Origin of the sequence: Methylorubrum sp. B1-46 (assembly GCF_021117295.1) — a bacterium.
Taxonomy (GTDB): Bacteria; Pseudomonadota; Alphaproteobacteria; order Rhizobiales; family Beijerinckiaceae; genus Methylobacterium.
In genome coordinates this window covers 2631761-3087623 of sequence record NZ_CP088247.1, presented here as the reverse complement: position 1 = coordinate 3087623, position 455863 = coordinate 2631761, and the positions used below count along the sequence as shown (strand labels likewise).

General features: G+C 68.2%; 399 protein-coding genes, 7 tRNA genes, 1 other RNA gene and 3 pseudogenes (2 of these 410 cut by a window edge). 148 read left to right on the top strand and 262 right to left on the bottom strand.

Annotated elements, in window-relative coordinates; translation table 11 throughout:
• On the top strand, window positions 1-1199 hold the 3' portion of the coding sequence (locus LPC10_RS14230; protein ID WP_231342647.1) for a PLP-dependent aspartate aminotransferase family protein. The gene continues 19 nt to the left of window position 1, outside the view; 1199 of the gene's 1218 nt are visible here — the last part of the coding sequence; its start codon lies off the left edge, out of view; it ends in the stop codon at window positions 1197-1199.
• Between the two features lie 105 nt (window positions 1200-1304).
• Entirely contained in the window at window positions 1305-1769 is a 465-nt protein-coding gene (locus LPC10_RS14225) for a hypothetical protein (protein ID WP_231342645.1), read from the top strand.
• Between the two features lie 48 nt (window positions 1770-1817).
• Here LPC10_RS14225 and mdoH read toward each other — a convergent pair whose 3' ends face one another.
• On the bottom strand, window positions 1818-3752 hold the full coding sequence (mdoH, locus tag LPC10_RS14220; RefSeq protein WP_231342642.1) for a glucans biosynthesis glucosyltransferase MdoH: 1935 nt from the start codon (window positions 3750-3752) through the stop codon (window positions 1818-1820).
• Window positions 3753-3786: 34 nt separating this feature from the next.
• Here mdoH and LPC10_RS14215 point away from each other — a divergent pair, with 34 nt between their 5' ends.
• The 3 genes from LPC10_RS14215 to LPC10_RS14205 all read left to right on the top strand — a co-directional run bounded on the left by LPC10_RS14215 (window position 3787) and on the right by LPC10_RS14205 (window position 6472).
• The gene (locus LPC10_RS14215; RefSeq protein WP_231342636.1) at window positions 3787-5466 is read left to right on the top strand and encodes a glucan biosynthesis protein G; all 1680 of its coding nucleotides are present in this window, start codon (window positions 3787-3789) and stop codon (window positions 5464-5466) included.
• A gap of 81 nt (window positions 5467-5547) precedes the next feature.
• A complete protein-coding gene (locus tag LPC10_RS14210) occupies window positions 5548-6192 on the top strand; it encodes a PRC-barrel domain-containing protein (protein WP_231342633.1) in 645 nt (214 codons plus the stop codon).
• Window positions 6193-6235: 43 nt separating this feature from the next.
• Window positions 6236-6472: a hypothetical protein gene (locus LPC10_RS14205; RefSeq protein ID WP_231342630.1), complete on the top strand. Its 237-nt coding sequence runs from the start codon at window positions 6236-6238 to the stop codon at window positions 6470-6472.
• Window positions 6473-6603: 131 nt separating this feature from the next.
• On the opposite strand, the gene LPC10_RS14200 is transcribed toward LPC10_RS14205, so the two are convergent.
• Genes LPC10_RS14200 through LPC10_RS14190 form a run of 3 tightly spaced genes read right to left on the bottom strand, consistent with a single transcriptional unit; the run spans window position 6604 to window position 8812 of the window.
• Entirely contained in the window at window positions 6604-7431 is an 828-nt protein-coding gene (locus LPC10_RS14200; RefSeq protein WP_231342627.1) for an extracellular solute-binding protein, read from the bottom strand.
• A complete protein-coding gene (locus LPC10_RS14195; protein ID WP_231342622.1) occupies window positions 7404-8120 on the bottom strand; it encodes a phosphate ABC transporter ATP-binding protein in 717 nt (238 codons plus the stop codon). The genes LPC10_RS14200 and LPC10_RS14195 overlap by 28 nt, the downstream gene beginning before the upstream one ends.
• Entirely contained in the window at window positions 8117-8812 is a 696-nt protein-coding gene (locus LPC10_RS14190) for an ABC transporter permease (RefSeq protein WP_231342621.1), read from the bottom strand. The genes LPC10_RS14195 and LPC10_RS14190 overlap by 4 nt, the downstream gene beginning before the upstream one ends.
• Before the next feature lie 80 nt (window positions 8813-8892).
• Here LPC10_RS14190 and LPC10_RS14185 point away from each other — a divergent pair, with 80 nt between their 5' ends.
• Both LPC10_RS14185 and LPC10_RS14180 read left to right on the top strand, forming a co-directional pair.
• Window positions 8893-9942, top strand: a complete 1050-nt coding sequence (locus tag LPC10_RS14185) for a substrate-binding domain-containing protein (RefSeq protein ID WP_231342618.1) — start codon at window positions 8893-8895, stop codon at window positions 9940-9942.
• A 366-nt stretch (window positions 9943-10308) separates the two neighbouring features.
• Window positions 10309-11985: a methyl-accepting chemotaxis protein gene (locus LPC10_RS14180; protein WP_231342610.1), complete on the top strand. Its 1677-nt coding sequence runs from the start codon at window positions 10309-10311 to the stop codon at window positions 11983-11985.
• Window positions 11986-12287: 302 nt separating this feature from the next.
• On the opposite strand, the gene glp is transcribed toward LPC10_RS14180, so the two are convergent.
• From glp to LPC10_RS14160, 4 genes are read right to left on the bottom strand one after another with little or no spacing between them, the layout of a single operon-like run.
• On the bottom strand, window positions 12288-13538 hold the full coding sequence (gene glp, locus LPC10_RS14175; RefSeq protein WP_231342596.1) for a gephyrin-like molybdotransferase Glp: 1251 nt from the start codon (window positions 13536-13538) through the stop codon (window positions 12288-12290).
• Window positions 13539-13541: 3 nt separating this feature from the next.
• Entirely contained in the window at window positions 13542-14078 is a 537-nt protein-coding gene (mobB, locus tag LPC10_RS14170) for a molybdopterin-guanine dinucleotide biosynthesis protein B (RefSeq protein ID WP_231342592.1), read from the bottom strand.
• Window positions 14075-16051, bottom strand: coding sequence for a molybdopterin biosynthesis protein (locus LPC10_RS14165; RefSeq protein WP_231342590.1), 1977 nt, complete (start codon window positions 16049-16051; stop codon window positions 14075-14077). Before LPC10_RS14165 ends, mobB begins: the two co-directional genes overlap by 4 nt.
• Window positions 16048-17154 (bottom strand): molybdopterin-binding protein, encoded by a 1107-nt coding sequence (locus LPC10_RS14160; protein WP_231342588.1) that lies wholly within the window; start codon window positions 17152-17154, stop codon window positions 16048-16050. Before LPC10_RS14160 ends, LPC10_RS14165 begins: the two co-directional genes overlap by 4 nt.
• A 248-nt stretch (window positions 17155-17402) precedes the next feature.
• Between LPC10_RS14160 and LPC10_RS14155 the strand changes: the two genes are divergently transcribed.
• Entirely contained in the window at window positions 17403-18713 is a 1311-nt protein-coding gene (locus LPC10_RS14155) for a c-type cytochrome (protein WP_231342585.1), read from the top strand.
• Between the two features lie 24 nt (window positions 18714-18737).
• On the opposite strand, the gene LPC10_RS14150 is transcribed toward LPC10_RS14155, so the two are convergent.
• The 10 genes from LPC10_RS14150 to LPC10_RS14105 all read right to left on the bottom strand — a co-directional run bounded on the left by LPC10_RS14150 (window position 18738) and on the right by LPC10_RS14105 (window position 31115).
• Entirely contained in the window at window positions 18738-18911 is a 174-nt protein-coding gene (locus LPC10_RS14150; protein ID WP_231342582.1) for a metallothionein, read from the bottom strand.
• 366 nt (window positions 18912-19277) lie between these two features.
• Window positions 19278-21146 (bottom strand): response regulator, encoded by a 1869-nt coding sequence (locus tag LPC10_RS14145; protein ID WP_231342579.1) that lies wholly within the window; start codon window positions 21144-21146, stop codon window positions 19278-19280.
• Window positions 21143-22864: a response regulator gene (locus tag LPC10_RS14140; RefSeq protein ID WP_231342575.1), complete on the bottom strand. Its 1722-nt coding sequence runs from the start codon at window positions 22862-22864 to the stop codon at window positions 21143-21145. Before LPC10_RS14140 ends, LPC10_RS14145 begins: the two co-directional genes overlap by 4 nt.
• Window positions 22861-23946, bottom strand: a complete 1086-nt coding sequence (cheB, locus tag LPC10_RS14135) for a chemotaxis-specific protein-glutamate methyltransferase CheB (RefSeq protein ID WP_231342572.1) — start codon at window positions 23944-23946, stop codon at window positions 22861-22863. Before cheB ends, LPC10_RS14140 begins: the two co-directional genes overlap by 4 nt.
• The gene (locus LPC10_RS14130) at window positions 23943-26183 is read right to left on the bottom strand and encodes a response regulator (protein ID WP_231342569.1); all 2241 of its coding nucleotides are present in this window, start codon (window positions 26181-26183) and stop codon (window positions 23943-23945) included. The genes cheB and LPC10_RS14130 overlap by 4 nt, the downstream gene beginning before the upstream one ends.
• A gap of 22 nt (window positions 26184-26205) precedes the next feature.
• The gene (locus LPC10_RS14125; RefSeq protein WP_231342562.1) at window positions 26206-27894 is read right to left on the bottom strand and encodes a methyl-accepting chemotaxis protein; all 1689 of its coding nucleotides are present in this window, start codon (window positions 27892-27894) and stop codon (window positions 26206-26208) included.
• A gap of 62 nt (window positions 27895-27956) precedes the next feature.
• The gene (locus LPC10_RS14120) at window positions 27957-28514 is read right to left on the bottom strand and encodes a chemotaxis protein CheW (protein WP_231342560.1); all 558 of its coding nucleotides are present in this window, start codon (window positions 28512-28514) and stop codon (window positions 27957-27959) included.
• Window positions 28511-29986 (bottom strand): protein-glutamate O-methyltransferase CheR, encoded by a 1476-nt coding sequence (locus tag LPC10_RS14115; protein WP_231342559.1) that lies wholly within the window; start codon window positions 29984-29986, stop codon window positions 28511-28513. The genes LPC10_RS14120 and LPC10_RS14115 overlap by 4 nt, the downstream gene beginning before the upstream one ends.
• 10 nt (window positions 29987-29996) lie before the next feature.
• Window positions 29997-30494 (bottom strand): chemotaxis protein CheW, encoded by a 498-nt coding sequence (locus LPC10_RS14110; RefSeq protein WP_231342556.1) that lies wholly within the window; start codon window positions 30492-30494, stop codon window positions 29997-29999.
• Window positions 30495-30632: 138 nt separating this feature from the next.
• A complete protein-coding gene (locus tag LPC10_RS14105) occupies window positions 30633-31115 on the bottom strand; it encodes a MucR family transcriptional regulator (protein WP_231347049.1) in 483 nt (160 codons plus the stop codon).
• Between the two features lie 594 nt (window positions 31116-31709).
• Here LPC10_RS14105 and LPC10_RS14100 point away from each other — a divergent pair.
• From LPC10_RS14100 to LPC10_RS14075, 6 genes are all read left to right on the top strand, one after another.
• Window positions 31710-32153 (top strand): hypothetical protein, encoded by a 444-nt coding sequence (locus LPC10_RS14100; RefSeq protein WP_231342553.1) that lies wholly within the window; start codon window positions 31710-31712, stop codon window positions 32151-32153.
• 282 nt (window positions 32154-32435) lie between these two features.
• Window positions 32436-32831, top strand: a complete 396-nt coding sequence (locus LPC10_RS14095; RefSeq protein ID WP_231342551.1) for a hypothetical protein — start codon at window positions 32436-32438, stop codon at window positions 32829-32831.
• Between the two features lie 28 nt (window positions 32832-32859).
• Entirely contained in the window at window positions 32860-33258 is a 399-nt protein-coding gene (locus LPC10_RS14090; RefSeq protein ID WP_231342548.1) for a DUF305 domain-containing protein, read from the top strand.
• A 692-nt stretch (window positions 33259-33950) separates the two neighbouring features.
• The gene (locus LPC10_RS14085) at window positions 33951-34265 is read left to right on the top strand and encodes a hypothetical protein (RefSeq protein ID WP_231342547.1); all 315 of its coding nucleotides are present in this window, start codon (window positions 33951-33953) and stop codon (window positions 34263-34265) included.
• Window positions 34266-34574: 309 nt separating this feature from the next.
• Window positions 34575-35282, top strand: a complete 708-nt coding sequence (locus LPC10_RS14080) for a carbonic anhydrase (RefSeq protein ID WP_231342545.1) — start codon at window positions 34575-34577, stop codon at window positions 35280-35282.
• A gap of 10 nt (window positions 35283-35292) precedes the next feature.
• On the top strand, window positions 35293-36861 hold the full coding sequence (locus LPC10_RS14075) for a SulP family inorganic anion transporter (RefSeq protein ID WP_231342544.1): 1569 nt from the start codon (window positions 35293-35295) through the stop codon (window positions 36859-36861).
• Between the two features lie 129 nt (window positions 36862-36990).
• Here LPC10_RS14075 and hflX read toward each other — a convergent pair whose 3' ends face one another.
• The 8 genes from hflX to dusB all read right to left on the bottom strand — a co-directional run bounded on the left by hflX (window position 36991) and on the right by dusB (window position 48475).
• The gene (gene hflX / locus LPC10_RS14070) at window positions 36991-38406 is read right to left on the bottom strand and encodes a GTPase HflX (protein ID WP_231342541.1); all 1416 of its coding nucleotides are present in this window, start codon (window positions 38404-38406) and stop codon (window positions 36991-36993) included.
• A 189-nt stretch (window positions 38407-38595) separates the two neighbouring features.
• On the bottom strand, window positions 38596-38850 hold the full coding sequence (gene hfq / locus LPC10_RS14065; protein ID WP_003600267.1) for an RNA chaperone Hfq: 255 nt from the start codon (window positions 38848-38850) through the stop codon (window positions 38596-38598).
• Between the two features lie 306 nt (window positions 38851-39156).
• Window positions 39157-40527 (bottom strand): sigma-54 dependent transcriptional regulator, encoded by a 1371-nt coding sequence (locus LPC10_RS14060; protein ID WP_108940693.1) that lies wholly within the window; start codon window positions 40525-40527, stop codon window positions 39157-39159.
• Window positions 40524-42923, bottom strand: a complete 2400-nt coding sequence (locus LPC10_RS14055) for a PAS domain-containing sensor histidine kinase (protein WP_231342538.1) — start codon at window positions 42921-42923, stop codon at window positions 40524-40526. The genes LPC10_RS14060 and LPC10_RS14055 overlap by 4 nt, the downstream gene beginning before the upstream one ends.
• A 64-nt stretch (window positions 42924-42987) precedes the next feature.
• A complete protein-coding gene (locus LPC10_RS14050; RefSeq protein WP_231342535.1) occupies window positions 42988-44625 on the bottom strand; it encodes a DEAD/DEAH box helicase in 1638 nt (545 codons plus the stop codon).
• Between the two features lie 208 nt (window positions 44626-44833).
• Window positions 44834-46303 (bottom strand): nitrogen regulation protein NR(I), encoded by a 1470-nt coding sequence (gene ntrC / locus LPC10_RS14045; RefSeq protein ID WP_231342533.1) that lies wholly within the window; start codon window positions 46301-46303, stop codon window positions 44834-44836.
• 10 nt (window positions 46304-46313) lie between these two features.
• Entirely contained in the window at window positions 46314-47447 is a 1134-nt protein-coding gene (locus LPC10_RS14040; protein ID WP_231342531.1) for a nitrogen regulation protein NR(II), read from the bottom strand.
• On the bottom strand, window positions 47447-48475 hold the full coding sequence (gene dusB / locus LPC10_RS14035) for a tRNA dihydrouridine synthase DusB (protein WP_231342529.1): 1029 nt from the start codon (window positions 48473-48475) through the stop codon (window positions 47447-47449). The genes LPC10_RS14040 and dusB overlap by 1 nt, the downstream gene beginning before the upstream one ends.
• Window positions 48476-48603: 128 nt before the next feature.
• On the opposite strand from dusB, the gene LPC10_RS14030 reads away from it, so the two are divergent.
• Window positions 48604-49938 (top strand): bifunctional 2-C-methyl-D-erythritol 4-phosphate cytidylyltransferase/2-C-methyl-D-erythritol 2,4-cyclodiphosphate synthase, encoded by a 1335-nt coding sequence (locus tag LPC10_RS14030; protein ID WP_231342522.1) that lies wholly within the window; start codon window positions 48604-48606, stop codon window positions 49936-49938.
• Complete coding sequence (locus LPC10_RS14025) at window positions 49935-50486, top strand: CinA family protein (protein WP_231342520.1); 552 nt, start codon at window positions 49935-49937, stop codon at window positions 50484-50486. Before LPC10_RS14030 ends, LPC10_RS14025 begins: the two co-directional genes overlap by 4 nt.
• A gap of 63 nt (window positions 50487-50549) precedes the next feature.
• On the opposite strand, the gene LPC10_RS14020 is transcribed toward LPC10_RS14025, so the two are convergent.
• The 4 genes from LPC10_RS14020 to cysC are packed head-to-tail and all read right to left on the bottom strand — an operon-like array spanning window position 50550 to window position 55025.
• A complete protein-coding gene (locus LPC10_RS14020) occupies window positions 50550-52793 on the bottom strand; it encodes a xanthine dehydrogenase family protein molybdopterin-binding subunit (RefSeq protein WP_231342518.1) in 2244 nt (747 codons plus the stop codon).
• Window positions 52786-53835 carry a xanthine dehydrogenase family protein subunit M gene (locus tag LPC10_RS14015; protein WP_231342516.1) on the bottom strand — a complete coding sequence of 350 codons (1050 nt, stop codon included), beginning with the start codon at window positions 53833-53835 and terminating at the stop codon, window positions 52786-52788. The genes LPC10_RS14020 and LPC10_RS14015 overlap by 8 nt, the downstream gene beginning before the upstream one ends.
• Window positions 53832-54329 carry a (2Fe-2S)-binding protein gene (locus LPC10_RS14010; protein ID WP_231342511.1) on the bottom strand — a complete coding sequence of 166 codons (498 nt, stop codon included), beginning with the start codon at window positions 54327-54329 and terminating at the stop codon, window positions 53832-53834. The genes LPC10_RS14015 and LPC10_RS14010 overlap by 4 nt, the downstream gene beginning before the upstream one ends.
• Window positions 54330-54374: 45 nt before the next feature.
• Window positions 54375-55025 carry an adenylyl-sulfate kinase gene (cysC, locus tag LPC10_RS14005; RefSeq protein ID WP_370644491.1) on the bottom strand — a complete coding sequence of 217 codons (651 nt, stop codon included), beginning with the start codon at window positions 55023-55025 and terminating at the stop codon, window positions 54375-54377.
• Window positions 55026-55862: 837 nt separating this feature from the next.
• Between cysC and LPC10_RS14000 the strand changes: the two genes are divergently transcribed.
• The 4 genes from LPC10_RS14000 to LPC10_RS25690 all read left to right on the top strand — a co-directional run bounded on the left by LPC10_RS14000 (window position 55863) and on the right by LPC10_RS25690 (window position 59462).
• Window positions 55863-57650 carry an ABC transporter ATP-binding protein gene (locus LPC10_RS14000; RefSeq protein WP_231342507.1) on the top strand — a complete coding sequence of 596 codons (1788 nt, stop codon included), beginning with the start codon at window positions 55863-55865 and terminating at the stop codon, window positions 57648-57650.
• A complete protein-coding gene (locus LPC10_RS13995; RefSeq protein ID WP_231342505.1) occupies window positions 57647-57967 on the top strand; it encodes a low molecular weight protein tyrosine phosphatase family protein in 321 nt (106 codons plus the stop codon). The genes LPC10_RS14000 and LPC10_RS13995 overlap by 4 nt, the downstream gene beginning before the upstream one ends.
• 612 nt (window positions 57968-58579) lie before the next feature.
• Window positions 58580-58990 carry an antitoxin Xre/MbcA/ParS toxin-binding domain-containing protein gene (locus LPC10_RS13990; RefSeq protein ID WP_231342502.1) on the top strand — a complete coding sequence of 137 codons (411 nt, stop codon included), beginning with the start codon at window positions 58580-58582 and terminating at the stop codon, window positions 58988-58990.
• Window positions 58887-59462 carry an RES family NAD+ phosphorylase gene (locus LPC10_RS25690; RefSeq protein WP_370644490.1) on the top strand — a complete coding sequence of 192 codons (576 nt, stop codon included), beginning with the start codon at window positions 58887-58889 and terminating at the stop codon, window positions 59460-59462. Before LPC10_RS13990 ends, LPC10_RS25690 begins: the two co-directional genes overlap by 104 nt.
• Window positions 59463-59723: 261 nt before the next feature.
• Here the strand turns inward: LPC10_RS25690 and LPC10_RS13985 are convergent, their stop codons facing one another.
• From LPC10_RS13985 to LPC10_RS13975, 3 genes are all read right to left on the bottom strand, one after another.
• Window positions 59724-60182, bottom strand: coding sequence for a type II toxin-antitoxin system RatA family toxin (locus tag LPC10_RS13985; RefSeq protein ID WP_231342498.1), 459 nt, complete (start codon window positions 60180-60182; stop codon window positions 59724-59726).
• Between the two features lie 6 nt (window positions 60183-60188).
• Window positions 60189-61193: a lipoyl synthase gene (gene lipA / locus LPC10_RS13980; RefSeq protein ID WP_231342496.1), complete on the bottom strand. Its 1005-nt coding sequence runs from the start codon at window positions 61191-61193 to the stop codon at window positions 60189-60191.
• A gap of 134 nt (window positions 61194-61327) precedes the next feature.
• Window positions 61328-62065 (bottom strand): cell wall hydrolase, encoded by a 738-nt coding sequence (locus LPC10_RS13975; protein ID WP_231342495.1) that lies wholly within the window; start codon window positions 62063-62065, stop codon window positions 61328-61330.
• Between the two features lie 208 nt (window positions 62066-62273).
• Between LPC10_RS13975 and LPC10_RS13970 the strand changes: the two genes are divergently transcribed.
• Together LPC10_RS13970 and LPC10_RS13965 are read left to right on the top strand one after the other, a co-directional pair.
• Entirely contained in the window at window positions 62274-62489 is a 216-nt protein-coding gene (locus LPC10_RS13970; protein WP_231342494.1) for a hypothetical protein, read from the top strand.
• Window positions 62490-62510: 21 nt separating this feature from the next.
• On the top strand, window positions 62511-63857 hold the full coding sequence (locus LPC10_RS13965) for a sorbosone dehydrogenase family protein (RefSeq protein WP_231342493.1): 1347 nt from the start codon (window positions 62511-62513) through the stop codon (window positions 63855-63857).
• A gap of 20 nt (window positions 63858-63877) precedes the next feature.
• On the opposite strand, the gene LPC10_RS13960 is transcribed toward LPC10_RS13965, so the two are convergent.
• The 3 genes from LPC10_RS13960 to LPC10_RS13950 form a co-directional block, all read right to left on the bottom strand.
• Window positions 63878-64504 (bottom strand): L,D-transpeptidase, encoded by a 627-nt coding sequence (locus LPC10_RS13960; protein WP_231342492.1) that lies wholly within the window; start codon window positions 64502-64504, stop codon window positions 63878-63880.
• 158 nt (window positions 64505-64662) lie between these two features.
• A complete protein-coding gene (locus LPC10_RS13955) occupies window positions 64663-64914 on the bottom strand; it encodes a hypothetical protein (RefSeq protein ID WP_231342491.1) in 252 nt (83 codons plus the stop codon).
• Window positions 64915-65031: 117 nt separating this feature from the next.
• Window positions 65032-65532: a 1,3-beta-glucanase gene (locus LPC10_RS13950; RefSeq protein ID WP_231342489.1), complete on the bottom strand. Its 501-nt coding sequence runs from the start codon at window positions 65530-65532 to the stop codon at window positions 65032-65034.
• A 337-nt stretch (window positions 65533-65869) separates the two neighbouring features.
• Between LPC10_RS13950 and LPC10_RS13945 the strand changes: the two genes are divergently transcribed.
• A complete protein-coding gene (locus LPC10_RS13945; protein ID WP_231342488.1) occupies window positions 65870-66577 on the top strand; it encodes a YoaK family protein in 708 nt (235 codons plus the stop codon).
• A 59-nt stretch (window positions 66578-66636) separates the two neighbouring features.
• Here LPC10_RS13945 and LPC10_RS13940 read toward each other — a convergent pair whose 3' ends face one another.
• The 8 genes from LPC10_RS13940 to eno all read right to left on the bottom strand — a co-directional run bounded on the left by LPC10_RS13940 (window position 66637) and on the right by eno (window position 74914).
• Window positions 66637-66789 (bottom strand): hypothetical protein, encoded by a 153-nt coding sequence (locus LPC10_RS13940; protein WP_231342487.1) that lies wholly within the window; start codon window positions 66787-66789, stop codon window positions 66637-66639.
• Between the two features lie 242 nt (window positions 66790-67031).
• Window positions 67032-68471, bottom strand: coding sequence for a dihydrolipoyl dehydrogenase (gene lpdA, locus LPC10_RS13935; protein ID WP_231342483.1), 1440 nt, complete (start codon window positions 68469-68471; stop codon window positions 67032-67034).
• 189 nt (window positions 68472-68660) lie between these two features.
• Entirely contained in the window at window positions 68661-70073 is a 1413-nt protein-coding gene (locus LPC10_RS13930) for a pyruvate dehydrogenase complex dihydrolipoamide acetyltransferase (protein ID WP_231342481.1), read from the bottom strand.
• A gap of 33 nt (window positions 70074-70106) precedes the next feature.
• A complete protein-coding gene (locus tag LPC10_RS13925) occupies window positions 70107-70385 on the bottom strand; it encodes a DUF5076 domain-containing protein (protein WP_231342479.1) in 279 nt (92 codons plus the stop codon).
• Window positions 70386-70395: 10 nt separating this feature from the next.
• Complete coding sequence (locus LPC10_RS13920; protein WP_231342478.1) at window positions 70396-71844, bottom strand: pyruvate dehydrogenase complex E1 component subunit beta; 1449 nt, start codon at window positions 71842-71844, stop codon at window positions 70396-70398.
• A 116-nt stretch (window positions 71845-71960) separates the two neighbouring features.
• Window positions 71961-73010 carry a pyruvate dehydrogenase (acetyl-transferring) E1 component subunit alpha gene (gene pdhA / locus LPC10_RS13915; RefSeq protein WP_133088414.1) on the bottom strand — a complete coding sequence of 350 codons (1050 nt, stop codon included), beginning with the start codon at window positions 73008-73010 and terminating at the stop codon, window positions 71961-71963.
• A gap of 175 nt (window positions 73011-73185) precedes the next feature.
• Window positions 73186-73497, bottom strand: a complete 312-nt coding sequence (locus LPC10_RS13910; protein ID WP_231342475.1) for a septum formation initiator family protein — start codon at window positions 73495-73497, stop codon at window positions 73186-73188.
• Window positions 73498-73624: 127 nt separating this feature from the next.
• On the bottom strand, window positions 73625-74914 hold the full coding sequence (gene eno / locus LPC10_RS13905) for a phosphopyruvate hydratase (RefSeq protein ID WP_231342473.1): 1290 nt from the start codon (window positions 74912-74914) through the stop codon (window positions 73625-73627).
• 265 nt (window positions 74915-75179) lie between these two features.
• Here eno and queF point away from each other — a divergent pair, with 265 nt between their 5' ends.
• On the top strand, window positions 75180-75641 hold the full coding sequence (gene queF / locus LPC10_RS13900; protein ID WP_231342471.1) for a preQ(1) synthase: 462 nt from the start codon (window positions 75180-75182) through the stop codon (window positions 75639-75641).
• 15 nt (window positions 75642-75656) lie between these two features.
• Here the strand turns inward: queF and LPC10_RS13895 are convergent, their stop codons facing one another.
• The 5 genes from LPC10_RS13895 to LPC10_RS13875 form a co-directional block, all read right to left on the bottom strand.
• On the bottom strand, window positions 75657-76217 hold the full coding sequence (locus LPC10_RS13895) for a hypothetical protein (protein ID WP_231342469.1): 561 nt from the start codon (window positions 76215-76217) through the stop codon (window positions 75657-75659).
• Window positions 76218-76356: 139 nt separating this feature from the next.
• Window positions 76357-76665: a hypothetical protein gene (locus LPC10_RS13890; RefSeq protein ID WP_108940663.1), complete on the bottom strand. Its 309-nt coding sequence runs from the start codon at window positions 76663-76665 to the stop codon at window positions 76357-76359.
• A gap of 216 nt (window positions 76666-76881) precedes the next feature.
• Window positions 76882-77730, bottom strand: a complete 849-nt coding sequence (gene kdsA, locus LPC10_RS13885; protein ID WP_231342467.1) for a 3-deoxy-8-phosphooctulonate synthase — start codon at window positions 77728-77730, stop codon at window positions 76882-76884.
• A gap of 9 nt (window positions 77731-77739) precedes the next feature.
• The gene (locus LPC10_RS13880) at window positions 77740-78225 is read right to left on the bottom strand and encodes a hypothetical protein (protein ID WP_231342464.1); all 486 of its coding nucleotides are present in this window, start codon (window positions 78223-78225) and stop codon (window positions 77740-77742) included.
• 28 nt (window positions 78226-78253) lie between these two features.
• Window positions 78254-80098: a chloride channel protein gene (locus tag LPC10_RS13875; protein ID WP_231342460.1), complete on the bottom strand. Its 1845-nt coding sequence runs from the start codon at window positions 80096-80098 to the stop codon at window positions 78254-78256.
• 148 nt (window positions 80099-80246) lie between these two features.
• On the opposite strand from LPC10_RS13875, the gene LPC10_RS13870 reads away from it, so the two are divergent.
• A tRNA-His gene (locus LPC10_RS13870) sits at window positions 80247-80323 on the top strand.
• Window positions 80324-80472: 149 nt separating this feature from the next.
• Here LPC10_RS13870 and LPC10_RS13865 read toward each other — a convergent pair.
• The gene (locus LPC10_RS13865) at window positions 80473-80724 is read right to left on the bottom strand and encodes a hypothetical protein (RefSeq protein WP_231342458.1); all 252 of its coding nucleotides are present in this window, start codon (window positions 80722-80724) and stop codon (window positions 80473-80475) included.
• Window positions 80725-80813: 89 nt separating this feature from the next.
• On the opposite strand from LPC10_RS13865, the gene LPC10_RS13860 reads away from it, so the two are divergent.
• A complete protein-coding gene (locus LPC10_RS13860; RefSeq protein WP_231342456.1) occupies window positions 80814-81485 on the top strand; it encodes a hypothetical protein in 672 nt (223 codons plus the stop codon).
• A 64-nt stretch (window positions 81486-81549) separates the two neighbouring features.
• On the opposite strand, the gene LPC10_RS13855 is transcribed toward LPC10_RS13860, so the two are convergent.
• The 3 genes from LPC10_RS13855 to LPC10_RS13845 all read right to left on the bottom strand — a co-directional run bounded on the left by LPC10_RS13855 (window position 81550) and on the right by LPC10_RS13845 (window position 86113).
• Window positions 81550-82059 carry a ferritin-like domain-containing protein gene (locus LPC10_RS13855; RefSeq protein WP_108940658.1) on the bottom strand — a complete coding sequence of 170 codons (510 nt, stop codon included), beginning with the start codon at window positions 82057-82059 and terminating at the stop codon, window positions 81550-81552.
• A gap of 80 nt (window positions 82060-82139) precedes the next feature.
• Window positions 82140-82997, bottom strand: coding sequence for a manganese catalase family protein (locus tag LPC10_RS13850; protein WP_133088431.1), 858 nt, complete (start codon window positions 82995-82997; stop codon window positions 82140-82142).
• Between the two features lie 263 nt (window positions 82998-83260).
• Entirely contained in the window at window positions 83261-86113 is a 2853-nt protein-coding gene (locus LPC10_RS13845; RefSeq protein WP_370644489.1) for an EAL domain-containing protein, read from the bottom strand.
• A gap of 183 nt (window positions 86114-86296) precedes the next feature.
• Between LPC10_RS13845 and LPC10_RS13840 the strand changes: the two genes are divergently transcribed.
• Together LPC10_RS13840 and LPC10_RS13835 are read left to right on the top strand one after the other, a co-directional pair.
• Complete coding sequence (locus LPC10_RS13840) at window positions 86297-86668, top strand: cupredoxin domain-containing protein (RefSeq protein ID WP_231347048.1); 372 nt, start codon at window positions 86297-86299, stop codon at window positions 86666-86668.
• A gap of 170 nt (window positions 86669-86838) precedes the next feature.
• The gene (locus LPC10_RS13835; RefSeq protein WP_231342450.1) at window positions 86839-87897 is read left to right on the top strand and encodes a cytochrome-c peroxidase; all 1059 of its coding nucleotides are present in this window, start codon (window positions 86839-86841) and stop codon (window positions 87895-87897) included.
• 31 nt (window positions 87898-87928) lie between these two features.
• On the opposite strand, the gene LPC10_RS13830 is transcribed toward LPC10_RS13835, so the two are convergent.
• Entirely contained in the window at window positions 87929-89452 is a 1524-nt protein-coding gene (locus tag LPC10_RS13830) for a carbohydrate porin (protein WP_231347047.1), read from the bottom strand.
• A gap of 151 nt (window positions 89453-89603) precedes the next feature.
• Entirely contained in the window at window positions 89604-91427 is a 1824-nt protein-coding gene (locus LPC10_RS13825) for a sigma 54-interacting transcriptional regulator (RefSeq protein ID WP_231347046.1), read from the bottom strand.
• A 347-nt stretch (window positions 91428-91774) separates the two neighbouring features.
• Here LPC10_RS13825 and cynS point away from each other — a divergent pair, with 347 nt between their 5' ends.
• Window positions 91775-92263, top strand: a complete 489-nt coding sequence (gene cynS / locus LPC10_RS13820) for a cyanase (protein ID WP_231342447.1) — start codon at window positions 91775-91777, stop codon at window positions 92261-92263.
• A 93-nt stretch (window positions 92264-92356) separates the two neighbouring features.
• Here the strand turns inward: cynS and LPC10_RS13815 are convergent, their stop codons facing one another.
• The 14 genes and pseudogenes from LPC10_RS13815 to LPC10_RS13750 all read right to left on the bottom strand — a co-directional run bounded on the left by LPC10_RS13815 (window position 92357) and on the right by LPC10_RS13750 (window position 109078).
• A complete protein-coding gene (locus LPC10_RS13815) occupies window positions 92357-92932 on the bottom strand; it encodes a hypothetical protein (RefSeq protein ID WP_231342445.1) in 576 nt (191 codons plus the stop codon).
• Between the two features lie 62 nt (window positions 92933-92994).
• Window positions 92995-97305, bottom strand: a complete 4311-nt coding sequence (locus LPC10_RS13810; RefSeq protein WP_231342443.1) for a translocation/assembly module TamB domain-containing protein — start codon at window positions 97303-97305, stop codon at window positions 92995-92997.
• Between the two features lie 81 nt (window positions 97306-97386).
• Window positions 97387-99372, bottom strand: coding sequence for an autotransporter assembly complex family protein (locus tag LPC10_RS13805; protein WP_231342440.1), 1986 nt, complete (start codon window positions 99370-99372; stop codon window positions 97387-97389).
• A 211-nt stretch (window positions 99373-99583) separates the two neighbouring features.
• Window positions 99584-100288: an HWE histidine kinase domain-containing protein gene (locus LPC10_RS13800; protein ID WP_231342438.1), complete on the bottom strand. Its 705-nt coding sequence runs from the start codon at window positions 100286-100288 to the stop codon at window positions 99584-99586.
• Window positions 100289-100340: 52 nt separating this feature from the next.
• Window positions 100341-101075: a Crp/Fnr family transcriptional regulator gene (locus tag LPC10_RS13795; RefSeq protein WP_231342435.1), complete on the bottom strand. Its 735-nt coding sequence runs from the start codon at window positions 101073-101075 to the stop codon at window positions 100341-100343.
• Window positions 101076-101370: 295 nt separating this feature from the next.
• A tRNA-Tyr gene (locus LPC10_RS13790) sits at window positions 101371-101454 on the bottom strand.
• Between the two features lie 89 nt (window positions 101455-101543).
• Entirely contained in the window at window positions 101544-103355 is a 1812-nt protein-coding gene (gene recJ, locus LPC10_RS13785; protein ID WP_231342431.1) for a single-stranded-DNA-specific exonuclease RecJ, read from the bottom strand.
• Window positions 103356-103471: 116 nt separating this feature from the next.
• Window positions 103472-104872, bottom strand: coding sequence for an NAD(P)(+) transhydrogenase (Re/Si-specific) subunit beta (locus tag LPC10_RS13780; RefSeq protein ID WP_231342428.1), 1401 nt, complete (start codon window positions 104870-104872; stop codon window positions 103472-103474).
• A 4-nt stretch (window positions 104873-104876) separates the two neighbouring features.
• Entirely contained in the window at window positions 104877-105329 is a 453-nt protein-coding gene (locus LPC10_RS13775; RefSeq protein ID WP_012454758.1) for a proton-translocating transhydrogenase family protein, read from the bottom strand.
• A 21-nt stretch (window positions 105330-105350) separates the two neighbouring features.
• Window positions 105351-106490 (bottom strand): Re/Si-specific NAD(P)(+) transhydrogenase subunit alpha, encoded by a 1140-nt coding sequence (locus tag LPC10_RS13770; RefSeq protein ID WP_231342425.1) that lies wholly within the window; start codon window positions 106488-106490, stop codon window positions 105351-105353.
• 111 nt (window positions 106491-106601) lie between these two features.
• Entirely contained in the window at window positions 106602-106895 is a 294-nt protein-coding gene (locus LPC10_RS13765) for an aa3-type cytochrome c oxidase subunit IV (protein WP_108940643.1), read from the bottom strand.
• A 112-nt stretch (window positions 106896-107007) separates the two neighbouring features.
• The gene (locus tag LPC10_RS13760; protein ID WP_231342417.1) at window positions 107008-108378 is read right to left on the bottom strand and encodes an AarF/ABC1/UbiB kinase family protein; all 1371 of its coding nucleotides are present in this window, start codon (window positions 108376-108378) and stop codon (window positions 107008-107010) included.
• A gap of 92 nt (window positions 108379-108470) precedes the next feature.
• Window positions 108471-108839, bottom strand: a complete 369-nt coding sequence (locus LPC10_RS13755; RefSeq protein ID WP_231347045.1) for a type II toxin-antitoxin system death-on-curing family toxin — start codon at window positions 108837-108839, stop codon at window positions 108471-108473.
• A gap of 14 nt (window positions 108840-108853) precedes the next feature.
• A pseudogene (locus LPC10_RS13750) lies at window positions 108854-109078 on the bottom strand (AbrB family transcriptional regulator).
• A 188-nt stretch (window positions 109079-109266) separates the two neighbouring features.
• On the opposite strand from LPC10_RS13750, the gene LPC10_RS13745 reads away from it, so the two are divergent.
• Window positions 109267-110035, top strand: a protein-coding gene (locus LPC10_RS13745) for an IS5 family transposase (protein ID WP_231346938.1) whose coding sequence is annotated in 2 segments (ribosomal slippage) — window positions 109267-109563 and window positions 109565-110035 — 768 coding nt in all. Because the reading frame shifts where the segments join, the coding sequence is not laid out codon by codon here.
• A 24-nt stretch (window positions 110036-110059) separates the two neighbouring features.
• On the opposite strand, the gene LPC10_RS13740 is transcribed toward LPC10_RS13745, so the two are convergent.
• The gene (locus tag LPC10_RS13740; protein ID WP_231342414.1) at window positions 110060-111937 is read right to left on the bottom strand and encodes a M3 family oligoendopeptidase; all 1878 of its coding nucleotides are present in this window, start codon (window positions 111935-111937) and stop codon (window positions 110060-110062) included.
• 314 nt (window positions 111938-112251) lie between these two features.
• Between LPC10_RS13740 and LPC10_RS13735 the strand changes: the two genes are divergently transcribed.
• From LPC10_RS13735 to LPC10_RS13725, 3 genes are all read left to right on the top strand, one after another.
• Complete coding sequence (locus LPC10_RS13735; RefSeq protein ID WP_231342411.1) at window positions 112252-113742, top strand: sigma-54 dependent transcriptional regulator; 1491 nt, start codon at window positions 112252-112254, stop codon at window positions 113740-113742.
• A gap of 160 nt (window positions 113743-113902) precedes the next feature.
• Complete coding sequence (locus tag LPC10_RS13730) at window positions 113903-115828, top strand: murein L,D-transpeptidase (RefSeq protein ID WP_231342408.1); 1926 nt, start codon at window positions 113903-113905, stop codon at window positions 115826-115828.
• A 228-nt stretch (window positions 115829-116056) separates the two neighbouring features.
• The gene (locus LPC10_RS13725; protein ID WP_231342395.1) at window positions 116057-117532 is read left to right on the top strand and encodes a DUF882 domain-containing protein; all 1476 of its coding nucleotides are present in this window, start codon (window positions 116057-116059) and stop codon (window positions 117530-117532) included.
• A gap of 95 nt (window positions 117533-117627) precedes the next feature.
• On the opposite strand, the gene LPC10_RS13720 is transcribed toward LPC10_RS13725, so the two are convergent.
• The 3 genes from LPC10_RS13720 to LPC10_RS13710 form a co-directional block, all read right to left on the bottom strand.
• On the bottom strand, window positions 117628-117894 hold the full coding sequence (locus LPC10_RS13720) for a DUF2312 domain-containing protein (RefSeq protein WP_003601858.1): 267 nt from the start codon (window positions 117892-117894) through the stop codon (window positions 117628-117630).
• Between the two features lie 106 nt (window positions 117895-118000).
• Entirely contained in the window at window positions 118001-118321 is a 321-nt protein-coding gene (locus tag LPC10_RS13715) for a DUF1244 domain-containing protein (protein ID WP_231342393.1), read from the bottom strand.
• A 243-nt stretch (window positions 118322-118564) separates the two neighbouring features.
• A complete protein-coding gene (locus LPC10_RS13710) occupies window positions 118565-119341 on the bottom strand; it encodes an N-formylglutamate amidohydrolase (protein WP_231342392.1) in 777 nt (258 codons plus the stop codon).
• Between the two features lie 206 nt (window positions 119342-119547).
• Between LPC10_RS13710 and LPC10_RS13705 the strand changes: the two genes are divergently transcribed.
• Together LPC10_RS13705 and LPC10_RS13700 are read left to right on the top strand one after the other, a co-directional pair.
• On the top strand, window positions 119548-120861 hold the full coding sequence (locus LPC10_RS13705; RefSeq protein ID WP_231347044.1) for a glycerate kinase: 1314 nt from the start codon (window positions 119548-119550) through the stop codon (window positions 120859-120861).
• Window positions 120827-121318: a DUF1036 domain-containing protein gene (locus LPC10_RS13700; protein WP_231342391.1), complete on the top strand. Its 492-nt coding sequence runs from the start codon at window positions 120827-120829 to the stop codon at window positions 121316-121318. The genes LPC10_RS13705 and LPC10_RS13700 overlap by 35 nt, the downstream gene beginning before the upstream one ends.
• Before the next feature lie 387 nt (window positions 121319-121705).
• On the opposite strand, the gene LPC10_RS13695 is transcribed toward LPC10_RS13700, so the two are convergent.
• Complete coding sequence (locus LPC10_RS13695; protein WP_231342390.1) at window positions 121706-122563, bottom strand: outer membrane protein; 858 nt, start codon at window positions 122561-122563, stop codon at window positions 121706-121708.
• Between the two features lie 371 nt (window positions 122564-122934).
• Here LPC10_RS13695 and pyk point away from each other — a divergent pair, with 371 nt between their 5' ends.
• Window positions 122935-124371, top strand: coding sequence for a pyruvate kinase (gene pyk / locus LPC10_RS13690; protein ID WP_231342388.1), 1437 nt, complete (start codon window positions 122935-122937; stop codon window positions 124369-124371).
• A gap of 48 nt (window positions 124372-124419) precedes the next feature.
• Here the strand turns inward: pyk and LPC10_RS13685 are convergent, their stop codons facing one another.
• The 17 genes from LPC10_RS13685 to LPC10_RS13605 form a co-directional block, all read right to left on the bottom strand.
• Window positions 124420-125415, bottom strand: coding sequence for an alpha/beta fold hydrolase (locus LPC10_RS13685; protein ID WP_231342383.1), 996 nt, complete (start codon window positions 125413-125415; stop codon window positions 124420-124422).
• Between the two features lie 10 nt (window positions 125416-125425).
• Window positions 125426-126028 carry a tetratricopeptide repeat protein gene (locus LPC10_RS13680; RefSeq protein ID WP_231342380.1) on the bottom strand — a complete coding sequence of 201 codons (603 nt, stop codon included), beginning with the start codon at window positions 126026-126028 and terminating at the stop codon, window positions 125426-125428.
• Window positions 126029-126117: 89 nt separating this feature from the next.
• Entirely contained in the window at window positions 126118-126243 is a 126-nt protein-coding gene (gene ykgO, locus LPC10_RS13675) for a type B 50S ribosomal protein L36 (protein ID WP_017486015.1), read from the bottom strand.
• Between the two features lie 153 nt (window positions 126244-126396).
• The gene (locus tag LPC10_RS13670) at window positions 126397-127743 is read right to left on the bottom strand and encodes an HlyD family type I secretion periplasmic adaptor subunit (protein WP_231342378.1); all 1347 of its coding nucleotides are present in this window, start codon (window positions 127741-127743) and stop codon (window positions 126397-126399) included.
• A complete protein-coding gene (locus tag LPC10_RS13665) occupies window positions 127743-129425 on the bottom strand; it encodes a type I secretion system permease/ATPase (RefSeq protein ID WP_370644727.1) in 1683 nt (560 codons plus the stop codon). Before LPC10_RS13665 ends, LPC10_RS13670 begins: the two co-directional genes overlap by 1 nt.
• Window positions 129426-129878: 453 nt before the next feature.
• Entirely contained in the window at window positions 129879-130976 is a 1098-nt protein-coding gene (pufC, locus tag LPC10_RS13660; protein ID WP_231342369.1) for a photosynthetic reaction center cytochrome PufC, read from the bottom strand.
• Window positions 130973-131962 (bottom strand): photosynthetic reaction center subunit M, encoded by a 990-nt coding sequence (gene pufM, locus LPC10_RS13655; protein WP_231347043.1) that lies wholly within the window; start codon window positions 131960-131962, stop codon window positions 130973-130975. Before pufM ends, pufC begins: the two co-directional genes overlap by 4 nt.
• A gap of 139 nt (window positions 131963-132101) precedes the next feature.
• The gene (gene pufL, locus LPC10_RS13650) at window positions 132102-132926 is read right to left on the bottom strand and encodes a photosynthetic reaction center subunit L (RefSeq protein WP_108940627.1); all 825 of its coding nucleotides are present in this window, start codon (window positions 132924-132926) and stop codon (window positions 132102-132104) included.
• A 76-nt stretch (window positions 132927-133002) separates the two neighbouring features.
• Window positions 133003-133191 carry a light-harvesting antenna LH1, alpha subunit gene (pufA, locus tag LPC10_RS13645; RefSeq protein ID WP_183666711.1) on the bottom strand — a complete coding sequence of 63 codons (189 nt, stop codon included), beginning with the start codon at window positions 133189-133191 and terminating at the stop codon, window positions 133003-133005.
• 11 nt (window positions 133192-133202) lie between these two features.
• Window positions 133203-133433, bottom strand: a complete 231-nt coding sequence (pufB, locus tag LPC10_RS13640; protein WP_096485726.1) for a light-harvesting antenna LH1, beta subunit — start codon at window positions 133431-133433, stop codon at window positions 133203-133205.
• A gap of 117 nt (window positions 133434-133550) precedes the next feature.
• Window positions 133551-133781 (bottom strand): hypothetical protein, encoded by a 231-nt coding sequence (locus tag LPC10_RS13635; RefSeq protein ID WP_231342363.1) that lies wholly within the window; start codon window positions 133779-133781, stop codon window positions 133551-133553.
• A gap of 68 nt (window positions 133782-133849) precedes the next feature.
• The gene (gene bchZ / locus LPC10_RS13630; protein ID WP_231342360.1) at window positions 133850-135316 is read right to left on the bottom strand and encodes a chlorophyllide a reductase subunit Z; all 1467 of its coding nucleotides are present in this window, start codon (window positions 135314-135316) and stop codon (window positions 133850-133852) included.
• Complete coding sequence (bchY, locus tag LPC10_RS13625; RefSeq protein WP_231342356.1) at window positions 135316-136842, bottom strand: chlorophyllide a reductase subunit Y; 1527 nt, start codon at window positions 136840-136842, stop codon at window positions 135316-135318. The genes bchZ and bchY overlap by 1 nt, the downstream gene beginning before the upstream one ends.
• A 3-nt stretch (window positions 136843-136845) precedes the next feature.
• Complete coding sequence (locus tag LPC10_RS13620; RefSeq protein WP_231342353.1) at window positions 136846-137850, bottom strand: chlorophyllide a reductase iron protein subunit X; 1005 nt, start codon at window positions 137848-137850, stop codon at window positions 136846-136848.
• Entirely contained in the window at window positions 137847-138785 is a 939-nt protein-coding gene (gene bchC / locus LPC10_RS13615) for a chlorophyll synthesis pathway protein BchC (protein WP_231342351.1), read from the bottom strand. The genes LPC10_RS13620 and bchC overlap by 4 nt, the downstream gene beginning before the upstream one ends.
• Before the next feature lie 105 nt (window positions 138786-138890).
• Entirely contained in the window at window positions 138891-140030 is a 1140-nt protein-coding gene (locus LPC10_RS13610) for an acetylserotonin O-methyltransferase (RefSeq protein WP_231347042.1), read from the bottom strand.
• Between the two features lie 22 nt (window positions 140031-140052).
• The gene (locus tag LPC10_RS13605) at window positions 140053-140919 is read right to left on the bottom strand and encodes a polyprenyl synthetase family protein (protein ID WP_231342349.1); all 867 of its coding nucleotides are present in this window, start codon (window positions 140917-140919) and stop codon (window positions 140053-140055) included.
• Window positions 140920-141026: 107 nt separating this feature from the next.
• On the opposite strand from LPC10_RS13605, the gene crtD reads away from it, so the two are divergent.
• The gene (gene crtD, locus LPC10_RS13600; protein WP_231342347.1) at window positions 141027-142562 is read left to right on the top strand and encodes a 1-hydroxycarotenoid 3,4-desaturase CrtD; all 1536 of its coding nucleotides are present in this window, start codon (window positions 141027-141029) and stop codon (window positions 142560-142562) included.
• Entirely contained in the window at window positions 142559-143419 is an 861-nt protein-coding gene (locus LPC10_RS13595) for a carotenoid 1,2-hydratase (protein ID WP_231347041.1), read from the top strand. The genes crtD and LPC10_RS13595 overlap by 4 nt, the downstream gene beginning before the upstream one ends.
• Window positions 143420-143527: 108 nt before the next feature.
• Here the strand turns inward: LPC10_RS13595 and LPC10_RS13590 are convergent, their stop codons facing one another.
• Together LPC10_RS13590 and ftsY are read right to left on the bottom strand one after the other, a co-directional pair.
• A complete protein-coding gene (locus tag LPC10_RS13590) occupies window positions 143528-144148 on the bottom strand; it encodes a septation protein A (RefSeq protein WP_231347040.1) in 621 nt (206 codons plus the stop codon).
• A gap of 43 nt (window positions 144149-144191) precedes the next feature.
• Window positions 144192-145703, bottom strand: coding sequence for a signal recognition particle-docking protein FtsY (gene ftsY / locus LPC10_RS13585; RefSeq protein WP_231342343.1), 1512 nt, complete (start codon window positions 145701-145703; stop codon window positions 144192-144194).
• Between the two features lie 71 nt (window positions 145704-145774).
• On the opposite strand from ftsY, the gene LPC10_RS13580 reads away from it, so the two are divergent.
• Window positions 145775-146485: an RluA family pseudouridine synthase gene (locus LPC10_RS13580; RefSeq protein WP_231342340.1), complete on the top strand. Its 711-nt coding sequence runs from the start codon at window positions 145775-145777 to the stop codon at window positions 146483-146485.
• Window positions 146486-146531: 46 nt separating this feature from the next.
• On the opposite strand, the gene mtaB is transcribed toward LPC10_RS13580, so the two are convergent.
• A complete protein-coding gene (gene mtaB, locus LPC10_RS13575; protein WP_231342338.1) occupies window positions 146532-147764 on the bottom strand; it encodes a tRNA (N(6)-L-threonylcarbamoyladenosine(37)-C(2))-methylthiotransferase MtaB in 1233 nt (410 codons plus the stop codon).
• Entirely contained in the window at window positions 147761-148651 is an 891-nt protein-coding gene (gene dapF / locus LPC10_RS13570) for a diaminopimelate epimerase (RefSeq protein WP_231342334.1), read from the bottom strand. Before dapF ends, mtaB begins: the two co-directional genes overlap by 4 nt.
• A gap of 170 nt (window positions 148652-148821) precedes the next feature.
• On the opposite strand from dapF, the gene LPC10_RS13565 reads away from it, so the two are divergent.
• A complete protein-coding gene (locus LPC10_RS13565) occupies window positions 148822-149568 on the top strand; it encodes a GyrI-like domain-containing protein (protein WP_231342332.1) in 747 nt (248 codons plus the stop codon).
• A 49-nt stretch (window positions 149569-149617) separates the two neighbouring features.
• Window positions 149618-150397 (top strand): endonuclease III, encoded by a 780-nt coding sequence (nth, locus tag LPC10_RS13560; RefSeq protein WP_231342330.1) that lies wholly within the window; start codon window positions 149618-149620, stop codon window positions 150395-150397.
• A gap of 474 nt (window positions 150398-150871) precedes the next feature.
• Here the strand turns inward: nth and truB are convergent, their stop codons facing one another.
• The 6 genes from truB to rimP form a co-directional block, all read right to left on the bottom strand.
• On the bottom strand, window positions 150872-151897 hold the full coding sequence (truB, locus tag LPC10_RS13550) for a tRNA pseudouridine(55) synthase TruB (RefSeq protein WP_231342326.1): 1026 nt from the start codon (window positions 151895-151897) through the stop codon (window positions 150872-150874).
• 117 nt (window positions 151898-152014) lie between these two features.
• A complete protein-coding gene (gene rbfA / locus LPC10_RS13545) occupies window positions 152015-152452 on the bottom strand; it encodes a 30S ribosome-binding factor RbfA (RefSeq protein ID WP_231342323.1) in 438 nt (145 codons plus the stop codon).
• Between the two features lie 104 nt (window positions 152453-152556).
• Window positions 152557-155532 (bottom strand): translation initiation factor IF-2, encoded by a 2976-nt coding sequence (gene infB, locus LPC10_RS13540; protein ID WP_231342316.1) that lies wholly within the window; start codon window positions 155530-155532, stop codon window positions 152557-152559.
• 64 nt (window positions 155533-155596) lie between these two features.
• A complete protein-coding gene (locus LPC10_RS13535) occupies window positions 155597-156328 on the bottom strand; it encodes an RNA-binding protein (protein WP_231347039.1) in 732 nt (243 codons plus the stop codon).
• Window positions 156329-156357: 29 nt separating this feature from the next.
• Entirely contained in the window at window positions 156358-158010 is a 1653-nt protein-coding gene (gene nusA / locus LPC10_RS13530) for a transcription termination factor NusA (RefSeq protein ID WP_231342314.1), read from the bottom strand.
• 61 nt (window positions 158011-158071) lie between these two features.
• Complete coding sequence (gene rimP / locus LPC10_RS13525) at window positions 158072-158827, bottom strand: ribosome maturation factor RimP (protein ID WP_231342313.1); 756 nt, start codon at window positions 158825-158827, stop codon at window positions 158072-158074.
• Between the two features lie 264 nt (window positions 158828-159091).
• On the opposite strand from rimP, the gene LPC10_RS13520 reads away from it, so the two are divergent.
• Entirely contained in the window at window positions 159092-159760 is a 669-nt protein-coding gene (locus LPC10_RS13520; RefSeq protein ID WP_231342309.1) for a CatB-related O-acetyltransferase, read from the top strand.
• A gap of 245 nt (window positions 159761-160005) precedes the next feature.
• Here the strand turns inward: LPC10_RS13520 and LPC10_RS13515 are convergent, their stop codons facing one another.
• Window positions 160006-161040, bottom strand: coding sequence for an aspartate-semialdehyde dehydrogenase (locus tag LPC10_RS13515; RefSeq protein WP_231342303.1), 1035 nt, complete (start codon window positions 161038-161040; stop codon window positions 160006-160008).
• 244 nt (window positions 161041-161284) lie between these two features.
• Window positions 161285-161458 carry a hypothetical protein gene (locus LPC10_RS13510; RefSeq protein WP_231342298.1) on the bottom strand — a complete coding sequence of 58 codons (174 nt, stop codon included), beginning with the start codon at window positions 161456-161458 and terminating at the stop codon, window positions 161285-161287.
• A 3-nt stretch (window positions 161459-161461) separates the two neighbouring features.
• On the opposite strand from LPC10_RS13510, the gene LPC10_RS13505 reads away from it, so the two are divergent.
• Together LPC10_RS13505 and LPC10_RS13500 are read left to right on the top strand one after the other, a co-directional pair.
• Entirely contained in the window at window positions 161462-162256 is a 795-nt protein-coding gene (locus tag LPC10_RS13505; protein WP_231342297.1) for a hypothetical protein, read from the top strand.
• A gap of 113 nt (window positions 162257-162369) precedes the next feature.
• A complete protein-coding gene (locus tag LPC10_RS13500; RefSeq protein WP_231342296.1) occupies window positions 162370-162783 on the top strand; it encodes a hypothetical protein in 414 nt (137 codons plus the stop codon).
• Window positions 162784-162849: 66 nt separating this feature from the next.
• Here LPC10_RS13500 and speG read toward each other — a convergent pair whose 3' ends face one another.
• From speG to zigA, 3 genes are all read right to left on the bottom strand, one after another.
• The gene (speG, locus tag LPC10_RS13495) at window positions 162850-163398 is read right to left on the bottom strand and encodes a spermidine N1-acetyltransferase (protein ID WP_231342293.1); all 549 of its coding nucleotides are present in this window, start codon (window positions 163396-163398) and stop codon (window positions 162850-162852) included.
• 81 nt (window positions 163399-163479) lie between these two features.
• A complete protein-coding gene (locus LPC10_RS13490; protein ID WP_231342290.1) occupies window positions 163480-163773 on the bottom strand; it encodes a hypothetical protein in 294 nt (97 codons plus the stop codon).
• 5 nt (window positions 163774-163778) lie between these two features.
• The gene (gene zigA, locus LPC10_RS13485; protein ID WP_231342287.1) at window positions 163779-164999 is read right to left on the bottom strand and encodes a zinc metallochaperone GTPase ZigA; all 1221 of its coding nucleotides are present in this window, start codon (window positions 164997-164999) and stop codon (window positions 163779-163781) included.
• Window positions 165000-165218: 219 nt separating this feature from the next.
• Between zigA and LPC10_RS13480 the strand changes: the two genes are divergently transcribed.
• The 7 genes from LPC10_RS13480 to glgB all read left to right on the top strand — a co-directional run bounded on the left by LPC10_RS13480 (window position 165219) and on the right by glgB (window position 182772).
• Window positions 165219-165845: a TetR/AcrR family transcriptional regulator gene (locus tag LPC10_RS13480; RefSeq protein ID WP_231342282.1), complete on the top strand. Its 627-nt coding sequence runs from the start codon at window positions 165219-165221 to the stop codon at window positions 165843-165845.
• 74 nt (window positions 165846-165919) lie between these two features.
• Window positions 165920-166402 carry a DUF2852 domain-containing protein gene (locus LPC10_RS13475; protein WP_231342279.1) on the top strand — a complete coding sequence of 161 codons (483 nt, stop codon included), beginning with the start codon at window positions 165920-165922 and terminating at the stop codon, window positions 166400-166402.
• 249 nt (window positions 166403-166651) lie between these two features.
• Entirely contained in the window at window positions 166652-168457 is a 1806-nt protein-coding gene (gene treZ, locus LPC10_RS13470; protein ID WP_231342277.1) for a malto-oligosyltrehalose trehalohydrolase, read from the top strand.
• A complete protein-coding gene (locus LPC10_RS13465) occupies window positions 168454-173394 on the top strand; it encodes a malto-oligosyltrehalose synthase (protein WP_231342275.1) in 4941 nt (1646 codons plus the stop codon). The genes treZ and LPC10_RS13465 overlap by 4 nt, the downstream gene beginning before the upstream one ends.
• Before the next feature lie 138 nt (window positions 173395-173532).
• Window positions 173533-176907 (top strand): maltotransferase domain-containing protein, encoded by a 3375-nt coding sequence (locus LPC10_RS13460; RefSeq protein ID WP_231342272.1) that lies wholly within the window; start codon window positions 173533-173535, stop codon window positions 176905-176907.
• A gap of 170 nt (window positions 176908-177077) precedes the next feature.
• The gene (treS, locus tag LPC10_RS13455) at window positions 177078-180344 is read left to right on the top strand and encodes a maltose alpha-D-glucosyltransferase (protein WP_231342270.1); all 3267 of its coding nucleotides are present in this window, start codon (window positions 177078-177080) and stop codon (window positions 180342-180344) included.
• A 70-nt stretch (window positions 180345-180414) separates the two neighbouring features.
• Entirely contained in the window at window positions 180415-182772 is a 2358-nt protein-coding gene (gene glgB / locus LPC10_RS13450) for a 1,4-alpha-glucan branching protein GlgB (protein WP_231342268.1), read from the top strand.
• A gap of 18 nt (window positions 182773-182790) precedes the next feature.
• On the opposite strand, the gene LPC10_RS13445 is transcribed toward glgB, so the two are convergent.
• The 16 genes from LPC10_RS13445 to LPC10_RS13370 form a co-directional block, all read right to left on the bottom strand.
• Entirely contained in the window at window positions 182791-183120 is a 330-nt protein-coding gene (locus LPC10_RS13445) for a YnfA family protein (RefSeq protein ID WP_231342266.1), read from the bottom strand.
• An 83-nt stretch (window positions 183121-183203) separates the two neighbouring features.
• The gene (locus LPC10_RS13440; protein WP_231342264.1) at window positions 183204-183476 is read right to left on the bottom strand and encodes a hypothetical protein; all 273 of its coding nucleotides are present in this window, start codon (window positions 183474-183476) and stop codon (window positions 183204-183206) included.
• A 234-nt stretch (window positions 183477-183710) separates the two neighbouring features.
• Entirely contained in the window at window positions 183711-184883 is a 1173-nt protein-coding gene (locus LPC10_RS13435) for a M20 aminoacylase family protein (RefSeq protein ID WP_231342260.1), read from the bottom strand.
• Window positions 184884-184946: 63 nt separating this feature from the next.
• The gene (gene cueR / locus LPC10_RS13430) at window positions 184947-185363 is read right to left on the bottom strand and encodes a Cu(I)-responsive transcriptional regulator (RefSeq protein WP_231342259.1); all 417 of its coding nucleotides are present in this window, start codon (window positions 185361-185363) and stop codon (window positions 184947-184949) included.
• On the bottom strand, window positions 185360-187855 hold the full coding sequence (locus tag LPC10_RS13425; protein WP_370644487.1) for a heavy metal translocating P-type ATPase: 2496 nt from the start codon (window positions 187853-187855) through the stop codon (window positions 185360-185362). The genes cueR and LPC10_RS13425 overlap by 4 nt, the downstream gene beginning before the upstream one ends.
• A gap of 194 nt (window positions 187856-188049) precedes the next feature.
• Entirely contained in the window at window positions 188050-189342 is a 1293-nt protein-coding gene (locus LPC10_RS13420; RefSeq protein WP_231342256.1) for an ATP-binding protein, read from the bottom strand.
• Between the two features lie 23 nt (window positions 189343-189365).
• Window positions 189366-190421 carry a lysylphosphatidylglycerol synthase domain-containing protein gene (locus tag LPC10_RS13415; RefSeq protein WP_108940586.1) on the bottom strand — a complete coding sequence of 352 codons (1056 nt, stop codon included), beginning with the start codon at window positions 190419-190421 and terminating at the stop codon, window positions 189366-189368.
• Between the two features lie 186 nt (window positions 190422-190607).
• A complete protein-coding gene (locus tag LPC10_RS13410) occupies window positions 190608-191234 on the bottom strand; it encodes a uracil-DNA glycosylase (RefSeq protein ID WP_231342252.1) in 627 nt (208 codons plus the stop codon).
• A complete protein-coding gene (locus LPC10_RS13405) occupies window positions 191218-191976 on the bottom strand; it encodes a PIG-L deacetylase family protein (RefSeq protein WP_231342251.1) in 759 nt (252 codons plus the stop codon). Before LPC10_RS13405 ends, LPC10_RS13410 begins: the two co-directional genes overlap by 17 nt.
• Complete coding sequence (locus LPC10_RS13400) at window positions 191973-193211, bottom strand: glycosyltransferase family 4 protein (protein WP_231342248.1); 1239 nt, start codon at window positions 193209-193211, stop codon at window positions 191973-191975. The genes LPC10_RS13405 and LPC10_RS13400 overlap by 4 nt, the downstream gene beginning before the upstream one ends.
• Entirely contained in the window at window positions 193208-194101 is an 894-nt protein-coding gene (locus tag LPC10_RS13395; RefSeq protein WP_231342246.1) for a sugar phosphate isomerase/epimerase, read from the bottom strand. The genes LPC10_RS13400 and LPC10_RS13395 overlap by 4 nt, the downstream gene beginning before the upstream one ends.
• Window positions 194098-195717: a YcaO-like family protein gene (locus tag LPC10_RS13390; RefSeq protein ID WP_231342244.1), complete on the bottom strand. Its 1620-nt coding sequence runs from the start codon at window positions 195715-195717 to the stop codon at window positions 194098-194100. Before LPC10_RS13390 ends, LPC10_RS13395 begins: the two co-directional genes overlap by 4 nt.
• A gap of 184 nt (window positions 195718-195901) precedes the next feature.
• On the bottom strand, window positions 195902-196930 hold the full coding sequence (locus LPC10_RS13385) for a Gfo/Idh/MocA family protein (protein ID WP_231342242.1): 1029 nt from the start codon (window positions 196928-196930) through the stop codon (window positions 195902-195904).
• Window positions 196930-198111 carry a bifunctional 2-polyprenyl-6-hydroxyphenol methylase/3-demethylubiquinol 3-O-methyltransferase UbiG gene (locus LPC10_RS13380; RefSeq protein ID WP_231342240.1) on the bottom strand — a complete coding sequence of 394 codons (1182 nt, stop codon included), beginning with the start codon at window positions 198109-198111 and terminating at the stop codon, window positions 196930-196932. The genes LPC10_RS13385 and LPC10_RS13380 overlap by 1 nt, the downstream gene beginning before the upstream one ends.
• A 31-nt stretch (window positions 198112-198142) precedes the next feature.
• On the bottom strand, window positions 198143-199021 hold the full coding sequence (locus tag LPC10_RS13375; RefSeq protein WP_231347037.1) for a hypothetical protein: 879 nt from the start codon (window positions 199019-199021) through the stop codon (window positions 198143-198145).
• A 53-nt stretch (window positions 199022-199074) separates the two neighbouring features.
• Window positions 199075-200268 (bottom strand): inositol-3-phosphate synthase, encoded by a 1194-nt coding sequence (locus tag LPC10_RS13370; protein ID WP_231342239.1) that lies wholly within the window; start codon window positions 200266-200268, stop codon window positions 199075-199077.
• A 315-nt stretch (window positions 200269-200583) separates the two neighbouring features.
• Between LPC10_RS13370 and LPC10_RS13365 the strand changes: the two genes are divergently transcribed.
• Window positions 200584-201705, top strand: coding sequence for a transglycosylase SLT domain-containing protein (locus tag LPC10_RS13365; RefSeq protein ID WP_231342238.1), 1122 nt, complete (start codon window positions 200584-200586; stop codon window positions 201703-201705).
• 12 nt (window positions 201706-201717) lie between these two features.
• Here the strand turns inward: LPC10_RS13365 and dgcA are convergent, their stop codons facing one another.
• The 4 genes from dgcA to LPC10_RS13345 all read right to left on the bottom strand — a co-directional run bounded on the left by dgcA (window position 201718) and on the right by LPC10_RS13345 (window position 207565).
• Window positions 201718-202698, bottom strand: coding sequence for an N-acetyl-D-Glu racemase DgcA (gene dgcA / locus LPC10_RS13360; protein ID WP_231342236.1), 981 nt, complete (start codon window positions 202696-202698; stop codon window positions 201718-201720).
• Between the two features lie 13 nt (window positions 202699-202711).
• On the bottom strand, window positions 202712-203722 hold the full coding sequence (gene dgcN / locus LPC10_RS13355) for an N-acetyltransferase DgcN (RefSeq protein ID WP_231342233.1): 1011 nt from the start codon (window positions 203720-203722) through the stop codon (window positions 202712-202714).
• A 285-nt stretch (window positions 203723-204007) separates the two neighbouring features.
• A complete protein-coding gene (gene ilvD / locus LPC10_RS13350; RefSeq protein WP_231342231.1) occupies window positions 204008-205843 on the bottom strand; it encodes a dihydroxy-acid dehydratase in 1836 nt (611 codons plus the stop codon).
• 159 nt (window positions 205844-206002) lie between these two features.
• The gene (locus LPC10_RS13345; protein WP_231342230.1) at window positions 206003-207565 is read right to left on the bottom strand and encodes a 2-isopropylmalate synthase; all 1563 of its coding nucleotides are present in this window, start codon (window positions 207563-207565) and stop codon (window positions 206003-206005) included.
• A 534-nt stretch (window positions 207566-208099) separates the two neighbouring features.
• On the opposite strand from LPC10_RS13345, the gene LPC10_RS13340 reads away from it, so the two are divergent.
• Window positions 208100-208432 (top strand): hypothetical protein, encoded by a 333-nt coding sequence (locus tag LPC10_RS13340; protein ID WP_231342223.1) that lies wholly within the window; start codon window positions 208100-208102, stop codon window positions 208430-208432.
• Window positions 208433-208450: 18 nt separating this feature from the next.
• On the opposite strand, the gene LPC10_RS13335 is transcribed toward LPC10_RS13340, so the two are convergent.
• From LPC10_RS13335 to pdxY, 3 genes are read right to left on the bottom strand one after another with little or no spacing between them, the layout of a single operon-like run.
• A complete protein-coding gene (locus LPC10_RS13335) occupies window positions 208451-209182 on the bottom strand; it encodes an NUDIX hydrolase (protein WP_231342222.1) in 732 nt (243 codons plus the stop codon).
• A complete protein-coding gene (locus LPC10_RS13330; RefSeq protein ID WP_231342221.1) occupies window positions 209172-210101 on the bottom strand; it encodes a PhzF family phenazine biosynthesis protein in 930 nt (309 codons plus the stop codon). The genes LPC10_RS13335 and LPC10_RS13330 overlap by 11 nt, the downstream gene beginning before the upstream one ends.
• Window positions 210102-210118: 17 nt before the next feature.
• Complete coding sequence (gene pdxY / locus LPC10_RS13325; protein ID WP_231342220.1) at window positions 210119-210970, bottom strand: pyridoxal kinase PdxY; 852 nt, start codon at window positions 210968-210970, stop codon at window positions 210119-210121.
• 115 nt (window positions 210971-211085) lie between these two features.
• On the opposite strand from pdxY, the gene LPC10_RS13320 reads away from it, so the two are divergent.
• The 3 genes from LPC10_RS13320 to LPC10_RS13310 all read left to right on the top strand — a co-directional run bounded on the left by LPC10_RS13320 (window position 211086) and on the right by LPC10_RS13310 (window position 212963).
• On the top strand, window positions 211086-211607 hold the full coding sequence (locus tag LPC10_RS13320) for a DedA family protein (protein ID WP_231342219.1): 522 nt from the start codon (window positions 211086-211088) through the stop codon (window positions 211605-211607).
• A 6-nt stretch (window positions 211608-211613) separates the two neighbouring features.
• Window positions 211614-212393, top strand: a complete 780-nt coding sequence (locus tag LPC10_RS13315; RefSeq protein ID WP_231342218.1) for a cobalamin-binding protein — start codon at window positions 211614-211616, stop codon at window positions 212391-212393.
• An 84-nt stretch (window positions 212394-212477) separates the two neighbouring features.
• Window positions 212478-212963: an MmcB family DNA repair protein gene (locus LPC10_RS13310; RefSeq protein WP_231342216.1), complete on the top strand. Its 486-nt coding sequence runs from the start codon at window positions 212478-212480 to the stop codon at window positions 212961-212963.
• Here the strand turns inward: LPC10_RS13310 and LPC10_RS13305 are convergent.
• The 3 genes from LPC10_RS13305 to fumC are packed head-to-tail and all read right to left on the bottom strand — an operon-like array spanning window position 212925 to window position 214861.
• The gene (locus tag LPC10_RS13305; RefSeq protein WP_231342215.1) at window positions 212925-213197 is read right to left on the bottom strand and encodes a ribbon-helix-helix domain-containing protein; all 273 of its coding nucleotides are present in this window, start codon (window positions 213195-213197) and stop codon (window positions 212925-212927) included. The two genes, LPC10_RS13310 and LPC10_RS13305, sit on opposite strands and share 39 nt — an antisense overlap.
• A complete protein-coding gene (locus tag LPC10_RS13300; protein WP_231342213.1) occupies window positions 213194-213382 on the bottom strand; it encodes a DUF4169 family protein in 189 nt (62 codons plus the stop codon). Before LPC10_RS13300 ends, LPC10_RS13305 begins: the two co-directional genes overlap by 4 nt.
• Before the next feature lie 60 nt (window positions 213383-213442).
• Window positions 213443-214861: a class II fumarate hydratase gene (gene fumC, locus LPC10_RS13295; RefSeq protein WP_231342212.1), complete on the bottom strand. Its 1419-nt coding sequence runs from the start codon at window positions 214859-214861 to the stop codon at window positions 213443-213445.
• 124 nt (window positions 214862-214985) lie between these two features.
• Between fumC and LPC10_RS13290 the strand changes: the two genes are divergently transcribed.
• Complete coding sequence (locus tag LPC10_RS13290; protein ID WP_231342210.1) at window positions 214986-216389, top strand: cytochrome P450; 1404 nt, start codon at window positions 214986-214988, stop codon at window positions 216387-216389.
• Window positions 216390-216435: 46 nt separating this feature from the next.
• Here LPC10_RS13290 and LPC10_RS13285 read toward each other — a convergent pair whose 3' ends face one another.
• Complete coding sequence (locus LPC10_RS13285; protein ID WP_231342209.1) at window positions 216436-217086, bottom strand: SspB family protein; 651 nt, start codon at window positions 217084-217086, stop codon at window positions 216436-216438.
• Between the two features lie 56 nt (window positions 217087-217142).
• Window positions 217143-217519, bottom strand: a transfer-messenger RNA (tmRNA) gene (gene ssrA / locus LPC10_RS13280).
• 42 nt (window positions 217520-217561) lie between these two features.
• Here ssrA and LPC10_RS13275 point away from each other — a divergent pair.
• The 6 genes from LPC10_RS13275 to LPC10_RS13250 all read left to right on the top strand — a co-directional run bounded on the left by LPC10_RS13275 (window position 217562) and on the right by LPC10_RS13250 (window position 223810).
• Window positions 217562-218389 (top strand): CPBP family intramembrane glutamic endopeptidase, encoded by an 828-nt coding sequence (locus LPC10_RS13275; protein ID WP_231342204.1) that lies wholly within the window; start codon window positions 217562-217564, stop codon window positions 218387-218389.
• A gap of 94 nt (window positions 218390-218483) precedes the next feature.
• The gene (locus LPC10_RS13270) at window positions 218484-219278 is read left to right on the top strand and encodes a thymidylate synthase (RefSeq protein ID WP_231342202.1); all 795 of its coding nucleotides are present in this window, start codon (window positions 218484-218486) and stop codon (window positions 219276-219278) included.
• The gene (locus LPC10_RS13265) at window positions 219278-219778 is read left to right on the top strand and encodes a dihydrofolate reductase (RefSeq protein WP_231342201.1); all 501 of its coding nucleotides are present in this window, start codon (window positions 219278-219280) and stop codon (window positions 219776-219778) included. Before LPC10_RS13270 ends, LPC10_RS13265 begins: the two co-directional genes overlap by 1 nt.
• A 280-nt stretch (window positions 219779-220058) precedes the next feature.
• Window positions 220059-221201 (top strand): FtsH protease activity modulator HflK, encoded by a 1143-nt coding sequence (gene hflK / locus LPC10_RS13260; protein WP_231342199.1) that lies wholly within the window; start codon window positions 220059-220061, stop codon window positions 221199-221201.
• Window positions 221198-222160: a protease modulator HflC gene (hflC, locus tag LPC10_RS13255; RefSeq protein WP_231342196.1), complete on the top strand. Its 963-nt coding sequence runs from the start codon at window positions 221198-221200 to the stop codon at window positions 222158-222160. The genes hflK and hflC overlap by 4 nt, the downstream gene beginning before the upstream one ends.
• Before the next feature lie 114 nt (window positions 222161-222274).
• Window positions 222275-223810 carry a DegQ family serine endoprotease gene (locus LPC10_RS13250; protein WP_231347036.1) on the top strand — a complete coding sequence of 512 codons (1536 nt, stop codon included), beginning with the start codon at window positions 222275-222277 and terminating at the stop codon, window positions 223808-223810.
• A 45-nt stretch (window positions 223811-223855) separates the two neighbouring features.
• On the opposite strand, the gene serB is transcribed toward LPC10_RS13250, so the two are convergent.
• Window positions 223856-224752 carry a phosphoserine phosphatase SerB gene (gene serB / locus LPC10_RS13245; protein ID WP_231342195.1) on the bottom strand — a complete coding sequence of 299 codons (897 nt, stop codon included), beginning with the start codon at window positions 224750-224752 and terminating at the stop codon, window positions 223856-223858.
• An 11-nt stretch (window positions 224753-224763) separates the two neighbouring features.
• Here serB and miaA point away from each other — a divergent pair, with 11 nt between their 5' ends.
• Complete coding sequence (gene miaA, locus LPC10_RS13240) at window positions 224764-225717, top strand: tRNA (adenosine(37)-N6)-dimethylallyltransferase MiaA (protein WP_231342193.1); 954 nt, start codon at window positions 224764-224766, stop codon at window positions 225715-225717.
• On the opposite strand, the gene LPC10_RS13235 is transcribed toward miaA, so the two are convergent.
• The 3 genes from LPC10_RS13235 to moaA all read right to left on the bottom strand — a co-directional run bounded on the left by LPC10_RS13235 (window position 225695) and on the right by moaA (window position 229001).
• Complete coding sequence (locus tag LPC10_RS13235; protein ID WP_231342189.1) at window positions 225695-226561, bottom strand: NAD(P)-dependent oxidoreductase; 867 nt, start codon at window positions 226559-226561, stop codon at window positions 225695-225697. The genes miaA and LPC10_RS13235 overlap by 23 nt on opposite strands.
• A gap of 102 nt (window positions 226562-226663) precedes the next feature.
• On the bottom strand, window positions 226664-227524 hold the full coding sequence (locus LPC10_RS13230) for a bifunctional 2-polyprenyl-6-hydroxyphenol methylase/3-demethylubiquinol 3-O-methyltransferase UbiG (RefSeq protein ID WP_231342187.1): 861 nt from the start codon (window positions 227522-227524) through the stop codon (window positions 226664-226666).
• Between the two features lie 442 nt (window positions 227525-227966).
• Entirely contained in the window at window positions 227967-229001 is a 1035-nt protein-coding gene (gene moaA, locus LPC10_RS13225) for a GTP 3',8-cyclase MoaA (RefSeq protein ID WP_231342185.1), read from the bottom strand.
• A 143-nt stretch (window positions 229002-229144) separates the two neighbouring features.
• Between moaA and LPC10_RS13220 the strand changes: the two genes are divergently transcribed.
• Entirely contained in the window at window positions 229145-229573 is a 429-nt protein-coding gene (locus LPC10_RS13220; protein ID WP_370644726.1) for a gamma-butyrobetaine hydroxylase-like domain-containing protein, read from the top strand.
• 48 nt (window positions 229574-229621) lie between these two features.
• Here LPC10_RS13220 and LPC10_RS13215 read toward each other — a convergent pair whose 3' ends face one another.
• Both LPC10_RS13215 and LPC10_RS13210 read right to left on the bottom strand, forming a co-directional pair.
• Complete coding sequence (locus tag LPC10_RS13215; protein ID WP_231342177.1) at window positions 229622-229780, bottom strand: hypothetical protein; 159 nt, start codon at window positions 229778-229780, stop codon at window positions 229622-229624.
• 107 nt (window positions 229781-229887) lie between these two features.
• Window positions 229888-230130: a DUF2171 domain-containing protein gene (locus LPC10_RS13210; protein ID WP_133088587.1), complete on the bottom strand. Its 243-nt coding sequence runs from the start codon at window positions 230128-230130 to the stop codon at window positions 229888-229890.
• 76 nt (window positions 230131-230206) lie between these two features.
• On the opposite strand from LPC10_RS13210, the gene LPC10_RS13205 reads away from it, so the two are divergent.
• A complete protein-coding gene (locus LPC10_RS13205) occupies window positions 230207-230431 on the top strand; it encodes a hypothetical protein (RefSeq protein ID WP_231347148.1) in 225 nt (74 codons plus the stop codon).
• 78 nt (window positions 230432-230509) lie between these two features.
• Here LPC10_RS13205 and LPC10_RS13200 read toward each other — a convergent pair whose 3' ends face one another.
• A complete protein-coding gene (locus tag LPC10_RS13200) occupies window positions 230510-231160 on the bottom strand; it encodes a L,D-transpeptidase (protein ID WP_231342175.1) in 651 nt (216 codons plus the stop codon).
• Window positions 231161-231362: 202 nt separating this feature from the next.
• Here LPC10_RS13200 and LPC10_RS13195 point away from each other — a divergent pair, with 202 nt between their 5' ends.
• A complete protein-coding gene (locus tag LPC10_RS13195; RefSeq protein ID WP_231342174.1) occupies window positions 231363-231860 on the top strand; it encodes a GNAT family N-acetyltransferase in 498 nt (165 codons plus the stop codon).
• Between the two features lie 4 nt (window positions 231861-231864).
• Here the strand turns inward: LPC10_RS13195 and nadC are convergent, their stop codons facing one another.
• From nadC to nadA, 3 genes are read right to left on the bottom strand one after another with little or no spacing between them, the layout of a single operon-like run.
• Complete coding sequence (nadC, locus tag LPC10_RS13190; protein WP_231342173.1) at window positions 231865-232725, bottom strand: carboxylating nicotinate-nucleotide diphosphorylase; 861 nt, start codon at window positions 232723-232725, stop codon at window positions 231865-231867.
• Window positions 232718-234244, bottom strand: coding sequence for an L-aspartate oxidase (locus LPC10_RS13185; protein ID WP_231342172.1), 1527 nt, complete (start codon window positions 234242-234244; stop codon window positions 232718-232720). The genes nadC and LPC10_RS13185 overlap by 8 nt, the downstream gene beginning before the upstream one ends.
• The gene (gene nadA, locus LPC10_RS13180) at window positions 234244-235287 is read right to left on the bottom strand and encodes a quinolinate synthase NadA (protein ID WP_231342171.1); all 1044 of its coding nucleotides are present in this window, start codon (window positions 235285-235287) and stop codon (window positions 234244-234246) included. The genes LPC10_RS13185 and nadA overlap by 1 nt, the downstream gene beginning before the upstream one ends.
• Before the next feature lie 406 nt (window positions 235288-235693).
• Between nadA and LPC10_RS13175 the strand changes: the two genes are divergently transcribed.
• Window positions 235694-237067, top strand: coding sequence for a methyl-accepting chemotaxis protein (locus tag LPC10_RS13175; RefSeq protein WP_231342170.1), 1374 nt, complete (start codon window positions 235694-235696; stop codon window positions 237065-237067).
• 73 nt (window positions 237068-237140) lie between these two features.
• Here the strand turns inward: LPC10_RS13175 and LPC10_RS13170 are convergent, their stop codons facing one another.
• The 6 genes from LPC10_RS13170 to acnA all read right to left on the bottom strand — a co-directional run bounded on the left by LPC10_RS13170 (window position 237141) and on the right by acnA (window position 243645).
• Window positions 237141-237449 carry a hypothetical protein gene (locus LPC10_RS13170; protein ID WP_231342162.1) on the bottom strand — a complete coding sequence of 103 codons (309 nt, stop codon included), beginning with the start codon at window positions 237447-237449 and terminating at the stop codon, window positions 237141-237143.
• On the bottom strand, window positions 237449-237775 hold the full coding sequence (locus LPC10_RS13165) for an EthD family reductase (RefSeq protein WP_231342161.1): 327 nt from the start codon (window positions 237773-237775) through the stop codon (window positions 237449-237451). The genes LPC10_RS13170 and LPC10_RS13165 overlap by 1 nt, the downstream gene beginning before the upstream one ends.
• An 85-nt stretch (window positions 237776-237860) precedes the next feature.
• On the bottom strand, window positions 237861-239192 hold the full coding sequence (locus LPC10_RS13160; protein ID WP_231342158.1) for an NAD(P)/FAD-dependent oxidoreductase: 1332 nt from the start codon (window positions 239190-239192) through the stop codon (window positions 237861-237863).
• A 176-nt stretch (window positions 239193-239368) separates the two neighbouring features.
• Window positions 239369-240016 (bottom strand): maleylacetoacetate isomerase, encoded by a 648-nt coding sequence (gene maiA, locus LPC10_RS13155; RefSeq protein ID WP_231342154.1) that lies wholly within the window; start codon window positions 240014-240016, stop codon window positions 239369-239371.
• A gap of 23 nt (window positions 240017-240039) precedes the next feature.
• Window positions 240040-240339 carry an antibiotic biosynthesis monooxygenase gene (locus LPC10_RS13150; protein ID WP_231347035.1) on the bottom strand — a complete coding sequence of 100 codons (300 nt, stop codon included), beginning with the start codon at window positions 240337-240339 and terminating at the stop codon, window positions 240040-240042.
• Window positions 240340-240936: 597 nt separating this feature from the next.
• On the bottom strand, window positions 240937-243645 hold the full coding sequence (gene acnA, locus LPC10_RS13145; RefSeq protein ID WP_231342153.1) for an aconitate hydratase AcnA: 2709 nt from the start codon (window positions 243643-243645) through the stop codon (window positions 240937-240939).
• A gap of 206 nt (window positions 243646-243851) precedes the next feature.
• Here acnA and LPC10_RS13140 point away from each other — a divergent pair, with 206 nt between their 5' ends.
• The 3 genes from LPC10_RS13140 to ccmB all read left to right on the top strand — a co-directional run bounded on the left by LPC10_RS13140 (window position 243852) and on the right by ccmB (window position 245673).
• Entirely contained in the window at window positions 243852-244142 is a 291-nt protein-coding gene (locus tag LPC10_RS13140; protein WP_231342152.1) for a hypothetical protein, read from the top strand.
• A gap of 218 nt (window positions 244143-244360) precedes the next feature.
• Complete coding sequence (gene ccmA, locus LPC10_RS13135) at window positions 244361-245008, top strand: heme ABC exporter ATP-binding protein CcmA (RefSeq protein WP_231342151.1); 648 nt, start codon at window positions 244361-244363, stop codon at window positions 245006-245008.
• A complete protein-coding gene (gene ccmB / locus LPC10_RS13130) occupies window positions 245005-245673 on the top strand; it encodes a heme exporter protein CcmB (RefSeq protein WP_231342150.1) in 669 nt (222 codons plus the stop codon). Before ccmA ends, ccmB begins: the two co-directional genes overlap by 4 nt.
• A 35-nt stretch (window positions 245674-245708) precedes the next feature.
• On the opposite strand, the gene LPC10_RS13125 is transcribed toward ccmB, so the two are convergent.
• Window positions 245709-245972: a hypothetical protein gene (locus LPC10_RS13125; protein WP_231342149.1), complete on the bottom strand. Its 264-nt coding sequence runs from the start codon at window positions 245970-245972 to the stop codon at window positions 245709-245711.
• Between the two features lie 118 nt (window positions 245973-246090).
• Window positions 246091-246510 carry a hypothetical protein gene (locus tag LPC10_RS13120; protein ID WP_231342148.1) on the bottom strand — a complete coding sequence of 140 codons (420 nt, stop codon included), beginning with the start codon at window positions 246508-246510 and terminating at the stop codon, window positions 246091-246093.
• A gap of 727 nt (window positions 246511-247237) precedes the next feature.
• Here LPC10_RS13120 and LPC10_RS13115 point away from each other — a divergent pair.
• Both LPC10_RS13115 and LPC10_RS13110 read left to right on the top strand, forming a co-directional pair.
• Complete coding sequence (locus LPC10_RS13115) at window positions 247238-247528, top strand: hypothetical protein (protein WP_231342147.1); 291 nt, start codon at window positions 247238-247240, stop codon at window positions 247526-247528.
• 216 nt (window positions 247529-247744) lie between these two features.
• Complete coding sequence (locus LPC10_RS13110) at window positions 247745-248053, top strand: hypothetical protein (protein ID WP_231342146.1); 309 nt, start codon at window positions 247745-247747, stop codon at window positions 248051-248053.
• Between the two features lie 88 nt (window positions 248054-248141).
• Here the strand turns inward: LPC10_RS13110 and LPC10_RS13105 are convergent.
• Window positions 248142-248217 (bottom strand) — tRNA-Thr (locus tag LPC10_RS13105).
• A gap of 137 nt (window positions 248218-248354) precedes the next feature.
• On the opposite strand from LPC10_RS13105, the gene LPC10_RS13100 reads away from it, so the two are divergent.
• The 3 genes from LPC10_RS13100 to LPC10_RS13090 all read left to right on the top strand — a co-directional run bounded on the left by LPC10_RS13100 (window position 248355) and on the right by LPC10_RS13090 (window position 249416).
• Window positions 248355-249026 carry a Maf-like protein gene (locus tag LPC10_RS13100; protein WP_231342145.1) on the top strand — a complete coding sequence of 224 codons (672 nt, stop codon included), beginning with the start codon at window positions 248355-248357 and terminating at the stop codon, window positions 249024-249026.
• Window positions 249008-249226 carry a DNA gyrase inhibitor YacG gene (gene yacG / locus LPC10_RS13095; protein WP_231347034.1) on the top strand — a complete coding sequence of 73 codons (219 nt, stop codon included), beginning with the start codon at window positions 249008-249010 and terminating at the stop codon, window positions 249224-249226. The genes LPC10_RS13100 and yacG overlap by 19 nt, the downstream gene beginning before the upstream one ends.
• A gap of 114 nt (window positions 249227-249340) precedes the next feature.
• Window positions 249341-249416: transfer RNA gene (locus LPC10_RS13090), tRNA-Phe, on the top strand.
• Window positions 249417-250456: 1040 nt separating this feature from the next.
• On the opposite strand, the gene LPC10_RS13085 is transcribed toward LPC10_RS13090, so the two are convergent.
• A complete protein-coding gene (locus LPC10_RS13085) occupies window positions 250457-250744 on the bottom strand; it encodes a hypothetical protein (RefSeq protein ID WP_231342143.1) in 288 nt (95 codons plus the stop codon).
• 602 nt (window positions 250745-251346) lie between these two features.
• On the opposite strand from LPC10_RS13085, the gene LPC10_RS13080 reads away from it, so the two are divergent.
• Window positions 251347-253137 (top strand): ABC transporter ATP-binding protein, encoded by a 1791-nt coding sequence (locus LPC10_RS13080; protein WP_231342142.1) that lies wholly within the window; start codon window positions 251347-251349, stop codon window positions 253135-253137.
• Between the two features lie 60 nt (window positions 253138-253197).
• Window positions 253198-254076: an aldose 1-epimerase family protein gene (locus LPC10_RS13075; RefSeq protein WP_231342140.1), complete on the top strand. Its 879-nt coding sequence runs from the start codon at window positions 253198-253200 to the stop codon at window positions 254074-254076.
• Between the two features lie 9 nt (window positions 254077-254085).
• Here the strand turns inward: LPC10_RS13075 and LPC10_RS13070 are convergent, their stop codons facing one another.
• The 11 genes from LPC10_RS13070 to LPC10_RS13020 form a co-directional block, all read right to left on the bottom strand.
• Entirely contained in the window at window positions 254086-254295 is a 210-nt protein-coding gene (locus LPC10_RS13070) for a molybdopterin-binding protein (RefSeq protein ID WP_231342138.1), read from the bottom strand.
• A gap of 83 nt (window positions 254296-254378) precedes the next feature.
• Window positions 254379-254753, bottom strand: coding sequence for a DUF2293 domain-containing protein (locus tag LPC10_RS13065; protein ID WP_231342130.1), 375 nt, complete (start codon window positions 254751-254753; stop codon window positions 254379-254381).
• A gap of 95 nt (window positions 254754-254848) precedes the next feature.
• Window positions 254849-255334 carry a 30S ribosomal protein S9 gene (gene rpsI / locus LPC10_RS13060; protein ID WP_108940522.1) on the bottom strand — a complete coding sequence of 162 codons (486 nt, stop codon included), beginning with the start codon at window positions 255332-255334 and terminating at the stop codon, window positions 254849-254851.
• A gap of 2 nt (window positions 255335-255336) precedes the next feature.
• Window positions 255337-255798, bottom strand: coding sequence for a 50S ribosomal protein L13 (rplM, locus tag LPC10_RS13055; RefSeq protein WP_108940521.1), 462 nt, complete (start codon window positions 255796-255798; stop codon window positions 255337-255339).
• Between the two features lie 391 nt (window positions 255799-256189).
• A complete protein-coding gene (locus tag LPC10_RS13050; protein WP_231342129.1) occupies window positions 256190-257050 on the bottom strand; it encodes a transglutaminase family protein in 861 nt (286 codons plus the stop codon).
• An 88-nt stretch (window positions 257051-257138) separates the two neighbouring features.
• On the bottom strand, window positions 257139-257744 hold the full coding sequence (locus LPC10_RS13045; protein WP_231342128.1) for an LUD domain-containing protein: 606 nt from the start codon (window positions 257742-257744) through the stop codon (window positions 257139-257141).
• A complete protein-coding gene (locus LPC10_RS13040) occupies window positions 257741-259315 on the bottom strand; it encodes a lactate utilization protein B (protein ID WP_231342124.1) in 1575 nt (524 codons plus the stop codon). The genes LPC10_RS13045 and LPC10_RS13040 overlap by 4 nt, the downstream gene beginning before the upstream one ends.
• The gene (locus LPC10_RS13035; RefSeq protein ID WP_108940517.1) at window positions 259312-260055 is read right to left on the bottom strand and encodes a (Fe-S)-binding protein; all 744 of its coding nucleotides are present in this window, start codon (window positions 260053-260055) and stop codon (window positions 259312-259314) included. Before LPC10_RS13035 ends, LPC10_RS13040 begins: the two co-directional genes overlap by 4 nt.
• 122 nt (window positions 260056-260177) lie before the next feature.
• Window positions 260178-260795: a DsbE family thiol:disulfide interchange protein gene (locus tag LPC10_RS13030; protein WP_231342123.1), complete on the bottom strand. Its 618-nt coding sequence runs from the start codon at window positions 260793-260795 to the stop codon at window positions 260178-260180.
• The gene (gene ccmD / locus LPC10_RS13025; protein ID WP_108940515.1) at window positions 260792-260944 is read right to left on the bottom strand and encodes a heme exporter protein CcmD; all 153 of its coding nucleotides are present in this window, start codon (window positions 260942-260944) and stop codon (window positions 260792-260794) included. The genes LPC10_RS13030 and ccmD overlap by 4 nt, the downstream gene beginning before the upstream one ends.
• A gap of 8 nt (window positions 260945-260952) precedes the next feature.
• Window positions 260953-261759: a heme ABC transporter permease gene (locus LPC10_RS13020; RefSeq protein ID WP_231342122.1), complete on the bottom strand. Its 807-nt coding sequence runs from the start codon at window positions 261757-261759 to the stop codon at window positions 260953-260955.
• 208 nt (window positions 261760-261967) lie between these two features.
• On the opposite strand from LPC10_RS13020, the gene LPC10_RS13015 reads away from it, so the two are divergent.
• Entirely contained in the window at window positions 261968-262807 is an 840-nt protein-coding gene (locus LPC10_RS13015) for a transglutaminase family protein (protein WP_231342121.1), read from the top strand.
• Here the strand turns inward: LPC10_RS13015 and LPC10_RS13010 are convergent, their stop codons facing one another.
• On the bottom strand, window positions 262808-263902 hold the full coding sequence (locus LPC10_RS13010) for an NAD(P)/FAD-dependent oxidoreductase (protein WP_231342120.1): 1095 nt from the start codon (window positions 263900-263902) through the stop codon (window positions 262808-262810). It abuts the gene before it with no gap.
• A 121-nt stretch (window positions 263903-264023) separates the two neighbouring features.
• A complete protein-coding gene (locus tag LPC10_RS13005) occupies window positions 264024-265355 on the bottom strand; it encodes a hypothetical protein (protein ID WP_231342119.1) in 1332 nt (443 codons plus the stop codon).
• A 334-nt stretch (window positions 265356-265689) separates the two neighbouring features.
• Between LPC10_RS13005 and flgB the strand changes: the two genes are divergently transcribed.
• The 7 genes from flgB (at window position 265690) to LPC10_RS12970 (ending at window position 272041) form a co-directional block, all read left to right on the top strand.
• Window positions 265690-266106: a flagellar basal body rod protein FlgB gene (flgB, locus tag LPC10_RS13000; protein WP_231342118.1), complete on the top strand. Its 417-nt coding sequence runs from the start codon at window positions 265690-265692 to the stop codon at window positions 266104-266106.
• A 21-nt stretch (window positions 266107-266127) separates the two neighbouring features.
• Window positions 266128-266538 carry a flagellar basal body rod protein FlgC gene (gene flgC, locus LPC10_RS12995; RefSeq protein ID WP_096485597.1) on the top strand — a complete coding sequence of 137 codons (411 nt, stop codon included), beginning with the start codon at window positions 266128-266130 and terminating at the stop codon, window positions 266536-266538.
• Between the two features lie 5 nt (window positions 266539-266543).
• Complete coding sequence (gene fliE, locus LPC10_RS12990) at window positions 266544-266867, top strand: flagellar hook-basal body complex protein FliE (protein ID WP_231342116.1); 324 nt, start codon at window positions 266544-266546, stop codon at window positions 266865-266867.
• A gap of 66 nt (window positions 266868-266933) precedes the next feature.
• Window positions 266934-267200, top strand: a complete 267-nt coding sequence (gene fliQ / locus LPC10_RS12985; RefSeq protein ID WP_231342115.1) for a flagellar biosynthesis protein FliQ — start codon at window positions 266934-266936, stop codon at window positions 267198-267200.
• A 45-nt stretch (window positions 267201-267245) separates the two neighbouring features.
• Complete coding sequence (fliR, locus tag LPC10_RS12980; RefSeq protein ID WP_231342111.1) at window positions 267246-268025, top strand: flagellar biosynthetic protein FliR; 780 nt, start codon at window positions 267246-267248, stop codon at window positions 268023-268025.
• A gap of 39 nt (window positions 268026-268064) precedes the next feature.
• Window positions 268065-269132: a flagellar biosynthesis protein FlhB gene (gene flhB / locus LPC10_RS12975; RefSeq protein ID WP_231342110.1), complete on the top strand. Its 1068-nt coding sequence runs from the start codon at window positions 268065-268067 to the stop codon at window positions 269130-269132.
• A 173-nt stretch (window positions 269133-269305) separates the two neighbouring features.
• The gene (locus LPC10_RS12970; protein ID WP_231342108.1) at window positions 269306-272041 is read left to right on the top strand and encodes an ATP-binding protein; all 2736 of its coding nucleotides are present in this window, start codon (window positions 269306-269308) and stop codon (window positions 272039-272041) included.
• A gap of 108 nt (window positions 272042-272149) precedes the next feature.
• Here the strand turns inward: LPC10_RS12970 and LPC10_RS12965 are convergent, their stop codons facing one another.
• A complete protein-coding gene (locus LPC10_RS12965) occupies window positions 272150-272377 on the bottom strand; it encodes a hypothetical protein (RefSeq protein WP_231342100.1) in 228 nt (75 codons plus the stop codon).
• 509 nt (window positions 272378-272886) lie between these two features.
• Here LPC10_RS12965 and recA point away from each other — a divergent pair.
• From recA to LPC10_RS12950, 3 genes are all read left to right on the top strand, one after another.
• Window positions 272887-273987: a recombinase RecA gene (gene recA / locus LPC10_RS12960; protein WP_012454508.1), complete on the top strand. Its 1101-nt coding sequence runs from the start codon at window positions 272887-272889 to the stop codon at window positions 273985-273987.
• 201 nt (window positions 273988-274188) lie between these two features.
• Entirely contained in the window at window positions 274189-276864 is a 2676-nt protein-coding gene (gene alaS / locus LPC10_RS12955) for an alanine--tRNA ligase (RefSeq protein ID WP_231342098.1), read from the top strand.
• 183 nt (window positions 276865-277047) lie between these two features.
• Complete coding sequence (locus tag LPC10_RS12950; protein WP_231342097.1) at window positions 277048-278112, top strand: putative zinc-binding metallopeptidase; 1065 nt, start codon at window positions 277048-277050, stop codon at window positions 278110-278112.
• A gap of 137 nt (window positions 278113-278249) precedes the next feature.
• On the opposite strand, the gene LPC10_RS12945 is transcribed toward LPC10_RS12950, so the two are convergent.
• The gene (locus tag LPC10_RS12945; RefSeq protein ID WP_108940500.1) at window positions 278250-278858 is read right to left on the bottom strand and encodes a YqgE/AlgH family protein; all 609 of its coding nucleotides are present in this window, start codon (window positions 278856-278858) and stop codon (window positions 278250-278252) included.
• A gap of 124 nt (window positions 278859-278982) precedes the next feature.
• Here LPC10_RS12945 and LPC10_RS12940 point away from each other — a divergent pair, with 124 nt between their 5' ends.
• Window positions 278983-279465 (top strand): peroxiredoxin, encoded by a 483-nt coding sequence (locus LPC10_RS12940; protein ID WP_231342095.1) that lies wholly within the window; start codon window positions 278983-278985, stop codon window positions 279463-279465.
• A 49-nt stretch (window positions 279466-279514) separates the two neighbouring features.
• Here LPC10_RS12940 and thrB read toward each other — a convergent pair whose 3' ends face one another.
• Both thrB and ispH read right to left on the bottom strand, forming a co-directional pair.
• A complete protein-coding gene (gene thrB / locus LPC10_RS12935; protein WP_231342093.1) occupies window positions 279515-280480 on the bottom strand; it encodes a homoserine kinase in 966 nt (321 codons plus the stop codon).
• A 96-nt stretch (window positions 280481-280576) separates the two neighbouring features.
• The gene (gene ispH / locus LPC10_RS12930; RefSeq protein WP_231342092.1) at window positions 280577-281599 is read right to left on the bottom strand and encodes a 4-hydroxy-3-methylbut-2-enyl diphosphate reductase; all 1023 of its coding nucleotides are present in this window, start codon (window positions 281597-281599) and stop codon (window positions 280577-280579) included.
• A 330-nt stretch (window positions 281600-281929) separates the two neighbouring features.
• On the opposite strand from ispH, the gene LPC10_RS12925 reads away from it, so the two are divergent.
• From LPC10_RS12925 to LPC10_RS12915, 3 genes are all read left to right on the top strand, one after another.
• On the top strand, window positions 281930-283828 hold the full coding sequence (locus LPC10_RS12925; RefSeq protein ID WP_231342088.1) for a monovalent cation:proton antiporter-2 (CPA2) family protein: 1899 nt from the start codon (window positions 281930-281932) through the stop codon (window positions 283826-283828).
• Window positions 283821-285260: an MATE family efflux transporter gene (locus tag LPC10_RS12920; RefSeq protein ID WP_166059525.1), complete on the top strand. Its 1440-nt coding sequence runs from the start codon at window positions 283821-283823 to the stop codon at window positions 285258-285260. Before LPC10_RS12925 ends, LPC10_RS12920 begins: the two co-directional genes overlap by 8 nt.
• A gap of 265 nt (window positions 285261-285525) precedes the next feature.
• Window positions 285526-286317: a DUF937 domain-containing protein gene (locus tag LPC10_RS12915; protein WP_231342086.1), complete on the top strand. Its 792-nt coding sequence runs from the start codon at window positions 285526-285528 to the stop codon at window positions 286315-286317.
• Between the two features lie 198 nt (window positions 286318-286515).
• Here LPC10_RS12915 and purH read toward each other — a convergent pair whose 3' ends face one another.
• From purH to sseA, 3 genes are all read right to left on the bottom strand, one after another.
• On the bottom strand, window positions 286516-288114 hold the full coding sequence (gene purH / locus LPC10_RS12910) for a bifunctional phosphoribosylaminoimidazolecarboxamide formyltransferase/IMP cyclohydrolase (protein WP_231342085.1): 1599 nt from the start codon (window positions 288112-288114) through the stop codon (window positions 286516-286518).
• 128 nt (window positions 288115-288242) lie between these two features.
• Window positions 288243-289949, bottom strand: coding sequence for a heparinase II/III family protein (locus LPC10_RS12905; RefSeq protein WP_231342083.1), 1707 nt, complete (start codon window positions 289947-289949; stop codon window positions 288243-288245).
• Window positions 289950-290135: 186 nt separating this feature from the next.
• Window positions 290136-290984, bottom strand: a complete 849-nt coding sequence (sseA, locus tag LPC10_RS12900) for a 3-mercaptopyruvate sulfurtransferase (RefSeq protein ID WP_231342080.1) — start codon at window positions 290982-290984, stop codon at window positions 290136-290138.
• A gap of 188 nt (window positions 290985-291172) precedes the next feature.
• Between sseA and LPC10_RS12895 the strand changes: the two genes are divergently transcribed.
• Window positions 291173-291409, top strand: a complete 237-nt coding sequence (locus LPC10_RS12895) for a hypothetical protein (protein WP_108940490.1) — start codon at window positions 291173-291175, stop codon at window positions 291407-291409.
• Between the two features lie 105 nt (window positions 291410-291514).
• Here LPC10_RS12895 and LPC10_RS12890 read toward each other — a convergent pair whose 3' ends face one another.
• The gene (locus LPC10_RS12890; RefSeq protein ID WP_231342079.1) at window positions 291515-292600 is read right to left on the bottom strand and encodes a calcium-binding protein; all 1086 of its coding nucleotides are present in this window, start codon (window positions 292598-292600) and stop codon (window positions 291515-291517) included.
• A 303-nt stretch (window positions 292601-292903) separates the two neighbouring features.
• On the opposite strand from LPC10_RS12890, the gene LPC10_RS12885 reads away from it, so the two are divergent.
• From LPC10_RS12885 to gyrB, 8 genes are all read left to right on the top strand, one after another.
• Window positions 292904-293670, top strand: a protein-coding gene (locus LPC10_RS12885; RefSeq protein WP_231342078.1) for an IS5 family transposase whose coding sequence is annotated in 2 segments (ribosomal slippage) — window positions 292904-293219 and window positions 293219-293670 — 768 coding nt in all. Because the reading frame shifts where the segments join, the coding sequence is not laid out codon by codon here.
• A gap of 324 nt (window positions 293671-293994) precedes the next feature.
• Entirely contained in the window at window positions 293995-295527 is a 1533-nt protein-coding gene (locus tag LPC10_RS12880; RefSeq protein WP_133088637.1) for a DEAD/DEAH box helicase, read from the top strand.
• Between the two features lie 94 nt (window positions 295528-295621).
• Window positions 295622-295807, top strand: a complete 186-nt coding sequence (locus LPC10_RS12875) for a DUF1508 domain-containing protein (RefSeq protein WP_096485510.1) — start codon at window positions 295622-295624, stop codon at window positions 295805-295807.
• Between the two features lie 125 nt (window positions 295808-295932).
• Window positions 295933-296217: a hypothetical protein gene (locus LPC10_RS12870; protein WP_231342077.1), complete on the top strand. Its 285-nt coding sequence runs from the start codon at window positions 295933-295935 to the stop codon at window positions 296215-296217.
• A gap of 207 nt (window positions 296218-296424) precedes the next feature.
• Window positions 296425-296568 carry a hypothetical protein gene (locus LPC10_RS12865; protein WP_231342076.1) on the top strand — a complete coding sequence of 48 codons (144 nt, stop codon included), beginning with the start codon at window positions 296425-296427 and terminating at the stop codon, window positions 296566-296568.
• Between the two features lie 96 nt (window positions 296569-296664).
• On the top strand, window positions 296665-297069 hold the full coding sequence (locus tag LPC10_RS12860; RefSeq protein WP_231342075.1) for an acyl-CoA thioesterase: 405 nt from the start codon (window positions 296665-296667) through the stop codon (window positions 297067-297069).
• 73 nt (window positions 297070-297142) lie between these two features.
• Window positions 297143-297787: an MBL fold metallo-hydrolase gene (locus LPC10_RS12855; protein WP_231342074.1), complete on the top strand. Its 645-nt coding sequence runs from the start codon at window positions 297143-297145 to the stop codon at window positions 297785-297787.
• Window positions 297788-298026: 239 nt separating this feature from the next.
• A complete protein-coding gene (gyrB, locus tag LPC10_RS12850; RefSeq protein WP_231342072.1) occupies window positions 298027-300474 on the top strand; it encodes a DNA topoisomerase (ATP-hydrolyzing) subunit B in 2448 nt (815 codons plus the stop codon).
• A 123-nt stretch (window positions 300475-300597) separates the two neighbouring features.
• On the opposite strand, the gene LPC10_RS12845 is transcribed toward gyrB, so the two are convergent.
• Window positions 300598-301302: a sigma-70 family RNA polymerase sigma factor gene (locus LPC10_RS12845; protein ID WP_231342070.1), complete on the bottom strand. Its 705-nt coding sequence runs from the start codon at window positions 301300-301302 to the stop codon at window positions 300598-300600.
• Window positions 301303-301721: 419 nt separating this feature from the next.
• On the opposite strand from LPC10_RS12845, the gene mscL reads away from it, so the two are divergent.
• The gene (gene mscL / locus LPC10_RS12840) at window positions 301722-302147 is read left to right on the top strand and encodes a large conductance mechanosensitive channel protein MscL (RefSeq protein ID WP_231342068.1); all 426 of its coding nucleotides are present in this window, start codon (window positions 301722-301724) and stop codon (window positions 302145-302147) included.
• Window positions 302148-302152: 5 nt separating this feature from the next.
• Here the strand turns inward: mscL and LPC10_RS12835 are convergent, their stop codons facing one another.
• The 7 genes from LPC10_RS12835 to LPC10_RS12805 all read right to left on the bottom strand — a co-directional run bounded on the left by LPC10_RS12835 (window position 302153) and on the right by LPC10_RS12805 (window position 307525).
• Complete coding sequence (locus tag LPC10_RS12835; RefSeq protein WP_231342066.1) at window positions 302153-302446, bottom strand: hypothetical protein; 294 nt, start codon at window positions 302444-302446, stop codon at window positions 302153-302155.
• A 199-nt stretch (window positions 302447-302645) separates the two neighbouring features.
• The gene (locus LPC10_RS12830) at window positions 302646-303059 is read right to left on the bottom strand and encodes a DUF1236 domain-containing protein (protein ID WP_108940480.1); all 414 of its coding nucleotides are present in this window, start codon (window positions 303057-303059) and stop codon (window positions 302646-302648) included.
• 186 nt (window positions 303060-303245) lie between these two features.
• Window positions 303246-304427 (bottom strand): pyridoxal phosphate-dependent aminotransferase, encoded by a 1182-nt coding sequence (locus LPC10_RS12825; RefSeq protein ID WP_231342064.1) that lies wholly within the window; start codon window positions 304425-304427, stop codon window positions 303246-303248.
• A 39-nt stretch (window positions 304428-304466) separates the two neighbouring features.
• Window positions 304467-304658 (bottom strand): hypothetical protein, encoded by a 192-nt coding sequence (locus LPC10_RS12820; protein ID WP_017485854.1) that lies wholly within the window; start codon window positions 304656-304658, stop codon window positions 304467-304469.
• 146 nt (window positions 304659-304804) lie between these two features.
• Complete coding sequence (locus LPC10_RS12815; RefSeq protein WP_231342062.1) at window positions 304805-306223, bottom strand: ATP-binding protein; 1419 nt, start codon at window positions 306221-306223, stop codon at window positions 304805-304807.
• 7 nt (window positions 306224-306230) lie between these two features.
• Window positions 306231-306956, bottom strand: coding sequence for a response regulator (locus tag LPC10_RS12810; protein WP_231342061.1), 726 nt, complete (start codon window positions 306954-306956; stop codon window positions 306231-306233).
• On the bottom strand, window positions 306956-307525 hold the full coding sequence (locus tag LPC10_RS12805) for a MarR family winged helix-turn-helix transcriptional regulator (RefSeq protein WP_231342059.1): 570 nt from the start codon (window positions 307523-307525) through the stop codon (window positions 306956-306958). The genes LPC10_RS12810 and LPC10_RS12805 overlap by 1 nt, the downstream gene beginning before the upstream one ends.
• A 221-nt stretch (window positions 307526-307746) precedes the next feature.
• On the opposite strand from LPC10_RS12805, the gene LPC10_RS12800 reads away from it, so the two are divergent.
• From LPC10_RS12800 to LPC10_RS25685, 3 genes are all read left to right on the top strand, one after another.
• Window positions 307747-308634: a branched-chain amino acid aminotransferase gene (locus tag LPC10_RS12800; RefSeq protein ID WP_231342056.1), complete on the top strand. Its 888-nt coding sequence runs from the start codon at window positions 307747-307749 to the stop codon at window positions 308632-308634.
• Between the two features lie 98 nt (window positions 308635-308732).
• Entirely contained in the window at window positions 308733-308984 is a 252-nt protein-coding gene (locus tag LPC10_RS12795) for a DUF3072 domain-containing protein (RefSeq protein WP_231342054.1), read from the top strand.
• Between the two features lie 499 nt (window positions 308985-309483).
• Window positions 309484-309591, top strand: a complete 108-nt coding sequence (locus LPC10_RS25685) for a hypothetical protein (RefSeq protein ID WP_370644723.1) — start codon at window positions 309484-309486, stop codon at window positions 309589-309591.
• A gap of 437 nt (window positions 309592-310028) precedes the next feature.
• Here the strand turns inward: LPC10_RS25685 and LPC10_RS12785 are convergent, their stop codons facing one another.
• From LPC10_RS12785 to LPC10_RS12765, 5 genes are all read right to left on the bottom strand, one after another.
• The gene (locus LPC10_RS12785; RefSeq protein ID WP_108940474.1) at window positions 310029-311765 is read right to left on the bottom strand and encodes an MFS transporter; all 1737 of its coding nucleotides are present in this window, start codon (window positions 311763-311765) and stop codon (window positions 310029-310031) included.
• A 245-nt stretch (window positions 311766-312010) separates the two neighbouring features.
• Window positions 312011-313696, bottom strand: a complete 1686-nt coding sequence (locus tag LPC10_RS12780) for a cation acetate symporter (RefSeq protein ID WP_231347031.1) — start codon at window positions 313694-313696, stop codon at window positions 312011-312013.
• A gap of 8 nt (window positions 313697-313704) precedes the next feature.
• On the bottom strand, window positions 313705-314091 hold the full coding sequence (locus tag LPC10_RS12775; protein WP_231342052.1) for a DUF485 domain-containing protein: 387 nt from the start codon (window positions 314089-314091) through the stop codon (window positions 313705-313707).
• A gap of 331 nt (window positions 314092-314422) precedes the next feature.
• Entirely contained in the window at window positions 314423-316372 is a 1950-nt protein-coding gene (gene acs / locus LPC10_RS12770; RefSeq protein WP_231342050.1) for an acetate--CoA ligase, read from the bottom strand.
• 271 nt (window positions 316373-316643) lie between these two features.
• On the bottom strand, window positions 316644-319199 hold the full coding sequence (locus tag LPC10_RS12765) for a PAS domain-containing sensor histidine kinase (RefSeq protein WP_231347030.1): 2556 nt from the start codon (window positions 319197-319199) through the stop codon (window positions 316644-316646).
• Between the two features lie 241 nt (window positions 319200-319440).
• Here LPC10_RS12765 and LPC10_RS12760 point away from each other — a divergent pair, with 241 nt between their 5' ends.
• Together LPC10_RS12760 and LPC10_RS12755 are read left to right on the top strand one after the other, a co-directional pair.
• On the top strand, window positions 319441-319917 hold the full coding sequence (locus tag LPC10_RS12760; RefSeq protein WP_231342049.1) for a phasin: 477 nt from the start codon (window positions 319441-319443) through the stop codon (window positions 319915-319917).
• Between the two features lie 193 nt (window positions 319918-320110).
• Window positions 320111-320431, top strand: a complete 321-nt coding sequence (locus LPC10_RS12755; RefSeq protein WP_231342046.1) for a hypothetical protein — start codon at window positions 320111-320113, stop codon at window positions 320429-320431.
• 218 nt (window positions 320432-320649) lie between these two features.
• Here the strand turns inward: LPC10_RS12755 and LPC10_RS12750 are convergent, their stop codons facing one another.
• Entirely contained in the window at window positions 320650-321324 is a 675-nt protein-coding gene (locus tag LPC10_RS12750; RefSeq protein ID WP_231342044.1) for a L,D-transpeptidase, read from the bottom strand.
• Between the two features lie 475 nt (window positions 321325-321799).
• Between LPC10_RS12750 and LPC10_RS12745 the strand changes: the two genes are divergently transcribed.
• Window positions 321800-322306: a hypothetical protein gene (locus LPC10_RS12745; protein WP_231342040.1), complete on the top strand. Its 507-nt coding sequence runs from the start codon at window positions 321800-321802 to the stop codon at window positions 322304-322306.
• 84 nt (window positions 322307-322390) lie between these two features.
• On the opposite strand, the gene LPC10_RS12740 is transcribed toward LPC10_RS12745, so the two are convergent.
• The 3 genes from LPC10_RS12740 to LPC10_RS12730 all read right to left on the bottom strand — a co-directional run bounded on the left by LPC10_RS12740 (window position 322391) and on the right by LPC10_RS12730 (window position 325406).
• Entirely contained in the window at window positions 322391-322912 is a 522-nt protein-coding gene (locus LPC10_RS12740; RefSeq protein ID WP_231342039.1) for a response regulator, read from the bottom strand.
• Between the two features lie 233 nt (window positions 322913-323145).
• Entirely contained in the window at window positions 323146-324279 is a 1134-nt protein-coding gene (locus LPC10_RS12735; RefSeq protein WP_231342038.1) for a transglycosylase SLT domain-containing protein, read from the bottom strand.
• 257 nt (window positions 324280-324536) lie between these two features.
• Entirely contained in the window at window positions 324537-325406 is an 870-nt protein-coding gene (locus tag LPC10_RS12730; protein WP_231342037.1) for a LysR family transcriptional regulator, read from the bottom strand.
• An 89-nt stretch (window positions 325407-325495) separates the two neighbouring features.
• Here LPC10_RS12730 and LPC10_RS12725 point away from each other — a divergent pair, with 89 nt between their 5' ends.
• Entirely contained in the window at window positions 325496-326146 is a 651-nt protein-coding gene (locus tag LPC10_RS12725) for a cysteine hydrolase family protein (protein WP_231342036.1), read from the top strand.
• Window positions 326147-326265: 119 nt separating this feature from the next.
• Here the strand turns inward: LPC10_RS12725 and coaA are convergent, their stop codons facing one another.
• The 7 genes from coaA to hisB all read right to left on the bottom strand — a co-directional run bounded on the left by coaA (window position 326266) and on the right by hisB (window position 331111).
• The gene (gene coaA / locus LPC10_RS12720; protein WP_231342034.1) at window positions 326266-327279 is read right to left on the bottom strand and encodes a type I pantothenate kinase; all 1014 of its coding nucleotides are present in this window, start codon (window positions 327277-327279) and stop codon (window positions 326266-326268) included.
• On the bottom strand, window positions 327276-327599 hold the full coding sequence (locus LPC10_RS12715) for a phosphoribosyl-ATP diphosphatase (protein ID WP_231342033.1): 324 nt from the start codon (window positions 327597-327599) through the stop codon (window positions 327276-327278). Before LPC10_RS12715 ends, coaA begins: the two co-directional genes overlap by 4 nt.
• 120 nt (window positions 327600-327719) lie before the next feature.
• Window positions 327720-328496, bottom strand: coding sequence for an imidazole glycerol phosphate synthase subunit HisF (gene hisF, locus LPC10_RS12710; RefSeq protein WP_231342032.1), 777 nt, complete (start codon window positions 328494-328496; stop codon window positions 327720-327722).
• Between the two features lie 47 nt (window positions 328497-328543).
• Window positions 328544-329299, bottom strand: a complete 756-nt coding sequence (hisA, locus tag LPC10_RS12705; protein ID WP_231342030.1) for a 1-(5-phosphoribosyl)-5-[(5-phosphoribosylamino)methylideneamino]imidazole-4-carboxamide isomerase — start codon at window positions 329297-329299, stop codon at window positions 328544-328546.
• 41 nt (window positions 329300-329340) lie between these two features.
• Window positions 329341-330003 carry an imidazole glycerol phosphate synthase subunit HisH gene (gene hisH / locus LPC10_RS12700; RefSeq protein ID WP_231342028.1) on the bottom strand — a complete coding sequence of 221 codons (663 nt, stop codon included), beginning with the start codon at window positions 330001-330003 and terminating at the stop codon, window positions 329341-329343.
• On the bottom strand, window positions 330000-330500 hold the full coding sequence (locus LPC10_RS12695) for a DUF2628 domain-containing protein (protein ID WP_231342027.1): 501 nt from the start codon (window positions 330498-330500) through the stop codon (window positions 330000-330002). The genes hisH and LPC10_RS12695 overlap by 4 nt, the downstream gene beginning before the upstream one ends.
• Before the next feature lie 23 nt (window positions 330501-330523).
• Entirely contained in the window at window positions 330524-331111 is a 588-nt protein-coding gene (hisB, locus tag LPC10_RS12690) for an imidazoleglycerol-phosphate dehydratase HisB (protein WP_231342023.1), read from the bottom strand.
• 193 nt (window positions 331112-331304) lie between these two features.
• Here hisB and LPC10_RS12685 point away from each other — a divergent pair, with 193 nt between their 5' ends.
• Both LPC10_RS12685 and LPC10_RS12680 read left to right on the top strand, forming a co-directional pair.
• Entirely contained in the window at window positions 331305-332210 is a 906-nt protein-coding gene (locus tag LPC10_RS12685) for a metallophosphoesterase (protein ID WP_231342022.1), read from the top strand.
• Window positions 332211-332245: 35 nt separating this feature from the next.
• On the top strand, window positions 332246-332524 hold the full coding sequence (locus LPC10_RS12680) for a YARHG domain-containing protein (RefSeq protein ID WP_231342021.1): 279 nt from the start codon (window positions 332246-332248) through the stop codon (window positions 332522-332524).
• Window positions 332525-332641: 117 nt separating this feature from the next.
• On the opposite strand, the gene LPC10_RS12675 is transcribed toward LPC10_RS12680, so the two are convergent.
• The 4 genes from LPC10_RS12675 to petA all read right to left on the bottom strand — a co-directional run bounded on the left by LPC10_RS12675 (window position 332642) and on the right by petA (window position 336511).
• On the bottom strand, window positions 332642-333517 hold the full coding sequence (locus LPC10_RS12675; RefSeq protein WP_231342020.1) for an S-methyl-5'-thioadenosine phosphorylase: 876 nt from the start codon (window positions 333515-333517) through the stop codon (window positions 332642-332644).
• Window positions 333518-333720: 203 nt separating this feature from the next.
• Window positions 333721-334614 (bottom strand): cytochrome c1, encoded by an 894-nt coding sequence (locus tag LPC10_RS12670; protein ID WP_231342018.1) that lies wholly within the window; start codon window positions 334612-334614, stop codon window positions 333721-333723.
• 21 nt (window positions 334615-334635) lie between these two features.
• Entirely contained in the window at window positions 334636-335928 is a 1293-nt protein-coding gene (locus LPC10_RS12665) for a cytochrome b/b6 (protein WP_108940452.1), read from the bottom strand.
• A gap of 34 nt (window positions 335929-335962) precedes the next feature.
• Window positions 335963-336511: a ubiquinol-cytochrome c reductase iron-sulfur subunit gene (gene petA, locus LPC10_RS12660; RefSeq protein WP_231342016.1), complete on the bottom strand. Its 549-nt coding sequence runs from the start codon at window positions 336509-336511 to the stop codon at window positions 335963-335965.
• Between the two features lie 444 nt (window positions 336512-336955).
• On the opposite strand from petA, the gene LPC10_RS12655 reads away from it, so the two are divergent.
• Window positions 336956-338236, top strand: a complete 1281-nt coding sequence (locus tag LPC10_RS12655; protein WP_108940450.1) for an O-acetylhomoserine aminocarboxypropyltransferase — start codon at window positions 336956-336958, stop codon at window positions 338234-338236.
• A 3-nt stretch (window positions 338237-338239) separates the two neighbouring features.
• On the opposite strand, the gene LPC10_RS12650 is transcribed toward LPC10_RS12655, so the two are convergent.
• From LPC10_RS12650 to LPC10_RS12640, 3 genes are all read right to left on the bottom strand, one after another.
• Window positions 338240-339097: a formyltransferase family protein gene (locus tag LPC10_RS12650; protein ID WP_231342015.1), complete on the bottom strand. Its 858-nt coding sequence runs from the start codon at window positions 339095-339097 to the stop codon at window positions 338240-338242.
• Window positions 339097-339864, bottom strand: a complete 768-nt coding sequence (locus tag LPC10_RS12645) for an SDR family oxidoreductase (RefSeq protein WP_231342013.1) — start codon at window positions 339862-339864, stop codon at window positions 339097-339099. Before LPC10_RS12645 ends, LPC10_RS12650 begins: the two co-directional genes overlap by 1 nt.
• Window positions 339865-339935: 71 nt before the next feature.
• Window positions 339936-341243, bottom strand: coding sequence for a capsule biosynthesis protein (locus tag LPC10_RS12640; RefSeq protein ID WP_231342011.1), 1308 nt, complete (start codon window positions 341241-341243; stop codon window positions 339936-339938).
• A gap of 345 nt (window positions 341244-341588) precedes the next feature.
• On the opposite strand from LPC10_RS12640, the gene LPC10_RS12635 reads away from it, so the two are divergent.
• From LPC10_RS12635 to LPC10_RS12620, 4 genes are all read left to right on the top strand, one after another.
• Window positions 341589-343541: a capsular biosynthesis protein gene (locus LPC10_RS12635; RefSeq protein ID WP_231342010.1), complete on the top strand. Its 1953-nt coding sequence runs from the start codon at window positions 341589-341591 to the stop codon at window positions 343539-343541.
• Between the two features lie 6 nt (window positions 343542-343547).
• The gene (locus LPC10_RS12630; RefSeq protein ID WP_231342009.1) at window positions 343548-345032 is read left to right on the top strand and encodes an LTA synthase family protein; all 1485 of its coding nucleotides are present in this window, start codon (window positions 343548-343550) and stop codon (window positions 345030-345032) included.
• 182 nt (window positions 345033-345214) lie between these two features.
• A complete protein-coding gene (locus LPC10_RS12625; RefSeq protein ID WP_231342008.1) occupies window positions 345215-346387 on the top strand; it encodes a polysaccharide biosynthesis/export family protein in 1173 nt (390 codons plus the stop codon).
• Window positions 346388-346636: 249 nt separating this feature from the next.
• A complete protein-coding gene (locus tag LPC10_RS12620) occupies window positions 346637-347761 on the top strand; it encodes a branched-chain amino acid ABC transporter substrate-binding protein (protein ID WP_231342007.1) in 1125 nt (374 codons plus the stop codon).
• Between the two features lie 127 nt (window positions 347762-347888).
• On the opposite strand, the gene LPC10_RS12615 is transcribed toward LPC10_RS12620, so the two are convergent.
• Window positions 347889-348464, bottom strand: a complete 576-nt coding sequence (locus LPC10_RS12615) for a tyrosine phosphatase family protein (RefSeq protein ID WP_231342005.1) — start codon at window positions 348462-348464, stop codon at window positions 347889-347891.
• Between the two features lie 119 nt (window positions 348465-348583).
• On the opposite strand from LPC10_RS12615, the gene LPC10_RS12610 reads away from it, so the two are divergent.
• Complete coding sequence (locus LPC10_RS12610; protein ID WP_231342003.1) at window positions 348584-349705, top strand: TRAP transporter substrate-binding protein; 1122 nt, start codon at window positions 348584-348586, stop codon at window positions 349703-349705.
• Window positions 349706-349847: 142 nt separating this feature from the next.
• Here the strand turns inward: LPC10_RS12610 and LPC10_RS12605 are convergent, their stop codons facing one another.
• Window positions 349848-350111, bottom strand: coding sequence for a hypothetical protein (locus LPC10_RS12605; protein ID WP_231342002.1), 264 nt, complete (start codon window positions 350109-350111; stop codon window positions 349848-349850).
• Window positions 350112-350215: 104 nt separating this feature from the next.
• Here LPC10_RS12605 and LPC10_RS12600 point away from each other — a divergent pair, with 104 nt between their 5' ends.
• The gene (locus LPC10_RS12600; protein WP_231342001.1) at window positions 350216-351619 is read left to right on the top strand and encodes a deoxyribodipyrimidine photo-lyase; all 1404 of its coding nucleotides are present in this window, start codon (window positions 350216-350218) and stop codon (window positions 351617-351619) included.
• Window positions 351620-351623: 4 nt separating this feature from the next.
• Here LPC10_RS12600 and mtgA read toward each other — a convergent pair whose 3' ends face one another.
• The gene (gene mtgA / locus LPC10_RS12595; RefSeq protein ID WP_231341999.1) at window positions 351624-352409 is read right to left on the bottom strand and encodes a monofunctional biosynthetic peptidoglycan transglycosylase; all 786 of its coding nucleotides are present in this window, start codon (window positions 352407-352409) and stop codon (window positions 351624-351626) included.
• A gap of 36 nt (window positions 352410-352445) precedes the next feature.
• On the opposite strand from mtgA, the gene LPC10_RS12590 reads away from it, so the two are divergent.
• On the top strand, window positions 352446-353408 hold the full coding sequence (locus LPC10_RS12590; protein WP_231341998.1) for a polyprenyl synthetase family protein: 963 nt from the start codon (window positions 352446-352448) through the stop codon (window positions 353406-353408).
• Window positions 353409-353412: 4 nt separating this feature from the next.
• Here LPC10_RS12590 and LPC10_RS12585 read toward each other — a convergent pair whose 3' ends face one another.
• The 3 genes from LPC10_RS12585 to LPC10_RS12575 form a co-directional block, all read right to left on the bottom strand.
• A complete protein-coding gene (locus LPC10_RS12585; protein WP_370644721.1) occupies window positions 353413-353838 on the bottom strand; it encodes a thiol-disulfide oxidoreductase DCC family protein in 426 nt (141 codons plus the stop codon).
• 8 nt (window positions 353839-353846) lie between these two features.
• Window positions 353847-355535 carry a thiamine pyrophosphate-binding protein gene (locus tag LPC10_RS12580; protein ID WP_231341995.1) on the bottom strand — a complete coding sequence of 563 codons (1689 nt, stop codon included), beginning with the start codon at window positions 355533-355535 and terminating at the stop codon, window positions 353847-353849.
• 158 nt (window positions 355536-355693) lie between these two features.
• Window positions 355694-357175, bottom strand: a complete 1482-nt coding sequence (locus LPC10_RS12575; protein ID WP_231347029.1) for a hypothetical protein — start codon at window positions 357173-357175, stop codon at window positions 355694-355696.
• A 276-nt stretch (window positions 357176-357451) separates the two neighbouring features.
• Between LPC10_RS12575 and LPC10_RS12570 the strand changes: the two genes are divergently transcribed.
• Window positions 357452-357769 (top strand): hypothetical protein, encoded by a 318-nt coding sequence (locus tag LPC10_RS12570; protein WP_231341994.1) that lies wholly within the window; start codon window positions 357452-357454, stop codon window positions 357767-357769.
• A 91-nt stretch (window positions 357770-357860) separates the two neighbouring features.
• Window positions 357861-358970 carry a 3-isopropylmalate dehydrogenase gene (gene leuB / locus LPC10_RS12565; protein ID WP_231341992.1) on the top strand — a complete coding sequence of 370 codons (1110 nt, stop codon included), beginning with the start codon at window positions 357861-357863 and terminating at the stop codon, window positions 358968-358970.
• A gap of 122 nt (window positions 358971-359092) precedes the next feature.
• Here the strand turns inward: leuB and zwf are convergent, their stop codons facing one another.
• The 6 genes from zwf to LPC10_RS12535 form a co-directional block, all read right to left on the bottom strand.
• Entirely contained in the window at window positions 359093-360601 is a 1509-nt protein-coding gene (gene zwf, locus LPC10_RS12560) for a glucose-6-phosphate dehydrogenase (RefSeq protein WP_231341990.1), read from the bottom strand.
• A gap of 217 nt (window positions 360602-360818) precedes the next feature.
• The gene (locus LPC10_RS12555) at window positions 360819-362306 is read right to left on the bottom strand and encodes an efflux transporter outer membrane subunit (protein ID WP_231347028.1); all 1488 of its coding nucleotides are present in this window, start codon (window positions 362304-362306) and stop codon (window positions 360819-360821) included.
• 73 nt (window positions 362307-362379) lie between these two features.
• Window positions 362380-365694, bottom strand: coding sequence for an efflux RND transporter permease subunit (locus tag LPC10_RS12550; protein WP_231341988.1), 3315 nt, complete (start codon window positions 365692-365694; stop codon window positions 362380-362382).
• The gene (locus LPC10_RS12545) at window positions 365691-368828 is read right to left on the bottom strand and encodes a multidrug efflux RND transporter permease subunit (protein ID WP_231341986.1); all 3138 of its coding nucleotides are present in this window, start codon (window positions 368826-368828) and stop codon (window positions 365691-365693) included. Before LPC10_RS12545 ends, LPC10_RS12550 begins: the two co-directional genes overlap by 4 nt.
• Window positions 368829-368840: 12 nt before the next feature.
• A complete protein-coding gene (locus tag LPC10_RS12540; protein ID WP_231341984.1) occupies window positions 368841-370229 on the bottom strand; it encodes an MdtA/MuxA family multidrug efflux RND transporter periplasmic adaptor subunit in 1389 nt (462 codons plus the stop codon).
• A 195-nt stretch (window positions 370230-370424) separates the two neighbouring features.
• Entirely contained in the window at window positions 370425-370598 is a 174-nt protein-coding gene (locus LPC10_RS12535; protein ID WP_231341983.1) for a hypothetical protein, read from the bottom strand.
• Between the two features lie 429 nt (window positions 370599-371027).
• Here LPC10_RS12535 and LPC10_RS12530 point away from each other — a divergent pair, with 429 nt between their 5' ends.
• The 3 genes from LPC10_RS12530 (at window position 371028) to LPC10_RS12520 (ending at window position 373973) form a co-directional block, all read left to right on the top strand.
• The gene (locus LPC10_RS12530) at window positions 371028-372212 is read left to right on the top strand and encodes an aminotransferase (RefSeq protein WP_231341982.1); all 1185 of its coding nucleotides are present in this window, start codon (window positions 371028-371030) and stop codon (window positions 372210-372212) included.
• A gap of 84 nt (window positions 372213-372296) precedes the next feature.
• Window positions 372297-372734, top strand: a complete 438-nt coding sequence (locus LPC10_RS12525) for a DUF4112 domain-containing protein (protein ID WP_231347027.1) — start codon at window positions 372297-372299, stop codon at window positions 372732-372734.
• 36 nt (window positions 372735-372770) lie between these two features.
• The gene (locus tag LPC10_RS12520; protein WP_231341978.1) at window positions 372771-373973 is read left to right on the top strand and encodes an ABC transporter permease; all 1203 of its coding nucleotides are present in this window, start codon (window positions 372771-372773) and stop codon (window positions 373971-373973) included.
• Window positions 373974-374468: 495 nt separating this feature from the next.
• Here the strand turns inward: LPC10_RS12520 and LPC10_RS12515 are convergent, their stop codons facing one another.
• The 4 genes from LPC10_RS12515 to gloB all read right to left on the bottom strand — a co-directional run bounded on the left by LPC10_RS12515 (window position 374469) and on the right by gloB (window position 377935).
• The gene (locus LPC10_RS12515; RefSeq protein WP_231341975.1) at window positions 374469-375683 is read right to left on the bottom strand and encodes a GGDEF domain-containing protein; all 1215 of its coding nucleotides are present in this window, start codon (window positions 375681-375683) and stop codon (window positions 374469-374471) included.
• A 182-nt stretch (window positions 375684-375865) separates the two neighbouring features.
• On the bottom strand, window positions 375866-376840 hold the full coding sequence (locus LPC10_RS12510; protein WP_231341974.1) for a site-specific tyrosine recombinase XerD: 975 nt from the start codon (window positions 376838-376840) through the stop codon (window positions 375866-375868).
• Window positions 376837-376989, bottom strand: coding sequence for a histidine kinase (locus tag LPC10_RS12505; protein WP_108940425.1), 153 nt, complete (start codon window positions 376987-376989; stop codon window positions 376837-376839). Before LPC10_RS12505 ends, LPC10_RS12510 begins: the two co-directional genes overlap by 4 nt.
• Window positions 376990-377155: 166 nt before the next feature.
• Entirely contained in the window at window positions 377156-377935 is a 780-nt protein-coding gene (gene gloB / locus LPC10_RS12500) for a hydroxyacylglutathione hydrolase (RefSeq protein WP_231341973.1), read from the bottom strand.
• Window positions 377936-378188: 253 nt separating this feature from the next.
• Here gloB and LPC10_RS12495 point away from each other — a divergent pair, with 253 nt between their 5' ends.
• The 4 genes from LPC10_RS12495 (at window position 378189) to LPC10_RS12480 (ending at window position 381311) form a co-directional block, all read left to right on the top strand.
• Window positions 378189-378923: a class I SAM-dependent methyltransferase gene (locus tag LPC10_RS12495; RefSeq protein ID WP_231347026.1), complete on the top strand. Its 735-nt coding sequence runs from the start codon at window positions 378189-378191 to the stop codon at window positions 378921-378923.
• 32 nt (window positions 378924-378955) lie between these two features.
• Window positions 378956-379645: a MarC family protein gene (locus tag LPC10_RS12490; RefSeq protein ID WP_231341969.1), complete on the top strand. Its 690-nt coding sequence runs from the start codon at window positions 378956-378958 to the stop codon at window positions 379643-379645.
• Between the two features lie 79 nt (window positions 379646-379724).
• Complete coding sequence (dapB, locus tag LPC10_RS12485; RefSeq protein WP_231341965.1) at window positions 379725-380528, top strand: 4-hydroxy-tetrahydrodipicolinate reductase; 804 nt, start codon at window positions 379725-379727, stop codon at window positions 380526-380528.
• A gap of 144 nt (window positions 380529-380672) precedes the next feature.
• Window positions 380673-381311 carry a 2,3-bisphosphoglycerate-dependent phosphoglycerate mutase gene (locus LPC10_RS12480; protein WP_231341963.1) on the top strand — a complete coding sequence of 213 codons (639 nt, stop codon included), beginning with the start codon at window positions 380673-380675 and terminating at the stop codon, window positions 381309-381311.
• Window positions 381312-381397: 86 nt separating this feature from the next.
• On the opposite strand, the gene bchI is transcribed toward LPC10_RS12480, so the two are convergent.
• The 10 genes from bchI to LPC10_RS12430 all read right to left on the bottom strand — a co-directional run bounded on the left by bchI (window position 381398) and on the right by LPC10_RS12430 (window position 389891).
• The gene (gene bchI / locus LPC10_RS12475) at window positions 381398-382423 is read right to left on the bottom strand and encodes a magnesium chelatase ATPase subunit I (protein WP_231341962.1); all 1026 of its coding nucleotides are present in this window, start codon (window positions 382421-382423) and stop codon (window positions 381398-381400) included.
• A gap of 99 nt (window positions 382424-382522) precedes the next feature.
• Entirely contained in the window at window positions 382523-382852 is a 330-nt protein-coding gene (locus tag LPC10_RS12470; RefSeq protein WP_231341961.1) for a hypothetical protein, read from the bottom strand.
• A 2-nt stretch (window positions 382853-382854) separates the two neighbouring features.
• Window positions 382855-383322: a PTS IIA-like nitrogen regulatory protein PtsN gene (ptsN, locus tag LPC10_RS12465; RefSeq protein ID WP_231341960.1), complete on the bottom strand. Its 468-nt coding sequence runs from the start codon at window positions 383320-383322 to the stop codon at window positions 382855-382857.
• A 195-nt stretch (window positions 383323-383517) separates the two neighbouring features.
• Window positions 383518-384129 carry a ribosome hibernation-promoting factor, HPF/YfiA family gene (gene hpf / locus LPC10_RS12460; RefSeq protein ID WP_231341959.1) on the bottom strand — a complete coding sequence of 204 codons (612 nt, stop codon included), beginning with the start codon at window positions 384127-384129 and terminating at the stop codon, window positions 383518-383520.
• Window positions 384130-384241: 112 nt separating this feature from the next.
• Entirely contained in the window at window positions 384242-385777 is a 1536-nt protein-coding gene (rpoN, locus tag LPC10_RS12455) for an RNA polymerase factor sigma-54 (RefSeq protein WP_231341958.1), read from the bottom strand.
• Window positions 385778-386155: 378 nt separating this feature from the next.
• Window positions 386156-387025 carry an LPS export ABC transporter ATP-binding protein gene (lptB, locus tag LPC10_RS12450; RefSeq protein WP_231341957.1) on the bottom strand — a complete coding sequence of 290 codons (870 nt, stop codon included), beginning with the start codon at window positions 387023-387025 and terminating at the stop codon, window positions 386156-386158.
• 17 nt (window positions 387026-387042) lie between these two features.
• A complete protein-coding gene (locus LPC10_RS12445; RefSeq protein WP_133090649.1) occupies window positions 387043-387780 on the bottom strand; it encodes an LptA/OstA family protein in 738 nt (245 codons plus the stop codon).
• The gene (locus LPC10_RS12440) at window positions 387777-388538 is read right to left on the bottom strand and encodes a lipopolysaccharide-assembly, LptC-related protein (RefSeq protein ID WP_231341956.1); all 762 of its coding nucleotides are present in this window, start codon (window positions 388536-388538) and stop codon (window positions 387777-387779) included. The genes LPC10_RS12445 and LPC10_RS12440 overlap by 4 nt, the downstream gene beginning before the upstream one ends.
• A gap of 264 nt (window positions 388539-388802) precedes the next feature.
• Window positions 388803-389432, bottom strand: a complete 630-nt coding sequence (locus LPC10_RS12435; RefSeq protein WP_231341955.1) for a ribonuclease D — start codon at window positions 389430-389432, stop codon at window positions 388803-388805.
• A gap of 99 nt (window positions 389433-389531) precedes the next feature.
• Window positions 389532-389891 carry a helix-hairpin-helix domain-containing protein gene (locus LPC10_RS12430; protein ID WP_231347025.1) on the bottom strand — a complete coding sequence of 120 codons (360 nt, stop codon included), beginning with the start codon at window positions 389889-389891 and terminating at the stop codon, window positions 389532-389534.
• A gap of 302 nt (window positions 389892-390193) precedes the next feature.
• Between LPC10_RS12430 and LPC10_RS12425 the strand changes: the two genes are divergently transcribed.
• From LPC10_RS12425 to LPC10_RS12415, 3 genes are all read left to right on the top strand, one after another.
• Window positions 390194-390526: a CsbD family protein gene (locus LPC10_RS12425; RefSeq protein WP_231341954.1), complete on the top strand. Its 333-nt coding sequence runs from the start codon at window positions 390194-390196 to the stop codon at window positions 390524-390526.
• Between the two features lie 71 nt (window positions 390527-390597).
• Window positions 390598-391503, top strand: a complete 906-nt coding sequence (locus tag LPC10_RS12420) for a PhnA-like protein (protein WP_231341952.1) — start codon at window positions 390598-390600, stop codon at window positions 391501-391503.
• 154 nt (window positions 391504-391657) lie between these two features.
• Entirely contained in the window at window positions 391658-392077 is a 420-nt protein-coding gene (locus LPC10_RS12415) for a BA14K family protein (protein WP_231341951.1), read from the top strand.
• A 57-nt stretch (window positions 392078-392134) separates the two neighbouring features.
• Here LPC10_RS12415 and LPC10_RS12410 read toward each other — a convergent pair whose 3' ends face one another.
• A complete protein-coding gene (locus LPC10_RS12410; protein ID WP_370644707.1) occupies window positions 392135-393718 on the bottom strand; it encodes a diguanylate cyclase domain-containing protein in 1584 nt (527 codons plus the stop codon).
• Between the two features lie 381 nt (window positions 393719-394099).
• Between LPC10_RS12410 and LPC10_RS12405 the strand changes: the two genes are divergently transcribed.
• Window positions 394100-395434 carry an MFS transporter gene (locus tag LPC10_RS12405; protein WP_231346932.1) on the top strand — a complete coding sequence of 445 codons (1335 nt, stop codon included), beginning with the start codon at window positions 394100-394102 and terminating at the stop codon, window positions 395432-395434.
• Window positions 395435-395468: 34 nt separating this feature from the next.
• Here the strand turns inward: LPC10_RS12405 and LPC10_RS12400 are convergent, their stop codons facing one another.
• Window positions 395469-395900 carry a PaaI family thioesterase gene (locus LPC10_RS12400; protein ID WP_231346931.1) on the bottom strand — a complete coding sequence of 144 codons (432 nt, stop codon included), beginning with the start codon at window positions 395898-395900 and terminating at the stop codon, window positions 395469-395471.
• A gap of 44 nt (window positions 395901-395944) precedes the next feature.
• Between LPC10_RS12400 and LPC10_RS12395 the strand changes: the two genes are divergently transcribed.
• Window positions 395945-396508, top strand: coding sequence for a CoA-binding protein (locus LPC10_RS12395; RefSeq protein ID WP_231346930.1), 564 nt, complete (start codon window positions 395945-395947; stop codon window positions 396506-396508).
• A gap of 54 nt (window positions 396509-396562) precedes the next feature.
• Here LPC10_RS12395 and LPC10_RS12390 read toward each other — a convergent pair whose 3' ends face one another.
• The 12 genes from LPC10_RS12390 to LPC10_RS12335 form a co-directional block, all read right to left on the bottom strand.
• Window positions 396563-396988 carry an organic hydroperoxide resistance protein gene (locus LPC10_RS12390; protein WP_056192596.1) on the bottom strand — a complete coding sequence of 142 codons (426 nt, stop codon included), beginning with the start codon at window positions 396986-396988 and terminating at the stop codon, window positions 396563-396565.
• A gap of 152 nt (window positions 396989-397140) precedes the next feature.
• Window positions 397141-398403, bottom strand: coding sequence for an MFS transporter (locus LPC10_RS12385; RefSeq protein ID WP_231346929.1), 1263 nt, complete (start codon window positions 398401-398403; stop codon window positions 397141-397143).
• 26 nt (window positions 398404-398429) lie between these two features.
• Window positions 398430-399428: a MaoC family dehydratase gene (locus tag LPC10_RS12380; protein WP_231346928.1), complete on the bottom strand. Its 999-nt coding sequence runs from the start codon at window positions 399426-399428 to the stop codon at window positions 398430-398432.
• Window positions 399429-399526: 98 nt separating this feature from the next.
• Complete coding sequence (locus LPC10_RS12375) at window positions 399527-400498, bottom strand: type II secretion system F family protein (protein WP_231346927.1); 972 nt, start codon at window positions 400496-400498, stop codon at window positions 399527-399529.
• A gap of 101 nt (window positions 400499-400599) precedes the next feature.
• Window positions 400600-401571, bottom strand: a complete 972-nt coding sequence (locus LPC10_RS12370) for a type II secretion system F family protein (protein ID WP_231346926.1) — start codon at window positions 401569-401571, stop codon at window positions 400600-400602.
• On the bottom strand, window positions 401568-403016 hold the full coding sequence (locus LPC10_RS12365) for a CpaF family protein (protein WP_231346925.1): 1449 nt from the start codon (window positions 403014-403016) through the stop codon (window positions 401568-401570). The genes LPC10_RS12370 and LPC10_RS12365 overlap by 4 nt, the downstream gene beginning before the upstream one ends.
• Window positions 403017-403063: 47 nt before the next feature.
• Entirely contained in the window at window positions 403064-404308 is a 1245-nt protein-coding gene (locus tag LPC10_RS12360; protein WP_231346924.1) for an AAA family ATPase, read from the bottom strand.
• 89 nt (window positions 404309-404397) lie between these two features.
• Window positions 404398-405144: a CpaD family pilus assembly protein gene (locus tag LPC10_RS12355; protein ID WP_231346923.1), complete on the bottom strand. Its 747-nt coding sequence runs from the start codon at window positions 405142-405144 to the stop codon at window positions 404398-404400.
• Window positions 405145-405170: 26 nt separating this feature from the next.
• Complete coding sequence (locus tag LPC10_RS12350) at window positions 405171-406679, bottom strand: type II and III secretion system protein family protein (protein ID WP_231346922.1); 1509 nt, start codon at window positions 406677-406679, stop codon at window positions 405171-405173.
• A gap of 11 nt (window positions 406680-406690) precedes the next feature.
• The gene (gene cpaB / locus LPC10_RS12345; protein ID WP_231346921.1) at window positions 406691-407476 is read right to left on the bottom strand and encodes a Flp pilus assembly protein CpaB; all 786 of its coding nucleotides are present in this window, start codon (window positions 407474-407476) and stop codon (window positions 406691-406693) included.
• Window positions 407477-407669: 193 nt separating this feature from the next.
• Window positions 407670-408179 carry a prepilin peptidase gene (locus tag LPC10_RS12340; protein WP_231347024.1) on the bottom strand — a complete coding sequence of 170 codons (510 nt, stop codon included), beginning with the start codon at window positions 408177-408179 and terminating at the stop codon, window positions 407670-407672.
• A 236-nt stretch (window positions 408180-408415) separates the two neighbouring features.
• On the bottom strand, window positions 408416-408607 hold the full coding sequence (locus tag LPC10_RS12335) for a Flp family type IVb pilin (RefSeq protein WP_231346920.1): 192 nt from the start codon (window positions 408605-408607) through the stop codon (window positions 408416-408418).
• A gap of 373 nt (window positions 408608-408980) precedes the next feature.
• Here LPC10_RS12335 and LPC10_RS12330 point away from each other — a divergent pair, with 373 nt between their 5' ends.
• The 5 genes from LPC10_RS12330 to nfi all read left to right on the top strand — a co-directional run bounded on the left by LPC10_RS12330 (window position 408981) and on the right by nfi (window position 412903).
• Window positions 408981-409463, top strand: a complete 483-nt coding sequence (locus tag LPC10_RS12330; protein WP_231346919.1) for a pilus assembly protein N-terminal domain-containing protein — start codon at window positions 408981-408983, stop codon at window positions 409461-409463.
• 171 nt (window positions 409464-409634) lie between these two features.
• Window positions 409635-410315 (top strand): 50S ribosomal protein L25/general stress protein Ctc, encoded by a 681-nt coding sequence (locus tag LPC10_RS12325; RefSeq protein ID WP_231346918.1) that lies wholly within the window; start codon window positions 409635-409637, stop codon window positions 410313-410315.
• A 102-nt stretch (window positions 410316-410417) separates the two neighbouring features.
• Entirely contained in the window at window positions 410418-411050 is a 633-nt protein-coding gene (pth, locus tag LPC10_RS12320; RefSeq protein ID WP_231346917.1) for an aminoacyl-tRNA hydrolase, read from the top strand.
• Window positions 411051-411129: 79 nt separating this feature from the next.
• Complete coding sequence (gene ychF, locus LPC10_RS12315; protein ID WP_231346916.1) at window positions 411130-412227, top strand: redox-regulated ATPase YchF; 1098 nt, start codon at window positions 411130-411132, stop codon at window positions 412225-412227.
• 13 nt (window positions 412228-412240) lie between these two features.
• Window positions 412241-412903 carry a deoxyribonuclease V gene (gene nfi, locus LPC10_RS12310; protein WP_231346915.1) on the top strand — a complete coding sequence of 221 codons (663 nt, stop codon included), beginning with the start codon at window positions 412241-412243 and terminating at the stop codon, window positions 412901-412903.
• A gap of 197 nt (window positions 412904-413100) precedes the next feature.
• On the opposite strand, the gene polA is transcribed toward nfi, so the two are convergent.
• Entirely contained in the window at window positions 413101-416241 is a 3141-nt protein-coding gene (gene polA / locus LPC10_RS12305) for a DNA polymerase I (protein ID WP_231346914.1), read from the bottom strand.
• A 506-nt stretch (window positions 416242-416747) separates the two neighbouring features.
• Here polA and LPC10_RS12300 point away from each other — a divergent pair.
• Window positions 416748-417146, top strand: coding sequence for a hypothetical protein (locus LPC10_RS12300; protein ID WP_231346913.1), 399 nt, complete (start codon window positions 416748-416750; stop codon window positions 417144-417146).
• A 393-nt stretch (window positions 417147-417539) separates the two neighbouring features.
• Here LPC10_RS12300 and LPC10_RS12295 read toward each other — a convergent pair whose 3' ends face one another.
• Window positions 417540-418718: a YihY/virulence factor BrkB family protein gene (locus tag LPC10_RS12295; protein ID WP_231346912.1), complete on the bottom strand. Its 1179-nt coding sequence runs from the start codon at window positions 418716-418718 to the stop codon at window positions 417540-417542.
• 222 nt (window positions 418719-418940) lie between these two features.
• Between LPC10_RS12295 and LPC10_RS12290 the strand changes: the two genes are divergently transcribed.
• Window positions 418941-419657, top strand: a complete 717-nt coding sequence (locus LPC10_RS12290; RefSeq protein ID WP_231346911.1) for a hypothetical protein — start codon at window positions 418941-418943, stop codon at window positions 419655-419657.
• A gap of 239 nt (window positions 419658-419896) precedes the next feature.
• Here the strand turns inward: LPC10_RS12290 and LPC10_RS12285 are convergent.
• From LPC10_RS12285 to LPC10_RS12275, 3 genes are all read right to left on the bottom strand, one after another.
• Window positions 419897-419972, bottom strand: a tRNA-Ala gene (locus LPC10_RS12285).
• 248 nt (window positions 419973-420220) lie between these two features.
• Window positions 420221-421015 (bottom strand): ABC transporter permease, encoded by a 795-nt coding sequence (locus LPC10_RS12280; protein ID WP_231346910.1) that lies wholly within the window; start codon window positions 421013-421015, stop codon window positions 420221-420223.
• A gap of 68 nt (window positions 421016-421083) precedes the next feature.
• Window positions 421084-423105: an OPT family oligopeptide transporter gene (locus LPC10_RS12275; protein WP_231346909.1), complete on the bottom strand. Its 2022-nt coding sequence runs from the start codon at window positions 423103-423105 to the stop codon at window positions 421084-421086.
• Window positions 423106-423274: 169 nt separating this feature from the next.
• Between LPC10_RS12275 and LPC10_RS12270 the strand changes: the two genes are divergently transcribed.
• From LPC10_RS12270 to istB, 6 genes and pseudogenes are all read left to right on the top strand, one after another.
• Window positions 423275-423871, top strand: coding sequence for a DUF1989 domain-containing protein (locus LPC10_RS12270; protein WP_017485737.1), 597 nt, complete (start codon window positions 423275-423277; stop codon window positions 423869-423871).
• Between the two features lie 271 nt (window positions 423872-424142).
• Entirely contained in the window at window positions 424143-424898 is a 756-nt protein-coding gene (gene gntA, locus LPC10_RS12265; protein ID WP_231346908.1) for a guanitoxin biosynthesis heme-dependent pre-guanitoxin N-hydroxylase GntA, read from the top strand.
• A 2-nt stretch (window positions 424899-424900) separates the two neighbouring features.
• The gene (locus LPC10_RS12260) at window positions 424901-425926 is read left to right on the top strand and encodes a class I SAM-dependent methyltransferase (protein ID WP_231346907.1); all 1026 of its coding nucleotides are present in this window, start codon (window positions 424901-424903) and stop codon (window positions 425924-425926) included.
• Window positions 425923-426489: pseudogene (locus LPC10_RS12255) on the top strand (L-histidine N(alpha)-methyltransferase); the annotation flags it as partial. The gene LPC10_RS12260 and the pseudogene LPC10_RS12255, both read left to right, overlap by 4 nt.
• A 107-nt stretch (window positions 426490-426596) precedes the next feature.
• A complete protein-coding gene (gene istA / locus LPC10_RS12250; protein ID WP_012778770.1) occupies window positions 426597-428096 on the top strand; it encodes an IS21-like element ISMdi7 family transposase in 1500 nt (499 codons plus the stop codon).
• On the top strand, window positions 428093-428935 hold the full coding sequence (gene istB / locus LPC10_RS12245; RefSeq protein ID WP_003596510.1) for an IS21-like element ISMdi7 family helper ATPase IstB: 843 nt from the start codon (window positions 428093-428095) through the stop codon (window positions 428933-428935). The genes istA and istB overlap by 4 nt, the downstream gene beginning before the upstream one ends.
• 110 nt (window positions 428936-429045) lie before the next feature.
• Here the strand turns inward: istB and LPC10_RS12240 are convergent.
• From LPC10_RS12240 to LPC10_RS12205, 8 genes and pseudogenes are all read right to left on the bottom strand, one after another.
• Window positions 429046-429429 (bottom strand): annotated as a pseudogene (locus tag LPC10_RS12240) (hypothetical protein); the annotation flags it as partial.
• 74 nt (window positions 429430-429503) lie between these two features.
• A complete protein-coding gene (locus LPC10_RS12235; protein WP_231346906.1) occupies window positions 429504-429770 on the bottom strand; it encodes a hypothetical protein in 267 nt (88 codons plus the stop codon).
• 89 nt (window positions 429771-429859) lie between these two features.
• Window positions 429860-429935, bottom strand: a tRNA-Val gene (locus LPC10_RS12230).
• A gap of 132 nt (window positions 429936-430067) precedes the next feature.
• The gene (lon, locus tag LPC10_RS12225; RefSeq protein ID WP_231346905.1) at window positions 430068-432491 is read right to left on the bottom strand and encodes an endopeptidase La; all 2424 of its coding nucleotides are present in this window, start codon (window positions 432489-432491) and stop codon (window positions 430068-430070) included.
• Window positions 432492-432758: 267 nt separating this feature from the next.
• On the bottom strand, window positions 432759-434030 hold the full coding sequence (gene clpX, locus LPC10_RS12220; protein ID WP_231346904.1) for an ATP-dependent Clp protease ATP-binding subunit ClpX: 1272 nt from the start codon (window positions 434028-434030) through the stop codon (window positions 432759-432761).
• A 246-nt stretch (window positions 434031-434276) separates the two neighbouring features.
• Complete coding sequence (locus LPC10_RS12215) at window positions 434277-434903, bottom strand: ATP-dependent Clp protease proteolytic subunit (protein ID WP_231346903.1); 627 nt, start codon at window positions 434901-434903, stop codon at window positions 434277-434279.
• A 135-nt stretch (window positions 434904-435038) separates the two neighbouring features.
• Window positions 435039-436463 carry a trigger factor gene (gene tig, locus LPC10_RS12210; RefSeq protein WP_231346902.1) on the bottom strand — a complete coding sequence of 475 codons (1425 nt, stop codon included), beginning with the start codon at window positions 436461-436463 and terminating at the stop codon, window positions 435039-435041.
• Window positions 436464-436576: 113 nt separating this feature from the next.
• A tRNA-Leu gene (locus LPC10_RS12205) sits at window positions 436577-436661 on the bottom strand.
• Window positions 436662-436823: 162 nt separating this feature from the next.
• On the opposite strand from LPC10_RS12205, the gene LPC10_RS12200 reads away from it, so the two are divergent.
• On the top strand, window positions 436824-438278 hold the full coding sequence (locus tag LPC10_RS12200; RefSeq protein ID WP_231346901.1) for a multicopper oxidase family protein: 1455 nt from the start codon (window positions 436824-436826) through the stop codon (window positions 438276-438278).
• Between the two features lie 6 nt (window positions 438279-438284).
• Here LPC10_RS12200 and LPC10_RS12195 read toward each other — a convergent pair whose 3' ends face one another.
• The 3 genes from LPC10_RS12195 to LPC10_RS12185 all read right to left on the bottom strand — a co-directional run.
• Window positions 438285-438620: a hypothetical protein gene (locus LPC10_RS12195; RefSeq protein WP_231346900.1), complete on the bottom strand. Its 336-nt coding sequence runs from the start codon at window positions 438618-438620 to the stop codon at window positions 438285-438287.
• Window positions 438621-438859: 239 nt separating this feature from the next.
• Window positions 438860-439156, bottom strand: coding sequence for a hypothetical protein (locus tag LPC10_RS12190; RefSeq protein ID WP_231347023.1), 297 nt, complete (start codon window positions 439154-439156; stop codon window positions 438860-438862).
• A gap of 96 nt (window positions 439157-439252) precedes the next feature.
• On the bottom strand, window positions 439253-455863 hold the 3' portion of the coding sequence (locus LPC10_RS12185; RefSeq protein WP_231346899.1) for an S-layer family protein. 29601 nt of this gene lie beyond the right edge of the window; 16611 of the gene's 46212 nt are visible here — the last part of the coding sequence; its start codon lies beyond the right edge, outside the window — the gene reads right to left on this strand; it ends in the stop codon at window positions 439253-439255.

The window sequence follows — 455863 nt, the reverse complement described above, 5'->3', positions numbered from 1 at the left end:
CTCACGGCGATTCCGATGCAACCGCACCGCACGGGCTCTCGCCGGAGGCCTGGAGCCCCCGCACGCTGGCGGCCCAGGCGCTCGGCCGGATCGATCCGGTGACGCGGGCGGTGGTGCCGCCGCTCCACCTCTCGACCACCTACCTGCGCGATCCCGACAACGCCTATCGCTCCGGGTTCGCCTACGCCCGCCCCGACAACGCCACGACACGGGAGGCGGAGGCGGTCATCGCCGCGCTGGAACAGGCTGAGGCGGGGGCGCTGCTGTTCGGCTCCGGCATGGCGGCCGCGGCGGCCGTATTCTGTGCCCTGGAGCGGGGCGACCACGTGATCGCGCCCGAGGTGATGTACTGGGGCCTGCGCCGCTGGCTGCGGCAGGAGGCGCCGCGCCTCGATCTCGCGGTCGATTTCGTTCCAATGCAGGATCCGGAGGCCGTGCGCGCCGCGATCCGGCCGGGCCAAACCCGGCTCGTCTGGATCGAGACGCCGGGCAACCCGCTCTGCACGATCACCGACATCGCTCGCGTCGCGGAGATCGCTCACGCGGCCGGCGCCCGCGTCGCCGTCGATTCGACAGCCGCGAGCCCGATCCACACCCGGCCGCTGACGCTGGGAGCCGACATCGTGATGCACTCGGCCACCAAGATCCTGAATGGCCATTCCGATGTCGTCGCCGGGGTTCTGGCCGGCGCGCGCGCGGATGCGTTCTGGGAGCGCCTCACCGCGATCCGTGGGGGGTGGGGCGCGATCCTCGGACCGTTCGAGGCCTACCTGCTGATGCGGGGTCTGCGCACCCTGCCCCTGCGCGCCACCGCTCAGAGCGCCGGGGCGATGCGCCTCGCGCAGCGTCTGTCGGCGCATCTGCTTGTGAGCGCGGTGCTCTATCCCGGCCTGCCCGATCATCCCGGCCACGCCGTCGCCGCGCGGCAGATGGAGGGCGGCTTCGGCTACATGCTCTCGATCCGCGTCGCCGGCGGCGAAGCAGCGGCAATCGACACCGCCGCGCGGGTGGCGCTGTGGAAGCGGGCCACCTCTCTCGGCGGTGTGGAGAGCCTCATCGAGCACCGCGCTTCGGTGGAGGGACCGGGCACCCCCTGCCCGCCCGACCTGCTGCGCCTTTCCACCGGCATTGAAGATCCGGACGACCTGTTTCGCGATCTCGACGCTGCGCTGACCGGCGCGCACGGCGCGGCGGGCTGAGGCCGGTGAACGGAAGCCCTCTGGAAATTTGTGGAGGGCGTTCGTGCGGTTGCGGCTTTCGTGCGTTGTCGCGACGACGAGCCCCGAGCCGGGAGGCGAACCGCCATGACGAACTGTAAGCCGATCCTTCTCGCCGCCCTTGCGCTCGGCCTCGTCTCCGGGACCGTGCGGGCTGCGGACGGGCCACCGGTGCTCGATGTCGAGGCGACCTGCAAATCCGCCGAGCGAGTGCAGAAAACGCTCAGCGACAATGCGAGCAAGGATGCCTGCCTCAACTCGGAGCGCAGTGCCGAGACCGATCTGAAGAAGCGTTGGGGCCAGTTTCCGGCCTCGGCCAAGTCGCAGTGCACGCAGCAATTTCAGGCCGGCGGGTTTCCGTCTTACGTGGAACTGTTGACCTGCCTCGAACTGGCGAGCGGGGCGGTGCCGACGCAGCCGGGCATGGATCAGCCGGCCAGGTCCGATGTCGGCGGCGGACGGAGCGGCGGCCGGAAGGAGGGCAGCACCCTCACCCGCGAGCCTGCCCCGACGCAGCGCACCAACCCGATCGAGGTTCTGGAAAACAAGTGACCCTCGCCGCCTCCGGTCGAGCGGACCGAGAGAGGCGGAGCGGGCGGCTCAGCGCAGTGTCGACGCGCCGGCCTCGTCGATCGAGACCGGCAGCCAGGGGGGCGTCGTGCCGGCCAAAGCGGCCGGTTCGGTCCCGGCGGTGCGGCTGTGGTGCAGTTCGAGCAGTTCCGGCGCCGGGCGCGTGTCGTCTTCCGTCAGGAACAGGCCGCGCGCCTTCGAGCCCAGGCCGAGGCGGGTGCTGCTGGTGAGCACGCTCTGTGCCGGGCTTGTCAGGAGGGCGACGGCGACCGGTGCCATCCACAGGGCAAGCCAGGGACTGCCGGAAAAGGCGAGCAGCACCGCCAACGCCCCGCCTGCCGCGACCGCGTCGCTCTGAAGGCGGAACGCCTCGCTCCATGGCACGGAGCGGTCGTCGCGGGACTGCGCGTCCCAACGCACCACCCGGCCGACCAGGGTCGTCATCACGGCGCCCGCCGCGAAAAGCGCCATCACCGGCCAGAGCAGGACCCAGATTGCCTGTTCGAGTGCGGCGCTCACGAGCAGCGAGCGGGTGCCGCCGAAATCGGCCCGGCGCTGGGGCGAGGCCAGCACGTAGCCAAGGCTGAGAAGCTTGGGCAGCGCCATGATCGCGATGACGAGGGCAGCGAGTGACCAAGCCGCCACGTTGCCGCCGTCGATCCCATAGCCGATCAGCCCGAGTTCGCCGGAGCGCGCCGCTTCCCACGTGCCGAGGCCGAGGAAAGCGATCCAGAGCGGATAGACGCAGTAGCCGAGGATGCCGACGCCGAGATGCCAGCGGCTCGCACCGAGCAGCCCCTTCATCGGCAGCACGCGGATGTGCTGCAGGTTGCCCTGGCACCAGCGCCGCTCGCGTCCGAGCAGGTCGATCAGGTTGGTCGGCATCTCCTCCCAGGTACCGCCCATGTCCGGCAGAAGGCGGACCTCCCAGCCGGCCCGGCGCAGGAGGGCGCCCTCGACGATGTCGTGGCAGAGAATCTCGCCGCCGAGTGGCGGCCGGCCGGAGAGCACCGGAAGCTCGGCGTTGTTGGCGAACGCCTCGATCCGCAGGATCGCGTTGTGCCCCCAATAGGACCCGTCCGGCCCCTGCCACGTCTCCAGGCAGCGCAGGGACAGCGGCGCGTAGAGGCGCACGGCGAATTGCTGGATGCGGGCGAACAGGGTGTCGCGGCCGGCCGCATACGAGACGGTCTGGATCAGGCTGGTGCGCGGGTTCTCTTCCATCAGCCGGGCCAGTCGGCGCATGGCGGCGCCGGTCATCAGGCTGTCGGCGTCGAGCACGATCATGAAGTCGTATTCGGGCCCGTAGGTCTGGCAGAACTCGGCGATGTTGCCCGCCTTGCGGCCTGTGTTCTCGGTCCGGCGGCGATAGCGGATGCGCGGCATGCCGCGGCCCTCGCGCTCGGCCCAGGCCTGGATGCGGGCGAATTCGTGCTCCTCGACCGCGCTGATCGCCCCCTCGCGGGTGTCCGACAGAACGAAGATGTCGATGTCCGAGCCGTCGCCGCCCTCGCGCTGGAGCGAGCGGGCCATGACCCGGATCGCCGCGAACACCGCGATCGGGTCCTCGGCGTGGATCGCCACCACCGCCGCCGTGCGGCTGAGACCCGTGGGACGGGTGGAGATGGTCGCGGCGCGCCGCTCGAGCGGCGAGAGCGCGCGGTTGCCCATCAGCGCGGCGATGAGCCCGTAGAGATACTGCCAGGCCGTGAAGGATTGCCAAGCCATCAGCACCACGAAGAGGCCGAGCACGGTGCGGCCGAGCCACGTCTCCGGCAGGCCGTAGGCGGCGAGCGCCAGGGCGGCGATGGCGGCGGCGGTGGCGAGCGTCGGCCCGGCCAGGGCGAGGCGGCGCAACCGGAAAGAGGTCGGCCGCGGTGCGGGGCCCGCACCCCTCGGGTGGGTTTCACCCCCGGCCCCCGTCTCGACGGAGCGTTCCGCCTGCGGCAAGTCTGGGCTGGACATGATCGACGTCGACACTCGCGGGAGGGATGAACGGATGGCTGGACCGTCGGACGCTGGCAACGCGGCGCCCGAGGAAAGAGGCGTTTCGCGGCGCGCCATCGTGCGTGGCGCTACTCGGTTTGCTCTTGCCGGTTCGGCCGGCTTGAGCGTTTCTGGCCTTCTCGACCTGAATGCCGCCAGAACGATGGCTCAAACGTTGGAAAGCGCTTCGCCTCAGGGGACTTCCGAGCCGCGTCCGGTCACCTTCGACGCCCTGGTGCAGCGGGCCGAGCGGCTGGCAGCAGAGCCCTACCGCGCCCTGAGCAGCGATCTGCCGCAGGAGCTCGCCGCGCTCGACTACGACGCCTTCCAGGCGATCCGCTTCCGGCCCGAGGCGACGGTCCGGCTCGGGCCCCGCTTCTCGCTTCAGCCGTTCCACCGCGGAAACCTGCATGCGAAGCGGGTCGAGATCGTCCTGCAATCACCCGACGGCGTGCGCCCCTTCGCCTACGATCCCGACCTGTTCGATCTCGGGCCCGCGCTGAAGGGCCGCCGCTACCCGGCCTCGCTCGGCTATGCCGGCTTCCGCATCGCCTTCAGCTTCGACGCGGGCCGACCAAAGGACCAGGAAGAGTTTCTCGTCTTCCTCGGCGCCTCCTATTTCCGTATCCGCGGCCGGGACCAGGTCTACGGCCTCTCGGCCCGCGGCGTTGCCGTGAACACCGGATTGCCGCAGGGGGAAGAGTTTCCGGACTTCACGCACTTCTGGATCGAGGAACCGCAGGGTGATGCGGCCTCGATCACGATCCTCGCGCTTCTCGATGGGCCGAGCCTGACCGGGGCCTACCGCTTTGCCATTACGCCGGGCGAGCCCTCGACGGCCGCGATCGAGACCGCTCTATTCCCGCGCCGCGCCATCGCGGCGCTCGGGCTCGCGCCGCTCACGAGCATGTTCCTGTTCGGCGAGAACGGGCCGGGCGTACGCGGCGCCGAGCCCTTCGACGATTTCCGTCCGCAGGTGCATGATTCGGACGGGCTCGTCGTACAGACGCCGGGAGACCGGCTGTGGCGGCCCCTCGTCAACGGTCGGTCCGCGCCGCAGATCTCCTCGTTCCACGTGAGCCCGCTTGAAGGATTTGGGCTTCTGCAGCGGGAGCGCCGCTTCCAGACCTATCTCGACGTGCAGGCACGCCACGAGGACCGGCCGGGTCTGTGGGTGACGCCCAACGGCGACGGCTTCGGCGTCGGTTCGGTACAGCTGTTCGAGATCCCTTCGCGCACCGAGGCGACCGACAACATCGTCGCCGCCTTCGTGCCGGAGGCGCCCATCGCGGCGGGCAAGCCGCTGCGGCTCGCCTACGGCCTTGCCACGGTCGGCGTCGAACCGGCAGCCGCCCTCGCGCCGCCGCTCGCTCGCGTTGTCTCGACCCGCGTCGGCTCGGCCGAACGCCTGCGCCCGACCAATCCGCCCTCACCGCAGCGGCGCCTCTACGTCATCGACTTCGAGGGGCCGGACCTGCCCGACGACCCGAAGGCGGCCATCGACGTGGCGCTCTCGGCGAGCGCCGGCGCGCTGGTCGAGCCCTATGCCGAGCGAGTGCCGCAGACCGGCGGCTGGCGCCTCTATGCCGAGTTCCGGCCGCCGGAGAAATGGCCGGCGGGTGACGTGGTGCTGCGAGCGCGACTTTCGCACGCCGGACGGGTCATCACCGAGACGTGGGACGCCGTAGCTTGAGACCGGGCCTGAGACCGGTGAACTGTGCGGCCTTTGAAACCGTTATCGGGGGCAACGTCACATCCGAACCCGGAGCCAGGGATGCGTCCCCACCTGTCCAGCGTCCCGCTCTCCGCGCTGGCCGCCCTCGCCCTTCATCTCGCGCTAGCCCCCGCCCCGGCTCTTGCCGAGGCGGCGCCGGGCTCGTCGGCTTCGCCGCGCTTCATCGAGCAGCCCGGGCCCGGCACGCTGCGCGGCTCCAAGGTGATCGGCGTCAGCGTGGTCGGGGCGGATCATGTCCGCGTCGGCAAGATCGAGGATGTGCTCGTGGACGGTGCCGGCCGCATCGAGGCGGTGGTGATCGGGGTCGGCGGTTTCCTCGGAGTAGGCGAGAAATACGTCGCGGTGCCCTTCGATCAGCTCACCTGGAACTTCGAGGATGTTTCGCTCACTTCCGGCGCGAACTCCGTCGTGACGCCCGCCAACGCGCCGAGCGAGAAGGCCGCCGACAAGGCGACCCCGGAGAAGATGCCGGGTTCGCAGGTTTCCCCCGAAGTGCTGGGCGCCGTTCAGAACCAGCATAGCGGCCGTGTCACCGAGTCGACCGGCTCGGTCGAACCTCAGAAACCGCCCGCAAAACCCGCGACGGTGCTCGCGGGCCACGACCTGATTCACGCCGAGGTTCGCTTGACCAAGGCGCAGCTCAACGATGCGCCGGCCTTCGAGTTCGAGCGGGCCAAGCGCTGACCCTCCCGGCACCGAAGCGGCCTGACCTCGGAGTTCGCGTAGCATGAGACACGCCGCCCTCACTCTCATCGTCTGGCTTGCCGGCCTCCAGGCCTCGCTCGCGCAGGCGACGAACCCGGCTCCCCCGATCCCCGAGTCGGGCCCATCCGGCTCCAGCTCGGGGCCGGCGACCGCCGCGGCGACGGACTTCAACTGGGTCTGGGTGAGCGTGCTGATCGCGCTGGCGGTGCTGGCCGTGTGGATGTTCGTTCGCAGCCGCCAGTCCGGGCCACCGCGGTAGACGGTCCTCGGCCATCTCGATCCACTCCCCGTCATCGCGGGCGTCGGCGAAGTGATCAAGGACGCGACCGCTCCGGACAAGGCGGCGTCCCGGATTGCTTCGGCTCCGCCTCGCAATGACGAGACCTGTCGTCAGCCCTTCTTCGCGCTCGGGAAGAACAGCGGTTCGCCGTTGATCTTGTAATCGGCAATGGCCTTCTGGCCCTCGGGCGAGACCAGCCAGTCGATGAAGGCCTGGCCCTCCTTCACCTTCACGGTCGGGTACTTGTCCGGGTTCACCAGCATCACGCCGTAGGGGTTGAACAGGCGCTTGTCGCCCTCGACCAGGATGGTCAGGTCGCCCCGGTTCTTGAACGAGAGCCAAGTGCCGCGATCGGCCAGGATATAGGCGCCGAGCGACGAGGCGGTGTTGAGCGCTGGGCCCATGCCCTGGCCGACGTCGCGATACCAGTCGCCGCGCGCGGCCGCGAGATCGATCCCGGCCTCCTTCCAGCTCCGCAGCTCGGCGCTGTGCGTGCCCGAGCGGTCGCCCCGCGAGACGAACGGCGCCTTCGCCGCGGCGATCTTCCGGAAGGCTTCGTCCACGCCCTTGCCGCGGATGCCGGCCGGGTCGTCCTTCGGGCCGATCAGCACGAAGTCGTTGTACATCACGTCCTGCCGCGCCTTGGCGAAGCCTTCCGTGACGAACTTGTCCTCGGCCGGGCGGTCGTGGACGAGCACGACGTCGGCATCGCCCCGGCGAGCGGCATCGAGAGCCTGGCCGGTGCCGAGCGCGACCACCTTCACCTCGATGCCGGTCTTCTGCTTGAATAGCGGCAGGATGTGCTTGAACAGGCCCGATTGCTCGGTCGACGTCGTGGAGGCGACGACGATCGAAGAGGGCTCGGCCGAGAGCGGCGAGGCCGCCCCGAGGGCGGTCAGCAGCGAGAGGGTCAGGAAGCCGCGGCGAAGGAAGTCCAAGGCAGTTCTCCGGTCAGATAGGCCCGCGCCTCGTTGGTGCGGGGTGAAAAGAGGACGGATCGGGTCGGGCCCCGCTCGACGGCGCGGCCGCCTGCCAGCACGATGGTTTCATCGGCCAGCCGGGCGACCTGCCCGAGATTGTGCGAGACGAGGAGCACGGCGGTGCCGGCCCGCGCCATCTCGGCGATCAGGCTCTCGATGGTCTCGGTCGCGGCCGGATCGAGGCTCGCGGTCGGCTCATCGAGGAGGAGAAGCTCGGGCCGCATCGCCCAGGCGCGGGCCAGCACGAGACGCTGCTGCTCGCCGCCGGAGAAACGTGTCGCGGCATCCTCCGCCCGCTCCGACAGGCCGACGCGGGCCAGCGCCGCCGCGATCCGCTCGGCGCGCTCGCGGCGGGACAGCTTCAGGGGGATCAGCCCCAAATCGACGTTGGCGGCGGCGCTGGCGCGCACCAGGGCCGGGCGCTGGAAGACGAAGGCGCGGCGACCGGGCGCGAGACGCACTGTCCCGGAATCGGGCTGCAGCAGGCCGTCGATCACTCGCAGCGTCACGCTCTTGCCCGCGCCGTTGGGGCCGATCAGAGCCGTGACGACGGGCGCGGCGACGTCGAGGCTGAGCCGGTCGAGGATCGGGCGGCCGCCGAGCGTCAGGCTGACGCCGTCGAGATGGATGGCGGGGGCGGCGCTCATCCGTAGGCCTTCACGGCATGGCCGCGCAGGAGCGCGGCGGCGGCGTTCACGGCGAGCACGAGGCCCATCAGCACGGCGCCGAGCGCCAGGGCGAGGCTGAGATCGCCCTTCTGCGTCTCGAGTGAGATCGCCGTGGTCATGGTGCGGGTATGCCCGTCGATGTTGCCGCCGACGACGAGCACCGCGCCGATCTCCGAGATCGCCCGGCCGAAGGCGGCGAGCGCCGCGGTGAACAGCGAGAAGCGGGCGTCGTAGATCAGCACCCCGGCCCGACGCTGCGCGGAAAGGCGCAGCGAGCGCAACTGTTCGCCGAGATGCGCCTCCGCGTCGGCGATGACCTGCCGTGTCAGCGCGGCCACGAGGGGCGTGGCCAGCACGGCCTGCGCCGCGACCATGGCGGTGGGGGTGAACAGCAGCCCGAGCGAACCGAGCGGGCCGGAGCGCGACAGGGCGAGATAGAGAATCAGCCCGACGATTACCGGCGGCAGGCCCATGAAGGTGTTGAGCAACCCGACCAGGGCATCGCGGCCCGGAAAGCGCAGGACGGCGATCAGGCTCCCGAGCGGAACGCCGAGCAGAAGCCCGATGCCGACGGCCGTGAGGCTGACGCGCAGCGACAGCCACGCGATCGCCAGCACGTCCCGGTCCAGCGTCCACAGGCGGTCGAAGGTCTCTTGGAGGGTTTCGCTCAAGCGACGGACTCGCGGGGCTGCGCGGGACAAGCGGGGATGATACGCCGGAGCACGCAAGATCAATAGGAAAGGCCTTGCATATGTCCATCCAGGACGCGTCCGCTGTGCTGCTCAACCCATCGGAGCCGGCCGGGCGCGGCGTGCGTCTTCACGTGGACGGTCGCTGCGAGGGCGCTTCCGCCTTCGCGCTGCGCAGCGCCCACGCCCTTCTCGACGCGCTCGGCCGGTCAGGCTCGCTTCAGGGCGCCGCCGAGCGGCTCTCGATCTCTTACCGCTCGGCCTGGGGCCAACTTGAAGCGCTCGAACGAGCTCTCGGCCGCCCGGTCGTGGTGAAGACCAAGGGGCACGGAACCGCGCTCACCGCTTTCGGCAGGGCGCTGCTGGCGCTGCTCACGGCCTCCCAGAATCGTCTCGCCCCGGCGCTCGCGGCTGAGGAAATGGCCCTCACGGACGGCTTGCGGCGGCTGCTGGAGCCGGCGGATGCCCGCATCCGTCTGGCCGCGAGCCACGACCCGCTGCTGGTGGGGGCGATCGAGGCCTGGCGGGAGATCGACCTGATGGTCGCGGGCAGCCTCGATGCCCTGGCGCGGTTGCGCGACGGGACCGTCGATGCCGCGGGCTTTCATTACGGCGCGGACGGACCGCCGCCGCCGCCGTTCGACGCCGTCTTCGCCAATCGTGATCTCGCCGTGGTCCCGCTGTTTCGCCGGGAGCAGGGCCTCATGTTGGCGGCCGGCAACCCGCTCAAGCTCGAAACCATCACCGACATTGCCGTGCGGAAGGCCCGCTTCGTCAACCGTCAGCGCGGTGCCGGCACCCGGATCTGGTTCGAACGACTCTGTGCCGAGGCCGGTCTGGCGCCGGAAGCTATCGTCGGCCACCACACGGAGGAGTTCACTCACCAGGCAGTGGCAGCCCTCATCGCAACCGGTGCGGCCGACGTCGGCATGGGCACGCGCGCCGTCGCCGAGCGTTTCGCGCTGGATTATCGTCCGCTGGGCTGGGAGGTCTACTTCCTCGCCGCGCGCGCCGGCCTGGGCGCCGGACGGCTTGCAGCCTTTCGCGAAGATCTGTGCGTTCGGGCGGGCCGCGCCTCGGGTTACGCGCCGCCCGATGACGTCCGCGGATAGGCGTCGTCCGACACGCTGCGCGGCATGATGCGGACCGCAGAGGGGGAAAGAAGGCCTGGGCGATCCGCCCACGAGCGGCCATTCCAGACGCAGTCCAACCGCGCCTTGCAGGTTGGTGCGATAGAGCCTGGAAGCGGGCCGAAGCTTCCAGCGTCGAGGTCGCGAGCAGAGCCTAAAACTTCCGAGTAGGCTCAATCAGCATACGCCTTGAAAGCAAGCCGACGAACGGTTGTTCAGGATCTGATACTTAAACACCAAGATTTGATCAATCGATACAGAATATGATTTATATTTCAATCTGGCTTTTGACGATTGCTTAGCGAAAATCCTTGTATGGCCTCTTTGTTCACGAGTTAGGCCGGGCCGATGAAAATCAGTCTCAAGAGTGCTCTTGCAGGATCGTTCGCGACACTTCTGGCACTGGCCGTGGCCCAAGGGGCCGTTGGCCTGGTGAAGCTCGACGCCATTTCTGAACGGACCGGAGAGCTGCTCGACACGACGATCCCCTCCATGAACGAGGCGAACGCCATCAATGTCCTCGTCACCCGTGGGCGGCTCTGGCAGTTCCGCTACGCGGCCGCAACGACCGAGGGCCTGAGGGCGGAAGCGATGGCCAAGGTCGAGGAATTCATCCGCGACCGGACTGCCAAGATCGAAGCCTTCAAGGCTTTCATCAGTACGGACGAGGAGAAGAGGCTCTACGCCGACCTCGTGGCGAAGAACGAGCTTCTCAAGCCAACCTGGAAATCCCTGCGGGACATGCCGTTCGGAAGCCGGGATGCGTCCATCCTTCATCTCAACGGCGAGATGTACGGCCCTTACCGGGCTGTCGCGGATGCGACCCGCGCGCTCGTCGAGCTGAAACTGTCCCAGGGCAAGAACGTAGGCTCGGAGATCCGCAACGAACATTCCTCCGCCATCCGTGCAATGCTGGTGACCCTGGGTATCGCCGTTCTCCTCGCGCTCGGCGCAATGGCGTACTCCTTCTTCGGTGTGTCGCGTCCCATCACCCGCATGACCGAGCGGATGCGTCGTCTGGCGGACGGAGACGCGCAGGCCGAAATCCCCTACGCGCAGCGTCACAACGAGATCGGCTCGATGTCCGCCGCCGTGCGGGTCTTCCGCGACAACCTGCTGAGGTCACGCGCCCTCGAGGAGGAGACCGTGTTGGCGCGCGCCTCCGCCGAGGAGCAGCGCAAGGCCGGGATGCGGCAGATGGCCGATGCTTTCGAACGGTCGGTGGGCGGCATCGTCGGTGCGGTGTCGTCTTCCGCGACGGAACTCCAGGCGACCGCGCAAACGATGACGGGCACGGCGGCCGAGACCGCGAACCAGTCGGTGAGTGTCGCCGCCGCCGCCGAGCAGGCGGCAACCAACGTCCACACCGTCGCTGCCGCGGCCGAGGAGCTCGGAAGTTCGGTCCAGGAGATCGGACGCCAAGTGTCCGGCTCCTCCGACCTCGCCCGCGTCGCCGTCGGAGAGGCAGACCAGACCCTGCATTTGGTTCAGGCCCTGAGCCAAGCCTCGGCCCGTATCGGCGACATGGTCGGGTTGATCGCGAACATCGCCAGCCAGACCAACTTGCTGGCGCTGAACGCCACCATCGAAGCGGCGCGGGCCGGCGATGCGGGCCGGGGTTTTGCGGTCGTTGCCACGGAGGTCAAGGAACTGGCCGCGCAGACGGCGCGAGCAACCGATGAAATCGGAACGCAGATCGGGCAGATCCAGGACGTTACAGGGCAGGCCGTAGCCGCCATCGGCTCGATCACGAAGCGTATCCGAGAGATCAACGGGGTGGCCTCCTCGATCGCCGCGGCGGTGGAGGAGCAGGGCGCGGCGACCCAGGAGATCGTGCGCAATGTTGCCCAGGCCTCCGCAGGCACCAGCGAGGTAACGAACAACATCGCAGCTGTGGCGCAAGCCTCGGAGGGCACGGGGGCCGCTGCCAGCCAGGTCCTGTCCGCGGCCTCCGAACTCTCCCGTCAGTCCGAGCATCTCGGGACCGAGGTGACGCGTTTCCTTGCCACCGTTCGGGCAGCGTGACCTCGACCCGCCAGACCTGGCCATAGTAAGCAGCCTGATCCGCTCTCCGCTCGATCAGAGCGGGGAGCGGATCAGGCAGACTGCGCGGCGCTTGAGGAAGGCACCCATCGCGCCAGCGGGATGGGATCCCGCCAGGGCCAAATCCGCCATCCCGACGGGATCGACCGGATTGGGTATGACGCGTCAGTCCGACGTCGGCTTCCGTCAAACAAGCGGATGGAAGCGGCCCCTCGGGTCCACAAGGGGTCGAACATCGACCCTGCCGAGGCTTCCAGACTGTCCGGCCTCGACTCCGAGGCCAGCTACCAGAGCAGTGCGTGCGGATAATAGGCCAGCGTGTCGCCGGGGGCGACGCCGGTCGTGTCGTCGTGCAGTTCCACGAGCCCGTCGCTCTCGGTGAGCGAAGTCAGCACGCCCGCCCCGTCGCGCGGAAATTTTCGGGCTTCCAGCGCTCCTCCGGCGTCGCGGAAAAGGCTGACGCGGACGAACTCGCGCCGTCCCGCCTTCTTGCGGTAGGCAAAGCCTGCCCGCACCGGCCAGGACAGCGGCGGCTCGTAGAGCGCGCCGCCGAGGCGGGCGAGCAGCGGGCGCACCACGAAGAGCAGCGTGACGTAGACCGCGACCGGATTGCCCGGAAGGCCGATGAAGGGCGTGCCCGCCACCAGCCCCGCCGCGACCGGGCGGCCGGGCTTGATTGCGAGGCGCCAGAGCATCAGCCGCCCCTGCGCCTCGACGGCTGCCTTCACGTGATCCTCCTCGCCGGTCGAGACGCCGCCGGAGGTGAGGATCAGGTCGTGGTCGCCTGCCGCTGCGGCGAGGTGGGCCGGCAGGGTCGCGGGGTCGTCGCGCAGGATGCCGAGATCGTCCACCGCGACGCCGAGCCGGGTCAGCAGGGTCGCGAGCAGCACGCGGTTCGAATCGTGGATCGCGCCGGGGCGCAGCGGCGCGCCGGGCTCGGTCAGCTCGTTGCCGGTCGAGAACAGGGCGACGCGCAGACGGCGGCGGACCGTGATCCGCGCGTGGCCGGTGGCGGCGGCGAGCGCCAGATCCTGCGGGCGCAGGCGCCGCCCGGCGGGAATCGCGAGGCCGCCGAGGCGCAGATCCTCCCCCGCCGGCCGGGCGTTGGCGCCCGATTTCAGACCCGCCGGAAGGGTGACGCGGTCGCCTTCGCGGCTCACGTCCTCCTGCATGAAGACCGTGTCGGCGCCCGGCGGCATCGGCGCGCCGGTGAAGATGCGGATGGCCGCCCCCTCCGGCATGGCGCCCGCGGCGGCACCGGCCGCGAGCCGTCCGGCCACCGGCAGGATCGTCTCGCCCCCCGGCGCGAGGTCGGCGAAACGCACGGCGTAGCCATCGACCGCGGTATTGGCAAACGGCGGCAGATCGTGCGCGGCGAAGACGTCCTCGGCCGCGATCCGCCCATCGGCGAGGCCGAGCGGCACACTTTCGGTGCCGGCGATCACGGGGAAGCGCTCGGCGATCGAGGCCAACGCCTCCTCCACCCGCATCAGCTTGCCGCCGAAGGCGAAGCAGTCGTCGGTGAGCTGTGCCATCGCTCAGGATCTTTCCAGCCGGGCGAGCACCGGCTCAAGCGCCTCGGCGCGCTCAAGGACGAGCCCGGCGATCGCCTCGATGTCGTCGAGCCCGACCACCGGCAGGCCGGCCTGCGGGAACGGCACGTCGCTTGCGATGCCGACGATGTGCGGATCCTGACCGTGCAGCGGCGGACGGCCGTTGGCCGCGCGGAAGACTTCGAGCTTCGGGTGCACCTCGCGCTTGAAACCCTCGACCAGGGCGAGCCCGCTCGGCGTCAGCCGCCGCAGCAGGTCGGGCAGCGTGGCTTCCCCGCCCTCCTCCACTTCGCGGATCTGTGCCCAGCGCCGGGCGGAGGAGACGATGACCTCGCTCGCCCCGGCCTGCCGGTGGACGAAGGAATCCTTGCCCGGATGATCGATGTCGAAGGCGTGGTGGGCGTGTTTCAGGGTCGCGACCCGCACGCCGCGCGCGACGAGCACGGGGATGAGGCGGGCGAGCAAGGTCGTCTTGCCCGCCCCGCTCCATCCGGCGAGACCGATGACGCGCAGACTGTTCACGAGCCGCCTCCGCCGGGTTCGAAGCCGAGTTCGGTTAGGGCTGCCTCGGCCGCGTCGGTGCCGAGCAGCGCGAGGAAGGCGGCGAGCGCAGGCTTTTCGCGGCCCGCCGCGCGGTAGGCAAAGTCGTAATGCTCCTGCGCCAGGGGCAGGAAGCCGAGGCCGTAGGCGCGCGCAACGCTCGCGATCGCCACGCCCCAATCGGCCCGGCCCTGCGCGACGGCTGCCGCGACGGCGTTGTGCGAGCGCGGCTGGTTCCAGAAGCCCGGCGGCCGGGCGGCGCCGATCAGCCCGTCCACGAGGAGGCGGGTGCCGGAGCCGGCATTGCGGTTGACCATCACCGAATCCGGATCGGCGAGCGCCGCGCTCACCGCGTCCGCCGCACTGCGGCCCTCGAAGCGGGCATCGCCTTCGCGAAAAACCACGCCCTGCAGGCGTCGCCAGCCGGGGGCCAGCGCCATGGCGGGTTCGAGGAAGGGCGCGTTGTAGCGGCCGGTCTCGGGGTCGAGCAGGTGCAGGGCGGCGAGGTCGCACTCGCCCCGGCGCAGGGCCGCGAGCCCCCCGGCCGAGCCGACCCAGACCGTGCGGGCGCGAAAGCCCCGCTCGGCCAGAAGCCCGATCATGCGGTCGAGCCCGACGCAGTGGCTGCCGATGAGGGTGAGGTCCGGCGGCCGCACCCCGGCGCCGAGGCGCACGACGGAGACCGTCTCACCGGCCTCCAACCCCGAGCGCGCGGCGGGAACGGCGAAGAAGCCGTCGGCCTGGGAGAAGGCGGTGACCGAGCCCGAGCCCTTCGGCAGCGGCAGGGCGACCGGGCCGTCCTGCCCTCGCGCGAGGGAGGCCATCACGAATTCGGTGCGGCCGAGTTCGGAGGCGAGCCGCTGCGGCAGGCGGGCCGTGACGGCCTCTTCCTCCCGCGGCGGAAGCCCCCCGAGCGCGCGCACCAGCGGCACCACGAATTCGTGGAAGGTGAACATCGCCGAGGTCGGGAAGCCCGGCAGTACCACCACCGCCTTGCCCTCGGAGACCGCGAGGCAGAGCGGCTTGCCGGGCTTCAGCGCCACGCCGTGAACGAGGATGCCGGGCTCGCCCAATCGCGACAGGATGCGGTGGGAGACGTCGCCCGCCCCCTTGGAGGTCCCCCCCGACAGAACGACGAGGTCGGCTCGCGCCAGGGCCTCGCGCAAGGCGCGTTCGAGGGCGGCCTCGTCGTCGCGCACGATGCCGAGCGGCACCGGCTCGCCCCCGTTCTCGGACACCGAGGCCGCGACGATGGCCCCGTTCGAATCGTAGATCGCACCCGGCCGCAGCGCCTCGCCCGGCGCGACGAGTTCGTCCCCTGTCGAGAGCACGGCCACCCGCGGCCGTCGCACCACCGCGATCTCGGACAGGCCACAGGCGGCGAGCATCCCGATCTCGCGGGCGGTCACCACCGTGCCCTTGCGCAGCACGGTCTCGCCGAGGGCCATGTCGGCGCCGGCATAGCCGACGAACTGGCCCGGCCGGACCGGATTCGTCACGTCGATGGCGAGGGCGTCCTCGAAGAACTCGGTCTGCTCGACCATCACCACCGCATCCGCGCCGCGCGGAATCACGCCACCGGTGGCGATCGGGGTAGCGGTGCCAGCGGCGACGGGGAGCGCCGGGGCGACGCCGCAGGCCAGGATCTCGCGGTTGAGCGAGAGGCGGCGCGGCCGTGCGGCATTGGCGCCCTCGGTATCGGCGGCGCGCAGGGCGAATCCGTCGACCAGGGCGCGGTCGAAGGGCGGCACGTCGATGGGCGAGGCGACATCCCGGGCGAGCACGCGGCCGAGGCTCTCTGCCAAGGGCGCGGTTTCCGGGGGAAGCACCGCGTGAGGAATGCCGGCCCGGAAAGCGGCCAGCGCCTCCTCCCGGCTCATCACCGTCAGGAACTGCTCCTGCCTGGCCGCCGCGGCGAGGCGCCGGGCGAACTCCATCTCGCGCTCCGTGCTCACAGCGGCACCACCTCGACCTCGCTGCCCGCGGGATAACCCTCCCGCTCCGGCGGCACCAGCACGGCGCCGTCCGCCTCGATCAACCGCCGCAACGGCAGATCGGCCCCGCCGAGCGGTTCGATCTCCGATCCGTAGCGGCGAAGGTAGACGATCTCAGAAAGGCCGACGGTAGATGTGATCTTGCGCCGGAGCGTGCCGGTTCGCGGCGTCCATTCGACAGCCTCGGCCAAGGTCGCTCCGGCCAAGGCGGCGATCAGCGGGCGGCCGAGAGCCAGGAAGGCGGCGAGCGCTGCGTCGGGCCGTCCGGGCAGGAGCAGCACCGGCCGTCCCCCCGTCTCGCCAAATCCCGCCGTCTCGCCGGGGCGCAGGGCAAGGCCGTGGGCAAGCACGCGGCCTGCCTCGGCCAGCCCTTCGGCGCTGCGGTCGCTGCGGCCGAAGCCGGTGCCGCCGAGGACGAAGATCGCGTCGGCCCCCTCGGCGGCGATGGCCCTTGCGATCGGCTCCGGGTCGTCCGGCACCGCGACCATTTCGGCGGCTGCGCCGGAAGCTCCAATCAGGGCAACGAGCGTCGGCGACAGCGCATCCGGCTCGGGCGCGCCCGTCGCGATCAGGCGGATTCGAGGCGTGCGGATCGCGACATTGCGAACATCCGCGGCGGCGAGCGCGAGGCAATGGCGCGGCGTGACCCGCTCGCCCGCCGCGAGGAGGATATCGCCTTCGGACCCATCGTCGCCCGGTGCGCGGGTGCCTTCGCCCGCGCCGATCTCGGCGACGGCGTCGCGGCCTTCCAGCCCTTCGGCGGGCAGCACAGCGTCGGTGCCGAGCGGCATGGCGTCGCCGGCCTCAACCCAGACGGGCGGGCGCGGCAGCATCACCGGTGCGTAGGGCGAGGCGCCGCCGATCGCGGCAGCCTCCACCGCGAAGCCATCGCGCAGGGCGGTGCGTTGGGGCGGGATGGCTCGGGAGGCGTGAGCCGTCGCCGCGGCGATGCCTCCATGCGCCTCGACCAGCGAAACGGTTCGCGGCGCGACCGGTGCGGCGAGGCTGCGCAGCCCGGCAAGGGCTTCGGCCAGCGAAATCAGGGCGGCGGAGGGCGTGCGCATGGCTCAGTCGTGACTCGGCCGTGCGCGTGCGGACCGTACGGTGCGCGCCATGGTGATGACCTGAGGGGTGTCATCCTGACTCATCGCCGTGAGCGATGCGCCATCGCCGGTCGCGGATCAAGGTTCGCTGGTGTCCATTCGGTGCTCTTCCCGCCCGCCGCATGAGACAGAAACTCTCACCCGCGCGGGCGGACACGGCCCCGGCCTCTCGCCTATGGTCCACCGCGCGGAAGCAAGGTGGGTTGGCGATGCGGGTGACGCAGTTTGTCGGAGTGATCGCTGCCCTGCTGCTCGCGCTGCCGGCGGTGGCGCAGATGCGCGGTCACGGCGGGCCGGTGCGGGCGCTCGCGATCACCGGCGACGGCCGGCTCGCGGTCTCGGGCGGCTTCGATCAGGCGGCGATCGTCTGGGGGCTCGACACCGGCGCGGCCCTGAATGTCCTGCGCTTCCACGACGGTGCGGTGAACGCGGTGGCCACCCTGCCCGACGGCCGCTTCGCCAGCGGGTCGGAGGACGGCCGCATCGCTCTGTGGCGGCTCGGTCAGACCGAGCCGGAACGCGTTCTCGAAGGGCATGCCGGCCCGGTCGCAAGCCTTGCCGTGTCGCCCGACGGCGCGGCTTTGGCGTCCGCCGCCTGGGACGGCACCGCGCGAATCTGGCCGCTCGCGGGAGGCCCGGCGCGAATTCTTGAGGGACACAAGGGCAACGTCAACGCGGTTGCCTTCCTGCCCGATGGCGGGCTCGTCACGGCCGGAGCCGATGCGAGCGTGCGGATCTGGACGGAGGACGGCCAGCCCGTCACGTCGGCGACGCTGCCGAGCGCGCTCAGCGCGCTGGCCGTCACCGCCGACGGCGAGATCGCTGCGGCGGGGGCGGATGCGACGGTGCGGTTTCTCGGACGCGACGGGCGCGAGCGGGGGCAGGTCGAACTCGGGCCCGCGCCGGTGATCGCGCTGTCGCCCTCCCCCGACGGCACCCGGATCGCCGCAGCCAGCGCTGGCGGAACCGTCGCGATGATCGACCGGGCCGGCCGGAAGGTCCTGTTCAACCTTGTCGGGCCGGGCCTGCCGGTCTGGTCGGTGGCGTGGCGGCCGGACGGGAGCGAACTCGTCACCGGCGGCGGCGACCGCCTCGTGCGGCGCTGGAACGCGAGCAACGGCGAGCCGATCGGTCCACTCGCCATGCCCCGGCCGGCGGATGTGCTGGCGGCCTTCCATGGCGAGCGCGGCGCGGAGGTGTTCCGCGCCTGCGTGGCCTGCCACACTCTGACCCCCGACGAACCACCCCGCGCCGGTCCGACGCTCGCGGGCATCTTCGGCCGGCGCATCGCCGCCATTCCGGGCTATCGCTACTCCGAGGCGCTGCGGGGCATGGACATCGTCTGGACCCCGGAGACGGTTGCCCGCCTATTCGAGGTCGGGCCCGCGCGCTACACGCCGGGCACACGCATGCCTGAGCAGACGATCAACAGCGCCGAGGACCGCGAGGCGCTCATGCGCTTCCTCGCCAAGGCGACGGGCGCGTCGGAGACCAAGGCGGGGACGACCGCGCCGAACTGATTCGCCGCGGCCGAATCCGGAAAGTCAGCCGTGGCAGGCGCAGCCGGCATGATCACAGCCGGTATGATCCGGATGGCCGTCGGCGCACTCGTCGCAGCAGAAAGCCTTGTCATCGCGGGTGACTGCCTTGGAGAGCGAGACCACGCACACGCAGTCCGGGCACGCGCACTTCACCATCTCGACATCGACGCTCGCCATCGGAGCCATCCTTCTTCGTTGAGAGAAAACTTCGCGCGCCGAAGCGGAACGGCGCAGGATCATCTTCCTCTGAAGGCGAGCGGAGTGCAATCCTTACGCGCAAGTCTTTCGCAGACGTGGCCGCGGTATCACAGGTCAAGCCGGGCATCGAAGTCTTCTTTAGAACCGTAAATCAATGTCGCCACCTTGCGTGACGAAATCAAAACGCCCCCGAAGTGCAACACTATAGCATGTCACCGCATCCAGCGGCCGGGTTCGGCCTCGGCGCCGGGAGCCAGATGAACGGCGGTGAGGGTGCAGCTATCGGTTGCGCCAGGCCGGCGCGCGTGTGCAGCTCGGCCTACGAGGCGCCGCCGGATCCGGAGGTCAGACCGCCGCTTCGAGGAGCTGCGACACGCGGGCGGCGAGTTCCGCGGAGGCGAAGGGCTTCGTCATCACCGGCAGATCCTCCGGGATCTGAACGGCCTCGGCATGGCCCGTCAGCAGCAACACCGGCAGGCCGGCGAAGCGCTGCCGGATCGCGCTGGCGAGCTCGACGCCGGTCATGCCCGGCATGGCGAGATCGGCCACGACGAGGTCGAAGCTGTGCCCCTGTTCGAGCAGGGCTAGGGCGCTGCGGCCGTCGGGCGCCTCCGTCTCGGAGTAACCGAAATCGTTGAGGAAGGAAGCGGTGACGTGCCGAACCTCCGGGTCGTCGTCGACCACGAGGATGCGTGCCGGACTTGCCGCGGGTGGCACCACGGGCACGACCTCCGGTTCCGTACCCTCGATGGTGCCGACGGCGCGCGGCAGGGCGAGCTCAATCCGGGTACCCTGCCCGACCTCGCTGGTGATGCGCAGGCGCCCGCCCGCCTGCTGGGCGAGGCCGAACACCATGGCAAGCCCGAGGCCCGTCCCCTGCCCCACCGCCTTGGTGGTGAAGAACGGTTCGCAGACCCGCTCCAGGATTTCCGGCGGGATGCCGGTGCCCTCGTCGGCGACGGTGAGGACGGCGTAGGTGCCCGGCTTGAGATCCGGATCGTCGTGGATCTCGGCGCGGCGGGTCGAGATGGTGACGGTGCCGCCGTCCGGCATCGCGTCCCGGGCGTTGATGCAGAGGTTGAGCACGGCCAGTTCGAGCTGGTCGGGATCGACCATCGCGAAGGGCATGTCGGGCTCAAGATCGCGCTCGACCCGCACGAGGCTGCCGAGGCTCGAGCCGAACAGCGCGCTCATGCCCTCGATCAGCGCATTCGGGTCCACGGGCCGGGCATGAGCGTCGTTGGAGCGGCTGAAGCTCAGGAGCCGTTTGGTGAGGGCCGAGCCGCGCTGCGCCGCGCCGGTGGCGTTGTCGACGAGGCGCTTGACCCGCGGCTGGTCGGCGATCTTCGGGCCGACCAGTTCGAGGCTGCCGAGGATGGCGGTAAGCAGGTTGTTGAAATCGTGGGCGATGCCGCCGGCCAGCGTGCCGAGCGCCTGCATCTTGTCGGACTGGCGCAGGCGTGCCTCAAGGCTCTTCTGCTCGGTCACGTCCCGCTCGATCGTGGCGAGATGCGTCACCTCGCCGGCGCCGCCGCGGATCGGCACGCGGATAATGTGCGACCAGCGCTCCGCGCCGAGCGCACCGCGGGCGGTCACCGTCGATCCTGCCTCTCCGGCGGCGATCGCGCGGCGGTCCACACCCTCTGCCTCGCGGGCCTCGGCTGTGTCTGCGACCTCGATCTCGGTGCGGCCCAGGCAGGCCTCGACCGTGCTGCCGACGAGGCCGGCCTTGCGCGCGTTGAGGCGCACGAAGCGGCCCTTCGCGTCCTTGAAGGAGATCGCTTCCTCGGCGTGGTCGAGCAACCCGCGCAGCAGAGCGCGTTCGGTGGCCAGATCCCGGCCCAGGCGGTGGCGCTCGTAGGCGTTGCGCACCGTGGCGCGCAGCAGGGTCGGATCCCAGGGCTTGGCGACGTAGCCGATGATGCCGCCGCGGTTGAGCGCCGCGATCACCGCCGAGATGTCGGCGTAGCCGGTGAGCAGGATGGCCTGCGCCTCGTGGAAGCTCCGCGCCTCGGCCAGCAGGGCGTCGCCGGTCATGCCCGGCATGCGCTGATCGGAAACCACGACGGCGATGTCGGGATCGGCGCGCAGGATGTCGAGCGCCTCCTCGGGTTTGGCCGAGGTGAGCACCCGGTACTCGTCCTCGAACAAATCCTCCAGAGCGATCAGGATGTCCGGCTCGTCATCGACGGCCAGGATCGTGCCTTTGCTCATACCGGTGCCGGTTGCCTCGGAATGCCGATGACGAAGCTCGCGCCGCCGCCCGGCGCCGTCTCCACGGTCAGCGAGCCGCTATGCGCCTGAACGACGCTGTACGCAATCGCCAAGCCGAGTCCGGTCCCCGATCCGACCGGCTTGGTCGTGAAGAACGGCTCGAAGATCTTTTCCCGCAGATCCTCCGGAATGCCCGGCCCGGTGTCGCTGATGCGGATCATGTCGGTCTCGGCGTCCGAATAGGTCGACACCGTGATCGTGCCCTCGCCGTGGATCGCGTCCGCGGCGTTGCCGAGGATGTTCATGACGACCTGATTGAGGAGCGCCGGGGTGCAGGAGATCTCCGGCCGTCCGGAAAAGTCGCGTGTCACGTGGATGCGCGTGCCGAGCTTGTGCTGGATCAGGGCCAGCACCGTCTCGATCGCCTCCGGCACGTTGACGAGGCCGCGCTCGCCCTCGTCGAGCCGCGAGAACTTGCGCAGATTGAGCACGAGATCCTGAATGCGGGTGAGGCCGAGCCGCATCGAGCCGACGCGGTCGCGCGCCTTCGTCAGTGCCCGCTGCCCCTCGGGCCCCTCCGGCGGCGGCAACTCGCCGAGCAGGCGCTCCACCGTGCCCTGATGCGCGAGGATGAAGGCGAGCGGGTTGTTGATCTCGTGGGCGATGCCGGCCACCAACTCGCCGAGCGAGGCCATCTTGGCGGCCTGGACGAGCTTGGCCTGCGCTTCCGTGAGCTTTCGGTTGGCGTCCTCCAGGTCGCTGTTGGCCTGTTCCAGCGCGTCGGCCAGAGCAGCGCGGGCGGCGGCGGCCTCGGCCTCGGCGCGGGCTCGTTCCACTGCCCGCTCGCGGTCGCCGAATTCGCCGGAGATGCGGCGGTTGTCCTCCTCCAGCAGACGGCGGCGGACGAGGCCGCGCACCCGCATCGCCAGCACCTCGCCGTCGGCCTTCGAGACCACGTCGTCGGCGCCCGCGGCGAAGGCGGCCACCAGCAGGCTCTTGTCCGGCTTGTCCCCGGCCATGCCGACGAGCGGGAAAGCGTTGCCGCCCCCCTCCGGCGCCTTCATGCGGCGCTCGGCGATCTCGGTGCAGAGCGCGATGCCGTCATAGGCGCTGCCGACGAGGTCCAGCGTGACGCAGTCGAACCCGGCGCCCGGCTCGTCGAGGGCGGCAAGCGCCGCCGAGCGGTCGGCCGCGGCGACCACGGTGTGGCCCTCCTGGGTAAGGAGCCCGGTGAAGAAGGCGCGGTAGGTGGCGCTGCCGTCGACGACGAGAACCCGGCCGCGGCGGAAGGCGGCGCCGGACGGGCCTTCCGTGGCGCTGTTCTTGCGCTCGCGCAGCAGGGCGCGGATGCGCAGCACGAGGAGATCGCGGTCGGCGGACTTCTCGACATAGGCGTCGGCGCCGCTCTCGAAGCCGTGGCGCTCGCCGTTGCGGGTGCCGGTGAGCATCACCACCGGAAGCGCGCGGGTGCGCAGCGACAAACGCATTTGCCGGGTGAACTCGTCGCCGTTCATGCCCGGCAGATGGTGGTCGGCGACGACGAGGTCGGGGAGGTCGGTGTTGAGCAGGTCGAGCGCGGCCTCCGCCGTGGCGCAGCGCTTCACCGAGAAGCCCTGCGCTTCGAGCTGCAGCCGCAGTTCGAGCGCCTGAGTCTCCGAATCCTCCACCAGCAACAGCCGGTGGCCGGACGCGGTGGCGGGCTTTGCGCTCGCGGTCATGCCGGCTTCCTCTGTGCGAGCCGCACGAGATGGGGCGCCACCTGATCGACGGGCAGCACGCGGGCGGCTGCGTTGAGGCGCACCGCCGCCGCGGGCATGCCGTAGACGACGGCGCTGCTCTCGTGCTCGGCCACCGTGGCGGCGCCGGCCTTTCGCATATCGAGCAGGCCCTGCGCGCCGTCCTCGCCCATCCCGGTGAGGAGCACGCCAATGCCCTGCGCCCCAGCCTGCCGGGCGACGGAGCGGAACAGAACGGTCGCGGCCGGGCGCTGGCCGCCGACGGGCGCGGCGTCGCTGACCCGCAGCATGCCGCTCGCGCCGAGTTCGAGATGCCGGTCGCCCGGCGCGACGTAGACGTGGCCGGGCTGCATCGTCTGCCCGTCCCGCGCCACGTTGACGGCCAGCGGCACCACGCCGTCGAGCCAACTCGCGAAGCCGTCCATGAAGGCCGCGCCCATATGCTGGACGAGCAGAACGGGGAGCGGGAAATCCGCCGCGAGGCCGCCGATCACCTTGGCGAGCGCGGGCGGGCCGCCGGTGGAGGCGGCGACCGCCAGCACGCTCGGCGCGGCCCCCGGTTCCGAGAGGAGCGGCAGCTCCGGTGCGGAGGCGGACTTGCGCGCGCTCCATTCCGCGCCGATCGGCCGGCGGCGGATCACCGGTACGGCGGCCATGATGCGCAATTGGGTGCAGATCTGGCCCGCGACCGCTTCGTAACCGTCATTGGTGGTGGCCACCGGCTTCTCCACCACGGAGAGAGCGCCGGCCCGCAGGGCGTTCATCGAAATCTTGAGCGAGGAATCCTCGACCGAATCGGCGATCACCACGATCGGGGTCGGCCGGCTCGCCATGATCCTGCGCGTCGTCTCCAGCCCGTCGATGCCGGGCAGGCGGATGTCCATGGAGATCACGTCCGGCCGCACGGTCTCGATCGCCGCCAGCGCCGCCTCGCCGGATTCGACCGCGCCGGCCAGTTCCAGGCGCGGATCGCGGGCGATGATGTGGGTGAGGAGGATCCGCACCACGAGCGAATCCTCGACAACCAGAACGCGCACGCGCGGATTCTCAGCCCCTCCGTTCACAGCAACTGACCGATGGTATCCAGGAGTTCGCGCTGATCGAATTTCTGCTTGGTCAGGTAGGCGTCGGCGCCGAGTTCCAACCCTCTCGCCACATCCTCCTCGTCGCCGCGCGACGTCATCAGCACGATGGGGAGCCGCGCGAAGTCCTCCTCGGCCCGCAGCGCCTCGACGAGGCCGAAGCCGGTCAGCCGCGGCATCTCGACGTCGGCGACCACGAGGTCGACGGGTTCGATCCGCGCCCGCAGGCGGTCGAGCGCCTCCTGCCCGTCGACGCAGACGATCACGCGGTAGCCCGCCGCTTCCAAGATGCTCTTCTCCAGGGTGCGGGTCGTGATCGAGTCGTCCACGACAAGAATCGTCGAACGTCGCTTTTCCGAGATCGTTCCGCTGCCGTCCTCCGCTCCTTTCGTCGGATGCCGCATGGCCCGTGGGCCGGCGCGGCCGATCCGGTCGATGAGTCCGTCGGGGTCGAGCACCAGGGCGGGGGTGTCGGTGCCGAGGATCACGGTTCCGGTCACGAGCGCCGGATCGCTGCCGATCGGGGGGGGCGGCAGGACGAGGAGCGTGCGCACTTCCTCCAGGCGATCGACGGCGAGCAGGCAGCGCCCGCGGGTGCCGCGCAGACGCACGACCGGGATCGTTCCCCCCTCCGCGCGGCCCACGCCGAGGCCGAGCAGGTCGCCGAGTTCGGCGACCGGCAGCGTCACGTCCTCGCCGCCCTCACCCGCCACCTGCGCGACCGGGCGGCCCGCAACGGTGGAGAGCGCCGAGGGATCGAGCCGCGTGAGCGCCTCCGCGGATCCGCTCGGCAGGGCGAACCGGCTCCCGCCGGCGGTGACGATCACCACCGGGCGCCGGGCGGCCGAGAGCGGCAGGGTGAGGATCAACGAGGTGCCGTGCGGCTGGCGGCGGGCGAGCTGCACTTGGCCGTGCAGGGTGCGGGCGACCTCGGCCACCACCGATAGGCCCATCCCGCGGCCCGACAGCGCATCGACCGCCCCGGCGGTGGAGAAGCCCGGCTCGAACGGCAGCGCGAGCAGCGCCTCGGCCTCCAGGTTCTCGCCCGGCGCGATCAGTCCGCGCTCGCGGCCCGTCGCCTCGATCGCCGCGAGGTCCGGGCCCCGCCCGTCGTCATGAATGCCGAGCACCAGCCGTCCGCCCTGCGCCTCGACGGTGAGCATGATCGCGAGAGCAGCAGGCTTGCCCCGCCGCTGCCGGATCTCCGGGCTCTCGGCGCCGTGGCTCAGCGCGTTGCGCAAGGCGTGCAGCACCGGATCCTTGAGCGCCTGAAGCATCGCCCGGTCGACCGGCACGTCGAGCCCGCGCGTGGTGACGTCCACCTCCTGTCCGTCGGCGCGTGCGAGGTCCCGCACAGCGCGGGCGAGACCGCCGAACACCGTCTCGGCGGGCACCAGCGCGAGGCGTTCGGTCTCCTCACGCAGCCGGCGGGCCGCCGTCTCGACGGAAAGAACCGCGGCCTTGTGCCCCTGCGCGAGGTCGGCGGCCTCACGGGCTAGCGCCGCCAAACCGGTCTCGACCTCGGCCAGCCCCTGGCGCAGCGCGGCCATCTCGGACGCCTCCGCAGCGGCGGGAGGGGAAACGGATACGCGGCGGACGGCCTCGGTCCGCCGTCGAAGCGCATTCGCGTTCGCCGACAGCCGCGCGATGCGCTCGCCGACGCTCCCCTGGGCCGGCAGCGCCGCCCAGAGCCCGTGGCTCGCCCGCGACAACGATTCGACCGCGGAGGCGGGAATGCGCAGCACGGACTGCGCGGGCTCGCTGGACGGTTCGCTCGCGGGCGCGGGCGGTATGGCCGGCGTCGGAGGTACCGCGGCCGACGGCGGAGCCTGAGCCGTCGCCGAGACAGCCGGCGCGCCGGGATCGAGGCAGGCATTCAGCGCCGCCAGCGCATCCTCGGGCATGCTCGCCGCCCCGCTCGCGCTCGCGGCGACAAAGGCCTCGATCCGGTCGAGGGCGAGATGGGTCGCGGCCCGCGCCTCGCGGTCGAGCGGGCGCTGCCCGGCGCTGATGCGCTCGAACAGGGTCTCCAACTGGTGCGAGACCGCTTCCACCGGAGGCAGGTCGACGGCGCGAGCCGCGCCCTTCAGGCTGTGGGCCCGGCGGAACACGTCGTGCCAATCGACCGGCCCCTCCGCGGCGAGCGCGGTGCGGATCGCGTCGAGATGCTCGCGGTGCTCGATCTCGAAGGCGGCGAGAAGCTGCTGGCGGATATCCATGCGGCGGAGCGCTCGTCCGGACCTAGAGCCGGTAGCGCTCGGCCAGCGCCATCAGGCCCTGCGCCAGTTCCGTCAGGTTCGCCGAGGCCGTCTCGACCTCGCGTGTGCCGGCGGCCGTCTGCTGGCTCGCCTGCCGGATGTTCTGCAGCGCACCCATCACCTGCTCGATCCCGAGCTGCTGCTGGTTGGTCGAGGCCACGATCTGCTGGAAGGTCTGCACGCCCTCCTCCACCCGCGCGGCCATCTCCTCGATGGTGCGGACGGTGGAATCGGTGCGGTTCTTGCCCGCTGCCGCGCGCTTCACCGCCTCCTCTGTCAGCATCACCGAGGCGTTGATGCCGCGCTGGATCTCACCGAGGATGCCGCGCACCTGCGCGGTGGCGCCCTTCGCTTGGTCGGCGAGCAGCTTCATCTCGGAGGCGACGATGGCGAAGCTGCGCCCGCTCTCGCCCGCCGCAGCCGCCTCGATGGCGGCGTTGAGGGCGAGCAGGTGGGTGCGCTCGGAGATGTCGTTGACGGTGACGATGATTTCGCCGATCGCCTGGGTCTTCTCGGAGAGCGCGACGATGTTGCCGGCGACCGCCTCGCCCTGTTCGCGGATCGATTCCATGGCCTTGGCGGTGTCGGTGGCCGCGCGCAGGCCCGAGCGGGCGGTCTGCGCCGCGGCCTGGGCGGTGGCGATGACCTCGGTCGCCCGCTTCGAGATCTGCGCCCCCGAGTGGGTGATCTCGTCGACCGTCGCCGCGGTCTCCTGCACGGCCGCGAATTGCTCCTCGACGCTCGCCGCCTGCTCCTGAGCCGAGGCCCGGATTTCGGCGGCGGCCGCGTTGAGGTCGGCGGTCGCCGCGCGGTTGGTGCGGGCGAGGTCGGACAGGCCCGCGACCATGCGGTTCAGCGTGTCGCCGAGCCGGCCGATCTCGTCGTTGCCCGTGCGGTTCAGGCGGCCGGTCAGGTCGCCCTCGCCGATCTGCGCGACGAAGCGCATCACGTCCTCCAGGGGGCGCACCACCGCGCGGCTGATCAGCACCGTCACCAGGATCGAGAGCAGGACCGAGGCGGCGACGGTGATGGCGACCGAGAGGATGCTGTTGCGGTAGATCTCGCTGACGCTGCGCTGGCCCGCGCCGATGACGCCGTCGAGAGCCGTGCGGGCGTTGGCGATGCTGCGCAGCAATCCATCGTGGAGCCGGTTGACCTCTTCGTTCTTGCCCTCGACCGTGGCGATGTCGCGGCCGTCCACCGCGCGCAACTGCTGCTCGCTCGCGATGCGGACCGCGCGGAAGGCTTCGGCGGTCTCGGTCATCACGGTGGCGAGGCGGCCCCAGGCCACGACGCGCTCCGCCGAGAGCGCACCGGATTGGAATTCCTTCACCTCTCCGGTGATGGTGGCGAGGAGCCGGTCCAGTTCCGCCACGTTCTGGCGCCAGCTTCCCAGGAAATCATCCTGCCGGGCCTGCGCCGATTGTCCCTGTCCTTGCGTCAGGACGGCGATCACCGCGTTGCGGCGCACGAGACCCATGTTGCGTGCGACGTTGCCGAGATCGTCGAGCTGGCGCAGCACGCCGACGTCGCGGGTGACGATTAGGTCGGTCATGTCGCGCACGCTGCCGATCTGACGCAGGGCGTAGGCGCCCAGAGCCGCCACGATCAGGCTGGCCGCCACGAAGCCGAGGAGGATGCGTTTTCCGATCGAGAGCGACACGGGTGACATGGCTCCGGCAGGCGTGCGGGGGGGCGAAACTTCGTCCGAGAGTTGGACGGTTTCTTGGACGATCAAGTTGTGAAGCGGGCGAGCAGGGCCGGTAGATCGACGAGGGAGAATCCCTCGCGGATGTCGCCCGTCCTGTCCGAGCCGGGCGGTGCATAGCCCGAAAGCGGGCCGCGTCCCAAACTTTCCGGTCTGGCTGTCGGCCGTGCCAGCGCGGCGTCGATGTGCGCGATACCGAGCGCGCGATCGACGGCGAGCGCCACTGGCGGCTCCTGCACGCGCAGGCGCACCACGTGGCCGGTCTCGTCCTCGCCTTTCGTTCCGAGCCCGAGGCAGGAGGCGAGGTCGAGCACGCTGACGATCGCGCCCGACACGGCGGTGATGCCCTTCAGCGCCGGCGGCGCGCCGGGCAGGCCGGTGCAGGGTCGCTCGAGGGCGACGCCCGCGACCGCCGCCAGCGACAGCCCGTAACGCTCCGGCCCGCAGGCGCAGACGAGGTAGGCGGCGGTCTCGACCGTCTCCTCCTCGCCCGCCCGGCGTGCGGCGAGCGCGGCGGCGCGCGCGTCGAGCAGCGCGGCGTGGCGCGCCTTCGGGTCCGCTCCGGCGGTCAGGCCGATCTTCATGCGTCACTGACCGTGATTCCGGCCAGGACGCGGCGTGCGCTGTCGGCCAAGCGTGCGGCGCTCACTCCGTCTCCCTCCGGCAGGATCGTCTCCGGCGGCAGTCCTTGCGCGAGGCGCAGCGCATTGTCGAGGGCGCGGGCGGCCTCGGAGCGGCGCCCGCCGCGGGAAAGGAGCAGCCCGAGCTGGAAATGGGCCATGATGAAGCCGCGGTCGAGGAACAGCGCGCCCCGGAGAGCCCGCTCGGCCTCCCGCTCCCGTCCGAGATCGAGGGCGAGAAGGCCCTCGTAGTAGCGCAGGGCCGGATCGGTGGCGTAGCCGTCGATCTCCTCGCGCAGCCGGCGCCAGGCCCGCGCCGTCTCGCCGGCATCGGCCATCACGCGGATCTCGGCCAGGAGATCGCCCGGCGAGAGCGGGTGATCCGTCGCGGGCGCCGCCGGGATCGGAATCGGCTCCGGCAGGACAGTCGGCGGACGCGATGCCGGAATGTCGGGGACATCCACCGGCACGGGCGGCGGCGCGAGTGGAATCGGGGCCGCATCGAGGATCGCAGAGATGAGAACCGGCGGCGGCTCGATCGTCGGGGTATCGAGCGGGCGGTAGGCGACCGTTCCCGGCAGGGCGACCGGCTGCAGCCATTGGGAGAAGGTCGGGTTGGGCTCGGCGTGGCCGATCAGGAGCCAGCCCCGCGGGTTGAGCCGTTCGCCCAGGGCCCGGACGATGCGGTTGACGTGATCGGGACTGAAATAGATCAGGACGTTGCGGCACAGGATGAGATCGAAGCTCGCTGGCGTGCGATCGCTCCCATCGATCAGGCTCAGCAGGTTCTGCCGCTCGAAGCGGACCATGCGCCGGAAGGCAGGCCGAAGGGCGTAGCCGCCATGCGGCAGCCCCGGCCGCGCCGGCGTGCGACGAAACCAGCGGGCGCGCTCCTCGGTGTCCAGGGTGCGCAGGGCCCACGGTCCGAACTCCGCCGCGCGGGCGGTGGCGAGCGCCGCCGCGCTGAGATCGGTGCCCAGAATGGTCACGGACCAATCGGCGAGCGCCTCTCCGAGGAGATCGTGGACGAGGATGGCGATGGAATAGGGCTCCGCTCCGGTCGAGCAGCCGGCGCTCCAAATCCGCAGGCGGCGCGTCTCGCTGCGCGCCTCGATCAGTTCGGGCAGGATCGTCCCGCGCAGGGCGGCGAATTGCTCGGCGTAGCGGAAGAAGAAGGTTTCGCCGATGGTGATCTCGGCCTCGAGCGCCGCCCATTCCTCGCGCCCGGCCGGCCCGTCGAGCAGGGTCAGATAGGCGGCGCAATCGGCCAGACCGCGCACGCGCATCCGCTTGCGCAGACGGTCGAAGAGCAGATCGTCCTTGTCTTCGTAGTAATTGTGCCCGGTCTGGGCGATTAGGCGCGCCTTCAGGGCGGGAAAGACGGGATCGACCGTCGCGCTCGCGGCGCGCCGGTGCCGCTCCGTAGGGCCGGTCACGATCGGGGTCTCAGGCCGGGCGCGCGCCCTCGGGCTCGAACCGGGCGAGCCGCGTCGTCGCCTGCCGGGTCAGCGCGTCGAGCCGGGTCCGCTCTTCGAGGGTGAGGATCCGGTCGAGCGAGAGGAGATGCACGAGCCGACCGGCCCAGGCGAATTCGCCGACGACGCAGCCGTTCAGGCTGCGGGCGACCTCGACCGGCCGCAGCGCATCGGTCTCGACCTGGATGAGATCGAGCGCACGGTCGACGAGAAAGGCGATGGCGCCCTGCCGGGCCAGCAGGACGTGCCGGTAGGGATCGTCGCCGCCGGCGGCGCGAAGGTCGAACAAGGCGGCGAGATCGATGACGGGCACCGGCTCACCGGCCAGGTTGAGGAAGCCGGCGAGCGGCCCCCCCGCGGCCGGCGGCGCGTGCAGGCGCGGCAGAGGAAGGATCTCGCGGATCTCGGCCCGCGGCAAGGCGCAGGTCGTGCCGGCGAGATCCAGAAGAAGGGTGGGCAAACCCGGCATCGCATGTCCTCGGGGCGGCACGCCGCCGGAAGCGGACAAGGGTCCGCTCGTCGTCTCGATCATGCGGTTGACGCTCGCCGAAGGCAAAGGTTTCACGACCGACCGATTGGGCCGGCCGTTGCGGCGACGAGCGTCGGATCAGGCGACCTTCTGGCGCGAACGGGACTTCGGCTCGGGCGCGGGAGCCTCTTCCTCGATACGGCCGCCCGGCCGTCCGAGACCGATCGACTTCGCCAGCGCGGAGCGCTGCGCGGCGTAGTTCGGGGCGACCATCGGATAGTCGTTCGGCAGGCCGTAGCGCTGGCGATACGAATAGGGGTCGAGACCGTGGGTGCCGAGGTGGCGCTTCAGGGTCTTGTAGGGCTTGCCGTCGATGAAGCTGATGATCGCGTCCGGCGTGACGGACTTGCGGATCTGTGCGGAAGACGGCTTCTCGATCACTTCCTCGGCGGGAGCGGCGGCGGCCTCGGGACTGCTCAGGCCGGTCAAGGCGGCGTGAACGTTGATGATCAGGCCCGGAAGCTCGGAAGCGGGGACTGAGTTGTTCGACACGTACGACGAGACGATATCGCTCGCCAGCTCTACGAAATCGTTGAACGATTTTAGATTTTCTTCTGTCATCCTGCGTGTCCGTTCCGAGGGCCCCCGGGCGCCAAGATCATACGTGATGCGCAGCGATGCAAGAGAAGAATTAAAAAAACTACGCCAGGCTTGTGGGTATTGAGGGGAGAGCACGCAAGTTCATCGTTGCCGGCGAAGCGTAGAAGGTTAAGTCGAGCGCAAGCTCGGGCGGCGCATAGGTGCATCTGAGCTAGACCTTTTCCAGGCTGCCTCGGGCGGCGCGGCCGGCAGGGCCGCCTCCGGAATTTCATCTAAGCGACGATGAGTTCTCGAAATTCTGAGCCGTGCTCGCAATCTGTGGTGATGCGCTCGGCGTCCAGCGCGGACGGGCGAGGCTCCAGCCTTCGAGGCGCCCGCGCCCGAAACGCCAAAGTCCGCGAGAGGCGATCGGTCGCGCGCAGTCTGACTCACGGCCCAGGGCTCGGGTCGTCCGATTTGAGTTCAATCGCGTCGAACGACGTGATTGCGGAGTCCGCTTCTGAATCCCGGATCGCGCCGATGCCGATTTTAGCGGCAAGGCACGAGCATGAAGCCGATCGCAGTATTCCTTGCCCCTGTCTGCAGCCGCCGGTCCATGCTACGGGGACGGCACCCATGAAGTCCGCCCGTCCCATCGCGCTCTGGCTGGCGGCGGTGATCGTCACGATCGCCGCGTCGCTGATGCCGTCCGGCGCCCATGCGCATGGCGGCCACCGGCTCGCGCCTGGCACGCAACCTGTCGCTGCCCCACCCGCCGATCTGCTGGTCTTGGCCGGCGTCGCCGCGGATATCCGCGTCTCAGGCTCGGCGACGACCGCACGGACCTTTGCCGGCACCGCGGTCGAGGCTGTTCGTCCGGCATGTGCTTGCCCGACGTGCTCGGTCGGCGGTGCCTGCGGACATGCGCCGGCGTTCTGCTGTGCCGTTGCCCTCGCGCCTTCGCTGTTTCCGGGACTGGCTCCGATGGCCGCGCGCGATCGGGCGCGCGCCGGCGATGGGCCGTACTGGGCGGGCATCGTGCCCGAGCTGCAGGCCGAACCTCCCAGACGCCCCGTCTGACCGCGTGTCCTCCGGCTGCCGTGTGACGTCACCTTCGCCGTGAGGGTTTGATCGCGCCGTCCGACGGTTCCGTGGCGGCCCTGAGAGCCTCGACCCTGTCGCTCCCTCAGGGCCACGCATCGGCTCCAGCCCAACGGCCTCGCGGAACGAAGCCGATCCGCCTTGAGAGCGCCGACGCTCACCGGGAACTCCGGCAACGCCGCTCGATGCGCCGACCGCCGCCGGCAGGGCGTGGTCAGCCGTGAGCGGAAATCCAAGATCCATCCTGATAGGAGAAAGCCGTTGAAACGTGCCTTTCCTTGCGCCGTTCTGGCGCTCGCCCTGTTTGCCGCGCCGGCAGGCGCCCAGCACCACCGAGGCAGCCCGCACGATCACGACCATCCGCCCGGTCCCCATGGCGGGCGTGTCGAGGGGGCGGGAGCCTGGCACGCTGAACTCGTCACACAGGACGGGACCGTCGCGGTCTATCTCACCGACGGCGACGGCAAACCCTTGCCGACGGAGGGCTTTTCGGCCGTCGCGATCCTCAAATCCGGCAACAAGGCCATGCGCATCCCCCTCAGTCCGGAGGGTGGGCGGCTCACGGGCAAGGCCGAGACCGCACTGGGAGAGCGTCCCACCGGAGCTGTCCGCATCACCGCGCCCGGCGGAGCCGCCGCCAGTGCCCGCTTCGACTGATGATCCGTTCGTTTCAAGGATACACCTGATGATGAAAGCTTATCGCGCCGCTCTCCTCCTCGGCTGCCTTGCCGGCTCCCTTGCCGTTCCGGCCGTTGCCGGCGACGGGCATCACCACCACGCACACGGTCATCCGGACGCGAAGACCGCTGCGAGCGACAGCGCGGCAACGAAGGCGTTCCGCGGTGCGGATGCCCGCATGCATCGCGACATGGACATCCGCTACACCAACGATGTCGATGTCGATTTCGTGCGCGGGATGATCCCGCATCACCGCGGCGCGATCGAGATGGCCAAGATCGCCCGCGAACACTCGAAAGATCCCGAGATCCGCAAGCTCGCCGAGGAGATCATCAAGGCGCAGGACACCGAGATCGCGCAGATGGAAGCGTTCCTGAAGCGCAAGGAAACCGCACCGGGCCGCTAAAGGATCGTCCCGGAAGTCGCCCACCGGTCTTCGGAAAAAGGACGAGCTCTCCGGTACGACTCTGCGGGGGCCAGGACCCGCTCGCCGTAGGATCATGAAACGAGAACGGCTCCCGCATCGTCACGGGCCGGGCCGGCAATCGGCGGGACAAGAACGCTGTCCTGCCGTTTTTAGCTCATAGCGTTTTCATGAGCCTGCTCTTCATCAGACGGTATCGCACGCGATACTGTCTGATGAAGGTTTTCACGATCGAAGACTGCAAATTCATCGTTGTTTCGAGTTCATCCTCGGGCAATGCGCCGGGTGCCGTTCGCGCGCTCCCCCGCATAGGTTTGGCCCGCTTTCGACATCGTCTCTCATGTCGGAACCGCCCGTCGAGGAACCGCCGGCCCTCCCCCAACCCTTCGATCGAACGCGGCTTCCTGCATCGGCAAAATGACAGCACGCTTCATCGCCGCAGGGGCGGATTAAATTCTGACGGGGCAGTTTGGATTTTCATCCCCTCATCGCAATATTTTTGGAGATAATTGGTGCGATCGCGCACTAAAATCGCGATCTTCCAGGATTAAATTTCGATTTCATAACGGTGATAAAACGCACTTCCAAAATACAAATCTCGTAATTACTGTCTCTTTGCAGCAAAAAGTCAGACAAAAAATTTTGCAACTCAGGGATTACGAGAGGATTTCGATATGAAGCGCGTGATGACGGTTACTTTCATCGCAATGGCAGCGGTTGCTCTGCCGATCGCGGCACAGGCCGAGGGCGGTGGCGGCGGCAGCCGCCAGCAGGCCGGCGGCGCCTTCATGAGCAGCTACGTCGACGATCCCTATCATGACCCCCGCTCGGTCCGCTCGCAGCGGATGGGGACGGGCCAGATCCTCGGCGCGCCGATGCTGAGCGAGAACGCCGGCGCCAAGGGCGGCGTCGCCCGCACGGCCGTCCGCCGCGGCACCGTCGAGCCGCGCTGGGCCGCCGGCACCGAGCCGCGCCGCCGGGCGCGCTAATCAGGCCCCGTCCGGCGCGCCGCTCGATCCGCGCCGACGGTCACGCCCTCGCACCTCATCCTCGGTCGCTCCGCTTGAGGAGCGGCCGAGCATTCCGGGCGACATGGCACCGGCTCACACGCCGTCGCGATCCTCGCTACGGCGCGAGCGGCCTTGTGCCTGACGGAGACGGCGCCCGCGCCGCGTCCTGTCACATCGGATGTCTTGGACTTCGCGCACCGACAGGCGGGTCGCCGTCTGTCTTCCAGCCAGCATTCCCTACGTCCCAGCGCGTCTGCTCACGCGTGGCGACGGACAGCGAGGTAAGCCGTGGACGGCATCATTCAAGGTCTTTCGAACTTCCGCGGAACGGTCTTCCCAGGCCAGAAGCAGATGTATCAGCAACTGGTCCGCGACGGTCAGCAGCCCCAGGCGCTCATCATCGCCTGCGCCGATTCCCGCGTCTCGCCCGAGCACATCACCCAATCCGGCCCGGGCGACCTCTTCGTGTGCCGCAACGCCGGTAACATCGTGCCGCCCTTCGCGCAGCAGAACGGCGGCGTATCCTCCGCGATCGAGTACGCCGTCGTGGCGCTCGGCGTGCGCGACATCGTCATCTGCGGCCATTCCGATTGCGGCGCCATGAAGGGGCTCATGAACCCCGAGGCGCTGGGTAACATGCCCAACGTGGCGGCATGGCTCCGTCACAGCCACGCGGCGAACCGGATCGTCTGCGAAGCCTACCCCGAGGGCATGGACCCGAAGGAGCGGCATCGGGCGCTGGCCCTCGAAAACGTCGTGGTGCAGCTCAACAACCTGCGCACCCACCCGAGCGTGGCGGCGGCTCTGGCCCGCGGCAAGCTGCGCCTGCACGGCTGGTTCTTCGAGATCGAGAGCGGGCACGTGCTCGCCTATTGCGGCGAGCGTGGGCGCTTCGTCCCCATCGACGAAGCCACGGATGTTCCCGTCGCGCAGGCTTCGGCTGCGCGGATCGCTACGCCGGAATTTGCCGGCGCCCATGCCATCGCGGCGGAGTAGGAATCTTGCAATGCGCGCCTCCCTCGCCAGGCTGATGCCATCGACCCTCGGCCGGGATCTCCCGGCCTCCTTCGTCGTCTTCCTCGTGGCGATGCCTCTCTGCATGGGTATCGCCATCGCCTCCGGCGTGCCGGCCGAACGCGGCCTCATCACCGGCGTGATCGGCGGCATCATCGTCGGCTTCCTCGCCGGCTCGCCGCTTCAGGTCAGCGGCCCTGCCGCAGGCCTCGCCGTCATCGTCTTCGAATTCGTGCGCGAGCACGGCATCGATGCCCTCGGACCGGTTCTCGTCGCGGCCGGCGCCATTCAGCTCCTCGCGGGTGCGTTGCGGGTCGGCGGCTGGTTCCGGGCGATCTCCCCGGCCGTCGTCCACGGCATGCTCGCCGGCATCGGCATCCTGATCGTGTTGGCACAGATCCATGTGCTGACCGATGCGCTGCCGAAGGCCAGCGGCCTCGACAATCTCGTGGCCATTCCGGGCGCCTTCTTCAACTTCGTCTCCAGCCCCGAAGGCAACCGTCCCGGTGCGGTCGTCGTCGGTATCGCTACCATCGTGGCAATGCTGGGCTGGGAGAAGATCCGTCCGCTCAAGCTCAAGCTGATCCCCGGCGCCCTGGTCGGCGTCGTCGCGGGCACGCTTGTCGCCGTCTTCGGCAGCTTGGACGTCAAGCGCGTCGAGGTGCCGGAAAACATCCTCTCGGCCGTCGCCCTGCCGGGTGCGGGCGATTGGAGCCGACTGGCCGAGCCAGCGATGATCCTGATGGCGGTCACCCTCGCGGTCATCGCCAGCGCGGAGAGCCTGCTCTCGGCGGCGGCGGTGGACCGGATGCATGACGGCCCGCGCACGCAGTACAACCGCGAACTCGGCGCGCAGGGCATCGGCAACGTTCTGTGCGGCTTGGCCGGCGGTCTGCCAATGACCGGGGTGATCGTCCGCTCCTCGGCGAACGTTCAGGCGGGAGCGGTCTCGCGGGCCTCCACCATCCTGCACGGCAGTTGGATCCTCGCCTTCCTGCTGGTCCTGCCGATGGTGCTCAAGGTCGTGCCGACGGCGGCGCTTGCCGGCATCCTCGTGGTGACGGGCTGGCGCCTCGTCAGCCCCGCCCATGCCTTCCACCTGCATGAGCGCTACGGCCTGCCCACCGCCGCGATCTGGCTCGCCACGATGGTGATGGTGGTTGCCACCGATCTGCTCACCGGCGTGCTCACGGGCCTTGCGCTCAGCCTCGCTCAGGTGATCCCGCACTACATCCGGGGTCCGCTCAAGATCGAGGGCGGCGCGGCGCAGACGGTCCAGGCCGGCGCCGTCCGGGCGGTGCCGGAGCTGAAGCTGTCGGGCTCGGCAACCTTCCTGCAACTGCCCCACCTCAACGAGGCGCTAGAGCGCACGCCGGAGGGTACGCCGGTCCGACTCGCAGCGGAGGATCTGCGCCACGTCGATCACACCTGCCTGGAGATGATCCGGGAATGGGCGACGCGGAGGGCAAAGACGGGTGCGCGTGTCGAGGTCGTCGGCGGCGGCGCGAGCGGCCTGCACCACAGCCTCGCCATGGTCGCCCACGCCGCGCCGAAAGACTGACCAAGAGCGCACTCAAAAAAGAGGGCCGGTGCCGCAACTCGCGGCACCGGCCCTCTTTTTTTTCGGTCCCTCACATCGTCTACTCTGGAAGGCCGATCTGCGGCCCTTCGGATCGAGGTCGCGAAGGCTTTAGACCGCGGGCACGCCCTGTGGTCCCCCGATGCGCTGAGCGGCCTCGAACCGGTTGAGGAAGCGCGGCTCCTTCTCCGGTGCGATGCGGATGGTCAGCGCGATGGCGCCCGTGGTTTCGGATTGCCGGTCGAGCACCTCGGCATTCTCGTAGAGCCAGTTCAGGGCAGCGCCGTCTTCCGGCGGCAGCGTCACCGCGAAGGTCGAGCGCGCCCGCGCCACCTGTCCCTCGATCCGCTCGGCCAGCACCGACAGCCCCTCTCCCGTCAGGGCGGAAACGAGGATCGGCGCCGCCCCGGCACCGCGATGGGCAGCGCTGAGATTGACGAGTCGGGTGCGCTCGCCCTCGTCCAGGAGGTCGGCCTTGTTCCAGACCTCGATGATCCGCTCCGCGTCCGGCTCGATCCCGAGTTCGCGCAGCACGCCCTCGACATCCTCGGCCTGGGCCTGGGTGTCGCCGTGCGAGACGTCGCGCACGTGGAGCAGGATGTCGGCCTCGATCACATCCTCCAGCGTGGCGCGGAAGGCGGCGATCAGCGAGGTCGGCAGGTCGGAGATGAAGCCGACCGTGTCGGAGAGAATCACGGTCTCGCCATGCGGCAGCTTGGTTGCCCGCGCCGTTGGGTCGAGCGTGGCGAACAGCATGTCCTGCGCCCGCACCTCGGCCTTGGTCAGCGCGTTGAACAGGGTCGACTTGCCCGCGTTCGTGTAGCCGACCAGCGCCACGATCGGGTACGGCACCCGCGCGCGGCTCTTGCGGTGGAGGCCGCGGGTGCGCGTCACCGCATCGAGATCGCGCTCGATCCGGGTCATCCGCTCCTGGATCATCCGCCGGTCGGCCTCGATCTGGGTTTCGCCCGGGCCGCCGAGAAAGCCGAAGCCGCCGCGCTGACGCTCTAGGTGGGTCCACGAGCGAACAAGCCGGGATTTCTGGTAGGCCAAGTGGGCGTGCTCGACTTGGAGCGTGCCCTCGCGGGTCGAGGCGCGACGGCCGAAGATTTCGAGGATCAGGCCGGTCCGGTCGATCACCTTGGCGCCCCAGGCCTTTTCGAGGTTGCGCTGCTGCACCGGCGAGAGGGCGCAATCCATCACCACGAGACCGATCTCCTCGGCCTTGATCATCCCGGCGACCTCCTCCACCCGGCCCTTGCCGAGATAGGTCGAGGGACGCGGCCGCTGGATATGCACCGAGAGCGCGTGGGCGACGTCGAGATCGATCGCGGCCGCCAAGCCGACCGCCTCGTCGAGCCGTGCCTCGTCGGATCGCACGATCTCGGTCTGTCCGGGTACGGGACGCTGGGCGGCACGGGTGAGGTAGGGACCGACGACCAGGGTGCGGGTCGCGGCGGCAATCTCGCCCTCGGGGGCGGCCTTCGCCTGCAGGCGCGCTTCGCCGGGCGGAAGGAGTTCAGTCATGGCGTCTCCGTGTCATCGTTCCCTTATGTCGGAACGATGACGCCATTTTGCATCCGGCGGCCTACGCAAATGTCGGGATGCGGCTCGTCGGGACCGCATTTCGCTGACAGGAAGGCCGGATCGACGTGGAAATGCGACGGGCGACGGACGTATGCCGGCTCGGAGCCACCGAACGCGCCTGTCGCCGTGTCACGCCTTTTCGGGCGCCGTCTCGTCCGGCTCGAACAGCTGCACCGGGTGTCCCGGCATGATCGTCGAGATCGCGTGCTTGTAGACGAGCTGCGAGTGTCCGTCGCGGCGGAGCAGGACGCAGAAGTTGTCGAACCAGGTCACGACACCTTGAAGCTTGACGCCATTGACGAGGAAGATCGTCAGCGGGATCTTGTTTTTGCGGACATGGTTCAGGAACGTGTCCTGGAGGTTCTGAGCGCGCTCGCCCGCCATTTCTTGTTATCCTTGTTTCGAGACCGCACCCGCGGATCAGCAGGGCCCCGTGCCTTGAGTCGCGGGCCGGCGACTCTCTCGTGGTGGGACCGCTCTGCCGGGGCATTCCATTACAGGGCGAAGCCTGCCGCGATGCAAGAGGCAGCCCCCGGAGCGCAGCGTCAATATCCACCCCTTGCAACCGCAGCCGCCGATTCTTCCGCATCAATGTGCCTCGCAAAACACCCTGTCTTTGACCGTTGTCACTCTGGTGACGACGGCGCGGCGGGCGTTTCGTGAGGGGCACGAAGCCGGCGGCGACAGGCCTTACGGTCCGATGCCGAGCGACTTCAGCTTCCGGTGCAGGGCCGAGCGCTCCATGCCGATGAATTCGGCGGTGCGGGAGATGTTGCCGGAGAAGCGGGCGATCTGCGCGATGAGGTATTCCCGCTCGAAGATCTCGCGGGCCTCGCGCAGGGCCAGGCTCATCAGCTTCTCGCCGCCCGCACCCGTCGGCGTCGTCGGCACCAGCGCGCCGATCTCGGTCGGCAGCATCTCGGATGTGACTTCCTGCTCCGGATCGCTCTGGGTCAGGATCATCAGCCGCTCGACGTTGTTGCGCAACTGACGCACATTGCCGGGCCAATCGTGGGATTGCAGCACCGCCATCGCATCCTCGGCGATGCGCCGCCGTGGCAGGCCGGTGGCCGCCGAGATCTGCTCCATGAAGAAGGAAATCAGTTCCGGCACGTCCTCGCGTCGCTCGGCGAGCGAGGGAATGCGGATCGGCACGACCGAGAGGCGGTGGAACAGGTCCTCGCGGAAGCGGCCCGCGGCGATCTCCTCCGTCAGGTCGCGGGAGGAGGAGGAGATGATGCGCACATCGACGTGGACGCGCGCCGTGCCGCCGACACGCTGGAAGTTCTGATCGACGAGGACTCGCAGGATCCGGCTCTGCGTCTCCTTGGGCATGTCGGCGACTTCGTCGATGTAGAGGGAGCCGCCATGGGCCTCCTCCAGGGCGCCGACGCGCCGCACCCGGCCCTCGCCGCCCTCAACGCCGAACAGCTCGGCCTCCATCGTCTCGGGCGTGATGGTCGCCGCGTTGATGACGACGAAGGGGCCGCTCGCCCGCGAGGAGGCCGCGTGCAGGGTGCGCGCCGAGAGTTCCTTGCCGGCGCCCGGCGCGCCCGAGATCATCACGCGGGCATTGGTCGGGGCCACGCGCTCGATGGTCTGGCGCAACTGGTTGACCGCCACCGAGGCGCCGACGATGCGGCTCGCCTGACCTGAGCGGACCTTGAGGTCGCGCACCTCGCGCTTGAGGCGCGAGGCCTCCAGTGCGCGCTCGGCCACGAGGATCAGCCGGTCGGCCTTGAACGGCTTCTCGATGAAGTCGTAGGCACCCGATTTGATCGCCGCCACGGCCGTCTCGATGTTGCCGTGGCCCGAGATCATCACCACCGGCAAGTCGGGATGTCCGGCCTTGATCAGGTCGAGCACCTGCAACCCGTCGAGGCGCGAGCCCTGGAGCCAGATGTCGAGGAAGACGAGGTGGGGCCGGCGCGATTCGATGGCCGCCAGCGCCTCGTCGGACCCGGCGGCGGTGCGGGTGCGGTGCCCCTCGTCGTCCAGGATGCCCGCGACCAGATCGCGGATGTCGGCCTCGTCGTCGACGATCAGGATGTCGGCGCTCATGGCTGCATCTCCGCGACGCGTCGCGCTTCCATGGCGCCCTCCGTGTTCTTGTCCATCGTTGTCCCGTCACGCGCGCCCGGTGCCGCGGAGCGTGTCCGCTCCCCTGCCGCACCGGGCTCGACATTGTGTCCGTCCTGCCGACCGACTTCCCGCGGCAGCCGCATGCGAACCTGTCCGCCGCGCCCCTCCGGGTTGTCGTTCAGCTCGATCCCGCCGCCATGCTCTTCGAGCACCTTGGAAACGATCGCCAAACCGAGGCCGGTCCCGCCCTCGCGGGTCGTCATATAGGGTTCGAGAAGGCGCTGGCGCCCCTCTGCCGGAAAGCCTTTTCCGTTGTCGGTGACTTCGATCACCACGAAAGCATCCTCAACGACCAGCTTCAGCGCGACCCGCCCCTTGCCGCCATCGGCGGTCAGCACATCCTCCGGCACCGCCTGAACCGCCTCGACGGCGTTCTTCAGGATGTTGGTGAGCGCCTGGGAGAACAGCCGTACGTCGAAGGCGGCCTCGACGCGGCCTCGCTCGTCGGCGCCCACCGTGTCGAAGGGGAAATCCAGATCGGGATGCGCCATCCGCAGCATGAACAGGTTCTGCCGGGCGATCTCGGCCAGATCCTGCTGCGTGATGGCAGGCTTGGGCATCCGGGCGAAGGAGGAGAACTCGTCCACCATCCGCTTGATCTCGTCGACCTGCCGCACGATCGTGGCGGTGCACTGCTCGAACACCTCCTTGTCGGCCGTGATCACTTTTCCGTACTTGCGGCGGATGCGCTCGGCCGAGAGCTGAATCGGGGTCAGCGGATTCTTGATCTCGTGGGCGATGCGGCGGGCGACATCCGCCCAGGCGGAGGTGCGCTGCGCCGTGACGAGATCGGTGATGTCGTCGAGCGTCACGACGTAGCCGCGCGCCTCGCCCTGCGCCTGCTCGCTGGTGACGCGCACGGCAATCGTGCGCTCGCGCCCCCCGCGCACGAGCTGAATCTGCTGCTGAAGCGCGCGCTGGCGGCCCTCGGCCTCGGGGAACAGGGCGGCGATTTCGGGCACGACGCTTGTCAGGGGCTGGCCGACGAGCTCCTTGGCCGTGAGTCCCAGGGTGCGTTCCGCGCCCGGATTGGCGATGGTGATGACCCCATCGGCATCGACACCGAGCACGCCCGGCGACACGCCCGACAACACGGCTTCCGTGAAGCGGCGGCGGCGGTCGATCAGGTCGTTGGCCGCCCGCAGACCGTCGTGCTGGCGGCGCAGCTCCTGCGTCATCGTGTTGAAGCTCTCGCCGAGATGGGCGAGGTCGCCGTCGGATTTCCGCGCTGGCACGCGGGCGTAAAAGTTGCCGGCCGCAACCTCGTCGGCGGCATTGATGAGCCGGCGGATCGGAGCGACGAAGCGATTGGCGAAGTTCAGGCCGAACCACACCGCCGAGAGCAGCGTGATCAGCGCGATGAGGATGAAGACCGAGGCGAAGGCGATCTGCACGTAGCGGCGCAGCTCGTCGAAGGTCAGGTACTCGGCCGCCGCGGCGCGGGCGACGCCGGGGAAGTCGATGGCGAGCTGGCTCACCTCGCGCTGCACCAGCAGCACGGCATTGTCGTAGGCCGGCATCCGCATCAGCGCGGCGAAGACCCGGCCCTCGTTGGGCAGTAGGCAGATCGGGTCGCTCGACTTCGCCGCATCCTCGAAGGCCTGCGCCGAGGGCAGGCGCGTCTGCTTGAGCACGTCGATGTTGGCGCGCGCCACCACCTCGTTGGGCCCGCGCATGATCTTGACGATCGGCAGACCGAGGGCCTGGGCGCGAGTCGTCATGAAGTTTTCGAACCACTCGCGGTTCACGTCGAAATTCGGCCGCGCGCGGGTCAGGTCGTCGGCGAAGATGCGGATCTCGCGGGCGAGCGACTGGCAGTGATTCTCCTGATAGGCGTCTGCGACCTGCACGGATTTCAGCACCACGTCGCGGACCCGGTCGGTGAAGCCCAGCGACAGCCCGACATCGATCGTCACCGAAGCGACAATGGCGAGCAGGATCGTCGGCAGGATTGCGATCAGGCTGAACAGGCCGACGATGCGAGTGTGCAGCCGCGCCACCGAGGCGTGGGTGCGCCGGGCATGCAGGAAGACCCGCGCCTCCCAGACGATCACCACCACGAGGGCGAGGACCAGCACCGCGTTGACCGAGAGCAGCACCACGCCCGAGGTCGGGGTCCGCGTGATCTGGATGATGCCGGCCAGGATGAGGAAGGTGACGGAGGCCGAGATCAGCGACGTGAGCACCACCGCAGCGCCGATCCAGCCGGGCCCCCGCGGCGGGGAATCGAACCGACGCGCGACCGCCTCCGCGCCGTCCTCTACGGACGGGGCATCGGACGGTGCTTCCTGAGTACGTCGCGACAGCAGCGGCATCGCTGATGCGGGGCCACAACAGTGTGGCGAAATTAATACGAATCAGCCACGCTTGAGCCGTCGATCAGGCGGCGAGCGCACCCCAGCGCCGCAGGTCGCGGAAGCGGCGCCCGTCGGAGAAACGCACCGTCACGCTCTCCGAGAGGCGGCCGGCGGCATCGATCTTCACGCTGTCCGGCCGCTCCAGTTCGTCGGCTCGCTCGAGGGCGGCGGCGACCGACATCGGCACCGGCTCGGCGCCGCCGAAAGCGCGCCACCACAGCACCGCCTTCTCGCGGGCATGGCCCGAATGTTCGAGGCACACCTCGACCCGGCAGCCGCCCCCGCGCCAGCGAAAGGCCACTTCCAGACGGTCGGGGCCGGAGCCGCCGGGGCCGCGATCGAGGCGCCAGCCGGTCACCTCGCGCCAAGGCGCGATCGATTCGGACAGGATCGGCAGGGCGTCCTCGGCGGTTGCCGCGTGAGGTGCCTCCGCGTCTTCCGGTTCGGGCTCGACCCAGCAGGCTTCGCAGGTGCTGGCGTTGAGCGCGATCAGCGCGCCGCAGCCCGGGCAGGGCTTTGCCCGCACGCTGCCCGGTGCGGCGGGGCCGAGCGCCACGCTGCGCGCGCTCACCGCATCGACGGGGCCATGCATCCGCACCAGCCCGGCATAGTCGAGTACGATCGCGTCCGCCTTGCCCGGCGCCCGGCGAAGCGCCCGCCCGACCTGCTGCACGTAGAGCCCGGCCGATTGCGTCGGGCGAAGCAGCGCGATGAGATCGACCTCCGGTACGTTGAAGCCGGTCGAGAGCACGCCGACCGAGACGAGGCAGCGGATCTTTCCGGCGCGGAAGTCGCGCACGATGCGGTCGCGCTCGCGCTTGCCCATCTCGCCGGTCACGGTCTCGCAGGAGATGCCCTCCGCGCGGATCGCGTCGCGCACCGAGGCCGCGTGAGCGAGCCCGGCGCAGAAGGCGAGCCAGGCCCGCCGCTCCCTGCCGTAGCCGACCATCTCCTCGACCGCCGCACGGGTGATCCATTCGCGGTTGACCGCCGCCTCCAGCGCCGAGGGGATGTAATCGCCGCCGCGCTTGGGCACCCCCGACACGTCGAGGGCGAGCGCGGTCGCCTTGCAGACGAGGGGCGCGAGGAAGCCCTGGTGGATCAGGTCGCCGACGAGCGACTCGTAGACGATCCGCTCGAACACCCTCCCCTCGCCCTCATCGAGCCGGCCGGAATCGAGGCGGTAGGGCGTGGCGGTGAAGCCGGCGACCTTAAGATCGGGGTTGCCGGCCCGCGCCGCGGCGAGGAAGCGGCCGTAGCCGGTCTCGCTCGCGCGAGGAACGAGATGGGCCTCATCGATGACGATGAGGTCGATGGCACCGAACAGTTCGGCCCTGTCGCGCACCGACTGGATCGAGCAGAACACGACCTGCGCGTGGGCTTCGCGTCGCCCAACGCCGGCGGAAAAGATGCCGGCAGGTGCCTCCGGCCAGTAGGCCAGCAGCTCGCCATGGTTCTGCACTACGAGTTCGCGGACATGGGTGAGGACGCAGATCCTTGCCCGCGGCGCCCGCAGCAGCCATTCGCGGATCAGGGCAGCGATGACGAGCGCCTTGCCGGCGCCGGTCGGCAGCACGACGAGGCCAGGGCCGCCGCCCTGGTCCCAATGGGTGTCGAGCGCGTCGAGGGCGGCGCGCTGGTACTCGCGAAGGCGCAGCATGGCGCGCCTTTAGCGAAGCGCGGCCGTGGAGAACAGAGGGGGAATGCGGCGGCCGACGTTTCAATTCGTCATTCCGGGGGCTGACAAGCCAACCCGGTATCCACGACTGGCCAGACATGACGTTTCGACCGCGCATCACGCGTGGCTTCCGGGTTCCGTTGCGCGGTCCCGGAATGCCGGCGATGGTCCGATCCTGTCGGAACGCTCTTCACCGCGAGGTGCGAAACACCTGCAGGTCGAGATCCCGCACCTTCTTGCGGAGGGTGTTGCGGTTGACGCCCAGCAGCTCCGCCGCGCGGATCTGGTTGCCGCGGGTGGCGGCGAGCGCCGCGCCGATCAGCGGGCCTTCGATCTCCCGCAGAATGCGGTGATAGAGTCCGGGCGGGGGAAGCGTGTCGCGATACCCCGAAAAATAGTCGGCGAGGTGCCGCTCGACCGCGCCCGACAGGGTCTCGCTGTCGGAGGCCCCGTTCTTGCGCGCCGCGCCGCTGCCGTTCACGGCGGCGGGTTGGGCGAGCGGCAGGGTGTCGAGTTCCGCCTCGATTACCGGCCCGGTGATCGTCTCCTGCGGGTAGAGCGCGGCCAGCCGCCGGACGAGATTCTCGAGCTCGCGCACGTTGCCGGGCCAGCGGTAGCGCTTGAGCCGCTCCATGGCATCGCCGTCGAGGGTTTTTCGAGTCAGGCCCTCGCGCTCGACCAGCACGAAGAAGTGGCGGATCAGGTCGGGCACGTCCTCGGAGCGCTCGCGCAGGGCCGGCAGGCGCAACGGGACGACGTTCAAGCGGAAGAACAGGTCCTCGCGAAAGATGCCCTGCTGGATCGAGACGCGCAGATCCTTGTTGGTCGCGGCGATGATGCGGACATTGGTCTTGATCGGCACGCGCCCGCCGACGGTGGTGTACTCGCCCTGCTGAAGCACGCGCAGAAGCCGGGTCTGCGCCTCCATCGGCATGTCGCCGATTTCGTCGAGGAACAGCGTCCCGCCCTCTGCCTGCTCGAACCGGCCGGCCGAGCGGGAGAGCGCGCCGGTGAACGCCCCCTTCTCGTGGCCGAACAGCTCGGATTCGATCAGGTCGCGCGGGATCGCCGCCATGTTGACGGGCACGAACGGCCCGGTGCGGCGCCGGCCGTAATCGTGGAGCGCGCGGGCGACCAACTCCTTGCCGGTGCCGGACTCGCCGGTGATCATCACGGTCAGGTCGGTCGGCATCAGTCGGGCGAGCGCCCGGTAGATCTCCTGCATCGCCGGCGAGCGGCCGACGAGCGGGATGTCCTCGTTCTCCGGGCCGGCACCGGGGGCGGGCGTTCCGCGGGGACGCGACAGCGCGCGTCCGACGATCGCCGTCAGCTCCTTCAGGTCGAAGGGCTTGGGGAGGTATTCGTAGGCGCCCCGCTCCGAGGCGCGAATCGCGGTCATGAAGGTGTTCTGCGCACTCATGACGATGATCGGCAGTTCCGGCCGCACCCGCTTGATGCGCGGCAGCAGGTCGAAGACGTTCTCGTCGGGCATCATCACATCGGTGATGACGAGGTCGCCCTCGCCCTGGGCGACCCAGCGCCAGAGCGTCGAGCAATTGGAGGTCGTGCGCACCTCGTAGCCGGCTCGTGAGAGAGCCTGGTTCAGAACGGTGCGGATCGCGGCGTCGTCGTCCGCGACGATGATGTGGCCGTTGGGCATGGCTCTCGACTCAGCGCTCCGCAGACGATTCACGCCCGTCGCGGGCGCTCGACATAGGCAGCAGGATCCGGAAGGCGGTGCGGCGGGGAACAGGATCGCATTCGACGATGCCCCCATGGTCCCCGACGATCTTGGCCACCAATGCAAGTCCGAGGCCGGAACCCTGCACCTTGGTGGTGACGAAGGGATCGAACAGGTCCGACAGCAGGTCGGTCGGGATGCCCGGCCCGTTGTCTCGCACCGCCACCTCGATCGGCAGGCTGACGCGTTCACGCGAGCCGGGGATCTGAAGGCGCAGGCCGGTGCGGAAGGCGGTGGAGAGGGTGATCTCGCCCTCGACCGTATCGGTGCCGATCGCCTCGGCCGCGTTCTTCACGAGGTTGAGGATCACCTGGATTAACTGGTCGCGGTTGCCGAGGACGGGCGGCAACGAGGGGTCGTAGTTCTCGATGAAGCGGATGTGGCGGGCGAAGCCCGACTGCGCCGAGCGCTTCACCTGATCGAGGACGCCGTGGACGTTGACGGGTCCGCGCTCCACCGGCCGCTCGTCGCCGAACAGCTCCATCCGCTCGACGATGCGCACGATCCGGTCCGACTCGTCGCAGATCAGGCGGGTGAGGAGACGATCCTCGTCGTCGCGCTCCTGTTCGAGCAGTTGCGCCGCGCCGCGGATGCCGGCGAGCGGGTTCTTGATCTCGTGGGCGAGCATGGCGCCGAGCGCGATCATCGAGCGGGCGGCACCCCGATGAGTTAGCTGCCGGTTCATCTTGTCGGCGATGGTGCGCTCTTGCAGCATCAGCACCACCGAGTCGTCCTCGTCGCGCAGCGGTGTCGCGAAGACATCGACGCTGCGCTCCGTCCCCGAGCGCGGCTGGACCAGCTCGACCCGGTATTCCGAGACGGAGGAGCTGCGGCGGCGCACCTCGGCGACGAGGGCGATGATCGGCGAGGAGAACGGAATGATGTCGCGCAACCGTCCGCGCAGCATCAGCCGGGCGGAGGCGTCGAAGAACAGTTCGGCGGCGTGGTTGACCCTGAGGATCCGCTCGTCCGGCCCGATGGTGAGCACCGGCAGCGGCAGCGAGTTCAGCACCGCCTCGGCCGGCGGCAGGGATTCGGGGACGAGCTCGTCGGAAAAGGGCATCAGGCCGCCTCGCCGAGGGGCGTCTTCGCCGTCCCGGCCGGTTCGAGGAAAGCGCGCCGCAGAAGGCGCAGGGCCTCGGCGGGATCGTGGGTGGTCACCAGCCGGCGACGGTCGTCCGGATTGAGGCCGCCGGCCGCGTCGGCATAGGCGGCGAGGTGCTTGCGGGCGTGGCGCACGCCCATGGCCGCGCCGTAGAGCGCGATCAGACCCTCGTAATGCTCGGTCGCGACCGCCGCGCGCTGCTCGGCAGTCAGCGACACGACCGCACGACCCGAGAGCCCGGCGGCGATCGCGCCGACGAGCCAGGGGCGGCCGACCGCCGCACGCCCGACCATCACACCCGCTGCGCCGGATTGCGCGAGGCAAGCACGGGCCTCGTCCAGGCTCGTGACGTCGCCGTTGGCGATGACGGGGATGCGCACCGCTTCGACCACGGGCCGGATCGCCGTCCAATCGGCCCGGCCCTTGTAGAATTGCTGGCGGGTGCGGCCATGGACGGTCACGCCGTCGAGCCCGATGGCCTCGGCGCGGCGCGCCAGCTCGGCGGCATTGAGGTTCGGGTGATCCCAGCCGAGCCGCATCTTCACCGTGACCGGCACATCGACCGCCCCGCGCACCGCCGCGAGCAAACGGGCGGCGTGGTCGAGGTCGCGCATCAGCGCCGAGCCGGATTCCCCCCCGGTCACGGTCTTGGCCGGGCAGCCCATATTGATGTCGATGGCATCCGCCCCGTTCGCCACCGCGATGCGAGCGGCCTCGGCCATCGGTTCGGGCGCGCAGCCGGCGAGCTGCACCACGTGGGGATCGACCCCGGCCCCTTCCGCCCGAACCTGCGATTCGGCATCGCCCTTCGCGAGTTCGGCCGCCGCGACCATCTCCGACACCACCGCACTGGCGCCCAGCCGCTGCGTCAGGCGGCGCATATGAAGATCCGTGACACCGGATAGCGGCGCCAGCAGGACCGGCGGGTTTGTCACCCCCCGATCATCACCCCCGCGCAGTGCGCTCAAATAATGGTCACGTGTCATTGTGCACAAGAAATAGCCAAATGGCGGGCGGACGCAAGCGCTTCCAGCGTTTGCCTTCGCGCTTCTTGACGCATAAGCACGCGGCAATCCCGATCCATCCCCAGATGATTTTCGTTCGAGGCTCCAGCATGTCCGATGAAGCCGCGCGGTCGCACGGGGGTAACTTTGGGGAGGAGAGTGTGGCGGCGGTGGTGGTGGCCGCCGGCAAGGGCCTGCGCGTCGGTGGCGACCTCCCCAAGCAATATCGTCGCGTCGGCGGCCGGGCGGTGCTGACGCGGACGCTGGCGGCGCTCGCGCAATCGTCCCGTATCGCCCGCATCCAGCCGGTGATCGCGCCGGATGCGGCAGAGTTCTACCGCGAATGCCTCACCGACCTGGAGCCGGCGATGCGCGAAAAACTCGCCGAACCGGTGTCGGGCGGGGCGACGCGCCAGCAATCCGTGGCGGCCGGGCTCGAAGGGCTCGCCCGCTCCGGTATGCCGGACCTCGTGCTCGTCCACGATGCGGCACGGCCCTTCGTGGACGAAGCCCTGATCGCCCGCGCGATTGCGGCGGGCGCAGAGCACGGCGCGTCGGTGCCGGGCATCGCGGTGTCCGACACGATCAAGCTTGTGGAGGAGATCGCGCCCGGTATCGGCGCCGTCCGCGAGACTCCGGCCCGCGAGAATCTTCGCGCGGTTCAGACCCCGCAAAGCTTCCGCTTCGACCTGCTGCTGAACGCCCACCGCCGGGCGGTGGCCGAGGGCCGCGACGGCTTCACGGATGACGGGGCGCTCGCCGAATGGGCCGGGCTGCCGGTCGTGGTGTTCGAGGGCGATGCCCGGAATCGCAAGATCACACAGGCGGCGGATCTGATCGAGGCCGAACGGGCCTTCTCCGGCCGGGCTTTCTCTGAACCCGCGACCGCGATATCTCATGGTCCCATGACCACGTATGTGACCCGCCTCGGCACCGGCTTCGACGTTCACGCCTTCACGGAGGGCGACCATGTCTGGCTCGGCGGCGTGAAGATCCCCGCCGACCGGGGCGTGCTCGCCCATTCCGACGGCGACGTGGCGCTGCACGCGCTCACCGATGCACTGCTCGGCGCCATCGCCGATGGTGATATCGGCACCCATTTCCCGCCCTCCGACGAGAAGTGGCGCGGGGCGGCCTCCGATCAGTTCCTGGCCCATGCCTGCGAGCTGGTCCGCGCCCGCGGCGGCAAGATCGACCATCTCGACATCACGGTGCTGGCGGAAGCCCCGCGCATCGGCGCGCACCGCGAGAAGATCCGCCAGCGCATCGCCGAGATCGCCGGTGTGCCGCTCTCCTCGGTGTCGATCAAAGCGACGACCGCGGAGAAGCTCGGCTTCGTTGGCCGGGCCGAAGGCCTCGCCGCCCAGGCCGCCGCCACGGTGCGGCTGCCGGAGCTCTGCGCTGAGCTCGAGACCGAGGCGGAGACCAACGAGCGCCGCTCGTGATCGAGGACGCCGCCCTGCTCGCCCGCGCCGAGGCGCTGGTGCGGGCCTACGCGGCGGCGGGACGAAAAATCGCGACGGCCGAGTCCTGCACCGGCGGTCTCGTGGCCGGGCTGCTCACCGCAGTGCCGGGATCATCGGCGGTGATGGAGCGGGGCTTCGTCACCTATTCCAACGAGGCCAAGGCGGAATCCATCGGCGTGCCGACGGACCTCATCACGGCGCACGGTGCGGTGAGCGAGCCGGTGGCTCGCGCCATGGCGGAAGGGGCGCTCAAGGCATCACGAGCCGACGTGGCGGTCTCCGTCACCGGCATTGCCGGACCGGGCGGTGGCAGCGAGGCCAAGCCGGTCGGCCTCGTTCATTTCGGTCTGGCGACGAAGGACGGCTCGACCCGGCATGTCGAGCGTCGCTTCGGCGATCCAGGTCGGAGGGAGATCCGGCGGCTGTCGGTGGCGCAGGCGTTGGCGCTGCTCGAGTGCGCGATCAATCCGCTCCGTCATGGCGAGCCGGCTGACGAAGCAAGCCAGCGGCATGACACCTCCGGATAGAGCTGGCGCTGGATTAGCTTCGGCTCCGCCTCGCAAGGACGAAGGCAGGATCGAGCCTCGCGCCTACCTCAGCAGCCGGTCCAACGTGATCGGCGTCTTACGCACCCGCACGCCGGTCGCGTGATACACCGCGTTGGCGATGGCGCCGGCCGTGCCGGTGATGCCGATCTCGCCGACGCCCTTGATGCCGAGCGGGTTCACGTGCGGGTCGTGCTCCTCCACGAGGATCGCCTCGATCGACGGCACGTCGGCATTCACGGGCACGTGGTACTCGCCGAGATTGGCGTTCATGACGCGGCCCGAGCGGGGATCGACGACGGCGTTCTCGTGCAGTGCGAAGGACACGCCCCAGATCATGCCGCCGTAATACTGGCTCGTGACGAGCCGCGGGTTGACGATGCGGCCGGCGGCGAACGCGCCGACGAGGCGGGTGACGCGGATCTGGCCGAGATCGGGATCGACGGTGACCTCCGCGAAGACCGCGCCATGAGCGTGCATGGCGTAGGCCTCGCGCGCGGCCGGGTCGGCGGCGGCCTGCCCTTGCGCCGAGACGGAGGCGCGGCCCGCCCGCTTCAGGATCTCGGAGAAGGTTTCACTGCGCCCCTCGTCGTCCCGCCGCACCAGCCGACCGCCGCGGGCAAAGACGCCGGCATTGCCGGCGCCGAAGAGCGGCGAGCGCTCGTCGTTCGTGGCGAGGTCGGCCAGTTGCGCCAGGACCGCGGCGGCGGCGGAATGGATCGCAGAGCCGGCCGTGGCCGTGTGCGCCGAGCCGCCGGCGATGCCGGCATTCGGCAGGTCCGAGCTGCCACTCTGGAAATCGAGCCGGTCGAGGTTGATGCCGAGCCCGTCGGCGGCGATCTGCGCCAGCGCGGTCCAGGCGCCCTGCCCCATATCCTGGGCACCGAGCGCCATCGTACCGCTGCCGTCGGAGCGGACCTCCGCCCGCGCCTCGGCCTGCATCATCAGGGCCGGGAACAGCGCCGTGCCCATGCCGTAGCCGACGAGACGGCCGGCGGAATCGCGCATCGCGCGCGGCTGCTTCGCCCGCTTGTTCCAGCCGAAACGGGCGGCGCCCTGCGCGTAGCATTCGTGTAGGGCCTTGGACGAGAACGGGCGGCCCGAGATCGGTTCGAACTCGGCGTAATTCCTGAGCCGGAATTCCAGCGGATCGAGACCGCAGGCCTCCGCCATCTCGTCGATGGCGCCCTCGAGGGCAACGCTGCCAGAGGCCTCGCCCGGCGCACGCATGAAGAGCGGCGTACCGGTATCGACCCGCACGCCGGAATGGCGCGTGGCGACTGCAGGCGCGGCGTAGAGGTAGCGGGAGATGGCGCTGGCCGGCTCGTAGAACTCGTCGAAGCGGCTCGTCGCGGTCAGCGTGTGGTGGTCGAGGGCGGTGAGCGCGCCGGACGCGTCGGCGCCGAGCCGGAGCGTCTGGCGGGTTTCCGCGCGGTGGCCGACGGGGCCGAACATCTGCTCGCGGCGCAGTACGAGCTTCACCGGCCGGTCGACGAGCTTGGCCGCCATCACACCGAGCACCTGCGGCCCGGACAGGAAGCCCTTCGAGCCGAAGCCGCCCCCGAGGAAGGGCGAGCGAACGAGGACGTTCTTCGGATCCAGGCCGAACAGGCCGGCGAGCCGCATCTTGGCCATCGCCAACCCCTGGCTCGGGGTATCAACGATGAGTCGATCACCGTCCCACTGCGCCACGATGGCGTGGGGTTCGAGCGCGTTGTGATACTGCGCCGGCGTCTCGTAGGTCGCCTCGACCCGGTGCTCGGCCTGTCCCAGCCCGGCCTCGACATCGCCGCGGGTGACGATCGCCTTGTCGCCGGCACCGACCCCTTCGGGCTCAATCGGCTCGTCCGCATCGAGCCCGATCCGCGGTGGGTCGACTTCGTAGCACGGAGCCAGCAGCTCGGCGCCCTCGGTCGCGGCCTCCAGCGTCTGCGCGATCACCACCGCGATCGGCTGATGGGCGTAGCGGACCCGGTCGTTCTGCAGCAGATCGAGCCGGAACATGAAGGGGTTGTCCTTCGCGTCCGGGTCCTGGGCGAGACGCGGGGCGTTGGCGCCCGTCATCACTTCGACCACGCCCGGATGGGCCTTGGCCGCCGCGACGTCGAGGCTGGCAACCCGGCCGCGGGCGATGCGGCTCACCGCCACCACCGCGTGAAGCAAACCCTCGGGCCGGTTGTCGGCGGCGTAGGTCGCCTGTCCCGTCACCTTCAGAAGACCGTCCCGGCGGGTGAGCGGCTGGCCGATACTCGACCCGTGCCGGGCCTGCTCGTAGGCGATGTCAGGCATGGAGCGCATCTCCCGAGAAGGCGGAGGCCGGGAGCGCCGGCATGCGCTCCGGAGTGCCGGCGGCGGCAAAGGTCAGGGTCCGCACGATCAGGCGCCGGGCCAGCTCGATCTTGAAGGCGTTGTCGCCGGAAGGCCGGGCCTCGGCCAGGGCGGCGTCGGCCGCCTCGCGGAAACGCTCCTCGCTCGGCTCCGCGCCGGCCAGCACGGCTTCGGCCGCGCGGACACGCCAGGGCTTGAGGGCGACACCGCCGAGCGCAATCCGCGCCTCGCCGATCCGTCCCTTCTCGAGCCGGAGCGAGGTCGCTGCCGAGACCACGGCGAAGGCGTAGGAGGTGCGGTCGCGGACCTTGAGGTAGCGGGAATGTCCGGCAAAGCCCGCGGCCTGGGCCGGCAGGCGTAGCGCCACGATGAGGTCGCCCGGCGCAAGCACCGTCTCCCGGTCCGGCCGATCCTCCGGCAGGCGGTAGAGTGCGTCGAGCGGCACTTCGCGGGCGCCCGCCCTGCCCTCGATCTCGACGGTTGCGTCGAGTGAGACCAGGGGCACGCAGAAATCGGATGGGTGCGTGGCGATGCAGTGCTCGCTCCAGCCAAGCACCGCGTGAAGCCGCGTCTCGCCGCCGCGCGCGTCGCAGCCGGCGCCGGGATCGCGCTTGTTGCAGGCGCTGGCCGGGTCGTAAAAGTAAGGGCAGCGGGTTCGCTGAAGCAGGTTGCCGGCAACGGTAGCGGCATTGCGCAATTGCGCCGAGGCGCCGGACAGCAGCGCTTCGGCCACCGCCGGGTGCGACCTCGCGAAGTCCGCGTCGTAGGCGAGATCGCTGTTGCGCACGAGGGCACCGATGCGCACTCCCCCATCGGGCAGGTGCTCGATCTTGTCGAGGCCCGGCAGATACGTGACGTCCACGAGCCGGGCGGGACGCGCGATGTTGCCCTTCATCAGGTCGAGCAGGTTGGTGCCGGCGGCGAGATAGGCCGCGCCTGGCTCGCTGGCCGCCGCGACGGCGTCGGCAACGCTGGCCGCCCGAACATAGTCGAAGCGGTTCACGCGGCACCTCCCGGCGCGGACCCGGCCATGCGCGCCTGCGCGTCGAGGACGGCTTCGGTGATGCCGATATACGCGCCGCACCGGCAGAGATTGCCGCTCATGGCTTCGCGCACCCGCTCGGGGTCGTCGCCCGCATGGCCTTCGCGGATCAGCCCGACGGCGCTCATGATTTGCCCCGGCGTGCAGAAGCCGCACTGGAAGCCGTCATGGTCGATGAAGGCGGATTGGACCGGGTGAAGCGCGTCGCCCTGCGCCAGGCCTTCGATGGTCAGAATGTCGGCACCATCGAGGCTCACCGCGAGAGCGAGACAGGAATTCACCCGGCGGCCGTTCACGAGGACGGTGCAGGCGCCGCACTGCCCCCGGTCGCAGCCCTTCTTCGAGCCGGTCAGGTCGAGCCGTTCGCGCAAGAGATCGAGAAGGGTGACGCGCGGATCGTCGAGTTCGATCGCGCGGGGCTCACCGTTGACGGTCAGCGTCAGACGAAACGTCATGTGGAGACGGCTCCCGGGTCCGCGTCCTGTCTGGAAGCGTTTCAATTAGCCCGGCTGTTTCCGGCGACCAGTGCGGCGAAAGGGATGCTTTCGGCGATCTATCCCTTTCGGATGTCGGGTCCGGCGTTCTCGCTCGCCCATCGCCATCACGGGACGATGCTTTACGCTGCCCGGTTCCGCGCCCCCGCGCTCAGGCGAATCAGCGCATCGATGAGCGGCTGCGCGCTCTGTCACGGTCTGACTCTGAGTCCCGAGGGCGAGATCCGGCGCCACCGGCTCCTCGTACGGGGCCGAGATCCCGGTGAAGTTCGGGATCGTCCCGGCCCGCGTACGCTCGGAGAGCCCCATGGGGGCGCGGGCCTCGCAGACCACGAGCGGCGTGTCGATGAACACTTCGACGAACGGGATGTCACCGGCGATCGCCCGTGCCGCCGCACGTTCGGCGCGGGAGGGCGAGATCAGCGACAGGATCACCACGAGGCCGGCATCCGCGATGAGACGGGCCGCCTCGGCGGCGCGGCGAATGTTTTCGACCCGATCCTCTGCCCTGAAACCGAGGTCGCGGTTGAGGCCCTGACGAAGGTTGTCGCCGTCGAGCACCATGGTGCGGCGGCCGGCCTCGGTCAGCGCCCGGTCGACCACATCGGCAATGGTTGATTTGCCCGCGCCGGACAGGCCGGTTAGCCACGCGACCACCGGGCGTTGACCTTCTCTCGCCCAGCGTCACTCCCCCAGTTGCAACGGCTGCCAAGGCAACTGCGATCGCGGATCCCTGGAATAATTCATCGAGACAAAGCAGTATTATAGGCTGCCGTAAACCAGCCTGGACGTCCATTGCCGACGCCCTTGATCAAAATTATCACAATTTTGAGCAATTTACGGCAGACAATTTCATTGCCATAGTCAATCTAAGCAGATATTTTATGAAATTCATGTTGTTAATGACATTGGAAGTGATGGAGAATATGGCTCTCAGAAAAAGGGATGTCGATGCCGCGCGAGAGACTGGCTTGATCTGCGCGCCCCTCTTCCATTGATCGGATCGAGTAAGAGGCCGAGAGGGCAACGTTCTTCGAAAGGCTTCGCATTGCGAGTTGCCGTGACGCAGCGAGAATGGGTCGGGCTCTTGGACTCGGCGTCTCTGAAGATGACTTTCGATCAATGAAGCCTGCAATTGGCGACATCTTGCAGGATTCCGTGGGAGAGGCATCCTAAGCGTCGCCGGTCCCGCACTCATCAGGAGCGGGTGCATTGAGCGGCTGAACGCAGAGATTGCGAATCAGGTCGGCGTCGATTAATCGGTGCACTGGTCTTAGTGGAACAGGGAGGCGCAGTATGTTTGTTGGCATCGTCTCCTGTCGTGCAGGAAGCGTGATCGCTCCTGCCGGAATCGCCTAGGCGCATTCCTCCGCTGCCCGGCTCCACGGTCGGAGCGGCGCACAAGTCCCTCCCGATCTGATCCTGCCGGACCGCGCGCTCAAGCTCGCGCCGTCCGCGCCTTTCGGAGCCGACGCTTCGCCGTCGGGCGCTGCCATGTCCCTGTCTTCCCCCCGACGCGCGGATGCCGTCCGCCGCGTTCTCGCCTACGTCGTCCGCGGCTGGCGCGAGCGCCTCGGCCTCGTCGGCGCCCTCGTCGCCGCGATCACTCTCGCCACGCTGGCCGACGTGATGCTTCCGCTCTATGCCGGCCGCCTCGTCGATGCGCTTGCCGGGGCCGAGCGGCACGCGGCGCTCCAGGCGGCACTGCCGGCCTTCGCGGCGATGACCGTTTTGAGCCTCGGGACGGTGCTGTTGCGCCACATCGCCTGGAGCCTCGTGGTGCCGCTGACGCTCGGCACCATGTCCGACATCGCGAGCCGGAGTTTCGCCCGCGTCCAACGCTTCTCGACCGAGTGGCATGCCAACACCTTCTCGGGCTCTACGGTGCGCAAGATCTCACGCGGCATGTGGGCGCTCGACGGGCTCAACGACGTGCTCCTCCTGTCGATCCTGCCCTCCGTCGTAGTGCTGGTGGGCACGACGATCGTGCTCGGCCTACATTGGCCGGCCATGGGCGCGGTGATCGGGATCGGTGCGCTCGCCTATGTCGGCACCGCCGTATTCCTGGCGACACGCGTCATCGCGCCCGCGGCGACGCTGTCGAACGCCCTCGACACGCGGCTTGGCGGGGCGCTCAGCGACACGATCGGCAACAACGCCGTGGTGAAGGCCTTCGGCGCCGAGGGGCGGGAGGACGATCGGCTCGCCCTAATCCTGTCGAAATGGCGGCGTCGCACCCGGCGCACCTGGATGATCGTGACGTGGAGCGGCACCATTCAGCTCGGGCTGCTGCTCGCCTTTCGCACCGCCATCGTCGCCACGGCGCTCTGGCTGTGGTGGCAGGGGCAGGCGAGTCCGGGCGAGGTCGCCTACGTGCTCACCACTTACTTCGTGGTGCACGGCTATCTCCGCGACATCGGCGGCCACATCAACCACCTGCAACGCTCGGTCAATGAGATGGAGGAGTTGGTAGCCCTCGAAGCCGAGCCCGTCGGCGTCGCCGACCGGCCGGGGGCGGTGCCGCTCGCGGTCGAGGGCGGCGCGATCCGCTTCGAGGCGGTGCGCTTCCACTACGGCACGCACGGCACGCCGCTCTACGATGGGCTATCTGTGACGATTCCGGCTGGGCAGCGCGTCGGCCTCGTCGGACGCTCGGGGTCGGGCAAGACGACCTTCGTCAAGCTGATCCAGCGGCTCTACGACGTGAGCGGCGGGCGCGTGCTCATTGACGGGCAGGACGTGGCGGATGCAACGCAGGCGAGTCTGCGGGCGCAGGTCGCCATCGTGCCGCAGGATCCGGTGCTGTTCCACCGCTCGCTCGCCGAGAACATCGCCTACGCCCGGCCCGGTGCCTCGGCGGAGGCCATCGAGCGGGCGGCGCGGCTTGCCAATGCGCACGACTTCATCGCGCGGCTTCCCAAAGGCTACGCCACGCCGGTGGGTGAGCGCGGCGTCAAGCTGTCCGGCGGTGAGCGGCAGCGGGTGGCACTTGCCCGCGCGTTCCTGGCCGACGCACCGATCCTGATCCTCGACGAGGCGACGTCCAGTCTCGACTCGGAATCGGAAGCGCTGGTGCAGGAGGCGATGGAGCGGCTGATGCGCGGGCGCACCGCCATCGTCATCGCCCACCGCCTCTCGACCGTACGCGCGCTCGACCGCATCCTCGTGTTCGAGCGCGGCCGCATCGTCGAGGACGGGCCGCATGCCGCGCTGATGCGGCGTCCGAACGGCGCCTATCGCGCCCTGTTCGAGCGGCAATCGGTGCTGGCGGAGAGCGCGTGAGGATCCTGTTCGTCTGCGGCCGGGCCCGCGCCCGCAGCCCGACCGCGGAGCAGATCTTCTCGCGATGGGTGGGCGTTGAAACGGCCTCGGCGGGCGTCTCCGACGATGCGGACGAACCCATCGAGGCTGATCATCTGGCCTGGGCGGAGATTGTCGTTGTGATGGAGCGCTCGCACCGGCGCAAGCTGATGCGCCGGTTCGGACCGGACCTGCGTCACCTCCGGATCGTCTGCCTCGACGTGCGCGACGACTACGCCTTCATGGAGCCGGCGCTGGTGAGCTTGCTGGAGGCACGGGCGGGGCGGTTTCTCAGGTAGCGTATCGGCTCGAGTTCACGACTGCCAAACGCTCCGAGCAGAGAAAGGGTCATGTTGTAGATATCGAGAGTGTTTCCATCGCCATTGCGTCTGATTTTTTTGATATGCAAAAAATTTTCCTAGAATCCCGCATGGGCCGAATTCGATACGAATCGATTCGATGCTGGATTTCGAGGGAGCGGCCTCCAAGAGCCAGCGATGTTTCGTGTGCTGCGTTGAGTGTATCTGAAGCAACGCCGATGAACCGGATCGGTCCAAGCGTTGGCAGGGGACACGAGTTCAAACCGACACGGTGGTGACCGTTAACGATTTTGATCTGCGGACGCCCAGGCCGATCGCCGGATGCTCTTCGACCATCGCTCCGCGTCTTGTCCGCTTCCGCGGGCGATACCCGGCAAACTTTGGAATTCACAGGTGAAATTCGACTTTCTGGCCTCCCGGCGGAGCGGTGTGATTGACATGGCCTATGAGGAGGATCATGCGTTGGCGCACTTACCAACGATTAACAGATTATTAACCTCTTGAGAGATACGAATCCCAGACCACCTTCGACGAGGCAATGCTAAGCTTGGCTGGAAAGGTGGATCGGGCCGCTCGGAACTGGATGCTGCCATGTATGCACCTCACCCAAGCGTGTTCGGCGAAATCGCCGCAACGGTTGAACAGGAAGTCCGCCTGTCTCCCTCGGATTACTCGATGCCGGCCAGCACGGTAACCGAAATGGAGAAAATCGGCCTCGATAAAGATATAATTGAAAAAGTGCTTGGTCCGCGCGGCAACATTATTAAGCTGTCCGAGGCTGGCGCGAAACTAAGCCCCGACATGACAGATCGTGCTGTTCGGGTGCTGAGGATTGCCAATTTAGCTGAAAAAGTCTTCAGGAATAGTAGCAAGGCCATGACGTGGCTTCATCTGCCGAATGAGGTTCTCGGCGCGAGGCCAATGGACTTGCTCGTCCGCGAAACTGGTGCCACTCTGGTTGAAGAGGCCCTGTTGCGGATCAACCATAGTGTGGTCGCCTAATGAACCCGTCGATTTCATATGGCGGATCGCACGCCGCGAGGATCTGACCGGAAGCGGAGGGCAACGGGTCTCGGGGCGCTGGCATACGCGCCCTAAGCCTGTCGTCTACTGCGCCGCCGATCCCAGCACTTCGCTCCTGGAATTGCTGCGATACGTCGGAGACGCTTGGCTTCTGCCTGACGACTACGTCATGCTTAAAATCGGCGTTCCGCGGGGCCTGAAAATGGAGATCATCACGCTCGATGATCTGCCCGGTGGGTGGAGCGACAAGGCGGCGGGCTACGCAATCTGCCAGCCCTATGGCGACGACTGGCTACTCTCCTGCAGGGCGCCTCTCTTGTGTGTTCCCTCTGTGACGGGCCCGAACCGCTGGAACGTACTCATCAATCCCGCGCACAGGGATTCGTCTCACATCCTCGTCGATAAGGTCATCCGTGATCAGCCTTTCACGGAGATCACGCGAGAGACGTAGACCCGAAAGGTGGCCGTCGACTTTCGGAAAATGACTTCAGCTGCCGGATCGTTGCTGCTTTCGTTCACGGCGGATGGCCGTCATGTTGATGCTCCGCTGCCCTTATGGCCTGCCGGACATTACGGCGCTTCACGCCACCAACGCTCACTGGAGAAGTCGTCTCCGACACCGGGTGAGATCCGGCAGTTCGAGAGGAATGCCGATTTCAGGGGCAGACATCCTGCCTGTGGTCCGCGTGAGCGTCTTTGCCGAACGGTCGAATCAGGCGGGCGCGCCGTAGATCGCGGCGGCACGGCCCTCGAACGCGTCGGTGAACTTGCGGAAGGCTCGGTCGAACATCGTGCCCATGAGGAGCCCGAGCGTCCGGCTTTTGAACTCGTAGGTGATGAAGAAATCGACTTCGCAGCCGCCGCCCTCCGCATCGCGGAACGTCCAGCGATTCTCGAGGTGCTTGAACGGGCCGTCGATGTATTCCGCGACGATCTTGCGATTGTCGCGGTCGAGGCTGACGCGGGTTGTGAAACGCTCGCGGATCGCCTTGTAGCCGACGCCCATCTCCGCCACCCGCACCTTGGTGCCGTTCGGCCCCTCGGCATCGCGTAGCACCCGCAGCGACTCGCACAGCGGCAGAAACTCGGGATAGCGCTCGATATCGGCGACGAGATCGTACATCTGCGTCGCCGAGTGGCGCACGTTCCTCGTGATGCGGAAAGAGGGCATTCGGGCTCAGGCGCTGACGGCGACGGGTGCGGGGCCGAGCTTGGCCAGACGCGCCGCCTTCAGCCGGGCGAAATCCTCGCCGGCGTGATGCGACGACCGCGTGAGCGGCGTCGCCGAGACCAGCAGGAAGCCCTTGGCATAGGCCGTGGTCTCGTAGGCTTTGAACTCGTCCGGCGGCACGAAGCGCACAACCTCATGGTGCTTGCGGGTCGGTTGCAGATATTGCCCGATGGTGAGGAAGTCGACCTCTGCCGAGCGCAGATCGTCCATGAGCTGCACGACTTCGTTCCGTTCCTCTCCCAACCCCACCATGATGCCGGATTTGGTGAAGATCGTCGGGTCGAGTTCCTTCACCCGCTGCAACAGGCGCACCGAGTGAAAGTATCGGGCGCCGGGCCGCACGGTGACGTACTTGCCGGGCACGGTCTCGAGGTTGTGGTTGAACACGTCGGGCTTGGCTGCGACCACGACTTCGAGGGCGCCGGGCTTGCGCAGGAAATCGGGCGTCAGGATTTCGACGGTGGTTCCGGGGCTGGCCCGGCGGATCGCGGCGATGGTGCGGGAGAAATGCTCGGCGCCGCCGTCCTTCAGGTCGTCGCGGTCCACCGAGGTGACGACGACGTGGTGCAGCCCGAGCTTGGCCACCGCATCGGCGACCTTCTCCGGCTCGGCCGCGTCGAGCCCTTCCGGCAGACCGGTGCGCACGTTGCAGAACGAGCAGGCGCGGGTGCAGGTGTCACCCATGATCATGAAGGTGGCGTGCCGCTTCTCCCAGCACTCACCGATGTTGGGGCAGCCCGCCTCCTCGCAGACGGTGACGAGGTTGTTGGCGCGGACGATGTCTTTGGTCTCGGCCCAGAGTTTCGAGCCCGGCGCCTTCACCCGGATCCAGTCGGGTTTCCGCTGGATGGCGGTGTCGGGCCGGTGTGCCTTCTCGGGATGGCGCGGCCGTGCGGGCGCGTCCCCCTTGGGCCGGGTGTCGTTGTTCAGGAGGTCGAGGACGACGGCCATGGCGATGCGGGGTGAGCCTCACGGGAGCCGGACCGGGCAGCCCGGCCGCGTCCTTGACTTAAGGCCTCACGCTACCGGCGCATAGGGCGGGGGCGACAACCTGCCCTGGCCGTAACCCTGCCGTGTGACAATCGTCAGTTCCTGTCGCGTCCGGGAGCCGAGGCGTAGCGGGCCGGGCCGGGGACGCGCAGCTCCGGTGCGGCGGGCGCGGTGTAATCGGCGGTCAGCGTCGGCTGGACACGGCCGGTGAGCGGCTGGCCGATCATGCCCGACTTCACGGCAGCGACCTGAAGCGGCATCAGGCGGCCGCTGGCGGTCTGCACCACGGCGCGGGGCTGGACCGCCGGGAGGTAACCCTCGCGGTCGCTCTTCTCATAGAAGACGTTGCCGCCGGCCGCGGCGACATAGTGCATGTTGTTGTAGGGGAACTTATAGCCCGCCGTATGGAAGTGGAGCGCCGGCCCGACGGTTTCGTGGCGCTTGCCGGAGAGCAGCGCGTCGGCGACCTTTTCCAGGCGCGGCCGGTCCTGATCGCGCACGGGCTTGGTCAGCACGCCGTTGGCGAATTGCCGCTTCTGGCCCACCACCTCGCAGATCCGGCCGGGATAGGCCGGGGCGTCGAGACGGTTCATCACCACAGTGCCGACGGCGAAAAGCCCGTCCTCGTCGCTGCGGACCGACTCGAAATACATCGCGCGGGCGAGGCATTCCTTGTCGGCGGCGGTCGGCGCCTGCACGACCTTGGCATTTGTTGCGATCGATCCCGTCGTCAACTCGGCTTGATGCGGAAGCACACCGCAGCCCCCAAGACCCGAACCGGTCAGCGCTAGCCCGAAGAGGCAGAGGAGACGGAAGGTCCGGTCGGCTTGCATGCAGGCTCCTGAAGGCTGACGACGGTCGACGGTAAAGCTGGACCATTCTGCCCACAGGAGCAAAGAAACTGTTAAGCCTGGACCGTGATTCCAGGGGGGTGTGTCCTTTGGCACACGCCTGCTCTCCACCATCCCTCCGAGCCGATTGAACGGTGCGGCGAACTCCAACGTTGATTGCTTTGGAGCATCGTCAGCGAAGGGCCGAACCATGGTGGAAGCGAATGTGGAATCGCCGGGCGCCTTCGATGAGCGGATGCGCGAGGAGGCCGCCGCGGCCGGTCGCGCGGCGCTGGAGGTGTCGCTGCAACGCTTCACCCACGAGCAGCGCGACGCGTTCTGGAACGCCATCGGGCTCTACTACTCGACCCGCCGCCATCCCGGCGCCGAGGAGACCGCCCTGCAGGCCGCCGCGACGCCGGTCTGATCCGTTTTCGCCGAGGTTTCGATGCGAAGCTCCGCTAAGATCGGCCTCTCCGCGCTCGCCGTCATGCTGCTCGGAGGGGCAGCGTTCCTGCGCTTCGTCGTCTATCCGGAATCCGCCGCGCTCGACGTGGCGGCAAGCAGCGGGGTGAGCCCATCCTTGCCGGCGCCGAACCCGACGCTGATGCCCACCGTCAACATCGCCCGCGTGGCACGCCGGCAGGACGGCGCCAAGCCGAAGGCGGCGCAGGGCCTGAGCGTCGCCGCCTTCGCCACCGGTCTCGATCATCCGCGCTGGCCCTACGTGCTGCCCAACGGCGACGTTCTCGTCGCCGAGAGCCAGGCACCGAAATCCGGCGACCATTCCACCAGCGTCACCGACTGGGTTGCCGACAAAGTGAAGAGCATGGCCGGGGCCGGCGGCGTCAGCGCCGACCGCATCGTGCTCCTTCGCGACCGGGACGGCGACGGCGTGGCCGAGGAGCGCCACATCTTCCTCAAGGGCCTCACCTCGCCGTTCGGGATGGCGCTGGTCGGCTCCGACCTCTACGTGGCGAATGCCGACGCCCTGGTGCGCGTCCCCTATTCCGAGGGTCAGACGGAGATCGCGGCGAGGCCGGAAAAGGTCGTCGACCTGCCCGCCGGCATCAACCACCACTGGACTAAGAACGTCGTCGCGAGCCCGGACGGCAAGAAGCTCTTCATCACTGTCGGCTCGAACAGCAATGTCGGCGAGAACGGACTCGACATCGAGAAGGGCCGCGCGGCGATCTGGGAATACACCCTCGCCACCAAGGGGATGCGCGAATACGCCACCGGCCTGCGCAACCCGAATGGCCTCGCCTTCGAGCCGAGGAGCGGCGACCTCTGGACGGCCGTGAACGAGCGCGACGAGATCGGCAGCGATCTCGTGCCCGATTACATCACCCGCGTGACGGAGGGCGCCTTCTACGGTTGGCCCTGGAGCTACTGGGGCCAGCACGTGGACGAGCGGGTGCAGCCGCCGCAGCCGGAGAAGGTGAAGCGGGCCATCGCGCCGGATTATGCCGTCGGCACGCATACGGCGTCGCTCGGCATCGCCTTCTCGATGGGATCGAACCTGCCGGATGCCTGGAAGAGCGGCCTGTTCGTGGCCCAGCACGGCTCATGGAACCGCCGCCCGAAGAGCGGCTACAAGGTGATCTACGTGCCGTTCCAAGACGGCAAACCTTCCGGCGCGCCGGTCGATACTCTGACGGGCTTCCTCAATGCTGAGGAGAAGGCGCAAGGGCGCCCCGTCGGCGTGGCGATCGACAAGGCCGGGGCGCTGCTGGTGACCGACGACGTCGGGAACGCCGTGTGGCGGGTGACCGGGGCGACGGCGTCCAACTGAACTGATCCGGCTCGGCGCCGTCAGTAAAGGTCACCGTAGCCCACCCCGACGCCGTAGCCCTCGTCGAACACGTCCCGGTTGCGGCGGCGAGGGGGCGGTCCGTAGGCCTCGTCCTCCCAGGTCAGGCCCCGTGAGCGCACCGCTACCACGCCCTCGTCGTTGCGCCGGACCGAGCGCGCCCGCACCGGACGCTGGACCTCGGCCACCGGAGCGTCTCTCAGGTTGCCCTCGATGACGACGCGCGTGTTGGCCATTTTCTGCTGCTTCACTAGGGAGAACAGCGTCGCGGCGTTGCGCTGCGAGAGACGAACACAGCCATGCGAAGCAGCGCGGCCGAGGCGGCGAGTCTGCGTGGTACCGTGGATCGCGTGGCCGACCTGCGTGAAGAACACCGCGTGCGGCATCGGCGCGTTGTCCCACTCGCGCGAGAAGTGGCTCTTCTCCATGCGGAACGGCCGATAGCTGCCATTCGGTGTGTCGTGGCCCGCGATCCCCGTCGAGACGGGCCAATCGTAGCGCGGTGTGCCGTCGACCACGACGCTCATGCGCTGTGTATCCTTATCGACGGCGATGAGGAGATCGGCCCGCGCAGCAGGGGCTGCGATCAGGGCCAGGCTTGCGAGAAACGCGAGGAGAGGCAAGCGCATGGGGACGTTTCCGGGGCTCGATGCCTGCAACATGCCCCTCCCGCACCGCACTTCAAGCGGTGCTCTAGATTATTGTTTTTGCAACGTCTTTTTCCGAAAGCCTGCGGCCACCTTTCGAGACGATGCTCCAAGAAGCCAAGAGGCCCACACGACGCATTTTACCGATCGGCCGGCGCGCTGCGGACGAAGCCGCGGGAGATAAGGCGGCTGTTCTCACGGGCCCGACGCTCGGCCTCCATCAGATCGGACAAGGCGTCGGTGATGGCACAGCGCAGAGCGATCCCCGCATCGCCCTGGGTGCTGCTAAGATAGGCCTGGGCGATGTCCTCCACCGGGCACGAGCTTGCTCTCTCCCATTCCGAGGCAGCGAAGTGGGGGGACGGGCCGTGGCTCGTCTGAAGCTTGGGCATAATCTTCCTCCGACTCGGCATGAGAACGAAGATAGAACATACCGAAACGGTTAACGAGACCTTACCGGGATCTTTCGAGGCTGTGGACATCCCATCCGGCTGCTGAGGTCCATGCCTTCAGCGAAGTCCGGAGCCGCTGAGCGGGTCGAAATACGCATCGGTCGGCCTAGGCGAGAATCCCGCGCCGCCGGAAATACCGGTACCAGCCGGGGCGCCGCCGCCCGATCCAATGCTGCCGGTCACGTCGTCCGGCTGCCGCCGCGCCACATTTGCGATCCCGCCGCCGCCGGAACTCAGCCCGCCGCCGCCGAGAGTGCCGGACACGCTCGCGCCGCCAAAGCGCAAACCGCCGGCATTGCCGGGGAGTCCAGGTGCGGACGTACCGAGGCCGGAGATCCCGGACGCACCACCGAAGCGCAAGCCGCCGGGATTGGCCAGCGCCATGGCCGCGGTGGGAGCCGCGACGGTGGCAACCGTCGAGGTCGGCCCGAACGGGAGGCCGGGCGCGGTGAAGCCGGAGGGCAGGCCGCCGACCGAAGTTTGTGCCAGGGCGGGCACGCCGCCGAGTTGCAAGGCCGTGACCAGAAAACCGAACCGAAGCATTCGCATCGTCGCCATCGCGATGTCCTCTCGCGTATCGACCTTTGTAGGCGCGGATGACCAACGCCGGCTCGGTGACGCAGTTTCCCTCATACCGGTCTGGATGCACGGATCGCTGCCGGATCGAGCCGGTTGCGTGGCGAAAGGATGTCGTTCGAGTGGCCCGGAATAGCCCCTGGCGGAGGGCGAAACCCGGGCTTCGAGATATCGGCCATCGATCGGGAGGGCTGGAATGCTCCCGACGGTCGTGGGCCGAGAAAACAGACGCGATGCAGCCGAGCGTTCGGACAGGTTGCGTAAGGGAATACGCCGTTAGAATGATCGCGCCGCAGACCGCCTGACCGCCGATCCCACGATGCTCGTCCAAGAAGGCCTCAACCGAACCCCCGGTATCGACCGGCGTCTCGCTTGGCCCTTCGCGGGGATTGCCGGCGCTTTGAACGCCGCCGGCTTCTGCGCCTTCGGAACCTTCTCATCGAACATGACCGGCAACGTGTCGGGCCTCGCCGACCATCTCGGCCTCGGGGAGTTGACGCTCGCCCTGCCGATGCTGGCTCTCATCGCCGCCTTCATGGCCGGGGCCATGAGTGCGACGCTTCTCATCAGTGCGGGCCGCCATCATCGATTACGCGGCGTCTACGCCTACAGCGTACTGACGGAGGCCCTGTTGCTCGTCGGCCTCGGCCTGGTCGGCGTCTGGCTTCCCGCGGGGTGGCACGGCGCGGTCCTCGTCACGGGGCTGAGCTTCCTGCTCGGTCTGCAGAATGCCACGATCACCCAGATCACCGATGCCCGTGTGCGCACGACGCACGTGACCGGCATGGTGACCGATCTCGGCATCGGCCTCGCGCGCCGGCTGTCGCAGGGCGACGACGCGTCGGGGTCGGACCGCGAGAAAATGCGGCTTTACGGGGTAACGGTGGCTGCCTTCCTGGCCGGAGGTATCACCGGCGTACTGGCCTGGAGCGTTCTCGGCACTGCCCTTCTCTTCGTCGCTGCCGGATTGCTGGCCCTGATCGCACTGCCCGGCATCGCCTCGGCCCGCCGGCTGAAGGCATCGTGAGGCTGGCTCCGCCGCAGCCGACGCCTCCGATCGTCCGCGTCTCGTTCGATCAAGCGCATCTACTCGGGCTCCTCACGGAAGACGAGGTAGCTGAGCGGTCCGGCGCAAAGGAAAAGCAACAGCAGCGTGACGTAAAGGTGAACACGCATCACCGTCAGCGACGCGTAGATGCCAGCGAGGCCGACGACGAGCAGAAGGATACGTATGATCATGGACCGGCCGCTTGTCGCGCCGCAGGCGCTCGGCAGCCCCTATACGGGGAACGGCCTCTGCAAAGATTCAACCAAAGCGCATTCGATGGGCGCTAATACCACCGTCCACCGGTAAGTTTGCATCGCCCGACGCAAGGACGGGCGCGACCGAGGTATCTGTTCAAAGCGTTGGATGTGCGCAGGATTGCGGCATCGCCTCCGCTCATGCGCACGACTCCCATCCTCGGCCTTGGCCGATCCCGTCAGGTGTGGATCACCCGGCCATAAGCGTCGAGCACGCTCTCATGCATCATCTCGGAGAGCGTTGGATGCGGGAAGACCGTGTGCATCAGCTCTTCCTCGGTCGTCTCGAGGGTCATCGCGACGACATAGCCCTGGATCAGTTCCGTCACCTCGGCGCCGATCATGTGGGCCCCGAGCAACTGGCCGGTCTTGGCATCGAAGATCGTCTTGATCAGGCCGTCCGGCTCACCCAGCGCGATCGCCTTGCCGTTGCCCGCGAAGGGGAAGCGGCCAACCTTGATCGAGAGGCCGAGATCCTTGGCCTTCCCTTCGGTGATGCCGACGCTGGCGATCTGCGGGTGGCAATAGGTGCAGCCCGGGATCTTGGCCTTGTCCATCGGGTGGGTGTGAAGGCCCTTGATGGTCTCGACGCAGATGACGCCCTCGTGCTCGGCCTTGTGGGCCAGCATCGGCGGGCCGGCGACGTCGCCGATGGCGTAGATGCCAGGGACGTTGGTGCGGCCGAGCCCGTCATTGACGACGACGCCGCGTTCGATCTTCACGCCGAGCTTCTCGAGCCCGAGATTCTCGATGTTGCCGACGACGCCGACAGCCGAGATCAGCTTCTCGGCGGTAAGCTGCTGGGTTTTGCCCTTGTCGTCCTCGACGGTGGCGGTGACCGAGTCGGCGCCCTTCTCGACCTTCGTCACCTTGGCGCCGGTGAGGATCTTGATCCCCTGCTTCTCGAAGCGCTTGCGGGCGAGCGCGGCGATCTCGGCATCCTCGACCGGCAGGATCTGCGGCAGCAACTCGATCACCGTCACCTCGGCGCCCATGGTGCGGTAGAACGAGGCGAACTCGATGCCGATGGCGCCCGAGCCCATCACCAGCAGGCTCTTGGGCATTTTTTCGGGGACCATGGCCTCGTAATAGGTCCAGATCTGCTTCTTATCGGGCTCGATGCCGGGCAGCACGCGCGGACGCGCGCCAGTCGCAACGACGATGTGCTTGGCCGAGTAGGTGCCCGCGCCCTTGGCGCCCTTCGGAGCTTCCGCCCGCTTGGTCTCCTTGACAATGACCTTGCCGGGTTCGTTGCCTTTGGCCGCCGAATCGATCGAGGCCTCGCCCCAGATCACATCGACCTTGTTCTTCTTGAGCAGCATGCCGACGCCGCCGTTGAGCCGGCTCGAGACACCGCGGGAGCGCTTGACGATGGCCGCCGTATCGAAGCTGACCTCCTTGGCGGAGAGGCCGTAATCGGAGGCGTGCTGCATGTAGTGGTAGATCTCGGCCGAGCGCAGCAGCGCCTTGGTGGGGATGCAGCCCCAGTTCAGGCAGATGCCGCCGAGATGCTCGCGGTCGACCACGGCGGTCTTGAAGCCGAGCTGCGCCGCGCGGATTGCGGTGACGTAACCGCCGGGCCCCGCGCCGATGATGAGGACGTCATAGGTTTCGGACATCAAGGCCTCCTGCTCCCCTCCCGGCTGTGAGGAGGGGTCGAGAGTGAGGATTGGACCACCCGGTCGGCGGTGATGAACGGGATCAAGGGAGAGGCGGCGGGCTGATCACGGCTCCCCACGCGTCATCTCCAGCCCGAGCTCCGCCCGTTCATTCGACGGAGTCCAAGCGAGGGCTCTTGTCGGCAGCTCTCAGACGAGCATCCCCATCGGGTTCTCGATTAGGCTCTTGAACGCGGCGATCAGCTCGGCCCCGAGCGCGCCGTCGAGGACGCGGTGGTCGCAGGAGAGCGTCGCGGTCATGGCCTGGACGACGGCCGGTGCACCATCCTTGACGACGACCCGCTTCTCGCCGGCGCCGACCGCGAGGATCGTCGATTGCGGCGGGTTGATCACCGCCGTGAAGTGCTTGATCCCGAACATTCCGAGATTCGACACCGAGGTGACGCCGCCTTGGTACTCTTCCGGCTTGAGCTTCTTGGCGCGCGCACGGCTCGCGAAATCCTTCATCTCGTTGGAGATGGCGGAAAGCGTCTTCTGGTCGGCCTTGCGGATGACGGGCGTGAACAGGCCACCATCGATCGCCACCGCGACGCCGACCTCCGCGTGCTTGAAGCGCAGGATGCGGTCCTCCGCCCAGACGGCGTTGGCGGCCGGAACGCGCGTCAGCGCAAGGCCCATCGCCTTGATGACGAAGTCGTTCACCGAGAGCTTGAACAGCGGCTTGCCGTCCTTGTCCTTGCCGGCGGAGCCGTTGAGAGTCTCGCGCAGCTTCATCAGCGCATCGAGTTCGCAATCGACCGTGAGGTAGAAGTGCGGCGCCACCTGCATCGCCTCGGTGAGACGCTTGGCGATGGTCTTACGCATGCCGTCGAGCGGCACTTCCTCGAAGCTGCCCTTCTCGTAGAAGCCCCGCACCTGATCCAGGCTGAGCCCGGCCGGCGCGCCGCCCGCGGGCGCCGGCTTCGGAGCGGCCTGCTCTTGTGCAGGCGCGGCAGCGGCTTTCGCTTCGGTCTTTGCCGAGGCGCCGGCCTTCGCCGTGCCGCCCTCGATCGCCGCCTGCACGTCGCGCTGGATGACGCGGCCATGAGGGCCGGAGCCCTTGACGGCGGAGAGATCAACGCCCTCCTGCTTTGCGATGCGTCGGGCGAGCGGCGAGGCGAAGACGCGGCCGCCGGACCCCTGAGCCGCGGGCTGAGCCGCGCCGTTCGGCTTGGCGCCCTCGGGGGCCTGATCGACCCGGGCGTAGGAGGCGTGGGCGCCGTCGGGCGCGGCGTTCTGGTCGGGCGTGCTCTTCGGCTCGACGGGGGCAGTCTTCGCCTCGGCACCACCCGTCGGCGCCTGAACGCTGCCCGGATCCTCGCCCTCTTCCGCGATCAGCGCGATCAACTCGTTGACCGGGACGTCGGCAGTGCCTTCGGCCACGAGGATCTTGGCGAGCACGCCCTCATCGACCGCCTCGACCTCCATGGTCGCCTTGTCGGTCTCAATCTCGGCGATCACGTCGCCGGACTTGATGGCGTCGCCCTCCTTCTTGAGCCACTTGGCGAGGTTGCCCTTCTCCATGGTCGGGGAGAGCGCGGGCATCAGGACGTTGATCGGCATCGTGTCGTTCCCGAGCGGCCTTGAGAGGGAGGGTCAGTTGAGGGGGTTGTTGGGATCGAGGCTCTCTGCCTCCCACCCGGCGCGGATGCGCTCGAAGGCTTCCTCCTCCGAGGTGTCCGTCTCGATTGCGTAAGTACGAGCCGCCTGCCGGGCGAGGTCGATCAGCAGGCGCCCCCAGGTCGCCGGATCGTCGAACGCGCGCCGGAGCGCCACGCTCACCGCTCCGTCGACGATGGAGGCGCGCACGATCTCGATCCCGCCCTGTTCCAGGGCGTCGGGCGGGATCTCGAGTTCTTCGAAATTTTCCGACATATATGCCCGATTACTTGTAGCAGACGGCTTTGACGGCCTCGATGACTTCCGTCACGCTCGGGAGCGCCAGCTTCTCGAGGTTCGCGGCGTAGGGCATCGGCACGTCCTTGCCGGTCACTCGCAGCACCGGCGCATCGAGATAGTCGAAGGCATCGACCATCAGGCGGGCGACGATCTCGGCGCCGACACCCGATTGCGGGAAGCCTTCCTCGACACAGACGCAGCGGCCGGTCTTCTTGACCGATTCCACCACCGTGGCGCTGTCCATCGGACGGATCGTGCGCAGGTCGATCACCTCCGCCTCGATGCCTTCTTCGGCGAGCGCCTGAGCCGCCTTGAGGGCGTAGGTCATGCCGATGGAGAAGGAGACGATGGTCACGTCCTTGCCGGGGCGATGGATCCGCGCCTTGCCGATCGGCAGGACGAGATCGTCGATCTCTGGAACCGGGAACGACTGACCGTAGAGGATCTCGTTCTCGAGGAAGATCACCGGGTTGGGATCGCGGATGGCGGCCTTGAGCAGGCCCTTGGCGTCGGACGCCGTATAGGGCGCGATCACCTTGAGGCCGGGCACGTTCGAGTACCACGCGGCGTAGTCGTGGCTGTGCTGCGCGCCGACGCGGGCGGCGGCGCCGTTGGGGCCGCGGAAGACGATCGGGCAGCCGAGCTGTCCGCCGGACATGTAGAGCGTCTTGGCCGCCGAGTTGATGATGTGGTCGATCGCCTGCATGGCGAAGTTGAAGGTCATGAACTCGACAATGGGCTTGAGGCCCATGAAGGCCGCGCCGACGCCGATACCGGCGAAGCCGTGCTCGGTGATCGGCGTATCGACCACGCGGCGCGCGCCGAACTCCTGAAGCAGACCCTGCGTGATCTTGTAGGCGCCCTGGTACTCGGCCACCTCCTCGCCCATCACCAGAACCTTGTCGTCCTTGCGCATCTCCTCGGCCATGGCATCACGCAGGGCCTCGCGCACCGTCATGGTCTTCATCGGCGAGTCGGCGGGGAACTCCTCCATCACCGGATCGGGCGCCTTGTTGGTGATGACGGCGGGCGAGGCGGGGGCCTTGGGCGCGTCGTCGCCGGTCTTGGCAGAGGCGGCCGAGGCGTCGGCCATGCCCTCGGCCTGCATGTCGGGTGTGGGGGCCGGCGCGCCGCCGGAGGCGCCGTTGGGCTTGCCGTTGCCGCCGCTCGCAGCCGCCGCCGAGACGTCTTCGCCCTCCTCGGCGATGATCGCGATCGGCGTGTTCACGGCGACGTTCTCGGTCCCGTCGGCGACGAGGATCTTGGCGAGGATGCCCTCGTCGATCGCCTCGACCTCCATCGTCGCCTTATCGGTCTCGATCTCGGCCAGGATGTCACCGGCCTTGACCGCGTCGCCCTCCTTCTTCAGCCATTTGGCGAGCTTCCCCTCCTCCATGGTCGGAGAGAGGGCGGGCATCAGGATGTCGGTCGCCATTTGCGCTGCTCTATCGATCCGGGTGCGTCGGTCGGGCGTATTTTCGCGGGCTTGTTCTTGCGAAGGTCTCGCCGGAACTCCCGGGCCGTCATGGCTTGGGGCGTATCAGGGCACGTTCAGGCGCGCGCTTCGAGAAGGATGTCGGTCCAGAGTTCCGAGGGATCGGGCTCGGGATCGTGGGTCGCGAAGTCGGCGGACTCGTTGACGATCTCGCGGACCTTGGCATCGATGCCCTTCAGGTCGGCCTCGGGCACGCCGTGCGCTTCGAGCAGGCGCTTGCGCACCATCTCGATCGGGTCGTGCTCGTCGCGCATCTTCGAGACTTCATCCTTCGACCTGTACTTGGCCGGGTCGGACATCGAGTGGCCACGGTAGCGGTAGGTCTGCATCTCGAGGATGTAGGGCCCCTCGCCCGAGCGGGCGTGATGGATGGCCCGCGCCGCAGCCTCGCGGACCGTGCGCACGTCCATGCCGTCGACCTGCTCGCCGGGGATACCGAAGGAGAGGCCCCGCTTGGAGAAGTCCGTCTGCGCCGAGGCGCGGGCCACCGAGGTGCCCATGGCGTAGCGGTTGTTCTCGATGACGTAGACCACCGGCAGCTTCCACAGGGCCGCCATGTTGAAGCTCTCGTAGACTTGGCCCTGGTTGGCCGCGCCGTCGCCCATATAGGTGAAGCTGACCTTGCCGTTCTTCAGGTAGGCGTCGGCGAAGGCGAGGCCGGTGCCCAGCGCAACCTGCGCGCCGACGATGCCGTGGCCGCCGAAGAACTGCTTCTCGCGGCTGAACATGTGCATCGAGCCGCCCTTGCCGCGCGAATAGCCTCCGCGGCGACCGGTCAGCTCGGCCATCACACCCTTGGGGTCCATGCCGCAGGCCAGCATGTGACCATGATCGCGGTAGCCGGTGATGTTCTGGTCACCGTCCTCGCCGGCCATCTGCATGCCGACGACGACCGCTTCCTGCCCGATATAGAGGTGGCAGAAACCGCCGATCAGGCCCATGCCGTAGAGCTGGCCCGCCTTCTCCTCGAAGCGGCGGATCAACAGCATCTCACGGTAGGCGTGAAGATCTTCATCCTTCGTGAACTGGGGAATATTCGGAGCCGGTTGATGTTGCGGCGCACCTTTTTCCGCCGCAGGTTTCCCTGCCTCGTTGCCCGCAGCCATCGGCGTCCTCCCGAAAACACTCTGTTGGGAGGGGTTCTAGGGCAGCGATTTGCGGAAATCGAGAGGCGCGCTGACAGCCACGATGTGCTGTTACCGCCACGGTTGCAGCGGTGGACAATCTGCAAAGTCAGTGAGAACGAATATTTGGCTTGGTTATTCTAGCAGAAATAAAAATTTATGGGCCGATGATGACGAGATCATTGGCATGCACGCGGCCGAGAACCACGCGGGCCCGCTCTTCCAACAGGTCGCGGTCGATCTGCTCGCTTCGCAGGAGGGAGACACGATGCTCCCAGGTCGACCGCTCGGCCTTGGCCGCATTCAGCTCCTGATTGAGTCCATAGGCCTCGACCTTGAGGACGCGCTTGGCCTCGAGGCCGCGGCTACCGCTCTCGGCCTGATGCACGAAATAGCCGACGACAAGTGCGGAGACCGTCCAGAGGACGGCGGGCACGACGATGGCGCGGACGCGGCGACGAATGACCATGGCAAGGGAGAGATTCACCGCAACAGGGTGAAGAAAGCGTTTCGGTGCACCGAGATCAGGCGTGGGGCGAACGAAAAAGGCGCGGCAGACCCTTCCGGGCCGCCGCGCCTCACAGGCTTGGGCGCGATCAGCGACCGGCGAACTGGCGGATCGCGCTGCGTCCGGCGTAGAGCGCCTGGCCGCCCAGGCCCTCCTCGATGCGGATGAGCTGATTGTACTTGGCCAGTCTGTCCGAGCGGGCGAGCGAGCCGGTCTTGATCTGTCCGCAGTTGGTCGCGACCGCGAGGTCGGCGATGGTGGAATCCTCGGTCTCGCCGGAGCGGTGCGACATCACCGCGGTGTAGCCGGCGCGCTGGGCCATATCGACGGCGGCCAGGGTCTCGGTGAGCGAGCCGATCTGGTTCACCTTCACCAGAATCGAGTTGGCGGTGCCGGTCTCGATGCCGCGGGCGAGCCGCTCGACATTGGTCACGAACAGGTCGTCGCCGACGAGCTGCACTCGGTTCCCGATCCGGTCCGTCAGCAGCTTCCAACCCTCCCAATCGTCCTCCGACATGCCGTCCTCGATCGACAGGATCGGGTAGGCCTCGGTCAGCTTGGCGAGGTAATCGACCTGAGCCTCGATCGAGCGGGTCTGGCCTTCCCCCTCGTAGCGGTAGGCGCCGTCCTTGAAGAATTCGGTGGCGGCGCAGTCGAGCGCCAGAACCACGTCGCTGCCGGGCTTGAACCCGGCGGCGTTGATCGATTCCATCACGAAATCGAGGGCCGCCTCGGCGGACGGCAGGTTCGGGGCGAAGCCGCCCTCGTCGCCGACATTGGTGTTGTGGCCGGCCTTCTTCAGGGCGCTCTTCAGGGTGTGGAAGATCTCCGCGCCCATCCGCACCGCGTCGGAGAGCGAGGTGGCGCCGACCGGCATCACCATGAATTCCTGGAAGTCGATCGGGTTGTCGGCATGCGCGCCGCCGTTGACGATGTTCATCATCGGCACCGGCAGCACCCGGCCCTGCACGCCGCCGACATAGCGGTAGAGCGGCAGGCCGGCGGTCTCGGCCGCCGCCTTCGCCACCGCGAGCGAGACACCGAGGATGGCGTTGGCGCCGAGGCGCGCCTTGTTCGGCGTGCCGTCGAGGGCGATCATCGCCTCATCGACCGCGACCTGATCCTCGGCATCCATGCCGCCGATCGCGTCGAGAATCTCGGTCTGCACCGCGTCGACGGCCTTGAGCACGCCCTTGCCGTTGTAGCGGCTCTTGTCGCCGTCGCGCAGCTCGACCGCCTCGTGGGCGCCGGTGGAGGCACCGGAGGGGACCGCGGCACGGCCGAAGGAGCCGTCTTCCAGAAGGACATCGACTTCGACGGTGGGGTTGCCACGGCTGTCGAGAATCTCGCGGGCGGCGATATTGGTGATCGCGGTCATGGGCGCTCCTTGGCGGCGCGTCGCGGCGGGGTTCGTCTCGCGGATGTCTTCGAGACCCGCGCAGCCTGCGACGCTTTGCGTCGCGGGCTTATCCGCCAACCTCGGGATGTCGGCAAGCTCCCGGAGGCGGCTTGGAACCGGGCCACTTCGATAAAACCCGCCCGATGTCGCGACTTTCTTCGGGCTTTATCCGACGATCGGGCGGAATCCCTGGCATTCCCCGCGCACAATAGGCGGACCCTCAAGCGCGGCGTATAGGGTTCCTATGGATTCGATCGAGACTCACGCCAAGCAACTCGGACGGCAGACGCCGCTGCCGACCTCGCCGGAGGCCGCACAGCTCGACCGCGTGCCCAACCCGCATGCCGACACCGATTACCTTGCTCGCTTCACGGCGCCGGAATTCACCTCGCTCTGTCCGGTGACGGGTCAGCCGGATTTCGCCACCCTCGTCATCGACTACGTGCCGGACCGCTGGCTCGTAGAGTCAAAGTCGCTGAAGCTCTATCTCGGGGCCTTCCGCAACCACGGCGCCTTCCACGAGGATTGCACCGTCGGGATCGGTCGGCGGCTCGTCGCCGTGCTCGAACCGCGCTGGCTGCGCATCGGCGGCTACTGGTATCCCCGCGGCGGCATCCCGATCGATGTCTTTTGGCAGACCGGCGAGCCGCCCAAATCCGTCTGGCTGCCGGACCAGGGCGTCGCCCCCTATCGCGGCCGGGGCTGATCGCGCTGTCCGCCCTCAGTACGGCTCGGCCAGCAACCGTACGGTGCGGGCGATGAGCTTTTCCTGCCCATCGATCGGACCGCCATGGATGACGGCGACCGCCTCCAACATCCGCTCCAGGTCGTCTCGCTCGGCGGCATTGAGTTTGTCCCGCAGGAGCGGAGCGAGATGATCGACCGCGGTATCGGCATCCGACGCCTGCGTGGCAGCGTGGCGAATATAGGCCATCCGTGCGCCGTGATCTTCGCCGGGTGAGGTGACCTTTCGAATCTCCGCCTTGATCGCCGCCTCCTGCTCCGGCGTCGGCGTCCCGCGGGCGAGCGCGACCAGCATCATCAACACGCCCGCGGCGTCGATCGGATCGCGAATCGCACGCACCGGCGCTGCCCGGAAAGCGGCCTCGCTGCGCGCCCGTAGCTTGGCGCTGCGCCGGTCGCCGAGGTAGCGGTCGAGCTGCTCCATACCGCTGCCGTAAATGAAATAGTACAGCAGCCCGGTCATGACGGCCCCGACGATGGCAGCGATGACAGGCATGATTCCCCCAAGGCTGTTGCGATGCGGCGGAACCTGTCGCATCGTCGCTCTGGGTGCAATCCCGTCTCTTATACCCGGACTGATTGAGCTTCGGGTTTCGTCTGACTTCAGAGAGTGAGCGGACACGAAAAAAGACGGCCGGTTTCCCGACCGCCTTTACTAACCGTCTGAGATTTAGATCTCAGTAGCCGTAATCGTAGTAGCCGCCGCCATAGGCCGGGCGCCCGTAATAGCGGTCGCGGGCATAGGCGTCGCGTGCCGCACCGGCCGCGATCGCGCCGGCGGCGAGACCCGCGATGCCGAGACCGACGGCCGCGCCGGTCCCGATGCCGCGACGGCGGCCGCCGTAATAGGCGCGCGGGCCGTAGCCGCCATGGTAATGACCATGATGATGACCGTAGCCGCGGCCGTACGGGCGGGCATCGGCGGAGGTAGCGGTCAGAGTGCCGACCGAGATCAGGGCGGCGGTCACGAGGGCGAGTTTACGCATAGCGTCCTTTCCGATCCAGAAGCGACTTGCCAAAAGCATCTTGGCGACCAAACACCCGAGCTTTGCCGGAAGTTCCCGTCCGGAAGGTCCCGCCAAGTCAGGCATCGTGTCCGGGAAGGATCGAGTCCCTCGCCGAAGTGAAGTTCCTCTCGATTGGAGTGGATGATCGCACCAGCTGCCTGAACGAAATCTGAAACGGATCGAGGCGAACCGCTCTCACGCTTTAACGAGGCGGTCGAAAGCCATCAGTGTTTCAACCAAGCCGGGAAGATCTGCGAGCGCCACCATGTTCGGCCCGTCGGAGGGCGCCCGGTCGGGATCGGGATGGGTCTCGATGAAGACGCCGGCCACGCCGACCGCCACCGCGGCGCGGGCGAGCACCGCGACGAACTCCCGCTGCCCGCCGGAGGTGGCGCCCTGCCCGCCGGGCTGCTGCACCGAGTGCGTTGCGTCGAACACCACCGGGGCGCCACCGGTGACGCGGGCCATGATCGGCAGCGAGCGCATGTCCGAGACGAGCGTGTTGTAGCCGAAGGAGGCGCCCCGCTCCGTGACGATGACATTGGGGTTACCGGCCTGCGTCACCTTGGCGGCGACATGGGCCATGTCCCAGGGCGCCAGGAACTGGCCCTTCTTGACGTTGACCGCGCGCCCCGTGGCGGCCGCGGCGAGCAGGAGGTCGGTCTGACGGCAGAGGAAGGCCGGGATCTGCAGGATGTCAACGGCCTGCGCCGCCCGCTGGCACTGCTCGGCCTCGTGCACGTCGGTGAGGACGGGTAGGTCGAGGCTCTCGCGGATCTCGGCGAAGACCGGCAGAGCCTCGTCGAGGCCGACCCCGCGGGCCGAGTGGCCGGAGGTGCGGTTGGCCTTGTCGAAGGACGACTTGAACACGAGGCCGATGCCGAGTTTGCCCGCCATCTCCTTGAGGGCGGCGGCGACTTCGAGGGCGTGGTTGCGCCCTTCGAGCTGGCACGGGCCGGCGATCAGCGCCAGCGGCAGATGGTTGGCGAAGGCGACGCCGCCGGTCTGGACGACGGGGCCTGGATTGGGGGCGGTCTCGGGCATGCGCCCGCTCTAGCCCGGCGCCGCCGCGCGGGAAAGTCCGCGGCGCGGGCGGTCCGCCGCCAGGCGGCACAGGCTGCCGACACCGAAGCCATCCGCCCGGTCGCCGGGATCGCAGCGCAGAACCGCGCCGCCGACGCGGCCGAGTTGCGGCGCGCCGGTGAGCAGGCTGTCCTGGTGCAGGCGCAGAGCGAGGGCTTCGACAGCCTCGGCTGGCGCTCCGGCCAGCGTCCGCGCGGCGAGCCCGATCAGGACGAAGAACGCGCGCGGCGGCTCGCGCCGATCCGAGCGGAACAGGAGACGTCGCGGCGCCGCGCAATCGAGGCTCATCCGGTCGGCGTCTGCGGCGCGGAACACGACGAGCGAGCCGCTACGCCCGGCGAGGGCGACCCCGGTGCCGCGGATCAGCCGAACGGTCAGGCCGTCGCAGGAATCGGCCCGCGCCGTCGACCCGAGGAGCACGAGAGCCAAGCCGGCGAGAAGGGCGCGCAGGATCATGCGGCAGTCCATAGCATGGCCGTGTTGGTCACGCCGCTTCGCCGAGCATGGCACGGCGCTGGCGGTCGAGTTCCTCGCTGTAGCGCTTCAGCGTGTGGCTCTCCGTCAGCAATCCGATCACCTTGCGGCTCTGCGCATCGTCGAGCACGGCGAGGGTCTCGCTCTCGGCCTCGTCGAAGGCTGCCGCCGCCTGCTTGACGCTCATGTCGGCGAGCAGGAATGATTTCGGATAACGGACGACGTCGGCCAGACGCGGCGTCTCGCCGCCATTCTCTGCGGCGCGGGCATGGGCCTCGGGCACGAGCACGACCCCCGCATAGCGGTCGTGCTCGTCCACCACGATCACCCGCGAGGGTGAGCCCAGCGGGTGCGCGCGAAGGAACGTCGCCATCGGCGTGTCGAGGGCGACCGGCCGGATGTCCTTGCGCATCATCCGCCCGACTGTGAGGTTGCGCATCCAGCCGACATCGTGGGCGCTGCGGATGGTCTCGCCGCGCAGGTGGAAGCGCCACGTGGCGAAGGAATAGCCGAAGGTCTTCCGCACCGTGAGCGAGGAGGCGATCACCGAGGCGAGCACGAGCCCGGTCACAGGGAAGCTTCCGGTCATCTCGAGGGCGAGGAAGGTCATGGTGAGAGGCCCGCCGACGATGGCGACGGCAAACGCGCTCATGCCGACCACGGCGTAGCCGACGGGGGCGAGGCCGAACGCTTCGAAACCGGGCCAGACCATCGGTGCGAGGCCGGCGAACAGGCGGCCGACCAATGCGCCGAGGAACAGCGAGGCGAAGAACAGGCCACCGCGAAAGCCCGAGCCGATCGACATCGCGGATGCCGCCGCCTTGGCGACGACGAGTCCGGCGAGGGCTCCGAGCCCGGCGGTCGCCTCGGGCGCGAGGTAGATGTGGAGCGCTCCGTGTCCGGCGGAGAGAACCTGAGGTGTCGTCGCCAGCGCAAGACCGCCGACGCACAGGCCGCCTAGGATCGGCCGCAAGGGCGCGGGCAGGCGCGAGGCGCGAAAACCCTGCTCCACCAGCGTGACGCCGCGCATCAGCAGCACCGCGAGTCCGGCACAGGCGAGCCCGAGGGCGAGGCAGGGCAGCGTGTCGCCGGCATCCACTGCCGTATTCTTGGCCAGCGCCAGTGCGCCGACATCGACGAAGGCAGGCTGCGGCGCAAGCGCCCGCATGACGAGGCTGCCGCACAGGGCCGCGACGACGACGGGGGCGAGCGTCGCGATGGTGTAGGTGCCGATGATGAGCTCGAACGCGTAGAAGGCGCCGGTGAGCGGCGAGCCGAAGGCGGCGGCGATGGCGGCGGCCGCGCCGCAGCCGACCAAGGTCCGCAGGTCCGAGCGGCGCATCTCGAAGGCGATGCCGAGCCGCGAGGCGATCCCCGCCGCGACCTGCGTATAGCCCGCCTCCAGCCCGACCGAGGCGCCGCAGCCGTTCGAGACCACGTTCTGCACCGCCACGTCGAGGGAGCCGCGCAGCGACATCCGCCCGCCATGCAGCGCGTTGGCCTCGATGGGATCGACCACGGCGCGCTTGTTCTTGCCGCGGCCCCGGGTCGAGATGAGGAGCAGCAGGCCGAGAACCGCGCCGCCCAGCGCCGGAGCCAGGAAAGGAAGGCCCATCAGGCCCTCGGAGGGAAGGTCCGTCAGGCTGCTCAGGCGCTGGCCGGCGGGAAGCCGGTAGAGGATCTCGCGCAGGAACTGGCTGGCGCCGCTCATGGCCGCCACGGTGAGGCCTCCGACGCAGCCCGTGACGGCTGCGAGCAGCACGAGGGCCACTTCGCTTCCCCGCACCCAGGCCCGAAGCCGCGCTGGCGCCTGAACCAGGGGAGCCGTGGCGGGGGGAGATGTGGACGGACTCATCGCACTCGCGGGGATTGGGAGCCGGGTGGAGACCATGGCGCCTATGCGCTGGCGGTCTAGCACCCGTGGATCGCCGGTGCGAACCGTCGCGAGAGGCATTCAAGACGCTTGAAATGCCGAGAGCCTCGCGATAAGTCCCCCCTCACGTGCCGCCGTAGCTCAGTTGGTTAGAGCACTAGATTGTGGATCTAGGGGTCCCCCGTTCGAGCCGGGGCGGTGGTACCATCCAATTCGGTACGATTTCGAAGGGGTTGGCTTTGAGCCAGCCCCTTTCGTCGTTTCGGCCCGGTTCCCTGACGACAGCGTCGATACACCCTAGAAGCGGGACAACGCGATCGTCGTCCCGCGCCTGGATCGGGCGCGCTCTCCGTGGCTCAGCCCACCACGACCGGCTTTGCAATCGGCGAGCGCGTGAGGGACTGGATCTCACGCGGCGGCCGTCCGGCCTTCTGCGCGATCTCGGCTTCCTGCTCGGCGATAAGCTGGCGGGCCGGCTCGTCGCCGTCGAGGCCGCCGAGGATTTCCATCGGCACGCGCCGGTTCGAGGCGCGTGAGCCGTCCGCGAAGACGACGTCGAAGAGGACGAAGCCGCGCTGCTGCGGCAGAGATTTGGTGCGCTTGGACATGCGCGCTGATAGGCGGCCTTGAGCGACTTGAGCAATGGCTGCGGACGCAGGCGGGGCCATACACCGCGGGTCGGCTGGAAAGGGCAGTGATGAACGAGTGGGTTCACCTCGAAACCGGTGATGTGCCCGGCGGAGGCAAGAGCCTCGCCCTGATGCAGCGGGGCAGCGAGTTCTCGATCGTCGTTGGCACCATCGAGTTGATGAACAGCACGCGCGGCGATTCGGAGGAGGCTCTGGCCTCGCTCACCTGCGCCCGGCTGTCGGGAAGGCCGGCGCCGCGCGTGCTGATCGGCGGTCTGGGCATGGGTTTCACACTGCGCGCCGCGCTGGAGGGGCTCGGACCGGACGCGCGGATCGTCGTCGCCGAACTCGTCCCTGCGGTGGCGGCCTGGGCGCGCGGACCGCTGGCCCCGGTCTTCGGCGATTGCCTGGATGATCCGCGGGTCGAACTTCGCGAGCTCGACGTCAACCGACTGATCCAATCCGAGGCGGCCGGATGGGACGCGGTCCTTCTCGATGTGGACAACGGTCCGGAGGGACTGATGCGAAAGGCCAACAACCGGCTGTACGACGAGTGGGGGCTGAAGCGGGCACAATGGGCGCTCAAGCCGGGTGGCACGCTCGGGGTTTGGTCGGGCTCGCCGGATCGGAAGTTCAAGGCACGGCTTCAGCGCCTCGGCTTCGCCGTCGAGGAAGTGCGCCTGTCGGCGAGCGGTTCGAGCGGGCCGCGCCACGTCGTCTGGCTCGCGACGCGGCCCTGATTCCAAGGGGGCCCAGGCGAGAGATCCGGCGACGCATCGCAGCATCGCCGGAGGGGCTCGCGGGTCAGCGGTCGGCCTTCTCGCCGGCGACCGTGAGGTCGATGTAGCGCTTCGTCGTCGGGCCGATCAGCTCGCGCACGCGGCGCGCCATCGCCTCCTCCTCCTGCAGGGATTGCCGGAAGCCCGTTAGGCTTCCGCCCTGCCCGGCCGCCTCGCCGATGGTGAGCAGGGATTCGTAGGCGGCGATCTCGAAATTCTCGAAGGCGTGGTTGGCGTAGGTGTTCTTCAGGATCTCGTCCTGCGCCGGCGTATGGCCCAGCGCCATCATGTTGCCGACGAAACCCAAAATGCCTTCCTTGATCGTCGAGGGGCTGTCGCCCAGCGACTGGAGCGCTTCTTCCAGGCGTGTCCGCTGGCCGTGCGTCTCCTCGATGTGGCGGCGCAACGCCTCCTCCATCTCGGGATAGCGGGTGAGCCGCTCCACCTGACGCTCCATGATCTGCAGGGCCTGCATTTCGAGCGCGTGCGTGTTCTTAAGGGCTGTCACGTAGATTTCGCGCGTATCGAGCGCCATCGTCGGCTTCTCCTGTGCGAAGGGAATGAGTGAACCGGCCGGAAGCGCCCGGCCATGCCTTCGGCCGGGCGGGTCCTCGATCAGCCGATCTGCTCGCTCTGGGCACCGCTGTCGGGCCGGGCCGGGCCGAGCACCGGTTCCTGACCCATCGGCGCATTCTGAACCACGTTGAACTCGCCCTTGCCGTCGAGAGAGCGACCGCTTGTCCAGCGGCCTTCCGGCGGCGGAACGCCGTCTCGGTTGGTGGCAAAGAAGCTGTAATTGTACTTCTGGTTCTCCTCCGATTGGGGGAAGGAGTTCGGGATCGGCAGGGCGCCTTCGTGACCGCCGACCTCCTCGATGACCGAGAGCCATTGCTGCTGGTGCATTGTGTCGCGGGCGATGAGGAAGCTCCACATGTCCTTCATGCCGGGATCGTTGGTGGCATTGGACAGGCGCACCGCGAGCGTCCGGCCCGTCGCCTCGGCGGCGACGTTGCAATACATGTCGGCCGCGAGGTTTCCGCTGGCGTAGATGTGGTTCATGTCGAACGGCACGCCGTCGGAATTGCCGGGGAAGGCGGCCATGCCTGAGGAGAGCAGGTGCTTGTGCAGCATGCCCTCGGCGATGTGGCGCGGGTTCTCGCCACCCATCACGGCGCCGACGATGGCATCAGCCGCGCCGGCCTCCTGAACCTTGGTGGGCGCGTTCTCCAGATTCATCGCCACGGCGGTCGCGAGCATCTCGATGTGACCGATTTCCTCAGTCGCCGTGTGGAGCAGCATGTCGCGGTACTTCGTGTTGGGCGCGCGATTGCCCCAAGCCTGGAAGAAGTACTGCATACAGACGCGGATCTCGCCCTCGACACCACCGATCGCCTGCTGCAGCATCCGGGCATAAATCGGGTCTGGGCTCTCAACCCGCACAGGATATTGGAGACGCTTGTCGAAATAATACATCGGCTCGATTCCTCGAATGGGCGAAGCACTGCCCACAGGGCGGAGCAAAGCCGGGTCGTTCGACCTGGCTATGTCTCGGCTTCTGGTTCGGGAAATCGCCGGATAGGCGCTTTGTTCAGGAGAAAATCAGCGAAAAAGCGACGCAATCATATGTTATGTTGATATAGCAGGATGCATAATGTGTCTTTTTCATAGTATGCATTTCGACCGCCGCCGGGCCGCATTGCCGTTTCGACCTGCTTCATCACGCGGCGAGACGCGATTCAGGCGGCGTTCCGGCCCAGATTCGCGACGAGGTCTCGGATCGCCGCAGCGGAGACAGGGCGGCTGAACAGGTAACCCTGCCCCTCCTCGCATCCTTCGAGGCGCAATTGTTCGAGCTGCGCTTCGGTCTCGATGCCTTCGGCGGTGGTCGTGATTCCGAGACTGCGCCCGAGTCCGATCACGGAGCGCACGATCAGGCGTGCATTCCCGGTCGCGTCGAGGTTGCGTACGAAGGATTGGTCGATCTTGATCTTGTCGAAGGGGAAGCTCTGCAGGTAGCTCAAGGACGAGAACCCGGTGCCGAAATCGTCCATCGCCACCCGCACGCCCAGGCGCTTGAGGGTGTGAAGCGTTGCCAATGTCGTCACGCTGTCGTTCAGCAGAACCGATTCCGTGATCTCCAACTCCAGGCGATGCGCCGGCAGGCCGCTGGCGGAGAGCGCCTCCATCACCGCCCGAACCACGGCGGCATTCTTGAACTGCACGGCGGAGACGTTGACGGCGACGCCAATGCCGCCCGGCCAAGCGGCCGCCTCGCAGCAGGCCTTGCGCAGGACCCATTCGCCGATCTGACTGATGGTCCCGGTTTCCTCGGACAGCGGAATGAAGTCGGCGGGCGAGACGTATCCGCGCTCGGGATGGCGCCAGCGCAGCAGCGCTTCGCAGGTCGAGATCCGCTGCCGGTCGAGCTTGACGATCGGCTGGAAGACGAGCTCGAACTCGTCGTTGTCGACCGCCTTGCGGAGGTCGCTTTCGAGCGCACGACGCTTGCGCAGTTCGAGGTCCATCTCCTCGTCGAAGAACGACCAGCACCCGCGCCCGGTCGCCTTGGCGCGGTAGAGGGCGAGATCGGCGCTTTTGAGCAGCTTCTCCGGACTCGTTCCGTGTTCCGGCGCGAGAGAGATCCCGATGCTGACCCCCACGATCACGGTGTGTCCATCGAGCTGGAACGGCTGCTGGAACGCGGCGATCAGGCGTCTGGCGAGCGCACTGGCATCGCTCCGCACCTGCGTTCCGGCCTGGACGATGGCGAACTCGTCGCCGCCGAGTCGGGCGACGAGGTCGGTCTCCCGCAGGCAGCCTTGTAGCCGCTCCGCGACGCTGCGCAGCAGGCCGTCGCCGATCGGATGACCGAGCGTGTCGTTGACCTCCTTGAAGCGGTCGAGGTCCAGGCAGAGAGTTGCGAAGCCTGGACCGTCTCCCTCGGCCAGGCGCGTCGCGGCCTCCTCCAGGCGCTCGCCGAACACCATGCGGTTGGCCAGACCCGTCAGCGCGTCGCGGCGCGCCATGGTGATGATCCGCTCCTCGGCCTCGTAGCGCTGGGTGACGTCTTCGTAGGTGGCGATCCAGCCGCCCTCGGCGGTCGGCTGCTGTTTGAGCGAGACGATGCAATCCTTTCGAATCGGGCAGCAGAGCGATCCGCTGGCACCGCGCTGGAGCAAGGATTGCTGCTGCAACAGGAGATCGACGGCCCGATCGTCACCGGACACAGCTTCGATGAGGCGGGTGACCTCGTGAAGGCTCATGCCAGGGTGCAGAGAGGCGGCATTGATGCCGAGCATGTCGCAGAAACGACGATTGTAGACGAGCAATCTGCCCTCGGCATCGTAGAGGCAGAGCCCCTGAAGCATGTTGCTGAGGGCGGCATCGAGCTGAGAATTGCTGCGCTTGAGCTGCTCCTCCTGCTCCTTGAGCAGAGACATATCGCTGCAGACGGCCACGAAACCGCCGTCCCGCGTAGGGCTGCGGCTGATGCGCAGCCAACGCCCGTCGGCGCTCCGCGTCTCGGCCGTGAGGCTGCCGGTTCCGGGCATCGCAAGAAGGGTATCCGCAACCGCCGAGCCGCTGGCACTCGAGAGCGCGCGATCTTGTGTGTCGGCCGGATCGAGCCCGAGCAGCGCCGCCGCCCGATCGTTGGCGAGGACGATGCGGCCCGCGGCGTCGACGACGATGATCCCTTCGATCGACCCCTGCACCGCATCGGCCAGCAAGCTTTGGGCGGAGCGCCGTTGGGCCACCTCCTCCTGCATCATCGCCGCGATGTTGTCGCGCATCACCGCCATGGCGCGCAGCAGTGCACCGAACTCGTCGGCCCCGCCCTCGGGCACGGTCACGGTCAGCTCCCCCGCCGCGATGCGGCTGGCCACCGTCGAGGCGTCTGCGACCGGCCGAACGATCTGCCGCAGCAGGAGCAGCGCGACGATTCCGGTGAGGACGATGGCGGCCGACGTCACGAAGACGCTCAATCGAACGTCGCGATCGACGATCGCCCGCGCGGCCTGCCGGTAGGAGAAACCGTCTCCGGCGGTGAAGTTGATCAGGAGGTCGATATGCTGCTCGGCCACCGCCGCATGGGCGTCGAGCGCCTGCCAGACATCGGCCGTCTGCTGATCCGGGCCGAACTCGCGTCGGGCGGCGAGCCAGTGCATGACGGCGTCCTTCGCCGCGGCCGCCTCCCGCGTGGCGCGCTCCGATTGGGCGCGACCGGCCGCAATCTCGAGATCCTCCTCGAACGATTGCGTCAGGGTCTCGATCCGCGTCTCGAGCGTGCGCCGTTCCTCGGCATCTCCGGCAAGGCGCGCGCGGGCAACCGTCGCTTGCAGCGCGGCGAGATCGGTGGCGGCCGCACGGGCATAATTGATCGACATCAGGGACTGATCGTAGGTCTTTTCGACCAATGACCCCGTCGTCATGATGCCCAGCGCGGCATAACCGCCCAGCATCGCCGTGATCGCGCTCAGCATCAGAAACGCGAGAAAGATGCGACCGCGGATGGTGCGCACGCCGCGCAGTGCCGCATTGAGGGCCGCACGCCACCGCGGTTCGCTTAAGGGTTGGCGTGGAAGGTTCATCGAGCAACCGTTCACTTCTCGCGCCCAGCATGTCCGACAAACGTTAAGGCAATTTACAACGCATCCGTCTCGCCAAAAGGTAGCCGGGAAATTCAGAGATTGCGTTAATGCGAATGCAACCTCACGAATGCTTATTAGGCAAAGACGAGCACGCAGATGCGGACTCTGAAAAAGGGGGTGAGCATGAGCGACACGTGCCGGCACAAGGGCGCGGTCAACCGGCGGCGTGCGGGCTCGGCCCTGCTGCTCGCATCCCTCACCGCATCCGGCGCAGCCCTGGCGCTCGCCGGCGACACCATCTCCCTCAGAGTGACTCAGAAGGGCCGTGCCTTCGCCCCCGGTGCCATCTCGGTGCAGGCCGGCGAAGCCATCGCGATCGTCAACGACGATGGAGAGCTTGTGCACCACGCCTATCTCGAAAGCCCGGACTTCAGCTTCGACACCGGTGAACAGCTCCCCGGAAGCAGGACGGTCGTTCGCTTCCCCAAGTCGGGCCACTTCACAATCTTGTGCGGTATCCACCCGAAAATGAAACTTACCGTTTCCGTCAAGTGAATCTGCGTCATAAATTGATTTTAATGTTCGAATACATTGCGATCGGAACGAAATTCGTCGTTGACCCAGCGTAAATCTGCCATGAATATCCTCTGCCATGGCAGCGTTGTCGGCGTACGTTAACGAGGAATTAAGCCAAAGCCACGAAGCTCGCTCCCATCGAGGTTGGAATGGCTTGGAAAATCGTGGGGGGCGCGGCGGCCCTCCTATCGATTCTGCTGGGAGGCTTGGCGGTCGCGACGAACGGCGAGCCCGACCGAACGGCCGCGTTTGCCGAGTACCGGCGACCGCTGTCGATTCCGTTTCCCGATGACAATCCGTTCCAGGCCGCCAAGGCCGAACTGGGCCGCACCCTGTTCTTCGAGCCGGCCCTGTCCCGGGACGGCGACCGAACCTGCGCCACCTGCCACATCCCCGGAAAGGATTGGACCGACTCGAACCCGCGCGCGCCGCGCAACGACGGCGGCGTCATGGAATTCCGCACGCCGACGCTGTTGAACGTCGCGTGGACCGAGACGATCTTCGGGTGGGACGGCAAGTTCCGCGGTCTCGAGACGGTGGCCCGTTTGCCGCTGACCGCTTCCGGCAACATGAACATGCCGCCCGCGGAGATGGTCCGGCGTCTGTCGGCCGATCCGAACTATGTCGCGGCCTTCGCGAAGGCGTTTCCCGAACCCGTTGCGGAAGGCGGACCGGTGACGCAGGCGCGGATTGAACAGGCGCTCGCCACGTTTCAGCGCCTGATCGTCTCCGGCCCGGCACCGTTCGACCGCTGGGTGGAAGGCGATGCGCAAGCGCTCGGTGCCGCGGCCAAACGCGGCTTCGACCTCTTCAACGGCAAAGCCAATTGCGCGGCGTGCCATTCGAGCTGGAACTTCACCGATGGCTCGTTCCACGACATCGGCGTCGCAGGAGAGGGGGCGATCGGCCGAGGGAAGTTCTTTCCGAACTCGACGGCTTTGCGCCACGCCTTCAAGACACCGACCCTGCGCAACGTCGCGCGCCGGCCGCCCTATATGCATGACGGATCGCTGACCACGCTGGCCGAGGTGGTCGATCTCTATGACCGCGGCGGCATCGATCGGCCCAGCCGCTCCCGCGACATCCGTCCGCTCCATCTCTCGGCGCGGGAGAAGGCCGACCTCATCGCCTTCATGGAGTCCCTCGACGATGACGGGGCCGAAGGGCCCGCTTATCTGCCGATCGGATCCGAGCCGCCGCGGCCGTAACAGGCGGCCAATGGGGTTCCGGTCGCCGTCGTCAGTAGTTGATGGTCGCGCGCAGGCCTATGACCGTGGCGTTGCGCAGCCGACGGCCGCGCGCATCCTCGAGGCCGCCACCGGGCCGCATGACGTATTGCAGGTCAGGCTGGAGGGTAAAGCCGGGGACGAGTTCCGCCTGATAGGTCGCCTCGAATACGGTCTCGCTGCTGCGCAGCGGTCCCGATCCGACGCCGAAGAGACGCGCGTCCCGGTCAAAGGCGCGGGCGGCCGGGCTGATGCGCGAGTGGATGACGCCGAACCCCAGCGTATCGTTGGGGCGCCCGGCGAAGAGGCCGCGGTAGGCGATGCCGGCATCGACGTAGAGATCGATGAGATTGCGGTCGCTCGGCACAGCCGAGACGCGCAGGAAGGCCGAGGCGCCGGCATTCTCCCGGCCGGGCTCCCGATAGATGGTCTGGTCGAGCATAGCGTAGAGGCCTGCATCCCCCCGGAAGCGCCGGGCGATGCCGCTGGCCTCGGGATCGGCCAGGAAACGCCCTCGCACCTCGTCGAGGCGCGGGCTGTCGAACCGGCCGAAGTGATACCACCCGCCCAGGGTTGCCGTTCCGGGCAGGTGATCCGTGCCCGGCAGGCTGCGATAGGCGTAAGCCACCTCACCGATCAGAAGCGCGGGATCGTTAACGCGAAAGTTCGTGCCGGCGCGGTTGCGCCGCTGCGGATCGGTATCGTCGCCGGGCGGCGGTGTCCCCGCCGGATCGCCGTTGAACAGCGCGCCTTGGAACGAGAGTTCGAGCGTCGGCTCGTATTTCAGGCGAATGGCGGGCGTCGCCAGCGGGTAGATCGGCCCACCGCTCGGCATCACCACCGCGCCGACATTCGGCCACCCGAAGCCGGCATTGACGAACACCACTGCCGACTGGGCGATGGCGAATTCGGTATCGGCCGAGATCTGCCCGATCTTCACCGAGAACCGATCGTCGAGGAAGCGCTGTTCGATCCACAATTCGAACAGGCGGGTGGCCGGCAACGCCTCGATGCCGCTCACCGTCGTCAGGTTGTTGGCGTAAAGCCGCGACAGACCATGACCGTGAATCTGGAAGAAGTCGGTGTGGAAGCGGGCGCCGCTCCATCCGATGAGCCGGTCGAGATCGATGTCGAGCGCGGTGTCCAGGCGCCCGCCATAGGTCGTTCCGCGCCGCAGCCCGCCGGCGGCATTCGAGAAGCCTTCGCCGATATAGGTCAGGACGTAAGTGATGCCGCGTCCGGCAAGCACAGCGCGCAGACCGAACGGGTCGCCGTAGGGACCGAGAGCATCCTGAAGCGAGCCCTGGTTCGTCACCGAGACTTGGTCCGACGTCCGGGATTGTGCCACCGCGGTCTGCGGATCGCCGCCCGCGCCTGTCAGCGGGAGCGCCAGCGGCAGAGGCAACGGAGGCAGCGAGGATTGCGCTTCCGCTTGGCTCGTGGCGGCGCAGAGAAGCGTGGACAGGGCGAAGACCAGGACGCCCCTCGTGGGACGCAGCGCCACGTTTACTCGCCTGCGTGTCGGTTTCGCTCTCAAATCATCGCTCGGCTCATGGCACGGAGGTTTGCCGCGAGCAGCGATCCTCGGTCGAGGTGCGCGGCGCGGTCGCAACCTATCGAACGGGACTGAAGCAGGTGCAAATGACAGCCCTGCGAAGCAGTCCGTTCGACGGTTCGACCGCTGTCCATCACGATCGCTGGACACCCAGCACCTTCATCCGGGAGCGAAGGGTGGTGGGCTTGAGGCCGAGCAGCTCGGCGGCGCCGCCGGCGCCGAAGATCCTTCCGCCGCTCATGTGAAGCGCCGCTTCGATCTCGCTGCGGGCCCGCGTCCGGCGCTCCTCCTCGGTCAGGGGCCGGCCGGCCTCTGCGAGCGGCGCGATCACTCGTGCCTCGGGCCCGGCGCCACGGGCCTCCGGCAGGTCGAAGCGCAGGCGCCCGCGCTCAGCCAGGATCGCGGCGCGCTCGATCACATTCTCCAACTCGCGCACATTGCCCGGCCAATCGTAGCGGCTCAGGCGGCGGGCATCGGCCTCGGTCAGGCGCAGATCCGCCCGGTTGAGGCGCCGCGCGGCCGCCTTCAGGACGTGTTGCGCGATCAGTGGCACGTCCTCACGGCGCTCGCGCAAGGGGGCCGAGGCAATGGGGAAGACGTTGAGGCGGAAGTAGAGGTCCTCGCGGAAGCGTCCGCGGCGCACCTCTTCCTTCAAATCCCGGTTGGTCGCCGCGATCAGCCTCACATCGACGGCGCGGGTGCGCTCCTCGCCGACCCGCTCGAACTGGCGCTCCTGGAGCACGCGTAGGAGCTTGCCCTGGAGATCGAGCGGAATCTCGCCGACCTCGTCGAGGAACAGCGTGCCGCCGTCTGCGAGTTCGAACCGCCCGATCCTGTCGCGCAGGGCACCGGTGAACGCGCCCCTAGCATGCCCGAAGAACTCGCTCTCGAAGAGGTCGCGCGGGATCGCCGCGCAGTTCACGCGGATCAGCGGCCGGTCGCGGCGACGGCTCGCCTCGTGAATCGCCCGGGCGATCAGCTCCTTGCCGGTGCCGGATTCGCCCGTGACGAGAACCGTGGCGTCGGTGCCTGCCACCACGTCGATCTGGTGCCGCAACGCCTCGGTCGCCGGGCTGCGACCGATAATGCCCTGATGGTGACTCTCGGCGCGGATTTCCTCCTTCAGATAGGCATTCTCCTGCTCCAAGCGCTCGCGTAGCGAGTCGACCTCGGCCAGCGCCGCCCGCAACCGATCCTCCGCCTCACGGCGCTGGCTGATATCGCGGAACACGATCACCGCGCCGAGCAATTGTCCGCCTTCGCGGATCGGCGTCGAGGTGTACTCGACGGGAAAGCATGTCCCGTCCCTACGCCAGAACACCTCATCGTCGACCTGGTGCACGGCGCCGTCGCGGAAGGCGGCGTAGATCGGGCAATCGTGATGCGGATAGTGGCTCCCACCCGCATGGGTGTGGTGAACGGTGGCGTGCATGTCCTTGCCGACGAGCTCGGCCGAACGCCAGCCCAGCATCCGCTCGGCGGCCGGATTGACGAAGGTGGTGACCCCCTCGGCATTGACGCCGTAGATCCCCTCCCCCGCCGCTCGCAGGATCAGGCGGTTGCCGCGCTCGATGTCGCGGAAGATGCGCTCCATCCGCTGCCATTCGGGCAAGCCGGCGCGCATATGTGCCTCGGCCTCCCCGTCGATGCGGCGGCGTTCGCGCTCGTCGAGATCGTGGAGGGTGACGAGGAGGCGCACGGGCTCGCCCGCCAGCACGCAGGCGGCGTATTCGAGCCGCAGCGCCTTACCGTCGCCGTGGCGCGGCGTGAGGGCGTGCGTCCACCATTGTCCCTCGGCCAGAACCGCCTGCGTGAACACCACGAGCGCCGCCCGCTGGTCGGGATGCAGCGTGCTCACCGGCATCGCCCGTAAAGCGGCACGGCTGTGGCCGAGCAGCCGGGCTGCGGCGGGGTTGGCGTCGGCGATGCGGTCATCCAGAGGCTCGAACACCACCATCGCATCGCGGTTCTCGTCGAAGGCGGAGCCGTAGATCGATGACGCTGGCGAGACCTGTGACGGCACGACGAAATCCCGCAGTTATCCTACGAATGTTCGTCGTAGACGAAATTTCGTAGTTCGGCGAGACCGGCATAAGTCATTGTTCTGGCAGGACTTCTATTCAGAGAGAGGTCTGGCACGTCGCTTGCCAAATGTTCTCACAATGACGGAGCCCATGTCGCATCCGTCATCGCAGTGCCGTCCGGCCCGCCCAGGCGGCCGGAACGGTCAGGCCGTTCGGACGCCATGCCCCCAGGCATCCGAACGGCCACCCATCACGGCCGACCGCCGACAGGGAGATGAGCATGAAGCGCGAAGACCTCACCGAGAAGCTTCTCGACATCAAGCGCGAGAAAGGCTGGACCTGGAAGTATATCCAGGACGAGATCGGCGGTATCTCTCCGATCCTCATCACCGCCGCCTGCATGGGCCAGATGAAGCTTCCCAAAGCGCAGGCCAAGAAGGCCGCGGAGTTGTTCGGGCTGTCCCCGTCCGAGGAGCGGATGTTGAACGAGGCCCCCTATCGCGGCTCGATCCCCTCGATGCCGCCGACCGACCCGCTGATCTACCGCTTCTACGAGTTGGTGATGGTCTACGGCACCACCTGGAAGGAACTGATCCAGGAGGAGTTCGGCGACGGCATCATGTCGGCCATCGATTTCAACATGACGATGGAGCGCGAGCCCAACAACAAGGGCGACCGGGTGAAGCTCGCCATGTCGGGCAAGTTCCTGCCCTACAAGTATTACGGCAACGAGGAAGGCGTGCCGGATTACGGCTTCAAGGAGCCGTGAGCGCGCCGACGAACCGCGGGGCCCGGTGCCGTGTCGGCGCCGGGCGCTTGTCTGTGGCGCTTCGATGAGGGCGACGCAGACATCCCAGTTCCCCTATCGTGCGGGTGGGCGCGTGCCGTCGCGTATCGCGCGAAACATCGGAAGGGCGTCGGGTAGTGCCTGCTTCGTCGTCGCGGACACGATGTCGATCCGACCGATCACACGATCCATGATTGCCATGTAGATCCGGACATTCCGATGGTCCGGTCCTGAGGTCGGGACCGAGATCACTTCGAACCCCGCAAACTCGCTGCTCTTGATCGACTCGACCGTTTCCGTCTGCAGGCCCTGCCCCGCCAGGATCGTCCTGGCTTCGGCGACCCGCTCGCGAAGCGCCGGTAGGGCGTTCAACTCCGCCTGCGAAGAAACGGCCCCTGGTTGGTTCCGCCTGAAACCCGCAGCACACAGCGCTTCGCTTCGTCCCGCCACAGGCGGCTGTCCGGTCTCGCTGACGATATCGACGAGGATTTCGTGATTGGGATCCGTCCGCTGTGATCGGATGGCGAACCCGGCAGGTACGGTCACCGAGAAGCCGGTCGAGGGGTCCGTGAACGCCTCGGCGCGCGCCGGCGCACTGGAGAGGAACAGAAGCGGCGCCAACCCGATCGCATAGGTGAATCCTCGCCTCATGCCGATCTCTCCGATCCGTTGCCTTGTCGATACCGCTCGCTGTCCGGTGCCCGCGGCCGCGCCTACCACTCCCACTCGGCGCCGACGCCGACGGAGGTGCGGCCGTCGCTGCCGGCCTCGCCGTTGAGCTTGATCCGCCGCGTCACGTCGTAATTGATCGTCGCAGCGGTATCGGCGGGCTTGGCGCCGGCCTTCACGCCGACGCTGATGCGGTCGTTGATGTAGCGCGAGGCGCCGACGGCCGGACCGCCGCTCGCACCCGTCGAGACATCAAGGCTGTCGAGGCCGAGACCCTTGCGGGCCGACTCGAACACGTCCGGTCCCCCTCCCCCGCCGGAGAGCTGTGCCACCGCCTGGGCGAGCTGGAGCGCCTGGAACGGGGAGAGTCCGGCCGCCGCCTTCTTGAACAGGATCCGCGAGAGAATCTCGTCCTGCGGCAGGCTCGGATCGGACGAGAGCGCGAAGACCGGCTGCGAGGCCGGGCCGGTGACCGCGACGCGGGCGGTGACGTCGGCGGCCTTGGTTTCCGCGGCGAAGTCGAGATCGGGCTGGGCGAGATCGCCCGCGAAGAACACCCGGCCGCGGGTGAAGTCGAGGCGCTGTCCGCCGAGGCTGAACACGCCGCGGCGGAGAGAGAAGTCGCCGTTGGCCTGCGGATCGCGCGACGAGCCGGTGACGCGCAACTCGCCGCCGAGCTCCGCATCGATGCCGCGCCCGCGCACGAAGATGCGGCTCGGCGCGCTCACGGTCACGTCGAGACTGGCATCGAAGGGCGGTGCCGACTTCTTCCGGCGGCTCGCCGCCTCGATCTGCGCCTTGCGCTCGGCCCGCTCGGCGAGACGCTTTCGCACCTCCGGCGTCACGTTGACCCGTCGGATGCCCGGCAGAGGCTGCACCGTGGCCGGCAGGCGGTCGGGCACCGAAACGTCGATAGAGACGACATCAACCCGGCCCTTGATGACCGGCTTGCGGGCGAGCGGCCCCGACAGGGCGAGGTTGAGGCTGGAGACCGCCGTCATCAGCGGGCTCGACACCAACTCGGCCCGATCGGCGGTGATGCGGAGCGTTCCGGGGAAACCGGAGGCCGGCTCGACAGCGACGCGCCCATCGACCGCGAGGCGCCCGCCATTGCGGGTCGCGGCGGTGAGCCGCTCGATGACGAGGGTGTCGCCGCGGCCGGTGACGCGGCCCTGAATGTCGGTGAGGCGGATGCCGTTGAGGGGATCGGTAAGGCTTCCGCCCGAGAGCGTGGCCGAGCCTTCGACCTTCGGTGCCGCGACCGTGCCGGTCACGCCCGCATCGAGGGCGATCCGGCCCGCGACACGCTGGCCGCTCACGCTCAGCATCGAGTTGGCGAGTGCGGCATCGAGGGTGCCGCGGGCGCGCAGGCTCAGCCCGCCTCCCGCCTCGACCGGCACCGTGCCGGTGACCGTGACGTCGGCGCCCCGCCCGGCCGAGACCCGGCCGTCTATGCTGGCTTCGCCATCGGCGAGCCGGCCGCTCGCCCGCGCGGTGATCGGCGGCAGGCCGGCCCGGCGGGTTTCGGGCATGACGAGGCCGGTCACGTTGAGGGCGTAGCGCCCCTCCGGCCGCGCGGCAGGCCCGCGCAGATTGGCCTCGCCCTCCAGCGTGCCGGAGAGCGCTAGGCTCGGGCTGGCAATCCGTGCGAGCGACAGCGGCAGGGCGCGGATGCCGAGCTTGAGGTCGAGTTCGGAGCCCGCGCGCCCCTGGACGCTGATCCGCCCGGCGCCGGCGGCAACGACGAGCCCTTCGATCAGGGCAGAGCCTTGATCGAGGGTGATCGCGGCGGGTCCCGCCAGCGCCAGACGGTCGCCGCCGCGTTGCGCCGAGAATCGGGCGATCTCGATCCGCGTGCGCTCCGCAGGAATCAGCCGCGCGGCGCCGTCGAGAGAAAAGCCACGGGCCTGGGCGGTCAGGGTGATGTCGCTCGCCGCTGCGGTGCCGTTGGCGGTGAGCCGCACCGTGTCGACGCTCTGGCCCGCGGCGACGAGCCGGTCGATGGCCGCATGGCCGTCGATGACGGGGTGGGCCCGCAGATCGCGGCCGGTGAGATCCGCGTCGAGCCGTGCGAGGCCGAAACTGTCGTAGCGCAGGCTCGTCCCCGTGGCGCGGACCGCCGCATCCTGGCGTCCGCCTGCGCGAGTGAGCGTCACCGCCGCGTCGAGGCTGCCGCCCATGGGCGCGAGCGCGAGCGGTGACAGGTCGTCGAGATCGCCCGCGCGGACGTTCAGCGTGCCCTCCGCCAGAAGGCTTCCGGCATCGACCACCGCCTGCCCGTCCGCCGCGACGGAGCCGAGGGCGAAGGTGAGCCGGTCGAGGGCGTAGTCGCTCCGGTTCGGCCGGGCGATATGAGCTTCGGCCCGCAGCGGCTTGCCGGCGATGTCGCCGGTCATGCGCAGCGTTCCGTCGAGGGCGTCGCGGAGGTCGCTCAGCGCCGCATCGAGACGCAGATCCCGGATCGGGCGGCCGTTGGCGCTCACGTCCGGCGCGCGCAGCGCGACGGTGACCGACGGCTTGAGGAGGGAGCCCGTCAGCCGCGCGTCGGCGCTCGCCGGTCCGGCCAGCCGCTCGTCGAGGGCCGCGAGGGTCTTGAGATCGACGCGGGCGGCGACATTGGCGGTCTTGGCGTTGGCCTGACCCTGAAGGGTCGCGACGAGCCCGGCCCCCTCGAAGCGCAGGCGCTCGAAGCCATAGCCGTCATAGGTCTGCGACACGCGCCCCGTCAGGGTCGGCGCCCGGCCGACGAGGCGGTCGGCGGCCGGCTCGCCGAGGACGAGGCCGCCGCCGCGCAGGTCGAGATCGGCGGAGAGCGCCTTGCGGGCCGGATCGCCGCTCAAGGTCGCCTTGGCGTCGAGACGGCCGGCGAGAGTCCGGCCCGCCACGCCTGAGAAGGCGCCGATATCCGCGAGCGCCGCTTCCACGGTGCCGGTCAGCGTGTTCTGCCCGATGCGGCCGGCATAGGCGGCGCGGGCGGTATCGGAATCGAGGGTGAGCGTCGTGACGTCGAGGACGCCGTCCGAGCCCGCGGCGGCGCGCAGGGTCAGCTTGGCGCGGCTTCCCACGGCGCGGCGGAGCGCGGGATCGGCGAGCCGCAGACCCTCCATCGCCGCATCGGCGGTGACGGCGAAACGCTGCGCCTTCGGATCGGCGCCGGCCGGCTCGATGCTCAGCAGCGCCTCGACCCGTTCCAGGGACGATTCCTTCGTGCGCAGGCCGGCGGCCTTGAGGTTGCCCTTCACCCGCGGCGACGAGAGCGGCCCCTTCAGGCTGCCGTCGAAAACCAAGGTCTCCAGTTCCGCTTCCGCCGCCTTGGTGACGCCGCCCTCGGTCGGGACGGCGCGGGCAGAAATCGTGAAATCCGCCACCCGGTCGGCGGTCAGGGTGCCGCCGATCCCGAGCCGCGCGGTGCGCGAGGCGAGGTCGAGCCGGTCGATGCGGAACGACCCCGTATCGGAGAAGGCCATGCCGCCGTCGAGCTTGGTCTCGCCGGAGAAGATCGCCGCCGCCGGACCCGGCACGAGACCCTCGATGCGCGAGGTCAGATCGAGGCTCAGGCGCCGGTCCGTGCCGATGCGCGAGAGGCGGGCGCCGCCCTTGGCGCCGATCTCGGAGCCGGCGTCGAAATCGAGCCGGGCGTTGAACGCGTCAAGGGTGCCGTTTCCGTTCAGGTCGAAATTGATCGGCGGGGTGCCGGGAAGGTTCGCCGCCTTCGAGAGCAGGCCGCCCTGGGGCTCGACGAGATTGGCCTTCACCTCCAGCCGCTCGCCCTTGGGCACGAAGAGAAGGCGGGCGACGAAGCGCCCGGCCGCATCGAGACGGCGGAAATCCGCGCTGACATCGAGTCCCTCGGAGGGGTTTCCGAGCTTGGCCTTGCCGTCGCCGGCAAGGCGCGCCGGCTGGCCCGCGACGCTTTCCCCCAGCACCAGTTCGGCCAGGGTGAAGCCCTTGATTTCGACCTTCACCGGCAGCTCGGGCAACAGGCTGCCATCGGGCTCGGCCTCCGCTGGCGTCGGGCCAGGCACCGGCTTGCGCAGCACTTCGAGCCGGCCGATCTCCAGGCTGTCGACTTCGAGCCGGCCGGACAGAAGCGCCAGCCGGCGCCAGACGAGGCGGGCGCGGTCGAGCTTCAGCCACGGCCCGTCGGAATCGCTGATGACGACGTCGCGGATGGTGGCGTCCGACGAGAGCGCACCATCGACCGCGCCGATCGAGACCTGGGAGGACGGTGTCGAGAGCGCCTTCGAGAGAAGTCCGCCGAGCACCGTCTTCTCGCCATCGGCGGCGCGGGTGTCATCGGTGGCGAAGAAGGCGGCGAAAAGCAGGGCGACCGACAGGACGGTTGCTGCCAACATCCATCGCCCGACCGCTCGGCGGCGCCCCTTCCCTGCGAGGGGGACAGGATTCGGGCGGCGCCGACGAACAAGAAATTCCATTCAGAACGCCTGTCCGAGACTGATGTACAGGGCAGCCGGCAGCTCGCGGTTTCCCTTGATCCGGTCGAGCGGGAAAGCGAGGTCGGCGCGGATCGGGCCGATGCCGGTGTAGTAGCGGACGCCGATGCCGACCGCCTTGCGGATACGCTCATCGAAATCCGGCAGCGTCGAGGCGAAGGCGGTGCCCGCATCGAAGAACGGCACGATGCCGATCGTGTCGGTGATCTTGATGCGAGCCTCGATCGAGGCCTCCAACAGGCTGCGCCCGCCGATCGGCAGGTTGAAGGGGCCGCGGGGGCCGAGCGTCCGGAAGGCGAAGCCGCGCACCGAACCACCGCCGCCGGCGAAGAAGCGGAAATTGTCGGGGATCTCGTCGAGCCGCGCCCCCGAGACCGAGCCGAAGCCGAGGCGACCGGCGAGCACGTATCTCCGCTCGTCGTCCAGCGCGTAGTAGGTCGAGCCCTGCGCCTTTGCGACGAAGATGCCTGGATCCGAGCCGAGGAAGCCGGGATAGGGCGCGGCGGAGGCGATCACCCGGAAACCTTCGGTCGGGTCGAGCAGGCTGTCGGTGGAATCGTATGTGACCGAGAGCGGCACGCCGATCAGCCGGTAATCGACGGTGCCGATCGCGTCCTTCGAGCGGCCCACCTGCCCGTCGAGGCCGATCTGGGCCGAGAAGGTGTCGGAGAAGCGATGGCGCAGGGCGACCGAGGCGCCGGCTGCATCCACGAAATAGCTCTGCTGCACTTCGCGGGTCACGAAGGCATTCGCCAGCAGATCGTTGCGGGTGCCGCCGAGCGCCGGCTTCACGAAGGTTGCGGAGAGGCGCCCGCCCAGTCCCGTCGTGTCGATGCCGGCGAGCTTGCGCTGGGTCGCGAACGGATCGTAGCCGAGGCCGAGATAGTAGATGTCGGCATCGAGCCGCAGGGTCTCGCCGCCGCCCCACAGGTTGCGGTTGGCATAGTAGGCGCGCACGCCCGGCCCATCGACGGTGGAGTAGCGCGCCGCGACGCCGATGAGGTTGCGTTCGCGCTCGCTCACCTCGACGAAGATCGGCAGGTTGCCCTGCGCGTCGAGCGTTTCGCCCTCTCGCACGCGAACGGCGCCGAGGCCCTCGATGCGGGCCACCGAGCGGCGGATGTCGGCCACCGCCTTCGGCGAGTAGGGATCGCCGGGCTCGGAATAGATGAACGAGCGGATCACCGCCGGATCGATGCCGTCAGTTGCCTTGACCGAAACCTCACCGAGTCCGGCCATCGGCCCGGGATCGATGGTGAAGGTCACGTCCATGACATGCGCCGCATCGTCCACGACGGGGTCGCGGCTCACTGCCTTGGCGAAGGGGTGGCCCAGCCCGCGGAAGCGATCGACGATCTTCGCCTCGCGGGCTAGCACCGTAGCGGAGCGGGCCGGAACGTCGTCGCCCGTGCGGGTGAAGCGCTCGGGCAGCACCTCCTCCGAGAACGGACGGCCGCGGGGATCGAGGGCGCGCACCGTCCGCAGGGTGTAGAGGGGGCCGAGATCGACGGCGATCTTCACCGGCACCAAAGCACGGGCCCGCGAGCCCTCCGCGGCGCGAGAGGCGGCGGCGAGCGAGGACTCGCCCGTCACAGGCACGCCGTCGATGCGGATCGAGACCGTACCCTGATAATAGCCGTAGCCGGAGAGCAGGTCGGTCAGGCGTCGCAGATCGGCCTCGGCCCGCCGGACCAGCCCCTCGCCATCCGGCGGCGCCTCCTGGCGCAGACGATAGAGCGTCGAGGTGTCCTGGAGCGCGCGCAGGATGTCCGAATCGTCCGTACCGGTGATGCGGAGGCTGTAGGGCAAGGCTCCGGCACTGGGCGCCGGCGGCTCCTCCTCGGAGCCAAACAGGCCGAACAGATCAAAGGCTTGCGCCGGCTGCGGCACGACGAGCACGCTCGCCAAGCCGAAGAGAACGCCACCGAGGGCCGGCGAACGCAGCAGGCAGTTCATCCGGACATGCATACGCGCGGCTGGGTCTCTGGCTCGTGGCGGGCGATGCCTCCAGAAAAGCATCCGACTGTTAAGTACCCGTCGATCACCCGCGGGGCTACCCCGGCCCCGATTGGCACACCGCTTGATCGAGAAAGAGTGTGCAGACAACGGCTCGGTGTGCCGGATCAGCCGCAGATCGAGGGCCGGCACATCGAGCCCGAACCCGCCGAGGGAGGCCGCCCTATTCCTCTTCCTGGATCAGCGTGATCTGCGGCGACAGCGGCAGGCTGATCGAGCATCGCAAGCCATCCGGCCTGAAGGTCATCACCGTGTTGGCCTTCAGCTCGTAGCGCAAGCTTCGCTCGAGGACCTCAAAGCCGAAGCCGTGATGGGACGGGACGGACGGCAGGTTCTCGAGGCCGGTCTCATCCCAGATGAAGGTGAGTTGTTGCGGTGATGCGGTCGGGCCGGCTGGCGATGACAGGGCCCACGTCACATCGATGCGGCCCTGCGGCACGGTCAACGCGCCATGCTCGACGGCGTTCACGGCCAATTCGTGGATCGCCATGGCGAATACTTCCGCCGCGCCGGGGCGCAGACGTAAGCTCGGCCCCGAGATCGCCACCTGCTCGCCCTCGCGTGCGAGATGCACGAGAAGCTCATCCGCAATAAGGGAATGCAGGCCGATTCCTTCGGGCACGCTGCGCATCAGGGCGTTGAGTACGCGCGCGAGGGCATCGACCCGGCCATCGAGATGGGCGACATAGGTTTCCACGGAATCGCTCGTCTCGGCAGAGCGGCGGATGATCGCCCGCAGCATCGAGAGCGTATTGCGTACCTTGTGGCGCAGCTCTGCCGGCAGACCGGTTTCGTCGAGGAACCGGCGCAGACGCCGGTTCTCAGCCTCCAACTCCTCGATACGTGCGTCCCGCGGATCCTGGTTCATGGCTTAGCCGTTCGCTGACCTCAACAGATTGAATCGGCTAAAGGGCCGCCCCTCAATCGTCGTCGGATACCGATGGATCACGCTCGTAATGAAGATACGAAGCATCGAAGAGAGAAGCCGCCTGGAGAGCGGAGAAATCGGGTATGGTGAGCTGACGACCGCGTAAGCGGATCAGGCTGGCCGCCCGCAACTCCTTGAGGGTGCGGTTGATGTGAACGGTCGAGAGTCCCATCGCATCGCCGAGATCGGCTTGCGTAATCGGGAATTCGCAACTGGTCTCATTCGTCAGGCCGACGGCGCGCAGCCGGAGGAACAGCTCGCAGAAGAGGTGTCCCAGGCGCTCCGTCGCCAGCCGCTGGCCGAGACTGACGGTCCACTCGCGCTGGATCGCCGCCGTTACCAGCACCTCCCACCAGAGTGCCTCCGCCACGCGCGGATATTGCACCGCGACCTCCCGTATCGCCGTCTCCGAGATCTCGGCGAGCACCACAGGCGTCAGCGTTCCAAGCGAGTGATCCATCTTGCGCAGTACGAAGACATGCGGGTCGCAGAGATCGCCGGGAAGAAAGATCGAGATGACTTGGCGCCGGCCGTCCTCGAGCTGCTTGTAGCGGCAGGCCCAGCCTTCAAGAACGACATGAACGTGACGCGGCCGCTCCCCGTCGCGGATCACATCCTCTCGGGCTCCCAACCTTCGTGCGGGCTGAGCGATCTTCTCCAAAGCCTGCTTCTCCTCCGGAGAGAGGCGAACGAAGTTTTCCAGCTTGCGGACGAGCGGGTTGGACACTGAGTTTCCCTGGCCGAGTCGCCGCAACCTAGCGCTACGAATGGCGGGCGGAACTAACGCAGGTTAATCAGCGTGCGCATGCCGAAATCTGTGAACAGATTCCTGGCGTGGCGCGGAGGCACTTCAGCCGTCGTCCGCTCAGCGCAAAGGCCGACGGATTCATCAAGAGATTGCTGGTATTTGGCGCCACCCGCAGCCAGACCGATCAGGATCCAAGGCCTGCGTCCCAGCCCGAGATTCAGCGACAGGCCGGATCGCGATCCGGGGAGTCGAGGTCGTGTGCGTCGGATGTGTTTGGTGGGGGAAGTAGGACTCGAACCTACGAAGCTTACGCAGCGGATTTACAGTCCGCCCCCTTTGCCGCTCGGGACATTCCCCCAAACCGGGTCGCCGCGTTTCATTCGCGGCGGGCGAGGCCCTTATGGTGAGGCTCTGATCGGGTGTCAACCGATCCGTTCGATCCGATTTCTATCCACAGGGCGCGAGATCGCAGATTCGCACTTGAGCCCGTTCCGCACCGCGCCAGCGGTCGCAGGAGAGCGTGCCGGCGACGTGGAACGTGCGGCCGATGCCGCCGAGCAGAGCGCCGCCGACCGGGCTCTGAGCGGCGCGAAAAGCGATGCCACCGACCGCCTGCCCGTCACCGCTGACGAGGCGCGCGCGGACATGTCCGTTGCCGACGATCCCTGCATCGACGAGGCGATGGCGCGGCAGTGCCATCACCGGTTCCGGTGCGCCCTGGCCGAAGGGGCCGGCACGCTGGATCAGCCGCACCAGTTCCGCGGTCGCGCCGCCAGCGCTCACCGTACCGTCGATCAGCAGCGCCTCGGCCGCCCGCGCCCGGCCGACGGCCTCGGTCAGATCGCGCGAGAGGCTCGCACCGAAGGCCTCAAGCCCCCCGGCCGCAAGGGTGACACCCGCGGCCATCGCGTGCCCCCCGCCCTTGACCGCGAGCCCGGCCTCGACCACGCCGCGCACCGCCCCGCCAAGATCCGCGCCGACGACCGAGCGTCCCGAGCCGACCGCGCTTCCATCGGGCTTGACGGCGAAGGCGAAGGCCGGCCGGCCGAAACGCTCCTTCAAGCGGGCGGCGATGAGTCCGACAATGCCGGGATGCCATTCGGGCGAGGCGGCGATCAGGACCGGACGATCGGGATCGCGGGCGAGGCGAGCGTCCATCTCGGCCTCGGCCTCGGCGACCGCCTGCGCCTCGATGGCTTGGCGCTCCCGGTTGAGCCGGTCCAACTCGTCGGCGATGCGGCGCGCCTCTATCGGATCGGCCGTGGTGAGCAACCGCGCGCCGAGGCCGGCATCGCCGATGCGGCCGCCGGCATTGATGCGCGGCCCGACGAGGAAGCCGAGATGCCATGCTTCCGGTGGCTCGCTCAGTCCGGCGGCGTCGAGAAGGGCCGCCAGCCCCGGCCGGCCCCGACCCCGCATCACCGCTAGACCCTGGACGACGAAGGCGCGGTTGAGCCCGACGAGCGGTACCACGTCGGCGACGGTGGCGAGGGCCACGAGGTCGAGGAAGTCGGTGAGGCGCGGCTCGGCGGTCGAGGCGAAAGCACCCTCCCCCCGCAAGCGCCGCGCGAGCGCGACGAGGGTCATGAAGACGACGCCCGCCGCGCAGAGATGGCCGAGACCGGAAAGGTCATCGAGTCGGTTCGGATTGACCAGGGCTCGCGTCTGCGGAAGCTCTTCCGGCGCACCGTGGTGATCGAGCACGATCACGTCGAGGCCGAGGGCTGCCGCGGCGGCTAGCGGTTCATGTCCGGCGGTGCCGCAATCGACGCAGACGAGCAGGCTCGCGCCCTCCTCGCGCAAAGCCGTGACGGCGCCGACATTCGGGCCATAGCCTTCCGTGATGCGGTCGGGGATGTGGATGCGCACCTTCAGCCCGAGCGCCCGCAGATACGCGGCGAGAAGCGCGGCGCTCGACGCGCCGTCCACGTCGTAATCGCCGAAGATCGCCACCGCCTCGCGGGCCCGCACGGCGTGGGCGAGGCGATCGACCGCCGCCTCCATATCCACGAGCACGGCGGGGTCCGGCATCAGGTCGCGCAGGCGCGGGGACAGGTAGGCCTCGGCCTCGGCCGGCCGCACGCCGCGCCCGACGAGGACGCGGGCGAGCAGATCCGGCAGGCCATAGGCCTGAGTCATCGTCGTCGCCAGCGCCTGGAGAGCGGGATCACCGCATCGCTCGCGCCAGGGCCGCCCGAGCACCGAGGCGGTGATGTCGAGGAAGGGGCGAGGCAGATCGAGGGGCGGGGCGAGGGACATGGCAGCGGACACGGGGCGAGCATAGCCGCTTCGGCCGGCAAAGACTGCGCCCTTCAAACGACAGCGGGGCGGACGATGGCTCGCCCGCCCCGCATCTCACGGCCGTTTCGGGCCGATCAGAGGTTCTTGAGGATGCTGTCGACGACCTTCTTGGCGTCGCCGAACAGCATCATCGTGTTGTCGCGGAAGAACACCTCGTTCTCGACGCCGGCGTAGCCCGAGCCCATGCCGCGCTTGATGAAGAGAACGGTCTTCGCCTTTTCCACGTCGAGGATCGGCATGCCGTAGATCGGCGAGGCCTTGTCGGTCTTGGCGGCCGGGTTGGTAACGTCGTTGGCGCCGATCACGAAGGCAACGTCGGCCTGCGGGAACTCGCCGTTGATGTCCTCCAGCTCGAACACCTCGTCGTAGGGCACGTTGGCTTCCGCCAGAAGCACGTTCATGTGCCCCGGCATGCGGCCCGCCACCGGGTGGATGGCGTACTTCACGTCCACGCCTTCCTTCTTCAGCAGGTCGGCCATCTCACGCAGGGAGTGCTGCGCCTGGGCGACCGCCATGCCGTAGCCGGGGACGATGATGACCTTCTCGGCGTTCTTCATGATGTAGGCCGCGTCGTCCGGCGAACCCTGCTTCACGGGACGGGTCTCGACCTGGCCACCGCCGGCCGCCGCGGCGGAATCACCGCCGAAGCCGCCGAGGATCACCGAGATGAACGAGCGGTTCATCGCGTGACACATGATGTAGGACAGGATCGCGCCCGAGGAGCCGACCAGCGAGCCCGTGATGATGAGCGCGAGGTTGCCTAGGGTGAAGCCGATGCCGGCCGCCGCCCAGCCCGAGTAGGAGTTGAGCATCGACACGACGACGGGCATGTCGGCGCCGCCGATCGGGATGATGATCAGGCCGCCGAGTACCAGCGAGACGATCACGATCAGCCAGAACGCCACCTTCGACTCGGTGCCGATGAAGATGCCGATGAGCACCAGCAGACCAATCGCCATGGCGAGGTTGATGATGTGCCGGCCCGGCAGCATGATCGGCTTACCGGACATACGCCCGTCGAGCTTGGCGAAGGCGATGACCGAACCGGTGAAGGTGATCGCGCCGATCGCCACGCCGAGACCCATCTCGAACAACGACTGCTTGTGGAAGTGGCCGTTCTCAAGGATGCCGAAGGCCTGGGGCGCGTAGAGCGCACCGGCCGCCACCGCGACCGCCGCGAGGCCGACCAGCGAGTGGAAGGCGGCGACGAGCTGCGGCATCGCCGTCATCGGCACCCGCTTGGCGATCACCGCACCCGCGCCGCCGCCGATGGCGAGGCCGAGGAGAACGAGGATCCAGGCGCCGAGGCCGGATGGCGGATGGCCGACCAGCGTGGTGAGGATGGCGAGCCCCATGCCCACCATGCCGTAGAGGTTGCCCTGACGAGCGGTCGTCGGGTGCGAGAGCCCCCGCAGCGCCATGATGAACAGGACGCCGGAGACGATGTAGAGAAGGGAAGAGACGTTTTCCGACATCGCCTCAAGCCTTCTTCTTGTACATGCCGAGCATGCGCTGCGTGACGAGGAAGCCGCCGAAGATGTTCACGGAGGCGAGGACGATACCGATGAAGCCGAAGAAGCGGGCCCAGCCGGTGCCCTTCTCGATCAGCGGGACGCCGACGGCCAGCAGCGCGCCGACGATGATGACGGAGGAGATCGCGTTGGTGACGGACATCAGCGGCGTGTGCAGCGCGGGCGTCACCGACCACACGACGTAATAGCCGACGAAAATCGCGAGCACGAAGATGGCCAGCCGGAACACGGTCGGATCGACCGCGCCGTGGGTGGCGGCGGCCACGCCGTGGCCGAGCGCGTCGGCGATCGACTGGGCGTGGGCGGCGTTCTGTTGGGCGATGTCGGCCGCGGCGCGCGCGGCGGCGGCGGCGGCGTTTGCCTGATCAGCAGGCGAGACGGGCGGAAGGGGGGTTGCCATGGTGAGATCCTCCGCGACCGATCAGGCTTTGGGCTGAAAGTTGGGGTGCACCACCTGACCGTCGCGGGTGAGGTTGGTGGCCTTGACGAGTTCGTCGTCCCAATTCACCGCCAGCGCCTTCGCTTCCTTGTCGATCATCGTCTCGACGAAGGCGTAGAGGTTGCGGGCGTAGAGGCTCGACGCGGTCGCCGCGAGGCGGCCCGGCACGTTGACGTGGCCGACGATCTTCACGCCGTTGCCGACGGTGACGATCTCACCCGCCTTGGCGCCGGCGACGTTGCCGCCGCGCTCGACCGCGAGGTCGACGAGCACCGAACCGGGCTTCATCGAAGCGACCATCTCCTCGGAGACGAGCTTCGGCGCGGGCCGGCCGGGGATCAGCGCCGTGGTGATGACGATGTCCTGCTTGGCGATGTGGCCCTTGACCAGCTCCGCCTGCTTCTTCTGGTACTCGGCCGACATCTCCTTGGCGTAGCCGCCGGAGGTCTCGGCCTGCTTGAACTCGTCGTCCTCGACGGCGACGAACTTCGCGCCGAGCGATTCGACCTGTTCTTTGGTGGCGGGCCGCACGTCGGTGGCGGTCACCACGGCACCCATGCGGCGGGCGGTGGCGATGGCCTGGAGGCCGGCGACGCCGACGCCCATGATGAAGATGCGGGCGGCCGGAACGGTACCGGCGGCGGTCATCATCATCGGCAGGGAGCGGCCGTACTCGGCAGCGCCATCGACCACGGCGCGGTAGCCGGCGAGGTTCGCCTGGGAGGAGAGGACGTCCATCACCTGCGCGCGGGTGATGCGGGGCATCAGCTCCATGGCGAAGGTGTTCACGCCAGCTTCGGCCGCGGCCTTCAGCGCATCCTCGTGGCCGTAGGGATCCATGATCGCGACGACCGTGGCGCCCTTCTGGATCTTGGCCAGTTCGTCCGTGTTCGGACGGCGGACCTTGAGGACGAGATCGGCGCCCGAAAGCGCCTCCTCGGCGCTCCCGGCGATCTTGGCGCCGGCGGCTTCGTACTCGGCATCGGGAACGCCGGCTTTGGCGCCCGCTCCCGATTGCACGACGACCTCGCTGCCCAGACCAATGAACTTCTTGACCGTTTCTGGGACGGCCGCGACCCGTGGTTCTATCGGGTCCGTCTCCGTCAAGACGGCAATACGCATCAGTTGCTCCCGTTCTTACAGCCGCCTTTCGGCGTGCCGGTATCCGAGCCTTCTTGGAAGTTCAGATCTGAAAAAGGCCGACCCGGAGGGCCGGCCCGAAAACCTCAATCCTCAGCTCAGGAAGAGGATCGCGAGGAGTGCGGCGAGGACGAAGGCCTGAGCCTTCCATCCGATGGCCGGGACGAAGGCACCGGCGGCGGCCGCCACCCAGGACACCAGCACGCCGATGATCGCGGTCACCCAGGCCTCGTGCACGCCGCCGATGGCCAGTGCCACGACCCAGCACAGTACGGTGACGGTGCCGATCTCGACGAAGCGGACGAAGCCCCGGTAGGTCTGCTCGTGGGTCTTCTCGTCCATCGCCGGGCTGTAGTTCAGGCCGGTGAGGGTCTTCGTGTCCGCCATTGCGCGCCCGTTCCCTGGTATCGTTTTGCTTGTCACGCGCGGATTTAGCGCAAGGCTAACTCACTCGCAATCAGCTTGACGGTCAGGGTGGTGGATCGTGAGCCGACTTTTGTTATGCCGGGGCCGGTAGCCCAGCCTCGGCCAGCGCCATTTCCTGACGCTGGGAGAGCGTCTCGAGGGAGAAGCGCTCGATCTCGGCTTCGAACAGGCGGTGGTAGTTCAGTTCGGAGCGCAGGTGCAGGAACACGGCACCGAGCCCGACCGCCGCCCGGTCCATGAAGACGAATTCCTGTGGAATCGTCACCGGACCGCGCTCTTTGAGCGCCTGATGCACGGAGAACGCTTCCCGCCGTCCGTAGGCGCCGGGCTCGACGCCGTCCGCGACGGTGCGCGTGCGGTCTTCGAGCAGGGGGCCGTAGATGAACCGGGCCCAGATGTTGAGGATGTCGACCGTTTCCTTGTCGAGGCGCTTGAAACCCCAGACCTCATAGGCGTGGACGACGCGGTCCCGGTCGTCTTCCAACAGCCCGCGATAGAGGTCGACCACGCCGCCGACGAAGCGCGGGTGGAAGATGCGCACGCAGCCGTAATCGAGCAGGTTGATGCCCTGCGCCTCGCCGTCCTCCGAGAAGACGGTGTAGTTGCCCAGATGCGGGTCGCCGTGAATCACGGCGGCGCGGCTGAAGGGGTGCCACCACGCCTTGAACATCGCCTGAGCGATGCGATTGCGGGTCTCGATCGGGGCATCGGCGAAGGTGAGGATTCGCTCACCGTCGAGCCAGCCGAGAGTGAGCAGCCGCTTCGTCGAGAGGCTGGGATGCACCGTCGGCACCCGCACCGCGTCGATGTCCTTGAGCACATCGCCGTAGAGGGCGGCATGCTTGGCCTCCCTGCTGTAATCCAGCTCCTCGCGAACCCGCGCGCCGATCTCCTTGGCGATCTCCGAGGTATCGAGCCAGGAATTCATGCGACGGTGCAGGGCGAAGGCGACCTGAAGTTGCTTGAGGTCGGCTTCCACCGCCGACTGCATGTCGGGATACTGAAGCTTGCAGGCGAGCGGCGCGCCGTCGAGTGATTCGGCGCGGTGGACCTGACCGAGGGAGGCCGCGGCGGCGGGCTTGAGGTCGAAGCGGCCGAAGCGGGTCTGCCAGTCGGCCCCGAGTTCGGCCATCATCCGACGCTTGACGAAGGCGGCGCCCATCGGCGGCGCGTCTGCTTGAAGCTTCTGCAGCTCGGCAGCGTATTCAGGCGGCAGGAGATCCGGCACGGTGGCGAGCAGCTGCGCCACCTTCATGATCGGCCCCTTGAGGCCGCCGAGCGCCTGGGCCAGAGCCGCAGCGTTGTTCAGGCTCGCGCCGTCCTTGCCGCCGAACAGGCGCGCCGCCGCCATTCGCGCGGCCACGCCCCCGACATTGGCGCCGACGCTGGCGTAGCGGCTCGCGCGGGCGGTGAAGCGGTTGGCTTCGCGGTCGGTCTCGGCCATGGGCTGGGATCAATTCCTGACAGGACGTGACCGGAGATAGGCACCGTCCGGGGCCGCGCCCAGAGTGCTGGGACGGCGCGCCGCGGATCGCGCTACGCCTTCGGCCAGGTGTCGCGAATCCAACGGATCAGACTGGATTCGTCGATCTCGCCCGCGGCAAGGCCGCGAATCATCAGCACCGCCTCCGCTTCATCGACGACGAAGTCGATATCATTCAGACCGAGGAAGGTGACGAGCGCCAGCAGGGCGGCACGCTTGCCGCCGTCGATGAAGGGGTGATTTTTGGCGACGCCGAAGGCGTAGGCGGCCGCTCGTTCGGCTAGGTCCGGCTCACCATAGCCTGCACGGTTGATGGGTCGACCGAGGGCCGATTCAAGTGCCCCCTCGTTGCGCAAGCCCGGAGGCCCACCGAAGAGCTTGAGCTGCTGTGCGTGGATGGCCTGGACGAGATCGCTGGTCAGTCAGAAAATCTCGCTCACTTCGCCAGCTCGGCGAGCGCGTTTCGATAGGTCTTCATCGCCTTCTCAGCGATCCTCATGCCCTTCTCGAAGGTCGGATCGCAGGGCGAGAGATGCAGCGTACCGTTGGCGTTCTCGGTGACGTGCAGCCAATCGCCCTGATCCAGTTAGAGCCTGCCGACGAGTTCCTTCGGCAGGATCAGACCAGTCGAATTTCCGATGCGCTTGACTTCGAGCTTCATGGGATGGGCTCTCGCGCCTTATCCGCGTTCAACGCGCGTACAACACGTCTGAGCTAAGAACCTATCTCGCTAGGCGCTGAGGCTCGGCGCCCTAGTTTGTCGGGATGACCGAGCCTCGCAAGCGCCGCCCGAGCAAGCCGTCAGTTCTGGACGACGGCTATCGCCTGCCCGACGATCTGTGGGCGCGGATGGAGCGCTTGCTGCCTCCACGTCCGCCTCATCCTCTGGGCTGTCACAACCCGCGGACGCCCGATCGCAAGGCGATGGACGCGATCCTGTTCGTGCTGCGCACCGGATGCCAGTGGAACGCCCTGACCGCCACCGGGATCTGCACCTCTTCCTCGGCCCATCGCCGGTTCCAGGAGTGGACGCAGGCCGGGGTGTTCGAGGCGTTCTGGCGGGAGGGCCTGCTGGCCTACGACGATCTGGTCGGGATCGACTGGACGTGGTTGTCGCTGGATGCAGCCATGGGCAAGGCGCCCCTGGGTGGGGGAAAAAACCGGCCCCAACCCGACCGACCGCGGCAAGCGCGGGGTCAAGCGCTCGGTGCTCACTGACGGACGCGGCGTCCCGATCAGCGTCGTCATCGCGGGCGCCAACGTCAACGACCATCTTCTCATGGGTGAGACCTTGGACGCCGTACCCGTCGCCCGGCCCAAACCGACCAGACGCTCGCCCCTGCACCTGTGCCTCGACAAGGGATACGACTACGCCACCTCCCGGACCTTGGTCGAGGAGCGCGGCTTCACCCTCCACCTGCGCCGCCGAGGCGAGGAGATCCACGCCAAACGCCACCGCGGGGCCAAGGCGCGCAGATGGGTCGTCGAGCGCGCCCACGCTTGGCTCAACCGCTTCCGTGGCATCCTCATCCGCTGGCCCAAAAAGCCCCGGAACTACCGAGCCCTCGTCCACTTCGCCTGCGGGATCATCGCCGCTCAACAAACCCTACCGGAATAGGTTCTAAGGCCCATAGAGTAAGGGCTACGCGTCTTCCATCGCCTCCAGCTCGGCGATCATCCCCTCGATCATGCCGAGCCCGATCTGCCAGAACCCCGGATCGCTGGCGTCGAGGCCGAACGGCTTGAGCAACTCGCCGTAGGGCTTCGAGCCGCCGGCCGAGAGCAGGTCGAAGTAGCGCTCGACGAAGCCCGGCTCGGCGCGGGCATAGACGCCGTAGAGCGAGTTCACGAGGCAATCGCCGAAGGCGTAGGCGTAGACGTAGAACGGCGAGTGGATGAAGTGCGGGATGTAGGCCCAGAACGGCTCGTAGCCCTTGTCGAGGGTGATCGCCGGGCCGAGGCTCTCCGACTGCACCGACATCCAGAGTTCGTTGATCTGCTCGGCCGTCAGCTCGCCCTTGGCGCGGGCGAGATGGACCTTCCGTTCGAAGGAGTAGAACGCGATCTGGCGCACCACCGTGTTGATCATGTCCTCGACCTTGGCTGCCAGCATCGCCCGGCGCTGGGTCGGGTCGGTGGTGTGGCCCAGCAGGCGGCGGAAGGTCAGCATCTCACCGAACACGCTGGCGGTCTCCGCCAGCGTCAGCGGCGTCGGCGCCATCAGCGCACCGTTGCCAGCGGCGAGCACCTGATGCACGCCGTGGCCGAGTTCGTGCGCCAGCGTCATCACGTCCCGCGGCTTACCCTGGTAGTTCACCAGCACGTAGGGGTGGGCTGAGGGGACGGTCGGGTGTGCGAAGGCGCCGGGCGCCTTGCCGGGCCGGGTCGGCGCGTCGATCCAGCCGCCGTCGAAGAATCTTCTGGCGATGCCGGCCATGTCCGGCGAGAAGGCGTTGTAGGCCTCCAGCACCGTGTCGCGCGCCTGCGCCCAGGGGATCGTGCGCTGCTCGACCTTCGGCAGCGGCGCGTTGCGGTCCCAGTAGGGCAGCGCCTCGACGCCGAACCACTTGGCCTTCAGCCGATAGTAGCGGTGCGACAGGCGCGGATAGGCCGCGCGCACGGCCTCGACCATGGCGGCGACGACTTCCGGCTCGACGCGATTCGAGAGGTGGCGGGCATCGGCCACGTCCTTGAAGCCGCGCCAGCGGTCGGAGATCTCCTTGTCCTTGGCGAGCGTGTTGGTGATCAGCGTGAAGATGCGCAGGTTCGCCCGCAGCGTGTCGCCGAGGGCGAGCGCCGCCTCCTTGCGCACGGCGCCGTCGGGATCCTGGAGCTTGTTGAGCGTCGGCTCCAGCGTCAGGCGCTCGCCCTGCACGGGGAAGCGCAGCGAGGCGATGGTCTCGTTGAACAGCCGGTCCCAGGCCGCGCTCGACGTCACCGACTTGTCGAGGAACAGCTTCTCCGTGCGGTCGTCGAGCTGATAGGGCTTCTCGCGGCGCAGATCCTCGATCCAGGGTCGGTAGTGCGCGAGCGGGCCGTCCGTCATCGCCGCATCGAGCACGCCATCCTCGACGCGGTTCAGTTCCAGGCCGAAGAACAACAGGTCACCCGACGCCGCGGTCAGCCGCTCGCGGGTATCGCCGTAGAACTTGGCGCGGGTCTCGTCGGTGGTGTCGCCGGAATAGACGAGCCCGGCATAGGACATCAGCCGCCCCATCAGATCCTCGATCCGCTCGTAGGCCTGCACCGCCTCGCCGAGGACGGACGAGGCGTCCGGCCCGGAGGCGATCTCGGCGATCCGGCCGGCATAACGTGCGGCGAAGGCGCGGCTCTCCGCCTCGGCCCGGTCGAGATCGTCTCGGAAGGCGGGCGCATCCATGCCGGAATAGAGGTCGGTCAGGTCCCATTCGGGCAACACGCCGAGATCGACCGCCTGCAACGCGCTGCGCACGGTCGCAAGCTCTTCGGCCCCCCTCGGCAACTCCGCGGACAGGGCAGCGAAAACGGCTCGGCTCGACATGATGTGCTGTTTCCTCGACGCATCGGACCGCGGGTCGGCGCAAGGAGCCCGACACGGTCGGGGTCAGATATCGAGCGCGAGGCCCGTACGATCAACCGCGTTGGCCAATCCCGTGAGCCGGAGGGCTCACGGATCGTTGGCAATGTCTTTTGGAAGGCGGCCGCGATCAAATTCGAGCGTCGTTAAGCGGCGCTTTACGCTCGTGGGCGATCCTGTGCCTCGAAACGAAACAGCCCGCCGCCCTGCGCCCGCCGATCTCCCTCGGAGACGGTGCCGGCCCGCGGCCGGCTCGAGCGGAAAGCGAGGCGCCCCGCATGTCGACCACCGTTCTCATCATCGACGACGATCCCGTCCAGCGCCGCCTCGCCGAGGCGATGGTGCGCCGCCTCGGCTTCGAGGCCCGGATCGCGGAGAACGGGCATGACGGGCTGAACCTCCTGCGCGGCGGCGAGAGCGTCGATGTCGTGCTGCTCGACCTCGTCATGCCCGGCGGCATGGATGGCCTCGGCGTGCTCGCCGAAATGCGCAAGGGCGGGATCGACACGCCGGTCATCGTTCAGACCTCGAACGGCTCCATCGACGCGGTGGTGAACGCCATGCGGGCGGGCGCCGTCGATTTCGTGGTCAAGCCGGCCGGCGCCGAGCGGCTACAGGTCTCGATCAAGAATGCCCTGCGGGTCGATCAGCTCGAGGAGGAGGTGCGTCGGATGCGCCGCCGTGCCTCCGGGGCCCTCGGCTTCAAGGATCTCGCCTCGAAGAGCTCGGACATGGAGCGGGTGATAAGGCTCGCCGAGCGGGCGGCGAAGTCGAACATCCCCGTTCTGATCGAGGGCGAGTCGGGCGTCGGCAAGGAGGTGCTGGCCCGGGCGATCCAGGGCTCGGGCGACAGGCGCGGCAAGCCCTTCGTCACCGTGAATTGCGGCGCGATCCCCGAGAACCTCGTCGAATCGACCCTGTTCGGCCACGAGAAGGGGGCCTTCACCGGCGCCACTGAGAAGCATGTTGGCAAATTCGTCGAAGCCTCGGGCGGCACGCTGTTCCTCGACGAGATCGGCGAGCTTCCGCTCGACGCCCAGGTGAAGCTCCTGCGGGCGCTGCAGGAGGGAGAGGTTGATCCGGTCGGCGGCAAGCGCGCCGTGCGCGTCGATATCCGCCTGATCTCGGCCACCAACCGCTCGCTGCTCGACCTCGTGAAGGAGGGCAAATTCCGCGAGGATCTCTATTACCGTCTCAACGTCTTCCCGATGACGCTGCCGCCGCTGCGAGCGCGGCGCGAGGACATTCCGGATCTGGTGCGCTCGTTCTGCGCCCGGTTCGCGGCGGAGGAAGGCAAGCGCCTGCGCGGCATCACGGCGGAGGCCATGGCGCTGCTCTCGCGCTATCCCTGGCCCGGCAACGTGCGCCAGCTGGAGAACGCTTTGTTCCGCGCGGTGGTGCTCGCCGACGGCGACGAGCTGACGGTGGCGGAATTCCCGCAGATCGCCGCGCAGGTCGAGGGTTTCGACGTGCGCATCCCGCCCCTGCCGGTGCAAGCGGCCCTGCCGGCGGGCGGCCTGGAACCGGTGCGGGAGATCGTCCGCGTCGAGGTGCGCGACCCACACGCGATGTCCCTCGTGGTCGAGGAGACCGGCGACATGAAGACGATGGAGACGGTCGAGGCGGAGGTGATCCGCTTCGCCCTGCAATTCTACCGCGGCCGAATGTCCGAAGTCTCCCGCCGCCTCGGAATCGGCCGATCCACCCTCTACCGCAAGCTCAAGGAGCTCGGCCTCGACGAGGAGGAGCGTTCCGAAGACGCCGCCTGATACCGGGGGCGGAGGGAACAGCCGGCCAGGCTCGGCTGTTCGCTCACAGGGTTCGGCTTGGCCTTAAAGCATGGCCGTGTGGTTGCGCACGGTCGCGCTTGGGTCGATGATCTTTAAGCAGAGCTGCGGCATTCTCGGCCGTATCCAGGGAGTTGCCGATATGCGCGCTGCATCGGGAGCCGGAACGGGCATCGGACGGACCCTGTCCGTCGCCTTGGCCGCCCTTTTCGCCTTCGGCCAAGCCCCGGTCCGCGCTGAGGAGCCCGCCGCCGGGAGCGAGGTCGTCATCCGGAAGGCCGCGGTCGATCCGGCGGAGACCCCCGCCCTCTCCCCTGATACGAGCGAGGGGGTACCTTCGACTGCGGAAGCTCCCGCACCGCCGGAGGAGCCAGCTCCGATCACCGTCATCCAAGGGCCGCCTGCACCGGTGGCACCAAGCGAGCCGCTTCCGGCGGCCGTCTATGCCCGCCTCAACGACACCGCGCCGCTGCTGCAGCGGCTGACCGGAAAGGATCGCGAGGCGATCCAAGCCTTCTACGCGCTCGGCGATTTCAAGCCGATCTGGATCGAGAAGGGCGCCTTCAATGCCGCCGCCAACGCGGCGATCGCGCGCCTGCGCGCGGCGGGGGAGGACGGGCTCGATCCGAGCGCCTACCCGGTGCCGGCGGTGGGCAAGCTCAGCCGCCCGGACACGGATGCCGAGATCGCCGAGGCCGACCTCAAGCTCTCCGCCTCGCTTGCCCTCTACGCCCGCGACGCCCGCGGCGGACGGGTGAACCCGGCCGCGATTTCGAAGCTGATCACGCCCACCCTCGACCTGCCGAGTGCCGACGCGGTGCTGACCCGCCTCGCCGCGGCGGGCGCCGGGGCCGGCGAGGTGCTGCAGGGCTACAATCCGCGCCAGCCGGGCTACCTCGCCCTGAAGCAGCGGCTCGCCGGCCTGAGGGCCGGGCGGACGCAGGGAGCGCCGAGCGTCAAGCTTCCAGACGGACCCATCCTCAAGCTCGGGATGAGCGATCCGCGGGTGCCCCTGCTGCGCAGCCGGTTCGGTCTCGAATCGCGTTCGGCCGGCACGCTCGATGCCGCGCCCGGCGAGTCCAACGCCTACGACCGCTCCGTTGCCGACGCCGTGAGGGACTTCCAGCGCAGCCGCGGCTTGCCGGCGAACGGAACGCTCACCCGCGCCACCGTCGCAGCGCTCGCCAATCCGAGCGTGCCGAAGGCGAGCGCGAGTGAGGCCGACATCCTCGTCAACATGGAGCGCTGGCGATGGCTGCCCTCCGAACTCGGGCCGGACTACGTCTTCGTCAACGTGCCGGAATTCAAGCTGAAGGTTTTTCGTGAGGGGCGCCTTCGCGACGAGACGCGGGTGATCGTTGGTAAGCCGACGAGCCCGACGCCGACCTTCTCGGGGATGATGGAGTATGCTGTCGTCAATCCGTCCTGGTACGTGCCGCCCTCGATCCTCAAGCAGATGCTCGCCTCCGGCCGCACCGCCGGGTTCGAGGTCGTGCGGCGTGGCGGCAACATCTCCCTGCGTCAGCCGCCGGGCGAGCGGAATGCGCTCGGCTTCATCAAGTTCATGTTCCCCAACCAGCACGCGGTCTATCTGCACGACACGCCGAACCGCTCGCTGTTCTCGGCCTCGACCCGCGCCTTCAGCCACGGCTGCGTCCGCGTGGACGATCCGTTCCGGTTCGCCGACGCGGTGTTGCCGAACTGGACGCAGGAGCGCCTGAAGAAGCTGATCGGCAAGGGCGAGCGGACACTGCGCCTGCCCGAGAAGCTGCCGGTCCATCTCGCCTACTTCACCGCGGAGGTGGATGATCTCGGCTCCTACCGCACCCTCCCCGACCTTTACGGCTATGACGGCTCGATGAAGGTTGCGCTGGGTCTCAGTTCCCGCTCGGACGCGGTGGCGAAGGCTCCCGCCGCGGGCAAGAAGGCCGCCGAGGCCCGCCCGGTGCCGCGTCAGGCTGCGCCGCGCGAGCCCGTGCGCCGCACGGCACCGCGTCGGGCGCCCGACATGTTCGGCGAGACGGAGGGCAGCCAAGTCTACGCCTATCCGCAGCGCAGCTTCTGGTAGGCGCGAGGCCACGCTGTTTCCCGCCCAGATCGGCGATTTCTCCATCCCGTGTGGGACAGCGCCGGTTGAGGGACTTGCGAGGCTCTTTTTTGCCACGGTTCGCCCGTAGCGGTCGCTGAAGACGGCGAGCAGCATGGGCCCCGAAACGACCCGCCTTTCCGGTCCTCGGCCACCTTTGCGCCCCTCGCGGCATCGCCGATGTCGCGCCCGTCCCGCGAGGTGAGGACCATGCTGCGCACGATCCGGAACCGCCTGCCCTCCAAACGGACTTCGCGTCTGAAGCGTCTCGCTTCGGCCGCCGGCGCCATGACCGCCCTGCTCCTGGTCGGGACTGCCGAGACTCAGGACGCGGTCGCCAACGGCGACACGCGCAGCCTTTCTCTGGCGCACGAGCATACCGGCGAGAGCCTGTCGGTGACGTTCAAGCGCAATGGGCGCTTCGACCGCGCCGCCCTCGACCAGCTCAACTGGCTCCTGCGGGATTGGCGCGAGAACGAATCGATCAAGATGGACCCGCGCCTGTTCGACGTCGTCTGGGAGGCGCAGCGCTCCATCGGTTCGACCGCCCCGCTGCGCATCGTCTCCGCTTATCGCAGCCCGAAGACGAACGGGATGCTGCGCCGCCGCTCCTCGGGCGTGGCCGAGACCAGCCAGCACATGCTCGGTAAGGCCATGGATTTCTATCTCACCGATGCCTCGATCGATCAGATCCGTGCTATCGGCATGCGGATGCAGCGCGGCGGCGTCGGCTGGTATCCTCGCTCCGGCTCTCCCTTCGTCCATCTCGATGTCGGCTCGGTGCGCTCCTGGCCGCGCATGAGCCATGACCAGCTCGCCCGCCTGTTCCCGGACGGCAAGACCGTCCACCTCCCCGCCGACGGCAAGCCGCTCGCTCGCTACGAGGAGGCGCGCGCCGAGATCCTGTCGCGCGGCGGCACGGTGCTCGGCTACACCGCGGTCGCCAGCGCCGACGAGATCGATGACGGGCCGGGCCTCAAGCGTTTCTTCGCCTCGCTCTTCGGCGGCAGTGGGACGGACGCGCCGCCGGCCGCGCTCGCCAATGCGCCGGCGCCATCCAAGGCGCGGGCCAAGCCGAGCATCGCCGTCGCCAGCGCCGACCCGGCCGACGCCTCCGCGGCGATGGCCTACGCTGCGCCCAGCGCCTCTGAGGCCCTGCGCGCGACGAGTCTGCGTCGCGACGGAGCTTCAGCGAAGGAATTGCTGACGGGCGAGACGGAGCAATCCGTGGTCGCGCCGCTGCCGCCGCGGCGTCCCTCCGAATTTGCCGTTGTCGCCACGGCTCTCACCATTCCCCTTCCGCCGCAGCGTCCGGTGCGGCTGGCCTCCCTCAACGGCGAAGGCCTCGGCGGCATGGTGCATGTCGCGCAGGCGGAAGCCGACGCCGCGTCCGACACCACGGAGCGCAGCCCTCCCGAGGCATCCCGCGTGCTCGCGGATGCCGACCCGCGCGAGCAGATGCGTGGTCTGCTCTTCGCGGCTGTTGAAGGTGTCTCCGAGCCCGTGGTCGCGGCGGCTCCCGTCCGCGTGGCGCTGGCACGGCCGCGCCCCGACGAAGTTTTGCCTGCGGAGGCGCTGCACATCCCTTCGGAGCCGCTCGCAAGCCGCTTCTCGACAGAGCCGTGGCCGTTCTCGGCGGCACGGTTCACCGGCTCCGTTACCAACGGACCCGCCCTTGCCCGTTGACGCGAGGCGAAGCCCGAACGGACGGCGGCGCAGCCCTCTCTCGAAGGCTCGCTCGCCGGTTCGCTTCGGCTCCGCCCCCGCGACGCGGATAGGTCCTACGCCATCCCGAGCGCCTGAAGGTACAATTCGAGGATCGCCTCCTCCTCCTGGCGCTCGTCGTGGTCGCGCTTGCGCAGCGAGATGATCTTACGCAGCACCTTCACGTCGAAACCGTTGGCCTTGGCTTCGGCGTAGACGTCCTTGATGTCGCCCGCGATGCCAGCCTTCTCCTCTTCGAGGCGCTCGATGCGCTCGATGATGCTCTTGAGCTGGTCGGCGGCGACCGAGGACGGATCGACGGCGGGGGCAGGCGAGGCGGCCATGGCGGCGCTCCTTCACGCGAGGGATGGCGTGCGCCCGAAGACCCACGCCGGATGCCCAGGGGTTACGGCATCAACCTTACCTGCTCGTTGATGCCGGGTCCGCCCCTCAGTGGCCGCCGGTCTGACCGGAGGCGAAGCGTGCCTGCTGGTTGGGACTCGCCTCGGTCTGGTGCTTCTGCTTCCACTCCTCGTAGGGCATGCCGTAGACATGCTCGCGGCTCTGGTCCTTCGAAAGGCCGAGTCCGCGCTCATCCGACGCGTCCTTGAGCCAGTTCGACAGGCAGTTGCGGCAGAAGCCGGCCAGATTCATCAGATCGATGTTCTGCACATCGGTGCGGTTGCGCAGATGCGAGACGAGGCGGCGGAACACGGCCGCCTCCAGCTCGGTCTGCGTCGCGGGGTCGATTCCGTTCATTGGGTCGGACATGGTGCGGGTCTCTCAGTCGATCGGATGCCGCAGAGGTCGTCCTGCGGCGCGGTCGCGTCAAGCGGGCGCAGCATCGCCGAGCGATCACGCGAAGCCGCTTGAGCGGCTTCGCGGCGCGAAGAGCGCCGCGCGAAGTGGGCATTTCGAGGCGTGAGCCCCGGAAGGCGTCGAGTGGAGCGAAAGCTAGAGCCCGCGGAAGCGGGCCCTGGCGATCGAGGCCGGCAAAAACAAGGGTGATCACCTTCAGGCGATTGCCCTGCGCAGCATCGGCCCGAGGATACGGGCGAAGCGCTGCGCCCATTCCTCCTGACCCTCCGGGCCGCCGATGAGATCCTGGCGGATCTCGATCAGGGCGTTGGGCAGGCCGCGAGCCGTGGCGTGCCGGTCGATCGTGTCACCCGGCAATCCGCCGCCGTAGGGCTGGTTGTCGCCGACGCACAAACCCGCCGGATCGGCCTTCAGCGCCTCGATGATCAGGCGGCTCAAGCCGGTATCCCGGTCGTAGAGCACCCCGACCTGCCACGGCCGGGCGATGGTGCGCCAGAACGGCGTGAAGCTGTGCATTGTCACGATCATCGGCCGCACGTTGGCGGCCTCCGCATCGGCGACCGCCGCGTCCACGGCACGGTCGAACGGCACGTAGAAGCGCCGGATCCGTTCGGCGATGCCGGCCGCATCGATGCGGGCGTTGCCCGGCACGATCGCGCCATCGGAGAGACGCATCACCAGGGTGGGGTCGAGGCGTCCCCGGTTCGGGTCGATGATGAGGCGCGAGAACTGCGTGAGCACGGCCGGCACGCCGAGCCGGGCCGCGAGCCGGCGGGTGACCTCGGCAGCGCCGATATCGTAGGCGATGTGGCGGGAGAATTCCCGCTCGGGCACGCCGAGCCGCCCGAGATCCTCCGGCACCGCATTCGAGGCGTGTTCGCAGATGAGCAGGAGACCGCGGGACGGATCGCCCTCGATGCGTTCCACAGGATGTTCGGGGCGTGTTCGGATCTCGGGTTCGACGGAGAGCATAGGCACCTATCTGGGCCGGTGTGGCCGGATCGGAAGGGGCAGGCCCGGTATGGCAGGCTTGCGGGCGGGATAGATCGCTCCGCGGTCAAAAAGAATGCTCGGCGGCACGAAAGTTTTGTGAAATCGCTGAGGCTTGCCGACACGGCAGCGCTCGGGCAAGCAAACGCTCAAACAAGAACCGTGCGAGGACGCCCATGACCGCCCCCATGACCGCCCCTGGCCCGACCGATCCGGCCAACGCGGAGCGTCGCGCCCTCCTCTCGTCGATCCTCGATGAGGCGATCGCCGCCGCGCACCCGCGCAAGTGCCTCGTGGGACACCTGCCGGCGCCGACGCCGGGTCGGTTGATCATCCTCGGCGCGGGCAAGGCCGGCGGCAGCATGGCCGCGGTGGCGAGCCGGTTCTACCGCCAGGAGCACGGCGTGCCGGAGGACCGGATCGTCGGCCTCGCGGTGGCGCGGCACGGTTACGGCGAGGACGCGCCCGGCATTCGCATGGTCGAGGCGGGCCACCCGGTGCCGGATGCCGCGGGCATCGAGGCCACCAAGGAAGCGCTTGCCATCGCCGCGAGCGCCGGCCCGGAAGACGAGGTTCTGGTGCTGCTCTCCGGCGGCGGCTCGGCGAACTGGATCGCGCCGGCCGGCAACCTGACCCTGGCGGAGAAGCAAGCGATCACCAAGGCGCTGCTGCGCTCGGGCGCCCCGATCAACGAGATCAACGCCGTGCGCAAGCACCTCTCGCGCATCAAGGGCGGTCGCCTCGCGGTCGCCGCGCGGAATGCGAAGTCGATCCTGACGCTGGCCATCTCGGACGTGCCGCACGACGATCCGTCGGTGATCGCCTCCGGCCCGACGGTGCCGGACCCCTCGACGCTGGCCGACGCGCGGGCGATCTGCGAGCGCCGCGGCATCACCCTGCCCGACTCCGCCCTGGCCCTCCTGAACGACCCGGCCAACGAGACGCCCAAGGCGGGCGATCCGGCTTTTGCGCGCGCCGAGTACCGCATCATCGCCCGGCCGATCGATGCCCTCGAAGCGGCGGCCGAAGCCGCGCGGCGCGCCGGCTACGAGCCGGTGATGCTGGGGGCCGACCTTGAGGGCGAGGCCCGCGAGGTCGCGGCCGACCATGCTCGCCTCGCTCTGGAGGCGAAGCGGGCCGGCCGGCGCGTCGCGCTCATTTCGGGCGGCGAACTTACCGTCACCATCCGTGGTGAGGGTGATGGTGGGCCGAACCAGGAATACGCGCTCGCTCTCGCTCTTGCTCTGGACGGCGCCGAGGGGATTGCCGGCATTGCCGCCGACACCGACGGCACCGATGGCGGGCGCGGCGCGGCGACCGACCCGGCGGGCGGCCTCGTCGATGAGACGACGCTGGCGCGGGCGCGCTCGGCCGGGCTCGATCCGCAGGCGATGCTGACGGACAACGATTCGACGCGATTCTTCGCGACAATCGGCGATCTCGTTCAGCCGGGCCCCACCCGAACCAATGTCAACGATTGCCGCGTCATCCTTGTGGGCTGAGACCCGATCCAAAGTCCGCCGCCGATCGCGGCGGGCTCTTCCGGCTCTGAGCCTTGCGGTGGGACTGGCCGCCCTCCCCGTCTCCGCTCGCGCCGACTTGCGCCTGTGCAACCGGACCGCCAGCAAGGTCGGCGTGACGCTGGGCTATCGCGATGCGCAGGGCTGGGTGACGGAGGGCTGGTGGGAGCTGAAACCGCGCAATTGCGAGACTCTGCTTCGCGGGTCCCTGGCGGCGCAGTTCTATTACATCTACGCCGTCGATTACACGCGCGGCGGCGAGTGGAGCGGTCGCGCGATGATGTGCACACGCGATACCGCCTTCACGATCCGCGGTGTCGAGGATTGCCTCGCGCGTGGTTTCGACCGCAACGGCTTCATCGAGGTCGACACCGGCCAGCAGCGGAACTGGACGATCCAGCTTTCCGATCCCGGACAGCCACTCGCCGGCGGACCGTGAAGCGGGCGCCGAAGTGCCTCTCACAAAACTTGCGCTGCGCTGTCGTCTCCAGAGCGAGAACGGCCGGTGATATCGGGAGCTTTGTGAGGCACTCTAAGCTCGCAATGAAAGCAGCTTCGATCATCGCCCGATTGCTGCGCTCTGCCCGATAGAGTGAGACGAGGCCGAAGCTATTCCGGGCGTGATCCGTCCGAGGAACTCGCGCTGCGGATCGCTACGCGAGGGCATCGTGCAAGGTTGAGCATCGAGCGCAATTCATCGAATTCCATTTCGCATCGCCTCTTCCGAAAGCCTGCGGCGCCCTTCGGTAACCATGGAGCATCCGTTGAAACGAAAACGGGCGCCCCGAAGGGCGCCCGCTTGGCTCGGTCAGCGTCAGAGTAAGACTCAGAGACCGCTGAACTTGTAGTTGAAGCCGGCGCGGATCAGGCTGCCCTCGGTGGAGAAGCGCGAGGTGTAGGAGCCGGCGGGGACGGGAGCGGTCTGGTTGATCAGCACGTTGCGGCTGCCGAGATCGTAGCGGATGTACTCCGCCTTGATCGTCACGTCCGACTTGATGCCGAGCCAGCGGCCGATGGAGAAGTAGTTCAGGAAGCTGTCGACCGGGATGGCGTACTCGATGCCGCCGCCGTAGTTGTAGCCGGTCTCGAAAATCTTGCGACCGCCGCCGGTGTACTGCAGCACGGTGGCGCCCGGGTTGTAGAAGTCGGCGCCGTAGCTGACATGGCCGAAGGCGAGACCGCCGGTGCCGTAGACGAAGAACCGGTCGAAGGCGTAGCCGAGCTTGCCGTTGACGGTGCCGAGGAAGTCGAGGTCCTGCGTGTAGACGCTGGCATTGCCAACGGCCGGGTTCGGCGTGCCGTAGAAGCCGGTCCGCTTGTCGAGGTCGAGCCAAGTGGCGTCGAAGGCGATACCCGCCACGAAGCCGGAGCCGGGCGTGAACTGAACGTTGTAGCCGAAGCCGCCACCGATACGGGAGAATCCATCGACCTCGCTCTTGATCGAGGCGGCGCGGCGGCCGAGCACCACGTTGGCGCCCGTGAAGGGATCATTGCCGCGGGTCTGGATGTTCGGGTTGTCGGTGAAGGCGTAGCCGGTGTGCAGGCCGGCATAGAACCCGGTCCAGGTGAACACGGGGACCGGAGCGAAGGCGACCGGCGGAGCCTCGCGGCGGGGCAGGTCGGCGGCAAGGGCCGCGGTGGTCGCGAGCGCTGCGGCGCTGCCCAGGAGGAGTGCTCTGATCACGGTGTAGATCGCCTTTGGAAGGTGCTGATTTCAACGCTGACGTTAGCAGCGGTGCGGCCAAGCTGCCTATGACTTTCCAGCAACACGCAGCGCAGATGCCGCTCCGGTTGCGTTCACGAAACATTAAAGCTGCAAGTACCGCGAAGTTAAACGGCGGTGACAATGAGGTTTGGAATCAAAGGTTCCGTCGGTCGGAAAATTCCTGACACGTGTTCGGGATGCGGCCTTGACCTGTGAGGCTGAGCGATGCTTGTGGCCCACAAGCCCCCGTCCGGCCATCGGCACCGCTTCATCAGGTGCCGCACATCTGCCGGGCCGTTCCCGCGCGCGATGTCCGCGATCGGCGGGTCCAGCGGGTGTTGGAGGCTCCATTGAAGCGCTCGCGCCGCACCAAGATTGTCGCTACCCTCGGCCCGGCATCCGACACGCCGGAGATGATCGAGAAGTTGTTCCACGCCGGTGCGGACGTTTTCCGCATCAACATGAGTCACTTGGCCCGCGAAAAGCTGCCGGAGCGGATCGAGGTGATTCGCACCATCGAGCGCGAGGCCAAGCGCCCGATCGGCATCCTCGTCGACCTCCAGGGTCCGAAGCTGCGTCTGGGCACCTTCGTCGGCGATGCCGCCGAACTGGAGAACGGTCAGACCTTCGTGCTCGATTCGGATCCGACGCCCGGCGACACGGATCGGGTGTTCCTGCCCCATCCGGAAATCTTGTCCGCGCTGGAGCCCGATCACGGCATTCTGATCGATGACGGCAAGCTTCGGCTTGTCGTCACGGAGGTGAGCGAGGGCCGTGCGGTCACTCGCGTCGAGGTCGGTGGGCGCATCTCGAACCGCAAGGGCGTGTCGCTGCCCCACACCGTGCTGCCGCTGCCGGCGATGACGGAGAAGGACCGGGGCGATCTCGAAGCCGGTCTGGCCGCCGGTGCGGACTGGATCGCCGTTTCCTTCGTGCAGCGGCCCGAGGACGTGGCCGAGGTGAAGAAGGTCGCCGCCGGGCGCGCCCAGGTGATGGCCAAGATCGAGAAGCCGCAAGCGCTCTCGCGCCTCGACGAGATCATCGAGATCTCCGACGGCATCATGGTCGCCCGCGGCGATCTCGGCGTCGAGATGCCGCTCGAGCAGGTTCCGGGCGTGCAGAAGCGGATCACCCGCGGCGCGCGCCGGCTCGGCAAGCCGGTCGTCGTGGCGACGCAGATGCTCGAATCGATGATCACCGCGCCGGTGCCGACCCGCGCCGAGGTGTCGGACGTCGCGACTGCCGTCTACGAGGGTGCGGACGCGGTCATGCTCTCGGCGGAGAGCGCCGCCGGCCAGTTCCCAGTCGAGGCGATCAGCACCATGAGCCGGATCGCCGAGCAGGTGGAGCGCGACGCGCTCTACTGGTCGATCCTGATGGCGCAGCGCTCCGAGCCCGAGCCGACCGCCTCCGATGCCATCGCCGCGGCGGCGCACCAGATCGTCGAGGCGCTCGGCCTGCGCTCGATCATGGCCTGGACCCATTCCGGCTCAACGGTGCTGCGTCTGGCGCGTGCGCGGCCCGATGCCAGCGTCATCGCCCTGACGCCGAAGCGCGAGACGGCGCGGCGCCTGACCATGGCCTGGGGTGTGCACCCCATCGTCACCAAGGATGCCAGCGACGTGGACGACATGGCGTTCCGCGCGGCAAAATTCGCGGTGCGCGAGCGCTTCGCCGAGATCGGCGACCGCGTGATCGTCGTGGCGGGCGTGCCGTTCGGCATTCCGGGCGCGACGAACATGGTGCGCATCGCCTTCGTCACCCGCGAGCACGCCGAGCGAGCCTGAAGCATCGTCCCGAATGCTGGCCGCCAGCTTCCGGGACAAGACGACGCTCTAACGAGCCATCGTCTCCGCCAAGCCCTCGACTTCGCGCACCAGCCGGTCGGGGGCGGTATAGGTGATCATATGTCCGGCGCCCGGCAGCACGACGTGCCGGGCGTGCGGCATCGCCCGGCTCAGCGGATCGGCCTGCAGGCGCGTCTGAACGATCGGGTCGGCTTCACCGGCAACGATCACGCTCGGCACGCGGAGGCTTTCGTAGCGCGGCGCCTGCTCGGCGAGGGCGGCGGGAAGGCCGGCCAGATCCTGGATGTTGGCGAGCGCCGGGCCCGGCCGCAGGATCAGCGGCGCGCGGCTCGCCTCGATGTAATTCTCGACGGCCTGCTCCGGTCGAAAGACACCGACCGCGACCGAGGGCAGGTAGGACAGGCCGAGCGGCACGGCGATGGTCCGGGTCAGCAGCCACGTCACGGGCGGCGTGAGCGCGAGCCCCGCCCACCAGGGCAGCGGTCGCGGCGGGAGCGGCATCGCCACGGGCGCGACGAGGATGAGCCCCGCCACCTGTTCCGGCCGGTCGAGGGCGATCCGCAGGGCGAGCGCACCCGACCAGGAATGGCCGAGGAGGATGACCGGTCCGACGCCGAGGCGGTCGAGGGCCTGTCCGAGCGCCCTTCCCTGGAAGGCCGGCGAGGCAGCGTCCGCGCCGGCGATTCGGTCGCTGTTGCCGTAGCCCGGCCGATCGAAGGCGATGACGCGGAAGCCCGCCCGAGCGAGAGGACGCCCGACGCCCTCCATCGGGTCGTAGGCGTTGGCCGAGGCACCGTGGAGGAGAACGACCGTAGCCCTCGCTCCGGTCGTGGGACCGTCTTCGAGATAGGCGATGCGCCCGCCCTCGACATCGATGCTGCGGTCGGCGGCCGGATAGCGGGCCTCGACGCGCCAAGCGATCAGCCGCGTCGCGACGGCTGCGCAGGTCAGCGCCAGCGCGACAAGCCCGACGGCCGCAGTGATGCAGCCGAGGGCGAAGCGGACAAGATCGGCGAGGCCCACGACCGGTGGCTCAGAGGTCGCGACCGTCAACGTCGGGTTTCAGCCGCTCGATCGCCTTCTTCAGCACGTCCCATTGCGGGTAGAGCGCCTCGGCCCGGCGGAAGGCGTCGAGGGCGCGACCCTTGTCGTCCTGAGCGAGGTAGAGCTTTCCGAGCGCCGCCCAAGCCTCGAAATGCCGCGGCTCCAGCACCAGGGCGCGCTGCAGGTCGGCAATGGCGGTCGAAGAATCGGACAGGCGCCAGAATAGGGTCGCCCGCCGGCTCCAGCCCTCGGACCAGTTCGGCTCCAGGGCAACGGCCCGGTCCATCAGTTCGACGGCGAGCGGCAGATCGTTGCCGCTCATCGCCTGCCGGGCGCGGTCGGAGAGAAGATCGGCGGTCGCGCTGCCGGATCGGCCGAGACGGCGCTCGATCAGGGTGGCGATCGCCTTCGCCTCGGTCTCGTCCCCCGCCTGCTTGAGGCGGGTGTAGAGGTCTTCGAGGCTGACCGGCGGGTGCGCCTTGCGCTCCTTCTCAGGTCGCGCCTTTTCCGCCGCTGCTGCCGGATGGCCGCCGCTCGCGAGCGCGAGGCCGAAGCAGAGAGCGGTCAGGAAGGGAATGCGGCGAGCGTCCATGGGTCCGGAGCTTCCACCCCGAACCCGGCTTCCGTCAACGCGCTTCGGTGCCGCGCATGATTCGCGGCCAAACCGATCGGCGCCGGGGATCAGCCCTGGCGGGCCTTGAAGCGCTTCTGGGTCTTGTTGATGACGTAGACGCGGCCCTTGCGGCGCACGAGCTGGTTGTCGCGGTGACGGGCGCGGAGCGACTTGAGCGAATTGCGAATCTTCATCGGTCTCACATCGGCACGGATTCGAGACCGGCCGCCTGTTGTTCAAGGTGTCTCGAAGGGACGGAGCGTCACAAGGACGCTCCGGCGATGACGTCGGCGACATCGCGGGGAGGCGGTCGCCTTATCAGACAACCCGCCTGCGAGGCAAGATTGTCAGCGTTCCCGCCACGCTTTGGCGATCTGATCGGTCAGGGGCTTGGTGAGGTAGGACAGCACCGAGCGCTCGCCGATCTGCGTGAAGGACTCGACCGGCATGCCCGGCACCAGCCGAAGCCCCGCGAGGCGCTCCTTCTGATCCTCGCGGATGCGGATGCGCGCGGTGTAGTAGCTCTGCCCGGTCTTCACGTCCTGGGTCACATCGGCCGAGACCCGCACCACCTCACCGTCGATCTCCGGCGTGGTGCGCGTGTTGAAGGCGGGAAAGCGCAGCACCGCCTTCTGCCCGACCCGGACGTTGTCGATGTCCTGCGGCTGCACCCGTACTTCGACGAGGAGCTGGTCGGAGGCCGGCACGATCAGCATCGCCGGCTCGCTCGGCACGACGAGGCCGCCGATCGTGTGCACGCTCATCTGGTGCACGAAGCCGTCCTGCGGCGCGCGCAGCTCCACCCGCTTGAGCTGGTCCTCGGCCGCCACCCGCTTCTCGCGCAGCTCCGACCACTTGCCGCGGATCTCGGCCAGATCCTTGCCGGTCTCCGTGCGCATCTCGCCGTCGATCTGGAGGATCTGCAGCTCGGTCTCGGCGACCTTGCCGCGCGCGGAGGCCGTCGAGGCGATGAGCTGGCCGCGCTCGCCCTCGAGCCGGGCGGCGTCGCGCTCCAGCGCCGTCACGCGGGAGAGCGGTACGAGGTTCTTGGCGTAGAGGTCGCGCACGCCGGTCAGTTCGTGGCCGATCAGGCCGATCTCACGGTCCTTGGCGGCGGCCTGCTTGGTGAGCCCATCGATCTCCTGGCGGAGCTGGTCGATGCGCTCGCGCAACTGTGCCTTCTGGCCCTCGCGGCCGGCGACGCGGGCGGCGAACAGGCGCGATTCGCCGTCGATCAACCGCGCCACCGTGGGATCGGTGTCGATGCGCGACACGAGATCGGGCGGGAAGGCGATGGTCTTGAGGCCGTCGCGCTCGGCCTCGTCGCGGGCGCGACGGGCGGAGAGCTCGTCCATGGCCTTGAGCACGATGTCGAGACTGGCCCGCGTCTGCGTCTCGTCGAGGCGGATCAGCACGTCGCCGGCGGCGACCCGTTGGCCCTCACGGGCGAGGAGTTGGCCGACGACGCCGCCGGTGGGGTGCTGGACCTTTTTCACGTCGGTCTCGACCACGAGCTGGCCCGGCGCGATTACTGCGGCCGAAATGTCGGTGAAGACAGCCCAGCCGCCGACGCCGAAGACCAGGGCGACCGAGAGCCCGATGGCAACGGCGAGATGGCGCCGGATCGAGCTTTGGGCAACCGGCCGCGGCAGCGCCGGGGCGAGGCCATTCAGGGGGACAAGCGTCGAGGACATCAGGCACTCTCACGAATCGCGGGCGCGGCCACCTGCGCGGCCGGAGCCTCGGCAGCGACCGGAACGGGGGTCGGCGCCGGGCGCAGCACGCGCTTGAGGATCTCGTCCTTGGGCCCGAAGGCCTGGGCGCGGCCGTCGGCCATCATCAGGATCAGGTCGAGGGCGGCGAGCGCGCTCGGCCGGTGGGCGACGACGACGCAGATGCCACCGCGTTGGCGCACGCCGAGGATCGCCTGCGTCAGCGCGTTCTCGCCCTCACTGTCGAGATTGGCATTGGGCTCGTCGAGCACCACGAGGAAGGGCTCACGGTAGAGCGCGCGGGCCAGCCCGACGCGCTGGCGCTGCCCGGCGGAGAGGCCGGTACCGCCCTCGCCGATGCGGGTGTCGTAGCCCTCAGGCAGCCGCAGGATCAGCTCGTGCACGCCGGCCGCCTTGGCCGCCGCGATGATCGCCTCGGCCGGGGCGTCCGGCTCGAAGCGGGCGATGTTCTCGGCCACGCTGCCGGCGAACAGCTCCACCTCCTGCGGCAGGAAGCCGATATGCGGCCCGAGGTCGCCGCTCGTCCACTGGTCGAGGGCGGCGCCGTCGAAGCGAACCTTTCCGCGCACCGGCGGCCAGACGCCGACGAGGGCGCGCACCAGTGAGGATTTGCCGGACGCCGAGGGACCGATGATGCCGAGCCCCTGCCCCGCGCGCAGGCCGAAGCTCACATCCTGCACCACAAGGCGCGGCGTGCCGGGCGGGGCGACGTTGGCGCCCTCGACGGTGATGGTCTCGGAGGGCGCCGGCAGCGCGTGTGGCCGCTCAGCCTGCGGCATCCGGGCCAGCAACTCGGACAGCCGGAACCAGCTCTGGCGCGCGGCCACGAAACCCTTCCAGTTGGCGATGGTGAGTTCCGCCGGTGCGAGCGCGCGGGAGACGAGGATCGAGGAGGCAATGATGACGCCGGCGCTGGCCTCGTTGTGGATGACGAGCCAGGCGCCGAGCGCGAGCACGCCCGATTGAAGCGCCATGCGAAACACCTTGGAGCCGGCGCCGAAGCCGCTGCCGGCATCCGCCACGGCCTGGTGCGCGTTCATGTAGTCGCGGTTGGCCCCGGCCCAGCGCGCGGCGAGGCGCTCCTGCATGCCCATGGCGGCCAGCACCTCGGCGTTTCGGCGTCCGGCCTCGGCGAGGCCGTTGCGCCGCATGCCGTGGCCCGTCGCATCCCGCGTCGGGCCTTTGCTGGCGCGATCGGTGAGGAAGGTCAGGGCGATCAGGATGCCCATGCCGACGAGGGCGGCGACACCGATCAGCGGATGAAACAGAAAGCAGATCGCGAGGTAGAACGGCATCCACGGCAGGTCGAAGAAGGCCGAAGGGCCGGAGCCGGACAGGAAGGCGCGGATCTGGTCGAGGTCGCGCAGGGGCAGAAGGCCGTCGCCCTGGGTCACGCCCTTCAGCGGGGCGCGCACCACGAGGTCGAACACCCGCCCGCTCAGAGACTCGTCCAGTGACGCACCGATGCGGGCGAGGATGCGGCCGCGGATGGCTTCGAGCACGCCCTGAAAGGCGTAGAGCGCCAGCGCGAGAGCCGCCAGGCCGATCAGGGTCGGCACCGAGCGGCTCGGAATCACCCGATCGTAGACTTCGAGCATGAAGAACGAGCCGGTGAGATAGAGGATGTTCACCAGGCCGCTCATCACGGCCACACCCACGAAGGCCGTCTTGCACTGTCGGAGTGCGGCGGCAATCTCGTTCCTGTCGCGCCTGTCGCTCACCGTCTCATCCCCTAAGCTCAACGGCCCTCGAGCGAGCCACCGGTCCATGCGTCTCGTGGCCCCTTATCGAAAGGGCAGGTGATAGCGCGAAATGCGACCAAATTTCAGCATATCGCCACTAATCACAATGGTTTACGCCATTAGAACTACGGATATCTTGAAGAAAAATTAATGTATATTGACTAGGTTCGAGGATCGACTGAATACGATGACTCAGCCAAGCGATAGGTCTGGCGAGTATCGGACTGCTTGCGATTACAGGCTTTCAAAAAAGTTGTTATGACATCGCGAGCCAAAAAAAGAGCCGCCAGCCCGATGGACCAGCGGCTCTCGACGAGGGATCTCGCCAAACCGGCAGCAGTTCCCGCTCCTGCCTCAGGGTGAGGGCGCCGGTGACTGCGGCGCCGGATCGGCCGGGGGCACGGGCACCGCCATCTCGGCCGTCGATTTCGCCAGTTCGGGGTAGGTCTCGATCACGTGCGCGCCTGCCAGCGGCTTGCTCTGGCCGTTGTGGCAGGTGGCACAGTTCAGCTTCGGCGCATCACCGGTCGGGCCGAGGCGGTTGGGCGGGAAAGTCGAGGTCAGCGGTTCGATGTAGTCGCCGTTGAGGTCGCGCACCATGCGGATGGCGTGCCAGGCCAGCGTGCGCTGCGGCGTGCTCTGCTCCCAATTCGAGATTGCTCGGGTGTTGTGGCAGTAGGTGCAGTTGACGCCGAGCGACGACGACATGTGCATCATCAGGCCATAGGTCTTCTCCGCGGCCTGGATCGGCTTGCCCTTGCTCTCCGGCAGAGCCGTCGTCGCGTTCACGCGGATCAGGTTCTCGTCGGCATCCTTCTTGCCGAAGAATTCGCTCAGCGTGTCATAGGGCAGCGAGGCGAGACCGACGGAGGGCGAGGCCATGTTCTGCCCGTTGTTGCGGGCGATGAAGCCGGTCTTGTAGTTCGGTCCCGGATTCTGGAACCAGATGTTTGTCGGCACGGGCTGGCCCCGGTGGCAGGTATAGCAATTCACCCCCGCCTCGCCGACATGCTTCTCCTTCCAAGTGGTGTTAATGTGCTGCACCATCTGGATCATCCGGCGGGCGACCTGCTTCTGATAGAGGCTGTCATCGGCCATGTTCTCGGTGTTGTGGCAGTAGGTGCAACCCTGCTCCGGACTGACCCACTCCGTCATCGAGGTCATCAGGCGGTTGAACTCCTCGACGCTCAGATCTTTCAGAACCTTCACGTTCTCGTAGACGGCGCCGGCCTTCTCGGTGCCGGGCTCGACCGGATCGGCCGGGGCCGGCGGCAGGTTGGCGGCCTTCAGCGCCGCCGCGCCGGATTTCGTCTGGATCTGATCCATGCCGGTGCCGCGGAAGCCGTGCTGCTGGGCGAGGATCGGGGGCTTGGTCCAGCCGGCCGTACCGAACTGGGCGATGGTGAGAAACAGGGCGACGACGGCGCCCGCGACCACGAGCAGCGTCTTCATGGCGTCCCCCCTGCGGTTCCGCCCGGCACGGCGAGCGGATCGGTGATCGGACCGTAGATCTGCGGGTAGGCCGGTGCGACGCCGTGCTTGACCGCCCAGAGGTACCAGTTGTCCACCACGGTGCCGGTCAGCAGGATGCCGATACCACCGGTCAGCGTCGTGAGCACCGCGAACCACCACGCCCAGCGGTGGACCGATTCCATCGTGGCGTTGAAGCCCATGGTCCAGCGCCAGAACAGAGCGGCGCGCTCGGTGGCGGTGCCGCGATCGACGATCTGGTCGATCTCACGCTCGGCGCCGTAGCGGCTGGTGGCGAGGATCGTGCCCCCGTGCATCGCGAACAGCAGCGTCGATCCGTACAGGAAGACGATCGAGAGCATGTGGAAGGGATTGTAGAACAGGTTGCCGTAGCGCAGCGAGAACGCGGCGGTCCAATCGAGGTGCGGGAAGAGGCCGAAGGGCACCGCCTCGCTCCACGAGCCCATCAGCAGCGGGCGGATGAAGCCGAGCACGAGGTAGAGCCAGATGGCGCTCGCGAAGGCCCAGGGCACGTGCGTGCCCATGCCGAGTGCGCGGGCGCGGCGGTACATCCGCACCCACCACAGCAGGATCGAGGCGGTGAGGAAGAAGCCGGCGATCAGCCACCAGCCGCCCTCGTTGAGTGGCGGCAGCACCTTGAGCCCGTATTTGGGCAGCGGCGGCTCCAGCGCCAGCCAGGGCAACTGGCGCACGAACTGGATCGGATCCCAGTTCACGCTGGCCCACATGTTGAGGCCGATGATCTCGAAGGCGATCAGGCCGCAGGCGAAGGACAGGGCGCCAAGATAGCCGCCGTAGATCGGTCCGACCTGGGAATTGCCGATCAGCCCGAACAGGTAGCTGTTGAACGGCCGGCCGATACGGGAATCGACCGAGATCGGGATGCCGTGTTCCGGCTCGACCGGGCGCACCTGCACCTGGGTGAAGATGTTCTGATAATAGGCCACGGCGTCTCCCTCCATGGACCTGCGGTCGTTCGAGGCTCACGCCGTCGGCGGAGATCCCCGCGTCCGAAGATCTGACTTGGCCCCAGATCGGACTTGCGCCCTCGAGCCGGCCGGCGCGGACGCCGGTCGGCGTATCGGTTCACCGCCACACGGGCAGGTTGAGCCACCAGCCCCACCATTCCGGCCACCCTTGCGTCCAGAAGGGGCCCGAGATGACGATGCAGACCGCGCTCCAGAATCCTGCGGACAGCGCGAGGAACAGCCCGAGCCGATGGATGCCGAGGGTTCCGATCGAGTAACCGATCGTGTCGCGGAAATAGGTGTCCTCGTGCTCGGGCGTCTTCACCGTCTCGCCCTTGGCCGGGTTAGTCGAGGACAGGATCAGCGAGCCGTGGAGCGCCAGCGCGAACGTCGTCGTGAAGAAGAAGCTCACGGCGAGCATGTGCGCGGGATTGTAGTGGAAGTGCAGATACTGGTAGCCGGTGTTCGACACCCAATCGAGATGGGAGAGGATGCCGTAGGGGAAGCCGTAGCCCCAGGCGCCCATCAGGAACGGGCGGATCACCACCAGCGAAACGTAGGCGAAGATCGCCACTGCGAAGGCGAACGGCACGTGGTAGCCGATGCCGAGCTTGCGGCAGATCTCGACCTCGCGCAGGGCCCAGGACGAGAACGCGCCGATCGCGCAGAAGGTGATGATCTGCCATAGGCCCCCTTCCTTCAGGGGCGCCAGAGCCAGCCCGTATTTCAGGTCGGGCGGAGCGATGTTGATCTGCCAGATGTTCCAGGTCGGTCCGATCGCGGCGCCGTAGAGGATCAGCGCGGTGCCGAGCACCGAGAAGAAGATCGTCGTGACGCCGAAGAAGCCGACGTAGAACGGGCCGACCCAGAAATCGAACAGGTCTCCGCCCAGCAGGGTGCCGCCGCGGACCCTGTATTTGCGCTCGAAGCTCAGCATTGCCATGGCGGAGATCCCCGGAATGAGGATGGAGGGTGCCGGGGCAGGTGTGCCCGCCCGCGGCAGGACCGGATGAGGCCGATCAGCCCGGCATCGTCGGGAGGACGAGGCTGTGCGCGGCGGCGGCCTTGGCGGCCTTCGGGCCTTCCAGCCAGTTGAACCGGTCGGTGCTGAGCAGGATGAAGTGGATCAGCAGCGCCAGGACGAAGAGGAAGGTGAAGAGCGCGACGAGGGTGCGCCTCGGATCGAACAGAAGCCAGATCTTGTGCATCGCGCGTCTCCTCAGCCGATCATCGTCACGAGGCCGTGGGCGGCGTTCGTCACGCCGTCGAGGAGGGCGTAGCCCTTCTCTCCGGGGAGCCAGGGCCGCCAGAGCCAGACGAGGATGTGGGCGACCACAGCGATCGCCGTGAAGATGATGAAGCTCGTGAGGAAGATCGCGTGAAATTCCTTGGCTTCGGGTTCCGTCAGCCCGGACAGGCTGCTCGGTCTTTCAGTGATACCGTTCGCCATCGATCGAACCTCCGCTGGTTATGCCGCGCGTTGACAGGCGTGGCGGGTGTCGCCGTGACTCGATGACATCACGGCGCAGGGATCCCCCGTGTCACCGCACGGAAGTTCTGAGTCTCGTCAGCCCATGAAGGCGAAGGGGATGGCCGACACGGCCATGGCCTTGGCCTCGCCGAACACCGAGCGCCTGACGGCCGGCAGGCCGCGCCGCGGCGCCTGCGCCGGCAGCACGCGCTGCACCATCGCCGCGGCGAGAAAGAATGGGTAGGTCGCGGCGAGGATGATCCGGAACTGGATCGCCTCGCTGTGCAGGCGCGACGCGGGCATCGATCGTTGCATGACGACTCCCATGGCAAGTCTCTCCGCAGGCTTTCCGGCACCGCGCGGGGCCGGAGGGTGAAGGGGATGGAAGAGCGCGCTCATGCGGCCGCTCCCGTGGTCAGATCGCGCTGCGCCCGCTCGACATGGGCGGTCGCCACACGCTCGGCGGCGGCCCGGCGCGCGGCGCGCTCGGCGGCGTCGCGCAGGCGCTTGGCGGCCGAGATCCGAGTCAGGACGGGATGCCGCTCGACCAGCGCATCGAGCCGGGCGCGGGCCGCCTCGTCCCAGGGCAGTTCGCGGTGGGTCCGGGCGGGGGTCGCCTCCACCGCATCCATGTCGCGCGCGAGCGGAAGGATGTGGAAGAGCATGTCGAACAGGGCGTTACAGACCTCCTGAACGAGGTAGGTCGCGCCGGCGTAGCCCATGAACGGCGTGCCGGTGTGCCGCCGGATGATGGCGCCGGGGAAGGAGGCCGGGACGTAGGCCGCCCGACCGCCGCTCTCGGCGAGATACATGCGCTCGTTGAAGGAGCCGAACAGGACGAGCGGCGGGTTGACCTTGATCGCCTCGCGCACCGCCGTGTTGTCGGGCTTGGTGCCGGCACTGCGCGCGAAGGCGAAGTGGCAGGGCAGGCCCATCTCCTCTTCGAGGAAATGGCGCACGCCGCGGGCATAGGTCTCGGTGGCGACGATGCCGAAGCTCGCGGTGCCGAAGAAGTCCTGCGTCACCGAGCGCCACAGATCCCAGACCGGCTTGATCGTGGTGTGGCGCTCGCGCTCGATGAAGGGCTCGGGATCGATCCCGAGGATCTCGCCAAAAGTGCGCAGGAACTTGGTGGTCGAAAGCACGCCGATCGGCGCCTGGAGGTAGGGCCGTTCCAGGTTCTCGCAGAGCAGGCGGCCGCACTCGCGGTAGAGGCAGATATTGGCATCGGCGTTGACGAGTTTCGGCACGTCGGCGAGATGCGCGCCGAGCGGGAAGGTGAGGTTCACCTCGGCGCCGATCCCTTCCACGAGGCGGCGGATCTCGGCGAGGTCGGACGCCATGTTGAAGGTGCCGTAGGCCGGGCCGATGATGTTGACCCGCGGCTTCTCTCCGGCCTTGCGCTCGGGCCGGGCCGGAATGCCCTTCTTGGCGAAGCGCCGGGCGCCGTATTCCTGCCAGAGCCAGCTCATCGCCCGGTCGGCGGATTGCCACTGGTCCTCGTCGATGGTGCGCGGCAGGAAGCGCTGGAGCCCAGTGCCCTCCGGCGTGACACCGCCGCCGATCATCTCGGCGATGGAGCCCGTCACCACGACGCTGGGCTGGCCGGGATCGAGCGTGGCGTGCGCCCGCTTCATTGCGCCTTCGGTGCCGTGGCGGCCGAGTTCCTCTTCCGCCAGCCCCGTGACGACGATCGGCAATTCGTGCGGCGGCAGCGCATCGGTGTAGTGCAGCACCGAGGTGACCGGCAGGTTCTCGCAGCCCACGGGACCGTCGATGACCACCTGCAGGCCCTTGATCGCCGTGAAGACGTAGACCGCCCCCCAGTAGCCGCCGGCGCGGTCGTGATCGATGACGAGCATCAGACCATCTCCCCGATCGGCTTCAGGGGAGCTGCCGCTTTCGGCGCCGTCTTGAGCACCGGCACCTCCTGCCAGATGCCGGCGGCATGGCCGGTGCCCACCCCCTCGAAGAAGGCGCGCATGGCGTCGAAGCGCGGACGGTTGGCGAGCGCGGCGTTGACGACCTTCGCCAGCGAACCGGCTCCGGCGGCGCCCATCAGCGGGCGCGCCGAGATCAGGTTGGTGAAGTAGAGTGCCGGCGTGCCGGCCTCCTTGGCCTTCTGCACCACCGGCGTCGTACCGATAGCAAGATCCGGCCGGAAGTCGTGGAACGCGGCGAGGTCGTCTTCCAGCGAGGCGCGGTAGCGGACGCTGACGCCGCGCTCTTCCAACCAGACCCGGTCCGGCTCGGACCAGGGGGTGCGCGGGCAGGCGGTGCCGACATAAGGCACTTCGGCGCCGCTCTCGACGAGAAGGCGCGCAACCAAAAGTTCCGAGCCCTCGTAACCGGAGAGCGTGATGCGCCCGCGGATCGGCGCCGCGGCCAGCTCCCCCCGGATCGCCGGCAGAAGCCGGTTCTGCGCCGCCGCGATGGTGTCCGGCGGGACGTCGCTGGCATTGCCGATCGCGGCGAGCCACTCGGCGGTGCCATCGTGGCCGACGGGGGCGGAACCCACCACCGGCCGCCCGGCGGCCTCGAACTCGCGCACGCTCGCGGTGTAGAACGGGTGGATCGCCGCCACCGCCGCGGCGTCGAGGGCGCCGTAGAGTTCGCGCCATTCCCGCGTTGGCACGACCGGGCCGGCGCTGAGGCCGAGCGGTTCGAGGAGCGCCCCGATCACCACGGGATCGGCCGGGAACATCTCGCCGAGCAGCGCGACCGCCGGGCGCTCCGAGCGGCCGCCGCGCGGGGCCTGGACCGGGCCGGTCTCGGCCTCGGTGCGGGCGAACTTCAACATGGCGCCGGCCAGCACGTCCTTGGCCTCGGCATGGGTCGGCACGCCGAAGCCCGGCACGTCGATGCCGATGACGCGCACCCCGTCGATCTGCTTGGGAAGCAGCCGCAGCGGCACGCCCGAGGCGGTCGGAACGCAGAGGTTGATGACGACGATCGCGTCGTAGTCTTGCGGATTGGCCGAGGCATGGACCGCCTCGCGGATGTCTTCGAACAGCTTGCCGGTGACCAACGTCTCGGAATTGAACGGCACGTAGCCGACACTCCGACGCGCGCCGTAGAAATGCGACGTGAAGGTCAGGCCGTAGACGCAGCAGGCGCTTCCCGAGAGGATCGTCATCGTGCGCCGCATGCGCAGGCCGACGCGCAGGGAGCCGAAGGCCGGACACATGCTCTGCGGCTGATCGTGCGCCCCGGCCGGATAGTCCCGCTGGTACTGCTCCAGCGTTCCGGACAGGCCGGCGGCCTCGGCAGCCGCGCGCATCGTGTCCTTGCCGGCGTGGCAGCCGAGCCCGTCGCCTTGCGTCGCGGCAAGATCGAGGCCCTCGGGGCGGCGGGCGCGGAGCGCGGTGATGTCGAGGCTGACCGCCATGGCTCAGACCTCGTCGTAGAGGACTTCGAGGGACGGCTTGGCGAGGGTGGTGCGCCCGCACATGTCCTCGAGGGTGGCGGGCTCCAGCACCACGTCGCGTCCGGTGGCTTCGCTGGAGAACAGGCCGAGCAGCGCGTCCTGGCTCAGCGGCGTCGGCTGGTGCGGCGCGGCCTCCGCCACGTTCTGCGCGAGCTCGGCGAAGAGCGATCCCCAGCGCCCGTCGGGCTTGCCGATGATCTCGTAATTCGCGCTCTTGCGGCGGATGTCGTCGTCGGCCGGGATCGAGGCCAGCACCGGAATGCCCGCGGCGTCGGCGAAGGCCTGCGCCTCGCCCGTGCCGTCATCCTTGTTGATGACGAGGCCGCCGACGCCGACATTGCCGCCCATCTTGCGGAAGTATTCGACCGCCGAGCAGACGTTGTTGGCGACGTAGAGCGATTGCAGATCGTTGGAGCCGACGACGATGACCTTCTGGCACATGTCGCGGGCGATCGGCAGGCCGAAGCCGCCGCAGACCACATCGCCCAGGAAGTCGAGCAGGACGTAGTCGAAGCCCCATTCGTGGAAGCCGAGCTTTTCCAGCAGTTCGAAGCCGTGGATGATCCCGCGTCCGCCGCAGCCGCGTCCGACCTCCGGCCCGCCGAGTTCCATCGCGTAGACGCCGTCGCGCTTGAAGCAGACATCGCCGATGGCAACCGACTCACCCGCGAGCTTCTTCTTCGTCGAAGTCTCGATGATGGTCGGGCAGGCGCGCCCGCCGAACAGGAGCGAGGTGGTGTCGCTCTTCGGGTCGCAACCGATCAGCAGCACTTTATTGCCCTGCTGGGCCATCATGTAGCTGAGATTGGCCAGGGTGAACGACTTGCCGATGCCGCCCTTGCCGTAGATCGCGATCACCTGCGTCTCGCGCTTGACCTCGCCGGTGGCGACCGGATCAGGCTCGATCGCGGCCTCGGCCCGCAGCGTCGTCGCGGCGTTCAACGCCGCTTTGTTGAGCTGAAGGTTCATGAGCAGGTCCTCCAATCGAGGATCATCTTCAGGCAGGCCGGATCGGCGAAGGCCGTGCGGTAGGCCTCCCCCGCGTCCAATGCCGGCACCCGGTGGGTGATCAGTCCGTCGAGCGACAAGCGTCCGGCCTCGATCAAAGCCCGGACGGCGGCGAGGTCGCCCGGCCGCCACTCCGCCGAGACTCGGATGCGGGCCTCGCGCAGGAAGGCGGGCGGGAAGGCGAAGGCCAGCGGCGCCTCGTAGAAGCCGGCGAGCACGATCTCGCCGCCGGGGGCGAGACGGCCGATCAGCGTGTCGAGCCCGCTCGAATCGCCGCTGACATCGGTGATGGTGGAATAGTCGCGCGCCGGATCGTCCTCGGGCGCGAGCACGGAATAGCCGAAGCTGCCCTCGGCCCGCAGCGTCTCGCGCTCCCAGACCACCGGTTCGCCGCCTGCGAGCAAAGTTAGCCGGGCGAGCAACCGCCCGAGCACGCCGTGGCCGACGATCAGGCTGCGCTCACCGGGAACGATGCCGGACAGGGCGTGGTAGGCGGTCGCTGCCAGGGCAATGAGGCAGGCCCGGTCGCCGAGCGCAGCATCCACGGGTACGAGGCGAGAGGCCGGGGCGATCAGCTGCGAGGCTGCGCCGCCGAACAGGCCGTTGACCTCGCCGAAACAGCGGGCGCCGGGGACGAACACGGTCTGCCCGACGCGAAGTCCACTGCCGGCCACCGTCTCGATCACCGTCCCGACCGACTCGTAGCCCGGCACCAGCGGATAGCCCATGCCTGGAAAAGGCGGCATCCGGCCGGACCAGAGCAATCGCTCGGTGCCCGTGCTGATCCCGCTCCAAGAGACGGCAATGACCGCGTCACCCTCGACCGCGGGCGTCAGAGCAAGGCGGTTGAGCGCCAAGTGCTCCGGTCGTTCAAGGACGACGGCCAATGCCTCCATGTCCCTGTCTCCGCCCTGTTCAGATTGCGACTCCACAGGCTGCGGGATCGCTTTGTGTCATCCTAGATAGACACTAAAGAACGTCAAGCGTTGATTACGGTCGGATCAGCGTGAGGCTGTGATCAGTCGCGCCAGAAGGGGGCGACGGGTTGAATGCTCACGGATTCCGATGAAGCCGGCCTGCGTCAGCATCGCGGAGATCTCTCCGGCGGTGCGAGGCCGGCCACTGCCCATCGCCAGGAGATAGAAGCCGAAATAGGCGTCGCCGACGGGCTCGGCGCCGGCCGTGCCGGCGAGCGGTTCGGCGATCGCGAGGCCGCCGCCCGGTGGCAATACCGCGTGCACCGCGCGCAGGAGCAGCATGGCCCTGGCATCGTCGTGGTCGTGAAGCACTCTCACAAGCGTGATGATGTCGGCGCCCACCGGCAGGGGAGCGTCGAGGAAGGTCTGGCCGAAGCAGGTCACGCGGTCGCCGAGACCTTCGGCCGAGAGCCGCGCCTCCGCCCGTTCGGCGACCGGTGGGAGATCGAGCAGACGGAGCGCGAGGTTCGGGTGGCGGCGGGCGGCGTGGGCCAGGAAGATGCCCTCGCCTCCCCCGACATCCATCAGGCAGGCGCGGCCGGCGAGCGGCAGCGCATCGAGCACGTCGCCCGCGATCAGCGCCTGAGAGGCCGCCATCAGCCCGCTATAGGCAGCGACCGAATCAGGACCGATCGGCGCGGTGATCCCGTCATTGGCATAGGGCCAATAGCCTGCGAGGCGGGTGGGTCCTACCTCGCCCCGCAGCAGCGCGACCGGATCGGCCAGATCGGCATAGAGCATCGCATGGTGCTCGATCATCAGGGCGATCGAGGGATTGCCGATCAGGGCCGCGCCGAGATCGGCGAGGGCGAAACGGCCGTCGGGCAGGCGCGCGATCAACTCGAGCGAGACTGCGGCCCGCAGCAAGGTCAGGCATCGCTCCGGAGGCAGGCCGAGCCGGCGGGCGATGGTCTCGGCGGGGAGTGGAGCGTCCCGCAGCAATCCGAACAGATCGAGTCGGACGCAGGCGAACAGAACCTGAGCGTAGACGAAGCCGGCGCAAAGGTCGAACAGAGCCCGCGTGTTGCGGTGCGCGGTCCGGCGGGTGAGCGGAAACCCGGCCGCCCAGCGCTGAAAGCGGGGGGAGGCCACCAGCCGATTGCGGAGGCCGAGCCAGCGCTCGCGCCACCCGGGATGCCGGGGCGGCCGCCCGATCTCCGTCATCACGGCCGGCGGCACGGCAGACTCAAGCCGCTTCGCGCAGGGAAGCGGGCAGGAACAGGCGCGTCTGCGCCTCGATCTCGGCACGCATCAAGGCCTGACCGGGACAGGTTGGGATCACCTCGATCGCCTCCCGTGTCAGCCGCCTGAGCCGCTCCAGGGCGCCGCTCATCCCCAGCAGGGCGGCGGCGTTCGGGCGCCCGAGGGTCGCGTCGCGGCCGGCGGGCTTGCCGATCTCCTCCTGTCGGCAGGCCACGTCGCGCAGGTCATCGGCGACTTGGTAGGCCTCGCCGAGGCACTCGCCGAGGAGCCGCCAGGGCAAGGGCGCCGCGCCCGCCGCCGCCGCGCCCGCGACGGTGGCGGCGGCGAACAGTGCGCCGGTCTTGGCCTGCTGATACTCGACCAGATCGACATGCGGCTCGGATTCCCAGGCCTGCCCCGCGACGATGCCCGATGGGGAGCCGACGGCGCGGGCCACGAGCCCGACCAGGGAAGCGAGCCGGGCGGGCGAGCGGGCGCCCCCTCGCGCCAGTGTCTCGAAAGCCGCAACGATCAGCGCATCGCCGGTGAGAACGGCGAGCGGCACGCCGAAGGCGGCGTGGACCGAGGGCTTCTGGCGCCGCATCGGCGCGTCGTCGAAACAGGGCAGGTCATCGTGGACGAGGGAGGCGCAGTGCAGCAGCTCGATCGCCGCCGCCGCGGCGTCGGAGGCGGCGGGGTCGTCGTCGCCGCAGGCCTGGGCGACGGCCAGGCAGAGGCGTGGACGGATCCGGTGGCCACCGGGAAACACCGCGTAGCGGATCGCCTCGGCGAGGAGCGGCGGGGCGTCCGGCGCCTCCGCGTGCGATACCGCAACGTCGAGCACCGCCTCGATCCGCCGACCGACATCCATCGCGACCTCCCGAGTCAATTCATGTTGTCTTGCTCATGTGTCAATTATGATTGACACTAATCGCGGATCGGATCAACGCCGATCATGGGTCGGAGCGAGCATCTTCGATGGAGAGGCGCATCATCGTCATCGGCGCCGGGATCGGCGGGCTTGCTGCGGCAGCGAGCCTCGCCGCGAAGGGTTTTGATGTGACGGTGCTGGAGCGGGCACCTTCCGTCGGCGGCAAGATGCGGTCCGTCCCCGTCGGCGGCATCCCCGTCGAGGCGGGCCCGACCGTCTTCACCATGCGCTGGGTCTTCGACGAACTCTTCGCCGAGGCCGGCACCAGTCTCGGGGCGGAGATCGGGCTGCGGCCAGCCTCCTTGCTCGCCCGTCACGCCTGGAACGGGCGCGAGCGACTCGATCTGTTCGCCGATATCGACGCCTCCGCCCAGGCCATCAGCAGCTTCGCGGGCGCGCGGGAGGCGGACGGCTATCGCCGGTTCTGCGCCCGCGCCTCGGAGGTCTACCGGACGCTGGAAGGGCCGTTCATCCGCGCCGACCGGCCGAGCCCCGTCGACCTCGCCCAGCGCGTCGGCCTGTCGGGAATCGGCAGCCTCTGGCGCATCCAGCCCTTCGCGACCCTATGGGCGGCGCTCGGCGAGTATTTTCGCGATCTGCGCCTGCGCCAGCTCTTCGGGCGCTACGCCACCTATTGCGGCGCCTCGCCGTTCGAGGCGCCGGCCACCCTGATGCTGGTCGCCCATGTCGAGCAGGCCGGCGTCTGGACCGTCGAGGGCGGGTTGAGCCGGCTCGCGGGCGCCGTCGCCAGCTTGGTCGAGCGGCAGGGCGGCACGATCCGCGCCGGCGCGCAGGTGGCGCGCATCCTGACCGAGGGCGGCCGCGTCGCCGGGGTCGAGCTGGCCGATGGCGAGCGCATCGATGCCGACGCGGTGATCGCCAATGCGGACGTGGCCGCGCTGGGTACCGGATTGCTCGGCCCCGACGCGACCGTTGTCGGCGACCGCATTCCGCCGCGCGAACGCTCGCTCTCGGCGGCGACCTTCTGCCTGACGGCGCAGGCAAGGGGCTTCGACCTCGCCCACCACAGCGTGTTCTTCTCGGCCGATTACCGGGCGGAGTTCGACACAATCCTGCGCGGACGCCGCCTGCCGTCGGACCCGACCGTCTACGTCTGCGCCCAGGACCGGGACAGCGACGGCGGATCGGCGCCGAACGGTCCGGAACGCCTGCTGCTTCTCGTCAACGCCCCGGCCGATGGCGGGGAACGCCCACTTGCCTCTCGGGAGATCGCCGCATGCGAGACGAACATCCTTCGCAAGCTCTCGGCCTGCGGACTGACCCTCGAACCGACGCACTCGGCGAGGATCACGACACCGGAGGACTTCGCGAGGCTGTTTCCGGGGACGGCGGGGGCGCTCTACGGCCGGGCCTCGCACGGCTGGACGGCGACCTTCAAGCGGCCGGGAGCGCGGACGCGGGTGCCGGGGCTCTACCTCGCGGGGGGGAGCGTGCATCCGGGGCCGGGGGTCCCGATGGCGGCGCAATCGGGCCGGCTCGCGGCGGCGGCACTGTGCGCGGACCTCGATTCGACGGCGCGGTCGCGCAGGGCGGCTATGTCTGGTGGTACGTCGATGCGGTGAGCGAGGACGGGCGCCAGGGGCTCACGATCATCGCCTTCATCGGCAGCGTATTCTCGCCCTACTACGCCTGGGATGCGCAGCGCGACCCGTTCGCCCATTGCGCCGTCAACGTCGTGCTGTACGGCGAACGGGCGAATCGCTTTGCCATGACCGAGCGCAACGCGGCCGCCCTCACCCGCGGTGCTGCAAGCTTCAGCCTGGGACCGTCCTCACTCGACTGGGATGGCAGCGTGCTCACCATCCGCCTCGATGAGCGTGGTGCGCCGTTGCCGCAGGCGGTGCGCGGCACCGTGCGGGTGCGGCCGAGGGCACTGACCGCCCAGCCCTTCATCCTCGACGCCCATGGCCTGCACCGCTGGTGGCCGATGGCGCCCGATTGCGAGGTCGAGGCCGCGTTTTCCGCGCCCGCGATCGCGTGGCGCGGCAACGGCTACCACGATACGAATGACGGCGATGGCGCGCTGGAAGATGCTTTCACGGACTGGACGTGGTGCCGCGCGCCGCTCAAGCGCGGCTCGGCGATCCTCTACGACGTGCGCCGGACCGACGGCAGCGGCCAGAACCTGACGCTGCGCTTCGATGCCGACGGTACCCTCCGCGAGATGCGCCCGCCGCTCGCAGCCGGTCTGCCGCCGACCGGCCTATGGCGGATGCCGCGCACAACCCGCAGCGACGATGCGCGGGCGCAGGTCTTGCGCACCTTCGAGGATACGCCGTTCTACGCCCGCTCGCTCCTGGCCTCGACGCTCGACGGCGAGGCCGTGCAGCCGGTGCACGAGAGCCTCTCGCTCACGCGCTTCCGCAATCCGCTGGTGCGGCTGATGCTGCCGTTCCGGATGCCGCGACGGATCCATTAGAGCACCGTGCTGGATATCGGATCCACTACGATGCTCTCACCTCTTGCTTTGGCATCGTCCTTTTCCGGAAGTCGGCGGCCACCTTTCGGGACGATGCTCTAAGGTCGATCAGCCGATCTTCGCCCCCGCCTCGTCCTTGCGCTCGTGGCGCAGCAGCAGCGGCGTCTGCGCGAGCGCGAAGGCGATGGTGATCGGCATGATGCCGAACACCTTGAAATTCACCCAAAAATCCTCGGTCTGCGTGCGCCAGACGACCTCGTTGAGGACCGCGAGCGCGAGGAAGAACAGGCCCCAGCGAAAGGTGAGCTTACGCCAGCCCTCGTCCGTCAAGGCGAACATGCTGTCGAGGACCACCGACAGCAGCGACTTGTTGAAGGCGAGCCCGCCGAGCAGGACGAGACCGAACAGTGTGTTCACGATGGTCGGCTTCATCATGATGAAGGTCTTGTCCTGAAGCGCCAGCGTCAGGCCGCCGAACACGAGAACCACGACCCCGGAGACGAGCGGCATGATCGGCAGCCGCCGCAACAGCGCGAAATGCACGCCGAGCGCGATCATCGTGGCGAGGATGAACACGCCGGTCGCCACGAACAGCTTGCTGTCGGCGGTGACGCCGAAGCGCTCGGCATAGGCGTTGCTGAAGAAGAACACCGCGAGCGGGCCCACCTCCAGCGCCAGCTTGAGGAGCGGCGGCAGATGCCGGCGCGGCGGAACGCTCTCGACCTTCATGCTGAGGTTCTCACACGGCTCGGAGGGGGCAGCGGGCAATCGGTTACTCCTTGGGAAGACCGGTGATCGCCCGGGCGAAATCCCGCGCGGCGAACGGCTCCAGATCCTCCACACCCTCGCCGACCCCAATGAAATGCACGGGCAGGCCGAACTTCGCGGCGAGTGCGACCAGAATACCGCCTCGGGCGGTTCCGTCGAGCTTCGTCATCACTAAACCCGACACCGGTGCGGCCTGGGAGAACAGTTCGACCTGGCTCAGCGCGTTCTGGCCCACGGTCGCGTCGAGCACCAGCAGGGTGGCGTGGGGCGCTTCCGGGTCGAGCTTGCGAATGACGCGGACGATCTTTTCCAGCTCGGCCATCAGCCCGGCCTTGTTCTGCAGGCGGCCGGCGGTGTCGATGAGCAGCACGTCCGTGCCGTTTTCCCGCGCCTCCTTGAAGGCGTCGAAGGCGAGCCCGGCCGCATCCGATCCCTGTTCGCGGCTGATGACGGGCGTTCCGGTGCGATCGCCCCAGACGCGGAGCTGCTCGATCGCCGCCGCGCGGAACGTGTCGCCTGCCGCCAGCATCACGCTGCGCCCCTCGGCCTTGAACTTCAGCGAGAGCTTGCCGATCGTCGTCGTCTTGCCGGCGCCGTTCACGCCGACCGTCAGGATCACGTACGGCTTCTTGGCCGAGTCGATCTCGATCGGCTTGGCCACCGGCTCTAGCGCCCGTTCGATCTCGCTGGCGAGGATCGCGCGCACCTCGTCCGGCGAGATGCCCTTCTCGTAGCGGCCCTTACCGACCGCCTCCGACATGCGCATCGCCGTCTCCACGCCGAAATCGGCCTGGATCAGTGCGTCCTCCAGATCCTCCAGGGTGGTCGCGTCGAGCTTGCGCTTGGTGAACAAGCCCGTCACCCGGTCCGACAGCGCGGACGACGTACGGCGCATCCCGGCGGTGAGCCGCGACCACCAGCCCCGCTTCTCCGTACCCTCGACGGCGCTGGAGATCGCATCGCTGGCAAGCGCCGCGGCGGCATCGACGGGCTGGATGTCGGCTTCGGCGGGCGTTTGGGCCTCTTCAGGCGTCTGACCTTCGGTAGGCAGTTGGGCCGCCGGGGTGGCCTCCGCCGCGTCATCGCCGGTCAGGCGCGACCACCAGTTCCGCTTCTCCGACGGCGCGGCCATGGGCGCCGGGTTCTCCGCCACGGATTCTGTCTCGGGCTCGTCCGGCTGCGGCGCCTCTCCCGATGGCGGCTGCGGCTCCGGCTGGAGGTCGGCCCCCTCCACCTCATCCGGGATGCGATTCTTGTCGGGATCGTCCGGCGCCGGCTCGCTGGCGGGCGGCGGCACGTGAGAGACGTCGTCTGCCGCTGTCGTGAAGTCCGGCAATCCCTCCGATTCGGAGGCCGGCGACAGCGGATCCGGCGTGACCGGCTCGTCGGTCGGCTCCCGAGCCGTCTCCTGAGCCAGCTCGGCCTCGGCGGGCACAGACTCGGCGGGCTTCGTCTCGGGCGTGCCCTTGCGCCCGAACAGGCGTCCGAACCAGCCGGGCTTCTCGTCGTCGCTCATCCCCGTTCCTTGCTCGAAACTTGCCTGTCTCAGTCTTGCCCGCGACGATCCGGCATCTTAGCCCGTGAGGCATGAACGCGCGTGTTTCAGTGCCGGATCGCACCGTCGGACCGGAAATAGGGCTTTCCCTGCTCTACCGCGATGCCCTGATGCTCGTCATCGACAAGCCGGCGGGTTTGCCGGTGCATCCGGGCCCAAAGGGCGGGCCAACCCTGACCGACCGTCTCGACGCCCTCCGCTTCGGCTTGCCGCGCCGGCCCGAGGCGGCGCACCGGCTCGATCGCGACACGTCGGGCTGTCTCGTGCTCGGCCGCCACGCCAAGGCGCTCGCGCGTTTGAACCGCCTGTTCGCCGAGAGCAAGGTGGACAAGACCTACTGGGCCCTGGTCGAGGGTGGTCCCGCGGAGACGGAGGGGCGCATCGACCTGCCGCTCGCCAAGCGCTCGGACGATCCGCGCAGCTGGTGGATGAAGACCGACCCGGCCGGGGCGCCGTCGCTGACGCTGTACCGGGTGCTCGGGCGGACTGAGGGGATGGCGTGGCTCGAATTGAAGCCGGTGAGCGGGCGCACGCACCAGCTCCGGGTCCATTGCGCGGCGATGGGCTGGCCGATTCGCGGGGATGCGATCTACGGGGATGCCCCGCGGGATGGGCCTGGGCTGCAGCTGCATGCGCGGGGCTTGAGCCTGCCGCTCTATCCGAAGCGCGAGGCGATCACCGTGGAAGCGCCGGCGCCGGCGCATATGCGGGCGGGTCTGGAGGCGTGCGGGCTGGCGGCGTGATCACCGAAACTTTTTCCGTCGCGGCAGAGGGATGGCCGGGCTTCTCTCACGCCGCGAGCAGCGCCTGCCCGTCATGTCCTGTCACGAGGACGTCGCGGATCTCTCCGGCCGGCACCGCCTCCGGGAAGCGCACCGGCGTGAACGCCTCGGTCCGCCCGGTACCACCCCGCTCGGTCAGAACACGATGGCGCGCGCCGACTTCGGCATCGAGGTGACGGGCCAGCGCGACTGCGCCCGCCTCTCGGAGACGGGCAGCCCGCGCGCGGATCACGTCGCCGGCCACCGCCGGCATCCGCGCAGCCGGCGTGCCGGGGCGCGGCGAGTAGGGAAAGACGTGGAGATGCGTCAGCCCGCATTCCGTCACGAGATCGAGCGAACGGGCGAACTGCGCCTCGGTCTCGGTCGGGAATCCGGCGATCAGGTCGGCGCCGAAGACGAGGCCGGGACGTAGGGCGCGCAGGGTCTTACAGAGGCGGATCGCGTCGGCGCGAGTATGGCGCCGCTTCATCCGCTTGAGGATCAGGTCGTCGCCGGCCTGAAGCGAGAGGTGGACATGCGGCATCAGCCGCGCTTCCTCGGCAAAGGCCGCGATCAAGGCGGCATCGGCCTCCACCGAATCGATCGAGGAGAGACGCAGGCGGGGGAGATCCGGCACCTCGGCAAGAACCGTGCGGACGAGGCGCCCGAGGCTCAGATCCGGATCGAGATCGCGGCCATAGGCGGTGAGATCGACCCCGGTCAGCACCACCTCGCGGCCGCCATGCTCGACGATGCGGCGCACCTGCGCCACCGCCTCGGCGACCGGCACCGAGCGCGAGTTGCCGCGGCCGAACGGAATGACGCAGAAGGTACAGCGATGGTCGCAGCCGTTCTGCACCGGCACGAAGGCGCGGGTGTGCCCGCTCATCGCAGCGATGCGCGTCGGCTCGGCGCGACGCACCGCCATGATGTCCTCAGGTGGAGGCACGGCGCCGTCGCGCCAGCTTTCCGGCCGTAGCTTCGCCGCGTTGCCGACGAGGCGCGACACCTCCGGCATCCCGGCGTAATCCGCGCGCTCGACCTCGGCGCCGCAGCCGGTCACGACGATCTCGGCGCCCGGCCGCTCGCGGGCGAGGCGACGGATCGCCTTGCGGGCCTGCCGCCCGGCCTCGGCCGTGACGGCGCAGGTGTTGACCACGACGAGGTCGCGCCCCTCGGCGCCGCCCTCGGCATGGCCGCGCATCACCTCCGATTCGACGGTGTTGAGCCGGCAGCCGAAGGTGAGCGTCTCGACGCTCATCCGTCGAGCCCGGCGAAGAGATCGGGCGCGAAGGTGCCCTCCCCTTCGAGGAAAACGGGCCCGGTCATCAGCACGTGATCGTCGGCGCGCCATTCGATCGAGAGTTCGCCGCCCGGCAGCGCCACGCGGGCGGCGCGGCCGATCATCCGCAGGCGCGCGGCCGCCACCACCGTGGCGCAGGCCGCGGTGCCGCAGGCAAGCGTCAGCCCGGCGCCGCGCTCCCACACCCGGAGCTTGATCGTGTCGCGGCCGGTCACCTGGGCGATGGAAATGTTGGCACGCTCCGGGAAGATCGGGTGCGCTTCGAGCAGCGGACCGATGCGACCGAGATCGTAGCTGTCGGGGTCGCGCTCGACGAAAAAGATCGCGTGCGGGTTGCCCATGCTGACGGCGGCGGGCGAGTGCAGGATCGGATCGTCGATCGGCCCGACCTGCAGCTCGATGCGGCGGGTATCGGGGAAGGGTTCGGCCAGCGGGATCTCGTCCCAGCGCAGGCGCGGCTGGCCCATATCGACGGTGAAGGAGCGCTCGGTGACGCGCTTGACCGCGATCAGCCCGGCCTTCGTTTCCAGTGTCAGGGCACCGTTCTCGGCCGGCCGCGCCATGGCCGGATCGTCGAGCAGCGCGTAGCCGACGCAGCGGGTGCCGTTGCCGCAGGCGCCCGATTCCGAGCCGTCGGTGTTGTAGATGCGCATGAAGGCATCGGTGCCGGGTGTGACGGGATCGTGCACGACCATGAGCTGATCAAAGCGCGAATGTGCGTCGGCGGCGATCGCCCGCGCCTCGGCCGGGGTGACGCGCACCGGTGTGCCGCGCAGGTCGAGCACGACGATGGCGTTGCCGGCGCCGTGCATCTTCAGGAAGCGGCGATTGGCGAGAGGGCTCATCGGACCTCTGACGACCTTGTCTGCGATATGGGGATGGCGCGGCGTATAGGCCAAAAGCCGGCCGCCCGCGAGTCGGGAGGTATGGCCCGCATCGTCGCGCCGCAACGGTCTCGCGCGGGGCGCGTTTCGGCCCTACCCTGTCGGCATCGGCCACTCGGAGCCTCACCGCCTTGACCCGTCTCGCCACCCTCGCGGGCGTTCTCGCTCTCGTCCCCGCCCTGACCTCCGCGGCGCTCGCCCAGAACGCACCGCCGCCCAGCACCGCCCCCTCCCCTGCCGAGACGAACCCGCTGCCGACGACCACCGTGCCGGATACCTCGAAATCTGGCCCCGATCCGGCGTCGCCCGCGCCGCAGCAGGTACCGATCCCCCGCCCGGCGCAATCCGGCGCGGCGCAGACGGTCACGCCGCCGCCCTCGACGCTGCCGACGTTGGTGACGACGCCGGGCGAGCCGAACGACGTCGATGAGGTGACGCTGCCGGCCAAGCCCGTGGCGATCCTCACCGGATCGACCAAGTGGGACGATGCGCGGGCGAACTTGCGTAGGGCGTTCAAAACCATCGGCGAGACGCTGACCAAGCTGAACCTGAAGCCGGCAGGCCGGCCGATCGCCCTCTTCACCAAGACCGAGGATGACGGGTTCCAGTTCGAGGCGATGATCCCGATCGAGACCGTTCCGACGCAAAGCCCGGACGGCAGCGAGGTGAAGTTCGGCTCGAGCCCGAGCGGGAAGGCCCTGCGCTATCGGCACAGCGGCACCTACGAGGAGATCGACGGCACCTACGAGACCCTCACCGCCTATCTCGACGCGAAGGAGATCCCGGTCCAGGACCGCTTTCTCGAGGAATACGTGACCGATCTCGGCGAGGGTGCGGAGGACAAGCTCGACATCAACATCTACGCGCTCGCCAAGTAGTGTTGTCGCGGGCCCGGAACTGCCGAATCCCCTCGCGGATTCGGCTTTCATGCCGCTGTTTCCCGATCCCGCCCTTCCGGCCGCCCCCCGTCGCCGACGCCTCGAAGCGCCGGCCACAGCCTCCGAGACCCTCAAGGACAAGGCGCTGGAGGTCCATCGCCGTCTCTGCGGCGTCTACGGGTGCCCGATCCCATACTTCCACAGCCTCGATCCGTTCTCGGAGCTGATCTCCTCGCTGCTGTCGCACCGGACCCGCAACGCCGATTCCGGACGTGCCTTCAAGGCGCTGCGGGCGCGCTGGCCCGATTGGGCCGCGGTCGAGGCGGTCGATGTGGCGGAGATCGAGGAGACGATCCGCGGCGTCACCTGGCCGGAACTCAAGGCACCGCGCATCAAGGCGGTGCTGAGTGCCGTGCGGGAACGGACGGGTGCGCTGTCTCTCGATTTCCTAGAGGATCTGAGCGTCGATGACGCGCGTGGATGGCTTGAAGCCATTCCCGGCATTGGTCCTAAGACGAGTGCCGCGGTGCTTTCCTTCTCGACGTTGCGGATGCCGGCCCTTCCGGTGGACAGCCACCATCATCGCGTCGCCCAGCGCACCGGGCTGATCGGTCTGAGGATCGATGTCGGGCCAAGCCACGCCGTGCTGCGGGCGCAATTGCCTGCCGACTGGTCGGCGCAGGCGCTCTACGACAATCACGAAGTGCTGATGCTGCACGGGCAGCAGGTGTGCTTCCACCGCTCGCCGGCCTGCGGACGCTGCGTGCTGCTCGACATCTGCCCGACGGGGCAGGCGCGCGAGGCCCGTTCTCCGACCACATCCTCCTGATCGCATCGGCCTGTCGCCGTCATTGCGAGGTGAGGCCGACGCTCCACAACGCCGAGCGCGCTCTCACGTGCCGAGAGATGCTGCTTCGCTTCCTTCGTATCGGGGACGGTGCAGAGGGCGCCGGCCTGGATGAAGGTGTGCTCGATCGCTCGGGCGAGTCCCGGCGCCTGCAACCCGGCATTCCCGAAGGATTCGGTGAGTGCAGCCCGTGTCAGCTCCTGTGACGCCCGCCCCAGGGCGAAAGCGGAAATGCCGGCTCCGACGAGACCGAGAAGAGCGACGACCGCGGCCAGCTTCACGTCAAGGACACATGCATGGAAAAGCCCGCCGCTCCGTAGAGTCGGCGGGCTTCGAGTATGGTCGTCTTGCCCGAAGTTCAAATGGTCCGGGCTACTCTTGAGGACTTTCGATGAGCACGTTGTGACGATCTTGCCTGTTTGCCCGTTTTTAATCGGGCGCGCCGGAAGACCCGCTTTAGTTTCTCTGCGGCGCCGTTCCACCGAGATGGAACACGCGGTGCGGCACCAACTCGCCGCGCTCCACATCGCCGACGGCGACGAGCACACCGCCGCAGGTGGCGTAGGCCTTGCCGCCGATCGGCGCGTCGTGACCGCGCAGGATCACCGGCTGGCCACGCATCAGGCGAAGGCCCATGTCGCGGCTAACCACCACCGAGGGGATTTCCTCCAGTGCCGTTTCGACCGGGTGGAGATGCAGTTCCGTGCTCTCCTCCAGGGCGGCGACGGTGCAGGCCGTCGCTTCCTCGAACGGGCCGACGCGGGTCCGGCGCAGGGCCGAGACGTGGCCGTAGCATCCGAGCACCCGCCCGAGGTCGCGGGCCAGCGCGCGGACATAGGTGCCCTTGCCGCACTCGGCGGCGATGATGGTGCGGTCGCCGTGATGCTCGATGACGGAGAGGTGGTCGATGCGGACCTGCCGGGCCACCAGTTCCACCACCTCGCCGTCACGGGCGAGATCGTAGGCGCGCTCGCCCTGGATCTTGATGGCGGAAAAGCGCGGCGGGACCTGCTCGATCTCGCCGACGAAGGCCGGCAGCGCTGCCTCGACCGCCTCGCGGGTCGGCCGGTTCTGGGAGGTCTCGACCGGACGTCCCTCCGCGTCGTCGGTATCGGTCTCGATGCCCCACGTCACCTCGAACCGATAGGCCTTGCGCCCGTCCATCACGAAGGGGACGGTTTTGGTCGCCTCGCCGAGCGCGATCGGCAGGATGCCGGAGGCCAGCGGATCGAGCGTGCCGGCATGGCCCGCCTTCTTGGCATTGAACAGGCGCTTCACCACCGCAACCGCCTGGGTCGAGGTGATGCCGACGCCCTTGTCGAGCACCACCCAGCCGCTCACGTCGTTCTTCTTCGGGCGGTCATGCCGCGGCCGGCCCCGCTGAGGGCGGCGAGCGCCCCGCGGCGGCCCGTCCCGGCCCATGTCGCCGCGCGGACCCTGCGGGGCTTCGCTCGCGCGTTCGGAAGAAATCTCGTCCTGCATCCTGTCCTCGATCGACGGGCTTTCTTGAGGGGCTTGTCCCGTCATGGGGTCTGTCACAGGGCCGCCACGCGGCCCGATGGATAGGCGGGCGGCACGAACGGCCCGCCCGGATCAACGTCAATCGCGCGAGGACGAATCCGGTTCGGCCTCGTCGTCCGCGCCGGGGGCGCTTTCCAGATCCCGCTGGACCTTCTCGCTCCGCAGGAGCTGGTCGATGCGAGCCGCCTCGTCGAAGGTCTCGTCGCGACGGAAGCGCAGGTCGGGGGCGTATTTCAGATTCACGCGCCGGGCCACCTCCTGGCGGAGGATCTTCTTGTGCCGCTCCAACGCGGCGATCACCGGCGCCTCGTCCTGGCCGCCGAGCGGCATGACGTAGGCGGTGGCGAGCTTCAGATCCGGCGACATCCGCACCTCGGGCACGGTGACGACGTGCGAACCGAGCACCGGGTCCTGGATGTCGCCGCGCTGGAGCACCTCGGCCAAAGCGTGGCGGATGAGTTCGGCCACGCGCTGCTGGCGCTGCGAGGGGCCGGAGGGATTTTGCTTTTGGGCCATCGGCTGATCGACGTCGCTGAACCGTCAGGCTGGTGCCTGGAAACAAAGGGGGCCGCAGCTTTCGCCGCGGCCCCGCTTGAACAAGAGCGGAAGGGAAGGGCCGCTCAGAGCGTGCGCTTGATTTCCTCGACGTTGAAGCACTCGATGAAATCGCCCACGCGCATGTCCTGGTAGTTCTGGAAGGACATACCGCACTCGTAGCCGGCGGTGACCTCCTTGGCGTCGTCCTTGAGACGCTTGAGCTGGGACAGCCTGCCCTCGTGGATCACCACGTCGTTGCGCAGCAGGCGGACATGAGCGCCGCGCTGGACCACGCCCTCCATGACGCGGCAACCGGCGATCTTGCCGACCTTCGACACGTCGAAGATCTGCAGGATCTGCGCCTCGCCGAGACGCTCCTCGCGCAGCGTCGGCGGCAGCATGCCCGACAGCGTGGCTTTGATGTCGTCCACGAGGTCGTAGATGATGCTGTAGTAGCGGATCTCGGTGCCGTCCCGCTCGGCCGCGTTGCGCGCTTCCTTGTGAGCGCGCACGTTGAAGCCGATCACCACCGCCTTCGAGGCGTTGGCGAGGGTGATGTCCGACTCGGTGATACCGCCCACGCCCGAGAGCAGGATGCGCACGCCGACCTCGTCGTTGCCGAGCGCGGTGAGCGCACCGTTGATGGCCTCGACCGAACCCTGCACGTCACCCTTGATGATGATCGGCAGTTCCTTGCGGTTGGCGCCTTCCTTGGCCTCGCGCATCATGTCGACGAGCGAGCGGTTGGCACCACCCGTGCGGGCGTTCAGGCGCTCGCGCTTGATCCGGGCGCGGTACTCGGTGACCTCGCGGGCGCGGGCCTCGTTCGGCACGACGATCACGCGGTCGCCGGCATCCGGCGTGCCGTTGAAGCCCAGCACCTCGACCGGCACCGACGGGCCGGCATAGGGGATGTGCTTGCCGGTGTCATCGATGAGAGCGCGAATGCGGCCCCACTCGGCGCCGGCGACGATGATGTCGCCGGTGAACAGCGTGCCGCGCTGAACGAGCACCGTGGCCACGGGGCCGCGACCGCGGTCGAGCTGCGCCTCGATGACCGTACCCTCACCGTCGCGCTTCTCGTTGGCGCGCAGGTTCATGATCTCGGCCTGAAGTTGCAGACCCTCGAGAAGCTCCGGCAGACCGTCGCCGGTCTTGGCGGACACTTCGAATTCCAGGGTCTCGCCGCCCATCGACTCGACCTGGATGTCGTGCTGCAGCAGCTCGGTGCGCACCCGCTGCGGGTTCGCGTCCGCCTTGTCGATCTTGTTGATCGCGATGATCATCGGCACGCCGGCCGCCTTGGCGTGCTGAATCGCCTCGATGGTCTGAGGCATCACGCCGTCATCGGCCGCCACCACGATCACGACGATGTCCGTCACCTTGGCGCCGCGGGCGCGCATGGAGGTGAAGGCCGCGTGGCCGGGCGTGTCGATGAAGGTGATGAGATCACCCGACGGCGCCGCCACCTGGTAGGCGCCGATATGCTGGGTGATGCCGCCGGCTTCGCCCTCGACCACGTTGGCCCGACGGATCGCGTCGAGCAGCGATGTCTTGCCGTGGTCGACATGACCCATGATCGTCACGACCGGCGGACGCGGCTCCAGATCCTCCTCCAGATCCGGCTCGTCGGAGGTCAGACCCTCCTCGACGTCCGACTCGGCGACGCGGCGGACCGTGTGGCCGAGTTCCTCGGCGATGAGCTGGGCGGTGTCCGAGTCGATCACGTCGGTGATCTTGTGGATCTGGCCCTGCTTCATCAGCAGGCGGATGACATCCACGGCTCGCTCCGACATGCGGTTGGCGAGTTCCTGGATCGTGATGGTCTCGGGGATAATCACGTCGCGGGCGATCTTCTCCTTGGCTTCCTCGTGCCGGTGACCACTCATCCGCTGCTGACGGCGGCGGAAGGAGGCCACGGAACGGGTGCGCTCGTCCTCGCCGGCCGTGGCGTTGGCGATGGTGAGGCGGCCGCGGTTACGGTCGCCGCCCGGCGATTTCGGCGTCTTGGGCGGCGTGATGATCTTCAGCGGCATGCCGGGACGACGGATCACCCGCTTGGTGTCCGACTCTTCCTCTGCGGCGGCCGCACCGGGACGCCCGGCCGGACGCGCCGCCGCACCCGCGCCCGCAGGACGGGCGGCGGTGGTCGGGCTCGGCGCCTTCTCCGGCTCCGGCGCAGGCGCCGGGCGGGCCATGAAGTTGAGGTCGCGCGGCTTCTTCACGTCCGCGGTGATGGTGCGACGCGGCTCGGCCGGCGGCTGCGGCGCCGGCGGACGGGCTGCCGTCGATGCCGGGCGCGCTCCGGCCATGCCGGGACGCGCACCGGTGGCGGCCGGACGCTGCGGCGCGGCGCTCGGGCGAGAAGCCGGAGCAGCTGCCGCCGGGCGGGCCGGCGCGGGTGTCGGATGAGCTGCCGGGGCAGGCGTCGGCGCGGCGACGGGCGCTGCGTCCGAAGCCTGAGCAGCCGGCGCGGCGGATGCCTGAGCCGGCGCTTCGGGCGCGGCGGCGGCACGAGCCGCTTCTTCCTCGGCGGCGCGTCGACGGGAATCCTCGGCGGCCTTGCGGCGGAGTTCGTCCTCCTGGCGGCGACGATCCTCCTCCTCGCGGCGGCGCGCCTCGGCGGCCTCGCGCTCGCGGCGCTCGGCTTCCTCGCGGTCGCGGCGGGCTTTCGCCTCGGCCTCGGCGCGGGCACGGGCCTCGGCCTCGCGGCGCTGCGCATCGGCCAGCGCGGCGGCGCGGGCATCGCGCTCCTGCTCGCTCAGGGTGCGCAGCACGACGCCGGAGGCGCTGCGGCCGGACGGACGCGCGGGCGCGGCGGGAGCCGGTGCAACGGAGGCGGGACGCGGCGGAGGCGCAGCGGTGGGCTCACGGGGCGCGACCGCTCCGGGGGCGGCGCCGATCGTGCGCCGCTTCACCGTCTCGACCACGACGGACTTCGACCGCCCGTGGGAGAAGCTCTGACGGACCGTCCCCTGCTCGACCGGGCGCTTCAGCGTCAACGGCTTCGAGGGAGCTCTGGTCTGCGTCTTGTCACCCGGATTGTTCGTATCGCTCATTCAGTCTGAACCCTGAGGGTTTCCATCGTCCCATCGGCCGGCGGCGGGCATGCCCGGCCGAGTGTCATGTCAATTCGTCGTCGTGCGAATCGAAGGCGGTCGCGCCAGCAGCAAGCGGGGCGTCCTCTTCAGACGCCGACGCCATACCCTCGAAGGTGCGGAACCGACGCCAACGCGCGAGATAGCCGGTAGTGCCGGCTCCCGCGATAAGGGCAGCGTGTATCACATGATCCCGGCCCAATGCCATGTCCAATTCGGCGTTGGACAGGTCATCGGCAACGGGAATAACCGATATGGCATCGCCGTAGCGCCGCCGCAAGGCGGCGGCCAGCTTGCGCCGGCCGTCCGGTGCGGCATCGCTAGCGTGAATCAGTCCCCTGACGCCCTCGGCGCCGAGGATCGCCGACTCGACCTTGCCGAAGCCGGTCACCACGCAGCCCGCCTTGTTGGCCAGAGCCAGCGCCTGACGCAGATCGGTGCGCAGCCCCTCGGCGACCTGATCGGCGAGATCGGGCGCGGCCTTCACCTCGCCGGTCTTGAAGGCGCGGTGGAAGGCGCGGCGCTTCACCGCCGCCTCGACCGTGGCGCGGGTCGCCGTCACCCAGGCGCCGCGGCCCGGGAGACGCGCGCGCAGGTCCGGCACCACCGCGCCGTCCGGTCCCAGCACGAAGCGAATCATCGCGGTCGGCGATTGCGCGGTCCGGGTGACGATGCAGGTGCGCACGGGCTCCCGGCCGCGGCCGGGGCCGCGGTCGAGTTCCGGACCGGGTTCGGCCGTCTCGCCCTGCGTGATCATGTCCTGCACCGCCTCGCGTCGCTCCCGGCTCAGGCCTGCTGCGGCTCTGCAGCCGCCGCCTCGGTCGGTTCGCCTTCCGCGGTCTCAGCCTCGTCCGCTTCCCCCTCCGCCGCCTCGCCCTCCGGCTCCGGCAGCGACTCGATCCAGCCGGCCTTCAGGCGGGCGGCCATGATCAGGGCCTCGGCCTCGGCCCGCGACAGCTCGAAACCGTCGAGGTAGCCGGCGTGGCGCACGGCCTCGGGGCCGCGGCCCTCGGTGTAGCCGACGAGGTCGTCGGTGGCGCAGCCAGCGAGATCCTCGACGGTTTTCACCTCGTTCTCTCCCAGCGCCACCATCATCGCCGTGGTGATGCCATCGATCTCGCGCAGCTCGTCCTCGACGCCGAGTTCGCGGCGGCGGTCGTCCTGCTCCTGCTCGATGCGGGCGAGGTAGTCCTGGGCGCGGGCCTGGATCTCGGCACCGGTCTCCTCGTCGAGGCCCTGGATATTCGAGAGTTCGGCAACATCGACGAAAGCGATTTCCTCGACGTTGCGGAAGCCCTCGGCCGCGAGGAGCTGGCCGACGGTCTCGTCCACATCGAGCGCTTCCATGAACACCTGGGTGCGCTCGGCGAATTCCTTCTGGCGGCGCTCCGATTCCTCGGCCTCGGTCAGGATGTCGATGTCCCAGCCGGTGAGCTGCGAGGCAAGACGCACGTTCTGGCCGCGGCGGCCGATGGCGAGCGAAAGCTGGTCGTCGGGCACGACGACCTCGATGCGGTCGGCCTCCTCGTCGAGCACCACCTTCACGACCTCGGCCGGCTGGAGCGCGTTGACGATGAAGGTCGCCTGATCTTCCGACCACGGGATGATGTCGATCTTCTCGCCCTGAAGCTCGCCGACCACTGCCTGGACGCGGGAACCGCGCATGCCGACGCAGGCGCCGACCGGATCGATCGAGGAATCGCGGGAGATGACGGCGATCTTGGCGCGCGAGCCGGGATCGCGGGCAACCGCCTTCACCTCGACGATGCCGTCGTAGATTTCCGGCACTTCCTGACCGAACAACTTGGCCATGAATTGCGGGTGGGAGCGCGAGAGGAAGATCTGCGGCCCGCGCACTTCGGAGCGGACATCGAACAGATAGGCGCGGATACGGTCGCCGGGGCGGAAGGTCTCGCGCGGGATCATCTCGTCGCGGCGCACGATGCCCTCGCCGCGACCGAGATCGACGATGACGTTTCCGTACTCGACGCGTTTGACCACGCCGTTGAGGATCTCGCCGATACGGTCCTTGTACTCGTCGTACTGGCGGGCGCGCTCGGCGTCGCGCACCTTCTGCACGATGACCTGCTTGGCGGATTGCGCGGCGACGCGGCCGAAATCGAAGGGGGGCAGAGTGTCGGAGATCACGTCGCCGACGAGCGCGCCGGGATTGTAGCGGCGGGCCTGATCGAGGGTGATCTCGCGGGCATCGTTCTCGACCTGATCGACGACGAGCAGGTGGCGCGACAGGCGCAGCGCGCCGCTCTTCGGGTCGATCTCGGCGTGGACGTCGGTCTCGGCGCCGTAGCGGGAGCGGGCGGCCTTGGCGATCGCCTCTTCCATCGCCTCGATGACGATCTGGCGGTCGATCACCTTCTCGCGGGCCACCGCGTCGGCGATCTGCAGGAGTTCGAGCCGGTTGGCGCTGACGACGGCCATGGTTCCTGGTCCTTCCTTCAGGGCGTGCATCCGTCCCTCGGGACGGGAAAACGCGAAAAAATCAGTGGAGGGTGTCGCGGTTCTTCAGGCGGGCGGCCTTGGTGACGATGCCGCCGCCGGGCTTGGGCTTCTTCGCCTTCACCGGCTTGCCGGCATTCTTGTCGACCTTGGGCTTGGGTCGCTTCGGCTGCGGGATGAAGCGGATCTGCGGCGCCTCGTCCTCGGCCTCCTCGCCCTCTTCCTCTTCGGCCGCGTCGCCGTCCTGCGGCGGGGCGGAGCCGCGGCGCAGCGACTCGCGAATCAGGTCGTCGGTGAGGACGAGATGCGCCTCGCCGAGATCGCGCAGCGGCAGCTCGATGCGGCTCGGCAGGCCGGGCTTCACGTCGGGCAGGTCGATCGGCACCGTGGCGCCGTCCGCGCTCGGAACCCCGATGATGCCGCGGAAACGCTTACGCCCGTCCATCGGTACGGCCAGTTCCACCTTGGCCTCGTAGCCGGCCCAGCGCTCGAAATCCGAGACGCGCACCAGCGGCCGGTCGATGCCGGGCGAGGAGATCTCGAGGTAGTAGGCGCCACCGACCGGATCTTCGAGATCGAGGATCGGCGAGATCGCCCGACTCACCGTCTCGCACTCGTCGACGCCCATCGTGCCGTCGGGCCGCTCGGCCATGATCTGCACGGTGCAGCCATTGGTGTTCGAGATCTTCACCCGCACCAGGCGAAAGCCGAGGCCCTCGATCGGTCCCTCGACGATCTGGGCGACGCGCGCGGCGACGCCAGTCTCGCTGACAAGACGTTTCTCGGTGGGCTCCGCCATGCTGTCGTTTTCCGAAAGTCTCAGTCGAGTGGTTAAGCTTGGCAAATCCGGCACAGGAGGCGCTTGCGGAAATAAAAAAGAGCGGACCCCGGGGGGCCCACTCCCGCAAGCAGCCTATCGACTGCACCAGAAATGTTGAGCCGTGACTTAACCCCGGCGCGCGGCGAATTCAAGCGCGTCGACGCGCTGTTCCCGGTCTGTCGCGCCGCGATATGGCCATTCCCGGTTGCGAACAGCGTTGCGTGCGATAGGGAGGAGAGAGGCATGCAGGCGACCATGACCGGACCGGATCCGGACAGGCTTCATCCAATGCCGGGGCACGCGCGCGTCACCTTCATCCGCAACCTCGATTTGCCGGAGAATGTCGAAGTCGGCGCCTATACGTATTACGACGATCCGGCCGGTCCGCAGGCCTTTCTCGACGCGATCCTCTACCACTTCCCCTTCATCGGCGACCGCTTAGTGATCGGGAAGTTCTGTGCCATCGCCGCGGGTACGCGCTTTCTGATGAACGGTGGCAACCATCGCCTCGACGGGCTCTCAACCTATCCGTTCCCGATCTTCGGCGGCGACTGGATCGGCCGCTACGAGGGTGAACTGAGTTTTCCCAATCGCGGCGACACGATCATCGGTAATGACGTCTGGCTCGGCTACCGCAGCACGGTGATGCCGGGCGTCACGATCGGCGACGGGGCGGTGGTGGCCGCACACGCGGTGGTGAGCGCCGACGTGCCGCCCTACGCGATCGTGGCCGGCAACCCGGCCCGCGTGGTGCGCCACCGCTTCTCGGAGGACGATGCGGCTCGGTTTCAGCGAATCGCGTGGTGGGACTGGCCGGTGGAGCGGATCACCGCGCATCTGCCGCTGATCGGCGGCGGGGATGTGGGAGCGCTGGAGGCGGTGGCGCGGGCCGAGCGATCGGCTAGGCCATAGGTAATCGGCGGCGCGACCAGTCAGATCGGCGCTTGCTCGGCTCTATCGCTGGCAGCGCCTCGCCTATCGGCGGACTGACTAGGCAGGTCGATTCCTGCATGGCTGGAAGGCAACTGCGCAGCCTGCACTTTGGGTCTCCTTGATCGACGTTGTCCGCCTCGTAGACGACGGCAGCACTGCGTAAACGAGAACGCCGCCCAGAGGGGCGGCGCTTCGCAACGTCAAAGATGATGGTCAGTCGAGAATCAGGCCGCCTGACGCGCCTTGTTCAGCAGCTTGCGGTTCACCAGCACTTCGGCGATCTGCACGGCGTTGAGCGCCGCGCCCTTGCGCAGGTTGTCCGAGACGCACCAGAAATTCAGGCCGTTCTCGACGGTCGCGTCCTCGCGGATGCGGGAGATGTAGGTGGCGTCCTCGCCCGCCGCCTCGTGCGGGGTCATGTAGCCGCCGTTCTCGCGCTTATCGATCACCAGCACGCCGGGCGCCGAGCGCAGGATCTCGGTCGCCTGTTCAGGCGAAAGCGGACGCTCGAACTCGACGTTCACCGCCTCGGCATGGCCGATGAAGACCGGCACGCGCACCGCGGTCGCCGTGAGCTTGATCTTGGGATCAAGCATCTTCTTGGTCTCGGCGACCATCTTCCACTCTTCCTTCGTGTAGCCGTCCTCCATGAACACATCGATGTGCGGGATGACGTTGAAGGCGATGCGCTTGGTGAACTTCTTCTGCACGACTTCGCCGGCGGTGAAGACAGCGCGGGTCTGGCTGAACAGCTCGTCCATGGCGTCCTTGCCGGCGCCGGAGACGGACTGGTAGGTCGAGACCACGACGCGCTTGATCGTCGCCGCCTCGTGGAGCGGCTTGAGCGCGACGACGAGCTGCGCGGTCGAGCAGTTCGGGTTGGCGATGATGTTGCGCTTGGTGAAACCCGTGACCGCGTCGGCATTCACCTCGGGCACGATCAGCGGCACATCGGCGTCGTAGCGGAAGGCGGACGAGTTATCGATCACCACGCAGCCCTGCTGGCCGATGCGCGGGCTCCATTCCTTCGACGCGTCGCCGCCCGCCGACATCAGGCAGATGTCGGTGTCGGAAAAATCGTAGGTGTCGAGCGCTTTGACCTTCAGAATCTTGTCGCCGAAGGAGACTTCCTGGCCCAGGCTGCGGCTCGAAGCCAGAGCCACGACCTCGTCGGCCGGAAAGGCGCGCTCGGCCAGAATGTCGAGCATCTCGCGGCCCACATTGCCCGTGGCTCCGACGACGGCGACCTTGTAACCCATCTCACCAAACTCCGCTGCGCGGGCGGGATGCCACCGGCCCGCCTCTTCCCCTGGCCGGCGGACGCACCGCGCAAGCCCTTCGTCGAGGAAGATTCCATAGGCTAACGAGCCCGCCCCGATTCGGTGTCGAGGTGGGCCCGTCAGGCGCCGGGAGCAAGATGCCTGCCGCGCCGGGCTGTCAAGAGGTGGGTGCGTGCCAGAGCAACAGTGACGTGACAGCCCCCTGCAATCGGCGGCCGCGGATTCACCATAGGGCGAGAATTGCGAGGATGGGCGGCACGCGCGCAACCTGCTGGTGGCCGGCGGCAAGGCAGAGGTTGGAGAACGGCGAGGGCTCATCGAGCCCCGCGGACCCGACGAAGGCCTGCGCATGCTCCCCCATCCGGACGACGCCCCCGACAGATTCGACGATCTCCACGCCTTGTCCGCCACATACCCGCGCCGCCGCGGCCCGCTGGCAGCCAAGCTTGTGCTGAGCGCGGCCCTGATCGCCGGCCTCTCCCTTGTCGCCCGCGACCGGGCCACCCTCCCCGAGCCGCAGCGTGCCTGGAGCGAGCCGCCCCGAGCCGCTGAGGGCGCGCGGCGGGCCATCGCCGCGACGGAACCGCTCCTGACCCTGCGTGAGGATGCGGCCGAGCTGCCGCCGCAGGTCGAGCCGACGCGCTGGAACTCCGGCAACGGGCAGCGCGAGGACAGTGTCAGCCAGGGCGCGTTCGACCTCATCGAAGCGCCCTATCTCCTCGTCACCGCCACCGATGCGGGCGGCCGGATCGAACCCGGTTCGAGCCTGTTCGTGACCCTGGTGCGTCGAGCGGCGGACGGGCGCGGCCTGTCGGTCCTCCGAACCGGCGAGCGCGGCGTCGTGGCGACCCGCCTGGGCGGTTTCGAGACCGTCGAGACGACGCTCTCGTCCATGGGAAAGCGCGGCTGCATCGGCTTTCGCAGCCTGGACCTAAAAACCGTGTCCATCGACGGCTGGCTGTGCGGCATCCTCGGCCAGCCGCCCGAGCCCCGCACCGTTGCCTGCGCCATCGATCGGGTTACGCTCGCCGGCCGCGTGACGGCGACGCTCGGCACCGATCTCTTCCCCGGAGCGAGCGCCTGCCGGAGCGAGGAAGTGGCCGCTTCGGGACCCGGCGACAGCACCGGATCGATTGCGGTCGCCGAGGCCACGGAGCCAGCGAAAAACAATGCGGCGAAATCGCGGCGAAAATGACGAAGCGCGGCCATAGTTCGGGAACAACGGCCACGCCAGAACGTCTACTCTGCAACAAGCGGGATTCTTAACGAACGGCCCGTACAGTCGCCTCTCACACGACAAGGTACGCCATGCGCTTTTCCAAGCTCGCCCTGTTGGGCGCCATGACCCTCACCGCGATCGGCTTCGGAACAAGTGCTGAGGCGCAGGGCCCCTACGGAAATCCCGGCTACGTGCGCGTGAGTCAGCCGCTGCCGATCCGCATCCGTCCGCGCTCCTGGCTCGATGCCGGCAACGTGGTCGAGCCCGGCAACGGCTCGGTGTCGAATCCGGCCACCAACCCGGCCTTCATCGCCGCCTCGAACGCGCTTCTGCCGGCCTACGGCCCGACCGACCGTTACGGCCGTGGCGTCCTCCCCGATCCGATCACCAACGGCCCGTTCATCGGCGCCCGCTCGACGGCGATCCGCAACGTCGATTTCTCGGCCATCGACGCGATCGACCCCACCTCTTACGTCGCGCGCTACGGCAACCCCTACCGGTAGGATCGTCTCGCTCTCTCCGGCGACGGAAGCGGGCCCTTCGGGGCCCGTTTTCGTTGCGGGACCGGATCAGGTCTTGAGCACCGGCTCAGCCACGTCGCCCGCGCCGCGCTCGGCGAGATAATCGGGCTGGAACAGGCACATGCGCACCGCGTCGCGGTAGCGGCCGTTGACGAAGAACTCGTCTCTCAGGATGCCCTCGGGACGAAACCCGCAGCTTTCATAGATACCGGCGGCGCGCTTGTTGTCCTTGTCCACGTGCAGGTAGAGCTTGTGGATGTTGAGCACCTTGAAAGCGTAGTCGATGGCGATGCGGGTGGCGCGCTTGGCGTAGCCCTTCCCCTGATAATCGGGGTGAATCGCGATCTGGAACTCGCAGCGCCGGTGCAGGTGGTTGATCTCCACCAGCTCGACCATCCCCGCCGGCTCGCCGCGCTCCGTGGCGATGATGAAGCGCCGCTCGGTCTGGTTGTGGATGTTGCGCTCGTAGAGCTGTGCCAGTTCGGCGAAGGACTCGTAGGCCTCCTCGAACCAGTAGCGCATGATGCTGTCGTTGTTGTTGAGCTGGTGCACGAAGAGGAGGTCTTCGCGCTCCAGCGGTCGCAGTATGATACTCATATCCGCACTCGGCCGGAGCTGAACGGGTTTGCCGTGAGGCCTACTCCCACGCCGACCAAGACGGAATGATGAAAGCCGGCTTCAAGTCTCGCGGAGCCGGACCTCCTCCACCGCCAGGACGCGGGCGGCGGCTTCATCCAAGTCATCGAGCGGGCCGCGGAAGCGCAGCGCCCGCGTCGGCTCGCCGGCCCGCATCACCAGCACCACCGTCTCCTTGTCGGGACAGCCGGGATCGGCGCAGGCGATCTCGTTGACGGAAAGGGCATCCGCCTCCGTGAGTGCCAACGCCGGGCGCAGAAGGGATTTGGCCCGTGCCGCCGCCTGCGCCAGCCCGGCCGAACGGGCACGCCAATCCTTCAGGCTGATAAAGCCCATCGGGATCAGGCGGCCGCGCGGCGCCAGGCCGGGAAGGGATCGGGCAAGTCGCGATAGGCGTCCGGATCAAAGCGCCGGATCTCGGCTGAGCCGACGAGGCAGGCATCGAGCGCGGCGGTGATCGCGTCGCGATCCATCCCGCGGCCGATGAACACGAGTTCCTGGCGCCGGTCGCCCCAGACTTCGCTCCAGACCGAGTGGAGACGCTCGCGAAAGACCTCCTCCGCCGGCCAGCGCTGGCGCGGCACCGCCGCCCACCAGAACCCCATCGCACCGATATGCGCGACGGCACCGGCGAGCGAGAACTCGCCGACCCATTCAGGCCGGGTCGCGAGCCAGAAATGGCCCTTCGCCCGGATCAGGCCCGGCCAGGTCGTGTTGACGAAGCCTTGAAACGCCTGCGGATCGAATGGGCGCCGCGCCCGGTAGACGAAGGAACCGATGCCGTATTCCTCGGTCTCCGGCACATGCTCGTGCGCGCCGTAGAGTTCCTTGAACCAGAGGGGGTGTTCCTGCGCCTTCTCTTCGTCGAACAGGCCGGTATCGAGGATCGCCTCCGAGGCGACCTGTCCGTGCGAGGCTTCGATGATGCGCGCATCCGCGTTCAATCCCCGAACCACCGAGCGGACGAGGTCGAGCGTCTCCGGCGCGACGTCGCGGGCCTTGTTGATCACCACAACGTCGGCGAATTCGATCTGCTCGACGAGAAGATCGACCAGGGTTCGGGTGTCCTCGGCGCCCGCCGTCTCGCCACGCTGGCGCAGGAAGTCGTTCGAGCCATAATCCTTCAGCAGGTTCACCGCATCGACCACGGTCACCATCGTGTCGAGCCGGGCAACGTCGCTCAGGGCCGCGCCGGCCTCGTCGCGGAAGGAGAAGGTGCTCGCCACCGGCAAAGGCTCGGCGATGCCGGTGCCCTCGATCAGCAGGTAGTCGAAGCGGCGCTCGGCGGCGAGGCGGCGAACCTCGGCGAGCAGATCGTCGCGCAGGGTGCAGCAGATGCAGCCGTTGGTCATCTCGACCAGCCGATCGTCGGTGCGTGACAGGCCCGCGCCGCCCTCGCGAACGAGGGCGGCATCGATGTTCACTTCGCTCATGTCGTTCACGATCACCGCGACGCGCCGACCCTCACGGTTGTTGAGAACGTGGTTGAGCAGCGTCGTCTTGCCGGCGCCGAGGAAGCCGGACAGCACGGTGACAGGAAGGCGAGCATCGGTCTGAGGCATAGTCGTCCAAAGGATCGGCTGATTGATGTTACTTTATAACGTTTCATTTGGTGCATGCCGTCAAGCCTGGTCGGCGGAAAAGATGGTCGACTCGTCGACCGACTCGGCGGAAAAGGCTGAAGCGGGTTCAAACCGAGCGAATGATGGTGGCGGCGTGCGACCGGCGCAGGGTTCGATCGGTTACAGACACGCGATCGGGCAGCGTGGAGGGATGGACGGGTGCGACCCTGGCGCGAGGGACCGGGAGACCGGCGCAGCTACCATCACGGCAACCTCAAGGAGGCCCTGATCGAGGCCGCACGCCGCTTCATTGCCGAGCGCGGCATCGGCGGCTTCACTCTGGTCGATGCCGCCCGGCTAGTCGGCGTCACGCCCGCAGCACTCTACCGCCATTTCCGCGGTCGGGAGGCGCTGCTGGAAGAGGTGGCCGGCCGCGGCTTCGCCGATTTGGCCGATCGTTTGGCGCGGGCGCTGGCAGGCCGCGGCACGCCATTGGAGCGTTTCACCCGCATGGGCGAGGCCTATCTCTCCTTCGCCGAGGAGGAACCGGGCTATTACGCGGCGATCTTCGAGGTGCGCGGTCAGGCGGTACCCGCCCCGGCCTCCGCGCGGCCGAACCCATTCGACCTTCTGGTCGAGGCCTTGCGCTCGACCTTTCCCGACGGGTTCGACGGTGTCGATCCGCGCTTTCTTGCCCTGGAAGTCTGGGCCCTCTCACACGGTATCGCCACTCTCGCCGCCGCCGGCCAACTGCCGAAGCCCGGCCCGGACAAGTACGAATTACTGCGTGCGGGCGTTCTGGCGCTGGTTCACGGAGCCGGCCAACGCCCGCGCGAAATGCCGTGAGGCCAGCCCCTTGAAACGATGGGGGCGCACCCGCATGTGAATGTTGTTCACATTCACACCCGGAGCCCTCAGCCGTGAACACGTCCTCCACCACGTCTCCCTGGTCCTCCGGCGCGTCTCGCCGAAGCGGCCCGTTTCCCAAGCGTTCGCTCGAAATCGGCGCGATCGTCGTCGCTTTCGTCTATTGGTGGCCAATCGCGGTCGCCTACGTCGCGTGGAAGATCGCGGGCTATCCCGCGCTCAGCCAGATGAAGGATTTCGCCAACAGCGGCAGCTTCAGCTTCGCGGGCGGTGATGGCCGGTCGCGCTTTGCCCGCGCCTTCGAGGCGGCCAAGGGGTATTCCGGCACTGCTGCCACCTCCGGCAACTGGGCCTTCGAGGAGTACCGCAGGGCCGAGCTGGAGCGACTGGAGGCGCGCCGCCGCGCACTTCAGGAAGAGAGCCAGGCCTTCGCCGAGTTCGTCGAGGAGCTGAAGCGGGCCAAGGATCGCGAGCAGTTCGACGCCTTCATGGCCAAGCGTCGCTCCGAAGGCGGCGGTCCGACCATCAACGCCTGATCCTACATCAAGCCGGAAGACGATCGTTAGAAGGGCTCCCCGCCGACCTGGGCGGGGAGCCCTTCGCATGTCCGGACGGTTTTGCGTGCAGTGCAGCGATTCCGTCACGCCGCGAGGTTGTCGCAGCCCTTCGCCGCCATAACTGCCGCGGCTGGGAACAAGCGGGCGCCGGGCGCCTTGTGAGACACAGAAACGGCCGCCCAGCCTGAGCGACGATCGATTTTGACTCCAGTGGAGAGCGGTGGCCTGATGCGGCGCGCCCATGCAATGCGGTTCGGCAGCGAGTTTGCCGACGACGGTGTGCGGTTCGCCCTGTGGGCGCCGACCGCCAAGGACGTGACTCTCGTCGTGGATGGGACCGACCATCCGATCCCGGATGTCGGCGAGGGCTGGCGCCGGACCACACTGCCCGGCGTGAAGGCGGGCGCCCGCTACGGCTTCCGCATCGACGGCGATCTCGTGGTGCCCGATCCGGCCTCGCGTTTCCAGCCGGAGGACGTTTCCGCACCGTCCGAGGTGATCGACCCGAAGGCCTACACGTGGTCGGACGGCGAGTGGACCGGGCGGCCCTGGGAAGAAGCGATCGTCTACGAGGTGCATGTCGGGACCGCGACGCCCGAGGGCACTTATGCCGGCCTCGAGAAGCGGCTCGACGATCTGGTCGATCTCGGCGTGACGGCGATCGAGCTGCTGCCGCTCGCCGACTTCAAGGGGACCCGCAACTGGGGCTACGATGGCGTGCTGCCCTACGCCCCGGACTCGGCCTACGGGCGCCCGGACGACCTCAAGCGCCTGATCGACACCGCCCATGCCAAGGGCCTGATGGTGCTGATCGATTGCGTCTACAACCACTTCGGCCCGGCCGGAAACTACCTGCACGCCTACGCCAAGACATTCTTCACCGAGCGTCACCAAACTCCGTGGGGCGCCGGTATCAATTTCGACGGAACGGAATCCGGCCCGGTCGTGCGCGATTACTTTATCGAGAACGCGCTCTACTGGCTGAAGGAGTATCACTTCGATGGCATCCGCTTCGACGCGGTGCACGCGATCCTCGACGACTCCGAGACGCATTTTCTCGCCGAACTCGGCGAGACGATCCGGAAGACCTTTCCGGATCGGCACGTCCACCTGATCCTGGAGAACGAGGCCAATCAGGCCCGCTGGCTGGAGCGTGACGACAAGGGCCAGCCCCTGCAGCACAGTGCGCAATGGGCGGACGACCTTCACCATTGTTGGCACGTGCTGCTGACCGGCGAGGATGCCGGCTATTACGAGAGCTTCGCCGACAAGCCGGTGGAGCATCTGGCCCGCTGCCTCGCGGAGGGGTTCGCCTATCAGGGCGAGCCGTTCCCGACCCTCGACAATCACCCTCGCGGCGAGCCCTCGGGTCACCTGCCGCCCTCGGCTTTCGTCACCTTCCTCCAGAACCACGATCAGGTCGGAAACCGCGCGCTCGGCGAACGGCTGAGCCACCTCGCGGACCCGAAAAAGCTGGCGCTGGCCCGCGCCGGCCTGCTGCTGGCGCCGCAGATTCCGATGCTGTGGATGGGCGAGGAATGGTCGGCCTCGGCGCCGTTCCTGTTCTTTGTGGATTTCGCGCCGGACGAGGAGCTGAACAAGGCCGTGCGCGAGGGGCGCCGCCGCGAGTTCAAGAGCTTCGCGGCCTTCGCCGACGACACCTCCGTGATTCCCGATCCGACGGACGCCAAGACCTTCGAGGATTCGAAGATCGATTGGGACGAAGCCGAGACCGAGCCGCACCGCGCCGTCTGGGCCGATACCCGCAACCTTCTCCAGATCCGCCGGCAGAGTGTCGTGCCGTTGACCAAGAGCCGCTTTCTCGGCGCCAAGGCCACGATCCCGGCGCCGGGCGTGGTGGACTGCACCTGGCTCTACGAGGACGGTTGGCTGCGCTTCGTCGCCAATGTCGGCGACGACGAGTACGCGGCGGATGCCGACGGCGGTCAGGTGATCTGGTCGAACGGCAGCGCCCGGCAGGCGATGCAGCTTCCGTTCTGGACCGGCGTGTTCCTGATCGGGGGCAGCAAGTGAGCAGCTCGGACGTGAGTGTTTCGGACGTGAATGCCCTCGAACGCCTCGCCGACCTCGTCGGGATCGCTGACGGTTTCACCGACGCCTTCGGGCAGCGGGTTGATACGCCGCTGGATGTCCGCCGCGGCATGCTGGAAGCCCTCGGTTTCTCCGCCGGCGACGACGATGCGGTGCGCCACAGCCTCGCCGCCGTCGAGGCCGTGCGCGCCAACGTCGTTCCGCCTCTGCTGGCGGCCGAGGCGCGCCGCGGCCTGCGCGTGCCGGTACGAATGGGCGTGACCACGGGTGCCGTCGCGTGGCGGCTCGTCGACGAGCACGACCGTTCCCGCGAGGGGCGCGCCACACTCACGGCCTCGGAGGAGGGTGCCGGTTTCGACCTGCCGCCGCTGACGCCGGGCTACCACCAACTCACGGTAACGGTCGGCGACCGCCGGGCTCAGGCCTGGATCGTCGCTGCCCCGCAAAAGTGCTGGCGCCCGCGCGCCTATGCCGAGGACGGCGCCCGCGACTGGGGCCTTGCCGCCCAGCTCTACGGTCTTCGCTCGCCTGCCAATCTCGGCATCGGCACCTACGCTGATGCCGGCCGCGCTGCCCGCGATGCGGCCCTGCGCGGTGCCTCGTTCCTGGGGCTCAGCCCGGCCCACGCCCTGTTCCCGACCGACCGGGCGAAGATCTCGCCCTACTCCCCGTCCTCGCGGCTGTTCCTCGAAACCCTCTACATCGAGCCGGGGGCTCTGCCGGGTTTTGCCGGCAGCCGCGCCGAGGCGCTTCTGGAGAGTCACCGCGCTCGCATCGAGGCGCTACGCGACACCTCGCTCGTCGATCATGCCGGCGTGTGGGAGGTTTTGTCTCCCCTTCTCGAAGCCTATTGGGACACCTCCGAGGCGAAGGCGGGCAAGGATGCCGGCTTCGCCGCGTTCCGCGAGGAGGGGGGTGAGAACCTCGAATCGCACGCGACCTTCGATGCCCTCTCGGAGCACTTCCGGGCCAAGGGCGCCCACTGGCTCGGCGATTGGCCAGAGGCGTATCGCCGCGCCGGCACCGACGCCGTCCGAGCCTTCGCTGAAGAACACGCGGAGCGCATCGCCTACCACGTCTTCCTGCAATACCTCGCCGACAGCCAGCTCAAGGCCTCGTCCGAGCTGGCGCTCAAGGCCGGCATGCGCCTCGGGCTCTACCGCGATCTCGCGGTCGGCGCCGACCGGGGCGGCTCCGAGATCTGGTCGCATCCCGAGCGTTTCGCCGATGGCGTCTCCATTGGCGCACCGCCGGACCTGCTCGCACCCAAGGGCCAGGATTGGGGCCTGCCGGCCTTCGATCCGCTGGAGATGGAGCGCGACGGCCTCAAGGCGTTCCGCGCGCTGGTGAAGGCAAACATGCGCCATGCCGGCGCGATCCGCATCGATCATGCCTTCCAGCTCGCTCGCCTGTTCCTGATCCCGCTCGGCCGTTCGGCCCGCGAGGGTGCCTACGTAGCGATGCCGTTCGAGCCGATGCTGGCGGTGCTCCGTCTCGAAAGCCACCGCGCCAAATGCCTCGTCATCGCTGAGGATCTCGGCACGGCGCCGGAGGGCTTCTCCGATGCGCTGATGCAATCGGGCATTCTCAGCTACCGCATTCTCGCCTTCGAGCGGGAGAACGGCGGTGCCTTCAAGGCGCCCGACGCGTATCCGAAGGACGCGCTCACGGCGATCACCACACATGACCTGCCGACCTTCGTCGGGTGGTGGCGCGGTGTCGATACCGACACCCGGCAATCACTCGGCCTCTACGATGCCGATCGGGCCGAGGCCGAGCGCACGGAGCGCGTCAGCGAGCGCTGGCGCCTGTCGGAGGCTCTGGCCGCCCAGCAGCTCCTGCCGAGTTCCGAGCCGCCGGAGCAAGCGCCCTTCGAGGCCGCCGCCCGATACCTCGCCCGTGCGCCCTCGATCCTGACCGCCGTGCAGTATGAGGACGTGGTCGGCGAACTCAGCCAAGCCAACGTGCCCGGCTCGACCGAGGGCTACCCGAACTGGCGGCGCAAGCTCGACCGCAATCTCGAGGCGATCGCCGCGCCGGGTGGCCCGCTCGCCAAGCTCGCCGCCGCCCTCTCGGCGGAGGAGCGCGGTCCGCGCTCGGGCGCCGCGCGCCTCGCCTCGGCCCCGCCGCGCGCGACCTACCGCCTGCAGTTCCACGAAGGTTTCACCTTCGCGGATGCGGAGAAGGTCGTCCCCTACCTCGCGCGGCTCGGGGTGAGTCACGTCTACGCCTCGCCGCTCCAGCGGGCGCGGCCGGGCTCGACCCACGGCTACGACATCGTCGACCACTCGCAGATCAATCCCGAAATTGGCGGCGAGGAGGGATTCTGCAGCTTCACCGACGCGCTTCACGCGCACGGGCTGAAGCTTCTGCTCGATATCGTGCCCAACCATATGGGCGTGGGTGGTGCCGACAATCCGTGGTGGCTCTCGGTGCTCGAATGGGGCGGTCTCTCACCCGCGGCCAATGCTTTCGACATCGACTGGGAGCGGCTTGGCGCCAACGGCAAACTCGTCATCCCCTTCCTCGGCGAGCGCTACGGCGAGGCGCTGGAGAAGGGCACGCTTGAGCTGAAGTTCGACGAGGCGGCCGGTGCCTTCAGCGTCTGGCACTACGAGCACCAGTTCCCAATCTGCCCGCTGCAATACCCGACGATCCTCAACCGGGCGCTCGCGGCGCTGGGCGAGATCGGCGACGACATGTCGGCGGAAGTGCTCTCGATCACCGAGCGCCTGCGCGCCATGGGCGAGGAGACGAACTCCGAGCGCCGCCGGGCCATGCCCCAGGCGGCCGAGGCGTTGAAGCGCCAGCTCGCGGGCGCCGTGCGGGCCTCGCCGCAGATGGCGGCGTCGATCTACCGGGCGCTGCACCTGCTCAACGGCAACCGCGACTATCCCGATAGCTTCGGACCGCTGCACCGGCTGCTCGAACAGCAATCCTACCGGCTCGCCCATTGGCGGATTGCGTCGAGCGACATCAACTATCGCCGCTTCTTCGACGTGAACTCGCTCGCGGGCCTGCGCGTCGAGCTGTCGGACGTCTTCGTCCGCTCGCACGACCTTCTCTTCCGCCTGATCGGCGAGGGCCGCATCGACGGCCTGCGCATCGATCACATCGACGGTCTCGCCGACCCGCTCGGCTATGCCCGCGCGCTTCAGGCCGCGGTCGGGCCGGGTTTCTACATCGTGGTCGAGAAGATCCTCGAGCCCGGTGAGAAGCTGCGCGACTGGCCGGTCGCTGGCACCACCGGCTACGACGTGCTGAACCAGCTCGACGGCATACTGGTGGATCGTGCTCTCAAGCCGCGTATCGAAAAGTTCTATCGGTGGGCCACCGATATGGACGAGCCCTACGGTTTCCAGTTCCGGGCGGCCAAGGCGGAAATCCTCGAGATCAGCTTCGCCTCGGAACTCGAGGTGATGACGGGCGACCTGAAGCAGATCGCCGATTCCGACCGGCGGACCCGCGACTTCTCCACCAACGCCATCCGCCGGGCGCTGATCGAGATCGTCGCGCGCTTTCCCGTCTACCGCTCCTACCTCCCAGGCGATCTCGATGAGACCGAGATCGAGCTGGAAGATGTGCGGTTGATCGAGGGAGCCGTTCGCAAGGCCAAGCGCTGGAGCGCCCTGCCGGATCGATCGGTCCACGACTTCGCCGCCGATGCTCTGCTCGGGCGTATCGATGTCGGCGGCGCCGGACATCCGGATCAGCAGGTGGTGCTGCGCTTCCGCCGCCGCTTCCAGCAGCTCACCGGCCCGGTGATGGCCAAGAGCCTGGAAGACACGCTGTTCTACCGGTTCGTCGAGTTGCTCGCCCTCAACGAAGTCGGCGGCGATCCCGGCGAGTACGGCATCGATGCGGAGCACTTCCACGCGCTTCAGGCGGCGCGGGCCCGCGACTGGCCGAACGCGATGATCACCACGGCCACCCACGACACCAAGCGCGGCGAGGATGCCCGCTCGCGCCAGCTCGCCCTCTCCGAACTCCCGGAGGAATGGGCGCGCGCCTGGGACACGTGGCGCCGTGCCTCGGAAGCCCACATCAGGCAAGTCGAGGGCGAGCCCGCCCCCGATCCCAACGATCAGTGGATGTTCCTCCAAGCGATTCTCGGCGCGTGGCCGCTGGAGCTTCTCGAGCGCGACGATCCCGACGCGATCGAGGACTTCCGCAAACGCCTCGACGCCTATGCCGAGAAGGCATTGCGCGAGAGCAAGCGCCGGTCGAGCTGGGTCAACGTGGACGAGGGCTACGAGAGCGCCGTCCACGCGCTCTTCGCTGCCCTCATCACCCCCGGCTCGGATTGCCTCCAGCGCCTCCGGCCGCTGGTGCGGCGGCTCGCCTTCCTCGGCATGATCGCCGGTCTCGGACGCACCGTGCTCAAATGCACCCTGCCGGGCATCCCCGACACCTATCAGGGCACCGAGTTCTGGGACTTCTCCTTCGTCGATCCCGACAATCGTCGGCCGGTCGATTACGAGGAGCGGGCGCGTGCCCTGGAAGCCGGCGGTGCTCCGGCTGCGCTGATCGGTGCTTGGTCCGACGGCCGTGTGAAGCAGGCGACGCTCGCGCGCCTGCTCGCCGACCGGGCAGAGCGCCCGGCCTTCTACGCCGATGCCGATTACCGGCCGCTACCAGCCGAGGGCCCGCGTGCTGAGCACGTCATCGCTTTCACCCGCTCTGCGGCGACCTCCGGTGCCGACGATCTACTGGTGGCGGTGCCCCGCCTTGTCGCACGCCTGACGCCCGAATCAGGTTGGTCGGGCGAGGCTTTCGCCGGAACCGTCCTCCCGGTGCCGGAGGGCAGCCGGTGGACCGACGTGATCGGCGGCAGCGAGATCGATGCCGAGGGCGATCGCCTCGACCTCGGTCTGCTCTTCGCGGCGCTGCCCTATGTGGTGCTGCGACGGACCGCTTGAGGGCGGTGCACGATTGTCCGGTCATCGGCCCTGACGCGGTGACCGAACCGGAGCCGCGGGCGTTTCCGGACGGCCACCCTGCGGCTCAAGACCCATCAGAACGCGCCAAGGCGTGAAGCGACAAGACGGAGGCGATCGATGAACGCACCGAACACCGCGATGGCGCCCGCGACCCGGACTGGGGCGGAGACCGTGGCCCTGCCGGCCGCCTTCGCGCCCCGCGCCCAGGGTCCGCGCATCTACAACCTGTTCCCGCTCCTCGTCGGTACGGTCTCGGCCTGGACGACGGAACTGCCGCGCATCGCCGGTCTCGGCTTCGACTGGGTCTATCTCAACCCGTTCCACCAGACCGGCGGCTCACGCAGCCTCTACGCCGTGGCCGATCTCGACGCGCTGGATGAGCGGTTCCGCGATCCCGACGGCACGCCCGACGACGAGCAGATCACCCGCTTCTGCCGGGCGGCGGCGTCGCACGGCCTTTCGGTGATGAGCGACCTCGTCATCAATCACACCGCCGACAACGCCCGCCTGTTCCACGAGCGGCCCAACTTGTTCGTGCGGGACGCCGACGGCAAGCCGGTGAGCCCGGCAGCGATCGATCCGGACGATCCGTCGAAGCGCACGGTCTGGGGGGACCTGATCGAGCTCGACTACCATTCCGAACATGCGCGGGACGAGCTGACCCGAATCTTCGACGGCTACATCGCCCGGCTGCAGCGCCTCGGCGTACGTGGCTTCCGCTGCGATGCGGCTTACAAGGTGCCGCCGGATGTCTGGCGGGCTCTGATCCAGGCCGCCAAGCAGCGTGAGCCGGACACGCTGTTCGCCGCCGAAACCCTCGGCTGCACCTTCGAGGAGGCGCAGGCGACGGCCGGTGCGGGCTTCGACTATCTGTTCAACTCCTTCGCGTGGTGGAATCTCAAAGCACCTTGGGCTCTGGAGCAGTACGAGCGGCTGCGGATAGTCGCCCCCTCCATCGCCTTCCCCGAGAATCACGACATGAGCCGGCTCGCCGCCGACATCCCCGGCGGCGCGGAGGCGGTCGCCCAGCGGCTGAAGACGCGATACGCGCTGGCGGCCTTCTTTTCGGCCGGCGTGCTGATGCCGATCGGCTACGAGTGGGGCTATGCCCGAGCGCTCCACGTCGTCGAGACCCATCCCGGCTCGCGCGAGCACGAAACCGGCATCGACATCTCGGGCTATGTGGCGGCGATCAACGCGCTGAAGGCTGAGATCCCGGCCGCCAATGTCGAGGGCGCGCAGATGCGCCTTTCGGCGCCCGACGCACCCTTCACCGCCCTGTTCCGCACCGATACGGGCCATCCGGCCTCGGCGCATTCGGCCACGCTGATCCTGTTCAATCCGGGTGAGACACCGGCCCCGGTCGATGCCGGCCGCCTCATCGAGCGGACCGGCGGCCAGCTCGGCACCTTCATCGACCGGACCCCCGAAGCCGAGCCCATCGCCTTCCATCCGGGTGCCAGCATCGATCTGCAGCCAGGCGAGATCCGCATCCTCGTGGCCGAGCGCGCCAAGGTCGCCGCCCCGCCACCGCCGACGACACCGGAAGGCAAGGGCCGCGTCGTCATCGAGGCGGTGACGCCGGAGATCGACGGCGGCCGCTCGGCGGTGAAGCGTGTCGTCGGCGAGCAGGTCCGTGTCGAGGCCGATATCTTCTCCGACGGCCATGAGATCATCAACGCGGCGATCCTTTCCCGCGTCGTCGGCGAGGAGACGTGGCGACGCGACCCGATGGTGTTCGTCGACAACGACCGCTGGGCCGGCCATTTCCCACTCGAGAGGAACGCCCGCTACGAGTTCACCATCGAAGCGTGGCGCGACGGCTTCTCCTCCTGGGTCCGCGACACTCTGAAGAAGCGCGATGCCGGCATCGATGTGCGCCTGGAGACGATCGAGGGCGTCGAGTTGATCCAGATCGCCGAGGATCTGGCGAGCGGCGCCGACAAGCAGCGGCTCGATGCGCTGATCCGCTCGCTCGCCGCCGAGCCCGAGGGCTCGCCCGTGATCCTCGAAAAGATCCTGGCCCCCGAATCGACCGCGCTGATCCGGCGCAACGCCGAGCGGGTGAACCTCTCGCGCTATCCGGTGAACATCCCGGTCATCGCCGACCGCCTCGCCGCCCGCTTCTCGGCTTGGTACGAGATCTTCCCGCGTTCGCAATCCGGCGATCCGAACCGCCACGGTACCTTCGCGGACGTGATCCGGCGCCTGCCCGAGATCCGCGAACTCGGCTTCGACGTGCTCTATTTCACCCCGATCCACCCGATCGGGAAGACGAACCGCAAGGGCAAGAACAACACGCTCAAGGCGCAGCCCGGCGATGTCGGCTCGGTCTACGCGGTGGGCTCGGAAGAAGGCGGCCACGAGGCCGTGCATCCCGAACTCGGCACGCTTGCAGATTTCCGCCAGCTCGTTGCCGCGAGCCACGCGCACGGCATGGAAGTCGCCATCGACTTCGCGATCCAGTGCTCGCCGGACCATCCGTGGATCAAGAACCACCCGGAATGGTTTGAGTGGCGCCCCGACGGCACGCTGAAATTCGCCGAGAACCCGCCGAAGAAGTACGAGGACATCTCCAACGTCCATTTCTACGGCGGGGCTTTGCCCTCGCTCTGGATCGAGCTGCGCGACATCGTCCTCGGCTGGTGCGCGCATGGCGCTCGCATCTTCCGGGTCGACAACCCGCACACCAAGCCGATCCCGTTCTGGGAGTGGATGCTGCGCGAGGTGAATGCCCAGTACCCCGACGCCATCTTCCTGGCGGAGGCCTTCACCCGGCCGAAGATGATGAAGAAGCTGGCCAAGGCCGGCTACCAGCAGAGCTACACCTACTTCACGTGGCGCAACACGAAGCAGGAGCTGACCGAGTACGCCCTGGAATTGGCCGGCGAGATGGGCGAGTACTATCGCCCGAACTTCTTCGCCAACACGCCCGATATCAATCCGTACTATCTCCAGACCAGCGGCCGGCCGGGCTTCATCGTGCGCGCGACACTGGCCGCGACGCTCTCGTCGATCTACGGCATCTACAACGGCTTCGAACTGTGCGAGGCCGCGCCGTATCCCGGCAAGGAAGAGTACCTCGATTCGGAGAAATATGAGCTGAAGGCGTGGGACTATCACCGCCCGGGCAATATCCGCGAGCACATCATCAAGCTCAATCAGGCACGCCGGGACAACCCGGCCTTGTGGGACTTCCGGAACATCCACTTCACGGGGGCCTGGAACGACAACATCATCGCCTACGCGAAGGTCACGCCGGAGCGCGACAACTGCGTGTTCGTGATGGTCAACCTCGATCCGAAGAACCGCCAGGAATGCACCTACGAGGTGCCGCTGCATCTTCTCGGTCTGCCCGATGACGGGGCGGTCGAGGTCGAGGATCTGCTCGCGGGCTACAAGTTCGAGCTCTACGGCAAGAACCACCGGATCGCCCTCGACCCCGCCGACCGTTCGGCGATCGTCTGGCGGCTGCGGCCTCGGCGCTCCTGACACGCGCTCCCGCGCCGAGCCGGCCTCCACTTTCGGCGCGGGGCGCTCTAGTTCCGGCGGAATACGGCGCTCACCGTCGTCTTCTTGCCAAGAAGCGGGCCGAGGAGGCTCGCAGCCCGGTGCCGCACGGCCCGGTTCCGCTCTCGAAAGTGACGTGAGGCAGCGACGGGATGATCGATCGCAGCGATCCGCAGTGGTACCGTGACGCCATCATCTACCAGATCCACGTCAAGTCGTTCTTCGACTCGTCGAACGATGGGATCGGGGACTTCGAGGGCCTGACGCAGAAGCTCGACTATGTCCGCGACCTCGGGGTCACGGCGATCTGGCTGATGCCGTTCTATCCCTCGCCGCTGCGCGACGACGGCTACGACATCGCCGACTACCGCGACATCAACCCGTCCTACGGGACGATGGAGGATTTCAGGGCCTTCGTGGCGGCGGCGCACGAGCGGGGCCTGCGCGTCATCACCGAGCTGGTCATCAACCACACCTCGGACCAGCATCCCTGGTTCCAGCGCGCTCGCGAGGCACCTCCCGGATCACCCGAACGGAACTTCTACGTCTGGTCGGACACCGACGAGCCGTACAGCGACACGCGTATCATCTTCCTCGACACGGAAGTCTCGAACTGGACCTGGGACCCGGTCGCGAAGCAGTATTTCTGGCACCGTTTCTACTCGCACCAGCCCGACCTGAACTTCGACAACCCGGCTGTGCTGGAAGCCGTGATCGAGGTGATGCGCTACTGGCTCGACATGGGCGTGGACGGGCTTCGCCTCGACGCGATCCCCTACCTGATCGAGCGCGACGGAACGAACTGCGAGAACCTCGCGGAGACGCACGACGTCATCAAGAAGATACGCGCGGCGCTCGACGAGAGCTATCCCGACCGGATGCTGCTGGCCGAGGCCAACCAGTGGCCGGAAGAAACGGCCCAGTATTTCGGTGACGGCGACGAATGCCACATGGCGTTCCACTTCCCGCTGATGCCGCGGATGTACATGGCGATCGCCCGCGAGGATCGGCACCCGATCACCGACATCATGCGCCAGACCCCGGAGATCCCGGAAGGCTGCCAGTGGGCGATCTTCCTGCGCAACCACGACGAGCTGACGCTCGAAATGGTGACGGCCGAAGAGCGTGACTATCTCTGGTCGTTCTACGCCGCCGAGCGGCGCGCCCGCATCAATCTCGGCATCCGCCGCCGCCTCGCGCCGCTGCTGGAGAACGACCGGCGCAAGATCGAGCTGATGAAGTCCCTCGTTCTGTCGATGCCCGGCACGCCGGTGCTCTATTACGGCGACGAGATCGGCATGGGCGACAACATCTATCTCGGCGACCGCGACGGTGTGCGCACGCCAATGCAGTGGTCACCGGACCGGAACGGCGGCTTCTCGCGCGCCAACCCGCAGCGGCTGTTCCTGCCCTCGATCCAAGACCCGATCTACGGTTACGACGCGATCAACGTCGAAGCGCAGATCCAGGCGCAGACCTCACTGCTGAACTGGACGCGGCGCATGATCGCGATCCGCAACAACTCCGTCGCGCTCGGGCGCGGCGCGATCCAGTTCCTCTATCCGGCCAACCGCAAGGTGCTCGCCTGGATCCGCGAACACGAGAACGAGCGCATCCTCTGCGTCGCCAATCTATCGCGGGCGCCGCAGGCGGTGCAGCTCGACCTGTCCGACCTGCGCGGCGCGATCCCGATCGAGCTGACCGGCGGCACCGCCTTCCCGGCCATCGGCGAGCTGCCCTACCTGCTGACGCTGCCGGCCTACGGCTTCTACTGGTTCTCGCTGTCGGTCGCGAATACCGGCGAGATCGGCCCGCAGCCGCAGAGCCCCGAACTGTTCACGCTGGTGCTCACCGGCGGCATCGAGACCCTGATCAAGGGCCGCGAGCGCACCGCCTTCGAGCGCACCGTGGCGCCGCCCTTCATCGGCTCGCGCCGCTGGTTCGGCGCCAAGGGCTCGCGCATCAAGTCGGTGCAGGTCGATGACAGCGCCATCGTCAAGGATGCCACCGGCGAGGGCAAGTTCCTGCTGCCGCGGGTGGCGGTGACGCTCGCTAACGGCGAGCGGCAGGATTATTTCGTGCCGCTCGCGGTCGAGGAAGGCCGTGAGGACGAGGCGCTGCTGGACCACGCGGTCGCCCGCGTGCGCCGCGGCCCGCGCACCGGCCTGCTCTACGAGGCCGCCGCCGCGGCCCCCTTCACGGTCGCCCTGATCGAAGCGATGCGCGACGACGTGACGATCCCGTCCGAGCGCGGCAGTATCGTCTTCTCGACGACCTCGGCCTACGATCCGGAGGTGCCATTCGAGGCCGCCGACGTGCGCCGCCTCTCGGCCGAACAGAGCAACACCTCGATCGCCATCGGCGCCCGGATGATGCTCAAGCTGCTGCGCCGCCTCCAGCCCGGCACGCATCCGGAAATCGAGATCGGGCGCTTCCTCACCGAGCAGGCGCATTTCGCCAACACGCCCGCTCTGCTCGGCGTGGTCGAGCACGTGGCCGAAGACGGCACCCGCACGGCGCTGGCGCTCCTCCAGAAGTTCGTCCTGAACCAGGGCGATGCCTGGACGCTGATGCTGGAGGGCCTGCGGCGCGACTTCGAGACCGTGGTGCTCGCCCCCGAGAGCGAGGCGCCGACGCCGGAGGACGCCTTCAACGCGCATCTGCGCTGGGCGATTCTGCTCGGCCAGCGCACGGCCGAGCTGCATCGGGCCTTCTCGATCGAGACCGATGACCCGGCCTTCGCGGTCGAGCCCTTCGAGGCCGACGATCTCGCCGCGCTGGTGAACGATGCCCGCCATCAGGCAGCCCGGGCCTTCAAGGGCCTCGATGCGATCACGGCGTGGTCGCCGGGGTCGGCCAGCGAGGCGCTGGCCGCCCGCCGTGGCGAGGTCGAGACCCTCATCGACGAGCTGGCCGCCGGCCCGCTGCGGGGCGCCACTAAGACGCGTATCCACGGCGACTATCACCTCGGCCAGGTGCTGGCCTCCGAGGGCGATCTCATCATCGTCGATTTCGAGGGCGAGCCCTCGCGCCCTGTCGAGCAGCGCCGGGCCAAATCGACGCCGCTGCGCGACGTCGCCGGCATGCTGCGCTCTTTCGCCTACGGGGCCGAGACCGTGGTGCGCGAGATCACCGCCCGCTTCGGCGACAGCGAGGAGCGCGCCCGCAACGCGGCGATCGCGTGGCGCGGCATGATCGATGCAGCGTTCCTCGACGGCTACGGACAAGCCGTGGCCGGCAGCCGGGCGGCGGTGGAGGATGCGGAGACGCATCGCGGCCTGCTGCGCCTGAGCCTGCTGACCAAGGCGCTCTACGAGGTCGATTACGAGGTCAACAACCGCCCCGACTGGATCGAAATCCCGGCACGGGGTGTTCTCAACATACTGGATGAGGCCAAGCGCGACCGCGCTTCGGTCTGACGATCACGCCCTCGCGCCGGGCTCGATCCCCGCGCCGGCCCGAGGGCGAATCCCTGGAAGAGGTGACTGGATGACGGCTCTGGACGAGAAGGCCGCGGCTCGAAACGAGGGGCAGGCGGCCGCCAACGTCCCGAACAGGTCAGGTTCGACCGAGGCGCCTCGCGCGCCCCGGCCGGCGGATTCGTTGGGCGGAGATGGGGGAGCGCCGCGCGTCGGCCGTCCTGCGTCGCAACCCCGCGACGGCCATCTCCACCCCGATGCGGTTGCCGCCGTCATGGCGGCCGATCACGGGGATGCTTTCGGCGTGCTCGGTCCGCATCAGGTCGGGCCCGGTGCTTGGGAAGTCCGTGCGATCCTGCCCGAGGCCAAGTCGGCTCGGCTCGTGACCGGCGGTCAGAGCATCCCGTTCGAGCGCGTCCACCCGGATGGATTCTACGTCGCCAGCGTGAAGAGCGAGGGCCGTCCGCTCTACGAGATCGAGGTCGAGGCCTGGGACGGCACCAGCGCCCGCCGCCACGATCCCTACGGCTTCGGCCCCTCGCTGGAGCAGAGCGAGATCGACGGCCTTCGCCAGATCGGCAGCAACCTCGTCTACCGCGTGCTCGGCGCCCATGCGGGTGAACTCGACGGCATTTCCGGCTTCCGCTTCGCGGTCTGGGCCCCGAACGCCCGCCGGGTCAGCGTGGTCGGCGACTTCAACGATTGGGACGGCCGGCGCCACCCGATGCGGCTGTGGCTCAACGGCGGCGTCTGGGAGCTGTTCGTGCCCGGTCTCAAGGCCGGCCAGAACTACAAATTCGAGATCCGCGGCCCCGACGGGACGTTGCAGCCGCTCAAGGCCGACCCGGTCGCTTTCCGGGCCCAACACCCGCCGCAGACAGCCTCCGTGCTGCAGGGCCTCAACGAGCCGCAATGGCACGACAGCGCCTGGATGGACTCACGCGGCGAGAAGGACCCGCGCCACGCCGCCATGTCGGTCTACGAGGTCCATCTCGGCTCCTGGGCGCGGGTGCCGGGCGAGGGCAACCGCTACCTCACCTACAAGGAGCTGTCCGACCGGCTGATCCCCTATGTCAAGGAGCTCGGCTTCACCCATATCGAGCTTCTGCCGATCACAGAGTACCCGTTCGACGGTTCCTGGGGCTACCAGCCGGTCTCGCTGTTCGCACCGACCAGCCGCTTCGGCACGCCCGACGACTTCGTCGCCTTCGTCAACGCCGCCCACGCGGCCGGTATCGGTATCCTTCTCGATTGGGTGCCCGGCCACTTCCCCCTCGACGCACACGGTCTCGGCCTGTTCGACGGCACGCATCTCTACGAGCACGCCGACCCGCGCCAGGGCTTCCACCAGGATTGGGGCACCTACATCTACAATTTCGGCCGCACCGAAGTGTCGGCCTTCCTCACGGCCAACGCCCGCTTCTGGCTGGAGCACTACCATCTCGACGGCCTGCGGGTGGATGCGGTGGCTTCGATGCTCTACCTCGACTACTCGCGGCGCGCGGGCGAGTGGATCCCGAACCAGTACGGTGGCAACGAGAATCTCGACGCCATCAACTTCATGCGCAAGACCAACGAGGCGACCTACAGCCACGCTCCGGGCACGATCACGGTGGCCGAGGAATCGACCTCGTGGCCGGGCGTCTCGCACCCGACCTATACCGGCGGCCTCGGCTTCGGCTTCAAGTGGAACATGGGGTGGATGCACGACACCCTGAAATACATGTCGGAGGATCCGATCCACCGGCGCTACCACCACCACAACCTGACCTTCGGCCTGCTCTACGCCTTCTCGGAAAACTTCGTGCTGCCGCTCTCCCACGACGAGGTGGTGCACGGGAAGGGCTCGCTGCTCGGCAAGATGCCGGGCGACCGCTGGCAGAAATTCGCGAATCTGCGCGCCTATTTCGGCTTCATGTGGGGCCACCCCGGCAAGAAGCTGCTCTTCATGGGCGGCGAGTTCGGCCAGGAGCGCGAGTGGAACCACAATCAGTCGCTCGACTGGCACCTCCTCGACGATTCCCTGCACGCAGGCGTCAAGGATCTGATCCGGGATCTGAACCACGTCTACACCTCGACGCCGGCACTCTATGTCCGCGACGTCGAGCCCGGCGGCTTCCAGTGGCTGGTGGCGGACGACTCCGACAACTCGGTCATTGCCTGGGCCCGCAAGGGCAAGGCGGAGGGGGAGGTCGCCATCGTCGTCTCGAACTTCACGCCGGTGCCGCGTGAGGGTTACCGTGTCGGCGTTCCGGCGGCGGGCTATTACCGCGAGGCGATCAACTCCGACGCCGAGCGCTACGGCGGCTCGAATGTCGGCAATATGGGTGGCGTGCAGAGCCAGCCGGAGCAGAGCCACGGCCAGCCGCACTCGCTGAGCCTGACGCTGCCGCCGCTCTCGACCCTGATCCTGATCCGCGAGGGTTGACCGTCGAACCGGGGCGGCTCAGCCGCCCCGCGGACCGAACAGGATGACCGCCATCCCGGCGAGGCAGATCGCCCCGCCGGCCATGTCCCAGCGGTCGGGCCGGTGCCCCTCGATCCCCCAGAGCCAGAGGATCGAGGCGACGATGTAGACGCCGCCATAGGCAGCGTAGGTGCGCCCGGCGGCATCGCTCTCCACCAAGGTGAGAAGCCACGCGAACAGCGCCAGCGAAGCCATCCCCGGTGCAACCCACCAGGCCGTCCGCTCCAGCCGCAGCCACGCCCAGAAGGCGAAGCACCCGGCGATCTCGGCCAGTGCGGCTCCCGAATAGGCGAGAAGGGTTCTGCTCATCGGCAACGCTTGGCCCGGTTCGGGCCCGGCGCCAAGGCGTTTTGAGCAGTTGTTGAGGCGGGAGGCTGGGGCTGTCCCCCCGGCTACGCATCATCCTCCGGTGCGAACACCTCGCCCTTCTCTGCCAGCCGCACATTGGCACGGTCGGCTGGCAGATCCCGTAAATCACGGTAATCCCTCAGAAGCCGATGGAGATCGGCGCGCGCCGGATCGGTGGGTTCGGGGGCTCCGGGATCGAAGCCCTCCACCGCCCTCTCGACCCGCTGGTCCAAGATGGCGCGGTTCTGTGGGTCGAGCCCCTCGATGCGCGCCAGTAGGTCGGCAACAGCCGCACGCTTCGTCTCCAGCTCCGTCATCGCTCACCTCGTCTTCAACGCGCGAGACCATCGCCCGAATCCGGTCGCAGTTCCGCAACGAGGCAGCCTCGGACCTCCAACCGATGGAGCGGATTGCTACGGTATGACCCTGCTCGTCACCGAGGAAGCTGAAGCTCCAGCCGCGAGGTTCGGCGGAAGCGCGCGGCTCCGGATTGCCAGGGCCATGCCGCGTCAGGCAGCGAAAGGCGCCGAAGCCATCGAACGGAAACCGTGTCACTCCCGTGGCGGCAACCCCGTCTCGATGATCCGCGCCCAGAGGGACGCGCCGTAGGGGATGGCCGCGTCGTTGAAGTCGTATTCCGGGTGGTGAAGGCCGGCGGAATCGCCGTTGCCCATGAAGATGTAGGCGCCCGGCCGATGGGCGAGCATGTAGGAGAAATCCTCCGCCGCCATCATCGGCGCCACGTCGCGCTCGACCCGCTCTTCGCCGACGACCTGTGCGGCGATGTCGGCCATGAAGTCAGTCTCGGCTGGATGATTCTCGGTCGCTGGGTAGCCGCTGGCGAAGTCGATGCTCGCCCGCGCACCGAAGGCCGCCGCGACGTTCTCGGCGATCGCGGCGAGACGGGTGTGCATCAGGCCGCGAACGTCCGGGGTCAGCGCCCGCATGGTACCGCGCAGTTCCGCCGTCTGCGGCAGTACGTTGAAGGCCTCGCCCGCCTCGAAGGCGCAGACGGAGACGACGCTCGAGTCGAGCGGATCGATGTTGCGGGCGACGATGGATTGCAGGGCCACCACGATGTGGCTCGCCACCACCACGGTATCGACCGCGGCCTGTGGCAGGGCTGCGTGCCCTCCCCGGCCCTCGATGAGGATCGTGAAGCGGTCGGTCGAAGCCATGATCGGGCCGGGGCGGATGGCGAAGGTGCCGAGCGGCTGGCCGGGGATGTTGTGCAGGCCGTAGACCGCCTCGACGCCGAAGCGCTCCATCATCCCGTCCTGCACCATCGCCTCGCCGCCGCCGCCGCCCTCTTCCGCCGGTTGGAAGATCAGGACGGCACGACCGTCGAAATCGCGTGTCTCGGCGAGGTACTTGGCAGCCCCGAGCAGCATGGCGGTGTGCCCGTCATGGCCGCAGGCGTGCATTTTGCCGGGCGCGGTCGAGCGATAGGGAAGGTCGCGGATCTCCTGGATCGGCAGGGCATCCATGTCGGCGCGCAGGCCGATTGCTCGGTTCGAGCCATGCGCTCGCCCGCGGATCACCCCGATGACGCCGGTCCGACCAATACCGGTGACGACCTCGTCGCAACCGAAGGCGCGCAGCTTGTCCGCCACGAACCCCGCCGTGCGATGCACGTCGTACTGAAGCTCGGGATGGGCGTGGAGATCGTGCCGCCAGGCGGTGATCTCCTCCGAGAGATCGACGATGCGGTCGATGACGGGCATGGATCCAACCTTTCCGGAGGGTCCCAGCAAGCAGAAGGCCAACCGCGGGTCAACGGCCAAGCCTCAGCGCGCCACCTCCCCTCCCGCCAGATCGTCGAGGATCGGGCAGTCTGGCCGGTCGTCGCCGCAGCAGCGCTCGGCCAGGTGTTCGAGGGTGCGGGCCATGGCCTCCAATTCGGCGATGCGGCGCCGCAGGTCGGCGACATGGTCGAGCGCCACCGCCTTGACCGCCGCGCTGGCGCGGGAGCGATCCTGCCAGAGCGCGAGAAGATCGGCGATCTCCCGCATCGAGAAGCCGAGATCGCGGGCGCGGCGGACGAAGCGGAGGGCGTGCAGGTCGCCCTCACTGTAGACGCGGTAGCCGGACGCGGTCCGGCCCGCGGGGCCGAGCAGGCCCGTCTCCTCGTAGTAGCGGATCATCTTGGCCGAGACGCCCGTGGCACGGGCTGCCTCGCCGATGGTGACGGATCGTTCGCTCATGCAGCCGCTCCCGCCCGGCGCAGACGCAGCGCATTGCCGACGACGAAGACGCTGGACAACGCCATGGCCCCAGCCGCGAGCACCGGCGAGAGCTGCGGCCCGCCGAAGGCGGCGAGCCCACCGGCGGCGATCGGGATCAGAGCCGCGTTGTAGGCGAACGCCCAGAACAGGTTCTGGCGGATGTTGGCCAGTGTCGCCCGCGACAGGACCACCGCCTCGACCAGCCCGCCGAGCGCACCCGACATCAGAACCACGTCGGCGCTCTCGACCGCAATGTCGGTGCCCGTGCCGATGGCGATACCGATATCGGCCTCGGCCAGGGCAGGCGCGTCGTTGATGCCGTCGCCGACGAAGGCGACCGGTCCATGGGCCTCGCGCAGGCGGCGCAGGGCCGCCACCTTGCCCTCGGGCAGCACCTCGGCCTCGACCGCGTCGATATCGAGCGCGCGTGCGACTGCTTCGGCGGTGGCGCGGGCATCGCCCGTCAGCATCGCCACCGTCAGGCCGCGGGCGCGCAGGGCCTCGATGACCGTCCGCGCTTCCGGCTTGATCGGATCGGCCACGGCGACGAGCGCAGCGAGCCGGCCGTCGATGCTGGCGAAGATTGGGCTCTTGCCCTCACCCGCGAGCCGGGCAGCCTCACCATCGAGTTCATCGGTCGCGATTCCGAGCCGCTTCATGTAGCGGCGGTTGCCGAGGGCGACGCTCCGCCCCTCGACCCGCGCCGAGACCCCGTGGCCCGGCACCGCCGTGAAGGCTTCGGCCTCGGGCAGGGCCGTGGCTTCCCGGGCCGCGTCGGCGATGGCGCGGGCGACCGGATGCTCCGAGCGCGCCTCGACGGCGCCTGCCAGGGCCAGCACGCTTTCGCGAGCGAAGCCGGACGCAGTGACGAGATCGGTCAGGCGGGGGCGGCCCTCGGTGAGCGTACCGGTCTTGTCGAGGGCGATGACGCGGGCATCCCGCAGGGCCTGGAGTGCGGCGCCCTGGCGGAACAGCACGCCGCGCTCCGCGGCCCGGCCGGTACCGACCATGATTGAGACCGGCGTCGCCAGACCCATGGCGCAGGGGCAGGCGATGATGAGCACGGAGATCGCCGCGACCAGCGCATGGCCGAACGCCGGCGCGGGCCCGAAAGCGAGCCAAGCGAGGAAGGTCAGAACGGCGATGGCGATGACGGCGGGCACGAACCACAGGGTCACCCGGTCCACCAGCGCCTGGATCGGCAGCTTGCCGCCTTGCGCCTCCTCGACCATCCGCACGATCCGCGCCAACGCGGTGTCGGCTCCGGTGCGGTCCACGGTGAGGTCGAAGCTGCCGGTGGTGTTGAGGGTGCCGCCGACCACGCGGGCGCCCTCCTCCTTCTTCACGGGAACCGGTTCGCCGGTGATCATGCTCTCATCGACGAAGGAGGCACCGGACGCGACGGTGCCGTCCGCCGGCACGCGCTCCCCGGGTCGCACCCGCACCCGATCACCGACCCGAAGGTCGGAGGCCGGCACTTCGCGCTCGTTCGCGCCCTCTACCCGCCGCGCGGTCTTGGGCGAAAGATCGATCAGCCGGGCGATCGCTGCGCCGGCTCGCCCCTTGGCGCGGGCCTCAAGGGTACGCCCGAGCAGGATCAGCGTGATGATGAGGACGCTCGCCTCGAAGTAAAGATGCGCCGACCCTTCCGGCAGCCAGGACGGGGCCGCAGTCGAGACCAGCGAAAACAGATAGGCCGCCCCGGACCCCAGGGCGACGAGGGCGTTCATGTCGGGATGGCCGCGCAGCAGGTTCGGCACGCCGATCCGGAAGAAGCGGCGGCCGGGCCCGGCCAGCACCAGGGTCGCGAGCACAGCCTGCAACCACGCATAGCCGGCGCCGAGCATGCTCGTCGCTGCGTGGTGGAAGCCCGGCAGGACGTGGCCGCCCATGTCGAGGACGACGATGGGACTCGACAGCACCGCCGCGAGGATCAGGTCGCGGCGGAGCGCGGCCGCCTCCCGCTCCTGTCTTTCCTCGGGAGAGGCCGCTTGCGGCGCATCGAGCCGGCGCGGCTCGTAGCCGGCCTGCCGCACGGCCGTCTCGACATCACCCAGGATGACCGCACCGACGGCGTGGCGCAGCTCGGCCCGGCCGGTGGCGAGATTGACGCTCGCCGACGTCGCGCCGGGCATCGCCAGAAGCGCGCGCTCGACGCGCCCGACGCAGGAGGCGCAGTTCATCCCCTCGACGGCGACGGCCGTGACCGTCTCGGGCACATCGTAACCGGCCTCGCGGATCGCCTCGACGGCGCGGGAAGGCGGCGTGCCCTCCGGCAATTCGAGGCTGGCGCGTCCCGTGGCGAGGTTGACGGAGACATCCGCCACCCCGGGAAGGGCGGCGAGAGCCCGTTCGACACGGCCGACGCAGGAGGCGCAGCTCATGCCCTCCACGGGCAGGGTGATGCGGGCTGAGGCCTTGGCGCCTGCGGGCGCAGGCGGCATGGCAGGGGGGGCGAGATGAGATTCCATGCCGCCTCAGATGGTCCTTCCCATCGTGGGAAGGTCAAGGGGCCGGTCGCGTCAGGCCGCCGCTTTCGGCGATGCAGCACCGCATCTCGAACGATGGACCGTTCAAAGGCGGCGCTCGCGCCGTGCCGGTGAGATCTCATCCTGCAACCAAAACGGGAGAACACTGTTCCCACATCCATTGGGGAAAGACGGCGTTACGGCCCCGCCGGAGGCTCCGGCAACGCCGCTTCTGCCGCTTCAGGCCGATGCTCCGGCAGGCTCACGTGCACGGTGGTACCTCGGCCCGGCTCGCTCTCGATGACGAGCTTGCCGCGATGGCGGTTGAGCGTGTGCTTGACGATGGCGAGCCCAAGGCCGGTGCCGCCTTGCTGGCGGCTCGATGCCGTATCGACCCGGTAGAACCGCTCGGTGAGCCGCGGGATGTGCTCGGCCGGGATACCCGGCCCCTCGTCGCGCACCCGCAGCTCGATCCGCGCCCCGCGTCCGTTGGGATCCTCGACACGATGGAGAGAGACGACGACCACGCCGCCGCTGCCGCCATACTTCACCGCGTTCTCGACGAGGTTCTCGACGACGCGCAGCAGCTCGTCGCGATCTCCGAGAACCGGAAGCGGCCCCTCCGGCCGCTCGACGCTCAGCACGACGCCGCGCTCCCCGGCGAGCGGCGCCTGCATATCCACCATCTGCCGGGCGATGCGGCCGAGATCGACGATGCGGGTCGGCACGACGTGCTCGTGCAACTCGATGCGGGAGAGCGAGAGCAGATCGTCGATGAGGCCGGTCATGCGCTGGGCCTGGGTGCGCATGATGCCGAGGAACTGTTCGCGGGCGCGGGAATCGTCTCTGGCCGGACCCTGAAGCGTTTCGATGAAGCCGAGGAGGGCCGCGAGCGGCGTGCGCAGTTCGTGGCTGGCATTGGCGACGAAATCGACCCGCATCGCCTCCAGGCGGCGCGCCTCGGTGAGATCGCGCAGGAACAGCACGATGTTGGGCTCGCCGCCGCCCGGCATGTCGGGTAGCGGCAGGGCGCCGATCTGCACCTCGAAGGCACGCTCGGTCGGTACGCGCGTGGCGTACTCGGTCCTCACCGGTGTGCCGGTGCGCAGAACCTCATCGATGCCGTCGAGCACGTCGGGTGCCCGCAGGGAGAAGGAGAGCGGGTGGCGCAGCTTCAGCCCCGGCAGGAGCCGACGCGCGGCGGGGTTGGCCTCGATCACCACCACGCGGCGATCGACCAGGATGACGGGGTCGGGGATGTTGGCGAGTAGGGCCTCGGCGATGGCGTGGCGCTGCGGAGTCGTGGACTCGGCCGGGGGCAAGAGCGCGACCTGCCCCCCGCGTCCGAGCAACGCACCGATGAGAAGCGCCAGGCTTGCTGAGATCATCAGGGCGACATCGACGGTGCCGCCGACCGCCTCCGCGACAACGATGACCGCCACGGCGATCGTCACGCCGAGCCACATCGGGCGGGCCGATTTCGCGGGCATGGCGCCTCAGGCCGTCGGACGGGTCAAGGATCGTTCGCCGCCTGATGCCGCCGCAGCCGCTGAAAGCCCTCGTAGACGCCGAGCATCACGAGGGCCAGGACGAAGGGGACGACGTAGTAGCAGACCCGGAACAGCAGCAGCGATCCCAGCACCGACTCGCGCGGCAGGTAGGACAGGGCGAGCAGAATGGTGGCCTCGAACACACCGATGCCGCCCGGCGCATTCGAGGCGATGCCAAGCATGGCGGCGAGCACGTAGATCGCCAGGAAGGTGGTGAAGGCGAGGTTCATGCCCTCGGGCATCAGCATGTAGAGCACCGCCGCCGCGGCGCAGACGTCGCCGATGCCGACCACCATCTGGCTGAACGAAACCGTGGCGCCGGGCAGTTCGAGCTGCCAGTGGCGAACCTTGATGTAGCGCCGCTTCACCGAGACCCAGGCGAGATAACCGAGCACGAGGCCGAGCGTGCCAAAGCCGAGGATCTGGTTGAGGCGCGCGGTGGTGTTGACGCCGATACTCTGGAAGGTGAGACTCGCAAGCTGGCCCGCCTCGATAATGAGGCTGAAGCCCAGCACCACGCCCATCCCGAGCCAGAAGGTGAAGCCGGCGATCACCGTCAGAGCGGCGATCTTGGCTGCGGACAGGCCGCGCTTCGAGTAGATCCAGTAGCGGATCGTCGCCGCAGTGATGAGCGGGAAGCCGAGGGTGAAGCTCACGGCGTAGCTCGTGAAGGAGGCGAGTGCCGTGATGCGGTAGGGCATCTTGAGCCGGAGCTGGCGCAGGGCGAGCGCGTCGTAGCAAGTCAGGAACAGGTAGCTGACCGCTACGAAAAAGAAGGCCTCGCCGAGCCGGCCGGCCGCGACGGCGGTGAAGGCCGTCTGCAATTCGGCCCAACTGATCTCGCCCGAGAGCTTCCACAGGACGCCGAGTGAGACGAGGATGAGAACGAGGCTCGCGGCCGTCCCGATCCAGGCAAAGCGCCCGCGCCGCGATGCCGGCTTCGACCCGGCGTCAGCCTCGCGGCCCGCATCGGCCGGCTCGGCCTCCACGACCGTCCTGTGCTTCCCGGCAGCTTTCATGTGAGAACGGCGTCCGCCTCCGCTGGTCGACCGCAGGATGCATGGGGCGCGGGTCGTCCCGGGCGGCATCGGTCCCGAACCGCCCCCGCGCATTTAGGTGCTTCGATCGCCAAAGGCCAGCGAAGGACAGTCGCCACAGGACTGCCCTGCACCGGGAATGCGGCTGAAATCACGCGATCTTGGCCGTCAGGGCGCACCGGCGAGATGGCGCGCCGCCTGCGTCAGACCTGCAAGGATGCGTTCGCGGACCGACGGCGAGGTGCAGACATAGGTCGGGCTCGGATGCGGGATCGGTACCACCGGCAGATCGGGCCGGAGGGCTGCCAGCGGGGCCGCCGCCTCTTGCGCGAAGCGCCCCGCCGGGACGACCACAACGAGCCGCGGTAGAAGCGCGAGTAGCGGCGCGAAGTAGGGCGCGGCGGCGGCGGCTTCCGAGCGGCGCGGGGCACGATTGAGGGCGCCCGGCTCGTGGATCACCCAAGGCACCGCGTTCCAGATCAACGTGTCCCGCCGCGCGATGCCGGCCTCGGCGAGGAAGCGGAACAGGTTGGCGGCGGTGCCGGTGGCGTTGTCGCGGGAGACGAAGCCTGTGCGGCCGATCGAGGGACCGGGCGTCTCCAAGAGAAGCAGCAGGCGCGCCTCCACACCGCCATCGAGGGGATCGGGATCGGGCACTTCGGCGCCGCGCTCCGCGGCGATCGTCCGGGCGAAAGCGCGCAGCGGCCGCACATGCGGGGCGTCCGCCAGCGCACGGCGCGCATCGAGGACGGCGGGATCGCGCAGGCTCTTGGGTGCGTCAGGCGAAGCCGGCATCGCGCAGGTCGGGCGGGAGCCGGCCCTGAAGACGGAAGCGCTCGACGCCGTCTTCCGCCGCCAGACGCGCCTTCAGTCCCTCCAATCCGCCGAACTGGAAGCCGATCTGCGAGGCGTAGGCCGCGCAGGCCTCCGCCTTGCACCGCTCGGCTTGCCCATCGAGCCGTACCACCTGCTCGGGGAACGGCGCGAAGATCGCCCGCAGCGGCTCCTTCGGCGCGGCGCTGCGGACGGTGTAGGGGAAGTCGCGCCACCACAGCACCGGCAGCGGCGGCTGCGCGCCGCGAAAGGCGCGCACCACCTGCACGTGATCGACATGGCCGCCGACCGCCTGCGGCGCCAGGATCAGGTCGGGGCCCGTATCGGCCACGAGGCGCTCGAAGGCGTCGGCGAGATTGGCGCCGATCCGGTCGTCGGGGCGAAGCTCGGCGAAGAGTTCGGGTGCCGAGCCGTAGCCGCGATGCGGCGCCTCGCGGAACGGCAGGTGGACCGGTTCGATGCCAAGCGCCCCGGCCGCATCGCGATCCTCGCCGCGGCGCAGGGCCATGTAATCGACCTCCGGCGCGAGCCCCTTGTCGAGCTGGCAGGCCAGCGCGAAGCCGCGCGGGTTCGCCACCGAGGCGGTGAAGACCGTCGCCATCACGACCTGCCATCCCCGCGCGGCGAGCCGCGCCAGCGTGCCGCCGGCCGAGAAGACTGCGTCGTCGAGATGCGGCGAGATGGCGAGTGCGGTGCGCGTCACAGCAGGTGCGGCTCCTTGCGGAAGCGGCAATCCGGATCGACGGGCAATGTGTCCGGAATGTCGGTGTGCGGTCGCTCGCGGGTGACCCGCTCATAGACCTCCATGATCTGGCGGCCGACCGCCGTCCACGAATAGACCCGGCGGCACTCTTCAAGTCCGCTCTCGGCGAGGCGCTCACGCAGTTCCGCGTCCTCGATCATCCGCCGCAGCGCCTGAGTCAGCCCCCGTACATCGCCGGGTTCGACCAGAAGGCCGTTCTCGCCGTCGCGCAGGCAGTCCGAAACGCCGACTGAGTGGGTCGAGACCACCGCGTGCCCGGCGGCCATCGCCTCCAGGATCGTGTTGGAGAACCCTTCCGCGTAGGTCGGTGAGACGAACACGTCCGCTTCGCGGTAGAGGTCAGGCACCGTGTCGTAATCGGCGTAGCCGGTGAAGCGGACCTGGGCCGAGGTGAAGCCGATGGCGTCGGCCTTCTCGCGGGCAGCCTCGACATCCGGTCCGATGCCGGAAATCGCCGCATCGAACGGCACGCCGGCCTCCCACAGACGCTCCAGAGCGTCGAGGAAATCGAGCACGCCTTTCCGGCGGTCGACGCGGCCATGATAGAGCAGCCGCACTGGCTCCTCGTCCTCAAGCTCGGCCCCGAAGCGCGCACCGGGGGTGAAGCGCGCAGTATCGACGGCGCCGGGGACGATGGTGAAGCGAGCCGGATCGGAGCCGAGCCGGTCGCAGACCTCTTTCACGAAGGATGGCCCGCCGATCAGCAGGGCGTTGGCATGGGCGAGCACCTCGACCATCGCCCGGCGGTGGGTCTCGCAGCAGGAGCCGATCCAGTGGCCATCCCCGCCCTGGATCGAGACCACGGTCGGCAGGCCGAGGCGCTTGCCGGCGAGAAGCACCGCCCAGCCGGTCGGGTAGCCGTACTGCGCGTGCAGCACGTCGAACGGCTTCTTCGCGTGCTCGGCGCAAATCGTCTCGACGATCTCGTCGATGTCGCGCTCGAAGTCGCCGTTCTCCTGCTCGCCTTTCTGTTCGAGGCCGATGACGTGGACGCCCGGCACCGGCGGCGGCGGGCCGCCGCCATAGACCCGCGTGCCGAACTCATCGCCGCGATACTGCGAGATCATCGTCACGTCGTGGCCGGCACCCGCCACCTCCCGCAGGAGGTTCTGGGCATAGACGCTCATGCCGGAGATCGCCGGGAAGTAGCGGCGGCTGACAAAGCAGATTCTCATGGATGGGACGGCCCCGGAATCACGGTTTCGCGCGGCGCGGTGTCGGGTGTCGGCAGGCCGGGGCCTGGACGGCGGCAGGTGCGCAGATATGCGAGCGCTTGGCCCACCATCACGTCGGCCCGGTGCGAATCGCGCGACAGCTCCACGCAGACGAGTTTCGGGAAGGCGATCGCGTCGAGGGCGTCGAGCACGGCCGGCACATCCATGTCGCCTTCGCCGAAGGGCAGATGGATGTGCTCGCCCCGCTTCATGTCCTCGATCGCCACCGTGCCGAGGCGGGGGGCGAATTCGTGCACGGCCGCGGCCGGGTCACGCTCCTGCGTCACCAGACAGTGGCCGGTATCGAGGGCCAGCGACAGGCCCGGCACGTCGAGGCCGGCAAAATCGTCGAGGGTCTCGATCAGCATACCCGGCTCGGGTTCGAGGGCGGCGACGACGCCCTTCCCGGCTGCGAAATCGGCCACCTCGCGCAGGCCCTCGACGAGCCAGCCGCGTGCGTCCTGGTGATCGACTCCCGGCTTCGGCACGCCGGCCCAGAACGAGACAGCCTCGGAATTCAGGATCTTGCCGATCTCGATGGCGCGCTTGAGGAAGCCGACGCGCCGGGCGCGTCCGGCTGCGTCGGCGGTCACCAGCGTCGGCTCGTGTTTCGCGGTCGGATCGAGCAGGAAGCGTGCGCCGGTCTCGATCACCGATCCGAGTTCGAGCCGGTTCAGGAGGCTGGCGATGCGGTCGGCCTCGACCACCCAGTTCTCGGCGAAGGGATCGAGGTGGTGGATGTCGAGCGTCAGCGCCACGCCGTCGTAGCCCGCATCCTTGATGAGGCGGATCGCGTCCTCGATGCGGTGATTGGCGGTCCCGTTGGTGTTGTAGGCGAAGCGCAGGGTCATGCCGGCCTCCGCTCGGCCCGGCGGCCCTGGCGCTCGTAGCGGAACGGCGCGTGGTGCGATTCCGGCTCGCGGTAGAGCGGGTAGTGCGAGCCGACGATCTTCTCCGCCAAAGCGACATCGAAGAGCGGCTGTCCGCCGAAGCGCTCGACCGCCTCGGGTGTCAGGCGCACGGGCAGGAGCGTGTCGCTCGGGGTGCCGAAGCGAATGAGCGGATGCTCGCGCTCGATCAGCTTGCGCGTGTTGCGCTCGCCGATGCGGTAGTAGCTCATGGTCTCGACTTCGAGCCCCGGCACGATTGCCTTGACCACGCCGATCCCGCCGCCGGGCGGTGAGCAATCGACGAAGAGCACGTCGAAGCCCGCCTCCTCCAGCCGCTCGCGGGCGATGTTTCCACGCGCATGCCCGTCTGGCGCCGGTGTCGTCGGCAGCTCCGAAAAGGCTTTGGTGCTCTTCTCGGAATAGACCGTGTTGCTCAGAACCTCGCGCAGTTCGGCCGCCGGCAGATCGATCCAGGCGAGCATGGCTTGAAGCGCACGGCTCTCCTCGAGGTCGAGGCTCGGCAGCGCCTTCTGGATGAAGGACTCGACGTAGCCCGCTGGCGCCACCGTGTCGGCGAGCGCCAGCGGGCCGTGCCCGAAGGTCTTTCGCACCCGCGCCGCCTGGAATTCGAGGAGCGCCTTACGCAGGGCCCGCTCGCGATCCGGGTCGCAGGCCTCGCCGCAGGCCGAGAGCGCGATCGGCGCGGGCGTACGGGCCGGATCGAGGTCGTAGCCGACGACGTAGAGGTTGGTGAGGCCGAACTGATCGGTGGCGAATTTCGGCAGCGCCCGGATGCCGAGGCTCTCCAGTCGGTCGAGCATGCCGCGCGTCTCGGGGCCGATGCCGTCGAGGTCGAGCATCACGCCCTGATCGAGAGCGCGGAACAGCAGACCGTTGCCGTCGCGCTGCAGCAGTTCGAGCAGGCCGTGACCGAGGGCGAAGTCCACATCGGGACCGGCGCCGAGGCCGTTGGTGATGAGGTTGGTGAAGGGCTGATAGCCCTGGCGCAGCTCGAAATAATCAGTCGCGGCGATGTCGAGCGGCATCCAGACGGATTCGCCCGTGCGCGCCCGGATGGCCTTGGTCCAGTCGAGCGGGGTATCGCGTCCGACGGGGGAACCTGCGGGCAGGCACAGCGTCAGCGGGTCGGCGACGGAGGATGCGCCGTAGACGCGCACAAGATCGGTGTAGGAAACGGCGGCCTGATTGTCCCCCTTTCGCGGCAGCAGGGCGACCGAGGGCATCAGGTTCTCGGCAATCTCGGCCACCGCGCCGATCAGCGCCTCGTCGTCGGTGGCGCCGTAGCCGATGCCTGAAGGCATGGCGCCGACATAGAACGGGTCGTCGAGGAAGAGCGCGACGAACCAGACGGGGATGCCGGTGCGGTCGAGCCCGGCGAGGTTGAAGCCGACGACGCGACCCTCGGGCAGCACGTCGAGATAGGCGCGCACCGCCTCCGGCAACCGCTCCGGCAGTCCCTCGATCCGGCGCGGCGCACCGCGGCGATAAGGGCGCGGCGCCGCGAGGCTGGGGTGGTGGGCGCGGTCGTCCCGGTCGAGGGCATCGGTCGCTGTCATGTCCGTCCCATCAGCAGCGGTGGACCGGGCCTTCTCCAACCTGGACCCCCATCCTGAGGTACCGCGAAGCCGCTTTGAGCGATCCTCCACAAATCGCGCGGGATCTGGAGGATCGCTCAAAGCTGCGCTCCGCACCTCGGGATGAGGGCTTTGGTCGGACGGCCCGGTCTCCTCAGAAATGTCGTCAGGCCGCGTCGCGGCCGGCAGGTGTACCCGCCGCCGCGTAGGCACGAGCGATCAGGCGCATGGTGTGAAGGTCGCGCTCGGCGTCCCAGGCCCGGCGGGCCTCGGGGTCGCGCAGGGCACGGCCGAAGGCGCGCACCTGTTCGAGAAAAGGCGAAGCCATCTCGTCGAAGGCGATCGGCTCGACCCGGCCGTCGGCTCCGTCGGTGAAGGTGACGCGCCCGCCCGCGGTCTGCCCCATCGTATCGATGGCGGTGAGCAGCCCCTTCGTGCCGACCACTTCGAGGCGGCGACGGGGCAGCGCGTCGGGGCAGTTATAGGCGACGTTGAGCTGGGCAAGCGCGCCCGACCCGGTACGGCCGATCAGCACGGCGCCGTCATCGACGGCATAATCCTGGGCGCGGGCCTGGGTCATGGCGGCCATGTCTTCGATCGGCTCGCCGAGCAGGAAATCGACGAGATCGATTCCGTGGGGCGCCAGATCCATCAGCGCGCCGCCGCCCGCCTGGGCCGGGTCGATGCGCCAGTTGTCCTGGCCCCGAAACGAGGTCCAGGCCCGGTCGAGCCAGCAGGCATAAACGATGCGGATCGCCGTGACGGTGCCGAGCCGGCCCTCGCGGATCAGCTCGCGCATGGCGCGATGGCCGGGATGATGGCGCTGATCGAAGGCGGTGCCGTAGAAGGCACCCGACCGGCGCACTGCCGCCGCCATCGCCTCCGCATCGGTGAGCGAGGCCGCCATGGGTTTCTCGCACAGCACCGCCTTGCCGGAGGCGCAAAGCGCCTCGACGGCACCGCGATGCAGGTGGTTCGGGGTCGCGACGTAGACGGCGTCGACCTCAGGCTCGGCGATGAGGCCGGCGAGATCAGGGTGCGCCCGCGCGCCCTCGGCCTCCGCCGCCGCGCGCGACTCCGCGCCCGGATCGGCCACGGCGATGAGACGGTGCCCGGCGGCGCGGATGCCGGGCGCCATGTAGTCCCGGGCGACCCAGCCGTAGCCGACGATGCCCCAGCCGATGCTCTCCGCCATCACCAGCGCTCCGGCAGATCGACGTATTCGCGGCGGCGCACCCGGTCCGTCTCGGGCGCATCCAGCTTGCCGGCCCAGTCGATGGCTTCCGGGCCGTCCGAATGAAGGGGGTAGGTCGCCAGCGATGCGTATTCCGCCTCGTAGCGCTCCGACGGCCAACGGATGGCAAAACCCCCATCATCGGGCGCGTAGAGCGGATTGAGATGCAGGGCGGCATTGGGCGGCGGCAGGGTGATGCCGTCGACGAGCGCTCGGGGCGCGGGGCGCATGCCGGGGCCGGCCACGACGGAGAAGGCCTCGCAGGCCAGCAGATGGCGCGGTTCGCGCGGCTGCGGCGCGCGGGCCTCGACGAGGGCGCGGGTCAGCTCGGCGTCGTCGTAGACGAGCCCGTCGGGGAACAACTCCTCGATTTCGGCCGAGGAGATCGCCTTGCCGGCCGAGAAGCCGGGCTGGCCGCTGTTGTGGATGTGACTGAGAGCGAGCCAGCCCTCTTCTCCGGCCGTCTGGCGCAGGCAGGCGAGGATGCCGGGCTTGTCGTCGAGGAAGTAGAAGGCGTCGTTGCAGATCACGAGATCGACCGGCGATTCCGGAATTGGCCAATTCGGAGATGCGGCGTCGAAGCAGACGAGCTGCGCCTTTTCGCCGACCACCCAGTGGCGGGCGACCCACAGCTTGGCGAAGACGACGTCGGCACCCGCGACTTTGACGCCGCGGCGCTTCAGCTCACGCAGGTAATGGCCGATGCCGCAGGCGAGCTCGAACGCGCAGACCGGGCTGTTCCAGTGCGCCTCGAGCAGGCTCAGGCCCGCCAGGAAGGTCGGATCGGTCCAGCGGTTGACGAAGTAATCGCCAACCCGGCCCCAGCCGAGCCACTCCACGGCTTCGCGAAGCGAGGCGCTCTCGCGCTCGCGCACGAGCCGGCGCAGGGCTTCGGGATCGGCCGGCGGGCCGGTCCACCAATCGTCCTGATCGGCGAGCAAGAGGACGAGGGCATCTTCGGTCCAATCATGATCGAGATGATCGAGGACGGCCGCGATGAGGCTGTCGCGACCGGTGCGGAGATAGGGGATGCCGTCGATGACCGGCCAGCGCGCCCCGGTCTCGACGTCACGCAAAGCATGCGCCCCGTCGGGTTTGAGCCGGTGGCCGGTCTCCGGCGAGAGGAGATCGAAGGGGATCATGATCCTGGATTCTGCCGGACAGCGCGAGACGTCACGGGATGCGCATATCGATCAGAACGCGATCCTGGAAAGCCTTGACCGGTCCGGCATGGACCAGTTCCATCTCGCCGAGCACCGTGTCCATGGTCAGCGAGGCCGCCCGCAGGTGCTGGGCGATCTGCAGGACACGGTCGATGGAGTCGGCGGCATGGAAGGCGCGGCCCTCCGCCGTCGCATCGTCCGGCAGGACGAGGCGCGCGGCACGGACGGTTTCGCGCAGCGGCGGCTCCAACTGGTCCAGAGCCCATTCCGAGCAGCGCCCGACGATCGGCCAGAGGTGGTCGCCGAGCAGCATCTCGCCGGTGAAGCCCGCATCCGGCATCGCCGCGTTGTGGAAGTGGTGCGCCATGGCCGCGAGAAAAACGGTCGTCGCATCGGCCCGGTAGAACGGGCTGAGCAGCACACCGTAGACCGCCACGACGAGGCAATGCTCGGCATGGTTCTCCGGCGGTTCCAGCAGAATGCGTGGTTTGCCGGGACAGGTCACGCCGGCACGCGGCTGTTGTGCCAGGGCCGAGACGAAGCCGGGCACCGGCCCCGCCGGCAAGGCGGCAGGGTTTCGAAGGCACGCCGCCAGCTGCTCGCGCAGGACGACATCGACCGGACCTGAGACGGCATCGAGCCCCGCGACCAGAACCTCCGACGCCTGCGCCGCGTCGAGACCCGCCGCCGCGAGGAAGGCGGCATCGAGGTCGCACAGCCGTGAAGCGGCGAGCGCCTTGGCGGTGATGTCGAGGGCGACCGTTTCCGGTGCGGCGCCACCAGTCAGCGCCGACCAGCCCTGCGCGAACAGGCGCTCGGCGATCGAGCCCGCGCGCCCGGCCGAGCGGACGCGCTTGAGATCGCCGAGTTCGACCAGCAACGCCCGCATCGCGACGGGAGCGGCCGGTCCGGCTTCAGAGAAACCCGTCACGGGCGAAGGCCTTACTGCTGCACGCCCAGCCAGTCGAACAGCATGCGCTGCTGCTTGCCGAAATCGTGCTCCGGGCCGTGGCCGTTCTTCACCATGGGGGCCTTGAAGAAGGTCGAGAGCTGCTCCTGTACGCCGCCGTCGCCGCGGCTCTTGGCGAGGTCAAGAACGCGGGCAATCTCGATGACGAGGGGCGCGGCCAGGATCGAATCCTTGCAGAGGAAATTCACCTTGATCTGCATCCGCTGGCCCATGAAGCCGGTGACGTCGATGTTGTCCCAGGCTTCCTTGTCGTCGCCGCGCGGGCGGTAGTAGTGGATGTGGACCAGGTGATCCTCGACCGGATAGCCGAGGATCGAATCGAGCACCGTACCCTTGGTGTTGAGCTTCGACTGCAGCGAGTTCGGGTCGTTCAGCGCGAGGCCGTCGCGGTTGCCGAGGATGTTGGTCGAGAACCAGCCGTCCACGTGCAGCTGGCGCGCCTTCAGGGCGGGGGCCAGCACCGTCTTCATCATGGTCTGGCCGGTCTTGCCGTCCTTGCCCGCTACCGGGACGTTGAGTTCGCGTGCGAGGTCCATCAGCGCCGGCACGTCGGCGGCGACGGAGGGCGTGAAGTTGGCGTAAGGCACGCCGCTCTTGATGGCGGCGTAGGCGTAGAGCATCGCGGGCGAGATCGACTCGTCGCTGGCATCAAGCCCCTTCTCGAAGGCCTCGGCCGAGTTGAGGACCGGGTCGGCAAGGTCGGGCCACCGCTCCGTCGAGGCGAGGTTGATCACCACGACGTCGTCGAGGTTGCTCTCCTTGCGGAAGCGGTTGAGGTCGTTGGCGATGACGGAGACGGTCTCGCGGTGGTCCTTGGCGACGATGCGGTTGCCGCCGTCGATGTTCTTGCAGAACTTGGCCGAGCCGACCGCCGGCCAGGGGGTGATGCCCTTGAGGGCCTGGGCGCCGTTCTCGATGTCCTCGCGGGTCAGCACACCGTGACCAGTAGCGGCGGAGGCAAGGTCGTCGCCGTTCAGGTCCCAGCCGCCGAAGACGAGATCCTTATAGTCGGCCATGCCGGCGACGGGGACACCCGCGAGCGGCAGTCCGTCCAGACGGTTCGAACCCGATTTGATGGTTTCGATGCCGGCGATGGCTGTCGTCGCGACCGCACCGCCCATGCCAACGAACGCCACTCCGACGCGTCGACCGGTCTGAATGCCCATGGGAACTCGATCTTTCTGCTCTGTGGCGCTGACGCCTTAGGTTGTGCCCTAACTGGTCGCCGCGCGGCCCATGACAACTGTGACCGACCTGGAGCGTTCCAGCACCAACCCTGCCATCTTTGCCGCAGGCCAGCCGTCGACCGACCTGCATCGGTTGGTTAAAATATCGTAAACACAATGGCTTAACGCAGCATTAACGGGATCACGTTTGGATCACGCGGTGGTCCCATTGTGGTCACACCCGGCGGCGAAACCTCCGCCGGTCAAAACGAAGCCTGGCACCCAAGAACGCCGAGGCATCAACAAGGAAGACCGATGGGGGTTTACCCGGAGCCGGCGCTCTGCGCCGACGACGTGAGCCGACTCGTGCCGTGCGGGTCGAATGTCACCAACGAGGCCGCCCCGCGCCCGTCGCGCGGTCGTTCGCCCTTCGTGCGCAGCCTCGCTGCCGTGACCGCCAGCGTCACCCTGCTGATGTCCGCGCCGCAGGCGGTGTCGGCCTACGAGAACGCAAAAGTCTCCGCATCGATCCCGATGATGGTGCGTGCCGATCTCCGCCCCGCCGGTGCGGATCCGGAATGGGGCGGCACGGCGCTGCTCGGCCAGGATGGCGGAGTGACGGCTCCGATCGAGCGCCTGCAGGCGTCGTTCACCGCTCCGCGCTCGGACAACGACGACGAGATCCTGCGCTTCGGCGCCATGAGCGTGCCGCGTCCCCTGGTGGAGACGATCCTGAAGGCGTCCGAAGTCACCGGCGTCGATCCGGTCTACATGATGGCGCTCGCCGACAAGGAGTCGAGCTTCGACACGAGCGTGAAGTCGTCAGCCTCCTCGGCGCAGGGCCTGTTCCAATTCGTCACCGGCACGTGGCTTGAAATGATCCGCCAGTACGGCGCCAAGCACGGGCTCGCCGACGAGGCCGCCGCGGTGAAGGGCCACGGCACCGGCATCACCATCGCTGACGCCGGCCTGCGCAAGCGGGTGCTCGACCTGCGCAACGACCCCTACGTTTCGGGCCTGATGGCGGGTGAGCTGATCAAGCGCGACCGCAGCCGGATCGAGGCCCGGATCGGCCGCGAGCTGAAGACCACCGAACTCTACCTCGCGCATTTCCTCGGGACCGCCAGCGCCGGCAAGTTCCTCTCGCTCAGCGCCGAGGATCCGGACAAGGTCGCCAAGGCCGCCTTCGGCCGCGCCGCGCGCGCCAACCGCGCCATCTTCACGGCCAAGGACGGTGCCAAGCGCCGCAGCCTCACCGTGGCGGAAGTCCACGAGAAGCTCGACGGCATGATCGACCAGCGCATGAGCCAGTATCAGGCTATCGCCGACCTCGCCGCGCAGCAGCAGGCCGACGAACCCGCCGAGCCGATCCTCGACGCCCGCCTGCGCCTCAACGAGTCCGTGGCACCCTCGCTCGCGCTCCACACGGTGCAGTAGGCGCGTCCGGTTTCACCCCCACAGCTCAGGCAGCGGCGGATAGACGGTGCTGCCTTCGTAGCGCAAGGCCGGCTCGCGATCCTGGGCGAGCAGGAGCGGCCCGTCGAGATCGACATAGGCCGCGTGATGCGCAAGCAGCATCGCGGGTGCCATGGCGAGCGACGAGCCGACCATGCAGCCGACCATGATTTCGAAGCCGCGCGCGCGCGCTTCGTGCGCAAGTTTCAGCGCCTCCGTCAGGCCGCCGGCCTTGTCGAGCTTGATGTTGATCGCGTCGTAGCGGCGGGCCAGGGCATCGAGCCCGGCACGGTCGTGCAGGCTCTCGTCGGCGCAGATCGGAATCGTGCGATCGATCTCGGCGAGCAGATCGTCCTCTCCTGCCGGCAAGGGCTGCTCGATCAGGTCGACACCGGCCGCCGCGCAGGCCGTGAGGTTGTCGCGGATCGTCTCGGGACGCCACGCCTCGTTGGCATCGACGATGAGACGGGATTCGGGTGCGCCGCGACGAACCGCGGCGATCCGCTCCGGATCGCCCTCGCCGCCGAGCTTTACCTTCAAGAGCGGCCGGTGCGCCGCCGTGCGGGCTGCCTCCTCCATCGCCTCCGGATCACCAAGGCTCAGGGTGTAGGCCGTGGTGACCGGCATCGGCGCGGCCAGACCGGCGAGTTCGTAGGCGGGCAGGCCGGTGCGCTTCGCCTCGAGATCCCACAGGGCGCAATCCAGCGCATTGCGAGCGGCGCCCGGCTTCATGCGTTCGGTGAGATCGAAGCGCCCTCCCCCGTCGGCGATCCATCCCGCCTGCTGTTCGAGCGCAGCGGCGACGCTCTCGACCGTCTCATCGTAGCGGGCGTAGGGCACGCACTCGCCCCGGCCCCGAAACGGACCGTCCTCGATGGTCGCGACGACGACGACCGCCTCAGTGCGGCTGCCGCGGGCGATCGTGAACGATCCGGCGATGGGGAAGCGCTCGACGGCAACGGTCAGACGCGGCATCGACATCTCTCCCTCAGGCCGGGAATTCGGCAGCGATCCGATCCACGATCCGTTCGACGCCGAAGCGCACGGGGTCGGTGGCAGGCAGGCCGTGAGCAGCCTCGGTCTCACGCAACAGAGTGCGGGCCTGCGGTTCGGTGAGTGCCTGCGTGTTCACGGCGATGCCCACGGGACGGATGCCGGGATTGGTCAGCGCGCCGCAACGAATCGTCAGATCGATCACCTCTTGGATCGTCGGCAGGCTTGCCTCGACGCCGCGCATCCGCGTGCGCGTCGGCTCATGGCAGATCACGAAGGCATCGGCCTGCGCTCCGTGCAACAGGCCGAGGCTGACGCCGGCGAAAGAGGGATGGAACAGCGAGCCCTGCCCCTCGATCAGATCCCAATGGTTCGGATCGGCAGCCGGCGCCACCCACTCGACGGCCCCGGAGATGAAATCGGCCACGACGGCGTCGATGGCCACACCGCGGCCGGAGATGAACACGCCGGTCTGGCCCGTGGCGCGGAAGTCGGCATCGAAGCTGCGCTCGCGCATGCCGCGCTCTAGGGCGAGCGCGGTGTATTTCTTGCCGACGGAGCAATCGGTGCCGACGGTGAGCAGGCGACGGCCCGGACGCTTCGTGCCCTTGCCGGTGGGGAAGGTCTCGGTGGTGTGGCGGACATCGTGCAGGGCGCGGCCATTGCGTGTCGCGGCCTCGGCGATCTGAGGGATCGAGCCGAGCCGCACGTGTAGCCCACTGGCCACGTCAAGGCCCGCATCGAGGGCGGCGACGATCTCCTTCACCCAGTGCTCGGGCAGAACGCCGCCGGCATTGACTACGCCGACGACCATGGTCTTGCAGCCCTTGGCGACCGCCTCCGCCAGCGTCAGGTCGGGAATGCCGAGATCGGCGGCGCAGTCCTCCATCCGAAGCTGGCCGACGCACCATTCGGGACGCCAATCGTTGATGCCGTAAGCGGTCTTGGCGGCGAGCCGGTCCGGCACGTCGCCGAGGAACATCAGGTAGGGCGTGGCGATCTGCATGGGTCCGACGTCTCTCCCATCCGGTGCGAAGCACGGCCTGAGAACGCGTCTATGCGTGATCCGTGCCCGATGCGCGAGTGCGAGCCGCTGCAACCCGCCGAATCGCGCCCTTCCTCTGGCTGCGGCGCTCGCGGCACGCGAGCCTCGAAGCACGCGCCACCGGCTCTCCATCACTTTCAGCGATGCGGCGGCCCTGGATCAACCGCGCGCCGTGCTTCAAGGCCCGCATTCGCGGGCACCTCAGCATAAGGGGCGTGGTATGATCGAGAGCCGCTGTCGGGGCGCCTAATGCTCGATCTTCCTCACCGCGCCCTTGGCGGCGCTGGTGGCGAGCATCGCGTAGGCGCGAAGCGCCGTACTGACCTTGCGCTTGCGGGGGCTGGCCGGGCGCCAGCCCTCCGCGTCGCGGGCGGCGCGGCGCTCGGCCAGCATCGCCTCGTCCACGGCGAGATGGATGCGCCGGTTCGGGATGTCGATCTCGATCCGGTCACCTTGCTCCACGAGACCGATCAGCCCGCCCTCAGCGGCTTCGGGCGAGACGTGGCCGATCGAGAGGCCCGAGGAGCCGCCGGAGAAGCGGCCGTCAGTGACCAGCGCGCAGGCTTTCCCGAGCCCCTTCGATTTCAGGTAGCTCGTAGGATAGAGCATCTCCTGCATGCCGGGACCGCCGCGGGGACCCTCGTAGCGGATCAGCACCACCTCGCCCGCCTTCACACGGCCGTTGAGGATGCCATCCACCGCCGCGTCCTGGCTCTCGAAGACATGGGCCGTGCCGGTGAAGGTGAGGATCGAGGCGTCGACGCCCGCCGTCTTCACGATGCACCCGTCTTCCGCCAAGTTGCCGTAGAGTACGGCCAGCCCGCCATCTTTGGAATAGGCATGCTCGGCATCGCGGATCACGCCCTTTTCCCGGTCGAGGTCGAGCTCGTCCCAGCGCGAGGCTTGGCTGAAGGCGACCTGGGTCGGTACGCCGCCGGGTGCGGCGCGGAAGAATTCCTGCACCGAGGGGCTCTGGGTCTTTGTCACGTCCCAGCGGTCGAGCGCCTCACCGAGCGTGCCCGAGCCGACATTGCCCACGGAGCGGTCGATCAGGCCGGCGCGATCGAGTTCGCCGAGGATGCCCATGATGCCACCGGCCCGGTGCACGTCCTCCATGTGGATGTCGGCCACGGCGGGCGCGACCTTGCACAGCACCGGCACCCGGCGCGACAGGCGGTCGATGTCGGCCATGGTGAAGGGCACTTCGCCCTCGTGCGCGGCGGCGAGCAGGTGCAGCACCGTATTGGTCGAGCCGCCCATGGCGATGTCGAGGGTCATCGCGTTCTCGAACGCGGCCATGGTCGCGATCGCACGCGGCAGCACGCTGGCATCGTCCTGCTCGTAGTGGCGGCGGGCCAGATCGACGATGAGGTGCCCGGCCTCGACGAAGAGGCGCTTGCGGTCGGCATGCGTCGCCAGCGTCGAGCCGTTGCCGGGCAGCGACAGGCCGAGCGCTTCGGTCAGGCAGTTCATCGAGTTGGCCGTGAACATACCGGAGCACGAGCCGCAGGTCGGGCAGGCCGAGCGCTCGATGACCGCGACGTCCTCGTCGGAAACGCGGTCGTCGGCCGCCGCCACCATGGCGTCGACGAGGTCGAACTTGCGGGTGACGCCGTTCATCACGACCTTGCCGGCCTCCATTGGCCCGCCGGAGACGAACACCGCCGGGATGTTGAGGCGGAGCGCCGCCATCAGCATGCCGGGGGTGATCTTGTCGCAGTTCGAGATGCAGACCATGGCGTCGGCGCAATGCGCGTTGACCATGTACTCGACGGAATCGGCGATGAGTTCGCGCGAGGGGAGCGAGTAGAGCATCCCGTCATGGCCCATGGCGATGCCGTCATCGACGGCGATGGTGTTGAATTCCTTCGCGACACCACCGGCCTGCTCGATCTCGCGGGCGACGAGCTGGCCAAGATCCTTCAGGTGGACGTGGCCGGGCACGAACTGCGTGAACGAGTTCACCACCGCGATGATCGGCTTGCCGAAGTCCGAATCCTTCATGCCCGTGGCGCGCCACAGGCCGCGGGCGCCGGCCATGTTGCGGCCGTGGGTGGTGGTGCGGGAGCGATAGGCGGGCATTCTTTTGGGACTTTTTTCTATTCTTCAAAATTTGAGCGGCGGCATCAACTTTACGGCGTCAGTGCGAGGTGAAGCCGAAGCAATCCAGCGCTCCGCACTCTCCGGAAAGGTCGCGCTGCCGGATTGCTTCGCTGCCGCTCGCAATGACGCAGAGTGCGCTCACACCACTGCTGCGTGCTGGGCATGCAGCCGCACGGAGGCCGCCGAGAGTTTGTTCAAGGCCGACAGGTACGCTTTGGCCGAGGCGACCAGCGTGTCCGGGTCGGCGCCGCGGGCGGTCACCGAGCGCTCGCCGGCCTTCAGGCGCACCGAGACCTCGGCCTGCGCGTCGGTCCCCTCGGTCACGGCGTGGACCTGATAGAGTTCCAGCACCGCATCGTGCGGGACGATGGCGTGGATCGCGTTGAACACCGCATCCACCGGCCCGTTGCCGTCGGCCTCCTCGGTGAAGGTGCGGCCGTCCATCTCGATCTTCATCGTGGCGCGCTGCGGCCCGCGCGTACCCGCAATCACCGAGAGCGAGACGAGCTTGATGCGGTCGTGGGCGGTGGCGAGGTTCTGATCGACCAGCGCCTCGATGTCCTCGTCGTAGACGTGCTTCTTGCGATCGGCGAGATCCTTGAAGCGCTCGAACACGTCCTGGAACTGGTTGTCGGACAGCGAGATGCCGAGCTCGCCGAGCTTCGACTTGAACGCGGCTCGGCCCGAATGCTTGCCCATCACCAGCGAGGTCTTGGCCAGTCCGACGGAGGCCGGGGTCATGATCTCGTAGGTCTCGGAATGCTTGAGCATGCCGTCCTGGTGGATGCCGCTCTCGTGGGCGAAGGCATTCCGGCCGACGATGGCCTTGTTGTACTGAACGGGGAAGTTCGCCGCGTGGCTGACGAGCTTCGAGGCGCGGGTCAGCATCGTCGTGTCGATGCCGGTATCGTAGGGCATCACGTCGGCCCGCGTGCGGATCGCCATGACGATTTCTTCGAGCGCGGCGTTGCCGGCCCGCTCGCCGATGCCGTTGACCGTGCACTCGATCTGCCGGGCACCGCCTTCCAGGCCGGCGAGCGAGTTCGCCACCGCCAAGCCGAGATCGTTGTGGCAATGCACGGAAAAGATCGCCTTGTCGGCGTTCGGGACGCGCTCGCGGACCTGGCGGAACATCGCGCCGTATTCCAGCGGCGTGGCGTAGCCCACCGTGTCGGGCAGGTTGATGGTGGTGGCGCCCGAGCGGATCGCCGCCTCGACGCAGCGGCAGAGATAGTCGATGTCGGTCCGCGTCGCATCCATGGCCGACCATTCCACGTCCTCGACGAGGTCGCGGGCCTGGGCCACGGTCTTGAGGATGATCTCGATTACCTCGTCCTGCGTCTTGCGCATCTGGTGGGCGAGGTGGATCGCCGAGGTCGAGACGAAGGTGTGGATGCGGCCGCGCTCAGCGTGGCGCACCGCTTCCCCTGCGCGGGCGATGTCCGCGGGGATGGCTCGGGCGAGACCGGCCACGGTCGCGCGCTTGGTACGCCGGGCGATCTCGGAGACGGCCTCGAAATCACCGTTGGAGGCGATGGGGAAGCCCGCCTCGATGATATCGACGCCCATCCCATCGAGCAGCTCGGCCACCGCCAGCTTCTCGTCCAGCGTCATGGTGGCGCCGGGGCACTGTTCGCCGTCGCGCAGCGTCGTGTCGAAGATGACGACGCGGTCCTTCGCGCTCTGAGTGGTGTTCGCCATGGGTCTTCGTTCCTCGCAGCCGGCGCGCTCGACTCCTCGGGAGCGGCGCCGGAAAACCTGTCTTCCGGTGGACGAGCGGCATCCCCTGAGAGCCCAGGCGGTCGCGCCCGGACGGCCCTCAGGGGCGGCTAAGAAGCAGGCCTACGAGAATGAGCGCGCAGGACGACGCGGCCGCAAAAGCGGCGCCCTCGTTCGTCTGCACGGAGCGGCCAGGGGCCACGCTCGATTCTCCTGAAAGGCTGACTCGCCGGCAAACCGCCTGCGACCAGGGTGTCGGTATGTATCGGTTGGCGGGGATCGTGACAAGCACATGAGGGCAATCGCCTGAACGCGATCACCCTGGCTTTTGCTGCCATCAGGCGCTGGCGCCCGCCTCCGCGCACGCTTTTCGCGCCGTGAAGGCGCGCAAGCGGCTTCGAGCGATGGCACTGTACCGCGTCACCGTTACAATTGACCGACCCGAGCACGAAAGGCACAACCCGCCGGCCAAGCTTGGCTGCAGCGTACCTCCTCTTGCAACCGGAGAGACCCGTCGTGCCCGCGCCGCTTCACCGTGCTGTTTCCCTCGTTCTCCTCGGCTGTGCTCTGAGCGCCTGCCAGTCGAACGCACCGCCGCCGGTCGCGGCTGTCGCCGCAGCACCCGCGGCCGTCGTCGCGCCGCTACCGACCGGCGCCGGCTGCGGCCCCACCATCGCCCGCACTCAGGCCATCGTCGATGGCGACGTGAAGACCGGCGATCTCTCTGCGGCGGTCGGCACCCGCTTCAGCGCCGACCTGTCCAAGGCCGCGGGCGCCTGCGCCGCGGGCCGCGAGGGCGAGGCGATGAACCTGCTCGCGGTGGCCAAGACGCGCTACGGCTACCGGTAACCGCCGGCCTCCCGGTCTTCACTCAGGGAAGACGCTTGCGAGATAGGCCTGTACGAAGCCCGGCATCCGGGCGGCGTCGATATCGGTGCGTGAGCGGGCGATGACGGAGTGGGCGAGTTCCGGCTCGTCCTCACCGCCGCGATGGGCTTCGATGCAGGCTTTCAAGGTCTCGGCATCGCTGTCGAAGCGAACCGGGCGCAGGAAGGCGAGCTGCCCATCACCGCGCAGGAGCACCCACTCTTCCTCAGAGCCGTCCGGCAGCGTCAGGCCGGTTTCCTCCCGGAATTCGCGCACGGCGCTCCCGGCGAGATCGACCGTGCCGTCCTCGCGCAGATCGTCCGGATCGGGCGTACCGCAGGGAAAGTAGATCTGGCCGGCATTGGCGGTGTGGGCGCCCATCACGCCGAGAAGCACGGCGCCGTCGCGGCTATGGGGCACGATCGCCGCGAAGGCGTTCGCCACCAGCGCGTCGGGCACGCCCGCATCGCGAAAGGCGATGAAGCGCGAGTAGGGCACCTCGAACAGGCTCGCCTCGCAGGCGCCATCCGTGACGGCGCAACCGCTGGCGAGATAGACCGGTCCGTCGAACAGACCCGGCGTCTTCGCCTTGCGCCGCTGCCAATTGCGGTCGATCGCCTCGGCATTGTCCCGTGCCCAGGCCCAATCGTGGTCGACCCGCCGCGCCGAGACGCGTTCGAGGTGGGTGAGGCTGAAGCCGGGGGCCGCCTCCGCCGCGATCTCAACCGACACGCAGCACGCCCTCGCTCACCACCACCGCCTGGCCGCCGATCTCGACGGAGCGGAGCGCGCCTCCGTCGATAACGAGCTGGAGGTCGATCGTGCTTGGCCGCCCCATGGCGAGACCCTGGCGGATCACCACGTCGTGCGTTCCCTCGCCCAGGGGCTCGAACTGCATCAGCGCGCCCGCGAAGGCGGCCGCGGCACTACCCGTCGCCGGATCTTCCGCCACCCCGAGATGAGGCGCGAACATCCGCGTCTGGTAGCGGTGCCCGAGCCCCTCCGGATCGAGGGCATAGAGATAGACGGCGTCGGCCTGCGCCTGGGGAAACAGCCGCTCGAACCGGCCGACATCGAGCCGGGCGCGTGCCAGCGCCTCGCCGGAGGCGAGCGGCACGAAGGTAAAGAGCGGACCGGCCCCGTGCCGGCTCGGCTGATGGCGGTTGAAGCCGATCTCGTTCGGCTTCAATCCCAGGGCAGTGGCCAGGGCGTCCTTTGCGGCCGCCTCGCCGAGATAGGTCGGCAGGACGGGCAGCTTGAAGCGGGCGCGGCCGCTGCGGCCGTCCGAGCCTGCCTCGACGGCGCAGGAGAGGTTGCCGATCTCTGCCTCCAGCCCGAAGGCGGCGGCATCGGCGAGAGCCGCCGCCTGCCGCTCGGCGCGGTCGCGGAGCGCCAGCAGCACCGCCGAACCGACGGTCGGATGTCCGGCGAAGGGCAGTTCGCGGGCCGGCGTGAAGATGCGCAGGCGCGCCCGGTGGCGCGGCTCTTCGGGGGGTAGGACGAACACCGTCTCCGATAGGTTGAACTCGCGGGCGATACCCTGCATCGCCTCGCCGCTCAGCCCCTCGGCGTCGAGCACCACCGCGAGCGGGTTTCCGGCGAGCGGCGTGTCGGTGAACACGTCGAGGGTGGCGAAGCGGCGTTCCAGCATCACGGTTCCTTGCAGCGTCAGACGATCTCGACCGGGAAGGCCGCACTCGGCGCAACGAATTCCTCCTGCGCCGCCACCGTCAGCAGCTCCTCCGAGCCGGCCTCGGCGGTGCGCCGCAGCAGGCCATGGATCGAGGCCGCCGCCATGCCGAGCGCCAGGGCGGCCGAACGAGTGCGCAGGTAATGCACCAGATAGAGCGCGGCGACGGCATCGCCCGCCCCCGAGACCGCCTTCAGATCGAGCCGGGGCGTGCGCACGCGCCAGAACGAGCCCCCCTCCGCCGCCATCATGTCGATGGCGTCCGGCGGCGTCTCGGCCGTTGCGAGGGAGGTCACGAGCAGGACGCGCGGCCCGAGCGCCATCACCGAGGCCGCCGCCGCCTTGGCGGCCTCCAGCGTGTCGCTCGGTGCGTCCGAGATCAGGTCGAGTTCGAACTGGTTCGGCGTGAGGATGTCGGCCGCCGGCACCGCCTGCGTACGCATGAAGTCGGCGATGCCGGGGCGGACATAGACGCCGGAATAGGTGTCGCCGATCACCGGATCACAGCAATAGAGCGCCTCGCGGTTGGCCGCGCGCACGGCCGCGACCGTGCGCAGGATGGCGGTGCCGATATCGGCCGAGCCCATATAGCCGGAGAGGACCGCGTCGCACGCCTTCAGCGCGCCGCGCTCGGCCACGCCCTGCACCACCTCCTCCACCGCCGGCCCGTCGAAGACGCGCCCGCGCCACTGCCCGTAGCCGGTATGGTTGGAGAACTGCACCGTATGCACCGGCCAGACCTCGACCCCGAGGCGCTGCATCGGAAAGACGGCCGAGGAATTCCCGACATGACCGTAGGCGACGTGCGATTGGATCGACAGTACCTTCATGGTGCTCCGATATCCGCTTCCGCGCCGTGATAGCGCGGCAGACCGCCGCGCGCATCCGATCGATGCGGCGACGCGTTACGGCTCAGCCAGACACGACCCGCCCTCCGGAGTGAGTATGGATTTCGACGCCATCCGCCAATCCGTGCTCACCTTCATCGAGACCCACAAGGCCTGGGCGCCGGTGGTGACGGGCGTCATCGCCTTCTGCGAATCGCTCGCGGTGCTGTCGCTGCTCGTGCCGGCGACCGTGATCCTGCTCGGCATCGGCGCCCTGATCGGCGGCAGCGACCTGCCGTTCTGGCCGATGGTGATCGGCGCCGGAATCGGTGCGGGGCTGGGGGACTGGATCTCCTATGAGGTCGGCTTTTACTACAAGGACGGGATCAAACGCCTCTGGCCGATGAGCCGGCACCCGGAGATGACGGCCAAGGCCGAAGCCTTTCTCCGGCGCTGGGGCGCGGGCGCCATCGTCATCGGCCGCTTTATCGGTCCGGCGCGGGCGGTGGTGCCGCTGGTCGCCGGCAGCTTCGGCCTCCGGCGCATCCCGTTCCAGCTCGCGAACTGGAGTTCGGGCTTCGTCTGGGCGTTCGTGATGCTCGCCCCCGGTGCCGGGCTGCTGACATGGCTGCATTATTGAGACGCCATGCGCCGCTTTCCGCCCGAACGCATCGTCTGCCTCACGGAAGAGACCGTCGAGACGCTCTACCTGCTCGGCGAGGATCAGCGCATCGTCGGCGTATCGGGCTACGCGGTGCGCCCGCCGCAGGTGCGCCGCGAGAAGCCGCGGATCTCGGCCTTCACCAGCGCGGACCTGCCCAAGATCCTCGCGCTCGAGCCGGACCTCGTCCTCGCCTTTTCCGACCTTCAGGCGGAGATTGTCGCCAACCTCGCTCGGGCGGGGGTGGCGGTCCACCTGTTCAACCAGCGCGACGTGGCCGGCTGCCTCGCGATGATCCGCACCGTGGGCGCCCTCGTCGGCGCGGCGGAGCGGGCCGAGGCGCTGGCCCGCGGATACGAGGCGTGCCTTGCGGACGCCGCCGCCGAGACCGCTGGGCGGCCGCGACCGAGGGTGTATTTCGAGGAATGGGACGAGCCAATGATTTCCGGCATCGGCTGGGTCTCGGACCTAATCGGCTTTGCCGGCGGACAGGATGTCTTTCCGGAGCTGAGCCGGGCTCAGGCCGCGAAGGACCGGATCGTCACGAGCGAGCAGGTGATCGCGGCGGCGCCCGACGTGATCCTCGCTTCCTGGTGCGGCAAGCGGGTCAACGTGGAGCGCATCCGCGGCCGGCCCGGATGGCAGGCCATACCCGCTGTGGCCGCAGGGCGCATCCATGAGATCAAGTCGCCGCTGATCCTCCAGCCGGGACCGGCGGCGCTGACGGATGGATTCGCGGCGATCCGGGCGGCCCTGGCGCTGTGACAAAGCGGCCGGTGACACCGATGGGATTCGGCTGACAGGATGGGTCGACTCGATTCGGCCGCATCCGCAAGCCACCAGCCCGGCATGTCCACAGCGCTAGCCCACATCGTCCTGCCGCCCGACCGCCGCCAGTCGCCCACCGCGCTGAACATCCAGCGCGGGGTGCGGCGTCTGCTCGCCGAGATGGGCTGCGTGAGCCTGCCGGAATTCTCGCTCGCTAACGGGCGCCGCGCCGACGTGATCGCGCTCTGCGCGGCGGGTCGGCTCACCATCGTCGAGATCAAGTCGAGCGTCGCCGATTTCCGCGCCGACCGGAAATGGCCGAATTACCGCGACTATTGCGACCGCTTCTTCTTCGCGATCCCCGAGACGGTGCCGGAGACGCTGATTCCGGAAGAATGCGGTCTGATCGTCGCCGATTCCTTCGGCGCGGCGATCCTGCGCGAGCCGCCGGACCACCCGCTGAGCCCGGCTCGACGCAAAGCGGTCACCCTACGCTTCGCCCACTCCGCTGCCGGGCTCCTGCACGCCCTAGCCGATCCCGGCGCGATCCGTGAAGGGGCTCTCTGACACTTCGGAGGTGCGACGAAAGGCGCTCAGCACGAACACCCGGATCGCCGAGGACAGGTTGCGCTCGCCGCGCCCCGAATCGATCGCACCGATCAGCGCCTGAACCGAGTGCCCGCGCCCCCGCGCGATCTCCTGAAGCGCCTCCCAGAACTCCGCCTCCAGCGAGACGCTGGTGCGGTGCCCCGCGATCATCACGGAGCGCTTCGCGGTCTCCCGCTGAGGCGCCCGCGTCATTCCTTGTCGGGATCAGCGAGGCGGTGGCCCTCGTGGCGGGCTTGCTCGATCGCCTTGCGCGTCTCGGCCAGCGTCTTCGCTTTCTTCGGCCGGCCGAACAGGATGCGGTTCTCCGCAGCCTTGGCCTCTTTCGCCGCCTTCTCACGGTCCTTGCGCACCTGGCGCAGGTTGATGATCTCGGCCATCGCGTCAGCCCCTCCGACGACCCGGCGCGGAAGGCCCGCGCCGGGAAGCGAGTCTAGCGCTTATTCCGCGCTCGGCGCCAGCATGGTTTCGGGGCGTACGACCCGTTCGAACTCCTCATCCGTGACGTAGCCGAGCCGCAGCGCCTCCTCCTTGAGGGTGGTGCCGTTCTTGTGCGCAGTCTTGGCGATCTCGGCGGCCTTGTCGTAGCCGATCGAGGGGGCAAGCGCGGTCACCAGCATCAGCGAGCGGCTCATCAGGTCGCTGATCCGGTCGGTGTTGGCCTTGATGCCGACGACGCAGTTGTCGGTGAAGCTCACCGAGCTGTCGGCGAGCAGCCGCACCGATTGCAGCACCGCGTTGGCGATCACCGGCTTGAACACGTTGAGCTCGAAATGGCCCTGGCTGCCGGCGAAGCTCACCGTGGTGCCGTTGCCGACGACCTGGGCGCAGACCATCGTCAGCGCCTCACACTGGGTCGGGTTGACCTTGCCCGGCATGATCGAGGAACCCGGCTCGTTCTCGGGCAGCGAGAGTTCGCCGAGACCCGAGCGCGGGCCCGAGCCGAGCAGGCGGATATCGTTGGCGATCTTGAACAGGCCGGTGGCCAGCGCCGTCAGCGCGCCCTGCGTGAAGACGAGCGCGTCATGGGTGGCGAGCGCCTCGAACTTGTTCTCGGCCGAGGTGAAGGGCAGACCGGTCAGCTCCGCGACCTTGGCCGCGAACCGCTCGGCGAATTCCGGATGCGCGTTGAGGCCGGTCCCGACGGCGGTGCCGCCCTGGGCCAGCGCCAGCACGCCGGGCAGCGTCGCGGCGATGCGGGCGCCGCCCAGCGCGACCTGCGCCGCGTAGCCGGAAAATTCCTGGCCGAGCGAGACCGGGGTCGCGTCCTGCAGGTGGGTGCGGCCGATCTTGACGATGCTCTCGAACTCCTTCGCCTTGGCGTCGAGCGCCGCGTGCAGGTGGGAGAGCGCCGGCAGAAGCCGCTCCTGCACCTCGCGGGCGACCGCAATGTGCATCGCGGTGGGGAAGGTGTCGTTCGAGGACTGGCCGCGATTGCAGTGATCGTTGGGGTGAACCGGCGACTTGCCGCCGCGCTTGCCCCCGAGCCGCTCGTTGGCGAGGCTCGCGATCACCTCGTTGGCGTTCATGTTCGACTGGGTGCCCGAACCGGTCTGCCAGACCACCAGCGGGAACTCGTCGTCGTGCTTGCCGGCGACGACTTCCGCCGCGGATTCGGCGATGGCGTCGGCGACCTTCGGGTCGAGACCGCCGAGATCCTTGTTCACCAGGGCGGCGGCCTGCTTGACGATGCCGAGCGCGTGGACGAGCGGCGCCGGCTGGCGCTCGGTGCCGATCTTGAAGTTCTGGATCGAGCGCTGGGTCTGGGCGCCCCAGTAGCGGTGGGCGGGCACCTGGATCGGACCGAAGGTGTCGGATTCGGTGCGTGTCTCGACGGCAGGGTTCTCGTGCGGCGACATCGTGGCCTCTTCGTTGGCTCGGATGCGGCCCTACTTAACGAAGCATGATGCCAAGCGCGATGCCGGCCCGAAACCGAGCATGACGCATCGCGCACTCCGTCACCGCCGAGGTTCTCCCCTCTTCATGCTGGATCTGCCGACCCGCCCGGCCCGCATCACGCAAGCCGGGCCGTTCCGTCCGAAGGTGCCGCCGCCGCTGACGCAGCCGCTCGGCCTGTTCGCCTTCCTGAAGAAGGTGCGTGAGAATCCGATCGCGACCTGGATGGACGCGCATTTCGAGGAATTCGTCGTTGCCGGCGAGACGGCGATGGGTCGGATCACCGTCGTCAGCGATCCGGCCCTGGTACGCTACCTGCTGGTGGAGCGGGCCGCCCACTACCGCAAGGACGACCTCCAGAAGCGGGTGCTGGCGCCGGGCCTCGGCGACGGGCTGCTCACGGCCGAGGGCGAGGAGTGGCGCCTGCAGCGGCGCACGCTGGCGCCCATCTTTTCCGCCCGCCATGTTTCGGGCTTCGTCGCGCAGATGGATGCGGCGGGCGCACGCCTCGGCCGGCGATTGGCGCGGCGGGACGGGGCCACCGTCGACGTCGCCCTTGAGACGACCCGCGCCACCCTCGACGTGCTGGAGCGGACGATCTTCACACAAGGGCTGCCGGGTGATCCCGACGCGCTCGGGCGTGCCATTACCCGGCTGCTCGAATCGATCGGCCCGATCGACCCCCTCGACGTGTTCGGCTTCCCCGCTTTCGTGCCGCGGCTCGGCCGCCTGCGGGCTCGGCCGGCCCTGCGCTTCTTCGCCGAGGTGGTGGATACGCTGCTGGATCAGCGCAAGGCGGCGCTCGCCCGCGGCGAGGCGCCCCACGATCTGATGACCCTGCTGTTGGCGGCTCAGGACCCGGAGACCGGCCGCGGCCTCTCCGACATCGAAGTGAAGGCCAACATCGTCACCTTCATCGCCGCCGGGCACGAGACGACGGCCAACGCCCTGACCTGGGCACTCTATTGCCTGTCGCAGGACGAGGCCGCGCAGGAACGCGTCGAGGCGGAGGCCGATGCCGCGGCCGGCGAGGACGGCGCGCTGCGACTCGACCGGCTGCCCTTCACCAAGGCTGTGATGGAGGAGACCATGCGGCTCTTCCCGCCGGTGCCGTTCCTCAGCCGTCAGGCCCTGCGCGAGGATCGGATCGGGCGGGTCAAGATTCCTCGCAACTCGACCGTCATCATCGCCCCCTGGGTGATGCACCGGCATCGCAAGCTGTGGGACGAGCCGGATGCGTTCATTCCCGAGCGCTTCCTCGGGGAGCGGCGCGAGCGCATCGAGCGCTTCGCCTACCTGCCGTTCGGCGCCGGACCGCGCGTCTGCATCGGCCAGAGTTTTTCGGTTCAGGAGGCGACGTTGGTTCTCGCGCAGGTCGCGCGGTCAGTGCGGCTCACTCTGCCCGCGGACCATCCGCCGGTCACGCCGCTGCACCGGGTGACGCTGCGGCCGAAAGAGGGCCTGCGCATGGTGGCACAGCGCCGCTCCTAAGACACCCGCCCGCGTCTCCGGACGAGGCGCGGGATCAGCGGAACAATCAGTTCTTCTTACGGAAGGCGTCGAGGCTCACGACCTCGGCGGTGCCGTCGCGATCGGTCTTCTCGGCGGCCTCCGGCTTGGCCTCACCGTCCTCGGACTTGTCGTCCGGCTTTGCCTCGGCCTTGGCCTTGCCCGCGGCAGGAAGTGCCGGGACGATCTTCGGGCCGCCCTGAACCGTCGCGAGGCCGGTGCCCTTCGGCTTGATCTCGGCAGGCTCGGATGCCGCGCCACGCGGACCGGCCTTGATCGGCGCGCTCGGCTGCGCTTCCTCCGGCTGCTCGCCCTCGGCCCCCTCGTTGAGATCGAACTTCAGGCCGAACTGCACCGAGGGGTCGAAGAAGCCCGACAGCGCATCGAACGGGATCAGCAGCCGCTCCGGCACGCCGGAGAACGACAGGCCGACCTCGAAGCTGTGCTCGGAGACGCCGAGATCCCAGAACTGGTGCTGCAGGACGATCGTCATGTCCTGCGGGTATTTCTCGCGCAGGCGCTGCGACATCCGCACGCCCGGCGCCTCGGTGCGGAACGAGATGTAGAAGTGGTGCTCGCCGGAGAGACCCTCGCGGGCGGCATCAGTCAGCACCTTGCGCACGACGCCGCGCAGGGCGTCCTGAACCAGGAGATCGTAACGGATCAGATCTTCGGCCATCGGCGCTCGCTTGACCGGTCACGGCCGGGATTGGGCTGCGCCGGGTCGTGGAAATGAGTGGAGGTTTCTGTTGCCAGGTACCTCCGAACCCCGCCTATGCGGTGCTACCCGCTAGGACTTTAGGTCGGTTTTTGGCACCGCTTACGCGGCGACAGCCACCGGAGCAAAGTTGTCGTTGGCAACTATTGCAAAGGCCCGATAACGGCGGAACCATGCCGAGCGAAAGCTCTACCTTTACGCCCTCGTCGATCCTATTTCGCCCCCGCCGGAACCCAACACCTGAGGCCGTGCGGCCATCGGTCCTGGGTTCGGGTGGAGGCGCCGGGTACCGCCCCCGGGTCCGATAGGTTTATTTCGAAGAACGTTTATCGCCATAGCCGGCCTTGCGACCGGCAAGGCGAATATAGAGAGGCCGACGGCGGTTTTGAAGAGCGATCTGCGCTCAGACCCGCTCCGCGTTGCGAGCGTGGCCGATATGCCGCCCGCCTCCGCCGACGCGCGCCCGTCGAAGCCGCCGCTCGCCCGCCTCGAAGCGGGCCTTCTGTGGCTCGGCCGTGTGCTGCTGCTCATTGCGGTCCCGCTCTTCATCCTGGTTCTGGCGAGCGGGCTGGCCATCGCCATCATCCGGATCGGCGGCGACCTGCGCCTCGGGATCGACCCGCTCCTCGACACCGCCGCACGCCCGCGCTTGCCCCTCTCCGAACTTGCCGGCCGAGCCGTCGCGGTGGATGCCCTGCGGCAGGTGTTGATGGCCGGTCTCGTCGTCTCGCTGGCCGCCTGGGTGGCGGGCGGAGCATGGCGCCGACGCCTCGGCCTGGCACGGCCCGATGAAGCGCGGGCGCCGATGCGGCGGCTCTGGCTGCTGCTGCCACTCTGGCCGTTGATCCACATCGCCTGGGTGACGACCAGTGCCGCCGCGCTCAACATGAATTTCGGCAACGGCGTTCGCCTCTCGCCCTTCCTCAGCCCGTCGATGCTCGCCCTGTGGTTCGCCTTCGTCGTGGTGCTTGCACCGATCACGGAGGAATTGCTGCTGCGGGGCGAGACGTTCGCCCGCGCCAGCGCCTTCATGGGGCCGGCCGGGACGATCGTGGCGACGGCGCTGCTGTTCTGCCTCGCCCACGTCTCTCTCGATCCCGGCGCCAAGAGTGCGCTCGCTCGTCCGCTGACCCTGCTCCCGCTCGCGCTCACCCTCGGCTGGCTGCGCTGGCGCACGGGGCGGCTCTGGCCCTGCATCCTGCTTCACGGTTGGAGCAATTTCTGTCTGGTCGCCTACCAGATCGGGCCGAGCCTCCTGCGTTAGCGGCGATCCTGCGTAACCAAGACGTCGGGAAAGACGGGACGGCGGGAAAGCCCCACTCGACATCGGCCGGGGCGCCCGCCAGATCTGAGGAGCCATGCGCGCCTATCACGATCTGCTCACCCGCATCCTGTCCGAGGGCGTCCGCAAGGAGGACCGCACCGGCACGGGCACGCTCTCCGTGTTCGGCCACCAGATGCGGTTCGATCTCTCCGACGGCTTCCCGCTGGTGACGACCAAGCAGCTCCACCTGCGCTCGATCATCCACGAGTTGCTGTGGTTCCTGAAGGGCGAGACCAACATCGCCTACCTGAAGCAGAACGGCGTCACGATCTGGGACGAGTGGGCCGACGCCGACGGCGATCTCGGCCCCGTCTACGGCAAGCAATGGCGGAGCTGGGCCAAGCCCGACGGCGGCACGGTCGATCAGATCGCCTGGATCCTCGACCAGATAGCCCGCAACCCGGATTCGCGTCGCCTGATCGTCTCGGCCTGGAACCCGGCCGATCTCGACCGGATGGCGCTCGCGCCCTGCCATTGCCTGTTCCAGTTCTACGTCGCGGAGGGCCGGCTTTCCTGCCAACTCTACCAGCGCTCGGCCGACGCCTTCCTCGGCGTGCCGTTCAACATCGCGAGCTACGCCCTGCTCACCGCGATGATGGCGCAGGTGACGGGGCTCCGAGCCGGTGACTTCGTCCACACCTTCGGCGACGCGCATCTCTACGCCAACCACTTGGAGCAGACCCGCCTCCTCCTCTCGCGCGCGCCGCGGCCCCTGCCCCGGCTGCGCCTGAATCCGGAGGTGCGCTCGCTGTTCGATTTCCGCTTCGAGGACATTGTGATCGAGGGCTACGAACCGCATCCCGCCATCAAGGCGCCGGTGGCCGTCTGATGGAAAATCCCCGCATCGCCCTCGTCGTCGCGATTGCCCGCAACGGCGTGATCGGCCGCGACAACGATCTCGCTTGGCGGATCTCGAGTGACCTCGCGCGCTTCAAGGCGCTCACCATGGGCAAGCCGATCTTGATGGGCCGCAAGACCTGGGATTCGATCGGCCGCCCGCTGCCCGGCCGGCGCAGCCTCGTCCTGACCCGCGACCGCAGCCTCGCCATTCCCGGCGCGACCGTCGTGCACGATTGGGACGCCGCGCTCGCGGCCGCCGAAAGCGAAACGCTGATGGTGGTGGGAGGTGCCGAGATCTACCGGCTCGCCCTGCCACATGCCGACCGGCTGCACCTCACCGAGGTCGATGCCGCGCCGGAGGGCGATGCGTACTTTCCGCCCTTCGACCGAGCCGCCTTCCGTGAAACCTTCCGCGAGGCGCACGGGGCGGGTGAGCGCGACGAATTCGCCTTTGAATTCGTGGATTTGGAGCGGATCACCGATCGTTGACCGGGGAATTGGCGCTTTGGCCGCAGGGGCGGGAACAGATTCGCGGCTCGATCAGCCGTTGCGGTTGACGCGGTGCGGGCCCACCTGCCAGCCTTGACAGGACGGCGCGGCGCCACTCAGGTGCGCGGCGTCCTTGCGGCACCGCAAACGCGTTCTGGCGCTTGGGAAAACCGGTTCTCTCCGCACTCAGGCAGAGAAGCGGCAGGGCGGTGGATCGAGTTTTAGGGCAAGGGCCTGCCGCATCCGCGGGGGCCGGCTTCAGCAGGAGTTCACGTCGAGAATGCCTTGGAGCAATCAGAGCGGCGGCGGAGGGGGCCCTTGGGGCCGTCCCGGCGGCGGCAATGGCGGCGGCCCCTGGGGTGGCGGGGGCGGCGGCAAGACGCCCCCCGATCTCGAGGATCTGCTCCGGCGCGGCCAGGATCGGCTCCGCGGCGTGATGCCGGGCGGAGGTTTCGGCGGCGGCAAGGGAATCCTCGTGGCGGCAGGCCTCGTGCTCGGCGCGTGGCTGCTGACCGGCTTCTACATCGTGAAGCCCAACGAGGTCGGCATCAACACGATCTTCGGGCGCTATACCGGCCAGTCCGGTGAAGGTCTGCGCTACAACTTCCCCTACCCGATCGGGTCGGTGCAGAAGCCCAACGTCGGCATCGTGAACTCGATTCCGATCGGCTACATCCCCACCGGCGGCACCACGCGCCAGCGCGACGTGGCGGAAGAGAGCCTGATGCTCACCGGCGACGAGAACATCGTCGACATCGATTTCGAGGTGCAGTGGCGCGTCAATCCGCTCAAGGCGGAGGATTACGTCTTCAACCTCGCCAATCCGGAGGGGACCATCAAGGCGATCTCCGAGAGCGCGATGCGCGAGGTCATCGGCCGCCGCAACATCCAGGCGATCCTGACCAACGAGCAGTCCAGCATCGCCCAGGAGGTCAAGGAGATCGTCCAGAGCGCGCTCGACGAGTACGGTGCCGGCGTGCGCATCGAGGTCGTGCAGCTCACCAGCGTCACCCCTCCCCCGGAGGTGCGGCCGGCCTTCATCGACGTGAACGCGGCGCAACAATACGCCCAGCAGGTGCGCAACGAGGCCGAGACCTATGCCAGCCGCGTCGTCCCCGACGCCCGAGGCAACGCGAGTAAGGTCGTGCAGGCCGCTGAGGCCTATCGGTCGCAGGCGACGGCCGAGGCGACGGGTCAAGCGTCCCGCTTCCGTCAAGTCTACGATTCCTACAAGGTCGCCCCTGAGGTGATCCGTGAGCGGATCTTCCTGGAAACCATGGAGAAAGTGCTCGGCTCCGTGAACAAGGTCATCATCGATCAGAACGGCGGCGTGGCCGGCGGCGCCAGCGCTGCGGGCGTGCTCCCGGTGCTTCCGCTGCTCGACAGCGGCCGCGCACAGTCGAATGGAGCGGCGGGCCGATGAACAATCCAGCGATCCGAACCGGCCTGCTCCTTATCGTCGCCGTGGTGGGGATCGGGCTCTACGCTTCGGTCTTCACCGTGGGGCAGATGCAGCAGGCGCTCGTGCTTCAGCTCGGCCGCGTGCGCGACGTGCTGAATCCGGTGGGCCAGAACAAGCCCGGCCTCTACTTCAAGGTGCCGTTCACCGACAGCGTCGTGCTGTTCGACAAGCGGGTGCTCGATCTCGACCTGCCGGTCCAGACCCTGCTCACCGCCGACCGGCAGAACCTCGAGGTGGACGCCTTCGCCCGCTACCGCATCGTCGATCCGCTGAAGTTCTATCAGTCGGTCGGCACGATCGCGCTGGCGAACCAGCGTCTGGCGAGCTTCACCAACTCGGCGCTGCGTAACGTGCTGGCCCGCACCAGTCGCGACGCCATCGTGCGCACCGAGCGCTCCGACCTGATGAACACGATCCAGGAGGACGTGAACCGGCAGGCCAAGGGGCTCGGCGTCGAGATCGTCGATCTGCGCATGACCCGCGTCGACCTTCCCGCCAAGAACAGTCAGGCGGTCTACGACCGCATGACCTCCGAGCGGAAGAAGGAGGCGACCGACATCCGCGCCAACGGCGATCAGGCGGCCACCCTGATCCGCGCCAAGGCCGACCGCGACGTCGTCGTGATCCTGGCCGAGGCCAATCAGAAGCAGGAAGAGCTGCGCGGTCAGGGCGATGCGGACAAGAACCGCATCCTCGCAGAGGCTTTCGGGCAGGACGCGGACTTCTTCGCCTTCTACCGCTCGATGCAGGCCTACGAGCACGCGCTGAAGGGTCAGGACACGCGGCTGGTCGTGAGCCCCGGCTCGGACTTCTTCCGCTACTTCAACGATCCGCAGGGCCGCCGCCCGCAGGGTGCCCGGAACGGTGCTGCCCAGCCGACGGCCTCCGGCAACAGCGAGACCACCGGCGCCGTGCGCTGAGCGGCCTGCGACCGATCCGACCGATGCGGCCGGCGCCCTTGATCGAGGGTGCCGGCCGCCGAATTTATATGCCGGCCTGAATCAGGCACCGTTTATGAGCTTGGGGAAACGTCCATGAGACTCGCCGCGAACGCCGCCCGGGGCCGAACGCCGTCTCTTGCCCGGCGCGCCTCTTCGGCCCTGGCCGCCGCGGTGCTGGGCGTCACCATCACGGTCACCGCCCTGCCACTCCCCGCGTTCGCCCGCGGCCCGGAATCGCTCGCCGACCTCGCCGAGAAGGTGACGGATGCGGTGGTGAACATCTCGGCCTCGACCACGGTCGAGGCGAGCAACCGGGGCGGCCGCTCCATGCCGCAACTGCCTCAGGGCACGCCGTTCGAGGATCTCTTCGAAGAATTCTTCAAGCGGCGCGGCCAGGGCACCCCGAAGGGCGACGACGACAGCCCGCGCGGGCCGTCGCGCAAGTCGAACTCGCTCGGCTCCGGCTTCATCATCGACGCATCCGGCATCGTGGTGACGAACAACCACGTCATCGGCGACGCCAACGACATCCAGGTCATCCTGAGCGACGGCACCAAGCTGAAGGCGGAGATCATCGGCAAGGATCCGAAGATCGATCTCGCCCTGTTGCGGGTGAAGCCGACGGCGGAGCGCCCGCTCAAGGCGGTGCCCTTCGGCGATTCCGACAAGATGCGCCCCGGCGACTGGGTGATGGCGATCGGCAACCCGTTCGGCCTCGGCGGTTCCGTCTCCGCCGGCATCGTTTCGGCCCGCGGTCGCAACATCGAGTCCGGTCCCTACGACAACTACATTCAGACGGATGCGGCCATCAACAAGGGCAATTCGGGCGGACCGCTGTTCAACATGGATGGCGAGGTGATCGGCATCAACACCGCGATCCTTTCCCCCTCGGGCGGATCGGTCGGCATCGGCTTCGCGGTTCCGTCGGGAACGGCGAGCCAGGTCGTTGATCAGCTGCGGCAGTTCGGCGAGGTGCGCCGCGGCTGGCTCGGCGTGCGCATCCAGAACGTCGATGAGGCCACCGCCGAGGCGCTCGGCCTGAAGGGCGGCGCCAAGGGCGCGCTGGTGGCTGGCGTCGATGAGAAGGGCCCGGCCAAGACGGCGGGGCTCGAAGTCGGCGACGTCATCGTCAAGTTCAACGGCGTGCCGGTGAAGTCGTCGAGCGAGCTGCCGCGCATCGTCGCCGCCACCCCGGTCGGCAAGACGGTGGACGTGCAGATCGTGCGCAAGGGCGAGGAGCAGACCAAGGCGGTCCTGCTCGGCCGCCTGGAGGACGGCGAGAAGACCCAGGTCGCCAACGTCAAGCAGCCGGAGCCGGAAGCGGTCAACCGCCAGATCCTCGGTCTCAACCTGTCCGGCCTCAGCGACGAGGCGCGCCGCCGCTACAACATCAAGGAGAGCGTCAAGAACGGCGTGGTCGTGACCAAGGTCGATCCGAACTCGACCGCCGCCGACAAGCGAATCCAGCCGGGTGAGGTCATCGTCGAGGTCGGCCAGGAGGCAGTGTCGAACCCCGCCGACGTGACGAAGCGAGTCGAGGCCCTCAAGAAGGAAGGCCGCAAGTCGGTGCTGCTGCTGGTCGCCAGCGCCAGCGGCGACGTGCGCTTCGTGGCGATCGGACTGGAATGAGCCGCCGATCTGGGAAGGGCGCGCGTTGCGCCCTTCCCCTCTGATCTACTTCGCGAACTCCGCCGCCGAGAATCCCTGCAGGTAGAGCAAAGCCGTCAGGTCACCGTGCTCGATCCGAACGCGGGCGGCCTCGGCCACCTTCGGCTTCGCCCGGAATGCGACGCCGATGCCAGCCTCTCCGAGCATCGGCAGATCGTTGGCGCCGTCGCCCACAGCGATCGTCTCGCCCGCGCTCAGGCCTAGACGCTCCCGCAATTCGATGAGGCTCGCCCGCTTAGCCTCCGCTCCGACGATCGGCTCGACCACCTGCCCGGTCAGATGCCCGTCCGCGACGTCGAGACGGTTGGCGCGGGTCTCGTCGAAGCCGAGCTTCGCTCCGATCGGCCCGGTGAACAGGGTGAAGCCGCCGGAGACGAGGCAGGTGAAGGCGCCGTGCGCCCGCATCGTCGCAACGAGAGTGCCGCCGCCCGGCGTCAGGCGGATCGCATCGCGGATCAGGCCGTCGATCACGCTGACCGACAGTCCCTTCAGCAGCCCCACCCGCTCCCGCAGGGCCGGCTCGAAGGCGACCTCTCCGCGCATCGCTCGCTCGGTGATCGCCGCCACCTGATCCTTGATCCCGACGACATCGGCGAGTTCGTCGATGCATTCCTGCTCGATCATGGTCGAGTCCATGTCCGCCAGGAACAGCCGCTTGCGGCGGTGCTGATCGTGGGGAAGCACGGCCACGTCGATCGGCTCTGACCCGAGCGCCCCGCGCAGGGCCTCGGTCAGGGCTGGCGCCCCTTCGAGCGTACCCGGAACCAGGAGTTCCGCTGCCACTTCGCCGTGGAGAATCCGCGGCTGATGCTCCGTGCGGGTCACCCGGCGCGCCTCGGCGAGCACCGCATCCGTGATGGCGGGCCGGGCCGGGTTTGCTATCAGCGTCGCAACGAGGGTCATGGAGGTCAGCCGTGCAAAGTTCGGACGGGCAGGAGACGGGGCGCCCGGCCGCCATCCTCATTGCAGGGCCCACCGCCTCGGGCAAGTCGGCACTAGGATCGCGGATCGCCCGCGCCTTCGGCGGCGCGGTGATCAACACGGATTCGATGCAGGTCTATGCCGACCTGCGCGTGCTCTCGGCCCGGCCAACCCCGCAGGAAGAGGCGTTGGCACCCCACCACCTCTACGGCAGCGTGGACGGTGCGGTAAATTTTTCGGTCGGTCACTTCCAGCGGCAGGCCGCCGCGATCCTCTCAGGCGTCGAGGCCGGAACCCTGCCGATCTTCGTCGGCGGCACCGGCCTGTATTTCCGCTCCCTCGACGAGGGGATCTCGGACCTGCCCGCGGTGCCGGAGCCGGTTCGCGCACGAATCCGGGCCGAGGCGGAAGGGCAGCCGACCGAGGCGCTGCACGCCGCCCTCGCGTCCCGCGACCCCGAGAGCGCAGGGCGCCTGCGGCCCTCGGACCGGATGCGGGTGATGCGGGCCTTGGAGATCTTCGAGGCGACCGGCCGTTCCATCGGCTCGTTCCACGAGGCCCGTGAACCGGGTCCCCTCGCGGGGAGGCCGCTCCTGAAGATCTTCCTGGCAGCCGAGCGCGAGACCCTGCGCCGCCGCATCGACGCGCGCTTTCTGACGATGATGGAGGAAGGCGCCCTCGACGAGGTCGCCGCTTTACGAGACCGGCACCTCGACCCGCTGCTGCCGGTGATGCGCGCCCACGGCGTGCCCGGCCTGATCGCCCATCTCGACGGGACGATCTCCCGCGACGAGGCGATCCGGCGAGGCCAGGGCGATACCCGCCGCTACGCCAAGCGCCAGTTCACGTGGTTCCGCCACCAGATGGGCGAGGACTGGCACTGGACCATGCCGGAGGCGGCGTGGTCCCTCGCACAAGGCCGGCTCAGCGCTCCAGCCGGGCGATGAGGGACGAGGTATCCCAGCGCTCGCCGCCCATGGCCTCGACCTCGGCATAGAACTGATCGACCAGGGCCGTCACGGGGAGCCGGGCGCCGTTGCGACGGGATTCGGCGAGTAGGATGCCGAGATCCTTGCGCATCCACTCCACGGCGAAGCCGAAATCGAACTTGTCCGCGTTCATGGTGCGGCCCCGGTTCTCCATCTGCCACGAGCCGGCCGCGCCCTTCGAGATCACGTCGAGCACCGCCTCCACGTCGAGCCCGGCGCGCTTGCCGAAGTGGATCGCCTCGGACAGGCCCTGCACCAGCCCGGCAATGGCGATCTGGTTGACCATCTTGGTGAGCTGGCCCGAGCCCGAAGGCCCGAGCAGACGGCACGACTTGGCGTAGGCCATGATGACGGACTCGACCTCGGCATAGGTCGCCGCCTCGCCGCCGCACATCACGGTGAGCACGCCATTCTCCGCACCCGCCTGACCGCCGGAGACCGGCGCATCGACGAAGCGGAGTCCAGCCGCGTCGGCAGCCGCGGACAGCTCGCGAGCGACCTCGGCCGACGCCGTGGTGTGATCGACGAAGACCGCGCCTTTCTCCATGCCGGCGAAGGCCCCGTCCGCGCCGAGCACCACCGAGCGCAGATCGTCGTCGTTGCCGACGCAGGCGAAGACGATGGCGCATCCGGCCGCCGCCTCGCGCGGTGTCGCGGCGGCCCGGCCGCCGTTCGCGGCGACCCAGGCCTCTGCCTTCGCGCCGGTGCGGTTGAAGACGGTGACGTCGTGGCCCTTCTTCGCGAGGTGACCCGCCATCGGCGAGCCCATCACGCCGAGGCCTAGAAACGCGACTTTCGCCATGGGACTCCGTTCTCCGTCATCCAACTGGAATACAGGCGGCCGGCTCAATTCCGGCGAGCAGATTGTTCAAAACGATGTTTGCGTCGGTAAACGGTGCCACGCTCACCGGCGTCGGATCACCCACACATCCTGAGGATGCCATGCACCCCGCTCGTAGCTGACGATGACATCGTCCGAAGCAGATCTGATTTGCCGGACGACATATTCGAAGTCGACCGCCATCGTTCCGTAGACGGCGGTCGACAAATCCGGCTGGTCGGAATCATTCCCGAAGTAGCCATATCCCTTCTTCTTATCGTAATTCACTGCGATATGGGGCTGATGCTCCATCGAGTTCTCACCCGATGTGGTGAACAGCAGCACGCCGTTCGGCTGCAACAGACTCAGGAGCGCCCTCAGCCAGCGACTGAACGAGGCGTGAGGCAGATGGGAAAACAGCGATAGGACGAAGATAAAATCGAAGGTGTTCTTCGGGATGTCGAGCTGTTCGGGCTCGAAAGAGGAGAGCTCGGCCTTCATGGCCAGCCGCTCCCGCATGAATGCGATCGCCGCAGGATGAATGTCGGACGCGGTAAAATCCAGATCCGGTCGCTTGGACGTCATGAACCGCCCGACGCGACCAAAGCCCGATGCGAATTCCAGAACTTTGGGACTTGGATTCTGCACATACTTTCCGAGAACGCCGAGCATCCAGTCTGCGTCGTAATTTCCGCTCACGAAATAATGTCGTACGCCCTCAAAGTTTCCGATGTACTTGATGTACGCCCGGAGGAGCATGTCTTTGTCATCGAAAAGCGGATCGACCCCGGAGGAGCTGCGATAAGACTCCATCCATTCCCGCGTTTCAGGATCGAGATGGATCGGATCGAGCGACAATTCCTCGACGCCATTAACTCGTGAAGCTGGCCCGCGACGTCCCGCACCGAAGAATTTGTGCTTTATTTCACTCAGAAACTCCGGCATCGGCAGTCTTTCTATCAGTATCTTTGCTTCGAAAGGATAGGATGGTCGTCTTCGACGTTCGAGCGTGCCGGTAAGACGTTCGATCCGAGGGGCGTATCATCGATCATCGCTCGATTGAAGCGGACAAGGCCCTCTTGCCGACGATTGCAGTCCGGACATTGCTATGCTGAAGGCCGGCAGACACCGTAACGATTTGGAACAAAACTCAATCGATCAAACAAAATAGGCAAGACAAAATATGATTACCGCGATTTTTGACAAGGCAGGTATCTTAGATAAAGGTGTTTTCGAAGAGTTGGATCGCTCGATTCATCCGCACAATACCAGCCGCCTTACCGTGCGGCGACACCCGATCGCAGGATTGCGCCGCGATCGAGTGTCGCCGAGGCCTTGCAGCACCGGCAATTGGCGTCGGCGTCTCTCCCGCTTTGGATGACGGCGATCAGCCGCCGGTCACGCTCATGTGCCGCGGCACGGCGGCCGGGCGGGCACGCTCGATGACGAAGTCGTGGCCCTTGGGCTTGCGGGAGATTGCCTCGACGACGGCCTGCGTCACCAGTGCGTCGTCGGGCGAGGCGCGCAGGGCCGCCCGCAGGTCCGCCGCATCCTCCTGGCCGAGGCACATGTAGAGCTTGCCGGTGCAGGTGAGGCGCACGCGGTTGCAGCTTTCGCAGAAATTATGCGTCAGAGGAGTGATGAAGCCGAGCCGTCCGCCGGTCTCTTCGATCCGCACGTAGCGGGCCGGTCCGCCGGTACGGTCGGGCAGAGGGGTCAGGGTAAAGCGCTGTTCCAGGCGCTCGCGCGCGACCGAGAGCGGCAGGAACTGGTCGGTGCGATCGCCCTCGATCTCGCCGAGCGGCATCACCTCGATCAGGGTCATGTCCATGCCGAGGCCGTGGGCCCAGGCAATCATGTCGGCGATCTCGTCCTCGTTGACGCCCTTGAGCGCCACCGCGTTGATCTTGACTTTGATGCCGGCGGCCCGCGCCGCCTCGATGCCGGCCAGCACCACCGCGAGGTCACCACGCCGGGTGATGTCCCGGAATTTCTGCGGGTCGAGGGTATCGAGCGAAACATTGATCCGGCGCACGCCGAGATCGGCGAGTTCGGGCGCGAAGCGCGCGAGCTGCGAGCCGTTAGTCGTCAGCGTGAGTTCGTCGAGTGCGCCGCTCTTCAGATGGCGCGAGAGCCGGCGGAACAGGTGCATAATATCCCGGCGCACCAGCGGCTCGCCGCCGGTAATCCGCAGCTTGCGCACGCCGCGATCAATGAAGACGCCGCAGAGCCGGTCGAGCTCTTCGAGGGTCAGCAGATCGCGTTTAGGCAGGAACTGCATGTCCTCCGCCATGCAATAGGCACAGCGGAAATCGCAGCGATCCGTCACCGAGATGCGCAGGTAAGTGATCGCCCGCTGGAATGGGTCGATCAGGGGCGCCGGGCGCACAGGCGCAGGCGCGTCTTCGGCGGGACCCCACATGCGCGCCTCTGACCCTGACTCGTTTCCGGCGTTGACGGTTTTGTCGGCTGACAGATCCAACATCGCCATCCATATGAGGGCGGTGGCATTTTCCGGCAAGCACATGGGTGCAACGCCGGCATGAGAGCGTGGAACAGACCGTCATGAGTGAGCGCTGGCCCACAGAAATCCGCCTGTCCGGCGACAAGCGGATCCTGACCGTGGCTTTCGACGGGGGCGGCCGCTTCGAACTGCCCGCCGAATACTTGCGCGTGTCGAGTCCCTCCGCGGAGGTTCAAGGCCATTCTCCGGCAGAACGCAAGGTGCTGGGCGGCAAGCGCGACGTCGCCATTCTCTCGGTCGAGCCGGTCGGCAACTACGCCGTGAAGCTCTTCTTCGACGACATGCACGATACCGGCATCTACGGCTGGGACTACCTGTTCGACCTCGGCCGTGAGTACCGGAGCCGCTGGTCGACCTACCTTCGCGAGCTGGAGGAGCGCGGCCTGACGCGCGACCGCGTGGCCAGCGCACCGGCGAAGACGAGCCACGGCGCTGGTGGTTGCGGCAGCGGAAGCTGCGGGTGCCACTGATTTTTCAGGCCGGTGCGGGTCGTCTCATGAGACGACCCGTAAAATATATCAGCTCGGCTGTTCCTCGACCTCTTCGAGATCCTCCTCGGGGATCGCATCCGGCCGCGGCGCCGGAGGATCCCCGGCCGGCGCCTGAGATGCAGGAGGCGGATCGCCGACGGGCTTCGGCTCCGTCTCGGATTGCGGCCGATCGTTGTGTGCGGTCACATTATTCTCCTTGCGTCGGTCGCCGACCGCGACAACGTGATGCCGCTGCGGCCCATGAAATCAGGTGAGGTCTCTGCTGTCCGATCAGGAAACGGCAGACATACCGGTCAAGCGGCGCCCGACGTGCTCCACTCCTTCTTCACCTCGTCGGCGCTCCGGTTGAGCCGGACTTGATCGCCCTCGACGGCGATGACGAAGTCGAGCGGGATGTAGTGGTGAAGACCGCCCGCTTCGGCGTCCTTCTTCGTCAGCTTGATCTCGCCCTTGGCGACGTGATCGACGGTGCCGACATGGCCGCCGTCCGAACCGACGACGGTGGCGTGCTCGCGGATTTGGCTGGCATCGACCATGGCTGTCCTCCTGCGTTAAGCGGGGCCAACCGACTGATCGGATGCAGGTTCCGCTCGTCGCCTCGTCCGCGGCCGGATGCGGCCCCGCGACAGCGTGGCATTGAACCATCCGCCTGCATCGCCGTTGGCGTGCGAGATCAACCGCATCGACAGGAAGCAACGCATGGCGGCGACAGATTCCCGGCACCGCATCGGTCAGGACGTGAACACCGTCGATCAACTCAGCAGCGTCGTCATCCTCGGCCTTGCCGTCGCTGGCGGTGCCGCTGCCATCGTGCTCAGCTTGCTCTTGATCGGCTGAGGCGGGCCCGCATCGACGGTCAAAAGAAAAGGGCCGGCATCCCTCCCGGCCCTTTCTCATCGTGCCTCGAATAGGCGATTAGCGCTGGACGACGACCCGAGCGCCGACCTTCACGCGGCTGTAGAGGTCCGTCACGTCCTCGTTGGTCATGCGGATGCAGCCCGAGGAGACGGCGGTGCCGATCGTCTCCGGCTCATTGGAGCCGTGGATGCGGTAGATCGTGTTGCCGAGATACATGGCGCGGGCGCCGAGCGGATTCTCGATGCCGCCCTTCATGTAGCGCGGAAGATCGGGGCGGCGGCGCAGCATCTCGGCGGGCGGGCGCCAATCGGGCCACTCACGCTTCATCGTGACGGTTTGGGTGCCGCCCCAGGTGAAGCCGGGCCGGCCGACGCCGACACCGTAGCGCAGGGCTTCGCCGCCGGGCTGGACGAGGTAGAGCCGGCGCTCGGTGGTCGAGACGATGATGGTGCCGGGCGCGTACGGGCCGGCATAGGACACTGTCTCGCGCGGGATCGCGGTCATCTGCGGCACGGTCGAGGCAAGCGGATCGGCTGCGGCGCCCGGCACGTCGGCGGGGAGAGCCGCGTTCTGCGGGCGCACGCGAACCGTCAGCACCTCGGTCAGCGGCTGGCGGGTGAGCGGGTCGATCTCATAGGCGGCAGCGGGGCTTGCAAGCGCGACCGTCGCGCAGGCAAGCCCGCCCAGGGCAACGACGAAACGGCGCATCAGGGCCTCTCGGGGCAGGCGAAAAATAGGGGACGCGGTGGAAACACCGCCGCACGATGCCGTGCGGACCCTCGCCAACGCGTAAACGCTCGCCGCTTAAAGCCAAGCTTGATTTGTGCTCCGCAACCGGTTCAACCGTCCTCGTGACACGGTGGCCACACTGTGGCAGCTTGGCCTTACGAGCAAGGATTATCGTCGGCGGATGGAACCGGTCAAAGCATCGGGCTGGGGACGGATCGATTGTCGCCCCTATCACGCAAGCGATCTCGAAGCCGTCATTGGCATCTTCCATTCCGCCCTGCGCGAGACTGCTTCAGCCGATTACGATCCGGCGCAGATCGAGGCTTGGTCGCGAATCGATCGGGCCGTCTGGACGGAGCGGCGGATGCGGGGGCATTGCCGGGTCGCCTGGATCGGCACGGAAGCGGCAGGGTTCGCGGATCTCGAACCGGACGGCCGCCTCGACATGCTCTACGTCCATCCCGCACACGGACGCCGAGGCGTCGCGCGGGCGCTGCTGCGAGCTGTCGAGACGATGGCGCTGGATCTCGGCGTCGGCGTGCTACGAACCGAGGCAAGCCTGACCGCCCGACCGTTTTTCGGAGCGGCCGGCTTTCACGTCGTCGAGGCGGAAACGGTGACGCGGAACGGGCAGGCCTTCCGGCGCTACCGGATGCGGAGGGACGGGCTCGGCGCCTGACGGCCTACGCCGCGTCGAGGCCCAGATCGATGATCGCCGAACTGTGTGTGATCCAGCCGACCGAGATCAGATCGACTCCCGAGGCGGCGACCGCTCCGACGGTCTCCCGGTTGATCCGGCCCGAAGCCTCGGTCACGGCGCGCCCATCGACCGTGGCCACGGCCTGCCGAAGGGTGTCGGGGCTCATGTTGTCGAGAAGGACCGCGTCGGCACCGACCGAGAGCGCCTGCTCAAGCTGCGCCAGAGTATCGACCTCGACCTCGATCTTGACGAGGTGGCCGGTCTTCGCCCGCGCCCGCTCGATGGCCGGGATGATGCCGCCCGCGACCGCGACGTGATTGTCCTTGATCAGCACCGCATCGTCGAGGCCGAAGCGGTGATTCGAGCCCCCACCCGCCCGCACGGCGTGCTTCTCCAGCGCCCGCAGGCCCGGCGTGGTCTTGCGGGTGCAGACGATCCGCGCCTTGCCGTGAGGCCGGGCCGCGTCGACCAGGGAGGCTGTCGCCGTGGCGACCCCGCTCAGGCGGCAGAGCAGGTTGAGGGCGACACGCTCGGCCGTCAGCACGGCGCGGGCCGGGCCGGAGAGGCGAATCACCGTATCGCCCGGCGCGACGCGGCTGCCGTCCGGCCGCTCGACCGAGACCGAGAGGCTGGGGTCGATCAGCGCGAAGGCGATAGCCGCGGCGTCCGTACCGGCGATCACGCCGTCCTGCCGGGAGGCGATGACCGCCTCCATGCGCTCGCCCGCCGGAATGATGGCATCCGTGGTAATGTCGCCGGCCCGGCCGAGATCTTCGAGGAGGGCTGCCCGCACCACCGGCTCGACGAGGAGGCGCGGGAGCGGCAGCAGGACGTCGTCAGGCATCGGTGAGTTCCTGAAGCGCGGGAGCCTCCGCCGCGGCGGGCGTAAGCACGGAGTGCCGGGCCGGAAGCTGACCCGGGTAGTCGCTGCGCCAATGGGCGCCGCGGCTCTCGCACCGGTCGAGCGCGGACCGGGCGATCATCAAGCCAGTCGCGGCCGCATCGGAGCCGCGCTCGGAAAGATTGGTGAGATGCGCCACGGCCTGCGACAGCCCCACCTCGTCGCGCACGACGCCGACGCTGCGTTCCATGAGGCTGCGAATCTCGGTCAGTACCGCCGGGACCTCCGGTCGGATCTCAGGCAGAGGCGCCGGCCGGTCGACTCCCACGAGCGCCGACGCGTCGCCGATCGACGCCGCGATGCGGGGCGCGAAGGCCAGAGCTTCGAGGAGCGAGTTGCTGGCAAGCCGGTTGGCGCCGTGCAGCCCGGTCGAGGAGACCTCGCCGCAGGCCCAGAGGCCCGGCACGGTGCTGCGGCCGGCCTCGTCCACGAGGATGCCGCCCATATGGTAGTGTGCCGCCGGACGGACCGGAATCGGCTGCACGGCCGGGTCGATCCCGGCCTCGGCGCAGAGCGCGGCGACCGTCGGGAAGCGCTGCGGCATGCGCTCGCCGAGACGGCCGGTCGTGTCGAGATAGACGGTGCGACCGCGGCCGAGCGCCTGGAAGATGCCGCGGGCGACCACGTCGCGCGGGGCGAGATCCCCGCCCTCGATGCCGGCCATGACCGGCGCGCCGAATTCGTCGATCAGCCGCGCGCCCTCGCCCCGGAGGGCCTCGGTCGCGAGCGGCATGGGATCGCGGCCAGCCGCGATGGCGGTCGGGTGGAACTGCACGAATTCCAGATCGCGCAGGGCCGCGCCGGCCCGCGCGGCGGCGAGCAGACCGCGTCCCAGAGCGCCGCGGGGGTTGGTGGTCGAGGCGTAGAGCGCGCCGACGCCGCCGGTCGCCAGCACCACCGCGCGGGCGGGCAAGCGGAAGGCGACGCCGTCGCGCTCGCACAGGACGCCACGCACGCAGCCATCGGCATCCTGCATCAGGCCGTGAAGGCCGGCGACGAGGATCTCGATCGAGGGCGTCGCCTGAGCCGCGCAGACCAGCGCGTCGAGCACGGTGCGGCCGGTCGAGTCGCCCCGCGCCCGCACGATGCGGCGGCGGCTATGGGCCGCCTCCAGCCCGAGCGCCAGCGCACCGTCGGCTTCGCGGTCGAAGCCGGTGCCGAGGCCGACGAGCCAGTCGATCAGACCGGGCCCGGCCTCGGCGACGCGCAAAGCCACCTCAGGTTCGGTGAGCCCGGCCCCCGCCGCACACGTGTCATCGGCGTGGAGGGAAGGCGCATCGTCGGCGGCAACCGCGGCGGCGATGCCGCCCTGTGCCCAACCCGTCGCCGTGCCGGTGCCCAGGGGGGCCGCGGTGATGAGGGTGACCGGCCGCGGCGCGAGCCGCAGGGCCGTGGCGAGCCCCGCCACCCCGGCGCCGACCACGATCACCCGGTCGGCCGGACTCCGGGCGAAGACGCTCATCAGGCGGCCTGCCGCGGTGAGACGGTCTGGGTCGGCTTGACGGCGAGCATCCGCTCCACGGCGAGCCGCGCCCGTTCGGCAAGTCCTTCCTCGACGATGATCTCGTGCGTCATCGTCTCGAGCGAGCGGCGGATGTTGCTGAGCGTGATCCGCTTCATGTGCGGGCAAAGATTGCAAGGCTTGATGAACTCGATGTCCGGGTTAGCCACCGCAATGTTGTCAGCCATCGAGCACTCGGTCACGAGCACGACCTGCGAGGGCCGCTTCTCGGTGACGTAGTTCATCATCATCGCCGTCGAGCCGGAGAAGTCCGAGGCCTCGACCACCTCCGGCGGGCATTCCGGGTGGGCGATGACGGTGATGCCGGGATAGCTGTCCCGCACGTCGGCGATGTCGGCTGGCGTGAAGCGCTCGTGCACTTCGCAGTGACCCGCCCAAGTCAGCAACTCTACTTCGGGGACTTGGCTCTGGACGTTGCGGGCGAGAAACTCGTCGGGGATCATCAGAACCCGCGGGACGCCGAGCGCACGCACTACGTCGGCGGCGTTGCCGGAGGTGCAGCACACGTCCGATTCCGCCTTCACCGCGGCGGACGTGTTGACGTAGGTCACCACCGGCACGCCGGGATACTTCGCCCGCAAGGCCCGCACGTCGGCGGCGGTAATCGAATCGGCGAGCGAGCAACCGGCGGCCATATCGGGCATCAGCACGGTCTTGCCCGGGTTCAAGAGCTTGGCGGTCTCGGCCATGAAGTGAACGCCGGCCAGGACAATGACGTCCGCATCCACTCGCGCCGCCTCGCGCGCTAGCGCCAGGCTGTCGCCGACGATGTCGGCCACGGTGTGGAAGATCTCCGGCGCCTGGTAATTATGGGCCAGAACCACCGCGTTGCGCTCGCGTTTCAGGCGGAGGATCGCCTCGACGTCCGGGGCGAGCGCCGGCCACTCGATGGCCGGCACATGGCGGCTCACCCGCTCGTAGAGGTCGGGGAGCGGGAAGGCCCGTCCGGCGGGCTCGCGAAAGGCGGTTCCTGCCTCGGACATCGCGGTCTCCTTTATGCTCAAAATGAGCATTGCGCCGCCTAACTTAGGGGTGGCAATCCTCGTTGTCCAGATATGCTGAGAGTGAGCATAACGTTTTTGCGACGCAACACTTTCGCTGCATCCGCACATCTCACGTCCGAGCTCGGGGCCGATCTTCGCAGCCGCACGAAGCATAAGAGTTTCAAAAGCCCATGGGCCGGCCTAATCGGTAAGCCATTCGCCACCTAAGCGATCATTGAAAGCCGGTGTTAACTCCCGCCGAGTCATCATCCTGGTCATCGCTACGAAAGGCTTTCTACCTATCCGAGATTCAACCGGCGGGTGAGCAACGATTACCAAGAACAACGATCTTGGGTCCGCCGTTCGCAATAAGTGACAAAGAAGAACGTGGGGGTCCTCTAACGCCATGCTGTCTTTCAAGCTCGGCCGCAATGCCGGACCGTCCGCATCTGTCACACCCGACGTTCCGCCCGCCGGAACGTCTGATGAGGCGCGCCTGATCGGCGCGCTCAAGCGCTTGGCGGATCGTGCTGCGCTCGATGTGTCCACCGCACCGGGGGGTGCGTTGGACGTCGCCCTGAGCGAGCTCGAGCGTGCTCAGAATCACGGGCTGCGTGCCGAGCGGAGTCATATCGCCGCCATCGCCCGGGAAGCCTCGGAAGGCGCCATCAACATCGGCTGGACGACCTACGATGTCGGCGAGGTCGCGCAGGCCACGCAGACGATCGCGAGCGCCATCGAGGAGATGGGGGCATCCATCGCGGAGGTCGCCGAGACGTCGGAGGCTGCCGGCTCTAGCGCCGCGCAGGCGCGCGAGGCGATGGCCGCCTGCATGTCCGACGTTGGTAATGCCCGCTCGGCAATGGATTCGATCCGCGATCGCACGCATCAGATCGATGAGCGGCTTCAGTTGCTCCAGAACGCCATCGCCGAGATCGGCACGATGGCGGGCACCATCGCCACGATCTCCAGTCAGACGAACCTGCTGGCGCTCAACGCCACCATCGAGGCGGCGCGCGCCGGCGAGGCGGGCCGCGGCTTCTCGGTCGTCGCGGCCGAGGTGAAGTCGCTCTCCGGGCAGACCGCCCGCTCGACCGAGCAGATCCGCACCTGGCTCCACACGCTTCAGGGCGAGATGAGCCAGATCGCCCGTGCCGTCGAAGAGAGCCGTTCGGCGGTCTCGACCGGCAGCTCCGTGGTCGACAGCCTGGGAACCCGCGTCGAGGGCGCGGCCGAGCAGATCGCGCGCACGAGCGAGATGACCACGGCGCTGGCCGCAGCCATCACGCAGCAGAGCAGCGCGACGGCGGAGATTTCGAGCAGCGTTCAGAACATCGCCGCGAAGGCGGCCAAGACCCGCACCGAGATCGACAGCATCACCAAGCGCCTGGTCAAAGCCGAGACTCTGGCACAGACGGCGCTGGCGGATGCGAGCGGGCTTGGCCACTACGAGTTGGTGCGCCTGCCTGCCGATCTCGGTCTTTGGAAGCGCGGGCTCGCGACGATCCTCCTCGGCGCCGGGCCCGCCGATCCGGCCGCCGCCGTGCTTCGCAACCGCGCCGCCCGGCAGGTTGCACAGGGTCTCACCGCCGACCCCGTCCGCCGACAATGGGTGGACGCGTTCCTGAAGGCCGAGGCCACGGCCCACGAAGAGGCCGAGCGGATGGTCAAGGCGATCGCCCAGAACAACTGGGATGTCGGAACGCCGGCCTACCAAGCCGCGAATGCGGCGATGAAGGACATGGCCGAGGCCGCGGCACGGATCATCGAAGCGGCCTGAGCCGCGAGCGTCCGTTCAAACCGAAACCGTGAGGCCGCCCCTGCCGATCCGGCAGGGGCGGCCTCGTCAGCGATCAGGCGGCCTCGTCGTCATCAAGCGTCGGATCGCCGGTCCAGGCGGTGGCGAAGGCGGCCAGATGACGTGCGTCGGAGAAAGCGAGCACCGTCACGGTGCGCTCCGTCGGTGCGGCGCCGGGATAGGGCGCGAGCAACACCGTCTCCTGCGACAGGCGGGCATCGGGCGCCTTTGCATCGAGCCACGCCTTCGCCTCCGGCGTCAGGGTCGCCGGATCGGCGAGCGCCCGCGAGTCGGAGCGCAGCACGATGATCGTCGTGCCGAGTGCCGGATTGGCGTCCTGAATCTGCTTGATGATGTCGATCATCAGCCTCTCACTTCCGATGCCGCGAAGTCGCTGAGCTGCACCGCCGGCTGCGTGTCGGTGAAGTTCGGGATGTCCCCGAAGATCTCCGGTCCGTCCGCCGTCGCGGCGGCCTTGAACGCCTCGGCGGATTCGAAACGCAGCAGCGCCATCACCTGATAGGGCGGCGTGCCGCCGTCCGGGGTGCCGACGCCCTTCACGACCGTGTAGTCGTGCAGGCCCTTGGAGGTCCAACGCTCGCTGACCAGCGGCATGTGCTTGTTGAGATAGTAGTCCATGTCGAAGCGGGTGCCGGCGCCGCTCGGATACATCACGCTGACGAGGATCATGGCGTCTCCTTACGCCGGCTTTTTCTTCAGGCCGGCGGAACGGGAACATGACGCACCCCTCCGCCGGATCAAGCCGAACCTTTCGTCAGTGCAGCTTTACGCGCGGTTCGGTGCGCCGGGTCAGAGCGCGTGCCAGGGCGTCGAGGCTGGTCTTCCACCAACCGTTCACCGCCGTCTCGTGCATCTTGTAGAGCGAACGGTACATCAAGCGGGCGAAGAGCCCGGCGATGAACATGTTCCTTCCCTGAATGAAGCCCATCAGGTTGCCGACCGCAGTGTACTCGCCAAGCGAGACGAGCGAACCGAAGTCGCGGTACTTGAATGGCTTCAGCGGTCGGCCCGCGAGACGGTTCGCCATCTGCCCGTACAGGTGCGAGGCCTGCTGGTGGGCCGCCTGGGCCCGCGGCGGGATCGGCGTCTGCGAGCCCTCCTCCACGAGGTAGGCGCAATCGCCGATGGCGAAGATGTCCGGATCGCGGGAGGTCTGCAGCGTCGGCGTGACGACGAGTTGATTGTTGCGGGTGCTCTCGAGACCGCCGAGATCCTTCAGGAAGGCAGGACCCTTCACGCCGGCAGCCCAGACCACCAGTTCGGACGGGATGAAGCCGCCGTCGGCAAGCTGAACGCCGTCGGCCCGCACCTCGGTGACACGGGCCTGCACCCGCACCTCGACGCCGATCTTGGCGAGCTGCCCCATCACTTCCGCGGCCAGGCGCTGCGGCACCGCGGGCAGGATGCGGTCGGCGGCTTCCACCAGGGTGATCTTGAGATCCTTGGCCGGATCGATCCGGTCGAGGCCGGTGCGGGCGACCTCGCGGGTGGTGCGGTGCAGTTCCGCCGCCAGTTCCGTCCCGGTTGCGCCCGCGCCGATCACCGTCACGTGGAGCTGGCCGGGACGCACCGGCCCCTCCTGCGTGTGCGCCCGCAGCATGCCGTTGACGAGGCGCTGGTGAAAGCGCAGCGCCTGCTCCTTGGTGTCGAGGGCGATGGCGTACTCGGCGACGCCCGGCGTGCCGAAATCGTTGGTGGTGGAGCCCACCGCCAGGATCAGCGTATCGTAGGAAATCGCTCGCACAGGCGTGACCTCACGCCCCTCGCTGTCGCGGCTGGCGGCGAGATGGATCACCCGCTTCTCACGGTCGAGCCCCGTCATCTCGCCGATTCGGTAGCGGAAGTGGTTGGCGTGGGCGTGGTGCAGGTAATCGACGGCGTGATGGCCGACATCGAGTGAACCAGCGGCAACCTCGTGCAGCAACGGCTTCCAGATGTGCGTGCGGGCGCGATCCACCAGCGTGACGTGGGCCTTGCCGCGCTTGCCGTATTTGTTGCCGAGCTTGGTCACCAACTCCAGGCCGGCCGCCCCTCCTCCCACCACGACGATCTTGTGCAGATCCGTGACCGTTTCGCTCGGAACCATCCTCGCCCCACCTCGAAGAAAAAGGGCCGCCTCGATCGGCGGCGCTTCAGTTTGGAATGATCTTACAACAGCAACCCTTCAAGAACCCACCCGTTCGCAGCGGAGGTGGGGTGCAAGTTTGACAAGACACAGAGGCGTGATTGCAAAAATATTTTTGACGTACCGGTCACTTGATTCTAGCTGGTCGGTGCGCCCGGTTGCCGGAGGGGATGGGCGCGGACCACGGCGTCGAGGGCCAACACCGTTTCGGCGATGCGGCGGACCGTGGGATAGGGATCGGTCTCGATCCCGAAGATGCCGGTGCCGACCCAAAGGCTGACGAGACAGAGGTCGGCGTGACTCACCGCGTCGCCCTGGCAGAAGCGGCCGGTGCCCTCCTCCGTCGAGAGCCGGGTCTCCAGCACCTTCAGGCCCGAGGTGAAGGCGTTGCGCAGGAATTCGAGCATTCTCTCGCGCGGCAGGCCATAATTCTCCATCAGGAACGTGCGCACCCGCGGTACGTAGAGGGGGTGGGTGTCGCACGCCACCACCTGGGCCAGGGAGCGGGCACGGGCGCGCGCCCGAGGCTCTGTGGGAAGCAGCTTCACGCCTGCCTGCGTCTCCTCGAGATAGTCGAGGATCGCCAACGACTGGGTCAGGGGCGGCCCGTCGCCGTCGAACAAGGCAGGCACGGCCCCCTGCGGATTGATCGCCAGGAAGTCCGGCTTGAACTGGTCACCGGCATCGAGGTCGAGGAAGATCTCCTCGTAGGCGATCCCCTTGAGGTTCATCGCGATGCGCACGCGGAAGGCCGCTGCAGAGCGCCAGTTGCCGTACATCTTCATGGCCGGATCGTCCCTCTCTCGGCTCAGAAGCCGTTGAGCGTCAGTTCGGTGTGCTCGACTTGGGGCGCGCTCTCGAACGTGTCCGAGACCAGCGACCGGTATGCCTTCCAGGCGTCGGAGCCTGTGAAGTCCCGCGTATGCGCTTCAAGGGTCTCCCATTCGATCAGCAGGCGATAGCGCTGCGGCTTCTCGATCGAGCGGCGCACAGCGAAGCTGCGGCACCCTGCGGCAGCGCGGAAGATTTCAGCAGCCTGGGCGATGCCGCTCTCGAACGCGGCCTCCGAACCGGGCTTTACGTCGATCTGCGCGATTTCCAGAATCATGGCCGTCGTCTCCAGGGCGAGCACCCGGTCCGGGATCAGGGCTGGGGCTCGATCACTCGGCTATAGCGGCGGTGCCGGAGCCGGCAAAGCCTGTGGGGATACCAGACGTCTCAGAGGCAAACCGCATCGTGATTCGCCTTTATCTTCGGCAATCCGACCCTCGTTGTCCGCGATCCAGTCGATGCTCCAAGTATGCTGGCAGGGAAATGCCTGCTGGACGAAACTTGATCGTCGCCCCTCGATGCCGCGGCCCCGGAGACCTTGCGCGTCGCGGGTCCGAAGAAGATCGGCCTCCGGCGATCCGACCGGGAAGGCTGTCAGGACACGCTTGGCGAAGGCTCGATCCGTCGATCGCAGTTCTTGCGGCAACCCATCGGCCAAGGGCGGACGCGAAGCGGGATTCGGCCTCATCACGGAGGGGACCGCCAGCAGGAGTCCGCCTGCCGGAGTGAGGATCACGAGAACGGTGAAGCCGATGCCCAGGAGGATACGCTCGGAAGGCGTCTTCCTCGCCTCGCGCCCCCGCATCTCGATGAAACGACGAAAAAAGCCCCTCCCTTGCGGGAGAGGCTCTTCGGTCGCCGAAACGACGGATGGTTAGGCTGCGAGCGAGCGCAGCACGTAGGGCAGGATGCCACCGTTGCGGAAGTATTCCAGCTCGTCGAGGGTATCGATCCGGCAGGTCAGCGGAACCTCCTGCTTCGAGCCGTCCGCCGCGGTGACCTCGGCAATCAGCGTCTGGCGCGGCTTCAGCTCGCCCGCCAGCCCCTTGATCGTCACGGTCTCGTCGCCCTTCAGGCCCAGCGACTGCCAGGACGTGTCGCCCTGGAACACCAGCGGCACCACGCCCATGCCAACGAGATTCGAGCGGTGGATGCGCTCGAAGCTCTCGGCGATCACAGCGCGCACGCCGAGCAGCTTCGTGCCCTTGGCCGCCCAGTCGCGCGACGAACCGGTGCCGTACTCCTTGCCGGCGAAGACGACGAGCGGCGTGCCCTCCTCCGCGTATTTCTGCGCGGCATCGTAGATATACATCCGCTCACCGTCGGGCTGATGCAGGGTGAGGCCGCCCTCGACGACGTTGCCGCTCTCGTCCCGCACCATCTGGTTCTTGATGCGGATGTTGGCGAACGTGCCCCGCATCATCACCTCGTGGTTGCCGCGCCGCGTGCCGTATTGGTTGAAGTCCTGCACCCGCACCTGATGCGACTGCAGGTACTCGCCGGCGGGCGAGGCCGCGCGGATGTTGCCCGCAGGCGAGATGTGGTCCGTCGTGATCGAGTCGAGGAACAGGCCGAGGATGCGCGCGCCCTCGATGTCGGTGATCGGGTCGGGCGTCTTGGTCATGCCCTCGAAATAGGGCGGGTTCTGCACGTAAGTGGAGCCGGCATCCCAGGCGAAGGTCTCCGCCTCGGTGACCTCGACGCCCTTCCAGTTGGCGTCGCCGCCAAACACGTCGGCGTAGCGGCTCTTGAACAGCTCCGAGGTGATATTCTCCTCGATGAAGCGGTTCACCTCTTCCGAGGACGGCCAGATGTCCTTCAGGTAGACCGGCTTGCCGTCCGAGCCCTGGCCGAGCGGCTCGCGGGTGATGTCGATCTGGAGCGAGCCGGCCAGCGCGTAGGCCACGACGAGCGGCGGCGAGGCGAGGTAGTTGGCCCGCACGTCCGGGTTCACGCGACCCTCGAAGTTGCGGTTGCCCGACAGCACGGCCGCGGCGACCACGTCGTTGTCATTGATCGCCTTCGAGATCGGGGCCGGAAGCGGGCCCGAATTGCCGATGCAGGTGGTGCAGCCGAAGCCGACGAGATTGAAGCCGAGTGCGTCGAGGCTCGCCTGCAGGCCGGACTTGTCCAAGTACTCACCGACGACCTGCGAACCGGGGGCGAGCGAGGTCTTCACCCACGGCTTCGACGAGAGGCCCTTGGCGACCGCGTTGCGGGCGAGCAGGCCCGCGCCGATCATCACGCTCGGGTTCGAGGTGTTGGTGCAGGAGGTGATCGCCGCGATCACCACGTCGCCGTGGCCGATGTCGAAGTTCGCACCCTCGACCGCGTAGCGGCTGGCGATGTCGGCGGCCTTCTTGAACTCCTTCTCCATGGAATCGGCGAAGCCGGCCTTGGCGGCATCGAGCAGAACCCGGTCCTGCGGGCGCTTCGGGCCGGCGAGCGACGGACGCACCGTGCCCATGTCGAGTTCGAGCGTGTCGGTGAAGACCGGATCGGGCGTCTTGGCGTCGCGCCACATGCCCTGCGCCTTGGCGTAGGCCTCGACCAGCGCGATGCGATCGTCCTGTCGGCCAGTGACCTTCAGGAAGTCGATGGTCTTCTGGTCGATCGGGAAGAAGCCGCAGGTCGCGCCGTATTCGGGCGCCATGTTCGAAATGGTCGCGCGGTCGGCCACCGGCATGTCGTCGAGACCGGGACCGTAGAACTCCACGAACTTGCCGACTACGCCCTTCTTACGCAGCATCTGCGTGACGGTGAGCACGAGGTCGGTCGCGGTGGTTCCCTCGGGGAGCTTGCCCGACAGCTTGAAGCCGACGACCTCGGGGATCAGCATCGACAGCGGCTGACCGAGCATGGCCGCCTCGGCCTCGATCCCGCCGACACCCCAGCCGAGCACGGCAAGGCCATTGACCATGGTGGTGTGCGAATCGGTGCCGACAAGGCTGTCCGGATAGGCACACGGGAAGGGATCTCCATCTTCACCCGCCCCGGTCCATACCGTCTGCGACAGGTATTCGAGATTCACCTGATGGCAGATGCCGGTGCCGGGAGGCACGACGGAGAAGTTATCGAACGCCGACTGGCCCCATTTCAGGAAGGTGTAGCGCTCGCCGTTGCGGGCGTATTCGAGGGCGACGTTGTCGCCGAGCGCCTTCGGGGTGCCGAACTCGTCGACGATCACCGAGTGGTCGATGACGAGATCGACCGGCACCAGCGGGTTGATCTTCTGGGGGTCGCCGCCGAGCGCGACCATGGCGTCGCGCATGGCGGCGAGGTCCACCACCGCGGGCACGCCCGTGAAATCCTGCATCAGCACGCGGGAGGGGCGGAAGGCGATCTCGGTCTCGGCCTTGCCCTTGTTGCCGAGCCACGCCACGGCGGCCTCGATGTCGCCCTTGCGGACCGAGCGGTCGTCCTCGAAGCGGAGAAGGTTCTCAAGGATCACCTTCATCGAGAACGGCAGCGCGGTCGCGTCGGCCAAGCCGTTCTTCTGTGCCTCGGGGATCGAGTAGTAGGCGTAGGTCTTGCCCCCTGCCTCAAGCGTCTGGCGGGACTTGAAACTATCGAGCGATGCCACGGCGAGTCGGATCCTGAGCTGGCGTTAGCGAACACGGAGCAGGCATAACCTGCACCACGAGAGGTGTTCGGCCGGATGCGCTCCAAGGAGCGCGCGCCGCCCCGGGGGTGCCCGGGTAGCGAGTGCCCTCGGGGATCTCCCGGCGGCCGGGAGGCCCGCGAATGACACTCAGGATGGTGCGCGAGGGGCGGTTTGGACGCCCTTGAATGATCGCGCGGCGCAGCCTGAACCGGTCTATAGAACGTTTCGAAATTGGCCGCTACTGGCCCGATGACACAGCCGCGCGCCTGACATTCCAGCTCCGAGTGCCGTGCAAAAGCCGCTCGGTCAGCCACCCCGGCGAAGGCACCGCATCGGCGCAAAGCCGCCCGGAATGCGTCGCGCCGATGGAGCGTGAGGTGGGCGAGCCGGGCCTCCAACCACCCGCGGCCGGCCAGAGCGGCGGGATCGCGGGTCGCTTCCTCCTCGATCGACCGGCGGCTGCTCGGAAGCTCTGACAATCAGTCCTGCGAATCCGCCACCGGGAACCGCGAAACCCTTGCGCCGGAGAGGCGTACGGTTCGCGCGCCGCGAAACGATCGGCTATAGGCCGCAAGCCGTCGGATCGCCGAAGCGATCCGGCCTCGAACCGCCTCTCGTATCGCGGGCGGTCTATCCAGCTTTCCTCGGGACGAAGACGAGACGTGCGGACCCTCCCCTCACCCAAGGCCGATCCGTGCGGTTGATCGTCGAGAATCTCGCCTGCCGCCGTTCGGGGCGCCGGATCTTCGCCGGGCTCTCCTTCGCCGTCGGCCCCGGCGAAGGGCTGATGGTGACCGGACGAAACGGCGCCGGCAAATCGAGCCTGCTGACGATGCTGTCCGGCCGCCTCAAACCCGATGCCGGCGCGATCCGCGGCGAGGGCATCGGCGAGGCCACCCTGCCGGAATGCCTTCACGTCGTCGGTCACCGAGACGGGCTGAAATCGGCACTGACGGCTGCGGAGAACCTTGAATTTGCCCGCGACCTTCTCGGTCACCCAGCCGCCTCTCCAGTGCAGGCTCTGGCGGCGATGGGCCTGCCGCACGTGGCGCGGTTGCCGGTGGGCTACCTCTCCGCGGGACAAAGGCGACGGGTGGCGCTGGCTCGGCTCCTTGTCTGTCGCCGCCCGCTCTGGCTTCTCGACGAGCCGACCGCCGCCCTCGACCTCGCCTCGCAAGGCGTGCTCGCCGGCCTGATGCAGCACCACCGCGCGGAGGGCGGCCTCGTGATTGCTGCAACGCACCAAGCCCTCGGCCTCGAAGATGCCCGCGAGCTGCGCATCGGACCCGTCACCGCTCCGGCCGCGGTCGAGGACGCGTTCGCTGCAGAGGAGTGGCTGTGATTCGCGCATTCTCCGCCCTGCTTGCCCGTGATCTGAAGCTCGCCGCCCGTGTCGGCGGCTCGGGCGCACTGTCGCTGGTCTTCTTCCTGATGATCGTGGTGCTGGTGCCCTTCGCCCTCGGGCCGGATCTGAAGCTGCTCTCGCGGATCGGCCCAGCGATCCTGTGGCTCTCGGCCGTGCTCGCCACCCTGATCGGGCTCGACCGATTGTTTCAATCGGACGAGGAGGACGGCTCCCTCGACCTGATGACCGGTGCCGCCGTTCCCCTGGAACTGGTGGTGCTGGCCAAGGTGCTCGCCTCCTGGCTCACCACCGGGCTGCCGCTGGCGCTCGCCTCTCCGCTGTTCGGATTGCTGGTCGCCCTTTCGCCGAAAGCTATGGGCGCCACGGCACTGACGCTCGCGCTGGGCACGCCGGCCCTGGCCTTCATCGGGGCGGTCGGCGCGGCCCTCACGGCCACCATCCGCCGCGGTGGCCTGATCCTGGCGATCATCGTGCTACCGCTGATGATTCCGACCCTGATCTTCGGCGTCTCGTCGGCCGAGGCCGCCCTCGGCGGCACGGTGCCCTTCGCGACACCGCTCGCGGTGCTGGCCGCTTTAAGCCTGATCGCGGCGGTGGTCGGCACCCTGGCTGCCGCCGCCGCCCTGCGCTGGTCGGAGTGACAACGGCACCGCCTGCAGCCGCTCGCGGGCTTCGCCTACTTGTCGCAACCGATGCAGATGCCGGTGTCGATCTTGTCGTCCTTCCGCTCCATGGCGGTCTCGCGGTCGGGATTGTTTGAATCCCGGCGCGCTCCTCCGGCCCCGGCCGGCGGCATAGTCCGGCCGACGGGCGAGGTGTTGGGCGCGTAGATGGTCGAGGCCGGATCACCACCGGTGCCGGTCTGGGCCGGTCCCTGCGCGAGGGCCGGAACAACGAGCAGGGCGGTGAGGCCCGCTGCGGAGATGAGACGTGCGATCATCGGTAAACTCCCTAGAAGTTCCAACGCCGTAAGCCTTCGACGGTTCACCCGTGGGCTCATGCCCATTCCCTGCCCAGGGACACCGCCACGCTCCGGCCGTCGGCATCATCTCCATCCGTCAGTCAGGCCAGCGGATCGCCGCCTCGCGCAGACCGATCAGACGCGCCTCACCCAATCCGAAGGAGCGGGCGGCATCGTAGACCTCACCCGACACGTTCACTTCGCAGCTTCCGTTGAGGGCGCCTCCGGCGCAGTGGGCGAGAGCCCGCTTATGGCTCGACATCTCCGCGGGACCGACGCGGATCAGAAGCTTGCCGGCCATCCGCACCTCGCCTGCGGCATCCTTCGGCAGAAGTCCGACGCAGGTGATCTCCTCCTCGGTCGTGTAGACGAGGTGGCAATGTTCGAGGGTGACGCGCTCGCCGATATGGTGCTGGGCGGTCTCGATAAAGGTGGCAACATCCGATCGCGCCTCCAGGCCCCTCGATGCGGAAGGGATCAGCAAACCGATCAGCACCACCGCGCAGCCGACCCGCATGACAGCCCCCCCTCCAACGTTCCTGCAACTCGGTTTTGCAATTTGCAGGCCGAGCAGGATCGAGGGGTTCACCGGCGGGAAAAGGAGAGCGTGCGAGGTGGTGGTGTCAGCGCGTCTGGCCGGTTTGCGGCGCGTGAGTGTTCTGATTGTCCGTCGGACCGGTGCGCGTGAAGGCAAACACGACAAGCGCCGCCATCAGCAGCAGCACGATGGGGAAGGCAAACATCCAGCGAGGCATCTCAGGCATCCGAAAACGGCGTCAGGCGGACCGGAACTCGTGAGCGGGCCTTTGGCTCCGTCGAATGAAGCGTTGCCAACATATGCAGTCAGCGCATGCCCCTTCCGACGCTTCGCCAATTGCATTGTGCAGTGCAACGTGAGAAATATTGGGCATGCCGGATCGCGATGGCGTCGCGGTTCTGCAGCCCTTCTTGGGCGTTTCCTCCCTAGACTTCGGGCCGTCCTTCGGGGCGGCCTTTTTTGTTTTTGTTGACCACCCTTACTCGGGCATTCCCCAATACAGGCTGTTGCTCGGATTTGCTGATACGGTTGCACCCTGTGCGGAGTCAGCCACGGAAATCCCGCCTCGGATGTCATCCACGGCGGGTGTCGTCATCAGGCCGCAGGGGCGCCAGGAAACCGAGCAGCCGTTGAGAGACTTGCATGCGGATAGCGGCCCTTCCTGCGTCGTTCAGGAGTTCTCGGGGCACTCGTTCAGGAGTTTCATATGCGCCGCACCGCTCTCACCCTTGCCGCCTTGAGCTGTCTCGGCTCGGGCGCGGCGACCGCCCAAGTCCAACCTCCCGGTCCGTTGGCAGGTCCATTTCCGCCGGGCACGATCATCCAGCGCCAGACCAACACAACCGGCAACACCGTCGATTACATTATCGCGCCCGGCGCCACCGGAGCTGACACCATCACCACCAATTCTGCGGCAGGCGGCAATGCCGGCCAACCGGAGCGCGCGATCCCGCAAGGCAGCGCCGGCGGCGGCAATGGCGGCGGAAGCTCTCGCTAAAGGCAGCTTCGGTGTAGGCAGACCGGCCGCCAGGAGCTTCTGGTGGCGGGTCGACCTTTCTCACGGGACAGTTTCCGGCAGCGCCCGAAGCAGATAAATCTCTGAGAAACAACTTAAATTTCGCATCTCACGCAACATCGAAGAACGCACCGTATTGCGTCTGTCGGATCTGCAGATCATGAGGCGGCATCCGACAACGCAACGGGGAGCAAAGCGATGGGACGAGCGGCAGCGATCGGGTTGTTGGCCATGTTCTGCCTCGTCGATCCATCTCTGGCGGCAGGCCGGCTGAAGATGGACGACAAAGCCTCCCTATGGCCGCGCGCCGGAGCCGGCGAGAAGATCGATTTCGCCAATCGCGTCGGCAAAGCGATGAGCACGCTCTCGCCCGGCCTCGATAGCGGCTATTTCATGCGCTGCCTGGAAGAGGTGGCCAATATCGGCGACACCAAGGCGTTGACGCTGAGCGACATGGTGCGGACCTGCATCTCACTTCAGGGCAGCCGGTCCGGAGGCTCGGAGTAATCCAGCGCCCGCTCGTGGCAGAAGAAGCGGTTTCACGCTCTCAACGAACGAGAGCCTGAATCTCGGCAGCAGCGGCAGCGTGGGAGAGTGGTGCCGCAAGAGGGATTCGAACCCCCGACCCCCTCATTACGAATGAGGTGCTCTACCAGCTGAGCTATTGCGGCGTCGCGTCAGGCGCGTCGAAGCCCAACGGAATGTGCCGGGTCTTAGACGGCTGCCTGGCCGTTGGCAAGCCTCGGAACGTGTCCGTGGGCCGACATCGCGTTGCGGTGGCGGCGGGCTTGTGCGTAAGACCACGCGGATGAACGAGCTTCTCACCACCGACGCCTTGAAGCCACAGTTTCCCGGCAGCCCGGGCCGGCCACCTCTCGTGCTGGCCTCGGCCTCGCCGCGCCGGCTCGCTCTGCTGCAACAGGTCGGCATCGAACCCGATGCGCTCCTGCCGGCCGATCTCGATGAGACGCCGCGCAAGTCCGAATCGCCGCGCGATTTGGCCCGCCGCCTCGCCCGCGAGAAGCTGGAGGCGGCAGGCGCTGCGGCGCGGCGCCGGGACGATCTGCGGGAGGCTTATCTCGTCTCGGCCGACACCGTGGTCGCCGTGGGCCGCCGCGTTCTGCCCAAGGCCGAACTGCTCGACGAGGCGGCCGACTGCCTGCGGTTGCTCTCGGGACGGGCGCACCGCGTCTTCACCGCCGTCTGTATCCTTTCGCCGAAGGATCGCCGCCGCGAGCGAATGGTCGAGACCCGCGTGCGCTTCAAGCGCCTGTCGAACCGCGAGATCGAGGGCTACCTCTCCTCCGGCGAGTGGCGTGGGAAGGCCGGCGGCTATGCCATCCAGGGGCTGGCCGCCGCCTTCGTCGTCAAGCTCGTCGGCTCGCACAGCGCGGTGGTCGGACTGCCGCTCTACGAGACGATGAGCTTGCTTGAGGGTGAGGGATTCCCGGTACGCGGAGCCTGGGGAGCTGCGTCGTGACGCAGGCGGTGAAGAAGGGCCTCGCGCCGTGTCCGATCTGCGGCAAGCCTGCAAACCCCGAGACCAAGCCGTTCTGCTCACCACGCTGCGCCGACATCGACCTCGGCCGCTGGCTCGGCGAACGCTACGTCATTCCCGGCCCGGACGACGAGGAGTCGCTCCTGTCACCCCGCTCGGATGAGGAGGATCGCTCCCGCTGAGGCGAAACCGGTGTTCGGCAAAAAAGCTTCGCCTCGGACCCATGAGAGGCTGGACAGGCTCCAAGCCCTTCACTATACCCCCGCCAGCCGACGACGCAGCGCGACGCGGCGGTTGCCCAGGTAGCTCAGTTGGTAGAGCATGCGACTGAAAATCGCAGTGTCGGCGGTTCGACTCCGTCCCTGGGCACCATTTATCTGAAGCGCCCGCGCGACTCAGAAGTCCAATCTCTCAAAATATTTGCGTAGGTTGATCTAATTGCGAGACTCGTCTCGCTGATCGAGCGACGGAGCCGCGACGGAGCGTCCGCTGGCTCAGGTCACCTCTGCTTCGTCAGAAGGTTCTGCGCTTCGCCGTTACGCGTTTCCGCTTTGGCTTGCGAGCACCGCCCGATGCCGGCTTCAGCATGTCCTTAAGTGCGGCCCGTTGTTGCAGTCGAGCGGCATTCGTCGCTTGGGCCATCCACCAGTTGACTGACGAGAGCCAGAGGCTGAGGGCAGGATTCTTCATGTGGTTTCGCTCAAGCTGCTAAGGTCGTGAAAAAAGTTCTTTCTCAGCCGACCTTGCCTTGCGGAGCGGACGCGAGTTACCCCACGCGGCGAGGCTCTTCGTTCGACCGCCTCTGCGTCATCGTCGGAATCTCGCAATTCCAAGCTCTTGCTGATCAACGACGGTCGATGATGAGCTACCAGTACCGCGTATCGCGGCAAGACATTTCGAACGCGCTCAGCTGGCACAGACTAAACGACTAAACCCAACGCTGCCGACACTCAACAAGACACTAACGCTGGCTCTAAAGAAATCGCGCTGCTCAAGCGGCCAGAATCATCACCACTCGAAGAACGAGTCGAGCCGCGGCATCAGGCAGATGAGGGTTCCTGCAGCTCCAACAACACCTGCCACCATCACAATTGCCGCCACAGCCGGATCTCCGCGTCATCAGTACGCAGCCATAACGTGGGAGAGGCTTGGGGGGTTTCAAACGATCGTTCGGCGCCAGACCGCGGTCAGTGGATCACCACTTCAGATATCGATCGGCGCTCGGACGCGCAGCGAGTGTGATGGCGATCGCGCCGAGGGCACCAATCAGCATGATGGCAGCAGCGAGGATCATGGGCGTTGCTCCGCAGCGGAGGTCGAGGACTGTCGCGAAACCAACGAGCGAAAACTGTGGCCTGTGCCGTGCGGCAGATTGGCCGTTATAAGACCGTCGTTACATTGGTCTTCGTCCTTCAGCTATCTTGTCCGATCCCGAGACCGCGGAGGATGTCGCCGATCGGATCGATCCGGGCGGCCTTCTGCGGCTGCGTCGCCGTCGTCGGCTGAGCCGGAGCGCTCGTCTCGGCGGTGGTCTCGACTGCCGCTGCCGGACGGGTTCGGCTCGCGACCTTAGCGGCACGGTGGCGCCGAACCGCCTGAACCCTTTGCGCGGCGTCCACCTTCACGAAGTCGCCGGCCGCCAGGAGGGCCGCCGTCTCAGCCGATAGCAGGGCGAAGCTCGCGGGCCGCGGCGACGGCATGACGCCGGCTTCGCTCCGGCTCTCCGCCGACGCATCCGTCGCGGCTGCCAGGCTCAATCGATGCCGGGGCGGATCGGTCCACCCGTCGCTGCTGCCAGAGACGGCATCGACGGCAGCACGCAACGGGCGCGACGGACCCGAATCCTGCTCTGCGATGAGCGGAGAGGTCGCAACAAGGCCGATTACCATTACGGCGGCGGTGGCGAAGACGGATCTATAGTGTTCCATACTTGCAGAACGTACCGCCAAGGTTCCGGTTCCGCGGCTCGATGCTGTTGTCGTGGCGGATGATGCGCTTCCCACCCCGCCCGGCCATCACCGCTCGCACCGTTCCAATACGGCGTCGGTTCGATCAACTAAGTGGCGTGTTTCCCGAGTTCTGTCGCGGATCGCTGCGACGCTGCGGCATCCGCTTGACGCCCCCCGCGCCCGCCGTGCTACAGACCGAGCCCGTGACAGACGGGCCGAAGGGTGCGTTTGTCATCAACCACTTAAGCGGCGCTCCGAACCTATAGCAGCCCGGAGCGCTTGACGCGTGTTCGTCCGTCAGCGCGGCGTCTGCCCGCGCTCTCGAACGCGCCCCTCTTGGGCCCGGTGACCGTTTGAGGACCCTCCTCGATCTCCTGCGGGTGATGCGACGGCGCGATCGGCGGCGGCTCGCATGGCTCGGATTGGGCCTCGGGCTCGCCGCCCTCCTCGAAGTGGTTGGCGTCGCTTCGGTGCTGCCCTTTCTCACCCTGGTCGGCGATCCCGGCGCGACGGCGCGCATCCCTTCGCTCGCCGCCCTGCGTGATGCCCTCGGCCTCGGCGACGACCGTGCCTTCCTTCTGGCCACGGGGTTCGCCGCGCTCGCCGCGATCCTGCTCACCAGCGCGGTGAATGCCGCCTTCGCCTATGCTCAACTCCTATTCGCGCACCTGATCGGGTACGACTTCGCGCGGCGCCTGCTCGCCCGCTACGTCGATCGCGAGCGGCTGTTCTTCACCCATGCCAACAGTGCCGAACTTGCCAAGAACGTGCTGAGCGAGACCGACCGCCTCGTCGTGGGCGTGCTCACGCCCGCAATGGTAATCGCCTCGCGCGGCGCCTCGGCGCTGGCGGTGGTGATCTTCCTCATCGCCTACCAGCCGCGGCTCGCGCTGATCCTGGGCGGCGGCTTCGGCGGGCTCTACGTCGCGATCTATCTGGTGATGCGGGCGCGGCTTGCCCGGCTCGGCACGCGGGCGGTGGCGGGCAACGAAGGGCGCTACCGCGTGGTGCAGGAAACCTTCGGAGCGCTGACTGAACTCAAGCTCTACGGCCGCGCGGAGACATTCACCGGCGGCTTCGATGCCCCCGCCCGCTCCTATGCCCACGCCCTCGCCTCCAGTCTGGTGACCGGGCAGTTGCCGCGCTTCGTCATCGAATCGCTCGCCTTCGGCGGCGTCATCGCCGTGGTTCTGTTCGCGCTGACGCAGGGCATCGACACGGCGGGGATGCTGCCGCTGCTCGGCCTGTTCGCCTTCGCCGGCTACCGCATGCTGCCGGCCTTCCAGAACATCTTCACCTCCGTCTCGCAGTTGCGCTTCCACCTGCCCGGCGTGCGCCTGATCGTCGACGCGCTGGCAGGCGAGCGCGAACGCCCTGCCCGCACGACGCAACGGCTGCCGTTCACACAGACGATCCGCCTAGACGGCGTCACGTTCGATTACGAACCCGGCCGCCCGACCCTGCGCGGCATCGATCTGACCATCCCGGCCCACACCACAATCGGCTTCGTCGGCCGCACCGGCTCGGGAAAATCGACGCTGGTAGGCCTGATCCTCGGTATCCTCACGCCGACCCAAGGGCGCATCCTGATCGACGGCCGGCCGCTCGACGCGGAGAGCCTTCCGGCCTGGCAGAACCGGATCGGCTACGTGCCGCAGGACGTGTTCCTGATCGACGGCAGCATCGCGCAGAACATCGCCCTCGGCATCGAGCCGGATCGGCTCGACCGGGCGGCCGTGGAACGCGCCGCGCGGCTCGCCGGTGCGCACGACTTCGTCGCCGCCCTCGGCGACGGCTACGACACCGGTGTCGGGGAGCGCGGCGCGCGGCTCAGCGGCGGCCAACGCCAGCGCATCGGCATCGCCCGCGCGCTCTATCACGACCCCGACGTGATCGTGTTCGACGAGGCGACGAGCGCGCTCGACGGCGAGACCGAGGCCGCGGTGATGGAAGCACTCGGTGCGCTTGGCGGAACGCGGACCATCATCATGATCGCCCACCGCCTGACCTCACTGCGCCGGGCCGACACGATCCATGTCGTCGAGGATGGGCGGATCGTCGCCTCCGGGCCGCCCTCGCAGGTGATCGCGGAATCGGCCGCGCCTGCCCCGCCCGACAAAGCCGTCGCGGCGCAGGATCGGTAGCGGACCCGCTTCGGCCCGGCTATCGCTTCCAGGCAGAGAAGCGGCACGGGGGAGAGCGGCATGGGCGAGACGGTCGAGATTCGGGCCGGGGACGGCAGCACGGCGCGGATCGCGCTGCGCGGGGCCGAGCCGGTCTCCTGGCAGGTCGAAGGCCGCGAATACCTCTGGAACGGCAATCCGGAGCACTGGAACCGGAGCGCACCGTGGCTTTTCCCCGTGGTCGGCGCCTCTGCCGGGGGTGAGGTGCAGGTCGAGGGCCGGCGCTATCCCATGGCCCAGCACGGCTTCGCCCGCGACCTCCCCTTCGCCGTCGTCGGCTGGAGCGACGATGCGGTCTCCCTGAGCCTGAGCGACGACGAGGCGACGCGGGCGCATTACCCCTTCCCGTTCCGGCTCACCATCGAGGCCCGCATCGCCCCCAGGGCGCTGGATTTCAAGATCAGCGTCGAGAATCCGGGCGAGACTTCCTTGCCCTACGCCCTCGGCTTCCACCCCGCTTTCCCCTGGCCCTTCGCGGACGGCGAGCGCCGTGCCGGCGGCGGCTACACGGTTTTGTTCGAAGAGGCCGAGCGGCCGTTCGTGCCAGAGGTCGGTGCGGGTGGGTTACTGGTGCGCAGCGAGCGTGCGTTGCCCCTCGATGGGGCGCGGCTCGACCTGGATCCGGAGCTGTTCACCGAGGCGCTGGCTTTTCTGAACGCGCGCAGCCGTTCGATGCGGTTCGAGGCGCCGAACGGCCGGGCCATCGCCATGCGGATGGACGACTTTCCCCATCTCGCGGTCTGGACCAAGCCGACGGCGCCGTTCCTGTCGCTGGAAGCTTGGACCGGCCATGCCGACTGGGCCGACTTCGACGGCGCACTGGCGGAGCGCGATTCGCAGCGACTGTTGGCGCCGGGCGCAACCGCCCGGCACGGAATCGCCCTCGCGATCGAAGGGTGAGCCTAACGCTCAGTCGACGGCGATGATGACGTCGGAACTCTTGATCACGGCGTAAGCCTCGCCGCCGACCTTGAGCCCGAGCGCATCGACCGACTCGTTGGTGATGGCCGAGGTGACAACCTGACCGCTGGCGATCTCGATCTTCACATGCGCCGTGGTCGAGCCCTTCTCGACCGCGACGACCTTGCCCTTGAGGACGTTGCGCGCGCTGAGCTTCATGGAAGACCTTTCTTCGATTGTGAGGAAGGCTCTCCCTGCCCCAGTGCCGGCAGTCGGGCAAGCGGCGCCGGCCAGCCTATCCCTCACTCTTCAGGGAGCTCGTCCTCGCCAGCCTCGGCCTCCTCGGAGACGCGGCGGCGGCAGCCCCACTCGGCCAGCATCGCGTTCATGTCGTCGAGCACGAAGTGGCGGGCGCTGTCACGGTCGTAGCCCTCATCGAGGAGATCATCGTACTCGGTGAAGGCGTGGCGGGCGAAGGCCGTGAGCGCGAGCCAGGCCGCGTTCTCCGGCACGGCGCCGCGCAGGCCGGGACTTCGAAGCGCCCGGTCCACCACAGTTTCCGCCTCGAAATCCGGCAGGCGCGGGGCGAGCCGAACCAGCGCCTGCGTCACCAGGGTGCGCCGATCCGGTATTGCTGCGGCCTCCGCCGGACGGTCCGGGCTCCCTCCCCTCTTCATGCGACAGTCTCGCCTCGATGCGGGAAAACGGCAGGACACGAAAAAGGGCGGAGCCTCGCGGCCCCGCCCCCCAAAATCGTTGCAGACGAAACGTCTTAGCGCTTCGAGAACTGGAAGCTGCGACGGGCCTTCTTGCGGCCGTACTTCTTGCGCTCGACGACGCGCGGATCGCGGGTGAGGAAGCCTTCGCGCTTGAGCGGCGAGCGCAGCTCCGGCTCGTAGTAGGTCAGGGCCTTGGACAGGCCGTGGCGCACGGCGCCAGCCTGACCGGAGAGCCCGCCGCCCTTCACCGTGACGGTGATGTCGTACTGGTCGACGCGGCCGACGATCTCCAGCGGCTGGCGCAGGATCATGCGCAGCACCGGACGGGCGAAGTAGGTCTCGACCGGGCGGCCGTTGACCACGACGGTGCCGTTGCCGGGCTTGATCCAGACCCGGGCGACCGCGTCCTTGCGCTTGCCGGTGGCGTAGGCACGGCCCTGGGCGTCCAGCTTCTGGACGTGGACGGGCGCCTCGTTCTCGGGGTTGCTCGTCTGGGTGTTCGCCCGATTGAGATCGGCGAGGGACTGAAGGGTCGCCATGATCAAGCGCTCACGTTCTTACGGTTGAGGGAGCCGACGTCGAGCGCCTGCGGCTGCTGGGCCTCGTGGGGATGCGCGGCGCCCTTGTAGACGCGCAGGTTGCCGAGGATCTGCCGGAAGAGCGGGCCGCGGGGCAGCATGCGCTCGACAGCCTTCTCGACCACGCGCTCGGGGAACCGGCCCTCGAGGATGAACTTGGCCGAGCGCTCCTTGATGCCGCCCGGATAGCCCGTGTGGTGGTAGTAGACCTTCTGGTCGTACTTGCGGCCGGTGAACTTCACCTTGTCCGCATTGATGACGATGACGTTGTCGCCGCAATCGACGTGGGGCGTGTAGGCGGCCTTGTGCTTGCCGCGCAGGCGCATCGCCACGATCGAAGCGAGACGGCCCACGACGAGGCCCTCGGCGTCGATCACGACCCACTTCTTGTCGACGTCGGCGGGCTTCAGCGAAGTGGTCTTCATGGCCGATTCCCGTGCCGGTGACGTTTGAAACAAGGCGCCGCCGCGTCGGGTGAGGACGCAGCGGCGTGCGGAAGGGTCACTACGGAGGATTTGCGGCGGCGTCAAGGCGCGATCCCAGCTCGGAACGCAGAAAACCGTAATGAAACGAAGACGCTTGGCCTTACGGTATTTTGATACCACATATCTCGGGTGGTGTCGCGCATCATCTGCGCGGCCTCCCGGCATCGGGGTGAGAACAAGAAAAACCCGCCGCGGATGGGACCGGGCGGGTTGAGTTGGAGATTCGTCCGGATAACCCGAACATCAAGACAGACGGACGATCCTGCCGGTTAATCCGTCGTCGATGCAAAAAATTTCATTTTTTGCCTCGACCATCGATCGCAAAGCGTGATCACACAGCGCCGGCATGCGGGGCCGGCGCCTCAGTCGAGATGGCATCGACCGTCCGCTGTGCCGGCTCCGGACCGCCATCGGCCCGGTCGATGCGGATTTCCATGCCGGTCGGCTCCATCGCGCCGAAGGGCGTCGAGAAGGCAATCTCGGCAGCGTCCCGTCCGACACCGATCCGCACCAGCCCGTCGAGATGGGCTTGGCGCGTCGCATCGAACAGCCACCAGCGTCCGTCGAGATAGGCCTCGAACACAGCGTGGAAGTCGCGCGGCACGAGACCGTAGGCGTAGCAGCTGACGAAGCGCGCCGGGATGCCGAGCGCCCGGCAGAAGGCGGTTCCGAGGTGGGCGAAGTCGCGGCAGACGCCCGCCCGCTTGAGCAGCGTCTCGTCGGCGGTCGTCTCGGCATCGCTGGCGCCGCGCTGGTACGCGATGTGGTCGTGGATCCAGTTGCAGATCGCGTTGACCCGCTCGTGCCCCTTCGGGAGCGCGCCGAACTCGGCCTGAGCGAAAGGCGTCAGCCGATCGGAGGAGACGAAGCGGCTCGGCAGAAGGAAGGGCAAGATATCGAGCGGCAGTTCGGAGACCGGCGTTTCACCGATGGTCGCCGGATCGGCGCGGGTCACGCTGAGCGCGACCTCGGCATTGTAGTCGAGGGAGAACGGCCCAGGCTTCACGTTCACGCCGAGATAGCGGTTCTTCTGATCGGGATGGACGTAAACCCGGCGCGCGAGATCGGGCGACAGAGTCAGGCTCTCGCCGACGATGTCGAGGCTTAGCAGATGCGCAACCTCGACATTGAAGATGAAGGTAGTCGGACTCTTTACCTCGTAGGCGAGGCTGCAGCCGAGCTTGAAGCGCACGGTCGGTCTCCGGAAATTTGCGGGGGCGCGGCCTCGCTTGAACGAGGCATTTGGCCGCAAACGCTGAAACGGTCCGTGGGCTCCGCTTTCAGGCTGCCTCTTTTTTGCGCTGCAACAGAAATACCGTGAGCGAGCGGACGCCCTGAGCCCCGTGAATCAGCACGCCCTCGATGTCGGCGGTGGCCGACGGTCCGGTATGGAGCACGGCGTAGGCTGCCTGGGCGAAGTCGGGCCTTTTGTAGGCCGCCTGGATATTCACGACGATATCGGCGGGATCGAGCAGCACGATCAGGTGCTGGGCAAGGTAGGCGACCGAGTTCACGATCAGGTCGTCCTGCGTGAACAGCACCGAACCGGTCTCGGCCACGCCGAAGCGGGCGCGCACCACCGCGACGTCCACATCGGCCAGATCACCCGGCTTGCGGACGGCCGCGAGATCGCGGTTTCCGGCGAATTCCGGCACGGCGGAGGCGATCACCCGCGCTCCATCGAAGCGCGACCGCACCGTCGCGAAGGGATCGGAAGCGGGGCCGGCCCGCTCGACGCGGCCGCCCATCTTGCCCAGGCGCTCGGTGAACTCGGCCACGTGGTCGTCGCCCACGAGCGGCGCGAAGGTCGGTACCTCGGGAAGCGGAAAGTCGCCGACCGGGCGGTTGGTCCGCAGCCGAGCGAGGATGGCGTCGCGGGCGCTCACGCGTCGCTCCCCTTCTTCATGCGGTTCTGCCGGTACCAAGCGTGGAAGCTCTGGCGCGGGGCGTGCGGCATCTCGCGCTTCTTCCCCCAGGTGTTGGCCGGATTGTAGACGGCGAAGCGCGGCAGCACGCGGAGCGCCGAGTCGGCGGTCTGAATCGCGGCGCGGTAAGCCGCCGGGCGGCTGAGAACCGCGCCGGCCGCCTTCATCATGCCCTGCTTCAAGAGCGGGATCTGGTGCTCCTCGGCCAGCACCTTGCGCCACGCGAAGATCTGCTCGTGGATGTTGATCTTCACCGGGCAGACGTTGGTGCAGGAGCCGTTCATGGTCGAGGAGAACGGCAGGGTGGAGTATTTCCGCTTGTTGAAGGTCGGATCGATGATGAGGCCGATCGGGCCGGAATAGGTCGCGCCGTAGGAGAGCCCGCCCGAGCGCCGATAGACCGGGCAGGTGTTCATGCAGGCGCCGCAGCGGATGCATTTGAGCGAGGTCCAGAACTCTTCCATCGCCAGCCGCTCGGAACGGCCGTTATCGACCAGCACCATGTGCATCTCGGTGCCGGCCCGCGGCCCCCGGAAATGCGAAGTGTACTGGGTGATCGGCGAGCCCAGCGCCGAGCGCGAGAGGAGGCGTATGAAGACGCCGAGATGTTCGACCCGTGGGATCAGCTTCTCGATGCCGATCGAGTGGATCTGCAGCGGCGGCACGTTGCCGGAGAGGTCGGCATTGCCCTCGTTGGTGCAGGTCACCACCGTGCCGGTCTCGGCAATCGCGAAGTTGCAGCCGGTCAGCCCGGCATCGGCCTTGAGGATCAGCGGACGCGTGGTCTCGCGCTGGCTCTCGGCGAGGTAGTGGGCGTCGTCGTTGTCGGGGTCGGTGCCGAGCGTCCGGGCGAACACCTCGGCCACGTCGATGCGGGTCTTGTGGACCGCCGGCATCACCACGTGGCTGGGCTCTTCGTCGTCGAGCTGCTGGATGCGCTCGCCGAGATCGGTCTCGATCACGTCGATGTCGTGGGCGGCCATGAAGTGGCGGAAGCCGCACTCCTCGGTCAGCATCGACTTCGACTTCACGAGCGACTTGGCGCCGTGTTTCTTCAGGATGTCGAGGACGATGCGGTTATGCGCCGCCCCGTCCTCGGCCCAGTGGACGTGGACACCGTTGGCCTTTGCCGCCGCCTCGAATTGTTCGAGGTAGTGGTCGAGATGGGTCAGCGTGTGGGTCTTGATCTGCGAGGCAAGCTCGCGAAGTTCCTCCCATTCGGGGATGCCGTGGGCGGCGACATCGCGCTTGCGGCGCACGTCCCAGAGGCGCTCGTCATGGGCCTTCTGGTGGAGCGGCGCGGCGAGGAAGCGCTCGGCGGCCTCCGCCTGATCGATCGGCCGATTGCCGCGCACCTTGGCGCCACGGGGCTGTGGCTCGCGGGGCGCGTCGGCGCGGATCGGCTTCGAGGTGGCTTCGGCGTGCTGGAGGCGCTCGCCACCAGGGCCGCGCTCGCTCTCGTCGGAGGGAGCGCGCACCTCGCGGTGGAGCACGTCTCCGGTCTGGCGCGGGGTCAGGTCGTCGGTGCTCATGCGGCGGCTCCGTTCAGCACCTGGGCGATGTGGATGTACTTCAGCGGGACGCCGAGGCGCTCGGCGCAGCCCTTCTGATGCATCAGACAGGAGGAATCGGCCGAAACGACGTATTCGGCGCCGGCCCGGGCCTGATCCGTCACCTTGTCGTAGCCCATCTTCGCCGAGACGGCCGGCTCGAACACCGAGAAAGTGCCGCCGAAACCGCAGCACTCGTCGGGCCGGGTCAGGTCAACGACCTCCAGGCCCTTCACCTTCTTCAACAGGTTGAGGGGTTTCGAGAAGAACGGACGATTGAGCTCGGTCGGTCGGGCATGGCCGATGCCACGCAGCGCGTTGCAGTTCGAGTGGTAGGCGACCTTGTGCGGAAACGCCGCCCAGGGCAGCTCCTCGATCTTCAGGACGTCGTGCAGGAATTCGACGAGCTCGAAGGTCTTGGCGCGCACCGCCTTGACCTCATCGGTCTGCGGGATTGCGGTGAGGTGCTCGCGCACCTGATGCACGCAGGAGCCGGACGGGGCGACGACGTAGTCGAACCCGGAGAAATTCTTGACGAACAAAGCCTCGGTCGCGGCCGCCTCTTGGTGGCAGCCGGTGTTGGTCATCGGCTGGCCGCAGCAGGTCTGGTCGTAGGGATATTCGACGGTCAGGCCGAAGCGCTCCAGCAGCTCCAGCGTGGCAATGCCGACCTCCGGCTCGAAGGCATCGACGTAGCAGGGAACGAATAGCCCGATCCGCATGGCGCTCTTTGATCGCGGTTTCAGCCGATTGCGCGACTTGTCCACCTTGGAACGGTTTCAAGCCGGCACTGGCTGCATACGCCCGCGATCTCGGGTTTCCAAGCGCTGCCTAGTCGCGTCGGTCAGTTCGTCACGGGCGCGGACCGGCCAGCCGCGCGGATGCGGCCGAGCACGCTGGCATAGTTCTCCGGCGTCACGATGCCGACGAGCTTGTCGCGGATCACCCCGTCGGGCCCGATGATGAAGGTCTCCGGCACGCCGTAGACGCCGAGATCGATGCCGGCGCGGCCGCTCGTGTCGGCGCCGACCGCCGCGAACGGCAAGCCGTTGCGCTCCAGCCAGCGACGGCCCGCATCGCCCGGATCCTTGTAGTCGATGCCGACGAGACGGATGCCGGGCTCCTGCGCCAGCCGCATCAGCATCGGATGCTCGACCTGGCAGGGCGCGCACCACGACGCGAAGACGTTGAGGACGGTGACCTGCCCCTTCAGGTCGGCACTCGACAGGCCCGGCACCGGTTTGCCGTCGGCCTGAAGGCCGCTCACCGGCGGGAGCGCGAAGGCGGGCACCGGCTTACCGATCAGCGCCGAAGGCAGCGCCGCGGGATCGGCACCCGAGCGCAGCCGCACGAAGAAGGCGACCGCCAGCACAGCGAAGACGAGAACCGGCAGCAGCACGAGGAGCGAGCGGCGGGGACGCTCGCCGCCGGGCGGCACCGCTCCGGGAGCTCGCACGTTCATGGGCGGCCTCCCCGGTCGTCCTGCAGCTCGGCGAGCGCGCGGCGCTGCGCCCGCCCGTCCCGCCAGCCGTTGAGAATCAGCCCACCGAGCACCAGGGCGGCGAAGCCGTAGGAGCCGGCGATGAAGGGGGCGTAGGGTCCGAGGTCCATGGCTCTGCTCAGATCGCCTGTCCGACGGGAAGGGGCGCGGCCGCGCGGGTGACCGGGACGGCGCCCTCGGCACCGGCATCGAGCCGCTCGGCCTGCCGGATCAGCAGCGTGCGCACGCGGCGGCGGTCGATCTCGGTGCGCATCGCCTGAAGGTGTAGGGTGACGCCGAGCAGGGTCATCGCCAGCACCATCTCGAGCAGCGGGTAGAGCATGGAAGAATCAATCGATGAGCCGCCCATGCGCAGGATCGAGGCCGGCTGGTGCAGGGTGGACCACCAATTCACCGAGAACTTGATGATCGGCAGGTTCACCGCGCCGACCAGCGTCAGGATCGAAACCGCACGCGCCGCCCGGCTCGGATCCTCGATCGTCCGCCACAGGGCGATGATGCCGCAATAGATCAGGAACAGCACCAGCATCGACGTCAAACGCGCGTCCCAGACCCAGTAGGTGCCCCACATCGGCTTGCCCCAGAGCGAGCCGGTGACGAGGCAGATCAGGGTGAAGGCCGCGCCGATCGGGGCCGCGGCGCGTTGCGACACGTCGGCAAGCGGATGGCGCCAGACCAGCGTGCCGATCGCCGACAGCGTCATCGCCGCGTAGAAGCCCATGCCGAGGATCGCCGCGGGGACGTGCACGTACATGATCCGCACCGTGTCGCCCTGCTGGTAGTCGGGCGGCACGACGAAGAAGGTCAGGTAGAGTCCGAAGGCGACGAGCGCGGCCGAGGCGGCGGCGAGCCACGGCATGGCCACGCCCGTCCAGCGCAGGAAGTGGCCCGGATGGGCGAGACGGTTCCAGAGAGCGGTCCACATGGCCGCTTCCATACCGCCGAGTGCGCTGCAGCAGCAATGCGCGTCAATGTCCCGGCACCTCCCTCCCCTGCGGATGGCGCGCAAGTCGACGCGCTGCGGAACATTTGGGCAGGGATCAAGCGGAACGGCTCGCAATATCGACGCTTACCGAATTGTCCCGCGCGAAATCAGCATTTCGGGATGAGAAGACCACGTTGCAGGCCGTTCCATGCTGATCAAGACCGGATACGACATCACCTTCGAGACGGACGCCGCGACGCCGATGTCGCTGCTGCTGAGCGTCCACCCCTCGCGTCAGGGCGATCTGCGCAGCCCGGAGACGATCCGCTTCGATCCGCCGGTCCCGCAGCGGCAGACGCTGGATGCCTTCGGCAATGTCTGCACCCGCATCGTCGCGCCGGCCGGGCGCCTCTCGATCTCGGCGGATTTCCTCGTGGCCGATACGGGCCTGCCCGACACGATCGCGCCCGAGGCGGTCCAGGTGCCGGTGGAAGCGCTGCCGGACGAGGTGATGCTCTACCTGATGGCGAGCCGCTACTGCGACACCGACCATCTCTGCGAGTCCGCTTGGCAGCTCTTCGGCCATACGCCGGAGGGCTGGGGACGGGTTCAGGCCATCGTCGATTACGTCCACGCGCGCATCCGGTTCGACTACCAGCAGGCGGATGCGACGCGAACCGCCTCGGACGGCTACCATCAGCAGGTGGGCGTCTGTCGCGATTTCGCGCATCTCGCCATCGCGTTCTGCCGCTGCATGAACATCCCGGCACGTTACTGCACCGGCTATCTCGGCGATATCGGCGTGCCGCCGGTGCCCGATCCGATGGATTTCTCCGCGTGGTTCGAGGTCTATCTCGGCGGGCGCTGGTACACCTTCGATGCCCGCCACAACACGCCGCGAATCGGGCGGATCGTCATGGCGCGTGGTCGCGACGCGACGGATTGCGCGATCTCGACGAGCTTCGGCACGGCGCGTCTGGTCAAGTTCGAGGTTCACACCGACGCGGTGGCGGACGGGACGTCGGCCGATCTGATGCGGGCGGCGTAATCACGCCATCAGTCGATCGGCCACGTCCTCAGCGAGGGAGAGCGAGGAGGTCAGACCTGGACTCTCGATCCCGAAAAGCTGAACCAGCCCCGGCAGCCCGTGCTCGGGCGGGCCGTCGATGCGGAAATCCGCCGCCGGCTCGCCGGGGCCGCTGAGTTTCGTGCGGATGCCGGCGTAGTCGGGCATCAAACGCCCGTCCGGCAGGCCGGGCCAGTAGCGCCGGATCGCCGCCTCGAAGCCTGCGGCGCGCGCCGGATCGACGGTGTAGTCCGGCTCGTTCACCCACTCGACGTCGGGGCCGAACCGCATGCGGCCGGCAAGATCCAGGGTCAGGTGGATGCCCAGGCCACCCTCGACCGGCGCCGGGTAGATCAGTCGCGTGAAGGCCGGCTTGCCGCCGCACCCGAAATAGCTGCCCTTGGCCAGCACCTGACGGGGCACGCAAGTGGGCGCCAAACCCTCGATCCGTCGGGCGAGGGATTGAGCGCCGAGGCCGGCGGCGTTGACGAGACCGTCGACCTGCAGCGTGCCCGGTGCCACGCCGCCGAACCGGACGTGCCATCGCCCGTCCCGCCGCTCGGCGGATTCGATCGGGGTATGGAGGGCCAGCACGCCGCCGGCATCGTCGAGATCGCCGAGGAGGGCGAGCATCAGGGCATGGCTGTCGACGATTCCGGTCGCGGGCGAATGGAGCGCGGCGACGCAGGACAGGGCCGGCTCCAGGGCGGCGGCTTCGGCCCGGTCGAGCAGCCGAAGGTCCTCGACCCCGTTCGCGGCGCCGCGCAGACAGATTGTTTCGAGCGCCGAGTGCTCCGCCTCCCGCGTGGCCACGATGAGCTTGCCGCAGAGCCGGTAGGGCACACCGTGACTTTCGCAGAAGCCGACGAGGCGGTGGCGCCCTTCCACGCAATGGCGGGCGCGGAGTGAGCCCGGCGGGTAATACATCCCGCCGTGGATCACCTCCGAGCTGCGGGCGGACACACCCGTGCCGATCGCCGCGGCCGCCTCGGCGAGGATGACCGAGGCGCCGCGTAGGGCGAGGGCCCGCGCGACTGCGAGCCCGACCACCCCGGCTCCAACGACCAGCGCCTCCATGCCACGCCTGCCTCATAACTCACGACGCAGGCCATCCTCCCCGGCCGCGAGGATCCGGCGGTGCCCGGAGCGACGAGCCGACCCGATCGCTCGCCCGATCGTTTGCCCGACCTTGTCGGTCTCAGTTCTTGCTGTCGAGCGGGCGCCCGAGGAGCCGCGCGAACTCCGCCTCGATTTCCTCCACCGAGAACGGGTTCTGGCCCCCGGCGGGCGGCTCCGTTGATTCGGCCTTCGGCTCGCTCTTCGGCGGCTCGGGTCTCGCGGCTCCGGGCCTGAACGGCTCGGACTTGGGAGACTCGGGCCTGGAAGACTCCGGCCTAGGAGTTTCGGGCCTGGGAGATTCGGGCTTGGCCGACTCGGATCTGGGAGATTCAGGCTTGACCGGTTCGGGTCTGGACGGCGCCACGAATTGCGGCGGCGCGACGGGCTTGGCGGACGCCGCCGGCTTCGGCTCGGGCCGAAGCTCTGGTCTCGGCTCGGCCTGCGGCGGCGGTTCCGGCTTGGCCGGGACGGGCGTCGGCACAACGGACGCCGGTGGCGCCGAGCGGACGGGCTCGACCGACCGGGGCGCCGCCACGGCAGCCATCGCGGCCGCCACGGGATCGGGTTCGGAGGGTGCCGGCTCGGCCGGCTTCAGGGCCGGCGGCGGTGTTTCGGGGGCACCGGCGGGCGGCGGCGTGACGGCGGACGAGGGACGCTTCAGCGCCACCTGGAGCTGGCGTGCCATGTCGGAGAGAACCGCCGGATCGACCGCTCTCGGTTCACGGCTCGCCATAATCGGGGCCGGCTCGGATACGGGCTCCGGCGCTACCGCTGCGTCCGGTCGAGGGTTGCGTTGGGAAGCGGGCTCCGGGCGCGGGCTGACCACGGGCGGCGCCGTGCGCCGCATCAGGCGGCTCACCGGCGTGACCGGCCGGGAAGGTGCGTCGGCGGGCGAGATCTCGGGCTCGAACAGATCGGGATCGAGGGGCGGAGCCCGGTCGGTCGCGGGCGGCGCGCCGGGAACGGCGGGCGGCACCACCTCCGGCATCGCGAAGGTCGGGGGCATCGGCGAGTCGAGGAACGGGTCGGTGCGCGGCGGTTCCAGGCCGCCGGGTTCGGCGGCGCCGATCTCGCCCGCGCGGACAGCGCCCTCCGCGGCGTAGCGGCTCCCTGCGCCGCGCTGGATATGGCGCTCGACCACGACGTCGTTGGGGCCGCCGACGAGCAGCAGATGCTCCACGTTGTCCCGCCGCAGCAGGATGAGCTGCCGCTGCCGGTCGAGTTCGTAGATGTCGACGATGCCGAGCCGCGGCTGGCGCCCGCGACCACCTGCCCCCGCCGAGAGGGTAAGGCCGCGCCCGGAGAGCCGCATGAACAGCAGCGCCGCGATCAGGAACAGCACCAGGATGACGAGAAAGATCACCAGGAACTGCAGGGCGTAGGAGCCCTCGGAACTGAAGAACGCTTGCAAGACCTGCGTCTTTCGTAGTCGGGGCTCCGGTGTCGGCGCGCGGCGCCCAGCAGCGACTGGAGCCGGCGGGCGACGCGAACTCGGCCCCACGCAATACAGAAGGCGATTATCGCCTCCGGCTCGCTGCCCGGCAACAAAGGCTGACACTTCGTTAACAACTCGGTGGGGTCGAAACCGAGCTTTCTGCACCTGAAACGTGCCGTGCGGCACTGTGAGCACGCGGCAGGATTTGCCGGGTTAACGGCTCCTTAACCATGTTGGCGGCAGTTTCTGCCGGGTCCGGATCTGCGGCTCCTTCGACTTTCATCGCCCGCCGCGCCGGCTCCGAGGCACCATGTCGCTCACCGACCTGCCCCTGCTCGGCATGCTGCGCACCCGGATGCACTGGCATCAGGCGCGCCAAGGCCTCCTCGCCGAGAACGTCGCCAATGCCGACATGGCGGGGTTTCGCCCGCGCGACCTGGCCGAGCCCTCGGCCGGCTCCGCCGGCCTTGCCGCCCCGCTCGGAGCCTCCGTCGGCGGCGATGGCCTCGCCCGCACCGCTTCCGGGCATATCGGCCTGTCGGCGAGCGCCGGGCCGAATGCCGACCCTCGCCGCTTCAAGGGCTTCGAGGTCCGACCCTCCGGCAACGGGGTGAATCTCGAGGAGGAGATGATGAAGGCCGGTGACAACCAAGCCGACTATCAGCTCGTCGCCACGCTCTACCAGAAGAGCCTCGACGCCCTGAAGATCGCCGTCGGCAAGCGCTGAAGCGGGTAAGCGGAGACCGTCATGGATTTCCTCAAGAGCCTCGGCATCGCCGCCTCCGGCCTGAAGGCGCAGTCGGGACGGATGCGCATCATCGCCGAGAACATCGCCAACGCGGATTCGACCGCCCAGACCGCCGGCGGCGACCCTTACCGGCGCAAGATCCCGACCTTCACGAGCCGCTTCGACCGCGAATTGAACGCCAGTGTCATCGAAGCCGGCCGGGTGCGGCGCGATCCCACACCGTTCCGCACCAAGCATGATCCCGGCAACCCGGCCGCGGATGCCCGCGGTGAGGTGCGCCTGCCGAACGTCAACGGGCTCATCGAGAACATGGACATGCGCGAGGCCCAGCGCTCCTACGAGGCCAACCTCAACATGGTGACCGCCACGCGGCGGATGATCTCCCGCACCCTCGAGATCCTGAAGGCGTAGCCCCGATGACGACCTCCGCCTTCGCCGCCGGCGCCTACGGTGCCGCCCAGAGCCTCGCTCGCCCCGGCGCCCCGAAGCCCGCTCAGGGCATGGCCCAGGGGCTGACCGCACCGGGCGGCTTCACTGGCTTCCTGCAACAGAGCCTCGACAGCGTGGCCCAATCCGGCGCGCAGGCCGACCGCGCCGCCCTCTCGGCGGCGGCGGGCAAGGCCAACGTGGTGGATGTCGTCACGGCCGTGGCCGAGAGCGAGACCGCCCTCCAGACCCTGGTCGCGGTACGCGACCGCGTGATCTCGGCCTACGAAGAGATCATGCGCATGCCGATCTAGTTTTTGGCCCCTCCCCGCGTGCGGGCAGAGGGAACACCGCCGCCCACAGCCAAAGCCGAAAGCCCCATGACCGGCCTCGCCATCCTCGACATCGCCCGTGACGGCATCTTCGTCTTCCTGAAGGTGGCCGGCCCGCTGATGATCGTCGCCCTCGTCGTCGGCTTGGTCGTGTCGCTGTTCCAGGCGCTGACGCAGATCCAGGAGCAGACCCTGATCTACGTGCCGAAGATCGTCGCGGTGTTCGGGGTGATGCTCCTGATGCTGCCCTTCATCGGCGATGCCATGTCCGCCTACATGGCGCGGATCGCCGCCCGGATCGCCGCAGGCGGGTAATGCAGCGGCAGCGCGGGCCCGGCCGAGCGTGTAGGAGGGGCGGGCATGACCACGCCGCTCGACCTGCTGCTGCTGCCCGGCCTCGCGGCGGCCTTCCTCATCACCTTCGCCCGGGTCGGCACGCTGATCATGCTGATGCCGGGCCTGGGCGAGCAGCTCATCGCCGGCCGCATCCGACTTGCGCTGGCGCTCCTCGTGACGCTGGTGCTGTTCCCCACCGTGCGGCCGATGCTGCCGACGGGCAATGCTGCGCTCGCCGCGCCGGCCCTGATCGGGCTCCTGTTCGGCGAGATCCTGATCGGGCTGATGCTGGGCCTGTGCGTGCGCATGATCGTCGCCGCTCTGCAGACGGCCGGCACGGTGATCTCGCAGCAGCTCGGCCTGTCCTACGCCATGACCATCGATCCGACGATGGGCGGGCAGCAGGCCGCGCTCGGAAACTTCCTGGCCCTGCTCGGCGTCACCCTGATCATGGCGACCGACCTGCACCACATCGCTCTCGAAGCGATCGGGCGCAGCTACGTCCTGCTGCCGCCGAGCGGTGTGCCGGCCATGGCGGACGCCGCCAAGCTGGCCCTCGACGCCTTCAGCCGCGGCTTCGCCCTGGCGGTGCGGATCTCCGGGCCCTTCATCGTCTTCGGCATCCTGTTCAATCTCGGGCTCGGCGTGCTCTCCCGGCTGATGCCGCAATTGCAGGTCTTCTTCCTCGCCGTGCCCGCCTCGGTGCTGATCGGCATGATGCTGCTCGTCGGCGCGCTAGGCCTCGTCATGGGGCTGTTCCTGGACGATCTCGGCCGCTATCTCGGAGCGTTCCTCGGGCGCTGAGCGTCCGCGCATCGATCCGGAACGGGGGAGCCTGAGCCGGTGTCCGACGAGACCGACGACGAGGACAAGACCGAAGACCCGACGCCACGGCGCATCGAGCAGGCGATCGAGCGCGGCGACGTCCCGAACTCCCCCGAGATCAACACCTTCTTCATCCTGGCGGCCTTCACCCTCGCCCTGATGCTCTCGGCCCGCCCCGTGGCCGAGGGGCTGACCCGCGACATGCGCGGCTTCCTCGAACATGCCGGCAGCCTGTCCTCGGATGGGGGCACCTATCTCGGCGTCGCCTTCCGCGCGGGTTGGGTCTGCGCCAAGGCGCTCGCCGTGCCGCTCGGCATCGCCATGCTCGCGGCCCTCGCCGCCGGCCTGATCCAGCACCGGCCGATCTTCACCGCCGAGAGCCTGATGCCGAAATTCTCGCGCATCTCGCCGATGGCCGGGGCCAAGCGACTGCTCGGCACCGATGCCTGGGTCAATTTCGGCAAGGGACTCGCCAAGATCATCGTGGTCGGTGCGGTCGCCGGGGCGATCCTGTGGAACGAGCACGACCGGGCGGAATCCTTCGCCCAACTCGATCCGGGTGCGGCGCTTCAGGGCACCCTCACCCTCGCGCTCAAGATGATGGGCGGCACGCTCGCCATTTACGCCGCCATCGCCCTCAGCGACGCGCTGTATCAGCGCCACCGCTGGCACACGCGCCTGCGCATGACCAAGGAAGAGATGAAGCAGGAGCACAAGGAGAGCGAGGGCAGCCCCGAGGTGAAGGCCCGGGTGCGTCAGTTGCGCCAGGCGCGGGTGAAGAAGCGGATGATGGCCGCCGTGCCCACCGCGACCGTGGTGGTGACGAACCCGACCCACTTCGCCGTGGCCCTGCGCTACGAGACCGGCATGGCCGCGCCCATTTGCGTCGCCAAAGGCGTCGACTCGCTGGCCTTGCGCATCCGCGCGGTCGCCGCCGACCACGACGTGCCGGTGCTGGAGAACCCGCCGCTCGCCCGCGCCCTGCATGCCACGGTTGAGATCGATCAGGAGATTCCCGCCGAGCACTATCGCGCAGTTGCAGAAGTGATCGGTTTCGTGCTTCGCCTGCGCCGCCGGGCCGCCTGAGGCGGATTTCTGTTCCGCATGGGACGGCGAAGTCGTTCAGGCGCCACGGTTTATGCACCATTGTCCGGCAATGCTCCGGCACAAGGCGCGGCGGTTGACGACCCACAGGGCTCGAAGCAGCGAGTGCGGCGGCCAAAGGGTGGCGGCCATGTGCGAGGGATGGGTAGGGCCTGATGGCTGAGGTCAGCGGACCAGCGGTGCCGGCGTCCGGTTCGATCGATCGTTCGGAACGGCCCGGCCGGGTCGGCCTGCTGCTGATGCTGGCGGGGCTGCTCGTCGGCGCGGCGGTCGGGCTGTCGTTCGTCGCCAACGAGCAGGCGCAGCCGCTCATCCTCGCCCTGCTGGCGCTGCTCGCCATGGCGGGCGTGTTCTTCCTGTTCGCCCTGGCCATCGGCGCGCTGCAGCTCGCCGGCCCGGCCGCCCGCGACGACATCACCCGCGCCATCGTCGATGCGGCCCCCGAGGGCAAGCTCGTCGTCGAGGATAACGGGCGGATGATCTACGCCAACGAGGCCTATATGCGCCTTGCGGGCGGCGACAGCTTTTCGAACCTCCGCTCGATCGAGCGCATCTTCGTCGGGGCGCCCGAGGTGTCGGAGGCCGTCTACCGGCTCGCCCAGGCCTCCCGCGACGACCGCGCCTACGCGGAAGAGATCCGGATGTCGCCCCCGCCGGGCGGCGCGCCGGATCGCGACTTCGCTTGGTACCGCATCGCGGTGCGGCCGATCCCGCGCCACCGCGGCTCCGCGGCTCTCTGGACGGTGAGCGACATCACCCACGAGCGCGAGCGCCAGGAGAACGTCTTCCAGGAGCTGCAGCACGCGATCGATTATCTCGATCACGCGCCGGCCGGCTTCCTCTCGATCGATGCGGCCGGCTCGATCGTCTACATGAATGCGACGCTTGCCTCCTGGCTCGGCTACGACCTCGCCACGGTGGGTTCCGGCGGGCTGAAGCTCTTGGAGATCGCGCCCGGCGCCGACATGCTCACGGCCGCTCCTGGATTGCCCGGCGAGGTGCGCACCGATCGCTACGACATCGACTTGCGCCGCCGCAACGGTCAGCCCCTCCCGACCCGGCTCTACCACCGCGTCGCCTACGGGCAGGACGGGGCGCCCGGCCCCTCGCGCACCTTCGTGCTCAACCGCTCCGCCGGCTCGGATTCCGACGAGCCGCAGCGCGCGGCGGAGGTGCGGCTGGCCCGCTTTCTCAACAACAGCCCGATCGCCATCGCCACCCTCGACCGCGACGGCCGCGTCATCCGCGCCAACACCTCGTTCGTGCGGCTGTTCGCCGGCATGCCGCGCCAGCCGGCGGCGGAAGCCGGCCGCGATGCGCCGGACCCGATGATGCGCGACGCCGTGCTGGAGCGCGACCGCGGCGCCATCGAGGGCGCGCTGGCCCGCGCCGCCAACGGTTTCGGCGGCCTCGATCCGATCGAAGTCGGCCTGTCCGGTCCCGGCGAGCGCTCGGCCCGCGTCTGGATGAGCCCGGCGGATGCCGACGGGACGCAAGGCCAGGATGCCGAGGGCAAGGCCACCGGCGACGGCGACCGCGAGCGGGTGATCCTCTACGCCCTCGACACCACCGCTCAGCGCCAACTGGAGCAACAGGTCGCCCAGACCCAGAAGATGGACACCGTGGGCCAGCTTGCCGGCGGCATTGCCCACGACTTCAACAACGTGCTCCAGGCGATCATCGGCTACTCGGATCTGCTGCTCGCCAGCCACCGGCCGACAGACCACGCCTTCCAGGACATCATGCAGATCAAGCAGAACGCGAACCGGGCCGCGTCCCTGGTGCGCCAACTGCTGGCCTTCTCCCGCCGCCAGACCCTGCGACCGGAGGTGATGGATGTCGGCGAGGCGCTCTCCGACCTGACGCTGCTGCTCAAGCGCCTGCTCGGCGAGCGCGTGCAGCTCGATTTCCGCCACGGGCGCGAGATCTGGCCGATCAAGGCCGACGTGAATCAGTTCGAGCAGGTGATCGTGAACCTCGCGGTCAACGCCCGCGATGCCATGCCGGGCGGCGGCAGCCTGACGATCCGCACCGCCAACTGCCCAGTCGACGGCGAGCGTCCGGTCGGGATTCCGGCGGGCGATCACGTCATGATCGAGGTGACCGATACCGGCGAGGGCATCCCACCCGAGGTGCGCCAGAAAATCTTCGAGCCGTTCTTCACGACCAAGGAGATCGGCAAGGGCACCGGGCTCGGGCTCTCGACGGTGTTCGGCATCGTCAACCAGTCGGGCGGCGCCATCGACGTGCAATCGCAAGTCGGCGAAGGCACCACCTTCCGCATCTACCTTCCGCGCCACGAGCCCGGCATCGAAGCGCTGCCCGAGCCGCTGCCGCCGCCCCGCGCGATCGCCGGGCGGGATACGACCGCGCCGGCCAAGCCCGACCCATCCGATGGGGCGGAGCCGAAGCCCGAATCGGTCGAGACAACCGACGCGAAGCGGACCGAGCCGGACACGGACGCCGCGCCTCCCGTTGCGCGGGCACCGGAGCCGCCGGCGAAGCCGGCGACCGACCATACCGGTCAGGGCACCGTCCTGCTCGTCGAGGACGAGGATCCGGTTCGCGCGGTCAATTCCCGTGCCCTGTCGGCACGCGGCTACACCGTGCTCGAGGCCGCTTCGGGGATTGAGGCCCTCCGCCTGATCCAGGAGCATGCCGATGGCATCGATGTGGTGGTGTCGGACGTCGTCATGCCGGAGATGGACGGTCCGACCTTGCTGCGCGAGTTGCGCAAGCACGATCCCGATCTCAAGGTGATCTTCGTCTCCGGTTATGCCGAGGACGCGTTCCGCAAGAATCTGCCCGAGGGCGAGACCTTCAACTTCCTGCCCAAGCCCTTCAGCCTGAAGCAGCTCGTCGAGATGGTGAAGCGCACGATGGCGAGCTGATCTCGACCGGAAAGCGAAAGTGAGCGCTGGACGGAGCGAAGCGCCTGTGCGTCGCCCCGTTCTGCCGCGGTTGCTGCGGCCGGAGCTCTCTCGATCGATGGGAAGATCTCAGGCCCCTCGATCGTCGGGTTCGTCCCCGTCCGTATCGGCTGGAGCGGCTGCTTCCCCTTCCTCGGCCTGGAGGCTGCGCCGCAACTCGAACAAGCTCATCTGCAACAGCGTGCGCTGCCTGAACGTGGCAATCGGCTCGAGGCGCTCCTCCGCTTGACGCAGAAGCTGCTCGATTGCGCGAAGTTCATTGCGGTCTATCGGCATGACGATGGCCTCGTCACGCATACGACCGAGATACCGTCGATGTCCTGGCTTTCTCATTCTGAGTTGAACGTGACATCAAGATGCCGGGCATGACCATTGCTCTTCGAAAGAATTCAACTTGACAGTGTCGGCCCGAACTCAAAGCAAAGCCAGAATTATACGCAGATTTTTCATATTTACTTCATCTATGTTTTTATTTTCATATTGATCTTCACCTTTTTAATATGATCTTGCTTTGCTGTCTAAAAAATTATGGAGAGCTATGAAAATCATCACTCATCAATTTCAAATGGAAATCGTTAGTTATTTCCACATCGGGCGTAACATAATCGTCGCAGACCACTTTATCAATTCCGTAGTCCCGTCCACTTCGAAACGAACGCGGCATCCGGACGGGGAACGGCGCGATGCGGCGGCGGACCGGAAAGCACCGACGCAGCCCTTGCGCGATGAGAACAAAACAGGTACGAAATCGATCAGCTCCGGCGGATTGAGCGCCGTGCCCCTCCCATGCATAAGGAAGCCTCGCGATGGCCCAGCCTGCGCTGAAGATGGTGGATTCCTCGACAATGGCAGCAGCCGACAAGGACAAGTCCAAGGCGATCGAGGCTGCGCTGACGCAGATCGAGCGCGCCTTCGGCAAGGGCTCGATCATGCGCCTCGGCAAGACCGACAAGGTGCAGGAGGTCGAGACCGTTTCGACGGGTTCGCTCGGCCTCGACATCGCGCTCGGCGTCGGCGGCCTGCCGCGCGGTCGGGTGATCGAGATCTACGGCCCCGAATCGTCGGGCAAGACGACGCTGGCGCTCCACACGATCGCCGAGGCCCAGAAGAAGGGCGGCGTCTGCGCCTTCGTCGACGCGGAGCACGCCCTCGACCCGGTCTATGCGCGCAAGCTCGGCGTCAACCTCGACGACCTGCTGATCTCGCAGCCCGATACCGGCGAGCAGGCGCTCGAAATCACCGACACGCTGGTGCGCTCCGGCGCCATCGACGTGCTCGTGGTCGATTCGGTCGCCGCGCTGACGCCGCGCGCCGAGATCGAGGGCGAGATGGGCGAGAGCCAGCCGGGCCTCCAGGCGCGCCTGATGAGCCAGGCCCTGCGCAAGCTCACCGGTTCGATCTCGCGCTCGAACTGCATGGTGATCTTCATCAACCAGATCCGCATGAAGATCGGCGTGATGTACGGCAGCCCCGAGACCACCACCGGCGGCAACGCGCTGAAGTTCTACGCTTCGGTGCGCCTCGATATCCGCCGCGTTTCGACGCTCAAGGATCGCGACGAGGCCATCGGCAACTCGGTGCGCGTCAAGGTCGTCAAGAACAAGGTCGCGCCGCCCTTCAAGCAGGTCGAGTTCGACATCATGTTCGGCGAGGGCGTGTCGAAGGTCGGCGAGCTGATCGACCTCGGCGTGAAAGCCGGCATCGTCGAGAAGTCGGGCGCGTGGTTCTCCTACGACAGCCAGCGCCTCGGCCAAGGCCGCGAGAATTCCAAGGGTTTTCTGCGCGACAATCCGGATATCGCGAACAAGATCGAAGCCTCGATCCGCCAGAATTCGGGGCTGGTTGCCGACCGCATCCTCGAGAATGCCAAGCCGACCGCCGAGGATCTGGACGAGGGCGAGGCGTAACCCGCTCCGCTCCACCGGAGCCAATCGAGACCGGCCCGTCGCGCGAGCGGCGGGCCTTTTTCGTGCATGGCGCGTCCTCCGTCATCCGCCACGGACCTGCCGACGTGACTTGCACAGCTTCGGCCCGTATGAGGGCCCGACAATGCTGCCGCGCTGCCCGTCAGCCGGCTCCCGACGCGACTTGATTTCCGAGCCTATCCGATGAGCGGCGTCAACGAGATCCGATCGACTTTCCTGGACTACTTCCGGGATGCCGGGCACGCAGTGGTGCCCTCGTCCTCGCTGGTGCCGAAGAACGACCCGACGTTGATGTTCACCAACGCCGGCATGGTGCAGTTCAAGAACGTCTTCACCGGCGTCGAGAAGCGGCCCTACGTCAAGGCGACCTCGTCGCAGAAATGCGTTCGCGCCGGCGGCAAGCACAACGATCTCGACAATGTCGGCTACACCGCCCGGCACCACACCTTCTTCGAGATGCTCGGCAATTTCTCCTTCGGCGATTATTTCAAGGCCGATGCGATCGAGCTGGCCTGGAAGCTGATCACCAAGGAGTTCGGCCTCACGCCCGAGCGGCTGCTGGTGACCGTCTACGCGGATGACGACGAGGCCGCGGGCCTGTGGCGGAAGATTGCCGGCTTCTCGGACGAGAAGATCATCCGGATCGGCACCTCCGACAATTTCTGGCAGATGGGTGATACCGGCCCCTGCGGCCCGTGCTCCGAGATCTTCATCGACCAGGGCCCGGCTTTGGCCGGCGGACCGCCCGGCTCTCCGGACGAGGATGGCGACCGCTTCCTCGAATTCTGGAACCTCGTCTTCATGCAGTACGAGCAGGTCGAGCCGGGGGTGCGCAATCCCCTGCCCCGGCCCTCGATCGATACCGGCATGGGCCTGGAGCGGATGGCCGCGATCCTCCAGGGCGTCCACTCGAACTACGACACCGACCTGTTCCGCGCCCTGATCGATGCGGTGGCCCACGCCGTGTCGCGCGCGCCGGAGCCCGCGACGCGCGCCTCCTACCGCGTCATCGCCGACCATCTGCGCTCGACCTCGTTCCTGATCGCCGACGGCGTGCTGCCGTCGAACGAGGGCCGCGGCTACGTGCTGCGCCGGATCATGCGCCGCGCCATGCGCCACCTCGAACTGCTCGGCGCCCGCGATCCGGTGATGTACCGCCTCGTGCCGACGCTGGTGCGCGAGATGGGACAGGCCTTCCCCGAACTCGTCCGCAACGAGGCCCTGATCTCCGAGACCCTGCGCCTGGAAGAGGGCCGCTTCCGCAAGACCCTGGAGCGCGGCCTTGCCATCCTCGACGCGGAGACCCGCGATTTGAGCGCTGGCCAGAATCTCTCGGGCGAGACCGCCTTCACCCTCTACGACACCTACGGTTTCCCCCTCGACCTGACCCAGGACGCGCTGAAGGCCCGCGGCATCGGCGTCGACACGGGGGCCTTCGACGCGGCGATGCAGCGCCAGAAGCAGGCGGCGCGTGCCGCTTGGCAGGGCTCGGGCGAGGCCGCGACCGAGACCGTCTGGTTCGGCATCAAGGAGCGCACCGGCGCGACGGAATTTCTCGGATACGAGACCGAGACCGCCGAGGCCGTCGTCAGCGCCCTCCTGCGCGAGGGCGGCGAGGTCGAGACGATCAAGGCCGGCGAGTCCGGCATCGTCGTCGTCAACCAGACACCGTTCTACGGCGAGTCCGGCGGACAGGTCGGTGATACCGGCACGATCTCCGGGCCCGGCCTCATGGCGCGCGTGACGGGTACGGAAAAGAAGCTCGGCGACCTGTTCGTGCATCACGTCACGGTCGAGGAAGGCACACTCTCCGTCGGCGCGGCCGTGGAGATGAAGGTCGATCACGCCCGCCGCGCCGCGATCCGCGCCAACCACTCGGCCACCCACCTGCTGCACGAGGCGCTGCGTCAGGTGCTCGGCGACCACGTGGCCCAGAAGGGCTCGCTCGTCGCCCCCGAGCGCCTGCGCTTCGACATCAGCCACCCGAAGCCCATCGACGAGGCGGAGCTGAATCGCGTCGAGGAGATTGCCAACGCGGTGCTGCTCCAGAACGCGCCGGTGGTGACCAAGCTGATGGCGGTGGACGAGGCGATCGAATCGGGCGCCCGCGCGCTGTTCGGTGAGAAGTACGGCGACGAGGTCCGCGTCGTCTCCATGGGACGGCCCGTCGATGACGAGGGCCGCGAGGTCGAGGGCCGGTTGCCGAACTTCTCGATCGAGCTGTGCGGCGGCACCCACGTGTCGCAACTCGGCGAGATCGGCCAGATCACGGTGCTCGGCGAGAGTGCGGTCGGCGCCGGCGTGCGCCGGATCGAGGCGATGACCGGCACGGCCGCGCGCCGTCACCGCGCCAGCGAGAGCCGCACGCTGAGCCAGCTCGCCAGCCTGCTCAAGGCACCGGTGGGCGACGTGCCGGACCGGCTCTCCGCCCTGATCGAGGAGCGCCGCCGGCTAGAGAAGGAGCTGACCGACGCGCGCAAGAAGATCGCCATGGGCGGCGCAGCGGGCGGCGGAGACGAGGCCCGCGAGGTCAACGGCGTGAAGCTGATGGCCCGCGTCGTCGAGGGGGTCGAGATGCGCGACCTCAAGGGTCTGGCCGACGAGGGCAAGAGCCGCCTCGGCTCCGGTATCGTCGCCATCGTCGGCGTCTCGGCCGACGGCAAGGCCGGGCTCGTTGTCGGCGTCACCGAGGATCTCACCGACCGCTACGACGCGGTCGGCCTCGTGCGCGCGGGCGCCGGACATCTCGGCGGCAAGGGCGGTGGCGGGCGCCGGGACATGGCTCAGGCCGGCGGCCCGAACGGTGCCGGTGCGGATGCCGCGCTCGCGGCCATCAGCGAGGCGCTTGCCGCCGCCTGACCCGCCCGCGCGCAGGCAGGAGACAGCCGAACAAAATCAGCATCGATCACGGAACGGTGAGTGAATTCGCGGCTTGGTTGGCCGCGAACCCCCGCCGCCTCCGAGCCTTGTGCCCGGCGCATTCCGTTCCCGGATCCTGTCTGCGCTGGATCGGGAGCGGAGCGTCAACGTTCCCGTGAGCCGATGAAACTCTTTCGCTGCCAGTCCTGCGACAACGTCCTGTATTTCGAGAACCGCTCCTGCGAGCGCTGCGGCCACCGGTTGGCCTACCTGCCCCAGCTCGGCCGCATCTCCGCCCTGGAGCCTGCGGGCGACAACAACGCCTGGACCCCTCTCGCGGCGCCCGAGCACCCAAGCTTCCTCTGCACCAACGCGTCGCACGACACCTGCAACTGGATGGTGCCGCCGGGCACGACCGACGCCTTCTGCCTCGCCTGCCGCCACAACGGCATCGTGCCGGACGTGAGCGACCCGGTGAACCTGAAACGCTGGCGCGAGATGGAGCACGCCAAGCACCGGCTGTTCTACACCCTGCTGCGCTGGAACCTGCCGCTGAAGACGCGCGTCGAAGACCCAGAGCACGGCCTGATCTTCAACTTCCTGGCTGATCCGCCGGATGCGAGCGGTCCGAAGGTGATGACCGGCCACGAGAACGGCATCATCACCATCGCCCTCGTGGAGGCCGACCCGGCCGAGCGCGAGAAGCGCCGGACCGCCATGGGTGAGCCCTACCGGACGCTGCTCGGCCATTTCCGCCACGAGGTCGGCCACCATTACTGGGACATCCTCGTGCGCGACGCCGGCAAGCTGGAGCCGTGCCGGGCGGTGTTCGGCGATGACTCGCAGGATTACGGCGCCGCGCTCCAGCGCCACTACGATCAGGGTCCGCTCCCGAACTGGCAGGAGAGCTTCGTCTCGGCCTACGCCACGACGCACCCCTGGGAGGACTTCGCGGAAACCTGGGCGCATTACCTGCACATCGTCGACACCCTGGAGATGGCGGGCGCCTTCGGCATGCAGGTGAAGCCGAAGGCCGACGTCGAGGGCGAACTCGCCGCGCGGGTCGATTTCGATCCCTATTGCACCGATACGATCGAGCAGATCATCGATGCATGGCTGCCCTTCGTCTTCGCCATGAACAGCGTCAGCCGCGCCATGGGCGAGGGCGACCTCTACCCCTTCGTGCTCGGTCCGGCCGTGGTGACGAAGCTCGGCTTCATCCACGACCTCGTGCACGGGCGGGTCTGAGATCGATTCCGGTTGACCGGTTCGATCCTGCCTCCCCGTCATCGCGAGCGTCAGCGAAGTGATCCAGGGCGCCATCTCCGGCAAGGTCGTGCCCTAGGTTGCCACGCTTCGCCTCGCGATGACGGCGAATCCGTGCGTCAGGCCCGACCGGCCTCGGCCGAGAGCATGGCGGGGTCGATGCCGATCGCCTTGAGAACCTGATCGTACTTGGTGCCGAGCCCCGGATCGAAGATCAGCTCGGGATCGGCCGGGCAGTTCAGCCAACCGTTCGCGAGAATCTCGTTCTCGAGCTGGCCTGCCTGCCAGCCGGCATAGCCCAGCGCCAGCACCGCGTTCGAGGGTCCGCGCCCGTCGGCGATGGCGCGCAGGATCTCCACCGTCGCCGTGAGGCAGACACCTTCGTCGATCTGCAGCGTCGATTGATCGATGTGGAAGTCGGCGGTGTGCAGAACGAAGCCGCGCTTGGCATCGACCGGACCGCCCATCAGCACCGGCATATGGCCGACCCGCTCGCGCAGGCGGATCGCGTCCGCCTCGCTGGCGATGTCGAGCTGGATCAGCAGATCCGGCATGTTCAGATCTGCAACCGGCTTGTTGACGATGATGCCCATCGCCCCGTCCGCCGAGTGGGCGCAGAGATAGATCACAGAGCGCGCGAATCGCTCGTCGCCGATCCCCGGCATGGCCACGAGGAACTGGCCGTCGAGATAGGCCGGGTCTTTGAGCGCGGGGTCGGGTCTCTGCATCGGACTATGCTAATGCGGCAGCCGCCATTGATCCATAAGCCAAACGCGTGGGCGGGATGTCGGTGCCTCGACAGGTGCCTGCTGCGCGTCTAACGGTTCGTGACTTTTGCCGAGGAGTGTTCGGATGACGATTCAGGTTGGCGATCACCTGCCCCAGGTCACCTTTCGGGTGAGCGGGCCGGAGGGTCCGCAGGCCAAGACGACCGACGACGTGTTCAAGGGACGCCGCGTCGTGCTGGTCGGCGTGCCGGGTGCTTTCACACCGGCCTGCCACCGCAACCATCTGCCGGGCTTCGTCGCCAAGCGCGAAGAGATCCTGGCCCGCGGCGTCGATGTGATTGCCGTGACGTCGGTCAACGACATCTTCGTGCTCAATGCGTGGCAGCAGCAGAGCGGCGCCGAGGGCATCGAGTTCCTGGCCGACGGCAACGCCGAGTTCGCCAAGGCGATCGGCCTGGAGATGGACGGTTCGGGCTTCGGCCTCGGCCCGCGCTCCCAGCGCTACGCGATGCTGGTCGATGACGGCGTGGTGCGGATCCTCAATGTCGAGGACACGCCGTCCAAGGCCGAGGTGTCGGGCGCCGAAGCGCTGCTGAAGGTGCTCTGAGCGAAAGACGTGAGCCATCCTCGCTCGGCGAGAGAGGGCTCTGCGTCGCCTACCCTTCCCAGCCGTAATCCCGCGCATCGGTCGCGGTGCGGTGGAAGGTCAGCCGCCGGTCGTATTCCAGCGGGTCCTTGGGCTGCACCAGGGCGCCGGGCGGGACGTTGAGCCAGTCGACGAGGCGGGTCAGCATGAATCGCATGGCCGCACCGCGGGCCAGGATCGGTAGCGCCCCGATCTCCGCGGGCTCCAGCGCACGCACCGCGTCGTAGCCCGCGATCATCGCCCCGGCCTTCTCGCGATGGAAGGTGCCGTCGGCGTCGAAGCACCATGCGTTGAGACTGATCGCCAGATCGTAGGCGAACGCGTCGGTGCAGGCGAAGTAGAAATCGATCAGGCCCGACACCGCGTCGCCGATGAAGAAGACGTTGTCGGTGAAGAGGTCGGCGTGGATGACGCCGCCCGGCAGATTTTTCGGCCATGAGGCTTCCAGAACATCGAGGTCTGCGCGGGTGCGGGCGGCGAGCCCCGGCGCCACCGTATCCGCCTGCGCCTCGGCCTGCTTGAAGAGCGGCCGCCATGCTCCCACCGACAGGTTGTTCTCGCGCACCATCGGGAAATCGCGGCCCGCAGCGTGGAGCCCGGCCAAGGCGGCACCGAGCGCCCGGCAATGCTCCGCATTCGGGCGGCTCAAGGAGACGCCGTCGAGGAAGGTGACGATGGCCGCCGGCCGGCCGCAGAGGCGCCCGAGCGCGGTGCCGGCGCGGTTGCGCACCGGCTGCGGGCAGGCGAGGCCGGCGCGGGCCAGGTGGCCCATCAGATTGATGAAGAACGGCAGGTCTGCCTCGCTCACCCGCTTCTCGTAGAGGGTGAGGATGTAGTTGCCCGTGCTCGTATGCAGGAAGAAATTCGAGTTCTCGACGCCTTCGGCGATGCCCTTGCAGGAGAGCAACGCGCCGATATCGTACTCTGTGAGGAAGGCGCGCAGCGCCTCGTCGGATACGTCGGTGTAGACCGCCACGGGGAGTGCTGCCGGGTTCGCGCAAGAGAAAGGGGCGCCGTGGGCGCCCCTGGAGGTCGTTCGGCCGGCTCTTGAGGTGCCGGCGAAGGCGCCGCCCTACTCGGCGGCCTCGCTGCGCAGCTCACGCGGCAGCGGGAAGGACATGTCCTCGACGGTCACCGAGACTTGATCCACCGTCACATCGAAACGCGCGGCGAAGGCGTCGATGATCTCCTCCACCAGAACCTCCGGTGCCGAGGCGCCGGCGGTGAGACCGAGGCGGCGGATGTCCTTGAAGGCGTCCCAGTCGATCTCCTCGGCGCGCAGAACGAGCCGGGTGATCGGGCAGCCGGCCCGCTCGGCAACCTCGCGCAGACGCTGCGAATTCGAGGAGTTGGAGGAGCCGACCACGATCAGCGCATCAACCCGCGGCGCTACCTCCTTGACCGCCTCCTGGCGGTTGGTGGTGGCGTAGCAGATGTCGTCCTTGTGCGGACCGTGGATGCCTTCGAACTTGGCCTTGAGCGCCTCGACGATGTGCTTGGTGTCGTCGATCGACAGGGTCGTCTGCGTCACCCAGGCCAGAGCCTGATCCGGCGGAGGATTGAGGGCATCGATCTGGTCGATGTCCTCGACCAGGGTGATCGAGCCCTTGGGCAATTGGCCCATGGTGCCGACGACCTCCGGGTGGCCGGAATGGCCGACGAGCAGGACGTGGCGCCCGCGCTTGTGGTGAATCTCGGCCTCGCGGTGAACCTTGGTCACCAGCGGACAGGTGGCGTCGATGGTGGTGAGGCCGCGCGCATCGGCGTTCTGCGGCACGGTCTTGGCGACGCCGTGGGCGGAGAAGATGACGGGGGCGCCGCTATCGGGCACCTCGTCCAGCTCGCGCACGAAGACGGCGCCCTTCCGCTTCAGGGTCTCGACCACGTATTTGTTGTGGACGATCTCGTGGCGGACGTAGACCGGCGCTCCGTAGATCGCCAGCGCCCGCTCGACCACGTCGATGGCGCGCACCACGCCGGCACAGAAGCCGCGGGGGGCGCACAGCAGGATCTCGAGAGGCGGCTTGTCGCCTGTCACGGCCGGCTGCGGGACCCGGTTCGGGTCGGCGGTGAGGTTGATGGTGTCAGCGCTCATGATCCGGCGGATGTGGAGAGGGGTGGCCGGGTCTGTCAACAGCGGCCAGCCCGAAAGCCGCGACAGGTTGGTGCCTGTCCGTCGCCTTTACATAGCACAGGTGGCGCGATCCGTGACCCCCACCGGCCATTCAGGGGCCTGCATCCGCGCTCCTGTGGCAACCATGCCCGCGGACACCGCCGGCACGCGGATCGCTTTCGGCTCGTTCGCAGGCCGTTCGCGCGGGCAGGGCATGTGACGAACGACACGCAAATCACCCTCGCGATGGCGGGGCGAGCGGGCTAAGGGGAAGCCCTTCCCCTTCCGGATCGAGCGAGGCAACGGGCTTTCATGGCGAGCGCCACGGACCATGCCAGCTTCCTGCCGCCGGTGCTGACCTTCCTGTCGGCGGCGGTGATCGGCGTTCCGCTCGTGCGCCTGCTCGGCCAGAGCGCGGTGATCGGCTACCTCGTCGCGGGCGTGGTGATTGGACCGGCGGGCTTCTCGCTGATCGCCGAGCCCGAGACAGCGGCGAGCGTCGCCGAGATCGGCGTCGTGCTGCTGCTGTTCATCGTCGGGCTCGAACTCGAAATCTCGCGGCTCGTCTCGATGCGGCGCGACATCTTCGGGCTCGGGGCCGCCCAGTTGGCGCTGTGCTCACTGGTCATCGCGGGCGCGGCCCTCGCCTACGGCCTGACGCCGGCGGCGGCAGGCGTCGTCGGCATCGCCATCGCGCTCTCGGCGACGGCGGTGGCGCTCCAACTCCTCGAAGAGCGCGGCGATCTCGGCTCGCCCTATGGCGGGCGCTCCTTCGCGGTGCTCCTGTTCCAAGATATCTCGGTGGTGGCGATCCTGGCTCTGCTGCCGCTGCTCGCCTCGGCCGGCGCCACGCCGAAGGACGGCTGGGTCGACGAGGGCCTGCGCTCCACCGGCCGGGCGGCGGTCGCGGTCGCGGGCGTGGTGCTCGTCGGGCGCTACGGCCTCAATCCCTTCTTCCGTCTTCTCGCCGCCGCGGGCGGACGCGAGGTGATGACGGCGGCCGCCCTCCTCGTCGTGCTCGGCACGGCGTTGGTGATGGAGAAGGCCGGCCTCTCCATGGCGATGGGCGCCTTCCTCGCGGGCGTCATGCTCGCCGAATCGAACTTCCGCCATCAGCTGGAGGCCGACATCGAGCCGTTCCGCGGCATGCTGCTCGGCCTGTTCTTCATGAGCGTCGGCATGTCGATTGACGGCGGCCTGCTCACGAACCACTGGCTGGCGCTGCTCGCCGCGACCATGGCGGCGATTGCCGTGAAGATCGCCCTTGTCGCCGCGCTGTTCCGCCTGTTCGGTTCGCCTTGGCTCGACGCCCTGCGCGGCGCGGCGGTGCTGGCGCCGGCCGGCGAGTTCGCCTTCGTGATCCTGCCCGCGGCGGGCGACCTGCACATCCTCGCCTCGGACGTGACCCGCTTCTGCGTCGCGCTCGCCGCCCTCACCATGCTGGTCGGTCCCATCGCCGCCAAGGGGCTCGACGCGCTGATCGCCCGCCGCCCCAAGGAGGCCGAACCGCCCTCCGATGTCGGCGAGGCCCAGGAATCCGGCGATACCCGCGTGCTGGTGGTGGGCTTCGGCCGCTTCGGGCAGATCCTGGCTCAGGTGCTGCTGGCGGAGGGCATCAACATCACCGTCATCGACAAGGACGTCGAGCAGATCCGCAACGCGACGAGCTTCGGCTTCCGCATCTATTACGGCGACGGGACCCGGCTCGACGTGCTGCGCGCCTCCGGTCTCGCCAAGGCGGAGCTGATCTGCGTCTGCATCGACGACGCGCCGGCGGCGCTGAAGATCGTCGACATGGTCCACGAGGAATTTCCGAACGTGCGCACCTACGTGCGCGCCTACGACCGGACGCACGCCATCGAGCTGATGAACCGCGACGTCGATTTCCAGCTTCGTGAGACCGTCGAATCCGCCCTCGGCTTCGGCCGCGCCACCCTTGAGAGCCTGGGGCTGCCGGCCGACGCCGCCGCGCGCCGCGTCGAGGACGTGCGCAAGCGCGACGTCGCCCGTCTCGTGCTGCAACAGGCCGGCGCGATGCCGGACGGGTCGGGCTGGCTGCGCGGAACGCCGGAATTGCGGCCCGAGCCGCTCACCGCGCCGAAGAGCCCCTCGCGGGCGCTCAGCGCCGAGACCCGCGGCCTGATCGAGCCCCAGCCTCACGAATCCGCCGCCCGCGCGCTCGAACCCGAGGATGCCGAGCCGAATGCCTGACAGGGGCGAAGGGCCGGGACGGGACGAGGGCGGGGCGCGCTTCGTCTCGGGCTCGATCCTGCGCCATGTCGTGGTGATGAGCGCGACCGGCTCGGTCGGCCTGATGGCGATCTTCGCCGTCGACCTCCTGTCGCTTTTCTACGTCTCGAAGCTCGGCGATCCGGCGCTGACGGCCGCGGTCGGATTCGCCTCGATCGTCCAGTTCTTCGCCATCGCCATCAATATCGGCGTGATGATCGCTGCCGGCGCGCTGGTCTCGCGGGCGATCGGCGCGCATGACCCGGCCGGCGCGCGGCGCATCGCGACCTCGGTCACGGTCCACGGCGTGATCGCGTCGGGCGTGCTCGCCGCCTTCCTGCTCGCGGTGCTCGACCCGCTGCTCTCGGCCATCGGAGCGGAGGGCCACACCCACGACGTCGCCCGGCGCTATCTCTGGATCAGCCTGCCGTCGAACCTCTTGCTCGGGCCGGGCATGCTGTTCACCGGACTCCTGCGCGCGGTCGGCGCAGCGCGGGAGGCGATGTTCGTGACGCTGGGCGGGGCGATCGTCACTGTCTTCGTCGATCCACTCCTGATCTTCGGCTTCGGTCTCGGGGTGGACGGCGCCGCGCTCGCCGTCTGCGTAGCCCGTCTCGTCTTCATCGCCATCGGCTGGGCCGGTGTCCGGCGCTACCGACTGCTCGAAGCCCCACGTCCCGATGCGATCCTCGGGGATCTGCCGCTGGTGACCCGCATCGCCCTTCCGGCGGTGCTCACGAACCTTGCTCCCTCCGTCGCCAGCGCCTTCGTCACGCACGCTCTCTCCGGCTTCGGACCGCCGGCGATTGCCGGCAACGTGGTGATCGAGCGCCTCGCGCCCGTCGCCTTCTGCGGATTGTTCGCGATGTCGGGATCGATCGGTCCGATCCTGGGCCAGAACTGGGGCGCCGGCCGCTTCGACCGGATGCGGGGCGTCCTCCAGGTCGGTGCGGGTGTGACGGCGCTCTACGTCGTCCTCGTCTGGCTGCTTCTGGCGCTGGCGCGAGCCCCGCTGGCCGGCGCCTTCGAACTCACCGGCGTGGCGGCCGAGCTGTTCGGCTTCTTCTGCCTCGTGAGCGGACCGGTCTGGTTCTTCAACGGGCTGCTGTTCCTGGCCAACGCATCGTTCAACAATCTCGGCTTTCCCTTCCTCTCGACCCTATTGAACTGGGGTCGTGCGACCCTGGGCACGGTCCCACCCGCCCTCGTGGGAGCGGCGTGGTACGGACCGGAGGGCGTGATCGCCGGGACCGGCATCGGCTCGATCGCCTTCGGGGTGGCGGGTCTCGCCCTTGCCTTTCGCACCGTGGGCCGGCTCGAGCGCGGCGCGCGCATCGAGGCGGCCCCTGCCCTCGATGCGCCCACAGCGGACGAGGCGGTGCAGGCCGCCCCCTCCAGTGGGATGTCCCTGTGACGATGCCGGCGCCGGATTGCCGCTATCCCTAGGGAAATCGACGCGAAATCGGGCTTTGCGCTGGCCAGCCCCGCCCGGTTGCGACACACTCTCGGCCGAGGCCGTTCCGGCGTGCCTCCGGGCGTGAGTGTCGATGGCCATCGTCGGCGCGCGGCCGGAACGAAGATGGGCTTCGCGTCACGCGCTCGTTGTCACGGCGCGTTTCCGGCAGGACCCAAAGGCGTTCGGCATCCGGACCGTTGCTGCTCCCGCGAGGCGCCCGGCCATGTACACGATGTTCGACATCCTTCAGAGCCAGGGCGACGCGAGCGTGCAGGCCTTCGGGCAGCAATTCGGCCTCACGCCGGAGCAGACCCGCCGCGCCATGGAGGCTTTGCTGCCGGCCTTGACCATGGGAATCCAGCGCAACGCTGGAACCGATCCCATGGGGTTCGGGCGCCTGTTCGGGCTCGCCCAGCCGGGAATGGCGCAGCCGCAGGCCGGCGCCGACATGCTGGCGGGGCTGTTCGGCTCGCCCATGATCGCGCAGGCGGTGATCCAGCAGGCCTCGACGGCGAGCGGCGTCGGCGCCCAGGCCCTTCGGCAGATGCTGCCGATCATGGCCGGCATGATCGTGGCCGGCATCGTCCACCTGCTTCTCAACCCGCCTGCCCCGACTCGGGCCGCGGAGCCTCCGCCCTCCCCCTATCCGGTCGGCACGCTCTGGACGGATTGGCTCAACGGGCTCACCGCTGCCACCGCTCAGGTTGCCCCCTCGGCAAAGCCGTCGGCGCCGCGGCCCGAGATGCGTTCGTCCGGCCGGAAAGCGGAGGCCGCGCCCCTGCCGGACGCGACGAAGGCCTCGATGGACGTGATCCAGCAGATGCTCCAGACCGGCGCGGAGGTTCAGGAGCAGAACGTCAAGGCCATGAAGGAGGCGTTCGACGCCTTCTGGAGCCAGCCCAAGCCGGAGCCCGAACCGACCAGACCGGAAGCGGCCTCCTCGTCACCACCGGTACCTCCCTCTCGCGCCGGAGACGGAAGCCCGCCGAAGCGCAAGCCGGTCGCCAAGAGCTGAGCGCTTCGGATCGACCGATCAGGGGTCAAACCGAGTCCGGGCGATCGGTTTTAGTCATCGCGAGGCGAAACGCAGGCAATCCGGTGACGCGCGGCCTATCCGGAGACAGCAGCGCTCCGGATCGCGTCGGCTCCGCCTCGAAATGACGGTTCACGGTCGAAATCCAAGGGACACCGCCGGGAGCTGGAACCGTCCGTCTCAGTGCCGGAAGTGGCGAACGCCGGTGAACACCATGGCGAGGCCCGCCTCGTCGGCGGCGCGGATCACCTCATCGTCGCGCATCGAGCCACCGGGCTGGATCACGGCGGTGGCGCCGGCCTCGGCCGCGGCGAGCAGTCCGTCGGCGAAGGGGAAGAAGGCGTCGGAGGCCACCGCCGAGCCCTTGGCGAGGGTCTCCGGCAGCCCGAGCCGCGCGGCCGCTTCCGCGGCCTTGCGCGCGGCGGTGATCGATGAATCGACCCGCGACATCTGCCCGGCGCCGATGCCGACCGTGGCACCATCCTTGGCGTAGACGATGGCGTTCGACTTCACGTGCTTGGCAACGCGGTAGGCGAAGCGCATGTCGGCGAGTTCATGCTCGCTCGGCGCACGCTTGGTGACGACCTTCAGCTCCATGTCATCCACGCTGAGCGCATCCCGGCCCTGGACGAGGAAGCCGCCCGCCACGGTGCGGACGGTCTCGCCCTTCGCCCGCGGATCGGCGAGCCCACCGGCAAGCAGCAGCCGCAGGTTCTTCTTGGCGCCGACGACGGCGAGCGCCTCCTCGGAGGCGTCCGGCGCGATGATGACCTCGGTGAAGATCTCGACGATCTTCCGTGCGGCCTCGGCATCGAGAGAGCGGTTGAGGGCGACGATGCCGCCGAAGGCCGAGGTGGGATCGCAGGCGAGCGCTCGCTCGTAGGCCTCGAGCAAGCTCGCCCCTTCCGCGACGCCGCAAGGGTTGGCGTGCTTGATGATCGCCACCGCCGCCGTGCGGGCGGGATCGAATTCGGCGACGCATTCGTAGGCGGCGTCGGTGTCGTTGAGGTTGTTGTAGGATAGTTCCTTGCCCTGCACCTGCCGGGCGGTGGCGATGCCAGGGCGCAGCGTGCCGGGCAGGCGGTAGAAGGCGGCCGACTGGTGCGGGTTCTCGCCGTAGCGCAAGCTCTGCGCGAGCGTGCCGCCGAGCGCCTTGAAGGTCGGGGCCTCGTCGCTTCCCTCGACCTCGGCGAGCCAATTGGCGATGGCCGCGTCGTAGGAAGCGGTGCGCGAGAACGCTTTCTGCGCCAGCCGGCGGCGGGTGGCCGCGGTGAGCTGGTCGTCCTGCGCGGCGAGTTCGGCGAGGATGGCGTCGTAGTCCGTGACATCGACCACCACGGCGACGTCGGCATGGTTCTTGGCCGCAGCGCGGATCATGGCCGGGCCGCCGACATCGATGTTCTCGACGCAGTCGTCATAGGCTTTGCCGGCCTTCAGCGTCTCCTCGAACGGGTAGAGGTTGACCACGAGCAGGTCGATGGCGCCGATCCCGTGAGCGGCGAGCGCCGCCTGATGCTCGGGGTTGTCGCGCACCGCGAGCAGGCCGCCATGAACCGCCGGATGCAGCGTCTTCACCCGTCCGTCCATCATTTCGGGAAAGCGGGTCAGCTCGGACACCTCTTTCACGGCTAGTCCTGCCTCGGTCAGCGCACGGTGGGTGCCGCCGGTCGAAACCAACTCGACGCCCCGCCGGCTCAGCGCCGCGGCGAAGTCCGTGAGCCCGGTCTTGTCCGAGACGGAGAGGAGGGCGCGGGAGACCCGGATTTGGTCGCGCGGCATGAGAACGGCCTATGTCGTCAAACGAGGAATTTGCCCGCGCGGTAGCACGGAACCGTTGGGGGCGGCCAGTTGAAGACGCCGCCGTCGGATGACGGAACCGGCTGTTTCAACGGCCTCTCACACGGTCTTCAGACTTGCTCGATCCGCCAGCGCACCAGGGCGTCCTCGTCCACCGACAGGTGCAGGACGATCTGCGCGGTCCGCCGTGCCCCGACCACGCCGGCGAAGTAGATGCTTTCCTCGATCGTCGGCGTCGCGCCCTCCGCGGAGAAGCGCCACCGCTCGCCGGTCGACAGACCCAAGGTGACGCTGCCGTCCTCCTGGGGCTGGGCGGCGACGGCGGTGTGGAGATGGAAGCGCACCGCGACCGGCTGGGGCCGCGCGCGCTTGCCCTCGCGCCGGAAGGCATCCTCGCCTTCCAGTCGCACCGGGCCGCTCGAGAGGCGCCAGCGGCGCTCGTGCAGGATGCCGAACTCGGCGACGTAGCCGTCATGGCGGGCGGCGAGGACGGACGCGCCGTTCTCGGTGCGGCGCTCGACCGCGACGGGGCCGGGGCCGCGCATCACCACAGGCCCCCGGCGCGCCAGCAGCCAGCGGGCGGCGAGCCGGCCGATCCACCAATCCTCCGGCTCGTCGAGGAAGCGGCAGGAGGAGGTGTCGGCGACCGTCGCGGTCGAGTGCGCGGCGGTGCTGCGCGCCGCCCGGCGCAGCTCGCCGCCGCTGGCGGGCGCACCGCAATTGACGACGATGCGCTGCGCCCCGCTCGTCAGCTCGAAGGAGAGGCACCCGGCGGCGGCCTCGCGCGACTGGTCCATCGGCGGCGGCGCGCCGACGTCGCAGACCATGACGACGCGCCCCGTTTCCATCCGGGCATAGCCGGAATGGGAGGCGTACATCAGCGGCTCGGTGCCGGACCCGTCATAGACCAGCAGCGTGGCGAGATGGTCGGCCGCCGTCACACCCATGCCGTTGAAGTGGCTGAGCGAGGCGTCGCCGTGGCGCAGAAGGCGCAGGGCCGGCAGCATCCGGTCGACGGCGCGCAGCAGCGCCTCCGGGGGATCGACACTCCGGCTCAGAAAGCTCTGGCGCAGCGGCAGCAGATCGAGCAGCAGCTCCATGGCGAAGCGCGGATCGCGGGAGCGGTGGCCGCCATCGGGCAGGATCTGCGTGTCGAGTTCGCGCACGAGGGTGCGGGTTGCGCGCCGCAGGATCGGCTCGATGCCCTCGCAGCAGAGCCCGGCATAGGTCAGCGCCACGGCGGCGAGCAGGCGCGATTGCGGCGGCGCCGAGCGGCGCAGCGCGCGTTCCAGCTCCCGCGCACCCTTACCCACCGCCTTGAGGAAGGCTTGGTAGAAGGCGTGGTCGGCGCCCTCCAGCACCAGCGGCGACTGGCACAGGAACGAGATCAGCCGCCGGGACGCCACCGGCACCGGGCTGGCGCGAGCGGCCTCGCCCCGGCCGTTCATGAAATCCGAGACGAAGGCGCGGGCATTGGCGCGCGCCAGCGCCGTATCGGCGGCGCGCAGGTGACGCAGCCAGCCGAAGCCGTAGAGCGCGTCCGCCCATTCCGGAGAGGGCGGATCGTAGTCGAAGGGGGAGCGCCCGCTCACGATCAGCGAGCGGCCGGCGAAGACGAACAGGCCGGAATAAATATCGTCCGCGAGCGAGGCGTCGCTCGTGCGCAGATCGTGCGGGGCGATCACGAGAGCGGTCACCCGCGCGCGGGTGAGGATCTCGGGCCGCGCCGTGAACCGGGCCGTCCGCTCGCGAACCGCACGGACGATCTCGTGACCGAGCAGGCGGGTGAGCTGCCAGCGTTCGGGGCCCCTGCCCAAGCCGTATCCTCCGAGCCTTCGAGACGGGCCGCACGGTTTGCCGCCCGGACCCCTGTTCGGGTCTCCGGCAACAGGCTTGGGCCACGCTTATGCCCGTCCTCTTAACCGCCCTTTAACGCTGTGTCGTCCTCTCGCCGGCCGGCATCCCCGCAATGCACGGCGCGAAAGAGGGAGCGGTCCGATCCCTCAGGCGGGACCGGTCGCGACGGGCCGCGCGGGGTCGGCACCCCATTCCGACCACGAGCCGTCGTAGAGCGCCCGCGGCTCCTTGCCCAAGGTCTCCAGGGCCAGGGCGACGATCGCCGCGGTAACGCCCGAGCCGCAGGTGGTGATGACGGGGCGGTCGAGATCGACTCCGGCCTCGGCGATCGCCGCGCGCAGCGAGGCCTCGTCCCGCAGGCGACCATTTGCCTGGAGCGCAGCGTAGTGCAGGTTCCGGGCACCGGGCATATGGCCGGGGCGCACGCCGGAGCGCGGCTCCGCTTCCTCACCGCGGAAGCGCGGGCCGGAGCGGGCATCGACCACCTGGGCCGAGCCATTGCTGAGCGCGCGGGCGATGTCGCCCGCATCCGCCACGGCGCCGTTGTCGAGCCGCGCGGTGAAGTGGCGCCGGTCGCGGGGGCGGCCCTCGCCGTCCTCGGTCGGATAGCCCGCCGCGACCCAGGCCGGCATCCCGCCTTCCAGGATCTTGACGTCACGCATGCCGAAGGTCTGAAGCATCCAGCGCACCCGCGGCGCCGAGAACAGGCCCATCCCGTCGTAGACGACGACCTGCGCCCCGTCGCCGACGCCGAGCGCGCGCATCTTCGAGGAGAACACCTCGGGCCGCGGCAGCATGTGGGGAAGGGAAGAATCGGTATCGCTCATCGCGTCGAGATCGAAGCGGATCGCACCGGGGATATGGGCCGCCTGATACTCGGCTTCGGCATCGCGCCCCTGCGCCGGCAGGTACCAAGACGCGTCGAGGACGACGACATCCGGCGCGCTGAGGCGCTGGTGCAGCCACTCCACCGTGACGAAGGGCGATGCGGTCATGAATGTCCTCGCCTATGCGCGTACCCGCAAATGAAGACACCACATCCGGCATTGAGGGGAATTCGGCAAGGCCGGGACGCGGAAACCCCCATGTCACCGGGTCGCGCTTGTTCGAGGCCTTTCGCCGGCCTGCGGGCGGCCCGATCTTCAGGTAAGCCCTGTCCCGAGAGCCGAGGATACGACACGACGTGCGAGAGACCTATCACATCGAGGTGCTCGGCCCCGAGGAGGCCGACGCGCCCGGCGGCGTTCAGCAACGTATCTCCGTGCGGACGTCGAGCCAGGAGGGGGCGGAGGAGCGAGCGCGGCGCCTGTTCGCACGCGCCCGGGTTCCGCAGCGCTCCGGCGCTTCCGCGGAAGCGGTGCGGGTGATCGACGGAGCGGGGATTGAGGTGTTCCGCATGAGTCGTTTCGACGAGGGATGAAGACCGCGCGCGAAAACCCCGGCGCGGTGCGTGCCGGGGTTTCGCTGTCGGTCACGATCCGGCGGAGCTATGCCGGATCGCTCGGCTTCCGCCGTGACAGTATCGTTAGGCGAAGGTGCCGTCACCGAAGGTTGAACGCCCTTCGACCGCGCCGTATTCGAGGTAGTGCTGCAACGGATTGATGCCGGCCGCCGCCACGTCTCCGTAGGCCGCGAGATACTGATTGGTGCTGAACTGAGCGGAAGGATCGCGGCCCTCCTTCCAGCCGTAGACCAGGTAGTGCTCGAGCGGATCGATGCCGGCCGCCGCCACGTCGGTATAGGCGGCGAGGTAACCCTTCGTGTCGAAGAAGGCATTCGGGTCGCGGCCCTCCCGCCAGCCGTAATTGCGAAAATGCTGCTCGGCGTCGTTGCCGTTGTTGAAGACGTCCTTGTACTGGCTCAGGTAGAACAGGTCGTCGACGAGGGCAAAGCCGTCGGCCTGCAGGATGGAGCGGTCGGCGAACTCGAACACTTCGGTGTTCTTGACCGTGTCCGTGGAGTACTGGGCGCCGATCACGGACAGGGTGCCGGCCGACGTGACATTGGCGGCGGCGAAGCTGAAGGCGAAGACGGCCGTGTCGGTGCCGAGCGCGCCGTCGAGGGTGTTGGTGCCCGAACCGCCCGACATCCGGTCGTCGCCGTAATCGCCGAAGACAACGTCGTTGCCTGCGTCGCCGAACAGGGCATCGTTGCCGAGGTCGCCGTCCACGAGGTCGTCGCCGTCGCCGCCCCTGACGGTATCGTTGTCGTCGCCGCCGGCGACGAAGTCGTTGCCCTCGTCGCCGAAGACGAGATCGACGCCCGCCTCGCCGACCAGGAAGTCGTTTCCGAGGCCGCCGTAGAGAGCGTCGTCACCAGGATTGCCGGCCGCGTAGTCGTCGCCATCCTGGCCGTAGATCGTGTCGTTGCCGGCCTCGCCGATGATCTGATCGAAGCCGGCCCCGCCGAAGATCGTGTCGATGCCGGGCCCGCCGGCGATGTAATCGAGGTCGCTGCCACCGGTAATGGTGTCGTTTCCGTCCTGGCCATCGATCCGGTTGAAGCCGCCCGGATCGGTGATGACGTCGTTCCCGAGAAGACCGAGAATGATGTCGTCATCCGGCGTGCCGGTCAGAACATTGTCTACGTTCGTTCCCGTAATCGTCGCCATTGCCCGTCTCCTGCTCAAGCGGTTTCAAGCCACCGATCGAACATCTGACGCAGGATTGATGATGTTCCCTGGCGTGACAGCCTTTTCTCCATCACAAGAGCGTTATTGCTCTTTGATATATACTAGCGATTACGGCCAAGGTTGTATTCTTAATCTTTGTTGAATATTGGCTACTTGTGAATCGGAGGACGGCATCGGGGACGACATCCGGATCGACGCTCGCATCATGCGCTGCTAGGGTCTGTCGTCGCCTGAACGTCTTGGGGGTGTGAGCGTTTTCCGTCCTCTGGATGGAGCGGGCTGATGCTGAACGACGCGCAGTGGGCGGCTCTAGAGCCGCTGGTGCATGCTTGCCGGCCGAAGGCGAAGACCCCGCCGCAGGACCTGCAACGCACGCTCTCGGCCATCCTGTGGCGGCACCAGAACGGGGCCAAGTGGCGGGCCATTCCAGACGAGTTCGGGCCGTGGTGGCGGGCGGCGCAGATCTTCATCCGCTGGGCACGCGCCGGGGTGTGGGAGCGCCTGCTCGCCCTGGTGCAGGAGCGCGGCGTGCAGCTCGGCATGGTGTTCCTCGACGGCACCAACATGCGGGCGCACCAGAAGGCGGCAGGTGCGGCCAAAAGGGGGGATCTGCGACCGAGCGAGACGGTCGTGAAGCGCTTGGCCGGTCTCGTGGCGGGTATGGCACCAAGGCCTGCGTGATCGCCGACGGCGCAGGCCGCGCCGTCGCCTTCCGCCTCGCGCCGGGACAGGCGCACGAACTGCCCCACGCCGTGCCGTTGCTCGACCAGTTGCCCGGCGTGCCGCTGTGGGTCGTGGCCGACCGCGGCTACTCCAGTCACGGCTTCCGTCAGCACATCCGCGACGGGGGCGCCAAGCCGGCTGTCCCCACCAAGCGCAACGAAGCACCCACCCACTGCCCAGACTGGATCTACACCAACCGCAACCGCGTCGAGCGCCTCTGGGCGCGGCTGAAGGAATGGCGAGCGGTGGCCACCCGCTACGAGAAGACCGCCGCCAGCTTCACAGGCGTCCTCTGCCTCGCCGCAGCCTGCGATTGGATCAAGTGACAACAGGCCCTAGTGCCATCTGCGACGGCATGCGCGTCGAACCTCGATCGTCTTGCGTCGGCCCGACCTTCGCTGCGTCCTTCGCATTGACTTCGCAGGTGCAACGTCGCATATCGCACCTGCAGCGTCAGCGGCCACACGGGGTCGCTTGAGGGGGCTGCGTGACGGTTCGCGCCTCCCGAGGTCGCGCCCCGGCCCCTCTCTTCAACGTGCATGCACCCCAGGCCGCCCCATCACGCGGGCAGCCTTCCGCACCGACGGACCTCCTCGTTTCTCCGAGCGCGCTGCGCCGGATCGCAGGTTCCGCTGCCTGAAAGTACCGACTTGACCCAATTCACTGATTTCGGCCTCGCTCAGCCCGTGCTCCGCGCGCTGGAAGAGGCCGGCTACGTCACGCCGACCCCGATCCAGTCGCAGGCGGTTCCGCCGGCGATGGAGGGCCGCGACCTCTGCGGCATCGCCCAGACCGGCACCGGCAAGACCGCCGCCTTCGCCCTTCCGATCCTGCACCGCCTCTCCCTTGAGAACCGCCGCGCGCCGCGCCGCGGCTGCCGCGTGCTCGTGCTCTCGCCGACCCGCGAGCTGGCGAGCCAGATCGCCGAGAGCTTCTCCGATTACGGCCGGCACCTGCCCTACACCAACACCGTCGTGTTCGGCGGCGTGAACATCAGCCGCCAGGAGCGGGCGATCGCGCCGGGCGTCGATATCCTCGTCGCCACGCCGGGCCGGCTCATCGACCTCGTCGATCGCCGGGCGCTGACGCTGGAGGGCGTCGAGATCCTCGTCCTCGACGAGGCTGACCAGATGCTCGACCTCGGCTTCATCCATGCACTCAAGCGGATCGTGAAGATGCTGCCGGCGCGCCGCCAGAGCCTGTTCTTCTCGGCCACCATGCCGAAGAACATCGCCGGTCTCGCCGACCAGTATCTCAGCAACCCGGTGCAGGTGGCGGTCACGCCCGTGGCGACCACCGCCGAGCGAGTCGATCAGCAGGTCATCTTCTGCCACACCGGCGCCAAGCAGGCCCTGCTCAACCATGTCCTGCGCGACCCGAAGATCGAGCGCGTGCTCGTCTTCACCCGCACGAAGCATGGCGCGGACCGGGTCGTGCGCGGCCTCGACAAGGCTGGCATCGTCGGCGCGGCGATCCACGGCAACAAGAGCCAGCCGCAGCGCGAGCGGGCGCTGGCGGCCTTCCGCGATGGCTCCTGCCGCGTGCTGGTGGCCACCGATATCGCCGCCCGCGGCATCGACGTCGAGGGTGTCACCCACGTCGTGAACTACGACCTGCCGAACGTCCCGGAATCCTACGTTCACCGCATCGGCCGCACGGCCCGCGCCGGGGCGGAAGGTCAGGCGATCTCGTTCTGCAACGACGAGGAGCGCGCGTATCTCCGCGACATCGAGCGGACCACGCGGCAGAAGGTGCCGGTCGCCGGCTTCCCCGAGGGCTTCGTGCCGCCGAGCCGCCAGGAGGCACAGGACACTGCCGCCGAGGAGGCGCGCCGTCCGCCGCGCCAGCCGCAGGGTCGCCCCGGCCATCGCCAGGGTCGTCCGGGCGGCGGTCGCGGCCAGGGCGGCGAGGGCCGCGGTGAACCGCGCGCCCACGAAGCGCGCGGCGGTCGTCCCGGCGGTCAGCCGGGCCACCGTCAGGACCAGCGCTCCGGTGCTCCGCGTCCCGACGGCCAGCGGCAGGATCAGCGCCGCCCCGAGCGGGCCGGCGAGGGTCGTCCGCAGGGCGCTCGCCCGCAAGGCGCACGTCCCCAGGGCGGCCGTCCGAACGATGGTCGCCCCGCGCGCTCCGGCAGCGAGGGCGGTCGCGCCATCGGCTGGCTCGACCGTGCGCCGCGTTCCTGATCACTCGGTGATCTGAAGCGATCCTTTCGGCGCGGGATGCGTTCTATCCCGCGCCGTGCTCGTTCGAAGCGCGGCCCGGCAGGAGACAGGCGGGATGCGCTACGAACTCTATCGTGATGCGGGCGGGCAGTGGCGCTGGCGCCTGCGCGTCCAGAACGGCAACGTGATTGCCGATTCCGGCGAGGGCTATATGCGCCGCGAAGATTGCGAGCGCGGCATCGCCCTGGTGAAGAGCAGCGGCGAGGCCTCCATCGTCGACATGACGACGAAGATCGCCTGATCCGCACGTCCGACCGCACGACCTGAAATTCCCGCGCAACCGTTTCGACCTTTCGCGCGTTCTCGCTCCCGCGGCACGCCGGCTTCGGCGTGGCCGCTCGCGTTTGCCGCAGAGGGAATGCACACTTGCTCAAGAAATTCCTCATTGCCGCGCTGATGGTCCTGGGCCTCGCCGCGGTCGCTCCGCAGGGTGCCTCGGCCGCTCCGGTCGGCCCCTCGGCCGCGCTGGTGACCGACGCTGCGCCCGCGACCGCTGAAAAGGCGCAGTACTATTACCGCCGCGGCTGGGGCCCGCGCCCCTATTACGGTCGCCGCTTCTACGGCCCGCGCCCGTTCTACCGTCGCCCGTACTACCGCCGTCCGTATTACGGCCCGCGTCGCTTCTACGGCCCGCGTCGGTTCTACTACTAAGCTCATCGATCCGCGCGGGGGCGCTGTCTCGCTCCCCCGCCATCGACCGTTCGTCGAAAAGCCCGAAGCGCGATTGCTTCGGGCTTTTTCGTGTTCGCGTCTCGGCGGGCCGGATTCCGTCCGGTGCTTTCCGAAGTGGCCGGTCGGATATAGGATCGTGCTCAGGTGAGCGGGTCCGCGAGAGACGGGCCGCTCCGGAGGACGCCCATGATCGATCTCGTGACGCGGCAGCGGCGCGCGATTGCGCCCGCGCGCACCCTGTCCTGGCAGGATATCCCCCTGGAGCTGTTCGTCTGTGCCGCGGCGATCTTTCTCGCCGCCGGGCTGGAGCTTTTCGGCCTGATGCCCTGACGGCGCCTCTCGCGTTTCGCCGCCTCTGGCGCGGGGCCGGCGGCCGTGCTTGGCTGGCGCTCAACGCATCGTCGAATCGGCGGTAAGGGGGGAGCGATGACACAGGCGATCGATGTGGGCGATGCGCATCCTATCGGCGACCTCACGGTGCGCACCATCGCCATGCCGGCCGACACCAACGCCAACGGCGATATCTTCGGCGGCTGGGTGCTGTCGCAGATGGATCAGGCCGGCGGCATCGCCGGGGTCGAGCGGGCGCAGGGCCGGGTCGTGACCGTGGCCGTCGATGCGATGACCTTCATCCGGCCCGTGCGGGTCGGCGACGTGCTATGCGTCTACACCCGGATCGGGCATGTCGGGCGCACCTCGATGAAGATCCATCTCGAAGCCTGGGCCCGGCGCTTCCAGACGCAGCTCCGCGAGAAGGTGACCGAGGCAACCTTCACCTTCGTCGCCATCGACGAGGCGGGCCGTCCGCGTCCGATCCCGAGCGGGAGCTGAGGCGCCACGCATTGGCGCTTCTCGGCGCAACGGTCTAGAACCGCACACGACGTCCCCAAGCTCCCGAGTCCGCATGCCCGCCACGCCCCGCGCCGCGATCATCCCGGTCACCCCGTTCCAGCAGAATTGCACCCTGATCTGGGACGATGCCACCAAGGTCGGCGCTGTCGTCGATCCCGGCGGCGACCTCGACCGGATCGAGGCGGCGATCCGCTCGCAGGGCGTCACGGTCGAGAAAATCCTGCTCACCCACGGCCATATCGACCATGCCGGCGGCGCCGCCGAGCTGAAGGAGCGGCTCGGCGTGCCTGTCGAGGGGCCGCACGAGGCCGACAAGTTCCTGCTCGACTCCCTGTCCGAAGCGGGCGCCAGTTACGGCCTCGACGGCGCCCGCGCGATCACGCCGGACCGCTGGCTCGCCGAGGGCGACAGCGTCACGATCGGCGGCCTCACCTTCGACATCTGGCACGCCCCCGGCCACTCCCCCGGCAGCGTCGTCTTCATGAGCCGCGACGCCCGCTTCGCCCTCGTCGGCGACGTGGTGTTCCAGGGCTCGATCGGTCGCACCGACCTGCCGGGCGGCAGCCACGAGCAACTGATCCGGATGATCAAGGAGAAGGTCCTGCCGCTCGGCGACGACGTCGCCTTCATTCCCGGTCACGGACCGACGGGGACGCTGGGCCAGGAGCGAACGACGAACCCGTTCCTGCAAGGGTGAGCGCTCGGGCGCACGCCCGCCAAAGGGATTCGAGGCCAACGCGGCAGATCGGTCGTCGAGCCTAACGGGAGTTTAACGGAACCGCGTCAGAAATCAGTCCTCCGAGGCGCTTTCCCAACGCGAAAACCGATGCAAAATCAGAGGGGAACGCCTATATGAGGTGGGCACGGACATAGCAGGCGCGCCCGGCCCGGCCGGGCTCGAAAACAGGCTCACGAGCCGCCTGCCCGAGGAATTTCATGGCTGACTCCCCGAACACCGAACACGCCGACAGCTACGGCGCGGAATCGATCCGCGTGCTGAAGGGCCTGGATGCCGTGCGCAAGCGGCCGGGCATGTATATCGGCGACACCGACGACGGCTCCGGCCTCCATCACATGATCTACGAGGTGGTGGACAACGCCATCGACGAGGCGCTCGCCGGCCACGCCGACCTCGTCACCGTGACGCTGAACGCCGACGGGTCCTGCACGGTCTCCGACAACGGTCGCGGCATCCCCACCGACATCCACAAGGAGGAAGGGGTCTCGGCCGCCGAGGTCATCATGACCCAGCTCCATGCCGGCGGTAAGTTCGACCAGAATTCCTACAAGGTCTCGGGCGGCCTGCACGGCGTCGGCGTCTCGGTGGTCAACGCGCTCTCGGTGAGCCTCAAGCTGCGGATCTGGCGCGCCGGCAAGGAGCACCGGATGGAGTTCCGCCACGGCGACGCGGTCGCGCCCCTGGAGGTGGTCGGCCCTGCAGGCGACCGGCGCGGCACCGAGGTGACGTTCCTGCCGAGCCCCGACACCTTCACGATGACCGAGTTCGACTTCGCGACGCTGGAGAAGCGTTTGCGCGAACTCGCCTTCCTGAATTCCGGCGTGCGCATCGTGCTCACCGATGCACGGCACGCCGAGCACAAGCGGGAAGAGCTCTGCTACGAGGGCGGCGTCGAGGCGTTCGTGCGCTATCTCGACCGCTCGCGCAAACCCGTCGATGGCATGGCAAAGCCCGTCACCGTCCTGGGCGAGCGCGACGGCATCCGCGTCGAGGTGGCGTTCTGGTGGAACGACTCGTTCAACGAAACGGTCCTGCCGTTCACGAACAACATCCCGCAGCGTGACGGCGGCACCCACATGGCGGGCTTTCGCGCCGCCCTGACGCGCCAGTTGACCGGCTACGCCGAGTCCTCGGGAATCGCCAAGAAGGAGAAGGTCTCGCTCACCGGCGACGATTGCCGCGAGGGCCTGACGGCCGTCATTTCCGTGCAGGTGCCGGACCCGAAATTCTCCTCGCAGACGAAGGACAAGCTCGTCTCGTCCGAGGTCCGTCCGGCGGTGGAGAACATCCTCAACGAGGGCCTCTCGACCTGGCTCGAGGAGAACCCGGCCCAGGCCAAGTCGGTGATGGGCAAGGTCGTTCTGGCCGCCGCAGCCCGCGAGGCGGCGCGCAAGGCGCGCGAGACGATCACCCGCAAGGGCGCCCTCGACATCGCCTCGCTCCCTGGCAAACTCGCCGATTGTCAGGAGCGCGATCCGTCGAAATGCGAGTTGCTGCTGGTGGAGGGTGATTCCGCCGGCGGCTCGGCCAAGCAGGGCCGCGATCGGACCTTCCAGGCGGTCCTGCCCCTGCGCGGAAAGATCCTGAACGTCGAGCGCGTGCGCGCCGACCGGATGCTGTCCTCGGCCGAAATCGGCACACTGATCACCGCGCTCGGCGCCGGCATCGGCCGCTCCTCGACCGATCGCGAGGGCTTCAACCCGGACAAGCTGCGCTATCACCGCATCATCATCATGACCGATGCGGATGTCGACGGTTCGCATATCCGCACGCTGCTGCTGACGTTCTTCTTCCGGCAGATGCCGGAGATCATCGAGCGCGGGCACCTCTACATCGCCCAGCCGCCGCTCTACAAAGCCGAGCGCGGCCGGCGCGCGCTCTACCTCAAGGACGAGCGGGCGCTGGAGGATTACCTGATCGATCAGGGCGTCGACGGCGCCGTGCTGCGGCTCGCCTCGGGCACCGAGTTCGGCGGCGCCCAGCTCAAGACGCTGGTCGAGGAGGCGCGCGCCTTCCGCAGCGTTCTGCACGGGCTCCATACCCGCTACGACCGCGCGGTGGTCGAGCAGGCGGTCCTGGCCGGCGCCTTCGCCAAGGATGTCGCGGAGAATCCCGGTGAGGCCGAGGTTCTGGCCGACCGCACCGCCAAGCGTCTCGATCGGATCGCCGACGAGATCGAGAAGGGCTGGACCGGTGCGGCGTCGGAAGGCGGCTACGAATTCAGCCGGACGCTTCGCAGCGTGAAGCAGGTCGCCACCCTCGACGCGACACTGCTCGCCTCACAGGAGGCCCGGCGCCTCGCCGAGCGGGCGGAAACCCTTCGCGAGATCTACGAGGAGCCGGTGACGCTGTCCCGCAAGGGAGACGAGACCGAATTCTACGGCCCCGTCGGCCTGTTCGAGGCGGTGATGGCGTTCGGCCGCAAGGGTCTTCAGCTTCAGCGTTATAAGGGCCTGGGCGAGATGACCGCGCAGCAGCTTTGGGAGACGACGCTCGACCGCGACGTGCGCTCGCTGCTGCAGGTGAAGGTCAAGGACACGACCGATGCCGACGACCTGTTCGTCAAGCTCATGGGCGATATCGTCGAGCCGCGCCGCGAGTTCATTCAGGAAAACGCACTGAGCGTGGCCAATCTCGACGTCTAAAAACGAATGGCCCGAGAAGCGGTCGACCGTATTCTCGGAAAAGACGGCGCTAAAACAGCGAGATAGGGCGCCTCCCTGAATCGGATATTCCGAGCGGTGCCCTGATCGTCGCGATGGCGCGGGTCAGGCCCGCGCCGCCAACCCGTCCGGCAGCCCGTCGAAGGAATCGATCAGGAAGGCACGGGCGCGGCTGACACGGCTCTTCACCGTGCCGACCTGACAGCCGAGCCGTTCGGCCGCCTCCTCGTAGGTGAAGCCCTCGGCGCCGACGAGCAGGAGTGCCTGCCGCTGCGGCAGCGGCAGCGTGCCGATCAGGTTCATCACCATCCGCAGCCCCGCCGCGTGCTCCTGATCGGGATGCGCGGTGAGCGTGCCGGCATGGACGCCATCGGCATCTTCCACCTCGCGGCGCCCTTTGCGGATCTCGGTGTAGAACTGGTTGCGCAAGATGGTGAACAACCACGCCGTGAAGTTCGTGCCCGGCGTGAACCGCTCCCGATTCGCCCAGGCCTTGACCATGGTCTCCTGCACGAGGTCGTCGGCCCGAGTTGGGTTAGCGGTGAGCGAGATCGCAAAGGTGCGCAGCATCGGCAGCGCCTTCACGAGATCGTCCCGGAAGACGGCCTCCACCTCTCCGCCATGCGCCGTGAGCGCAGTCTCGAACTGCTGCAGAAGCTCGGCGAGCCGCCCCGGAAGGGGCGCCTGACTCGCAAGATCGAAGTAGTCGCGCAGGGCAAAGGTCAGGTGCCCCGCGACAGCGTTTGCCGTTTCACCCTGGATTGAGCCGGGACCTTTCGGCAATGTGTGGTGAAGCGGTTCGTCAGGCATCCAGAGCGGTACCTCGGCAAAGGCGGGAACATTGGGAGTAGCCATTGCTCGGTAGCAATTTAAAAATGAACTAATCCTAAACGGCGCCACAACGGCGCCTATCCGTGCGCTGCCGCCAGCTCGATTGCATGCAAAACGAGCGGGTTTGTTTCTGATCTTTTCTAGAAAATTGCTGGGTTCGGCAAAATTCGAAGCCGAAGCTTGAGCCTCTTCTGGATCTACTTTCAGCTCAGCCGCACCGGCCTGCCGGCATCGGCACGATGCGTGGCCCGCGACGGGCGGTAAGGAGCCATCCAGGGAGGGTCGTTAAAGCCGAATGGATGCGGAGAACACGGACAGCATCCCCTTGGCATCCGCCGCCTCCGGCATAGCTTCGCAGGCGGCGCACTCCGTTCGAGACGCCGTCGCGGGAGGCCCGGATGCTGGAAGAGTTCAAGAAGTTCGCGTTGCGCGGCAACGTGGTCGATCTCGCCGTGGGCGTGATCATCGGCGCGGCGTTCGGCGCGATCGTCAACTCGCTGGTTCAGGACGTGATCATGCCGATCATTGGAGCGATCACCGGCGGCCTCGATTTCTCGAACTACTACATCCCGCTCTCGTCCAAGGTGCAGGCGGGCATGCCCTATGCCGAGGCGAAGAAGGTCGGCGCGGTGATCGGGTACGGCCAGTTCCTGACGCTGGCGGTCAACTTCACCATCATCGCCTTCGTGCTGTTCCTGGTGATCCGCGCCATGAACGCGCTGAAATCCCGTGAAGAGGCCAAGCCGAAGCCCGAGGCCGAAGTGCCGACTGAGGTGAAACTGCTCGCCGAGATCCGAGACCTGCTGGCAACGCGACGGACGTGAGCGTCCTACTTCCCTCTGCCCGCATCCTCGTCAGGAGCGACGCCGAAGGCATCGAGAATTCGGTCGAGCGCCTGCTCGACGGCGTCCGTGCCCTCCTCGTGCGTCTTCAGCCGCGTCTCGAGGCGGCGGATCTGCGGCTCGAACTTCTCCGGCACCGACGGTTCGTCGCCAAGAAATCGCGGTCCGGGAGTCGTCTCGGTCAGCACACCACGTAGCTCGTGGCCGAGGTGATCGCGAACGGATTCCGGCAGCGGCGAGCTATCGGGAAGCTTTTCGGGTGTGGTTTCGGGGCCGCTCATCTTCAGTCCTGATCTATCCGAGTGTTGTCTCGCATCAATAAACGATCAAAGACATGGACCGTTGCGTCCGACACCTCGCGTCCTGTCGGCAAGGGTGTGATGCTGTGTTATCTCGGCAGACGAGGCATAAAAACGGCCCCGGCACGGAGTGCCGGGGCCGGATCGTGCTGCCCAGTGCGGGCGACTATCGGCTCAGTGCTTAGTCGAGCACTTCGATGATGCGGTGACGGCCATCAACCAGCACCGGACGGTCGTTGACGACCGTGTAGCGGGTGCCGCGGGTCACGTTGTACTCGTTCGGGACATCGTAGTAGGTCACGCCCGAGGACGGCAGGGTGGAGCCGACGACGACGCGGCCGTCATAGTCGTAGGAGCGAACGTTGCGCTCGCGAACATACGAACGGAAGCGCGGGCGATCCTCGACACCGAGAATACCGCCGATCGTCCCGGTGGCCGCGCCGACTGCACCGCCGACGATCCCGCCGATTGGGCCAGCCGCCGCCGCGCCTTCCTCAGCACCGCGCTCGGCACCGCGCAGGGTGCCTTGAGCCTGAGCCGCCATGGGCAGAGCAAGGGCAATGGCCGAGGCGGCGAGAAGGGTCTTGATCTTCATTCGGGTCACTCCGTCGTTCTGACGTCCGCCGCAACCTGAGCGCAGCGAAGCATGGGCCAGTAACGCCCGAGCCTCGAATTCGGATGCATGGAAAATCGAGAAAGGCCGAGTTTGCCGGCATCTGCCTGAATCGGAGGCCGAGCTTCTCGGAAGCTCTCGCACGACGACACGGATGCTTCCGCCGTGTCAGGCGGGCGGGCACTCGGACAGGAACTGTCCTATCCGCTCCAGGGCAAGAGCGATGTTCTCGGCGGAGTTGGCGTAGGAGAGGCGCAAATACCCCTCGCCGTGGACACCGAAATCCGGTCCGCCGATCACCGCGACGCCTGCCTCGTCAAGGAGCGCGGTGGCCAGTGCCTTCGCCTTCCATCCCGTCCGAGCGATGTTCGGGAAGGCGTAGAACGCGCCCTTCGGTGTGACGCAGGAGACGTTCGGCAGTCGGTTCAGACCGTCCACGATAAGTCGTCTGCGCCGGTCGAATTCAGCGACCATCGCCGCGACGCAGTCCTGAGGGCCGTCGAGGGCGGCGACACCGGCCCATTGCGTGGCGGCGTTGACGCAGGAGAAGGAGTTCACCGCGAGCTTGCGGGCGGCGTCGTAGAGGGGTTTCGGCCAGACCGACCAGCCAAGCCGCCAGCCCGTCATTGCGTAGGTTTTCGAGGCGCCGTCGAGATGGATCAGCCGGTCGCGGATCTCGGGATAGGCGAGCAGAGAGACATGCCTCTGCCCGTCATAGGTCATGGTGCCGTAGATCTCGTCCGAGAGAACGGCGATGCCGGGATGGGCCGCGAGACCTTCGACGAGCGCATCGACCTCGATCTTCGGCGTGACGCCGCCGGTCGGGTTGGCCGGCGAGTTGACGATCAGGAGGCGCGTGCGCTCCGTGATCAGCGAGAGCGTTTCCTGCGCCGAGAAGGCGAAGCCGTTGGCCTCGCGGATCGGTACCGGCACCGGGGTCGCGCCGGTGAACTCGATCATCGAGCGGTAGATCGGAAAGCCAGGGTCTGGATAGAGGATCTCAGCGCCGGGTTCGCCGAACATCAGGATCGCCACGAACATGGTGACCTTGCCGCCCGGCACGATCATCACCGCATCGGGCGAGACCTCGACGCCGTGGCGGCGATAGAAGTCCCGCACCACCGCTTCGCGGAGCGGCGGGATGCCGACGGCCGGCGTGTAGCCGTGATGGCCGTCGCGCAACGCCTTGATGCCGGCCTCGACGATATGGGCCGGCGTCGGAAAATCCGGCTGGCCGATGCCGAGATTGACGATGTCGCGGCCCTGCGCCGCGAGCGCGCCCGCACGGGCGAGCACCGCGAAGGCGTTCTCCTCGCCGATCCGGCTAAAGGAAGGCACGATCCGCAGCATGGTCTCGACCTTCCCTCAGGCGCCGGCGGGCGCCGGATGTCAGCCGTTGGTGCGCTCGGCCAGACGGCTCGCGGCGAACGAGATCGCGCCGCCGACGACGAACAGGATCGCGAACGTCTTGACCGCCGCGTAGAACAGGGCCGGCTCGATCCCCGTATCCGTGAAGAGCACGGCGCAGACGGCCGCGATCGGGATGAGCAGCACGATGGAGAGCGGCACCAGCGGGTTCATTCGACGTCACTCGCGTTCGTTGAGGGACCGCGGCGCGGCCCGAACAATAATGCGGAGCGGTCTTAGCATCGCCGTTCCGCCGGAGGAAACTCCCACGCTTCAGAATCTATCAGCGACTCAACGGCGCTTGACCCAACGAACGTCGATCAAGCTGGGATGCGCACCGTGGCCCGCAGGCCGCCGAGCGGGCTATCGTGCAGCGCCACGTCGCCTCCATGGGCGCGGGCGATGTCGCGGGCGATGGCGAGCCCGAGCCCCGAGCCGCCGGCATCCTGGCGCGCGTCGTCGAGCCGCACGAACGGTTTGAACACCTCCTCACGGCTCTCGACCGGGATGCCGGGCCCGTCGTCGTCGATCGCGACGAGGAAGGCGCGGTGCTCGCGTTTGCCCGAGATCGCCACCGTGTCGGCGTAGTGCGCGGCGTTGGCGGCGAGGTTGAACAGGCAGCGGCGCATGGCGTCCGGCCGCACGGTGACGAGGGGGCTGCCCTCGATCTCGACGGCCTCGACATGGGCGCCGAGCCGCTCCACGTCGCTGCGCAGGTCCTCCAGCAGAATCCTCATGTCGGTCTCGGCGGCGGTCTCGGCCGAATCGCCGCGAGCGAAGGCGAGATAGCCCTCCAGCATCCGGCTCATCTCGTCGACGTCACGCTGGAGATCCTCGACCTCAGGCGTTTGCTCGACCAGGGCGAGGGAGAGTTTGAAGCGGGTGATGATGGTGCGCAGGTCGTGGCTCACGCCGTTGAGCATCGCCGTGCGCTGCTCCATGGCGCGCTCGATGCGCCGCTTCATCTCGATGAAGGCATGGCCCGCCTGCCGGACCTCGCGGGCCCCGCGGGGCTTGAACTCGATCTCGCGGCCCTTGCCGAACCCTTCCGCCACCGCCGAGAGCCGCAGGATCGGCTTGATCTGGTTGCGCAGGAAGAGGATCGCCACGCCGAGCAGCACCAGCGAGGAGCCGGTCATCCAGAGCAGGAAGATGTGCGAGTTCGAGGCGTAGGCCTGATTGCGCCGGGCCGTGACCCGCATCACCCCCTCGGGGATCGCCACGCGGATCTCGATGAGGTTTGAGCGCCCCACCGTGTCGATCCAGAACGGGCGGCGGATCTGGCGGCGGATCTCTTCCGACAAAACCTCGTCAAGGATCGAGAAGAACGGCCGCGGCCCCGGACTCGGCAGCTTGGCGCCCTTCAGGATGTCGATGTCGAGATTCAGCCGCTCGCCGGCGATGCGCGAGAGCGTCTCAGCGTTCTTGTCCTGCGGATAGGACTCGTAGATGTCCATCAGCGCGGCGATGTCGGCGGTCACAGCCGCCGAGAGCCGGCGAGTCACCAGTTGCCAGTGCCGCTCCATGAAGGTGTAGGCGATCACCGATTGGAGCAGCACCATCGGCGCGATGATGATGATCAGTGAGCGGGCGTAGAGCCCCTTCGGCAAGGCATCGCCGATGGCCCGGCTGATGCGCCGCCAAAGCTTCCTGATCCGGCCGAAGACTCCGCCGAGCGCGCCGGTCCGGCGGGGGTCGGTCCTGGATTCGCCCGATGAGAGGCCGGCGGGGGCCGCCATGGAATCCTCAATCGATGGCGAGGCGGTAGCCGACGCCGCGAACGGTGTGCAGGAAGCTCGGATTGGCCGGATCCGGCTCGATCTTACGACGCAGGCGGTTGATCTGCACGTCGATGGTGCGCTCGGCCGCCAAGCCGCCATTGCCCGCGAGCGTCTCACGTTCGACATTGCCGCCGCGTGCCTGGGACAGCATCGTCAGGATCTCGCGCTCGCGCTCGGTGATCTTCACCGGTTCGTTCTCGCGGCGCAACTCGCCGCGGTCCGCGCGGAAACTGAAGGGTCCGAAGCTGACCGCGGCGTCGCCGGAGGCCCGCGTCTCGGGGGCGGCGTGGCGCCGGATGATGTTGTTGAGCCGCAGGATCAGCTCGCGCGGCTCGAAGGGCTTGGGCAGGTAGTCGTCGGCGCCGATCTCCAGGCCCGTCACCCGGTCGTTCGGGTTGGAGCGGGCGGTCAGCATCAGGATCGGCACCCGCGAGGTCTCGCGCACCGAACGGGCATAGTCGAACCCGCTCTCTCCGGGCATCATCACGTCGAGCACGAGGGCGTCGAACACGAAGCACTGGCCGCGTGAGCGGGCCTCGGCCGCATTCGCGGCGGCCGTGACGCGGAACCCCTGCTCGGAGAGGAAGCGGGACAGGAGTTCGCGCACCCGCCGGTCGTCGTCGACGAGCAGGATGTGGGGGGCATGGTCCGGAAGCTCGGGGCGCGCCTTCACGGCGGTCTCGACCGACATCAGGCGCGCCCCGTCGCGCGGCGTGCCATCAGCCGTCGGATCGCGGCACGCTCCGTCGGTTCGATCATCGCCAGCAGAAAATCCTGGGCGGAGGCGGCACGGGTTCCGCGCCCGCCGTCGTCCTCCTCAGCCGGCGCATCGAGCGCCCGCACGATCCGGCGCACCTGGACCTGAGTCAGGTCGGCTGTCAGCGCGCGGCCGGACGGGGTGCAGAACAGGAGCCGCTGACGCCGGTCGCTCGTGCCGGTCTGCTGCTCGACATAGCCTTGATCGATCAAGTCCTTCAGCACCCGGTTGAGGCTCTGCTTCGTGATCCGCAGGATATCGAGGAGTTCGGCGATGGTGAGGCCGGGATAGCGATCGACGAAGTGCAGCACCCGGTGATGGGCGCGGCCGAAACCGTACTGCGCCAGGATCCGGTCGGGGTCGCCGACGAAATCGCGATAGGCGAAGAACAGAAGCTCGATCAGGTCGTCGCTGTCGCCGCCCGTCGCATGGCAAGCCGGGCGAGGCGTCTCACAGGATACCTTTACCGCTGTGTCGGCGTCTGACGTCATCGCACGGTCCACGTCGTGAAAACCTCGTCGGGCTTCGGTCGATCGCAAAGCTTCGGACGGCCTCGGAAGGCTCGGGAAGATAAGTCAGTGTTGTTGACATATCTCAGCCCCGTTGCTACCCGTCAACCCTGCCGGCAGAGCGGCCCGCGGCCTTGTCCTGCGTCCCCGCACCGGCTCCTGCCCCACCCTGCGACCCCGTGCTTCGCCGAGGCCGCGCAGAGGAACTTCGAGACATGTCCGTGATTCCCTTCGATGAGCGCGAAGGTACGATCTGGTACGACGGCGTCATGGTGCCGTGGCGCGAGGCGAAGATCCACGTGCTCAGCCACGGTCTCCACTACGGATCGTCGGTGTTCGAGGGCGAGCGGGCCTATGGCGGCCGCATCTTCAAGAGCCGCGAGCATTCCGAGCGCCTGCGCCGGTCGGCCCAGCTCCTCGATTTCGAGATCCCGTACACCGTCGATCAGATCGAGGCGGCCAAGGCCCAGGTGCTGGCGACCAGCGGCCTTCAGGACGCCTACCTGCGCCCCGTGGCGTGGCGCGGCTCGGAGATGATGGGCGTCGCGGCGCAGAAGAACACCATCCATCTCGCCATCGCCGCCTGGGAATGGCCGAGCTACTTCGATCCGGCGACCAAGATGAAGGGCATCCGCCTCGATATCGCCGATTACCGCCGGCCCGATCCGCGCACGGCGCCCTCCACCTCGAAGGCGGCGGGCCTCTACATGATCTGCACGATCTCGAAGCACCGCGCCGAGAACAAGGGCTATGCCGACGCCTTGATGCTCGATTGGGAAGACAACATCGCCGAATGCACCGGCGCCAACGTCTTTTTCATCGTCGACGGCGTGATCCACACGCCCCTGGCCGACCGCTTCCTCAACGGCATCACTCGCCAGACCGTGATCGAACTGGCCAAGCGCCGCGGGATCGAAGTCGTCGAGCGGCGCATCCGCCCCGAGGAGATGACGGGCTTCTCCGAGTGCTTCATCACCGGCTCCGCCGCTGAGGTGACGCCGGTCTCCGAGATCGGACCCTACCGCTTCACGCCGGGTGCGCTGACCAAGGCGCTGATGGACGACTATCTCGCCGAGGTGCAGCCGCGGGCGGTTGCCGCCTGACGGTCTTGCCGCGAGGTTCAGAGCCCACCGCGAAGCACGGAACTTCGCGGCGAGCCCTGCGTTCATGAGAACAATTCATGAACGCGGAGAATGCGTCGATGACGGGCAAGACGACCAAGGACCAAGCTGCGGCCGAGAACCCGAAATCCGACCCGACCGACGAGTCGAACCGGATCAAGGACCCGGACGAGTGGACCACCGGGTCCGAGCCGATGACGGGCGCGCAGGCCTCCTATCTCAAGACTCTGTCCGAGCAGGCCAAGACGCCGGAGGCCTTCGAGGTCGATCTCGATAAAGCGGAGGCCTCCAAGCGCATCGACGCCTTGCGCAAGGAGACCGGCAAGGATTGATTGATCGCGAGGTCTCGAAGAGCACAATCCCTACACCGGCCGGCGAGGACGTGATCCTGGTCGGCCGGGCTGCTTGTAGCCGCCTCGGTGAGGCTCGGGTCGCATCTCGACCAAAAACTGGCACATTGTCTCAAATGCCTTGTCCTGGCTCGCAGAACGTCCCGGCGATGCGAGCGCGAGCTGCCGGATATCAAATCCGGGGCGATGCTCTAGATTCCTGTTTTACATCGACTTTTTTGGAATATCTGAGCCCGACCTTCGGGAAGCTGCGCGACTCCAACCATCAGGCCAAGCGGCTTTAGGGCAGATTTTCTGAGATCGTTTTAAGCCCGCTGCAAGTTTCAAGCGGTAGTTTGCCGGAGGATCCCTTATTTTGGAACGATCTGCCGTGTCTCTATTTTCGTCAGTCCGGCATATCTTGGGCTCTGCCGCTCAGCCGTTCGCCCTCTTTCGGCGCTTCTCACAGGATGAGCGCGGAGCGACGGCGATCGAATATGGTATGATCTGCGTCTTCGTCGGTCTTGCGATCGTTACAGGAATGCAGACGTTCGGGAGCGTTCTCATGGAGGCGCTTCCCAAGACGGTCCAGTTTCCCAAGTGGGAATAAGTGTCTCTCACAAAACTTCCGCTGCGCTGTCCTCGCCAGAGCGAGAGCCATCGGTAAGTGGGCGTTGTGTGAGGCACTCCAAAGCTGTCCCTCCCGTTCCTCGGATACGATTTCCGTTTAGTTGCGTCGGGTTTTGCCTCGCTCCATCATCGTGAGCCGGAGCCCAAGCGATACGCCCTCGGATCTCTTCGAGCAGCTTGCCCGATCAGGCCAAGCCGCTCACCGTCTTCGACCGCCAGCCTCGATCCCACCTGCAATGGTCCCACTCGCTGTGTCGTCTGCGAGGCCGCCGACGGATACGAGCGAGAACGGCTCAAAGCACTGATCGCGCTTGGCTGCCCAGCGCACCGGCCGGCGCCACCCAAAAGCCTCCGCCCATGAAAAAAAGCCCCGCCTAGCGGCGGGGCTTTCCTTTGACGTCCGCAAGCCGGACCCGATCAGGCCAGGATGTCGCGATCCTTGGTCTCGGGGATGAAGATCAGGCCGATCACGAAGGTGAAGAGCGCGATCACGATCGGGTACCAGAGGCCGAAATAGATGTCGCCGGTCTGGGCCACCATGGCGAAGGCGGTGGCGGGCAGGAGACCGCCGAACCAGCCATTGCCGATGTGGTAGGGCAGCGACATCGATGTGTAGCGGATCCGGGTCGGGAACAGCTCCACCAGCGCGGCGGCAATCGGGCCGTAGACCATCGTCACATAGAGCACGAGGATCGTCAGGATGCCGACGACCGCGAGCTTCTGGCCCGTGAAGATGTCGATCGGGTTCGAGGCCTTGATCACCGTTGGATTGGACGCCGCGGACGGGTAGCCGGCCTCCGTCAGCGCCGCCGGCACTGCCTTGGCGAAGTTCGGATCCGCGACGGGGAAGTCCTTGCCGTTGATGCTGACCACGGTCGGCGTGCCGGCCGGCTGGTTCTCGGTGGTGTAGTTCACGGCGGAGCGGGCGAGCAGCGCCTTGGCGACGTCGCACTCCTTGGTGAACTTGGCGGTGCCGACCGGATTGAACTGGAACGAGCAGTCGTCCTTGTTCGTCTTCACCACCACCGGCACGTTCGCCTGGGCCGCGTGCAGGGCCGGATTGGCCTGGGCGGTCAGCATGTTGAACAGCGGGAAGTAGGTGAGTGCCGCGATGAGGCAGCCGCCGAGGATGATCGGCTTGCGGCCGATCCGGTCCGAGAGGCCGCCGAAGAACAGAAAGCCGCCAGTGGCCAGGATCAGCGACCACGCGATCATGATGTTGGCCGTGAACTGATCGACCTTCAGAATGCTCTGCAGGAAGAACAGCGCGTAGAACTGGCCGGTGTACCAGACCACGGCCTGGCCGGCGGTGAGGCCGAGCAGCGCCAGCAGCGCCCACTTCGCGTTTTTCCATTGGCCGAAGGCTTCCGACAGCGGCGCCTTGGAGTGGGTGCCCTCTTCCTTCATCTTCTTGAAGGCCGGGCTTTCCTGCATCTGCAGGCGGATCCAGACCGAGATGCCGAGCAGCACGACCGAGACGAGGAACGGAATGCGCCAGCCCCAGACCTGGAAGGCGGTGAGCGTAGTCGTGGTGCCGTCCGCGTTGGTTACGGTGGTGGCCGGATAGGCGCTGTTCACGTAGCCCTGTGTCGACAGGATGATGATCAGCGAGAGCAGCAGGCCGAGTGTTGCCGTCGTCTGGATGAAGGCGGTGTAGAATCCGCGCCGTCCCATCGGAGCGTGCTCGGCCACGTAGACGGCGGCGCCGCCGTACTCGCCACCGAGGGCGAGGCCCTGGAGCATGCGCAAAGCCAGCAGCGTCACCGGCGCGATCCAGCCGACATTGTAGGCCGCGAGCGTCGAGTAGGAGGGCAGTAGGCCGACCGCGAAGGTCGAGATGCCCATGATCAGGATCGTGACGAGGAAGGTGTACTTGCGGCCGACCATGTCACCGAGCCGGCCGAACACCAGGGCGCCGAACGGCCGCACGAGGAAGCCCGCGGCGAAGGCCAGCAACGCGAAGATGTTGCGCGTCGCCTCTGGATAGGCGGAGAAGAATTGCGCGCCGATGATCGCGGCGAGCGAGCCGTAGAGATAGAAATCGTACCACTCGAAAACGGTCCCGAGCGAGGAGGCCATGATGACCTTCTTCTCGCCCGCAGTCATCGGCCTGACTGCGTCCGCGGACCGCGCTACTGCGGTTGCCCCAGCCATCTTTGTCGTTCCTCCAGGTCACATGTGTGCGGGCGTCCGGTTCACCGGCTTCGACCCACCTCATGCGCTCGGCGCATGCACGCGCCTGTATTACCGCATGCCTCGGAGCTGCCCAATAGGTAAATCGACGTGAAAGATGCGTCGTTGACAGAATTCGCGTCGCTGTAACGGATGAAAGCGTGATGCACGCAAAATGGGCGCGGCCTCACCGGCCGCGCCCTTCAGGGTTCGAGTGTGTCCAAGGCTCAGTGCGCGTGGGCGCCCGAGGCTCCGATGCCGGTCTCCGAGCGGACGAACTGAGCATCGAAGGCGGCGCGCTCGCGGTCGGCCCGGCGGGTCCGGTCGATCTTCGAGACGCCCCAGATCGTCAGGAACGCCAGCGGCATCGAGAACAGGGCCGGGTTCGCGTACGGGAACAGCGCCGCGGGATGTCCGAAGGTCTTCACCCAGACCGCGTCGGACAGCACCACCATGACGACGGCCGCCACGAGGCCGACGAGGCCGCCGGCCAACGCACCCCAGGTCGTGGTGCCGCGCCAGAGGATCGACATGGTCAGGACCGGGAAGTTGCAGCTCGCCGCCACCGAGAAGGCGAGCCCGACCATGAAGGCGACGTTCTGGTTCTCGAAGACGTAGCCGAGATAGATCGCCACGATGCCGATGCCGACGGCGGAGAGCTTGGAGAGGTTCACCTCCGCCTTCTCGGTGGTGCGACCGCGGGCAAAGACCTGCGCGTAGAGATCGTGGCTGATCGCCGAGGCGCCGGCGAGCGTCAGGCCTGCCACCACCGCGAGGATGGTCGCGAAGGCCACCGCCGAGATGAACCCGAGGAAGTACGGCCCGCCGACGGCGTTGGCGAGGTTCACGGCGACCATGTTGGTGCCGCCGACCATGTCCTTGAGCTTGTCGTAGGTCGTGCCGTCCGCGCCGAGCTTGAAGTAGCTCGGATCGGACATCAGCAGGGCGATGCCGCCGAAGCCGATGATGAAGGTGAGGATATAGAAGTAGCCGATCAGGCCGGTGGCGTAGAAGACCGACTTGCGGGCGGCCTGGGCGTCCGACACCGTGAAGAAGCGCATCAGGATGTGCGGCAAGCCGGCGGTGCCGAACATCAGGCCGACGCCGAGCGAGATCGAGTCGATCGGGTTCGAGACGAGCCCGCCAGGCGCCATGATGGCATCGCCCTTGGGATGCGTCTGCACCGCGGTCGCGAACAGTTTCTCTGGGCTAAAATCGTAGAGGTAGAGGACGGCCCCGGCCATGAAGGTCGCGCCGCCGAGCAGCAGACAGGCCTTGATGACCTGCACCCAAGTCGTCGCCTTCATGCCGCCGAAGGCGACGTAGATGATCATCAGCGCCCCGACGATCACGACGGCGTAGAGGTAGTCGAGGCCGAACAGGAGCTGGATCAGCTTCCCCGCGCCGACCATCTGCGCAATCAGGTAGAAGGCCACCACGACGAGGGTGCCGGTCGCGGAGATGATGCGGATCGAGGTCTGATCGAGGCGGAAGCTCGCGACGTCGGCGAAGGTGAACTTGCCGAGGTTGCGCAGCCGCTCGGCGATCAGGAACAGCACGATCGGCCAGCCGACGAGGAAGCCCGTCGAGTAGATCAAGCCGTCGAAGCCTGAGGAATAGACGAGCCCCGAGATGCCGAGGAAGGAGGCCGCCGACATGTAGTCGCCGGCAATCGCCAGGGAGTTCGTGCGCGCCGAGATGCCGCCACCGGCGGCGTAGAAGTCGGAGGCCGACTTCGAGCCCTTCGCCGCCCGGTAGGTGATGCCGAGGGTAAACAGCACGAAGAACAGGAACATGAAGATGGCGGGCCAGTTGGTGGCCTGCTTCTGCACGGCCCCCATATCGGGTCCGGCCGCGAGCGCCGAAACCGTGCCGAGCGCGAGGCTCGCGCCGAGAAGGACGAGACGGATCACGCGATGGCTCACTTGGCGAGGCTCCGGATGAGGTCGGCCGAGAGCCGGTCGTAGCGGGTGTTGGCGCGGGCGACGTAGATGCCGGTCAGCACGAAGGCGAAGACGATGACGAACATGCCCATGTAGAAGCCGAGCGAGGCGGTGCCGCCGACCTTGGTGGCGAGCAGCGCCTTGTCGAAGGCGATGAGGCCGATGAAACCGAAATAGACCACCAGCATCAGGCCGGTCAGAATCCAGCCGAAGCGCGTGCGCTCGTGAACCAGCGTCTTGAAGATCGGATGTTCGGCGATGCGATCGAGCCGATGATCGGGCTCGGGCATGTGGGGGGCTTCCGCCCCGTGAAGCGTGCGCGCGTCCGATGTCGTGGATGGCGCCACGGTCTTGATGGTGCTCATGAATCTCCTCCCGCACGATCCTGAACCGGCGCCGCGGCGGGCCGGGGATCGACTGTTTATTCTGTCACCGTGGCAACGAGAGCGTCGGCGTTCGCCCCCCCGTGCAGACCGGGACCGCAGCGTCCGAAGCGTGCGTCCGGCTCGGCAGGGCGGGGCCTAGAGCATCGTGTCGCATACCGGATCCAGTATGATGCTCTATCCTCTTGTCTTCACATCGCTTTTTTCGAAAATCGGTGGCCACCATTCGGAACGATGCTCACTCGGCCCCGATCGCGGGTCAGGCCCGAAACGGCTCCGGCCGCGCGCGGCGGCCGGAACGGTCGTCCTCCGCTCAGGCCGAGCGGTTCTGCCGGTTTTCGATCAGATCGTCGACCACCGCCGGCTCGGCCAGCGTCGAGGTGTCGCCGAGCGAGCCGAAATCGTCCTCGGCGATCTTGCGCAGGATGCGGCGCATGATCTTGCCCGAGCGGGTCTTGGGCAGGCCCGGCGCGAACTGGATCAGGTCGGGCGAGGCGATCGGGCCGATATCCTTGCGGACCCAGGTGACGAGCTCCTTGCGCAACTCGTCCGTACCCTCCTCGCCCTCATTGAGGGTGACGTAGGCGTAGATGCCCTGGCCCTTGACGTTATGCGGATAACCGACGACCGCGGCCTCCGAGACCTTCGGATGCGCGACGAGCGAGGATTCGACCTCGGCCGTGCCCATGCGGTGGCCGGAGACGTTGATGACGTCGTCGACCCGGCCGGTGATCCAGTAATAGCCGTCCGCATCACGGCGTGCGCCGTCGCCGGTGAAGTAGAGGTTCTTGTAGGTCGAGAAGTAGGTCTGCTCGAAGCGCTCGTGATCGCCGTAGACGGTGCGCATCTGGCCCGGCCAGCTATCCTTAATGCAGAGGTTGCCCTCGCACGGACCGTCGAGTTCCTTGCCCTCGGCATCGACCATCACCGGCTGCACGCCGAAGAACGGACGGGTCGCCGAGCCGGGCTTCAGCTTGGTGGCACCGGGCAGCGGGGTGATGAGGATGCCGCCAGTCTCGGTCTGCCACCACGTATCGACGATGGAGCAGCGGGAATCGCCGACGACGCGGTAATACCAGTCCCAGGCCTCCGGGTTGATCGGCTCGCCGACCGAGCCCAGCACCCGCAGCGAGGCACGCGAGGTCTTCTTCACCGGCCCCTCGCCGCCGCCCATCAGGGAGCGGATCGCGGTCGGCGCAGTGTAGAAGATGTTGACCTTGTGCTTGTCGATGACCTCCCAGAAGCGGGAGTTCGACGGGTAGGTCGGGATGCCCTCGAACATCAGCGTGGTCGCGCCGTTCGCGAGCGGGCCGTAGACGATGTAGCTGTGGCCGGTGACCCATCCCACGTCAGCGGTGCACCAGTAGATGTCGCCGTCGTGGTAGTCGAAGACGTACTGGTGGGTCATCGCGGCGTAGACAAGATAGCCGCCGGTGGTGTGCACCACGCCCTTCGGCTGGCCGGTCGAGCCCGAGGTGTAGAGGATGAAGAGCGGGTGCTCGGCCTCCACGGCCTCGGCTGGGCACTCATCGGTCACCTGCTCGGCGGCCTCGTGGTAGTAGACGTCGCGGCCGGGCTCCATCGCCACGTTGCCGCCGGTGCGCTTCACCACGATGACGTGGTCCACGAGATCCTGATCGAGGCGCTTGATCGCCTCGTCGACATTGGCCTTGAGCGGCACCTTGCGCCCGCCGCGCAGGCCCTCATCGGCGGTGATGACGAGCTTCGAGCCGCAGCCCTTGATCCGGCTCGCGAGCGAATCCGGCGAGAAGCCGCCGAAGACGATGGCGTGGATGGCGCCGAGACGCGCGCAGGCCAGCATCGCGTAGGCGGCCTCGGGGATCATCGGCAAATAGAGCGTGACGCGGTCACCCTTGCCGACGCCGCGGTTGCGCAGGACGTTGGCCATCCGGCACACTTCCGCGTGCAACTGCCGATAGGTGATGTGCTTCGACTCGTTGGGATCGTCGCCCTCCCAGATGATCGCGGTCTGGTCGCCACGGGTCTCCAGATGACGGTCGATGCAGTTGAGCGCGACGTTGGTCTTTCCGTCCTCGAACCACTTGATCGAAACGTTGTCCGGCGCAAAGCTCGTGTTCTTGACCTTGCTGAACGGTGTCGACCAATCGATTCGCTTGCCGTGCTCGGCCCAGAACGACTCAGGATCAGCGACGGAGGCCGCGTACATTTCCTGATACTTGGCGTCGTCGATCAGAGCCCGCTCCCGCCAGGCATCCTGAACGTCGATGACCTTCTCGCTCATTGTAATTTCTTCCCTGCCGGTGCCCGATCGTATCGCGAAGGTCCGCGCAGCCGGGGCTTCCTCAAAACTCTTAAGCGCAGTTGAATACAGCCGGCAAGCACCAAAAAGTCGAGTTCGGCGATTTTGCGCAATCGAGTTGTGCAATATTTCATTGTAGATGATGCAGAGGCAGCCCGGCTACCTCGGCAAGACCGGGAAAGGCTTGTCGCTCAACAAGAATTCGTCGAGTCCAGCCGAACGGGAGAGGGACGATCGACCGCGCGCTTGATCGTCAGGCGGCGGGAAACAGCATCTCGACGAGGGTGCCCTCGTCCTTGCGGCTGGTGATGCGGAAGCGACCGCGATTGACCTCCACCAACGCCTTGGTCAGCGTCAATCCGAACCCCTTCTCCTCACCCTCACCATCGGAACCGACATCGGCCCGGAACGGTTCGAGGGCATTCGTCAGTTCTTCCTCGGTCATACCGGTGCCGGTGTCGCGCACGCGCAAGGCGATTTCTCCCCGCTCGGCGAGCGTGGTCGAGATGATCACCTGACCGCCGGCCTCGGAGACGCGGATGGCGTTCTCAAGCACGGTCAACGCCGCCTGCCGGATCGAGCGTTCGTCCGCCCTCATGGCCGGCAGATCGGGAGCGAGGCTGGTCCGCAGGACGATACGGTCCCGCGCCGCCCTCGCCTGCTGCGCGGCGATGCAGGAGGACACGAGATCGTTGAGAGCGAGATCGGTGAAGGTGAGTTTGCCGCGGCCGGCCTGGATCTCGGCGAGGTCGCGCAGGTCGTCGATCAAGCCGGCGATACGACCACCGGAGAGACGCACCTCGCGCAGGTAAGCCTCCAGACGCTCGGCATCCGCACGATCGAAGCGGTCTGAGAGCATCATGTCGGTGAGGCTGAGGATCGCGTTGAGCGAGGGGCGGATCTCGCGGCTGACCCGCGCGAGCGCATTGGCCTTCCAGGCCGCTTCCACCTCCGGCTCGTCCCGGTGCGCGGGCTCGGTCGCGACCGGAGGCGTCGGCTCCTCGTCTCGAATCTCGCGCAGGCTGGCGCAGTAGCCCGGCGCGTCCTCGCCCAGCAACCGGGCGATGCGCAGCCGCAGGGCCGCCGCCCCCGTCCGCGGCGTGACCCCGTAGATCTCGCTCGCGCCCGCGCGGCGGGACACCGTGACCGCCGTCTCGAGGGCCGGCAGGCTCTCGGGCGCGAACAGGTCGGCGAAGCGCCCGCCCACGACCTCCTTCGGATGGGCGTGGACGAGTTCGGCCGCACTCGGATTCAGGCCGACGACCCGCCCCTCGGCATCGAGGGTGACGACGCCCTCTTCAAGGCTGTCCAACACCTTCTCCGCACGCAAACGGGCGGCGTTGGGCGGAACAGCGGGCGACGGGGCCGCAAACGCGTCCGGCATCGCGCGGGCAAGGCAGATCTCGGCCGGCGCGCCCTCCCAGATGAGGCTGGCCCGATCGATGAGGAGCGCGACCGTACCCCCCTCGGGTCGGGCGAAGGGCACCGGCCCGACGATCTCGCGCTCCCTCGGCGGCAGGCCGCGGAACAGGTGCGCGAGCCCGACCTGACGCAGGGCCGGTAAGTCCGGATAGCCGGCAAGATCGAGAAACGCGCGGCTGGCGAACAGCATCTCGCTGCCGCGATAGATCAAAACCCCCAGGGGCAGGCTTTCGAGCAGTTCCGCGAGTGCCGCGCGGGCCCGAACCTCGTTCTCCGCCAGACGCGCTGGCGGCGTCGGGAACGGCATCACCGAGCTTACCGCCGCGCCCTCGGCGCGCGCGGAGGCCGGCGTTTCATCCGAGGCCAGTTCGTCGGGGGCGAACCGCAGACCGAGGATGCGCGCGACCTCGCGGAAGGCAGCATGCTCGTTGACGGATAGGCTGGCATCCGCCTCCGGCTCGCCAACGACGTCCGGCTCCTGGTGATCGTCGAGCAGCGGCTCCCCACCCGCGACCTCCCCACCCTTGACCGGGCGCGGACGCCGCTCGCCGGGAATCGCGAAGCCGGAAAAACCGGAGAAATCGCCTGTCGCTCGACCTGCGGGCGCGCCCGAGATCTCCAAGACATGCTCGAAGGCGCGCCCACGCAGGACGAGCGGCAGGGCGCGGAACGTCCGGCGTGTCGAGAGAGCGTCGATCAGTGCCGCGCCGTCGCGTTCGCCGGCGATCACGCCCTCGGCGGCGAGTGTCGTCCAGGATCGGCCGATCAGGACTTCGGACAAGTCGGAATGGGCGCTCGAGACATGGTTCAAAACGCCCTCGGCATCGCTACGCCAGACGAGTCGGGCCGGACGATCCGCCGCCTCGGCCACTGGCGCAATCGGCTCTGCCCCCGGCTTGAGGATCGGGACTTCAAGCGACGTCGCGGAGGCACTCGGGATCTGGGACTGCGGATCGACCTTCGCCAGCGCAGCCTCGAACGGCCGCAGTGTCGGAAGGGCCCCGATCGGAGCCAGGAGCAGAACCGAATGTCCCGGCTCGATCTCAGCCCTTGCAGCGAGAACGACAACGGGAACCGCCACGCCCCGCGGATCGAATCGCAGGCGGACCATCCGGGGCCGTGTATCGAGGGTGCCGGCGCGGTCGATCTGCGCCGCCAAGCGCAGGGCCGGAAGAATGGCCCCGCTCGCATCGGCGATGCCGACCCGCAACGGGAGCGCCGCACCGTCGGCGTGGAGAATCCGCTCCGCCGCCGCATCGAGAATCAGCAGCGGGCCGCCCTCGCGGACAAGATGCGCCATCGACGCGTCACCGCGCCAACGCGCCAGAGCGGCGCGCACACCCGAATCGCCCTCGGGAGACAGATCCTGCGCCGCGTGGTCCGACATTCGAACCCTGGTCATAAGCCCCTTCACAGCCCTGCCGACGGTCGATCGGGGCATGAACACACAACTCCCGTGTAACTTAACTGCCGCCGGACGTGGACACTGAAACCTGCCGACACACGTTTATCAACTGGTAACCTTAATCACCCCCACAGGGGTGGAAAAAGTGTCACCCCCGCGCTATTGTGCATTGCACATTGTGCGCCGCACAACGAGCGTGCAATGCCACACAGAGGAGACAGGCATGAGCAACACACCGAATTACGAGATCCCCAACGAGATGCGCGACTTCGCTGAGAAGAGCGTCGAGCAGGCCCGCAAGGCGTTCGACTCGTTCATCGGCGCGGCGCGCCGGACCGCCGACACGGTCCAGGGCTCGACCGACCTCGCCCGCAGCAACGCCACCAACATCTCGACCCGCGGCTTCGAATACGCCGAGCAGAACGTCAACGCTGCGTTCGACCTCGCCCAGAAGCTCGTTCGGGCTCGGGACGTCCAAGAGGCGATGCAGCATCAGGCCGAGTTCGTCCGCGCGCAGTTCGCCGCGATCCAGGCGCAGGCCAAGGAGTTCGGCGGCCTCGCTCAAAGCGCGTTTCAGCAGAGCGCCGAGAATGCCAAGAGCGCCATGCAGCAGGGCGCTGCCGAGGCCCGTCAGGCCTACGAGCAGGGCGTCGAGACCGTCCGCGAGAACGCCAACGACGCGCAGAAGGCCACGTCGTAACACATCTGCCGGGATTCAATCCGGCCCTGCCTTACGATCGACGGCCCGCTCCCGATGGAGTGGGCCGCTCCTGTCTCGAACCCGATTTTCCCCGCGGCCCCACCGGTTTCGCCTCTTTTCCGCCGCCCGGGCAAAGCAAGGCTCCACCTCTTGCCGGCTCCGCGTGGGCGGCCCACAGGAGGTTATGGACACGATGCGTTCCGTTCGCACACTCGGCCTTGCGGCCTTGATCGCCCTCGCGGCCGGAAGCCTCGCGCCCGCACACGCGCAGTACTACGACGACGGCTACGATGCGCCGCCCCCGCGTGCCCGCGCGCATCGGGACTGGGGCGGCCCGCCGCCGCGCCGGGCCATGGGCCTGAATTGCGATGCCGTCCAATCCGGCATCAGCGGCCTTCAGCCCTTCTCCTGCCCCCTTCCGGGACCGCGCCCGCTCGGTGCGCGCTGCTTCTGCGACATGCCGGTCTCGTTCCTGAACGGCCCGCAGACGGCGGTCGGCCGGGTCGCACCGTAGGCACCAACGGCGGCCCTCCGCCCGAGCATCGTGCTGGAATATCGGATCCGGCACGATGCTCTATCATCTCGTTTTCACATCGTCTTGTTCCGAAAGCCGGCGACCACCTTTCGGGACGATGTTCGAGACGGATCGGCGGCAGGGTGCCGAGACGCAAGAAGGGCTGCGGCGGATGTCTCCGCCGCAGCCCTTCTCACCTGTCTCGGTCGATGAAGACGTTAGTTGACCACAACCGTCGCGCCGACCTTCACGCGGGAATAGAGATCGGTCACGTCCTCGTTGGTCATGCGGATGCAACCCGAGGACACCGCTTGACCGATCGTATCCGGCTCGTTCGAGCCGTGGATGCGGTACTCGGAGCGGCCGATATACATCGCACGGGCGCCGAGTGGGTTCTCGATGCCGCCGGCCATGTAGCGCGGCAGGTCGGGGCGGCGCGCCAGCATGGCAGCCGGCGGGGTCCAGCTCGGCCATTCACGCTTGGCCGTGATCTTGTTCACCCCGCTCCACGTGAAGCCAGGGCGGCCAACACCGACGCCGTAGCGGACCGCCTGCCCACCCGGAAGCACGTAGTAGAGCCGCCGCTCGGCCGTCGAGACCACGATCGTGCCCGGAGCATAGCGGGTGCTGTAGGCCACGATCTCGCGGGGGATGCGGGCGACCTGCGCCTGAGCGGCCTCGTCCTCGCCATAGCTCTGACCGTAGCCCTGGGCGCTGGAACCGCGACGCGTGGCGTAGGGATCATAAACCGGCCAGCCGCCGGGCGACGACTGCTCCTGATAATAGTCGTCACCGTCGGATCCGAACGGATCGTACGGGGCAGCGCTGGCGACGTTCGTCGCGAGTACACAGACGCCGACAACGCCGGCGAGAACAGATGCCAAGGTCTTCATCGCTGGGGCCTACCTGTGCAGTAATCTTTGCAGTTACAAGCGTGACTGTGCTTGTCCGGTTCCCTGCTGTTTACGGATTTTCCACGACTCGGCCGTGCGGAGGCTCACATGAGCTTGGCCGTTCGGCCGCGGTTACTCCCGAGGCGACCGTGCTTGGGAGCCAGACCGCGTCGATGCGGATCCTTTCATGGGAAAGGCGGCCTCGCGGGTGTCGGCTCCATAATCCTTCGAGCATCGTCCTGACTCGCTGCATGCCGAGCGAGGCGAATCGGGCTTCGAACGCGGCAACCGAGATCAGCCGCCGAGCCGGTCCGACCTACCGAGATCAGCCGGACTATCGCCGGCAACGGCACAGCTTAGAAACCTGACGGATCTCGATAAAATTGCGGCGGAACAAATCGTTCCTTATCGAGTTTGATCAAATCGGCCTTTTGTCCTAGCCTGATGATCTCGAAACTGAGAACAGGTCGAAGGCATGGTCGGTTGGATCCTCGGTAAACTGAAATGGCTCACGATTCTCTGCGCTGTCGGCGGGCCGATCGTGGCCCTCGCCTGCTGGCAGGACGGCAACCGCCGACGGGACGTGATGGCGATGGGGGTTCAGACCGAGGCAACGATCGAGAGTGCGACACGGGTCAAGCGCCGTCGCGGCGGAACGAGCTATAAGCTCGACCTCAGTTGGACCGACGCCGCCGGTCTGAAGCGAAAGGTCGAGGAGGTTTCGATCTCTCACGCCCTTGCCGACAAGCTCATCGTCGACAATCGCTTGGCGGCTGATACGCTTCCGATCAAGTACATGCCGGGTGAAGCCGGATCGCCGAAGGAGAGTGAGAACGTCGTCGTCTTGGAAGACACGGCGTATCAGGAGCAGACCGACCGGGAACTCGTCTATGTCGGTCTGGGTGCGGGCGCCCTGGGCCTGGTCGGTGCAGCCCTGTTCTTCCTACCCCGGCGCCGCCGGCATGAGGCGGTCGCGGCCTGAGATTGATCCGGCACGGGGCACTTCCGTCCGGTTCGACCCGGCGGCCCTACGCATGATCCATCCGGCACGCGTGACCTGGGACGATCAGCTCACCGGAGGCCAGGGGTCGCGCGCGGCCCGCTCGGCCTCGACCAGCACGTCGAGCGCGCGCCACGGCTTGGGAATGAAGACGGCCCCCTCCGGCAGCGAGACGCCGGGCTCCGGCTCGACACCGGACGTCACGACCAGCCGGGTGCGCGGCCAGAGGGTCGCGATGGCGCGGGCGAGTTGAAGCCCGTCCATGGCGCCGGCGAGGCGGATATCGGCGAAGACCAGGGCGACCTCGCCCCCCCGCTCGCGCAGGATCCCCAAGGCCTGCTCGGCGCTGTCGCAGCCGATCACCCGCATCTCGGTCTCTTCGAGCACGCTCTCGGCCAGTTCGCGGGTATCGCGCTCGTCCTCGACCACGACAGCGATGGGAGCGTCCGGACGCTCGGCCTTGGCAGACCGGGACCGCTCGGCAAGATCGACGCGCCGGACCAGTGCGGCGAGATGATCGGGGAGGCCCTCGGCCACGAGGTTGTCGTAGCAGGAGGCGAGGGCTTGGCCGATCTGATCGAGTTTCATCCCCGGCAGAAGAGGATCATCCGAGAAGCCTCGATGCGATCGGTCTCGAAACGAGTCGTTCAAGGCGAAACGATCCTCTCTCGCGCGTCCGGGCGGCAAAGGAGCTCTCACGGAACGCGAGAGCCCGAGGCGCCGCACAGCACAACAAAGCGGGCAGGTGCCGCTCAGTTGCGTCGAAGGGAGATTTTCACCGACGCAGGCCCGCCGCGCGGCGGGCGGCCGCGGCTCCGTCTCTACTGAGTCGTCTCGGCATCGGCGAGGGTGACGAGGCCGGCCACGCTGCGCACGTCGCGATAGCGATCGCCGCGGGTGCTCATCATGGCCTCGAACTTCTGGTGAACCTGGGCAACCGAGAGGCTCGCGGGCTTGCGGTGGCGGCCGCGTCCGGTGGTGCCGGCAAAGAAGATCGAGCGGTTGGCGCGGGCCGGGCCCGGCAACAGGGTCGCGGCGGCGGCGGTCGGCTTATCGACGACCTGGGACAGGAAGTTCTCCGCGTCGTCGGGGCCGAGGAAGTGAGCGAGGTAAACTTCGCCGAGGGAGAGTTCGCGGCCGATCTTCAGGGCGATGCGGGCGGCGTCGCGCTTGAGCATCTCGCCGGCCATCACGGCCGAGAGATAGGGATCGCGGCGCAGATCGAGGATGCGGCTGCGCTCGGACTGATCCTGGACCGACGGCCTGTCGTTGGCGTCCGGCACGATCAGGGCGGCGTCCTTTTCGTACCCGTATTTGGGTCCGAAATCGCGCATGACGCCGAGCCAGGTACGCTCGATGAACTGGAAGAGGCCGGTGGCCGAGGAGGTCTTGGCCTGGACCGCGGTGATGAAGCTCGATTCCTTGTCGGCCACCGCCATGAGCAGAACCGGATCGGTCTGGACCGCCTGCGCCGCCTTGACGATGGTCTGCACGAGGTGGCGACGGATCTTCATCGGGCCGAATTCGAGAATGTCGTTCGGGTCGCCGGTCGAGGTCTGGGAGAGAAGGAAGTCGTAGGAGACGCGGTCGACCGTGTTGGCGCCGAGTTCGGTGTCGAGGTCGCCCACGGGGTGGAAGCTCGCCGAGGCAGCCAGCACGGACGGGACCGGGCTTTCCGGCACCACCATCTGCAGGCGCGGCTTCGGCATCGACAGATCGGAGACCTTGGTCGACGCCTCGGCCCGGCCGAGATCGGTGCCGGCATTGAGCAGAACCGCGCTCAGGCCACCGGCGAGCAGGGTCATCGAGAGGATGGAGCGGACCAGCGCCGTGCGGCTGCCGTGATCGCGTCCCGTCCGGGCATTGAGGGTGATGACGTCGGAGGACGGGATGGAGCGCCCGCTCTTGCGAGGCATCGAGGTAGTACGCGGCGATCCGATCGTACGGCCCTGCATCGTTGTCGTCGCTCACTCTTCGTGATGGCGCCAGCGGCGTATGGGCAACAGTTCGCCGCCGGATGTGGCGCAAACACGGCCGAGGTTGTGGCATCCCCAGGGCAAGCCGGGGCAATTTGCGGGCAAGCTGAGCCGTTTGACGAGTTATCCCCGGTGTTTTCCACGGGGGACCGCGCTCCGGGTCGTTAACCTCGGTCATACCGGTTTCGTTTGGTCGCTTCGGTTCAGCCCCGCTGCATCGGACGGTCCGAGCGACATCACGCCTGAGAGAACCGGGCGTCGCGTTCGAAGGCTTCGGTCAGGCGCTCCGCAACGAGCCTGACAGCGGGAGCTTTGCGCGTGTCGCGGTGCTGCGCGAGCCAGATCTCGCGGGTCGGGAGCGGGCCGTCGAACGGGACACGCGCGAGCCCATCATCCGTGACCATGAATTCGGGGAGCAGTGCGATTCCGAGGCCGGCAAGCGCTGCTTTCCGTTGCACCTCGATGTCGTCGATGCGAAGGGCCAGCCCCTCGCTGCCGGCCTGTTCGATCAGCCAACGTTGCTGTGCCAATCCGTCGAAGCGTTGTGAGTAGCCGATGAACCGGCCGGCTTTGGCGCTGAGATCGTACCCCCTTGCGGCATACAAGGCGAAGCGCATGGTTCCGAGGCGCCGGCGCGTGTGAGAGGTTTCCTCGGGGCGCGTCAGCCGGATCGCGAGGTCGGCCTCGAGACGGTCAAGGGAGGCGAGTGAGATCGCGCTCACGACGGACAGGACGATGCCTGGATGCTCCAGGCTGATCGGGGCAAGTGCCGTGACGATCTCGCCGGCGAGCCCCGGTGTGACGGCGATGACGACGTCGCCGGACAGCTGCTGCGACCGCCCCTTCGCCTGTCGCAGCAGCGCGAGCGCATCCTCGGCCATGCGCGCGGTCAGGCGACCCAGCTCCTGCCCGTCCGGGGTGAGGACGATTCCGGTCGCCATCCGGTTGAGTAACCGCAAACCCAAGCCCTGTTCGAGCCGAGCCAGGCGACGGCTTACCGTCGCGTGGCTGATCCCGAGCCGGCGCGCCGCTGCCAGCATCGAGCTTTCGGTGGCGGTGACGTGAAGGATACGAAGGTCATCCCAATCGATCGCGGATTCGGACATGATGCTCAAATCTGCACAGCACATGTTTGAAGTTGCGCATTTTTGGGGTGGACACCAGCCGGTAAGGCTGTCGGCACAGGGAGAATCCGATGCCGAAACTGCTCCTCGCCGCCGCCATCCTCGCCGCGTCCACCTCGCTCGCCACTCCGCGCACCCTGCTTGAGATCGCAGGCGTCGAGCCTCCCCCGCTCGTTCCGGAACGGGCCGCGCTCGTCATTATCGACGCGCAGCAGGAATACCGGTCCGGCGTGCTCCCGCTCACGGCGTTCGAGCCGGCGGTGGCGCACATCGTCAAGCTGCGGGGATGGGCACGGGCCCACCGCGTTCCCGTCATCCACGTGCAGCACGTGACCAAGACCGGTTCGGCTGCTTTCGCCGCCGGATCGCCCGGCGCCGACTTCGTCCCGGAACTGGCGCCTGCGCCGGGTGAGACCGTGATCGTGAAGCGGCTTCCCAACAGTTTTGCCGGGACCGACCTCGATGCCGTCCTGCGGCGGGAGGGGCGCACGTCACTGATCCTGACGGGTTTCATGACCCATATGTGCGTGGAGGCCACGGCACGCACCGCGCTGGATCACGCCTATACGAGCTTCGTCGTCGCCGACGCGACGGCGACGCGCGATCTGACGATGCCCGGAGGCGAGACCCTCGGCGCCGACGAGGTGAAGCGGAATGCCCTCGCTGCCGTGGCGGATCGGTTCGGATGGATCATCGCCAGCGAGCGGCTCATTGGCCGTTAGAGTGCCTCACACAACTTCCGGTCACTGGCCGGTCCCGCTCTGGCAACAACGGAGCGATGGGAAATTTGTGAGGGAGACTCAGCCGGTCCGCGTGCCACGCCGCGCTCGCGTGTCGGCCATCACAACCGCCGCAGCGCCACGCTCTCGATGCGGTGGCTCGGCCCCTTGGCCAGGATCAGGCTCGCCCGCTGACGTGTGGGCAGGATGTTGTCACGCAGGTTCGGCAGGTTGATCGTCGTCCAGAGCCGGTCGGCAATCTCCAAGGCCTCGTTCTCGGCGACTTCGGCGTATTTGCGGAAATAGGAGAGCGGGTCGCGGAAAGCGGTCTGGCGCAGACGAAGGAAGCGGTTGACGTACCAGCGGTGCAGGTCGTCCTCGTGCCCGTCGAGATAGATCGAGAAGTCGAAGAAGTCGGAGACGAAGGGGATGGCCGTGCCGTCCCGCGGCAGACGGGCCGGCTGAAGGACGTTCAGGCCCTCGACGATCAGGATGTCGGGCGATTCGATCACCTGCTCCTCGCCGGGCACCACGTCGTAGACGAGGTGCGAATAGACCGGCGCAGAGACCCGCCTGTGGCCGGCCTTGATATCGGCGAGGAAGCGCAGCAGGGCGGCGCTGTCGTAGCTCTCGGGAAACCCTTTTCGCTCCATCGCGCCCATGCGCTGCAATTCGGCGTTGGGGTGGAGGAAGCCGTCGGTGGTGATGAGATCCACCTTGGGCGTATTGGGCCAGCGGGCGAGCAGGGCCTTCAGCACCCGTGCCGTGGTCGATTTTCCGACCGCCACCGAGCCGGCGAGCCCGATAATGTAGGGCACCTTGGCGTCGTGCTCGGCGAGCAGGAAGCGCTGCGTCGCCTTGAACAGACCCTGCGTTGCCGCAACGTAGAGCGAGAGCAGGCGCGAGAGCGGCAGGTAGATCGCCACGACCTCCTCGATCGAGATCGGGTCGTTGAGGGATTGCAGCCGACCGATATCCTCGGCCGTCAGCGTCAGAGGCGTGTCCGCACGAAGCTGAGCCCATTCCTCGCGCGAGAAGATCCGGTAAGGCGAGAGGCGGCCCGGCCCCTGGCCGGTCACCGGGTTCTGGCGCTCTTCCGGTTCGATCCCGGCCGACGGGATCGGGGCGCCGATCATGTATGCCTCCGCGCCGCCTTCTCGGCGAGTCCGCTCTGGGCCGTGCGCCGTCCGAGCTCCGTCATGACCTCGTCGAGCGGCACGCCGGTCGCCTTCAGCGTCACGACGAGGTGGTAGAGCACGTCCGCCGCCTCCGCGACGATCGCCTTGTGCTCGCCCTGCACGGCGGCGATGGCGGCCTCGACCGCCTCCTCGCCGAGCTTCTTGGCGGCCTTGGCCGGCCCCTCCGAGAGAAGCTTGGCCGTGTAGGAGCTTTCGGGAGGCGCGCCGGCCCGGCTATCCACGAGGGCGGCGAGGTCTTCGAGACTGAACTTCGTCATAATACGCGCAAGGGGAACCCGTACCATGCGGCATCGCATGATCGGATACCGGCTCTGCGGACCCTGCGCAGGGCTGGCGCCCCGGTCAAGGGGCGCGCGCATCGCCGCGGCGGATACCCGTTACGGATCGAGACGCATCGCAAGGCCCGCGGCGGCCATGTGGCGCTTGGCCTGGCCGACAGTGGCTTCCCCGAAATGGAAGATCGAGGCGGCGAGCACGGCGCTGGCGCCGCCGTCGCGCACACCGGCCACGAGGTCATCGAGTCCGCCAACGCCGCCGGAGGCGATCACCGGCACTTTCACCGCGTCGGCGATGGCGCGGGTGAGCGCGAGGTCATAGCCGGAGCGGGTGCCGTCCTTGTCCATGGAGGTGACGAGGAGTTCGCCCGCCCCCCGCTCGGACACCCTTCGGGCAAAATCCACGGCGTCGATGCCGGTCGGGTTGCGCCCGCCATGGGTGAAGATCTCCCAGCGCGCCGCCTCACCGGGCGCGGAGACGCGCTTGGCGTCGATCGCCACGACGATGCACTGGTCGCCGAACTTCTCCGCCGCCTCGGCGACGAAGTCGGGATTCTTCACCGCGGCCGTGTTGATGCCGACCTTGTCGGCGCCTGCGAGCAGGAGCGTGCGGACGTCGGATACCGTTCGCACCCCGCCCCCGACGGTGAGCGGCATGAAGCAGGCTTCCGCCGTGCGGCTCACCACGTCGAGCAGCGTGCCGCGGTCCTCGTGGCTCGCAGTGATGTCGAGAAAGCAGAGCTCGTCGGCCCCGGCCGCGTCGTAGGCCTTGGCCGACTCGACGGGATCGCCGGCATCGCGCAGTTCGAGGAACTGCACGCCCTTCACGACGCGCCCGTCCTTCACGTCGAGGCAGGGGATGATGCGGGTCTTGAGCACGCTCAGAAGCCTTCAGGCTGACGGGGCCGGCGGTCGAAGTGCGGCGATCACGCGGCGCTTCCCTTGCCGCTGGCCGCGGCGCGGGCGATGGCAGCCAGCGCCTCCTTCGGATCGATGCGCCCGTCATAGAGGGCGCGGCCGGTGATGGCGCCGGCGAGCACGGCGCAATCGGGCTCCAGCAGCCGCTCGACATCGGCCATCGAGGCGAGGCCGCCCGAGGCGATGACGGGGATGCTCACGGCGGAGGCGAGCGCCAGCGTCATCTCGATGTTGAGGCCCTTCAGGATGCCGTCGCGGGCAATGTCGGTGTAGATGATGGCGGCCACGCCCGCATCCTCGAAGCGGCGCCCGAGTTCCTCCGCCGTCATGCTGGAGGTCTGCGCCCAGCCCTCGACCGCGACGCGCCCGTCCTTGGCATCGATGCCGACGGCGATGCGTCCCGGATGGCGGCGGGCGGCCTCGTGCACGAAGGCGGGGTCGCGCACGGCCGCGGTGCCGATGATGACGCGGCGCACGCCCTTCTCCAGCCAGCCTTCGAGGGTGCGCATCTCGCGCACGCCGCCGCCGAGCTGGACCGGCAGTTTCACGCGGGCCAGGATCGCGTCGACGGCGGCCGCGTTGCGCGGCGCGCCCGCGAAGGCGCCGTCGAGATCGACCACGTGGAGCCAGGAGAAGCCCTGCATCTCGAAGGCTTCGGCCTGGGCCGCGGGATCGTCGTTGAAGACCTTGGCCTGGGCCATGTCGCCCTGAACGAGGCGGACGCAGCGCCCTTCCTTGAGGTCGATGGCCGGATACAGGATCACGCGTAGACTCGCCGGGTCGGTGTGTCGGAAAGCGGGCGTCCTCAGGGGCGCCAGCGCAGGAAGTTGCCGAGGAGCGCGAGGCCGAGGCGCTGGCTCTTCTCGGGGTGGAACTGGGTGCCGGCGATGTTGTCGCGCGCGACCATCGCCGTAACCGGACCGCCATACTCGGCGTGGGCGACCACGTCCGCCGGCTCGGCGGCTTTCAGCGCGAAGCTGTGGACGAAATAGGCGTGGAGCCCCCCCTCCCCGATCGCGATGTCGCGCAGCAGCGCGTGCTCGCGGTCGAGATGCAGGGTGTTCCAGCCCATATGGGGGATCTTGAGGGCCGGATCGGCCGGCTCGATCGGGGCAACGTCACCGGGAATCCAGCCGAGACCCGCGGTCTCCTCGTATTCGAGGCCGCGGCTCGCCATGAGCTGCATCCCAACACAGATGCCGAGGAACGGCTTCCCCTGGTTCTTGACGGCCTCCCGCATGGCTTCGACCATGCCGGGAACCGCATCGAGGCCGCGGCGGCAATCGGCGTAGGCGCCGACGCCGGGCAGCACCACGCGGTCGGCGCCGGCCACGGCCTCCGGCACGTCGGTGACGACGATGCGGGTGCCGTCAAGCCCGGCCTCGCGGGCCGCACGCTCAAACGCTTTGGCCGCCGAATGGAGGTTGCCCGAACCGTAATCGATGATCGCGACGGTCTGCTCGCTCACCGTCCACCCTCGCTCGCGGGGAAAAGGCCGATCACCGCGTCGTCGCGGCGCTGGGGGAGACGGGTCGCGGCGGGCGCAGCGGCTCCCACCGTGGCGATACCCGGGGTCGACTCGGCGTCGAGCCAGCGGGCGGCGGCCTTCAACTCGGCTTCCTCATGCGAGCCCGCGATCACCGCATCCCGAGCGGGCTTGCCCCGGCGGCCATAGGTCCAGCGGCGCAGGCTCGACGCCTCGAGGCCGATCAGCAGGCTCGCCAGCACCGTGATGACCAGCGCCGCGAAGGGTGAGAGGGCGAGCGCCCGGCCCGCGAAGGCGAGGGCGACGAGCCCCGCCAGTACAAGGAGCGCCGCGAGCCAGAGGCGATGACGCACGAACCACAGGACCGTGAAGGCGAAAGCGCCCCACGCGAAGCCGTCGCGCACGAGATGCGCCTGCTCCAGAGCGCGGGGATCACCGCGAACCGAACCCTCGGGAACGTGCAGCGTATAGGTCCGCATCTTCGCTCCTCCCCCGATCACCGTCAGAGCGATCCCTTGGTAGAGGGAACGCGGCCCTCCTCGCGCGGGTCGATGGCGACGGCCTTGCGCAAGGTCCGGGCCAGCCCCTTGAAGACGCTCTCGGCGATGTGGTGCGCGTTCTCGCCGTAGAGTGTCTCGACATGCAGCGTGATGCCGGCATTCATCGCGAAGGCCTGGAAGAACTCCCGCACCAACTCGGTATCGAACTGGCCGATCTTCTCGACGCGGAAGCTCGTGCGGAAGACCAGGAACGGACGGCCGGAGATATCGATGGCGATACGGCTCAGGGTCTCGTCCATCGGCAGGTGGATGTCGGCGTAGCGGGCGATGCCGCGCTTGTCGCCGAGCGCCTTCGCGACCGCTTGTCCGAGCGCGATGCCGGTATCCTCGGTGGTGTGGTGCTGATCGACGTGCAGGTCACCCTCGACCTTGATCGTCACATCGAACAGGCCGTGCCGGGCGAACAGCTCCAGCATGTGATCGAGGAAGCCGACGCCGGTCGAGATCTCGGCCTTGCCGGTGCCGTCGAGATCAATCGAGACGGAAACGTCGGTCTCCGCCGTGCGGCGGCTGATGCTGGCTGTACGCATCGCGTGCTGGATGTCTGATCCTGGAACGATCGGCGGGCTTCGGAGGCCGGCCGGGCCTGCCTTGTAGTGTGGAAACACCCGCCGGGGGAAGGGTTTTGGCGCCGGGCCCCATCATGAACCGCAGCATGACGTCATCCGCGGGTCATGCGGCGAGGACAGCTTGGCCTGCTTCGACCGGCCGAGAGGAGCCGCCATGCTGTCCCGACGTTCCGTTCTCGCCGCCAGTGCTGCGCTCATGGCCGGCAAGGTAGGTGCCGCCGAGAACCGGCTGCGCTTCGGCGTCATCGCCGACCCGCAATATGCCGAGGCACCGCCGCATCCGACCCTTGGCCGCTACTACGCCAACAGCCTCGACAAGATGCGCGCCGCCGTCGCCGCCTTGAACGGCGAAGACCTGCGTTTCGTGGTGACGCTGGGCGACGTCATCGATCGGGACGTGGCCAGCTATGAGCGGATCCTGCCGATCTACCGGACGCTTCGCCACGAGACGCGGTTCGTGCTCGGCAACCATGATTTCGACGTGGCGCCCGAACATCGCGGACGGGTGCCGCGCCTGCTCGGGATGGAGGGCTCGTATTACGATTTCGCGGTCGCCGGTACCCGTTTCATCGTGCTCGACGGCAACGACGTCTCGCTGTTCGCCCCACCACCGGACGACCCGCGCCGGACCTTGGCGGCCGAGCGTCTGGAGCGGGCCAAGGCGGAAGGCCTCGTCAACGCCAAGCCCTGGAACGGCTCACTCGGCGATGCGCAGTTCGCATGGCTTGAGAGGAGTCTTCAGACGGCGCGGGCGGCCGGCGAGCGGGTCGTCGTGCTGAGCCACTACCCGATCGCGCCCGACAACCCGCACAATCTCTGGGATGCGGGCCGGATCACTGCCCTTCTCGCCCGGCAGCCGCACGTCATCGCCTATTTCAACGGCCATAATCATGCGGGCAACTACGCCGAGCGCGACGGAATCCACTACGTCACCTTCCACGGCATGGTAGACACGCCCGCCAGCTCGGCCTTTGCCATCGTCGAGATTGCGGGCAACCGGCTGGAGATTCAGGGCTTCGGTCGTGAGCCGAGTCGTTCCCTAACCCTCAAGCCCGCCTGAGGACGCCCGTGCTCCGGCGGATCGGAGCCACTTTCATGCGTGTCCTCTCCTTGCCTGGCGTCACAGCCGCCTGTCTTCTGTCGATGTCGGTCTCGCCCGCGCTGGCGGCCTTCCCCTGTGACGAGCTGTGGGGCGAGCGCAACGCGATCTACAAGGATGCGGGCTACTGCTTCCGCACCGAGCGGGCGATCCGCGCCTTCGGCAATGCCGGCTGCAAGTACGACGAGCTGGCCGACGTGCCCCTCTCCGCCCGCCAGCGCGCCGACATCGCCGACATCCAGCGCCAGGAGCGCGCCGCTGGCTGCGCGCGGTAAATCCGACTCTGACTTCGCTCCGTCACAGAGAGCAACGTCGTCCAGGCGGGCGAGTGAGACGCCCGCCCTGAACCCTCGCGGACCGGATCGCTCCGGCTGCCATTGCGCGATGACCGTTCAGCCGTTCAGCACCCGTCCAGCCACCGCATCGAGCTTGGCCAGCAGTTCCGGGTCGCGCTGGGCGGGCGCCGTCATGATCGCGCCGTCCAGCGCCCGGTGCGAGCCCGCGGGACACGCCTCGCGCTCGGCCGGGAAGTCGCGGGCGACGCGAGCGACGAGCTGCGCCGCCTTGCCGGCATTGGCGCGGGCCACCGCAACCACCGAGGCCACGTCGACGCTGTCGTGGCTCGGGTGCCAGCAATCATAGTCCGTCACCATGGCGATGGTGGCGTAGGTGATCTCGGCCTCGCGGGCGAGCTTGGCCTCGGGCATGTTGGTCATGCCGATCACGTCGAAATTCGAAGCCTTGTAGTGCTTCGACTCGGCGAGCGAAGAGAATTGCGGCCCTTCCATACAGACATAGGTGCCGCCCCGGTGCACCGAGATCCCCTCGGCTTCCGCCGCGGCGGCGATGCGCTTCTGCAGCACCGGACCGACCGGCTGGGCGAAGGACACGTGGGCAACGCAGCCATTGCCGAAGAAGGAGGTCGCGCGGCCGAACGTGCGGTCCACGAACTGATCGACCAGCACGAACAGGCCCGGATGCAATTCGTTGCGGAACGAGCCGCAGGCGGACAGCGAGACGATGTCGGTGACGCCCGCGCGCTTCATCACGTCGATGTTGGCGCGATAGTTGATGCCGGTCGGCGAGAAACGGTGGCCGCGCCCGTGGCGAGCCAGGAACACCACCTTGGTCTCGCCGATGCGGCCGATGCGCAGCGCGTCGGAGGGCTCGCCCCAGGGCGAGGTGATGGTCTCCTCGCGGACATCCTCCAGGCCGGGCAAATCATAGACACCCGAGCCGCCGATCACGCCGAGAACCGCTGCCGTCATGCAAGAATCCTTGTGTGGTGTGGCCGATATCTTCGCGGTCGGCGCCACGCGTTGTCGCGCGGGACCGGCTTAAATGTCGGCGATGACGTTTTGAATGCGCGCGGATCGGCTCGTCCGGCAATGGAACCCCCTTAGCGCAGGCGTCCCCCGACACGCAAACGGGCCCACGAGGGGCCCGTTCGTCCGTCCGATGACTGAACCGGTCAGTAGGTCTTGTGCAGCTCGGGCTGGAGGCCGTGGACCTCGCCGCCGACCTTCTTCCAGATCTGCTTCTTCACGTAATAGAGCAGGCCGGCCAGTACGATGAGGAACAGGATCACGCGAAGACCCAGCGCCTTGCGGGCCATCATGTGCGGCTCGGCCGCCCAGGCCATGAAGGCCGACACGTCGTGCGAGTATTGCTCGACCGTCTCGGGCACGACCGGCTCGCCCTTGTCGTTCTTCGGATAGGTGATCTGCCCGTCGCTCAGCGGGTTCGGCATCGCGATCACGTGGCCGGGATAGTATTTGTTGTAGTAGCCGCTGTCCGGCATCGTGAAGCCCTTCGGGGCCTCCTCGTAGCCTGTCAGCAGCGCGTGGATGTAGTCGACGCCCTGCTCGGAATAGCCGGTGAAGGGCAGCGCATCGAACACGAAGAGCGGGAAGCCGCGCTCGTAGGTGCGGGCCTTGGCGAGCACCGAGAAGTCCGGCGGCGCCTTGCCGCCATTGGCCGCGGCCGCCGCCTTGTCGTTGGGGAAGGGCGACGGGAAGCGGTCGGCGGGTCGGGCCGGACGCTCCTTCTCGGCGCCGGAATCGTCGAGTTCCTTGACGCTGTAGGTCGCAGCGAGCGCCTTGACCTGCCCCTCGGTGAAGCCGGGACCGCCCGGCTCCGCGAGGTTGCGGAAGGCGACGAGCCGCATCGAGTGGCAGTTGGCGCAGACCTCCTTGTAGACTTGGAAGCCGCGCTGGAGCTGCGCTTGGTCGAACCGGCCGAACATGCCGGCGAAGGACCACTTCTCCCGCGGCGGATTGATGCCGTGTCCGTCGTCGGCCAGGGCCGAGCCGGCACCGAGGGAGGCCGCGAGCAGGGCCGCGGCGGCGAGGCGTGCGATGCGCATCGGTGTTCTCTCCCTCTGGCGCTAGGCGCGCTTGGCCGGTTCGGCCGCCGCGCCTGCGGGCATGCCGGACCCGCTCACCTGCTTGCCTGGACCGGTCACGGTCTCGAGGATCGAACCCGGCAGGCGGTCAGGCGTCTCGAACAGGCCGACCAGCGGCATGACGAGGAGGAAGTGGGCGAAGTAGTAGATGGTGCAGATCCGCGAGGCGAGGACGTAGCCGCCCTCCGGGGGCTTCGCGCCGAGCCAGCCGAGCAGGATGGCGTTGATCAGGAACACCCAGAAGAACACCCGGTAGACCGGACGGTAGTTGCAGGAGCGGACCCGCGAGGTGTCGAGCCAGGGGGCGAAGGCCAGGATCAGCACCGCACCGAACATCAGGATGACGCCGCCGAGCTTGTCCGGGACCGCGCGCAGGATCGCGTAGAAGGGCAGGAAGTACCATTCCGGCACGATGTGCGCGGGGGTCACCGAGGGGTTGGCCGGGACGTAGTTGTCAGCGTGGCCGAGATAGTTCGGCTGGTAGAAGATGAACCACGCGAACAGGATCATGAACACCACCACCGCGAACACGTCCTTGACGGTGGCGTAGGGGGTGAAGGGCACGGCGTCCTTGCTCGACTTGATCGGAATGCCGGCCGGATTGTTCTGGCCCGTGACGTGCAGCGCCCAGACGTGGAGGACGACGACGCCGGCGATCATCCACGGCAGCAGGAAGTGCAGCGAGAAGAAGCGGTTGATGGTCGGGTTGCCGACCGAGTAGCCGCCCCAGAGCAGGCTCTGGATCGTGTCGCCGACGACCGGAATCGCCGCCAGGATGTTGGTGATGACGGTAGCGCCCCAGAAGCTCATCTGGCCCCACGGCAGGGTGTAGCCGAGGAAGGCGGTGGCCATCATCAAGAGGTAGATGATGACGCCGAGCAGGTAGAGCACCTCGCGCGGAGCCTTGTAGGACCCGTAATAGAGGTTGCGGAAGATGTGGACGTAGACCGCCACGAAGAACATCGACGCGCCGTTGGCGTGCGCGTAGCGCAGGAGCCAGCCGTAATTCACGTCGCGCATGATGTGCTCGACGCTCTCGAACGCGTTGCTGGCGTTCGGATCGTAGTGCATCGCCAGCCAGACGCCGGTGATGATCTGAATGCCGAGGAACGCGATCAGGATCGCGCCGAAGGTCCAGAAGTAGTTGAGGTTGCGCGGAACCGGGAAGGCGACGAAGGACGAGTGCACCAGCCCGACCAGCGGCAGCCGTGACTCGAACCACTTCGCGAGGCGGCTCTTGGGTACGTAGGTCGAGGTCGCGTGTGCGCTGCTCATCGGTTTGCCCGCTCCGGCTTCTCGTGTCCTGTTGTCAGGCGACCGCCTTGCCGCCTTCTTCGCCGATCTTGATCTTGGTATCGGTCTCGAAGGCGTAGGGCGGAATCGGGAGGTTGGTCGGCGCCGGGCCGCGGCGCACGCGGCCGACGGCGTCGAACTGCGAGCCGTGGCACGGGCAGGACCAGCCCTCGTAATTGCCGGAATGGCCGATCGGCACGCAGCCGAGATGAGTGCAGTTGCCGTAGGCCACGAGCCAACGGTCATGCCCTGACTTCACTCGGGTGTCGAACGCGGCCGGATCGATCATCTCGGAGAGCGGCACGGCCTTCATGTCCGTGACTTCCTTCTCCGTGAGCTTGCGCACGAAGATCAGCTTGCCGCGCCAGAACACGTTGACGATCTGGCCTTCCTGGATCGGGCTGAGATCCACGTCGAGCGGCGCACCGGCAGCGACGGTGGCGGCATCGGGTGCCATCGAGGCCACGAAGGGCCACGCCACCGCGCCGGCCCCGACGGCCAATCCCGCGCCCGTGGCGAGGAAGAGGAAATCTCGCTTGGTGCCCTGAGGCCCTTCGTCCGCCAAGGTGCAGCCCTCCCGTCAGCCGTCGCGCCGAGCCTCTCGTGGCGCCCCGGGCTTTCCCGGCTGCGCGCGCCTTGGAGGCTTTCGAATTCGAAACCTGGCGCAAGGGGTGACACCATCGCGCCGCGGCAATCAATGCGACCGTGGGTCACCGGATTACCGTTTTATTTCCTGCGCGGCTCTCTGACATGCCAGATGCGAACCTGTCCAGACTGCCGCGCTTGATGCGGCGTGTGGCACCACAACGATCCCCGGTGATCGTTACCGCAGAGCATCATCTCCGGAACGCATGGTGCGGATGGGCCGCCACGTCGGCCGGCCGCTCATGCTTGTGGAACCCGAGGCGCGAAGTCCCGCTGCAGGCGGTCGCGTGGCCACGCATGCCACCGCCGCGCTTGCACCGCCGAAGAGCAGGAGCGTAAACGACGCGTCTTGAGGAGTTTTTCGATGACCGACCGCCAGCCCGGCTTCAACACCCTCGCGATCCATGCCGGCGCGACCCCCGACCCGGCCACGGGCGCGCGGGCGACGCCGATCTACCAGACGACGAGCTTCGTCTTCGACGACGTGGACCACGCCGCCTCGCTGTTCGGGCTCCAGGCCTTCGGCAATATCTACACCCGCATCACCAACCCGACGAACGCGGTGCTGGAGGAGCGCATCGCGGCGCTGGAAGGCGGCACCGCGGCGCTGGCCGTCGCCTCGGGCCATGCCGCCGAATTCCTGACGCTCCACGCGCTGATGCAGCCGGGCGACGAGTTCATTGCGGCGAACAAGCTCTACGGCGGCTCGATCAACCAGTTCAATCACTCCTACAAGAACTTCGGCTGGCAGGTGGTCTGGGCCGACACCGACGACCCGGACTCGTTCGAACGCGCCATCACCCCGCGCACCAAGGCGATTTTTTGCGAGAGCATCGCCAATCCCGGCGGGGTCATCACGGATATTGCCGCCCTCAGCGTCATCGCCAAGCGCCACAACATCCCGCTCATCGTCGACAACACGATGGCGACGCCGTACCTGATCAAGCCGTTCGAGCACGGCGCCGACATCGTCGTGCACTCGGCCACCAAGTTTTTGGGCGGCCACGGCAATTCGATCGGCGGGCTGATCGTCGACGGCGGCACGTTTCAATGGCAGGGCGACGAGCGCTACCCGATGCTATCGCAGCCGCGGCCGGAATATGCCGGCATGGTGCTGGCCGAGACCTTCGGGAATTTCGGCTTTGCGATCGCTGTCCGTGTCCTCAGCTTGCGTGACCTCGGGCCGGCGCTCTCGCCGTTCAACGCCTTCCTGATCCTCAACGGCATCGAGACCCTGCCGCTGCGGATGCAGCGCCACTCCGACAATGCCCTGAAGGTGGCGAGCTTCCTCGCCGGGCATGAACTGGTCGAGTGGGTGAGCTATCCGGGTCTTGAGAGCGACCGCTACCATGCGTTAGCCCAGCGCTACACGCCCAAGGGCGCGGGCGCCGTGTTCACCTTCGGCCTCAAGGGCGGTTACGAGGCCGGCGTGAAGCTGGTGTCGAATCTCCAGCTCTTCAGCCACCTCGCCAATATCGGCGACACCCGCTCGCTGGTGATCCACCCCGCCTCGACCACGCACCGCCAGCTCACCGACGAGCAGAAGCGGGCGGCGGGGGCCGGCCCCGAAGTCGTGCGCCTCTCGATCGGGATCGAGGATCCGCAGGATCTCATCGACGACCTCGACGCCGCCCTGCGGGCGTGAGGCTCACGCCCTGCGGGACAGCGTCAGCGCGTCCCGCAGATCCCGCACGTCGGTGAGGAGCCGCCCCTCCCGGCGCATCCGCGCGAGCAGCGCCCGGTCGGGAAAGCCGCAATAGGGCAGCACCGGAACGCTGCGGCCCGCCGGAATCGCCCCTTCGGCGGCGATTTCGCCGAGCACACGATCCACCAGGATGCGGCCGTGCTCGTGCAGACGCACCGAGGCGCGGGTGGCCGTCGTGTCGTCCGGCAGCGCGACTGCCTCCTGCGCGAGGATCGCCCCGGCATCGATCGCGGAGGCGAGGCGGTGGACGGTGACGCCGAACGCCCCCTTCCCGTCGGCCAGAGCGTGAATCGTGGGCACCGGGCCGCGGTGAAGCGGCAGCAGGCTCGGATGGAGGTTGATTCCGCCGAGCCGCGCCCGCTTCAGCGTCCCTGCCGAGAAAATCTGATCGAAATGGAAGGCGACGATCAGATCGGGCGCATGCGTCGCGAAGGCTCGGGCGACTTCTTCGCCGTTCACGTCGTCGATTCGCAGCACCGGAATCGCGAGCCGGCGGCAGAGGGCGGCGAGCGGCGTAGCCTCGGGGGTCCCGGCCGTGCCGGCAAGGCGCTGAGTGAGTGGCGCGAGCGGGCGCAGCAGGTCGGGCAGCCCGAAATTGACGCCGAGATAGGGGAGGAAACCGGGGCCGGATCGGGCGAGATGGCGCTGGACCTGGCCGATGAGCCCGCCGGTGGCCGGTCGCTCGGCATTCGAGAGCCCGACGAAGGCGATCGTTTCCGCGTGATCCGCCACGAAGCGGCGCACGGCGCGGGCGTTCGGCAGCGCCTCCAGCGCGAACAGGGCGATCCGGGGCGCACCCATCAGCGCCGATGCCGGTTGCGGAAGCGGAAACCGTGCAGACCGGCGCTGCGGACCCATTCCGGCACCAGCAGCGCGCCGCGGGCGAGCGCGGCCAGGATCGCGGGGAAGGCGATCACGTCCCGGTCCCGCTCCAAGCCGCCGGCGATGCGGGCGGCCGCCTCGTCCGCAGTGATTTCGAGCGGGCGCCATCCCTTGATGACGCCGCCCATCGGCGTCTTCACGTAGCCCGGCGTCACCACGCTGAGGCGCACGCCGAGCGGCTTCAGCTTCTGGCGCAGGGCAAGGCCGTGGGCCAGGAGCGCCGCCTTGGCGCCGCTATAGGCCGGCGCGTCGGGCAACGGCGCATAGGCCGCGAGTGAGGAGATCAGCGCGATCTGCCCCCGGCCACGCTCGCTCATCAGGGTCACGCAGGGCAGCATGACGTTGAGCGCGCCGGTGAAGTTGATATCGGCGGTCTCGAAGGCCGTCGCATCGGTCTCCAGGCCACCGGACGGGTGCCCTCCGTTCACCGCGGCGTTGACGATGACGAGATCGAGCGGCGTCTGCGCGTCGGTCTCGCGGATCCAGGCGCCGATGGCCTCGCGCTCGCGCACGTCGATCAGCCGGATCCGGGTCTCGGCTCCCAGCGCCCGACAACCCTGTGCCACGGCTTCCAGCCGCTCCCGGTCGCGCCCCGTGAGCACGAGGCCCGCTCCCCTCGCGGCGTAGAAGCGCGCCAGGGCCGCGCCGATGCCGCTGGAGGCGCCGGTGATGAGGATGACGGACAAGGCGGCGTGTTCTTTCCGCAAGGGGCCGGGTCGCAGTCGAAGGATTCCGGACCCGCGTCAGTGGCTGGCGGTCAATAGGCGGGCGAGAGGATTTCCTCGCGGTCGGCCTGCTCCAACGAATCGCGGGCGGCCGCCAGCGAGGCGGGCGGCAGCGCCGCCTCGAGACGGGGAACGACACCGGCCACCGCCCGCGCGATCGCCGAGCGGGAGAAGTAGCCGCCGTTGATCTGAGTCCGGTGCATGACGACGCGGAGGAAATCCTGCATCAGGTCCGCCTCGGGCGCCTGCGGATTGCGCCAGAAGGTGTCGATGTCGCCCTGATGGGTCAGGCCCGGCAAGTTGTAGACGGCCGAGCCGAAGGCCAGCGTCGGCCGTCCACGCTCGAGGGCGAGCATCCCGACGGTCGAGTTCACCAGCACCACGCCGCGGCTGCCGTCGATGAGCTTCGGCAGATCGCCGCCGTCGATGAAGTCGAGCCGGTCGTTGCAGCCGTGGCGCTTCGCCGATTGGCGGGCACGCTTGCGCCAGTTCATGATGCCACTGTCGAGCGGGTGCAGCTTCACCAAGAGCCGTGTCGGCGCCTGCGAATGCTTGGCGAAGGAGGCGATCACCCGATCCATGAAGCCCTCGACGCCGAGGAACGGCGAGTGGACGCGGATCTGGTAATCGCTGTCGAGCTGGAGCGGCAGCAGGAAATAGTCGGCGTTGATCGCGTGGTAGATCTCGTTGACCCGCGCCGCCTCGCGGCGGGTGCGGCGGCGGCGCACGAACTTCCGGATCCAGCCGGCATACTCGGCCGCGATGTGATTCGGCCGGTGGGTGCGGAACCCCGGATAGAGGTAGGGAAAGCCGATATTGGCGATGTTGAAGCCGATATCCCACAGGCTGCGGCGGGCCATGTCCCCGGTGAGCGGCATGGCCCGGCCGGGCTGCGGCAGCCTGCGGGCGAGCTCCCGGATCTCCTCCGCCCGCTTGGGCAAGGTCGAGTTGCCGTTCACGCCGCCGGCCTCGCAGGTGATCCAGTAAGGCCGGACGTAGCCCTCCTCGAACACGTGGATGCGCACGCCCATGGGTTTGGCGACCTGGACCGCGGCCTGATGATAGGGACGGCAATCGCCGAACAGCACGATGTCGGTGATGGCGTGCGTGCGAAGATAGGCTTCGAGATAAGCCTCCCAGCCCTCACGCTTGCCGCGATAGTGATCCGCCGGATGGGGCCAGAACAACCAGTCGCCAGCTGAGAAGTTGATGCGCCGGACCCCGTGGCCGCGCTCGCGCAGGGCCGTGCCAAGCACCGAGAAGAACGGAGAAGCGATCCCCTGCAGGAACAGGAACGTGGCGCCGTGGTGGCCTATGGTATTGGCACGAGGCTGCGACATTCCCAGGCGCTCAATTCCTAGTCGTGAAGCGATCGGTATTGCATTGGCCGGCTGAGCACCTCTCACGACAGCCGCGCGTACGACAATCACCGCTCGGGGCAGTCGGGAGAATTTGCGGTCTCCGTTGCCGATCCATCACGCAGAACATGCGGCGATCGGACGGCCATCGTCTCGCGCCAGATTGCGGCTCCTGTGTGTCCAGTCCAAAATCATCCTCTGAAAAGTGCATCGCAAAAGCCGTCGCCGCTCGGCTCGCGGAGAAAGCGATGTCGGCCATGTCCCCTTTGGCCTGTGCCGCAGCCGAGGCTTGGGCTATGGAGCGGGCCTCGCCATGATCGCCCCACCATGATCGACCTGCGCCACATCGAGCCGCACGGGGATACCGGGCTGCCCCGCTCCTTCCTGCCGCTCGGGCGGACGGTTTGGCATCTGCGCGCGCAGGTCGAGGCGGCGACGGGGGCCTCGCTGACCTTCCGCTCACCGGGCCCGCCGGCCCTGTGGTCCGCAACCGGCGAGGGGAGCGGCAAGGCGATCCTGCGGGTGGCACCGGGGCCACTCCTCAGCCCCTACGATTCTCCCGAGACCGGCCTTTCGAGCCTGCGGCTGCATTACGGCGGCCTTTCCGTCGGCGGAGAGGCAGCATCCCCGGATCTCGGCAATCTCCTACGCGCCCGCGGGCTGGCGGGCTCCAATCGCTTCGCCCGCTCGCTTCCGGAGGCCGTGACGCGCGAATTCGCCGGTGAGGCGGCGCCCGAGCTCGCCCTGATCGATCCGGAGACCGCCGCCTCACCACGGGTTTTGCGCGCCTTCCTGACGCGGCTCCTCGCGGACAATCCAGGGGCGCGCTTCGTCGCCGCCGGTCCCGAGGGTTGCCCGACGGAGGGAGTGCCCGCCGATCCGCGTCTCACGGCGATCGCGCCTCCTACCGACCCGTGGTCACTGTTTCCGATCGCGGCGCGCATTCACGTGGCCCGCTGGGACGCGGCCTGCGAGGCCGCGCTGGCCGGCTTCGAGACGGTTTGTCCCGATCCCGCGGCGGGTCCGCGGCCGGCCGACGCCGCGGGCTTCTTAGCGTTGCGCTACGGCGCGGGCGTGCACGGTTTCGATCCGTGGACGCGGCGCCTGATACCGGTGGCGGACGCCGCGGAGCGGGTAGCGTGGCTGCGCGACCGCTTTCTCGGCAACGACCGCCGTGTCGTTCTCGTCGGCGTTTCCGGCTGGAAGCGGGCTGCGCTCGATGTCTTCGCCACCGGGCCGGCGGGCGCACCGCTCCACACGATGACGGCGGAGGAGGCGGTGACGCTCGCCCGCAGCCATGGCGGCCGAGTTCAGGCCTGGGCGACCCGCTGCCCGGAGCAGCTTCCGCGCCTCTGCGCCGAGGCCGAGATTCCCTTCGCGCGGATCGAGGACGGATTCCTGCGCTCGGTCGGGCTCGGTGCCAGCCTGGAGCCGGGCGCCTCCATCGTCGTGGACGACCTCGGCATCTACTACGATCCGCGGGTCGAGAGCCGGCTGGCTCGCATCCTGAAGCAGGCGGACTTCCCGCCCGGTCTGACCGCTCGCGCCGGCGCCCTGCGCGAATCGATCGTGGCGCGACGCCTGAGCAAGTACAATGTCGGCCTGGAGGCCCCCGGCGCGGACTGGCCCACCGACCGGCGGATCGTTCTGGTGCCGGGGCAGGTCGAGGACGACGCCTCGGTGCTGACCGGTTCGCCGCAGGTGCGCGGCAACCTCGCCCTCCTGCGGGCGGCCCGCGCCCGCAACCCGGACGCCTTCCTGCTCTACAAGCCGCATCCCGACGTCGAGGCCGGGTTCCGGCCCGGCGCGATCCCAGAGGACGACGTGCGCCGGCTCGCCGACCGCGTTGTCGGCGGGTTCTCCATCGTCGACCTGCTCGACCGCTGCCACCATGTCGAGACCATGACGTCGCTGGCGGGCTTCGAGGCGCTGATCCGCGGCCTGACGGTGGCCGTCCACGGCCGTCCCTTCTACGCCGGCTGGGGCCTCACGGAGGATCTGGCGCCCGGTGCCGCGCGCGGCCGCACGCTGTCCCTCGACGAATTGGTGGCGGGCGCGCTGATCCTCTACCCGCTCTATCTCGATCCGGTGGCCATGAAGCCCTGCACGCCTGAGCACCTGCTCGACCGGCTCAGCGAGGCCAGGGCCGCCAAGCCACCCTCGCGGCTCGCGTTGGGTGTGGCCCGCCACGCGACGATGCGGCTGCGCTACGCCCTGATCAACCCGATCCTGCGCCGTCTGCGTGCCCGCCGCGGCGTGCGCAGCGAATCGGGCCGCTGAGACGGCATGAGCCTCGCGACCCTTCTCGTGCCGCTGGCGGTCGCGATCGTCGGCGCCTTCGCCATCGAGGCGACGGCCTCGCCGCAACGCCCGAGCCTCCGCCCGGCCGATCTGGCGGTCCGGTTCCTCGGCTATGCCCTGATCACGCTGTTCTGGTTCCAGTTCTCGTGGCGCCCCTGGCTCGCCGCCTCGTCCTGCCTTCTGACGCTGGCCATCCTCGCGGTGGTGGATCGGCTGAAGCGACGGGTGATCGGCGAGCCCGTCGTGTTCAGCGACCTCGCCCTGCTCGCCCAGGTGCCGCGTCATCCGCAGCTCTACTACACCCTGCCGCTCACCGATCTCCGGATCGCCGGGCCCCTGCTGCTTGGTCTTGCCGCTGTCATCGCGTGGTACCTGCTGGAGCCGGCGGCCCTGCCGGAGGGAGCGGGCGCGTCCGCACTGGCGATCCTCGGCCTGCCGGCCGGGCTGGCGGCACTCGCGCTCTTCGGCCTAAGCGCGGCCGGCCAGGCGGCTTTGCGCCGGCTCTTCCCGCGGCCCAACCTCGCCCGCGACGTCGCCCGCTACGGGCTCGTCGCCACGATGATGGGCTACGGGCTGCGTCGTCTGGGCGAGACGGATGTCCGCCTCATGGCGGGCAACGGCGGCGAGCCCGACGATGAGGTCGTCGTCGTCGTCCAGCTCGAATCCTTCCTCGACCCGACCCGCCTCGGAGGACCGGATCTTCCGGTGATGGCGCGAATCCGGGCGCAGGCGACGCAGTATGGTCGCCTCGCGGTACCCGCGCACGGCGCCTACACCATGCGCTCCGAGCACGCCGTGCTCACCGGCCTCGATCCCGACGATCTCGGCTTCGGTCGCTACGACCCCTACCTTGCCCGCAAGGGCGAGGAGCCGACGAGCCTGGCCCGGCTTGCCCGCGCCGCCGGGTTCGCGACGGTGTTCGTGCATCCCTTCCACCGGGATTTCTTCGACCGTGCGCAGGTGTTTCGCACGCTCGGCTTCGATCGCCTCGTCATGGAGGAGGATTTCGCCGATGCCCCTCGCATCGGTCCCTATATCGGCGACGTCGCGGTCGCCGAGCGGATCCTGGCGGAAGTGGCGCCGGGCGGCGCGCCTGCCCCCGGAGAACGCAGCTTCGTCTTCTCCGTCACCATGGAGAATCACGGCCCCTGGAAGCCGGGCCGGCTCACCGGGATCGATGAGCCGCTGGCGCAGTACCTCCATCATGTCGCCCATACCGGCCAGGCGGTCGAGCGGCTGATTGACGGGCTCGCCGGCCGCAGGGCGACGCTCTGCGTGTTCGGCGACCACGCCCCCTCCCTGCCGGATTGCCGCCCTTCGCCCTCCGGCCCCCTCGCGACGGACTACGCCCTGTTCCGGTTCGGCCGCGGCGACGGCCCAGCGCCGATTCGGGTCGAGCTGACCGCGGCTCAACTCGGCTGTGTCCTGCGAGACGCCATCGTCCCGAAACAGGCGGGATTGAGGGGATAAGCGTGGCCGTGCCACGGTGGTGACGCATTGCTGCGTGAGCGCTCGCCGGCCATCGGCGCATCCTGCGCGTCATTCAAGAGTCAGGCCGGGGCCCGTGTTCAATGGATCGCAGTAACTGCGCGGCTATCGGAAAGGGGACGGACGTGACGGCACGGTCCGCCCGGACCCGAATGGAATCGTCCATGAAGTACGCTGCGTCCCTGACGATCCTCGCGGCCTCCCTCGCCGCATCCGGGTGTTCGATCCTGCCGGCGGCGGGGCCGACCACCTCGGCCATCGAGAGCGGCGCCGACGTCGCCACCGCCGAGGGCCTGTTCGCTCGCTACGAGATCATCGACGTCACCCCCGCCCTCGTCGAGTCCCTCCGCACCCGCCCCCTCGATAGCCTCCTCGTCACCTTCGGCGACAACCGGCCTGCTCTCGAGCCCGTGATCGGGGTCGGCGACTCCGTGGCGGTCCAGGTCTGGGAAGCCGGCTCCGGCGGCCTGTTCTCCGGGCCGCTGGTCGCCGACCGCTTCTCCGCCGGTTCCAAGTCCGCCATGATCCCTGAGCAGGTGGTCGGGCCGGACGGCGGCATCACCGTTCCTTACGCCGGCCGCATCAAGGTCGTCGGACGCCGCACCCAGGACGTCCAGGCGCTGATCGAGACCGAACTCGCCGGCAAGGCGATCCAGCCGCAGGTGCTCGTCTCCGTCACCAAGCCGGTCTCGCAATCGGTCACCGTCACCGGCGAGGCGGCCACCGGCAAGCGCGTGCCGCTCTCGGGCCGCGGCGACCGGCTGCTCGACGTCATCGCCCAGGCCGGCGGCGTGCGCACGCCCGTGGCCGAGACCTTCGTGCGCCTGTCGCGCGGCAACCGCACCGTCACCGTGCCGATGAGCACGGTCGTGGCCAACCCGCGCGAGAACATCTTCGTGCGCCCCGACGATACGCTGACGCTGGTGCGCGATCCGCAGACCTTCCTGTCGGTGGGCGCGCTCGGCGCCACCACCGAGGTGCCGTTCTCCGCCGACGGTCTGACGCTGTCGCAGGCGCTGGCCCGCGCCTCCGGCCTGCGCGAGACCCAGGCCGATCCGGCAGGCGTGTTCATCTTCCGCTACGAGCCGGCGGCGGTGGTGCGGCGCCTGCGGCCGAACTCGCCGCTTCTGGCCTCGCCGCAGGTGCCGGTGGTGTACCGGGTCAACCTGCGCGATCCGCAAGGCCTGTTCCTGACCCAGAGCTTCCGCATGCGCAACCGCGACCTCGTCTACGTGTCGAGCGCGCCGTTCGCGGAGCTGGGCAAGGTGCTGAGCGTGTTCTCGACCGTGACGGCGCCGGTCGCCGCCGGTGCCTCGCTCTACACCGTCACCCGATAGAAATCCTATCCCGGCGGGCGCGGGTGCAGGCATACCCCGCCCTCCCCTTCGAAAGTCCGCCCTGTTTCATCGAGATCCCGACTTGCCAAAGGTCCAGCCCGCGTCATTCCATGCATCGCATACGATGTCGGATGCGCGGCCGTGCCGGTCCCGAACGGGGAACCGTCACAGGACGATGGTCCTGACAGACGACAACGGTCCGGACCGGCAGACCTTGGCAACGGGGCAGCGGGCTGGGAAAGAGGCGCCATGACGGTCCGACGCCCCCTCGCCCTCGCTTCGGCCTGCCTCGGCCTGCTGGCCGGCCTCCTCGTCTCGGCGGCGCCGGCTGCGGCCGACGTCAAGGTCGGCGTCGCAGTGCCGCGCACCGGGCCCTACGTCGCCGTCGGCGAACAGGTTCTGCGCGGCGTCGAGGCCGCCGCACGCGATGCCAATGCCAAGGGCGGGATCAACGGAGAGCCCATCGTCCTCGACGTTCAAGACGATTCCTGCGACTCGAATCAGGCGGTCGCTGTCGCCAACCATTACGTGAATGCCGGGGTCCGGCTCGTGGTCGGCCACGTCTGCTCGAACGCATCGCTCGCGGCCTCGGAAGTCTACGCCGCCCACGGGATCGTGATGATCACCGCGGCCTCGGTCGCCGCCAAACTGACCGATCGCGGACTGCCGACGATCTTCCGGGTCAGCGGCCGCGACGACGATCAGGCCAAGCTCTCCGCTGCGATCCTCGCCGAGCGCTTCCGCGACCGAAAGATCGCGATCCTCAGCGACCTGTCGCCGGCCTCGCGCGCTCTGGCCGCCGCGACGAAGGACAATCTCAACCGCATCGGCGTGAACGAGGCGATGTCCACGGCCTTCCAGCCGAGCGACGCCGATGCCGCCGCCCTCGCCGACCGGCTCAAGGGCGCGGGGATCGACGTGGTTTATTACGGCGGCGACGCCCAGGAGATGGGCCGGCTGGTCCGCATCTCGGCCGAGCGCGGCTTTCGCCCGCAATGGTTCGGCACCTCGGCCATCGCCACGTCGGACTTCGCCAAAGTCGCCGGCCCCGCCAGCAACGGCGTGCTGATGACCTTCTATCTCGATCCGAGCCGCAAGCCCGAGGCGCAGGGGGTGGTGGCCGCCTTCAAGACGAGCGGGATCGAGGCGGACGGCTCGATGATCTACGGCTACGCCGCCATGCAGGCGCTGGTGGAGGCCGGCAACTTCGCCCACAGCACCGATCCGGCCGCGATCGCCAAGGCCCTGCGCCACGAGCGCTTCGACCTCGTGCTCGGCCCCGTCGGCTTCGATGCCAAGGGCGATATCACCGCCCAGGGCTACGTGCTCTACGTCTGGCGCGACGGCAACTTCACGCCGGCCAAGTCGAACTGATACGGACTCCGCTCGATCGGAGCGGGGAGCGTATCAGCGAGTCCGCGCGGCGCTTGAGCGATGGCCAAATCCGCCATCCCGAAGGAATCAATCGGATTTGGCATGATCCGCCGAACTGATCCGAGGGTCAGTCGCGCAGAGCCGCATCCACTTCCGCGCCGCGGCCGAGGTCGCGCATCACTTGATCGAGATGCGGACGCTTGCGCAGTTGCAGCGCGTGCAGGCGGCGCACCGCCTCGCTGAGGCTGCCCTGGCGCCCGAGCATCTCGTCGGCGAACGCGATCATGCGCGCGTTCGGCCACGCCTTCTTGCGCTGGGCGTGAAGGCGGGCGATCAGGTCTTCGGCCGATGTATTGGGCTCGGCCTCGGCGAACAGGGTCGCCAGCGCCGCGGTCGAGCGCGAGATGCCGACATGGCAGTGGACGAGAATGTGGATCTCGCCGCCATCGGCGATGGCCTCGCGGCCGAAGATCAGGATCTTCTCGATGTCCGTGCGCTCCGGCAGGACGACGCCCGGCGCCGGCTCGATGGCATCGTGAAAGCGCAGGATGGTGCGCCGATGGGCGCCGTAGGTGCCGAACGCCTCCGGATCCGCCCGGTCGGGGTCGAGGATCGACAGGACGTGGCTGACGCTGCGAGCCTGATGCTCGACGAGTTCGTCCAGGCCGCAGACGGTGTGGAGGCTGAGCTTCTCGGTGTACACGCCGAGCCTGCTATCACGCCGGAGCGCCGGAGGCGACGGGCGTCGCCCCGGTTTCCCGAAGGCGGCCTTCACGTGTATGGCAACGGTCGGCCAGCGTATCGGGACGATCCGGGAGATTCATGTCACAATTCGTGCCGAAGACCCTGCAGCGCCGCGCCCTGCTGACGGCCGGCCTCGGCGCCGGATTGGGCGCCGCCGGCACGTTGGCGAGCCCGGCCCAGGCCCAGTCGTCCGCGCCCGAGCTGCGCTGGCGCCTGACCTCGGCCTACGCGCGCAGCCTCGACATCCTGTTCGGCGCCTCCGAGAGCCTGGCGAAGGCCGTGGCGGAGGCGACCGACGGGCGCTTCCAGATCCAAGTCTCGGCCACCGGTGAAACAATCCACGCCGACGGATTGCTCGACGCGGTCGGGAGCGGCAAGGCCGAGATGGGGCACGCGCCGGCCAGTTTCGGCATGGGCAAGAATGCCGCCTTCGCGCTGGCGACGGCGATGCCGTTCGGGCTCAACGCCCGCGGCCAGAACGCGTGGTGGCTCCAGGGCGGTGCGGCGGAGCTGTTCGCGGAGATCTTCTCGAAGAACGGATTGATGGCGCTGCCCGGCGGCAATACCGGGGCGCAGATGGGCGGCTGGTTCCGTAAGGAAATCAAGACGGTCGGCGATCTCCAGGGCCTCAAGCTGCGCATCGGCGGGCTCGGCGCCACGGTGCTGGCCAAGCTCGGCGCCGCGGTGCAGGCGACACCGGGACCGGAGATCTTCGCGGCTTTGGAGAGCAAGGCGCTCGATGCGGCCGAGTGGATCGGCCCGCACGACGACGAGAAGCTCGGGCTCCAGAAGGTCGCGCCGATCTACCATTATCCCGGCTTCTGGGAGGGCGGCGCCCTCCTGCATTTTTGGATCAACGCCGAGGCCTGGAAGGGTCTGCCGAAGACCTATCGCGCCATCCTGCAGGGGGCGGCGGCGCAGGTGAATGCCGAGGTTCAGGCGCGCTACGACGCGCGCAACCCCCAGGCACTGCGCCGACTCGTCTCCGGCGGCGCGCAGCTTCGCCCCTTCCCGCAGGATGTGATGGAGGCGGCGCTCAAAGCGTCGAACGAGGTCTATGCCGATCTCTCGGCCAAGAACCCCGACTTCAAGCGGATCTACGATGCGATGAAGACCTTCCGGAACGAGGAATACCTCTGGTTCCAGGTGGCCGAGTACACCTACGACAACTTCATGATCCGCGCCCGCGCCCGCGGATGACGCGATCCCGGACTTCGGACAAAAAAAAGCCGCCCGTGAAGAGCGGCCCGAAGTCTAGGGAGGAAACGCCCAAGGAGGGCAGCGGGAGGCGGACGCCGTCCGCGTTCCCGCAATGCACAAATTGATCTTTGCTTGGATTTTTTCAAGCCGCTTCGTCGGCAATGTTGGCATTTGCGCGTGTGCAGGCACACGTCAGCAGCCGTCTGTCACTCAAATGCCGCATGCGGCCCAGGGGGCGAATGCAATGGTTGCGGCCGATGCCGCAATAGATGGATGCGCGCTCATTGCTTTCATCGCGGGCCACATCCTTGATCCATTTGGCGAATCCTGATCGGCCGCCGAGCTTGATCCTGAAGGCCGCCGGAATCCTAGCCCCGCCGATGCAACGTTTGCCGGCCTGGCGCATTTCCTGCGCCGACGCGCGCCGCCAGGTGAAAGCCGAATCACACGACCGAGATCGATGGCGCTGATCGACGGCGCGAGCGGCTGGGACGGGAGCAGTTTCGAGCGATGGCGATTCAACCGGCCCGCATCCGGGTGCTGAACGACAGACCGCCGCGGGATGGGTCCGACTACGTCCTGTACCTCATGCAGCAGGCCATGCGCGTTCCGTTCAATCCGGCGCTGGAGCTGGCGATCGAGGAAGCCAACCGCCTCAAACTCCCGCTTCTGGTCTGCTTCGGCCTGCTCGACGGCGCCAACGGCTTTCCCGAGGCCAATGCACGGCACTACGCCTTCCTGCTGCAGGGCTTGGCCGACGCGGCGACCGCCTTGGACAAGCGCGGCATCGCCTTCCTCGTGCGCCGGGGAACGCCGGCCAAGGTCGCCATCGATCTCTCCGAGGGTGCGGCTCTGCTGGTGCTCGACCGCGGCTACCTCGCGATTCAGAAGCGCTGGTATGGCGAGATCGAACAGAAGGCGACGTGCCGGATCGTGCAGGTCGAAGGTGACGTGGTGGTGCCGGTCGAGACCGCCTCGACCAAGCACGAATACGCCGCGCGCACCCTGCGCCCGAAGCTTCAGAAGCTCTGGGACGACTTCCTGGAGCCGCTGGCGCGACGCACGATCGAGCAGCCCGCCGGAGGGCTGATCGAGCGGCTAAAGCGGAAGGACGGGCTCGACGTCTCGAACCCGGACAGGCTGCTGGCGAAGCTGACGCTCGACACCACGGTTGGCCCGGTGAAGCGCTTCCGCGGCGGCCACACAGAGGCAGGCAAGCGCCTCAAGCGCTTCGTGAAGGAGGCCTTCGCCGGCTACGGCGCCGGCCGCAACAAGCCGGAAGCCGGGGCGGCCTCGCATATGAGCCCCTACCTGCATTTCGGGCACATCTCGCCGGTCGAGATCGCGCTGGCGATCCGCGCGGCGAAGGACGCTGACGGCGACGACCGCTCGGCCTATCTCGAAGAGCTGATCGTCCGGCGCGAGTTGGCGATGAACCACGTCTTCCATACGCAGGGCTACGACGACTACGCCCGCGCCGTGCCCGACTGGGCCCGCAAGACGCTCGCCGAGCACGCCGACGACGAGCGCCCGACGCTCTATTCCGAGGCAGAGCTGGCGGAGGGGAAGACCCACGACCATTACTGGAATGTCGCCATGCGCGAGATGCGCGAGACCGGCTACATGCACAACCAGCTACGCATGTACTGGGGCAAGAAGATCCTCGAGTGGTCGCCCTCGCCGGAGGAGGCGTTCGCCCGGACGTTGCGGCTCAACAACCGCTACTTCCTCGACGGCCGCGACGCGAACTCCTTCACCAACGTCGCCTGGATCTTCGGGCTGCACGACCGCCCGTGGCAGACGCGCAAGATTTTCGGAAGTGTGCGCTACCAGAGCGAGAACTCGCTCAGGAAGTTCGATGCGAAGGGCTACGAGCGGGCCGTGACGCAGCTGTGCGAAGCGGAGAAGAACTGAACCGTCAGCGCTTCAAACACCCCATCAGCCCATCCACCTGCCCCATCCGCCCCTGGATGCGCGCTGCGATCGCCCGCACGCCGCGGGTCGGCTTGCCGGCGCTGCGCAGGATCGGGTTCGGCAGGGCGGCGGCGAGCAGCGCAGCCTCGTTGCGGCTCAGATCGCGGGCGCTCTTGCGAAACCAGTGGCGGGCGGCGGCCTCGGCCCCGAAGATGCCCTCCCCCCATTCGGCGACGTTGAGATAGATCTCCATGGTCCGACGCTTGCCCCAGATCGCATCGGCCATCACCGCGAGCGGGATTTCGAGCCCTTTGCGGATGTAGGAACGGCCGGGCCACAGGAATACGTTCTTGACCGTCTGCATGGTAATGGTCGAGGCACCCCTACTCGGGCCCTCCTCGTCGTCCACCACGTCGCGCAGGGCGCCCCAATCGACGCCGTTGTGCAGGCAGAAGCGCTGGTCCTCCGAGGCGATCACCGCCTGGATCAGGGCTGGGGCGATCGCCTCCAGCTTGACGCTGTCCCGCTGCGCGCCCTGGAGCGTCAACCAACGCCCCAGCATCAGGGTTGAGGGCGGGGTCGCCACGCTATAGACGAGCGCGAGCGTGAGCGTGAAGGCAAGAATGGCAATGGGAGCCAGCGTGATCAGGGTGGCGGCGCGCCGCAGCCCGGTTCGACGCTTCGGGACGAAATCCCGCGGCGCAGCTTTCCTCGCGAGAGGCCGCGACGACGGAATCCGTCGCAGGTCGCGCCCCTGCCGCTCCGCCTCGCTCTCCTCCGGCACCGCCACCGCGCGTCCGCCCCTCCCCGATCCAGGCCTCTTCCGATGACCTCAACGCAGGCTTCCCACCCCTCGGTCAAGGCAGACGCCTATACGGGTGACTTTACCCACAGGCTGGCAGGGGTCGCCGACACGGTCGAGACCTTCCTCGTCGATCTGCTGGGGCCGACGCTCCAGGCTGGCGAGATCGCCCGTCCGCCCCGGCTGATGGAGGCGATGCGCCACGCCGTGCTCGGCGGCGGCAAGCGGCTGCGGCCCTTCCTCGCCATCGAGACCGCGCGGATGCTCGGCGGGACTGAAGAAGCGGCGCTCGCGGCGGGTGCGGGCGTCGAACTCGTCCATTGCTACAGCCTCGTCCACGACGACCTGCCGGCCATGGACGATGACGACCTGCGCCGCGGCAAGCCCACCGTCCACAAGGCTTACGACGAGGCGACCGCCATCCTCGTCGGTGACGCGCTCCAGACGCTGGCCTTCGAGGTCACCGCCGACCCGCGCTGGCAGCCCGATCCGGCGATCCGGGCGGAGCTGGTGCTCGGGCTGGCCCGCGCCTCCGGTCTCGGCGGCATGGTCGGCGGCCAGCTCCTCGACCTCTCGGCCGAGGGGCGCTTCGGCCCGGCCAACATGGATATCGACGACACCCTGCGGATGCAGGCGATGAAGACCGGAGCGATCCTCGCCTTCTCGGTCGAGGCCGGCGCTCTCGTCGGCGGCGCGAATGCGGATGAGCGGGCGGCGCTGCTGCGCTACGGCAAGGCGCTCGGCCAAGCCTTCCAGGTCGCCGACGATATCCTCGACCGGGAAGCCTCGCCGGAAGCGATGGGCAAGGCCACCGGCAAGGACAAGGATGCCGGCAAGGCGACCCTGGTCGACCGCCTCGGCCTCGACGGGGCGCGGGCCGAGTGCGACCGGCTGGTGGCTCTGTGCGAGGAGGCCGTCGCGCCCTGGGGCGCGCGGGCTCAGGTGCTCAAGGACGCCGCCCGGTTCACGGTGGCGCGCAAGGCCTGATGTCTTACGGGTGCGGCGGATCCGCTGGCCGCACCCCGTGGAACCGGTGCCGCTGCTCCGGCGGTACGCGGGCGCAATCCTCGCGGCGCCCGAAGAGGCGATAGCGGTAACGCGCGACGAGGCCGTAGAGACGGTCGCGCAGCGGCTTCGGCACCATCCTGAGCAGCCTGAACCAGCGCCACGGCGCCCTGAGATGCCGTGCCACTTTTAGCGCGGCATCCGAGCGCGCCAGCGCCCGCCCGTTCTCGATCAGCAGGAAGGTCCCGTTCAGGTCCTCTGCGGTGAAGCCGTATTGGGCGGCCAGCGCGAGCCCCTCCCGCGACCATGCCCCCATGAAGTGCAGGCGATCATCGCGTTCGTGCGCGAGCAGGAAGCGCACCGCTCCCGCGCAGAGCACGCAATCGGTGTCGAAGACGAGGGTCGGCGGCAGGCCAGTCGTCACGAGGCGCTGACCACGATCTCCACCAGGTTCGGCTGCCCCGAGCGGATGCCCGCCTCGACCGCCCCGGCGATGTCCGCCGCCCGCTCGATCCGGCGGGAGGGCACACCCATCGAGGTGGCGAGGGCCAGAAAGTCGATCCGCGGGTCGGTCAGGTCCATGGCGATGAAGCGGTTCGCGCGCACCGAGGCGTAGTGCGTCTGCGATTTCATGAACTGCTTCAGGATGTTGTACTCGGCATTGTTGATCACCACGAAGGTCACGGGCAGCCCTTCATGCGCGGCGGTCCAGAGCGCCTGAGGCGAGTACATCGCCGCCCCGTCGCCGACGATGCAGACCACTGGCGACCGGTCGAGGCCGAGCGAGAAGCCGACCGAGGCGGGCATGCCCCACCCGAGGACGCCGCCGCGGATCGAGGAATATTGCCGCGTCCAGGTGCTGTGCAGGATGGTGCGCAGGTGCCCGAGGGTCGCGGGCGCCTCGTCGATGATGGCGATGTCGGCCCCGACGGCGCGGGCGATCTCGCGGGCGGCGACGAGGGGGTGGATCACGGGATCGGCGAAGGCGGCATCCGCCCGGGCTTCGAGGGCGGCCCGGCGCGCGTCGTAGGCCGCGACGGCCTCGCGGCGCAGGCGGGCATAGGTCTCGGCGTGGGGCGCGAGTCGTGCCTCGAGCAGCGGCAGCAGCACGTCGAGGGAGGCGCGCACATTGCCGACCGTCGAGAGCTGCGTGGCGTAGGTGCGGCCGAGGTCGCGCGCATCCGCCGAGAGCTGGAACACCTGCGTCCCCGGCGGTACGGCCGAGCCTTCCGTGTAGAGCACGGTGATGAGCGACTTGCCGCCGAGCGCGAACACCGCGTCGTAACGGCCCAGGATCTCGGCGATGCCGCTGGCCTTGGTCGGCAGGTTGCCCATCCAGAGCGGGTGGGCGGTCGGAAACGGGATATGCGCCGGCCAGGACGAGCCGTAGACCGGCGCGGCGAGGAGATCGGCGAGCCGCACCGCCTGGGCCGAGGCGTCGCTGGCATCGACCTCGTCGCCGGCGATCAGGGCGAGACGTCCCGGCGGGATGGCGGCGAGATGCTCTGCCAGCCGGTCGAGGGAGCCGGCCACGGCGCGGTGGTCGATGGTGGAGATCTCGCCGAGCGGCGCGGCGGTCCTCGCTTCCATCACGTCCATGGGCAGCGACAGGAAGACGGGGCCCGAGGGTGCCGCCGCGGCGTCGTGAAACGCGCGGCGCAGGAGCACAGGGAGCTGGTCGGCGTTCGTCACCTCGCGCGCCCACTTCACCGTGGGGGCGGCGATGGCGGTCAGATCACCGAACAGGAGCGGATCGGTGATGACATGCCGCGAATCCTGCTGGCCCGCGGTCACCACCAGCGGCGTGCCCGAGATCTGGGCGTTGAGCAGGTTGCCCATGCCGTGACCGAGGCCGCCGGCGGTGTGCAGGTTGAGGAAGCCCGGCCGGCGCGCGGCCTGCGCATAGCCGTCGGCCATGGCCACCGCGCTCGCTTCCTGCAGCGCGAGCACGTAGGCGATGTCGGTCGCTTCCGTCAGGGCGTCGATCAGCGGCAGTTCGGTCGTGCCCGGATTGCCGAAGATGTAGCGGACCCCTTCCGAGCGCAGCACCTCCACCAGCACCTCGGCGCCGCGCCGCTCGGCCACCGCATCAAGGGTCGTGACCGTCATGGCATTCCTCCCTGCGCGCCGCAGCCCTCTGCTTCAACGCGCATCATCCGCGCCGGGATGACACCCGGTCGAGCGCGGTCTCACGGTCTCTCACCATCGGCAGCGACGCCAAGGCCGCTCATTCCTCTGTCGAACCTGCCTCCGAAATCGTCACCAGGTCAGGGCTGGGCAGCGCGCGGTCGCACGGACCAGGTCGCCCAGAAGACTGGACGGCCGTAGAGGGAGGAGGCGTCGCTGCCGTCGATCCGCGGCGCCCGGCGGTCGAGCCAGGTCAGGAAGCCGCCCTTGTCCGGGTAGATCGTCGGCGCGTCGAGATTGCCGTAGCGATCGGTCATCCAGCCGAAGCCGTCACGGGTGAAACGCCCCAGGGCGTCGCCGCCGGAGCGCAGGCCGAGATAGGCGGTCGAATGGCCAGCGGCGATCGGCTCCGAATAGAGCGTCAGGGCGGTGATGCTGCCGGGCGAGAGGTCGGAGGTGTAGTGCAGGCAGATGTCGGCGACAGGCCCACCCGAAACGGTGACCGGCCGCGAGCAGGAATAGGCCACGGCCCAGCGGTCCATGCCGCGTGCCTTGGCGACGCGGATCTCGGTCTCGGCAGGCAGACTCTCGATCAGCGTGACGGGCGCCGACCACGCGCGCTCGGCCAGCGGGTCGCGGCTCGTGCGCAGATACAGCGCCATGCGCCGCTTGCTCCGCGGCGCCCCGCAATCGGCGGGCAGCACGTCTGTGTAGAAGTAGTGGTAGAGACGATCGACCACGCTGATCGAACCGGTCAGGCCACGGGCCTCGAGATCCGGCGCGGCGCAATTGCCGACGATCGGCTTGCCGTTCTCGTCGAGCACGGGGGCGGGCTTGGCCGCCGGCCGGGCCCGTCCGCGTCTGCGCCCCTTCTCCTCGGCGGGGGGGGGGCCGAATGGCTGCCACGCGGTGCCAGGATCGGATTCGACGCGCAGGTCGAGGCTCTGGAAGTCGTAGGTTCGTGCCTGGACCAGCACTCGACGGCGGCCGCCCTCCCCCGAGGGTTCGGTCGCGGTGGCGAGGATGGCGTAATAGGGGTCGCCCGCCCAATCGCGCCCCGCGACCATCATCGCGTTGCCGGACGGATCGTCCTCCGGCGTCGGCGCCTGAGCGCGGAAGGTCATCTTTTCAGACGTCCTGTCCCCTTGCCGCGCCTCGCGCGCCGCCCGGCGGGCCTCGCGCCGCGCCTGCCGGCCCGCCCGGCTGCGGCGGCGCGGCTGTTCGGCCCGCGCCGAGCCGTCCCCCTTGAGGCCCTCGCTCCAGAAGCGCGGATCGGTCGGCGGTAGGATCGTGGCCAGCGCCTCGATCTGACGGCCGATGCGCACGGCGCCGCCCGCGGCGGGATCGCTGGCGCGCAGGTCCGATGGGCAAGAATCCTCGCCGCGGCGTCCGCCCCCGCGCGGCGGCTCGGCCCGGTAGATCACCTGGAGCGGGCCGGGCGGCCCGGTATCCTTGAGACGCAAGATCTGCACGTCGTGAACGAAGCGGCAGGGCGGCGGGACGGCGAAGACACCCTCGGCCTCGTCGGCCGAGCGGCAGATCTCGAGAGCGCCGCCGCCGGTGGCGTAGCAGGCGCTGCTGCCGCCCCGCGCCGCGCCGGCCTGAGCAGGCCCCGCGAGCATCGCCAGCACCGAAGCGCCGATCGCCACTCCGCCGCGCAAGGCGGTCCCGGAAGCGAGCGTGAGGGAACCGCATCCAGCGGCGCGGGAGGGGAAAAGGCGCAGTGTCGACACCGAGAAACCTTAGCCCTTTCGGGCTGAGTCCGGAAAGCTGTCGCAGGAGGCCGTCCCATCACGATCCGGTCGTTTTCGGCACGTGGAAAGCGAACATGGTGAAAGGATTGGCTCACCAACCTGGATTATCCTGGGGGTCCGTTCGATCAAGAGGGCATCCCATCGATGAGCAGCGGTCTCTCGGCACCGGCCGGTCTGTCGGAGGTCTCCCGCCTCGCGACGTTGCTGGCCGATCAGGCGCTCGACGCGCAGATCATGAGCCGTCCGATCCCCGACGATCAGGTCCAAGCTCTGCTGGACGCCGCCGTGCTCCTCGATGAGTACGGCCAGGAAATCCCGCCGCTCCTCGGGCAGATCGTCCACGAGATCGGCTCCTCCGCGCCCGAACGCGCCGTCCATTCGACCAAGCGCGCCGACGAGGACGAAGTCGGGCGCATGGCCTGGATGCTGCGCCCGTTCCGCTCCTCCAAGCGCGCCGGTTGAGGCGCTGGCTTAGAGACGGGCTTGCGGGGGCCGGGCCGCGCCGATAGAGCGCGGGCGACGTGGCGCGTGCCATCAGCCCGGATTTCAGCCCATGACCACCTACAAGCTTCTGCTCCTGCCCGGCGACGGCATCGGCCCCGAGGTGATGGCCGAGGTCGAGAAGGTGGTCGGCTGGCTCAAGCGCGCCGGCCTCGCCGATTTCGAGACCGAGAGCGACCTCGTCGGCGGCGCGGCCATCGATGTCCACGGCAAGCCGCTCGCCGACGAGACGCTCGCCCGTGCCGACGCGGCCGACGCGATCCTGCTCGGCGCGGTCGGCGGGCCGAAGTGGAATGGGGTCGCCTACGACATCCGCCCCGAGGCCGGCCTGCTGCGCCTGCGCAAGGATCTCGGCCTGTTCGCCAACCTGCGCCCAGCGATCTGCTACCCGGCTTTGGCCGACGCCTCGGCGCTGAAGCGCGATCTGGTCGAGGGCCTCGACATCATGATCGTGCGCGAGCTCACCGGCGGCGTCTATTTCGGTGAGCCGAAGGAGATCACCACGCTGGAGGACGGCTCGAAGCGGGCGGTCGACACCCAGGTCTACACCACCGCCGAGATCGAGCGGATCGCGCATGTGGCCTTCGACCTCGCCCGCAAGCGTTCCGGCCGGGTCGCCTCGGCGGAGAAGAACAACGTGATGAAGACCGGCGTCCTGTGGAAGGAGGTCGTCACGCGGGTTCATGCCGAGAATTACAGCGAAGTCGAGCTGGAGCACGTGCTCGCCGACAACTGCGCCATGCAGCTCGTGCGGCGCCCCAAGCAGTTCGACGTGCTGGTGACCGACAACCTGTTCGGCGACGTGCTCTCCGATGTCGCGGCGATGCTGACCGGTTCGCTCGGCATGCTGCCCTCGGCCTCGCTCGGCGCGACCGACGCCCGCGGCACCCGCAAGGCGCTCTACGAACCGGTCCACGGCTCGGCCCCCGACATCGCCGGCAAGGGCTACGCCAATCCGATCGCGATGATCGGCTCACTCGCGATGTGCCTGCGCTACTCGTTCGGGCTCGGCGAGGCCGCCGACCTCGTGGAGGGCGCGATCACCCGGGCGCTGGCGGCCGGCGCCCGCACCCGCGACATCGTTGGCGAGGGACAGACCCCGATCAGCACCGCCGAGATGGGCGATGCGATCCTGCGCGAGTTGGAAGCGCTGGCGGGCTGAGCGCTCCATCCCTCCATCGACACTGCGAGCGAAGCGAAGCAGTCCGGCCGCGTGACCTCTCCGGTCAGGTCGCGGACTGGATTGCTTCGGCGCCGCCTCACAATGACGGCAGAGACGGTTCCCTACTTCTCCCCCAGCGGCAGCCACGTGCGCCCGTCCCGGCCCAGGAGTTCGTCCGCCTCCTTCGGCCCGGAGCTCCCCGCCGGATAGCGGCAGACCGGCGCGTCCTTCCAGGCCTGGATCAGTGGATCGACGGCGGCCCAGCTCGCCTCGATGGTGTCGGCACGCTGGAATAGGGTCGGATCACCCATCATGCAGTCGTAGATCAGCGTCTCGTAGCCGACCGTGGGGGCGGGCTCGAAGAAGTCGGCGTAGCAGAAGCCGCTCTCGATCGGGGCGAGATGCATCTGCGGCCCCGGCCGCTTCACGTTGAACCGGGTGGTCGAGCCGGGCTTCGGGTCGATGCGCAGGCGCATCACGTTCGGAGCCGGATCCGCGCCGTCTTTTCCCCGGAAGAGGGTGAAGGGGGCCGGCTTGAAATGCACCGCGATCTCCGTGCGCCGATCGGCCAGGCATTTGCCGGTGCGCAGGTAGAACGGCACGCCGGACCAGCGCGCATTCTCGATCGCGATCTTGAGGGCGACGTAGGTCTCGGTGCGGGAATCCTCGGCCACATCCGGCTCGTCGCGGTAGGCCGTCGCATCCCTGCCCTCCTCGCGGCCGGCGGAATACTGGCCGCGCACCGCGTCCTGCGGCGAGACCGGACGAATCGCCGTCACCAGCCTCGTCTTCTCGTCGCGCACGGCCTCGGCATCGAACGAGCCCGGCGGCTCCATCGCCACCATGGTGAGGAGTTGGAACAGGTGGTTGGGCACCATGTCCCGCAGCGCGCCCGTCGGCTCGTAGAAGCGGCCGCGCTCCTCGACGCCGATCGTCTCGGCGGCGGTGATCTCGACATGATCGACGTAGTCGCGCCGCCAGACCGGGTCGAGCAGGGCGTTGGCGAAGCGAATCGCCAGGATGCTCTGGACCGTCTCCTTTCCGAGGAAGTGGTCGATCCGGTAGAACTGGCTCTCGTCGCCCTGCGCCAGGATGGTCTCGTTGAGCGCCTTGGCGGAAGCGAGGTCCGAGCCGAATGGCTTCTCGATGATGACGCGGCGGAAGGTGCCGTTGGTCTGTTTAAGCAGGCCGGCCTTGCCGAGCCCCTCCACCACGGGGCCGAAGAAGCGGGCAGCGACCGCGAGGTAGAACACCACATTGCCGCTCAGCCGCCCGGCAAGATCCCGGAAGGTCGCCGTTTGGGAAAAATCGCCCTGCATCACGTGCAAGCGCTCGCGGATGAAGCCCCAGGGCTGCGGGTCGATCCGCTCGGGGTGGAACTCGGCCGACGGGTCCTCGGTGAAGGATTCCATCGTCTTCGTCAGGTCGTCGCGCCAGCCCTCGTCGGTGAGCGGGTTGTGATCGACGCCGAGGATCGAGAACCTTTGGTCGAGCAGCCCGCCGCCGGCGAGGTTGTAGAGCGCGGGCATCAGCAGGCGCTTCGTCAGGTCGCCGCCGGCTCCGAAGACCACGAGGGTGCAGGGTGGGGCCTGCGGCGGTTCGGGAGCGTCGTGAACGCGGGCGTCGGGCATCGATCATCCGGGGCTGCCGGCCGGCGAGGGACCGACCGCTGAGATCCCCGTTTCAACAGCATCCCGTGCCCGGTGTTCCGGCCGGGCTGCCCTGCTCCAGAGCATCGTCCTGGATATCGGATCCAAGACGATGCTCGAGTTCGTTGGTTTTGCATCGTCTTTTTCCGAAAGCCGGTGGCCACCTTTCGGGACGATGCTCTCGCCGCCGGGATGGCCCCTACTCGTCGGTGCGGACGGCCGATCCGCCGTCGATGGGCAGGCGCGCGCTCTTCAGCTCCTCGCCGGTCGGCAGCGAGCGGGCATCCCAGCCGCCGCCGAGCGACCGGATCAGCGCCACGGCGGTGGTGAAGCGGTTGAGGCGGATCTGCAGCGCGGTGATCTCGTTGTTGATCTGCAGGGCCTGGGCGGTCACGACCGTGGTGTAGTTCTGCGTGCCGGCCCGGTACTCGTTGAGCGCGATCTCGACCGCGCGCCGGGCCGAGGCCACCGCCTCGTCCTGCTTCGCCTGCTGCCGCGCCAGGATGCGCACGCCAGCCAGCCCGTTCTCGACCTCGCCGAAGGCGGTCAACACCGTCTGGCGATAATTGGCCACCGCCGCCTCGTAGGCGGCCCGCGCCGTCTGTAGCACCGCGGCGCGGGCGCCGCCGTCGAAGAACACCTGACTGCCGTTGGCGGCGATCGACCAGACGCGGTTGGCCGCCGAAAACACGCCGTTGCTCGTCGCACCCGAGAAACCGCCCGCGGCCGAGAGCGTGACGGTGGGGAAGAAGGCGGAGACCGCTACGCCGATCTGCTCGCTCTGCGCCTGCACCAGCCGCTCGGCCCCGGCGATATCGGGCCGGCGCTCCAGGAGGTCGGAGGGGATGCCGACCGGTACCGAGGGGGGACGCACCGGCAGGGGCGAGAACGGCAGCTTGAACTCGGAGGGCGGGCGACCGGTGAGGATCGCCACGGCGTGCTCGAAGGTGGCCCGCTGCAGATCGACGGCGATCAGCGAGGCCTCGGTGGTCTGGAGCTGCGTCTGCGCGGTGATGACGTCGGAGCGGGCGGCGACGCCGGCGTTGTATTGGTTCTCGGCAATCGCCAGGCTGCGCTTGAAACCCTCGACGTTCTCCTGAAGCACCCGCTTGAGCGCGTCCTGGTAGCGGAGCTGAAGATAGGCGGTGGCCAGCTCCGCCTGGAGGCTGAGGCGCACCAGGGCGAGGTCGGCGGCCGAGGCCTGGGCGGAGGCGACATCGCTCTCGATCTGGCGCCGGATACCGCCGAACAGGTCGAGCTCCCAACTCGCCTGCCCCTGGAGCGAGACCGTCGTGCGCTCCGTCCCCAGCGCCCGCGAGCGGGTGATGCTCGGCGCGCCGATCACCGTGGGGAACAGGGCGGCGCGGGCCTGCGCCACCAGGGCGCGGGCCTGATCGTAGACCGCGATCTGGGCGCGGAGGTTCTGGTTGTCCACGTCGATCGAGCGGATCAGCCGGTCGAGGGTCGGATCGTTGAAGGCCCGCCACCAATCGCCGCGCTCGGCCGCGTCGTTCGGTGCCGCCGGGCGCCAGCCCTTCTGCGCCTGGACGTAGGCGAGGCTGTCCTCGCGCATCCCGCCCTGCTTGAACGCCAGCGGCGTCTCGACGGATGGGCGCGAATAATCGGGGCCGACGAGGCAGCCGGAGGTGGTCCCGGCAAGGACGGCGACGCCGGAAAGTCGGAGCAGGGCTGCAATCCCTCCCCTCCCGGCTCGATGCGGGCGGCTTTCGCACGTGTCACGGATCACGAAACAACCATCCTCACTCGGCCGGCACCGTCGCGGGTCCGCCCCGGCGACGCTTCGCCCAGAGCCGGAGACGGTCGAGATACAGGTAGACGACCGGTGTCGTGTAGAGGGTCAGGATCTGGCTGACGATGAGTCCACCGACGATCGCGATCCCGAGCGGGCGGCGCAGCTCCGCGCCCTCGCCGCCGGCGATGATGAGCGGGGCCGCGCCGAGCAGGGCGGCGAGCGTCGTCATCATGATCGGCCGGAAGCGCAGGATGCAGGCCTCGTAGATCGCCTCGCCCGGCGCGAGGCCGCGCTTCCGCTCCGCATCAATGGCGAAGTCGATCATCAGAATCGCATTCTTCTTCACGATGCCGATCAGCAGGAACACCGCGATCAGGGCGATGATGGTGAACTCGGTGCCGGTGGTGAGCAGCGCGACGATGGCGCCGATGCCGGCCGAGGGCAGCGTCGAGAGGATCGTCAGCGGGTGGATGTAGCTCTCGTAGAGGATGCCGAGCACGGCGTAGACGGCGAGCAAAGCCGCCAGGATCAGCAGCGGCTGGCGCGAGGCCGAATCCTGATAGCTCTTGGCCGCGCCCGCGAACTCGCCGTGGATGGTCTGCGGCAATTGCAGATCGAGCATGGTCTGGTTGATGACGGCGGTCGCCTCGCCCAGGCTCTTGCCCGGCACGAGGTTGAACGAGATCGTTGTCGCCACGAACAGGCCCTGATGGGCCACCTGGACCGGGGCGTTGCCGGTCTCGAAACGGGCGAAGGCCGAGAGCGGGACCATCGTCTCCTTGGCGCTCGACACCGGCGCACTCGACGACGCGCTGCCCCGGCTCGCGGCGATGGCGTTGCCCGCGGCGTTGCGCGCCGAGTCGGCGGCGATGGCTGCGGCCGTATCGGTGGTGGAGGTGCCCGACGTCGAGGCTTGCGAGGGCGTCGTGGTTCCGCCGCCCGAGACCGTGCCGGCGACCGCGTTGGTGGTGGCCGAGCCCCGCGCCCGTCCGCCCGTGGTCGAGACATAGATCGTCTTCAGCACCTCCGGGTTCTGAAGGTATCGCGGCGCGATCTCCATCACGACGTGGTACTGGTTGAGCGGATTGTAGATCGTCGAGACCTGCCGCTGGCCGAAGGCGTCGTAGAGCGTATTGTCGATCTGGTCCGGCGTGATGCCGTACCGGAAGGCGGTCGCCCGATCGATGACGAGCCGGCTCTCCAGCCCGCCCTCCTGCTGATCGGAGGTTACGTCGGCAAAGATGTCGGTGCGCTTCTGAAGGGCCTGCAGGAGCTTAGGCGAGGCGGCGTAGAGTTCGGCCGCGGTGTCGCCCTGGAGCGTGTACTGGTACTGGGCGAAGCTCTGGCGCCCACCCATCCTGAGATCCTGGCGCGGGAACAGGTACAGGCGCGCACCCGCGACCTGGGCGAGCTTGGGCCGAAGCCGCGCCATTACCTTCTCGATCGAATCGCGCTGTCCTAAGGGTTTCAACCCGACGAAGACGTTGGCAGAATTTGTGCCGCGCCCGCCGGTGAAGCCGACGATGCTCTCCACCGCCGGGTCCGCCTGCACGATGGCGCTCGCCCGTTCCAGCTTGTCCTTCATCGACTGGAACGAGATGCGCTGGTCGGCCTGGATACCGCCCATGAGCTGGCCGGTATCCTGATCGGGGAAGAACCCCTTCGGCACGATGATGTAGCCGTAGACCGTCAGCCCGATCGCGGCGAACACGCTGAGGGCCGTCAGGCGGCGATGCCGGAGTGCGAACCGCAAGCTGCGCTCGTAGCCGCGCAGCAGCGCGTCGAAGCCGCCCTCAAGCATCCGCAGCAGGAAATTGGGGCGCTTGCCCGCATGCGCCTGCGCCTCGGGCTTGAGCAGCAGGGCGCACATCATCGGCGTCGTCGTCAGCGAGAGCACCAGCGAGACGAGGATCGCGATCGACAGCGTGACCGCGAATTCCCGGAAGAGCCGACCGACGATGCCACCCATCAAGAGGATCGGCAGGAACACGGCAATCAGCGACAGGCTCATCGAGACGACGGTGAAGCCGACCTCGCGGGCGCCGATCAGCGCCGCCTCGACCCGCGGCTTGCCCGCCTCGATATGGCGCTGGATGTTTTCGAGCACGACGATGGCGTCGTCGACGACGAAGCCGGTCGCGATGATGAGCGCCATCAGCGAGAGGATGTCGAGGGAGTAACCGAGCATCCACATCGCCGCGAAGGTGCCGATGATCGAGATCGGCACCGCCACCGCCGGGATCAGCGTCGCCCGCCACGAGCGCAGGAAGATGAAGGTTACGAAGATGACGAGGATCACCGCGATGATCAGCGTCTCCTCGGTGCTCGCCAGCGACGCGCGGATCGTGGCCGAGCGGTCGCCGGAGATGTCGAGGTCGATGTCGCCGGGCAGCGCCGCCTTCACCTGCGGGATCGCCGCGCGCACCCGCTCCACCGTCTCGACGACGTTGGAGCCCGGCTGCTTGTAGATGAACAGGATCACGCCCGGCTTGCCGTCGACGAGGCCGAGATTGCGCTTGTCCTCGACCGAGTCGACCACCTCGCCGACATCGGCCAGCCGCACCGCGGCGCCGTTGCGGTAGGCCACGACGATATCGCGGTAGTCGGAGGCCTGCCGGCCCTGGTCGTTGGCGTAGAGCTGGTAGCGGCGGTCGCCCGCGACGATATCGCCCTTGGGCGAGTTGGCGTTGGCCGAGGCCAACCCCGCGCGGATGCCTTCCAAGCCGATGCCGTAGTGGAACAGGGCAGTCGGATCGAGCTCGACCCGCACCGCCGGCAACGACGAGCCGCCGATATCGACGTTGCCGACACCCTCGATCTGACTCATCCGCTGCTGCACGATGGTCGCGGCGGAATCGTAGAGCTGGCCCGGCGTCAGCGTGTCCGAGGTCAGCCCGAGGATCAGGATCGGCGAATCGGCCGGATTGAACTTGCGGTAGGTCGGGTTGGTGCGGAGCGCCGTCGGCAGGTCGGCACGCGCAGCGTTGATCGCCGCCTGCACGTCGCGGGCGGCGCCGTCGATGTCCCGGTTGAGGCCGAACAGCAGGACGATCCGCACCGTGCCGGTGGAACTCGTGGATGTCATCTCGTTGACGTCGGCAATGGCCCCGAGCCGTCGCTCCAGCGGCGCGGCCACCGTCGTCGCCATGGTCTCCGGCGAGGCGCCGGCCATCTGCGCCTGGACGAGGATGACCGGAAAATCGACCTGCGGCAGCGGCGCCACCGGCAGCCGCACATAGGCGAACAGACCGGCCAGCATCAGGCCGATGGTGAGAAGCGTCGTCGCGACCGGGCGGCGGATGAAGGGTTCGGAGAGGTTCAAGGCGCGGCCCCGCCCGGCGCCAGCCCGTCCCGCTCCCGCCGCCGCGTGATCCGCCGCTCCAGCCGGTCGAAGGCGAGGTAGATGACGGGCGTCGTGAACAGCGTCAGCACCTGGCTGACGATGAGGCCGCCGGCGATGACGATGCCGAGCGGCTGGCGCAGCTCCGAGCCGACGCCGGAGCCGACGATCATCGGCACCGCCGCGAACAGGGCGGCGAGCGTCGTCATCAGGATCGGGCGGAAGCGCAGCAGGCAGGCCTCGTAGATCGCGTCACGCGGGGTCTTGCCCTCCTCGCGCTCGGCCTGCAGCGCGAAGTCGATCATCATGATCGCATTCTTCTTCACGATGCCGATCAGGAGCACGATGCCGATGATCGCGATGATGTCGAGGGACAGCCCGAACCACATCAGACCGAGCAAGGCGCCGATGCCGGCCGAGGGCAGCGTCGAGAGGATGGTGATGGGGTGGATGAAGCTCTCGTAGAGGACGCCGAGCACGATGTAGACGGTGATGATCGCCGCGCAGACGAGGAACAACTCGTTGGACAAAGCCGTCTGGAAGGCGATCACCGAGCCTTGCGGCACCACGTTGAAGCTCGCCGGAAGATCGATCTCCTTGCGCGCGGCCTCCAGCGCGTCCACCGCCTGCCCCAGGGCGACGCCCGGCGCGAGGTTGAACGAGACGGTGGTGGCCGGGAACTGGCCGAGATGGCCGATCAGCAGCGGCGCGCGCCGCTCTTCGATCTTCGCCACCGCCGAGAGCGGCACCTGCCCGGAGGGCGCGGTGGAGGATGGCAGGTAGAGGTTCTCGAGGGAGGCGAGCGAGGTGTGCAGCTTCGGGTCCGCCTCGAGGATGACCCGATACTGGCTCGACTGGGTGAAGATGGTCGAGACGATGCGCTGGCCGAAGGCGTCGTAGAGCACGTTGTCGATCGTGGCCGGCGTGATGCCGTAGCGGCCGGCGGTCGGCCGGTCGATGGTGACGTAGGCCGCCAGCCCGTTGCCCTGGTAGTCGCTGGTCACGTCGGCGAGCAGCGGCGAGCGGCGCAGGGCCTCGACGTAGCGCGGCACCCAGGTCTCGAAATCGCCGAGGTTCGGGTTCTCGAGGATGACTTGGTACTGCGTTGCCGAGACGGCGGTGTCGATCGTAAGGTCCTGCACGGGCTGCATGTAGAGCCGCACACCGGGCACGGCAGCGGTCGCCGCGTTGAGGCGGCGGATGATCGTGCTCGCATCCGCGCCGCGCGCCTCCCGCGGCTTCAGGTTGATGAGGAAGCGGCCCGAATTGAGCGTCACGTTCTGCCCGTCGACCCCGATGAAGGAGGAGAGGCTGGCGACGTCCGGATCCTTCAGCACCACGTCGGCGAGCGCCTGCTGCCGCTCGGCCATGGCCTCGTAGGAGACGCTCTGATCGGCCTGGGAGATGCCCTGGATCACGCCCGTGTCCTGCACGGGGAAGAAGCCCTTGGGGATCACCACGAAGAGCCAGGCGGTGAGCGCCACGGTGCCGAGGGTGACGATGAGCGTCAGCCCCTGATGGGCGAGCACGACGCGCAGGGCCCTGCCGTAGAGCGTGATGACCCCGTCGTTCAGCCGCCGGCCCATGCGAGCGATCGAGCCCTCGCGCCGGGTGGCGGGCGTGTCGGCGCCGTGGGCGACGGGCTTCAGCAGCCGCGCGCACATCATGGGCACGAGCGTCAGCGAGACCACGGCCGAGATCACGATGGTGGCCGAGAGGGTGATGGCAAACTCGCGGAACAGCCTTCCGACCACGTCGGCCATGAAGAGCAGCGGAATCAGCACCGCGATCAACGAGACGGTGAGCGAGATGATGGTGAAGCCGATCTCGCGGGAGCCCTTCAGCGCCGCCTCGAAGGGATCGTCGCCCTCCTCCACGTGGCGGGCGATGTTCTCGATCACCACGATGGCGTCATCCACCACGAAGCCGGTGGCGATGGTGAGCGCCATCAGGGAGAGGTTGTCGAGGGAGAAGCCCCAGGCATCCATCGCGGCGAGCGCGCCGATCAGCGAGAGCGGGACCGACAGGCTCGGGATCAGCGTGGCGGAAAAGCTGCGCAGGAACAGGAAGATCACCATCACGACGAGGGCGATGGCGAGCATCAGCTCGAACTGCACGTCGTGCACCGAGGCGCGGATCGTCGTGGTGCGGTCGGTCAGCGTGGCGATGGAGACCGAAGCCGGCATCGTCGCTTCGAGCTGCGGCAGCAGCCGCTTGATGCGGTCCACCGTGTCGATGACGTTGGCGCCGGGCTGGCGCTGGATGTTGAGGATGACCGCGGGGGTGCGGTCGGCCCAGGCGCCGAGCCGTGTGTTCTCGGGCCCCTCGACCACCTCGGCGACATCGGTCAACCGCACGGGCGCGCCGTTGCGGTAGGCGATGATGGCGCTGGCATAGACCGCCGGGTCGCGGACCTGATCGTTGGCGTTGATCGCGTAGGACTGGGTCGGCCCGTCGATGTTGCCCTTGGGCGTGTTGACGTTGAGGTTGGCGATCGTCGTGCGCAGGTCGTCGATGTTGAGGCCGTAGGCGGCCATCGCCAGCGCGTTGAAACGCACCCGCACCGCCAGCCGCTGGCCGCCGCCCATGCTGACGAGGCCGACACCCGCGATCTGGCTGATCTTCTGGGCGAGCCGCGTTTCGGCGAGATCGCGCACCTGCGTCAGCGGCACTGTCTTGGAGGTCAGCGCCAGTGTCAGCACCGGCGCGTCGGCCGGGTTGACCTTGGCGTAGATCGGCGGGGCCGGAAGGTCGGTCGGCAGCAGGTTGCCGGCCGCGTTGATCGCCGCCTGGACCGACTGCTCGGCGATGTCGAGGGGGATGTCGAGGTTGAACTGGAGCGTGATGACCGACGCTCCCGCCGAACTCTGCGAGGACATCTGGTTGAGGTTGGTCATCTGGCCGAACTGCCGCTCCAGCGGCGCCGTAACGGCCGAAGTCATCACCTCAGGGCTGGCCCCCGGATAAAAGGTCTGGACCTGGATCGTCGGGTAATCGACGGCGGGCAGGGCCGAGACCGGCAGATTCAGGTACGAGACCGCGCCGACGATCAGAATCGCCAGCATCGACAGGGTCGTTGCGACGGGCCGCAGGATGAAGATGCGGGACGGGTTCATGGCCGCATCCGGTTACTGTGCCTGGCGCCGGCGTCCCCGGTGCTCCTGGGCTGTCTCGCCGGAGCCCGTCTGCGCCGGCGCACCGGCCGCCGGTGTCGAGGGAAGCGTCGCGCCGGGCGCGCCCGTGGCCGGTCCGGCGGCCTGCGGGCCGGTCTGGTGGCCGACGACCCGCACGGGCGCCCCCTCGCGCAGCCGGTCCGTGCCATCGGTGACGACGCGGTCACCCGGCGCAAGGCCGGACAGCACCACCGTGTTCACGCCATCGGTCTCGCCGGTCTTGATCGGGCGCACCGTGACCTTCTCGTCACCGTCCATCAGGTAGACGTAGGTGCCCGGCGTGCCGCGCAGGATCGCGGCATTGGGCACCAGGGCTGCGCTGCGGATCGTCTCGACGGTGAGGCGCGCGTTGACGAACTGATTCGGGAACAGGGCCTCGTCCTCGTTCTCGAACATCGCCCGGAGTTTCACCGTTCCGGTCGTGGTGTCGATCTGGTTGTCCACCGTGTCGAGTCGGCCGGTGGCGATCTCGTGCTGATCGCTGCGGTCATAGGCGCGCACGGTGAGCTTGGCCCCCTCGCGCACCCGGCGCATCACCCGCGCCACGTCATCCTCCGGCAGCGTGAACACCACCGAGATCGGGCGCAGTTGCGTGACCACGACGATGTTGGTCGAGCCGGCGGTGATGTAGTTGCCGAGATCCACCTGCCGCAGGCCCACGCGACCCTCCACCGGCGCGACGATCCGGGCGTAGGTGAGGTTCAGCTTCTGCTGATCGACCAGCGCCTGATCGGCCGCGACCGTTCCCTCGTTCTGCTTCACCAGGGCGGCCTGGGTGTCGACGTTCTGCTTCGAGATCGAATCCTGACGGTTCAGGGTCTGGTAGCGCTGGAGGTCGAGCTTCGAATTCTGCAGGAGCGCCTGATCGCGGGCGAGCTGACCCTGATACTGGGCGAGCAGCGCCTCGTAGGGCCGCGGGTCGATCTGGGCCAGGAAATCGCCCTCCTTGACCATCTGGCCCTCGCGAAAGCCGATCTTGGTGAGGTAGCCGCTGATCTGCGAGCGGATCGAGACGGTGGCGAGCGGCGTCACGGTGCCGAGGCCCTGGAGCACCACCGGCATGTCGCCGCTGACGATCGGCGCGACGCCGACCGCCTGTTTCATCTCGCCCGGCCGGCCGCCGCGGCCGTGACCGCCGGGTCCCGGCGCCTGCGCCGTCTCCCCGGCCGGCTTCTGCCGGGCGTCGTAGGTGCGATGGGCCACCGCGCCCACGCCGCCGAGGATCAGCAGCGCGAGCATCCAGCGGCCGAACGTCGTGCGTCGGCGGACCGGCGCGGTCGGCACCGGATCCGCGGTTCTGTACTCGCGGGCGGTCTCCCTGCGTATCGGCGAACTCTCGTTCATCCCTCACACACTCGTCGATGTCGTCCACGGCCGTCGAAAGCGGGCCGGTCCGCTAGATCTTTGATGGGGCGCCGTCTTTCGGGACGATGCCGCGAGCGCGTCACTCGGCCGAAAGTCCGGTCCTGTCGATACCGCAGCGCAAGAAAAGGCCCGCCTTGATACGGCCGACAAGGCTGGCCCGATAATGCGGTGTTCCTACGGCGTCGACGTTTCCGGCATGTTGCTGTGCCCCGGCGCGCCCTGCGACTGATAGAGGCGCATCACGTCGCGAAACGACGCATCGACCGGCGTCACCGGCACGACGAGGCGCAAGCAGAGCCCAAGACCCGCGGACGCGACGGCCAGCAGCAGACAGGTTCGAAGACGCATGATCTGCCGATGCCAGAGGGCGGCCGCGAAAGGAAACCTGATCGGACATGAAAAAAGCCGCCGTGTCGAGCGGCAGCTTTTTCAGAAGGACGACCGGACCGGCCAGCTACACTGACGAGACGAGGGGGCGAAGTCCCTTCAGCGCGGCGGCCGGTCCGACCGTGGGGTGAACATGCGCTTACGACTGATGATCGTCAACATTCGTCACCCCCTCATGGCGCCGCAAAAAACGGATTTGGCGGTTCATCCGCAGACTCGTGTGCGTCAACGCACGCCGCACCGACTGGGTCGGGAGGTTCTCGCAAAGGTCCTGCAAGACCCCTCTTGTTTTCGCGCAGGATGAAACCAGTCGCGCACAAGTTTTCTCCCTAATTCCTTTTGTCATGAAGGCGCTTGGAACGGCCGGACCGCTCTGCGAAGACATCGACCATGACTCTCGACGCGAATCGCACCCCCGCTTTCATCGGCCATCCCGTCTTCGCCGAGCTGCCGGAAACGGTGTTCGAATCGATGTCGCGTCTGGCTCGCGAGCACGGCGCGATCAATCTCGGCCAGGGTTTTCCGGATGGGCAGGGACCGGACGATGTCCGCGCCGCCGCCGCGCGGGCCCTGGAGAGCGTCAGCAACCAGTATCCGCCGATGATGGGGCTGCCCTCGCTGCGCACGGCCATCGCGGCGCATTACCGGCACCATCAGGGGCTCGACCTAGATCCCGAGCGCGAAGTGATGGTGACCTCGGGCGCCACCGAGGCGCTGGCCGGCGCGCTAATGGCGCTGGTGCGGCCCGGCGACGAGGTGGTGCTGTTCGAGCCGATGTACGACGCCTACCTGCCGCTGGTCCGGCGCGCGGGCGGCGTGCCGCGCTTCGTCACGCTCAAGCCCCCGCATTTCCGGATCGAGGAGGCGGCGCTGGCGGAGGTCTTTTCCGCGCGCACCCGGGTCGTCCTCCTCAACAACCCGCTCAACCCGAGCGCCACGGTCTTCGGGCTGGACGACCTCGCCCTGCTCGCCGCCTTCTGCCGACGCTTCGATGCGGTGGCGATCTGCGACGAGGTGTGGGAGCACGTGATCTTCGACGGCCGGCGCCACCTCCCTCTGATCGCCCTGCCGGGCATGCGCGAGCGCACGGTGAAGATCGGCTCGGCGGGCAAGATCTTCAGCCTCACCGGCTGGAAGGTCGGGTTCGTGATGGCGGCCGAGCCGCTGATGCGCGTCCTCTCGCGGGCGCACCAGTTCCTCACCTTCACCACGCCGCCCAACCTCCAGGAGGCTGTCGCCTACGGACTCGCCAAAGACGATCGCTACTTCGAGGACATGCGCACCGGCCTCGCCCGCTCCCGCGACCGGCTGGCGGCGGGGTTGTCCGAAATCGGCTTCACGGTGCTTCCGAGCGCAGGCACCTACTTCCTCACCGTCGATATCGCGGGGCTCGCTGCCGACGACGTTGCCTTCTGCCGAAGGATCGTAAGCGAGCACGGGGTGGCCGCCATTCCCGTCAGCGCCTTTTACGAAGGGGGAAGCGTGAGGAACCTCGCCCGCTTCTGCTTCGCCAAGACGGATGCGACCCTCGACGCGGCGGTCGAGCGGCTGGCCGGTCTATTTCGCGCGGGGTGAGCGGAGACGAGGCCCGCTTCCTTGTGCAACGGTCGGGGCGGGGCCACATCCTCCGCCATGACCACCTCCGCCCACACCCCCAGCATGGCCTATCGCGAGCCTCCGGGCGCGGCGCAGCTGCGCCGCTTCACCGACACCAGCACGGAGGCGAGCCTCCAGCGGCTGGAGCAGCTCGCCCACCTGATGGACTCGGCCTTTCTCCTGCCGGGCATCAACCGCCGCGTCGGTCTCGACGCGGTGATCGGTCTCGTCCCCGTCCTCGGCGACATCGCGGGCATGGCGATCGCCTCGTACATCGTCTACGAGGCGAAACGGCTCGGCGCGCCGCGCTGGCTGGTCTGGCGCATGATGGCCAACGTCGCCCTCGACGGCGCGGTGGGCTCGGTGCCGCTGGCCGGCGACCTGCTCGATGCGGCCTTCAAGGCGAACCGCCGCAACGTGCGCCTGCTGCGCCGCCATCTCGAGCGCAAGGGCGACTTGCGGCCGAGCGAGATCGAGGGCACCGCAATCCGGCTCGACTGAGCCGGCATCGGCCGCCCGAGCGTGAGGGTGGAGCCGATGAACGAGCAGCTGCGACCCGAACCCGACGCGGTGCCCGTCACCGCGCCGGGCAACGCGCCGCAGATGCAGGCCTTGCCGACCGCCACCCGCCGCAGCCTGTCGCCGCTCAACCGGCGGCGGCTCGCCAACTTCCGGGCCAACCGGCGCGGATATTGGTCGGCGGTGATCTTCACCGTCCTGTTCGTGTTGAGCCTGTTCGCCGAACTCATCGCCAACGATCGACCGATCGTGATGCAGTACAAGGGCGAGTGGCTGTTCCCCGTCCTCGTCGATTACCCGGACGAGAAGTTCGGCGGCTTTCTGGCCCAGACCGATTACCGGGCGCCCGAGACGCGCAAGGAGATCGAGGAGAACGGTTGGGCGCTCTGGCCGCCGATCCCCTACGCCGACAACACCTTCATGCGGGACCTGCCGACGCCGGCGCCCTCGCCGCCGACCTGGATGCTGAGCGATGAGCAATGCCGTCCGGTCGCCGAGCGGGCGGGCGTGAAGGCCGAGGGGCGCGAACTCGGCTGCCGCGACATCGAGTGGCACTGGCTCGGCACCGACAACGCCACGCGGGACGTGCTGGCGCGGGTGATCTACGGCTTCCGCATCTCGATCCTGTTCGGCCTCGTGCTCGCCGGCATCTCGTCGGTGATCGGCGTGATCGCCGGAGCGGTACAGGGCTATTTCGGCGGCTGGACCGACCTGATCTTCCAGCGGGTCATCGAGATCTGGGGCGCGATCCCGACGCTCTATCTCATCATCATCATGTCGGCCTTCCTCGTGCCGAGCTTCTTCACCCTGCTCGGCATCCTGACGCTGTTCTCGTGGACGGCGCTGGTCGGTGTGGTGCGCGCGGAATTCCTCCGCGCGCGCAACTTCGAATACGTGCGGGCGGCGCGCGCGCTCGGCCTGTCGAACGTGCGCATCATGACGCGCCACCTCCTGCCCAACGCCATGGTGGCGACGCTGACCTTCCTGCCGTTCATCCTGAACGGCTCGGTCACGACCCTGACCTCGCTCGATTATCTCGGCTTCGGCCTGCCGCCGGGCTCCCCCTCGCTCGGCGAGCTGCTGGCGCAGGGCAAGGACAACATCAACGCGCCCTGGCTCGGGCTCACCGGCTTCTTCGTGGTGGCGACGATGCTGAGCCTGCTCGTCTTCGCCGGCGAGGCCGTGCGCGACGCGTTCGACCCGAGGAAGACCTTCGGCTGAACCGCTTCAGCGGCGCGGCCCGGCGGGCCGCGCCAGGCGGTCTCGCCCGAGGTGCGATCGAGAAGCGCGACGTCCTTCAGCAGGCGCTTGGGCCGGCTGCGGCCAGTCGCCGGCTGACTGAAATGAAAGCTGTGCCACCGCTCGGCCGACAAGCGTACTGTGATTGATCACCGACGCGCACACCTCCAGCATCGCGTCGTAGCGGTCTCCGACGCGGTTTCGGCCGCCCTCTCTCACGGCGTGATACGGGGTCCGCTCGATCACTTCGGTGTCTCTTCGCCATCGCGAGGCAAAGCGCAAGCAATCCAGGGCTCCGCACTCTCCGGAGATGTCGCGTCCTGGATCGCTTCGGCGTCGCCTCGCGATGACGGCGTCGGGCAAAAACCGAAGCGATCAACCGGAAACGCTATGAGAGGACGCCTCAGGACGAGTTTCGCCGTCGATACGGCGCCAGCCGGCATCACCGGAAAGGGGCGCCATCGATCTGGACGGCGCTCACAACGAGCGCATCCTGCGCCGCATGTTGGCACCGGTGCGCAGTCCCGTATCGACGGGCTCCTCGGCGCCGGGAAGCGGATCCTCGTCCGCGGTGACCACACGATCGCGCCCGGTCCGCTTGGCGCGATACAGGGCGTCGTCGGCCCGGCGCAGCAGATAGTCGAGGCTGCCGCCGATCTGGCTCTCGGCGGCCACGCCGACGCTCACGCTCATCCGCAATTCGGGATAGTCCGGATGCGTGAAGCGGGCGACTCCGGCGCGAATCCGCTCGGCGACGCGCGCCGCCCCCCGCTCATCGAGCCGCGGAAGCAGGCAGGCGAATTCCTCACCGCCCATTCGCCCGAACAGTGCCTCGGGCGGCAGCAAAGGCGCCGCGATGTGGCAGAAGGCGGCCAGCGCCGCATCGCCGACGCTGTGGCCGTGGCGGTCGTTGATCAGCTTGAAGTGATCGAGGTCGAAAAGAAGCAGCGCGGCGGGCGCGACCGCGAGGTGCCGCTCGGCTCCGGCGACCAGGGCGCGGCGGTTGGCGATGCCGGTCAGGGAATCGGTTTCGGCGGCCAGCCGCTGCTCGCGCTCGGCCCGCTCCTTGGTCAGCGCCATGAACACGAAGGCGATGGCGACCGAGAACAGCGTGCCGGCGAAGGCGAGGATGGCAAACCACGGCGAAGCCATCGCGAGGGAGACCGGCAACGGCGTCGCGACCGCCAGCGGTATGCGGATCCAGTAGAGCGCGGCGTAGGTCGCGAGCAGGATTAGGGCCGGATAGCGCGACACCAGCGGCTCGCCGCGGCCCCGCCAGATCATGAGTGCGCCGGAGCCGCAATAGAGGCCGGCGATCGTCGAGGCGAGGATGACGCGGGCGGCGAGCGACTCGAAGAAGGCGGGAACGGCACAGGCTCCGAGCCAGATCATTGCTCCGGTCAGAGCCCAATCGAGCCGCAGGCGGCGGCCCTCGAAAGCGCGCACGCCGCACCAGATCAATCCGTAGGCACCGATCATCAGCGCGTTGGCGAGGGCGATCGACAGGCTATCCGGGATCTGGCCCCGCAGGGCCAGCATCAGCGAGGCAAGGCCGCCGACGATGTGCGCGATGCCCCAGACCGCCAGAGAGCGCTCGCGGCGGGTCTGGCTCCAGGACAGCAGGAACAGCACCCCCACCGTGACGGTGACGGCGGTCGTCATCATGAAGAGCGTCGGGAGATCGAGGCGCATCTTGTCCTGGCATCGGCCCCGTCGAGCCGCTGCGCCGCCCCCCTCATCGTCGTGGTCCGCTCAAAGGGCCAGACCAGGACCTCGATGTCAACGGCAATACATGGCATCAAGCCCGGATTTTCCAGCAAAGCCGGGCTGCATCTGTCAAAAATTAGGCAATTTGGTCTATTTGGATACAGTTCTTAAGAGGAAACGATATTCACTTCGACATCATCGATCGCATCGTTGAGCGGATGGAGGTCGCGGACCATGCCTTTCAACCGCTCGTCGAGGATGTGAGTATAGATCTGGGTCGTCGAGATATCGGCATGCCCAAGCAATTCTTGAACAATACGCAGATCGGCGCCATTCTGGAGAAGGTGGCTCGCGAAGGCATGGCGCAGCACGTGCGGGCTCACCCGGTCCGCACGCAGGCCGGCCGCGGCGGCGGCGGTCTTGAGGTCGCGGGCGAAGGACTGCCGGGTCAGGTGGCCGCTCTCGCTCTCGGCCGGGAACAGCCAGGGACCGTCCGCGGGCCCGTGCGCGATATGGGCGCGCATCGCGTCCCGAGCGAGTTCGGTCAGCGGCACGAGGCGCTCGCGCCCGCCCTTACCCTTCACGACGAGATAGCGCTCGCGGGTGGCGGCGGCCGAGCGCGGCAGCGCCACCAGCTCCGAGACGCGCAGGCCCGTGGCGTAGAGCAGTTCGAGGAGGCAGAGCATTCGCGCCGCCGCTCGGGTCTCTGCCCGATTGTCGCCTGCCGCATCGACCCGCTCGCGCGCCGTGGCGAGCAAACGGTCGACCTCCGCCACCGAGAGGATCTTCGGCAGGCCCTTGGCGCGGCGCGGAGCGGCGACGGGCGCGGTCGGATCCGTCTCCGTATAGCCCTCGGCGTAGAGGAAGCGGTGGAAGCCGCGGATGCAGGAGAGGCGCCGGGCGGCCGAGGACGCCTTCAGACCGCGGGGCTCCAGCGAGGCGATGTAGGCACGGACTTGATCGGCCTGCGCCGTCTCGGGATCGACCCCGCTTTCTGCGAGATATCCAAGATAATCGTCGAGATCGCGCCGGTAGGCGGCCAGGGTGTTGGCCGCCGCGCCGCGCTCCGCGGCAAGCATATCGAGAAAGAGTTGGCCCGGATCCTCCGCCCCGTCCGGGGACGCGGAACCATCCCCGCTCATCGATTGCCCGGTTGGAGCTTCGCGGGAGGAATCGTGACGCTCATCTCCCGCGGCGTCGGCTGGACGAAGGTTGCCAGCGCGAACATGCCGGCGAAGACGAGGCCCGCGAGGATCGCGATCGTGGCGAGGAAACGAAACAGGGTGGGCAAGGGAACCGGCCTTTCGCCGAGGATACGCGGACGAGCGGGTCGTGTTGCGATGCGCAAACCGTGGGCCTCGATCACACGGCACCGGCGCAAAGGCAAGATCTCACCGAACACATCCGGATCGGTCAAGGAAACCGATGCGCGACCGCCCCCTGTCCCTTCCTGGCCTTCAGAACCGATTCTTCCAGGCGCGTAGCGCGACGAACACCGCCGACGGATTGGAGCCCGGCTCCAGCCCGGCCGAGCGGGCAAGGGCCGGCTCGCCCGCGCGCAGGAACGGATTGGTCGCCTTCTCCTCGCCGATGGTGGAGGGGATCAGGAAACCACCGGTCTCGGCAAGCCGCTGGGCCTGCGCCACCCGCTCCTTCAGGTCGGCGTTGTCCGGATCGGCGGCGAGTGCGAAGCGGCCGTTGGAGAGCACGTAATCGTGGCCGCTATAGACCGCCGTCGCGTCGGGCAGGTCGAGGAAGCGCGTCAGGGACTGCCAGAGAACCGCCGGCTCGGCCTCCATCACGCGGCCGCAGCCGAGTGTGAACAGGGTGTCGCCCGCGAAGATCACGCCGGCATCGGCGAAATGGTAGGTGACATGGTCGGCGCAGTGCCCCGGCGTCTCCCAGACCGCGGCCGTAAGACCACCGACCGTCACCGTGTCACCCTCCCGCACGTAGCGGGCCGCATCCGGCACCGCCGCGCGTGCCTTCTCCGGTGCCGTCACCCGGGCGCCGGTGCGCTCCACCACCTCCGGAATTCCCTCGATGTGATCGCCGTGGCGGTGGGTGACGAGGATGTCGGTCAGCGACCACCCCTCCGATTCGAGGACGGCGAGGACGGGCGCGGCCTCCGGCACGTCGATGGCAGCACAGGCACCGCTGGCGGGATCGCGGATCAGCACGCCGATATTGTCGCTCCGGCACAGGAAGGTGCGGATTTGAGGTGCCGCTCTCGTCATCGAAGACCCTTTCGCCAGTATCGATTTTCGCCCGGAACCGCTGGCCCCGGCCCGGCGCATGACTGACCCTGTTGGGAACCATGACGCAGAAGTGTCAGTTCCGACGCCGGCGTTTAAGGCCACGCTTGCCCAGCTTCTACAGCAGACGTGTCCGTACCGCTTGCCGGAGCCGCTCGCGATCCCCATTGATGCGGCATCAGCCCTGCGGCATCCGTCTCGTGGAGGACAACCGGCCGTGCCGGCACCCCATCCGATGCGCCTCGACGTCACGGACCTGCGCGCCTTCTACGCCTCTCCCCTCGGGGTCGTCACGCACCGCGTCGTCGGCCGGACCATCCACGGCTTCCTCGGCTCCGTCTCGGGGCTGCGCGTGCTCGGGCTCGGCTATGTCACGCCCTATCTCGGCCCGGTCCACGTCATCGCCGAGCGCACGCTGGCCTTCATGCCGGCGACCCAGGGCGTGGTGAACTGGCCCTCCAGCGGGCGCTCGGTGACGGCGCTCGCCGATCTCACCATGCTGCCCCTGCCGGAGGCGGCAGTCGACCGCGTCATCCTCGTCCACGCCCTCGAAGCCGTCGAGAGTCCGAGCGAGCTCCTGGCCGATGTCTGGCGGGTGCTGACGCCGGGCGGGCGCCTGATCCTGGTGGTGCCCAACCGTACCGGCGTCTGGGCGCGGCGCGACGCGACGCCCTTCGGCCACGGCCAGCCCTATAGCCGTTCGCAGCTCTCGCGGCTGATGCGCGAGACGTTGTTCTCGCCGGAAGGCTGGGCCGAGACCCTCTACATGCCGCCGATCCGCAGCCGCTTCTGGCTGCGCACGGCCGCCGCCTGGGAGCGGTTCGGCACCGGCCTCGCCATGCCCTTCGCCGGGCTCCACGTGGTCGATGCGACCAAGCAGCTTTACCGGCCGGTCGCGGTGCGGCAAGTGCGCCGCCTGGAGAGCCGGGTGCGGGCGCGCGTGCTGGTGCCGGCCGGGCAGCCGGGCTAAAGCCCTCCCCTTCCGCAGACCGCCGAGCCCGCATGTTGGCATCCATCGGATTCGAGACCGTGCTGACGAGCTTCCTGCTCGCGCTGTCCGGCCTGTTCTCCATCGTGAACCCGGTCGGCTCGGCGCTGATGTTCGCGCAGATCACCGCCGACCGCTCGCAGGCGGAGCGGGCGGAGCTGTCGCGGCGGATCGGCTTCTACGCCGCCCTGGTGATGCTCGCCGCCCTCTGGGCCGGGGCGCCGATCCTCAACTTCTTCGGCGTCTCGCTCGCCGCGCTGCGCATCGCCGGCGGCCTGTTCGTCGCGGCCTTCGCCTGGACCCTGCTCAATGCGCCCGAGACGCGGGAAGCGCGCAAACATGCCGAGGCGGAGCCGGAAGCCGGCGAGAACCTCGCCGAAGTCGCCTTCTTCCCGCTCACCCTGCCCTTCACCACGGGACCCGGCACGATCGCGGTCGCCATCGCGCTCGGCGCCAACCGCCCCTCCGAACCCAGCGACCTCGCCGGGTTCTTCATCGGCGCCTCGCTCGCCGCCATGGCCATTGCCGGCATGATCCGCCTCGCCTACGGATCGGCGGACCGGGTCGTGACGCTGATTGGACCGGTGCGGGCGCGGGTTCTCGGCCGGCTCTCGGCTTTCCTGCTGCTGTGTGTCGGCACGCAGATCACCGTCAACGGCGTGTCGGACGTCCTCGGACCACTGATCGCCTCGCAGCGGGTATAGACAGCACAATGGCCGCCCTTGTCGAACGAGACGCGCGAGGCGGCAGCCGGCCACCTATCGGAACGGGAAGTCGACCATCATGAAGCTCGTCGTTGTCGGCGCCGAGGGGCGCATGGGGCGGATGCTGATCCGGGCGGTCGCCGAGGCCGAGGGCTGCACGCTGCACGGCGCGGTCGAGCGCGCGGGCTCGCCCGCTCTCGGCCAGGATGCCGGCCGTCTGGCCGGGATCGGTGATCTCGGCGTGAGCGTGAGCGACGATCCGCTCTCGCTGTTCGTGGCCGCCGACGGGGTGCTGGACTTCACCGCCCCGGCCGCGACGGTCGCCTTTGCCGAACTCGCCGCGCAGGCCCGCATCGTTCACGTCGTCGGCACCACGGGCCTCTCGCCGGACGACCTGAAGCGGCTGGAGGCGGCGAGCTACCACGCCCGCATCGTGCGCTCAGGGAACATGTCGCTCGGCGTGAACCTGCTGGCGGGCCTCGTGCGCAAGGTCGCCGCGACCTTGGGCGAGGCGTTCGACATCGAAGTGCTGGAGATGCACCACCGCATGAAGGTCGATGCCCCCTCGGGCACGGCGCTGCTGCTCGGCGAGGCGGCGGCGGAAGGGCGCCGGGTGTCACTGGCCGAGACCCGGGTCTCGACCCGCGACGGCCATACCGGCGCACGCCGGCCCGGCGATATCGGCTTCGCCACCCTGCGCGGTGGCTCGGTGGTGGGCGACCACAGCGTAATCTTCGCCGGCCCCTCCGAGCGGATCACCCTCTCCCACCACGCCGAGGACCGGGGGATCTTCGCCCGCGGCGCCGTGCGGGCGGCGCAATGGGCGTTCGACCAGCCGCCGGGCCTCTACGGCATGGACGACGTGCTGGGACTGCGGGATTAGACACGCGTTCCGAATAACGAATCTGGTGGAACGTCAGGCTTAGGCTTGGGAGGCGTCGCCGCCTCTGGTAGAGGCCCGGCCCATGATCGCGAGGTGCCGTGATGCGGCGGCCTCGTCTCGACCATCTCCGGAGAGACCCGTCCCATGGAGCGCCTGCTCGTCCTCGCTCGGCACGGCCAGAGCGAGTGGAACCTGAAAAAGCTGTTCACCGGCTGGCGCGATCCGGAGCTGACGGAACTCGGCGTCGCCGAAGCCCGCCGGGCCGGGCGCTGGCTCAAGGCCCAGGGCACCCAATTCGACGTGGCTTTCACCTCGAACCTGCGGCGTGCTCAGAACACCTGCGCGCTGATCCTCGAGGAGATGGGCCAGGGAAGCCTTGAGACGATCCGCAACGAGGCGCTGAACGAGCGCGATTACGGCGACCTCTCCGGCCTCAACAAGGACGATGCCCGCGAGCGATGGGGCGACGCGCAGGTCCATGAGTGGCGCCGCTCTTACGACGTGCCTCCGCCCGGCGGCGAGAGCCTGAAGGACACCGCCGCGCGGGTGCTGCCCTACTACATCCAGACGATCCTGCCGCGCGTCATGTCGGGCGAGCGGGTGCTGGTGGCGGCCCACGGCAATTCGCTGCGAGCGCTGGTCATGGTGCTCGACGGCATGACCACCAAGACCATTGCCAGCCTGGAGATCGCTACGGGCATCCCGCTGGTCTACCGGCTCAAGTCCGACACCACGGTCGAGTCGAAGCTGATCCTCGACAAGGACATCGACCAGGACGACTGAGCGTCCTTCACAACACCCCCGCTGCGCGGTCGTCTAAAGAGTGAGAATGGGCCGGTGATCGGGAGTTTAGTGAGGCACTCTGAGCCTTACGCCGGTCCCAACACCTCCTCCACGGCCCGCGCCACGCGCGCCGTGGAGCCCGACTCGTCGAGCGGGCTGCGGCGCAGGCGGTGACGCAGCGCGCTCGGTGCCACCTGCCGCAGATGCGCGACCGTGACGACATCGGCCCCGTCGAGAGCCGCGAGCGCGCGCGCCGTGCGCATCAGGGTGAGTTCACCGCGCAGGCCGTCGGTGCCCAGCGCGAGGCAGAGCCGGGCGGCGCTCTCCAGCACCGCGCCGGGCACGCTGACGCCGCCGAGGCGCGTGCGGGCGGTCAGAATCGTCTTCTGCAGCGCCTTCTCCGCCCTTCCTTGCGCGGCGCAGAACCCCTCGCCGTCGCGCTCGTAGGCGTCGCGCCGCCGCACCACCTCAATGCGGGTGGCGATATCGGTCGGAGTTGTCACCTCGCAGGCCAGACCGAAGCGGTCGAGGAGCTGCGGGCGCAGTTCGCCCTCCTCCGGGTTGCCACTCCCGACGAGCACGAAGCGCGCCGGATGGCGCAGCGACAGGCCCTCGCGCTCCACCGTGTTGACGCCCGAGGCCGCGACGTCGAGCAGGAGGTCCACGAGATGGTCCTCCAAAAGGTTCGCCTCGTCGATGTAGAGGAAGCCGCGATTGGCCCGCGCCAGCAGGCCCGGCTGGAACGCCTTCTCGCCCCGCGTCAGGGCCCGCTCCAGATCGAGGGCGCCCACCACCCGGTCCTCTGTGGCGCCGAGGGGCAGATCGACCACCGGCACCGGGATCATGTGGGTCTTCACCCTCCCCGGCCCTCTCTGCCCGGCGCAGTGCGGACAGGCCTCGGCAGGGCTGTCGGGCGCGCAGGAATAGGGGCAGCCGGCCACCGCCGAGATCTTCGGCAGCAGCGCCGCGAGCGCCCGCACGGCCGTGGACTTGCCGGTGCCGCGATCGCCGAAGATCAGGACCCCGCCGATGGAGGGATCGACCGCCGCAATCAGCAGCGCCCGCTTCATCTCCTCCTGAGCGACGATGGCAGTGAAGGGAAAGGGAGGCACGGCTGAGTCAGATTCCGGACCGGAGGGGCCCGGACGAGGCTCACGGGCGGTTGCCTCGATCATGCACGAATTGCACGGCGCGAACAGCCGCGCTCGCGCTTACATCCCGCGGCAGCGGCTGCGCACGAGGCCCGCGAACTCCTTCTCCGAGGTTTGGACCTGGGAGAGGCGCTCGGTCCGCTCCGGGCCGGACAGGCATCGGCCGTAGACACCCGCGATCCGGCGCATGGTCTCGATATGGCGGCGCCAGACGCGACACAGGCTCGCCTCGTCCTCGCCCCCGCCTTCGAGCTGCTCGATGGCCTGCCGCTGCATTGAGCCGGCCACCAACACGTCGCGGGCACAGGCCGCCTCGCCCTGGGCTTGGAGGCTGCCGGGCGTGAGGAGCGCCGCCAGAACGAGGGCGGCGCGCGGACAAAACAGGTTCATGGTCAGGCAGCCTGCGTCGTCGGGCCGTTGGCCAGCAGGACGTAGAGGGCGGTCGCATCGCGGGCGCTGCGGATGCGCTCCAGCATGCCGGGCTCGCGCAGGAGCCGGGCGACCTGGGCCAGCGCCTTAAGATGATCGGCTCCGGCGGTCTCGGGGGCGAGCAGCAGGAAGGCGACATCGACGGGCTGACCGTCGAGGGCGTCGAAATCCACAGGCTTCTCCAGCCGGGCAACGAGGCCGAACAGCCGGTCGAGCTGCGCGAGCTTGCCGTGGGGAATGGCCACGCCGTCACCGATGCCGGTGGATCCCAGGCGCTCGCGCTGAAGCAGGGTCTCGAAGATGTCCCGGTCGGACAGGCCCGGCAGGCGGCGGGCGGCCTGGGCCGCCAGCTCCTGCAGCACGTGCTTCTTGTCCCGCACGCGCAAGGCAGAGACGACCGAGTCCGGGTTCAGGAATTCGAGCATCGGCATGAAAACTAAACGCCTCGTCGGCGGGATCCATCCGATGGTCCCGCGTTCCCATGCACGGTTTCCGGAGCCAGCCGGCCCCGACAGAGTGTCGTCCACGCCTTCCGGAACCCGGAAGTCCAGGCTCCGGCCGGGGCCGGAGCCTTCGTGAGCGACATTCAGGTCCACGCCCGAGATGCCCCGAAACGGGGCCGTGCCTCACCCTCGATCGGCGGGCGGATCGACCCAGCCGATCGCGCCGTCACTGCGCCGATATACGACGTTGATGCGCCCGGTGCCAGCGTGAACGAAGACGACGACCGGGGCGCCGGTCATGTCGAGGGCAGTGACCGCCTCGCTGACGGACTGGCGCTTGAGGGTGCGGGTGCTCTCGGCCACCACCGGGGGGTGGTCGCCCTCCTCCGTGTCGGCCGGGTCGACCAGTTCGTCATCGACCTCGTCGTCGGGCGCGGCGAAGACAGCGTAGGCCGCCTCGATATCCGCCCCGTTATGGCTCGGCGCGTTGTGCCCCTTGAGCTTGTGCTTGTAGCGGCGCAGGCGCTTTTCGAGCTTGTCGGCGGTCTGCTCGAAGCTCGCATGCACGTCGTGCGCGGCGCCCGAGGCTTCCAACGTCAGCCCGGTGACAAGGTGCAGCACGCAATCGGTGCGGTAGGCGGTGCCGTCGCGCCGCAGGGTCACATGCCCGGTGCAGGTGCCACTCATATGCGGGTCGAGATACTTCGAAAGCGTCGCCGCCATGCGGTCTTCGACTCGGCTTCGAAGGGCCGTACCGAGATCGAGGCCATGCCCCGTCACCCGCAAACCTGCCATCGACGTCTCCGCTTTTCTCCCGAGGGCTTCGAGAGTTAGAAAGGGGGACGGGGCAAGTCAACGCGAAGTCGAGCCGGCGCAAGGCTTTCACGTAGCCGCGCCGCGCCCGGTGTCATCGGGCGGCAGTCGCCATTTTCGCGCGGCGGCGGTCGATCGACGAGGGAATGCGCAGCGACTCGCGGTACTTCGCGACGGTGCGGCGGGCGATGTCGACACCCTCGTCGCGCAAGCGCTGCACCAGCGCGTCGTCGGACAGGACGTCGGCGGCTTCCGCATCCACGAGCTGCTTGATGCGGTGCCGCACGGCCTCCGAGGAATGGGCCGCCGCGCCCGCCGCGCCCGGAATCGCGGCGGTGAAGAAGTACTTCATCTCCAGGGTGCCGCGGCTGGTGCCGATCGACTTGTTGGAGGTGACCCGCGAGACGGTCGATTCGTGCATGCCGATCGCCTCGGCGACCGTCTTGAGGTTCAGCGGGCGCAGATGGGCAACGCCGTGCAGGAAGAAGGCGTCCTGCTGGCGCACGATCTCGGTGGCGACCTTGAGGATCGTGCGCGCCCGCTGCTCCAGGCTGCGGGTGAGCCAGTTGGCGGTCTGCAGACACTCGGACAGGAACGCCTTGTCGCCGTCCGCCACGGCGCCCTTCGAGACGCGGGCATAGTAGCTCTGGTTGACCAGGACCCGAGGCAGCGCCTCCGAGTTGAGTTCCACCAGCCAGGAGCCGTCCGGCGCGGCCCGGACGAACACGTCGGGCACGAGCACCTCGACGGCGTGCGTGCCGAAGGCCCGGCCGGGTTTCGGATCGAGTCGGCGGATCTCGGACAGCATCTCGACGAGGTCCTCGTCGTCCACGCCGCACAGGCGGCGCAGGGCCGGAAAGTCGCGCTTGGCCACGAGGTCGAGGCGCGAGACCAGCGCCTGCATGGCCGGATCGAATCGGTCCTGCTCGCGCAGCTGAATCGCGAGGCACTCGGCGAGGTCGCGGGCGGCCACGCCGGGCGGGTCGAAGGTCTGGACGAGCTTCAGGACGCGGGCGACGTCGTCGAGCGAGGCACCGAGCCGCTCGGCCACGCCGTCGATCTCCTCGCGCAGGTAGCCGGCATCGTCCACGGCATCGATGAGGAAGCTGCCGATCAGCCGGTCGGACGGGCTCTGCGTCGCGAGGTCGAGCTGCGCGGCGAGGTGCTCGCGCAGGGACGTCTCGGCGGTGAGCGTCGACTCGAAATCGGGAAGGTCTCCGTCGAAGCTGCCGCCGGTATTGCCGTAGGGGGCCGGTGTCAGCGAGAGCGTGTCGCCCGCCCCCATCTCCCGCGGAGCCGGGTTCTCGTCGGCGAAAACGTTGTCGAGGCGCGTGTCGAGGTCGCTCTCGATCTCACTGCGGCTCGGCGTCATGTCGGAGGCGAGCCACGCCTCGGGCTCGGCCCCGTCGCCGCTCTCGTACTCACCCTCGCCCGACGCCTCCGGCGCCTCGCGTTCCGGCGCGCCCTCGCCCTCGGCGCGCTCCAGAAGCGGATTGCGCTCCAGCTCGGCATCGACATAGGCTGTGAGATCGAGCTGCGAGAGTTGCAGGAGCTTGATCGCCTGCAACAGTTGCGGCGTCATCACCAGGGCCTGACCCTGGCGCATTTCGAGCCGTTGCAGCAGACTCATTTCGACGTCCAACCCTCAGAATTAGTTGACGAATCGCAGCTCAGGCGCGAGCTGCGCCGCAATCGGCACGTTCTTTGCTTCTCCTTTGTTTAGGTCTAGCTCCATCGGAACCGCCCGTCAAAGTCTGTTTGGCCTCCGCACCCTGAAATCCATTCCGGCGGGCAGCCTTGCCACAGACCTTCGCCGATCGCGCAGAGCGAAGTTCCCACACGCAAGGCGCGAGACTCATTCGATGGATTGCATTTCAAGGATCAAGAAAACCTTGCCCGCGACTTGGGCATCGACGCGCGTGGTTCAGGCGCGGTTACCGTCTTCGGATCGTCGCAAGAGCGATCGATCGAAGGCATCCGACGGTCTCAACCGTGCGGGAAAGTCGGTCTAGAGCCGGAAATCCTCGCCAAGGTAGAGCCGGCGGGCATCCTCGTTGGCCACGATCTGCTCGGGCGTGCCCTCGGTGAGGATGCGGCCGGAATGGGCGATGTAGGCGCGGTCAATCAGGCCGAGCGTCTCGCGAACGTTGTGGTCGGTGATGAGCACGCCGATGCCGCGCTGCTTCAGGTGCTTGACCAGATCCTGGATGTCGCCAACCGCGATGGGGTCGATGCCGGCGAACGGCTCGTCGAGCAGCATGAAGGTCGGCGAGGAGGCGAGCGCCCGGGCAATCTCGCAGCGGCGGCGCTCGCCGCCCGACAGCGCGATCGAGGGCGATTTGCGCAGGCGGGCGATGTCGAACTCTTCGAGCAGGGAATCGAGCTTGCGCTCGCGGGCCTTGCGGTCGGGCTCGGCCACCTCCAGCACGGCGCGGATGTTGTCCTCGACCGAGAGGCCGCGGAAGATCGACGCTTCCTGCGGCAGGTAGCCGATGCCGAGCCGGGCGCGCTGGTACATCGGCAGGTGGGTGATCTCCATGCCGTCGAGGCTGATGAAGCCGCGGTCGGCCGGCACGAGGCCGGTGATCATGTAGAAGATCGTAGTCTTGCCGGCGCCGTTCGGCCCGAGCAGCCCCACCGCCTCACCGTTGTGGACCGTCAGCCCCGCCTCGTGGACGACCGTGCGCGCGCCGTAGCTCTTGCGAAGGCCCCGCACGTGCAGCACGCCCGGTCCGCCGCCCTGGGCCAGTGCCGCGTCGGGCGCCGCCTGCGGCACCGACCCGCCGCGCCCGAACAGGCGGCCGATCCATGAACCCTTGCGGGCGCGGCCCGCCGGCCTCGGCTCGGCGACCGCCCGCAGCGGCACGCCTGCAGGCATCCCGGCTTCCGCCACGGTCAGTTCGCCTGCGCCCGCGTCTTCGCGGCCGGCTTGTCGGCAGCCTTGGGACCGGGCTTGGCCGCGATGGCCGGCTGGGTGCAGCCCTTCGGCTGCCCACCGGCCTGCCCGCCCTTCTCACCGCCCTCGCCGGGCACGAACATCGCCGAGACGCGCCCGCCCGCCACCGGGTCCATGTTCGCCCGGCCGGTCGCCATGTCGTAGACGAGCCGCGAGCCGCGGGTGACGTTCTGGCATTGGCTGAGCACGACGTTGCCGGTTAGCACGATGCGCTTGGCCTCCTGATCGAACACCGCGTTGTCACCGGTGGCGACCTGATCCTTCTGCGCCACGGTGACGGGGCCGGCGCACTCGACCTTGCGGATACCGCTGCCGCCCATCGCCGCCTTGGCCTTCGCGTCCTCGGCCGCCTCGGCCTCCGTCTTCGTCGCAGCCTTGTTCGGGTCCTTGTCCTTGTCGCGCTTGTAATGGACCGTCATGGCCGAGCAGCGGATCGTGCTCTCGCCCTGCACCGCCACGACATTGCCGGCGAAGATCGCCTTGTTCTCCTTGTCGAACACGTCGAGCCGGTCGGCATCGATCTTGATCGGCCCCTTGCCGCCGCCAACGGTACCGAGCGGCGCGGATTTCTCCTTTGCAGTCTCCTTGACCGTTTCCCTCGCCTGCGCTGCGGCGGCAGGCAGGGCAAGCAGGAGAGCAAGGCCGGCGGCGAGCGCCGGGGCGAGACGCGCCGTCATCGCGTGGGTTCCGCCGCGGAGGTGTGGATGCGCTCCGGATCCGTCCGCAGGGCGACCTTGGCACTGGTCTCCTTGTCGTCGGCCTCGTCGCCGTGGAACACGGCGTGGACGCGACCGACGAAGGAGACAACCCGGCCGCTCTCGACCACGTCGAGGCTGTCGGCGACGATGGAGCCCGATGGGACGGTCACGGTGACGGCCTTGGAGGAGCGCAGACTGCCGGTCTTGAAATCGACGGTGGCGACCGAGAGCCGAATCTCCTCGCCCTTGTCGGTCCAGAGACGGATGTCGTTCTCGAGGTTGAGCGATTCGCGGGTGGAATCGAACACGCCGCCCTGGGCCTGGAGGTAGGCCCGGCCGCCCTTGTCGTCGGTGGCGACGTGGCCCTTCATGGCCTGCAACTCGATGATGCTGGGCTTGCGCACGTCCTGCTGCGCGGCGTCGGCAACCACCTCGTAGCCGCGCTCGCCCTTTCGGAAGCCGGACAGGCGCGGGTTCTCCATCGTCACCTTGGTGCCCGAGACGCTGATCGGGCCGATGGAGACGTTGGGGATGCTGCCGGAGAGCGGGCCCCACAGCACGATTCCCGCAAGGCCCAGCATGGCGAGGCCGGCGGCGACGGGGATGACCCGACGCAGGGTGCGCACCTGCGCGCTGTGACGGCGCGCGCGCCCGTGCGCCCGCCTGCGACGCGCGTTCTCGTTCGCGGCGAGCGCGAGGAGATCCGTCTCCGTCTGGATGGTGTCGGCCGCCTGCATCGCGTTCCTGAAGGGTCGGCGCGCTCGCGGTCGCGCCCTGCCGGCCGGATGCCCCGGAGCGGTGGCGAAGTTATGGCCTCGTCTTCGCCAAATGATCAACGTCACCCGCGTGCGCCCCCGCACCGAAAGCGGCACCGGATGCCGCGTCTCGGCACTCTTCCGCAGGAGCGTTGCCGGCTGGCATCGCTGCCGGCGTCGATCTCACATCACACCGACGGCCGTATGTTCTTGAGGAAAGCGCGCCAGACCTTCGCCGCGCGCAACTCAGGCATGGGCGAAGATGTCGATCTCCGGCCATCCGGCGAGATCGAGCTTGGCGCGCGTCGGCAGGAAGGCGAAACAGGCCCGCGCCATCTCCGTGCGTCCCTCGCGGGCGAGCATGGTGTCGAGCCGCTCGCGGGCGGCGTGCAGGTAAAGCACGTCGGACGCTGCATAGTCGATCTGAGCCTGGCTCAGAGTCTCAGCGCCCCAATCCGAGGATTGCTGCTGCTTTGAGAGATCGACGCCGACGAGTTCGCGCACCACGTCCTTGAGGCCGTGACGGTCGGTATAGGTGCGGGCGAGCTTGGAGGCGACCTTGGTGCAGTAGACCGGCGTCGGCATCACGCCGAACGTCTTGAACAACACGGCGAGATCGAACCGGGCGAAGTGGAAGATCTTGACGACCTGCGGGTCGGCGAGGACGGCCGCGAGCCGCTCGGGCACCGGATCGCCGGGGCGGATCTGCACGACGTCGGCACTCCCGTCGCCGCGGGAGACCTGAACGACGCAGAGCCGGTCGCGGTGCGGGTTGAGCCCCAGTGTCTCGGTATCGATGGCGATGGCCGCACCGAGCGCGAAATCGGGCGGCAGGTCGCCCTGGTGCAGGCGGATCCGAGAAGGGGCGGCGGACATGGAGCGGTTCGGGGCCGTTCGAAGATCGGGTCCGGCGGCGCGTAGCATCGCGCGCGCCGTCCCGATAGGGCCGCCCCCAGAGATCGGAGGCGCGAAACACTATTTCTGTTTGGCGATGATCTGATCCTTGATGCCGGCATAGACCGATTCCGGCAGGATCTTCTTGCGGACCAGCTCGTCCTTGCCCCGGTAGGGACGGCCCTTCACGATCGCCGCGGAGCGCGCCTCGCCGATCCCCTTGAGCTGGCTCAACTCCTCGGCACTGGCCGAGTTGATGTCGATGAGTTCGGCCTTCGCATCCGGCTTCGCCTCCTTAGTCGCGGACGGCGTCGCGGCAGGCGCCATTGCGGGCGGCTTTCCGGCGGTGGGCGGCGTGGCCGGGCTCGGCGCTTGCGCCAGGGCGGGGGCGGCGGCGAGGCCGACCAGGATCGTGAAGGTGCGCAAAAATGAGGAACGCATGTCGACCTCCCGACAGCTCGGGCAGCGGGACGCCGCGCCGATCCTCGTGAAGTAGGGCGCATCGGTTGAACCGTCCTTGAACACTACCGCGCACCGATACGGGCACATCTCGCGCCGCTGCTCGTTGAACGTGCGTGGGGCCATGGCGCGATCGTGACTGTGGAACCGGGTCGTGCCGTCGGAACCACGTTGTCCGCAATCCGTTCGTGCACCGCGGCTCAGCCAAGCTAGGGGCCGACAACGCGCAGGGCTCCGCACCGAGAGACGGGCGGACCACAGCTTTTGCAACGAGGATCGCGACCATGGTCGATGGAAACAGGATCACGGGTACCGGCCAGGAATTGGGCGGCAAGGTGCAGGGTGCCTTCGGCGATCTGACCGGCTCCCGCAGCGACTCCGCCGAGAGCCGTCTGCGCGAGGTCGCGGGCCGGGCGGAGAACGTCTACGGCCAGGCCAAGGACGCCGCGCGGCACGTCGCCGACGAAGCCTACGACACCGCCGAGGAGCTCTATGACCGCGGTCGCCGCACCCTGCAGGAGGGGCACGAGCGCTCGGTCGAGTGGCCGCACGCCTCGCTGCTCGTTGCCGGCCTGATCGGCTTCGGCCTCGGCCTCCTCGTGCGCGGACGCGACTGAGGCCTTCCCCTTACCGAATGGCTCGAGAGCGACGGCCTTGAGGCCGACGGCCCGAGATCAGGAGTATCAGCGTGACGTATCCTTCCGGCTTCGAACCCTCGCCCCTCGGCACCACGCGGGCGCTCGCCCACGAGACCGTCGCCCTCAATCAAGTCTCCTGGGGAGCCGTCTTCGCCGGTGCCGCGACGGCACTGGTGGCTCAGGTCGTCATCAACCTCGCGGGCGTAGCCGCCGGCCTTGCCTCGGTGAGCCTCGACACGTCCGAGAACCCGACCGCGTCGACCTTCTCGCTCGGGGCCGGAGCGTGGTTCGTGGGCTCCGGCATCGTCGCCTCGCTGATCGGCGGCCTCATCGCCGGGCGTCTCTCGGGCAAACCCCTGCGTGGGATCGCCGGGCTGCACGGCCTCGTGTCCTGGGTCGTCACCACCCTCGTGGTCCTCTACCTGCTGACCTCGGCGGCCAGCGGCGTCGTCGGCAGCGCCGTCAGCACGGTCGGCTCGGCCCTGGGCGGAGCGGGCAATCTCGTCGGCGGTACGGTTCAGACCGCGGCGCAGGCCGCCGCTCCCTCGCTGACCAAGATCCCGAACCCCCTCGACCAGATCGAGCGGCGGGTGAAGGATCAAGCCGCCGGCCAGGACCCGCAGGCCGCCCGCGACGCCGCCGTCTCGGCAATGCGTGCGCTGCTTTCCGGGGACGCCGCCGACAAGCAGCAGGCCGAGGCACGCGCCGCGGACGCGCTCGCCAAAGCGCAGAACATTCCGGTCGATCAAGCGCGCCAGCAGGTCCAGGACTATCAGAAGCAGTACGAGCAGGCCCTCGCCAGCGCCAAGAAGCAGGCGGAGGAAGCGGCCAGGACCGCGAAATCGGTCGCGACCCAGGGTGCGCTCTACGCCTCGATCGCCCTGGTCCTCGGTGCCATCGCTGCTTTCCTCGGCGGGCTCCTGGCCGCGCCGAAGCCCCTGACGGTCCGAGACTGAGCCTTCGACAGGCGGGGGCCCTGCCCCGGCGACAACACGCCGCCGGATGCGGGCTCGCGGCTCGCACGTTCTATCAGTAGCGCCGGCCGGTCGAATCGGCCGGCGCACGTGCTCCGAGACGCGGCTCAACCCCGATCAAGGATCTGCCGGACTGATGAAATCGACCTTTGTCCTCGCTGCCTTCGCTGGCTTGCTCGTCGTTGCGCCGGCCTCGGCCTCTCCCGCTCCGCAGAGCCCAGCGGACGCTTTGATCAGGGGCGATCTGCCGACCAGCTACGTCCAGTACCGCCGCTACGGCCATCGCCATTACGGGCCTCGCCGCTACGGCTACGGCCGAGGCTATCGCCGCGGCCCCGGTGTCGGGGCCGCGGTCGGAGCGGGCGTGGCGGGTCTCGCGGCCGGCGCGATCCTCGGCGGCGCTCTCGCCAACTCCCAGGCACAGGCCGCGCCCGTCGTGGTTCAGGGAGGCCAGGATCCCGAGGCCGTCGCGGCCTGTGCCCGCCGCTTCCGTTCCTACGATGCGCGGAGCGGGACCTATCTCGGCAATGACGGCGCCCGCCATCCCTGCCCCTGAACGTAGACTCGGTCTCGGTTCACCCGCGCGCCGGCGGCTCCGGCGCGTGGGTGGCCGTCAAGAGGTCGCGAGCCGGACTCTCCGTTCGGGCACCCGGACGCTCGGCTCGTCGAGCGCGCAACGGGTCTGATTGCGGCCGCTGCTCTTGGCCTCGTAGAGCGCTGAGTCGGCCCGGCGATACAGATCCGCCGCATCGCCCACCGAACCCACGGCGAGGCCGATGCTCACGGTCACGGAGCCCGGTTCGACCCCGGCGGACGGCAGGGTGAGCGTCGCCGTGGCCTTGTGGATCGCGGCTGCGACCTGCGACGCGCCCTCCCTGTCGGTTTCGGGCATCAGGATGGCGAACTCCTCTCCGCCGACGCGGGCAGCAAGGTCGCCCGGCCGGCGCACGCTCAGCCTCAGGGCTTCCGCCAGCCCGCTGAGGACGGCGTCCCCGATCGCATGACCGAAACGGTCGTTGTAGGTCTTGAAGTGATCGGCATCGATAAGAAGCAGCGACAGCGGCCGACCCGTGCGTGCCGACGCTCGCGACGCTTGGTCGAACGCCTCCTCGAAGTGGCGTCGGTTCGCCAGGCCCGTCAGGTTATCGGTCCGTGCGAGCTTGGCCAACTCGGCCTGCATCGTCGCCCGGCGGCCGAGCTCTCGTCCTAACAGAAGCGAGAGCGACACGGTCAGCCCGCACAGGACGAGCATGGCAAGGCCGATCACCGTCGCCTTGGCCTGCCATTCCGCCACGATCTCACGCGTTCCAAGCGAGACATTGAGGATGAGCGGCAGGTCTCCAACCTGCGTGAACGTGTAGTAGCGCTCGATGCCGTCGCGGGCGGACACGCTGGTGAAGCTGCCGCTCCGCTCGGCGAGATAGCGTTCGAATATCGGCGCTTCGGCGAGATGTCCTCCGACATCGGATGGCACGGTGGGATAGCGCATCAAGCGCGTGCCATCGCTCAGGTAGAGGTTGATGCTCCCCTCCTGCCCGAGCGCGATTCGATCGACCAGGTTGCTGAAATAGGAGAGCCTCAGGCTCGCCTGCACCACACCGCCGAACGACCCGTCGGGCTTGTCGATCCGGCGGCTCAGCACGATCACCGGGACGCCGAGCAGGCGCGACGTGACCGGCGGGCTGATATGGAGTCCGAGATCGGCGTGCGCCTTATGAATTTGAAAGTAGCCGCGGTCGGCATTGTTGAGGGCGCGAGCCGGCACGGCATTCGAGTCGATGATGCTGTCGCCGTTCTCGTTGACGATGAGCATCACGCCCATGTCACGCGCCGTCGTGGCACGATCGAAGAGCACGAGCTGGCGGAGGGCCGGATCGACCTCTGCGAGTCTTGGAGACTTAAGATTGCTGACGGCGGCCTGCAGAGAGAGATCGATGATTTCGACATTGCGCGCGATGTCACGCTCGATCACCTGAAGCAGGTTCTTCGAAGTCCGCTCGGCCTTGTCCCAAGCGTCGCGCCGCAGGTCGAGCAGCATGATGGCCGAGAGCACCAGCATGCCGATCGGCGCGAGGACGCCCAGGTCGATCCACGTCCGCGCGGAGCGGATGAACAGCATCGGGTCGGACCGCAGCCGGCCGATCAGCGGCGGCCATCTTCCGTTGAACCGACTGTGGTCACCGTCGGAGGTGGGCATCGGCATCTTATCTCGTCCGTCGACCTCTCTGTCTCGGCCCGCTCCGCTTAACAACTGTTACGGGAGCGCTCCGGAGCCGACGTCCGATCGGTTCATGGCTAAGGCAAGGTAACCGTCGACGGTCAAGGCACGGCCTGGGAACGCGGGCGAACCGCGAAACACGCAGATGTGAAGACTTGGCCGGGATTAAAGATTTCGCCCCCGGAACGAACCCTCGAAGCGCGACTTAGCGCGGTGATCTGAGCGGTCCGGCGACTGTCCGCAGCATCCTCGTGATGCTGCTTGCAGTGCTCAAACTGCGATGGCGGCTTTCTCGGGCCGCTGATCTCCCGCAACTGTCTCACGACTGCGGGACGTAAAGTTCGGATATGCGAATTACCGATGCGCATCGATGCAGATTCATCCCTCGATCAATCCACGACGGATCTCGTCTCGCGTCGGCCTTCCTCCCGCGCATTGCGCGGGCTCGATCTCCTCAACTTCACCCTCGCCGACGTGCGTGACGGGCTCGGCCCCTACCTCGCCATCTACCTGCTCGCCGTGCGCGGCCCCGAGCAGGGCTGGAACGAGGCCACGATCGGGCTGGTGATGACGATCGCGGGCATCGCCGGGCTGCTGGCCCAGACGCCCATGGGCGCCCTGATCGACCGGACCCACGCCAAGCGCAGCGTGGTGATCGCAGCGGCGGTGATTGTAACCCTGAGCTGTCTCGTCCTGCCCTGGATCTCGAATTTCACCCTGGTGGCCGGCACGCAGGCGCTGGCCAGCATGGCGGGTGCCGTCTTCGCGCCCGCGCTGACCGGGATCACGCTCGGCATCGTCGGGCCGCGATTGTTCGCGAAGCGCATCGGCCGCAACGAGGGTTTCAACCATGCCGGCAACGCGGTTTCGGCGCTGCTGGCAGGCGGGCTCGCCTATGTCTTCGGTCCCGTGGTGGTGTTCTGGCTGATGGGCCTTCTCGCGGCCTGCTCCATCGTCGCGATGCTGATGGTGCCGGCCGAGGAAATCGACAACGACCTCGCCCGCGGCCTCGACTGTTCGGCGGACCGGACCTGCGAACAGCCCTCGGGCCTCAACCTGCTGCTGCGCAACCGGCACCTGCTGCTGTTCGCGGTTCTCTGCGCCGCGTTCCACCTCGCCAACGCGGCGATGCTGCCCTCCGTCGGGCAATTGCTCACCAAGGTCGTGGGCAAGGACAACGCGACCTCGCTGATCGCGGTCTGCATCGTCGCGGCGCAGTGCGTGATGGTGCCGATGGCGGTGCTGGTCGGCGCGAGGGCCGACAGCTTCGGGCGCAAGCCGATCTTCCTCGTCGCCTTCGGCGTGCTGGCCCTGCGCGGCGTGCTCTACACGTTCTCCGACAATCCCTTCTATCTCGTCGCGGTGCAGTGCCTCGACGGCGTCGGCGCCGGCATCTACGGCGCGCTGTTCCCGATCGTCGTGGCCGACCTCACCCGCGGCACCGGCCGCTTCAACGTCGCCCAGGGTGCGGCAGCCACCGCCCAGGGTCTCGGCGCGGCGCTGAGCGCGACCCTGGCCGGTGTAGTCATCGTCGGCGCGGGCTACGCGGCGGCCTTCCTCGTGCTTGCGGCGATCGCGGCGGCCGGCTTCGCGGTCTACCTGTTGTTCATGCCCGAGACGCTCGGCTACCAGCCGCGCCCGACCGACGCGCCGCCGAGGACGCCCGCGACACCGCTCGCGACGCCGGCGGAGTAGCATTGGCCGTGCCCGTGACAGGCCGCCACCTGCCTCACCGCTCCGGCGGGATCGAGTAGGTGCCGGTGGCGTGGCAGACGATAGCCTCGCTGCCCTGACTCCGGATCGCGACCTCGCCCACCGCGAGGCGCCGCCCGAGCTTCAGCAGCCGGCACTCGGCCACGAGGGCGGCGGGGCCGGGCCGGCGCAGGAAGTTGACGCTCAGGTTCGTCGTCACGGCCAGCGCCACCGGGCCGATATTGGCGAGGATCGCCGCGTAGAGCGCGTAATCGGCCAGCGCCATCATCGACGGGCCGGAGACCGTGCCGCCGGGGCGCAGATGGCGCTCGTGATAGTCGAGGCGCATCCGCGCGGAGAGCGGCCCCACCGCCTCCAGGTGGAAGTGGCGCCCACCCGCATTCATCTGCGGGAAATCGCGCTCCAGGAAGGAGGCGGTTTCCTCCAGGCTCATCACGGTCTCGCTCATGACCGAGCCTTGCAGCATGCCCGCGCTTAGCGGACAAGAGCGGCATGATCCCGACGATCGACAGCGCGCCCGAAGGCATCGCCACCCGGCACGACCGCTATCCCGATGCGCAGATCCGCGCCGTCCTGAAGGAAGCGCGCTCGATCGCGCTCGTCGGCGCCTCAGCCAACCCGGCCCGGCCGAGCTACATCGTCTTCAAGTATCTGGCCGAGCGCGGCTACACGGTGACGCCGGTCAATCCGGGTCTGGCCGGCCAGACCCTGCTCGGTCGCCCGGTGATCGCGCGGCTGTCCGACCTGACCGGGCCGGTCGACATGGTCGAGATCTTCCGCAATTCGGCCGCTGCCGGACCGCTGGTCGACGAGGCGCTGGCGCTGCCGATGCCGCCAAAAGTGATCTGGATGCAGCTCGGCGTGCGCGACGACGCGGCGGCGGCACGGGCCGAGGCGGCGGGCGTGACGGTCATCATGAACCGCTGCCCGAAGATCGAGTACGGCCGGCTCTCCGGCGAGATCGGCTGGACCGGCGTGAACTCCCGCATCCTCAGCGCGAAGAAGCCGCAGATGGCCAAGGGCGGCGTGCAGAAGCGAACGATCGAGGGGCCGTGAAACGGAAGCGCCCCCGGCCATAGACCGGGGCGCTTCGCAGCATGAGCCTGCGGCTCAGGCGACCGTCAGGCCGACATCGACGTTGCCGCGCGTCGCATTGGAGTACGGGCAGATCTGGTGGGCTGCCTCGACGAGGCGCTCGGCGTCCGCGCGGTCGAGACCCGGCAGGCTGACCTTGAGATCGGCGGTGATGCCGAAGCCGCCCTCGGAACGCGGACCGATGCCGACTTGGGCGGTCACCGTCGTGTCGGCCGGAACCTTCAGCTTGAGCTGGCCGCCGGCCACCTTCAGGGCGCCGATGAAGCAGGCCGAGTAGCCCGCCGCGAAGAGCTGCTCGGGGTTGGCGCCGGGGCCGCCCGCGCCGCCGAGCTCCTTCGGAGTCGAGAGCTGGACCTGGAAGCTGCCGTCCTCGGTGCGGGCGGAGCCGTCACGGCCGCCGGTGGCGGAGGCAGTGGTGCGGTACTTCACATCGACGGTCATGAACCTGTCCTCGTGATCGGGGTGAAACGGGGCCGATCGGTTCGGCTTAGGATCTCAATATCGACAAACTGGATTGCGCGCAATCTAAATTGTGCGCAATCCATTCGCTCGATGCATGGCTGCGCGCCCCAGGATCGAGCCTTTCCGCAGGTTCAGGCGTCGCGCCCGGTCTCGGGCATGGCAAGGATGGCGGCGAAGCTGATTCCGGCCGCCGCCGCGAGGTAAAGCCCGACAAGGCCGATGCCACCCCAGCCGGCAAGCCACTGCGCCGCGAAGGGTGCGCCCGACGCGCCGACGATGCCGGCGAGATTGTAGGTGACGGAGGCGCCGGTATAGCGCACCCGCGTCGGAAACAGTTCGGGCAGGAGCGCGCCCATCGGCCCGAAGATCCAGCCCATGGCGAAGAGCGCGAGGCAGAGGAAGCCAAGCACCAGGACGGGCTCGCCGCTGCCGAGCATCGGCCCGAGCACGGCGCCGAGAGCTCCCGTGACCGCGAGCCCCGAGAGCATCACGGGCCGGCGCCCGAACCGGTCGGCGGCCCAGCCCGAGAGCGGGATCGACAGCGCCATGAACAGGATCGCCACGCACTCGAACAGCAGGAAGGTCTTTCGCGGGTAGCCGAGCGTGCCGGTGCCGTAGCTCAGCGCGAACACCGTCGAGAGGTAGAACACGGCGTAGGCCGCCACCATCGCCAGCGTCCCGAGCAGCGTTGCGCGAAGATGCGCGGAAAAGATCGTAGCGAGCGGCACCCGCTCCGGCGGCGCCTGTTCGAGGGCGGCGCGGAAGGCCGGCGTCTCGGTGAGCTTGAGCCGGACGTAGAGCCCGACGCCGACGAGGGCGGCCGAGGCCAGGAACGGGAGCCGCCAGCCCCAGGCCTCGAAATCCGCCGGGCTCAAGGCGACGCTGAGCCCGAGAAACAAAAGGTTGGCGGCGATGAAGCCGATCGGTGCACCGAGCTGCGGGAAGATGCCGTAGAGCGCGCGGCGACCCGGCGGCGCGTTCTCGACCGCGAGCAGGGCCGCCCCGCCCCATTCCCCGCCGAAGCCGACGCCCTGGCCGAAGCGAAGCAGGCAGAGCAAGGCCGGCGCCCACCAGCCGATGCTGGCATAGCCCGGCAGGCAGCCGATCAGGACTGTGGACACCCCCATGATCATCAGCGAGGCGACCAGTGTCGCCTTGCGGCCGATCCGGTCGCCGAAATGCCCGAAGGCCGCCGCCCCGACCGGCCGGGCGAGGAAGGCGATGGCGAAGGTGGCGAACGCCTGGAGCGTCTGAACGCCGGGCTCGCCCTGGGGGAAGAAGATCGGCCCGATCACCAGCGCGGCGGCGGTGGCGTAGATGTAGAAATCGTAGAATTCGATCGCGGTGCCGACGAAGCTCGCGGTCAGGATCCGGCGGGCGGACGGGGCGCTCATGGCAGGCGCGTTCGTGGAAGCAGCGCTCATGCGGCCGGAGGCTCCCACTGCCAGAATACGGTGCCGGTGAATTCGAAAACCGGCTCGCCGCGCTGATTCTCGGCCGTATTGTGATGCGTGGCGATGCCCCAACCGGGCCGCGAGGCGGACGCGCGCTTGTTCGTCAGCGTGCTGCTGTAGCGGATCGTGTCGCCGGCATAGACCGGCCGCAACCATCTCAGGTCCTTGAAGCCCGGCGAGGGACCGAGTTGCGGCACCGGGCCGGAGCGAGCAGTCAACGCGATGTCGCGGGCGAAGGTCGCGTTGAGCCGCTTCATCCAGACCGCAGCGGTCTGCCAGCCCGAGGCGCAGAGCGCGCCGAAATGCGTGGCCCGCGCGGCTTGCGGATCGAGATGGAAGATCTGTGGATCGTAGGCCCGCGCGAAGGCAATGATGTCGTCCGCCTCGAAGCGGTGAGCACCGAGTTCGCGGGTGACGCCGAGTTCGGCTTGAGCGAGGTAAGGCAGCGGCACCGCGTCGTCGGGCTCAGCCACGGGGCCGGTCGCCGTGGACAACTCGACCGGACGTGGTTCCGGCACGGCGCCGGCGCGGGCGAACAGGACGGCGAAGGCCTGTGTCATCACCGCCTCGCCGCGGCCGTTGGTCAGCGTCATCGCGAGCCGCGCCATGCCGCGGTCGGGCTTCGAGGACGAGGGACGAACCTCCTCGACACGCACCACGGCGCTCAGGGCATCGCCCGGCAGGACGGGCCTCAGCCAGCGCAGGTTGGCGATGCCGGGGGATCCCATCGAGGTGGCGTTCGACACCAGGGCCTGCGCGAGAAGGCGCATGCCGAGCGCCGCCGTCTGCCAACCGGAGCCGATCAGGCTCCCGACGAAGGTGTCCTTCGCTGCCGCCTCATCGAGATGGAAGGGCTGGGGATCGTAGAGGCGGGCAAAGGCGACGAGTTCGTCCCGGCTCACCGTGAGTGGCCCGGCCGTGAATTCCTGGCCGGGAGCGAGGTCGTCGAGGGAAAACAGAGCCATGGGATGCCGCATTGCGGAAAAGGTCCGCGCGTGGCTACATCATCGAAACGCCAAGCGCATCCGGGATGACTTCGAAGGCCCTCCTCACGGAACCGGCCTCACTTCATCAGCGCGTAGGCCTGGATCCCGGCGGGCGTCAGGAGCACGACGAAGAGCACCGGCAGGAAGAACAGGATCATCGGCACGGTCAGCTTCGGCGGCAGCGCCGCCGCCTTCTTCTCGGCCTCCGTCATGCGGAAATCACGGCTCTCCTGCGCCAGCACGCGCAGCGCCTGCCCCACCGGCGTGCCGTAGCGCTCGGCCTGCATCAGCGCCGTGGTGAGTGACTTGACGATCTCGAGACCCGTGCGCAGGGCAAGGTTCTCGTACGCGACCCGCCGCTCGGGAAGGAACGACAGCTCGGCGGTCAGCAGCGCCAGCTCCTCGGCGAGCACGGTCGACTGGCTCGCGATTTCAAGGCTGACCCGCCGGAAGGCGTTCTCGACCGACATGCCGGATTCGACGCAGATCAGGCACAGGTCGAGGGCGTCGGGCCAGGCGCGGCGGATCTCGGCCTGCCGCTTGGTCGTGATGTTCGACAGGTAGACTTCCGGCAGCTTGAGCCCGGCGAACCCGGCGGCGAGGACGAGGCCGGCCCGGATCGCCAGGGGCTGATCGAGCACCTGCAGCACGAACAGGTAGAACAAGGCGACGGCCGTGAGGACGATGGGCATCACGAGGCGGAAGAAGAGAAAGGCCGTTTCGGCGCTGGTCCCGCGATATCCCGCCTGAACCAGCTTGGCCTTGGCCGTCTCCGTGCCGAGCCAGCGGTTGAGATTGAACTGCTCGACGACCCGCTTCATGTAGGCCTTCGGCTCGACGCGCAGGCTGACGCGGTTGTTGAGCCGCTCGCGCTCGCGCTGGCGGATCTGCTCACGCTCGTCGCTGACGAGCTTCATCCGCTTGGCGAGTTGGTCACCTTCGAGCAGCGGCTGAACCAGGGTGAAGACCGTGGCGGCGGCGGCGATGCCGGTCAGCACGGCGGCGACGGTGCGCGGGGCGAGCGCGGTGTTGACGAAGTCGTCCAGCATCTCAGTCCAGCCCGTCCCTCACGGCGCGGCTCGCGCCGCCCATCCACCTGCCCCTCGGCGGGGCACTTGGCTCCTGTCCTCGCCGCCCGCCCAGGGCCGGATCAGACGTCGAAACTGATCATCTTCTTCATGACCAGCACGCCCGCCAGCATCCACAACCCGGAGATCACAAGGGCGATCTTGCCGACCGAGGTCGTCCACAGCAGCGACGTGTAATCCGGGCTCGACAGATAGGTGCCGCCGCCGATGAGGAACGGCAGGGCGCCGATGATGCCCGCGGAGACCTTGGCCTCCATGCTCATCGCATCGATCTTGCCGGCCATCTTCTTGCGCTCGCGCAGTACCCGCGACAGGTTGCTGAGCGCCTCGGACAGGTTGCCACCGGCCTTCTGCTGGATGCCGATCACGATGGAAAAGAAGTTCACCTCGGTCACGGGCACCCGCTCGTACATACGCAGGATCGCATCCGCCATCGGCAGGCCGAGCGCCTGCGCTTCGATCGCCACCCGGAACTCGCTGCGCAACGGCTCCTTCGCCTCGCGCGAGATCATGCGCAGGCAGTCGCCCAGCGGAATACCGGAGCGAAGGCCGCGCACCACCACGTCCATGGCGTTGGGCAATTCCTCGACGAAGGCCGCCACACGCCGCTTCTGCCGCCACTTGAGCATCCAGGCGGGCAGGCCGAATCCGCCGGCAAAAAGCGCGAGCAGGCCGACGATCACGTTGTGGGAAACGAGGATCGCAGCGAGCGCGAGGACGGCCGCCATGATCCCGGAGACGACGTAGTATTTCTGGCGCGTCCAATCGAGGCCGGCGCGGGCGATGCGCAGCTCGAGGGTGACCTTGGTCTTGTCCTTTTTCGCCTCCAGCTCCTTGAGGCTTTTCGCAACCTGCTCGCGGCGGTTGGCGGCGGCGCCGCGCTCGGCCAGCACCGAGCGCGGCTGGCCCAAGGCCTTGCGACGCTGCTCCGCCCGGCGCTCGCCGGCGAGCAACGGCATCAGGAACACGTAGGCGAGCGAGCCGGCGGCCACCGCCACGAGGCCGGCCGCGAGAGGGGCGTTGAACGCGCTCACAGCGGCTGCTCCACGGTGTCGGCGGCGGCGTCGAGGGCCGCGGCCAGGGCCCGCTCCTCGCCGTAGTAGCGCGCCCGCTCCCAGAAGCGCGGACGACCGATTCCCGTCGAGCGGTGGCGGCCGATCAGACGCCCGTTCGCATCCTCGCCGAGCACGTCGTAGACGAACAGGTCCTGGGTGATGATGACATCGCCCTCCATCCCCATCACCTCCGTGATGTGGGTGATGCGTCGCGAGCCGTCGCGCATACGCATCGCCTGGATGATGACGTCGACGGAGCCCGTGATCATCTCGCGAAGCGTCCGCGAGGGCAGCGAGAAGCCGCCCATGGTGATCATCGATTCGATACGCGCGAGGCATTCGCGCGGGGAGTTGGCGTGCAGCGTGCCCATCGAGCCGTCGTGGCCGGTGTTCATCGCCTGCAGCAGGTCGAAGGCTTCCGGTCCGCGCACCTCGCCGACGATGATGCGCTCGGGGCGCATGCGCAGGCAGTTCTTGACGAGGTCGCGCATCGTGACCTGGCCCTGGCCCTCCAGGTTCGGCGGCCGGGTCTCAAGGCGCACGACGTGCGGCTGCTGAAGCTGAAGCTCGGCGGCGTCCTCGCAGGTGATGACGCGCTCGTCGTGCTCGATGAAGGCGGTGAGGCAGTTGAGCAGCGTCGTCTTGCCCGAGCCGGTGCCGCCCGAGATCACCACGTTGCAGCGGACCTTGCCGATGATCTGCAGGATCTTCGCGCCCTCGGGCGAGATCGCCCCGAAGCGCACGAGCTGATCGAGGGTGAGCTTGTCCTTCTTGAATTTACGAATGGTCAGCGCCGGCCCGTCGATGGCCAGCGGTGGCGCGATGACGTTGACGCGGGAGCCGTCGGGCAGGCGCGCATCGCAGATCGGCGAGGACTCGTCCACGCGCCGGCCGACCTGGCTGACGATCCGCTGGCAGATGTTCATCAGTTGCTGGTTGTCGCGGAAGCGCACGGAGGTGAGCTGGATCTTGCCGGCGACCTCGATGAAGGTCCGGTCCGCGCCGTTCACCATCACGTCGGCGATGTCGTCGCGGGCCAGCAGCGGCTCCAGCGGACCGTAGCCGAGCACGTCGTTGCAGATATCGTCGAGCAGCTCCTCCTGCTCGGCGATCGACAGCACGATGTTCTTGAGGCCGATGATCTCCGAGACGATGTCGCGGATCTCCTCCCGCGCCGCCTCGCCCTCGAGCCGGGCGAGCTGCGCGAGATCGATGGCTTCGATCAGCGCGCCGAAGATCATGCTCTTCGTGCGGAAATAGTCCTCGGACTTCGGCAACGGCGCCTGGGGCACCGGGCTGCGCGGCGGCTCGGGGCGGGCGCGCACGGTCTCCTGCTGGAGAATTGGCGGGGCAGCCGCCGCCGGCCCGGCTGCCGAGGGGGCCGGAGCGGGAGCCGATGCGGCGTTGGAGCGTCGACCGAACATGGCGCCGCGCCTTCAGCAGTCTTGAGAGGAAAGAGCGCGGGCCACCGTCAGGACGCCTTCTTGCGGGTCAGCCGGGCGAGCAGCGGTTCCAGGAGATTCGCCCTGGCACGACGGATCTCGGCCCGGCCGGTCACCGCCGCGGCGAGTTCGGAGAAGATCTCCGCGGGCTTCGAGCCGGCCTGCACTTCGGCGATCATCTGGCCGTTATTGGCCGCGGTCCCGAACAGAGCCGGGTCGAAGGGGATGACCGCCTGAAGCGGCACGTCGAGCGCCTTGGCGAACTCGGCGGCCGCGATCTCCGGCCGCTTGGGCATGCCGACGCCGTTGAGGACGACCCGGGCCCGCGCGTCGTTGGGACGCTGCTGGTGCAGCAGCGCCAGCAGGTTCTTCACATTGCGCAAACCCGCTAGGTCGGGGGCGGAGACGATCAGGATCTCGTCGGCGCCGACCAGCACGCGCCGGCTCCAGGCGCTCCATTGATGCGGCACGTCGAGGACGATACAGGGCACCGTTGCCCGCAGAAGGTCGGTCAGCGCGTCGAAGGCCGGTTCGATCAGGTCGACCGTGCGGTCGAGGGTGGCCGGCGCCGAGAGCAGGCTGAGATTGTCGGCGCATTTCGACAGCAATCGGTCGAGCAGGTTGGCATCCAGGCGCTCGGGCGCGAACACCGCCTCGGCGATGCCCTGCGGCGGGTCCTGATTGAAGTTGAGCCCCGCCGTGCCGAAGGCCACGTCGAGATCGGCGATGACGGTGGCAGTGCCGTGCTCGCGCGCCACCGTCCAGGCGAGGTTATGAGCGATCGTAGAGCTGCCGACCCCACCCCGCGCGCCGTAGACGGCGATGGTGCGCCCGATCGGCTTGGCACCCGGCGCGGCGAACAGATCCGAGACCGCGGCGATCAGGCCGACCGGCTCGACCGGAGCCATCAGATACTCGCTGACGCCGCGCTGGATGAACTGCCGGTAGAGCAGCACGTCGTTGACATGGCCGATCACGAGCACCTTGGTGCCCTCGTCGCAGACCTCGGCGAGCTGATCGAGGCATTCGAGCGGCCGCGACTTGAGGCCGAGGAACTCGATCACGATGACGTTGGGCGTCGGGGCGTGCCGATAGGCCTCCAGGGCCGCGGCGCCTCCGCCCATCTGCACCTTCACGTGAGCCTTCTGCATCCGCCGATCGGACGCGGTGCCCTCGATCATCGCCGCCGTCTCCGGCGACTCGCAGAAAGCCTGGATCGTGATGCGCGGGACCGGGGCGATGGTTCGCTCTGAGGCCTCGTGAGTGTCCGGCATGATGCGTGGGTTCCGGATTTTATGCCGAGGAGGGCGCGGCCGGGAATCGACAGGGGTTGGAGAGGACCGCGGACAGGCGGCCAACGCGGCTACTGGCTCTTCACTTCGCTGCTGACATTGGTTTTTCCATCTTGCCGCCATTGGGTTGATGGATCCTTGCCCTCGCGAAGCTGACCGATGTCCTGGGTGCGCCGGACCGTATCGATGCGGCCCTCGGACCGGCCGCGGACGAGGTCGATCGGGTCGGCCACCTGGGCGGCGACATTCGACTGCATCGCGCAACCGAAGTTCCAGGCCGGCTCGTTCGACCAATTGGCGCGCAGGTCACTGGCGCCGAGATCGCGCGGCCAGAGCCCGCATTTGTCGGCGACCTTGGCCTGCATCCGCTGAAAGCTCAGCCGCACCGGCGAGGCCAGGGTCGGGCTCGCCACCGGGTAGTGAACCATACGCAGGCCGCCGAATGGGACGCCCATCTGCGCCGCAAGATGCCGGATCGCCTCGCCGGTGCGCGTAACAGGCCCGGCCAGGGCCGGGGACACGCCGTGTGGCAGTTCGACGACGAGAATGCCGCGGCCGTAGCGGCGATATTCCACGAAAAACGTCTCGAGATCGGCGCGCTGGCGCGGATCGATATGGCCGATCCCGGTTGGGAAGATGTCGAGGCTGCGGTCGGCATCCGCCAGCACGATCGGGTGCCGGGTCCGCAGGTCGACCGGGTAGGTCGAGCCGGTGGTGGCGACACGTTCCGCGCGGCAGGCGCCGAGCCCGGCAGCCACGAGGAGGACGGCGGCAACCGGCCGGACGCGGGAGAGAGAGGGCCAGGTGGAGAGGGACATCGGGCTTCGATCCTGCTGGACGGGGGTCAGTCGGCGATGAAGCCGACGCGGCCGCGATAGGCCGGCCCGAGGGTGCTGCCGCCGACCGTGCCGTAGATCTTGTTCAGGCGCCCGAGCAGCACTGCCTGCCCGTCCGGGGCGTCGACGAAGCCGTCATCGGGCCGCTGGACCTGCCGCGCCTCCATCGGCTGCGCGATGTAGGGCGTGACCATGATCATCAGCTCGGTCTCATCGCGCTGGTAGTCGCGCGAGCGGAACAGGGCTCCGAGAATCGGAAGGTTCATCAGCCCGGGCAAGCCGGAAATCGCGGCGCGGTTCTTCTGCTGGATCAGGCCTGCGGTCATCATCGTCGCGCCAGAGGCGAGTTCGACCGTGGTCTCGGAGCTGCGCTTCGTCGTGCCTGGAACCGGTGTCGGACGATTGTTCAAGTAGTAGGTGAAGCTGTTGGCAGGATCGAGATCGATGACGTCGGTTGCGATCCGGACCGAGATGCGGTTCTCCGCCATGACGACGGGCGTGAAGGACAGGCTCACGCCATAGGGCTTGTAGGTCAGCGCCACGACGCAGCCCTGACTGACCGATGTCCCGATCGAAACGGTCGAGGCGGCGGCACAGCTCATCGGGACCGGGATCTCGCCGCCCGCGGTGAACTTCGCCGACTCGCCCGAGATCGCCGTCAGCGTCGGCTCGGCGAGGATGCGAGACACGCCGGCCTGCTCGAAGGCCCGCAAGGTGGCTCGAAACGAGAAGCCGCCGGTCCGGACCGACGCGGTGATGGCGTTGGCGTCGGGCGAACGTGAACCGGTCAGCGGGAAGCCCGTGTCATTGTTGAAGGCATTCCCACCCAATGGATTCAGAGCGGACCAACTGCCGCTTGTACTGATACCGAACTGCTTCAGAACCGTACGGGCCACCTCGACCACCGTGACGCGGATCATCACCTGATCCTTGTTGCGGATCGTCAGGTTGTTGATGACGGCGCCGCGGACCCCCGTCCCGGCACCGGCCCCCAGGCCGACGAAGGCGTTTGCAATGTCGAGCGCTTGCTGCGCTTCCGAAGCCGAGTTCACGCTGCCCGAGAGGACGAGCGATTCGCCCACCGCCTTCACGTCGAACCGGCCGCCGGGCAGGCTCTGCTGCAGCGACTGCCGCAGCACGTTGATGTCGCGGGCGATGGTGACGTCGAGCGCCGCGATCTGGCGCCCGTCGGCATCCATCACGAAGATCGAGGTGGCGCCGTTGTCGATGCCGATCAGGAACAGTTTGCGGCTGGAGCGGACGACCGCGTTCGCAACCGCCGGATTGGCCACGAACACCTCCTTGGCGTCACGCGGCAGATCGACGATCAGCGAGCGCCCCTTGCTCAGCTCGACCCGGCGGGAAACGGCGGCCTCGCTCGGCCCGATCGTCAGAACCGGTGACGCCGTGGCAGGATTGGACTGCGCCGAGACCGAGCCGCACAGGGCGGCCGAAGCGAGACAGGCGCCGGAGAGCAGGGCAAGGATGAGGCCGCGGAAGTGAAGGGGGGTGGTCATCGGTCCTGTCCTCACCGGCGCTGCTGCTTGGCGACGCCGAATCGCACAACGGTCAAGGGGCCCTCGGGCGGCAAGTCCCCTTCCTCGGAGATGGCAGCGGTCCGGGCGGAATCCTGGATGCTGCGCAGAACGAGGGAGAGCTGCCCGATCTTCTGGGCCAGCGTGACGGCCTCGGCCTGGGCCGGCGTGAGCGCGAGGGTGGCCGTCTCGGCCGTCACGACGTTGGCGCCGTTCTTTTCTTGCACGATCTGGCCGACGGCGAGCACGCGCACATTGGTCAGCAGGGTTTCAGCGAATTGCTCGCTCCCCTCGCTGCTGGTCTTGATGACGTCGACATGGTCGTTCGGCAGGATGAAGCCGCCAGCCGAACTCGATCCACGGGTATCGGTCGTGATCGCCACCGCGCGCATGCCCGGCGGCAGGATCGCCGACATGAATCCGCTGCCGGCCTTGACCAGACGCTCGGGCCGGATCGGCTCGTTGGCCGAGAAGCCGGTGCGGATGATCGCGCCGACCGAATCCTCAAGCCCTTTCGGAGCGTTGCGACGGTCGATCAGGCCCGGCGAGATCGCCTGCTCCGGCCAGGGCATCCAGCGCAGATCCTCGGGCTTGAGGGTCTGGCCCATGGGCAGCTCGGCCGCGGCGACCAGCACCTCGCTCATCGGGACGGGCGCGACGGGTTCGACCTTGGCGACGGGGGCAGGCTCGGGCGCCCGCTCCTCTCCGCGCATCAGCAGGGCCGCGCCGCAGCCCGCGACGAGTGCGATTCCCAGAACGGCGAGACGGGCTGGTTTCATGGGGGCGTGGAACCGTGGCGACGGCCCTGTCGCCGTCCGGTTCCGAGACTTGCCCGGGATTCGTCAAGTTAGGGTTAACCGAGCGTCACCGCCGACTTTTCAGTGCTGTCCCGATGGACGCCCGCGCGTAAACTGCCGAAACAAAAAAGGCCGCCCCGAAGGCGGCCCACGTGATCCGACGCGCCCTCCCCGTTCAAGGCCAGGCAAGCTGCTCCAGACCGACGGCATTCGGCAGCACCATCAGTGCGGCTGCGGCCAGCGCGATCCCATAAGGAACGCCGGTCTTCGTGTCGTGCAGATGAACGGCGAACGGGAGTTTCAGCGCAAGCTTCGGCAGCGGATACTTGCGGGCCAACACAATCGCGAGCGTCAGAGGCCCTCCGAGGATCGAGGCCACGACGAGATATTCCGGCAGATGTCCAAGCCCGATCCAGAGCGCGGTCGCCGCGGCGAGCTTGGCATCGCCGCCGCCGATCCACCCCCGCGCGAAGAAAGCGAAGGTGATGACCAGGGTCAGAATTCCGGCCGCAAGATGCCAGAGCAGGTCGTCCCACGTCATACCGGAGGCGACGGCGTAGAGAACGAACGCAGCGAAGACGAGACCCGTGAGGCGGTTTGAAATCCGCATCGTCAGCAGGTCGCTGGCCGCAGCATAGGCCATGAGAAAGGGAAAGAGGACGCACAGAAGAAGGTAGGCGGCCATATCCGACACCGTCACGGTTCCTTCGCGATCTGCTCGTCGCTCCCATCCGCTCCCGCTCTTGTCCGGCATACCGGTCATACGGAGCCTGGGCATCCCCTCGGATGTCGATCGTCAGCGGGATGATTTCGTCTGAGCCCAACGCCGGCGACGGTGCCCCGTCGGAACGGAGCACCGCCTGAGAGCGAGAGGGAGGATGTCCTTCACGCCTCGAAAGCTGTTGTCGCCTCGCCGAAAGATTACTTCGCGCCCAGCTTAGCAGCCTGGGTGTTCAGGCCAGAACCGAGGGTCTCGAAGGCAAGAGACAGCTTGCTGCCGAAGCTGGCGAAGATGCCAACGATGGCGATACCCACCATGGTAGCAACCATGCCATACTCGATGGCAGTCGCGCCGGACTCGTCAGAGATGAAGCTCTTGGCAATGTTCTTCACGATGATCTCCACTCGTCTTGATCTAATGGACGACCGTCGGAAGTCTGTAGAGGCCCCGATCGGCGACAGGTCGAGATGTAGTCCCGACGCGTTGCATTTGCGTTAAATCGATCTCCCAACCAAGCCTTCTGTCCGGCGTTTGCCGCGGTCAGTTAATGACGTATTGCAAAGATTCCTCGAATGGTCGGCATCGGGTCGCGCGGGCCGCAGTACGGACTGCCGAAGGCCGACGCATCGAATACGGTTAGCGCTTCCTTCATCAGTTTCCTGTTCCGTGCCGTGACGAGAGATGCGTCTGTTCCGGATGTGTGCCGCCGTCACGGCGCGGCCTCCGGCGGCAGGGACCGCACTCTGCGCGATCGGACCGACCCTTATGACCCGCCTGCGCCTCGACCGTTTTTCGCGCCACGCCATCCCGGTCGCCCTCGCCTTGGCCGTGCTGACGGCGCCCGTTCACGCCAACGAGTCGGTGCCGCAGGGCAGCGTTTCGGTCCAAGTGGACAATGCGAAGGTGATCCGCCTGCCGGAGAAGACGCAGACCGTGGTGGTGGGCAACCCGATGATCGCCGACATCACCCTGCAGAAGAACGGCGTTGTCGTGCTCACGGGGAAGAGCTTCGGCATCACCAACCTGATCGCCCTGGACGGACGGGGCGCGATGCTCGCCGAATCGACCATCAGCGTGCAGGCGCCGCAGGCCTCGATCATCACCGTGCAGCGCGGCCTCGACCGCGAATCCTATTCCTGCACCCCGAACTGCCAGCCCTCGGTGCAACTCGGCGACGCCACCAAGTACTTCACCGAGACCAGCCAGCAGGCCGAGGCGCGCCGCGGCATGGCGACGGCGAACAAGTAGAGCCTGCGCCACTACGCCAGCCGTTGCCACGCGGCGGCGTTGGGTGTAAGGCCCGCCCGCGCCCTTGAGACACCCTTGGAGGCACGGGCGCGCTGGGACACGGTCGGGCCGTCCGCTTCGGGCGGCCTTTGTCGTTGGCCCGGCTCCAGTTTTTTACAAAAGGATCACGCCATGAGCGCCACCAAGACGCTTGAGGCCGTGGCACGCGACCGGGTCGGCAAGGGGGCCGCCCGGGCCGTTCGTCGCCAGGGCCAGATTCCCGCCGTCATCTACGGCGGCAACCAGGCCCCTGAGGCCATCGCCGTCGACCTCATCCGCACCCGCACGCTGATCTATGCCGGCGGCTTCAAGACCACGCTGTTCGACATCACCGTCAGCGGCAAGAAGACCCGTGCGATCCCGCGCGACTACCAGCTCGACCCGGTCAGCGGCGCGCCGCTGCACGTCGATTTCCTGCGCGTCGTCGCCGGTCAAACCGTCACGGTCGACGTTCCCGTCCACTTCGTGAACGAGGACAAGGCGCCGGGCATCAAGCAGAAGGGCGGTACCCTCAACGTCGCGCTGCACACGGTGTCCCTCGACGTGGCCCCCGACCAGATCCCGGACGCGATCGAGGTCGATCTGACCGGCCGCGAGATCGGCGACGTGATCCACGCCTCCGACCTGCGCCTGCCGGCCGGCACCTATACGGGTGAGCCCACCGACACGGTCGCCAACCTGCTGCCGCCGACGGTGCTCGGCGCCGAGGTCGAGGCCGAGGAGGCCGCGATCGCCGAGGCGCAGGCTGCGGAGTCCGCCGACGAGAAGGCAGACGCCGAGGCCACCAGCGAGAAGAACGAGACCGAGGCGTAAGCCGCGGCAGGCGCCGCGAGCGCCTGTCCTGCGAAACACGCGATGCCCCGGCCGCCCGGCCGGGGCATTTCCGTTTGTCGGAGCATCGAATCGGGAGCACGCATGCGGCTCATCGTCGGATTGGGAAATCCTGGGCAGCGCTACGCGCGCAACCGCCACAACATCGGCTTCATGGCCGTGGACGAGATCGCCCGCATTCACCGGGCGGCGCCGTTCCGACGCCGCTTTCAGGGCGAGGCGGCCGAAGTCGTGCTCGGCTCCGAGCGGGCGATCCTGCTCAAGCCTCAGACTTTCATGAACGAATCCGGCCGCTCGGTCGGTGAGGCGCAGCGCTTCTTCAAGATTCCGCTCGCCGACGTGATCGTGCTGCACGACGAACTCGATCTCGCGCCGGCGAAACTCCGGGTCAAGCTCGGCGGCGGCAATGCCGGCCATAACGGCCTGCGCTCGATCACGGCGCTGTGCGGCAACGATTACCGCCGCGTCCGTCTCGGCATCGGCCATCCCGGCGACAAGGCGCTGGTGCACGCCTACGTGCTCAACGACTTCGCGAAATCCGAGGAGCCGTGGGTCGAGGATCTCTGCCGGGCGACCGCCGACTACGCAGCCCTGCTGGCGGCGGGCGAGGATGCGAGCTTCCAGAACAAGGTGCATCTCGCCATGGCCGGCCGCGGCTGGGACACGGTGAAGACGCCGGCGGAGGTCGGCAAGGCGAAAGCGCGCGACGCGAATTGACACGAGCCCACCGGACCCCGATGGAGCGGGCTTCCGGGCGCGGCCCCCGACCGATCACAACGGATTTCTAGGACCAGCCATGGGTTTCAAATGCGGCATCGTCGGCCTGCCGAACGTCGGTAAGTCGACCCTCTTCAATGCGCTGACGCAGACCGCTGCGGCCCAGGCCGCGAACTACCCGTTCTGCACCATCGAGCCGAATGTCGGCGAGGTGGCGGTGCCGGATCCGCGCCTGGATGACCTCGCCCGGATCGCCTCCTCGAAGGAGATCATCCCGACGCGGCTGACCTTCGTCGACATCGCCGGCCTCGTGCGCGGCGCCTCGAAAGGTGAGGGTCTAGGCAACCAGTTCCTCGCCAACATCCGCGAGGTCGATGCCATCGCCCACGTGGTGCGCTGCTTCGAGGACGGCGACGTCACCCATGTCGAGGGCAAGGTCGATCCGATCGCCGATATCGAGACGATCGAGACCGAGCTGATGCTGGCCGACCTCGACAGCCTGGAGAAGCGCGTCGTGGCGCTCGAGAAGCGTGCGAAGGGCTCCGACAAGGAGGCCAAGGAGTTCCTCGACCTCGTCAACCGCGCCCTGCCGCTCCTGCGCAACGGCAAGCCGGCCCGGCTCGTCGAGCGCAAGCCCGAGGAGGAGCGGCTGTTCCAGCAGCTCGGCCTGATGACGGCGAAACCCGTGCTCTACGTTTGCAACGTCGATGAGGGCGACGCCGACAAGGGCAATGCGAAGTCGCAAGCCGTGTTCGACCGGGCCAAGGCCGAAGGGGCGGTGGCCGTCGTCGTATCGGCCAAGATCGAGAGCGAGATCGCGGTGATGCCGCCGGCCGACCAGACAGAGTTCCTGGAAGCCGTCGGTTTGACAGAGCCCGGCCTCAACCGGGTGATCCGCGCCGGCTACGATCTGCTCGGCCTCGTGACCTACTTCACCGTCGGCCCGAAGGAGGCTCGCGCCTGGACCATCACCAAGGGGACGCGCGCCCCGGCGGCGGCCGGCGTGATCCATACCGACTTCGAGAAGGGCTTCATCCGCGCCGAGACCATCGCCTTCAAGGACTACACCGCGCTGAACGGCGAGGCCGGCGCCCGCGACGCCGGCAAGCTGCGGCTGGAGGGCAAGGACTACGTGGTGCAGGACGGCGACGTGCTGCATTTCCGCTTCGCCAACTGACGGGGCCCGCGGCGTGGAGCTTCACCCGCGCCATGCCTGGGATCTGACACCGGCCGAAGCCGTCGCGCTCCAGCGCCGGCTCCGCAGCGAGATCGTGGCCGACCGCGCCATCGATCTCGGCGCGGTCCGGCTGGTGGCCGGGGTCGATGTCAGCGTGAAGAACGAGCGCTCCCGCGCCGCGGTGGTGGTCGTAACCTGTCCGGGCTTTCTCCTCGTGGAGACGGCCGTGGCCGAGCGGCCGACACCGTTTCCCTATATTCCCGGCCTCCTGAGTTTCCGCGAGGGTCCAGTCCTGGAAGAGGCATTCGGGCGCCTGCGTGCCGAGCCGGACGTGTTCCTGTTCGACGGCATGGGCACGGCCCATCCCCGCCGCATCGGCATCGCCAGCCATATGGGCCTATGGCTTCAGCGTCCGACCATCGGCGTCGGCAAGACACGGCTCGTCGGCACCAACGCGCCGCTCTCCGAGGAGAAGGGCGCGCACGTCCCCCTGATCGATCGAGGCGAGACCATCGGCGCCGTGGTCCGTACACGCACGGCCAAGCACCCGCTGTTCATCTCGCCGGGCCACCTCGCCGACATCCCGAGCGCGGTCGAACTGGTGCTGGCCTGCTCGCCGAAATACCGCCTGCCGGAGCCGATCCGGCTCGCGCACAAGACAGCAGGCGACTTTTGATCGACCGACTTTGGTAACCTCGACGCTCCTCATGCTGAGGCGCCGAGCGGAAGCTCGGCCTCGAAGCACGCCGGAACGGTCGGGTCCGTGACGCCCCTTTGCTGGGAGAAGCGTCGCGGCGTGCTTCGAGGCTGCTGCCGCAGCGCCTCAGCATGAGGACCGTCGTGACTGCCGTGACAGCGCAGCCGAACCGGCGGTCAGTGCGCCTCTTCCCAGTTGCCTGCCGCCCGCGCCTCGACCACCAGCGGGACGCTGAGTGAGAGCGCCGGCGCCGGTGCCTCCTCCATCACCCGCGCGATCACCGGAATCGTCGCTTCGACCTCGTCGTCCGGCACCTCGAACACCAGTTCGTCGTGCACTTGCAGCAGCATCCGCGCCGTGAGCTTTCTCGTCTCCAGCGCCTCCTCCATCCGCGTCATGGCGCGGCGGATGATGTCGGCGGCGGTGCCCTGGATCGGAGCGTTGATGGCCTGACGCTCCACGCTCGCCCGCTCGGACGGGTTGTTGGAGCGGATCTGCGGATAGTGGCAGACGCGCCCGAACAAGGTCGTCACGTAGCCCTTCTCGCGGCAGGAGCGCTTGGTGGTGTCGATGTAATCGCGGATGCCGGGGAACCGCTCGAAATACTGCTTGATGAAGGCGGAGGCCTCCTCGCGGCCGATGCCGAGGCGATCGGCCAGACCGAAGGCCGAGATGCCGTAGATAATGCCGAAATTGATGGTCTTGGCCCGCCGCCGCAGATCGCCGGTCATCTGGTCGAGCGGCACGCCGAACATCGCCGAGGCGGTCGCCGCGTGAATGTCGAGCCCCTGCTCGAAGGCCTCGCGCAATTGCGGGATGTCGGCGATGTGGGCGAGCAGGCGCAGCTCGATCTGGCTGTAATCGGCCGAGATCAGCTTCTTGCCCTCGGGCGCGACGAAGGCACGGCGAATCCGTCGCCCCTCCTCCGTGCGGATCGGAATGTTCTGCAAGTTCGGATCCGAGGAGGAGAGCCGGCCGGTCGTCGTCGCGGCGAGCGCGAAGGAGGTGTGAACCCGGTTGGTGCCGCGGTCGGCATGTTCCTGCAGCGAGTCGGTATAGGTCGATTTCAGCTTGGAGAGCTGGCGCCAGTTGAGGATCTTCTTCGGCAGGCCGTGGCCGGCCTGGGCGAGTTCTTCGAGCAGCGTCGCGGGCGTGGCCCATTGGCCGGACGGCGTCTTCTTGGCGCCGGGCAGGCCCATCTTGCCGAACAGCACGTCGCCGATCTGCTTGGGCGACGACACTTGGAATTTCTCGCCGGCGTCCTCCTGAATCTCCTCCTCAAGCCGGGCCAGGATCTGCGAAAAATCGCCGGAGAGGCGGCTCAGCATGTTGCGGTCGATGGCGATGCCCGCCCGCTCCATCCGCGCCAGCACCGGCACCAGCGGACGCTCCAGCGTCTCGTAGACGGTCACCCGGTGCTCGGCGACGAGGCGCGGCTTCATCATCCGCCACAGGCGTAAGGTTACGTCGGCGTCCTCCGCCGCGTAAGCCGTCGCCTTGTCGATCGCGACGCGGTCGAAGGTGACCTTGTTGCGGCCGGTGCCGGCCACATCCGCGAAGGTGATCGGCTGGTGGCCGAGATGGCGGCGGGCCAGCTCGTCCATGCCGTGCCCGCCCTTGCCGGCATCGAGCACGTAGGAGATCAGCATCGTGTCGTCGAAGGGCGCCACGTCGATGCCGTAACGGTGCAAGACCGAGAGGTCGTATTTCAGGTTCTGCCCGACCTTGAGCGTACCCGCATCCTCCAGCAGCGGCTTCAGCAGCTTGAGCGCGGTGTCAAACGCGATCTGGCCAGGCTGCTTGTCGGAGGCGTCCGCTTCCGCGCCGCTCTCGCCGAACAGATCGCCGCCCTTCACCTCGGGCTTCACATGGGCGAGAGGGATATAGGCGGCCCGCCCCGGCGCGGTGGCGAGCGAGACACCGACGAGGCCGGCCTTGGCCGCATCGAGCGCGTCGGTCTCGGTATCGACCGCGATGATTCCGGCCTCGTAGCTCTCGGCGATCCAGGCCTCCAGCTGCTCGACCGTGGAGATCGTCTCGTAGGCCGACGTGTCGAACGGCTTCACGGCTTCCGCCGCGCGGGCGGCGACCAGCGTCGAGGGCGTCGGCTCGGCGGGGCCGCGCTTCTTCGGGGCCTGATCCGGCAAGTCGAGATCGGCGAAGGGATCGACCTCGCCCGCCTCGGGCGGCGCCGCGCCATCCGTCCGTTCCGGGGCGGCAGCGGTCTCGGGATCGACCGGCACGTCGTCACCGAAGAACGGCACTGCGTCGCTGCCGCCGGCCGCGTTGGTATAGGCGTGGGGTTGCGCGCCGGGCAGCAGCGCCGGGTCGGGCTTGACGGCCTCCGGATCGACGTGGAGCATCTGCGCGATGCGCCGCGTCAGGGTGTTGAACTCCATCGCTTTCAGGAAGCCGACGAGCTTTTCCGGGTTGGGCTGCGGCACACCGAGTTCGTCGAGTGGCACCGGTACCGGCACGCTCTCTTCGAGCGCCACGAGGCGGCGTGAGAGCTTGGCCTGATCGATGTTGGCGAGCAGCGTCTCGCGGCGCTTGGGCTGCTTGATCTCGGCGGCGCGCTCCAGAAGCTGCGCCAGGCTGCCGTATTCCTTGATCAGGGCCGCGGCCGTCTTCAGGCCGATGCCGGGCACGCCCGGCACATTGTCCGAGGTGTCGCCGATCAACGCGAGCGCGTCGCCGATCTGCTCCGGGGTCAGCCCTTCCCACTTGGCGATGATCGCGTCGCGGTCGAGGTTGCGCTCGGGCCGGTAGCCGGGCTTGCCCTTGGCGCCGGATTCGAAGTCGTAGAACCGGATCTTGTCCGAGACGAGCTGCATCAGGTCCTTGTCGGAGGACACGATGATCACCTCGGCGCCCCGCGCCTCCGCCTGCCGGGCATAGGTCGCGATCAGGTCGTCGGCCTCGTATCGCTCCAGTTCCACCGCATGCAGGCCGAAGGCGCGCACCGCGTCGCGCATCAGCGGCATCTGGCGCTTCAGGTCGTCCGGCGCGTCGGGGCGGTGGCCCTTGTAGTCCGGGAACAGCTCCTTGCGGAACGAGCCTTCGGATTTGTCGAAGACGATGCCGAGATGGGTCGGCTTCACGCCCGCCGCGCCCTCTTGGAGAAACTGCGCGATCTTGGTGCAGAACAGCCGCACCGCCCCCGTGGGCAGGCCATCGGAGGGACGCGTGTTGTATTTCTGGTCCTGGTTGATCGACTGGAAGTAGGCCCGGAAGATGAAGGACGAGCCGTCGACGAGGATCACCCGGTCGTCGGAACCGACGGGCTTGTCCGGTTGCGGGTGCGTCTCAGCGGTCATCGGTCGAACAGCCATCGGCGAACGGGGGCCCGGATGCGGGCCGCGCCGATCCATAGAGCATTTTCGCTCCCTCAGAACATCGCCCACATGCCGGGAAATGCCGCAGTTCCCCGGCTTCTCCCACGGCTGGCCTCGCGGGTGGCGGCGCCTGCCGCGATATCGGTCAGGCTCCGGCCCCTGCCAGCGGAAACAGGATTTACGAAAAATCGCCGGACCCAGGGGCTGATGTGCGCTTGTGCACGATGCATTCCGACATGAACGCGGATGCGGGAAATCATTGATTTGAAACCAGTTTTTTGTAGCGCACAATGTCGCTGCAGCAAATTTCGCCCGTATTCAGGTCGATCTGAAATATATCGATGCTGCACTGCGACAAACAGGGACTTGTCCCACAATCTTTCGAGCCCAGATCGTCGTCATCCAAGGACGGGCCGCAGCCAGAGCGGATCTCTACTCAGACACTTCTGTGCACGGAGCAGCCCGCCAAGAAAGTTAGAGGTACGATCATGACGAACCGCACCAAGATCGCCACCGCCGTCGCTCTCGCTCTCGGCCTGGCCGCGACTCCGAGCCTCGCCCAGGGCATCCCGTCCGACAGTGCCAGCTACAATCGTGACGGCACGCTCAATGTCTGGGGTGCGCATATCGACCCTGTGCGGGAGCGCGGCGGCCTCATCGGCGGCGTCGGCAACGTGGTCGGCGGCGTGACCAACACGGCCGGCGCCCTCGTCGGCGGCACGCTCGGCGCGGCTGGCACCCTCGTCGGCGGTACGGTGAACGCCGCGGGCAACGTGGTGGGCGGCACCGCGGATGCTGCGGGCGACATCGTGACGGGCTCGGTCCGCCGTCCGGCCGGCTATACGGCCTATCAGGGCTCCGGCGCCTACGGCCGCACGGCCTACTGAGTACCTTCGACGATCCAGCAGCGGCAAGGAGGGCCGCAGGGCGCGAGCCCCGCCGCTCTCTTTCGCTCGATCCCATCCATCTGGACGTTTGGCCCCGCGCACCGGCCGGCGCCCGGCTCAGTCGTCAGCACTCTTCTATCCGACCGGTCGTAGGCTCGCTGGGAGGATGACAATGCCCGTGGGAATAAGCCCGGCGCCGCGTTCGCTGCCCTTCTCGCAAGCGCCCTCGATCCCTCTCAAGCACGACGCGACGATCGGCAAGACGAAGGGTGCCGAGCTGAAGGCAGCGCCTTCTTCTTCCTCCCCGAGACGATGTCCCACGCCGTTCAGCGTGGACGACCTCGCCCTCGCCGACGATCCGAGCAAGGCGGGGATCGAGGACGAGGGGCCTCCTCAGGCCGCGGCTCCCACTGTGTCGGCCATGCGCGCATCGCGGGTCCCGAGCGGTTTGGGCTCGCCAACGGTCGTGTCCTTGGCAGTCTGGTGCTCGAGTTCGGCATTGAGCTGCGCACCGAGCAGCACGATCGTGGTCGAGAGCCAGATCCAGGTCATGAAGCCGATGGCGGCGCCGAGTGAACCGTAGGTCTTGTCGTAGCTGCCGAAATTCGAGACGTACCACGAGAACAGCAGAGAACCGGCCAGCCACAGGAACGCGGCGATCATGCCGCCCGGCGTCACCCAGCGCCAGCGCGGCGCATCCCGGCTCGGGCCGTAGCGGTAGAGCACCGCCAGCATCAGGATCACCACGACGAACAGCGCCGGCCACCGTAGCAGCGCCAGCCACCACGCGTCGCTCGACATTCCGAGAAACTGGATCGCCACCGGCACCGCGACGATGCCCGCGAGCGCAATGACGACGAAGAGCAGCGCGCCGGCGGTGAAGGCCAGCGAAACGAGATTGAGCTTGAAGAAGCCGCGTCGCTCGCGCTCGTTGTAGACGAGGTTGAGCGCGTCGAAGACATGCTTGACGCCGCCATTGGCGCTCCAGACCGAGAGCGCGATGCCGAAGAGCGCCGTGAGGCCCAGCGCCGTGTCACCCTTCTCGGTCAGCCGCTTGACTTGCTCGGAGACGATGTCGACGCCACCGGATGGAAGGACGCCGCGCAATGCGTCGATCTGCTGGTTGATCGTCGAAACGTCGGCGATGAGACCGTAGACGGAAACCAGGGCGGCGATGGCCGGGAAGATCGCGAGAAGCACGAAGAAGGTCACGCCCGCCGAGACGAGGGTGAGGCGGTTCTCGCCGATATCCCGATAGGTCCGCTTGAGGATGTCCTTCCAGCCCGCGGCCGGCATTTCGGTCGGGCTGTCGGCGGAACGGCCGCGATCGCGCTCGGTGCGCGCCACCCGGTGGGCATCCGCACCCTCGTGCGAGGGCGATTCCTGTCGCGCCGAGTCCTGTCCCGCATCGCCGCTCGGCCGGGCTCGATCCGCGGACGCCACGGACCGGCGCGGAAGGGCGACGACCCCGAGGAGCGCTGCCCCTAAAGCCATCGTCCAGAGGGCTGGATAGCGGGAATCGCCGGCTGAGCCCGCGGCGGCGTCGGGAACGGCGCGGTCGGAAGTAGGCATGGAGAAATCGGCTCCGTCCGCCGCAGGATCAGCGGCGCAGTTCGGCAACCCTTTGGCGCGACTTCGGGTTCACACGGATGTGAGGATGGCATCCGGCAGCATAGTCGGATCGACTGTCTCAGAATTTCCATATTCGCGCCACGTTTTCGCCGGAACCGTTAAGATTGGCCCCAGTTAACAGCGCATCGGTCGAACGCGACCGCCTCGCTTCAGGAGCCGTCGATGCCCTCGACTCTGTCTCGCTCCGGACGACGCTTCGCGCTCGTCCTGGCCTCGTCCGCCCTCGTTCTCTCGACTGCCGCCGGTGTGCATGCCCAGGAGGGCGGTCTCGGCGGCCTGTTTCAGCAGCTTTTCGCCCCGCAGCAGGCAGCGCCTGCGCCAGCCCCGGTCGTGCCGGCCTATGGCGGCGGCGAGGTAAACGAGCGCTACCGCTGGCGCCGCCACCGCAGCACGGCGGAACGGAACCGCCCGAAGGTGCGCTACGCCGCACTGCCTAAAGGGGTGCCGCTGAAGAAGGATGAGGGCGACGGCATCAGCGGCAAGCAGCCGGTCGATTCGAAAGCGATCGCCGCCAATCCGACCGCGGCACTTCTGCGCGACGAAACCCTTCGCCCCGGCGACATCGTCGTCATGCCGAACGGCCCCAAGGTCTTCATGGGGCACGGGGATCGCGGCCGTGGCACGAAGGCCGCGCGCCATCGCATGAGCGATTTCGCGGATGTGAAGCACGCCCGCACCATCAACGCGAAGACCCGCCGCCAGTTGATGGCGATGATACTGCCGCACGGCGCCATGCCGGCCGACGAAGCCCGCAAGGCGCTCGCCAAAGCTCAGCGCCTTGCGCCTCAGGAGGCGATCGAGCCCATCAACCGTCAAGCCCGCGTCGAGACGGGCCCGATTCCCGCCCGCGTCATCAACCCCTGGCAAGCGGCTCGCTGAAGCGATCACGATGTTCTCAGGCTCGGCCGACAGGCAAACCCTATCGGCCACTCCCGGATGGCAGAAGCGGCAGATCCGAAAGCGGATCTTTGCCCCCTGCGGACCGGCGCAGAACCTGTAATGGGCGTGCCGATGCGATCGCAGCGTTTGCAGATCGATTTGAGAAGTTTATCCCGGACGAACTCGCGAAATCTTCAGCCAAGTCTTGGCCGGCGCGCCTGTCTACGGGGAATGTATGATGGTGGAGCCTAACGGGATCGAACCGATGACCTCTTCCATGCCATGGAAGCGCTCTCCCAGCTGAGCTAAGGCCCCATCATTTCTGCAGCGACCGGTTCCGGTCTCTGGCGTCGCCGGCGGCGCTGAGTGCGTCGGCGATGAGCGGTTCTATAAGCGGAGGATCGGCGGGACTCAACCCCTTTTTCGAAGGCTTGGCCGATTTTTTGAGCCGCCTCTCGATCCCACCGTACTCCCGATCTCAGGCCCGACCTGCGCGAGGCGTTCGCCTTCGGAGACGGATCGCAGATGCCGCCTGCGGCGCGTGCGTGCGGCGCGCTTTACCCTCACTGTTGAGCCCGAACCACGTAGCGCTCCATCAGCAGGCCGATGGTCAGACTGCCGAAAACCCAGCCGAAGAGATAAAGATAATCGATCTGGACCGGCATCGTCGGATCGTACCCCAGGCGGACCCACTCGATCAGCTGCGTGATCGGATTCCACTTCAGATAGTAGTAGATTTCTTCAGGCATGTAACAGGCCATAAAGTATACGCCACTTGTTAGATAAAGACTCAGAGATACCAGTATATATCCGAGGGCCCATCCTGGGAAAACGGAACATATCCCAACGTTAATCGTCCCAACCCCGATCCCGAGCGCGATCGCCGTCAGATAGCCACCGATGGCTGTCATCATATCGACAGGAACAGGATCGACGCCGAAACAGATGAGGACGACGAAGACAAGGCAAACGCCCAGGAAACTGCTGACGATTTCGACCAAAATGCGCGCAACAACAGTGTCAAAGCGCTTGACCTGCGGGAAATAGGTCAGCGGCTTATGAGTCAGGTAGCCTTTCATCACCTCGCGGGAGATGTACTGGAAGGCAAGTGCCGGAAGCGCGCCCGTCGCGACGAAGACCATAGGATCGTCGCCCATGGGCGACTTGATGCCGCGAAACGTCATGGCACCGACGATGATGGCAAGATGCGCGCAGGGCCACAGAACCTGCACCAAGTAGCCCCAGTAGGTTCCGCCGAAACGGCTGCGCATGTCGCGCAGCATCAGGGCGCTGAGGACTCGCAGGTAGACGTCGAGATGGCTCTGACGCTGAGGCAGAGACGGGGCTTGGGCGTTCATGGGATCCGTCGCAACGGGGCAGTCGCGCCGTTATGCTCGCCTCCAATCGCGACGAAATCGAGGACGGATCAAGCGTTGCCGCGCCGGCCCGCCTCGCCCGTGCGTGACGCGATGCGGTAGAAGGCCGAAAGCACCAGCAGGAAGACCACGAGCCCGAGCCAAGGGCCCACCCCGCCCAACGCATCGGCTGCGAAGGCGAGAGAGGCGCTGCGGCCGCTCAGTGTGTCGGCAGCCGCGAGCAGCACGCCGACGACGCTCTCGCCGACGAGGAAGCCCGATGCCAACAGCACACCGCGACGGCGTCCGCCCGCCCGCCCGGCCTCGCCGGCTTCGCGCAGGCGGCGTGCCGCGAGCCGGCCGACGAGTCCGCCGAAGGCGATCGTCACCACGACCTCCAGCGGCAGGTACATGCCGATCCCGACGGTGAGCGCGGGGAAGGAGCGGCCGCCGCGGCGCAGGCGCGCCTCCAGGGCGACAAGCAGCGCTCCGAGGCCGGCACCCGTCGCCACCATCGACCAGGGCAGCTCGCCGCGCACGATGCCGCCGGCAATCTGGCTCATGAGGGCAGCCTGCGGCGCCGGCAGGGCCGAGGCCTCGTCCATGCCCTCGCGGGGCAGCGCGCCGACGAAGCCGTAGGCGTTGTAGAGGAGATCGAGGAGCGGCGCGATCACCAGGGCGCCGACACCGACGCCGGCCGCCAGCGCCACCTGCTGGCGCCAGGGGGTGGCATCGACGAGCTGGCCGGTCTTGAGATCCTGAAGGTTGTCGTTGGCGATCGAAGCGGTGGTGACGACGATGGCCGAGAGCAACAGCACGGCCGCGACGACGAAGCGTTCGCCTTCCGGCCCGGCGGCGCGGCCGAGCAGCAGCGGCAGCAACAGGGCCGCGAGCAGGGTGGTCAGGATGCCGATGCCGGAGATCGGACTGGAGGAGGAGCCGAGCAGTCCGGCGAGATAGCCGCAGGCCGCCGCCATCAGGAAGCCGAAGCCGACCGTGAACAGGGTCGCGAAAGCGACCAGCGCGAAGCGCAGGCCGCCCAATTCGGCGCCCACGCTGAAATGGAAGAAGAGCCAGGCCAGCGGCAGAGCGAGCAGGAGCGAGGCGCCCGCGACCCATGTGATCGGCAGGTCGCGCTCCTGGCGGGGCAGTTGGCGTAGAGCGTGGCCGCCGCCCCGCGCGGCACCGAAGGCGGACCGAATGCTGTCGAGGATCGAGCGGCCGAGGGAGGCGACGGTCCAGATCGCGCCGACGGCGATGATGCCCGCGCCGATCAGGCGGACCTTCTCCGACCACACCGCCCGCGCCGCCGCCTCCGCGCCCCCTGTGCCGGCCCCGTCGCCGAAGGCGGTGAGCAGCGGCACCGCGATGCCCCAGGCCAGGGCCACGCCGGCGAGCAGGGCGAGACAGGCGCCGAGCCCGACGAGGTAGCCGACGCCGACGAGCGCCGGCGAGAAGCCGGTGGCGAAGCGGAACAGGGCCGGCCCGGCGGCCAGGGTGGTGTGGAGGCCGTCGGCGAGAAGACGGAAACCGGTGGTGGCGAGACCGATCAACCCGCCCGCGCCGGCTGCGCCGAGCAGAATGCGCAGGCCGCCGCGGTCGCCGGCCTCGCCGGCATGCAGCACTTCGGCCGCAGCGGTGCCCTCGGGATAGGGAAGCCCGGCGCCCATCACCAACGCGCGTCGCAGGGGGATCGAGTAGACGAGGCCGATCAGCCCGCCGATGAGACAGACGGCGGTGGTCTGCCAGAACGGAAACCCGTGCCAATGGCCGATCAGCACGAGGCCCGGCAGCACCAGGATGACGTTGCACAAGGTGCCCGCCGCTGACCCTTGCGTCTGGACGATGTTGTTCTCGAGGATGCCGGATCCGCCGAACAGGCGCAGCAGGCCCATCGACAGCATGGCCGCCGGGATCGAGGTCGAGAAGGTGACGCCGGTCTTCAGCCCCATGTAGAGGTTGGCCGTCATGAACACGACCGTGATCACCGCTCCGAGCAGAAGCCCGCGCAGGGTGATCTCGGCGATGTGACGGGAGCCGTCCCGACCGGCCTCGCCGGAGTGCAGGGAGCGTTCGTCGGATCGTGCATCCACGGGCAGGCGTCTCCGGTGCCGCCCCGCTTTTCGGGACGTCGACACCGTTCGGGAACCCGACGGCCCCCTCGTCTGATCCCCCATCGCGCCTTAGCTGCTGCCAAGCCCGGTCCGGCGATCGGCCGGCGCGATCCCGCGGGCCCGGCCCGCTTTGACGAGAGACCAACCGATGAGCCGACCCGTGCGTCACGAGATTCCGCCGCGCTCGGGGGCAGCCTTCACCCTCGACCGCGGTCAGCGCCTCACGGTGATTGATCCCCAGGGCGAACAGGTGGCCGACCTCGTCGCCTTCCGCCGGGACGACCTCGACGAGGTCATTTCCTCGGGCCGCACCATCGACTACGCCTCGCGCATCTTCCTGACGACGGGCGACCCGATCTACTCGAACCGCTCCAACGTGCTCCTGCGCATCGTCGAGGACACGGTGGGCCGCCACGACTTCCTGCTCACGCCCTGCTCGGCCGACACGTTCCGGATCATCTACGGCGACGAACACCCGCACCGGGGCTGCTTCGGCAACCTCGCCGCGGCGCTCGCGCCCTACGGCATCGTGCCGGATCGCATCCCGGTCGCCTTCAACGTGTTCATGCACGTCACCGTCGACGGACAGAGCGGCGAGATCGCCGTGCGCCCGCCGCTGAGCCGGGCCGGTGACCGGGTGAGTTTCGTGGCGGAGACTGATCTCGTCATCGGCCTGACCGCCTGCTCGGCCCTGCAATCGAACAACTTCTCGTTCAAGCCGATCCATTACGAAATTGAGTCTTGATGCCGTCCGGTAAGATGTTTTCGCGAGCCGACTGAACTCTGCGCCACGATGCCGCGGATGTTCAAGACAATCCGCAGGTGAGCCCAACGGCTCACATTCCCTGTTATCCCCAAGCCTCGCGGAACATTGGTCGGGAGCCGCGGTTCCCCGCGCAGTCCACTCCTTCCGAGGACCGGCGGACCGCGTCGGCCGGCTCCTCTCCCACGCTCCTCACGAACCGGGCCGGCAGGTCCGGTCGCGACGTTCGCTTGCCCGCTCCGCACGAGGTGTCATGCTTCTGCCCACCGACGACACCGGTCATCCGCTCGCCGAGCGCTTCCGGCACTTCATCCGCCAACAACCCTTCCCTTGCGTCGGCGCCAAATCCGCCCTCTCCCGTGGCCAGCTCAAGGTCTTGGTCGCCCGCGACATCGCCTCCGACGCCGACGACGCGCGGATCTATCCGGCGCTGCTGGCCTTCATCTGCCGCTACCGCGCCCGCCGTGAGCAGTTCCAGAGCTTCGCCGTGGTGTTTGAGAAGGCGTCCCGCTTGAGCGAGGAAGCGTTCGAGGCCGCCCTCTGGCGGCGGATGCAGTCGCTGTCCGACCATGACAGCGGACTGGGCCACCCCCAGGATCCGCGGGTCTCGGCGAACCCGGACGACCCGCATTTCTCGATGAGCCTGGGCGGCGAAGGCTTCTTCATCGTCGGGCTGCATCCCGGTGCAAGTCGCAAAGCGCGCCGCTTCGATCACCCGGTCCTGGTGTTCAATCTGCACGATCAGTTCGAGCGGCTGCGGGCGGAGGGACGCTACGACCGGCTTCGCGACTCGATCGTCGAGCGGGACGTGGCCTGGGCCGGCTCGGTCAATCCGATGCTCGCCCAGCACGGCGAGCGCTCGGCCGCCCGGCAGTTCAGCGGGCGGGCAGTGCCGGACGATTGGGTCTGCCCCTACCGGCGCCGGGAGGGGGCGGCGCACTGGGATGCACAGCAGGTCGCGGCGGATCTGCGCTTGGGCGCCTTCGTCGCCGGGCAAATGGAGGGTTAAGCATGACCACGGCCGATGTTCTGACCCGCCCTGCCCACGAGCCCGAGCCGGTCCACGGCGACACCAATCGGGACGAGGCGCTTCTCGCCCTCGCCCGTGCCGTGCGCGACAACGGCTACCGCTTCACCACGGTGACCCCCGCCACACATGCCCGGGTCAATGCCCGGCCCGACAACGCCGTCGCGCGGTCCCTGCGCGACGTGCTGGGCTGGAGCCGGCCGTTTCGCGAGGATCTGATCCCGACGGACCTGACCGACCTGATGCAGCGGGCTGGCGTACTCGACCGCGTCGAGGGCCCCGACGGTCGCCTTCTGAAAGCGCGGGTGCGCCTGTCGAGCCTCGCCGACGAGCTGTTCCTGCACGCGGCTTATCCACCGCTCGCGGCGGATTCTGTCTTCTTCGGCCCCGACACGATGCGCTTCGCGGAAGCCGTCCTCACTCACCTCGAAGACCGTGCCCGCGCCGGGCAACCGGCCCCGCGGCGGGTCGCCGATATCGGCTGTGGATCGGGCGCGGCGGGCATCCTCGTCGCCAAGAGGGTGCCGCAGGCCGAGGTCGTCCTCGTCGACATCAACCCAGCCGCCCTGCGAACGGCGGGGATCAACGCCCGGCTCGCGGGCGTCGAGAACGTGCATCCCGTCCACAGCGACATGCTGAGCGGTGTCGAAGGCGTGTTCGACCTCATCGTCTCCAACCCGCCCTTCATGGTGGATGCGGGCGGACGGGCCTACCGGCACGGTGGCGGACCGCTCGGTGCCGGGCTCTCGCTGCGGGTGGTCGAGGCGGCGGCCGAACGACTGGCTCCGGGCGGCTCTCTCGTCCTGTTCACCGGTTCGGCCATCGTCGAAGGTCATGACGGCTTCCGGGCCGAGGCGGGCGCGATCTGCGAGCGGGCCGGCCTCGGCTGGTCCTATCGCGAATTCGATCCGGACGAGTACGGCGAGGAGCTCGACGATCCGGGCTACGCAGCGGCCGAGCGGATCGCGCTGGTCATTCTCACCGCCACACGCCCGGCCGGCGACCGATGAAAGCGGCCGAGGGCGGAACGGACGAGCGCGCCGAGTTCCTTCGCGACGCGCTGGCCGGTCTCTCGGGCGTTCCGAAGACGCTCCCGGGCAAGTACCTCTGGGACGAGACCGGCTCCGACTTGTTCGATCGGATCTGCGCACATCCCGACTATTACCCGACGAAGCGCGAGATGGCGCTCCTGCCCCGCGTCGCGGCGGAAGTCGCAGCCCTCGTGGGACCCGGCGTCAGCGTGGTGGAGTTCGGCAGCGGCGCGAGCCGGAAGATCCGCACCCTGCTCGATGCCCTGGAGGCGCCCGCCGCCTTTCTCGGCCTCGACATATCCGGCGCCTATCTCGAAGCGGCGATCGCCCGGCTGGCACAGGATTATCCGGGGGTGGCGATGACGCCGGTCTGCGCCGACTACTCGAAACCGATCCGCCTGCCGCCGGGCGCGGCGGCCCCGCCGATCCTCGGCTTCTTTCCCGGCACCAGCATCGGCAACTTCACGCCGGAGCAGTCCGGCGGCTTCCTCGCACGCGCGCGCGAGACACTGGGGCCGAGCCACTTCCTGGTGGGCGCCGATTGTGTAGGGCGGTGACAAAACCATCCACTGGAGCGTCGGCTTTGTGCTGATGCGGGCGGTGTAAAAGCCGGCCAGTGGAGAGGCTTCTCTTTCGAGAGGAGCCGAGGATGTTCGTCGTGGAAGTCTACGCAGCCGTTCGGCAGTTCGTGTTCATCGAGGGCCAGTCCCGGCGTGAGGCGGCTCGGGTCTTCGGGTTGAGCCGAGAGACGATCGCCAAGATGTGTCGGTTCTCGTTGCCGCCGGGCTACACACGCTCGAAGCCGGTCGAGAAGCCGAAGCTCGGGCCTCTTCTGCCAGTGATCGCGGCGATCCTTGAGGCGGACCGGACTGCACCGCTCAAGCAACGCCATACGGCCAAGCGGATCTTCGAGCGCCTACGCGACGAGCACGGCTATGCCGGTGGCTATACCGTGGTGAAGGACCACGTACGGATCTGCCGAGCACGGGGGCAGGAGACTTTCGTGCCGCTCGCCCACCCGCCCGGCCATGCCCAGGTCGATTTTGGCGAGGCGGTCGCCACCATCGCTGGCGTGCGCCGCAAGATCCATTTCTTCTGCATGGATCTGCCGCACTCCGACGCCTGCTTCGTGAAGGCGTATCCGCGGGAGACCACCGAAGCTTTTCTCGACGGGCATGTCGCCGCCTTCGCCTTCTTCGGCGGCGTGCCTCTGTCGATCCTGTACGACAACACCAAAATCGCAGTGGCCAAGATCTGCGGCGACGGACAGCGTGAGCGTACGCGCGCCTTCACCGAGTTGGTGAGCCACTGCCTGTTCCGGGATCGCTTCGGCCGTCCGGGCAGGGGCAACGACAAGGGCAAGGTCGAGGGGCTGGTCAAGTTCGCCCGGTCCCACTTCATGACCCCGGCTCCGGAGGCGGCCTCGTTCGAGGCGCTGAACGCTGACCTGGAGCGCCGCTGCCGAGCTCGGCAGAACGAGTGCGCCGGGCGGCATCCCGAGAGCATCGGAACGCGGCTCATGGCCGATCGAGTGGTTCTGCGAGCCCTGCCGGCGGTGCCGCTGGAGCCGTGCGAGAAGAGGGCCGGGCGCGTCTCGTCGACCGCGCTGGTGCGCTATCGCGGCAACGACTACTCGGTGCCGACCACCTACGGCTTCCGGGACGTGCTGGTGAAGGGCTTCGTCGAGGAAGTCGTGATCCTGTGTGCGGGGGTCGAGATCGCCCGGCACCCGCGCAGCTACGGCAGCGGCGTTTTCGTCGCCGAACCTCTGCACTACCTCGCGCTGATCGAGACCAAGCCGAACGCCCTCGACCAAGCCGCGGCACTCCAGGGCTGGGATCTGCCCGAGGCGTTCCAGCACCTGCGCCACCTTCTGGAGGCGCGCATGGGCAACCGCGGCAAGCGCGAGTTCATCCAGGTGCTGCGCCTGATGGAGGCGATGCCGAAGGACCTCGTGGCCTGGGCCGTCACCGAGGCGATCCGGCTCGGGGCGATTGGCTTCGATGCGGTCAAGTTGATCGCGCTGGCCCGTCTCGAACGGCGGCCGCCTCGGCTCGACTTGTCGGCCTACCCGCATCTGCCCCGGCCTGCGGTGCGCGCGACGATGGCCGCCGACTACACGGTGCTGGTGCCGGAGGTGGCGGCATGAGCGTGAGCGGCGATGAGACGACACCGGGCGTCCTGCTCGCCCATCACCTCAAGCAGTTGAAGTTGCCGACGGTCCTGCGCGAGTACGACAAGGTCGCCCGGGACTGCGCCCGGAGCGGCCTCGACCACCCCCGCTATCTGCTGCGGCTGGTTGAGCTGGAACTGATCGACCGCGAACGGCGCATGGTCGAGCGCCGGATCCGGGCGGCACGCTTCCCGGCGGTGAAGAGCCTCGACACCTTCGACTTCGCCGCCATCCCGAGCCTGAACAAGATGCTCGTGCTGGAGCTGGCGCGCTGCGGCTACGTCCTCGGTCGGGAGAACGTCATCGCGCTCGGCAACTCCGGCACCGGCAAGACGCACATCGCCCTGGCTCTCGGACTGGCAGCCTGCCAGAAGGGCTTCTCGGTCACGTTCACCACGGCGGCCTCGCTGGTCAACCAGCTCATGGAGGCGCGTGACGAGCGCCGCCTGCTCCGGCTTCAGAGGGAGCTGGCCGCGGTGAAGTTGCTGATTGTCGATGAACTCGGCTACGTGCCGCTGTCGCCGACGGGGGCCGAGCTTTTGTTCGAGGTCCTGTCCCAGCGCTACGAGCGCGGCTCGACGGTGGTGACCTCGAACCTTCCGTTCGAGGACTGGACCTCGGTCCTGGGCTCGGAGCGGCTGACCGGTGCGCTGCTGGATCGGCTGACCCATCACGTCAGCATCCTGAGCCTGAACGGAGACAGCTACCGCCTCAGATCCTCCCGCAGCCGGCGGGGCCGCACAGACAGGGCGGAGCAAAACCAGGCCACCCTTGATGACCCTGATCCCGCGACGGGCGAGATCCGGCCAGCCTGACCTCACGATCCGCGACAAACGATGAAGAGGCCCGATCGGGCCCCTTCATCGTTCAGGCTGTCCGCAGTCCGTGGCCTGGTTTTACTCCGCCACGGCGGCCTAAAATTGGTCCGCCCTTTACAAAACTCCCAGATCGGGATCCCGACCGGCGCCCCAGGCACATTCCGGTAGCCGGTCAGGTTGCCGAACGGGACCCGGTCCGCCTCGATGCCGACCGCCTTGCGTCCGCCAATCATCATCACCCCGCACCAATCGACTCGCAGCAGCCCGTGCTCCGGATGAACGCCGAAAAGCTCGGGCGCTGTCCAGCCTAAGCGGACGGCCTCGGCGCCGAAGCGCTCGATGAAGTCGGTGCAGGCCTCGTGGATGTTGGCCCAGGTGGTCGCGCTGACGTAGCGGCACGGTGGGCTGGTGGGACGGAGGGTGCCGAAAGCCTTGCGCCACTCGGCGGCTTGCGGCGGAAGCGGATCGGACGCGAGTTCGGGAAGGAGCATCACGGCTGCCGACTGAAGAAGGAGCCGTCGGCATAGGCGTGCTTGGTTACCTCAGCCTTGCCGGCCGACCGCTCTTAGGCTTCCTGCGCCCGCGCCAGCAGGATCGCCGCCCGAACTGCTTTTCTCTTACGAGAAGGCGTTGGCTTCTCGCCTGATAGAGTAGCTCGCGCGAATGGGTGCGCTTCCACCGCCTCAGCGACGTTGATTCGACAGCCATTCGCGAGCGGAACCACGCCGGTTGCCGGATTGGCGAGGAACGCATCGACGGCCGCGTTCACCTCATCGTCGGCGACGGCCTTGGCCTTGAAGAGTTCGCCGACGGTGGGATTGGGGTCCGGCATTTTCGGTCCGTTTTGCCCCTGGCGCCTACCATGTGCTTACTAGCGAACGTCTATGGTAAGCAGCACCGTCGCTAGGTCATTGTAATAATTGGTGGGCGGTGAGGGACTCGAACCCCCGACCCTCTCCGTGTAAAGGAGACGCTCTACCAACTGAGCTAACCGCCCGCTCCGGCCGCGCAGCGTTACGAAAGCCAACGCGCCTGCGCAAGTCCGCCCCACGGCCTCCCCTCCCCCGCCGACGAAAAAAGCCCCCGAAGCGTGGCTCCGGGGGCTTCACTCATTGCGTGGGTCGCTGGATTAGTGGGCGATGACCGCCGCACCGTCCTCGTCCCGCTTCGGCGCCTTGGCCGGGAGCGGCTCGTCCCATTCGATGGGCTCGGGCTGGCGCACGAGGGCGTGCTGCAGCACCTGATCCATCCGCGAGACGGGCACGATCTCGAGGCCGTTCTTCACGCTGTCGGGCACCTCGGCGATGTCCTTGGCGTTCTCCTCCGGGATCAGCACCGTCTTGATGCCACCGCGAAGCGCGGCAAGCAGCTTCTCCTTCAGGCCGCCGATCGGCAGGACGCGACCGCGCAGGGTCACCTCACCGGTCATCGCCACGTCACGGCGCACCGGGATGCCGGTGAGCGTCGAGATGATGGCGGTGGCCATGGCGATGCCCGCCGACGGCCCGTCCTTCGGGGTCGCCCCCTCGGGAACGTGGACGTGGATGTCCCGACGCTCGAACAGCGGCGGCTCGATGCCGAAGTCGATGGCCCGCGAGCGGACATAGCTCGCCGCCGCCGAGATCGACTCCTTCATCACGTCGCGCAGGTTGCCCGTGACCGTCATCTTGCCCTTACCGGGCATCATGACACCCTCGATCGTCAGCAGCTCGCCGCCGACCTCGGTCCAGGCCAGACCCGTGACGACGCCGACCTGATCGTCCGCGTCGATCTCGCCGTAGCGGAACTTCGGCGGGCCGAGGAATTCCGGCAGCGTCTCGGGGTTGGCCTCGACCTGCTTCACCTTGGTGATCAGGATCTCCTTCACCGCCTTGCGGATCAGGTTGGAGATCTCGCGCTCCAGGTTGCGGACGCCCGCCTCCCGCGTGTAGCGGCGGATGAGCATCATCAGGCCGTCGTCGGTGATCGACCACTCGTCGGGGCCGAGCCCGTGCTTCTTGACCGCCTCGGGGATCAGGTGGCGGCGAGCGATCTGCAGCTTCTCCTCTTCGGTGTAGCCGGCGATACGGATCACCTCCATCCGGTCCATGAGCGGGCCGGGGATGTTGAGCGTGTTCGCGGTCGTCACGAACATCACGTTCGACAGGTCGTAATCGACCTCGAGGTAATGGTCGTTGAAGGTCGCGTTCTGCTCCGGATCCAGCACCTCGAGGAGCGCCGCCGACGGATCGCCGCGGAAGTCCATGCCCATCTTGTCGATCTCGTCGAGCAGGATGAGCGGGTTCGAGGTCTTGGCCTTGCGCATCGACTGAACGATCTTGCCGGGCATCGAGCCGATATAGGTCCGGCGGTGACCGCGGATCTCGGCCTCGTCACGCACGCCGCCGAGCGACATGCGGACGAATTCGCGGCCCGTGGCCTTGGCGATCGACTTGCCGAGCGAGGTCTTGCCGACGCCGGGGGGACCGACGAGGCAGAGGATCGGGCCGGTGAGCTTGTTCGCCCGCTGCTGCACGGCGAGGTACTCGACAATCCGGTCCTTGACCTTGTCGAGGCCGAAGTGATCCGAGTCGAGGATCGCTTGCGCGCCGAGCAGGTCCTTCTTGATCTTCGAGCGCTTGCCCCACGGGATGCCGAGCATCCAGTCGAGGTAGTTGCGCACGACCGTGGCCTCGGCCGACATCGGCGACATCTGACGCAGCTTCTTCAGCTCCGCGGTGGCCTTGTCGCGGGCCTCCTTCGTCAGCTTGGTCTTCTCGATCTTTTCTTCCAGCTCGGCCAGCTCGTCGCGACCGTCTTCGGAATCGCCGAGCTCCTTCTGGATCGCCTTCATCTGCTCGTTGAGGTAGTACTCGCGCTGGGTCTTCTCCATCTGCCGCTTGACGCGGGTCCGGATGCGCTTTTCCACCTGCAGAACGGAGATCTCGCTCTCCATCAGCGACAGCACGCGCTCCAGGCGCTGCGCCACCGTGGGGATCTCGAGGATCGCCTGCTTGTCGGCGATCTTGACCGCGAGGTGCGAGCCGACGGTGTCGGCGAGCTTGGACGGCTCGTCGATCTGCGTGACGGCGGAGACGACCTCGGGCGAGATCTTCTTGTTGAGCTTAACGTAGTTCTCGAACTCGGAGATGACCGAGCGGGCGAGCGCCTCCGCCTCGACGCGGTCGCCGAGGTCGTCGGCGAGCGTGAGGGCACGCGCCTCGTAGTATTCGTCGGAGCGGACGAACTCCTCGATCTGCGCGCGACCGGCGCCCTCGACCAGCACCTTCACGGTGCCGTCGGGCAGCTTGAGGAGCTGCAGCACGGAGGCGAGCGTGCCGATCGTGTAGATGGCATCAGTGGCCGGATCGTCGTCACTGGCGTTGATCTGCGTCGCGAGCAGGATGTGCCGGTCCGAGCGCACCGCCTCCTCAAGCGCGCGGATCGACTTCTCGCGGCCCACGAAGAGGGGCACGATCATGTGCGGAAACACGACGATGTCGCGCAGCGGCAGGACGGCGTAAGAGCCCGTCGAACCGGGAACGACCGGCTGGCGCGATTTCGACTGGGTCATAGGGTCTTCCCTTGATCTGTTGACGCCGGGCATTCGCTCCTCGTTGGAGAGCAAGCATCCTGCCAGGTGCCGACCGGGCCGCGAAGGGTCGGAAGCGGATAATCAGTTTGCGGCTGGTGGCGCAGGCCCGACCTTTCGGGAGAGTGAAGCGTAGGGCGCTGCGTTGAGCCTGAAATGGTCGTTGCGGAAGGCGCTTTCAAGCGCGCTGCCCCCCGGAACGAAAGAGGGCCGCCGGCTCAAAACCGTGCGGCCCTCGAGGTTTGCCGATCAGGCGCTGACGCTGGCCGGTGCGTCCTTGTTGCGATCGCCGTGGATGAAGAGCGGCTTCGATTTGCCGTCCACCACCTCGGGGCCGATGACGACCTGCTCGACCGAATCGAGACCCGGCAGGTCGTACATCGTGTCGAGGAGGATGGTCTCCAGGATCGACCGGAGACCGCGGGCGCCGGTCTTGCGCTCGATGGCCTTGCGGGCGACGAGGCCGAGGGCCTCGTCCTGGAAGGTCAGCTCGACGTTCTCCATCTCGAACAGCCGCTGGTACTGCTTGACCAGGGCGTTCTTGGGCTCCTGCAGGATCTTCTTGAGGGCCTCCTCGTCGAGGTCCTCAAGCGTCGCCAGCACCGGCAGACGGCCGACGAATTCGGGGATGAGGCCGAACTTCAGCAGATCCTCCGGCTCGACCGAGCGGAAGATTTCGCCTGTACGCCGATCATCGGGGGCCTGCACCGCGGCGCCGAAGCCGATCGAGGTGCCCTTGCCGCGCTGGGAAATGATGCGCTCAAGGCCCGCGAAGGCGCCGCCGCAGATGAACAGGATGTTGGTGGTGTCGACCTGCAGGAACTCCTGCTGCGGGTGCTTGCGGCCGCCCTGCGGAGGCACGGAGGCGACGGTGCCCTCCATGATCTTCAGGAGCGCCTGCTGCACGCCCTCGCCCGAGACGTCGCGGGTGATCGAGGGATTGTCCGACTTGCGGGAGATCTTGTCGATCTCGTCGATGTACACGATGCCGCGCTGCGCCCGCTCGACGTTGTAGTCGGAGGCCTGGAGCAGCTTGAGGATGATGTTCTCGACGTCCTCGCCGACATAGCCGGCCTCGGTCAGCGTCGTCGCATCCGCCATGGTGAAGGGCACGTCGAGGATGCGGGCGAGCGTCTGCGCGAGCAGCGTCTTGCCCGAGCCGGTCGGCCCGATCAGCATGATGTTGGACTTGGCGAGCTCGACGTCGTTGTGCTTCGTCGCGTGGGCGAGGCGCTTGTAGTGGTTGTGCACGGCCACCGAAAGAACCTTCTTGGCGAAGTCCTGCCCGATGACATAGTCGTCGAGGACCCGCCGGATCTCCTTCGGGGTCGGCACCCCGTCGCGGGACTTCACCAGCGAGGACTTCGATTCCTCACGGATGATGTCCATGCACAGCTCGACGCACTCGTCGCAGATGAACACCGTCGGGCCCGCAATCAGCTTGCGAACCTCGTGCTGGCTCTTGCCGCAGAACGAGCAGTACAGCGTGCTCTTGGAGTCGTTGCCGCCTGTCTTGCTCATATCGGTCTCCGGTTCGCAGGCGCGGCCCCAGCCAGGAGGGCACGCGCGTCGATCATACGATGTAAGCGCATCCGCCTAAAGAAACAGTCACACAGGGCGGATGCGTCGGGATTGAGGCACTCTGAATCCCGATGCAATCATGCAGCCGGCTCGGGATCAACCGGCCTAGGGACCGGGACGGGCGCCCAAAAGACGCATGCCCCGACATGGTCGGGATAGCGCACCCTGCGCGCCGCCGGTTCCCGGTCAGGCGGCAGCCGGCTCCGGGCGCTTGTGCAGGATGTCGTCGATCAGGCCAAACTCCTTGGCCGCGTCGGCGGTCATGAAGTTGTCGCGCTCGAGCGCCTGATGGATCGTCTCGTAGTCGCGGCCCGTGTGCTTCACGTAGATCTCGTTGAGCCGCTTCTTCAGGGCTTCGATCTCGCGGGCATGGATCAGGATATCCGTGGCCTGGCCCTGGAAGCCGCCGGAGGGCTGGTGGACCATGATCCGGGCGTTCGGCAGGGCGAAACGGTGGCCGGGCTCGCCAGCGGTGAGCAGGAGCGAGCCCATCGAGGCGGCCTGACCGACGCAGAGCGTCGTGACGGGGCAGCGGATGAACTGCATCGTGTCGTAGATCGACAGACCCGACGTCACCACACCGCCGGGCGAGTTGATGTAGAAGGAGATTTCCTTCTTCGGGTTCTCGGCCTCCAGGAACAGGAGCTGGGCGACGATCAGCGACGCGCCCTGGTCCTCGACGGGGCCGGTCAGGAAGATGATCCGCTCGCGCAGGAGCCGGGAATAGATGTCGAAGGCGCGCTCGCCGCGGCTCGACTGCTCGACCACCATGGGCACGAGCGAATTGTGGAAGTAGTCGACCGGATCTCTCATATCAGCCCTCGGCTCCGGAGTCCGGCCCCGGAGCGAATCGCTCGGGGCCGGTTGGTTACAGCGAACATGGCAGCCGTTAACGCCGCCTGATCTCTCTCGAGACCGCCGCCCGCCGCGGAGCCGGTGGGTCGGCGATCAGCCGGCAGCCTTATCGGCCGCCGCCTCGTTGCTGGACTCGCTCGGCTTCTCGTCCGTCGAAGCCGCATCGGCCTCGTCGTCTTCGGCGAAGAGCGCCTCCTTGGAGACGGGTTCCTCGACGACCTGGACCTGACCGAGGACGTGGTCGACGACCTTCTCCTCGAACAGCGGCGCGCGAAGCTCGGCGAGCGCCTGCGGATTGTTGCGGTAGAAGTCGTAGACCTGCTTCTCCTGGCCCGGGAACTGCCGGATCCGGGCGAACAGAGCCTGATTGACCTCGTCATCCGAGACCTTGATATCGGCGGTCTCGCCGACTTGCGCAAGCACCAGACCGAGGCGGACGCGCCGCTCGGCGATCTTGCGGTACTCCGCCTGGGAGGCCTCCTCGGTGGTGCCCTCGTCCTCGAAGGTCTTGCCGCGGTTCTTCAGGTCCTGCTCGACCTGCGCCCACACGGCGGCGAACTCCTGGTGGACGAGGCTCGGGGGCAGGTCGAAGGCGTACTTGCCGTCGAGCGCGTCGAGCAGCTCCTTCTTGAGCTTGCGCCGGGACTGAGCCTCGTAATCGGCGCCGACGGCCTTGGAGACGGCCTCCTTCAGCTTCTCCAGGTCGTCCATGCCGAAGCGCTTGGCGAGCTCGTCGTCGATCTTGGTCTCGCCGGGGGCGGCGACCGCCTTCACGGTCACGTCGAACTCGGCGTCCTTACCGGCGAGCTGCTCGGCCTGGTAATCGGCCGGGAAGGCGACCTTCACGAGACGCGAGTCGCCGACCTTGGCGCCGACGAGCTGGTCCTCGAAGCCGGGGATGAAGGTGTTGGAGCCGAGTTCCAGATCGACATCCTCGCCCTTGCCGCCCTCGAACTCGGTGCCGTCGATACGGCCGACGAAGTCGATGGTGACGCGGTCGCCGGATTGCGCCTCTGCGCCCTCCTCGCGGGGCTCGAAGGAGCGGCTGTCCTTGGCCATGCGCTCCAGCGTCTCGTTGATCTCCTCATCAGAGGGCTTGAGCACGAGCTTCTTGATCGAGACGTCCGAGAGGTCGGCGAGCTCGAAGCTCGGCAGCACTTCGAGCTTCACCTTGAAGGCGAGGTCGCCCTTGGCGTCGAGCGCGCGCTCGATAATGTTCTGCTCTTCGTCCTTCGGGAACTCGATCTGCGGCTCGAGGGCGAGGCGCAGGCCCTTGTCGGCGACGATCTGCTGGTTCGCCTCGTTGACGGCGTTCTGCAGCACGTCGGCCATCACGGACTTGCCGTAGACCTTGCGCAGGTGCGCGACCGGCACCTTGCCGGGGCGGAAGCCCTTGATCTGGACCTTGCCCTTGATGTTCGAGAGCTCGGTGTTGAGGCGATCCTCAAGCTCGGTCGCGGGGAGGAGCACCTGAAACTCGCGCTTCAGCCCCTCGGAGGTCGTCTCGGTCACCTGCATCGTCGTTCGTCCGCTTTTGTCTAAAACCGCAATCTCGTCTTCGCGTGCCGCTGCGCCATGGGAGAGGTCCCGGCGGGAACCGATTCGGTCCCGGCGCCGACCCCGTACGGACTTGGTGCGGGCGGAGGGGCTCGAACCCCCACGTCTTGCGACACTGGAACCTAAATCCAGCGCGTCTACCAGTTCCGCCACGCCCGCGAGCGCCATCGACACGAGCCCGGATACCGGGCCGTCGAAGCGGGCGTCTATAGCACGCGCGCCCAAAGCCGCAGCAAAAAACTTGCGGAAGGGTTTGCCGGTGGCGGGGCGGGCGCCGCCTGTCTACAACCCCTTTCCGATCCAGCGACGACGCGAGACGCTATGCGAAAGCCCGACCCGATGGCCCAGCCCGAGCCGGGATCCTTTTCGCGACGCGGCCTGCTCGCCGGCAGCGCCGCCCTCGCACTGATGTCGACCTCCGCCGGAGCACAAACCCCGGCCGAAAAGGCACCCACCGGCAAGGCCCCGCCGTCGGAGCCGAGACCCCTCAAGGCAGCCCCCGCCAAGCTCCGCCTGAAACCGGAGCCTGCGTCGGAGACAGCGGTGTGGCGGCTCGGCGAGGAGGCGGCACCGATCCTGCGGATCAAGCTCGGCGAGCCGCTGCGCCTGCGCGTCGAGAACGGGACCGACAAGCCGCTGTCGCTGCACTGGCACGGGGTGCGCACCCGCAACGCCATGGACGGCGTCGGCGGCGTCACGCAGGAGCCGATCAAGCCGGGCGAAGGCTTCACCTACGATTTCACGCCGCCCGATGCCGGCACCTTCCTGATCCGACCGCTCGTGGTTGGCGGGTCGAGCGAGCCCTCGGGTCGGGGCATCGCCGGCCTGCTGATCGTGGAGGAGCCCTCCCCGCCCGCAGTCGATGGAGACTTCGCGCTGCTGCTACAGGATTGGCGGCTCGACGAGGCCGGCGCGCTCCAACCCTTCGGGCAGGTCGCCTTCGCTGCCGCGGCCGGGCGACTGGGAAGCGTGGTCACCCTCAACGGAAAGCCGATTCCGCTCAGCCTCGAGGCACGGCCCGGCAGCCGCCTGCGCCTGCGGCTCGCCAATGCCTGCAACGCGCGCGGCATGCGCATCCGCTTCGACGGCGTGAGAGCCTATGTCGCGGCGGTGGATGGGCAGCCCACCGACACGTTCGAGCCGCTGAAGGCGACGTTGCCGCTGGCGCCGGGCACGCGCTACGACCTCCTCCTCGACCTTCCCACACAAGCCGGGCCGGCCGGCGCGATCACCGCTCTGATCGGCCAGGGTCTGCCACTGGCGACTCTCACCGCCTCCGGCGAGCCGGTGCCGCAGGCCGGCCGCGCGGCGATCGGCTCGATCCCGGAGAACAAACGCCTGCCCGCCGAGATCCGCCTGCAGAATGCCCTGCGGCGCGACCTCGTGCTGACGGGCGGCGTGCGGCCGGACAAGTCCAAACCCGGCACCGAGACGCCCTATTCCGGCGATCCGGTACGAGTCTGGCAAATCAATGGGGCGAGCGGCACAGCAGGGGCGGCGCCCCTGTTCTCGGTCAAGCGCGGCGGCGTCGTGGTGCTGGCGATCCGAAACGACACCAGCTTCATCCAGAGCCTGCACCTGCACGGTCACGTCTTCCGCCTGCTGCACCAGCTCGACGACGGCTGGGAGCCCTACTGGCTCGACACCGTGCAGATCCCGGACGGCAAAAGCGCCCAGATCGCCTTCGTAGCCGACAATCCTGGGCGCTGGCTGCTCAGCGGGACCGTGCTGGAGCGGTTCGACACCGGACTGTGGACGAGCTTCGAGGTGAGCTGACGCCCATCAACGGGGCGGCGGGAAGGTCCAGAAGAACTCGCCCGCGCGCCCGCCCTGGAGCGAGACCTGCCGGCTGAGGAAGCCGCACTCCGCCGCGAGGGCAGTCTCGCTCCAGCCGGTGCAGGAGATCATCTTCAGGGAGACGGGGTCGTCGTCGAGGCGGTGCTCGGACGGCGAGCGCACCATCAGCCCCGACAGCAGCACGACGCAGTGATAGACCCGGAGCGCGCAGGGCAGCCGCCGCGCCCGCTCGAAGTTGCGGCGGAAGGTTTCGGGATTGTCGCTGGGGGAGCCCCAGAATGATCTCGACGGCGAGGCTCGCCGCCGCGTCGAGCTTCGCAAAGGTCTCGTCGAAGCGCCGCTCGTCGTAAGTACGGTCGACATGGGCCAGCACCGCGTTATCAAAATCTTTGCAGGCCGATGCCGGCATTGGCGTTGCTGACGGTGGCCAGGAAATCGAGATGCTCCCGGCGCACCGCCGCCGGGTAGACCTCGCAGAGCGAGCACAGCCCCGATAGGTCTGGAGCACGCCCAGGCCGCCGTGCTGCACGAGGTTCAGCGCGTAGGGCGAGGCGAGGCTGTCAAGATCGGCGAGCGGTCGCGCCGCGGGGTCTCGCCGTCGCAGACGACAATGCCGCGCGGAGCGCCGACGGCGTGCAGTGTTCGAGCGTCACGAGTTCCAGGAAGGTCTCCTCGCCCTCGCTGATGACGAGGACGTCGATGTCATCCGCCGCGAGGAAGGGCAGGCGCGCGAACATGACCGGTCGCGCCGAGGGACCGCCGAAGACGACGAGCCGGGCCGGATCGTCCGCCTTGATCAGCCCGGCCACAAGGCAGAGGAAGGGCAGCGACCAGAGATCGGCCGAGACGCCGACGATGTCGGGGTCAAACGCGGCCGCCGCCCGATCAAAGTCGGACGGCGGCTTCGAGACCTCGCTGGCAGCCCTACTCGCTGGCAGCTTCGTGGGCCGCGATCACTTCATTGGCAGCGTCGGATCGCCGAAGCGCTTGGCGAGGAAGAGGATGTCGTCCTCGCTCTTCGCCTGCTCCACCAGGCTGCCCTTCTCCTCGTCGAAGAACCACGTGTCGTATTTCGACGGGGTGGGGGCCGGCCGGCTGGAGGGACGCAGGACGATGTCACCGCCCTCGATCGAACGGATCACCTCGTTGGCCCGCAGCGCCTTGTGGACGAGGCCCTCGATCGTGGCCGGGCGGCCAGCGACCGCGGTCGGCGTCAGGGTGTTGGCGGCGGTCGCAGAGAAGGACGGCAGGGTCAGCCCCGCATCGAACGACCAGATCGCCCGCTTTTTGTGGAAGCCGATCAGTTTAATGCCGCTGTCGCCTTCGCTGACCTGATCCGCCCCGGTCTGCGAGCCCTGCGGAACCCCGTATTGCGACGCCGCGGCGTTGAGAGCGGAGGCGCCGTAGGTCTGCGCGTAGGCCGCCAGAGACGAGGCACCCCACCGTCCCGCCACCGCGACACCGTAGTGGAAGTTGAGGAACTGCGTCCCAACGCCGGCCGTGTTGATCACGCCGATGCTGTTGGGGAACATCATCGGCGTGAAGCTGCCCTGGACCATGCCGAGATGGGTCGGCAGCAGCACCGTGAAGCTGTTCGGGCCGACCATCCGGCCGTCGGCATCGACGGTCGGAACAAGCGTCGCCTTCGCCCCGAAGATCCGGTTGGTGCCGGCACCGCCCGTGATGATGTCCTCGCCCGCCTTAATCGCGCCGGCATAGACGCCGGAGGCCGGGGTCACCCCGTCCGGCATGCCGAGGATGAAGCGGAGATCGAACAGCACGCTCTGCAGATCGAAGCCGCCACGTCCCGGAGCACCGATCCAGCCGCGGTAGCCTTCCGTCAGGCTCTGCTGGCTGGCGAAGCCGAACGGGCTCCTCCAGGCGAGGCCGCCGTAGAGCGGATTGCGCCACCCGGCGACGCTGCCGACCAGGGCGTCCCAGGCCGCACGGTTCCAGCCGTCGAGATCCCCATCGAGGCCGGTCGCACCGGCACCGAGGACACGGGCTTCGACCTGGGCACGATCCTCCGCAAGGGTCGCGGCGGTCGCGCGCTGGTTCTGCGCGGTATTGGCGGCCGGCAGCTGGATGAAGCCGGTATCGCCGATCAGCAGATCGTTGCCGTCGCCGCCACCAATCCGGTCGTTTCCGCTCAGGAAGCTGTCGCCACGGGACGCGATGGAGGCGATCCAGTGCAGCGCCACCGACTTCAGATCGACTGGATAGTCCGCCACGATATGCTGCTGCATGGCGGCGAACCGCTCGGCGACGCGGGCCGTGACGGCCGCCTCGACTCCGGCCGCCGCGGAGGCGGTCGCGGGATCGTTGACCGCGAGGCCGCGCGCCACACCGGGCTGGAACAGGACGAGGGTGTCGCCGACCACGAGGTCGTCGCCGGCCCCGCCCTCGATCGTGTCGTTGCCGATCGACACCACGTGGTTCGCCGCCATCCCCTCCGGCAGACCTTCGGCGAGGATCCGATTCAGCGGCTTCTGCGCCATCGTCTCCAGCTTCACCGTCACCGCCGCCTGCGCGACGCGGCCCGTCATGGCGAGGTCGGTGATGACCGACCGCAGGTCGGAGAGGGCATCGCTGAGCGCGAGGGCCGCATCGACCGACAGGCTGCGCAGCGGACCCGCGCCCTGAACGACGGTGCGCGCCGCATCGCCGACGATGAAGTCGTCGCCCTCGTCACCGCTGATGGTGTCATTGCCGTAGGTGATCGTCCGGCTCGGGCCGCCCTGAAGCAGGGCGACGCCGCGGCTGAGCGTCGCGAACACACCGAGTAGATCGGAGGCCGAGGCCGAGACCTTGTCGATCTGGGTGTTGAGCGCGGCGAAGGCCGTCACGTCGAGCGTATAGGTCTCGCTGCTGTCGCCGTAGATCGTGTCGTTGCCCGCGCCGCCCTCGATGGTGTCGTTGCCGGCCAGCACGTTGTTGGTGCCGTAGAGGCTCGGAACCAGCGAGGCATAGACGGTAAGCGTAGCCCCGTCATTGCGCCGGATCGGATCGGACCCGGCGATGTCGGAGACCACACCCGCCATCGACGGATAGACCTCGATGCGCGGGGTGCCGGCGCCGAGCGCGCCGGGCACGAGGTTGAGGGCCGGCACGACGACCTCGCCGCCGAGCGGCAGCACGAGGCCGGTCTCCGCCGCGGCACCGATCAGCCGGACCGCGTTGACGATGGTCGGCCGATCGGAGGGAGTCTCCGACAGGTTCGATGCGCGGTCGCCGTAGATCAGGTCGTCGCCGCCGACACCCATCAGGATGTCGTTGCCGCGCTGGCCGAACAGCACGTCGTTGCCCTCGCCGCCCGCGATGATGTCGTCGTCGGCCTTGGCCAGTGAGACGGTGAGCGCCGAGGTCGCCCAGGCTCCCCCCATGCCCGTGGTCAGGTGCGTGCCCGAGCCGTCGCGGGCACCGACCGCGAGGACGAGGTCGGCCTGCGCCAGCTTCTCGGCGAGGTCGGCGGTGCGTGCGGCGGCCGATTGCGCGTCGGTAGCAATGGAGGCGGTGACGGTGCCGATCTCCTCCAGCACCACGTCGCGGTGCCAAGTGCCGTCGCTGTTGAGCACAGCGGTGCCGTCCCGGGTGTAGGCACGCACGATTCGGCCCTCGTCGCCGAGGAGGTAATCGACGCCGGTGCCGCCATCGATCCGGTCGCGGCCGAGGCCACCGACGATCTCGTCGGAGCCTTCCTCGCCGTAGATGAGGTCGTCGCCCATCTGGCCGAAAATCCGGTCATCGCCCGCGCCGCCGGCAATCGCGTCGTTGCCGCCGACGAAGTCGATGAGGTCGAAGCGCAACACGTCGCGCATCACCGTGTCGGCGAAGGTGCCGGGATTGCGCTGCCACGTGACCGACCTCACGTCGTCCACGAGGACGTTGCGGGTGATGACGCCGTTGTCGCCGAGGATCACGTCCGCGCCGTCGCCGCCGTTGATGTCGTCGTCGCCGTCGGATCCACCGAGCACGTTGTGCCCGCCGGTGATGTCGTCGTCGCCCTCACCGCCGCGGAGCGTGTCGTTGCCCTGCTGGCCGTAGAGGAAGTCGTCGCCCGCGCCGCCCTCGATCGTGTCGTTGCCGCCACCATCGGTGGCTGCGGTGAAGATCGAGACCGCGCGCTGGTTCACCGGCAGAGCCCGGTCGTACAGCATGTGGTCGCCGAACAGCACGTCGTGGCCGCCGCCGCCGAGGATCACGTCCGCACCGGTGCCACCGGCCGCGAAGTCGTTGCCGTCGCCGGCTTCGATGTGGTCGCCGCCGCCCGCGAGCGGGTCGGTGGAAGCCACCCGCCGGATCACCGCGCGGCCGGTCGCCAGGGCGAGATCCGCCCGGCCGTTGTCGCCGAGGATCATGTCGGCGCCCGTGCCGGTGACGATGCGGTCTGCACCGATGCCACCGAGGACGAGATTGTCGCCGTTGCCGGCCACGATCCGGTCGTCACCGCCGGCGATCGGATCGATCGTCTCGAGCACGACCATGACGCCGCCGGAGAAGGTGGCCCGGCCCTGGTCACCGAGGATGGCGTCGGCGCCCGCGCCGGTGGTGATGGCGTCGCCGCCCAGTCCGCCGAGAACGAGGTTGTCGCCCTCGCCCGCCCGGATCGTGTCGCCCGCGCCGTTGAGGGCGTCGAGGGTCGTCACCGAGGCGATGACGCCGAGCCCGAACCGGGCCTCACCGCTGTCGCCCAGCACGATGTCCGCGCCGGCACCGGTGTCGATCGTGTCGCTGCCGACGCCCCCGAGGACGAGGTTGTCGCCCTCGCCGGCCCGGATCGTGTCGTCACCGCCGAGCGCGGTGTCGGTCGAGACCGCCTGTGCGAGGCCGTCGGCGTCGCGGCGCACGAGGCCGCTATCGCCCAGGACCACGTCGCGGCCCGAGCCGGTCTCGATGACATCGGCATCCATGCCGCCGATGACGATGTTGGCGCCCTCGCCGGCCTTGATCGTGTCGCGGCCGCCGATCCCGGCATCCAGGCTGCGCGCCTGCACGAAGCGACCGCCCACGTAGAGGGCCTCACCACTGTCGCCGAGGATCACGTCCGCGCCGAGTCCGGTGGTGATCGCGTCGCCACCAAAGCCGCCGACGACGAGGTTGTCGCCTACGCCTGCTTCGATGGTGTCGTCGCCCCCAAGTCCGGTGTCGGTGGACAGGATCTGCTTGAGCAGGCCGGCCGCGTCGTAGCTGACCGAGCCGAAGTCACCGAGGATGACGTCCGCGCCCTTGCCAGAGCTGATCGTGTCGGCTTCCGTGCCGCCGAGGGCGAGGTTGTCGCCGTCGCCGAGGTTGAGCATGTCCTTGCCGCCGTCGGCCGGAGCCGTGGTGGCCACGCTCACGCGCACGCTGCCGGCAAACACCGCCACACCGCTGTCGCCGAGCACGATGTCGTTGCCGCCCAGCACCGTCACCGTGTCGGCGCCGGCACCGGCGATGACGAGGTTGTCGCCCGCGCCCGCTTCGATCGTGTCGGCGCCGCCGATGGCCATGTCCAGGCTCTCGGCCCGCTCGACCAGACCCTTCGCGTTGAAGCGGACCTGACCGGCATCACCCAGCACCGTGTCGCGGCCCGAGCCGGTCACGATCGTGTCGCCGCCGAAGCCGCCGAGCACGACGTTGTCGCCCTCGCCCGCCCGGATCGCGTCCGCATCACCCACGCCCGGATTCATCGTGCGAACGAAGACCGGAACGAAGGCCGAGAGCGTCACCGCGCCGTTGTCGCCGAGGATCACGTCCGCGCCCGAGCCCGCCGTGATCGTATCGGCCCCGACGCCGCCGATCACCACCGAGCCGCCGTCGCCGACCGAGATCTCATCGCGGCCACCGACGTCCGGCGCCGTCGAGGCGATCTCGACCGGCCGTGCCTGCGCATCGAGATCGACGCTGCCGTTGTCGCCGAGCACGACCGAGCGGCCGGCACCCAGCGTCAGACGGTCCGCGCCCGAGCCGCCGAGCACCACGCCGTTGCCGACGCCGAGCGTGATCGTGTCGTCACCGGATACGGCGACGTCCGTGCTCTCGACCCGAACCGGGCTGCCGTTGACGAGCCGGACGAGGCCCGCATCGCCGATGACGATGGCGTCGCCCGATTGCCCCTCGACCGTGTCGCCGCCGGCTCCGCCGATGACGAGCTTGCGGCCGTTGCCGAGCTTGATCGTGTCGGCCGCGCCGACGGCGGGGGTCAGGCTCTGGGCCAGGGTGAGCACACCGGCCGCATAGTCGAGGCTGCCGCTGTCGCCGAGGACGGTCTTGGCGCCGTCGCCCGCCGTCAGCGTGTCGACGCCGAAGCCACCGAGGATGGTGTCGCTGCCGTCGCCGGCCGAGATCGTGTCGTTGCCGCCCAGGCCTGTGTCGGTGGACAGGACCTGCTTGAGCAGGCCCGCAGCGTCGTAGCTGACTGAGCCGAAATCGCCGAGGATGACGTCCGCGCCCTTGCCGGAGCTGATCGTGTCGGCTTCCGTGCCGCCGAGGGCGAGGTTGTCGCCGTCGCCGAGGTTGAGCATGTCCTTGCCGCCGTCGGCCGGAGCCGTGGTGGCCACGCTCACGCGCACGCTGCCGGCAAACACCGCCACACCGCTGTCGCCGAGCACGATGTCGTTGCCGCCCAGCACCGTCACCGTGTCGGCGCCGGCACCGGCGATGACGAGGTTGTCGCCCGCGCCCGCTTCGATCGTGTCGGCGCCGCCGATGGCCATGTCCAGGCTCTCGGCCCGCTCGACCAGACCCTTCGCGTTGAAGCGGACCTGACCGGCATCACCCAGCACCGTGTCGCGGCCCGAGCCGGTCACGATCGTGTCGCCGCCGAAGCCGCCGAGCACGACGTTGTCGCCCTCGCCCGCCCGGATCGCGTCCGCATCACCCACGCCCGCATTCGTCGTGCGAACGAAGACCGAAACGAAGGCCGAGAGCGTCACCGCGCCGTTGTCGCCGAGGATCACGTCCGCGCCCGAGCCCGCCGTGATCGTGTCGGCCCCGACGCCGCCGATCACCACCGAGCCACCGTCGCCGACCGAGATCTCATCGCGGCCACCGACGTCCGGCGCCGTCGAGGCGATCTCGACCGGCCGTGCCTGCGCATCGAGATCGACGCTGCCGTTGTCGCCGAGCACGACCGAGCGGCCGGCACCCAGCGTCAGACGGTCCGCGCCCGAGCCGCCAAGCACCACGCCGTTGCCGGCGCCGAGCGTGATCGTATCGTCACCGGATACGGCGACGTCCGTGCTCTCGACCCGAACCGGGCTGCCATTGACGAGCCGGACGAGGCCCGCATCGCCGAGGACGATGGCGTCGCCGGACCCGCCGTCGATGAGATCGCCGCCGGCGCCGCCGAGCACCAGCTTGCGGCCGTTGCCGAGGCGGATCGTGTCGGCCGCGCCGACGGCGGGGGTCAGGCTCTGGGCCAGGGTGAGCACACCGGCCGCATAGTCGAGGCTGCCGCTGTCGCCGAGGACGGTCTTGGCGCCGTCGCCCGCCGTCAGCGCGTCGACGCCGAAGCCACCGAGGATGGTGTCGCTGCCGTCGCCGGCCGAGATCGTGTCGTTGCCGCCCAGAGCCGTGTCGGTGGACAGGATCTGCCGGAGCAGGCCGGCCGCGTCGTAGCTGACGCTGCCGTGGTCGCCGAGGATGACGTCCGCGCCCTTGCCGGTGGTGATCGTGTCGGCATCCGTGCCGCCGATGACGAGGTTATCGCCGTCGCCCGCCGCGATCGTGTCGACCTCACCGATCTCCACATCCGTGGTGCGGACGAGGATCCGCTTGCCGTCGGTGCGGAAGGTGGCGAGGCCGTTGTCGCCCAGCACGACATCGGCGCCGGAGCCGGCGGTGATGGCATCGCTGCCGAAGCCGCCGAGGATGACGTTGTCGCCGTCGCCCGCTGCGATCGTGTCGTCGTCGCCGCGGTTCGGGTTGAGCGTGGCCACGCGCACCAAGCGTCCGCCGGTGAAGCTCGCCTCACCGAAATCGCCGAGGATGAGATCCGCGCCCTTGCCGGTGGTGATCTCGTCGCGGCCCGCGCCGCCGAGGACGACGTTGTCACCGTCGCCGGCGCGGATGACGTCGCCCGCGCCGCGGCGTTCGTCGGTGGTGGTGACCTCGCGGACGAGGCCGTTCTCGAAGGTCACGACACCTAGGTCGCCGAGCACGATGTCGGCGCCCGAACCCGTGGTGATGTCGTCGGAGCCGACGGCGCCGATGACGATGTTGTCGCCGTCGCCGCCCTTGATCACGTCGCGGGCGCCGTCATCCGGATCGGTCGAGGCGAACGAGACCCGCACGCCTCCCTCGAACAGCGCGGTGCCGTTGTCGCCGAGGATCACGTCGTTGCCGCCGAGCGTGGTGATCGTGTCGCTGCCGGCGCCGCCGATGACCACGTTGTCGCCGCCGCCCGCCTCGACGACGTCGTCGTCGCCGAAGGTCGGATCGAGGCTCTCGGCGCGCGTCAGGCGTCCCTGAGCGTCGAAGGTGAGGCGACCGTCGTCGCCCAGCACGATGTCGGCATCGGCATCGTCCCGGCCGGCATCGATCGTATCGGCGCCGAGGCCGCCGAGGACGACGTCCGCTCCCGCACCCGTCCTGAGGACGTCACGCGTTCCGCCGTCACGGCTGCTCTGGACGAGGGCGCGCAGGCCGAGTTCGAACCGCACGAGGCCGTTGTCGCCCAGCACGACGTCGCCGCCCGTGCCGGTGACGATCGTGTCGCTGCCGGAGCCGCCGAGCACGATGTTTTCGCCGTCGCCGGCGTCGATCCGGTCGTTTCCGGCGTCGTTGGTATCCGTCGATGCGAACGCGACCCGCACGCCGCTCTCGAACACGGCGTAGCCATGGTCGCCGATGACGACGTCGCTACCGCCAAGCGCCGTGACGACATCGCTGCCGGCACCGCCGAAGACAAGGTTGTCGCCGCCACCGACCTTGATCTCGTCATCGTCGCCGAAGCCGACATCGAGGGTATCGGCCCGCTTCACGCGGCCCTGCGCATCGAAGGTGATCTGGCCGCCGTCGCCGAAGACCACATCGGCATCCGCATCGAGTTGGCCGGCGTCGATCGTGTCGGCACCGAGACCGCCAAGCACCACGTCGGCGCCTGCGCCGGTTGCGATGACGTCGCGCGCGCCGCCGTTGCGGTCGCTGACCACCCGCGCCCGGATGCCGAGTTCGAAGGCCACGAGGCCGTTGTCGCCCAGCACGATGTCGGCGCCCGCCCCCGTCGTGACGGTGTCGGTCCCCGAGCCGCCGATGACGAGATTGTCGCCGTCGCCGGCCTCGATCCGGTCGTTGCCGCCGTCAGCAGTCTCGGTCGAGGCGAACGCGATCCGCACGCCCGCCTCGAAGACCGCATAGCCGTTATCGCCGATGACGATGTCGCCGCCGCCCAGAGCCGTGACGGTGTCGGCGCCCGTGCCGCCGATGACGAGGTTGTCGCCGCCGCCGACTCGGATCACGTCGTTGCCGCCGAAGCCGGCATCGAAGCTCTCGGCACGGATCACGCCGCCGGTCGCGTCGAAGGTGACGTGGCCGTTGTCGCCGAACACGATGTCCGCGTCGGTGTCGGCCTGGCCGGCATCGATCGTATCGCCGCCGAGGCCGCCGAGCACGAGATCCGCACCGGCCCCCGTGGTGATCGTGTCGGCCGCGCCGCCACTCCGGTCACTGACAATCTCCAGGCGGATTCCGCCTGAAAAGCGCATTGTGCCGTTGTCGCCCAGCACCACGTCGGCACCGGCGCCGGTGGTGATGGTGTCGGTCCCCGAACCGCCGAGGACGACGTTGTCGCCGTTGCCCACGTCGATCCGGTCATGGCCGGCGCCGCTCGCATCGACGGAGACGAAGGCGACGCGCACCCCGGCCTCGAACTCGGCGTAGCCGCCGTCGCCGATCACCGCGTCGTTGCCGCCGAGCGCGATCACCACGTCGCTGCCGGCGCCGGCGATGACCACGTTGTCGCCGGCACCAACATCGATCGTGTCGTTGCCGTTGGCGCCGAGGTCGAAGCTCTCGGCCCGCTTGACGCGCCCGCTGGTCTCGAAGGTGGCGCGGCCGTCGTCGCCGAGCACCACGTCGTTGCCGCCGAGTGCCGTGATCCGGTCGGCACCGGCGCCGCCGAGGACGATGTTGTCGCCGCCGCCAACCAGGATGATGTCGTCGTCGCCGAGGCCGAGATCCAGGCTCTCGGCGCGCTTCACCCGGCCCTGAGCGTCGAAGGTGACGTGGCCGTTATCGCCGAAGACGATGTCGGCATCCGCATCATCCTTGCCGGCGTCGATGGTGTCGGCACCGAGGCCGCCGAGGACGAGGTCCGCACCGGAACCCGTGGTGATCGTGTCGGCCGCGCCACCGTCGCGGCTGCTCGTCACCTCGAGGCGGATTCCGCCTGTGAAGGTCACAGCCCCGTTGTCGCCCAGGACGATGTCCGCGCCCATTCCCGCGGTGAGGGTATCCGAGCCGGCACCGCCGATGACGAGATTGTTGCCGGAGCCGACCTCGATGCTGTCGTCGCCGCCGACGTTCGGGTCGGCGCTCTGAGCGAGCTTGACGCGACCCAGATCGTCGAAGGAGACGTAGCCGTTGTCACCGAAGACGATGTCGTCGTCGCTGTCATCCTTGCCGGCATCGATCGTGTCGCCACCCAGGCCGCCGATGACGAGGTCCGCGCCGACACCCGTCCGGATCGTGTCGCGGGCGCCACCGGCCGGATCGCTCTTGGCCTCGAGGCGGATTCCGCCTGTGAAGGTGACTGTCCCGTTGTCGCCCAGCACGATGTCCGCGCCGGCGCCCGTGGTGATCGTGTCCGAGCCCGCACCGCCGAGGATCAGGTTGGCACCCGCGCCTGCCTGGATCTCGTCGTCGCCGCCCAACGTCGGATCGATGGTCTCGGCGAGCGAGATGCGACCGAGAATGTCGAAGGTGATGTGCCCGTTGTCGCCGAAGACGATGTCGGAGTCCGAATCGTCCTTGCCGGCGTCGATCGCGTCGCTGCCGAGGCCGCCGATGACGAGGTCGGCCCCCGCTCCCGTGACGATCGTGTCGCGACCGCCGCCGCCGGCCCGCTCGCTGAGGGCCTCCAGGCGGACACCGTTGAGGAAGTCGACGGCGCCGTTGTCGCCGAACACGAGGTCAGCGCCGAGGCCGGTAGTGATGCTGTCGCTGCCCGAGCCGCCGAGCACAACGTTGTCGCCGTTGCCCGCGCGGATGGTGTCGTCACCCGCCACGCTCTCGTTCTTCGTCGAAACGCGGGCGAGCTTGCCCTGCGCGAAGGTCGCCGCACCGTCGTCGCCGAGGATGATGTCGAGACCGGCACCCGTAGTGATGTCGTCGGCGCCGACGCCGCCGAACACCACGTTGTCGCCCTCCCCCGCCACGATGGTGTCGCCAGCGCCGAAGGTCGATTCCATCGTCTCGATCGAGACGAGGATTCCGTCCGCGAACACGGCGCTACCGTTGTCGCCGAGGATCACGTCCGCGCCCGATCCGGTCCGGACCGTGTCCGCGCCGACGCCGCCGATGACGACGCTGCCGCCATCACCCAGGGTGATCTCGTCGCGGCCGCCGGCCGTGGCGGCGGTGGTCGACGCCTGGAGCACGCGGCCCTGCGCATCGAAGGTCGCCTGACCGTTGTCGCCGAACACCGTGCTGCGCCCGTCGCCGGCCGCGATGACGTCGCCGCCCGAGCCGCCGAGGATCACGGCCACGCCGTCGCCGACGGTGATCGTGTCGTCTCCGCCGACATTGTCGTAGGTCGTCTCGGCGAGGATCGGCAGCCCCGCGGCGGTGAGCCGGACATGGCCGGCATCGCCGAGGATGACGTTGGTGCCGGTGCCGACCTTCACGCCGTTGCGGAACCCGGCGGTGATGCTGTCGCCGCCGGCACCGCCGACGACGGTGTTGCGGCCGCTTCCGAGCGCGATCGTATCCCGGTCGCCGACCTCGGGGCTGAGGCTCGCGATCTCGATGAGGGCGCCGGCCTCGAAATCGGCCTGGCCGCTGTCGCCGAGCACGACGTTGCTGCCGTCGCCGGCGGTGATCGTGTCGCGTCCGGTGCCACCGAGCACCACGTTGTCGCCGTTGCCCACCGTGATGCTGTCGTCGCCGCCGATGGCGGTGTCGAGCGAGAGCGCGCGGCGGATCAGGCCGAGGGCATCGAAGGTGACGACGCCGTTGTCGCCGAGGATGACCGCCCCCTTGTCGCCGCCCTTGATGGTGTCGCCGCCGGCGCCGCCGAGCACGACGTTGGTGCCCGTGCCGAAGGTGATCGTGTCACCGCCGCCGGTCGAGGGCGCCGTGGTGGCGATGCGCGCCAGCACGCTCGTCGTCACGCCGTTCGTCACCGCGACGGTGAAGTCGGCCTCGCCGCTGTCACCGAGGATGACGTGGTTGCCCGCGCCGGTGGTGATGGTGTCCGCGTCCGCGCCGCCGATGATCCGGGATTCACCGTCCTCGGCCGTGATGATGTCGGCTCCGCCGATCTCGGGCGTGATCGACTCGATGCGCTGGGCACGGCCGTTGCGGAAGGCCGCCTTGCCGCTGTCGCCCAGGATGACGTGGTTGCCCGCGCCGACCTTGATCGCGTCCGCGCCCGCGCCGCCGAGGATGGTCGTATCGCCGTCATTCGCCTCGATCGTGTCGTTGCCGCCGATCTCGGTCGCGGTCGAGGTCACCGTCGCGATGGTGCCGTCGATGAAGGTGGCCGAGCCGCTGTCGCCGAGCACGACCTGGCGGCCCTTGCCCAGGGTGATTTGGTCGGCGCCCGCGCCGCCGATCACCGTGGTGTCGCCGTCCATGGCCTCGATGGTGTCGCCGCCCCCGACGCCTGGATCGATGCTCTCGATCGAGACGAGGGATCCGGCATCGAACAGCGCCTTGCCGCTGTCGCCGAGGATGACGTGATTGCCTGCGCCGACCTTGATCGTGTCGCTGCCGAAACCGCCGATGATGGTGGTGTCGCCCTCCAACGCCGTGATCGTGTCGCCGCCGCCGATCTCGGTCGCAACGGAGGTGATCGCCGCGATCTTGCCGTCCGCGAAGGTCGCGGAACCGCTGTCGCCGAGGATCACCTGACGGCCCTTGCCGAGGGTGATCGTGTCGGCCCCTGCACCACCGATGACGGTGACGTTGCCGTCACCGGTCACGATGCGGTCGTCGCCGCCGATGCTCGCCTCGTCGTCCGCCGTTTTGATGGAGACCAAGACCGGGACCGGAACGCTCACGCCGCCGACGAGGCGGGTGCCGGGCACGAAACGCGCCTCGCCGGTATCGCCCAGGATCACGTGCGTGCCGGCGCCGACGGTGATGCCGTCCTTGCCCGCGCCGCCGATGATCGTGGTGTCGCCGTCGGTCGCCTTGATCGTGTCGTCATCGCCGATCGCGCCGTCGAGACTGCGCAGGCTCGTCAGCACGCCGCCCGCGAAGACGGCCTCGCCGTTGTCGCCGAGGATGACGTGGTTGCCCGCGCCCGCCGTGATGATGTCGGCGCCGAAGCCGCCGATGATCATGGTGTTGCCGTCGGTCGCGGTGATGGTGTCGCTGCCGCCGACGTTTGGATGGGTCGAGACCACGCGGGTGACGACGTGGTTGCCCGACAGCGCGATGCCGGCCGTCGCCGAGCCGTCCTGATAGATCTGGCCGTGATCGCCGACGATGACGTTGTCGCCGCCCTTGGCGTCGATCGTGTCGGTGCCGGCGGCCCGTGACTGCTCGATGAAGGGATCGGCGATCGTGACGATGCGCTTCACGTCGTCGAGGTTGAAGCTCGAATCGCCGAGGATGATGTCGGCGCTGGCGCCGCCCTCGATCCTGTCGTTGCCGGTGCCGCCGGCGATCAGGTTGCGGCCCTGGCCGCCCTTGATCGTGTCGCTGCCCGCGCCGCCGTCGATGATGACGAGGCCGGTCGCGCCCGAGGCGTCGATGACGTCGTCGAGGCTGACGGTGGAGGCATCGACATCGATCGTCCCCTCGTCGCGGAAGGCGATGGCGCCGCCGGTGCGGACGCTGTCCGTGGCACTGTAGCGGCTACGGTCGGCACTGGTGTCACCGAACAGGGCGAGCGTGCCCTGCGAGGCCTCGACGGTGATCGTGTCGGCGCCGCCGCCGCCATGGATCGTCGTCAGGGTGTCGATTGCCGTGCCCTTGACCGTGACCCGGTCGGCCCCCGAGCCGAGCAGCAGCTCGACCGAGGACATGTCGCGGTAGGTCACGCCGCCCTTGAAGGTCACATTGGTGGCGCTGCCGCTCGCGGCCGTGTTGACGTCTTTGCGCGACATCCCGAAGCCGGAGATGTGGTCGGCGTTCACCACGCCGTCCACGCCCGCCGTGGTGGAGTCGTTGAAGAGCGAGACCTTGTCGAAATCCTTCTTGGTCGGGTCGATCGTGATGTCCCGCGTGACCGGGCGGTTGGCCTCGCCGGGCAGGACGATGGCGGGGGTCAGCGAGCGGCTGTCGGGACCGGCGCCGCCGATCAGGACCAGCGGTCCCTCGATGCGGCTGAGCTCGTGCGTCTGACGCGAGAAGGTCTTGAGGTCCGAGGTCACCTTGGTGGCGGCGGGGTTGCTGAGCACCGTGACCCGCACGGCCTGATCGAAGTTCGACGCGTCGAAGGTGATCGTCGCTGGCGTCGAAGCGGTCGCCGCCTTGAAGCGCAGATCGCCGCTTTGGGTGATGGTCTGGCCGTCGCCCGCCAGCGTGATCGTCACCGATCCCAGCGGCGCGGTCGTCAGGACCACGTCGTAGTGGGACGGCTGGCCCGGCGTCACGACGACCCCGCCCTCGGCCGGGGTCACCACGACGCCCGCCGTGTTGCCGTCCGTCACTTGGACACGCACCACCGGTTCGCCGACGAACGCCGCCTTGAAGAAGCCCTCGCCGCCCGTGCCGGCGAGCGTGCTCTTCACGATGTGGGTGATCTCCGCGACGGTGCGGTTCTCGGGCGTATCGTCGGCCGGCGACGAGATCTGCACGGTCTGGGGCTTGTCCCAGTTGCCGGCATTGAAGGTGAGATACGCGAAGCCGTCCGCGTCGGTCAGCAGCGGGTTGCCGGCGGCATCGGTGAAGACGAGCTGTGAGAGACGATCCAGCGGCAGTCTGAGAGTGACGGTGACCGTCTCGTTGGCCTGCGGGGGATTGTTGAGGACGACGGTGTAGCCGTCCTTGTTCTGCGCCTGGGCGGCCCGGCCGCGGGTCATCTCGATGAGCGAGGTGCTGCCGCCGCTCTCGACGATGATCAGGCCCGGCTTGTCGTTGTCGATCACCTTGACCAGCGTCGTGCGCAGGTAGGTGGAACTGACCTCCGCGTTGGAGCTGATGACCGAGTGGCCGATGGCCACGCTCTGCTCGCCCTCGGCGGCCGTATCCGTTTTGGCGCGGACGAGGATCGTCCCCGTCAGCTCGGGCTTCCAGACATAGACGCCGTTCTTGAGTTCCGTGACGAAGCGGATCGTCAGGGCGTCCGACCAAGTGTTCCCGTCGATCGAGACCTCGACCGTGCCCGCATTTCCGGCCAGCGCCCGCAACTGCGCGGAGGCCTGCGCGGCGGAAACGGTGACGACCGCCCAGTCGTCCCGGCCGAGCTGCGTCCGCGTCGGGGCGGGCGGCGCGATCGCGTAGGAGCCGACGCTGCTGCCCTCGACACCGATCGTGGTGATCCCCGAATCCTCGCGAAGCGTAAGGCCGCCCCCGTCACTGACGCTGCCGCGATCGGCCGTGGCGACCGACGCGTTGATGCCCGGCACGAACAGGCCGTCATAGCGCTTGTCGGTGCTCGCGGCGGTGTGGTTGATGACCGCCGAGTTGCCCTTGGCGTCGCGCGCCACGACCTCGCCGCTGACATCGCCGGCCACGTTGAAGGTGTCGCTGCCCGACCCGCCGATGAGGGTGGTGACGACGCCCGGCGGTGTGGAGAGCACGTAGAACGTGTCGTCGCCCTCCAAGCCGTCGACTTCGACCGCCTGGATGTTGCTGAAGCGGATCGACAGCCCGGCGCCGAAGATGCCGTCGCTCGTCACGACGAAGGTGTCGGCGAACTCGGTTCCGAGCGCGACGATCTTGTTGAAGCCGGTGCCGCCGTCGATCTCGAGCGGCGCGTTGATGTTGTACTCGATCCGGTCGTTGCCGGCGCCGGCATTGAGCTTGATCTTGTTGTCCTGCGGGTTCGACCCCGCCAGGGCGAAGGCACGCACGATGAAGGTGTCGTCGCCGTCCTCGCCTTCGAGGCGCAGGTCCGCCTTGTTCGAGTAGACCTGGAACAGGTCGTCGCCGGTGCCGCCGTAGATGACGGCCGGGATCGAGATGCCGCGGGAGAGATAGCCCCCGAACGAGAGCTGTGTGGTGTCGAAGACGTCCTCGCCGAGCAGGCCGTTCGCCGTGTCGCGCAGGCTCGCGAAGACTTGGCCGACCTGGAAGAAGTCGTTCCCCTCGCCGCCGTCGATGGTCATCAGCGCCGAGGTGTCGTCGAGCGCGAAGCGGTCGTCACCCTTGCCGCCCTCGACGATGACGCGCCCGTTGACGCTCATGTCGTAGTTGATCCGCTCGACGCTGGCGTTCGCCGGATAGGTGCCGTCGGCGTTCGGATGGACGAGCGCGACGAAATTCCGACGCATCAGGAACTGGTCGGCGGCATCGGTGCCGAGGATGGTCAGGGTGTCGACGCCGCGTTCCGGATTGCCGGAATCCGTGACGTTGATGCGGTAGGACGACGCCCCGTTCACCTGGATGCGGATCGTGTCGGTGTCCTGGCCGCCATCGATGTCGAGCGTGTCGGTGCGCGTGCCGGTCGTGCTGGTGAGCGAAGGCAGGCGATCGACGTTGATCGCGTCCGCCCCGTCCTCGCCGAAGACCCGGGTGTTGCCGGAGATTTCGCTGACGGCGAGATCGAGCGCGTCGTCGCCCGCGCCGAGCTTGATCGTCGTCGACGCCGCGCGGACCCGGCCGCGCAGGGCGAACTTGTCGTTGCCGCCGAGGCTGGTCAGCGCCAGCGTCGAGGTGGCGATGGTGGTGCCAAGCAGCGTCAGCGCGTTGTTGCCCGCGCCGAGATCGATGACGACCTTGGCGCCCTTGATCGTCGCGCTCTGGACGACGGCACCGGTGACGCGCGCCGCATCGATGACGGTGTCGACGCCGGCGGCTGTGGTCAGCGTGAAGTCCCCCGTTCTCGCCTCATGGCTGCCGGCGAGTTCGACGTGGTTGTCGCCGCCGCCGAGCGCGAGCGTGATCGAGGCCGCAGAGAGATCGATGGCGTTCGTGACGACGAGACCCGCGACGCGGTAGTCGGTCAGGATGTCGCGGCCGGTCCCGCCGGTCAGGGAGAAGCCGTCCCGGATCGCGTACCGGCCGACGAGCGTGGCCGTGTTGGCGCCGTCGCCGAGCTGGATCGCGAGGGAGCCCGCCTCGAGGTCGGCCGTCTCGACCGTGCCGTTGACGACGCGCAGGTCGCTCAGTGTATCGGTGCCGCCCGCCGCCGTGATCGTGACGGCCTCGGCGACCCGGTAAGTGCCGGTCAGGGTCAGCACGTTGGTGCCGGCGCCGACATCGATGCTCAGCGATTTCGCCGCGTAGCTTCCCTGGAGGTCGACGATGTC

Excerpts from the sequence above, each read along its gene's own strand:
- LPC10_RS25685 (WP_370644723.1), top strand. The coding sequence starts at position 309,484 with ATGATCTGCGTCTTCGTCGGTCTTGCGATCGTTACAGGAATGCAGACG.
- LPC10_RS12890 (WP_231342079.1), bottom strand. The coding sequence starts at position 292,600 with ATGGCGACGATTACGGGAACGAACGTAGACAATGTTCTGACCGGCACG.
- LPC10_RS13890 (WP_108940663.1), bottom strand. The coding sequence starts at position 76,665 with ATGCGTAAACTCGCCCTCGTGACCGCCGCCCTGATCTCGGTCGGCACT.
- LPC10_RS13725 (WP_231342395.1), top strand. The coding sequence starts at position 116,057 with ATGCTGCGCACGATCCGGAACCGCCTGCCCTCCAAACGGACTTCGCGT.
- LPC10_RS13120 (WP_231342148.1), bottom strand. The coding sequence starts at position 246,510 with ATGCGGGTCGGCTGCGCGGTGGTGCTGATCGGTTTGCTGATCCCTTCC.
- gntA (WP_231346908.1), top strand. The coding sequence starts at position 424,143 with ATGCTTCTGCCCACCGACGACACCGGTCATCCGCTCGCCGAGCGCTTC.
- pufB (WP_096485726.1), bottom strand. The coding sequence starts at position 133,433 with ATGGCGAACGGTATCACTGAAAGACCGAGCAGCCTGTCCGGGCTGACG.
- hflX (WP_231342541.1), bottom strand. The coding sequence starts at position 38,406 with ATGACTGAACTCCTTCCGCCCGGCGAAGCGCGCCTGCAGGCGAAGGCC.
- dapB (WP_231341965.1), top strand. The coding sequence starts at position 379,725 with ATGAAGCTCGTCGTTGTCGGCGCCGAGGGGCGCATGGGGCGGATGCTG.
- LPC10_RS13290 (WP_231342210.1), top strand. The coding sequence starts at position 214,986 with ATGCTGGATCTGCCGACCCGCCCGGCCCGCATCACGCAAGCCGGGCCG.
- LPC10_RS12395 (WP_231346930.1), top strand. The coding sequence starts at position 395,945 with ATGATCCCGACGATCGACAGCGCGCCCGAAGGCATCGCCACCCGGCAC.
- LPC10_RS12760 (WP_231342049.1), top strand. The coding sequence starts at position 319,441 with ATGAGCAACACACCGAATTACGAGATCCCCAACGAGATGCGCGACTTC.
- LPC10_RS12480 (WP_231341963.1), top strand. The coding sequence starts at position 380,673 with ATGGAGCGCCTGCTCGTCCTCGCTCGGCACGGCCAGAGCGAGTGGAAC.
- dgcN (WP_231342233.1), bottom strand. The coding sequence starts at position 203,722 with ATGCAGATCGCCACGCCCTACCTGATGTTCCTCGGCGACGTGCCGGAC.
- LPC10_RS12735 (WP_231342038.1), bottom strand. The coding sequence starts at position 324,279 with ATGCAGGGCCGTACGATCGGATCGCCGCGTACTACCTCGATGCCTCGC.
- LPC10_RS12855 (WP_231342074.1), top strand. The coding sequence starts at position 297,143 with ATGCCCGCCACGCCCCGCGCCGCGATCATCCCGGTCACCCCGTTCCAG.
- clpX (WP_231346904.1), bottom strand. The coding sequence starts at position 434,030 with ATGAGCAAGACAGGCGGCAACGACTCCAAGAGCACGCTGTACTGCTCG.
- pufL (WP_108940627.1), bottom strand. The coding sequence starts at position 132,926 with ATGGCAATGCTGAGCTTCGAGCGCAAATACAGGGTCCGCGGCGGCACC.
- treZ (WP_231342277.1), top strand. The coding sequence starts at position 166,652 with ATGCGGCGCGCCCATGCAATGCGGTTCGGCAGCGAGTTTGCCGACGAC.
- LPC10_RS13370 (WP_231342239.1), bottom strand. The coding sequence starts at position 200,268 with ATGGGCATTCAGACCGGTCGACGCGTCGGAGTGGCGTTCGTTGGCATG.
- LPC10_RS12785 (WP_108940474.1), bottom strand. The coding sequence starts at position 311,765 with ATGGCTGGGGCAACCGCAGTAGCGCGGTCCGCGGACGCAGTCAGGCCG.
- gloB (WP_231341973.1), bottom strand. The coding sequence starts at position 377,935 with ATGACGAGAGCGGCACCTCAAATCCGCACCTTCCTGTGCCGGAGCGAC.
- LPC10_RS12685 (WP_231342022.1), top strand. The coding sequence starts at position 331,305 with ATGCTGTCCCGACGTTCCGTTCTCGCCGCCAGTGCTGCGCTCATGGCC.
- LPC10_RS14090 (WP_231342548.1), top strand. The coding sequence starts at position 32,860 with ATGATGAAAGCTTATCGCGCCGCTCTCCTCCTCGGCTGCCTTGCCGGC.
- LPC10_RS13445 (WP_231342266.1), bottom strand. The coding sequence starts at position 183,120 with ATGAGCAGAACCCTTCTCGCCTATTCGGGAGCCGCACTGGCCGAGATC.
- LPC10_RS14055 (WP_231342538.1), bottom strand. The coding sequence starts at position 42,923 with ATGCCGCTGCTGTCGCGACGTACTCAGGAAGCACCGTCCGATGCCCCG.
- sseA (WP_231342080.1), bottom strand. The coding sequence starts at position 290,984 with ATGACCGCATCGCCCTTCGTCACGGTGGAGTGGCTGCACCAGCGCCTC.
- LPC10_RS12755 (WP_231342046.1), top strand. The coding sequence starts at position 320,111 with ATGCGTTCCGTTCGCACACTCGGCCTTGCGGCCTTGATCGCCCTCGCG.
- nadC (WP_231342173.1), bottom strand. The coding sequence starts at position 232,725 with ATGCCTGACGACGTCCTGCTGCCGCTCCCGCGCCTCCTCGTCGAGCCG.
- pdxY (WP_231342220.1), bottom strand. The coding sequence starts at position 210,970 with ATGAAGGTACTGTCGATCCAATCGCACGTCGCCTACGGTCATGTCGGG.
- LPC10_RS13415 (WP_108940586.1), bottom strand. The coding sequence starts at position 190,421 with ATGAAAGCTGCCGGGAAGCACAGGACGGTCGTGGAGGCCGAGCCGGCC.
- LPC10_RS12610 (WP_231342003.1), top strand. The coding sequence starts at position 348,584 with ATGTCACAATTCGTGCCGAAGACCCTGCAGCGCCGCGCCCTGCTGACG.
- LPC10_RS13970 (WP_231342494.1), top strand. The coding sequence starts at position 62,274 with ATGGTGGAAGCGAATGTGGAATCGCCGGGCGCCTTCGATGAGCGGATG.
- LPC10_RS12280 (WP_231346910.1), bottom strand. The coding sequence starts at position 421,015 with ATGAACGCCCAAGCCCCGTCTCTGCCTCAGCGTCAGAGCCATCTCGAC.
- LPC10_RS13435 (WP_231342260.1), bottom strand. The coding sequence starts at position 184,883 with ATGCCCGTCATCGACCGCATCGTCGATCTCTCGGAGGAGATCACCGCC.
- nth (WP_231342330.1), top strand. The coding sequence starts at position 149,618 with ATGCCGCTGTTTCCCGATCCCGCCCTTCCGGCCGCCCCCCGTCGCCGA.
- LPC10_RS13140 (WP_231342152.1), top strand. The coding sequence starts at position 243,852 with ATGATCGCGCGGCGCAGCCTGAACCGGTCTATAGAACGTTTCGAAATT.
- cpaB (WP_231346921.1), bottom strand. The coding sequence starts at position 407,476 with ATGAAACCAGCCCGTCTCGCCGTTCTGGGAATCGCACTCGTCGCGGGC.
- LPC10_RS12490 (WP_231341969.1), top strand. The coding sequence starts at position 378,956 with ATGTTGGCATCCATCGGATTCGAGACCGTGCTGACGAGCTTCCTGCTC.
- LPC10_RS12765 (WP_231347030.1), bottom strand. The coding sequence starts at position 319,199 with ATGTCGGACCACGCGGCGCAGGATCTGTCTCCCGAGGGCGATTCGGGT.
- LPC10_RS12570 (WP_231341994.1), top strand. The coding sequence starts at position 357,452 with ATGAGCAGCGGTCTCTCGGCACCGGCCGGTCTGTCGGAGGTCTCCCGC.
- LPC10_RS14120 (WP_231342560.1), bottom strand. The coding sequence starts at position 28,514 with ATGAAGATCGGCCTGACCGCCGGAGCGGACCCGAAGGCGCGCCACGCC.
- LPC10_RS13065 (WP_231342130.1), bottom strand. The coding sequence starts at position 254,753 with ATGAAGAGGGGAGGGAGCCCGGACCGTCCGGCGGAGGCCGCAGCAATA.
- rplM (WP_108940521.1), bottom strand. The coding sequence starts at position 255,798 with ATGAAGACCACTTCGCTGAAGCCCGCCGACGTCGACAAGAAGTGGGTC.
- LPC10_RS12630 (WP_231342009.1), top strand. The coding sequence starts at position 343,548 with ATGAGCCTCGCGACCCTTCTCGTGCCGCTGGCGGTCGCGATCGTCGGC.
- LPC10_RS13940 (WP_231342487.1), bottom strand. The coding sequence starts at position 66,789 with ATGATCATACGTATCCTTCTGCTCGTCGTCGGCCTCGCTGGCATCTAC.
- rpsI (WP_108940522.1), bottom strand. The coding sequence starts at position 255,334 with ATGGCGACCCTTCAGTCCCTCGCCGATCTCAATCGGGCGAACACCCAG.
- LPC10_RS12820 (WP_017485854.1), bottom strand. The coding sequence starts at position 304,658 with ATGAACCCGCTGGTGCCGCTCTCCATCGTGCTGCTCATCCCGATCGCG.
- LPC10_RS13410 (WP_231342252.1), bottom strand. The coding sequence starts at position 191,234 with ATGCCGGCTTCGCCTGACGCACCCAAGAGCCTGCGCGATCCCGCCGTC.
- LPC10_RS12740 (WP_231342039.1), bottom strand. The coding sequence starts at position 322,912 with ATGAAACTCGATCAGATCGGCCAAGCCCTCGCCTCCTGCTACGACAAC.
- LPC10_RS14105 (WP_231347049.1), bottom strand. The coding sequence starts at position 31,115 with ATGACAGAAGAAAATCTAAAATCGTTCAACGATTTCGTAGAGCTGGCG.
- LPC10_RS13320 (WP_231342219.1), top strand. The coding sequence starts at position 211,086 with ATGGATTTCGACGCCATCCGCCAATCCGTGCTCACCTTCATCGAGACC.
- LPC10_RS13460 (WP_231342272.1), top strand. The coding sequence starts at position 173,533 with ATGAACGCACCGAACACCGCGATGGCGCCCGCGACCCGGACTGGGGCG.
- bchY (WP_231342356.1), bottom strand. The coding sequence starts at position 136,842 with ATGGCGGTCAGCCTCGACATCACCGCGCTCCGCGCCCGCCGCCCCGAG.
- LPC10_RS13735 (WP_231342411.1), top strand. The coding sequence starts at position 112,252 with ATGTCGACCACCGTTCTCATCATCGACGACGATCCCGTCCAGCGCCGC.
- bchZ (WP_231342360.1), bottom strand. The coding sequence starts at position 135,316 with ATGCTCGTCATCGATCACGACCGCGCCGGCGGCTACTGGGGGGCGGTC.
- LPC10_RS12795 (WP_231342054.1), top strand. The coding sequence starts at position 308,733 with ATGACGGGCAAGACGACCAAGGACCAAGCTGCGGCCGAGAACCCGAAA.
- LPC10_RS12915 (WP_231342086.1), top strand. The coding sequence starts at position 285,526 with ATGTACACGATGTTCGACATCCTTCAGAGCCAGGGCGACGCGAGCGTG.
- LPC10_RS13035 (WP_108940517.1), bottom strand. The coding sequence starts at position 260,055 with ATGCGGATCGGGCTATTCGTTCCCTGCTACGTCGATGCCTTCGAGCCG.
- LPC10_RS13425 (WP_370644487.1), bottom strand. The coding sequence starts at position 187,855 with ATGGAATCTCATCTCGCCCCCCCTGCCATGCCGCCTGCGCCCGCAGGC.
- LPC10_RS12260 (WP_231346907.1), top strand. The coding sequence starts at position 424,901 with ATGACCACGGCCGATGTTCTGACCCGCCCTGCCCACGAGCCCGAGCCG.
- LPC10_RS13375 (WP_231347037.1), bottom strand. The coding sequence starts at position 199,021 with ATGCGGGCGTTGCTGGTCGAACTCGGCGATCTCAAGCGCGTCCGCTCG.
- LPC10_RS13920 (WP_231342478.1), bottom strand. The coding sequence starts at position 71,844 with ATGGCGACCGACATCCTGATGCCCGCCCTCTCTCCGACCATGGAGGAG.
- glgB (WP_231342268.1), top strand. The coding sequence starts at position 180,415 with ATGACGGCTCTGGACGAGAAGGCCGCGGCTCGAAACGAGGGGCAGGCG.
- LPC10_RS13990 (WP_231342502.1), top strand. The coding sequence starts at position 58,580 with ATGTATGCACCTCACCCAAGCGTGTTCGGCGAAATCGCCGCAACGGTT.
- polA (WP_231346914.1), bottom strand. The coding sequence starts at position 416,241 with ATGACCGCTGAGACGCACCCGCAACCGGACAAGCCCGTCGGTTCCGAC.
- LPC10_RS13500 (WP_231342296.1), top strand. The coding sequence starts at position 162,370 with ATGCGCTTTTCCAAGCTCGCCCTGTTGGGCGCCATGACCCTCACCGCG.
- fumC (WP_231342212.1), bottom strand. The coding sequence starts at position 214,861 with ATGTCGCCGCACGAGAACCCTGCCGTCGAGACACGCACCGAATCCGAC.
- flgC (WP_096485597.1), top strand. The coding sequence starts at position 266,128 with ATGGATTTCCTCAAGAGCCTCGGCATCGCCGCCTCCGGCCTGAAGGCG.
- LPC10_RS12495 (WP_231347026.1), top strand. The coding sequence starts at position 378,189 with ATGCGCCTCGACGTCACGGACCTGCGCGCCTTCTACGCCTCTCCCCTC.
- LPC10_RS13880 (WP_231342464.1), bottom strand. The coding sequence starts at position 78,225 with ATGATCCTGCGCGCCCTTCTCGCCGGCTTGGCTCTCGTGCTCCTCGGG.
- LPC10_RS14040 (WP_231342531.1), bottom strand. The coding sequence starts at position 47,447 with ATGCCCTTTTCCGACGAGCTCGTCCCCGAATCCCTGCCGCCGGCCGAG.
- LPC10_RS12515 (WP_231341975.1), bottom strand. The coding sequence starts at position 375,683 with ATGCGCCTCGATCTCCCGACGCTCTTCATGATGACGACCGCCGTCACC.
- LPC10_RS13670 (WP_231342378.1), bottom strand. The coding sequence starts at position 127,743 with ATGTCCTCGACGCTTGTCCCCCTGAATGGCCTCGCCCCGGCGCTGCCG.
- LPC10_RS13200 (WP_231342175.1), bottom strand. The coding sequence starts at position 231,160 with ATGCGCCGTTTCGTCGTTGCCCTGGGCGGGCTTGCCTGCGCGACGGTC.
- LPC10_RS12575 (WP_231347029.1), bottom strand. The coding sequence starts at position 357,175 with ATGCTCGCGGGGCCTGCTCAGGCCGGCGCGGCGCGGGGCGGCAGCAGC.
- gyrB (WP_231342072.1), top strand. The coding sequence starts at position 298,027 with ATGGCTGACTCCCCGAACACCGAACACGCCGACAGCTACGGCGCGGAA.
- purH (WP_231342085.1), bottom strand. The coding sequence starts at position 288,114 with ATGCCGCGCGACCAAATCCGGGTCTCCCGCGCCCTCCTCTCCGTCTCG.
- LPC10_RS13700 (WP_231342391.1), top strand. The coding sequence starts at position 120,827 with ATGTCAACGATTGCCGCGTCATCCTTGTGGGCTGAGACCCGATCCAAA.
- ychF (WP_231346916.1), top strand. The coding sequence starts at position 411,130 with ATGGGTTTCAAATGCGGCATCGTCGGCCTGCCGAACGTCGGTAAGTCG.
- LPC10_RS13955 (WP_231342491.1), bottom strand. The coding sequence starts at position 64,914 with ATGCCCAAGCTTCAGACGAGCCACGGCCCGTCCCCCCACTTCGCTGCC.
- LPC10_RS13620 (WP_231342353.1), bottom strand. The coding sequence starts at position 137,850 with ATGAACCTTCAGCTCAACAAAGCGGCGTTGAACGCCGCGACGACGCTG.
- LPC10_RS12875 (WP_096485510.1), top strand. The coding sequence starts at position 295,622 with ATGCGCTACGAACTCTATCGTGATGCGGGCGGGCAGTGGCGCTGGCGC.
- LPC10_RS12445 (WP_133090649.1), bottom strand. The coding sequence starts at position 387,780 with ATGACGGCGCGTCTCGCCCCGGCGCTCGCCGCCGGCCTTGCTCTCCTG.
- LPC10_RS12750 (WP_231342044.1), bottom strand. The coding sequence starts at position 321,324 with ATGAAGACCTTGGCATCTGTTCTCGCCGGCGTTGTCGGCGTCTGTGTA.
- LPC10_RS14180 (WP_231342610.1), top strand. The coding sequence starts at position 10,309 with ATGAAAATCAGTCTCAAGAGTGCTCTTGCAGGATCGTTCGCGACACTT.
- mscL (WP_231342068.1), top strand. The coding sequence starts at position 301,722 with ATGCTGGAAGAGTTCAAGAAGTTCGCGTTGCGCGGCAACGTGGTCGAT.
- mdoH (WP_231342642.1), bottom strand. The coding sequence starts at position 3,752 with ATGTCCAGCCCAGACTTGCCGCAGGCGGAACGCTCCGTCGAGACGGGG.
- fliR (WP_231342111.1), top strand. The coding sequence starts at position 267,246 with ATGACCACGCCGCTCGACCTGCTGCTGCTGCCCGGCCTCGCGGCGGCC.
- LPC10_RS14150 (WP_231342582.1), bottom strand. The coding sequence starts at position 18,911 with ATGGCGAGCGTCGATGTCGAGATGGTGAAGTGCGCGTGCCCGGACTGC.
- LPC10_RS13715 (WP_231342393.1), bottom strand. The coding sequence starts at position 118,321 with ATGTCCGACCCAATGAACGGAATCGACCCCGCGACGCAGACCGAGCTG.
- LPC10_RS12300 (WP_231346913.1), top strand. The coding sequence starts at position 416,748 with ATGACGAACCGCACCAAGATCGCCACCGCCGTCGCTCTCGCTCTCGGC.
- kdsA (WP_231342467.1), bottom strand. The coding sequence starts at position 77,730 with ATGCCCGAGACCGCCCCCAATCCAGGCCCCGTCGTCCAGACCGGCGGC.
- LPC10_RS12625 (WP_231342008.1), top strand. The coding sequence starts at position 345,215 with ATGAAGTACGCTGCGTCCCTGACGATCCTCGCGGCCTCCCTCGCCGCA.
- ispH (WP_231342092.1), bottom strand. The coding sequence starts at position 281,599 with ATGAGCGCTGACACCATCAACCTCACCGCCGACCCGAACCGGGTCCCG.
- LPC10_RS13770 (WP_231342425.1), bottom strand. The coding sequence starts at position 106,490 with ATGCGTATTGCCGTCTTGACGGAGACGGACCCGATAGAACCACGGGTC.
- LPC10_RS14030 (WP_231342522.1), top strand. The coding sequence starts at position 48,604 with ATGTCCGATGAAGCCGCGCGGTCGCACGGGGGTAACTTTGGGGAGGAG.
- LPC10_RS12535 (WP_231341983.1), bottom strand. The coding sequence starts at position 370,598 with ATGCGTCTTCGAACCTGTCTGCTGCTGGCCGTCGCGTCCGCGGGTCTT.
- recA (WP_012454508.1), top strand. The coding sequence starts at position 272,887 with ATGGCCCAGCCTGCGCTGAAGATGGTGGATTCCTCGACAATGGCAGCA.
- LPC10_RS13945 (WP_231342488.1), top strand. The coding sequence starts at position 65,870 with ATGCTCGTCCAAGAAGGCCTCAACCGAACCCCCGGTATCGACCGGCGT.
- LPC10_RS13985 (WP_231342498.1), bottom strand. The coding sequence starts at position 60,182 with ATGCCCTCTTTCCGCATCACGAGGAACGTGCGCCACTCGGCGACGCAG.
- LPC10_RS12775 (WP_231342052.1), bottom strand. The coding sequence starts at position 314,091 with ATGAGCACCATCAAGACCGTGGCGCCATCCACGACATCGGACGCGCGC.
- LPC10_RS13395 (WP_231342246.1), bottom strand. The coding sequence starts at position 194,101 with ATGACCCTGCGCTTCGCCTACAACACCAACGGGACCGCCAATCACCGC.
- LPC10_RS13850 (WP_133088431.1), bottom strand. The coding sequence starts at position 82,997 with ATGTATTATTTCGACAAGCGTCTCCAATATCCTGTGCGGGTTGAGAGC.
- LPC10_RS13825 (WP_231347046.1), bottom strand. The coding sequence starts at position 91,427 with ATGGTGGTGTTCGAGCCTCTGGATGACCGCATCGCCGACGCCAACCCC.
- LPC10_RS13925 (WP_231342479.1), bottom strand. The coding sequence starts at position 70,385 with ATGTCGGAAAATTTCGAAGAACTCGAGATCCCGCCCGACGCCCTGGAA.
- LPC10_RS13010 (WP_231342120.1), bottom strand. The coding sequence starts at position 263,902 with ATGGAGGCGCTGGTCGTTGGAGCCGGGGTGGTCGGGCTCGCAGTCGCG.
- LPC10_RS13210 (WP_133088587.1), bottom strand. The coding sequence starts at position 230,130 with ATGGTCGATGCCAGCCAAATCCGCGAGCACGCCACCGTCGTCGGTTCG.
- ilvD (WP_231342231.1), bottom strand. The coding sequence starts at position 205,843 with ATGCCCGCCTATCGCTCCCGCACCACCACCCACGGCCGCAACATGGCC.
- flgB (WP_231342118.1), top strand. The coding sequence starts at position 265,690 with ATGTCGCTCACCGACCTGCCCCTGCTCGGCATGCTGCGCACCCGGATG.
- LPC10_RS12620 (WP_231342007.1), top strand. The coding sequence starts at position 346,637 with ATGACGGTCCGACGCCCCCTCGCCCTCGCTTCGGCCTGCCTCGGCCTG.
- LPC10_RS12390 (WP_056192596.1), bottom strand. The coding sequence starts at position 396,988 with ATGACCGTCGATGTGAAGTACCGCACCACTGCCTCCGCCACCGGCGGC.
- LPC10_RS12640 (WP_231342011.1), bottom strand. The coding sequence starts at position 341,243 with ATGTCGCAGCCTCGTGCCAATACCATAGGCCACCACGGCGCCACGTTC.
- LPC10_RS12670 (WP_231342018.1), bottom strand. The coding sequence starts at position 334,614 with ATGCGCATCGCACGCCTCGCCGCCGCGGCCCTGCTCGCGGCCTCCCTC.
- LPC10_RS13590 (WP_231347040.1), bottom strand. The coding sequence starts at position 144,148 with ATGAAGGTCGAGAGCGTTCCGCCGCGCCGGCATCTGCCGCCGCTCCTC.
- fliQ (WP_231342115.1), top strand. The coding sequence starts at position 266,934 with ATGACCGGCCTCGCCATCCTCGACATCGCCCGTGACGGCATCTTCGTC.
- leuB (WP_231341992.1), top strand. The coding sequence starts at position 357,861 with ATGACCACCTACAAGCTTCTGCTCCTGCCCGGCGACGGCATCGGCCCC.
- LPC10_RS25690 (WP_370644490.1), top strand. The coding sequence starts at position 58,887 with ATGAGGTTCTCGGCGCGAGGCCAATGGACTTGCTCGTCCGCGAAACTG.
- LPC10_RS14210 (WP_231342633.1), top strand. The coding sequence starts at position 5,548 with ATGCGTCCCCACCTGTCCAGCGTCCCGCTCTCCGCGCTGGCCGCCCTC.
- rpoN (WP_231341958.1), bottom strand. The coding sequence starts at position 385,777 with ATGAGTCTGCTGCAACGGCTCGAAATGCGCCAGGGTCAGGCCCTGGTG.
- LPC10_RS12235 (WP_231346906.1), bottom strand. The coding sequence starts at position 429,770 with ATGCCGGACCCCAATCCCACCGTCGGCGAACTCTTCAAGGCCAAGGCC.
- LPC10_RS13205 (WP_231347148.1), top strand. The coding sequence starts at position 230,207 with ATGCGGCCCCGCGACAGCGTGGCATTGAACCATCCGCCTGCATCGCCG.
- LPC10_RS13605 (WP_231342349.1), bottom strand. The coding sequence starts at position 140,919 with ATGGATGTCGGTCGGCGGATCGAGGCGGTGCTCGACGTTGCGGTATCG.
- LPC10_RS12810 (WP_231342061.1), bottom strand. The coding sequence starts at position 306,956 with ATGTCGGTCGAGACCGCCGTGAAGGCGCGCCCCGAGCTTCCGGACCAT.
- LPC10_RS14010 (WP_231342511.1), bottom strand. The coding sequence starts at position 54,329 with ATGACGTTTCGTCTGACGCTGACCGTCAACGGTGAGCCCCGCGCGATC.
- LPC10_RS12200 (WP_231346901.1), top strand. The coding sequence starts at position 436,824 with ATGCGAAAGCCCGACCCGATGGCCCAGCCCGAGCCGGGATCCTTTTCG.
- LPC10_RS12385 (WP_231346929.1), bottom strand. The coding sequence starts at position 398,403 with ATGAGCGCCCCGTCCGCCCGCCGGATCCTGACCGCGAGCTTCGTCGGC.
- LPC10_RS13195 (WP_231342174.1), top strand. The coding sequence starts at position 231,363 with ATGGAACCGGTCAAAGCATCGGGCTGGGGACGGATCGATTGTCGCCCC.
- dapF (WP_231342334.1), bottom strand. The coding sequence starts at position 148,651 with ATGAGCCCTCTCGCCAATCGCCGCTTCCTGAAGATGCACGGCGCCGGC.
- LPC10_RS13440 (WP_231342264.1), bottom strand. The coding sequence starts at position 183,476 with ATGACGGAGCTGGAGACGAAGCGTGCGGCTGTTGCCGACCTACTGGCG.
- LPC10_RS13860 (WP_231342456.1), top strand. The coding sequence starts at position 80,814 with ATGAACGAGTGGGTTCACCTCGAAACCGGTGATGTGCCCGGCGGAGGC.
- LPC10_RS14075 (WP_231342544.1), top strand. The coding sequence starts at position 35,293 with ATGCGCGCCTCCCTCGCCAGGCTGATGCCATCGACCCTCGGCCGGGAT.
- maiA (WP_231342154.1), bottom strand. The coding sequence starts at position 240,016 with ATGAAGATGTACGGCAACTGGCGCTCTGCAGCGGCCTTCCGCGTGCGC.
- LPC10_RS13765 (WP_108940643.1), bottom strand. The coding sequence starts at position 106,895 with ATGGCGGACACGAAGACCCTCACCGGCCTGAACTACAGCCCGGCGATG.
- LPC10_RS12745 (WP_231342040.1), top strand. The coding sequence starts at position 321,800 with ATGGTCGGTTGGATCCTCGGTAAACTGAAATGGCTCACGATTCTCTGC.
- LPC10_RS13520 (WP_231342309.1), top strand. The coding sequence starts at position 159,092 with ATGCAGGCGACCATGACCGGACCGGATCCGGACAGGCTTCATCCAATG.
- LPC10_RS12655 (WP_108940450.1), top strand. The coding sequence starts at position 336,956 with ATGACCGACCGCCAGCCCGGCTTCAACACCCTCGCGATCCATGCCGGC.
- LPC10_RS12945 (WP_108940500.1), bottom strand. The coding sequence starts at position 278,858 with ATGCAGAGACCCGACCCCGCGCTCAAAGACCCGGCCTATCTCGACGGC.
- LPC10_RS13805 (WP_231342440.1), bottom strand. The coding sequence starts at position 99,372 with ATGCATGTCCGGATGAACTGCCTGCTGCGTTCGCCGGCCCTCGGTGGC.
- ftsY (WP_231342343.1), bottom strand. The coding sequence starts at position 145,703 with ATGAGCGACGACGAGAAGCCCGGCTGGTTCGGACGCCTGTTCGGGCGC.
- LPC10_RS13580 (WP_231342340.1), top strand. The coding sequence starts at position 145,775 with ATGAACGCGCGTGTTTCAGTGCCGGATCGCACCGTCGGACCGGAAATA.
- dusB (WP_231342529.1), bottom strand. The coding sequence starts at position 48,475 with ATGACACGTGACCATTATTTGAGCGCACTGCGCGGGGGTGATGATCGG.
- LPC10_RS12665 (WP_108940452.1), bottom strand. The coding sequence starts at position 335,928 with ATGAGCAGCGCACACGCGACCTCGACCTACGTACCCAAGAGCCGCCTC.
- LPC10_RS13175 (WP_231342170.1), top strand. The coding sequence starts at position 235,694 with ATGCTGTCTTTCAAGCTCGGCCGCAATGCCGGACCGTCCGCATCTGTC.
- truB (WP_231342326.1), bottom strand. The coding sequence starts at position 151,897 with ATGCAGGACGAGATTTCTTCCGAACGCGCGAGCGAAGCCCCGCAGGGT.
- LPC10_RS12845 (WP_231342070.1), bottom strand. The coding sequence starts at position 301,302 with ATGCCTGACGAACCGCTTCACCACACATTGCCGAAAGGTCCCGGCTCA.
- LPC10_RS13610 (WP_231347042.1), bottom strand. The coding sequence starts at position 140,030 with ATGACGGAGATCGGGCGGCCGCCCCGGCATCCCGGGTGGCGCGAGCGC.
- LPC10_RS12605 (WP_231342002.1), bottom strand. The coding sequence starts at position 350,111 with ATGCGCCAGGCCGGCAAACGTTGCATCGGCGGGGCTAGGATTCCGGCG.
- mtaB (WP_231342338.1), bottom strand. The coding sequence starts at position 147,764 with ATGAGCGTCGAGACGCTCACCTTCGGCTGCCGGCTCAACACCGTCGAA.
- LPC10_RS13400 (WP_231342248.1), bottom strand. The coding sequence starts at position 193,211 with ATGAGAATCTGCTTTGTCAGCCGCCGCTACTTCCCGGCGATCTCCGGC.
- pufA (WP_183666711.1), bottom strand. The coding sequence starts at position 133,191 with ATGCACAAGATCTGGCTTCTGTTCGATCCGAGGCGCACCCTCGTCGCG.
- LPC10_RS12365 (WP_231346925.1), bottom strand. The coding sequence starts at position 403,016 with ATGTTCGGTCGACGCTCCAACGCCGCATCGGCTCCCGCTCCGGCCCCC.
- LPC10_RS13845 (WP_370644489.1), bottom strand. The coding sequence starts at position 86,113 with ATGAACCTTCCACGCCAACCCTTAAGCGAACCGCGGTGGCGTGCGGCC.
- LPC10_RS12355 (WP_231346923.1), bottom strand. The coding sequence starts at position 405,144 with ATGTCCCTCTCCACCTGGCCCTCTCTCTCCCGCGTCCGGCCGGTTGCC.
- LPC10_RS13030 (WP_231342123.1), bottom strand. The coding sequence starts at position 260,795 with ATGAACGTGCGAGCTCCCGGAGCGGTGCCGCCCGGCGGCGAGCGTCCC.
- LPC10_RS12830 (WP_108940480.1), bottom strand. The coding sequence starts at position 303,059 with ATGAAGATCAAGACCCTTCTCGCCGCCTCGGCCATTGCCCTTGCTCTG.
- LPC10_RS13840 (WP_231347048.1), top strand. The coding sequence starts at position 86,297 with ATGAGCGACACGTGCCGGCACAAGGGCGCGGTCAACCGGCGGCGTGCG.
- LPC10_RS13305 (WP_231342215.1), bottom strand. The coding sequence starts at position 213,197 with ATGACGCGGGCGCCTCAGCGGGAGACCGCGAAGCGCTCCGTGATGATC.
- LPC10_RS14085 (WP_231342547.1), top strand. The coding sequence starts at position 33,951 with ATGAAGCGCGTGATGACGGTTACTTTCATCGCAATGGCAGCGGTTGCT.
- cynS (WP_231342447.1), top strand. The coding sequence starts at position 91,775 with ATGAAGCGCGAAGACCTCACCGAGAAGCTTCTCGACATCAAGCGCGAG.
- LPC10_RS13875 (WP_231342460.1), bottom strand. The coding sequence starts at position 80,098 with ATGAGTCCGTCCACATCTCCCCCCGCCACGGCTCCCCTGGTTCAGGCG.
- LPC10_RS12815 (WP_231342062.1), bottom strand. The coding sequence starts at position 306,223 with ATGGCGGCCCCCGCCGGCCTCTCATCGGGCGAATCCAGGACCGACCCC.
- LPC10_RS13775 (WP_012454758.1), bottom strand. The coding sequence starts at position 105,329 with ATGGCAACCCCCCTTCCGCCCGTCTCGCCTGCTGATCAGGCAAACGCC.
- alaS (WP_231342098.1), top strand. The coding sequence starts at position 274,189 with ATGAGCGGCGTCAACGAGATCCGATCGACTTTCCTGGACTACTTCCGG.
- LPC10_RS12360 (WP_231346924.1), bottom strand. The coding sequence starts at position 404,308 with ATGCCGGACACTCACGAGGCCTCAGAGCGAACCATCGCCCCGGTCCCG.
- LPC10_RS13085 (WP_231342143.1), bottom strand. The coding sequence starts at position 250,744 with ATGCCGTCGCCGCGGCCCGCGAGCTTCGCCCTGCTATCGGCTGAGACG.
- LPC10_RS13220 (WP_370644726.1), top strand. The coding sequence starts at position 229,145 with ATGAGTGAGCGCTGGCCCACAGAAATCCGCCTGTCCGGCGACAAGCGG.
- moaA (WP_231342185.1), bottom strand. The coding sequence starts at position 229,001 with ATGTGGGGTCCCGCCGAAGACGCGCCTGCGCCTGTGCGCCCGGCGCCC.
- LPC10_RS13160 (WP_231342158.1), bottom strand. The coding sequence starts at position 239,192 with ATGGTTCCGAGCGAAACGGTCACGGATCTGCACAAGATCGTCGTGGTG.
- LPC10_RS12295 (WP_231346912.1), bottom strand. The coding sequence starts at position 418,718 with ATGCCTACTTCCGACCGCGCCGTTCCCGACGCCGCCGCGGGCTCAGCC.
- LPC10_RS12400 (WP_231346931.1), bottom strand. The coding sequence starts at position 395,900 with ATGAGCGAGACCGTGATGAGCCTGGAGGAAACCGCCTCCTTCCTGGAG.
- LPC10_RS13310 (WP_231342216.1), top strand. The coding sequence starts at position 212,478 with ATGTCCACAGCGCTAGCCCACATCGTCCTGCCGCCCGACCGCCGCCAG.
- LPC10_RS13015 (WP_231342121.1), top strand. The coding sequence starts at position 261,968 with ATGCTGATCAAGACCGGATACGACATCACCTTCGAGACGGACGCCGCG.
- LPC10_RS14125 (WP_231342562.1), bottom strand. The coding sequence starts at position 27,894 with ATGTCACCCGTGTCGCTCTCGATCGGAAAACGCATCCTCCTCGGCTTC.
- zigA (WP_231342287.1), bottom strand. The coding sequence starts at position 164,999 with ATGCCTCAGACCGATGCTCGCCTTCCTGTCACCGTGCTGTCCGGCTTC.
- LPC10_RS12435 (WP_231341955.1), bottom strand. The coding sequence starts at position 389,432 with ATGTCCGCCGCCCCTTCTCGGATCCGCCTGCACCAGGGCGACCTGCCG.
- LPC10_RS12330 (WP_231346919.1), top strand. The coding sequence starts at position 408,981 with ATGACCCGCCTGCGCCTCGACCGTTTTTCGCGCCACGCCATCCCGGTC.
- LPC10_RS12325 (WP_231346918.1), top strand. The coding sequence starts at position 409,635 with ATGAGCGCCACCAAGACGCTTGAGGCCGTGGCACGCGACCGGGTCGGC.
- LPC10_RS14215 (WP_231342636.1), top strand. The coding sequence starts at position 3,787 with ATGGCTGGACCGTCGGACGCTGGCAACGCGGCGCCCGAGGAAAGAGGC.
- fliE (WP_231342116.1), top strand. The coding sequence starts at position 266,544 with ATGACGACCTCCGCCTTCGCCGCCGGCGCCTACGGTGCCGCCCAGAGC.
- LPC10_RS13185 (WP_231342172.1), bottom strand. The coding sequence starts at position 234,244 with ATGAGCGTCTTCGCCCGGAGTCCGGCCGACCGGGTGATCGTGGTCGGC.
- LPC10_RS13265 (WP_231342201.1), top strand. The coding sequence starts at position 219,278 with ATGGAAAATCCCCGCATCGCCCTCGTCGTCGCGATTGCCCGCAACGGC.
- LPC10_RS12590 (WP_231341998.1), top strand. The coding sequence starts at position 352,446 with ATGACCTCAACGCAGGCTTCCCACCCCTCGGTCAAGGCAGACGCCTAT.
- LPC10_RS12725 (WP_231342036.1), top strand. The coding sequence starts at position 325,496 with ATGCCGAAACTGCTCCTCGCCGCCGCCATCCTCGCCGCGTCCACCTCG.
- LPC10_RS13665 (WP_370644727.1), bottom strand. The coding sequence starts at position 129,425 with ATGAGCGGCCTGGTGAACATCCTCTATCTCACCGGCTCGTTCTTCATG.
- LPC10_RS14060 (WP_108940693.1), bottom strand. The coding sequence starts at position 40,527 with ATGAGCGCCGACATCCTGATCGTCGACGACGAGGCCGACATCCGCGAT.
- LPC10_RS13710 (WP_231342392.1), bottom strand. The coding sequence starts at position 119,341 with ATGCTCTCCGTCGAACCCGAGATCCGAACACGCCCCGAACATCCTGTG.
- dgcA (WP_231342236.1), bottom strand. The coding sequence starts at position 202,698 with ATGCCGCGTCTGACCGTTGCCGTCGAGCGCTTCCCCATCGCCGGATCG.
- pufC (WP_231342369.1), bottom strand. The coding sequence starts at position 130,976 with ATGAAGACGCTGCTCGTGGTCGCGGGCGCCGTCGTCGCCCTGTTTCTC.
- LPC10_RS13315 (WP_231342218.1), top strand. The coding sequence starts at position 211,614 with ATGCGCCGCTTTCCGCCCGAACGCATCGTCTGCCTCACGGAAGAGACC.
- LPC10_RS13810 (WP_231342443.1), bottom strand. The coding sequence starts at position 97,305 with ATGTTGGCAGCAACCGTCCTGTCGGTCGCCCTGCTTTTCGCCGCCTTC.
- acs (WP_231342050.1), bottom strand. The coding sequence starts at position 316,372 with ATGAGCGAGAAGGTCATCGACGTTCAGGATGCCTGGCGGGAGCGGGCT.
- LPC10_RS14050 (WP_231342535.1), bottom strand. The coding sequence starts at position 44,625 with ATGCTGCGCCTTCGCGAGTACCAGCGCGCCGCCCTCGACGCGCTCGAC.
- LPC10_RS12415 (WP_231341951.1), top strand. The coding sequence starts at position 391,658 with ATGAAATCGACCTTTGTCCTCGCTGCCTTCGCTGGCTTGCTCGTCGTT.
- LPC10_RS13490 (WP_231342290.1), bottom strand. The coding sequence starts at position 163,773 with ATGGGCTTTATCAGCCTGAAGGATTGGCGTGCCCGTTCGGCCGGGCTG.
- infB (WP_231342316.1), bottom strand. The coding sequence starts at position 155,532 with ATGAGCGATACGAACAATCCGGGTGACAAGACGCAGACCAGAGCTCCC.
- LPC10_RS14145 (WP_231342579.1), bottom strand. The coding sequence starts at position 21,146 with ATGAGCAAAGGCACGATCCTGGCCGTCGATGACGAGCCGGACATCCTG.
- LPC10_RS12410 (WP_370644707.1), bottom strand. The coding sequence starts at position 393,718 with ATGCCCACCTCCGACGGTGACCACAGTCGGTTCAACGGAAGATGGCCG.
- rimP (WP_231342313.1), bottom strand. The coding sequence starts at position 158,827 with ATGGCGGAGCCCACCGAGAAACGTCTTGTCAGCGAGACTGGCGTCGCC.
- LPC10_RS13100 (WP_231342145.1), top strand. The coding sequence starts at position 248,355 with ATGAACGAGCTTCTCACCACCGACGCCTTGAAGCCACAGTTTCCCGGC.
- istB (WP_003596510.1), top strand. The coding sequence starts at position 428,093 with ATGAGCGTGAGCGGCGATGAGACGACACCGGGCGTCCTGCTCGCCCAT.
- LPC10_RS12835 (WP_231342066.1), bottom strand. The coding sequence starts at position 302,446 with ATGAGCGGCCCCGAAACCACACCCGAAAAGCTTCCCGATAGCTCGCCG.
- LPC10_RS13365 (WP_231342238.1), top strand. The coding sequence starts at position 200,584 with ATGGGGGTTTACCCGGAGCCGGCGCTCTGCGCCGACGACGTGAGCCGA.
- LPC10_RS12530 (WP_231341982.1), top strand. The coding sequence starts at position 371,028 with ATGACTCTCGACGCGAATCGCACCCCCGCTTTCATCGGCCATCCCGTC.
- LPC10_RS13730 (WP_231342408.1), top strand. The coding sequence starts at position 113,903 with ATGCGCGCTGCATCGGGAGCCGGAACGGGCATCGGACGGACCCTGTCC.
- treS (WP_231342270.1), top strand. The coding sequence starts at position 177,078 with ATGATCGATCGCAGCGATCCGCAGTGGTACCGTGACGCCATCATCTAC.
- LPC10_RS13165 (WP_231342161.1), bottom strand. The coding sequence starts at position 237,775 with ATGATCCTCGTCAGCGTGATGTATCCGAGCGGCGCCGGCACCCGCTTC.
- LPC10_RS14160 (WP_231342588.1), bottom strand. The coding sequence starts at position 17,154 with ATGCGCACGCCCTCCGCCGCCCTGATTTCGCTGGCCGAAGCCCTTGCC.
- lon (WP_231346905.1), bottom strand. The coding sequence starts at position 432,491 with ATGACCCAGTCGAAATCGCGCCAGCCGGTCGTTCCCGGTTCGACGGGC.
- istA (WP_012778770.1), top strand. The coding sequence starts at position 426,597 with ATGTTCGTCGTGGAAGTCTACGCAGCCGTTCGGCAGTTCGTGTTCATC.
- speG (WP_231342293.1), bottom strand. The coding sequence starts at position 163,398 with ATGAGTATCATACTGCGACCGCTGGAGCGCGAAGACCTCCTCTTCGTG.
- LPC10_RS12540 (WP_231341984.1), bottom strand. The coding sequence starts at position 370,229 with ATGAACGAGAGTTCGCCGATACGCAGGGAGACCGCCCGCGAGTACAGA.
- LPC10_RS13855 (WP_108940658.1), bottom strand. The coding sequence starts at position 82,059 with ATGGCGCTCGATACGCGCGAAATCTACGTGACAGCCCTTAAGAACACG.
- LPC10_RS13235 (WP_231342189.1), bottom strand. The coding sequence starts at position 226,561 with ATGGCGAAAGTCGCGTTTCTAGGCCTCGGCGTGATGGGCTCGCCGATG.
- LPC10_RS13075 (WP_231342140.1), top strand. The coding sequence starts at position 253,198 with ATGGGCGAGACGGTCGAGATTCGGGCCGGGGACGGCAGCACGGCGCGG.
- LPC10_RS12290 (WP_231346911.1), top strand. The coding sequence starts at position 418,941 with ATGCCCTCGACTCTGTCTCGCTCCGGACGACGCTTCGCGCTCGTCCTG.
- zwf (WP_231341990.1), bottom strand. The coding sequence starts at position 360,601 with ATGCCCGACGCCCGCGTTCACGACGCTCCCGAACCGCCGCAGGCCCCA.
- LPC10_RS13865 (WP_231342458.1), bottom strand. The coding sequence starts at position 80,724 with ATGTCCAAGCGCACCAAATCTCTGCCGCAGCAGCGCGGCTTCGTCCTC.
- LPC10_RS14140 (WP_231342575.1), bottom strand. The coding sequence starts at position 22,864 with ATGACCGCGAGCGCAAAGCCCGCCACCGCGTCCGGCCACCGGCTGTTG.
- LPC10_RS12215 (WP_231346903.1), bottom strand. The coding sequence starts at position 434,903 with ATGAGAGATCCGGTCGACTACTTCCACAATTCGCTCGTGCCCATGGTG.
- hflC (WP_231342196.1), top strand. The coding sequence starts at position 221,198 with ATGAACAATCCAGCGATCCGAACCGGCCTGCTCCTTATCGTCGCCGTG.
- LPC10_RS12425 (WP_231341954.1), top strand. The coding sequence starts at position 390,194 with ATGGTCGATGGAAACAGGATCACGGGTACCGGCCAGGAATTGGGCGGC.
- lptB (WP_231341957.1), bottom strand. The coding sequence starts at position 387,025 with ATGCCTGCAGGCGTGCCGCTGCGGGCGGTCGCCGAGCCGAGGCCGGCG.
- LPC10_RS13780 (WP_231342428.1), bottom strand. The coding sequence starts at position 104,872 with ATGTCGGAAAACGTCTCTTCCCTTCTCTACATCGTCTCCGGCGTCCTG.
- LPC10_RS13275 (WP_231342204.1), top strand. The coding sequence starts at position 217,562 with ATGCCGCCCGCCTCCGCCGACGCGCGCCCGTCGAAGCCGCCGCTCGCC.
- LPC10_RS14130 (WP_231342569.1), bottom strand. The coding sequence starts at position 26,183 with ATGGATATCCGCCAGCAGCTTCTCGCCGCCTTCGAGATCGAGCACCGC.
- ptsN (WP_231341960.1), bottom strand. The coding sequence starts at position 383,322 with ATGCCGATGCTCGAATTCCTGAACCCGGACTCGGTCGTCTCTGCCTTG.
- LPC10_RS12695 (WP_231342027.1), bottom strand. The coding sequence starts at position 330,500 with ATGCGGACCTATACGCTGCACGTTCCCGAGGGTTCGGTTCGCGGTGAT.
- LPC10_RS12730 (WP_231342037.1), bottom strand. The coding sequence starts at position 325,406 with ATGTCCGAATCCGCGATCGATTGGGATGACCTTCGTATCCTTCACGTC.
- LPC10_RS12965 (WP_231342100.1), bottom strand. The coding sequence starts at position 272,377 with ATGCGTGACGAGGCCATCGTCATGCCGATAGACCGCAATGAACTTCGC.
- LPC10_RS13635 (WP_231342363.1), bottom strand. The coding sequence starts at position 133,781 with ATGGGAGTCGTCATGCAACGATCGATGCCCGCGTCGCGCCTGCACAGC.
- LPC10_RS14225 (WP_231342645.1), top strand. The coding sequence starts at position 1,305 with ATGACGAACTGTAAGCCGATCCTTCTCGCCGCCCTTGCGCTCGGCCTC.
- nusA (WP_231342314.1), bottom strand. The coding sequence starts at position 158,010 with ATGGCCGTCGTCAGCGCCAACCGGCTCGAACTCCTGCAGATCGCCGAC.
- tig (WP_231346902.1), bottom strand. The coding sequence starts at position 436,463 with ATGCAGGTGACCGAGACGACCTCCGAGGGGCTGAAGCGCGAGTTTCAG.
- LPC10_RS13330 (WP_231342221.1), bottom strand. The coding sequence starts at position 210,101 with ATGCTGGAACGCCGCTTCGCCACCCTCGACGTGTTCACCGACACGCCG.
- LPC10_RS12440 (WP_231341956.1), bottom strand. The coding sequence starts at position 388,538 with ATGCAGGCGGCCGACACCATCCAGACGGAGACGGATCTCCTCGCGCTC.
- LPC10_RS12270 (WP_017485737.1), top strand. The coding sequence starts at position 423,275 with ATGAGCCGACCCGTGCGTCACGAGATTCCGCCGCGCTCGGGGGCAGCC.
- LPC10_RS12865 (WP_231342076.1), top strand. The coding sequence starts at position 296,425 with ATGATCGATCTCGTGACGCGGCAGCGGCGCGCGATTGCGCCCGCGCGC.
- LPC10_RS14110 (WP_231342556.1), bottom strand. The coding sequence starts at position 30,494 with ATGCCGGGTTTGCCCACCCTTCTTCTGGATCTCGCCGGCACGACCTGC.
- LPC10_RS13345 (WP_231342230.1), bottom strand. The coding sequence starts at position 207,565 with ATGGCGAACACCACTCAGAGCGCGAAGGACCGCGTCGTCATCTTCGAC.
- LPC10_RS13385 (WP_231342242.1), bottom strand. The coding sequence starts at position 196,930 with ATGGCGGAGAGCATCGGCTGGGGCATCGTCGGCTACGGCTGGGTCGCC.
- LPC10_RS13760 (WP_231342417.1), bottom strand. The coding sequence starts at position 108,378 with ATGGCCGAGACCGACCGCGAAGCCAACCGCTTCACCGCCCGCGCGAGC.
- LPC10_RS13720 (WP_003601858.1), bottom strand. The coding sequence starts at position 117,894 with ATGGCCGCCTCGCCTGCCCCCGCCGTCGATCCGTCCTCGGTCGCCGCC.
- eno (WP_231342473.1), bottom strand. The coding sequence starts at position 74,914 with ATGACCGCGATCACCAATATCGCCGCCCGCGAGATTCTCGACAGCCGT.
- LPC10_RS14000 (WP_231342507.1), top strand. The coding sequence starts at position 55,863 with ATGTCCCTGTCTTCCCCCCGACGCGCGGATGCCGTCCGCCGCGTTCTC.
- LPC10_RS13380 (WP_231342240.1), bottom strand. The coding sequence starts at position 198,111 with ATGATCCCCTTCGATCTCCTCTCGCCGGAGACCGGCCACCGGCTCAAA.
- ykgO (WP_017486015.1), bottom strand. The coding sequence starts at position 126,243 with ATGAAGATTCGCAATTCGCTCAAGTCGCTCCGCGCCCGTCACCGCGAC.
- LPC10_RS12600 (WP_231342001.1), top strand. The coding sequence starts at position 350,216 with ATGGCGATTCAACCGGCCCGCATCCGGGTGCTGAACGACAGACCGCCG.
- LPC10_RS13515 (WP_231342303.1), bottom strand. The coding sequence starts at position 161,040 with ATGGGTTACAAGGTCGCCGTCGTCGGAGCCACGGGCAATGTGGGCCGC.
- LPC10_RS13300 (WP_231342213.1), bottom strand. The coding sequence starts at position 213,382 with ATGGCCGAGATCATCAACCTGCGCCAGGTGCGCAAGGACCGTGAGAAG.
- hisB (WP_231342023.1), bottom strand. The coding sequence starts at position 331,111 with ATGCGTACAGCCAGCATCAGCCGCCGCACGGCGGAGACCGACGTTTCC.
- LPC10_RS12950 (WP_231342097.1), top strand. The coding sequence starts at position 277,048 with ATGAAACTCTTTCGCTGCCAGTCCTGCGACAACGTCCTGTATTTCGAG.
- LPC10_RS13270 (WP_231342202.1), top strand. The coding sequence starts at position 218,484 with ATGCGCGCCTATCACGATCTGCTCACCCGCATCCTGTCCGAGGGCGTC.
- LPC10_RS12635 (WP_231342010.1), top strand. The coding sequence starts at position 341,589 with ATGATCGACCTGCGCCACATCGAGCCGCACGGGGATACCGGGCTGCCC.
- hfq (WP_003600267.1), bottom strand. The coding sequence starts at position 38,850 with ATGGCGGGCGAGCGCGCTCAGAACCTCCAGGACACGTTCCTGAACCAT.
- LPC10_RS13930 (WP_231342481.1), bottom strand. The coding sequence starts at position 70,073 with ATGCCGATCAACGTCCTGATGCCCGCGCTCTCCCCGACCATGGAGAAG.
- LPC10_RS12715 (WP_231342033.1), bottom strand. The coding sequence starts at position 327,599 with ATGACGAAGTTCAGTCTCGAAGACCTCGCCGCCCTCGTGGATAGCCGG.
- LPC10_RS13535 (WP_231347039.1), bottom strand. The coding sequence starts at position 156,328 with ATGATCACGCAGGGCGAGACGGCCGAACCCGGTCCGGAACTCGACCGC.
- ntrC (WP_231342533.1), bottom strand. The coding sequence starts at position 46,303 with ATGCCCAACGGCCACATCATCGTCGCGGACGACGACGCCGCGATCCGC.
- coaA (WP_231342034.1), bottom strand. The coding sequence starts at position 327,279 with ATGATCGGCGCCCCGATCCCGTCGGCCGGGATCGAACCGGAAGAGCGC.
- LPC10_RS13070 (WP_231342138.1), bottom strand. The coding sequence starts at position 254,295 with ATGAAGCTCAGCGCGCGCAACGTCCTCAAGGGCAAGGTCGTCGCGGTC.
- LPC10_RS13020 (WP_231342122.1), bottom strand. The coding sequence starts at position 261,759 with ATGTGGACCGCTCTCTGGAACCGTCTCGCCCATCCGGGCCACTTCCTG.
- bchC (WP_231342351.1), bottom strand. The coding sequence starts at position 138,785 with ATGGAGGCATTGGCCGTCGTCCTTGAACGACCGGAGCACTTGGCGCTC.
- LPC10_RS13800 (WP_231342438.1), bottom strand. The coding sequence starts at position 100,288 with ATGAACCAGGATCCGCGGGACGCACGTATCGAGGAGTTGGAGGCTGAG.
- LPC10_RS13910 (WP_231342475.1), bottom strand. The coding sequence starts at position 73,497 with ATGGTCATTCGTCGCCGCGTCCGCGCCATCGTCGTGCCCGCCGTCCTC.
- lpdA (WP_231342483.1), bottom strand. The coding sequence starts at position 68,471 with ATGTCCGAAACCTATGACGTCCTCATCATCGGCGCGGGGCCCGGCGGT.
- LPC10_RS13895 (WP_231342469.1), bottom strand. The coding sequence starts at position 76,217 with ATGCGACAGGTTCCGCCGCATCGCAACAGCCTTGGGGGAATCATGCCT.
- LPC10_RS12340 (WP_231347024.1), bottom strand. The coding sequence starts at position 408,179 with ATGGCCGCCTACCTTCTTCTGTGCGTCCTCTTTCCCTTTCTCATGGCC.
- LPC10_RS12375 (WP_231346927.1), bottom strand. The coding sequence starts at position 400,498 with ATGCTGGACGACTTCGTCAACACCGCGCTCGCCCCGCGCACCGTCGCC.
- LPC10_RS12860 (WP_231342075.1), top strand. The coding sequence starts at position 296,665 with ATGACACAGGCGATCGATGTGGGCGATGCGCATCCTATCGGCGACCTC.
- pth (WP_231346917.1), top strand. The coding sequence starts at position 410,418 with ATGCGGCTCATCGTCGGATTGGGAAATCCTGGGCAGCGCTACGCGCGC.
- hpf (WP_231341959.1), bottom strand. The coding sequence starts at position 384,129 with ATGGCAGGTTTGCGGGTGACGGGGCATGGCCTCGATCTCGGTACGGCC.
- LPC10_RS12510 (WP_231341974.1), bottom strand. The coding sequence starts at position 376,840 with ATGAGCGGGGATGGTTCCGCGTCCCCGGACGGGGCGGAGGATCCGGGC.
- LPC10_RS13950 (WP_231342489.1), bottom strand. The coding sequence starts at position 65,532 with ATGGCGACGATGCGAATGCTTCGGTTCGGTTTTCTGGTCACGGCCTTG.
- LPC10_RS13835 (WP_231342450.1), top strand. The coding sequence starts at position 86,839 with ATGGCTTGGAAAATCGTGGGGGGCGCGGCGGCCCTCCTATCGATTCTG.
- recJ (WP_231342431.1), bottom strand. The coding sequence starts at position 103,355 with ATGTCCCTCGCCCCGCCCCTCGATCTGCCTCGCCCCTTCCTCGACATC.
- ccmD (WP_108940515.1), bottom strand. The coding sequence starts at position 260,944 with ATGGACCTCGGACCCTACGCCCCCTTCATCGCCGGCTCCTACGGCTTC.
- rbfA (WP_231342323.1), bottom strand. The coding sequence starts at position 152,452 with ATGGCCCAAAAGCAAAATCCCTCCGGCCCCTCGCAGCGCCAGCAGCGC.
- LPC10_RS14020 (WP_231342518.1), bottom strand. The coding sequence starts at position 52,793 with ATGCCTGACATCGCCTACGAGCAGGCCCGGCACGGGTCGAGTATCGGC.
- glp (WP_231342596.1), bottom strand. The coding sequence starts at position 13,538 with ATGGCACAGCTCACCGACGACTGCTTCGCCTTCGGCGGCAAGCTGATG.
- LPC10_RS14205 (WP_231342630.1), top strand. The coding sequence starts at position 6,236 with ATGAGACACGCCGCCCTCACTCTCATCGTCTGGCTTGCCGGCCTCCAG.
- LPC10_RS12650 (WP_231342015.1), bottom strand. The coding sequence starts at position 339,097 with ATGGGTGCGCCCCGGATCGCCCTGTTCGCGCTGGAGGCGCTGCCGAAC.
- LPC10_RS13110 (WP_231342146.1), top strand. The coding sequence starts at position 247,745 with ATGGGACGAGCGGCAGCGATCGGGTTGTTGGCCATGTTCTGCCTCGTC.
- LPC10_RS14100 (WP_231342553.1), top strand. The coding sequence starts at position 31,710 with ATGAAGTCCGCCCGTCCCATCGCGCTCTGGCTGGCGGCGGTGATCGTC.
- LPC10_RS12680 (WP_231342021.1), top strand. The coding sequence starts at position 332,246 with ATGCGTGTCCTCTCCTTGCCTGGCGTCACAGCCGCCTGTCTTCTGTCG.
- LPC10_RS12520 (WP_231341978.1), top strand. The coding sequence starts at position 372,771 with ATGAACGAGCAGCTGCGACCCGAACCCGACGCGGTGCCCGTCACCGCG.
- LPC10_RS12800 (WP_231342056.1), top strand. The coding sequence starts at position 307,747 with ATGTCCGTGATTCCCTTCGATGAGCGCGAAGGTACGATCTGGTACGAC.
- LPC10_RS12350 (WP_231346922.1), bottom strand. The coding sequence starts at position 406,679 with ATGACCACCCCCCTTCACTTCCGCGGCCTCATCCTTGCCCTGCTCTCC.
- LPC10_RS13230 (WP_231342187.1), bottom strand. The coding sequence starts at position 227,524 with ATGCCGGAGTTTCTGAGTGAAATAAAGCACAAATTCTTCGGTGCGGGA.
- LPC10_RS12970 (WP_231342108.1), top strand. The coding sequence starts at position 269,306 with ATGGCTGAGGTCAGCGGACCAGCGGTGCCGGCGTCCGGTTCGATCGAT.
- LPC10_RS13705 (WP_231347044.1), top strand. The coding sequence starts at position 119,548 with ATGACCGCCCCTGGCCCGACCGATCCGGCCAACGCGGAGCGTCGCGCC.
- LPC10_RS12940 (WP_231342095.1), top strand. The coding sequence starts at position 278,983 with ATGACGATTCAGGTTGGCGATCACCTGCCCCAGGTCACCTTTCGGGTG.
- LPC10_RS13420 (WP_231342256.1), bottom strand. The coding sequence starts at position 189,342 with ATGCCCGCGAAATCGGCCCGCCCGATGTGGCTCGGCGTGACGATCGCC.
- LPC10_RS13390 (WP_231342244.1), bottom strand. The coding sequence starts at position 195,717 with ATGACAGCGACCGATGCCCTCGACCGGGACGACCGCGCCCACCACCCC.
- LPC10_RS13170 (WP_231342162.1), bottom strand. The coding sequence starts at position 237,449 with ATGATCGACATCATCAAGCAGATTCAGGACGCCAATCCGGCACTCGGC.
- LPC10_RS12380 (WP_231346928.1), bottom strand. The coding sequence starts at position 399,428 with ATGGCTCTGTTTTCCCTCGACGACCTCGCTCCCGGCCAGGAATTCACG.
- cueR (WP_231342259.1), bottom strand. The coding sequence starts at position 185,363 with ATGAGCGAACGATCCGTCACCATCGGCGAGGCAGCCCGTGCCACGGGC.
- LPC10_RS14155 (WP_231342585.1), top strand. The coding sequence starts at position 17,403 with ATGCGGGTGACGCAGTTTGTCGGAGTGATCGCTGCCCTGCTGCTCGCG.
- LPC10_RS14185 (WP_231342618.1), top strand. The coding sequence starts at position 8,893 with ATGTCCATCCAGGACGCGTCCGCTGTGCTGCTCAACCCATCGGAGCCG.
- queF (WP_231342471.1), top strand. The coding sequence starts at position 75,180 with ATGGATTCGATCGAGACTCACGCCAAGCAACTCGGACGGCAGACGCCG.
- lipA (WP_231342496.1), bottom strand. The coding sequence starts at position 61,193 with ATGGCCGTCGTCCTCGACCTCCTGAACAACGACACCCGGCCCAAGGGG.
- LPC10_RS12925 (WP_231342088.1), top strand. The coding sequence starts at position 281,930 with ATGGCGAGCGCCACGGACCATGCCAGCTTCCTGCCGCCGGTGCTGACC.
- LPC10_RS13740 (WP_231342414.1), bottom strand. The coding sequence starts at position 111,937 with ATGTCGAGCCGAGCCGTTTTCGCTGCCCTGTCCGCGGAGTTGCCGAGG.
- LPC10_RS14195 (WP_231342622.1), bottom strand. The coding sequence starts at position 8,120 with ATGAGCGCCGCCCCCGCCATCCATCTCGACGGCGTCAGCCTGACGCTC.
- serB (WP_231342195.1), bottom strand. The coding sequence starts at position 224,752 with ATGACCCTCGTTGCGACGCTGATAGCAAACCCGGCCCGGCCCGCCATC.
- LPC10_RS13960 (WP_231342492.1), bottom strand. The coding sequence starts at position 64,504 with ATGCGCTTGCCTCTCCTCGCGTTTCTCGCAAGCCTGGCCCTGATCGCA.
- LPC10_RS13125 (WP_231342149.1), bottom strand. The coding sequence starts at position 245,972 with ATGATCGCACGTCTCATCTCCGCAGCGGGCCTCACCGCCCTGCTCGTT.
- LPC10_RS12580 (WP_231341995.1), bottom strand. The coding sequence starts at position 355,535 with ATGACGGTCACGACCCTTGATGCGGTGGCCGAGCGGCGCGGCGCCGAG.
- LPC10_RS12430 (WP_231347025.1), bottom strand. The coding sequence starts at position 389,891 with ATGCGTTCCTCATTTTTGCGCACCTTCACGATCCTGGTCGGCCTCGCC.
- pdhA (WP_133088414.1), bottom strand. The coding sequence starts at position 73,010 with ATGGCTGCGGGCAACGAGGCAGGGAAACCTGCGGCGGAAAAAGGTGCG.
- LPC10_RS13285 (WP_231342209.1), bottom strand. The coding sequence starts at position 217,086 with ATGGCCGAAGATCTGATCCGTTACGATCTCCTGGTTCAGGACGCCCTG.
- LPC10_RS12470 (WP_231341961.1), bottom strand. The coding sequence starts at position 382,852 with ATGAACCTGTTTTGTCCGCGCGCCGCCCTCGTTCTGGCGGCGCTCCTC.
- LPC10_RS13040 (WP_231342124.1), bottom strand. The coding sequence starts at position 259,315 with ATGAGCACCGACGACCTGACCCCGCGCCAGACCGGAGACGTGCTCCAC.
- LPC10_RS12675 (WP_231342020.1), bottom strand. The coding sequence starts at position 333,517 with ATGACGGCAGCGGTTCTCGGCGTGATCGGCGGCTCGGGTGTCTATGAT.
- crtD (WP_231342347.1), top strand. The coding sequence starts at position 141,027 with ATGGAGAGGCGCATCATCGTCATCGGCGCCGGGATCGGCGGGCTTGCT.
- hflK (WP_231342199.1), top strand. The coding sequence starts at position 220,059 with ATGCCTTGGAGCAATCAGAGCGGCGGCGGAGGGGGCCCTTGGGGCCGT.
- LPC10_RS13680 (WP_231342380.1), bottom strand. The coding sequence starts at position 126,028 with ATGGACGCTCGCCGCATTCCCTTCCTGACCGCTCTCTGCTTCGGCCTC.
- LPC10_RS13115 (WP_231342147.1), top strand. The coding sequence starts at position 247,238 with ATGCGCCGCACCGCTCTCACCCTTGCCGCCTTGAGCTGTCTCGGCTCG.
- LPC10_RS12405 (WP_231346932.1), top strand. The coding sequence starts at position 394,100 with ATGCGCATCGATGCAGATTCATCCCTCGATCAATCCACGACGGATCTC.
- LPC10_RS13250 (WP_231347036.1), top strand. The coding sequence starts at position 222,275 with ATGAGACTCGCCGCGAACGCCGCCCGGGGCCGAACGCCGTCTCTTGCC.
- LPC10_RS12545 (WP_231341986.1), bottom strand. The coding sequence starts at position 368,828 with ATGAACCCGTCCCGCATCTTCATCCTGCGGCCCGTCGCAACGACCCTG.
- nadA (WP_231342171.1), bottom strand. The coding sequence starts at position 235,287 with ATGTCCGAGGCAGGAACCGCCTTTCGCGAGCCCGCCGGACGGGCCTTC.
- LPC10_RS12825 (WP_231342064.1), bottom strand. The coding sequence starts at position 304,427 with ATGCTGCGGATCGTGCCTTCCTTTAGCCGGATCGGCGAGGAGAACGCC.
- LPC10_RS13975 (WP_231342495.1), bottom strand. The coding sequence starts at position 62,065 with ATGCAAGCCGACCGGACCTTCCGTCTCCTCTGCCTCTTCGGGCTAGCG.
- LPC10_RS13150 (WP_231347035.1), bottom strand. The coding sequence starts at position 240,339 with ATGATTCTGGAAATCGCGCAGATCGACGTAAAGCCCGGTTCGGAGGCC.
- LPC10_RS12920 (WP_166059525.1), top strand. The coding sequence starts at position 283,821 with ATGCCTGACAGGGGCGAAGGGCCGGGACGGGACGAGGGCGGGGCGCGC.
- LPC10_RS13815 (WP_231342445.1), bottom strand. The coding sequence starts at position 92,932 with ATGAGGCGAGGATTCACCTATGCGATCGGGTTGGCGCCGCTTCTGTTC.
- LPC10_RS13965 (WP_231342493.1), top strand. The coding sequence starts at position 62,511 with ATGCGAAGCTCCGCTAAGATCGGCCTCTCCGCGCTCGCCGTCATGCTG.
- LPC10_RS12525 (WP_231347027.1), top strand. The coding sequence starts at position 372,297 with ATGGCCTATCGCGAGCCTCCGGGCGCGGCGCAGCTGCGCCGCTTCACC.